The 459,266-nt window shown below is 64.8% G+C and carries 409 protein-coding genes, 6 tRNA genes, 3 rRNA genes and 5 pseudogenes (2 of these 423 only partly in view); 171 read left to right on the forward strand and 252 right to left on the reverse strand.

The genetic code is table 11. The features are described 5' to 3' along the window. Positions 1–559, reverse strand: the 5' portion of a protein-coding gene (cysM, locus tag PJW05_RS20895) for a cysteine synthase CysM (RefSeq protein ID WP_271408865.1). The gene continues 353 nt to the left of window position 1, outside the view; 559 of the gene's 912 nt are visible here — the first part of the coding sequence; the start codon lies at positions 557–559; its stop codon lies off the left edge, out of view. A gap of 237 nt (positions 560–796) precedes the next feature. Here cysM and PJW05_RS20900 point away from each other — a divergent pair, with 237 nt between their 5' ends. The 4 genes from PJW05_RS20900 to PJW05_RS20915 are packed head-to-tail and all read left to right on the forward strand — an operon-like array spanning position 797 to position 5,480. Next, the gene (locus tag PJW05_RS20900) at positions 797–3,556 is read left to right on the forward strand and encodes an ATP-binding protein (RefSeq protein WP_271408866.1); all 2,760 of its coding nucleotides are present in this window, start codon (positions 797–799) and stop codon (positions 3,554–3,556) included. A gap of 60 nt (positions 3,557–3,616) precedes the next feature. Further along, positions 3,617–4,600: a 2-hydroxyacid dehydrogenase gene (locus PJW05_RS20905; protein WP_271408867.1), complete on the forward strand. Its 984-nt coding sequence runs from the start codon at positions 3,617–3,619 to the stop codon at positions 4,598–4,600. 35 nt (positions 4,601–4,635) lie between these two features. Further along, positions 4,636–5,076 carry a hypothetical protein gene (locus tag PJW05_RS20910; RefSeq protein WP_271408868.1) on the forward strand — a complete coding sequence of 147 codons (441 nt, stop codon included), beginning with the start codon at positions 4,636–4,638 and terminating at the stop codon, positions 5,074–5,076. Then, positions 5,076–5,480: an META domain-containing protein gene (locus PJW05_RS20915; protein ID WP_271412279.1), complete on the forward strand. Its 405-nt coding sequence runs from the start codon at positions 5,076–5,078 to the stop codon at positions 5,478–5,480. The genes PJW05_RS20910 and PJW05_RS20915 overlap by 1 nt, the downstream gene beginning before the upstream one ends. 105 nt (positions 5,481–5,585) lie before the next feature. On the opposite strand, the gene dinB is transcribed toward PJW05_RS20915, so the two are convergent. Further along, positions 5,586–6,641 carry a DNA polymerase IV gene (gene dinB, locus PJW05_RS20920; protein WP_271408869.1) on the reverse strand — a complete coding sequence of 352 codons (1,056 nt, stop codon included), beginning with the start codon at positions 6,639–6,641 and terminating at the stop codon, positions 5,586–5,588. Between the two features lie 191 nt (positions 6,642–6,832). Between dinB and PJW05_RS20925 the strand changes: the two genes are divergently transcribed. The 12 genes from PJW05_RS20925 (at position 6,833) to tsaA (ending at position 18,809) form a co-directional block, all read left to right on the forward strand. Then, a tRNA-Met gene (locus tag PJW05_RS20925) sits at positions 6,833–6,909 on the forward strand. Positions 6,910–7,026: 117 nt separating this feature from the next. Next, positions 7,027–7,103 (forward strand) — tRNA-Met (locus PJW05_RS20930). A gap of 149 nt (positions 7,104–7,252) precedes the next feature. Further along, on the forward strand, positions 7,253–9,658 hold the full coding sequence (locus PJW05_RS20935; protein WP_271408870.1) for a bifunctional diguanylate cyclase/phosphodiesterase: 2,406 nt from the start codon (positions 7,253–7,255) through the stop codon (positions 9,656–9,658). Between the two features lie 168 nt (positions 9,659–9,826). Then, the gene (gene mprF / locus PJW05_RS20940) at positions 9,827–12,481 is read left to right on the forward strand and encodes a bifunctional lysylphosphatidylglycerol flippase/synthetase MprF (protein ID WP_442969184.1); all 2,655 of its coding nucleotides are present in this window, start codon (positions 9,827–9,829) and stop codon (positions 12,479–12,481) included. A 7-nt stretch (positions 12,482–12,488) separates the two neighbouring features. Then, positions 12,489–13,757 (forward strand): virulence factor family protein, encoded by a 1,269-nt coding sequence (locus PJW05_RS20945; RefSeq protein WP_271408871.1) that lies wholly within the window; start codon positions 12,489–12,491, stop codon positions 13,755–13,757. Positions 13,758–13,834: 77 nt separating this feature from the next. Beyond that, positions 13,835–14,383: a cytochrome b gene (locus tag PJW05_RS20950; RefSeq protein ID WP_271408872.1), complete on the forward strand. Its 549-nt coding sequence runs from the start codon at positions 13,835–13,837 to the stop codon at positions 14,381–14,383. 124 nt (positions 14,384–14,507) lie between these two features. Next, positions 14,508–15,830 carry a 30S ribosomal protein S12 methylthiotransferase RimO gene (gene rimO, locus PJW05_RS20955; protein WP_271408873.1) on the forward strand — a complete coding sequence of 441 codons (1,323 nt, stop codon included), beginning with the start codon at positions 14,508–14,510 and terminating at the stop codon, positions 15,828–15,830. 127 nt (positions 15,831–15,957) lie between these two features. Next, positions 15,958–16,308, forward strand: a complete 351-nt coding sequence (locus PJW05_RS20960; RefSeq protein ID WP_271408874.1) for a thiol-disulfide oxidoreductase DCC family protein — start codon at positions 15,958–15,960, stop codon at positions 16,306–16,308. Positions 16,309–16,358: 50 nt separating this feature from the next. Beyond that, positions 16,359–17,000 carry a glutathione S-transferase family protein gene (locus PJW05_RS20965; protein ID WP_271408875.1) on the forward strand — a complete coding sequence of 214 codons (642 nt, stop codon included), beginning with the start codon at positions 16,359–16,361 and terminating at the stop codon, positions 16,998–17,000. A gap of 94 nt (positions 17,001–17,094) precedes the next feature. Continuing rightward, on the forward strand, positions 17,095–17,865 hold the full coding sequence (locus PJW05_RS20970; protein WP_271408876.1) for an SDR family oxidoreductase: 771 nt from the start codon (positions 17,095–17,097) through the stop codon (positions 17,863–17,865). Between the two features lie 64 nt (positions 17,866–17,929). Next, complete coding sequence (locus PJW05_RS20975; RefSeq protein ID WP_271408877.1) at positions 17,930–18,115, forward strand: hypothetical protein; 186 nt, start codon at positions 17,930–17,932, stop codon at positions 18,113–18,115. 1 nt (position 18,116) lies between these two features. Beyond that, the gene (tsaA, locus tag PJW05_RS20980) at positions 18,117–18,809 is read left to right on the forward strand and encodes a tRNA (N6-threonylcarbamoyladenosine(37)-N6)-methyltransferase TrmO (RefSeq protein ID WP_271408878.1); all 693 of its coding nucleotides are present in this window, start codon (positions 18,117–18,119) and stop codon (positions 18,807–18,809) included. A 31-nt stretch (positions 18,810–18,840) separates the two neighbouring features. Here the strand turns inward: tsaA and PJW05_RS20985 are convergent, their stop codons facing one another. Further along, the gene (locus PJW05_RS20985) at positions 18,841–19,143 is read right to left on the reverse strand and encodes a putative quinol monooxygenase (protein ID WP_271408879.1); all 303 of its coding nucleotides are present in this window, start codon (positions 19,141–19,143) and stop codon (positions 18,841–18,843) included. 60 nt (positions 19,144–19,203) lie between these two features. Here PJW05_RS20985 and PJW05_RS20990 point away from each other — a divergent pair, with 60 nt between their 5' ends. Continuing rightward, positions 19,204–19,617 carry a VOC family protein gene (locus tag PJW05_RS20990; protein ID WP_271408880.1) on the forward strand — a complete coding sequence of 138 codons (414 nt, stop codon included), beginning with the start codon at positions 19,204–19,206 and terminating at the stop codon, positions 19,615–19,617. A gap of 56 nt (positions 19,618–19,673) precedes the next feature. Here PJW05_RS20990 and fpr read toward each other — a convergent pair whose 3' ends face one another. After that, the gene (gene fpr / locus PJW05_RS20995) at positions 19,674–20,453 is read right to left on the reverse strand and encodes a ferredoxin-NADP reductase (protein WP_271408881.1); all 780 of its coding nucleotides are present in this window, start codon (positions 20,451–20,453) and stop codon (positions 19,674–19,676) included. 127 nt (positions 20,454–20,580) lie between these two features. On the opposite strand from fpr, the gene PJW05_RS21000 reads away from it, so the two are divergent. Then, positions 20,581–21,507, forward strand: a complete 927-nt coding sequence (locus PJW05_RS21000; protein WP_271408882.1) for a LysR family transcriptional regulator — start codon at positions 20,581–20,583, stop codon at positions 21,505–21,507. A 4-nt stretch (positions 21,508–21,511) separates the two neighbouring features. On the opposite strand, the gene PJW05_RS21005 is transcribed toward PJW05_RS21000, so the two are convergent. Both PJW05_RS21005 and erdR read right to left on the reverse strand, forming a co-directional pair. Beyond that, entirely contained in the window at positions 21,512–21,877 is a 366-nt protein-coding gene (locus tag PJW05_RS21005) for a diacylglycerol kinase (RefSeq protein WP_271408883.1), read from the reverse strand. A 71-nt stretch (positions 21,878–21,948) separates the two neighbouring features. Beyond that, the gene (gene erdR, locus PJW05_RS21010) at positions 21,949–22,599 is read right to left on the reverse strand and encodes a response regulator transcription factor ErdR (protein ID WP_271408884.1); all 651 of its coding nucleotides are present in this window, start codon (positions 22,597–22,599) and stop codon (positions 21,949–21,951) included. A gap of 202 nt (positions 22,600–22,801) precedes the next feature. On the opposite strand from erdR, the gene PJW05_RS21015 reads away from it, so the two are divergent. Further along, positions 22,802–23,707, forward strand: coding sequence for a DMT family transporter (locus tag PJW05_RS21015; protein ID WP_271408885.1), 906 nt, complete (start codon positions 22,802–22,804; stop codon positions 23,705–23,707). Here the strand turns inward: PJW05_RS21015 and PJW05_RS21020 are convergent, their stop codons facing one another. Then, positions 23,708–24,418: a tRNA-uridine aminocarboxypropyltransferase gene (locus PJW05_RS21020; RefSeq protein ID WP_271408886.1), complete on the reverse strand. Its 711-nt coding sequence runs from the start codon at positions 24,416–24,418 to the stop codon at positions 23,708–23,710. It abuts the gene before it with no gap. A 213-nt stretch (positions 24,419–24,631) separates the two neighbouring features. Here PJW05_RS21020 and PJW05_RS21025 point away from each other — a divergent pair, with 213 nt between their 5' ends. Together PJW05_RS21025 and PJW05_RS21030 are read left to right on the forward strand one after the other, a co-directional pair. Continuing rightward, positions 24,632–25,045 (forward strand): quorum-sensing-regulated virulence factor family protein, encoded by a 414-nt coding sequence (locus tag PJW05_RS21025; protein WP_271408887.1) that lies wholly within the window; start codon positions 24,632–24,634, stop codon positions 25,043–25,045. A 204-nt stretch (positions 25,046–25,249) separates the two neighbouring features. Beyond that, positions 25,250–26,329 carry an LOG family protein gene (locus PJW05_RS21030; RefSeq protein ID WP_271408888.1) on the forward strand — a complete coding sequence of 360 codons (1,080 nt, stop codon included), beginning with the start codon at positions 25,250–25,252 and terminating at the stop codon, positions 26,327–26,329. Between the two features lie 71 nt (positions 26,330–26,400). Here the strand turns inward: PJW05_RS21030 and recX are convergent, their stop codons facing one another. From recX to PJW05_RS21045, 3 genes are all read right to left on the reverse strand, one after another. Next, the gene (recX, locus tag PJW05_RS21035; RefSeq protein ID WP_271408889.1) at positions 26,401–26,865 is read right to left on the reverse strand and encodes a recombination regulator RecX; all 465 of its coding nucleotides are present in this window, start codon (positions 26,863–26,865) and stop codon (positions 26,401–26,403) included. Between the two features lie 7 nt (positions 26,866–26,872). Further along, positions 26,873–27,922, reverse strand: coding sequence for a recombinase RecA (gene recA, locus PJW05_RS21040; protein ID WP_271408890.1), 1,050 nt, complete (start codon positions 27,920–27,922; stop codon positions 26,873–26,875). 87 nt (positions 27,923–28,009) lie between these two features. Further along, positions 28,010–28,522, reverse strand: a complete 513-nt coding sequence (locus PJW05_RS21045; RefSeq protein WP_271408891.1) for a CinA family protein — start codon at positions 28,520–28,522, stop codon at positions 28,010–28,012. 70 nt (positions 28,523–28,592) lie between these two features. On the opposite strand from PJW05_RS21045, the gene mutS reads away from it, so the two are divergent. Continuing rightward, positions 28,593–31,160: a DNA mismatch repair protein MutS gene (gene mutS / locus PJW05_RS21050; RefSeq protein ID WP_271408892.1), complete on the forward strand. Its 2,568-nt coding sequence runs from the start codon at positions 28,593–28,595 to the stop codon at positions 31,158–31,160. Between the two features lie 140 nt (positions 31,161–31,300). After that, on the forward strand, positions 31,301–31,624 hold the full coding sequence (fdxA, locus tag PJW05_RS21055; protein WP_271408893.1) for a ferredoxin FdxA: 324 nt from the start codon (positions 31,301–31,303) through the stop codon (positions 31,622–31,624). Between the two features lie 698 nt (positions 31,625–32,322). On the opposite strand, the gene rpoS is transcribed toward fdxA, so the two are convergent. The 8 genes from rpoS to PJW05_RS21095 all read right to left on the reverse strand — a co-directional run bounded on the left by rpoS (position 32,323) and on the right by PJW05_RS21095 (position 39,496). Further along, positions 32,323–33,327, reverse strand: coding sequence for an RNA polymerase sigma factor RpoS (gene rpoS, locus PJW05_RS21060; protein WP_271408894.1), 1,005 nt, complete (start codon positions 33,325–33,327; stop codon positions 32,323–32,325). Positions 33,328–33,433: 106 nt separating this feature from the next. Beyond that, positions 33,434–34,309: a peptidoglycan DD-metalloendopeptidase family protein gene (locus PJW05_RS21065; protein ID WP_442969265.1), complete on the reverse strand. Its 876-nt coding sequence runs from the start codon at positions 34,307–34,309 to the stop codon at positions 33,434–33,436. Between the two features lie 150 nt (positions 34,310–34,459). Further along, positions 34,460–35,095, reverse strand: coding sequence for a protein-L-isoaspartate(D-aspartate) O-methyltransferase (locus PJW05_RS21070; RefSeq protein WP_271412282.1), 636 nt, complete (start codon positions 35,093–35,095; stop codon positions 34,460–34,462). 41 nt (positions 35,096–35,136) lie between these two features. Further along, on the reverse strand, positions 35,137–35,886 hold the full coding sequence (gene surE / locus PJW05_RS21075; protein WP_271408895.1) for a 5'/3'-nucleotidase SurE: 750 nt from the start codon (positions 35,884–35,886) through the stop codon (positions 35,137–35,139). Continuing rightward, positions 35,874–36,932: a tRNA pseudouridine(13) synthase TruD gene (gene truD / locus PJW05_RS21080; protein ID WP_271408896.1), complete on the reverse strand. Its 1,059-nt coding sequence runs from the start codon at positions 36,930–36,932 to the stop codon at positions 35,874–35,876. The genes surE and truD overlap by 13 nt, the downstream gene beginning before the upstream one ends. Continuing rightward, a complete protein-coding gene (ispF, locus tag PJW05_RS21085) occupies positions 36,929–37,402 on the reverse strand; it encodes a 2-C-methyl-D-erythritol 2,4-cyclodiphosphate synthase (protein WP_271408897.1) in 474 nt (157 codons plus the stop codon). The genes truD and ispF overlap by 4 nt, the downstream gene beginning before the upstream one ends. A 53-nt stretch (positions 37,403–37,455) precedes the next feature. Continuing rightward, positions 37,456–38,301, reverse strand: a complete 846-nt coding sequence (gene fghA / locus PJW05_RS21090) for an S-formylglutathione hydrolase (RefSeq protein ID WP_271408898.1) — start codon at positions 38,299–38,301, stop codon at positions 37,456–37,458. An 82-nt stretch (positions 38,302–38,383) separates the two neighbouring features. Then, positions 38,384–39,496: an S-(hydroxymethyl)glutathione dehydrogenase/class III alcohol dehydrogenase gene (locus PJW05_RS21095; RefSeq protein WP_271408899.1), complete on the reverse strand. Its 1,113-nt coding sequence runs from the start codon at positions 39,494–39,496 to the stop codon at positions 38,384–38,386. Between the two features lie 103 nt (positions 39,497–39,599). On the opposite strand from PJW05_RS21095, the gene PJW05_RS21100 reads away from it, so the two are divergent. Then, the gene (locus PJW05_RS21100) at positions 39,600–40,514 is read left to right on the forward strand and encodes a LysR substrate-binding domain-containing protein (protein WP_271408900.1); all 915 of its coding nucleotides are present in this window, start codon (positions 39,600–39,602) and stop codon (positions 40,512–40,514) included. Here PJW05_RS21100 and ispD read toward each other — a convergent pair. From ispD to rpsB, 23 genes are all read right to left on the reverse strand, one after another. Continuing rightward, positions 40,490–41,200, reverse strand: coding sequence for a 2-C-methyl-D-erythritol 4-phosphate cytidylyltransferase (ispD, locus tag PJW05_RS21105; protein ID WP_271408901.1), 711 nt, complete (start codon positions 41,198–41,200; stop codon positions 40,490–40,492). The genes PJW05_RS21100 and ispD overlap by 25 nt on opposite strands. Next, complete coding sequence (gene ftsB, locus PJW05_RS21110) at positions 41,197–41,481, reverse strand: cell division protein FtsB (RefSeq protein WP_271408902.1); 285 nt, start codon at positions 41,479–41,481, stop codon at positions 41,197–41,199. Before ftsB ends, ispD begins: the two co-directional genes overlap by 4 nt. A gap of 183 nt (positions 41,482–41,664) precedes the next feature. After that, a complete protein-coding gene (eno, locus tag PJW05_RS21115) occupies positions 41,665–42,954 on the reverse strand; it encodes a phosphopyruvate hydratase (RefSeq protein WP_271408903.1) in 1,290 nt (429 codons plus the stop codon). Positions 42,955–43,098: 144 nt separating this feature from the next. Continuing rightward, the gene (gene kdsA, locus PJW05_RS21120; RefSeq protein WP_271408904.1) at positions 43,099–43,944 is read right to left on the reverse strand and encodes a 3-deoxy-8-phosphooctulonate synthase; all 846 of its coding nucleotides are present in this window, start codon (positions 43,942–43,944) and stop codon (positions 43,099–43,101) included. A gap of 3 nt (positions 43,945–43,947) precedes the next feature. After that, on the reverse strand, positions 43,948–45,579 hold the full coding sequence (locus tag PJW05_RS21125) for a CTP synthase (RefSeq protein WP_271408905.1): 1,632 nt from the start codon (positions 45,577–45,579) through the stop codon (positions 43,948–43,950). Between the two features lie 176 nt (positions 45,580–45,755). Beyond that, on the reverse strand, positions 45,756–47,069 hold the full coding sequence (tilS, locus tag PJW05_RS21130) for a tRNA lysidine(34) synthetase TilS (RefSeq protein ID WP_271408906.1): 1,314 nt from the start codon (positions 47,067–47,069) through the stop codon (positions 45,756–45,758). Positions 47,070–47,139: 70 nt separating this feature from the next. Next, positions 47,140–48,090 carry an acetyl-CoA carboxylase carboxyl transferase subunit alpha gene (gene accA, locus PJW05_RS21135; protein ID WP_271408907.1) on the reverse strand — a complete coding sequence of 317 codons (951 nt, stop codon included), beginning with the start codon at positions 48,088–48,090 and terminating at the stop codon, positions 47,140–47,142. A 127-nt stretch (positions 48,091–48,217) separates the two neighbouring features. Continuing rightward, positions 48,218–51,742 carry a DNA polymerase III subunit alpha gene (gene dnaE / locus PJW05_RS21140; protein WP_271408908.1) on the reverse strand — a complete coding sequence of 1,175 codons (3,525 nt, stop codon included), beginning with the start codon at positions 51,740–51,742 and terminating at the stop codon, positions 48,218–48,220. A 106-nt stretch (positions 51,743–51,848) separates the two neighbouring features. Beyond that, the gene (rnhB, locus tag PJW05_RS21145; RefSeq protein WP_271408909.1) at positions 51,849–52,451 is read right to left on the reverse strand and encodes a ribonuclease HII; all 603 of its coding nucleotides are present in this window, start codon (positions 52,449–52,451) and stop codon (positions 51,849–51,851) included. After that, the gene (lpxB, locus tag PJW05_RS21150) at positions 52,451–53,584 is read right to left on the reverse strand and encodes a lipid-A-disaccharide synthase (protein ID WP_271408910.1); all 1,134 of its coding nucleotides are present in this window, start codon (positions 53,582–53,584) and stop codon (positions 52,451–52,453) included. Before lpxB ends, rnhB begins: the two co-directional genes overlap by 1 nt. Before the next feature lie 4 nt (positions 53,585–53,588). Continuing rightward, positions 53,589–54,365: an acyl-ACP--UDP-N-acetylglucosamine O-acyltransferase gene (lpxA, locus tag PJW05_RS21155; protein WP_271408911.1), complete on the reverse strand. Its 777-nt coding sequence runs from the start codon at positions 54,363–54,365 to the stop codon at positions 53,589–53,591. Continuing rightward, positions 54,362–54,802, reverse strand: coding sequence for a 3-hydroxyacyl-ACP dehydratase FabZ (fabZ, locus tag PJW05_RS21160; protein WP_271408912.1), 441 nt, complete (start codon positions 54,800–54,802; stop codon positions 54,362–54,364). The genes lpxA and fabZ overlap by 4 nt, the downstream gene beginning before the upstream one ends. A gap of 48 nt (positions 54,803–54,850) precedes the next feature. Beyond that, on the reverse strand, positions 54,851–55,912 hold the full coding sequence (gene lpxD, locus PJW05_RS21165) for a UDP-3-O-(3-hydroxymyristoyl)glucosamine N-acyltransferase (protein WP_271408913.1): 1,062 nt from the start codon (positions 55,910–55,912) through the stop codon (positions 54,851–54,853). Next, positions 55,912–56,415 (reverse strand): OmpH family outer membrane protein, encoded by a 504-nt coding sequence (locus tag PJW05_RS21170; protein ID WP_151136347.1) that lies wholly within the window; start codon positions 56,413–56,415, stop codon positions 55,912–55,914. Before PJW05_RS21170 ends, lpxD begins: the two co-directional genes overlap by 1 nt. Before the next feature lie 42 nt (positions 56,416–56,457). Next, the gene (bamA, locus tag PJW05_RS21175; RefSeq protein ID WP_271408914.1) at positions 56,458–58,809 is read right to left on the reverse strand and encodes an outer membrane protein assembly factor BamA; all 2,352 of its coding nucleotides are present in this window, start codon (positions 58,807–58,809) and stop codon (positions 56,458–56,460) included. Positions 58,810–58,883: 74 nt separating this feature from the next. After that, a complete protein-coding gene (rseP, locus tag PJW05_RS21180; protein ID WP_271408915.1) occupies positions 58,884–60,236 on the reverse strand; it encodes a sigma E protease regulator RseP in 1,353 nt (450 codons plus the stop codon). 41 nt (positions 60,237–60,277) lie between these two features. Beyond that, a complete protein-coding gene (gene ispC / locus PJW05_RS21185) occupies positions 60,278–61,468 on the reverse strand; it encodes a 1-deoxy-D-xylulose-5-phosphate reductoisomerase (RefSeq protein WP_271408916.1) in 1,191 nt (396 codons plus the stop codon). Then, on the reverse strand, positions 61,465–62,280 hold the full coding sequence (locus PJW05_RS21190) for a phosphatidate cytidylyltransferase (RefSeq protein ID WP_271408917.1): 816 nt from the start codon (positions 62,278–62,280) through the stop codon (positions 61,465–61,467). The genes ispC and PJW05_RS21190 overlap by 4 nt, the downstream gene beginning before the upstream one ends. Beyond that, complete coding sequence (gene uppS / locus PJW05_RS21195) at positions 62,274–63,035, reverse strand: polyprenyl diphosphate synthase (RefSeq protein ID WP_271408918.1); 762 nt, start codon at positions 63,033–63,035, stop codon at positions 62,274–62,276. Before uppS ends, PJW05_RS21190 begins: the two co-directional genes overlap by 7 nt. 14 nt (positions 63,036–63,049) lie before the next feature. After that, positions 63,050–63,607, reverse strand: coding sequence for a ribosome recycling factor (gene frr, locus PJW05_RS21200; RefSeq protein WP_151136359.1), 558 nt, complete (start codon positions 63,605–63,607; stop codon positions 63,050–63,052). Then, entirely contained in the window at positions 63,604–64,347 is a 744-nt protein-coding gene (gene pyrH / locus PJW05_RS21205) for a UMP kinase (protein WP_271408919.1), read from the reverse strand. The genes frr and pyrH overlap by 4 nt, the downstream gene beginning before the upstream one ends. Before the next feature lie 189 nt (positions 64,348–64,536). Further along, a complete protein-coding gene (gene tsf / locus PJW05_RS21210) occupies positions 64,537–65,406 on the reverse strand; it encodes a translation elongation factor Ts (protein WP_271408920.1) in 870 nt (289 codons plus the stop codon). A gap of 127 nt (positions 65,407–65,533) precedes the next feature. Then, entirely contained in the window at positions 65,534–66,274 is a 741-nt protein-coding gene (gene rpsB, locus PJW05_RS21215; protein WP_271408921.1) for a 30S ribosomal protein S2, read from the reverse strand. Positions 66,275–66,539: 265 nt separating this feature from the next. Between rpsB and map the strand changes: the two genes are divergently transcribed. The 8 genes from map to PJW05_RS21255 all read left to right on the forward strand — a co-directional run bounded on the left by map (position 66,540) and on the right by PJW05_RS21255 (position 75,143). Next, the gene (gene map, locus PJW05_RS21220; RefSeq protein ID WP_271408922.1) at positions 66,540–67,325 is read left to right on the forward strand and encodes a type I methionyl aminopeptidase; all 786 of its coding nucleotides are present in this window, start codon (positions 66,540–66,542) and stop codon (positions 67,323–67,325) included. A 25-nt stretch (positions 67,326–67,350) separates the two neighbouring features. Next, entirely contained in the window at positions 67,351–70,053 is a 2,703-nt protein-coding gene (locus PJW05_RS21225) for a [protein-PII] uridylyltransferase (RefSeq protein WP_271408923.1), read from the forward strand. A gap of 74 nt (positions 70,054–70,127) precedes the next feature. Beyond that, positions 70,128–71,324 (forward strand): succinyldiaminopimelate transaminase, encoded by a 1,197-nt coding sequence (gene dapC, locus PJW05_RS21230; RefSeq protein WP_271408924.1) that lies wholly within the window; start codon positions 70,128–70,130, stop codon positions 71,322–71,324. Between the two features lie 20 nt (positions 71,325–71,344). Then, entirely contained in the window at positions 71,345–71,692 is a 348-nt protein-coding gene (locus PJW05_RS21235; RefSeq protein WP_271408925.1) for an ArsC family reductase, read from the forward strand. Between the two features lie 2 nt (positions 71,693–71,694). Further along, entirely contained in the window at positions 71,695–72,318 is a 624-nt protein-coding gene (locus PJW05_RS21240) for a LysE family translocator (protein WP_271408926.1), read from the forward strand. Positions 72,319–72,346: 28 nt separating this feature from the next. Next, on the forward strand, positions 72,347–73,381 hold the full coding sequence (gene dapD, locus PJW05_RS21245) for a 2,3,4,5-tetrahydropyridine-2,6-dicarboxylate N-succinyltransferase (protein ID WP_271408927.1): 1,035 nt from the start codon (positions 72,347–72,349) through the stop codon (positions 73,379–73,381). A gap of 155 nt (positions 73,382–73,536) precedes the next feature. Further along, a complete protein-coding gene (locus tag PJW05_RS21250; RefSeq protein ID WP_271408928.1) occupies positions 73,537–74,742 on the forward strand; it encodes an aminotransferase class V-fold PLP-dependent enzyme in 1,206 nt (401 codons plus the stop codon). Beyond that, on the forward strand, positions 74,739–75,143 hold the full coding sequence (locus PJW05_RS21255) for a SufE family protein (RefSeq protein ID WP_271408929.1): 405 nt from the start codon (positions 74,739–74,741) through the stop codon (positions 75,141–75,143). The genes PJW05_RS21250 and PJW05_RS21255 overlap by 4 nt, the downstream gene beginning before the upstream one ends. 57 nt (positions 75,144–75,200) lie before the next feature. Here PJW05_RS21255 and tcdA read toward each other — a convergent pair whose 3' ends face one another. Further along, positions 75,201–76,001 (reverse strand): tRNA cyclic N6-threonylcarbamoyladenosine(37) synthase TcdA, encoded by an 801-nt coding sequence (tcdA, locus tag PJW05_RS21260; protein ID WP_271408930.1) that lies wholly within the window; start codon positions 75,999–76,001, stop codon positions 75,201–75,203. Positions 76,002–76,153: 152 nt separating this feature from the next. On the opposite strand from tcdA, the gene PJW05_RS21265 reads away from it, so the two are divergent. The 5 genes from PJW05_RS21265 to PJW05_RS21285 all read left to right on the forward strand — a co-directional run bounded on the left by PJW05_RS21265 (position 76,154) and on the right by PJW05_RS21285 (position 82,581). Next, positions 76,154–77,305 carry an iron-containing alcohol dehydrogenase gene (locus PJW05_RS21265; RefSeq protein ID WP_271408931.1) on the forward strand — a complete coding sequence of 384 codons (1,152 nt, stop codon included), beginning with the start codon at positions 76,154–76,156 and terminating at the stop codon, positions 77,303–77,305. Between the two features lie 260 nt (positions 77,306–77,565). Next, positions 77,566–80,160 carry a glycosyltransferase gene (locus PJW05_RS21270; protein WP_271408932.1) on the forward strand — a complete coding sequence of 865 codons (2,595 nt, stop codon included), beginning with the start codon at positions 77,566–77,568 and terminating at the stop codon, positions 80,158–80,160. 93 nt (positions 80,161–80,253) lie between these two features. After that, the gene (gene dapE, locus PJW05_RS21275; protein WP_271408933.1) at positions 80,254–81,396 is read left to right on the forward strand and encodes a succinyl-diaminopimelate desuccinylase; all 1,143 of its coding nucleotides are present in this window, start codon (positions 80,254–80,256) and stop codon (positions 81,394–81,396) included. Continuing rightward, positions 81,393–82,199, forward strand: coding sequence for a putative RNA methyltransferase (locus tag PJW05_RS21280; protein WP_271408934.1), 807 nt, complete (start codon positions 81,393–81,395; stop codon positions 82,197–82,199). The genes dapE and PJW05_RS21280 overlap by 4 nt, the downstream gene beginning before the upstream one ends. A 10-nt stretch (positions 82,200–82,209) precedes the next feature. After that, on the forward strand, positions 82,210–82,581 hold the full coding sequence (locus tag PJW05_RS21285) for a hypothetical protein (protein ID WP_271408935.1): 372 nt from the start codon (positions 82,210–82,212) through the stop codon (positions 82,579–82,581). 73 nt (positions 82,582–82,654) lie between these two features. Here PJW05_RS21285 and PJW05_RS21290 read toward each other — a convergent pair whose 3' ends face one another. From PJW05_RS21290 to PJW05_RS21310, 5 genes are all read right to left on the reverse strand, one after another. After that, positions 82,655–82,864, reverse strand: coding sequence for a cold-shock protein (locus PJW05_RS21290; protein WP_004421058.1), 210 nt, complete (start codon positions 82,862–82,864; stop codon positions 82,655–82,657). Between the two features lie 326 nt (positions 82,865–83,190). Then, complete coding sequence (locus tag PJW05_RS21295; protein WP_271408936.1) at positions 83,191–84,186, reverse strand: DUF4340 domain-containing protein; 996 nt, start codon at positions 84,184–84,186, stop codon at positions 83,191–83,193. Positions 84,187–84,196: 10 nt separating this feature from the next. Beyond that, positions 84,197–86,032: a GldG family protein gene (locus PJW05_RS21300; protein WP_271408937.1), complete on the reverse strand. Its 1,836-nt coding sequence runs from the start codon at positions 86,030–86,032 to the stop codon at positions 84,197–84,199. 2 nt (positions 86,033–86,034) lie between these two features. Then, complete coding sequence (locus PJW05_RS21305; RefSeq protein ID WP_271408938.1) at positions 86,035–86,769, reverse strand: ABC transporter permease subunit; 735 nt, start codon at positions 86,767–86,769, stop codon at positions 86,035–86,037. Further along, the gene (locus PJW05_RS21310; protein WP_271408939.1) at positions 86,766–87,689 is read right to left on the reverse strand and encodes an ABC transporter ATP-binding protein; all 924 of its coding nucleotides are present in this window, start codon (positions 87,687–87,689) and stop codon (positions 86,766–86,768) included. The genes PJW05_RS21305 and PJW05_RS21310 overlap by 4 nt, the downstream gene beginning before the upstream one ends. Positions 87,690–87,921: 232 nt before the next feature. Between PJW05_RS21310 and plsB the strand changes: the two genes are divergently transcribed. The 5 genes from plsB (at position 87,922) to PJW05_RS21335 (ending at position 93,403) form a co-directional block, all read left to right on the forward strand. Beyond that, positions 87,922–90,420 carry a glycerol-3-phosphate 1-O-acyltransferase PlsB gene (gene plsB / locus PJW05_RS21315; RefSeq protein WP_271408940.1) on the forward strand — a complete coding sequence of 833 codons (2,499 nt, stop codon included), beginning with the start codon at positions 87,922–87,924 and terminating at the stop codon, positions 90,418–90,420. A 166-nt stretch (positions 90,421–90,586) separates the two neighbouring features. Continuing rightward, positions 90,587–90,853, forward strand: coding sequence for a hypothetical protein (locus PJW05_RS21320; RefSeq protein ID WP_271408941.1), 267 nt, complete (start codon positions 90,587–90,589; stop codon positions 90,851–90,853). Beyond that, entirely contained in the window at positions 90,850–92,163 is a 1,314-nt protein-coding gene (locus tag PJW05_RS21325; RefSeq protein ID WP_271408942.1) for a hypothetical protein, read from the forward strand. The genes PJW05_RS21320 and PJW05_RS21325 overlap by 4 nt, the downstream gene beginning before the upstream one ends. A 120-nt stretch (positions 92,164–92,283) precedes the next feature. Further along, positions 92,284–92,682, forward strand: coding sequence for a YbaY family lipoprotein (locus tag PJW05_RS21330; RefSeq protein WP_271408943.1), 399 nt, complete (start codon positions 92,284–92,286; stop codon positions 92,680–92,682). Between the two features lie 43 nt (positions 92,683–92,725). Next, the gene (locus tag PJW05_RS21335; protein ID WP_271408944.1) at positions 92,726–93,403 is read left to right on the forward strand and encodes a DUF4197 domain-containing protein; all 678 of its coding nucleotides are present in this window, start codon (positions 92,726–92,728) and stop codon (positions 93,401–93,403) included. Between the two features lie 200 nt (positions 93,404–93,603). On the opposite strand, the gene PJW05_RS21340 is transcribed toward PJW05_RS21335, so the two are convergent. From PJW05_RS21340 to PJW05_RS21350, 3 genes are all read right to left on the reverse strand, one after another. After that, the gene (locus PJW05_RS21340) at positions 93,604–94,761 is read right to left on the reverse strand and encodes an aromatic ring-hydroxylating oxygenase subunit alpha (RefSeq protein ID WP_271408945.1); all 1,158 of its coding nucleotides are present in this window, start codon (positions 94,759–94,761) and stop codon (positions 93,604–93,606) included. A gap of 151 nt (positions 94,762–94,912) precedes the next feature. After that, the gene (locus PJW05_RS21345; RefSeq protein ID WP_271408946.1) at positions 94,913–98,029 is read right to left on the reverse strand and encodes an efflux RND transporter permease subunit; all 3,117 of its coding nucleotides are present in this window, start codon (positions 98,027–98,029) and stop codon (positions 94,913–94,915) included. Between the two features lie 6 nt (positions 98,030–98,035). Continuing rightward, entirely contained in the window at positions 98,036–99,139 is a 1,104-nt protein-coding gene (locus PJW05_RS21350; protein WP_271408947.1) for an efflux RND transporter periplasmic adaptor subunit, read from the reverse strand. 92 nt (positions 99,140–99,231) lie between these two features. Here PJW05_RS21350 and PJW05_RS21355 point away from each other — a divergent pair, with 92 nt between their 5' ends. Further along, on the forward strand, positions 99,232–99,867 hold the full coding sequence (locus PJW05_RS21355) for a TetR/AcrR family transcriptional regulator (RefSeq protein ID WP_271408948.1): 636 nt from the start codon (positions 99,232–99,234) through the stop codon (positions 99,865–99,867). A 24-nt stretch (positions 99,868–99,891) separates the two neighbouring features. Here the strand turns inward: PJW05_RS21355 and PJW05_RS21360 are convergent, their stop codons facing one another. The 7 genes from PJW05_RS21360 to ppc all read right to left on the reverse strand — a co-directional run bounded on the left by PJW05_RS21360 (position 99,892) and on the right by ppc (position 107,121). Beyond that, positions 99,892–100,665, reverse strand: coding sequence for a class I SAM-dependent methyltransferase (locus PJW05_RS21360; protein ID WP_271408949.1), 774 nt, complete (start codon positions 100,663–100,665; stop codon positions 99,892–99,894). 63 nt (positions 100,666–100,728) lie between these two features. Further along, the gene (locus PJW05_RS21365; protein ID WP_271408950.1) at positions 100,729–101,556 is read right to left on the reverse strand and encodes an isocitrate lyase/PEP mutase family protein; all 828 of its coding nucleotides are present in this window, start codon (positions 101,554–101,556) and stop codon (positions 100,729–100,731) included. Between the two features lie 46 nt (positions 101,557–101,602). After that, entirely contained in the window at positions 101,603–102,457 is an 855-nt protein-coding gene (locus tag PJW05_RS21370) for a DUF72 domain-containing protein (RefSeq protein WP_271408951.1), read from the reverse strand. Then, complete coding sequence (locus PJW05_RS21375) at positions 102,457–102,804, reverse strand: hypothetical protein (RefSeq protein WP_271408952.1); 348 nt, start codon at positions 102,802–102,804, stop codon at positions 102,457–102,459. The genes PJW05_RS21370 and PJW05_RS21375 overlap by 1 nt, the downstream gene beginning before the upstream one ends. A gap of 104 nt (positions 102,805–102,908) precedes the next feature. Further along, complete coding sequence (gene tsaB, locus PJW05_RS21380; protein ID WP_271408953.1) at positions 102,909–103,589, reverse strand: tRNA (adenosine(37)-N6)-threonylcarbamoyltransferase complex dimerization subunit type 1 TsaB; 681 nt, start codon at positions 103,587–103,589, stop codon at positions 102,909–102,911. 85 nt (positions 103,590–103,674) lie between these two features. Next, positions 103,675–104,322 carry an adenylate kinase gene (gene adk / locus PJW05_RS21385; protein WP_271408954.1) on the reverse strand — a complete coding sequence of 216 codons (648 nt, stop codon included), beginning with the start codon at positions 104,320–104,322 and terminating at the stop codon, positions 103,675–103,677. 162 nt (positions 104,323–104,484) lie between these two features. Next, positions 104,485–107,121, reverse strand: a complete 2,637-nt coding sequence (ppc, locus tag PJW05_RS21390) for a phosphoenolpyruvate carboxylase (RefSeq protein WP_271408955.1) — start codon at positions 107,119–107,121, stop codon at positions 104,485–104,487. A 203-nt stretch (positions 107,122–107,324) separates the two neighbouring features. On the opposite strand from ppc, the gene PJW05_RS21395 reads away from it, so the two are divergent. Next, the gene (locus PJW05_RS21395) at positions 107,325–107,663 is read left to right on the forward strand and encodes a pilin assembly protein (RefSeq protein WP_271408956.1); all 339 of its coding nucleotides are present in this window, start codon (positions 107,325–107,327) and stop codon (positions 107,661–107,663) included. On the opposite strand, the gene cadR is transcribed toward PJW05_RS21395, so the two are convergent. Continuing rightward, positions 107,660–108,127, reverse strand: a complete 468-nt coding sequence (cadR, locus tag PJW05_RS21400; protein ID WP_271408957.1) for a Cd(II)/Pb(II)-responsive transcriptional regulator — start codon at positions 108,125–108,127, stop codon at positions 107,660–107,662. The two genes, PJW05_RS21395 and cadR, sit on opposite strands and share 4 nt — an antisense overlap. 75 nt (positions 108,128–108,202) lie before the next feature. On the opposite strand from cadR, the gene PJW05_RS21405 reads away from it, so the two are divergent. Beyond that, positions 108,203–110,434, forward strand: coding sequence for a heavy metal translocating P-type ATPase (locus PJW05_RS21405; protein WP_271408958.1), 2,232 nt, complete (start codon positions 108,203–108,205; stop codon positions 110,432–110,434). Positions 110,435–110,507: 73 nt separating this feature from the next. On the opposite strand, the gene PJW05_RS21410 is transcribed toward PJW05_RS21405, so the two are convergent. From PJW05_RS21410 to PJW05_RS21520, 23 genes are all read right to left on the reverse strand, one after another. Beyond that, positions 110,508–111,008, reverse strand: coding sequence for an O-acetyl-ADP-ribose deacetylase (locus tag PJW05_RS21410; RefSeq protein WP_271408959.1), 501 nt, complete (start codon positions 111,006–111,008; stop codon positions 110,508–110,510). A gap of 31 nt (positions 111,009–111,039) precedes the next feature. Further along, positions 111,040–111,363: a hypothetical protein gene (locus PJW05_RS21415; RefSeq protein WP_271408960.1), complete on the reverse strand. Its 324-nt coding sequence runs from the start codon at positions 111,361–111,363 to the stop codon at positions 111,040–111,042. Further along, positions 111,360–112,241: an alpha/beta hydrolase gene (locus tag PJW05_RS21420; protein ID WP_271408961.1), complete on the reverse strand. Its 882-nt coding sequence runs from the start codon at positions 112,239–112,241 to the stop codon at positions 111,360–111,362. The genes PJW05_RS21415 and PJW05_RS21420 overlap by 4 nt, the downstream gene beginning before the upstream one ends. A 134-nt stretch (positions 112,242–112,375) precedes the next feature. Continuing rightward, the gene (locus PJW05_RS21425; protein ID WP_271408962.1) at positions 112,376–113,665 is read right to left on the reverse strand and encodes a flavohemoglobin expression-modulating QEGLA motif protein; all 1,290 of its coding nucleotides are present in this window, start codon (positions 113,663–113,665) and stop codon (positions 112,376–112,378) included. Positions 113,666–113,672: 7 nt separating this feature from the next. Beyond that, complete coding sequence (locus tag PJW05_RS21430) at positions 113,673–114,227, reverse strand: hypothetical protein (protein WP_271408963.1); 555 nt, start codon at positions 114,225–114,227, stop codon at positions 113,673–113,675. Positions 114,228–114,283: 56 nt separating this feature from the next. Beyond that, positions 114,284–114,997 carry a TetR/AcrR family transcriptional regulator gene (locus PJW05_RS21435; protein ID WP_271408964.1) on the reverse strand — a complete coding sequence of 238 codons (714 nt, stop codon included), beginning with the start codon at positions 114,995–114,997 and terminating at the stop codon, positions 114,284–114,286. A 383-nt stretch (positions 114,998–115,380) separates the two neighbouring features. After that, on the reverse strand, positions 115,381–116,886 hold the full coding sequence (gene lysS, locus PJW05_RS21440; protein WP_271408965.1) for a lysine--tRNA ligase: 1,506 nt from the start codon (positions 116,884–116,886) through the stop codon (positions 115,381–115,383). 82 nt (positions 116,887–116,968) lie between these two features. Further along, positions 116,969–118,064, reverse strand: a protein-coding gene (gene prfB / locus PJW05_RS21445) for a peptide chain release factor 2 (RefSeq protein WP_271408966.1) whose coding sequence is annotated in 2 segments (ribosomal slippage) — positions 116,969–117,991 and positions 117,993–118,064 — 1,095 coding nt in all. Because the reading frame shifts where the segments join, the coding sequence is not laid out codon by codon here. Between the two features lie 131 nt (positions 118,065–118,195). Beyond that, entirely contained in the window at positions 118,196–119,221 is a 1,026-nt protein-coding gene (locus PJW05_RS21450) for a response regulator (RefSeq protein WP_271408967.1), read from the reverse strand. Between the two features lie 34 nt (positions 119,222–119,255). Next, a complete protein-coding gene (locus PJW05_RS21455) occupies positions 119,256–120,260 on the reverse strand; it encodes a chemotaxis response regulator protein-glutamate methylesterase (protein WP_271408968.1) in 1,005 nt (334 codons plus the stop codon). Then, positions 120,257–122,548, reverse strand: coding sequence for a hybrid sensor histidine kinase/response regulator (locus tag PJW05_RS21460; RefSeq protein WP_271408969.1), 2,292 nt, complete (start codon positions 122,546–122,548; stop codon positions 120,257–120,259). Before PJW05_RS21460 ends, PJW05_RS21455 begins: the two co-directional genes overlap by 4 nt. Then, complete coding sequence (locus PJW05_RS21465) at positions 122,545–123,234, reverse strand: chemotaxis protein CheW (RefSeq protein WP_271408970.1); 690 nt, start codon at positions 123,232–123,234, stop codon at positions 122,545–122,547. The genes PJW05_RS21460 and PJW05_RS21465 overlap by 4 nt, the downstream gene beginning before the upstream one ends. After that, positions 123,224–124,474 carry a CheR family methyltransferase gene (locus PJW05_RS21470; RefSeq protein ID WP_271408971.1) on the reverse strand — a complete coding sequence of 417 codons (1,251 nt, stop codon included), beginning with the start codon at positions 124,472–124,474 and terminating at the stop codon, positions 123,224–123,226. The genes PJW05_RS21465 and PJW05_RS21470 overlap by 11 nt, the downstream gene beginning before the upstream one ends. Beyond that, the gene (locus PJW05_RS21475) at positions 124,471–124,977 is read right to left on the reverse strand and encodes a chemotaxis protein CheW (protein WP_271408972.1); all 507 of its coding nucleotides are present in this window, start codon (positions 124,975–124,977) and stop codon (positions 124,471–124,473) included. The genes PJW05_RS21470 and PJW05_RS21475 overlap by 4 nt, the downstream gene beginning before the upstream one ends. 9 nt (positions 124,978–124,986) lie before the next feature. Next, positions 124,987–126,618: a methyl-accepting chemotaxis protein gene (locus PJW05_RS21480; protein ID WP_271408973.1), complete on the reverse strand. Its 1,632-nt coding sequence runs from the start codon at positions 126,616–126,618 to the stop codon at positions 124,987–124,989. A gap of 237 nt (positions 126,619–126,855) precedes the next feature. Further along, a complete protein-coding gene (locus PJW05_RS21485) occupies positions 126,856–127,548 on the reverse strand; it encodes a tellurite resistance TerB family protein (protein WP_271408974.1) in 693 nt (230 codons plus the stop codon). A 386-nt stretch (positions 127,549–127,934) separates the two neighbouring features. Next, entirely contained in the window at positions 127,935–129,050 is a 1,116-nt protein-coding gene (locus PJW05_RS21490) for an SEL1-like repeat protein (RefSeq protein ID WP_442969185.1), read from the reverse strand. Beyond that, entirely contained in the window at positions 129,040–130,326 is a 1,287-nt protein-coding gene (locus PJW05_RS21495; RefSeq protein ID WP_271408975.1) for an SEL1-like repeat protein, read from the reverse strand. Before PJW05_RS21495 ends, PJW05_RS21490 begins: the two co-directional genes overlap by 11 nt. Further along, the gene (locus tag PJW05_RS21500) at positions 130,326–132,179 is read right to left on the reverse strand and encodes a phospholipase D-like domain-containing protein (RefSeq protein WP_271408976.1); all 1,854 of its coding nucleotides are present in this window, start codon (positions 132,177–132,179) and stop codon (positions 130,326–130,328) included. The genes PJW05_RS21495 and PJW05_RS21500 overlap by 1 nt, the downstream gene beginning before the upstream one ends. A gap of 112 nt (positions 132,180–132,291) precedes the next feature. Continuing rightward, the gene (locus tag PJW05_RS21505; RefSeq protein WP_271408977.1) at positions 132,292–132,699 is read right to left on the reverse strand and encodes a hypothetical protein; all 408 of its coding nucleotides are present in this window, start codon (positions 132,697–132,699) and stop codon (positions 132,292–132,294) included. Further along, on the reverse strand, positions 132,696–135,473 hold the full coding sequence (locus PJW05_RS21510; RefSeq protein ID WP_271408978.1) for a type VI secretion system Vgr family protein: 2,778 nt from the start codon (positions 135,471–135,473) through the stop codon (positions 132,696–132,698). The genes PJW05_RS21505 and PJW05_RS21510 overlap by 4 nt, the downstream gene beginning before the upstream one ends. A 307-nt stretch (positions 135,474–135,780) precedes the next feature. Then, entirely contained in the window at positions 135,781–137,400 is a 1,620-nt protein-coding gene (locus PJW05_RS21515; RefSeq protein ID WP_271408979.1) for an MFS transporter, read from the reverse strand. A gap of 109 nt (positions 137,401–137,509) precedes the next feature. Further along, positions 137,510–139,174 (reverse strand): GMC family oxidoreductase, encoded by a 1,665-nt coding sequence (locus PJW05_RS21520; RefSeq protein ID WP_271408980.1) that lies wholly within the window; start codon positions 139,172–139,174, stop codon positions 137,510–137,512. 178 nt (positions 139,175–139,352) lie between these two features. On the opposite strand from PJW05_RS21520, the gene PJW05_RS21525 reads away from it, so the two are divergent. The 3 genes from PJW05_RS21525 to PJW05_RS21535 are packed head-to-tail and all read left to right on the forward strand — an operon-like array spanning position 139,353 to position 141,731. Beyond that, positions 139,353–140,273 (forward strand): LysR family transcriptional regulator, encoded by a 921-nt coding sequence (locus PJW05_RS21525; RefSeq protein ID WP_271408981.1) that lies wholly within the window; start codon positions 139,353–139,355, stop codon positions 140,271–140,273. A gap of 55 nt (positions 140,274–140,328) precedes the next feature. Further along, positions 140,329–141,165, forward strand: coding sequence for a helix-turn-helix domain-containing protein (locus PJW05_RS21530; RefSeq protein ID WP_271408982.1), 837 nt, complete (start codon positions 140,329–140,331; stop codon positions 141,163–141,165). Then, positions 141,162–141,731 carry a thioesterase family protein gene (locus PJW05_RS21535; protein WP_271408983.1) on the forward strand — a complete coding sequence of 190 codons (570 nt, stop codon included), beginning with the start codon at positions 141,162–141,164 and terminating at the stop codon, positions 141,729–141,731. The genes PJW05_RS21530 and PJW05_RS21535 overlap by 4 nt, the downstream gene beginning before the upstream one ends. A gap of 29 nt (positions 141,732–141,760) precedes the next feature. Here the strand turns inward: PJW05_RS21535 and PJW05_RS21540 are convergent, their stop codons facing one another. From PJW05_RS21540 to PJW05_RS21600, 13 genes are all read right to left on the reverse strand, one after another. Beyond that, a complete protein-coding gene (locus tag PJW05_RS21540) occupies positions 141,761–142,762 on the reverse strand; it encodes a cysteine synthase A (protein ID WP_271408984.1) in 1,002 nt (333 codons plus the stop codon). A 42-nt stretch (positions 142,763–142,804) separates the two neighbouring features. After that, positions 142,805–143,254: a potassium channel family protein gene (locus PJW05_RS21545; RefSeq protein WP_271408985.1), complete on the reverse strand. Its 450-nt coding sequence runs from the start codon at positions 143,252–143,254 to the stop codon at positions 142,805–142,807. Positions 143,255–143,266: 12 nt separating this feature from the next. Then, positions 143,267–144,298, reverse strand: a complete 1,032-nt coding sequence (locus PJW05_RS21550) for a DUF2955 domain-containing protein (protein ID WP_271408986.1) — start codon at positions 144,296–144,298, stop codon at positions 143,267–143,269. After that, positions 144,288–145,400 carry an HlyD family secretion protein gene (locus PJW05_RS21555; protein ID WP_271408987.1) on the reverse strand — a complete coding sequence of 371 codons (1,113 nt, stop codon included), beginning with the start codon at positions 145,398–145,400 and terminating at the stop codon, positions 144,288–144,290. The genes PJW05_RS21550 and PJW05_RS21555 overlap by 11 nt, the downstream gene beginning before the upstream one ends. Further along, a complete protein-coding gene (locus PJW05_RS21560) occupies positions 145,397–146,929 on the reverse strand; it encodes an efflux transporter outer membrane subunit (RefSeq protein WP_271408988.1) in 1,533 nt (510 codons plus the stop codon). The genes PJW05_RS21555 and PJW05_RS21560 overlap by 4 nt, the downstream gene beginning before the upstream one ends. Positions 146,930–146,944: 15 nt before the next feature. Beyond that, complete coding sequence (locus PJW05_RS21565) at positions 146,945–148,054, reverse strand: AI-2E family transporter (protein WP_271408989.1); 1,110 nt, start codon at positions 148,052–148,054, stop codon at positions 146,945–146,947. Between the two features lie 271 nt (positions 148,055–148,325). Continuing rightward, entirely contained in the window at positions 148,326–148,772 is a 447-nt protein-coding gene (locus PJW05_RS21570; RefSeq protein ID WP_271408990.1) for a nucleoside deaminase, read from the reverse strand. A gap of 384 nt (positions 148,773–149,156) precedes the next feature. Next, on the reverse strand, positions 149,157–150,851 hold the full coding sequence (locus PJW05_RS21575) for a SulP family inorganic anion transporter (RefSeq protein ID WP_271408991.1): 1,695 nt from the start codon (positions 150,849–150,851) through the stop codon (positions 149,157–149,159). Between the two features lie 83 nt (positions 150,852–150,934). Continuing rightward, on the reverse strand, positions 150,935–151,348 hold the full coding sequence (locus PJW05_RS21580; protein ID WP_271408992.1) for a VOC family protein: 414 nt from the start codon (positions 151,346–151,348) through the stop codon (positions 150,935–150,937). 29 nt (positions 151,349–151,377) lie between these two features. After that, on the reverse strand, positions 151,378–151,800 hold the full coding sequence (locus PJW05_RS21585; RefSeq protein WP_271408993.1) for a YciI family protein: 423 nt from the start codon (positions 151,798–151,800) through the stop codon (positions 151,378–151,380). A 331-nt stretch (positions 151,801–152,131) separates the two neighbouring features. Beyond that, positions 152,132–153,847, reverse strand: a complete 1,716-nt coding sequence (gene recJ, locus PJW05_RS21590; RefSeq protein WP_271408994.1) for a single-stranded-DNA-specific exonuclease RecJ — start codon at positions 153,845–153,847, stop codon at positions 152,132–152,134. 205 nt (positions 153,848–154,052) lie between these two features. Beyond that, positions 154,053–154,592, reverse strand: a complete 540-nt coding sequence (locus PJW05_RS21595) for a YaeQ family protein (protein WP_271408995.1) — start codon at positions 154,590–154,592, stop codon at positions 154,053–154,055. A gap of 72 nt (positions 154,593–154,664) precedes the next feature. Then, positions 154,665–155,819 carry a GGDEF domain-containing protein gene (locus PJW05_RS21600; RefSeq protein ID WP_271408996.1) on the reverse strand — a complete coding sequence of 385 codons (1,155 nt, stop codon included), beginning with the start codon at positions 155,817–155,819 and terminating at the stop codon, positions 154,665–154,667. Positions 155,820–156,020: 201 nt separating this feature from the next. On the opposite strand from PJW05_RS21600, the gene PJW05_RS21605 reads away from it, so the two are divergent. Beyond that, positions 156,021–157,220 carry a CaiB/BaiF CoA transferase family protein gene (locus PJW05_RS21605; RefSeq protein WP_271408997.1) on the forward strand — a complete coding sequence of 400 codons (1,200 nt, stop codon included), beginning with the start codon at positions 156,021–156,023 and terminating at the stop codon, positions 157,218–157,220. A gap of 202 nt (positions 157,221–157,422) precedes the next feature. Here the strand turns inward: PJW05_RS21605 and thrC are convergent, their stop codons facing one another. The 4 genes from thrC to xerD all read right to left on the reverse strand — a co-directional run bounded on the left by thrC (position 157,423) and on the right by xerD (position 162,166). Further along, positions 157,423–158,832, reverse strand: coding sequence for a threonine synthase (thrC, locus tag PJW05_RS21610; protein WP_271408998.1), 1,410 nt, complete (start codon positions 158,830–158,832; stop codon positions 157,423–157,425). An 89-nt stretch (positions 158,833–158,921) separates the two neighbouring features. Continuing rightward, a complete protein-coding gene (locus PJW05_RS21615; RefSeq protein WP_271408999.1) occupies positions 158,922–160,226 on the reverse strand; it encodes a homoserine dehydrogenase in 1,305 nt (434 codons plus the stop codon). Between the two features lie 122 nt (positions 160,227–160,348). Beyond that, positions 160,349–161,077, reverse strand: coding sequence for a disulfide isomerase DsbC N-terminal domain-containing protein (locus PJW05_RS21620; protein WP_271409000.1), 729 nt, complete (start codon positions 161,075–161,077; stop codon positions 160,349–160,351). Positions 161,078–161,269: 192 nt separating this feature from the next. Then, positions 161,270–162,166 (reverse strand): site-specific tyrosine recombinase XerD, encoded by an 897-nt coding sequence (gene xerD / locus PJW05_RS21625; RefSeq protein ID WP_271409001.1) that lies wholly within the window; start codon positions 162,164–162,166, stop codon positions 161,270–161,272. Positions 162,167–162,240: 74 nt separating this feature from the next. Between xerD and PJW05_RS21630 the strand changes: the two genes are divergently transcribed. Then, the gene (locus tag PJW05_RS21630) at positions 162,241–164,079 is read left to right on the forward strand and encodes a cation:proton antiporter (RefSeq protein WP_271409002.1); all 1,839 of its coding nucleotides are present in this window, start codon (positions 162,241–162,243) and stop codon (positions 164,077–164,079) included. 95 nt (positions 164,080–164,174) lie between these two features. Continuing rightward, positions 164,175–164,855, forward strand: coding sequence for a hypothetical protein (locus tag PJW05_RS21635; protein WP_271409003.1), 681 nt, complete (start codon positions 164,175–164,177; stop codon positions 164,853–164,855). A gap of 8 nt (positions 164,856–164,863) precedes the next feature. Here the strand turns inward: PJW05_RS21635 and PJW05_RS21640 are convergent, their stop codons facing one another. Continuing rightward, positions 164,864–165,295 (reverse strand): acyl-CoA thioesterase, encoded by a 432-nt coding sequence (locus tag PJW05_RS21640; RefSeq protein WP_271409004.1) that lies wholly within the window; start codon positions 165,293–165,295, stop codon positions 164,864–164,866. A gap of 283 nt (positions 165,296–165,578) precedes the next feature. Between PJW05_RS21640 and PJW05_RS21645 the strand changes: the two genes are divergently transcribed. Then, positions 165,579–169,190, forward strand: coding sequence for an ATP-binding protein (locus PJW05_RS21645; protein WP_271409005.1), 3,612 nt, complete (start codon positions 165,579–165,581; stop codon positions 169,188–169,190). Between the two features lie 87 nt (positions 169,191–169,277). Here the strand turns inward: PJW05_RS21645 and rplS are convergent, their stop codons facing one another. From rplS to ffh, 5 genes are all read right to left on the reverse strand, one after another. Further along, positions 169,278–169,628 carry a 50S ribosomal protein L19 gene (rplS, locus tag PJW05_RS21650; protein WP_028630298.1) on the reverse strand — a complete coding sequence of 117 codons (351 nt, stop codon included), beginning with the start codon at positions 169,626–169,628 and terminating at the stop codon, positions 169,278–169,280. 45 nt (positions 169,629–169,673) lie between these two features. Continuing rightward, positions 169,674–170,426, reverse strand: a complete 753-nt coding sequence (trmD, locus tag PJW05_RS21655; protein WP_271409006.1) for a tRNA (guanosine(37)-N1)-methyltransferase TrmD — start codon at positions 170,424–170,426, stop codon at positions 169,674–169,676. A 9-nt stretch (positions 170,427–170,435) separates the two neighbouring features. Continuing rightward, positions 170,436–170,972, reverse strand: a complete 537-nt coding sequence (rimM, locus tag PJW05_RS21660; protein WP_271409007.1) for a ribosome maturation factor RimM — start codon at positions 170,970–170,972, stop codon at positions 170,436–170,438. A 9-nt stretch (positions 170,973–170,981) separates the two neighbouring features. Beyond that, positions 170,982–171,233 (reverse strand): 30S ribosomal protein S16, encoded by a 252-nt coding sequence (rpsP, locus tag PJW05_RS21665; protein ID WP_069085410.1) that lies wholly within the window; start codon positions 171,231–171,233, stop codon positions 170,982–170,984. A 125-nt stretch (positions 171,234–171,358) separates the two neighbouring features. Beyond that, positions 171,359–172,732, reverse strand: a complete 1,374-nt coding sequence (gene ffh, locus PJW05_RS21670; RefSeq protein WP_271409008.1) for a signal recognition particle protein — start codon at positions 172,730–172,732, stop codon at positions 171,359–171,361. 282 nt (positions 172,733–173,014) lie between these two features. Here ffh and PJW05_RS21675 point away from each other — a divergent pair, with 282 nt between their 5' ends. Beyond that, positions 173,015–173,815 carry a cytochrome C assembly family protein gene (locus tag PJW05_RS21675; protein WP_271409009.1) on the forward strand — a complete coding sequence of 267 codons (801 nt, stop codon included), beginning with the start codon at positions 173,015–173,017 and terminating at the stop codon, positions 173,813–173,815. Positions 173,816–173,824: 9 nt separating this feature from the next. Next, positions 173,825–174,649: a transporter associated domain-containing protein gene (locus tag PJW05_RS21680; RefSeq protein WP_271409010.1), complete on the forward strand. Its 825-nt coding sequence runs from the start codon at positions 173,825–173,827 to the stop codon at positions 174,647–174,649. A 37-nt stretch (positions 174,650–174,686) separates the two neighbouring features. Here PJW05_RS21680 and PJW05_RS21685 read toward each other — a convergent pair whose 3' ends face one another. From PJW05_RS21685 to PJW05_RS21705, 5 genes are read right to left on the reverse strand one after another with little or no spacing between them, the layout of a single operon-like run. Then, positions 174,687–175,460, reverse strand: coding sequence for an SGNH/GDSL hydrolase family protein (locus tag PJW05_RS21685; RefSeq protein ID WP_271409011.1), 774 nt, complete (start codon positions 175,458–175,460; stop codon positions 174,687–174,689). Further along, on the reverse strand, positions 175,457–176,638 hold the full coding sequence (purT, locus tag PJW05_RS21690; protein WP_271409012.1) for a formate-dependent phosphoribosylglycinamide formyltransferase: 1,182 nt from the start codon (positions 176,636–176,638) through the stop codon (positions 175,457–175,459). The genes PJW05_RS21685 and purT overlap by 4 nt, the downstream gene beginning before the upstream one ends. 19 nt (positions 176,639–176,657) lie before the next feature. Next, positions 176,658–176,867: a DUF1289 domain-containing protein gene (locus PJW05_RS21695; RefSeq protein ID WP_271409013.1), complete on the reverse strand. Its 210-nt coding sequence runs from the start codon at positions 176,865–176,867 to the stop codon at positions 176,658–176,660. Further along, positions 176,867–177,391: a gamma carbonic anhydrase family protein gene (locus tag PJW05_RS21700; RefSeq protein WP_271409014.1), complete on the reverse strand. Its 525-nt coding sequence runs from the start codon at positions 177,389–177,391 to the stop codon at positions 176,867–176,869. The genes PJW05_RS21695 and PJW05_RS21700 overlap by 1 nt, the downstream gene beginning before the upstream one ends. A 21-nt stretch (positions 177,392–177,412) precedes the next feature. After that, positions 177,413–178,015, reverse strand: a complete 603-nt coding sequence (locus PJW05_RS21705; protein ID WP_271409015.1) for a CoA pyrophosphatase — start codon at positions 178,013–178,015, stop codon at positions 177,413–177,415. Between the two features lie 168 nt (positions 178,016–178,183). Here PJW05_RS21705 and PJW05_RS21710 point away from each other — a divergent pair, with 168 nt between their 5' ends. Then, positions 178,184–178,738 carry an NUDIX hydrolase gene (locus PJW05_RS21710; protein ID WP_271409016.1) on the forward strand — a complete coding sequence of 185 codons (555 nt, stop codon included), beginning with the start codon at positions 178,184–178,186 and terminating at the stop codon, positions 178,736–178,738. A 42-nt stretch (positions 178,739–178,780) separates the two neighbouring features. Beyond that, complete coding sequence (locus PJW05_RS21715) at positions 178,781–179,284, forward strand: L,D-transpeptidase family protein (protein ID WP_271409017.1); 504 nt, start codon at positions 178,781–178,783, stop codon at positions 179,282–179,284. A gap of 78 nt (positions 179,285–179,362) precedes the next feature. On the opposite strand, the gene PJW05_RS21720 is transcribed toward PJW05_RS21715, so the two are convergent. The 3 genes from PJW05_RS21720 to PJW05_RS21730 form a co-directional block, all read right to left on the reverse strand. Beyond that, positions 179,363–179,722 (reverse strand): PilZ domain-containing protein, encoded by a 360-nt coding sequence (locus PJW05_RS21720; protein ID WP_271409018.1) that lies wholly within the window; start codon positions 179,720–179,722, stop codon positions 179,363–179,365. 60 nt (positions 179,723–179,782) lie between these two features. After that, complete coding sequence (locus PJW05_RS21725) at positions 179,783–180,205, reverse strand: DUF4124 domain-containing protein (protein WP_271409019.1); 423 nt, start codon at positions 180,203–180,205, stop codon at positions 179,783–179,785. 84 nt (positions 180,206–180,289) lie between these two features. Beyond that, entirely contained in the window at positions 180,290–180,661 is a 372-nt protein-coding gene (locus PJW05_RS21730; protein ID WP_271409020.1) for a tetratricopeptide repeat protein, read from the reverse strand. Between the two features lie 158 nt (positions 180,662–180,819). Between PJW05_RS21730 and PJW05_RS21735 the strand changes: the two genes are divergently transcribed. Together PJW05_RS21735 and pyk are read left to right on the forward strand one after the other, a co-directional pair. Then, positions 180,820–181,623 (forward strand): tetratricopeptide repeat protein, encoded by an 804-nt coding sequence (locus PJW05_RS21735; RefSeq protein ID WP_271409021.1) that lies wholly within the window; start codon positions 180,820–180,822, stop codon positions 181,621–181,623. Positions 181,624–181,732: 109 nt separating this feature from the next. After that, positions 181,733–183,184 (forward strand): pyruvate kinase, encoded by a 1,452-nt coding sequence (gene pyk, locus PJW05_RS21740; protein WP_271409022.1) that lies wholly within the window; start codon positions 181,733–181,735, stop codon positions 183,182–183,184. Positions 183,185–183,306: 122 nt separating this feature from the next. Here pyk and PJW05_RS21745 read toward each other — a convergent pair whose 3' ends face one another. The 3 genes from PJW05_RS21745 to PJW05_RS21755 are packed head-to-tail and all read right to left on the reverse strand — an operon-like array spanning position 183,307 to position 186,172. After that, positions 183,307–184,080 (reverse strand): enoyl-CoA hydratase, encoded by a 774-nt coding sequence (locus tag PJW05_RS21745; protein ID WP_271409023.1) that lies wholly within the window; start codon positions 184,078–184,080, stop codon positions 183,307–183,309. A gap of 30 nt (positions 184,081–184,110) precedes the next feature. Next, complete coding sequence (locus tag PJW05_RS21750) at positions 184,111–185,052, reverse strand: iron-sulfur-binding ferredoxin reductase (protein ID WP_271409024.1); 942 nt, start codon at positions 185,050–185,052, stop codon at positions 184,111–184,113. Further along, positions 185,045–186,172 carry a GGDEF domain-containing protein gene (locus tag PJW05_RS21755; RefSeq protein WP_271409025.1) on the reverse strand — a complete coding sequence of 376 codons (1,128 nt, stop codon included), beginning with the start codon at positions 186,170–186,172 and terminating at the stop codon, positions 185,045–185,047. The genes PJW05_RS21750 and PJW05_RS21755 overlap by 8 nt, the downstream gene beginning before the upstream one ends. A 213-nt stretch (positions 186,173–186,385) precedes the next feature. Between PJW05_RS21755 and PJW05_RS21760 the strand changes: the two genes are divergently transcribed. Further along, positions 186,386–187,909 carry a fumarate hydratase gene (locus tag PJW05_RS21760; protein WP_271409026.1) on the forward strand — a complete coding sequence of 508 codons (1,524 nt, stop codon included), beginning with the start codon at positions 186,386–186,388 and terminating at the stop codon, positions 187,907–187,909. A gap of 134 nt (positions 187,910–188,043) precedes the next feature. Here PJW05_RS21760 and PJW05_RS21765 read toward each other — a convergent pair whose 3' ends face one another. After that, a complete protein-coding gene (locus PJW05_RS21765) occupies positions 188,044–188,922 on the reverse strand; it encodes a carbon-nitrogen hydrolase family protein (protein WP_271409027.1) in 879 nt (292 codons plus the stop codon). Then, positions 188,919–189,509 (reverse strand): GNAT family N-acetyltransferase, encoded by a 591-nt coding sequence (locus PJW05_RS21770; protein ID WP_271409028.1) that lies wholly within the window; start codon positions 189,507–189,509, stop codon positions 188,919–188,921. The genes PJW05_RS21765 and PJW05_RS21770 overlap by 4 nt, the downstream gene beginning before the upstream one ends. A 113-nt stretch (positions 189,510–189,622) precedes the next feature. On the opposite strand from PJW05_RS21770, the gene PJW05_RS21775 reads away from it, so the two are divergent. Further along, positions 189,623–190,021 carry a nuclear transport factor 2 family protein gene (locus PJW05_RS21775; RefSeq protein WP_271409029.1) on the forward strand — a complete coding sequence of 133 codons (399 nt, stop codon included), beginning with the start codon at positions 189,623–189,625 and terminating at the stop codon, positions 190,019–190,021. 22 nt (positions 190,022–190,043) lie between these two features. Here PJW05_RS21775 and PJW05_RS21780 read toward each other — a convergent pair whose 3' ends face one another. The 7 genes from PJW05_RS21780 to PJW05_RS21810 all read right to left on the reverse strand — a co-directional run bounded on the left by PJW05_RS21780 (position 190,044) and on the right by PJW05_RS21810 (position 195,953). Further along, a complete protein-coding gene (locus tag PJW05_RS21780) occupies positions 190,044–190,625 on the reverse strand; it encodes a DJ-1/PfpI family protein (protein ID WP_271409030.1) in 582 nt (193 codons plus the stop codon). Positions 190,626–190,726: 101 nt separating this feature from the next. Further along, on the reverse strand, positions 190,727–191,338 hold the full coding sequence (locus PJW05_RS21785; RefSeq protein ID WP_271409031.1) for a DUF2846 domain-containing protein: 612 nt from the start codon (positions 191,336–191,338) through the stop codon (positions 190,727–190,729). Positions 191,339–191,419: 81 nt separating this feature from the next. Then, positions 191,420–192,577, reverse strand: coding sequence for a phospholipase D-like domain-containing protein (locus PJW05_RS21790; RefSeq protein WP_271412284.1), 1,158 nt, complete (start codon positions 192,575–192,577; stop codon positions 191,420–191,422). Beyond that, complete coding sequence (locus PJW05_RS21795; RefSeq protein WP_271409032.1) at positions 192,574–193,155, reverse strand: YceI family protein; 582 nt, start codon at positions 193,153–193,155, stop codon at positions 192,574–192,576. Before PJW05_RS21795 ends, PJW05_RS21790 begins: the two co-directional genes overlap by 4 nt. Positions 193,156–193,369: 214 nt before the next feature. After that, positions 193,370–194,419, reverse strand: coding sequence for an alkene reductase (locus PJW05_RS21800; RefSeq protein WP_271409033.1), 1,050 nt, complete (start codon positions 194,417–194,419; stop codon positions 193,370–193,372). A gap of 15 nt (positions 194,420–194,434) precedes the next feature. Next, entirely contained in the window at positions 194,435–195,598 is a 1,164-nt protein-coding gene (locus PJW05_RS21805; RefSeq protein ID WP_271409034.1) for an MFS transporter, read from the reverse strand. A 46-nt stretch (positions 195,599–195,644) separates the two neighbouring features. Further along, entirely contained in the window at positions 195,645–195,953 is a 309-nt protein-coding gene (locus tag PJW05_RS21810; protein ID WP_271409035.1) for an ArsR/SmtB family transcription factor, read from the reverse strand. Between the two features lie 121 nt (positions 195,954–196,074). Between PJW05_RS21810 and PJW05_RS21815 the strand changes: the two genes are divergently transcribed. After that, positions 196,075–196,656 carry an acyl carrier protein phosphodiesterase gene (locus PJW05_RS21815; protein WP_271409036.1) on the forward strand — a complete coding sequence of 194 codons (582 nt, stop codon included), beginning with the start codon at positions 196,075–196,077 and terminating at the stop codon, positions 196,654–196,656. Positions 196,657–196,726: 70 nt separating this feature from the next. Beyond that, a complete protein-coding gene (locus PJW05_RS21820; RefSeq protein ID WP_271409037.1) occupies positions 196,727–197,602 on the forward strand; it encodes a universal stress protein in 876 nt (291 codons plus the stop codon). A gap of 7 nt (positions 197,603–197,609) precedes the next feature. Here the strand turns inward: PJW05_RS21820 and PJW05_RS21825 are convergent, their stop codons facing one another. Continuing rightward, positions 197,610–198,380: a lysophospholipid acyltransferase family protein gene (locus PJW05_RS21825; protein WP_442969266.1), complete on the reverse strand. Its 771-nt coding sequence runs from the start codon at positions 198,378–198,380 to the stop codon at positions 197,610–197,612. Positions 198,381–198,385: 5 nt separating this feature from the next. Next, positions 198,386–199,156, reverse strand: a complete 771-nt coding sequence (gene olsB / locus PJW05_RS21830; RefSeq protein ID WP_271409039.1) for an L-ornithine N(alpha)-acyltransferase — start codon at positions 199,154–199,156, stop codon at positions 198,386–198,388. A gap of 137 nt (positions 199,157–199,293) precedes the next feature. Between olsB and PJW05_RS21835 the strand changes: the two genes are divergently transcribed. The 9 genes from PJW05_RS21835 (at position 199,294) to PJW05_RS21875 (ending at position 209,490) form a co-directional block, all read left to right on the forward strand. Next, positions 199,294–200,178, forward strand: coding sequence for an acyl-CoA dehydrogenase family protein (locus PJW05_RS21835; protein WP_271409040.1), 885 nt, complete (start codon positions 199,294–199,296; stop codon positions 200,176–200,178). Between the two features lie 132 nt (positions 200,179–200,310). Further along, positions 200,311–201,096 carry an MBL fold metallo-hydrolase gene (locus tag PJW05_RS21840; RefSeq protein ID WP_271409041.1) on the forward strand — a complete coding sequence of 262 codons (786 nt, stop codon included), beginning with the start codon at positions 200,311–200,313 and terminating at the stop codon, positions 201,094–201,096. Positions 201,097–201,203: 107 nt separating this feature from the next. Then, a complete protein-coding gene (locus PJW05_RS21845; protein WP_271409042.1) occupies positions 201,204–202,316 on the forward strand; it encodes a serine hydrolase domain-containing protein in 1,113 nt (370 codons plus the stop codon). Continuing rightward, positions 202,313–202,645: an amidase gene (locus tag PJW05_RS21850; RefSeq protein WP_271409043.1), complete on the forward strand. Its 333-nt coding sequence runs from the start codon at positions 202,313–202,315 to the stop codon at positions 202,643–202,645. Before PJW05_RS21845 ends, PJW05_RS21850 begins: the two co-directional genes overlap by 4 nt. 430 nt (positions 202,646–203,075) lie before the next feature. Further along, the gene (locus tag PJW05_RS21855; protein WP_271409044.1) at positions 203,076–204,287 is read left to right on the forward strand and encodes a M20 aminoacylase family protein; all 1,212 of its coding nucleotides are present in this window, start codon (positions 203,076–203,078) and stop codon (positions 204,285–204,287) included. A 24-nt stretch (positions 204,288–204,311) separates the two neighbouring features. Further along, the gene (locus PJW05_RS21860) at positions 204,312–205,640 is read left to right on the forward strand and encodes a citrate-proton symporter (protein ID WP_271409045.1); all 1,329 of its coding nucleotides are present in this window, start codon (positions 204,312–204,314) and stop codon (positions 205,638–205,640) included. Then, a complete protein-coding gene (locus tag PJW05_RS21865; RefSeq protein WP_271409046.1) occupies positions 205,641–207,125 on the forward strand; it encodes an amidase in 1,485 nt (494 codons plus the stop codon). An 88-nt stretch (positions 207,126–207,213) separates the two neighbouring features. Next, on the forward strand, positions 207,214–207,984 hold the full coding sequence (locus tag PJW05_RS21870; RefSeq protein ID WP_271409047.1) for an IclR family transcriptional regulator: 771 nt from the start codon (positions 207,214–207,216) through the stop codon (positions 207,982–207,984). Positions 207,985–208,182: 198 nt separating this feature from the next. Then, entirely contained in the window at positions 208,183–209,490 is a 1,308-nt protein-coding gene (locus PJW05_RS21875) for an OprD family outer membrane porin (protein WP_271409048.1), read from the forward strand. 713 nt (positions 209,491–210,203) lie between these two features. On the opposite strand, the gene PJW05_RS21880 is transcribed toward PJW05_RS21875, so the two are convergent. After that, on the reverse strand, positions 210,204–211,046 hold the full coding sequence (locus tag PJW05_RS21880; protein ID WP_271409049.1) for an ATPase: 843 nt from the start codon (positions 211,044–211,046) through the stop codon (positions 210,204–210,206). Between the two features lie 307 nt (positions 211,047–211,353). Between PJW05_RS21880 and PJW05_RS21885 the strand changes: the two genes are divergently transcribed. Then, positions 211,354–211,617: a hypothetical protein gene (locus PJW05_RS21885; protein WP_271409050.1), complete on the forward strand. Its 264-nt coding sequence runs from the start codon at positions 211,354–211,356 to the stop codon at positions 211,615–211,617. Positions 211,618–211,670: 53 nt separating this feature from the next. Here PJW05_RS21885 and PJW05_RS21890 read toward each other — a convergent pair whose 3' ends face one another. Then, on the reverse strand, positions 211,671–212,660 hold the full coding sequence (locus PJW05_RS21890; RefSeq protein WP_271409051.1) for an NAD-dependent epimerase/dehydratase family protein: 990 nt from the start codon (positions 212,658–212,660) through the stop codon (positions 211,671–211,673). A 183-nt stretch (positions 212,661–212,843) separates the two neighbouring features. Here PJW05_RS21890 and PJW05_RS21895 point away from each other — a divergent pair, with 183 nt between their 5' ends. Beyond that, entirely contained in the window at positions 212,844–213,887 is a 1,044-nt protein-coding gene (locus PJW05_RS21895; protein WP_442969267.1) for a saccharopine dehydrogenase family protein, read from the forward strand. 48 nt (positions 213,888–213,935) lie between these two features. On the opposite strand, the gene PJW05_RS21900 is transcribed toward PJW05_RS21895, so the two are convergent. Next, on the reverse strand, positions 213,936–214,832 hold the full coding sequence (locus PJW05_RS21900; RefSeq protein ID WP_271409053.1) for a LysR family transcriptional regulator ArgP: 897 nt from the start codon (positions 214,830–214,832) through the stop codon (positions 213,936–213,938). A gap of 99 nt (positions 214,833–214,931) precedes the next feature. Here PJW05_RS21900 and PJW05_RS21905 point away from each other — a divergent pair, with 99 nt between their 5' ends. The 4 genes from PJW05_RS21905 (at position 214,932) to PJW05_RS21920 (ending at position 219,087) form a co-directional block, all read left to right on the forward strand. Beyond that, positions 214,932–215,339 carry an ACT domain-containing protein gene (locus PJW05_RS21905; protein WP_271409054.1) on the forward strand — a complete coding sequence of 136 codons (408 nt, stop codon included), beginning with the start codon at positions 214,932–214,934 and terminating at the stop codon, positions 215,337–215,339. A gap of 5 nt (positions 215,340–215,344) precedes the next feature. Next, positions 215,345–215,947: a LysE/ArgO family amino acid transporter gene (locus tag PJW05_RS21910; RefSeq protein ID WP_271409055.1), complete on the forward strand. Its 603-nt coding sequence runs from the start codon at positions 215,345–215,347 to the stop codon at positions 215,945–215,947. 204 nt (positions 215,948–216,151) lie between these two features. Further along, complete coding sequence (gene sodB / locus PJW05_RS21915; protein WP_215379733.1) at positions 216,152–216,733, forward strand: superoxide dismutase [Fe]; 582 nt, start codon at positions 216,152–216,154, stop codon at positions 216,731–216,733. A 287-nt stretch (positions 216,734–217,020) separates the two neighbouring features. Further along, positions 217,021–219,087 (forward strand): putative bifunctional diguanylate cyclase/phosphodiesterase, encoded by a 2,067-nt coding sequence (locus PJW05_RS21920; RefSeq protein WP_271409056.1) that lies wholly within the window; start codon positions 217,021–217,023, stop codon positions 219,085–219,087. 157 nt (positions 219,088–219,244) lie between these two features. Here the strand turns inward: PJW05_RS21920 and PJW05_RS21925 are convergent, their stop codons facing one another. Continuing rightward, positions 219,245–220,147, reverse strand: coding sequence for a GIDE domain-containing protein (locus tag PJW05_RS21925; protein ID WP_271409057.1), 903 nt, complete (start codon positions 220,145–220,147; stop codon positions 219,245–219,247). Between the two features lies 1 nt (position 220,148). Further along, on the reverse strand, positions 220,149–220,721 hold the full coding sequence (locus PJW05_RS21930; RefSeq protein ID WP_271409058.1) for a LemA family protein: 573 nt from the start codon (positions 220,719–220,721) through the stop codon (positions 220,149–220,151). A gap of 204 nt (positions 220,722–220,925) precedes the next feature. Between PJW05_RS21930 and PJW05_RS21935 the strand changes: the two genes are divergently transcribed. The 8 genes and pseudogenes from PJW05_RS21935 to PJW05_RS21965 all read left to right on the forward strand — a co-directional run bounded on the left by PJW05_RS21935 (position 220,926) and on the right by PJW05_RS21965 (position 232,617). After that, the gene (locus PJW05_RS21935) at positions 220,926–222,266 is read left to right on the forward strand and encodes an imelysin family protein (protein ID WP_271409059.1); all 1,341 of its coding nucleotides are present in this window, start codon (positions 220,926–220,928) and stop codon (positions 222,264–222,266) included. A 311-nt stretch (positions 222,267–222,577) separates the two neighbouring features. Beyond that, complete coding sequence (locus PJW05_RS21940) at positions 222,578–224,005, forward strand: di-heme oxidoreductase family protein (RefSeq protein ID WP_271409060.1); 1,428 nt, start codon at positions 222,578–222,580, stop codon at positions 224,003–224,005. Positions 224,006–224,015: 10 nt separating this feature from the next. Further along, entirely contained in the window at positions 224,016–225,080 is a 1,065-nt protein-coding gene (locus PJW05_RS21945; protein WP_271409061.1) for an imelysin family protein, read from the forward strand. A 1-nt stretch (position 225,081) separates the two neighbouring features. After that, positions 225,082–226,176, forward strand: a complete 1,095-nt coding sequence (locus tag PJW05_RS21950) for a DUF1513 domain-containing protein (RefSeq protein ID WP_271409062.1) — start codon at positions 225,082–225,084, stop codon at positions 226,174–226,176. A gap of 921 nt (positions 226,177–227,097) precedes the next feature. Continuing rightward, positions 227,098–227,208 (forward strand): annotated as a pseudogene (locus PJW05_RS26890) (hypothetical protein); the annotation flags it as partial. Between the two features lie 228 nt (positions 227,209–227,436). After that, complete coding sequence (locus tag PJW05_RS26895; protein WP_442969268.1) at positions 227,437–228,141, forward strand: methyl-accepting chemotaxis protein; 705 nt, start codon at positions 227,437–227,439, stop codon at positions 228,139–228,141. A 244-nt stretch (positions 228,142–228,385) separates the two neighbouring features. After that, positions 228,386–229,537, forward strand: coding sequence for an efflux RND transporter periplasmic adaptor subunit (locus tag PJW05_RS21960; protein WP_271409064.1), 1,152 nt, complete (start codon positions 228,386–228,388; stop codon positions 229,535–229,537). Between the two features lie 26 nt (positions 229,538–229,563). Beyond that, entirely contained in the window at positions 229,564–232,617 is a 3,054-nt protein-coding gene (locus PJW05_RS21965) for a multidrug efflux RND transporter permease subunit (RefSeq protein ID WP_271409065.1), read from the forward strand. Positions 232,618–232,679: 62 nt separating this feature from the next. Here PJW05_RS21965 and PJW05_RS21970 read toward each other — a convergent pair whose 3' ends face one another. The 7 genes from PJW05_RS21970 to PJW05_RS22000 all read right to left on the reverse strand — a co-directional run bounded on the left by PJW05_RS21970 (position 232,680) and on the right by PJW05_RS22000 (position 238,742). After that, positions 232,680–232,904: a hypothetical protein gene (locus PJW05_RS21970; RefSeq protein WP_271409066.1), complete on the reverse strand. Its 225-nt coding sequence runs from the start codon at positions 232,902–232,904 to the stop codon at positions 232,680–232,682. A 257-nt stretch (positions 232,905–233,161) separates the two neighbouring features. Continuing rightward, positions 233,162–234,451 (reverse strand): sensor histidine kinase, encoded by a 1,290-nt coding sequence (locus PJW05_RS21975; protein ID WP_271409067.1) that lies wholly within the window; start codon positions 234,449–234,451, stop codon positions 233,162–233,164. After that, entirely contained in the window at positions 234,441–235,124 is a 684-nt protein-coding gene (locus tag PJW05_RS21980; RefSeq protein ID WP_271409068.1) for a response regulator transcription factor, read from the reverse strand. Before PJW05_RS21980 ends, PJW05_RS21975 begins: the two co-directional genes overlap by 11 nt. A gap of 192 nt (positions 235,125–235,316) precedes the next feature. Continuing rightward, the gene (groL, locus tag PJW05_RS21985; protein WP_271409069.1) at positions 235,317–236,957 is read right to left on the reverse strand and encodes a chaperonin GroEL; all 1,641 of its coding nucleotides are present in this window, start codon (positions 236,955–236,957) and stop codon (positions 235,317–235,319) included. A gap of 47 nt (positions 236,958–237,004) precedes the next feature. Then, complete coding sequence (locus PJW05_RS21990) at positions 237,005–237,298, reverse strand: co-chaperone GroES (protein WP_028628402.1); 294 nt, start codon at positions 237,296–237,298, stop codon at positions 237,005–237,007. A 194-nt stretch (positions 237,299–237,492) separates the two neighbouring features. Further along, positions 237,493–237,945 (reverse strand): FxsA family protein, encoded by a 453-nt coding sequence (locus PJW05_RS21995; RefSeq protein WP_271409070.1) that lies wholly within the window; start codon positions 237,943–237,945, stop codon positions 237,493–237,495. Positions 237,946–238,010: 65 nt separating this feature from the next. After that, complete coding sequence (locus tag PJW05_RS22000; RefSeq protein ID WP_271409071.1) at positions 238,011–238,742, reverse strand: HugZ family pyridoxamine 5'-phosphate oxidase; 732 nt, start codon at positions 238,740–238,742, stop codon at positions 238,011–238,013. Between the two features lie 104 nt (positions 238,743–238,846). Here PJW05_RS22000 and PJW05_RS22005 point away from each other — a divergent pair, with 104 nt between their 5' ends. Further along, entirely contained in the window at positions 238,847–239,605 is a 759-nt protein-coding gene (locus PJW05_RS22005; protein ID WP_271409072.1) for an SDR family oxidoreductase, read from the forward strand. 176 nt (positions 239,606–239,781) lie between these two features. On the opposite strand, the gene PJW05_RS22010 is transcribed toward PJW05_RS22005, so the two are convergent. Next, a complete protein-coding gene (locus tag PJW05_RS22010; protein ID WP_271409073.1) occupies positions 239,782–240,747 on the reverse strand; it encodes a PA2778 family cysteine peptidase in 966 nt (321 codons plus the stop codon). Continuing rightward, a complete protein-coding gene (locus PJW05_RS22015; RefSeq protein ID WP_271409074.1) occupies positions 240,747–241,154 on the reverse strand; it encodes a PA2779 family protein in 408 nt (135 codons plus the stop codon). The genes PJW05_RS22010 and PJW05_RS22015 overlap by 1 nt, the downstream gene beginning before the upstream one ends. Before the next feature lie 167 nt (positions 241,155–241,321). On the opposite strand from PJW05_RS22015, the gene PJW05_RS22020 reads away from it, so the two are divergent. The 3 genes from PJW05_RS22020 to PJW05_RS22030 all read left to right on the forward strand — a co-directional run bounded on the left by PJW05_RS22020 (position 241,322) and on the right by PJW05_RS22030 (position 245,534). Next, positions 241,322–241,819, forward strand: coding sequence for a sigma-70 family RNA polymerase sigma factor (locus PJW05_RS22020; protein ID WP_442969186.1), 498 nt, complete (start codon positions 241,322–241,324; stop codon positions 241,817–241,819). Between the two features lies 1 nt (position 241,820). Beyond that, positions 241,821–242,783: a FecR domain-containing protein gene (locus tag PJW05_RS22025; protein WP_271409076.1), complete on the forward strand. Its 963-nt coding sequence runs from the start codon at positions 241,821–241,823 to the stop codon at positions 242,781–242,783. Between the two features lie 204 nt (positions 242,784–242,987). Further along, positions 242,988–245,534: a TonB-dependent receptor gene (locus PJW05_RS22030; protein ID WP_271409077.1), complete on the forward strand. Its 2,547-nt coding sequence runs from the start codon at positions 242,988–242,990 to the stop codon at positions 245,532–245,534. Positions 245,535–245,687: 153 nt separating this feature from the next. On the opposite strand, the gene PJW05_RS22035 is transcribed toward PJW05_RS22030, so the two are convergent. The 4 genes from PJW05_RS22035 to PJW05_RS22050 form a co-directional block, all read right to left on the reverse strand. Next, positions 245,688–246,197: a DUF3016 domain-containing protein gene (locus PJW05_RS22035; RefSeq protein ID WP_271409078.1), complete on the reverse strand. Its 510-nt coding sequence runs from the start codon at positions 246,195–246,197 to the stop codon at positions 245,688–245,690. Positions 246,198–246,284: 87 nt separating this feature from the next. Further along, positions 246,285–246,608, reverse strand: coding sequence for a DUF3325 domain-containing protein (locus PJW05_RS22040; protein ID WP_271409079.1), 324 nt, complete (start codon positions 246,606–246,608; stop codon positions 246,285–246,287). Then, complete coding sequence (locus PJW05_RS22045) at positions 246,608–248,131, reverse strand: PepSY-associated TM helix domain-containing protein (RefSeq protein WP_271409080.1); 1,524 nt, start codon at positions 248,129–248,131, stop codon at positions 246,608–246,610. Before PJW05_RS22045 ends, PJW05_RS22040 begins: the two co-directional genes overlap by 1 nt. Then, positions 248,128–248,424, reverse strand: coding sequence for a DUF3649 domain-containing protein (locus tag PJW05_RS22050; protein WP_271409081.1), 297 nt, complete (start codon positions 248,422–248,424; stop codon positions 248,128–248,130). Before PJW05_RS22050 ends, PJW05_RS22045 begins: the two co-directional genes overlap by 4 nt. 256 nt (positions 248,425–248,680) lie before the next feature. Between PJW05_RS22050 and PJW05_RS22055 the strand changes: the two genes are divergently transcribed. Next, positions 248,681–248,992 (forward strand): DUF3509 domain-containing protein, encoded by a 312-nt coding sequence (locus PJW05_RS22055; protein ID WP_271409082.1) that lies wholly within the window; start codon positions 248,681–248,683, stop codon positions 248,990–248,992. A gap of 22 nt (positions 248,993–249,014) precedes the next feature. Here PJW05_RS22055 and PJW05_RS22060 read toward each other — a convergent pair whose 3' ends face one another. Next, positions 249,015–249,500, reverse strand: coding sequence for a phosphate-starvation-inducible protein PsiE (locus tag PJW05_RS22060; protein ID WP_271409083.1), 486 nt, complete (start codon positions 249,498–249,500; stop codon positions 249,015–249,017). Positions 249,501–249,776: 276 nt separating this feature from the next. Between PJW05_RS22060 and PJW05_RS22065 the strand changes: the two genes are divergently transcribed. Together PJW05_RS22065 and PJW05_RS22070 are read left to right on the forward strand one after the other, a co-directional pair. Next, on the forward strand, positions 249,777–250,034 hold the full coding sequence (locus tag PJW05_RS22065; RefSeq protein WP_271409084.1) for a YebG family protein: 258 nt from the start codon (positions 249,777–249,779) through the stop codon (positions 250,032–250,034). 368 nt (positions 250,035–250,402) lie between these two features. Beyond that, positions 250,403–251,269, forward strand: coding sequence for a DMT family transporter (locus PJW05_RS22070; protein ID WP_271409085.1), 867 nt, complete (start codon positions 250,403–250,405; stop codon positions 251,267–251,269). A 103-nt stretch (positions 251,270–251,372) separates the two neighbouring features. On the opposite strand, the gene PJW05_RS22075 is transcribed toward PJW05_RS22070, so the two are convergent. The 4 genes from PJW05_RS22075 to PJW05_RS22090 form a co-directional block, all read right to left on the reverse strand. Beyond that, a complete protein-coding gene (locus PJW05_RS22075) occupies positions 251,373–252,479 on the reverse strand; it encodes a dihydrolipoamide acetyltransferase family protein (protein ID WP_271409086.1) in 1,107 nt (368 codons plus the stop codon). 10 nt (positions 252,480–252,489) lie between these two features. Beyond that, complete coding sequence (locus PJW05_RS22080; RefSeq protein ID WP_271409087.1) at positions 252,490–253,491, reverse strand: alpha-ketoacid dehydrogenase subunit beta; 1,002 nt, start codon at positions 253,489–253,491, stop codon at positions 252,490–252,492. After that, positions 253,484–254,650, reverse strand: a complete 1,167-nt coding sequence (gene pdhA, locus PJW05_RS22085; protein ID WP_271409088.1) for a pyruvate dehydrogenase (acetyl-transferring) E1 component subunit alpha — start codon at positions 254,648–254,650, stop codon at positions 253,484–253,486. The genes PJW05_RS22080 and pdhA overlap by 8 nt, the downstream gene beginning before the upstream one ends. A 91-nt stretch (positions 254,651–254,741) precedes the next feature. After that, a complete protein-coding gene (locus PJW05_RS22090; protein ID WP_271409089.1) occupies positions 254,742–255,761 on the reverse strand; it encodes a Leu/Phe/Val dehydrogenase in 1,020 nt (339 codons plus the stop codon). A gap of 163 nt (positions 255,762–255,924) precedes the next feature. On the opposite strand from PJW05_RS22090, the gene PJW05_RS22095 reads away from it, so the two are divergent. Both PJW05_RS22095 and PJW05_RS22100 read left to right on the forward strand, forming a co-directional pair. After that, positions 255,925–256,728, forward strand: a complete 804-nt coding sequence (locus PJW05_RS22095) for a SirB1 family protein (RefSeq protein WP_271409090.1) — start codon at positions 255,925–255,927, stop codon at positions 256,726–256,728. Positions 256,729–256,819: 91 nt separating this feature from the next. Then, the gene (locus tag PJW05_RS22100) at positions 256,820–258,196 is read left to right on the forward strand and encodes an NAD(P)/FAD-dependent oxidoreductase (protein WP_442969269.1); all 1,377 of its coding nucleotides are present in this window, start codon (positions 256,820–256,822) and stop codon (positions 258,194–258,196) included. 33 nt (positions 258,197–258,229) lie between these two features. Here the strand turns inward: PJW05_RS22100 and PJW05_RS22105 are convergent, their stop codons facing one another. From PJW05_RS22105 to PJW05_RS22135, 7 genes are all read right to left on the reverse strand, one after another. Beyond that, positions 258,230–259,003 (reverse strand): crotonase/enoyl-CoA hydratase family protein, encoded by a 774-nt coding sequence (locus PJW05_RS22105; protein WP_271409092.1) that lies wholly within the window; start codon positions 259,001–259,003, stop codon positions 258,230–258,232. A 250-nt stretch (positions 259,004–259,253) separates the two neighbouring features. Next, on the reverse strand, positions 259,254–260,165 hold the full coding sequence (locus tag PJW05_RS22110) for an SDR family oxidoreductase (RefSeq protein WP_271409093.1): 912 nt from the start codon (positions 260,163–260,165) through the stop codon (positions 259,254–259,256). 105 nt (positions 260,166–260,270) lie between these two features. Beyond that, positions 260,271–260,522 (reverse strand): hypothetical protein, encoded by a 252-nt coding sequence (locus PJW05_RS22115; RefSeq protein ID WP_271409094.1) that lies wholly within the window; start codon positions 260,520–260,522, stop codon positions 260,271–260,273. Between the two features lie 121 nt (positions 260,523–260,643). Next, positions 260,644–261,522 carry an alpha/beta fold hydrolase gene (locus tag PJW05_RS22120; protein ID WP_271409095.1) on the reverse strand — a complete coding sequence of 293 codons (879 nt, stop codon included), beginning with the start codon at positions 261,520–261,522 and terminating at the stop codon, positions 260,644–260,646. Then, the gene (locus PJW05_RS22125; protein WP_271409096.1) at positions 261,519–262,301 is read right to left on the reverse strand and encodes a class II aldolase/adducin family protein; all 783 of its coding nucleotides are present in this window, start codon (positions 262,299–262,301) and stop codon (positions 261,519–261,521) included. Before PJW05_RS22125 ends, PJW05_RS22120 begins: the two co-directional genes overlap by 4 nt. A gap of 122 nt (positions 262,302–262,423) precedes the next feature. After that, positions 262,424–262,882 (reverse strand): cupin domain-containing protein, encoded by a 459-nt coding sequence (locus PJW05_RS22130; protein WP_271409097.1) that lies wholly within the window; start codon positions 262,880–262,882, stop codon positions 262,424–262,426. Continuing rightward, positions 262,882–263,331: a flavodoxin gene (locus PJW05_RS22135; protein WP_271409098.1), complete on the reverse strand. Its 450-nt coding sequence runs from the start codon at positions 263,329–263,331 to the stop codon at positions 262,882–262,884. The genes PJW05_RS22130 and PJW05_RS22135 overlap by 1 nt, the downstream gene beginning before the upstream one ends. Positions 263,332–263,433: 102 nt before the next feature. On the opposite strand from PJW05_RS22135, the gene PJW05_RS22140 reads away from it, so the two are divergent. Beyond that, positions 263,434–263,880 (forward strand): PAS domain-containing protein, encoded by a 447-nt coding sequence (locus PJW05_RS22140; protein WP_271409099.1) that lies wholly within the window; start codon positions 263,434–263,436, stop codon positions 263,878–263,880. Here the strand turns inward: PJW05_RS22140 and PJW05_RS22145 are convergent. Continuing rightward, positions 263,877–264,824: a MerR family transcriptional regulator gene (locus tag PJW05_RS22145; protein WP_271409100.1), complete on the reverse strand. Its 948-nt coding sequence runs from the start codon at positions 264,822–264,824 to the stop codon at positions 263,877–263,879. The two genes, PJW05_RS22140 and PJW05_RS22145, sit on opposite strands and share 4 nt — an antisense overlap. 235 nt (positions 264,825–265,059) lie before the next feature. On the opposite strand from PJW05_RS22145, the gene PJW05_RS22150 reads away from it, so the two are divergent. The 7 genes from PJW05_RS22150 (at position 265,060) to PJW05_RS22180 (ending at position 268,940) form a co-directional block, all read left to right on the forward strand. Further along, on the forward strand, positions 265,060–265,629 hold the full coding sequence (locus PJW05_RS22150) for an antibiotic biosynthesis monooxygenase (protein ID WP_271409101.1): 570 nt from the start codon (positions 265,060–265,062) through the stop codon (positions 265,627–265,629). 109 nt (positions 265,630–265,738) lie between these two features. Beyond that, positions 265,739–266,449: a dihydromonapterin reductase gene (gene folM / locus PJW05_RS22155; protein ID WP_271409102.1), complete on the forward strand. Its 711-nt coding sequence runs from the start codon at positions 265,739–265,741 to the stop codon at positions 266,447–266,449. 20 nt (positions 266,450–266,469) lie between these two features. Then, the gene (folE, locus tag PJW05_RS22160; protein WP_271409103.1) at positions 266,470–267,030 is read left to right on the forward strand and encodes a GTP cyclohydrolase I FolE; all 561 of its coding nucleotides are present in this window, start codon (positions 266,470–266,472) and stop codon (positions 267,028–267,030) included. A 3-nt stretch (positions 267,031–267,033) separates the two neighbouring features. Then, complete coding sequence (folX, locus tag PJW05_RS22165; protein WP_271409104.1) at positions 267,034–267,405, forward strand: dihydroneopterin triphosphate 2'-epimerase; 372 nt, start codon at positions 267,034–267,036, stop codon at positions 267,403–267,405. Between the two features lie 87 nt (positions 267,406–267,492). After that, positions 267,493–267,786, forward strand: coding sequence for a DUF1244 domain-containing protein (locus tag PJW05_RS22170; RefSeq protein WP_271409105.1), 294 nt, complete (start codon positions 267,493–267,495; stop codon positions 267,784–267,786). Next, positions 267,783–268,124, forward strand: a complete 342-nt coding sequence (locus tag PJW05_RS22175; RefSeq protein ID WP_271409106.1) for a HopJ type III effector protein — start codon at positions 267,783–267,785, stop codon at positions 268,122–268,124. Before PJW05_RS22170 ends, PJW05_RS22175 begins: the two co-directional genes overlap by 4 nt. Positions 268,125–268,352: 228 nt before the next feature. Further along, complete coding sequence (locus tag PJW05_RS22180) at positions 268,353–268,940, forward strand: putative glycolipid-binding domain-containing protein (RefSeq protein ID WP_271409107.1); 588 nt, start codon at positions 268,353–268,355, stop codon at positions 268,938–268,940. A gap of 108 nt (positions 268,941–269,048) precedes the next feature. On the opposite strand, the gene trxB is transcribed toward PJW05_RS22180, so the two are convergent. Beyond that, positions 269,049–269,996, reverse strand: coding sequence for a thioredoxin-disulfide reductase (gene trxB / locus PJW05_RS22185; RefSeq protein ID WP_271409108.1), 948 nt, complete (start codon positions 269,994–269,996; stop codon positions 269,049–269,051). Between the two features lie 288 nt (positions 269,997–270,284). On the opposite strand from trxB, the gene cysZ reads away from it, so the two are divergent. After that, positions 270,285–271,052 (forward strand): sulfate transporter CysZ, encoded by a 768-nt coding sequence (gene cysZ / locus PJW05_RS22190; protein ID WP_271409109.1) that lies wholly within the window; start codon positions 270,285–270,287, stop codon positions 271,050–271,052. A gap of 62 nt (positions 271,053–271,114) precedes the next feature. Here the strand turns inward: cysZ and PJW05_RS22195 are convergent, their stop codons facing one another. Beyond that, positions 271,115–271,633: a hypothetical protein gene (locus PJW05_RS22195; RefSeq protein WP_271409110.1), complete on the reverse strand. Its 519-nt coding sequence runs from the start codon at positions 271,631–271,633 to the stop codon at positions 271,115–271,117. A gap of 238 nt (positions 271,634–271,871) precedes the next feature. Here PJW05_RS22195 and PJW05_RS22200 point away from each other — a divergent pair, with 238 nt between their 5' ends. Then, positions 271,872–273,059 (forward strand): glycosyltransferase family 4 protein, encoded by a 1,188-nt coding sequence (locus PJW05_RS22200; RefSeq protein ID WP_271409111.1) that lies wholly within the window; start codon positions 271,872–271,874, stop codon positions 273,057–273,059. Between the two features lie 227 nt (positions 273,060–273,286). Here the strand turns inward: PJW05_RS22200 and PJW05_RS22205 are convergent, their stop codons facing one another. The 4 genes from PJW05_RS22205 to PJW05_RS22220 all read right to left on the reverse strand — a co-directional run bounded on the left by PJW05_RS22205 (position 273,287) and on the right by PJW05_RS22220 (position 276,274). Beyond that, positions 273,287–274,396 (reverse strand): NADH:flavin oxidoreductase, encoded by a 1,110-nt coding sequence (locus tag PJW05_RS22205; RefSeq protein WP_271409112.1) that lies wholly within the window; start codon positions 274,394–274,396, stop codon positions 273,287–273,289. A 56-nt stretch (positions 274,397–274,452) separates the two neighbouring features. After that, positions 274,453–275,043 carry a TetR/AcrR family transcriptional regulator gene (locus tag PJW05_RS22210; RefSeq protein WP_271409113.1) on the reverse strand — a complete coding sequence of 197 codons (591 nt, stop codon included), beginning with the start codon at positions 275,041–275,043 and terminating at the stop codon, positions 274,453–274,455. A gap of 136 nt (positions 275,044–275,179) precedes the next feature. Then, entirely contained in the window at positions 275,180–275,662 is a 483-nt protein-coding gene (locus PJW05_RS22215; RefSeq protein WP_271409114.1) for a glutathione peroxidase, read from the reverse strand. A gap of 126 nt (positions 275,663–275,788) precedes the next feature. Further along, positions 275,789–276,274: an FKBP-type peptidyl-prolyl cis-trans isomerase gene (locus PJW05_RS22220; RefSeq protein ID WP_271409115.1), complete on the reverse strand. Its 486-nt coding sequence runs from the start codon at positions 276,272–276,274 to the stop codon at positions 275,789–275,791. On the opposite strand from PJW05_RS22220, the gene PJW05_RS22225 reads away from it, so the two are divergent. The 4 genes from PJW05_RS22225 (at position 276,243) to PJW05_RS22240 (ending at position 280,987) form a co-directional block, all read left to right on the forward strand. Further along, positions 276,243–276,569 carry a DUF3565 domain-containing protein gene (locus PJW05_RS22225; RefSeq protein WP_271409116.1) on the forward strand — a complete coding sequence of 109 codons (327 nt, stop codon included), beginning with the start codon at positions 276,243–276,245 and terminating at the stop codon, positions 276,567–276,569. The genes PJW05_RS22220 and PJW05_RS22225 overlap by 32 nt on opposite strands. Next, complete coding sequence (locus tag PJW05_RS22230; protein ID WP_271409117.1) at positions 276,569–277,735, forward strand: acetate/propionate family kinase; 1,167 nt, start codon at positions 276,569–276,571, stop codon at positions 277,733–277,735. The genes PJW05_RS22225 and PJW05_RS22230 overlap by 1 nt, the downstream gene beginning before the upstream one ends. Before the next feature lie 20 nt (positions 277,736–277,755). Beyond that, the gene (gene pta, locus PJW05_RS22235; RefSeq protein WP_271409118.1) at positions 277,756–279,792 is read left to right on the forward strand and encodes a phosphate acetyltransferase; all 2,037 of its coding nucleotides are present in this window, start codon (positions 277,756–277,758) and stop codon (positions 279,790–279,792) included. Positions 279,793–280,081: 289 nt separating this feature from the next. Then, the gene (locus tag PJW05_RS22240) at positions 280,082–280,987 is read left to right on the forward strand and encodes an acyltransferase (protein ID WP_271409119.1); all 906 of its coding nucleotides are present in this window, start codon (positions 280,082–280,084) and stop codon (positions 280,985–280,987) included. A 51-nt stretch (positions 280,988–281,038) separates the two neighbouring features. Here the strand turns inward: PJW05_RS22240 and PJW05_RS22245 are convergent, their stop codons facing one another. From PJW05_RS22245 to PJW05_RS22265, 5 genes are all read right to left on the reverse strand, one after another. Then, on the reverse strand, positions 281,039–281,353 hold the full coding sequence (locus tag PJW05_RS22245; protein WP_271409120.1) for an EthD family reductase: 315 nt from the start codon (positions 281,351–281,353) through the stop codon (positions 281,039–281,041). Positions 281,354–281,457: 104 nt separating this feature from the next. Next, positions 281,458–283,614 carry a putative bifunctional diguanylate cyclase/phosphodiesterase gene (locus tag PJW05_RS22250; RefSeq protein ID WP_271409121.1) on the reverse strand — a complete coding sequence of 719 codons (2,157 nt, stop codon included), beginning with the start codon at positions 283,612–283,614 and terminating at the stop codon, positions 281,458–281,460. After that, entirely contained in the window at positions 283,595–287,320 is a 3,726-nt protein-coding gene (locus PJW05_RS22255) for a response regulator (RefSeq protein ID WP_271409122.1), read from the reverse strand. Before PJW05_RS22255 ends, PJW05_RS22250 begins: the two co-directional genes overlap by 20 nt. Before the next feature lie 194 nt (positions 287,321–287,514). Beyond that, positions 287,515–288,222 (reverse strand): OmpA family protein, encoded by a 708-nt coding sequence (locus tag PJW05_RS22260; RefSeq protein WP_271409123.1) that lies wholly within the window; start codon positions 288,220–288,222, stop codon positions 287,515–287,517. An 81-nt stretch (positions 288,223–288,303) separates the two neighbouring features. Further along, entirely contained in the window at positions 288,304–288,948 is a 645-nt protein-coding gene (locus PJW05_RS22265; protein ID WP_271409124.1) for an MBL fold metallo-hydrolase, read from the reverse strand. A 2-nt stretch (positions 288,949–288,950) separates the two neighbouring features. Here PJW05_RS22265 and PJW05_RS22270 point away from each other — a divergent pair, with 2 nt between their 5' ends. Next, positions 288,951–290,111, forward strand: coding sequence for a tyrosine-type recombinase/integrase (locus tag PJW05_RS22270; protein WP_271409125.1), 1,161 nt, complete (start codon positions 288,951–288,953; stop codon positions 290,109–290,111). A 24-nt stretch (positions 290,112–290,135) separates the two neighbouring features. Here PJW05_RS22270 and PJW05_RS22275 read toward each other — a convergent pair whose 3' ends face one another. From PJW05_RS22275 to PJW05_RS22300, 6 genes and pseudogenes are all read right to left on the reverse strand, one after another. Then, positions 290,136–291,719, reverse strand: coding sequence for a S8 family peptidase (locus PJW05_RS22275; protein ID WP_271412285.1), 1,584 nt, complete (start codon positions 291,717–291,719; stop codon positions 290,136–290,138). A gap of 97 nt (positions 291,720–291,816) precedes the next feature. After that, positions 291,817–292,719: pseudogene (locus PJW05_RS22280) on the reverse strand (IS3 family transposase); the annotation flags it as partial. Continuing rightward, on the reverse strand, positions 292,720–294,069 hold the full coding sequence (locus PJW05_RS22285) for an IS110 family transposase (protein ID WP_442969162.1): 1,350 nt from the start codon (positions 294,067–294,069) through the stop codon (positions 292,720–292,722). Between the two features lie 224 nt (positions 294,070–294,293). Further along, positions 294,294–294,554 (reverse strand): annotated as a pseudogene (locus PJW05_RS22290) (transposase); the annotation flags it as partial. Positions 294,555–294,614: 60 nt separating this feature from the next. Continuing rightward, on the reverse strand, positions 294,615–295,301 hold the full coding sequence (locus tag PJW05_RS22295) for a hypothetical protein (protein WP_271409126.1): 687 nt from the start codon (positions 295,299–295,301) through the stop codon (positions 294,615–294,617). 26 nt (positions 295,302–295,327) lie between these two features. Beyond that, complete coding sequence (locus tag PJW05_RS22300) at positions 295,328–296,299, reverse strand: AAA family ATPase (protein WP_271409127.1); 972 nt, start codon at positions 296,297–296,299, stop codon at positions 295,328–295,330. A 407-nt stretch (positions 296,300–296,706) separates the two neighbouring features. Here PJW05_RS22300 and PJW05_RS22305 point away from each other — a divergent pair, with 407 nt between their 5' ends. The 5 genes from PJW05_RS22305 to PJW05_RS22325 all read left to right on the forward strand — a co-directional run bounded on the left by PJW05_RS22305 (position 296,707) and on the right by PJW05_RS22325 (position 303,555). Next, entirely contained in the window at positions 296,707–297,186 is a 480-nt protein-coding gene (locus tag PJW05_RS22305; protein WP_271409128.1) for an AbiTii domain-containing protein, read from the forward strand. A 10-nt stretch (positions 297,187–297,196) separates the two neighbouring features. Continuing rightward, positions 297,197–298,353 (forward strand): IS3 family transposase gene (locus PJW05_RS22310; protein ID WP_271408054.1). Its coding sequence is split into 2 segments (ribosomal slippage): positions 297,197–297,446 and positions 297,446–298,353, totalling 1,158 coding nucleotides; the frame shifts between segments, so codons are not numbered across the junction. A 1,462-nt stretch (positions 298,354–299,815) separates the two neighbouring features. Next, positions 299,816–300,175 (forward strand): histone-like nucleoid-structuring protein, MvaT/MvaU family, encoded by a 360-nt coding sequence (locus PJW05_RS22315; protein WP_271409129.1) that lies wholly within the window; start codon positions 299,816–299,818, stop codon positions 300,173–300,175. A 661-nt stretch (positions 300,176–300,836) separates the two neighbouring features. Then, positions 300,837–301,382 (forward strand): hypothetical protein, encoded by a 546-nt coding sequence (locus PJW05_RS22320; RefSeq protein WP_271409130.1) that lies wholly within the window; start codon positions 300,837–300,839, stop codon positions 301,380–301,382. Then, positions 301,375–303,555, forward strand: a complete 2,181-nt coding sequence (locus PJW05_RS22325) for a hypothetical protein (protein WP_271409131.1) — start codon at positions 301,375–301,377, stop codon at positions 303,553–303,555. The genes PJW05_RS22320 and PJW05_RS22325 overlap by 8 nt, the downstream gene beginning before the upstream one ends. A gap of 45 nt (positions 303,556–303,600) precedes the next feature. Here PJW05_RS22325 and PJW05_RS22330 read toward each other — a convergent pair whose 3' ends face one another. Beyond that, complete coding sequence (locus tag PJW05_RS22330) at positions 303,601–304,017, reverse strand: hypothetical protein (RefSeq protein WP_271409132.1); 417 nt, start codon at positions 304,015–304,017, stop codon at positions 303,601–303,603. A gap of 280 nt (positions 304,018–304,297) precedes the next feature. On the opposite strand from PJW05_RS22330, the gene PJW05_RS22335 reads away from it, so the two are divergent. Continuing rightward, positions 304,298–304,972, forward strand: coding sequence for a TraX family protein (locus PJW05_RS22335; RefSeq protein WP_271412286.1), 675 nt, complete (start codon positions 304,298–304,300; stop codon positions 304,970–304,972). A gap of 226 nt (positions 304,973–305,198) precedes the next feature. On the opposite strand, the gene PJW05_RS22340 is transcribed toward PJW05_RS22335, so the two are convergent. Beyond that, positions 305,199–306,155: a hypothetical protein gene (locus tag PJW05_RS22340; RefSeq protein WP_271409133.1), complete on the reverse strand. Its 957-nt coding sequence runs from the start codon at positions 306,153–306,155 to the stop codon at positions 305,199–305,201. Between the two features lie 634 nt (positions 306,156–306,789). On the opposite strand from PJW05_RS22340, the gene PJW05_RS22345 reads away from it, so the two are divergent. Both PJW05_RS22345 and PJW05_RS22350 read left to right on the forward strand, forming a co-directional pair. Then, complete coding sequence (locus PJW05_RS22345) at positions 306,790–307,569, forward strand: hypothetical protein (protein ID WP_271409134.1); 780 nt, start codon at positions 306,790–306,792, stop codon at positions 307,567–307,569. A gap of 216 nt (positions 307,570–307,785) precedes the next feature. After that, positions 307,786–309,129, forward strand: a complete 1,344-nt coding sequence (locus tag PJW05_RS22350; RefSeq protein WP_271409135.1) for a hypothetical protein — start codon at positions 307,786–307,788, stop codon at positions 309,127–309,129. Between the two features lie 325 nt (positions 309,130–309,454). Here the strand turns inward: PJW05_RS22350 and PJW05_RS22355 are convergent, their stop codons facing one another. The 5 genes and pseudogenes from PJW05_RS22355 to PJW05_RS22370 all read right to left on the reverse strand — a co-directional run bounded on the left by PJW05_RS22355 (position 309,455) and on the right by PJW05_RS22370 (position 314,421). Next, entirely contained in the window at positions 309,455–310,894 is a 1,440-nt protein-coding gene (locus tag PJW05_RS22355) for a DUF4365 domain-containing protein (protein WP_271409136.1), read from the reverse strand. A gap of 770 nt (positions 310,895–311,664) precedes the next feature. Then, positions 311,665–312,567: a replication initiator protein A gene (locus PJW05_RS22360; RefSeq protein ID WP_271409137.1), complete on the reverse strand. Its 903-nt coding sequence runs from the start codon at positions 312,565–312,567 to the stop codon at positions 311,665–311,667. Beyond that, positions 312,560–312,850 carry a helix-turn-helix transcriptional regulator gene (locus PJW05_RS26900; RefSeq protein WP_442969187.1) on the reverse strand — a complete coding sequence of 97 codons (291 nt, stop codon included), beginning with the start codon at positions 312,848–312,850 and terminating at the stop codon, positions 312,560–312,562. Before PJW05_RS26900 ends, PJW05_RS22360 begins: the two co-directional genes overlap by 8 nt. A 554-nt stretch (positions 312,851–313,404) precedes the next feature. Continuing rightward, a pseudogene (locus PJW05_RS22365) lies at positions 313,405–313,470 on the reverse strand (MBL fold metallo-hydrolase); the annotation flags it as partial. 330 nt (positions 313,471–313,800) lie between these two features. Beyond that, positions 313,801–314,421: a TetR/AcrR family transcriptional regulator gene (locus PJW05_RS22370; RefSeq protein WP_271409138.1), complete on the reverse strand. Its 621-nt coding sequence runs from the start codon at positions 314,419–314,421 to the stop codon at positions 313,801–313,803. Positions 314,422–314,621: 200 nt separating this feature from the next. On the opposite strand from PJW05_RS22370, the gene PJW05_RS22375 reads away from it, so the two are divergent. From PJW05_RS22375 to PJW05_RS22415, 9 genes are all read left to right on the forward strand, one after another. Continuing rightward, positions 314,622–316,031 carry an MFS transporter gene (locus PJW05_RS22375; protein ID WP_271409139.1) on the forward strand — a complete coding sequence of 470 codons (1,410 nt, stop codon included), beginning with the start codon at positions 314,622–314,624 and terminating at the stop codon, positions 316,029–316,031. Between the two features lie 27 nt (positions 316,032–316,058). Beyond that, positions 316,059–317,423, forward strand: coding sequence for a glycoside hydrolase family 1 protein (locus PJW05_RS22380; protein ID WP_271409140.1), 1,365 nt, complete (start codon positions 316,059–316,061; stop codon positions 317,421–317,423). Positions 317,424–317,600: 177 nt separating this feature from the next. Then, complete coding sequence (locus tag PJW05_RS22385) at positions 317,601–319,571, forward strand: DUF1302 domain-containing protein (protein WP_271409141.1); 1,971 nt, start codon at positions 317,601–317,603, stop codon at positions 319,569–319,571. A gap of 61 nt (positions 319,572–319,632) precedes the next feature. After that, a complete protein-coding gene (locus PJW05_RS22390; protein ID WP_271409142.1) occupies positions 319,633–321,000 on the forward strand; it encodes a DUF1329 domain-containing protein in 1,368 nt (455 codons plus the stop codon). Positions 321,001–321,084: 84 nt separating this feature from the next. Further along, a complete protein-coding gene (locus tag PJW05_RS22395) occupies positions 321,085–322,098 on the forward strand; it encodes a 2-dehydro-3-deoxygalactonokinase (RefSeq protein ID WP_271409143.1) in 1,014 nt (337 codons plus the stop codon). Continuing rightward, positions 322,092–322,730: a 2-dehydro-3-deoxy-6-phosphogalactonate aldolase gene (locus tag PJW05_RS22400; RefSeq protein ID WP_271409144.1), complete on the forward strand. Its 639-nt coding sequence runs from the start codon at positions 322,092–322,094 to the stop codon at positions 322,728–322,730. The genes PJW05_RS22395 and PJW05_RS22400 overlap by 7 nt, the downstream gene beginning before the upstream one ends. Continuing rightward, positions 322,727–323,875, forward strand: a complete 1,149-nt coding sequence (gene dgoD, locus PJW05_RS22405) for a galactonate dehydratase (RefSeq protein WP_271409145.1) — start codon at positions 322,727–322,729, stop codon at positions 323,873–323,875. Before PJW05_RS22400 ends, dgoD begins: the two co-directional genes overlap by 4 nt. 36 nt (positions 323,876–323,911) lie before the next feature. Further along, positions 323,912–324,679, forward strand: coding sequence for an SDR family NAD(P)-dependent oxidoreductase (locus PJW05_RS22410; protein ID WP_271409146.1), 768 nt, complete (start codon positions 323,912–323,914; stop codon positions 324,677–324,679). Then, positions 324,676–325,569, forward strand: coding sequence for an SMP-30/gluconolactonase/LRE family protein (locus tag PJW05_RS22415; RefSeq protein ID WP_271409147.1), 894 nt, complete (start codon positions 324,676–324,678; stop codon positions 325,567–325,569). The genes PJW05_RS22410 and PJW05_RS22415 overlap by 4 nt, the downstream gene beginning before the upstream one ends. Before the next feature lie 484 nt (positions 325,570–326,053). Here the strand turns inward: PJW05_RS22415 and PJW05_RS22420 are convergent, their stop codons facing one another. Further along, complete coding sequence (locus PJW05_RS22420) at positions 326,054–327,073, reverse strand: AraC family transcriptional regulator (RefSeq protein WP_271409148.1); 1,020 nt, start codon at positions 327,071–327,073, stop codon at positions 326,054–326,056. 121 nt (positions 327,074–327,194) lie between these two features. On the opposite strand from PJW05_RS22420, the gene PJW05_RS22425 reads away from it, so the two are divergent. Further along, positions 327,195–328,031 (forward strand): metal-dependent hydrolase, encoded by an 837-nt coding sequence (locus PJW05_RS22425; RefSeq protein ID WP_271409149.1) that lies wholly within the window; start codon positions 327,195–327,197, stop codon positions 328,029–328,031. 40 nt (positions 328,032–328,071) lie between these two features. On the opposite strand, the gene PJW05_RS22430 is transcribed toward PJW05_RS22425, so the two are convergent. The 3 genes from PJW05_RS22430 to PJW05_RS22440 all read right to left on the reverse strand — a co-directional run bounded on the left by PJW05_RS22430 (position 328,072) and on the right by PJW05_RS22440 (position 331,036). Beyond that, positions 328,072–329,013, reverse strand: coding sequence for an AEC family transporter (locus PJW05_RS22430; RefSeq protein WP_271409150.1), 942 nt, complete (start codon positions 329,011–329,013; stop codon positions 328,072–328,074). Between the two features lie 181 nt (positions 329,014–329,194). Next, a complete protein-coding gene (locus tag PJW05_RS22435) occupies positions 329,195–329,755 on the reverse strand; it encodes a response regulator transcription factor (protein WP_271409151.1) in 561 nt (186 codons plus the stop codon). Between the two features lie 24 nt (positions 329,756–329,779). Next, entirely contained in the window at positions 329,780–331,036 is a 1,257-nt protein-coding gene (locus tag PJW05_RS22440; RefSeq protein ID WP_271409152.1) for an ATP-binding protein, read from the reverse strand. 344 nt (positions 331,037–331,380) lie between these two features. Between PJW05_RS22440 and PJW05_RS22445 the strand changes: the two genes are divergently transcribed. From PJW05_RS22445 to PJW05_RS22455, 3 genes are all read left to right on the forward strand, one after another. Next, positions 331,381–332,097, forward strand: a complete 717-nt coding sequence (locus PJW05_RS22445) for an SIMPL domain-containing protein (protein ID WP_271409153.1) — start codon at positions 331,381–331,383, stop codon at positions 332,095–332,097. A gap of 213 nt (positions 332,098–332,310) precedes the next feature. Beyond that, the gene (locus PJW05_RS22450) at positions 332,311–333,912 is read left to right on the forward strand and encodes an ABC transporter substrate-binding protein (protein ID WP_271409154.1); all 1,602 of its coding nucleotides are present in this window, start codon (positions 332,311–332,313) and stop codon (positions 333,910–333,912) included. A gap of 67 nt (positions 333,913–333,979) precedes the next feature. Then, complete coding sequence (locus PJW05_RS22455) at positions 333,980–335,566, forward strand: ABC transporter substrate-binding protein (protein WP_271409155.1); 1,587 nt, start codon at positions 333,980–333,982, stop codon at positions 335,564–335,566. Positions 335,567–335,714: 148 nt separating this feature from the next. On the opposite strand, the gene PJW05_RS22460 is transcribed toward PJW05_RS22455, so the two are convergent. Next, positions 335,715–336,932, reverse strand: coding sequence for a M24 family metallopeptidase (locus PJW05_RS22460; RefSeq protein WP_271409156.1), 1,218 nt, complete (start codon positions 336,930–336,932; stop codon positions 335,715–335,717). 161 nt (positions 336,933–337,093) lie between these two features. Here PJW05_RS22460 and PJW05_RS22465 point away from each other — a divergent pair, with 161 nt between their 5' ends. The 6 genes from PJW05_RS22465 to PJW05_RS22490 all read left to right on the forward strand — a co-directional run bounded on the left by PJW05_RS22465 (position 337,094) and on the right by PJW05_RS22490 (position 343,687). Next, complete coding sequence (locus PJW05_RS22465; RefSeq protein WP_271409157.1) at positions 337,094–337,657, forward strand: helix-turn-helix domain-containing protein; 564 nt, start codon at positions 337,094–337,096, stop codon at positions 337,655–337,657. 290 nt (positions 337,658–337,947) lie between these two features. Continuing rightward, entirely contained in the window at positions 337,948–339,522 is a 1,575-nt protein-coding gene (locus PJW05_RS22470; RefSeq protein WP_442969270.1) for an ABC transporter substrate-binding protein, read from the forward strand. 191 nt (positions 339,523–339,713) lie between these two features. Continuing rightward, positions 339,714–340,724, forward strand: a complete 1,011-nt coding sequence (locus tag PJW05_RS22475) for an ABC transporter permease subunit (protein ID WP_271409159.1) — start codon at positions 339,714–339,716, stop codon at positions 340,722–340,724. A 12-nt stretch (positions 340,725–340,736) separates the two neighbouring features. After that, on the forward strand, positions 340,737–341,642 hold the full coding sequence (locus PJW05_RS22480; protein ID WP_271409160.1) for an ABC transporter permease subunit: 906 nt from the start codon (positions 340,737–340,739) through the stop codon (positions 341,640–341,642). Positions 341,643–341,744: 102 nt separating this feature from the next. Then, positions 341,745–342,719, forward strand: a complete 975-nt coding sequence (locus PJW05_RS22485) for an ABC transporter ATP-binding protein (RefSeq protein WP_271409161.1) — start codon at positions 341,745–341,747, stop codon at positions 342,717–342,719. After that, entirely contained in the window at positions 342,716–343,687 is a 972-nt protein-coding gene (locus tag PJW05_RS22490; RefSeq protein ID WP_271409162.1) for a peptide ABC transporter ATP-binding protein, read from the forward strand. The genes PJW05_RS22485 and PJW05_RS22490 overlap by 4 nt, the downstream gene beginning before the upstream one ends. Positions 343,688–343,835: 148 nt before the next feature. On the opposite strand, the gene PJW05_RS22495 is transcribed toward PJW05_RS22490, so the two are convergent. Continuing rightward, a complete protein-coding gene (locus tag PJW05_RS22495) occupies positions 343,836–344,453 on the reverse strand; it encodes a LysE family translocator (protein WP_271409163.1) in 618 nt (205 codons plus the stop codon). Between the two features lie 134 nt (positions 344,454–344,587). Between PJW05_RS22495 and PJW05_RS22500 the strand changes: the two genes are divergently transcribed. Next, positions 344,588–345,070: an Lrp/AsnC family transcriptional regulator gene (locus PJW05_RS22500; protein WP_271409164.1), complete on the forward strand. Its 483-nt coding sequence runs from the start codon at positions 344,588–344,590 to the stop codon at positions 345,068–345,070. Between the two features lie 126 nt (positions 345,071–345,196). Here PJW05_RS22500 and PJW05_RS22505 read toward each other — a convergent pair whose 3' ends face one another. From PJW05_RS22505 to PJW05_RS22545, 9 genes are all read right to left on the reverse strand, one after another. Next, positions 345,197–346,117: a biotin-dependent carboxyltransferase family protein gene (locus PJW05_RS22505; protein WP_271409165.1), complete on the reverse strand. Its 921-nt coding sequence runs from the start codon at positions 346,115–346,117 to the stop codon at positions 345,197–345,199. After that, complete coding sequence (gene pxpB / locus PJW05_RS22510) at positions 346,114–346,791, reverse strand: 5-oxoprolinase subunit PxpB (protein ID WP_271409166.1); 678 nt, start codon at positions 346,789–346,791, stop codon at positions 346,114–346,116. The genes PJW05_RS22505 and pxpB overlap by 4 nt, the downstream gene beginning before the upstream one ends. Next, complete coding sequence (locus PJW05_RS22515; RefSeq protein WP_271409167.1) at positions 346,788–347,534, reverse strand: 5-oxoprolinase subunit PxpA; 747 nt, start codon at positions 347,532–347,534, stop codon at positions 346,788–346,790. Before PJW05_RS22515 ends, pxpB begins: the two co-directional genes overlap by 4 nt. Before the next feature lie 236 nt (positions 347,535–347,770). Continuing rightward, the gene (locus PJW05_RS22520; RefSeq protein ID WP_271412287.1) at positions 347,771–350,317 is read right to left on the reverse strand and encodes a sulfite reductase flavoprotein subunit alpha; all 2,547 of its coding nucleotides are present in this window, start codon (positions 350,315–350,317) and stop codon (positions 347,771–347,773) included. A 183-nt stretch (positions 350,318–350,500) separates the two neighbouring features. Next, the gene (locus PJW05_RS22525; RefSeq protein ID WP_271409168.1) at positions 350,501–352,708 is read right to left on the reverse strand and encodes a TonB-dependent receptor; all 2,208 of its coding nucleotides are present in this window, start codon (positions 352,706–352,708) and stop codon (positions 350,501–350,503) included. A gap of 265 nt (positions 352,709–352,973) precedes the next feature. Next, positions 352,974–354,098 carry an alpha-hydroxy acid oxidase gene (locus tag PJW05_RS22530; protein ID WP_271409169.1) on the reverse strand — a complete coding sequence of 375 codons (1,125 nt, stop codon included), beginning with the start codon at positions 354,096–354,098 and terminating at the stop codon, positions 352,974–352,976. 11 nt (positions 354,099–354,109) lie between these two features. Next, on the reverse strand, positions 354,110–354,790 hold the full coding sequence (locus PJW05_RS22535) for a Fe2+-dependent dioxygenase (RefSeq protein ID WP_271409170.1): 681 nt from the start codon (positions 354,788–354,790) through the stop codon (positions 354,110–354,112). 181 nt (positions 354,791–354,971) lie between these two features. Then, on the reverse strand, positions 354,972–357,185 hold the full coding sequence (locus tag PJW05_RS22540; protein ID WP_271409171.1) for a TonB-dependent receptor: 2,214 nt from the start codon (positions 357,183–357,185) through the stop codon (positions 354,972–354,974). A 198-nt stretch (positions 357,186–357,383) separates the two neighbouring features. After that, positions 357,384–358,547, reverse strand: a complete 1,164-nt coding sequence (locus PJW05_RS22545; protein WP_271409172.1) for a type III PLP-dependent enzyme — start codon at positions 358,545–358,547, stop codon at positions 357,384–357,386. A 544-nt stretch (positions 358,548–359,091) separates the two neighbouring features. Between PJW05_RS22545 and PJW05_RS22550 the strand changes: the two genes are divergently transcribed. From PJW05_RS22550 to PJW05_RS22560, 3 genes are all read left to right on the forward strand, one after another. After that, on the forward strand, positions 359,092–360,675 hold the full coding sequence (locus tag PJW05_RS22550) for a peptide chain release factor 3 (RefSeq protein WP_271409173.1): 1,584 nt from the start codon (positions 359,092–359,094) through the stop codon (positions 360,673–360,675). 75 nt (positions 360,676–360,750) lie between these two features. Then, complete coding sequence (locus PJW05_RS22555; RefSeq protein ID WP_271409174.1) at positions 360,751–361,077, forward strand: hypothetical protein; 327 nt, start codon at positions 360,751–360,753, stop codon at positions 361,075–361,077. Positions 361,078–361,104: 27 nt separating this feature from the next. Next, complete coding sequence (locus PJW05_RS22560) at positions 361,105–361,887, forward strand: TatD family hydrolase (protein WP_271409175.1); 783 nt, start codon at positions 361,105–361,107, stop codon at positions 361,885–361,887. 182 nt (positions 361,888–362,069) lie between these two features. Here the strand turns inward: PJW05_RS22560 and PJW05_RS22565 are convergent, their stop codons facing one another. The 5 genes from PJW05_RS22565 to PJW05_RS22585 all read right to left on the reverse strand — a co-directional run bounded on the left by PJW05_RS22565 (position 362,070) and on the right by PJW05_RS22585 (position 367,863). Beyond that, on the reverse strand, positions 362,070–364,394 hold the full coding sequence (locus PJW05_RS22565; protein WP_271409176.1) for a DUF6160 family protein: 2,325 nt from the start codon (positions 364,392–364,394) through the stop codon (positions 362,070–362,072). A gap of 10 nt (positions 364,395–364,404) precedes the next feature. After that, positions 364,405–365,013, reverse strand: coding sequence for a DUF6160 family protein (locus PJW05_RS22570; RefSeq protein ID WP_271409177.1), 609 nt, complete (start codon positions 365,011–365,013; stop codon positions 364,405–364,407). Beyond that, entirely contained in the window at positions 365,003–366,034 is a 1,032-nt protein-coding gene (locus tag PJW05_RS22575; RefSeq protein ID WP_271409178.1) for a hypothetical protein, read from the reverse strand. Before PJW05_RS22575 ends, PJW05_RS22570 begins: the two co-directional genes overlap by 11 nt. Before the next feature lie 2 nt (positions 366,035–366,036). After that, entirely contained in the window at positions 366,037–367,080 is a 1,044-nt protein-coding gene (locus tag PJW05_RS22580) for a DUF6160 family protein (protein ID WP_271409179.1), read from the reverse strand. A 174-nt stretch (positions 367,081–367,254) separates the two neighbouring features. Then, positions 367,255–367,863 (reverse strand): hypothetical protein, encoded by a 609-nt coding sequence (locus PJW05_RS22585; RefSeq protein ID WP_271409180.1) that lies wholly within the window; start codon positions 367,861–367,863, stop codon positions 367,255–367,257. Between the two features lie 235 nt (positions 367,864–368,098). Between PJW05_RS22585 and mksB the strand changes: the two genes are divergently transcribed. From mksB to mksF, 3 genes are read left to right on the forward strand one after another with little or no spacing between them, the layout of a single operon-like run. Then, positions 368,099–369,358, forward strand: a complete 1,260-nt coding sequence (gene mksB / locus PJW05_RS22590) for an Mks condensin complex protein MksB (protein WP_271409181.1) — start codon at positions 368,099–368,101, stop codon at positions 369,356–369,358. Further along, positions 369,358–370,059, forward strand: a complete 702-nt coding sequence (gene mksE / locus PJW05_RS22595) for an Mks condensin complex protein MksE (protein WP_271409182.1) — start codon at positions 369,358–369,360, stop codon at positions 370,057–370,059. Before mksB ends, mksE begins: the two co-directional genes overlap by 1 nt. Continuing rightward, complete coding sequence (gene mksF / locus PJW05_RS22600; protein ID WP_271409183.1) at positions 370,056–372,890, forward strand: Mks condensin complex protein MksF; 2,835 nt, start codon at positions 370,056–370,058, stop codon at positions 372,888–372,890. Before mksE ends, mksF begins: the two co-directional genes overlap by 4 nt. A gap of 46 nt (positions 372,891–372,936) precedes the next feature. On the opposite strand, the gene PJW05_RS22605 is transcribed toward mksF, so the two are convergent. The 12 genes from PJW05_RS22605 to ilvC all read right to left on the reverse strand — a co-directional run bounded on the left by PJW05_RS22605 (position 372,937) and on the right by ilvC (position 386,054). Continuing rightward, positions 372,937–375,240, reverse strand: a complete 2,304-nt coding sequence (locus PJW05_RS22605; RefSeq protein ID WP_271409184.1) for a PqiB family protein — start codon at positions 375,238–375,240, stop codon at positions 372,937–372,939. Next, a complete protein-coding gene (locus PJW05_RS22610) occupies positions 375,233–375,856 on the reverse strand; it encodes a paraquat-inducible protein A (RefSeq protein ID WP_271409185.1) in 624 nt (207 codons plus the stop codon). The genes PJW05_RS22605 and PJW05_RS22610 overlap by 8 nt, the downstream gene beginning before the upstream one ends. Continuing rightward, positions 375,843–376,505, reverse strand: a complete 663-nt coding sequence (locus PJW05_RS22615) for a paraquat-inducible protein A (protein ID WP_271409186.1) — start codon at positions 376,503–376,505, stop codon at positions 375,843–375,845. Before PJW05_RS22615 ends, PJW05_RS22610 begins: the two co-directional genes overlap by 14 nt. Before the next feature lie 173 nt (positions 376,506–376,678). Beyond that, positions 376,679–376,794: ribosomal RNA gene (gene rrf, locus PJW05_RS22620) — 5S ribosomal RNA — on the reverse strand. A gap of 139 nt (positions 376,795–376,933) precedes the next feature. Beyond that, a 23S ribosomal RNA gene (locus PJW05_RS22625) occupies positions 376,934–379,825 on the reverse strand. Between the two features lie 228 nt (positions 379,826–380,053). Further along, positions 380,054–380,129, reverse strand: a tRNA-Ala gene (locus tag PJW05_RS22630). Positions 380,130–380,152: 23 nt separating this feature from the next. Continuing rightward, positions 380,153–380,229 (reverse strand) — tRNA-Ile (locus PJW05_RS22635). Positions 380,230–380,320: 91 nt separating this feature from the next. Continuing rightward, positions 380,321–381,857: ribosomal RNA gene (locus PJW05_RS22640) — 16S ribosomal RNA — on the reverse strand. Together the 16S, 23S and 5S rRNA genes with 2 tRNA genes alongside form the textbook arrangement of a ribosomal RNA operon. 549 nt (positions 381,858–382,406) lie before the next feature. After that, positions 382,407–383,015 (reverse strand): protein-methionine-sulfoxide reductase heme-binding subunit MsrQ, encoded by a 609-nt coding sequence (gene msrQ / locus PJW05_RS22645; protein WP_271409187.1) that lies wholly within the window; start codon positions 383,013–383,015, stop codon positions 382,407–382,409. Then, entirely contained in the window at positions 383,015–384,019 is a 1,005-nt protein-coding gene (gene msrP, locus PJW05_RS22650) for a protein-methionine-sulfoxide reductase catalytic subunit MsrP (RefSeq protein WP_271409188.1), read from the reverse strand. Before msrP ends, msrQ begins: the two co-directional genes overlap by 1 nt. Before the next feature lie 60 nt (positions 384,020–384,079). Continuing rightward, positions 384,080–384,895 carry a CDP-diacylglycerol--serine O-phosphatidyltransferase gene (pssA, locus tag PJW05_RS22655; RefSeq protein ID WP_271409189.1) on the reverse strand — a complete coding sequence of 272 codons (816 nt, stop codon included), beginning with the start codon at positions 384,893–384,895 and terminating at the stop codon, positions 384,080–384,082. Positions 384,896–385,037: 142 nt separating this feature from the next. Then, the gene (ilvC, locus tag PJW05_RS22660) at positions 385,038–386,054 is read right to left on the reverse strand and encodes a ketol-acid reductoisomerase (RefSeq protein ID WP_271409190.1); all 1,017 of its coding nucleotides are present in this window, start codon (positions 386,052–386,054) and stop codon (positions 385,038–385,040) included. A 125-nt stretch (positions 386,055–386,179) separates the two neighbouring features. Here ilvC and ilvY point away from each other — a divergent pair, with 125 nt between their 5' ends. After that, a complete protein-coding gene (gene ilvY, locus PJW05_RS22665; protein WP_271409191.1) occupies positions 386,180–387,061 on the forward strand; it encodes an HTH-type transcriptional activator IlvY in 882 nt (293 codons plus the stop codon). Positions 387,062–387,111: 50 nt separating this feature from the next. Here ilvY and ilvN read toward each other — a convergent pair whose 3' ends face one another. Then, on the reverse strand, positions 387,112–387,603 hold the full coding sequence (gene ilvN, locus PJW05_RS22670; protein ID WP_271409192.1) for an acetolactate synthase small subunit: 492 nt from the start codon (positions 387,601–387,603) through the stop codon (positions 387,112–387,114). Positions 387,604–387,605: 2 nt separating this feature from the next. After that, on the reverse strand, positions 387,606–389,330 hold the full coding sequence (locus tag PJW05_RS22675) for an acetolactate synthase 3 large subunit (RefSeq protein ID WP_271409193.1): 1,725 nt from the start codon (positions 389,328–389,330) through the stop codon (positions 387,606–387,608). Between the two features lie 409 nt (positions 389,331–389,739). Here PJW05_RS22675 and PJW05_RS22680 point away from each other — a divergent pair, with 409 nt between their 5' ends. Continuing rightward, the gene (locus tag PJW05_RS22680) at positions 389,740–390,198 is read left to right on the forward strand and encodes a DUF4124 domain-containing protein (protein ID WP_271409194.1); all 459 of its coding nucleotides are present in this window, start codon (positions 389,740–389,742) and stop codon (positions 390,196–390,198) included. Between the two features lie 9 nt (positions 390,199–390,207). On the opposite strand, the gene PJW05_RS22685 is transcribed toward PJW05_RS22680, so the two are convergent. Genes PJW05_RS22685 through mrcB form a run of 3 tightly spaced genes read right to left on the reverse strand, consistent with a single transcriptional unit; the run spans position 390,208 to position 393,642 of the window. Then, complete coding sequence (locus tag PJW05_RS22685) at positions 390,208–390,537, reverse strand: YqcC family protein (RefSeq protein WP_271409195.1); 330 nt, start codon at positions 390,535–390,537, stop codon at positions 390,208–390,210. Next, positions 390,537–391,307, reverse strand: a complete 771-nt coding sequence (locus PJW05_RS22690) for a tetratricopeptide repeat protein (protein WP_271409196.1) — start codon at positions 391,305–391,307, stop codon at positions 390,537–390,539. The genes PJW05_RS22685 and PJW05_RS22690 overlap by 1 nt, the downstream gene beginning before the upstream one ends. Before the next feature lie 16 nt (positions 391,308–391,323). Next, a complete protein-coding gene (gene mrcB / locus PJW05_RS22695) occupies positions 391,324–393,642 on the reverse strand; it encodes a penicillin-binding protein 1B (RefSeq protein ID WP_271409197.1) in 2,319 nt (772 codons plus the stop codon). A 115-nt stretch (positions 393,643–393,757) separates the two neighbouring features. Here mrcB and PJW05_RS22700 point away from each other — a divergent pair, with 115 nt between their 5' ends. The 3 genes from PJW05_RS22700 (at position 393,758) to PJW05_RS22710 (ending at position 396,781) form a co-directional block, all read left to right on the forward strand. Beyond that, a complete protein-coding gene (locus PJW05_RS22700; protein WP_271409198.1) occupies positions 393,758–395,317 on the forward strand; it encodes a bifunctional aminoglycoside phosphotransferase/ATP-binding protein in 1,560 nt (519 codons plus the stop codon). Between the two features lie 284 nt (positions 395,318–395,601). Further along, the gene (locus PJW05_RS22705; protein WP_271409199.1) at positions 395,602–395,874 is read left to right on the forward strand and encodes a TfoX/Sxy family protein; all 273 of its coding nucleotides are present in this window, start codon (positions 395,602–395,604) and stop codon (positions 395,872–395,874) included. Between the two features lie 106 nt (positions 395,875–395,980). Further along, on the forward strand, positions 395,981–396,781 hold the full coding sequence (locus PJW05_RS22710; protein WP_271409200.1) for a Crp/Fnr family transcriptional regulator: 801 nt from the start codon (positions 395,981–395,983) through the stop codon (positions 396,779–396,781). A 274-nt stretch (positions 396,782–397,055) separates the two neighbouring features. On the opposite strand, the gene PJW05_RS22715 is transcribed toward PJW05_RS22710, so the two are convergent. From PJW05_RS22715 to PJW05_RS22740, 6 genes are all read right to left on the reverse strand, one after another. Then, on the reverse strand, positions 397,056–397,940 hold the full coding sequence (locus PJW05_RS22715; protein WP_271409201.1) for a ChaN family lipoprotein: 885 nt from the start codon (positions 397,938–397,940) through the stop codon (positions 397,056–397,058). An 18-nt stretch (positions 397,941–397,958) separates the two neighbouring features. Next, complete coding sequence (locus PJW05_RS22720; RefSeq protein WP_271409202.1) at positions 397,959–398,726, reverse strand: heme ABC transporter ATP-binding protein; 768 nt, start codon at positions 398,724–398,726, stop codon at positions 397,959–397,961. Beyond that, complete coding sequence (locus tag PJW05_RS22725) at positions 398,726–399,709, reverse strand: FecCD family ABC transporter permease (RefSeq protein WP_271412288.1); 984 nt, start codon at positions 399,707–399,709, stop codon at positions 398,726–398,728. The genes PJW05_RS22720 and PJW05_RS22725 overlap by 1 nt, the downstream gene beginning before the upstream one ends. A 50-nt stretch (positions 399,710–399,759) precedes the next feature. Next, positions 399,760–400,659, reverse strand: a complete 900-nt coding sequence (locus PJW05_RS22730; RefSeq protein WP_271409203.1) for a heme/hemin ABC transporter substrate-binding protein — start codon at positions 400,657–400,659, stop codon at positions 399,760–399,762. A 97-nt stretch (positions 400,660–400,756) separates the two neighbouring features. Continuing rightward, positions 400,757–401,821 (reverse strand): hemin-degrading factor, encoded by a 1,065-nt coding sequence (locus PJW05_RS22735; protein WP_271409204.1) that lies wholly within the window; start codon positions 401,819–401,821, stop codon positions 400,757–400,759. A gap of 17 nt (positions 401,822–401,838) precedes the next feature. Next, positions 401,839–402,135 carry an energy transducer TonB gene (locus tag PJW05_RS22740; RefSeq protein WP_271409205.1) on the reverse strand — a complete coding sequence of 99 codons (297 nt, stop codon included), beginning with the start codon at positions 402,133–402,135 and terminating at the stop codon, positions 401,839–401,841. A gap of 647 nt (positions 402,136–402,782) precedes the next feature. Between PJW05_RS22740 and PJW05_RS22745 the strand changes: the two genes are divergently transcribed. Further along, complete coding sequence (locus PJW05_RS22745; RefSeq protein WP_271409206.1) at positions 402,783–405,077, forward strand: TonB-dependent hemoglobin/transferrin/lactoferrin family receptor; 2,295 nt, start codon at positions 402,783–402,785, stop codon at positions 405,075–405,077. A gap of 83 nt (positions 405,078–405,160) precedes the next feature. Further along, positions 405,161–405,484 (forward strand): Rieske (2Fe-2S) protein, encoded by a 324-nt coding sequence (locus PJW05_RS22750; protein WP_271409207.1) that lies wholly within the window; start codon positions 405,161–405,163, stop codon positions 405,482–405,484. A 3-nt stretch (positions 405,485–405,487) separates the two neighbouring features. Here PJW05_RS22750 and sfsA read toward each other — a convergent pair whose 3' ends face one another. Both sfsA and PJW05_RS22760 read right to left on the reverse strand, forming a co-directional pair. Further along, on the reverse strand, positions 405,488–406,195 hold the full coding sequence (gene sfsA, locus PJW05_RS22755; RefSeq protein ID WP_271409208.1) for a DNA/RNA nuclease SfsA: 708 nt from the start codon (positions 406,193–406,195) through the stop codon (positions 405,488–405,490). After that, positions 406,192–407,367 carry a pyridoxal phosphate-dependent aminotransferase gene (locus PJW05_RS22760; RefSeq protein ID WP_271409209.1) on the reverse strand — a complete coding sequence of 392 codons (1,176 nt, stop codon included), beginning with the start codon at positions 407,365–407,367 and terminating at the stop codon, positions 406,192–406,194. Before PJW05_RS22760 ends, sfsA begins: the two co-directional genes overlap by 4 nt. A gap of 194 nt (positions 407,368–407,561) precedes the next feature. Between PJW05_RS22760 and dksA the strand changes: the two genes are divergently transcribed. The 19 genes from dksA (at position 407,562) to PJW05_RS22855 (ending at position 429,849) form a co-directional block, all read left to right on the forward strand. After that, a complete protein-coding gene (dksA, locus tag PJW05_RS22765) occupies positions 407,562–408,005 on the forward strand; it encodes an RNA polymerase-binding protein DksA (protein ID WP_120654536.1) in 444 nt (147 codons plus the stop codon). A 49-nt stretch (positions 408,006–408,054) separates the two neighbouring features. After that, positions 408,055–408,942 carry a tRNA glutamyl-Q(34) synthetase GluQRS gene (gene gluQRS, locus PJW05_RS22770; RefSeq protein WP_271409210.1) on the forward strand — a complete coding sequence of 296 codons (888 nt, stop codon included), beginning with the start codon at positions 408,055–408,057 and terminating at the stop codon, positions 408,940–408,942. A 60-nt stretch (positions 408,943–409,002) separates the two neighbouring features. Then, positions 409,003–409,179, forward strand: coding sequence for a hypothetical protein (locus PJW05_RS22775; protein ID WP_003095129.1), 177 nt, complete (start codon positions 409,003–409,005; stop codon positions 409,177–409,179). Further along, on the forward strand, positions 409,163–412,117 hold the full coding sequence (locus PJW05_RS22780) for a sensor histidine kinase (RefSeq protein ID WP_271409211.1): 2,955 nt from the start codon (positions 409,163–409,165) through the stop codon (positions 412,115–412,117). The genes PJW05_RS22775 and PJW05_RS22780 overlap by 17 nt, the downstream gene beginning before the upstream one ends. A gap of 22 nt (positions 412,118–412,139) precedes the next feature. Beyond that, positions 412,140–413,567: a sigma-54-dependent transcriptional regulator gene (locus PJW05_RS22785; RefSeq protein ID WP_271409212.1), complete on the forward strand. Its 1,428-nt coding sequence runs from the start codon at positions 412,140–412,142 to the stop codon at positions 413,565–413,567. Between the two features lie 682 nt (positions 413,568–414,249). Further along, positions 414,250–415,653 carry a polynucleotide adenylyltransferase PcnB gene (locus PJW05_RS22790; protein ID WP_271409213.1) on the forward strand — a complete coding sequence of 468 codons (1,404 nt, stop codon included), beginning with the start codon at positions 414,250–414,252 and terminating at the stop codon, positions 415,651–415,653. Between the two features lie 2 nt (positions 415,654–415,655). Continuing rightward, positions 415,656–416,156, forward strand: a complete 501-nt coding sequence (gene folK / locus PJW05_RS22795; RefSeq protein WP_271409214.1) for a 2-amino-4-hydroxy-6-hydroxymethyldihydropteridine diphosphokinase — start codon at positions 415,656–415,658, stop codon at positions 416,154–416,156. 102 nt (positions 416,157–416,258) lie between these two features. Next, complete coding sequence (gene panB / locus PJW05_RS22800) at positions 416,259–417,059, forward strand: 3-methyl-2-oxobutanoate hydroxymethyltransferase (protein WP_271409215.1); 801 nt, start codon at positions 416,259–416,261, stop codon at positions 417,057–417,059. Beyond that, on the forward strand, positions 417,056–417,916 hold the full coding sequence (panC, locus tag PJW05_RS22805; RefSeq protein ID WP_271409216.1) for a pantoate--beta-alanine ligase: 861 nt from the start codon (positions 417,056–417,058) through the stop codon (positions 417,914–417,916). Before panB ends, panC begins: the two co-directional genes overlap by 4 nt. Before the next feature lie 80 nt (positions 417,917–417,996). Next, positions 417,997–418,377 carry an aspartate 1-decarboxylase gene (panD, locus tag PJW05_RS22810; RefSeq protein WP_190831853.1) on the forward strand — a complete coding sequence of 127 codons (381 nt, stop codon included), beginning with the start codon at positions 417,997–417,999 and terminating at the stop codon, positions 418,375–418,377. A gap of 70 nt (positions 418,378–418,447) precedes the next feature. Next, positions 418,448–420,112 (forward strand): glucose-6-phosphate isomerase, encoded by a 1,665-nt coding sequence (gene pgi, locus PJW05_RS22815; protein WP_271409217.1) that lies wholly within the window; start codon positions 418,448–418,450, stop codon positions 420,110–420,112. A gap of 265 nt (positions 420,113–420,377) precedes the next feature. After that, entirely contained in the window at positions 420,378–422,315 is a 1,938-nt protein-coding gene (gene acs / locus PJW05_RS22820) for an acetate--CoA ligase (RefSeq protein ID WP_271409218.1), read from the forward strand. Positions 422,316–422,377: 62 nt separating this feature from the next. Then, the gene (locus tag PJW05_RS22825) at positions 422,378–423,262 is read left to right on the forward strand and encodes an oxygenase MpaB family protein (RefSeq protein ID WP_271409219.1); all 885 of its coding nucleotides are present in this window, start codon (positions 422,378–422,380) and stop codon (positions 423,260–423,262) included. A 75-nt stretch (positions 423,263–423,337) separates the two neighbouring features. Next, positions 423,338–424,357 carry a class I SAM-dependent rRNA methyltransferase gene (locus PJW05_RS22830; protein WP_271409220.1) on the forward strand — a complete coding sequence of 340 codons (1,020 nt, stop codon included), beginning with the start codon at positions 423,338–423,340 and terminating at the stop codon, positions 424,355–424,357. A gap of 91 nt (positions 424,358–424,448) precedes the next feature. Beyond that, complete coding sequence (locus PJW05_RS22835) at positions 424,449–427,367, forward strand: DUF748 domain-containing protein (protein WP_271409221.1); 2,919 nt, start codon at positions 424,449–424,451, stop codon at positions 427,365–427,367. A gap of 11 nt (positions 427,368–427,378) precedes the next feature. Further along, positions 427,379–427,669 (forward strand): DUF2845 domain-containing protein, encoded by a 291-nt coding sequence (locus PJW05_RS22840; protein WP_271409222.1) that lies wholly within the window; start codon positions 427,379–427,381, stop codon positions 427,667–427,669. 57 nt (positions 427,670–427,726) lie between these two features. Beyond that, positions 427,727–428,032: a DUF2845 domain-containing protein gene (locus PJW05_RS22845; RefSeq protein WP_271409223.1), complete on the forward strand. Its 306-nt coding sequence runs from the start codon at positions 427,727–427,729 to the stop codon at positions 428,030–428,032. 61 nt (positions 428,033–428,093) lie between these two features. Continuing rightward, positions 428,094–428,384 (forward strand): DUF2845 domain-containing protein, encoded by a 291-nt coding sequence (locus PJW05_RS22850; RefSeq protein ID WP_271409224.1) that lies wholly within the window; start codon positions 428,094–428,096, stop codon positions 428,382–428,384. Positions 428,385–428,394: 10 nt separating this feature from the next. Beyond that, on the forward strand, positions 428,395–429,849 hold the full coding sequence (locus tag PJW05_RS22855; protein WP_271409225.1) for a rhomboid family intramembrane serine protease: 1,455 nt from the start codon (positions 428,395–428,397) through the stop codon (positions 429,847–429,849). A gap of 60 nt (positions 429,850–429,909) precedes the next feature. Here PJW05_RS22855 and PJW05_RS22860 read toward each other — a convergent pair whose 3' ends face one another. The 17 genes and pseudogenes from PJW05_RS22860 to PJW05_RS26905 all read right to left on the reverse strand — a co-directional run. Beyond that, positions 429,910–430,269, reverse strand: a complete 360-nt coding sequence (locus PJW05_RS22860) for a BON domain-containing protein (RefSeq protein ID WP_271409226.1) — start codon at positions 430,267–430,269, stop codon at positions 429,910–429,912. 206 nt (positions 430,270–430,475) lie between these two features. Beyond that, the gene (locus PJW05_RS22865) at positions 430,476–431,891 is read right to left on the reverse strand and encodes a hypothetical protein (protein ID WP_271409227.1); all 1,416 of its coding nucleotides are present in this window, start codon (positions 431,889–431,891) and stop codon (positions 430,476–430,478) included. A gap of 89 nt (positions 431,892–431,980) precedes the next feature. After that, positions 431,981–434,089: a polyribonucleotide nucleotidyltransferase gene (gene pnp, locus PJW05_RS22870; RefSeq protein ID WP_271409228.1), complete on the reverse strand. Its 2,109-nt coding sequence runs from the start codon at positions 434,087–434,089 to the stop codon at positions 431,981–431,983. Between the two features lie 153 nt (positions 434,090–434,242). Beyond that, entirely contained in the window at positions 434,243–434,512 is a 270-nt protein-coding gene (rpsO, locus tag PJW05_RS22875) for a 30S ribosomal protein S15 (RefSeq protein WP_271409229.1), read from the reverse strand. A gap of 95 nt (positions 434,513–434,607) precedes the next feature. Beyond that, positions 434,608–435,525 carry a tRNA pseudouridine(55) synthase TruB gene (gene truB, locus PJW05_RS22880; protein ID WP_271409230.1) on the reverse strand — a complete coding sequence of 306 codons (918 nt, stop codon included), beginning with the start codon at positions 435,523–435,525 and terminating at the stop codon, positions 434,608–434,610. Between the two features lie 4 nt (positions 435,526–435,529). After that, positions 435,530–435,919 carry a 30S ribosome-binding factor RbfA gene (rbfA, locus tag PJW05_RS22885; RefSeq protein WP_271409231.1) on the reverse strand — a complete coding sequence of 130 codons (390 nt, stop codon included), beginning with the start codon at positions 435,917–435,919 and terminating at the stop codon, positions 435,530–435,532. Positions 435,920–436,013: 94 nt separating this feature from the next. Next, positions 436,014–438,545 (reverse strand): translation initiation factor IF-2, encoded by a 2,532-nt coding sequence (infB, locus tag PJW05_RS22890; RefSeq protein WP_271409232.1) that lies wholly within the window; start codon positions 438,543–438,545, stop codon positions 436,014–436,016. A 26-nt stretch (positions 438,546–438,571) separates the two neighbouring features. Next, a complete protein-coding gene (nusA, locus tag PJW05_RS22895) occupies positions 438,572–440,053 on the reverse strand; it encodes a transcription termination factor NusA (RefSeq protein ID WP_271409233.1) in 1,482 nt (493 codons plus the stop codon). A 47-nt stretch (positions 440,054–440,100) separates the two neighbouring features. Continuing rightward, positions 440,101–440,559, reverse strand: a complete 459-nt coding sequence (gene rimP / locus PJW05_RS22900; RefSeq protein WP_271409234.1) for a ribosome maturation factor RimP — start codon at positions 440,557–440,559, stop codon at positions 440,101–440,103. A 130-nt stretch (positions 440,560–440,689) separates the two neighbouring features. Next, positions 440,690–440,766 (reverse strand) — tRNA-Met (locus PJW05_RS22905). A gap of 97 nt (positions 440,767–440,863) precedes the next feature. Next, positions 440,864–440,949: transfer RNA gene (locus PJW05_RS22910), tRNA-Leu, on the reverse strand. A gap of 10 nt (positions 440,950–440,959) precedes the next feature. Next, positions 440,960–441,343: a preprotein translocase subunit SecG gene (secG, locus tag PJW05_RS22915; protein ID WP_271409235.1), complete on the reverse strand. Its 384-nt coding sequence runs from the start codon at positions 441,341–441,343 to the stop codon at positions 440,960–440,962. A 4-nt stretch (positions 441,344–441,347) separates the two neighbouring features. Beyond that, the gene (gene tpiA / locus PJW05_RS22920; RefSeq protein WP_271409236.1) at positions 441,348–442,103 is read right to left on the reverse strand and encodes a triose-phosphate isomerase; all 756 of its coding nucleotides are present in this window, start codon (positions 442,101–442,103) and stop codon (positions 441,348–441,350) included. Between the two features lie 65 nt (positions 442,104–442,168). Then, positions 442,169–443,509, reverse strand: coding sequence for a phosphoglucosamine mutase (glmM, locus tag PJW05_RS22925; RefSeq protein ID WP_271409237.1), 1,341 nt, complete (start codon positions 443,507–443,509; stop codon positions 442,169–442,171). A gap of 20 nt (positions 443,510–443,529) precedes the next feature. Beyond that, complete coding sequence (folP, locus tag PJW05_RS22930; RefSeq protein WP_271409238.1) at positions 443,530–444,381, reverse strand: dihydropteroate synthase; 852 nt, start codon at positions 444,379–444,381, stop codon at positions 443,530–443,532. A gap of 9 nt (positions 444,382–444,390) precedes the next feature. Next, complete coding sequence (gene ftsH / locus PJW05_RS22935; RefSeq protein WP_271409239.1) at positions 444,391–446,304, reverse strand: ATP-dependent zinc metalloprotease FtsH; 1,914 nt, start codon at positions 446,302–446,304, stop codon at positions 444,391–444,393. 201 nt (positions 446,305–446,505) lie between these two features. After that, positions 446,506–446,583: pseudogene (locus tag PJW05_RS26905) on the reverse strand (23S rRNA methyltransferase); the annotation flags it as partial. Between the two features lie 254 nt (positions 446,584–446,837). Between PJW05_RS26905 and PJW05_RS22945 the strand changes: the two are divergent. After that, positions 446,838–447,152 carry a YhbY family RNA-binding protein gene (locus PJW05_RS22945; protein ID WP_069085654.1) on the forward strand — a complete coding sequence of 105 codons (315 nt, stop codon included), beginning with the start codon at positions 446,838–446,840 and terminating at the stop codon, positions 447,150–447,152. A 22-nt stretch (positions 447,153–447,174) separates the two neighbouring features. Here PJW05_RS22945 and PJW05_RS22950 read toward each other — a convergent pair whose 3' ends face one another. The 8 genes from PJW05_RS22950 to grpE form a co-directional block, all read right to left on the reverse strand. Next, positions 447,175–447,621, reverse strand: coding sequence for a DUF4149 domain-containing protein (locus PJW05_RS22950; protein ID WP_271409240.1), 447 nt, complete (start codon positions 447,619–447,621; stop codon positions 447,175–447,177). Next, a complete protein-coding gene (greA, locus tag PJW05_RS22955; RefSeq protein WP_271409241.1) occupies positions 447,599–448,072 on the reverse strand; it encodes a transcription elongation factor GreA in 474 nt (157 codons plus the stop codon). Before greA ends, PJW05_RS22950 begins: the two co-directional genes overlap by 23 nt. Next, positions 448,069–451,290, reverse strand: coding sequence for a carbamoyl-phosphate synthase large subunit (gene carB, locus PJW05_RS22960; protein WP_271409242.1), 3,222 nt, complete (start codon positions 451,288–451,290; stop codon positions 448,069–448,071). The genes greA and carB overlap by 4 nt, the downstream gene beginning before the upstream one ends. Before the next feature lie 40 nt (positions 451,291–451,330). Continuing rightward, on the reverse strand, positions 451,331–452,467 hold the full coding sequence (gene carA / locus PJW05_RS22965) for a glutamine-hydrolyzing carbamoyl-phosphate synthase small subunit (RefSeq protein WP_271409243.1): 1,137 nt from the start codon (positions 452,465–452,467) through the stop codon (positions 451,331–451,333). 184 nt (positions 452,468–452,651) lie between these two features. After that, positions 452,652–453,455, reverse strand: a complete 804-nt coding sequence (gene dapB / locus PJW05_RS22970; RefSeq protein WP_271409244.1) for a 4-hydroxy-tetrahydrodipicolinate reductase — start codon at positions 453,453–453,455, stop codon at positions 452,652–452,654. An 80-nt stretch (positions 453,456–453,535) separates the two neighbouring features. Beyond that, positions 453,536–454,663: a molecular chaperone DnaJ gene (gene dnaJ / locus PJW05_RS22975; RefSeq protein ID WP_271409245.1), complete on the reverse strand. Its 1,128-nt coding sequence runs from the start codon at positions 454,661–454,663 to the stop codon at positions 453,536–453,538. A gap of 123 nt (positions 454,664–454,786) precedes the next feature. Then, positions 454,787–456,700, reverse strand: a complete 1,914-nt coding sequence (gene dnaK, locus PJW05_RS22980; RefSeq protein ID WP_271409246.1) for a molecular chaperone DnaK — start codon at positions 456,698–456,700, stop codon at positions 454,787–454,789. Between the two features lie 100 nt (positions 456,701–456,800). Next, complete coding sequence (gene grpE, locus PJW05_RS22985; protein WP_271409247.1) at positions 456,801–457,370, reverse strand: nucleotide exchange factor GrpE; 570 nt, start codon at positions 457,368–457,370, stop codon at positions 456,801–456,803. Between the two features lie 157 nt (positions 457,371–457,527). On the opposite strand from grpE, the gene recN reads away from it, so the two are divergent. After that, the gene (recN, locus tag PJW05_RS22990) at positions 457,528–459,201 is read left to right on the forward strand and encodes a DNA repair protein RecN (protein WP_271409248.1); all 1,674 of its coding nucleotides are present in this window, start codon (positions 457,528–457,530) and stop codon (positions 459,199–459,201) included. Between the two features lie 57 nt (positions 459,202–459,258). Here the strand turns inward: recN and fur are convergent, their stop codons facing one another. After that, a protein-coding gene (gene fur, locus PJW05_RS22995; RefSeq protein WP_016494790.1) for a ferric iron uptake transcriptional regulator crosses the window boundary here: on the reverse strand, positions 459,259–459,266 show its 3' end. The gene runs 397 nt beyond the window's last position; only the last 8 of its 405 coding nucleotides appear in the window; its start codon lies off the right edge, out of view; the stop codon is at positions 459,259–459,261.

Genomic DNA, 459,266 nt, shown 5'->3' on the forward strand with positions numbered 1-459,266 from the left:
ACACGCCCATGATGGTGCCGGTGGTGCCCATGGAACTGATGAAGTGGGTGATGCTGCCCTGGGTCTGCTGCCAGATCTCGGGGCCGGTGCCGACGTAATGGGCTTCCGGGTTGTCGCCGTTGGCGAACTGGTCCAGCACCTTGCCGCGACCACCGCGCTGCAGACTTTCGGCCAGGTCGCGAGCGCCTTCCATGCCTTCCTCGCGGCTCACCAGAATCAGCTCGGCGCCGTAGGCGGTCATGGCGGCCTTGCGTTCGGCGCTCATGTTGTCGGGCATGATCAGCATCATCTTGTAGCCCTTGATGGCGGCGGCCATGGCCAGGGCGATGCCGGTGTTGCCGGAGGTGGCCTCGATCAGGGTGTCACCGGGCTTGATGTCACCGCGCAGTTCGGCGCGGGTGATCATCGACAGGGCCGGGCGATCCTTGACCGAGCCGGCGGGGTTGTTGCCTTCGAGCTTGACCAGGAGGGTGTTGCTGGTGTCGCCGGCCAGGCGCTGCAAACGCACCAGCGGGGTATGGCCGATGCAATCGGCGATTGTGGGGTACTGCGGGCTCATGGCGGGGTTCGCAATCCGGACGCAAGGGGTGCATATGATAGCGGCAAACCGGCCGGCGCCATATCGCACAAGCGTTTCGGCTTATGGCGTGCGGCTATAAGGATGTGTCGGAAACGCCCCGCCGGGATCGACGCCGGATGCCAGGTCGAAGACGGGACGCCGGACCGGTCGAATCTGTCGGGAGATTCCCATCCGCTGAGTCGCTACACTGCGCGAAAAGCCACGGGGAGAACGGGCGTGTACAAGGATCTGGGTATCAAGGGCCGCGTGCTCATGCTGACGCTGCTGCCCACCAGCCTGCTGGCATTGGTACTGGGCGGCTATTTCACCTGGGTACAGCAGGCCGATATGCAGACCCAGATGCTGCAACGCGGCCAGATGATCGCCGAACACCTGGCGCCGCTGGCCGCCCCTGCCCTGATTCGTGGCGATGCGGTGCTGCTGGAGCGCATCGCCGACCACGCCCTGGACCAGGCGGACGTACGCTCGGTGAGTTTCATCGGCGCCGACCACAAGCGCCTCGCCCATGCCGGGCCGCGCATGCTCAACGAAAGCCCCGAAGGCGGCGATAACCTCGCTCTGAAGAGCAATACCGACGCCACGCGCTTCCTGCAGCCGGTGTTCGAACGCCATCGGGAGCTGTCCGGCGACCAAACGCCGCTGCCCAACGACAACCTGCTGGGCTGGGTGGAACTGGAAATGTCCCACCAGGGCACCCTGCTACGCGGCTACCGCAGCCTGCTCGCCAGCCTGCTGCTGATCACCACCGGCCTGGGCGTCACCGCCCTGCTGGCCCTGCGCATGAGCCGCGCCATCAACGACCCGCTGCGGCGCATCAAGCAGGGGGTGGCGCTGCTCAAGGAAGGCCGCCTGGAAACCCGTCTGCCGCCGCTGGGCAGTCATGAACTGGACGAACTGGCCTCGGGCATCAACCGCATGGCCGAGGCGCTGCAGACCGCCCAGGAAGAGCTGCAGCACAATATCGACCAGGCCACCGAGGACGTGCGCCAGAACCTCGAGACCATCGAGATCCAGAACATCGAGCTGGACCTGGCGCGCAAGGAGGCTCTGGAGGCCAGCCGCATCAAGTCCGAGTTCCTCGCTAACATGAGCCACGAGATTCGCACCCCGCTCAACGGCATCCTCGGCTTCACCAACCTGCTGAAGAAGAGCGACCTCACCGCGCGCCAGCAGGACTACTTGGCAACCATCGAGAAATCCGCCGACAACCTGCTGGGCATCATCAACGAGGTGCTCGACTTCTCGAAGATCGAAGCCGGCAAGCTGGTGCTGGAGAACCTCCCTTTCAACCTCCGCGACCTGATCCAGGACACCCTCACCATCCTCGCCCCGGCCGCCCACGAGAAGCGCCTGGAGCTGGTCAGCCTGATCTACCGCGACACCCCGCTGCAGCTGATGGGCGACCCGATGCGCCTCAAGCAGGTGCTGACCAACCTGGTGAGCAATGCCATCAAGTTCACCCGCGAAGGCACCATCGCCGTGCGCGCCATGCTCGAAGACGACAGCGACGACGAGCTGGCGCAGCTGCGCATCAGCGTGCAGGACACCGGCATCGGCCTGACCGACGCGGACCTTCGCGCGCTGTTCCAGGCCTTCACCCAGGCCGACAACTCCCTCTCCCGCCAGACCGGCGGCACCGGGCTCGGCCTGGTGATCTCCAAACGCCTGATCGAACAGATGGGCGGCGACATCGGCGTCAGCAGCACGCCCGGCGTGGGCTCGGAATTCTGGATCACCCTCAGCCTGCCCAAATCCCTGGACGAGATTGAAGATGGCGTCCCGCCCCTCCTGAACGGGCGCCACGTGGCCGTGCTCGAACCCCAGGAGCTCACCCGCCAGGCCCTGCACCATCAACTGGAAGACTGCGGCCTGAAGGTGCTTGATTTCCTCAGCATCGCCGCCCTGGTGGACGACGTCGCCGCGCGCCGCCTGAGCGACCGCCCCATCGGCCTGGCGGTGATCGGCGCGGACGTCCAGTCGCTCTCGCCAGAGCAGCTCAGCCAGCGGGTCTGGGACCTGGAGCAACTCGGCTGCAAAAGCCTGGTGCTCTGTTCCACCACCGAACAGGCGCTCTACCACCGCGCCCTGCCCGAGGGCCACAGCCAGTTGCAGGCCAAGCCGGCCTGTACCCTCAAGCTGCAGCAGGCCCTCAACGGCCTGGTCAACCCGCGTCCGCCGCGCCTCGAACTGCCGCCGCCGAGCAACAGCCGCGCGCCCCGCCTGCTGTGCGTCGACGACAATCCGGCCAACCTGCTGCTGGTGCAGACCCTGCTGAGCGACATGGGCGCGGAGGTGCGCGCCGTCGACAGCGGGTTAGACGCCATCGCAGCGGTGCAGCGCGAACGCTTCGACCTGGTGCTGATGGACGTGCAGATGCCCGGGATGGACGGCCCCCGGGCCACCGAGGCGATCCGCCGCTGGGAAAGCGAGCAGCGCATCGACCCGGTGCCCATCGTCGCCCTCACCGCCCACGCCCTGGCCAACGAGAAGCGCGCCCTGCTCCAGGGCGGCATGGACGACTACCTGACCAAGCCCATCGGCGAGCGCCAACTGACCCAGGTGGTGCTCAAATGGACCGGGCTCAGCCTCGGTGGCCAGCCAATCCCGCGCCAGGCCAGCGGCCGCGAAGGCCTGGACGACAACGGCCTGGAGGTGCTGGACCCGGAAGAAGGCCTGCGCCTGGCGGCCGGCAAGGCCGACCTCGCCGCCGACATGCTGTCCATGCTGCTGGCGTCGCTGGATGCCGACCGCGAAGCCATTCGGCAGGCCGCCCGTAGCGGCGATCGCACCAGCCTGCTGGAGCGTCTCCACCGCCTTCACGGCGCCACCCGATACTGCGGTGTCCCGCAGTTGCGCGCCGCCTGCCAGCGCAGCGAAACCCTGCTCAAGCAGAACGATCCGGATGCCCAGCAGGCGCTGGACGAGCTGGATGCGGCCATCGCACGCCTGGCCGACACGGCACGGACGGAGGCCTGACCCAGGGCAAGGTGCGCTGGCCAGACGCCAGCTATGCTGCTGAACAACCAAGGAGAACCCATGCGCACCATTCTGTTCAGCAGCCAGGCCCATGACCGCGAAAGCTTCCTCGGCGCCAGCCCGACCTTCGAACTGCATTTCCAGCAGGCCAGGCTGACGCTCGACACCACGGCCCTGGCCAACGGCTTCGACGTGGTCTGCGCCTTCATCAATGACGACCTCTCCGCCCCGGTGCTGGAGCGCCTGGCCAGCGGCGGAACACGCCTGATCGCATTGCGCTCGGCCGGCTACAACCACGTCGACCTGGCCGCCGCCAAGCGCCTCGGCCTGACCGTCGTGCGGGTGCCAGCCTACTCGCCCCATGCCGTGGCCGAACACGCGGTGGCGCTGATCCTGGCCCTCAACCGCCGGCTGCACCGTGCCTACAACCGCACCCGCGAGGGCGACTTCACCCTCCATGGACTGACTGGCTTCGATCTGGTGGGCAAGACCGTGGGCGTGATCGGCACCGGCCAGATCGGCGCGGCCTTCGCCCGCATCATGGCGGGCTTCGGCTGCGGCCTGCTCGCCTTCGACCCGCAACGCAATGCCAGTGTCGAAGCACTCGGAGCGGTCTACGTCGAATTGCCGGAACTGCTCGCGGACAGTGACATCATCAGCCTGCACTGCCCGCTCAACGACGCCACCCGGCACCTGGTCAACGCCCAGACCCTGGAGCAGATGAAGCCCGGCGCCATGCTGATCAACACCGGGCGTGGCGCCCTGGTGGATACCCCGGCCCTGATCGATACGCTGAAAGCCGGCCAACTCGGCTACCTTGGCCTGGATGTCTACGAAGAAGAGGCCAACCTGTTCTTCGAGGACCGCTCCGACCTGCCTCTGCAGGACGACGTGCTGGCCCGGCTGCTGACCTTCCCCAACGTGATCGTCACCGCCCACCAGGCGTTCCTCACCCGCGAGGCCCTGGCCGCCATTGCCCGTACCACCCTCGACAATATCGCCGCGTGGGCCGCCGGGCGGCCGTGCCATCAGGTGGACACCTAGCCCGTGGTAGGATGCGCGCCTCAGTTGGAGGACCCATGGCCGAACACGATTTTCGCTACAACCTGCTCAACCCCGCCCACACCCTGAACGAATGCCGTGCCCTCTCCCCGGGCCTCTACCAGGTCACGGGCACCGGCGGTTCGATCCAGGGTGGCGATACCCTGCTGGTCACCCTCAAGGGCAGCCGCGACCTCAGCATGCGCCTGACCGTGGACAAGGTTCGCCACCTGATCAACCCGCCCGGCCAGTGGTTGGCAGTGGCCAAGGGGCCGGTCTTCAAGGAACTCTCGATTCACAACTGGCAAGTGGACTGCGACGCCTGCGGCAAGCGCCTGGACTTCGAGTTCGCCGTGGATGGCAGCCTCGGCAAGCAGGCCCAGGCGCCTGCCGCGGAAACGCGCATCGCCGAGCTGGGGTGGCGCAGCCAGGCCGGTAAGCATTACTGCCCGAACTGCCGTCAGGAGGACGCCCCATGATCAAGAACACCCTGCTGCTGGCCGCCCTGGCCGCGGCCCTCGCCGGTTGTGCCAGCGAGGGCCCGCGCGTCGAGACCGGCACCACCTACCAGGTGGAATGGATCGGCGAGCGCCCACTGATCGACCGCAGCCACTTGACCATCACCCTGGGCGACGATAACCGCGCCTACGGCAATGCGGGCTGCAACCACTGGTTCGCCCCCTACACCCTCGAAGGCGACAAACTCAGCTTCGGCGCCGCCGGCAGCACCCAGAAAATGTGCGCGCCGGCCCTGATGGAGCAGGAACGGCGCTTCCTCGACGCCCTGGGCAAGGTGCAGCGCTGGGACATTTCCCCCATCGACCAACTGCGTCTGTGGCCGGCCGAGGGCAAGCCGATCCGGCTGTGGCCGGTGGAAGGCTGAGCCGACTCATCCCTTGTAGGAGCGAATTTATTCGCGATACGGACCCACGGGCCGCTGCGCGACCCTTCGCGAATGAATTCGCTCCTACATAAAAGCAGGCCTGCCCTAGAAGAGGTTCAACTGCTCGGCCACGCCGCGCAGGTCCAGCAACCGCACCCCCACGCCGATCAAGCGCACGGGCTTGTCGCCCCGGGCGAACGCCGTGCTGAGCAACTGCCGGTAACTGTCCAGGTCTCGACGGGCGCCAGCCTGCTCCAGGGTGGTCTGGGTGAAGTCGTGGAATTTCAGCTTCACGAAGGGTTTGTCCGGCCTATAGCTGCTGTCCAGCCGCGCCATGCGCCCGCGCAGTTCATCCAGCAACGCCGGCAGTTGCCGCAGGCAGGTATCCAGGTCCGGCAGGTCGTGATCGTAGGTGTTTTCCACGCTGATGGACTGCCGCCGGCTGTCCACCTGCACGATGCGCTCATCCACACCACGGGCAAGGTTGTACAACCGCTCGCCGAAGCTGCCGAACTCCCGCGCCAACGCCAGCTTGTTCCACTCCCTCAGATCGGCGCAGGTGCTCACGCCGAGACGCGCCAGCTTCTCGGCGGTGACCTTGCCTACACCGTGCAGCTTGCTCACCGGCAGCGCGGCGACAAACGCGTCCACCTCATCCGGCGTGACCACGAACAGGCCATCCGGCTTGCGCCAGTCACTGGCGATCTTGGCGATGAACTTGTTCGGCGCCACCCCGGCGGACACGGTGATGCGCAGTTCCGCAACCACCCGTCGACGGATTTCCTGGGCAATGCGGGTGGCGCTGCCGTCGAAGTGCGGGCTGTCGGAGACATCCAGGTAGGCCTCGTCCAGGGACAGCGGCTCGATGATCTCGGTAAAGTCGCGGAAAATCTGGTGGATTTGCCGCGACACCTCCTTATAGACATCCATCCGCGGCCGCACGATGGTCAGGTCCGGACAAAGCTTGACCGCCGTGCGCATCGGCATCGCCGACCGAATGCCATAGGCGCGCGCATCGTAGTTGCAGGTGGCGACCACCCCGCGCTTGTCCGGCGAGCCGCCCACCGCCAGCGGCTTGCCCGCCAGGCTGGGGTCGTCGCGCATCTCGATGGCGGCGTAGAAACAGTCGCAGTCAATGTGAATGATCTTTCGTTGCGGCATGGCAGCGGATGCAAAGGGAGGACAGGCGCAGGAATGGCCTCATGATAACCCAGCAAGGGCCCGCATCCCCCGCCGTGTTTTCCCCATCGGACGGCTCTGCCATGGGGTTTCGCGTTGCTAAATAGTTGAGTGAGAAAGAATTTTTTTCAGATATCGTTTGACAGCCCCCTGTCGATCTGTAGAATGGCCGCCGCGGGATGGAGCAGTCTGGTAGCTCGTCGGGCTCATAACCCGAAGGTCGTTGGTTCAAATCCAGCTCCCGCAACCAGATTCAAGCAAAAGGCCACTCAAACGAGTGGCGTTTTTCGTTTGGCCGCCAAATAAGCATTTGATTTAATTGGAAGAAATCGGTTGACAGCCTCCCGCCGATCCGTAGAATGGCCGCCGCGGGATGGAGCAGTCTGGTAGCTCGTCGGGCTCATAACCCGAAGGTCGTTGGTTCAAATCCAGCTCCCGCAACCAGATTCGAGCAAAAGGCCACTCAAACGAGTGGCCTTTTTCTTTTCCGCCGCCTCCCCGCCCGTCCGTCCAGGCTGTTCGTCAGCCCCCCGTTCGCGTGAGCCTCCGCCTCTATACTTGAAGCGCACCCATCCACCAGGTGGAGGTTGGTCATGTCCTCTCACTGCCCCTCCAGCGAGGAAGTCGAGTACCTGAACCGTGCCCTGCGCACGCTGAGCGGCTGCAATCGGGCTCTGCTGCGGGCCGAGGATCCCTGCTTCCTGTTCAAGGAAATCTGCCGGGTGGTGGTGGAGGAAGGCGGCTACCGCATGGCCTGGGTCGGCCGCGCCGAACACGACGAGGCGCAATCCGTGACGCCCCTGGCCCACGTCGGCCTCGACCAGGAATATGTGAACTCGCTGAACATGACCTGGGCGGACCGCGAACGCGGACGCGGCCCCACCGGCACGGCGATCCGCACCGGCGAACCGACCATCAGCCGCAACATCCTCACCGATCCGGCCGTCAGCCCCTGGCGGGAAAACGCCATCACCCACGGAATTGCCTCGGTCCTGTCCCTGCCCTTGCGAGTGGACGGCCAGGTGTTTGGCGCCCTGGCCATCTGCGCCAAGGAGCCGGATGCCTTCGGCGAACGCGAGATGGAACTGCTCAGCGAAGCCGCCGACGACCTGGCCTTCGGGCTGCAGGCCCTGCGCAGCAAAACCCGCCGCCGACAGGCCGAGCTCCAGGTGGAAGCCCTCAATCGCGCCCTGGCCACGCGCGTGGCGGTCAACCACGCGGTCATCCACGCCACCCAGGAAACGCCACTGCTGGCGGAAATCTGCCGGGTACTGGTGGACGAATGCGGCTACCGTCAGGCCTGGGTCGACTACCGTCAGGACGATCCGGCACACCCTTACAAAGTGATGGCCTGCCATGCCGCCAACGGCATCTGCCAGGGCTGGGGCGCCGGCAGCCACGACGCCAGCTTCCACAGCCAGCTCGAATCCACCCTGCTGGCTGGCAATCCACTGGTGATGCGCGACCTGCTCAACGACCCCAGCGCCGCACTCCATGAGGAGGCCCGCGAGCTGGGCTTCGCTGCCGCCCTGGTGCTGCCGTTGCAGGCGGAGGACAAGCTGGTGGGCCTGCTGGTGATCATGGCCGCCAATGCCGACGCCTTCGATGAACAGGAAGTGGAATTGCTGCTGGCCATGGCCAACGACCTGGGCTTCGGCATTGCCACCCTGCGTATTCGCACCCGTGCCATCGAGGCTGAAGCGACCATCCGCCGGATGGCCTACGAAGACACCCTGACCGGCCTGCCGAATCGCGTGCGCCTGCGCGAACTGCTGGATGCGGCCATCGTCAATGCCCGCCAGGATCGCCGCCCCTTCGGCCTGCTGCACCTGGAGATCGCCCGCAACCAGGAAATCAACGAAACCCTTGGCTACCGCGAAGGCGACCGCCTGCAGATCGAGATCGCCTCGCGACTGAAGCAGGTGGTGGGGGCAGATCGCACCGTAGCGCGCATGGGCGAATGCGAGTTCGCCGTGCTCATGCCCAACGCTGGCGCCGAGCAGGCGTCGCAACTGGCCAAGCAGGTCCTCATGGCGTTGTACGACCCGGTGGAACTGTCCGGCCTCTATCTGGAAGCGCGCGCCAGCATCGGCATCGCCCTCTACCCCGGCCATGGCACGGCGCCCGAGGCGCTGATCCGCCGATCCGGCAGCGCCATGGAGCAGGCCAAGCGCTCCAATGCCGGCTTCGCGGTGTTCCAGGGCGGCCTCGACCAGGAATGCGCGCAGCACCTGACCCTGATGGGCGACCTGCGCCGGGCCATCGACCGCAACGAGTTGCTGCTCTACTACCAACCCAAGGTGGAGATCGCCAGCAACCGCGTCTGCGGCACCGAGGCCCTGGTGCGCTGGCGCCACCCACAACGCGGGATGTTGCCGCCGGACGAATTCGTGCGCCTGGCCGAAAGCACCGGGCTGATCACCCCGCTGACCCTCTGGGTGCTGGATACCGCCCTCGGCCAAGGCTACGCCTGGCACGAGGAAGGCGATGAACGGCCGATTTCGGTCAACCTCTCGGCCCACGACCTGCGCGATCCACGCTTGCTGGAGCGCATCCAGGGGTCCTTCGCCACCTGGGGCGCCAAGCCCCACTGGATCGAGTTCGAGCTGACCGAAAGCGCCCTGATGGAAGACCCGGTAGCGTCGCTGCAAACCCTGTCCGCGCTCAAGGAACTGGACGCCCACCTGACCATCGACGACTTCGGCACGGGCTATTCCTCCCTCGCCTACCTGCAGAAGCTGCCGGTCGACTCGCTGAAGATCGACCAGTCCTTCGTCACCCGCATGACCAGCAACGACGGCTCGGCGAAGATCGTCCGCTCGATCATCGAACTGGCCCACAACCTCGACCTGACGGTGGTGGCTGAAGGCGTGGAAGACGAGCTGACCCTCAACCAGCTGGGCCAGTACGGTTGCGACATCGCCCAGGGCTACAAGATCAGCCAACCGATCCCGGCCGAGCAGTTCCGCGATTGGGAAAGCGGCTCGGTCTGGCACTGAAGGCCGGCAACCGCGTCCTAGCCCTCGGCTCGCCAGGACTTGCCGCCACACCACGCTCCGCCGTGGTCACCTGGTGGCTACGCTACCCACGAAGAAAAAATCCGCCTGACACTTGGAACTTGTCGGCGGCGCCCACACTCAGTGGCGCACACTGCCCAGAGGTGCTCGATGCGCGCCAACCCTCCGCAAATGGATAACGTGGAAACCCCGGCCAACGGCCAAGCCTGCGACGAACCCGCCCCGCTCCGCTGGCTAGACAGCCTCACGGCCTACCGGCAATGGGTCGTGGTCGCCTTCACCCTGCTGGTCTTCATCCTCGGCCTACTGGCCTGCTGGCATCTGTTGCGGGAGCTGGACCCCAACGCCCTGCACGCCGCGGTCCACGATGTGCCCGGCAGCAGCCTGCTGCTGGCCCTGGCTGCCACCGCCGTCAGTTTCATCGCCTACGTCGGCTACGAATGGTCCGGCTGCCGATTCGCCGGCGTGCACCTGCCCCTGCCACGCATGGCACTGGGCAGCTTCTGCGCCTCGGGCGTGGGCAACGCCGTCGGCCTGTCCATGCTCACCGGCGGCTCGGTGCGCTTCCGCCTTTACGGCCGCGACGAGCTGGGTGCCGCCGATATCGCCCGCATCACCCTCTTCGCCAGCCTGGCCCTGGGCTCGGCCCTGCCGCCGCTGGCCGCCCTGGCGGCGCTGAGCGCACCGCAGGCCGCCGCCCAGGCCCTGCGCCTGCCCCAGGGCCTGGTCACGCTCCTGGCCCTGGGGGTACTGGCCGGTATGGCCCTGGCCCTCTTCTGGATCGCCCGCAATCGTACCGAAAGCGCACCGGTGCCCGACTGCATCGAACTGAAGCTGGGCAACCGGGGCGTGCGCCTGCCCGGCCTGCGCCTGGCGGCGCTGCAACTGCTGATCACCCTGGTAGACGTGTGCGCCGCCGCCTGCGTGCTCTACGTCCTGCTGCCAGAAGCACCGCCGCTGGGCGCCTTCCTGCTGATCTACCTGCTGGCCCTCGCCGCCGGCGTGCTCAGCCATGTGCCGGGCGGCGTCGGTGTATTCGAGGCGGTGCTGCTGGCGGCCTTCGCCGGACAGCTGGGCGCGGCGCCGCTGGCGGCGGCACTGCTGCTCTATCGCCTGATCTACGTCGGCCTGCCGCTGGTGCTAGCCTGCCTGCTGCTGCTGGCCAACGAGGCCCAGCGCCTGGCCCCCGCCGGACGCCAGGCCCTGCGCGCCGCCTCCGGCCTGGCCGCGCCGGTGCTGTCGTTGCTGGTCTTCCTGTCCGGCGTGGTGCTGCTGTTCTCCGGCGTCACCCCGGCCGTGGACGTGCGCCTGGAACACCTGAGCTTCCTCATTCCCCACCGCCTGATCGATGCCTCGCACCTGGCCGCCAGCCTGGTGGGCGTGCTTTGCCTGCTGCTGGCCCACGGCCTGCGCCATCGCCTGTCGGCGGCCTGGGCGCTGACCGTGGTACTCCTGCTGGCAGGCGCCGGCCTGTCCCTGCTCAAAGGCTTCGATTGGGAAGAGGCCAGCCTGCTGAGCATGACGGCGGTGCTGCTGGCGATCTTCCGCTCGGCCTTCTACCGCCCCAGCCGGCTGCTGGAAGTACCCTTCTCGCCGCTCAACCTGGCGGCCAGTGCCTGCGTGCTGCTGGCCGCGCTCTGGGTGATGTTCTTCGCCTTCCAGGACGTGCCCTACCGCCATGAGCTGTGGTGGCAGTTCGCCGTGGACGGCGACGCCCCACGTGCCCTGCGCGCCTCCCTGGCCAGCGGCCTGCTGCTCGCCGGCGTGGCCCTGGCCTGGCTGCTGCGCCCAGTGCCGCCGACCATCCATGAGCCCACGGCGGAAGAACTGCAGCGCGCCGCCGAGGTGATCCGCCAGTCCGACCAGCCCGATGGCGGCCTGGTGCTGACCGGCGACAAGGCCCTGCTCTTCCATCCCCAGGGCGATGCCTTCCTCATGTACGCCCGCCGCGGCCGCAGCCTGGTGGCGCTGTTCGACCCGATCGGCCCACCCGCCCGCCGGGCCGAGCTGATCTGGCAGTTCCGCGACCTCTGCGACTTTCACCGCGCACGACCGGTGTTCTACCAGGTCCGCGCGGAAAACCTGCCCTATTACATGGATATCGGCCTGTCCGCGCTGAAGCTGGGCGAGGAGGCCAGGGTCGACCTCGCGCGCTTCGACCTCGACGCCAAGAGCAAAGCCATGAAGGACCTGCGCTACACCCTCAGCCGTGGGCAGCGCGATGGCCTGAGCCTACGGATATTCGACGCCGGCACCGCGCCCCTGGAGCAACTCAAGGCCATTTCCGACGCCTGGATGCAAGGCAAGCAGGCACGCGAGAAAGGCTTTTCCCTTGGCCGTTTCGACGCGGCCTACCTGAACCGCTTCCGCATCGCCACCATTGAGTTCGAGGGTCGGCCGGTGGCCTTCGCCAACCTGTTGGAAACCGATGGCGACAGCCTGTCCAGCATCGACCTGATGCGGGTTCATCCGCAGGCGCCGAAGCTGACCATGGAGTTCCTCATGCTCAGCCTGCTGCTGCACTACAAGGCACGCGGCCATGCCCGTTTCAGCCTGGGCATGGTGCCGCTGGCGGGCCTGCAACCGCGCCGTGGCGCCCCGTTGACCCAGCGCCTCGGCGCCCTGGTGTTCCGCCGTGGTGAACAGTTCTATAACTTCCAGGGCCTGCGCCGCTTCAAAGAGAAGTTCCAGCCCGACTGGGAGCCACGCTACATGGCCGTGCCCGCCGGACTCGATCCCTTGGTGGCGCTGGCCGACACCGCCGCCCTGATCGCTGGCGGCTTCACCGGACTGGTCAAACGCTGAGGTGCCCATGCTCAAACGCAACTGGCGACGCCTGCTGCTGATCCTGATCATCGCCCTGGTGGGGGCGGCCCTGCTGGTCTGGAGTCGCCCCGCGCCGCGGCTCGGACTGGAGCACCACAGGCTGCCCGACGGCAGCGCCATGACCCTGGCCAATCCCGCTGGCGCCGTGCGGCAGCGTGTGCTGCTGATGACCAGCGGCGACCAGCGCCTGTCCGGCGCCGAGTTGCTGGCCCTGGCTCGCGACGGCAACGCGCGCCTGCTGCAACTGGAGCTGCCGGAGAAGGACTGCGCGGCCCAACAGCAGCGCCTGGCGCTGGCCACTGAAGCCCTGGGCGGAGCGCCCAACCTGGTGGCCGGCATCGGGCCTGGCGCCGCATTTGCCTGGCGCTGGCTGGCCGGCCAGGACGACGACAACGCCCAGGCCCTGTCCATCGACTTCCGCCTGGACGTCCCGGACTGCCCTGCGCCGTTGCCGCAGCAGGCGCGCCATGGTCATTGGCTGGCGGCCTGGAACGACAACCCCGACGATCCGAGCGCCGCCTTCGCGCGCAACCAGGGCAACGCCGACACCCTGATCGGCGACTACTCCACCAGCCTGGTGCAATTGCTGCAGCAACGCCTGCACGGCCTGCTGCAAGGCCAGGGCGAACCGCTTCCGGTGGTGGAAGTACCGGCGGTGAACACAATCGGAGCCGTCACCCTGTTCTATTCCGGCGATGGTGGCTGGCGCGACCTGGACCGCGCCGTGGCCGACGAAATGGCCACACGGGGCCATCCGGTGGTGGGCATCGACGCACTGCGCTACTTCTGGCAACGCAAGAGCCCGGAACTGGGCGCCGCCGACCTCAGCCATCTGATGCAGGCCTACCGCGAAAAGTGGGGCGCCACGCGCTTCGTGCTGGCCGGCTACTCCTTCGGCGCCGACGTGCTGCCGGCGTTCTACAACCGGCTGCCGAAGGCCGACCAGGACCAGGTGGACGCCATTCTGCTGCTGGCCCTGGCACGCAGCGGCAGCTTCGAGATCGAAGTACGCGGCTGGCTCGGCACGCCCGGCCAGGAAGCCGCCACCGGCCCGGAACTGGCGAAGCTGCCGGCAGCCAAGGTGCTCTGCGTGTTCGGCCAGGAAGAAGCGGCGGAGAGCGGCTGCACCCAGCCCGACGCCGTGGGCGAAAGCCTAGAACTGCCCGGCGGGCACCATTACGACGGGAACTACCCGGCATTGGCGGAGAAGCTGCTGGCAGCGATGGAGAGGCGACAACATTCCCAGCGGGATTGATCCCGGTTCAGGTTTGCTTAATCCAGAGGAGCTATCCTCCCTGACCGTTTTTGCCATAACCAGCAAGAGGAACCCTGATGAGCCTCAAGAACGCGCCATCCCGCTATGGGAAGCTGTCCATCGCCCTGCACTGGCTGATGCTGGTGCTGATCGCCGCCGTCTACGCCTGCATCGAACTCAAGGGCAACTTCCCCAAAGGCAGCGAAACCCGCGAACTGCTCAAGCAATGGCACTTCATGCTGGGCCTGGCGGTGTTCTTCCTGGTCTGGCTGCGCCTGCTCGGCCGCGTCATCTCCCCCACCCCGGCCGTCCGACCGGAACCCGCCGGCTGGCAGAACGCCCTGGCCAAGCTGATGCACCTGGCGCTCTACGCGCTGATGATCGGCGCGCCCCTGGCCGGCTGGCTGATCCTCAGCGCCGCCGGCAAGCCCATCCCCTTCTTCGGCCTGGAACTGCCGGCGCTGATCGGCCCGGACAAGGCGCTTGTCGGACAGATCAAGGAACTCCACGAACTGGCCGGCACCGTCGGCTACTGGCTGATCGGCCTGCACGCGCTGGCGGCGTTGTTCCACCACTACGTGAGCCGCGACAACACCCTGCAGCGAATGCTGCCGGGGCGCGGCTGAACAGCATTCCCGGCACTCCCCGGCCGGGAATCAGATGAGGCTGGAAATGGTCGACGCCTGCCGCTAGAATTGCGCACTTTTTGATCAGAGGCGCCCTTCTGAGCGCCCATCGAGGTTAGCCGCAATGTCCACCGCTACTCCCAAAGTCGGATTCGTCAGCCTGGGTTGCCCGAAGGCCACGGTCGATTCCGAACGCATCCTCACCCAACTGCGCATGGAAGGTTACGAAATCGTGCCGACCTACCAGGATGCCGATGTAGTGGTGGTCAACACCTGCGGTTTCATCGACAGCGCCAAGGCCGAATCCCTGGACGCCATCGGCGAGGCCATCGCCGAGAACGGCAAGGTGATCGTCACCGGCTGCATGGGCGTCTCCGAAGACAGCATCCGCGACGTGCATCCGAGCGTGCTGGCGGTCACCGGCCCGCAGCAGTACGAGCAGGTGGTCAGCGCCGTGCATGAAGTGATTCCGCCGAAGGCCGACCACGACCCCTTCGTCGACCTGGTGCCGCCGCAAGGCATCAAGCTGACCCCGCGCCACTACGCCTACCTGAAGATTTCCGAAGGCTGCAACCACAGCTGCAGCTTCTGCATCATCCCCTCCATGCGCGGCAAGCTGGTCAGCCGGCCGGTGGGCGACGTACTTTCCGAGGCAGAGCGCCTGGTCAAGGCTGGCGTCAAGGAACTGCTGGTGATCTCCCAGGACACCAGCGCCTACGGCGTCGACCTGAAATACAAGCTGGACTTCTGGAACGGCCAGCCGGTGAAGACCCGCATGCTGGAGCTGTGCGAAGCCCTCTCCGCCATGGGCGTGTGGGTGCGCCTGCACTACGTCTACCCCTACCCCAATGTGGACGATGTGATCCCGCTGATGGCCGAGGGCAAGCTGCTGCCCTACCTGGACATCCCCTTCCAGCACGCCAGCCCGAAAGTGCTCAAGTCCATGAAGCGCCCGGCCTTCGAGGACAAGACCCTCGCCCGCATCAAGAAATGGCGCGAGATCTGCCCGGACCTGACCATCCGCTCCACGTTCATCGTCGGCTTCCCCGGCGAAACCGAGGAAGACTTCCAGTACCTGCTGGACTGGCTGAGCGAAGCCCAGCTGGACCGCGTCGGCTGCTTCCAGTACTCGCCGGTGGACGGCGCCCCGGCCAATGACCTGGGCCTGGAGCCGGTGCCGGACGCAGTGAAGCAGGACCGCTGGGAGCGTTTCATGGCCCACCAGCAGGCCATCTCCGCCGCCCGCCTGCAGAAGAAGATTGGCCGCGAAATGGACGTGCTGATCGATGAAGTGGACGACGAAGGCGCCGTGGCCCGCTCCTGGGCGGACGCACCGGAGATCGACGGCAGCGTGTTCGTCGAGTCCACCAACGTCAAGCCAGGCGACAAGGTGCGCGTGCGCATAGTCGATGCCGACGAATACGACATGTGGGCCGAGCTGGTCTGAGTCGATCGCCGAATGGAAGAGCCCCGCCGATGCGGGGCTTTTTCTTTTGCGGGCGAGCGGTTGGTCCGGAAATATCCAATCGCCGTAGGATGGGATGAACGCAGCGATCCGCATCACTGGAGCCCCCATGCTCAAGGTCTTCTACGACGGCGCCTGCCCCCGCTGCATCGCCGACCGCCGCTGGTACGAATCCCTCCCCGGCGGCGCCGAAGGCGTGGAATGGGTCGATATCACCGGCCGTGACGCGGAACTTCGCGCCCGCGGCATCGACCCCTACCAGGCCCTCACCGAACTCCACGTGGAGGACGAAAGCGGCCGCATCCACCGCGAACTGGACGCCTACATCCTGCTCCTTTCCCGCGTGCCCCGGCTGGCGCCGCTGGCCTGGCTGATCGACCTGCCGCTGCTCAAACCGATCCTGTCGCGCCTCTACCGCCACTGGGTACTGCGTCGCCTGCGGCGGGACGGCAGGCTCTAGCCGCAGGGTCTAGACTCGCTCCATCCACGGCACAAGAGCGGACCACAACAATGACCAGCCAGAACCGCCAGATCACCCTCTACCACTGCCCCTACACCCGCTCCACCGGCGCCCTGACCCTGCTGGAGGAACTTGGCGCCGACTACCGGCTGCATGTCATGAATATGCAGCTCGGTGAACAGCGCAAGCCGGAATTCCTTGCCATCAACCCCATGGGCAAGGTGCCTACCATCCTCCATGGCAAATCGGTCGTCACCGAGCAGGTGTCGGTCTACCTCTACCTCGCCGACCTCTATCCCGAAGCCGGACTGGCGCCGCCCCTGGGCGATCCGCTACGTGGCCCCTACCTGCGCTGGATGGTGTTCTACGGTTCCTGCTTCGAACCGGCGGTGGTGGACCGGGTGCAGAAGCGCGAACCAGTTCCCGAGCAGCGCTCGCCCTACGGCGATTTCGACAGCGTGATGAACACCCTGGTCGGCCAGTTGAAGAACGGCCCCTGGCTGCTCGGCGAACAGTTCACTGCCGCCGACGTGCTGTGGGGCAGCGCACTGAACTGGACCACCCAGTTCGGCCTGATCCCGGAAGTACCGTCGATCAAGGCCTACATCGCCCGGTTCATCGAACGCCCGGCCTACCAGCGCGCCCTGGCCAAGGACGCCGAACTGGCCGCCGCCCAGGCTGCCCCGGCCTGACAATGCCACCGTATTCCCCGCCTCGATAATGCCCCCGCCCCGGTATCGCCGGGGCTAGGGTATGGGCCTTCCCAGGCCCACTTGCGAGGTTCCAATGCATCCCTACTTCAGCCTTCAGGGTCGTACGGCCCTGGTCACCGGCGGCACTCGCGGCATCGGCCGCATGATCGCCCAGGGCTTTCTCGAAGCCGGCGCCAGGGTATTCATCTGCGCCCGTGACGCCGAGGCCTGCGAGGCCGCCGCCGTGGAACTCTCTGCCTTTGGCCAGTGCCAGGGCCTTGCCGCCGACCTCTCCAGCGAGGCTGGCGCCAGGGCTCTGGCGGAGATGCTGGAGCAGCACGTCGGCCAGCTCGACATCCTGGTGAACAATGCCGGCACCACCTGGGGAGCGCCCCTGGAAAGCTATCCGGTGAAAGGCTGGGAGAAGGTCATGCAACTCAACGTCACCTCGGTGTTCAGTTGCATCCAGCAAATGCTGCCGCTACTGCGCAAGGCCGGCAGCGAGGCCAACCCGGCTCGGGTGATCAATATCGGCTCGGTGGCCGGCATCACGTCCCACGGTGAGGAGGCCTACGCCTACGGCCCGAGCAAGGCGGCGCTGCACCAGCTGTCGCGCATGCTGGCGCGGGAACTGGTGGCCGAGCACATCAACGTCAATGTGATCGCCCCTGGCCGATTCCCCAGCAAGATGACCCGCTTCATCGCCAGCGATCCCGAGGCCCTGGCCCGCGACACGGCGCTGATACCCATGAAACGCTGGGGCCGGGAAGAAGAAATGGCCGCGCTGGCCATCAGCCTGGCCAGTACGGCAGGCGCCTACATGACCGGTGCCATCATTCCCATCGACGGCGGTTTCCACCTCTAAGGCATCCCTTGCGCAGCGCATGGGCCGGCGCTAGGGTAGCCGCGCACATCACCGGAACTCCCCCATGCGCCCCACCCTTATCGCCCTCCTGCTCACCTTCGCCGCCCCGGCCTTCGCCGCGCCGGCGCCCTTCTTCATCTGGCAGAGCAAGCTGGATGGCGCACTGACCTGCGCCCAGACCAGCCCCGGCGACGGCTGGCTGCGTCTGGGCGGCGCCTTCCGCGATGCCGGTTGCCGCGTACCCTACTGACATGCAGCACACCATTTCGCCGGTGGGCTACGTCCGTTCCTGCTTCAAGGAAAAATTCGCCATTCCCCGCCAACCGCACCTGGCCCCCGCCGCCCGTGGCGTGCTGGAGCTGGTCCCGCCCTTCGACAGCGGCGAAGCCGTGGCGGGGCTGGAGCAGGTCAGCCACGTCTGGCTGCTGTTCCTCTTCCACCAGGCCCTGGAAGACAAGCCGCGCCTGAAGGTGCGGCCGCCACGCCTGGGCGGCAACCAGTCCATCGGCGTGTTCGCCAGCCGTTCCACCCACCGCCCCAACGGCATCGGTCAGTCGGTGGTGAAGCTGGACAAGGTAGAGGCCGGGCGTCTCTGGCTGTCCGGCATCGACCTGCTGGATGGCACGCCGGTCATCGACATCAAACCCTACGTGCCCTACGCCGACCGCCAGGACGGCGCGCTGAACGCCATCGCCGACGCCGCACCGGAGCTGATTCCGGTGGACTGGGAACCGGCCGCCCTGCTCCAGGCCCGCGCGCACGGCCAGCGCCTGGGCGAACCCCTGGCCGAACTGGTGGAACAGTGCCTGGCCCAAGACCCTCGCCCGGCCTACCAGAAGCCCGAACCCGAACGCCGCTACGGCGCCCGCCTGTGGGACGTGGATGTGCGCTGGCACTACCCCGAGCCAGGACGCATCCGCGTGCTGGAGATCGCCCGGAGCTGAGGTTTTCGGGTGGCTCCCACTATCACGGCGTTCAGCGGGAAGGGTTGAGCGCCAAAGCGTCCGCTTCGATGCAGTCCTGTTGCAGGATCAACGGCTCCAGCAACGGCCGGCTGGCGAGGAAATGCGCAGTGCGCATATGGGCCTCGAAAGCGGCCTCGTCGGTGTAGACCTCGTAGAGCCAAACCAGCTCGGGGTCGCTGCGGTCCTGCAGCACATCGAACACCAGGCAACCCGGCTCGTCGCGCACCGAGGCGGCGGCGTTGACAGCCATGGCGTCCATGAACGCCTCCAGGCTGCCGGGACGAAGGCGGGTCTTCAATAACAGACAGTACACGCGAAACTCCTTTTGTCTTATATTCACGACAATATTGTATACAACAATGGAGATTCGCCAATGTCCCAGCGTCCCGGCCGTCTCAACGGCCTGCGCCATATCGCCATCGTCGTCCCCAACCTGGAGGAGTGCGAGCGCTTCTATGTGGACGTACTGGGCATGGAAGTCCTCAACCGTGCCCATGAAGACCTGGTCTACCTCACCTGCGGCAATGACAACCTGTCCCTGGGCCGCGCCTTCGCCCCCAGCAGCGGCATACAAGCGGTGGACCACTATGGTTTCGTCGTGGACAGCCTGGAAGAGCTGGAGGCCTGGTACCGCTACCTCAAGGACAAGGGCGTGACCATGCTCGACCGCCCCTTCGCCCATGGCGACGGCGCACACAGCTTCCACGTGCTGGACCCGGCCGGGAACAAGATTCAGCCGATCTACCATCCGGCCATCTCCGGGCAACGCTTCAGCTCGCCGGTGTAAGGCCCCAGAAACGACAAAGCCCGCCGATTGGCGGGCCTTGGTGAAGCGTCCAGCGCTTACTTCTCGACGAAGGCGCGCTCGATCAGGTAATCGCCCGGCTCACGCATGCGCGGAGAGATCTTCAGACCGAAGCTGTCGAGGACCTCGCTGGTCTCGTCGAGCATGCTCGGGCTGCCGCAGATCATGGCGCGGTCGTCCTGCGGGTTGATCGGCGGCAGGCCGATGTCCTCGAACAACTTGCCACTGCGCATCAGGTCGGTCAGACGGCCCTGGTTCTCGAAGGGTTCGCGGGTCACGGTGGGGTAGTAGATCAGCTTGTCCTTCACCGCCTCGCCGAAGAACTCGTTCTGCGGCAGGTGCTCGGTGATGAACTCGCGGTAGGCCACTTCGTTCACGTAGCGCACGCCGTGAACCAGGATCACCTTCTCGAAGCGCTCGTAGGTTTCCGGGTCCTGGATCACGCTCATGAAGGGTGCGAGGCCGGTGCCGGTGCTCAGCAGGTAGAGGTGCTTGCCGGGGTTCAGGTCATCGAGGACCAGGGTACCGGTGGGCTTCTTGCTGATGATGATCTCGTCGCCTTCCTTCAAGTGCTGCAGTTGGGAGGTCAGCGGACCGTCCGGCACCTTGATGCTGAAGAACTCCAGGTGCTCTTCCCAGTTCGGGCTGGCGATGGAATAGGCGCGCATCAGCGGACGGCCACTGGGTTGCTGCAGGCCGATCATGACGAACTGGCCGTTCTCGAAGCGCAGGCCCGGGTCGCGGGTGCACTTGAAGCTGAACAGCGTGTCGTTCCAGTGATGAACGCTGAGGATGCGCTCCGAGTTCATGTTGCTCATTGGTGGGGGCTCCGAAAATTTTGAAATCGCCAGCGCCGCAGAAGAGGCACAATTGCGCGACATTGTATTGATAGCGACAATATCTGTTAACTGAATTATCAAGATATAGGTTATCGGTTATATAGATATGCGATTTACGCTACGCCAACTCCAGGTATTCGTCGCCGTTGCCCAGCAGGAGAGCGTTTCCCGTGCGGCCGCACAACTCTCCCTCTCGCAATCGGCAGCCAGTACGTCGCTGACCGAGCTGGAGCGCCAGTCCGGCTGCCAGTTGTTCGACCGTGCCGGCAAGCGTCTCAGCCTCAATGCCCTGGGTCGCCAATTGCTGCCCCAGGCGGTTGCCCTGCTGGATCAGGCCCGCGAGATCGAGGACCTGCTCAACGGCAAGACCGGCTTCGGTTCGCTGGACGTCGGCGCGACCCTGACCGTGGGCAACTACCTCGCCACCCTGCTGATCGGCTCCTTCATGCAGGCTCACCCGGAATGCCAGGTGAGCCTGCATGTGCAAAACACGGCGAATATCGTCCAGCAGATCGCCCTGTACGAACTTGACCTGGGTCTAATCGAAGGTGATTGCCAGCATCCGGACATCGAGGTCCTGCCGTGGGTGGAAGACGAGCTGGTGGTGTTCTGCGCCCCACAGCACCCGCTCGCGGCGAAGGGCCAGGCGAGCCTGGAGGAGTTGAGCCGGGAAGCCTGGGTCCTGCGGGAACGCGGCTCGGGCACGCGGCTCACCTTCGATCAGGCCATGCGCCACCACCCCACGCCGTTGAACATCCGCCTGGAGCTGGAACATACCGAGGCGATCAAGCGGGCCGTGGAATCGGGCCTTGGCATCAGTTGCATTTCGCGGCTGGCGCTGCGGGACGCCTTCCGCCGCGGCAGCCTGGTGCCGGTTGAAACCCCGGGGATCGACCTGCGCCGACAGTTCTATTTCATCTGGCACCGGCAGAAATACCAGACCGCCGCCATGCGCGAGTTCCTCGATCAGTGCCGGGCACTGACCGCCGGGGTGAAACGCAGCGACGAGATCGTGCTGCCGCCGATCGCCTGAGACCTCATCCGAGGAGGATGGTGGCCCAGACCGCCGTAATCAGGGCGAGCGCGGTGAACTGCGCCGCACTGCCCATGTCCTTGGCGTTCTTCGACAGCGGATGACGTTCGAGGGAGATGCGGTCGATGGCCGCTTCCACCGCCGAGTTCAACAGCTCGACGATCAACGCCAGCAAGCAGGCACCGATCATCAAGGCCCGCTCGCCCCGGCTCACATCGAGAAAGAAAGACAGCGGAATCAGCACCGCATTGAGCAGTACCAGTTGGCGGAAAGCGGCTTCGCCGACGAAAGCGGCGCGCAGGCCGTCGAGGGAGTAGCCGGCGGCGTTGAGGACACGTTTGAGGCCCGTCTGGCCTTTGAATGGCGACATAGGAAGAAAGGTTGTTGAAAGGAGCGCGCAGCCTAATGCAACGCGCCTCAAAATTGCGTGAAATGGCCGATTCAGGCCGAGGGAATCGATTCCATCTGTTGCAGCAGCAGCGCGGCCTGGGTGCGGGTACGCACATTGAGCTTGCGGAAGATGGCCGTCACGTGGGCCTTCACCGTGGCCTCGGAGACATGCAACTCGAAAGCGATCTGCTTGTTCAGCAGCCCTTCGCAGACCATGGTCAGCACGCGAAACTGCTGCGGGGTCAGACTGGCCAGGCCTTCACTTGCGGCCTTGGCTTCAGCGGACAGGGCCTGAGCCTCCTCCAACTGCGGTGGCCACCAGGCATCGCCGTCGAGCACCGCGCGCACGGCATCCTGGATGACCTCGAGCGGACTGGACTTGGGAATGAAGCCACTGGCCCCGAACTCGCGGGAGCGGGCGACCACCGAGGCCTCCTCCTGGGCGGAGATCATCACCACCGGAATCTGCGGATACTGGCCACGCAGCAGCACCAGCCCGGAGAACCCATAGGCGCCGGGCATGTTCAGGTCGAGCAGGACCAGGTCCCAATCGGCACGCTCGGCGAGGCGGGTTTCGAGTTCGGCGATGCTCGCCGCCTCCGCCAGCCGCGCATCCGGTCCGAGGCCCAGGGCCAGGGCCTGCTGCAGCGCACTGCGAAACAGCGGATGGTCATCGGCAATGAGGATTTCGTATGAGGCCATGGGCATGTCCTTTTTGTAATGGGCCCAGACACGCCTCGCCGGGGGTAGGGAGAGGCATTTCGGCACAACCGGATACGCTGGCCAGGCCCGAAGCTCGATACGGGCGGGCCGTAAAGCGGCGCCCAGAATGCCGACCCGCGTCGGGGTGGTCAAGTCGCGCGCTTTACGGCAAAGTTCCGGGCTTTTCCAGCCGAGATCCACCATGCGAAGCCAAGCCCTGCGCGCCGATATCCTGATGCTGATCACCGCCGCCATCTGGGGCGCGGCCTTCGTCGCCCAGCGCCTGGGGATGGATGCCATCGGCCCCTTTCTCTATACCGGACTGCGCTTCACCCTCGGCGCCCTCATCCTTCTGCCCCTGCTGCTGGTGTTGCCCAAGCCAGCCGTGAAGCAGCCGTTCAACCGCGGCATGCTGCTCGGCGGCCTGTTGATGGGGCTGGCCCTGTCGCTGGGTATCAACCTGCAGCAGGTGGGCCTGCTGTTCACCACGGTGACCAATTCCGGCTTCATTACCGGCCTGTACGTGATCATAGTCCCGCTGCTGGGCCTCTTCCTCGGCCATCGTACTGGCATGGGCACCTGGCTGGGTGCCTGCCTGGCAGTCGTGGGGATGTTCCTGCTCAGTGTCGGTGAAGGCTTTCAGGTCGCCTCAGGCGACTGGCTGCAGCTGGCCGGCGCCTGCGTCTGGGGCGTGCATGTACTGCTGGTGGGTTACTTCGCCAGCCGCTACGACCCGATCCGCCTTTCCATCCTGCAGTTCGCGGTATGCGCGGTGGTCAGCCTGGTCCTCGCACTGGTGCTCGAAGAGATCAAGGTCGAAGCGATCCTCCAGGCGGGTCCCGCCATCCTTTATGGTGGCGTCATCGCCGTCGCCATCGGCTACACCCTGCAAGTGGTGGCGCAGCGTCATGCCATCGCGTCCCACGCCGCCATCATCCTCTCGCTGGAAGCGGTGTTCGCCGCCATCGCCGGCGCCCTGATGCTGGACGAGTCCCTGCATCCGCGCGGCTACCTCGGCTGCGCCCTGATGTTCACCGGCATGCTGGTGGCGCAACTCTGGCCGCAGAAGGCGATGGCCGAGACGGTCCCGACCGAGGCCAAAGCCTGATCAGAGGTAGCTGCTGAGCGCCTGGTGCGCCAGGCTCGCCTCGTCCAGGGGCAGGGCCCGCTTGGCCCCCAGGTAGCGTTCGGTGAACACGTCCAGGTAGGCGTTCAACGCGCCGCCGGCCCGTTCGTCCCCGGCCAGCTCCAGGCACAGGGCTCCCACCTCAGCGGTGCACAGGTGCTCATCGCGCTTGGAGCGACGCAAGCGATAGCGGGAAATCTGCTCCGGTGAAAGGCTGAGGACCGGGAAGCGATCCAGGTAAGGACTCTTGCGGAACATCTTGCGCGCCTCTGTCCAGGTGGCATCCAGCAGGATGAACAACGGTCGCTTGCGCGCCTCCACCTCGACGCGATCCACCACCCGCTGCGATTCGGCGTACTCGCCGGGGAACACCAGGTAGGGTTGCCATTGTGGGTCTTCCAGCAGAGCGAGCAGTGCATCGTCCACTTCGGTACGCGACCAGCCGAAGGCCCAGGTATCGGGCACCAGATCGGCGATGAGCCAACCGGTGTTGCTGGGTTTCATGGGCTCGGAGTAGTACATCATCAGGCAGACACCGGAGCGCACCGGGACCTTGGGACGCCAGGCGCAGAAGCAATAGTCAAGGGCGACCCGGCACTCCGGACAGCGCGGCGCGCGCGATCCGCGGGCAACGAAGGGACGGGGGCTGCGCGCAAGGCATTCGGCGCGCAGGCGGAAGACGGCGTGACTCATCGAAACGGGTTCCAGTACAGCAGGAGAGTGCCCCGTACCGGCCGAATTGCGGCAAGCAAGGGGGACAGGCGTCAAGGAGGATGGAGCGATTCTACCAGAGGTGCCTGGCCGTGCCGGCGACCGTCTGGAGCCGAATTTTCACGCGACAAGCACTGCAGGCGAACGCACAATTGCCGCGCTGGTCAAACGGCTACTTTTCGTCAGGAGATTCCCATGCTGCGCCTCACCGCCCTCGCCCTTTGCGCGACCTTGCCCTTCTTTGCCCAGGCCACGTCGCTCAAGGACTTCGAGCTGACCAAAATGCTGGAAAAAGTGGCCCGGGAGAGCAGCGCCGGCACCCCTCGCGCCATCAACGAGGACATCCTCGACCAGGGCTACACGGTGGACGGTAATGATCTGGTGAATCATCTCAGCGTGCGTGAAGCCCATGCCGCGCAGATGCGCGCCAATCCCGACGCGGTGCGCGCGCAGTTGGGCGCCAGCGTCTGTCGCAACACCGGCTACCGCCAGCTGCTGGCCCGAGGTGCTGGCCTGCGTTACGAGTTCAGCGAGTACAAAAGCAATCGCCCAGTGACCTCCGAACGCTTCATCGCCCAGGATTGTGGCCTGAAAGCCAAGTCCAACTGATCGAGCCGGGTCCACCGTTCGTTCCGCGATCGACGTCCGCGGCTCATCATCACGAGCACCTCACCGCAATTGATTCGGTCTCCGTGAACTGGAAAAGATCCAGCGTCTGCCGCAAGCTGTAGTTGAGCGGCTCAACTGGGTCGCCCGGTTTCCGGCCCCATCCAGAAGAGCAGCTCCGAGAAGTTGATGAGCAAGGAGATTGCTATGCCCTATGATCCGGACGATTACCTCTCCCGGCACTTCCAGACCAGCGGAATCGACCTGACCCAGAAGGTCGATGAATTGATCAACCTCACCGTCCCCAGCGGCAGCCCCAACCTGGCGCTCTATCGCGAAATGCTGATAACCGTGGTGCGCATGGCCCAGGCCGACCGCAACCGCTGGGATGCCAAGATCATGCTGCAGACCCTGCGCGAAATGGAGCACGCCTTCAGCGTCCTGGAACAATTCAAGCGTCGCCGCAAGGTCACCGTCTTCGGTTCGGCGCGGACCCCGGAGGGCCACCCTATCTATGCCTTGGCGCGCCAACTGGGCGCGGAGCTCGCCAAGCGCGACCTGATGGTGATTACCGGTGCCGGTGGCGGCATCATGGCCGCGGCCCACGAAGGCGCGGGGCTGGAAAACAGCCTGGGCCTGAACATCACTCTGCCATTCGAGCAGCACGCCAACACAACGGTGAATGGAACCGAACACCTGCTGTCGTTCCACTTCTTCTTCGTGCGCAAACTGTTCTTCGTCAAAGAAGCCGACGCGCTGGTGCTGTGCCCTGGCGGCTTCGGCACCCTGGATGAGGCGTTGGAAGTCCTGACGCTGATCCAGACCGGCAAGAGCCCGGTGGTGCCGGTCGTACTGCTGGACGAGCCGGACGGCAGCTACTGGGAAGACGCCATCGGGTTCCTTCACGAACAACTGGAACGCAACCGCTACATCCTTCCAAGCGACATGAACCTGATGCGCCTGGTGCGCAATGCCGATGAGGCGGCAGCCGAAATCGCCCAGTTCTACCGCAACTACCACTCCAGCCGCTGGCTGAATGCCAGCTTCGTGATCCGCATGAACCACTCTCTCAGCGAGCGAGCGCTGGGCCAGATTCAGGAGCAGTTCGCTGACCTCTGCCTGGAAGGAACCTTCAGCCAGCAAGCCTACTCGGAGTCCGAGAAGGACGAACCGGAGTTCAGCGAACTGATTCGCTTGGCATTCCGCTTCAACGGCCGCGACCACGGCCGCCTGCGCGAACTCATTGATTTCATCAACCTGCCACAACATTGGGCCGACTGGGCCTGACCCGCTACACGGCCGCCACGGCCTGCGGCAAACCAGCCATGCGCCGTCGCGCATGGCGCTTGTCGGGAAATTCAGTCGTCCGGATTGCCGCGCAGGAGACGGCTGATCATTTCCATGGAATAGCCGCGGTAGGCGAGAAAGCGTCCTTGCTGGGCGCGCTCGCGGGCGTCCTGCGGTTGCTGCCCCTTGAACTTGCGGCGCCAGACATCGCGCAGCTGTTCTGTCCAGTCGATATCGGCTTCGCGCAGGGCCAGGTCTATCTCACCACGGGGCAAGCCACGTTGCGCCAGCTCCTCACGGATGCGCTGCGGCCCATAGCCGCCACGGGCACGGCTGGCGATGAAGCTTTCCAGATAACGGGATTCGGAGAGCAGCCCCTCTTCCGTCAGACGGTCGAGGGCACTGTCGATCAACTCGGGAGCGGCGCCGCGCTGACGCAACTTACGCGTCAGCTCGACTCGTCCATGTTCGCGCTGCGCCAATAGATCCATGGCAGCCCGCCGCACTGCGGCGGGGTTGTCGAGCACGACGGGCATGGGCGGATCAGAGGTCTACGTCGGCCAGATCATCAGCGTCGGCGGTGGCCGCAGACTTGTTGGCTGCGGCATCGACCAGCAGCTTCTCGCGAATGATCTTCTCGATGGCGCTGCCGACTTCCCGGTTTTCTTCCAGGTACTTGGCAGCGTTGGCCTTGCCTTGGCCGATCTTATTGCCCTGGTAGCTGTACCAGGCACCGGACTTCTCTACCAGGCCGAGCTGTACACCCAGGTCGATGATCTCGCCGGTACGGTAGATGCCCTTGCCGTACATGATCTGGAACTCGGCCTGGCGGAAAGGCGGAGCAACCTTGTTCTTCACGACCTTGACGCGAGTTTCGCTGCCCACGACTTCCTCGCCTTCCTTTACCGCGCCGGTACGGCGGATGTCGAGGCGCACGGAAGCGTAGAACTTGAGGGCGTTACCGCCGGTGGTGGTTTCCGGGTTGCCGAACATCACACCAATCTTCATACGGATCTGGTTGATGAAGATGACCAGGCAATTGGCATTCTTGATATTGCCGGTGATCTTGCGCAGGGCCTGGGACATCAGGCGCGCCTGGAGGCCGACGTGGGAGTCACCCATTTCACCTTCGATTTCGGCCTTCGGCACCAGGGCAGCCACGGAGTCGACGATGATCACGTCGACGGCGTTGGAGCGTACCAGCATGTCGGTGATTTCCAGGGCCTGCTCGCCAGTGTCCGGCTGGGAGACCAGCAGGTCGTCCACGTTCACGCCGAGCTTGCCGGCGTAGTCCGGATCCAGGGCGTGCTCAGCGTCGACGAAGGCGCAGGTCGCGCCCAGTTTCTGGGCTTCGGCGATGACGGAAAGGGTCAGGGTGGTCTTACCGGAAGACTCAGGACCGTAGATCTCGACGATACGGCCTTTCGGCAGGCCACCGATGCCAAGGGCGATGTCCAGGCCCAGGGAGCCGGTGGAAATGGCCGGGATGGCCTGGCGGTCGTGGTCGCCCATGCGCATGACCGCGCCTTTGCCGAACTGTTTCTCGATCTGGCCCAGGGCAGCAGCCAAGGCGCGCTTCTTGTTCTCGTCCATTGAAGTCCTCACTAAACTCAAGAGGGCCTGGCGGCCACCAACAACTGTATAAGTAGACAGTATTATTCCATAGGGCAAGTCGCGCGCCTACCCCTGGACGGCTTTTTCTCCTGCAGCTAGTCGGATCAGTCCTTGCAGCGCTTCTGCGACCGTCTGCCGGCGCACGGCCAGGCGATCCCCCGCGAACTGGCGGCGTACCGCCTCCACCTCCGCGCCATCGCCCCAGGCCAGCCAGACCGTGCCGACCGGCTTCTCCGGCGAGCCGCCATCGGGTCCGGCCACACCGCTTACCGCCACCGCAAAGCGAGCACCGCTGCGCTGCTGGGCCCCTCGCACCATGGCCTGGACCACCTCGCGACTCACCGCCCCCACTTGCTGAAACAGCTCGGCCGGCACCGCCAGTTGTGCGGTCTTCTGCCGATTGGAATAGGTGACGTAACCCGCCTCGAACCAGGACGAGCTGCCGGGAATGCGAGTGATCGCCTCGGCGATGCCTCCCCCCGTGCAGGACTCGGCGGTGCTCACCGATTCCCCACGCGCCGTCAATGTTTCACCCAGGCGGGCGGCCAGCGCTGTCAGTTCATCTTCGGAAACGGGCATGAGCACTCCGGGGTTAAAGCGAGCCAGCGGGATACCGTACACTAGCGCCTTTTGCGCGCAAGGCCAGGCAATGAGCGATCTCAGCGAACACACACCCATGATGCAGCAGTACTGGAAGCTGAAGAACCAGCATCCGGATCAACTGATGTTCTACCGCATGGGCGACTTCTACGAGATTTTCTACGAGGACGCCAAGAAGGCCGCCAAGCTGCTCGACATCACCCTGACCGCTCGCGGCCAGTCGGCGGGCAAGTCGATTCCCATGGCCGGCATCCCCTTCCATTCGGTGGAGGGCTACCTGGCCAAGCTGGTCAAGCTCGGCGAATCGGTGGTGATCTGCGAGCAGATCGGCGATCCAGCCACCAGCAAAGGCCCGGTGGAGCGCCAGGTGGTGCGCATCATCACCCCCGGCACCATCAGCGACGAAGCGCTACTGGATGAACGCCGCGACAACCTGCTGGCTGCGGTGCTGGGCGACGAGCGCCTGTTCGGCCTGGCGGTACTGGACATCACCAGCGGCCGTTTCAGCGTGCAGGAGATCAAGGGCTGGGAGAATCTGCTGGCTGAACTGGAGCGCTTGAACCCCGCCGAGTTGCTGATCCCAGACGACTGGCCCCAGGGGCTTCCGGCGGAAAAGCGGCGCGGCGTGCGCCGTCGTGCGCCATGGGACTTCGATCGCGACTCGGCGAAGAAGAGCCTCTGCCAGCAGTTCGGCGTCCAGGACCTCAAGGGCTTCGGCTGTGAAACCCTCAGCCTGGCCATCGGCTCCGCGGGTTGCCTGTTGGCCTATGCCAAGGAAACCCAGCGCACCGCCCTGCCCCACCTGCGCAGCCTGCGCCACGAACGCATCGACGATACCGTCATCCTTGATGCCGCCAGCCGCCGCAACCTGGAGCTGGACGTGAATCTCTCCGGCGGCCGCGACAATACCCTGCAATCGGTGATCGACCGCTGCCAGACCGCCATGGGCAGCCGTCTCCTGAGTCGCTGGCTGAATCGCCCGTTACGTGACCGTGCTGTACTGGAGGCCCGCCAGGACGCCATCGACTGCCTGCTGGACCGCTATCGCTTCGAAGGCCTGCAACCCCAGTTGAAGGAAATCGGCGACGTGGAGCGCATCCTTGCCCGAATCGGCCTGCGCAACGCACGTCCCCGTGACTTGGCGCGCCTGCGCGACGCCCTCGCCGCCCTGCCGCTGCTGCAGGACGCCATGACCGAGCTGGAAGTGCCGCATCTGAAGGGCCTTGCCGGCAATATCCGCACCTATCCGGAGCTGGCCGACCTCCTGGCCCGCGCCATCATCGACACCCCGCCCGCGGTCATTCGCGATGGCGGGGTGATCAAGACCGGCTACGACGCCGAGCTGGACGAACTGCAGGCGCTCAGCGAGAACGCCGGCCAGTACCTGATGGATCTGGAGGCCCGGGAAAAGGCCCGCACCGGTTTGCCGAACCTGAAGGTCGGCTACAACCGCATCCATGGCTACTACATCGAATTGCCGCGCGTGCAGGCCGAGCAGGCACCCGCCGACTACATCCGCCGCCAGACCCTGAAGGGCGCGGAACGCTTCATCACCCCGGAACTCAAGGCGTTCGAAGACAAGGCGCTGTCGGCCAAGAGCCGTGCCCTGGCACGGGAGAAAATGCTCTACGACGAACTGTTGGAGCTGCTGATCGAACAACTGGCTCCGCTGCAGGACACCGCCGCTGCCCTGGCCGAGCTGGACGTGCTGAGCAACTTCGCCGAGCGCGCGCTGAACCTCGACCTGAATCGCCCGCGCTTCGTCGACGAACCCTGCATGCGCATCGACCAGGGCCGCCACCCGGTGGTGGAGCAGGTGCTGGACACGCCCTTCGTGGCCAACGACCTGGCGCTGGATGACGCCACACGCATGCTGATCATCACCGGCCCGAACATGGGCGGTAAGTCCACCTACATGCGCCAGACCGCGCTGATTGTGCTGCTCGCCCATATCGGTTGCTTCGTGCCGGCGGCCAGTTGCGAGCTGTCGCTGGTGGACCGCATCTTCACCCGCATCGGCTCCAGCGACGACCTGGCCGGCGGCCGTTCGACCTTCATGGTGGAGATGAGCGAAACCGCCAACATCCTGCATAACGCGAGCGCCAGCAGCCTGGTACTGATGGACGAAGTGGGTCGCGGCACCAGCACCTTCGACGGCCTGTCACTGGCCTGGGCTGCGGCCGAACATCTCGCCCGCCTGCGCGCATTCACCCTGTTCGCTACCCACTATTTCGAACTGACCGTGCTGCCGGAGACCGAACCGGTGGTGGCCAACGTCCACCTGAACGCCACCGAACACAATGAGCGCATCGTCTTCCTGCACCACGTACTGCCCGGCCCGGCGAGCCAGAGCTACGGCCTGGCGGTAGCCCAGTTGGCAGGCGTGCCGGGCGACGTGATCCAGCGCGCCCGCGAGCATCTGGCGCGACTGGAAACCACCAGCCTGCCCCACGAAGCGCCGCGCCAGAGCCCCGGACAGCCCACTGCGCCCATGCAAAGCGACCTTTTTGCCAGCCTGCCACACCCGGTACTGGATGAATTGGCCAGGATCAAGCCGGATGATCTGACACCCCGGCAGGCGCTGGAGCTGTTATATACACTGAAGTCACGTATCTAACCCCTGAACCGCACAAACTGCTAGAATCCCGCGCGCTCTGGAATACGCCCGGGAATCAGCCTGCCCGGCACCCTGAGTTCCAGCGCCGAGAAGCCGGAGATAAAAGGCTTCCGAGCCGCCGCTTGAGGAGAAGAATAGAAATGACCTTCGTCGTCACCGACAACTGCATCAAATGCAAATACACCGACTGTGTGGAAGTCTGTCCGGTGGACTGCTTCTACGAAGGCCCGAACTTCCTGGTCATTCACCCGGACGAGTGCATCGACTGCGCACTCTGCGAGCCCGAATGCCCGGCACAAGCCATCTTCTCCGAGGATGAAGTGCCTGAGGACATGCAGGAGTTCATCGAATTGAACCGTGATCTGGCCGAAGTCTGGCCGAACATCACCGAAAAGAAGGACTCCCTGGCCGACGCCGAGGAGTGGGATGGCGTCAAAGGCAAGCTGGAGCACCTGGAGCGCTGATCCGTCCTCTGCCCAAACGCAAAAAGGCCCGCATCTGCGGGCCTTTTGCTTTCCTTCGGGCAAAAAAAGGGGCGGGGGTTACCCGCCCACTCTTTTGTCCCTATTCCCTGTAGTCCTTGCTCATCATCCTGATGAATCGCATCCGGCGATGTCCTGGTCGATATCCTTATCAACCTGCGTACATCCTGTACGCAAGAGTGATGTTAGCGATCCAGCGGTCCGGTGCAAGTTGCAGGAATGGCGCTTCCGGAATCTGACTGGCTCAACTCGACAAAAATATCCAATTAGATTTCAACGACTTACATGCTTTCCACATCAAGAATCGATCAATATCGAGCAGCGACTTCCTCAGATAACGTACACCGCGTGTAAGCAATCACTTACATGCCAATTCATAAAAAAGAACCTCGGGACCCATCCGCCAGATGGAACCTTCCTCGACCGCACTGGAGGTCAGCACAGGAAATGAAAAGGCCCGGCCAAAGCCGTAATGCTGTTCACATAAGAAGTAACGGGACTCGATCAGTCCCCTCGCCCCTTTGGGGAGAGGGTTAGGGAGAGGGGGGAAACGACTGTTTCGCAGGGATTTCAACCCTCTCTCCCAGCCCCTCTCCCATAAATGGGAGAGGGGAGCGAGTCATGCGCGCTTAAGTGAACAGCATTACGGCCAAAGCCGGGCCTTTCAGGTGGTCAGAGTGTTACTGGAACAATGCGTCGCTGGACAGGCCGTTCTTCTCCAGGATTTCCCGAAGACGCTTCAGCGCTTCGACCTGAATCTGCCGCACGCGCTCGCGAGTCAGGCCGATCTCCTGGCCCACCTCCTCGAGGGTACAGCTTTCATGCCCCCGCAGACCGAAGCGACGCACAACCACTTCGCGCTGCTTGTCAGTCAGCTCCGACAGCCACTGGTCGATACTCTGCGAGAGGTCATCATCCTGCAGCAGTTCACAGGGGTCGGTGGGACGCTCATCGGTCAGGGTATCCAGCAGCGTCTTGTCGGAGTCCGGACCGAGGGACACATCCACCGACGTCACCCGCTCATTAAGACCAAGCATGCGCTTGACCTCGTCGACGGGCTTTTCCAGCAGATTGGCGATTTCCTCCGGCGAAGGCTCATGATCCAGCTTGTGGGTCAGCTCACGGGCCGCCCGCAGGTAGACGTTGAGTTCCTTCACCACATGGATCGGCAACCGGATGGTCCGGGTCTGGTTCATGATGGCCCGTTCAATGGTCTGACGGATCCACCAGGTGGCGTAGGTAGAGAAGCGGAACCCCCGTTCGGGATCGAACTTCTCCACCGCACGGATCAACCCCAGGTTGCCCTCCTCGATCAGGTCGAGCAAGGACAGACCGCGATTGACATAGCGTCGCGCGATCTTCACCACGAGGCGAAGGTTGCTTTCAATCATGCGCTTGCGCCCGGCAGGATCTCCGCGTTGCGCCAAGCGCGCGAAGTGCACTTCTTCTTCCGGGGTAAGCAGGGGGGAAAAGCCGATTTCGTTGAGGTACAGCTGAGTCGCGTCGAGCGCGCGGGTGTAGTCGATGTACTTGTGTTGCTTGGGTGAGGTTGAATGCCGGGATTTCGCGGTGGGCAGAGGCGCGTCGTTCTCCTCGCTCAACGCATCATCCAAAATGACGCCTGGCTCCAGGAGGAGCAGTTCGTCATCGACGTCAAACTCCGGCGCTTCTTTATTGAGTGCCATTGTTGTTGTCCCTTGCTGAGTTCGACAACAAGCCCTGGCGAAGCCTTATATCCCTGGCGCCGCCCGAGCCCGTCCTTACCACGCGGTGGAACGGGCTGAAAACGGGTCAACGACGTGGCAGGTATTGCAGCGGGTCTACAGGCTTACCTTGACGGCGAATCTCAAAATGAAGCTTCACCCGGTCAGTCCCCGTTGAGCCCATCTCGGCAATTGTCTGCCCGACCTTGACCTGCTGTCCCTCCCGCACCAGCAACCTGCGGTTATGACCATAGGCGCTTACGTAGGTATCGCTGTGTTTGATGATGACCAATTCGCCGTAGCCCCGTAATCCACTTCCGGCATAAACAACTGAACCATCCGACGCAGCCAAGACAGGCTGGCCTAATTCCCCAGCGATATCAATCCCTTTATTCAAACTGCCGTTTGACGAAAAACGACCGATCAGGGGCCCGCTCGCGGGCCACACCCATCCGGCTGCAGACCGCGTCGTAGACACGCTTGGCTTCGATGATGGCGCTGTCGCCACCGGCTTCTGTGGCACTGGCTGCGGACGGACAGCCGGTTGCTGCGCCGGCACGGGCGGGCGGCTGGAACTGCTGCCAGTCTTTGGATTGGTCGTCGAGGCCGTGGCGACAGTCGAAGGGGCGGCCTGCCGGGATCGGCCGTCGAAACGGATGATCTGACCGGGCCGAATCACGTAAGGGGCGGGAATGCCATTGCGCGCGGCCAAGGCCTTCCAATCCCAGCCGAAGCGGAATGCGATGGAATAAAGGGTGTCGCCACGCTGAACGCGGTACTGGCCGCTGGTGACAGGTTGCCGTTGCGGCGCGGAGGACGCTCCCGAGTGAGTGCGGTCGACTACGCTGACTTCGCCTTTCTGGGTGCTGGAACAACCGACCAGCAAGATGCCCACCGCAACTGCGGGCAACCAGGTGAGCCCATTTCCCATGCGAATCCACTGCCGAATGGCCATCAGGCTCACTCTTGTCCCCTTTCCCAACGTTTCAAGGTCTTGATTATTGTGCCGGAAATATCCGGACGAGCCAGCCGCCTGCCGCACAATGTACAGCAGGCGGACGGCTTGGCGGTGCATCAGAAAGTTGCCCGCGACGCTGGTTCCCCGGCTATCCGCTCAGGCCAGCGGACCATTGAGCAGCGGTACGAAGCGCACCGCATCGAGTACGTGACGGGCGAAGCCCTGCTCTTCGCGAATGATCAGCATCAGCTGCTGGACATCGCCGGCCCCCACCGGGATCACCAGCCGCCCTCCCGGCGCCAGTTGATCCAGCAGAGCTTGCGGCACATCCGCCGCTGCCGCCGTAACGATGATGCCGTTGTAAGGCGCCAACGCCGACCAGCCTTCCCAGCCGTCGCCCCAGCGGAACACCACATTGCGCAGGTTGAGCTCGGCCAGGCGCTCCTTGGCCTTGTCCTGCAGGACCTGGATGCGCTCCACGGAAAACACCCGCTCCACCAGTTGGGCGAGGATTGCCGTCTGGTAGCCCGAACCGGTACCGATTTCCAGCACCTTGTCCAGCGGACCGGCGGCCAGCAACAGCTCGGTCATCCGCGCCACCATGTAGGGCTGCGAAATGGTCTGGTTGTGCCCGATCGGCAGCGCGGTGTCCTCATAGGCGCGATGGGCCAGCGCCTCGTCGACGAACAGGTGACGCGGTGTCCGGCGAATCGTTTCGAGCACATGGGCGTTGGACAGCCCTTCCTCGTACAGACGCTGGATAAGGCGCTCACGGGTGCGCTGGGAGGTCATGCCGATCCCATGGCGCATAAGGTCATCCTGTTCCCGGGGCATCAGAACAGGCCCTCCAACCAGTTGTCGAGGCCCTGGAAGGCCTCGTTGAAAGTCCGATCGAGCTGCAAGGGCGTAACGGATACGTAGCCCTGCATCACCGCATGGAAATCCGTACCCGGGCCACCGTCTTCGGCGTCGCCGGCTGCGGAAATCCAGTATCCCTCCTTGCCCCGTGGATTGACCACCTTCACCGGCGCGGCGGCCCGAGCGCGGTGCCCCAGCCGGGTCAACTGGATACCACGGATACGCTCAAGCGGCAGGTTGGGGATATTCACGTTGAGCACAGTGCGTGGCGGCAAGTCGAGCTGGTCATGGGCCGCGACCAGCCGGCGGGCAATATGCGCGGCGGTGGGCAGGTTGTCCGCCTGGCGGGACAGCAGGGAAAATGCGAACGCCGGCAGCGCGAGGAAGCGCCCTTCCAGGGCAGCGGCCACGGTGCCGGAATACAGCACGTCGTCCCCCAGGTTGGCACCCAGGTTGATACCCGACACCACCATGTCCGGCAGCTGTTCGAGCATACCGTTGAGCCCCAGGTGGACGCAGTCGGTCGGCGTGCCGTTGAGGCCGATGAAACCGTTCTCCAGCGTGCAGGGATGAAGCGGGCGGTCCAGGGTCAGGGAACTGCTGGCGCCACTCTTGTCCTGGTCCGGCGCGATGACCACGCAATCGGCGTAATCCTTGAGCGCGCCATGCAGAGCGGCGAGACCGGGGGCATTCACCCCGTCGTCGTTGGAAATCAGAATGCGCATGGGTTTTCCGTCTGCCCTGCCGGCAGCAGATCGACGAGCTCACGCACCACTGCGGTGGCGAAGCATCCAGCCGGCAGGACGAATTCCAGTTGCAGAACGTCAGGCTCGGGATAATGCCACGTCAGGCCGCCAATGGGGAGGCGGAGGATGCGCCGTTCGTGCGCCATTCCCGCTTCCGCCAACCAATGGCAAAGTGCTGCTTCATCCTCGGCTACCGCAGCCTCCAGACGGTGAGACGCCCCTTGAGCAGGAGAGGGACCCTCGCCCCAGAGCGGCCCGGTCGGGTGCAGGTCGAGCAGGGCCAGACGCGGATCGCCGCACTCGGCCTCGCCTGCGACGAAGAAGCTGCGACTGTCAGTGAACGCCAGCAGATCGCCAACCTGGGCCTGGTTCCAGGTTCCAGCGGCGATACGCTCCGCCAGCACGCGATTGAACAGATAGCTACGCCCTGCCGAGAGCAGGCGCGAACGCAGGTTGCGTTGCACCGGCAGCTCCCTGCGCTCGGCGAACGTGCGGGCGTCCACGACATTACCGCCGCCATGGCCGAAACGTTGCAGGCCGAAGTAATTGGGCACGCCCGATTCGGTCAGTCGCTTAAGTCGCGTGTCCAACGCCTCCCGATCCGCAACGAGTCGGGTAAGGCGCAAGGTGAAACCATTGGCCGAATGGGCGCCGCGCTGCAGCTTGCGCTTGTGGCGCACGCGCTTGAGGATTCGCAGACTGGCGTTCTCGGCGGCGGACAGATCCGGATCGGCCTTGCCCGGCAGGTGAAGACTGAACCATTGCCGGGTCAGCGCCTGGCGGTCCTTCAGTCCGGCGTAGCTGATCACCTTGATCGGCACTCCGGCGGCGCGGGCGATGCGGCGCGCTGCCTCCTCGGTGTTCAGTTCGCGCTTCTCCACCCAAAGCCAGAGGTGTTCACCCTCCCCTGCCAGCGGGATGTCCAGCACTTCGTCGACCTGGAAGTCCTCGGCCACCGCCTTCAGCAGCGCCTGCCCCAGGGGCTCGCCATAAGCACGCGGCCCCAGCAGTTCGAGCTCGGTCATACCGGCAGCAGCAGGGCCACCGCATGCACGGCGATCCCCTCCTCGCGCCCCGTGAAACCGAGCTTTTCAGTGGTGGTGGCCTTGACGTTGACCTGGTCCTGCCCGACCTCCAGGTCGGCGGCGATGTGGGCGCGCATGGCCTCGATGTGCGGCGCCATCTTCGGCGCCTGGGCGACGATGGTGCCGTCCACGTTCCCCACCTGCCAGCCCTTGGCCTTCACCAGCGACAGCACATGGCGCAACAACGCGCGGCTGTCGGCGCCCTTGAATTGCGGGTCGGTGTCCGGAAAGTGCTTGCCGATGTCGCCCAACGCCGCAGCACCGAGCAAGGCATCGGCCAACGCATGGAGTAGCACGTCACCATCGGAATGGGCGATGAGCCCGAACTTGTGGGGAATGCGCACGCCGCCCAGGGTAATGAAGTCGCCGTCGCCGAAGCGGTGTACGTCGTAGCCGTGGCCAATTCGCATAAACAAGTACGCCCTGAAAAGTCAGGGCGTGATTCTACCCGCTTTGGCGCCGCTTAGGCTTTCAGGGCCTCGGCATGGTGCCTCAAGTGATCGCCGATGAAGCTGGCGATGAAGTAGTAGCTGTGGTCGTATCCCGGCTGCAGGCGCAAGGTCAGCGGATGCCCCGCTGCCTTGGCCGCCGCCTGCAGGGCTTCGGGCTTGAGCTGGCTGGCGAGGAAGTCGTCACGGTCGCCCTGATCGACGAGGATCGGCAGGCGCTCGACGGCATCGGCCAGAAGCGCGCAGGCATCCCACTCGCGCCAGCGGGTGCGGTCCTCGCCCAGGTAGCGGCCGAAGGCCTTTTCACCCCAGGGGCAGGCCATGGGGTTGTTGATGGGCGCAAAGGCCGACAACGACTGGTAGCGCCCGGGGTTGCGCAGGGCACAGATCAAGGCGCCGTGGCCGCCCATGGAATGACCGCTGATGCCACGTTTGCCGGATACCGGGAAGTTGGCTTCGATCAGCGCCGGCAGCTCGTGGACCACGTAGTCGTGCATGCGGTAGTGACGCGCCCAGGGCTCCTGGGTGGCGTTCAGGTAGAAGCCGGCCCCCAGGCCGAAGTCCCAGGCATTGTCCGGATCTCCCGGAACGTCCGCGCCGCGCGGGCTGGTGTCGGGCGCGACGATGATGAGTCCGAGCTCCGCCGCCAGGCGCTGCGCACCGGCCTTCTGCATGAAATTCTCGTCGGTGCAGGTCAGTCCCGAGAGCCAGTAGAGCACCGGCAACTTCTTGCCCTGCTCTGCCTGGGGCGGCAGGTAGACGGCGAACACCATGTCGCAGTTGAGGCTGGTGGAGCGGTGGCGGTAACGCTTGTGCCAGCCGCCGAAGCTTTTGTTGCTGGAAACGATTTCGAGGGTCATGGAGCGATCTCCGTCGCAGCCGCGAGCCCGAGGCCGGAAGCACCGCTCGAGACGAGCCGCCGGCTTCGGGTCGGTGGCTTCATCAGTAGTGGACGACCGAACGAATGCTCTTGCCTTCGTGCATCAGGTCGAACGCTTCGTTGATCTTGTCCAGCCCCATGGTGTGGGTGATGAAAGTATCCAACGGGATCTCGCCCTGCTGCGCCTTTTCCACATAGCTCGGCAGCTCGGTGCGGCCTTTCACGCCACCGAAGGCCGAGCCGCGCCAGACGCGGCCGGTGACCAGTTGGAAGGGCCGGGTGCTGATCTCGGCACCGGCCGGCGCCACGCCGATGATGACGGACTCACCCCAGCCCTTGTGGCAGCACTCCAGCGCCGCACGCATCAGGTCGACATTGCCCACGCACTCGAAGCTGTAGTCCACGCCACCATCGGTCATCTCCACGATGACCTCCTGGATCGGCTTGGCGTGGTCCTTCGGATTGACGAAATCGGTAGCGCCCAGCTCGCGGGCCACCTCGAACTTCTCCGGGTTGATGTCGACGGCGATGATGCGCGAAGCCTTGGCCATCTTCGCGCCGATGATGGCCGCCAGGCCGATGCCGCCCAGGCCGAAGATCGCCACGCTGGCGCCTTCCTCCACCTTGGCGGTGTTGAGCACCGCACCGATACCGGTGGTCACGCCGCAGCCCAGCAGGCAGACCTTCTCCAGCGGCGCTTCCTGCGGAATCTTCGCCAGGGAGATTTCCGGCAGCACGGTGTACTCGGAGAACGTGGAGCAGCCCATGTAGTGGTAGATGGGTTGGCCGTTATAGCTGAAGCGAGTGGTGCCGTCCGGCATCAGGCCCTTGCCCTGGGTGGCGCGCACCTTCTGGCAGAGGTTGGTCTTGCCGGACTTGCAGAACTTGCACTCGCGGCATTCGGCGGTATAGAGCGGGATCACGTGGTCGCCCACGGCCAGGGAGGTCACGCCCTCACCCACCGCCTCGACGATGCCACCGCCTTCATGGCCGAGGATGCAGGGGAACACGCCTTCCGAATCGGCGCCTGACAGGGTGTAGGCATCGGTGTGGCAGACGCCGGTGGCCACGATCCGCACCAGGACTTCGCCGGCCTTGGGCGGCGCCACGTCCACTTCGACGATCTGCAGCGGCTGGTTGGGCGCGAAGGCCACGGCGGCACGGGACTTGATCATGGTGACTCTCCAGCTGATTGAATTGGCCAGGGAGTGTAGTTGAGCCGCTGATGGTAAATAATCCGCCATAAAGCAAAACGTTATTGCCACAGAGGGATAATCCATGAGTCGCTGGGAAGGCCTGGACGAGTTCGTCGCCGTCGCCGAGACAGGCCAGTTCACCGCGGCCGCCGAGCGCCTGGGCGTTTCCTCGTCCCATGTCAGCCGGCAGATCGCACGCCTGGAAGAACGCCTGCAGACGCGCCTGTTCTATCGCAGCACCCGCCGGGTCGCGCTGACTGAAGCCGGGCAGACGTTCCTCCAGCATTGCCAGCGCCTGCTGGACGCTCGGGAGGAAGCCCTGCGCGCCGTGAGCGACCTGACCAGCGAACCCAAGGGCCTGCTGCGCATGACCTGTGCAGTGGCCTATGGCGAGCGCTTCATCGTGCCCCTGGTCAACGAGTTCATGGCACGCCATCCGCAACTGCGGGTGGATATCGAACTGAGCAACCGTGCGCTGGATCTGGTGCACGAGGGGCTCGACGTGGCGATCCGCCTCGGCCGCCTGCAGGATTCGCGACTGGTGGCCACGCGACTGGCACCACGGGTCATGTACCTGTGCGCGGCCCCGTCCTACCTGGAGCGTTATGGCCGTCCCCACAGCCTCTCGGAGCTGGCGCGGCACAACTGCCTGATTGGCAGCGCGGACCACTGGGATTTCCTCCAGCAGGGACGCGAGCATTCCGTGCGCGTCCAGGGTAACTGGCGCTGCAACAGTGGCCAGGCCGTGCTGGACGCAGCCCTGCGCGGCTTCGGCCTGTGCCAGTTGCCGGATTACTACGTGCTGGAACACCTGCGCAGCGGCGCCCTGGTGTCCCTGCTGGAACAGCATCGTCCACCGAACACCGCGGTCTGGGCGCTTTATCCACAGCAACGGCACCTTTCGCCCAAAGTGCGGCAACTGGTGGACCTGCTCAAGGATGGGCTGGCCGGGCGGCCGGAGTATGCCGAGGCTCAGCCCCGCGTCGACCAGCGCTGACGCAGCCAGTCGAGGTCTTCGGGACGGGTAATCTTGAGGTTGTCGGCGCGGCCTTCCACCAGCCTGGGCGCGTTGCCCGCCCACTCCATGGCCGAGGCCTCGTCGGTAATCGCAGCCCCAGCCACCAGGGCATCGGCCAGGGCGCGATGCAAGGCGCCGAAACGGAACATCTGCGGCGTATAGGCCTGCCAGATCAGGCTGCGATCGACGGTCTCCGCCACCCGGCCATCGGCGCCGGCACGCTTGAGGGTATCCCGGGCCGGAACGGCCAGCAGCCCCCCGACGTCGTCGTTGGCCAGCTCAGACAGCAGCAGGTCAAGGTCGAAGCGTGACAGGTTCGGTCGCGCCGCATCATGCACCAGCACCCAGTCATGGGGCCGAGCGCCGTGCTCGGCCAGGCGCAGCAAGGCGCTGAGTACCGAGTCCGCCCGTTCCTTGCCACCGTCGGCGCGGATGATGCGCTCGTCATTGGCACAAGGCAGTGCCGGCCAATAGGGATCGTCCACGGACAGGGCAACCACCAGCCCCTTGAGCTGCGGATGGTCGAGAAAGCAGTCGAGCGTATGTTCGAGAATGGTTCGGCCGGCCAGTTCGAGGTACTGCTTGGGACGGTCGGCACGCATGCGGGCGCCGACTCCGGCAGCAGGAATCACGGCCCAGAAGAAGGGAGTATCGGTCTGGTTCATTCGGCAATCTGGTAGAGGGTTTCGCCTTCCTTGACCATGCCCAGCTCGTGGCGGGCACGCTCCTCGACTGTCTCCATGCCCTTCTTCAGCTCCATCACCTCCGCCTCGAGAATGCGGTTGCGCTCCAGCAGGCGTTCGTTCTCGCCTTTCTGTTCGGCGATCTGCTGCTGGAGATCGTGGACCTGCGCCAGGCTGCCATCACCCACCCAGAGGCGATACTGCAGACCGGACAGCATCAGGATCAGGACGACGAACAACCAATAAGTGTTGGGGCGAGTCATGTTGCCAGGGAGTGTCCATGCGAAAAGGGCAGCTTGCGCTGCCCTTTTACCATTCCTGGAACGGTTGCGTCGCTGCCGTGCGGCGGGAGACGACCGACCAGGTGAGATCAGGTGAAGGTGCAAAGTTTACATTAAGTAAGGGTGCGTTCAGCGCCTGATTTCAACATGGGTCACCGTAGACGATCAGCCACGGAATTCCGCACGGCCACGATACGGCGCCTTTTCGCCCAGTTGCTCTTCGATGCGCAGCAGCTGGTTGTACTTGGACACGCGGTCGGAGCGGCACAGGGAGCCGGTCTTGATCTGGCCGGCGGCGGTGCCTACAGCCAGGTCGGCAATGGTGCTGTCTTCGGTTTCGCCGGAACGGTGCGAGATCACCGCGGTGTAGCCGGCAGCCTTGGCCATCTGGATGGCTTCCAGGGTTTCGGTCAGGGAACCGATCTGGTTGAACTTGATCAGGATCGAGTTGGCGATGCTCTTCTCGATGCCTTCCTTGAGGATCTTGGTGTTGGTCACGAACAGGTCGTCACCCACCAGCTGCACCTTGGCGCCGATCTTCTCGGTCAGGCCTTTCCAGCCGGCCCAGTCGGACTCGTCCATGCCGTCTTCGATGGAGATGATCGGGTAGCGCTGGGTCAGACCGGCCAGGTAATCGGCGAAACCGGCAGCGTCGAAGGTCTTGCCTTCGCCGGACAGGTCGTACTGGCCGTCCTTGAAGAACTCGCTGGAAGCGCAGTCCAGGGCCAGGGTCACGTCGGTGCCCAGCTTGTAGCCGGCGTTGGCGACGGCTTCGGCGATGGCGGCCAGGGCGTCTTCGTTGGAAGCCAGGTTCGGCGCGAAGCCACCTTCGTCACCTACCGCGGTGTTCAGGCCACGGGCCTTCAGCACGGCTTTCAGGTGGTGGAAGATCTCGGCGCCCATGCGCAGGGCGTCGGCGAAGTTCTTGGCGCCGACCGGCTGCACCATGAACTCCTGGATGTCGACGTTGTTATCGGCGTGCTCGCCGCCGTTGATGATGTTCATCATGGGCACCGGCATGGAGTACTGGCCGGGCGTGCCGTTCAGCTCGGCGATGTGGGCATAGAGCGGGATGCCCTTGGCCTGGGCGGCAGCCTTGGCGGCGGCCAGGGACACGGCGAGGATGGCATTGGCACCCAGCTTGGCCTTGTTCTCGGTACCGTCCAGTTCGATCATGGCGCGGTCCAGGGCCTTCTGGTCGGCAGCGTCCTTGCCCAGCAGCAGGTCGCGGATCGGGCCGTTGATGTTGGACACGGCCTTCAGGACGCCCTTGCCCAGGTAACGGCTCTTGTCGCCATCACGCAGTTCCAGCGCCTCGCGGGAACCGGTGGAAGCACCGGAGGGCGCGCAGGCGCTGCCGATGATGCCGTTCTCGAGGATCACATCGGCTTCCACGGTGGGGTTGCCACGGGAGTCCAGAACCTCGCGGCCCTTGATGTCGACGATCTTTGCCATTGTTGTTAGCACTCCAAAAGTTGACGAAAACGCTCAGCAGAAAGTGAGGCAGTTCGCCGGGCCTCGGGGTCGGCCGGCCCGGCGAATGTCCTGACCGATCAGTCAGATTGTGCCCACGCGGCACTGTACCGGAGAACGGCCCGTTCAGGCAGTCTCGATCGGCGGAAAACTCTTGACCAGCTCGTCGAGTTGCTTGAGCTGGGACAGGAAGGGTTCGAGCTTGTTCAGGCGCAGGGCGCAGGGGCCGTCGCACTTGGCGTTGTCCGGGTCCGGGTGGGCTTCCAGGAAGAGGCCCGCCAGGCCCTGGCTCATGCCGGCCTTGGCCAGGTCGGTGACCTGGGCGCGGCGGCCACCGGCGGAGTCGGCACGCCCGCCCGGCATCTGCAGGGCATGGGTGACGTCGAAGAACACCGGGTATTCGAACTGCTTCATGATGCCGAAGCCGAGCATGTCCACCACCAGGTTGTTGTAACCGAAGGAGGAACCACGCTCGCAGAGGATCAGGCGATCATTGCCAGCTTCCTCGCACTTGCTGAGGATGTGCTTCATCTCCTGAGGCGCGAGGAACTGGGCTTTCTTGATGTTGATCACCGCGCCGGTCTTCGCCATGGCGACCACGAGGTCGGTCTGGCGAGAGAGGAAGGCCGGCAGCTGGATGATGTCGCACACCTCGGCCACCGGAGCCGCCTGGTCGGGCTCGTGGACGTCGGTGATCACCGGCACGCCGAAGGTCTTCTTCACTTCCTCGAAAATCTTCATGCCCTCTTCCAGGCCAGGGCCGCGGAAGGAATTGATCGACGAACGATTGGCCTTGTCGAAGCTGGCCTTGAAGACGTAGGGGATGCCGAGCTTCTCGGTCACCCGCACGTACTCTTCGCAGACTTTCAGGGCCAGGTCGCGGGATTCCAGCACGTTCATGCCGCCGAACAGCACAAAGGGCTTGTCGTTGGCGATCTCGATGTTGCCGACGCGGACGATCTTCTGCGCCATGGTTCAGGCCTTCTTCGCTTTCTGCGCCAGGGCGGCGGTGACGAAGCCGCTGAACAGCGGGTGGCCGTCGCGCGGGGTGGAGGTGAACTCCGGGTGGAACTGGCAGGCCACGAACCAGGGATGATCCGGAGCTTCCACGACCTCGACCAGGGCGCCGTCGCCGGAGCGGCCGGAAACCTTCAGGCCGGCTTCCTGCAGTTGCGGCAACAGGTTGTTGTTCACTTCATAGCGATGGCGGTGACGCTCGACGATCTCGTCCTTGCCGTAGCAGTCGCGGACCAGAGAGCCGGACTCCAGCTGGCAGGCCTGGGCGCCGAGACGCATGGTGCCGCCCAGGTCGGAGGCTTCGGTACGCATTTCGGTGGCGCCGGTCGCATCCTGCCACTCGGTGATCAGGCCAACGACCGGATGGCCGCTGGACTTGTCGAACTCGGTGGAGTTGGCATCGGCCCAACCCAGCACATTGCGGGCGTACTCGATCACCGCCACCTGCATGCCGAGGCAGATGCCAAGGTAGGGAATCTTGTTCTCGCGGGCATAGCGCACGGTGGAGATCTTGCCTTCCACACCGCGCAGGCCGAAACCGCCCGGCACCAGGATGGCGTCGACGCCTTCCAGCAGGCTGGTACCCTGGGTCTCGATGTCTTCAGAATCGATGTAGCGCAGGTTCACCTTGGTACGGTTCTGGATGCCGGCGTGGCTCATCGCTTCGATCAGCGATTTGTAGGCGTCCAGCAGCTCCATGTACTTGCCGACCATGGCGATGGTGACTTCCTTCTCCGGGTTCAGCTTGGCATCGACCACGCGATCCCATTCGGAGAGGTCTGCGCCGCCGCATTGCAGGCCGAAGCGCTCGACGACGATGTCGTCCAGGCCCTGGGCGTGCAGCACGGACGGAATCTTGTAGATGGTGTCGACGTCCTGCAGGGCGATCACCGCGCGTTCTTCCACGTTGGTGAAGAGGGCGATCTTGCGGCGGGAGGACAGGTCTACTTCATGGTCGGAACGGCAGATCAGGACATCCGGCTGCAGGCCGATGGAGCGCAGCTCCTTCACCGAGTGCTGGGTCGGTTTGGTCTTGGTCTCGCCGGCGGTGGCGATGTAGGGCACCAGGGTCAGGTGCATCAGCATGGCGCGCTTGGCGCCCACTTCCACGCGCAGCTGGCGGATGGCTTCGAGGAACGGCTGGGATTCGATGTCGCCGACGGTGCCGCCGATTTCCACCAGGGCCACGTCCGCGCCAGCGGCGCCCTTGATGATGCGGTGCTTGATCTCGTCGGTGATGTGCGGGATCACCTGGATGGTCGCACCCAGGTAGTCACCACGGCGCTCCTTGCGCAGCACGTCGGCGTAGACGCGACCGGTGGTGAAGTTGTTGTTCTGGGTCATGGTGGTGCGCACGAAGCGCTCGTAGTGGCCCAGGTCGAGGTCGGTCTCGGCGCCGTCCTCGGTCACGAAGACCTCACCATGCTGGAAGGGGCTCATGGTACCCGGGTCCACGTTGATGTACGGGTCGAGCTTGAGCATGGTGACCTTCAGTCCCCGCGCTTCCAGAATGGCGGCCAAGGATGCCGAGGCGATGCCTTTCCCCAATGAAGAAACAACACCACCCGTGACGAAGATGTAGCGCGTCATGAAAAACCCTAGAAGTCTGCGTTTAGGCGGAAAGCCGCCGGGGAAAGCGATGAAGGGCTATGGCCTTCAACCATGGAGCGCCACTGGACGCTGCCTTCAAAAGCAACAACCGCCGACTCCGAAGGAATCAGCGGAAGCTATGTAAGACGGGAGCGTAGTCTACCGGAAAGACCCTATCAGCTCAAACCTTGGTCATTCGTCGGTGGTGTCCAGCGCAGCCGCCAATGGCCGCTGCCCGAACCGTCCAGGGACGGCAAGTTGGCCAGGGCCTGCAACTCCCCGTCGATGAAAAGCAATGGCAACCGGCCACGGATGAACACCGGCAGGCGTGACTCATTGAGCAGGCGCTTGAGGTCCCGACGCCCCCGCTCCGCCACCACCAGTACCTCGCCACCCTGCCGGTAGCGAACCTCGAGTCGGCCGGACGGGGGGGTGCCCAGCAGTTCCAAACGCCCGTTACCGGGCAATTCGAGTGGCTGATCGAACCGGCGCCAGGGCAAGTTCGCCGAAGGCGCGAAGAGCCAGTCGCCGGAGAGCCACCATAACCGTCCGTCGGCGCGGTGCAGCTCCCCTGCGCCGAGGCGCCAGATGGGTCGGGCGTCAGGCGCTGCATCACGCAGGTCTTCCCAGCCAGCCCAATGGTCGCGGTCGGGCATGGGGGTCAGCGGCGCGAGCCAGAAACGCAGGGCATTGCGCTGCCGGGCCGGGGTCAGTGCCGCCAGCGTCGCAAGGTCCAGCGACGGTAGTGCCAGCCACGGGAACGCGGTGCCGCACCGCGCAGCCCCCAGGTCGCCTCGGGCCAACTCGGCCAACAGGCTTTCCGCTTCGGCCATGTGCTCGGCGCTGCGCGCCAGGCTGTCCGTCAGCCTTGGCCAGCGGCGCTGCAAGAGCGGGACGATATCCTGGCGGAGGAAGTTGCGCGCCAGCGCGGTATCGGTATTGCTGGGGTCGTCCACCCAATCGAGTCCCTCCGCACGGGCATAGGCCTCCAACTCGACACGGCAAACCTGGAGCAGCGGCCTGACCAGGCTACCCCGCCCCAGGGGACGGCTTGCCGGCATGCCCGCCAGTCCACGTACGCCGGCGCCGCGCAGCAGACGGAACAGCAACGTCTCGGCCTGGTCGTCACGGTGCTGCGCGGCGAGCAGAACCTCCCCCGCAGCCAGCCGCTCGCGAAAGGCGGCATAGCGCGCGTCCCGTGCGGCCCTTTCCAGGCTGGGGCCGGAATCGACCATTACCCGCTGAATGTCGAGCGGTACGCCCAGTCCATCGCAGACTCGCTGGCAATGGACCGGCCAGGCTTCGGCTGCGGCTTGCAGGCCATGATGGATGTGCAGGGCGGAAAGCGGCGGCAGGTCTTCGCGGCGTGCAAGGCGCGCCAACAGGTGAAGCAGGACGGTGGAATCGAGCCCGCCGGAAAAGGCGACGCGCCAAGCCGGCGCGTGGCGCCAGGGAGCCAGGGCGGTCAGGAGGCGGGACTCGAGGGACATGGCAAGGCTCGAAAAAGAATCGGGCCCCAAGCATAAGGCCGGGACCCGATCTTTACAGCCTGAAGCGGGATCAGGCTACGCCGTAGCTCATCAGGCGCTCGTAGCGACGCGCGAGGAGGTCCTCGGTGCTGAGCTTCTGCAGGGTCTTCAACTGCTCGGTGAGCTCCTTGCGGATCGACTCGGCGGCGGCGGCGGGATCGCGATGGGCGCCCCCCAGGGGCTCGGCGATCACCTTGTCGACGATGCCCAGGCCCTTCAGGCGCTCGGCGGTGATGCCCATGGCCTCGGCCGCGTCTGGTGCCTTCTCGGCCGTCTTCCACAGGATGGACGCACAACCTTCCGGCGAGATCACCGAGTAGGTGGAGTACTGCAGCATGTTCAGGCGGTCGCAGACACCGATGGCCAGCGCGCCGCCGGAGCCGCCTTCGCCGATCACGGTGGCGATGATCGGGGTCTTCAGGCGCGCCATCACGCGCAGGTTCCAGGCGATGGCTTCACTCTGCCCGCGTTCCTCGGCATCGATGCCCGGATAGGCGCCCGGCGTATCGATGAAGGTCACGATCGGCAGCTTGAAGCGCTCGGCCATTTCCATCAGGCGGCAGGCCTTGCGGTAGCCCTCCGGACGCGGCATGCCAAAGTTGCGGCGCACCTTCTCACGCACGTCACGGCCCTTCTGGTGGCCGATGACCATGACCGGCTGGTCGTCCAGGCGGGCGATGCCGCCGACAATGGCCGCGTCGTCCGAGAAGTGGCGGTCGCCATGCAGCTCGTCGAACTCGGTGAAGATGTGGTCGAGGTAGTCGAGGGTGTAAGGCCGGCGCGGGTGACGCGCCAACTGGGCGATCTGCCAGCTGGTGAGGTTGCCGAAGATGCTCTCGGTGAGCGCGCTGCTCTTCTCCTGCAGGCGGGAGATCTCGTCGGTGATGTTCAGGGCGTTGTCGTTACCGACCAGACGCAGCTCCTCGATCTTGGCTTGCAGATCGGCGATGGGCTGTTCGAAATCCAGAAAGTTCGGGTTCATAGGCTTCCGTCGTGCGCTTGGGGCCAGGCGGCTGGTTCCATTTGGCGCCCTACCTTAAGGGATCGGGCGCGTTCGGGTCGAGATCAAATCGAAATCGGGCCGGTGCGGGCGAGTTGTCACGCACGCATCAGCGGTAGTGCAGGAAGACGTTGTCGCGCCCGAACTGGTCACGCAATGCCTGAATCAATGCGTCGGCGGGCGTAATCCGCCAATCGTCGCCGAACTGCAGAACGGCCTTCGCGTCCTGGCCGGCGTAGTCCAGGGTGAGCGGACAGGAGCCACGGTGGCGGCCGCAGAGGTCCGCCAGCCAGCGCAGACGATCACCCTGCAGGGCGCTGAAATCGACTTTCATGCGCAGGCTCTCCGCCAGGCCGGTACGGGCTTCCTCCAGGCTCAGCACGCGCTTGGCACGCAGGCGCAGGCCACCGGAGAAATCGTCATGGCTGACTTCCCCTTCCACCACCACCAGGGCGTCGGTCTGGAGCAGGCCGCTGGCGGCGTTGAAGGCGTCGGCGAAGAGCGAAGCCTCGATACGCCCGGAGCGGTCGTCGAGGGTGATGAAGCCCATCTTGTCGCCCTTCTTGTTCTTCATCACCCGCAGGTTGACGATCAGGCCGGCGATGATCTGGGTGTCCCGCGCGGGCTTGAGCTCGACGATTCGCTGGCGGGCGAAGCGGCGGATCTCGCCTTCATACTCGTCGATGGGGTGGCCGGTCAGGTACAGGCCCAGGGTGTCTTTCTCGCCCTTCAGGCGCTCTTTGAGGGAGAGCTCCTTGGCGTTGCGATGGTTGGCGTACATGTCCGCTTCTGGCTCGGCGAACAGCCCGCCGAAGAGGTCCATGTGACCGCTGTCATGGCTGCGCGCGGTCTGCTCGGCGGCCTGGATGGCCTCTTCCATGGCAGCCAGCAGCACGGCGCGGTTGCGGTCGACGCCGGCCTGGTAGGCCTTGGCCTCGTCGCTGAAGAAGGGCCCCAGGCGATCTAGGGCGCCGCCACGGATCAGAGCTTCCAGGGTGCGCTTGTTGATGCGCTTGAGGTCGACACGGTTGCAGAAGTCGAACAGGTCCTTGAACGGACCGCCCTCGGCGCGGCATTCGGTGATGGCCTCCACCGGTCCCTCGCCCACACCCTTGATGGCACCCAGGCCATAGACGATGCGGCCGTCGTCGTCGACGGTGAAGCGATACTCTGAGTTGTTCACGTCCGGGGCGACGATGCGCAGCTTCATATGCCGGCATTCTTCGATCAGCGTCACCACCTTGTCGGTGTTGTGCATATCCGCGGTAAGCACGGCGGCCATGAAGGGGGCCGGGAAGTGCGCCTTGAGCCAGGCCGTCTGGTAGGAAACCCAGCCGTAGGCGGCGGAGTGGGACTTGTTGAAGCCGTAGCCGGCGAATTTTTCCACCAGGTCGAAGATGTTGCCCGAGAGGGTCGGATCGATGCCGTTGCTGGAGCAGCCTTCAATAAAGCCGCCGCGTTGCTTGGCCATTTCCTCGGGTTTCTTCTTGCCCATGGCGCGGCGCAGCATGTCGGCGCCGCCAAGGGTGTAGCCGGCCATCACCTGAGCGATCTGCATCACCTGTTCCTGGTACAGGATGATGCCGTAGGTGGGCTTGAGCACGGGCTCGAGGCCTTCGTACTGGTAGTCCGGGTGCGGGTAGGAAAGCTCGGCGCGGCCGTGCTTGCGGTTGATGAAGTCGTCCACCATGCCCGACTGCAGCGGGCCCGGTCGGAACAGCGCCACCAGAGCGATCATGTCTTCCAGGCAGTCCGGCTTGAGCTTCTTGATCAGCTCCTTCATGCCGCGGGATTCGAGCTGGAAGACCGCGGTGGTCTCCGCCTTCTGCAGCATGTCGTAGGTTTTCTTGTCGTCCAGCGGGATGCGGTCGATATCCACCGGCGGCAGGCCCTTCTTCGCCTGCTCGCGATTGATCATCTCCATGGCCCACTTGATGATCGTCAGGGTGCGAAGGCCGAGGAAGTCGAACTTCACCAGGCCGGCGGCTTCCACGTCGTCCTTGTCGAACTGGGTCACCAGGCCGCCGCCTTCCTCGTCACAGGCGATAGGTGCGAAGTCGGTCAGCTTGGTGGGGGCGATCACTACGCCACCGGCATGCTTGCCGGTGCCGCGGGTGATGCCTTCGAGCTTGAGCGCCATGTCCCAGATTTCCTGGGCTTCCTCATCGGCCTTGAGGAAATCCCGTAGCGCTTCTTCCTGGTTGTAGGCGGCCTCCAGGGTCATGCCCACCTCGAACGGAATCATCTTCGACAGGCGGTCGGCCAGGCCGTAGGATTTGCCCTGCACCCGCGCCACGTCGCGCACCACCGCCTTGGCCGCCATGGAACCGAAGGTGATGATCTGGCTCACCGCGTTGCGCCCGTATTTCTCGGCCACGTAGTCGATCACGCGGTCACGACCGTCCATGCAGAAGTCGACGTCGAAGTCGGGCATGGAGACGCGCTCGGGGTTGAGAAAGCGCTCGAACAGCAGGTCGTAGGCCAGCGGATCGAGGTCGGTGATCTTCAGCACGTAGGCCACCAGCGAGCCGGCACCCGAGCCACGCCCCGGTCCCACCGGCACGCCGTTGTTCTTCGCCCACTGGATGAAGTCGGCAACGATGAGGAAGTAGCCGGGGAAGCCCATCTGAATGATGGTGCCGAGTTCGAACTCCAGGCGATCGATGTAGAGCTGGCGCTTCTCTTCGTAGTCCGGCGTGGTGTCCTTCGGTAAGAGCACCGCCAGGCGCTCTTCCAGGCCCTCGTAGGAGGCATGGCGCAGGTAGTCGTCGATGCTCATGCCATTGGGCGTGGGGAAGTCGGGCAGGAAGTATTTGCCCAGCTGCACCTCGATGTTGCAGCGCTTGGCGATCTCGACGGTATTTTCAAGGGCCTCCGGGATGTCGGCGAAGAGCTCGGCCATTTCTTCGGGGGACTTGAGGTATTGCTGGTCGGAATAGTTGCGCGGCCGACGCGGATCGTCGAGGACACGCCCCTCGCCAATGCACACGCGGGTTTCGTGGGCCTCGAAGTCGCCAGGCTTGATGAAGCGCACGTCGTTGGTGGCCACCAGCGCAGCGCCACATCGGCCAGCCAGGGCCACGGCGGCGTGCACATGTTCTTCGTCGTTGACCCGGGCGGTGCGTTGCAGCTCCAGGTAGAAGCGGTCCGGGAAGACGGTCTGCCATTCGGCGAGCAGGGCTTCGGCGCCGGCCTGGTCGCCGTTGAGCAGGGCCATGCCGATCTCGCCCTCCTTGGCGCCGGACAGGGCGATCAGGCCTTCGGCGGCCTCCTTCACCCACTCACGCTGGATGATCACCAGGTCGTTACTCTGGCCTTCTGACCAGCCGCGCGAAACGAGTTCGGTCAGGTTGCGGTAGCCCTTGGCATTCATCGCCAGCAGGGTCATGCGACTCAAGGGGCCGTCCTCGGCCAGGCTCGCCAGCCAGATGTCCGCGCCGCAGATGGGCTTGATGCCGCCCCCCATGGCGGTCTTGTAGAACTTCACCAGCGAGCACATGTTGCTCTGGTCGGTAATCGCCACTGCCGGCATTCCCGCCCCGGCAACAGCCTTGACCAGCGGCTTGACCCGCACCAGACCGTCGACCAGGGAATATTCGGAGTGCAGACGCAGATGGACGAAGGAAGCGCTCATGGAAGTCCTATGCAAAACGCGAAAACGACAAGGCCCGGATTGTACCGGGCCCTCGGATAAAGCTACAGGCTTGGGGCGAGGTCGCGGACAGCTATGCCAAGCCGGCTCAGAAGCCGCCTTCGATCAGCGCCCGGACCGGGCCGAAGGAGCGCCGATGGATGGGGCTGGGCCCCTGGCGCCGCAGGGCTGCCAGGTGAACCGCGGTGGGATAGCCCTTGTGTCCGGCGATGCCATAACCAGGGTAGAGGGCATCCAGCTCGGCCATCTCGCGGTCGCGGCTGACCTTGGCCAGGATCGAAGCTGCGGCGATGGCCGGTACCTGGCTGTCGCCCTTGACCACCGGCGCACTGGGCACCTTGAGCTTGGGACAGCGGTTGCCATCGATCAGCGCCAGTTTCGGCGTGACGCTGAGACCCTCCACGGCACGCTGCATGGCGAGCATGGTGGCGTGCAGGATATTCAGCTGGTCGATCTCTTCCACCTCGGCGCGGGCAATGCACCAGGCCAGGGCCTTCTCGCGGATCTCGTCAAACAGCGCGTCGCGACGAGATTCGGAGAGTTTCTTCGAGTCGTTCAGGCCGAGGATCGGCCGCGCCGGATCGAGGATCACCGCAGCCGTCACCACCGGACCGCAGAGGGGGCCACGGCCGACTTCGTCGACACCGGCCACCAGCTCCTCCACCAGGCTGAAATCCAGACCGAGCTGCATCAGGGCTCCTCAATCAGGCGCAGAATGGCGTCGGCGGCCTGGCGCGAGGCGTCCTGCCGCAGGGCACGGTGAATGACATCGAAGCCGTGGGTCTGCACGTCGCCATCGTCCAACAGAGGCGATACCGCCTGGGCCAATGCCTCGGGCGTCGCGGCATCCTGCAGCAACTCGGGCACCAGCAGGCGCTGGGCCAGCAGGTTGGGCAAGGACACGTAGGGGCTCTTCACCAGGCGTCGGAGAATCCGGTAGGTCAACGGTGCCACCTTGTAGGCGACAACCATCGGCCGTTTGTAGAGCAGGGCTTCCAGGGTGGCCGTGCCGGAGGCGATCAGCACCGCGTCGCAAGCGGCCAGTGCCTCATGGGAGCGACCATCGAGCAGTTTCAGCGACAGGTCGCGCCCCGCCAGCATCGCCTCGACCTGCTCCCGCCGCTCGGGCGTCGCACAGGGCAGTACGAAGCGGATGCCGGGCCGGATAGAACGCAACCGCTCGGCGGCATCGAGGAACAACGCGCCCAGCTTGCCGACCTCACCGCCACGACTGCCTGGCAGCAACGCCACCACCGGCGAATCCTCGGGCAAGTCCAGCGTAACGCGCGCCACGGCACGATCAGCCTGCAATGGAATGGCGTCGGCCAAAGGATGACCGACAAAGCGCACCGGTACGCCGTGCTCTTCGTAGAAACGCGCCTCGAAGGGGAAGAGCGTGAGCATCAGGTCGCAGCCTTCGCGGATCTTAAGCACACGTTTCTGCCGCCAGGCCCAGACCGAGGGACTGACGTAGTGCACGGTCCGGATCCCGGCGCGGCGCAGCTTCAGCTCGATCCCCAGGTTGAAATCCGGAGCGTCGATGCCGATGAAGACGTCAGGACGTTCGTCGATCAGGGTCTGGATCAGGCGCTTGCGACGGCGCAGCAACTCGGGAAGACGGCCCAGCACTTCCACCAGGCCCATGACCGCGAGACGCTCCATGGGGAAATAGGATTCCAGCCCTTCGGCCTGCATGCGCGGCCCACCCACACCCATGAACTGGACATCGGGGCGGCGCGCCTTGAGCGCCTGCATCAGGGTGGAGCCAAGGATGTCGCCGGACGCCTCGCCGGCAACCAGCGCGATGCGCAGGGGACGATTCATGAATTCAACGGGTGATGCCGCGGGTCGAGGACTGGATGGAGTCGCGGAAAATCGCCACCTCCGGGAACTGCGCGGAGACCTCGGCCAGCTCGGCCAGGGCCTGCTCCACAGTCAGCCCCTGGCGATAGACCACCTTGTAGGCGCGGCGCAGGGCTGCGATGGCTTCGGCACTGAAGCCACGGCGGCGCATGCCTTCGAAGTTCATGCTGCGAGCCTCGGCCGGATTGCCGAAGACGGTGACGTAGGCCGGCACGTCCTTGCCAATGGCGGTGCCCATGCCGGAGAAACTGTGGGCGCCGATACGGCAGAACTGGTGCACCAGGGTGTAGCCGGACAGGATTGCCCAATCGTCCACATGCACATGGCCGGCCAGGGCGGTGTTGTTCACCAGGATGCAATGATTGGCGATCACGCTGTCGTGACCGATATGCACGTAGGCCATCAGCAGGTTGTGATCGCCGATAGTGGTTTCGGCGCGGTCCTGCACCGTACCGCGGTGGATCGTCACGCCTTCGCGAATCACATTGTGGTCACCGATCACCAGGCGGGTGGGCTCACCCTTGTACTTCAGGTCGGGCGTGTCCTCACCCACCGAAGAGAACTGATAGATGCGGTTGTGCTTGCCGATACGGGTCGGTCCCTTGATGACCACATGCGGTCCGACCACGGTCCCCTCGCCGATTTCCACATCGGGTCCAATGATCGACCAGGGGCCGACCTGAACGCCGTCCGCCAGCCTGGCTGCCGGATCGATAATGGCGCGAGGGTCAATCAAACTCATAGTTTGCGTTCCGCACAGATGATCTCGGCCGAGCAGACTTCCTTGCCATCGACGCTGGCGTGGCAATCGAACTTCCAGATACCGCGCTTGACGCTGGTGAACCGCGCTTCGAGGATCAGTTGATCACCCGGCAGCACCGGCTGGCGGAAGCGCAGTTTGTCCGAGCCCACGAAATAGTAGAGCGTGCCGTCGGCCGGTTTGACGTCGAGCATCTTGAATCCGAGGATGCCGGCTGCCTGGGCCATGGCCTCGATGATCAGCACGCCCGGCATGATCGGGTGCTGCGGGAAATGGCCGTTGAAGAAGGGCTCGTTGATGCTGACATTCTTGTAGGCGCGAATGCGCTTGCCTTCAACATCCAGTTCCACCACCCGATCCACCAGGAGGAAGGGGTAGCGGTGCGGCAGATATTCGCGAATCTCGTTGATGTCCATCATGTTCCTGGAGCCTTTTCAGAGGATTGGGGATGCACGGCGCGGCGTGGATCACGCTTCTGATGAAGCATCCCCGCCCGGGGTCACTGCCGCCAGGCGTTTTTCCAGTTGTTGCAGACGACGCGCCATCTCGTCCAACTGGCGAATCCGGGCAGCGCTCTTCTTCCAGTCCGCAGCCGTTTGCATCGCGGTTCCAGAAGAGTAGGCGCCCGGCTCGGTGATATTGCGGGTCACCATGGTCATGCCGGTGACGAACACGTTGTCACACACCTCGATATGGCCAACCATGCCCACACCGCCGGCGATCATGCAGTTGCGGCCGATCTTGGTGCTACCAGAAATGCCGACACAGCCGGCCATGGCGGTGTTGTCGCCGACCTGCACGTTGTGCGCGATCATGATCTGGTTATCCAGCTTCACGCCATTGCCGATCAGGGTATCCGACAGTGCGCCACGGTCGATCGTGGTATTGGCACCGACCTCAACGTCGTCGCCCAGGGTCACGCCACCGATTTGCGCGATCTTCTGCCAGACACCTTTCTCGTTGGCGAAGCCGAAGCCTTCACCGCCGATCACCGCGCCGGATTGGATCACCACGCGTTTGCCGATCTTCACGTCGTGATAGAGAGTCACGCGCGGAGCCAGCCAACCGCCTTCACCGATGGTGGTGCGGGCGCCGATAACGCAATGCGCCCCCAGCGTCACCCCGGCACCGATCTGCGCACCTGACTCGATCACCACGTAGGCACCGACACTGGCGCTTGGATCGACCAGGGCATCGGCCGCGACCACGGCGGTCGGATGGATACCCGGCGCAGCCTTGGGCTTGGGATCGAACAGGTGGGAAAGCTCGGCGTAAGCGAGGTAGGGGTTGGCGACCACCAGCGCTTCACCGGCATAGCCTTCGGCATCCGCCGCAGTCAGCAGGACGGCCGTAGCCCGGGTAGCGGAAAGGAACTTGCGGTACTGCGGGTTGGCCAGGAAGGTGAGCTGGCCGGGGCCGGCCTCCTGCAGGGTGGCCAGGCCGCTGATAGCCGTGTCCTCGGAGCCACGCAAGGTGGCACCGAGGCGACTGGCCAGTTGGCCGAGAGTGAAGACCGGAGTCGCCATCATCAGCGCTGCTGGTTCATGCGCTCGATGACCTGGCGGGTGATGTCGTACTGCGGCTTGACGTCAACCACTGCACCACGCTCCAGTACCAGGTCATAGCTGCCTTTCTTCAGCACTTCCTCGACGGCCTTATCCAGCTTCGGCTTGAGTTGCTTGAGCATGTCGCGGTCGGCGACGGCCTTGGCTTCGTTCAGCTCCTTGGACTGGAACTGGAAGTCGCGAGCCTTCTGCTTGAACTCGAGTTCCAGACGCTCACGCTCGGCCTGCTGCATCTTCTCGCCATCTTTCACCAGGCGGTCCTGAATGCGCTTGGCATCGCTTTCCAGGGTTTTCAGCTTGTTCAACTGGGGACCGAACTTCTTCTCGGCATCCACGGCGTATTTCTTGGCGGCATCCGATTCCAGCAGGGCCATCTGATAGTTCAATACCGCGATCTTCATTTCCGCGAAGGCCGGAGTCGCCATCATGGCAGCGGCAACCAGAACGAATTGAGTCAACTTACGCACGATGCAACTCCTGCAACACATACTGTTGTCTTGGTGAAACACTTAGAAAGTCTGGCCCAGGGAGAACTGGAACACCTGGGTATCGGCATTGTCCGGCTTCTTGACCGGCATGCCCAGACTGAAGCTCAACGGCCCCAGCGCGGTGATCCAGGTCAGTCCCACGCCCACGGAGCTGGCCAGGTCGCCGGCGTTGATGCTGCTGCAGTCGGTCGCGGTGGACGAGCAGCTGGTGTCGAACACGTTACCCACATCCCAGAAAAGCACAGTACGCAGCTGACGCTGATCCTTCACGAAGGGCAGCGGGAACAACAGCTCCACGCCACCCTGGATCAGTACGTTGCCGCCGAAGGGCAGCGGGTCCTGGTCCGGGTCGAAGGCGGTACCCGGATTGGTACCACGGCTCGGGGTGCTGCGCGGGCCGAGGCTGCTGTCTTCGAAGCCACGCACCGAGTTGAAACCGCCGGCGAAGTAGTGCTCGTAGAACGGCAGCTCGGAGGTGGAGCCGTAGCTGTCACCGTAGCCCAGCTCGGTGTGGAAGCGCAGCGCCGTGTTCTGGCTCAGCGGCGTGAACAACTGGCCGCGGTAGTCGAGCTTGTAGAACGACAGGTCGCTACCCGGAATGGTGCTTTCCAGCACCAGGCTCTGGGAGTGGCCACGGGTGGCCAGCACGCCCTTGTTCAGGGTGGACTCGGACCAGCCGATGGAGCCCTTGAAGTTCAGATAGCTATCGCCTTCGCTTTCGATGAAGTCGAAGATCTCATCAACGGTGTAGATACCGGTGTTGATATCGTCCTGCTGCACCGTCAAGCCATAGGTCAGGCGAGAAGTCTCGCTGATCGGGTAACCGATGCTGATGCCCGCGCCGTAGCTGTCAACCGCATAGCTGGACACGTCGGTATCGAGATCGTCGTAGTCGGTGCTGCGGTAGAAGGCGTTGTAACCCAGGCTCACGCCGTCCGGAGTCCAGTAGGGATCGACGAAACCGAAGTTGTAACGCGTCTGGTACTCGGAACGGGTCAGACCGATGCTGACCTTATTACCGGTACCCAGGAAGTTGTTCTGGCTGATCGAGCCGCCGAGGATCAGGCCCGCGCTCTGAGCGAAGCCCACACTGGCGGTGATGGAGCCGGACGGCTGCTCTTCCACGGTGTAGTTGACGTCGACCTGGTCGTCGGTGCCGGGCACCTGCGGGGTTTCGACGTTGACTTCCTTGAAGAAGCCCAGGCGTTCCAGGCGGGTCTTGGACTGGTCGATCAGGTAGGTCGAGGCCCAGCCACCTTCCATCTGGCGCATTTCGCGACGCAGCACTTCGTCTTCGGTCTTGGTGTTGCCGCGGAAGTTGATACGGTTGACGTAGGCACGCTTGCCCGGGTCCACCACGAAGGTGATGGAAACGGTGTTGTCTTCGTCGTGGGCTTCCGGCACGCCGTTGACGTTGGCGAAGGTATAGCCCTCGTTACCCAGGCGACGGGTGATCAGCTCGGAAGTGGTGGTCATCACCTTGCGCGAGAAGACCTGGCCCTGCTGCACCAGCAACAGTTTCTTGACTTCGTCCTCGGGCACCTTGAGATCACCGGAGAGCTTCACCTCGCGGACGGTGTACTTTTCGCCCTCGTCCACGTTGACGGTGATGTAGACGTGCTTCTTGTCCGGGGTAATGGATACCTGGGTGGAAGAGATATCCATGTTGATGTAGCCGCGGTCCAGATAGTAGGAACGCAGACGCTCCAGGTCACCGGAGAGCTTTTCGCGGGCGTACTTGTCGTCGTTCTTGAAGAAGGACAGCCAGTTGCTGGTCTTCAGCTCGAACAGGTCGATCAGGTCCTCATCGGGGAATACGGTGTTGCCGACGATATTGATGTGCTGGATCGCTGCCACCGAGCCTTCGTTGATCGTGATCTTCAGCGCGACGCGGTTGCGTGGCTGCGGGATCACATCGGCTTCGATCTCGGCGGAATAACGACCCTGGGCCACGTACTGGCGCTGCAGTTCGTTACGCACGCCTTCGAGGGTGGCACGCTGGAAGATCTCGCCTTCGGCCAGGCCGGACTGTTTCAGGCCCTTGAGCAGGTCTTCGGTGCTGATGGCCTTGTTGCCCTCGATCTCGATGCTGGAAATCGACGGGCGCTCGACCACGGTGATGACCAGCACGTCGCCATCACGGCCAAGCTGGATATCCTGGAAGAAACCGGTCTTGAACAGTGCACGGGTGGCTTCGACCAGGCGACGATCATCTGCGGTGTCGCCAACGTTCAGCGGCAGTGCGCCGAATACGCTGCCGGCGGATACCCGTTGCAGGCCGTTGACACGAATGTCGGAGATGTTGAAGGACTCGGCGTGAACCTCGGCGATCATGAGTGCGGCAAGCACCGCAGGTAGCAGCAGGCGTTTCATGAAGTCCTTTTTAATTCCAACCGGTAATAAAGAATCTGCCGCACAAGGCGGCAGACTCGGCATTCACTGACTTGTTACAGACGGCTCAGATCATTTACCAGGGCGAGCAACATCACCCCCACGACTAGACTGATACCGATCTGCACCCCCCACGCCTGCACCCGCTCTGACAATGGGCGGCCTCGCGCCAATTCGATCAGGTAGAACAGCAGGTGCCCCCCGTCCAGGACGGGGATTGGCAACAGATTGAGAACCCCCAGGCTTATGCTCAGATAGGCGAGGAAGTTGAGAAAATCCCCCACCCCGGACTGGGCCGAAGCGCCCGCCACTTTAGCAATGGTTATCGGCCCGCTCAAGTTTTTTACCGAGAGCTCGCCAAGCAACATTTTCTTTAGGGAATCCAGAGTTAGCAGGCTCATGGACCAGGTCCTGGCCGCTGCCTCGGTCACGGCGTCGAGCGGGCCGAAGCTGACTTCCCGAAGCATTTCCGCCGGCCATTCGACACCTTTCACTCCGGCTCCCAGATAGCCACTGCGGGCCTCGCCTTCGCCTCGTGAAGCCAGAGTCAGTTGAACGTCGCGGGACTGGCCTTCGCGTTCGACGCTCAGCGTAATGCGCTCGGCGGGATGCTTGCGCACCCGCTCCACCAACTGCTGCCAGTCATCCAGCGGCTGGCCGTCCAGGGCCAGGAGGCGGTCACCCACCTTGAGCCCGGCAGCCTGGGCCGGGCCTTTCGGATCCAGCTCGGCAAGGATCGGCGGGATCGCCGGACGCCACGGCAGGATACCCAGGGCACCGATCGGATCGGGCTCATCGGCCCCCTTGAGCCAGGCGTTCAGCTGCAGTTCACGGAATCGCTCGGTCGATGCACCAGCCTCGCGCACGCCGACCTGGAGCGTGCCGCTTTCACCCAGGCGACGCACCAGTTGCAGGTTGACCTGGGACCAGCCACTGACGGCCTTGCCGTCCACCGAAACGATTTCCTCCCCCGCTTCGAGCCCTGCACGCGCGGCAATGCTGTCGGGCGCCACGCTGCCGATGACCGGGCGCACCTGCTGGCTGCCGAGCATGGCCAGCACCCAGAAGAACAGCAAGGCAAGGAGGAAGTTGGCGACGGGGCCTGCCGCCACAATGGCGATACGCTGCCCGACCGGCTTGCGGTTGAAGGACTGCTCGAGCAACTCCGCGGGCACTTCCGCCTCGCGCTCATCCAGCATCTTCACATAGCCGCCGAGGGGAATGGCGGCGACGACGAATTCGGTGCCATGACGATCATGCCAGCGGAACAGTGGCGTACCGAACCCCACGGAAAAGCGCAGGACCTTGACCCCGCAGCGCCTGGCCACCCAGAAGTGGCCGAATTCGTGGAAAGTCACCAACACCCCGAGCGCGATCAGGGTGCCAATAATCATGTACAGAGCGCTCATCGGTTACCTCCGGAGCTGGCGGACCGCCTGGAAATGGCTCGCTACCGCCCTTGACGGACCAACCACTGCTGCGCCGCCGCCCGGGCTCGGGCGTCCGCCTGCAGCACGGAGTCCAGCGTTTCGACTGCCGTCGCCGCTTCGCGGTTCAGCACTTCGTCGATGATACTCGCGATCTCGGTGAAGCGGATGCGCCCCTCCAGGAACGCCGCCACAGCCACTTCGTTCGCGGCATTGAGCATGGCCGGCCCACTGCCGCCCTCCTCCGCCGCCTGGCGTGCCAGGCGCAGGCAGGGGAAACGCTCTTCGTCCGGGGCCTGGAAGTCCAGGCGCGCCAAGGCAAACAGATCAAGCGGCACAACACCGGAGTCGATGCGCTCCGGCCAGGCCAGCGCATGGGCGATGGGCGTACGCATGTCGGGATTGCCGAGCTGAGCCAATACCGACCCGTCGACGTAGTCCACCAGGGAATGGATCACGCTTTGCGGGTGAATCACCACTTCCACCTGGGCCGGGCGCGCATCGAACAGCCAGCAGGCCTCGATCAGCTCCAGCCCCTTATTCATCATGCTGGCCGAATCGACGGATATCTTGCGCCCCATGGACCAGTTGGGGTGCGCACAGGCCTGCTCGGGCGAAACTTCCGACAGCCGGCTCAGCGGCATCTCGCGGAATGGTCCACCAGACGCCGTCAGCAGGATGCGGCGCACGCCCACGGGCGTCAGGCCCCGCGCATAGTCCTGCGGCAGGCACTGGAAGATCGCATTGTGCTCGCTGTCGATCGGCAGCAACACGGCTCCGCTCTTGCGCACCGCCTGCATGAACAGCGCGCCGGACATCACCAGCGCCTCCTTGTTGGCCAGCAGCACCCGCTTGCCCGCTTCCACCGCGGCAAGGGTCGGCTTGAGGCCTGCAGCGCCGACGATGGCGGCCATCACAGCATCCACCTGGGGGTGCGAAGCGACTTCGCACAACCCCTCTTCGCCGACCAGTACGCGAGTCTGCAAGCCAGCAGCCAGCAGACCACCCTGCAGGTACCGGGCCGCATCCGCGCCCGGCACCACGGCGAACTCAGGGCGATGGCGCAGGCACAGCGCCTCCAGCTCGCCCAGGCGGCTGAAGCCGCTGAGGGCGAAAACCCGATAACGATCGGGATGGCGAGCAATGACGTCCAGGGTGCTGAGGCCGATGGAGCCGGTGGCCCCCAGCACGGTAATGCGTTGCGGCTGGCTCACAGGGCACCCCAGCCAGCCGCCCAGAGCAGCGCGGCGAACAACGGAATGGCCGCCGTCAGGCTGTCGATACGGTCCAGCACGCCACCGTGGCCGGGCAGGAGGTTGCTGCTGTCCTTGATGCCTGACTGGCGCTTGAACATGCTTTCGGTCAAGTCGCCGACCACCGAGATCAGCACCACCAGCGCCGCACCGGCCAGGGCCAGCAGCAGCTCGGAACCGACCCAGCCACGGTAGAGCCCGACGCCGACAGTGATCAGCAAGCTGGCCAGCAGCCCCCCCAGCAGACCTTCCCAGCTTTTGCCGGGGCTGACGTGCGGCGCCAGCTTGCGCTTGCCAAAGGCCTTACCGGAGAAGTAGGCGCCGATATCGGCCGCCCAGACCAGTACCATCACAGCCAGGATCAGCCAATTTGCCAGCGGCCATTGCTTGAACAACACCAGGCCCTGCCAGGCCGGCAACAGGATCAACAGACCGATTACCAGCTTGCCGGGCGTGCCGCCCCAGTAGCGGCTGGTCTCCGGATAGCCCAGCACGAGGACGGTCGCCGCCCCCCACCAGAGTACGCCCAGCAACAGCACCAGCGGCGCCAGGGTCGGTACGGAATAGAGCCCGTAGAGCAATGCCGCCACGAGCACGCCATAGGCAATGCGCAAGGGTTGGGCGGAGAAACCCGCCAGGCGCGCCCACTCCCAGCCGCCGAGGCTTACCACGACGCCAATGAACAGGGCGAAGGCACCACCGTCCAGCCAGAAGAAGCCCGCCAGGGCGATGGGCAGCAGCACCAGGGCGGTGATGACGCGTTGTTTCAGCATTTGGCTCGGGCCTCGGCTTCTAGCTGCTCGCTGGTCTTTCCAAAGCGACGCTGGCGCTTGGCGAAGTCGGCCAGCGCCTTGCGCATGGCTTCGTGCTTGAAGTCAGGCCAGAAGAGATCGGAGAAATACAGCTCGGAATAGGCGAGCTGCCAAAGCAGGAAGTTGCTGATGCGATGCTCGCCACCGGTGCGAATGCACAGATCGGGCAACGGCAGGTCGCCGGTGACCAGGCAACTCTGCAGCAACTGCGGAGAAATATCGTCGACTTGCAGATGACCCGCCTGGACCTCACGCGCCAGGCGCTGGGCAGCCTGGGTGATGTCCCACTGGCCGCCGTAGTTGGCGGCGACCTGAAGGACGAACCGGCTATGTCCGGCGGTCAGTTGCTCGGCTTCGCGCATGGCGGCCTGCAGTTCCGGGTGGAAGCGCGAACGATCGCCGATGATGCGCAGCCGGATGTCGTTCTGGCTCAGGCGCCGGGCCTCGCGGCGCAGCGCCCCCAGAAACAACTCCATCAGGGCACTGACCTCGTCGGCCGGGCGCTGCCAGTTCTCACTGGAGAAGGCGAACAGGGTGAGCACCTCGACGCCGGCCTCGGCGCACACCTCGATCACTGCCCGAACCGCATCGACCCCGGCCTTGTGACCGGCGACACCAGGCAGCAGGCGCTTCTTCGCCCAGCGGTTGTTCCCATCCATGATGATCGCCACATGCCGTGGCACCGCCAGATTCACGCCTTGCTTGGTTTTGTCCATGACGATTCCTGACGTCAGACGGCCATCAGGTCTTTTTCTTTGGTTTCCAGAGCCTTGTCGACTTCGCCTACGAACTTGTCAGTCAGCTTCTGGACATCGTCAGCGGCACGACGCTCGTCGTCCTCACTGATTTCCTTTTCCTTGACCAGATCCTTCAGCTGCGCCAGGGCGTCGCGGCGGATGTTGCGCACGGCAACTCGGGCGTTCTCGGCCTCGGCACGCGCCTGCTTGGTGTAACCCTTGCGGGTTTCCTCGGTCAGGGCGGGCATCGGCACACGGATGGTGGTGCCGGCGGTGGCCGGGTTAAGGCCCAGGTCGGAGGTCATGATGGCCTTTTCCACAGCCTGGATCATGCTCTTGTCGAACACGGTGAGGGCCAGGGTACGGGAGTCCTCGGCCACCACGTTGGCAACCTGGCGCAGGGGGGTGTCGGCGCCATAGTAGGACACCATCACGCTGTCCAGGATGCTTGGATGGGCACGCCCGGTGCGGATCTTGGCGAAAGCATGATCCAGCGATTCCAGGGTTTTCTTCATGCGCTCCTGCGCTTCTTGCTTGATCTCGTTGATCACTGTTCGCCCTCCTCGATCAGGGTTCCTTCGGCGCCGCCGACCACGATGTTCAGCAGGGCACCCGGTTTATTCATATTGAAGACCCGCAATGGCATCTTCTGATCACGGCACAGACAGATGGCCGTGAGGTCCATGACCCCCAGCTTGCGATCCAGCACCTCGTCATAGGTCAGGTGCTCGAATTTCTCGGCATTAGGGTCCTTGAACGGGTCGGCAGTGTACACGCCATCGACCTTGGTGGCTTTCAGCACCACGTCCGCATCCACTTCGATGGCGCGCAGGCAGGCAGCCGAATCGGTGGTGAAGAAGGGATTGCCAGTGCCGGCGGAGAAAATCACCACTTCGCCGGAACTCAGATGGCGCATGGCCTTGCGGCGGTCGTAATGGTCGGTCACGCCAACCATGGAAATGGCCGACATCACGATGGCGGGAATATTGGAGCGCTCCAGCGCGTCGCGCATGGCCAGGGCGTTCATCACGGTGGCCAGCATCCCCATATGGTCGCCGGTCACCCGATCCATGCCGGCAGCGCTCAAGGCCGCCCCGCGGAACAGGTTGCCGCCGCCGATCACCAGACCGACCTGGACGCCGATACCGACCAACTGACCGATTTCCAGCGCCATGCGATCGAGGACTTTCGGGTCGATGCCGAACTCCTCGGAACCCATCAGGGCCTCACCGCTGAGTTTGAGCAGAATGCGTTTGTAGCGAGGTTGGCGGCCACTCACCTGCTGAGCCATTGCGTATCTCTCCTGCGGCGCTATGTGAATTCGTGGGCCTTGCGACCCGATGTACCGGCGAGTCCTCAGACTGCGCGAACGGCGGTTGGTGCCCGCCGCCGGAAACCGCCCCGAATCGGTTCCCCAGTTTGACAAAGAGGCCGCGCGCGTGAGCGGGCAGCCTCTTGCGGGGCGACAGCCGGAGCCGTCTTACTGCTTGGTAGCGGCGACCTGGGCAGCTACTTCGGCAGCGAAGTCGACTTCGGCCTTCTCGATGCCTTCGCCTACTTCGTAGCGAACGAAGGAAACGATCTCGGCACCGGCCTTCTTGGCCAGGTCACCGACCTTGACTTCCGGATCCTTGACGAACGCCTGCTCGACCAGGCTGGCCTCGGCCAGGAACTTGGCGATACGGCCCTTGACCATGTTCTCGACGATGTTTTCCGGCTTGCCGGCGATCTTGTCGGCGTTCAGGGCCAGGAAGATTTCCTTTTCCTTGGCGATGGCTTCTTCGGAAACCTGGGAAGCGTTCAGGAACTGCGGGTTGCTGGCAGCAACGTGCATGGCGATGTCCTTGGCCAGCTCGGCGTTGCCGCCGTTCAGGCAGACAACCACGCCAATGCGGTGGCCGTGCAGGTAGGCGCCAACCACGTCACCCTCGACACGGGTCAGACGACGGATGTTGACGTTCTCACCGGTCTTGGCAACCAGGGCCAGGCGAGCTTCTTCGCGGGACTCGACCAGCGGAGCAGCGTCGGTCAGCTTCTCGTTGAAAGCCTGTTCCAGGGAAGCGGCGACGAAGCCTTTGAAGTCGTCCTGCAGAGCCAGGAAGTCGGTCTGGGAGTTGACTTCGATAATGACGGCGGCCTTGTTGTCGGCTGCGACCTTGACGGCGATGGCGCCCTCGGCGGCGATGTTGCCAGACTTCTTGGCGGCCTTGATGGCGCCAGCGGCGCGCATGTCGTCGATGGCCTTTTCGATGTCGCCGTCGGCGGCGGTCAGGGCCTTCTTGCAATCCATCATGCCCAGGCCGGTACGCTCGCGCAGTTCTTTAACCAGGGCTGCAGTAATCTCTGCCATGTCGCAATCCTCTTGAATAGGTTTTCAACCATTCAGCCCGGCGAACCGGGCATTCATAATTCGGAGGTGGCAAAAAGGGGGCCTAGCCCCCTTCTTGCGCACCGGGTAACGCTAGACGGCTGTCAACTCAGCCTTCTGCGGCCTCGGAAGCGGCCTCTTCGACGAACTCGTCAGGACCGCCGACGGCATTCTGACGACCGCGGATTACAGCATCAGCAACGCTGGCCAGGTACAGCTGAACGGCGCGGATGGCGTCGTCGTTGCCCGGAATGACGTAGTCAACGCCTTCGGGGCTGCTGTTGGTATCGACAACGCCGATGACCGGGATGCCCAGCTTGTTGGCTTCGCTGATGGCGATGCGCTCGTGGTCGACGTCGATCACGAACAGAGCGTCCGGCAGGCCGCCCATGTCCTTGATGCCGCCCAGGCTGCGCTCGAGCTTCTCGAGGTCGCGGGTGCGCATCAGGGCTTCTTTCTTGGTCAGCTTGGCGAAGGTGCCGTCCTGGGACTGGGTTTCCAGATCGCGCAGACGCTTGATGGACTGGCGAATGGTCTTGTAGTTGGTCAGCATGCCGCCCAGCCAGCGGTGATCGACGTACGGGGAGCCGCAACGAGCAGCTTCTTCGCGAACGATCTTGCCAGCGGAACGCTTGGTGCCGACGAACAGAACCTTGTTCTTGCCTGCAGCCAGCTTCTCAACGAAGGACAGGGCCTCGTTGAACATCGGCAGGGTCTTTTCCAGGTTGATGATGTGGATCTTGTTACGCGCGCCGAAAATGTACTTGCCCATTTTCGGGTTCCAGTAACGGGTCTGGTGGCCGAAGTGCACACCGGCCTTCAGCATGTCGCGCATATTGACTTGGGACATTTCTATTCCTCGATAAGTCGGGTTAGGCCTCCACGCATCCCAATATCCAACCCTTTCGGGCACCCAGGAGATCGTGTCGATACGTGTGTGGGTTTAGGCTTTGCGGACGGCACGCCCTCAAAGCGGCGCGTTTTATAGCACAAAAAGCGGGACAGAGCTACTGGATCGATACGCCGCGAAAACGCTCCGCTCCGCCCTGGCGCTTATGGCTTGCGGCTTGAAGCTGTTAATATCAGGCCTTTTCCGTTTGCGCCCGAGACCGAATATGACCGCCACCATCAAGACGCCCGCCGAAATCGAGAAAATGCGCGTTGCCGGCCGCCTGGCCGCCGAAGTGCTGGAGATGATCGGCGAGCATGTCAAACCCGGCGTGACCACCGAGGAGCTGGACCGCATCTGCCACGACTACATCGTCAATGTGCAGCAGGCCATCCCGGCCCCCCTGAACTACAAGGGCTTCCCCAAGTCCATCTGCACCTCGGTCAACCACGTGGTGTGCCACGGCATCCCCAACGAGAAGCCGCTGAAGGATGGTGACATCGTCAATATCGACGTCACGGTCATCAAGGACGGTTACCACGGCGACACCAGCAAGATGTTCCTGGTCGGCAAGGCGCCGGAATGGGCCGAAAAGCTCTGCCGGGTTACCCAGGAGTGCATGTACAAGGGCATCCAGCTGGTCAAGCCGGGCGCGCGCCTGGGCGATATCGGCGAAGTCATCCAGAAGCACGCCGAGAAGCTGGGCTACTCGGTGGTGCGCGAATACTGCGGCCACGGCATCGGCGCGGTGTTCCACGAGGAGCCCCAGGTCCTGCACTACGGCCGCGCCGGCACCGGCATGGAACTGAAGGAAGGCATGACCTTCACCATCGAGCCGATGATCAACCAGGGCCGTCCGGAAACCCGCCTGCTGGGCGACGGCTGGACCGCCATCACCAAGGACCGCAAGCTCTCCGCCCAATGGGAGCACACCGTCCTGGTGACCGCCGACGGCTACGAGATCCTCACCTTGCGCGGCGACGACACCCTGCCCCGCACCTCGTCCCTGTAACGGCCTATATAAGGAAAGCAGCCCCATGCCGCAGGTGGATCCCGAGTTGTTCGACCGCGGGCAGTTCCAGGCGGAACTGGCCTTGAAGTCCAGCCCAATCGCTGCCTTCAAGAAGGCCATTCGCCAGGCCCGCGACGTGCTCGACAACCGCTTCGCCAGCGGCCGCGATATCCGCCGACTGGTGGAGGACCGCGCCTGGTTCGTCGACCAGATCCTGCGTGCGGCCTGGGAACGCTTCGGCTGGAGCGAAGACGCCGACATCGCCTTGCTGGCAGTGGGCGGCTACGGGCGCGGCGAGCTGCACCCCTATTCCGACATCGACCTGCTGATCCTGCTGGACAGCGCCGACCACGAAGTCTTCCGCGAACCCATCGAGGGTTTCCTCACCCTGCTCTGGGATATCGGCCTGGAAGTCGGCCAGAGCGTGCGCTCGGTGGCCGAGTGCGCCGAAGAGGCCCGCGCCGACCTGACGGTGATCACCAACCTGATGGAAAGCCGCACCGTCGCCGGCCCCGAACACCTGCGCCAACGCATGTTGGAAGTGACCAGCCCGGAGCAGATGTGGCCGAGCAAGCACTTCTTCCTGGCCAAGCGCACCGAACAGAAGGCGCGCCACGCCAAGTACAACGACACCGAGTACAACCTGGAGCCCAATGTGAAGGGTTCGCCAGGCGGCCTGCGGGATATCCAGACCATTCTCTGGGTGGCCCGCCGCCAGTTCGGCAGCCTCAATCTTCACGGCCTGGTGCAGCAGGGCTTCCTGGTGGAAAGCGAGTGCAGCATGCTGGCCTCCAGCCAGGAATTCCTCTGGAAAGTGCGCTACGCGCTGCACATGCTCGCCGGCCGCGCCGAAGACCGTCTGCTGTTCGACCACCAGCGCAAGATCGCCACCCTGCTCGGCTTCGAGGACGGCGACGGCAAGCTCGGCATCGAGCGCTTCATGCAGAAGTACTACCGCGTGGTGATGGGCGTTTCCGAACTCAGCGACCTGATCAACCAGCACTTCGAGGAAGTCATCCTGCGGGCGGGCGAAACCGGCCAGGCGCAGCCGCTGAACAGCCGCTTCCAGTTGCGCGACGGCTATATCGAAGTCACCCACCCCAACGTTTTCAAACGCACCCCCTTCGCCATGCTGGAAATCTTCGTGCTGATGGCCCAGCACCCGGAGATCAAGGGTGTGCGCGCCGACACCATCCGCCTGCTGCGCGACAGCCGCCACCTGATCGACGACGACTTCCGCAAGGACATCCGCAACACCAGCCTGTTCATCGAGCTGTTCAAGTCGGCCCAGGGCATCCACCGCAACCTGCGGCGGATGAACCGCTACGGCATCCTCGGCCGCTACCTGCCGGAGTTCGGCCAGATCATCGGGCAAATGCAGCACGACCTGTTCCACATCTACACGGTGGACGCCCACACCCTCAACCTGATCAAGCACCTGCGCAAGCTGAAGTGGCCGGAGCTGGCGGAAAAATTCCCCCTGGCCAGCAAGCTCATGGACAAGCTGCCCAAGCCGGAGCTGATCTACCTCGCCGGCCTCTACCACGACATCGGCAAGGGCCGGGGTGGCGACCACTCCGAGCTGGGTGCGGTAGACGCCGAGATTTTTTGTGCCCGCCACCAGTTGCCGGCCTGGGACTCACGCCTGGTGGCCTGGCTGGTGCAGCACCACCTGGTGATGTCCACCACCGCCCAGCGCAAGGACCTCTCCGACCCGCAGGTGATCTACGATTTCGCCCGCCTGGTGGGTGACCAGACCCGTCTGGACTACCTCTATGTGCTCACCGTGGCCGACATCAACGCCACCAACCCGAGCCTGTGGAACTCCTGGCGCGCCAGCCTGCTGCGCCAGCTCTACACCGAGACCAAGCGCGCCCTGCGCCGTGGCCTGGAAAATCCGCTGGACCGCGAGGAGCAGATCCGCCAGACCCAGACCGCCGCCATCGACATCTTGGTGCGCAGCGGCATCGACCAGGACGAGGCCGAACAGCTCTGGTCGCAACTGGGCGACGACTATTTCCTGCGCCACACCGCCAACGACGTGGCCTGGCATACCGAGGCCATCCTCCAGCACCCCGCCGGCAACGACCCGCTGGTGCTGATAAAGGAAACCGCCCAGCGCGAGTTCGAGGGCGCCACCCAGATCTTCATCTACGCCCCCGACCAACACGACTTCTTCGCCGTGACGGTGGCCGCCATGAGCCAGCTCAACCTGAACATCCACGATGCGCGGATTCTCACCTCCACCAGCCAGTTCACCCTCGACACCTACATCGTGCTCGACGCCGACGGCGGGCGGATCGGCGATAACCCCGCGCGCATTCGTGAGATCCGCGAAGGCCTGATCGACACCCTGAAGAACCCGGACGAATACCCGGCCATCATCCAGCGCCGCGTACCGCGACAGCTCAAGCATTTCGCCTTCCCGCCGCGGGTGACTATCTCCAACGACGCCCAGCGCCCAGTGACCATCCTCGAACTGACCGCCCCCGACCGCCCCGGTCTGCTGGCGCGCATCGGCCGCATCTTCCTGGAGTTCGACCTGTCGCTGCAGAACGCCAAGATCGCCACCCTCGGCGAGCGGGTGGAAGACGTGTTCTTCGTCACCGACGCCAACAACCAGCCGCTTTCCGATCCCCAGCTCTGCCAGCGGCTGCAGGAGGCCATCATCTCCCAGCTGTCCCAGGCCAACGGACAGAACCTGGATACCACACGAATAAGCATCTGATCCCGTAGGGTGCAATAAGGCCGCAGGCCGGATTGCACCGTTCCACCCACGAGCTCCCTGTTGACGCCCTACACATGAACGACGCCCTGAACCAGTTGCAGCCCTACCCCTTCGAGAAACTCCGCGCTCTGCTGGCCGGTGCCCAGCCGCCGGCGGAAAAGAAGGCCATCGCCCTGTCCATCGGCGAGCCCAAGCACCGCTCCCCGGCCTTCGTCGCCGAAGCCCTGGCGGCCAACCTCGAACAACTGGCGGTCTATCCGACTACCCTGGGCATCCCCGCCCTGCGCGAGGCCATCGCCCACTGGTGCGAGCGCCGCTTCAAGGTCCCGGCCGGCTGGCTCGACGCCGCCCGTCACGTCCTGCCGGTGAACGGTACCCGCGAGGCGCTGTTCGCCTTCACCCAGGCCGTGGTCAACCGCGCCGACAGTGGCCTGGTGGTCAGCCCCAACCCCTTCTACCAGATCTATGAAGGTGCGGCCCTGCTGGCCGGCGCCGAGCCGCACTACCTCCCGTGCCTGGCGGAAAACGGCTTCAACCCGGACTTCGACGCCGTTCCGGCAGCGGTCTGGCAGCGCTGCCAGATCCTCTTCCTCTGCTCCCCGGGCAACCCCACCGGCGCGCTGATCCCGCTGGAGACCCTGAAGAAGCTGATCGCCCTGGCCGACGAGCACGACTTCGTGATCGCCGCCGACGAGTGCTACAGCGAGCTCTATTTCGACGAGCAGAACCCGCCGGCCGGCCTGCTCACCGCCTGCGCCGAACTGGGCCGCAACGACTTCAAGCGCTGCGTGGTGTTCCACAGCCTGTCCAAGCGTTCCAACCTGCCGGGCCTGCGCTCCGGCTTCGTCGCCGGCGACGCCGACATTCTCAAGGCGTTCCTGCTCTACCGCACCTACCACGGCTGCGCCATGCCGGTGCAAACCCAACTGGCCAGCGTCGCCGCCTGGAACGACGAAGTGCACGTGCGCGCCAACCGCGCCCTGTACCGCGAGAAATTCGACGCCATGCTGGATATCCTCGGCCCGGTGCTGGACGTACAGCGGCCCGATGGCGGCTTCTACCTCTGGCCGAAGACCCCGGTGGACGACGAAACCTTCACCCGCGAACTGTTCGCCCGCGAGCACGTCACCGTGGTACCCGGCTCCTACCTGTCGCGCGCCGTCGACGGTTTCAATCCCGGCGCCGGCCGCGTACGCATGGCCCTGGTGGCCCCGCTGGCCGAGTGCGTCGAAGCCGGCGAACGCATCCGCGACTTCATCAAGGGACTGTGAGACTCGAAGGACACGTGAAAATGAGCATCACCCTTTACGGCATCAAGGCCTGCGACACCATGAAGAAAGCCCGCACCTGGCTCGAAGAGCACGATGTGGCCTACAGCTTCCATGACTACAAGGCGTCCGCCATCGACCGCGCCAGCCTGGAGAAATGGTGCGCCGAGCATGGTTGGGAGACCGTCCTGAACCGCGCCGGCACCACCTTCCGCAAGCTGGAGGATGCGCAGAAGGTCGACCTCGACCAGGACAAGGCCATTGCCCTGATGCTGGCCCAGCCGTCCATGATCAAGCGTCCGGTGCTGGATCTGGGCAACCGTACCCTGGTCGGCTTCAAGCCCGACATCTACGCCGCCGCGTTCAAGTAGCCATGGATATTGCCTGGGCACTGTTCATTCCGGCGTGCTTCGCGCTGAACCTGGCGCCGGGGCCGAACAATCTGCTGTCGCTGCACAATGCGGTGCGCCAGGGCGTTCGCCAGGCCTGCCTGGCCGGCACCGGCCGGCTGCTGGCCTTCGCCGGGATGATTGCCCTCGCCGCCTCCGGACTGGCCCTGGTGCTGCAGGCTTCGGCCACGCTGTTCCTGGCCATCAAGCTGCTGGGCGCCGGCTACCTGTTCTGGCTGGCCTTCCAGCTCTGGCGCGCGCCGGGCACTGGCTTCGCCGAACCGGGCGAAGGCGCGCGGCAGTCCCTGTGGAAGCTATCGCGCCAGGAGTTCTGGGTCGCCGCCGGCAACCCCAAGGCGATCCTGATCTTCACCGCCTTCCTGCCGCAGTTCGTCAATCCGCAGCAGGCGGTCGGCCCGCAGTTCCTGGCCCTGGGCATCACTTTCCTGGCCCTGGAATGGCTGGCCATCCTGCTCTATGCCCTGGCCGGGCTGCATCTCGGCCGTCTGCTCGCCGGGCCTCACGCCCGGCGCCTGTTCAACCGTGGCTGCGCCGCCCTGCTGGGCAGCGCGGGGCTGGGCCTGCTGCTCAGCCGTCGTCCCGCCTGATCAACCCTTTCACGCAAGAGGAATCCCCATGTCCAACGCACTCTTCAGCATCGCCTTCGGCGTCGGCACCCAGAACCGCCAGGGCAACTGGCTGGAAGTCTTCTACGCCCAGCCGCTGCTCAAACCGTCCGAGCAACTGGTGGCCGCCATCGCCCCGGTCCTCGGCTACAGCGCCGGCAACCAGGCCATCGCCATGAGCAATGCCCAGGCCACCCAGTTGGCCAGCGCGCTGAAGGACATCGACGCTGCCCAGGCCGCACTGCTGACCCGCCTGGCCGAGAGCCAGAAGCCGCTGGTGGCCACCCTGCTGGCCGAAGACGCCGCGCTGACCTCGACCCCCGAGGCCTACCTCAAGCTGCACCTTCTGTCCCACCGTCTGGCCAAGCCCCACGGCCTGAACCTGACCGGCATCTTCCCGTTGCTGCCGAATGTGGCCTGGACCAGCCAGGGCGCCATTGACCTGGCCGAACTGGCCGAGCGCCAGCTGGAAGCCCGCCTGAAGGGCGAGCTGCTGGAGGTCTTCTCCGTGGACAAGTTCCCGAAAATGACCGACTACGTGGTGCCGGCCGGCGTGCGCATCGCCGACACCGCCCGCGTGCGCCTGGGCGCCTATGTAGGTGAAGGCACCACCGTGATGCACGAAGGCTTCATCAACTTCAACGCCGGCACCGAAGGCCCGGGCATGATCGAAGGCCGCGTCTCGGCCGGCGTCTTCGTGGGCAAGGGCTCGGACCTCGGCGGTGGCTGCTCCACCATGGGCACCCTGTCCGGCGGCGGCAACATCGTCATCTCCGTGGGCGAAGGCTGCCTGATCGGCGCCAACGCTGGCATCGGCATCCCGCTGGGCGACCGCAACATCGTCGAAGCCGGCCTGTACATCACCGCTGGCACCAAGGTGGCCCTGCTGGACGACCAGAACCAACTGGTGAAAGTGGTCAAGGCCCGCGACCTGGCCGGCCAGCCTGACTTGCTGTTCCGCCGCAATTCACAGAACGGCGCCGTGGAGTGCAAGACCAACAAGACCGCAATCGAGCTGAATGAAGCCCTCCACGCGCACAACTGAAAAATTGGCCTGAAGCCGCTGCGCCAGGCCATGCTGTGTCGGGATCAGGCCCGGATGCTCGTTTACACTCAGTAGGATGTGCAGCCAGGCCTGTTCTCGTTCCAACCGGCCGTCACCCGCAGCGCTCCATCTTCCATTTTCGTGTGCCGCAAGCCATGTCCCTGACCTCCTCCTGGCGCTCCGACTTCCCCGCCCTTTCGGCCCTGGCGGCCGAGGGGCAGACCTACCTGGACAGCGCCGCCACCTCGCAAAAGCCCCAGGCCGTGCTGGACGCCCTGCTCGGCTACTACGCCAGCGGCGCAGCCAACGTACACCGTGCCCAGCACCTGCCCGCAGAGCGCGCGACCCGTGCCTTCGAAGCCTGCCGGACCCAGGCGGCGCACTGGCTGAATGCCGCGAGCCCGGCGGAAATCCTCTTCACCCGAGGCACCACCGAGGCCATCAACCTGCTGGCCTATGGCCTCGAGCACCTGTTCCAGCCCGGTGACGAAATCGTCATCAGCGCCCTGGAACACCACGCCAACCTGCTGCCCTGGCAGCAACTGGCCCTACGCAAGCAGCTCAAGCTGGTGGTGCTGCCGCTGGACCGGAGCGGCCTGGTCGACCTGGAGCAGGCGCGTCGGCTGATTGGGCCACGTACCCGGCTGCTGGCGGTGAGCCAGCTGTCCAATGTGCTCGGCCGCTGGCAGCCGCTGACCGACTTGCTGCCCCTGGCCCGTACCCAAGGCGCCCTGACGGTGATCGACGGCGCCCAGGGCGCGGTGCATGGCCGCCATGACGTGCGCGCCCTGGGCTGCGACTTCTATACCTTCTCCAGCCACAAACTTTACGGGCCGGATGGCGTCGGTGTGCTCTATGGCCGCAGCGAGGCACTGAAGCAGCTGAAACATTGGCAATTCGGCGGGGAGATGGTCCACAGCGCCGACTACCAGAGCGCTGACTTCCACGGCGCGCCCCTGGGCTTCGAAGCCGGCACCCCGGCCATCGCCTCGGTGATCGGCCTGGGCGCGGCACTGGATTACCTGGACCACCTGGACGCCGCCGCCGTCGCCGGCCACGAGGCCGCCCTGCACGTCAAGCTGCTGGCCGGCCTCGGTGCGCGGGATGGCGTGCGTCTGCTGGGCGAGCCCCAACTGGCCCTGGCCAGCTTCACCGTAGAAGGTGTGCATAACGCCGACCTGGCGCACCTGCTCACCGAGCAGGGCATTGCCGTTCGCGCCGGCCATCATTGCGCCATGCCACTGATGCGGAGCCTCGGCGTACAGGGCGCGATCCGTGTCTCCCTGGGTTTCTACAACGACGGCGACGATCTGGAGCGCTTCTTCTGCGCCCTCGACAAGGCCCTGGAGTTGCTGCGATGAGCCTGCCGGAGAAGGCCCGCGAAGCGCTGGACACCTTTACCGCAGCCGGCGGCTGGGAACAGCGCGCACGCCTGCTGATGCAGTGGGGCGAACGGCTGGACGCCCTGAGCGACGCCGAACGCATCGATGACAACCGCGTTCACGGCTGCGAAAGCCAGGTCTGGCTGGTGGGCGAATGGCGGGACGCGCACTGGCACTTCCGCGCCGCCAGCGACGCCCGGCTGATTCGCGGCCTGCTGGCCGTGCTGCTGGCGCGGGTCGATGGCCTGCCCGGCGAAGAGCTGGCGGCAATCGACCTGGCCGACTGGTTCAATCAACTGGGGCTGGGCCGGCAGCTGTCGCCCTCGCGCAGCAACGGCCTGAATGCCGTACTCAAGAAAATGCGCGAGATGGCCGCGTAGGTTAACGCCAAGCAACAAAGCCCAACGACACGGTCGTGGGCGCCACTCCGCCACGATCTACGGCTTGCGCTCCGACGGACGCCTCGCCCCCGCCACCAACTTATCCACGATGCGCGCCGCCGCCACCATGCCGAAGGTGGCCGTGACCATCATCACCGCGCCGAAGCCGCCGGCGCAGTCCAGCTTCACACCCTCGCCGACGAAACTCTTCTGCTGGCACACCGAACCGTCCGGCTTCGGGTAGCGCAGCTGCTCGGTGGAGAACACACAGGGCACGCTATAGGTGCGGCCGGGCGTGCGGGAGAAGTTGTAGTCGCGGCGCAGCATGGAACGCACCTTGGCCGCCAGGGGGTCGTTGAAGGTCTTGTTCAGGTCGGCGACCTGGATCTGCGCCGGGTCCACCTGGCCGCCCGCACCACCGGTGGTGACGATCTGGATCTTGCGCCGCTTGCACCAGGCGATCAGCGCCGCCTTGGCCCCCACGCTGTCGATGCAGTCGATCACCGCGTCCAGTTCGGGGGTGATGTACTCGGCCATGGTTTCGCGGGTGACGAAATCCGCCACCGCATGCACCACACAGGCCGGGTTGATGGCGCGGATGCGCTCCGCCATCACCTCCACCTTGGCCTTGCCCACGGCGCCCTCCAGTGCGTGCACCTGGCGGTTGGTGTTGGTGATGCAGACATCGTCCAGGTCGAACAGGGAAATCTCCCCCACCCCGGAACGCGCCAGGGCTTCGGCCGCCCAGGAACCCACGCCGCCGATGCCGACCACCGCCACATGGGCCGCCTGCAGGCGCGCCAGCCCTTCCAGGCCATAAAGCCGGGCAATTCCGCCGAAACGTTCGTCTGTACTCATGCCGATCACTCCCATCGCCAACCTTCGGGCGGGCGCGCATTATAGGAAGCGCTATCCCCCGGCCCAAGTCCATTGCCGCTGAATGGCGCCCCATAGGTTCGCCCAGGGTCCACCGGGGCTATAGTCGGCCGATCACGACAAGGGAGCCGGTCATGCGCAACTTCTCCTTCTATAACCCCACCCGCATCCACTTCGGCGAGGGCCAGATCAGCAAGCTGGCGCGCGACGTACCGGCAGGCAGCCGGGTGCTGGTCACCCACGGCGGCGGCAGCATCTTCCAGAACGGCGTGTGGCAACAGGTGGAACAAGCCCTGGCCGACCACCAATTGACCCGTTTCGGCGGCATCGAGGCCAATCCGCAGTTCGACACCCTGGTCAAGGCCGCCGAGCGGGCGCGGGCCGAGCACTGCGATTTCATCGTCGCCGTCGGCGGCGGTTCGGTGATCGACGGCAGCAAGTTCGTCGCCGCCGCGGCCTGCTACGAGGGCGACCCGCTGGACCTGCTGCGTGGCACCCGCATCACCGCCGCCCTGCCCATGGGTTGCGTGCTGACCCTGGCCGCCACCGGTTCCGAGAGCAATCCCCATGGGGTGGTCACCCATGTCGCCCGCCAGGAAAAACTGCCCTTCTCCAGCGCCCTGCTCTACCCGCGCTTCGCCATCCTCGACCCGCGCACCACCTTCAGCCTGCCGCCCCGGCAGATCGGCAACGGCGTGGTGGACGCCTTCGTCCACACCATCGAGCAGTACCTGACCTACCCGGCCGACGCGCCGCTGCAGGACCGCTACGCCGAGGGCCTGTTGCTGACACTCATAGAGGAAGGCCCGAAGGCCCTGGCCACCCCCGAGGACTACGCGGTACGCGCCAACCTGATGTGGTGTGCCACCCAGGCCCTCAATGGCCTGCTCGGCTGCGGTGTGCCCCAGGACTGGTCGACCCACATGATCGGCCACGAATTGACCGCCCTCTACCACATCGACCACGCCCAGACCCTGGCCGTGGTACTGCCGGCGTTGCTCGCCGAGCGTCGCCAGGTCAAGCGCGAGAAGCTGCTGCAGTACGCTACCCGCGTCTGGGGCCTGAAGGAGGGCGACGAAGAGCAGCGCATCGACGCCGCCATCCAGGCCACCCGCGATTTCTTCAAGCGCATGGGGGTGCCCACCCGGCTGTCCGAGCACGGTCTGGACGCCGATGTGATCCCCCAGGTCCTGGCGCAGCTGGCGCGCCACGGCATGACCGCCTTGAGCGAACACCGCGACCTGGACCTGGACGCGAGCGAGCGAATCCTGCTGCGGGCCCTCTGAAGCCATCCGGGGACGATCCGAAGCGGTTTTCCCCACGCGGATAGAACTTCTGCCCCCTTCCGACACACAAATCCTCCGGCAGGGGACAGCCATCCGGCTTTCCTCGCTGGTCGCAATCTATACAGCTGTTGGGCGCCAGAGTAGGATTCGCGCCGACCAGCGAACCGCTGGCCCTACCCCAGGTTTCGTACGAAAAACGATCAACCGCGTATCGATCTCGTACGGCACCCAGTTCCACGATTCGGAACCCTTGGACCTCTATGCCATCGCGTAAATTTGGACTCAATCTGGTGGTCTTCGTGGCGGTCGCCGCGTTGTTCACCGGCATCTGGGCGCTCTACAACCGCCCGGTCACCGCGCCGGACTGGCCGGAACAGATCTCCGGCTACTCCTTCTCCCCCTTCCGCGCGGACCAGAATCCCCAGCAGAACCGTTACCCCAGCGACGCACAGATCCGCCAGGACCTCGAGCTGCTGAGCAAGCAGACCGACAACATCCGCACCTACTCGGTGGACGGCACCCTGGCCGACATTCCGCGCCTGGCCGAAGAGTTCGGCCTGCGCGTGACCCTGGGCGTGTGGATCAGTCCGGACGAAGAACGCAACGAGCGCGAAATCGCCAAGGCCATCGAAATCGCCAACGCCTCGCGTAGCGTGGTGCGCGTGGTGGTGGGCAACGAGGCGCTGTTCCGCCGCGAAATCAGCCGCAAGGACCTGATGGCCTACCTGGATCGCGTGCGCGCCGCCGTGAAGGTACCGGTGACCACCTCCGAGCAGTGGCACATCTGGATGAAGTACCCGGAACTGGCCAAGCACGTCGACCTGGTCGCGGCCCACGTGCTGCCGTACTGGGAATTCGTGCCGATGGAGGACTCCACCGAGTTCGTCCTGGAGCGCGCCAAGGACCTGAAGAAGGCCTTCCCGAAGAAGCCGCTGCTGCTGTCCGAGGTGGGCTGGCCGAGCAACGGCCGCATGCGCGGCGGTGCCGACGCTTCCCAGGCCGACCAGGCCATCTACCTGCGCACCCTGGTCAACGCCCTCAACGCCAAGGGCTACAACTATTTCGTGATCGAAGCCTTCGACCAACCGTGGAAGGCCAGTGACGAAGGCTCGGTCGGCGCCTACTGGGGTGTCTACAACCTCGACCGCCAGCCCAAGTTCGCTTTCGAAGGTCCGGTGATCGCCATTCCGCAGTGGCGCATCCTGGCGGTGGCCTCGGTGGTCATGGCCCTGCTCGCCCTCGCCCTGACGCTGATCGACGGCAGCGCCCTGCGCCAGCGCGGCCGTACCTTCCTGACCTTCGTCGCCTTCGCCGGGGGCTCCGCCCTGGTGTGGATCGCCTACGACTACAGCCAGCAGTACAGCACCTGGTTCAGCCTTACCGTCGGCCTGCTGCTGGGCATCGGTGCCCTCGGCGTGTTCATCGTGCTGCTCACCGAGGCCCACGAACTGGCCGAGGCGGTCTGGGTGCGCAAGCGCCGCCGTCCCTTCCTGCCGGTACTGGCCGATGCGGCCTACCGTCCCAAGGTGTCCGTGCACGTGCCCTGCTACAACGAGCCGCCGGAGATGGTCAAACAGACCCTCGACGCCCTGGCCAACCTCGATTACCCGGACTACGAAGTCCTGATCATCGACAACAACACCAAGGACCCCGCCGTCTGGGAACCGGTGCGCGACTACTGCGAGCAGTTGGGTCCGCGCTTCAGGTTCTTCCACGTCGCCCCGCTGGAAGGCTTCAAGGGCGGCGCGCTGAACTACATCCTGCCCCACACCGCGGCGGACGCCGAAGTGGTGGCGGTGATCGACTCCGACTACTGCGTCGACCGCAACTGGCTCAAGCACATGGTGCCGCACTTCGCCGATCCGGAGATCGCCGTGGTGCAATCGCCGCAGGATTACCGCGACGGCAACGAGAACGCCTTCAAGCGCCTCTGCTACGCGGAGTACAAGGGCTTCTTCCACATTGGCATGGTCACCCGCAACGACCGCAACGCCATCATCCAGCACGGCACCATGACCATGATCCGCCGCAGTGTGATGGACGAGCTGAAGTGGGCCGACTGGACCATCTGCGAGGACGCTGAACTGGGCCTGCGCGTGTTCAAGAGCGGCTACGCCGCCGCCTACGCGCACCAGAGCTTCGGCCGCGGCCTGATGCCGGACACCTTCATCGACTACAAGAAGCAGCGCTTCCGCTGGGCCTACGGCGCCATCCAGATCATGAAGGGCCACGCCCGCAGCCTGTTCCTGGGCAAGGACTCCAAGCTCAAGCACGGCCAGCGCTACCACTTCATCGCCGGCTGGCTGCCCTGGGTCGCCGACGGCCTGAACATCTTCTTCACCGTCGGTGCGCTGCTCTGGTCGGCGGCGATGATCATCGTGCCGCAACGGGTCGACCCGCCGCTGCTGATCTTCGCCATCCCGCCGCTGGCGCTGTTCTTCTTCAAGCTCGGCAAGATCGTGTTCCTCTACCGCCGCGCGGTCGGTGTGAACCTGAAAGACGCCTTCTGTGCGGCGGTGGCGGGGCTCGCGCTCTCGCACACCATCGCCAAGGCGGTGCTCTACGGCTTCTTCACCAAGAGCATCCCCTTCTTCCGCACGCCGAAGATGCGCAGCAACCACGGTCTGTTGATGGCCCTGGCCGAAGCCCGCGAAGAAGTCTTCATCATGCTCCTGCTGTGGGGCGCGGCCATCGGCATCGCCATCGTCCAGGGCATGCCCAGCCCGGATGTGAAATTCTGGGTGGCCACGCTGCTGGTGCAGTCGCTGCCCTATGTGGCATCGCTGATCATGGCCCTGCTCTCCTCCATGCCCAAAGGTCAGGAAGAGGAGCAGAACGAGGTCGCGACCGCCTGATTGGCGCACAACCCCTTAAACGGCGGCCAATGGCCGCCGTTCTTGTTTTAAGATGTCGCACTTTCACCCCCGCGCTGTGTTTCCGGAGTCCCCATGCCTGCCCTGTCCCCCACCCTCGAACTCGCCTGCGAGCTTATCCGCCGTCCCTCGATCACCCCGGTCGACGAAGGCTGCCAGGACCTGATGATGCGCCGCCTGGAGGCCCTGGGCTTCCGCATCGAGCGCATGCGCATCGAGGATGTGGAAAACTTCTGGGCCATCCGTGGCGGTGAGGGCCCGGTGCTCTGCTTTGCCGGCCATACCGATGTGGTGCCCACCGGCCCGGTGCAGGCCTGGCAGCACCAGCCGTTCGATGCCCTGATCGATGACCAGGGGATGCTCTGCGGCCGTGGCGCGGCGGACATGAAGGGCAGCCTGGCGGCCATGGTGGTGGCGGTGGAGCGCTTCGTCGCCGAGCACCCGAATCACCAGGGCGCCATCGCCTTCCTGATCACCAGTGACGAGGAGGGCCCGGCCCACCACGGCACCAAGGCGGTGGTCGAACGCCTGGCCGCGCGCGGTGAACGCCTGGACTGGTGCATCGTCGGCGAACCCTCGAGCACCAGCCTGGTGGGCGACGTGGTGAAGAACGGCCGCCGCGGCTCCCTCGGCGGCAAGCTGACGGTGCGCGGCGTACAGGGCCACGTGGCCTACCCGCACCTGGCGAAGAACCCGATCCACCTGGCGGCGCCGGCCCTGGCGGAACTGGCCGCCGAGCACTGGGATGACGGCAATGCCTTCTTCCCACCGACCAGCTTCCAGGTTTCCAACCTCAACTCCGGCACCGGCGCCACTAACGTGATCCCGGGAGAACTGGTGGCGGTATTCAACTTCCGCTTCTCCACCGAGTCCACGGTGGAAGGGCTGCAACGCCGAGTCGAAACGATCCTCGACAAGCACGGCCTGGACTACCACCTGGAATGGGCGCTGTCCGGCCTGCCCTTCCTCACCCAGCCGGGCGAACTGCTGGACGCGGTCTCCGCCAGCATCAAGGCCATCACCGGCCGCGATACCACCCCGTCCACCAGTGGCGGCACCTCCGACGGCCGTTTCATCGCCACCCTGGGCACCCAGGTGGTCGAACTGGGCCCGGTGAACGCCACCATCCACCAAGTGAATGAACGGGTGCTGGCCAGCGACCTCGACCTGCTGACCGACATTTACCAGCAGACCCTGGTCCGCCTGCTCGCCCAATGAAGCTCATCTGCCCCCTCTGCCAGGGCCCGCTGACCGCCAGCGACAAGGGTGTCACCTGCCCGGCCAACCACAGCTTCGATCGTGCCCGCCAGGGTTACTTCAACCTGCTGCCGGTGCAGCACAAGAAGAGCCGCGACCCGGGCGACAACGCCACCATGGTCGAAGCCCGCCGGCGATTCCTCGACGGCGGGCATTACGCGCCGCTGGCGTCGCGCCTGGCGGCGCTCGCGGCCGAGCGCGATCCCGAGCGCTGGCTGGATATCGGATGTGGCGAGGGTTACTACACCGGCCAACTGGCCATGGCGCTGCCGGCTACCGATGGCTACGCGCTGGATATCTCCCGCGAGGCGGTGAAGCGCGCCTGCCGCCGCGCCCCGCAACTGCACTGGATGGTGGCGAGCATGGCGCGGGTGCCCCTGGCCGATGCCAGTTGCGACCTGTTGGCCTCCGTCTTCAGCCCGCTGGACTGGCAGGAAGCCCTGCGCCTGTTGGCGCCCGGCGGCGGACTGCTGCGCATGGGGCCGACCCGCGATCACCTGCTGGAGCTGCGTGAAAAGCTCTATGACGAAGTGCGCGACTACGACGACCAGAAGCACCTGGCACAGATTCCGGCAGGCATGCGCCTGGCCCACAGCGAAACCCTGAGCTATCGCCTGAACCTGGCCGACGCCGAAGCGCGCGCCGACCTCCTGGCCATGACGCCCCACGGCTGGCGTGCCAATGCCGAACGCCGTGCTGCCGTGGTGGCCGATGCCTTCGATGTGACGGTGTCCATTCGCTACGATTGGATCGAGAAAGACTAGGGAGTTCCCCATGCGCCAACCCGATATCGAGATCTACCTCAAGGATGCCGACCAGGAAGCCGTCACCGTCTGGCTCAACACTGCGCTGGGCTCCTGCACGCCGTGGCAACAGAAGGGACAGACCTTCAAGTGCCTGGCCGGGGACATTCCCGTCACCTGGCTGCCGAAGGCGGTTGGCAAGTGGCACAGTCTCTACCTGGAGAGCGACGCCACGCCCTGGGAAGACGACCTCGGTTGCGCCCACGCGGCCTTCGCGGCCCTTGGCGTGGAAATTCGCTGTGCGCCCGGCGGCTGGCAGGAAGCACAGGGCGAAGAGGACGCCGACCGCTGGATCAAGGTGAATGCGGAAGGCGAGCAGGAAATCATCTGGCGCACCGATTGAGCTACCGCGAGACGAACTCCGGCACCACAGAAAGCAAAAGGCCCGTCACTGACGGGCCTTCTGTTGTTGAGTTTCAGACCTTGGCGACGTCTTCCGCCTGCAGGCCTTTCTGACCCTGGATCACGGAAAACTCCACCTTCTGGCCTTCCAGCAGAGAGCGATGCCCCTCGCCGCGGATAGCACGGTAGTGAACGAACACATCAGGACCGCTTTCGCGCTGAATGAAACCATAGCCCTTGGCGTCATTGAACCACTTGACGGTTCCGATCTCACGATCAGCCATTACTGCTCTCTCCAACTCGCAATTTTGTTGTTTGCCCCCTTTGGAGGGGGCTTCGACGGTGCGGTAAAGACGTTCTTCTTGTTATATCCAACCCCGGCGGAATCAAGCTTGGAGCGGGTATTCGAATGGCGTTCTTTTTTTGACCGCGACCGGAGTATACGACAAGAGTTCGCGCTGAAAAGCACTTTTTTATGACAGTACGGAATGCCCGTGCCATGCGGGTTGGACGCTCTTTTTTGGTTCTTCGGGAGTACAAAATGGGGCACAGAACAAGGCGGAAATGAACTATCCATTGTCCGATTTACCGCCTTCCTCCATCACTTGCCTTACTTGGCGGCGAGTACATCTTCGAGAGTTTTGGCCAGGGCCTGATATTGGAAAGGCTCCAGTCGATAAGCCCAGTCAAGCTTGCCCGGCACGCGTTCCTCGGCGAGCTTTTCCTTGCCCTTGAGCACCAGCCAGGGCTGTTTACCCTGCTCGTGGACCTCGCCCCGCAGTTCACCGCCATCGAAGGTCGACAGGCTGAACTCCAGCAGCGGCTTGCCTTTGAACTGCACCTGCGCCAGGGGGGCGTTGTCGGCGAACTCCAGGCCGGCGAACAGGGTCGCCATGCCGTTGGCCGCCGCCTCGTAGGCCAGGCGACGCCCCTTGGGCAATTGCTTGAGCTTGAGATTGGGCTCGGAGGCCGAGTCCCGGTAGACGGTCAGGCGGCTTCCGTTCGGGTAGGCGACCTCCACCTGCCGGATGCTGGCGAAGGGAATTTCCGCCACCCGCCGGTCAAGCCAGGCGAGCTCGCTCACCGGCATCGGCATGGCCTGGTCCACCAGCCACACCTGGTTATCGCCATACAGACGAACCAGTTGTCCCTTGCCCTGCTGCGCCGGCTTGCCCACCAGCAGCTCCAGAGGGGGCTCGCCGCCGCGCTCCAGCTTGATGCGTGTGCCCTGCTCATCGACACCGCCCTTGTCGGCCAGGCCGACGCGGCCATGCAGTTCGGGGTTGGCGGTCTTGGCTTCTACCTTGCGCGCTTCGGCCAGCGCCCGCAGCAGCGTCGCCACAGGCTGGCCGGCCGCCGGGTAGTCGGCCTTGGCCGGCAACACCCAGACGCCGTCCTTGCGCGCCAGGCGCACGTCGGGCTGGTCCGGACGCCGCACGTCCAGGGCGGTGACGGTCGACAGCGTGCCCTGCAGGTCCGGCAGCAGCAGCTCGCGGCTGCTGCCGGACACCGTGGACGCCGGTCGCGAGGCGTCCTGCTGGAGGTAGTAGGCCGCGCCCAGGCCGGCAGCCAGGAGCGCGAGAAGAATCAGGCTGTTACGTCCCATACGGTCCTCCTCAGGCCTTGCGCCGACGGCGCCAGAACCACAGCGCCAGCACGCCCAGGGTCAGCACCAGGGGCACCAGGGCAATGTTGACGAATTTCAGGGTGCGCCCCAGGTCCTCGATGCTGGCATTGAGCTGGAAGCGCACGTCACGCAGTTCCTTGCGGATACGCAGTTTCTCCTGGACGAACTGCTGTAGCGCGACCTGCTGTTCCGGGGTCAGCTCCAGGGCCTTGGCCGGGTCCTGGTTCTGCTGCAGCGACGCCAGCTTCTGCTCGGTATCGGCGAGGCGCTGCTGGAGCGCCTGCTCCTGTTCGCGGAACTTCACCTCGGCGTCGCGCTGGAGCTTCTCCACCACGTCGAACGGGCGGCTGAAGCGGCCACGGGAACGCACGCTGATCAGCGCGTCGGAGCCGGCCAGGTTATCCAGGGCGTTGATGGCGAAGCCGGAGTTGTCGGCCCAGGGCTGGGGCACGCGCTGGCCGAAGAAGTCCTGCACTTGCACCCACATGCGGTCGCTGAGGAGGTCGGTGTCGGCCACGGCAATCACGTTGATGTTCGCCGCAGACTGAAGGCCATCCTTGTGACCCTCGATGCCGTCGGGGAAGGCCGACTGCGCCGGGCCACTGATACGCGCAGCCACGGCGTAGCGCTCGCCGGTGGGCTTGAGTTCGCGGATCAGCTCTTCGGGATCGGCCAGCATGCCAAAGCGCTGCACATCGAACGGCATGGCGTACTCGGAACTCTGGATCAGGGGTACGAAGCGGGTCTTGGCGCCGTCCAGCGGCTTGAGGATACCGGCGGTGGCCAGGGTGATGTTTTCCAGCCCAGCGGTACTGATATCGCTCTGGTCGAGGCTGTGTCTGGGCAGGTTGAGCCAGGCGGCATGGCGCGCCGGCGGCTTGTCCGGGCCCATGCTCACCGACATGGCGTTGGCGCCGTCGCCGAGGACCTTGCCCGGCAGCATCTGTACGCCCCACGCCTTGAACAGGGGCTCCAGGTCGGAAGACTTGTCGCCGTCCGACTCGCCCGCCATGGCCGTGCCGTGGTCAGCCTCGCTCCAGGGGTCGACGAACGCCAGCAGCTTTCCGCCGCGCAGAATGAACTGGTCGATGGCGTACAGGGTTTGCTGCGACAGGTTCTTCGGATGCACCAGCAGCAGCACCGAAACCTTCTCCGGGATCTGGTCGACGTCGCCCTTCAGGCTCTCGATCTGGAACAGTTGGCGGATTTCCTCCATCACCATCCAGGGCGGCGTCGGCTGCCGGCTGGCCATGTCGAAGCCGCCGTTGAGCTGCAGCCCGGAGAGCACCCCCACCACCGGACGCTCCGGCGTGGCCAGGCTCTGCACCAGGCGGCTGATCTCATATTCGAGGAATTCCTCCTGGTCCAGCGGGAAGAACGGAATGATCTGGGTGTCATCCACGCCATTGGTACCGGCCAGGCCGAAATAGACCTGATCCCCCCCCTGCTGCAGCGGGATCGCCTGCAAGCCAAACTCGGCGGCCCGGTCCTCATCCTCGGAGAAGGGCTCGGGGTCGACGACGTGCAGTTTGATCTTGCCGTCGGCGGCCTGTGCGTAGGCCTTCAGCATTTCCTCCACGCGCCGCGCGTAATTGCGCAGCACCACCAGGTCCTTGGCGGTCTTGTCGGAGTAGAAGAAATACAGGTTGATGGGCTCGTCGATCTCGCCAAGGATCTTCTTCGTCCCGTCGGAGATGGTGTAGAGCTTCTGTTCAGTGAGGTCGACCCGAGCATTGGTCAGGGTCAGGCCCGCGAGCATGTTGAACGCCAGGAAGGCCAGGGCGATCAGCAGCAGCCCGGCGCCGGAATACATCAGTCTTTTCATGTTCAGTCGGCCTTCTTCAGATCGACCACCACGGCGGTGGCGGCCAGCCAGGCGGCGATCAGGGTGACGAAATAGAGCAGATCACGCAGGTCGATCACACCCTTGCTGATGGCATCGAAACGGGTCAGAAAACTCAGCGAGGCCACGGCATCCAGCAACCACTGCGGCGCCCAGGCGCTGAAGGCGTCCAGCACCAGCGGGAAGCCGCTGACGATGAACAGGAAGCACACGCTGACGGCGAGGATGAAGGCGATCACCTGGTTCTTCGCCAGCGCCGACATGCAGGAGCCGATGGCGAGGAAGGCGCCGGCCAGCAGCCAACTGCCGATGTAGCCGGTGACGATGGCGCCGTTGTCCGGCTCGCCCAGGTAATTGACCGTGACCACCATGGGAAAGGTCAGCAGCAACGCCAGCCCGGCGAAGGCCCAGGCGGCGAGGAACTTGCCGGTGACCGCGTCGAAGCGCGTGATGGGCAAGGTCATCAGCAGCTCGATGGAACCGGACTTGCGCTCCTCGGCCCAGAGGCGCATGGCGATGGCCGGCACCAGGAACAGGTAGAGCCAGGGGTGGAAGTTGAAGAAGGGCGCCAGGCTCGCCTGGCCGCTTTCGTAGAAGCCGCCCAGATAGAAGGTGAACACCCCGGACAGCACCAGGAAGATCACGATGAACACGTAGGCCAGCGGGGTGGCGAAGTAGCTCGCCAGCTCGCGCTTGAAAATCACCAGCAACTGGGTCATGCCGCTTCTCCCCGGGTCAGTCGGCGGAATACTTCGTCGAGGCGGCCGCGCTCCACGTCCAGCTCCCTCACTTTCCAGCCCCGCTGGTGAATCAACTGGTTCACCTGCGGGAAAATCACCTCGCCCGGCTTGGCGAGGATGGTCAGGCTGCCCTGGACGGCGTTTTCCTCGATGCCGGCGACGCCCGGCAACACCGCCAGGGCCAGCATGTCCAGTGGTTCCTCGGCCACCAGGGTGACGGCCTGGTGGTAGCGTGAACGGCTTTCCAGCTCGAAGGGCGTGCCGTCGGCCACCACCTTGCCGGAGGCGATCACCAGCGCCCGGCTGCAAACCGCCGTGACCTCTTCGAGGATGTGGGTGGAAATGATCACGATCTTGTCTTGGGCCAGGCTCTGGATCAGTTGGCGAACCTGGTGCTTCTGGTTCGGATCGAGGCCGTCGGTGGGTTCGTCGAGGATCAGCGCACGGGGGTCGTGGAGGATCGCCTGGGCCAGGCCGACGCGGCGCTTGTAGCCCTTGGAGAGGGTCTCGATGGACTGGCCGAGCACGTTCTCCAGTTCCACCTGGCCCACGGCGCGGGCCACCCGTTCTTTCTTCTCGGCGCCACGGAAGCCGCGGACCTCGGCGATGAACTCGAGGAACCCGCGCACCGTCATATCGCCGTAACAGGGGGCGCCTTCCGGCAGGTAACCGATCTGCCGCTGGGCCTTGAGGGTCTGGGATTGAATATCGAAACCGAAGATGCTCGCGGTGCCGGAAGTCGGCGCCAGGAAGCCGGTGAGCATCTTCATGGTGGTGGACTTGCCCGCGCCGTTGGGGCCCAGAAAGCCCAGCACCTCCCCGGGTGCGACGCGAAAGGACAGGTTATCCACGGCGGTATGCTGCGCAAAGCGCTTGGTCAGGTTCGTTATCTCGATCATGGCCCTTAATCCCTGTGGGAAATGCCCCTGGCCATGCCGGCCTCCGGGGCCCCGTAAAAAAACTGCCGGACTATAAGGAGTCCGTCGGCGGCATTGCAAGGCAGCCCTTTCTGCGAAAAGTTGCAGGAAAATTCGGTCAATTGCGACAGCCTCTGCCTTTTTGCGACCTGCCAGGGAATCCGGCAAACTAGCCGCCCCGAGCAAATGCTCGTTTCCACAGCCTTACCCCGTCATGACCCGCTCCCCTTTCCGTCGCCTTGCCTTTGGCACCCTGCGCCGCCTGCTCTACCTCTGGGTACGCTCGGAAACCATCAACCAGTCCGCCTTCACCCTGAAGCTCGACCGCAGCAAGCCGGTGCTCTACGTGCTGCAACAGCCGTCGGCCAGCGACCTGGCGGTCGTGGACCGGGAATGCACCAAGGCCGGGCTGCCGCGCCCGGTGCTGCCGGTGGCGGTGGGCGACCTGCTGGAACCGGCCGCCTTCTTCTACCTGGCGCCCGAACCCGGCTGGTTCGGCGGCCAGGACAAGCGCGGCGCATCGCCGACCCTGGTGCGGGTTCTGGGCGCCATCGGCCAGCACGCCGTGGACGATGCTCAGATCATCCCGGTGACGGTGTTCTGGGGCCAGTCGCCGGACCGCGAGACCAGCCCCTGGAAGCTGCTGTTCGCCGACAGCTGGGCCGTAACCGGTCGTCTGCGCAAGCTGGTGAGCATCCTCATCCTCGGCCGCAAGACCCGCGTACAGTTCTCCGCCCCCATCCATCTTCGTGAACTGATCGAGCAGGACAAGGGGCCGGAACGCACCCTGCGCATGGTCAACCGCATCCTGCGGGTGCACTTCCGCAACCAGAAGACCGCGGTCATCGGCCCCGACCTGTCCCATCGCCGCAACCTGGTGAAGGGCCTGGTGCGCGGTCCGCAGGTGCGGCAGGCGATCGCCGACGAGGCCGAACGCGAGAAAGTCAGCCCGGCCACGGCCGAAGCCCGCGCGCTCAAGTACGGCAACGAGATCGCCTCCGACTTCGCCTACACCGCCATCCGTTTCCTCGAAGTGGTGCTGTCCTGGTTCTGGAACAAGCTCTACGAGGGCATCAAGGTCAACCATATCGAGCAGGTCCAGGAAACGGTGCATGGCCATGAGGTCATCTACGTGCCCTGCCACCGCAGCCACATCGACTACCTGCTGCTGTCCTACCTGTTGTTCCGCAACGGCCTGACGCCGCCACACATCGCCGCCGGCATCAACCTCAACATGCCGGTGATCGGCGGTCTGCTGCGTCGGGGCGGCGCCTTCTTCATGCGCCGCACCTTCAAGGGCAACCCGCTGTATACGGCGGTCTTCAACGAGTACCTGCACACCCTGTTCAGCCGCGGCTTCCCGGTGGAGTACTTCGTCGAAGGCGGCCGCTCGCGCACCGGGCGCATGCTGCATCCGAAGACCGGCATGCTCGCCATCACCCTGCGCAGCTTCCTCCGTTCCTCCCGCCTGCCCATCGTCTTCGTGCCCGTGTACATCGGCTACGAGCGCGTGCTGGAAGGCCGCACCTACCTGGGCGAACTACGTGGTGCAAGCAAGAAGAAGGAGTCCATCTTCGACCTGTTCAAGGTCATTGGCGCCCTGAAGCTGCGCTTCGGCTCGGTGGCGGTGAACTTCGGCGAACCGATCAAGTTGGCGGAATTCCTCGACCAGCAGCAGCCGGACTGGCGCGCCCAGGAACTGGGGCCGCAGTACCGCCCGGCCTGGCTCAACGACACGACCAACCAGTTGGCCGTGCGCATTGCCCGCCACCTCAACGAGGCGGCGGCGATCAACCCGGTCAACCTGGTGGCCCTGGCGCTGCTCTCCACCAGCCGCCTGGCCCTCGACGAGCGCGCCCTGACTCGCGTCCTGGATCTTTACCTGACCCTGCTCCGCGCGGTGCCCTATTCGCCCCACGCCACCTTGCCGGAGGGCGACGGCCAGGCGCTGATCACCTATGTGCAGAGCATGGGCCTGCTGGCCGAGCAGAAGGACGCCCTGGGCAAAATCCTCTACCTGGACGAGCAGAATGCCGTCCTCATGACCTATTACCGCAATAACGTGCTCCACGTATTCGCCTTGCCGGCGCTGCTCGCCTGCTTTTTCCAGAGCAGCTCGCGCATGAGCCGCGAGCAGATCCTGCGCTACACCTGCGCGCTCTACCCCTACCTCCAGGCCGAACTGTTCATCCGCTGGGACGCCAGCGAGCTGGACGAGGTGGTGGATCAGTGGCTGGCGGCCTTCGTCGAACAGGGCCTGCTCAAGACGGAAGGCGACGTCTACGTGCGGCCGGCGCCCAGCTCGCGGCAGTTCGTCCTGCTGACCCTGCTGGCCCGCGCCATCGTGCAGACCCTGCAGCGCTTCTACATGGCCATTGCGCTGCTGCTGAACGCCGGCCAGAACCAGCTCAGTGCCGAGGAACTGGAAGACCTCTGCACCGTCATGGCCCAGCGCCTGTCGATCCTCCATGGCCTGAACGCCCCGGAGTTCTTCGACAAGAGCCTGTTCCGTCACTTCATCCAGACCCTGCTGGACCAGCGCGTGCTGCGCCGCGACGAAGCCGGAAAGCTGAGCCACCATGAACTGCTCGGCGAACTGGCCGAAGGCGCTGCCAAGCGCGTGCTGCCGGCGGAAATCCGTCTTTCCATCCGCCAGGTGGCCCTCGACCGCCCGGGTGAAACCGGCGAGGAACTTGCGCCGATATCCGACTGACCGCTCCCTCCGGGCCTTCGGGCCCGACCTCCCTTTTTCAAGACGCTTCCTACAACGCAGCCGGAGAGCTGCCGACAGGCTTACCCCGGTCCCCTCCGTACCATCGGCGCTGCGTTGCCTCGGCTAGCCGAGCGCATCACCAGCCCAGATTACGGAAGACCCTCCCATGCTGCTGAAAACCATCACTGTCGAGAACGACGCACGGGAGACGGCCAACGCCGCCATCCTGTGCAGTTTTGCCGTCCCCCGGATCGACCGCAACATCGTCGTATACACCCTCAACGAGGAAGACCGCCAGGGCACCGCCAAGGTGTACGTCGCCAGCGCGGTGCCGCAGGACGGCGGCTACCGGCTGGAACGCCTGGAGTCAGACCAGGAATGGAAGTGCGCGATTCAGGTGCTGAAACGGATCACCAAAGGAGGCGAGCAGTGAACGGAACGAACGAGCTGGACTTCCATTTCATCGACCTCGTCGGCGACATCACCGGCCAGGACCGGCAACCGGCTACCACCAGCGGGCATCGCAGCCTCTCGCTCAGCCGCGCGTCGCTGAACAGGCTGCTGGCCACCCACGACAGCAACAACACCGGTGTCCCGCTCCCCGCAACCACGCCGTCACCCGCATGCCAGGAAGCGGTTCCGGTCCCGTCGTCCCGACTGCTCAGCAGCCTGACCCTGGCCGTGGACTACAGCCTGCCCGCCCAGTCGACTGCCGTCGACTCACCGCCCCAGCACGAGGAGGCCAGCCAGGGCGACCTTCCCAGCGAACACGCCGCCCCAGTCCCGGCAGCGGTCGAGGAGGTTGCCACAGGCACGGACGTTCAACTGGAGCAACACCCGGAGCAGGACAAGCAACAGGTCGATGACGAGCCCATGCCGGTGCTTGCGTTACTGCACCCGCCGACCGAAGAGGGCCAGCCTGCCCCCCTGGATCAGGAGCCCGAAGAGCGCAACGACGCTACCAGCGCAGAGAGTCGGGACAGCCTGGAGCAACCGGCGCCGTCCACCGTTCCGCACTGCGGCGAAGAATCGATCGCTGCGCCGTCCCCAGTAGAGGCTGAGCACAGCCAGGAGTCCGTTGCGGGCGACGCGTCGTCAGCGGCCGAGGTGACTCCGGCCGATGACGAGAGCCAGGAAGAAGCGGCGGCTGTTCCGGCCGTCCTCGGCGGCGATGCCGAAAGCGTGCTTGGGGAAGTGCAGTTCACCCTCGACTCACTCGCCGAGATGGCCAAGGGACTGACCCAGCAGCGGCTGGACGCAGTCCGGCAGCAGGACGGCCTGGACAAGCGCAAGGCGCAGTTGCAGGAGAAGGAACGCCAGCTGGCCGACAAGGAAGAGCAGCTCCGACTGCTGGAAGCGCGCCTGAATCGCGAATGCTCCGACCTTGAGCGCAGCGCCGAGGACAGCGCCCGCGCCCTGGCCGAGCGCAGCGCCGCCCTCAAGGCCCTGGCGGAAAGCGTCGAGGCGCGTGATCGCAGCACCATCAAACTCGCGGAAACCCTGCGCCAGGAAAAACTGCGCAATGACGAGTTGGCGGAAACCCTGCTGCGCCGTGCCGATGTCCTCGACGAACGCGAGGCTGCGCTGAACCGCCGGAACGATGAGCTGACGGAAAACTTCAAGCAACTGGTCGCCGCCAAGGACCGCTTTCGCGCGCTGGTCAAGGCCTTCAACGAAACGGTGCAGTTCAACGACACCCTCAACGTCATCTCCAGCGCCGCTCTGGACGACCTCCCGCACTGATCTCGCCCCATCGCCCCCGGACAGGGGGCGATGTCCGCTCGACTGCCGCGATCTCCCCTGGTTAATCGCATTCCACCCTCTATAGTGGGTCCAAACATCTCCCACTGCCCCGAGGTCCCGATGAAAGCACTCCCCCTGATCCTCGCCACCGGCCTGCTCGCGGCTTGCGCCGGCCAGCCCGCCAGCGAATCCCGCCGCCTGGACGGCGAGGTCTTCTATCTGCAGCGCATCGCCCTGCCGCCCACCGCGGTCCTCAGTGTCAGTCTGCAGGATGTTTCCGTGGCCGATGCGCCGGCGCGGGTGCTGGCCCGCCAGCAAGGGCCGGTCAAGGGCCAGGTGCCCCTGGCCTTCCGGCTCGATTACGACCCCGCCCGAATCCAACCGAATCACCGCTACGCGGTAAGTGCGCGCATCGAACTGGACGGCAAGCTGATGTTCATCAGCGCCGAGCAGCACTCGGTTAAACTCGACGGCTCCGACCCGCAGCCCCTGCGCGTCAAGGTCGACCCGGTCCGCTGAGAGTCGGTTCGACCGCCATGCCGATAGCCACAAGGATGCAGCCATGATCCGTTTCGCCACCCTCTGCGCCGGCCTCGCCCTGTCCGCCGGCGCCTACGCCCTGTCCCTCACCGACCTGACCCAGCAGGACGCCAGCGGCGGCCTCAAGGATGCCCTGATCCAGGGCGCCAAGGTCGCCGTGCAGCAGTTGGGCAAGCCGGGCGGTTTTTCCAATGACCCCGAAGTCCGTATCGAACTGCCGGGCAAGCTCGGCAAGGCCGCCAAGACCATGAAGATGATGGGCATGGGCGCCCAGGTGGATCAGCTCGAAGCGGCCATGAACAAGGCCGCCGAGGCCGCCGTGCCCCAGGCCCAGGCATTGCTGCTGGATGCGGTGAAGAAGATGACCGTGCAGGACGCCAAGGGCATCCTCAGCGGCCCGGACGATGCCGCGACCCAGTACCTGAACAAGACCAGCCGCGAGCAGTTGCGCGCGAGGTTCCTGCCCATCGTCAAGCAAGCCACCGACAAGGTCGGCCTGGCGCAGCAATACAACAGCTTCGCTGGTCAGGCGGCGAGCTTCGGCGTAGTGGACGCCAAGAGCGCCAACGTCGAGAGCTATGTGACCGAAGAAGCGCTGGACGGTCTGTTCAAGGTGATTGCCGAGCAGGAAGCCAGCATCCGCCAGAATCCGGCAGGAGCAGCCACCAGCCTGGCAAAGAAGGTGTTCGGGGCGCTCTGAGGTCGCTCGGCATGAAGAGCCCGGCATGATGCCTAATGCCAGTCAGATAAGCTTTTGGTTCCCTCTCCCCCAGCCCCTCTCCCACACGTGGGAGAGGGGTGACAAGCGTTCAAATGAACGGCATTGGGCTTGATGCCGAACTTTTTTGCGTACGCCAGGGGCACTCGAGCCCGGCATCGGATTAGCCCGCTGGCGTACCTTCACCTCGCCACAACCTCCACCCGCCTATCCCCCAGCGCCTCATCCAGCCCCTGGTGGAACCACCTCAACGCCTGCTCGAAGCGCCCATGCCAGAGCCGGTCGCTGGCACCAGCCCGGATGCCCGCCTGCACCCGCGCGGCCATGGCGAAGTCCTCCTCCAGGGCTGCATAGAGAATCGCGTTGTTCTTCTCGAAGTAGCGCTGCGCCTTCTCGGTGACCGGGGCTTCGGGCAGCAGCGTATGGCCGAGCACGCGGGTGGCCAGCGGACCATCGGGGAATACGGTGGAGAAGTCGATATGGTCCGGCTCCACCAGCACCAGGGTGTTGGGCCAGAGGAAATACAGCAGGTTACCGTGGCACCGCAGGTTCCAGTCGCATTCCGGCTGGTCGAGGACCTCCCGCAAGTTGCGTTTCACGTAGTAGTTGCGGATATGCCGGCCGAAGCGCTCGAACAGCCCCAGGTTGGGCCAGAACAGGTGGTCGATGGTGGCCTGGTGGGCCTTGGCGACGTGGTAGTTCTCCAGGAAGGTGTCGATGGTCAACTTCCAGTTCACCGGCCGACGGATGTCCTGGGGATCGAATAGCACGTGATCATCCAGGGCGAAGCTGTCGAAGTCGGCGAGAATCTGTTCGCCGAAGAAGGCGTCCATGTCCAACGCCGGTCCCGGCGAGTGGCGCGCCCAGATGGCGCCGAATCGCTCGGCCACCGGCACTTCGGTGAGATTCAGGCAGGCCCGGTCGACGCCTTCGAAACCATAGCCATGGGGGATGCCCCGCAACTGGCCGTCCGGGTTATAGGCCCAGGCGTGATAGGGGCAGACGAAAACCCGGTTGCGCCCGGCGGCATCGCCCACCAGCTGGGTGCCACGGTGCTTGCAGACGTTCAGGAAACCCCGCAACCGGCCTTGCTCGTCGCGGGTCAGCAACAGGGGCGCCAGCAGGTCGCGGGTAATGAAGTGACCCACCGCGACCTCGCTGGAGCGGGCCACCAGCAGCGGCTCGCGGCGCAGCACTTCATCCCGCTCACGGCGATAGCGCTGTTCGTCGAGGTAGGCCTCCACCGGCAGGGCCGAAGGCGACTCAACACATTCGGACAGGCCCTGCTCCACCAGGGACAAGGTTCTCTTGAGCAGTTCCACCTGGGTCGCGTGCTGCATGGTCACCTCTTCTTTTCCGTCGGGCGGTGATGCGTGCAGCCAGTCTCCGTCTGGCGGCGGACGGCGCCAAGGGCCCTGCTGGAAGTGGCTTAGTGATTGGCGGAAACGGCCGGATCGGCCATGAAAAAGGCCCCCGAAGGGGCCTCTTTCGTCAGTGGCTGGGCTGGGCGTCCGGCGTCAGCGCCGGCTGGACCTGCCGGGCCTCCACCGGCTTGACCCTGAACCAGGCCGCATAGAGCGCCGGCAGGAACAGCAGGGTCAGGGCCGTGGCGACGATCAGGCCGCCCATGATGGCCACGGCCATGGGGCCGAAGAACACGCTGCGCGACAACGGGATCATCGCCAGCACCGCCGCCAGGGCAGTGAGCACGATGGGCCGGAAGCGCCGCACCGTGGCTTCGATGATGGCATGCCAGCGGTCCAGTCCCTGGGCGATGTCCTGTTCGATCTGGTCCACGAGGATCACCGAGTTGCGCATGATCATCCCCGCCAGGGCGATGGTGCCGAGCATGGCGACGAAGCCGAAGGGCTGGCGGAACACCAGCAGGAACAGGGTTACGCCGATCAGGCCCAGGGGCGCGGTGATGAACACCATGGCCGAGCGCGAGAAGCTCTTCAGCTGCAGCATCAGCAGGGTCAGCACCACGACGACGAACAACGGCATGCCGGCGTTCACCGACTTCTGCCCGCGGGCGGAATCTTCCACGGTGCCGCCCACTTCCAGCAGGTAGCCATCCGGCAGCTCGGCGCGGATCGAGTCGAGGGTCGGCGAGATGTCCTTGACCAGGCTGGCCGGCAGGGACTTGTCGTAGATATCGGCACGCACCGTCACGGTGGGCAGGCGATTGCGGTGCCAGATGATGCCTTCCTCGAAGCCGTACTCCAGGGTGGCGATCTGCGACAGCGGCACGCTTCGGCCATTGTCGGTAGGCACCGCCAGGCTCGGCAGCAAGGCCAGTTCCTGGCGCTCGCGCACGGTGCCGCGCAGGAGAATCTCGATCAGCTCGTTGTCTTCGCGGTACTGGCTCACCGGCGCCCCGGTCAGCGAACTCTGTAGGAAGCGCGACAAGTCGGCGGTGCTCACACCCATGGCGCGGGCACGGTCCTGGTCGATATTCAGCCGCACCACCTTGCTCGGTTCTTCCCAGTCCAGGTGCACGTTCACCACATGGGGGTTCTCGCGCACCTTGTCGGCCACCTGGCGGGCCAGGGCGCGCACTTCGTCGATGTGCTCGCCGGAGACACGGAACTGCACCGGGTAGCCCACCGGCGGCCCGTTCTCCAGGCGTGAGATGCGGCTGCGCAGGGTCGGAAATTCATCGTTCAGGGTCTGGATCAGCCAGCTGCGGATCTGCTCCCGCTCCTCGATGGATCTGGCCAGCACCACGAACTGGGCGAAGCTCGCCGCCGGCAACTGCTGGTCCAGCGGCAGGTAGAAGCGCGGCGAACCGTTGCCTACGTAGGCAACGTAGTTATCCACCCCCGGATGATCGCGGAGCAACTGCTCCAGGCGCTTGACCTCGGACTCGGTATTGGCCAGGGAGGCGCCCTCGTTGAGCTTGAGGTCCACCATCAGTTCCAGGCGACCGGAGGCCGGGAAGAACTGCTGGGGCACGAAGCGGAACAGCGCGATGGAGGCGACGAACGCCGCCAGAGTCAGCAGGATCACCGTCTTGCGGCGCCGCACGCACCACTCCACCACGCGGCGAAAGCGCTGGTAGAACGGCGTCGAGTAGGGATCATGGCCCTTGTCGCTGCCTCCGTGCTTCTTCGCATGGAGCTTGGCCAGGTCCGGCAGGAGGCGGTCGCCGAGGTAGGGCACGAACATCACCGCGGCTATCCAGGACACCACCAGGGCGATAGTGACCACCTGAAAGATCGAACGGGTGTATTCGCCGGTGCCGGACTGCGCGGTGGCGATGGGCAGGAAGCCGGCGGCGGTGATCAGGGTGCCGGTCAGCATCGGGAAGGCGGTGCTGCTCCAGGCGTAGCTGGCCGCCTTGAGCCGGTCGTAGCCCTGCTCCATCTTGATGGCCATCATCTCCACCGCGATGATCGCATCGTCCACCAGCAGACCCAGTGCCAGTACCAGCGCGCCCAGGGAAATCTTGTGCAGGCCGATGCCGAGGTAATACATCGTGGCGAAGGTCATCGCCAGCACCAGCGGAATGGAGAGCGCCACCACCAGGCCAGTGCGCAGCCCCAGAGAGAAGAAGCTCACCAGCAGTACGATGATCAGCGCTTCGGTGAGCACGCGGACGAACTCCCCGACCCCGGTCTTCACCGCCGCAGGCTGGTCCGAAACCTTGCGCAACTGCATGCCGGCCGGCAGGTTCTGCTGCAGGCGGGCAAACTCGGTCTCCAGCGCCTGGCCGAGCACCAGGATATCGCCGCCGGCCTTCATCGAGACGGCAAGACCGATGGCGTCCTCGCCCATGAAGCGCATGCGTGGTGCCGGCGGGTCGTTGAAGCCTCGACGGACCTCGGCCACATCCCCGATGCGGAAGGTGCGGTCGCCCACGCGGATGGGGAAGTCGCGGATTTCCCGCACTGAGTCGAAACGGCCGGACACACGCAGTTGCACGCGATCACTGGGGGTCTCGAAGAATCCGGCGGCGGCGACCGCATTCTGTTCTTCCAGAGCCTGCTGCACGGCGGCCAGCGGCAGCCCCAGGGTGGCCAGCTTGGTGTTGGACAGTTCGATCCAGATCTTCTCGTCCTGCAGGCCAAGCAGCTCCACCTTGCCCACATCCTTGACCCGCTGCAGCTGCAGCTGGATGCGGTCGGCGTAATCCTTGAGCACGGCGTAGTCGAAGCCCTCGCCGGTCAGCGCATAGATATTGCCGAAGGTGGTGCCGAACTCGTCGTTGAAGAAGGGCCCCTGGATACCCGGCGGCAGGGTATGGCGGATATCGCTGATCTTCTTGCGAACCTGGTACCAGAGTTCGGGAATCTCGTTGGAATGCATGGAGTCGCGGGCGATGAAGGTCACCTGGGACTCGCCGGGGCGAGAGAAGGAAACGATCCTGTCGTACTCGCCGGTCTCCATCAGCTTCTTTTCGATGCGTTCGGTGACCTGGCGGGAGACTTCCTCGGCGCTGGCGCCTGGCCAGTTGGTGCGCACCACCATGGCCTTGAAGGTGAAGGGCGGGTCTTCGCTCTGCCCCAGCTTGGTGTAGGAAATGGCCCCGACGATGCCCAGCAGCAGCATGATGTAGAGGACGATCTGGCGATTCTGCAGCGCCCAGGCGGAAAGGTTGAAATTCACGGCGCCTTACTCCTTGGCCAGCATCTTCACCGAGCGATTCGCGCGGTCCACCGGCCGCACCTGCTGGCCTTCGCGCAGCACCTGCACGCCGGCGGCGACCACCCAGTCGTCGGGCTCGAGACCCTCGAGCACCGGCACGCGATCCTCACCATAGGGCCCGACGCGAACCAGACGACGCTCCAGCGTGGAATCCTTGGGGTCGACCACCCAGACATAAGGCTGGCCGGCCTCGGCGGTCAGCGCCGACAGCGGCACGGACAGCGGCACCACACCATTGCTGCGGATGAATACGCGGGCGCTCTGGCCCAGCTCCGCCGGTACCTTGCCGTCGGAGAAGGCAACCCGCGCGGCAAAGGTGCGCGATTGCGAATCGGCGGCCGGCGCCAGTTCGCGAATGCGCGCCGGGAAACGCCGGCCGAGTTGTGACCAGAGTTCCACAGCCACCTCCTGGCCTACCTTGAAGCGGTCGATGGCATGTTCCGGCAAGCTGATCAGCACTTCGCGCTCGCCGTCGGCGGCCAGGGTGAAGACGGTCTGGCCGGCGGCCACCACCTGCCCTACTTCCGCACGGCGGCTGGCGATCACCCCGTCCTGGGACGCACGCAGCACGGTGTAGGCAGCCTGGTTGCTGGCGACGTTGAATTCGGCCTTGATCTGCTTCACCCGCGCCTCGCCGGCGCGGTAGGTGTTTTCCACGTTGTCGTACTGGGAACGGCTGATCATTTGCCGGTCCAGCAGGGTGCGGTAGCGGTCGCGCTCGGCGCGCACCAGCTTGAGATTGGCCTCGGCGGCGGCCACCTGGGCGCGGGCAGACTCCAATTGCAGGCGCACGTCCTGCGGGTCCAGTTCCGCCAGGGGCTGGTTCCTCTTCACGCGTTCACCCACTTCCACCAGACGCTTGGCCACCTTGCCGCCGATGCGGAAAGCCAACTCTGGCTCATAGCGCGCCCGCACTTCGCCCGGGAAGGTATCCACCGCATCCGCCGCGGGTTCCGGCTGCACCACCATGGCCGGGCGCACCAGTTGCTGCACGGGTTCACCCTTGCCGCAGGCCGTGATCAGGAGAGGGAGAGAAAGCGACAGAGCGAGGGGCAAGGCATGGCGGAACATGATGAATGACCTTTCGCGAAGAGCGGCTGGAATATTTATACTGCTGGGTATAGTAAAAATAGCAAACTCACCAGTCCAGTATTTAGAAAGAAATGTCTGACAATTCATTTCCGACCAGCGGCCCAGGCCGGCCGAAAGATCCCGCGAAGAGAAAGGCAATTCTCGAAGCGGCGAAGAACCTGTTCCTGAGAAACGGCTACGACGGCAGCAGCATGGATGCCATCGCCGCCGAGGCCGGCGTGTCCAAACTGACCGTGTACAGCCACTTCACCGACAAGGAGACGCTGTTCTCAGCGGCGGTAAAGGCCAAGTGCGAAGAGCAGTTACCGGAGCTGCTGTTCGAGTTGCCGGCGGACGCCAGCATCGAAAGCGTGCTGCTGAACATCGGCCGCAGCTTCCAGCAGTTGATCAACAGCCGCGAGTCCCTGGAACTGCATCGGGTCATGGTGGCCATGGCCAACCAGGACCCGAAGCTCGCGCGAATGTTCTACGAGGCGGGGCCGCTGCAGATCCTGCAGGAAATGACCGGACTGCTGCGCCATGCCCATGAGGCCGGCAAGCTGCATATCGAGCAGCCGCTGAATGCCGCCGATCACTTCTTCTGCCTGATCAAGGGCGGGCACAATTTCCGCCTGCTGATCGGCTGCGAAGCCGCCCTGGAAGGAGAAGAGGCCGAGCGGCACGTGCGGGAAGTGGTGGAGCTGTTCATCCGGGCCTATGCGCCCTGACGTAAGGACCGGGCCGGGGACCGATCAGGTCCCCAGCTTCTTCTTCGGATAGATGTCATACCGGCTGGATTTCCCTTCCAGCGCATAGCCCGGTTTGGCGCCTTCGATGATCGGCGCCTTGCGCGGCCGCTTCACCACCACCCGGTGACTAGCCAGGGCCAGGGCGGCCTCCAGCAATGCCGGGGCGTCCTGGTCATCGCCCACCAGGGGGCGGAACAGGCGCATCTCCTTCTTCACCAGGGCGCTCTTGTCGCGGTGCGGGAACATCGGATCGAGGTAAATCACCTGGGGGACCTCCCCCTGCCAGTTGCGCATCAGCTCGATGGCGTTGCCCTGCAGCAGCCGCATGTGCGCGGCGATTGCGGCGGTCTCCGGTTCCCGGCCGGCGCGGACCAGGCCATCTTCCAGCAGCGCGGCGATCAGCGGCTGGCGCTCGATCAGGGTCATCTCGCACCCCAGGGTGGCCAGCACGAACGCGTCACGCCCCAGACCCGCGGTGGCATCCAGGACCTTCGGGCGAATACCGGGCTGCACACCCACCGCCTTGGCGATCATCTGTCCGCTGCCGCCGCCGAACTTGCGCCGGTGTGCCGCCGCACCTTCGACGAAGTCCACCCGCACGGGGCCGGGCGAGTCAGGCCCGAGCTGCAGCAGTTGCAAACCCTCACCACCCAACTGCAAGGCGAAATCCGCCTCGCCCTCACGCAGCAACCCCAGCCGCGCGGCCCAGGCCTCCAAGGCTTCGGCATAGGCCGGTTCGAGGGACTCGGCCCTCACCCTGACAGAATCTTCACTCATGGACGTCCACGCCTGACCTGAAAAACCCGCGCATTCTGCCAGAGCCGCGCCGCCAGTTCGCTGTCAGGCGCCGAACAGGTCGTTGATGCGATCGAAGGGCATCGCCTGCCCCATGGCCATCAGATTGCCCTGGCGCAGTTCGTCCGCCGCGTGGAAGAAGGCGCCGTAGGCCACCCGCGCCAGGTTGGAGCCGACGCTGACGCGCTTGACCCCGAGTTCGGCCAGTTCCTCCAGGCCGAGTTTCAGGCTGGGCGAGCCCACCAGCACGTTCACCGGCCGCGGCGCCACGGCGCGCACCACGTCGTGAACCTGTTGGCGACTGGTGAGGCCCGGCGCGTAGAGCACATCGGCGCCCGCCTCCGCATAGGCCACCAGGCGGCGCAAGGTGTCATCGAGATCGGCACGGCCATGCAGGAAGTTCTCTGCCCGGGCCGCCAAAGTGAAGGGAAAGCCGAGGCTGCGGGCCGCCTCCACGGCAGCGTGGATGCGCTCCACTGCCAGGTCCAGGGGATAGATGGGGTCCTCGGCGCGACCGCTGGCATCTTCGATGGAGCCGCCGACCAGGCCGACGGCGGCGGCCGCGTGGATGGTCGCCGCGCAGTCCTCGGGGCGGTCGCCGTAGCCGTTCTCCAGGTCGGCGGCCACCGGCAGCGGCGTCGCTTCCACGATGGCGCGGGCATTGGCCAGGGCCTCCTCGCGGTTGACGTTGCCTTCGGCATCGCGTCGCCCGAGGGCGAAGGCCAGGCCGGCACTGGTCGTCGCCAATGCAGCGAAGCCGAGGTGCGCGAGCATCTTCGCCGAACCGGCATCCCAGGGATTGGGCAGGACGAACAGGCCAGGGGCGCGATGCAGGGCGGCGAATGCCTGGCCGCGTTGGGCTTGGCTGGACATGGCAGGCTCCGGAATTCGGGATGGAGCCGATAGCCTAGCCCAGGGATCAGAGGAGGCCGAGCTGTTCGGCCGGCGGTTGCGACAGCTCCAGGGCCGGCAATCCCGGAAGGCGCTCACGCAGGCTGGCGTGGAACCGCAGCGCCTGGGCGGCGGCCAGGTGGTTGTCCGGGGTGTGCAGGAACACGTTGGGCGTCAGACCCTGTTCGATCCAGCCGGCCACCTTGTCCAGCCAGGGATCGAGGAAAGGCTGGTTGGCATCCAGGTCCGGTCCGCCGATGAAACGCACCTGCGGACTGGTGCTGAAGGCTGCCGGCCGCACCGGCACCCGTGGCTTCTTCGATTGCGCGTGGAGCACGGCTGGGTCCTGGGAGCGGACACTGAACAACGCCCGCGAGTCCAGGCAGATGCGCTCCACACCGCGCTCGTGCAGCAGACGGTTGAGGGCTCGCTCGGCGTCGCCCTTGTCGAAAAAGGCCGGGTTGCGCACTTCCACCGCGATGCTCTGGTGGCTGAATGCGTCCAGCCAGCAAGCCAGCTCACCCAACCGGTTCTGCCCGAAGGCCGCCGGCAGTTGCAGCCAGAGCGGCGACAGGCGCGGTCCAAGGGGTTCCAGCAAGTGGAGGAAGGCCTCGGTGGCGACGATCTGGTCGCGCAGGTCGCCTTCATGGCTGACATCGCGGGGCACCTTGGCGCAGAAACGGAACCTCTCCGGCATGGTCTGTGCCCAGCGCCGCAGGGTTTCGGCGGAAGGCCGCGCGTAGAAGGTGGTGTTGCCTTCCACCGCGTTGAACACCTGGCAGTAGTGGCCCAGGGTGTCGGCGGGACGCAGGTCGGCGGGATAAAAGCTGCCGCGCCAGGCCGGCTCGTTCCAGGACGGGCAGCCCAGGTGATAGGGCAACATCAGGCGTAGAGGTCGAGGCCGAGGACTTCGGGGGCGTCGTAATCGGCGGCGAAGCTGGCGGTGGTGCTGTAACTGGCGATGGCCTGGGCAGCGCGGGCACTGGTGTAACGCTGTTGCTGCTGGTTCAGATCCTGGGGACGCACCGGCAGGTTCTCCCCCGCGTTGTTGCTCGCCTGGACGCGACGGGGCTGGGGAGCCTGCTCGTAGCCCTGGGTCGAGGATGGGGTGGCGGGTTGCTCGCGACGGGCTTCCTGCTCACGCTGGATCTCGCGGAACGGTGTAACCGCGCCGCCCTGGCGAGGGCTGCGTTCCAGCGGAAAGGAAGACGTGAAGCCGTCGATGCGCATCGGTTACTGCTCAGCCGTACTGGCGTTTCGAAATGACTGCCGCTGGACTCTAGCCGCCCCGCCCTGGCTTGGCAATCGGGGACGACGAACCAATTGCCGCCATTCTACTGCGGCGCCTTGGGCGTGGCGACGTTGTCGCGCAGGTACACCGGTTGCGCCTGGTCCGCGGGCAGACCTTCGCCCCGTGCCCAGGCGAAACGCGCCAGGGCCAGGAGGTCTTCCGCGTGGGGCAGCAGACCCGGCGACTGACCACTGACGGGCACCGGAATGCGCGACGCGAAGGTGCCCCAGCCAGTGCCCGCGCCATACCAGTCGCCGCCGGCGTCGCGCGGCAGCAGGGCCTGCTCCGGGGGCAGAACCGCTTCCACGCCGGCCAGACGCATTTCGCCGGCATCCAGGCGGTAGCATCCCCAATAGACCTCGTCCATGCGCGCATCGATAGCGGCGGCCACCTGGTCGACGCCCTGTTCGCGGTGGGCACGCTGGGCCAACACCGCCAGATCGGATACCGGCAGGACCGGCCGGTCCAGCGCGAACGCCAGGCCCTGGACCACGCCTATGGCAATGCGTACGCCGGTGAAGGCACCGGGGCCACGACCGAAGGCGATGGCGTCCACCGCAGCCAGCGGCAGGCCTGCCTCGCCCAGCAGGGTCTGGATCATCGGCAGCAGCCGCTGGGCATGCAGGCGCGGAATCACCTCATAGTGGCTGAGCACCTTGCCGTCGTGCAGCAAGGCGACGGAGCAGGCTTCGGTGGCGGTATCCAGGGCCAGCAGTGTGGTCATCGACAGGTCCAGACGCGGAAAAAAGGCGGGCATTATAAACGCCAACGGCCCGCAAGCGGGCCGTTGGTCAGATACGGGCAACGTCTCAGCTGAGGGCGGCCAGTACCTTGCCGGTGATCTCTTCCACCGAACCCACGCCGGCGATGGCGCTGTACTTCGGGGTGCCTTCGGCGGCGGAAAGCTTCTGGTAGAAGTCCACCAGCGGCTTGGTCTGCGAGTGGTAGACGGCCAGGCGCTTGCGCACGGTCTCTTCCTTGTCGTCGTCACGCTGGATCAGGTCTTCGCCGGTCTCGTCGTCCTTGCCGGCAACCTTCGGCGGATTGTGCTCGGTGTGGTAGACGCGGCCGGAAGCCGGGTGAACGCGGCGGCCGGCGATGCGACTGACGATTTCCTCGTCGTCCACGGCGATCTCGACCACGTGGTCGATGTTCACACCGGCTTCCTTCATGGCCTCGGCCTGGGGAATGGTGCGCGGGAAACCGTCGAAGAGGAAACCATTGGCGCAATCGGGCTGGGCGATGCGTTCCTTGACCAGGTTGATGATCAGGTCGTCGGAGACCAGGCCACCGGCATCCATCACGCTCTTGGCCTGCAGGCCAAGCTCGGTGCCGGCCTTGACCGCTGCACGCAGCATGTCACCGGTGGAAATTTGCGGAATGCCGAATTTCTTGGTGATGAAGCCGGCTTGAGTACCTTTGCCGGCACCAGGGGCCCCCAGCAGAATCACGCGCATCGATGTGCTCCTCAAAGATTTTATTTTCAGATCGGTCGGATTCGCCTCATGGGGCCAATCTCGGAATAGGATTTTCGGCGTCGCTGTCGGGCCAAAAGGACGTTCAAGATACACAGCACCCCTATAGCGCACAAGACGCCGGAGGTAGGGGCCAAATCCGCTTCAACCGGTGTTGCGCAACCCCGCCGCGATCCCCGCCACGGTAACCAGAAGCGCCTGTTCCAGCGGGCCTTCGACATGTTGCTCACAGCGCCTGGAACGGGCCAGGAGCTCGGTCTGGAGCAGGTGCAGCGGGTCCAGGTAGGTATTGCGCACGCTGATGGCTTCGCGGGTCACCGGACTCTGCGCCAGAAGCCTCGACTGACCGGTCAGAGCCAGCACCGAAGTGCCGGCCTGCGACAATAGGTCGCGCAACTGCGCACCCAGGGGCTTCAGTTCCTCCGGCACCAGCCGCTCGTCGTAGAGAGCCGCGATGTTGGCGTCAGCCTTGGCCAGGACCATCTCCAGCATGTCGATACGCGTCGCGAAGAATGGCCAGCGCTCGCGCATTCGCGCCAGCAGCTCGATGTCCCCCCGTTGCCGGGCATTCTCCAGGGCCGTTTCCCAGCCCAGCCAGGCCGGCAGCATCAGGCGAGTCTGCGTCCAGGCGAAGATCCAGGGAATCGCCCGCAGACTCTCCACCCCACCGGCACGCCGCTTGGCCGGACGACTGCCCAGGGGCAGGCGGCCGAGTTCCTGTTCCGGGGTGGCCTGGCGGAAATAGTCGACGAACTGCGGATGTTCGCGCACCACCGCGCGGTAGGCCGCCACACCATCGGCGGCCAGATGGTCCATGGCGGCGCGCCAGGCCGGCTCGGGCTCCGGCGGCGGCAGCAAGGTGGCTTCCAGTACCGCCGCCAGGTAAGTGTTGAGGTTCTGCTCGGCGATGCCGGGCAGTCCGAACTTGAAGCGGATCATCTCGCCCTGCTCGGTGGTGCGGAAGCGTCCCGCCACCGAGCCCGGCGGTTGCGACAGGATGGCGGCATGGGCCGGGCCGCCGCCCCGCCCCACGGTGCCACCGCGGCCATGGAACAGTAGCAACTCCACCTGGTGCTCGCGGCACACCTCCACCAGCCGTTCCTGGGCACGGTACTGGGCCCAGGCGGCGGCTACGGTACCGGCGTCCTTGGCCGAGTCGGAGTAGCCGATCATCACTTCCTGGGGACCATGCAGCCGTGCGCGATAGCCAGGCAGGCCGAGCAGGCGGTCGATGGCTGGCCCGGCGTTGTCCAGGTCGGCCAGGGTTTCAAAGAGTGGCACCACGCGGATCGGACGTTGCAACCCGGCTTCCTTCAACAGCAGTTGCACCGCCAGCACGTCCGAGGGCGCACCGGCCATGGAGATCACGTAGGAGCCGAGGGACGCGGCCGGCGCGTTGGCCACCACCCGGCAGGTGGCAAGCACTTCGGCGGTATCGGCCGATGGCCGGTGGTGCGGAGGCAGCAGCGGGCGTCGGTTGTCCAACTCGCGCTGAAGAAAGGCCAGGCGGTCATCCTCGTCCCACTCGGCGTAGTTGCCGAGGCCCAGGTAATCGGTGATTTCCCCCAGCGCGGCGGCGTGGCGACCGGCGTCCTGGCGGATATCCAGGCGCACCAGGAACAGGCCGAAGCTGGCCGCACGGCGCAGGCAGTCGAGCAACATGCCGTCGGCAATCACACCCATGCCGCAGGCATGCAGCGAGTGGTAGCAGAGCTCCAGGGGCTCCAGCAGTTGACTGTTCTCGTGCAGCACCTCCGGCCCCGGCGGCAGCTCGCCCTCCAAGGCCGCCTCGGCCCAGGCGCGGGTCGCGCGCAGGCGTTCGCGCAACTGTTTGAGCACCGCCCGGTAAGGTTCGGGATGCACCCCCACGCGCACGCGCAATTCGTCGCTGGCCTGCTGCATGGACAGCTCGGCGGCCAGGTGGTCGACATCGCGCAGATAGAGATCGGCGGCCATCCAGCGCGCCAGCAGCAGCACCTGGCGGCTCACGCTGGCGGTGACATTGGGGTTGCCGTCGCGGTCGCCGCCCATCCAGGAGGCGAAGCGCAACGGCGCGGCAGTCAGCGGCAGACGCAGGCCGGTGGCGGCGTGCAGCACCTGGTCGACGTGGCGCAGCACATTGGGCAGGGCATGCCAGAGGGAATGCTCGATCACCGCGAACCCCCACTTCGCCTCGTCCAGCGGCGTCGGCCGGCTGCGGCGGATCTCCTCGGTGTGCCAAGCCTCCGCGATCAGGCGCCGCAAACGCAGGCGCACTCGCTCGCGCTCCGCCTCGCTGAGATCGGCATGGTCCTGGGCGGCCAACTGGGCGGCCATGGCGTCATACTTCTGGATCAGGGTGCGGCGAGCGACTTCGGTGGGGTGGGCGGTCAGCACCAGCTCGATATCCAGCCGGCCCAGTTGGCGGGCCAGTTGTTCCGGAGCGTGGCCGGCGGCACGCAGGCGCTGCAGCAGTTCACCAAGCACGCGATCCTCGAAGGGAGACGGCTCGTCCGCCGCGCGCCGGCGGATACGGTGGTACTGCTCGGCGATATTGGCCAGGTTGAGGAACTGGTTGAAGGCCCGCGCCACTGGCAGCAGTTCGTCTTCGGTCAGGCCGTCGAGGGTGTCGTTGAGCTGGCGCTCACCCTGGGCCGAGCCCTTGCGGGCGGCCTTGGCCCCCTTGCGGATGCGCTCGATCTTGTCGAGAAAGACCTCGCCCAACTGGGCACGAATGGTGTCACCGAGCAGCTCGCCAAGCAGGTGGACATCCTCGCGCAGGCGCGCGTCGATTTCGGCCATTGCCCTTCCTCCGTCGCTGGATTCGACTTCCAGATTGCCGATAGCGCCATGCAGTTACAAGGGCGCGACGAACGGCGTATCCGAATGCGCCCGCAAGCTAGTCTGAACAATAGCCGCCATCACGAATGACGACTCCCGGGCGGCAGAGATCGTCCGGTGCTTCGCAGCCACCCACCACCATGTGGGAAAAGGATGAGGTGTCTATGAAGATCCGAGAACTGGCCCACCATTGGGAGCAGAACGCCAAGGGTCGCCTGACCCGCAGCGAGTACAACGTCCACCTGGACCTGGAGTCCGCGGCGCGGCTCGCCGCGTTGTCCGAGATGTACCCCAAGCGCAGCGTCGAGGAGTTGATCGGCGAACTGGTCGGCGCCGCCCTGGAAGAACTGGAAGCCAGCTTCCCCTACGTCAAGGGAAGCCAGGTGGTCGCCACCGATGAGCAGGGCGACCCGCTCTACGAAGACATCGGGCCGACGCCACGTTTCCTGGCGCTTTCACGCCGCTACCTGCAACGTCTGCAACGCGACGGCACCAGCCACTAACCGCGTCTGTGCACACCGGGCACATGCAAGTGCCCGGCATGCGCGCAGTCCTCGCTGGTCACCGGCGGTGGTCCCGGCTGCTCCAGTTCGCGGAGGATGCCGCAGGCTTCGCTGGCGCCCTCCCCGCTGCAGCGTGCCCGCAGGTCCTGGAGCTGGGCGCGCAGCGACTGCAGTTCGGCAATGCGCACTTCCACGTGGTGCAGGTGCTCCTCGATCAGCCGATTGGCGGTGCCGCAGTCGGCCTCGGGACGATCGCGCAGGGCCAGCAGGGCACGGATTTCCTCCTGGGTCATATCCAGCGAACGGCAGTGACGGATGAAGGACAAGCGCTCCACATGGGCGGTGTCGTACTGCCGATAATTGCCCGCGCTGCGGGATGGTTCCGGCAGCAGGCCCTCGCGTTCGTAGTAACGGATGGTTTCCACCGGGCAGCCGGTGAGGGTGGCCAGTTCGCCGATCTTCATGATCCGTCTCCGCTTGACTCTGTAGTTACTACAGGGTGTGCAATGGCTCGCGAAGCGTCAAACAGGAATTGACCCATGAGCCACCATTGCTGCCACGACCATGACCATGCCCCCCGCTCCGCCAGCCCGGAACTGGCTGCCGTCGCCGCCACTGCCACTGCCGAGGCGCGCTGGAGCAGCCTGCGCATCGACGCCATGGACTGCCCCACCGAAGAACGCCTGATCCGCGATGCCTTGGCCAAGGTCCCGGCCATCGAGGAGCTGGAGTTCAACCTGATGCAGCGCCTGCTGCGGGTGCGCCACCGTTTCGAGGATGTGGAACCGCTGCAACGCCTGATCGCGAGTCTGGGCATGCAGGCCGTCCCCCTGGCAGAAGGCGCCCCCGCCGCCGCACCGGCCGAGATGAAGAAGCCCTGGTGGCCGCTGGCCCTGGGGGGACTCGCCGCCCTGGCCGCGGAAGCCTGCGAATGGTTCGGCCTGGCACCGGAGTGGGTCATCGCCGGCCTGGCGATTCTCGCCATTCTCGGTGCCGGCCTGCCCACCTACAAGAAGGGCTGGATCGCCCTGAAGAACCGCAACCTGAACATCAACGCATTGATGAGCATCGCCGTCACCGGTGCCCTGCTGATCGGCCAGTGGCCGGAAGCGGCCATGGTCAGCGTGCTGTTCGCCATCGCCGAACTGATCGAAGCACGCAGCCTGGAGCGGGCGCGGGATGCCATTCGCGGCCTGCTGCAACTGGCCCCCGAACTGGCAACGGTGTTCGAGGCGGGACAATGGCGTGAGCGGCCGGCCAGGGAAATTCAGCCCGGCGCACGCTTGCGGGTACGGCCCGGCGAGCGTATTGCCCTTGACGGCGAAGTGCTGGGCGGCCGCTCCAGCGTCAACCAGGCGCCCATCACCGGCGAAAGTCTGCCGGTGGAGAAGGACCAGGGCGACCCCCTGTTTGCCGGCACCATCAACGGTGAAGGCGAACTGGAATACCGCGCCACGCGCGCCGCCGACGACAGCACCCTGTCGCGCATCATCCACGCCGTGGAGGCCGCCCAAGGCTCACGGGCACCGACCCAGCGCTTCGTCGACCGTTTCTCGCGCATCTATACGCCAGTGGTGATCCTCATCGCCGTGCTCACCGCGCTGCTGCCTCCCCTGTTCTTCGACGGCGTCTGGCTGGACTGGCTGTACCGCGCCCTGGTGCTGCTGGTGATCGCCTGCCCCTGTGCGCTGGTCATCTCCACCCCGGTGACCATCGTCAGCGGCCTGGCGGCGGCGGCGCGCGGCGGCATCCTGATCAAGGGCGGCGTCTTCCTCGAACTGGGCCGCAAGTTGGCCTGGGTGGCCCTGGACAAGACCGGCACCCTGACCGAGGGCCGTCCACGTCAGACCGATGTCGAGGTGCTGCGGGAAGACGGCCGCGATACCCGTGCCCTGGCCGCCAGCCTGGCCGCCCGTTCGGATCACCCGGTGTCCCAGGCCGTGGCCCGTGCCGCCGAGGCCGCGGGCATCGCCCTCTACGCGGTGGACGAGCTGGCCGCCCTGCCCGGCCGAGGCGTCACCGGGCAGATCGAGGGCCGCACCTACCACCTGGGCAATCACCGACTGGTGGAGGAGCTCGGCCTCTGCTCGGAGGAACTCGAGGCGCGCCTGGACGCCTTGGAAGCCCAGGGCAAGACGGTGGTCGCCTTGTGCGGCGAAACCGCCGTGCTGGCGCTGTTCGCGGTGGCCGACACCGTGCGTGACAGCAGCCGCGAGGCCATCCGCCAGCTCCACGAGCTGGGCGTGAAGACCCTGATGCTCTCCGGCGACAACCCGCACACCGTGCAGGCCATCGCCAGCCAGGTGGGCATGGACGACGCGCGCGGCAACCTGCTGCCGGAAGACAAGCTGGCGGAAATCGGCCGGCGCCAGGCCGGAGGCAGAGCGGTGGGCATGGTGGGCGACGGCATCAACGACGCCCCCGCCCTGGCCCGCGCCGACATCGGTTTCGCCATGGGCGCCGCCGGTACCGACACCGCCATCGAAACCGCCGGCGTAGCACTGATGGACGACGACCTGCGCAAGCTGCCGCAGTTCATCCGCCTGTCCCGCCGTACCCACGGGGTGCTGATGCAGAACATCAGCCTGGCGCTGGGCATCAAGGCGGTGTTCCTGGCCCTGACATTGATGGGCGAAGGCACCCTGTGGATGGCGGTGTTCGCCGATATGGGCGCGAGCCTGCTGGTGGTGTTCAACGGGTTGCGGTTGCTTTCACCCCTCTCCCAAAGGGAGAGGGGGTTATCCGCGTCCGGGCCGGGTTCAGCTGTGTAGGTTGGGCTGGGGCACGAAGCCCAACGCCTCGGCGTCAGCCCCATCGTTGGGTTTCGCTGCGCTCTACGCCAACCTACGGAAGCGCCGCCTGATACAGCGACACCATCTTCGCGTCGAAGGCCACCAGCAGCGCCTCCTTGAGTGTGCTGCCCGGTGGCCTTTGACGCTTCAACTCGGCCACCGCGATCTGCGCTGCGTCTTCCAGCGGATAGCCGTAGACCCCGCAACTGATGGCCGGGAAGGCAATGCTCGCCAAGCCTTCGGCTTCCGCCAGGGCCAGGCTGTTGCGGTAGCAGTTGGCGAGCAGTTCGGCTTCACGGTGGTTGCCGCCCTGCCAGACCGGGCCCACGGTGTGGATCACAAAACGCGCCGGCAGGCGGAAACCCGGTGTAATGCGCGCCTCGCCGGTCGGGCAGCCGCCCAGGGTGCGGCAGCGAGCGAGCAGTTCGGGGCCGGCGGCGCGGTGGATGGCGCCGTCAACGCCCCCGCCGCCGAGCAGCGAGCTGTTGGCGGCATTGACGATGGCGTCCACCTCCAGGGTGGTGATATCGCCTTGCCAGATACGAATGTCCATGACGGCTACCTCCCAAAGGGAGGCTAGACCCTCAGCGGACTTCCTGCGGCGTTTCCTGCCCCATGCAGCGCACGGCCTTCTTCTTGCTGTCCACCAGCACGCCGGTAAGGCCCTTCTGCTGGGTATCGAACAGCACCAGCACGCCGTCGATGCACTGGGCGACCTGGGCGGCGGGCTCCAGGGAAACCTTGTAGTCCTCGCCGGGGAGGGTCTTGAGCATGGTGAAGTCGCTCAGCAGCAGGGCGTCCTCGGGTTTGGCGAAGTGCAGGTAGCCGTAGTACCAGAGCACCATCACGGTGCCGACGATGCTGCCGATGCCGGTGAGGATCAGCGGAATGGGGTTGCGTTCGCTCATTGGGGACTCTCTGTATTCGGGACTTCGGCCAGCCGGCGCAGCCCGACGAAGCCTGTCGGGTCTTCGAGGTAGAGCAGCATGACCTGGCGCCAGGTTGGGTCAGCGAAAGTCTGCACATGGCCGCCACGGACCGGCTGGAACACCCGCGGCGGGGGCGCAGCTTGATACAAGCGCACGCCGTTGGAAAGGGGCACCACCGGATCGTCGAGGCTGTGGTAGATCAGCATGGGCAGCCCCTTCAGCCCGCCGATGGCGCGCAGGGCGCTGTCACCATCGGGGATCAGCCAGGACAGCGGCACCTGCAACGGCCAGGTGAGCCAGGCATTGGACAGGCTGTACTGCGCCACTTCGCGGTAGCTGGCGGGTACGCCGTCCAGCACCAGGGCCTTGAGCTGCGCGCGCCGCTCGGGGCGTTCGGCGAGGTAATGCACCGCCAGGGCGCCACCGATGCTCTGGCCAAGCACTACCCGTGGCTTGTCCTGCACTTCCGGCGCCTGGTCGAGCCAGGCGAAGGCGGCATCGATGTCCTGGTAGAGCGCCGGCAGACTGGGCGATCCCTCGGAGCGGCCGTAGCCGCGATAGTCCAGCAACAGCACCTGGTAGCCCTGGGCCGGCAGCCACCAGCTCCCACCCAGGTGGGTGGCGACATTACCGCCATTGCCGTGCAGGTGCAGCACCGTGCCCTTCACCTCCACCCCTGGTCTGGCCGGCAGCCACCAGGCATGCAGGCGGGTGCCGTCGGCGGCGCTGAGCTGGATGTCGCGGTACTCCAGCTTGGCGCGCTCCGGGGTGAACGGCAGGTGCTTCTCCGGGTAGAACAGCAAGGCGCTGCAGCCTTGCAACAGCAGCGCGAAAAAGATCAGCAGGCAACTGCGCATAGCGGATTCCATCCCATCAAGGGTTCTCCGAAGGTTGGCGCCTAGCGAAGCGAGGCCCAACGCCGAGGCCGGCCTGACATTCCGCTCGTCGGGCCTCGCAGGCTCGGTACCAACCGACGAAAAGCTCAAGCGAATCAGAGGATGTTCGCGTAATCCGCCTCGATACGCTCCAGGCTCAAGTGGTTGAGGAAGTTGGAGAAGCACATCCAGGCCGAAAGCGCGTTGAGGTCACGGAACTGCGGCGGCAGGTACTTGGGCGGCACCACCAGCCCTTCGTCCACCAGTTGGCGCAGGGTGCGGGTGTCTTCCAGGGTGGTCTTGCCGCAGAACAGCAGCGGGATCTGCTCCAGCTTGCCCTTGCGCACGGCGAGCTGGATGTAGTTGTAGATCAGGATGAAGCCTTTCAGGTAGGACAGGTCCTTGGTGAACGGCAAACCGCCCGGCAGCGAGCCCCGAAACGCCCGGCTGGCGCTGCCGTAGCTCTCCTCCATGGCGTAACCCTGCTCGCGATAGAAGTGGTAGACGTCGAGAAAGTCGGCGCCCTCCTCCGCCATGTGGATGGCGCGGGTGCGGTTGGTCAGGCGGCGCAGGCGGCTCGGATAGGAGGCGAAGGCGATCACCTCCATCAGGATCGCCAGGCCTTCCTGGGTCACGGTGGACGACGGCGGGCCCTTGGAAAGGAAGGTGCAGATGGGCTGGTTCTGCCCATTGAGGGTCGTGCCGACGTGCACCAGACCTTCGTGGACTTCCAGGGCGCGCACGTCGCGCTCGTTGAACAGGGCGTCGGCGCGGACCTTGATGTAGTCGGCGCCGGCGGCGGCGTCGGCGACTATGCCGTCGGACTCGAAGACGCGGATGGTGTCATCGCCGAACACCGCCCCCAGGCGGCTCTGCAGCATGTCCACTGCGTCCTTGGCGGTGAGAGTCTTGGCATCGTCCTTGAGGTCGCCACGGTCGGCGATGTTGTTCAGGTAGTCCGAGAGCATCAGCCCGAGGTCGGCGAGGGTCGGGTCACCGGCATGGAAGGCATCGGAGGCCGCGCCGTAGAGCTCCTGGGAAATCAGGCCGAAATCGGCGGTGCCGCGCGCTTCGAGCATGCGGATCACCATGCGGTACTCCTTGCACATGCGCCGCATGATCTGCCCCACCGGGTTGAACTGGCCCAGGTGCCGGGTGATATCGCGCTCGATGTTCTGGAACTCCAGCTTCTTCTCCGCGGAATCGAAGGCCAGCGGGCGGTTGTCGTAGTAGGCCCGGTCCACCGCGGGCGCGGACTTGCCCTTGTGCTTGAGGAAGCCCTGGCGAACGCTGTCGTCCCACTTCACAGCGTCCAGCACGCGAATCGGCGTCTGCGCCTGGACGATGCGATCGGACAGCGCGCGAATGGTTTTCTGGTAGTCGTCGGGGAGTTTGCGGCGGGTCATCGGCGGCTCACTCCTCGGCAGCGCGCTGGTAACGGGCGACTTCGATGAAAACGTCGGAGTTGGCCGGATCGTCCAGCCAGCCGAAGACCACGTATAGCGGGCTGGTGATCAGCACGCCATCGCCCTCCGGCATCTCCACGCTCTGACCCTGGAACCGGCCTTCCTGCATTTCCTGTTCGACGCGTTCGACATCCAGGTTGTAGACCACCAGTTCGTTGTCGCGGGTCAGCTCGAAGCCGGCGATGGCGAAGTTCGCGCCGAGCTTCTTCGGCAGCCCGGCGGAGAGGTACCAGCGGCGGCCGTGGTGGGCGACGGTGAAGCCGAACTCCTCCATGCCGTCCAGGTTGTCCTTGCTGCCCTCGAAGCTGCGTGCCTTGTACAAGTTGGAGCCGGCGCGGCTGATTTCCAGGTACTGCCGCTCGCCCCATTCGTCCTTGCGGGTCCAGTCCCCCAGCAGGGGTATCGGCGCGGGCTCGTTGGCTGGAATCGGGTCCTTGAAGGTGACCAGGCAGCCGCCCAACAGCAGGAAGGACAGGGCCACCACGGCACGCCAGACAATCATCTCGCTCTCCTTGTGATAACGAAAAACCCCGCGACAGCGGGGTTTGATCTACGCGCTCAGAGTCCCATCACCAGATACAGGTAGCGCTTCAGGACCGCTCGCATCTCGTCGATGTCGAGGTTTTCCACGCCGTCGAGAAGGCCCTGATATTCCATCCGCAGAATGACGGCCGTCAACACCTTGGCGTCTTCGGTGGGTTCAGCCGAACCCAGGACCTGGAAGAAGTGCTCCGCGCCCTGGGAGAGTATCCGGCGATGTGCGTCAGCAAGATTACGCAGGCTGGCGTTGAGCAGCGCTTCCTGGCGGAAGGCGTGTTCGGCCAGGAGCTGGTCACGGTTCTCCTCCAACTGGCTGCGCACATACTGGATGGCCAGCTCCACGATCTGCTCGGTCATCGCCCGGCGCGAGTCGCCGTCGCGGCTGAGTACCGCAGCCATGGCCTGCAGGTCGTCCTCGACGCTGGCCCAGAAGGCCGCCATCACCGCCGAGCTGCGCTCCACGAACTGGGCGAAGGTATCGGTGATGAGGTCATTGATGTCCTTGAAGTAATAGGTGGTGGCCGAGAGTGGAACCTGGGCCTCGGCGGCCACGGCCCGATGGCGCACCGCGCGAACGCCGTCGCGCACGATGATGCGCATGGCGGCGTCGAGGATGGCCTGGCGGCGTTGCTCGCTGCCCTGGCGGCTGGCCTTGCGGCCCTGGTATTTCACGCTTTCGGCGACCGCGCTGGCGACGCGGGCGGCACTGTCACTACGGGACGACGGGTTCAAGACGGGAAATCCTCCGAACTCACTCAAGGTGAAAGTGTTGACCATTTATCCGGCGAATCAATGCCGGAGCCGGCGAGATTGAAACGCTGTCGACCCTGACGAGCGCTATTTAGGAGCGGAGCCGGGGCAAAAAGGTTCGCCCGCCGAACGCCGGCCAAGAAAAAACCGCCCGAAGGCGGCTTATTCCAGAGCCTGCTCACGATCTTGCGAGCTGGAGCCATGCCAGGCAAAAACAGACGAGGAAGCGAAGTTTACGAGCTGCAAGTGAGCATTGCTCGCTTCGCTCGCCCTTCGGGCCGCGCGGGAAAGCGGCCTTCCGAGCCTGTGTTTAACGCAGCGGGGCCGACGCGCAGCTGATCGTGTACGGGTTCTCCATATCGGCATCAAGCCTGCGGCCGCATATGCGGGAACAGGATGACGTCACGGATAGACGGCGAATTAGTCAGCAGCATCACAAGGCGGTCGATGCCGATGCCTTCGCCGGCGGTGGGCGGCATACCGTATTCCAGGGCGTTGACGAAGTCGGCGTCGTAATGCATGGCCTCGTCGTCGCCGGCGTCCTTTTCCTTGACCTGCAGCATGAAGCGCTCGGCCTGGTCCTCGGCGTCATTCAGCTCGGAGTAGGCGTTGGCGATCTCGCGACCGCCGATGAACAGCTCGAAGCGGTCGGTGACGCTCGGGTCCTGGTCGTTGCGGCGAGCCAGCGGCGAGACTTCGAAGGGGTACTGGGTGATGAAGTGCGGCTGCTCCAGCTTGTGCTCCACCAGTTCCTCGAAAATCATCACTTGCAGCTTGCCCAGGCCTTCGTGGCCGAGGACCTTGGCACCGGCCTTCCTGGCGATCTCGCGGGCCTTGTCGAGGTCCTTGAGGTCGGCGGCGGTGATGTCCGGGTTGTACTTGAGGATGGCGTCGAACACGGACAGGCGGGCGAAGGGCTCGCCGAAGTGGAAGACCTTGTCACCGTACGGCACGTCGGTGCTGCCGAGCACGGCCTGGGCCAGCTCGCGGAACAGTTCCTCGGTCAGGTCCATGTTGTCTTCGTAGTCGGCGTAGGCCTGGTAGAACTCGAGCATGGTGAACTCGGGGTTGTGCCGGGTGGAGACGCCTTCGTTACGGAAGTTGCGGTTGATCTCGAAGACCTTCTCGAAGCCACCGACCACCAGGCGCTTGAGGTACAGCTCCGGCGCGATACGCAGGAACATGGCCATGTCCAGGGCGTTGTGATGGGTGGCGAAGGGCTTGGCCGCCGCGCCGCCGGGGATGGTCTGCAGCATCGGGGTTTCCACTTCGAGGAAGCCACGCTCGCTGAGGAAGCGGCGGATGTGGGCGATCACCTGGGAACGCACGCGGAAGGTGTTGCGGGTTTCCTCGTTGACGATCAGGTCGACGTAGCGCTGGCGGTAGCGCTGCTCGGTGTCGGTCAGGCCGTGGTGCTTGTCCGGCAGCGGACGCAGCGACTTGGTCAGCAGGCGCACGCTGGTCATGTCGACGTAGAGGTCGCCCTTGCCGGAACGGGCCACGGTGCCTTCGGCGCCGATGATGTCGCCCAGGTCCCAGGTCTTGACCTCGGCCAGGGTCTCTTCCGGCAGGGTCTTGCGGTTCACGTAGACCTGCAGGCGGCTGGTGCTGTCCTGCAGAACGATGAAGGAACCACGGTTGAGCATGATGCGACCGGCGACCTTGACCGGAATGGCTGCGGCTTCCAGCTCTTCCTTGGTCTTGTCTGCGTACTGTTTCTGCAGGTCCGCGAAGTAGGCGTCGCGGCGGAAGTCGTTGGGGAAGGCGATGGCCGTGGCCTCACGCACGGCGGCAAGCTTTTCCTTGCGCTGGGCGATCAGCTTGTTTTCTTCCTGTTGCAGTTCGTGCTGGTCGAGTTGTTGGTCGCTCATGGTCTTCGGTGGTTCCCGGTTAGGCGTTGCAACGCCTGTTTGAAAAGGTATCGCGTAACAAGGGCTGGCAAGCGCGGCGGCCTTAGAGTCCTTGTTTCAAGCTGGCTTCGAGGTACTCGTTCAGATCGCCATCCAGCACCTTGTCGCAGTCGCTGCGCTCGACGCCGGTGCGCAGGTCCTTGATCCGCGACTGGTCGAGGACGTAGGAGCGAATCTGGTGGCCCCAGCCGATATCGGACTTGGAGTCTTCCAGCGCCTGGGACGCGGCGGTGCGTTTCTGCATTTCCTGCTCGTACAACTTGGCCCGCAGCATCTTCATCGCGGTGTCCTTGTTGGCGTGCTGGGAGCGTTCGTTCTGGCACGCCACCACGGTATTGGTCGGCACGTGGGTGATACGCACCGCGGAGTCGGTGGTGTTCACGTGCTGACCGCCCGCACCGGAGGAGCGGTAGGTGTCGATGCGCAGGTCTGCCGGATTGATCTCGATCTCGATGTTGTCGTCGATCTCGGGGGAGACGAACACCGCGGTGAACGAGGTGTGGCGACGGTTGCCGGAGTCGAACGGGCTCTTGCGCACCAGACGGTGCACGCCGATCTCGGTGCGCAGCCAGCCGAAGGCGTACTCGCCCTTCACATGGACAGTGGCGCCCTTGATGCCGGCGACTTCGCCTTCGGACAGTTCGATGATGGTGGCGTCGAAGCCGTTCTTGTCGGCCCAGCGCAGGTACATGCGCAGCAGCATGTTGGCCCAGTCTTGGGCTTCGGTGCCGCCGGAGCCGGCCTGGATATCCAGGTAGGCGTTGTTCATGTCCATCTCGCCGCTGAACATGCGGCGGAACTCCAGCTTCTCAAGGATTTCGCGCAGGCGTTCGACTTCAGTGGCGACGTCGTTCACGGCGCCTTCGTCGTTCTCCTCGACCGCCATGTCCAGCAGGTCGCGGGAATCGGCCAGGCCGCCGCTCAGGTCGTCGAGGGTTTCGACGATCTGCGCCAGTTGGGCGCGTTCGCGGCCCAGGTTCTGGGCGTATTCGGGGTTGTTCCAGACGTTGGGGTCTTCGAGTTCGCGGTTTACTTCGACGAGACGATCATGCTTCTGATCGTAGTCAAAGATACCCCCGAATAGACAGGGTGCGATCGGAGAGGTCCTTGATGCTGTTCAGGATCGGGTTGATTTCCATGGCGGGAAGCTCTCGCTGGCAAAACTTTCGGAAAAGCCGGCGAGTATACCCGAGTCACCGCATGCCGGCAGCATGCCAGCCGTGATTTGCGCCGATCCGGCGACGCACGGGGCCCATGGCCGCCCTGCCCGTCAGAACGCGGCGTCGGCCACCACCATCGCCACCTGGTTACGGCCGTTGTGCTTCGCCTGGTAGAGCCCCTGGTCAGCCATGTCCACCAGCACCAGCGCGGCCTGGCCGCTCCTGGGCGTGAGGGTGGCGACGCCGATGCTGACACTCAGCACCGAACCCGGCGCCGGGGTGTCGTGGGGAATGCCCAGGGCCTCCACCATCCGCCGCAGCTTTTCCGCCAGCAGGCGCGCGCCGCCCGCCGCCGTGCCCGGCAGGACCATGGCGAACTCCTCGCCGCCGTAGCGCGCCGCCAGGTCGGTGGAACGGCTGCAGGAGTCACGGATGGCCTCCGCCACCCGGCGCAGGGCCTCGTCGCCGGCCACATGGCCGAAGCTGTCGTTGTAGCACTTGAAATGGTCCACATCGATCATCAGCAGCGACAGCTCGCTCTGCTCGCGCAGGGCGCGGCGCCATTCCATGTCCAGGTACTCGTCGAAGTGACGGCGATTGGACAACCCGGTCAGGCCGTCGGAGTTCATCAGCCGCTGCAGCACCAGGTTGGCCTCCAGCAATTGCTGCTGGCTTTCCCTCAGGGCGCGGTAGGCCTCGTCCCGCTGCAGCAGGGCGACATAGGAACGCGAGTGGTAGCGGATACGCGCCACCAGTTCGATGGCATCGGGCAGTTTGACCAGGTAATCGTTGGCCCCGGCGGCGAAGGCGGCGCTCTTCACCGTGGGCTCTTCCTTGGTCGACAGGACGATGATCGGCACATCGCGCAGGGCCGGCACCCCACGGTACTCGGCGAGCAGGCTGAGGCCGTCGACCCCGGGCATCACCAGGTCCTGGAGAATGACCGTGGGCTTGATCTGCAGCGCCACCGCCACCGCCTGCAACGGGTCGGCGCAGAAATGGAAATCGATGCCCGCCTCGGCCATCAAGGCCCGACGCACCGTCTCACCGACCATGGCCTGGTCGTCGACCAGCAGCACCATCGCCGACGGCTCCACCGGGGTCATGTCCGTATGGCTGCGATAGGGGTATTGCATAACGCTCTCCGGGCCCTGGGGCCTGAGGTGAAATTCATCCGAATGCCTCGACCAGCCGGGGCGCGATGCGCTCCAGGGCGAGTATTTCCGCCGCCGCACCAATGGCGGCGGCGGCCTTGGGCATGCCGTAGACAGCGCAACTGGCCTGGTCCTGGGCGATGGTCAGAAAACCGCGTTCGCGCATGCGCTTGAGCCCTTCGGCACCGTCCCGGCCCATGCCGGTGAGCAGCACGCCGATGGCCTCGCCCTTCCAGTGCGCCACCAGGCTGTCGAAAAACACATCGATGGACGGCCGGTACACATGGCTGGTGGGCTCGGCGGTATAGGCCAGCTCGCCATTGCGCATCAGCCGCATATGGTTGTTGGTCCCGGCCAGCAGCACGGTGCCCGGCTGCGGCACCTCGCCCTCGCGGGCCAGGCGCACCGGCAGGCGGGATTCACTGGCCAGCCAGTCGGCCATGCCGGCGGCGAAGACTTCATCCACATGCTGCACCAGCACCACCGAGGCGGAAAAATCACCCGGCAGTTGCTTGAGCAATTGCGCCAGCGAAGCCGGGCCGCCAGCGGAGGCGCCGATGGCCACCAGGTGCCGACCGCCGCGGCGTGGCGGACGGCTCTCGGCTGCGCCACGGCCACGGCTGTCGCGCTGGCCCACGAGCCAGCCGATATTCTGGATCTTGCGCAGCAGCAGGGCCGCTTCCTGGGCCTGGCCGCTGCCGAGCCCCGGGGTGTTCACGGCGTCCAGGGCGCCATGGCCCATGGCCTCGAACACCCGGTGCACGTTCTGCTCGATATCCACGGTGACGACGAGGATGGCGCAGGGGCTGCGGGCCATGATCCGACGGGTCGCCTCGACCCCGTCCATCACCGGCATCAGCAGGTCCATCAGCACCACGTCCGGCACGTCCCTCGCACAGCACTCCACCGCTTCTGCGCCGTTGACCGCGACCCAGGCAATCTGGTGCGCCGGCTCCAGGGCCAGCGCCCGGCGCAAGGCCTCCACCGCCAGGGGCATGTCGTTGACTATGCCTATCCTCACCCGTGCGCCTCCCCGATCAGCATGACCACCGCATCCAGCAACGCCTCGTCGTGGAAACTGGCCTTCGCCAGATAATAGTCGGCGCCGGCGTCCAGGCCGCGGCGGCGGTCCTCCTCGCGGTCCTTGTAGGAAACCACCATCACCGGCAGGGACTGCAGGCGGTTGTCGCGGCGTACCAGGGTGACCAGTTCGATGCCGTCCATGCGCGGCATGTCGATGTCGGTGATGAGCAGGTCGAAATGTTCCGAACGCAGGGCGTTCCAGCCGTCCATGCCGTCCACCGCCACTGCCACCTCGTAGCCCCGGCCGGCCAGCAGCTTGCGCTGCAGTTCGCGCACGGTGAGGGAGTCATCCACCACCAGCACGCGCTTGCGGTGGCTGCCGACGCCCTGCGCGCCGCCGCGGTCGACCTTTTCCAGGCGACCGCTGCCGAGCAGCTTGCCGACCGACTTCAGCAGGTCCTCGACGTCGAGGATCAGCACCGGCCGGCCATCGTCCAGCAGGGCGCCGGCGGACAGGTCCTGGATCTTGCCCAGGCGTGGGTCCAGCGGCATCACCACCAGGGTCCGCTCGCCGATGAAGCGCTCCACGGCCACGCCGTAACAGGCGTCGCGCTCGCGGATCAGCACCACCGGGATACCGGCCTCGTCGCGCTTGCCCTCGGCGCACTGGAGAATCTGGCTGGCCGACACCAGCCCGACGTGCCGGCCCTCATGCCAGAAATGCTGGCGGCCTTCGAGCTGGACGATGTCCTCGTGCTGCAGCCGGGTCATGCGCTCGATGTGGGCCAGGGGGAAGGCGTAGGCCTCGCCGCCTACCTCCACCACCAGGCTGCGCACCACCGACAGGGTCAATGGCACTTCGATATGGAAGCTGGCGCCCTGCCCACGGTGCTGCTCCATGCGCACGCCGCCGCGCAGCTGGCGCACCATGTGCTGCACCGCGTCCAGGCCGACGCCGCGTCCGGACACTTCGGTGACCTGCTCGCGCATGCTGAAGCCAGGCAGGAAGAGGAACGCCAGCAGCTCGTCCTCGGTCATCCGCGCAGCGGTGTCGGGATTGGCGAAACCGCGCGCCACCACCGCATCGCGCAGGCGCTCCAGGTCCACCCCGGCGCCATCGTCGGCCAGCTCCAGCAAGAGCATGCCGGCGTGATGGCGGGCATGCAGGCGGATCACGCCTTCCTCGGGCTTCCCCAGGCGCGCGCGCAGTTGCGGGCTCTCGATGCCGTGGTCCACGGCGTTGCGCAGCAAATGGGTGAGCGGCGCCTCCAGGCGCTCCAGCACATCGCGATCTACCTGGGTGCTGTCGCCGCTGACCTCCAGCCGCACCGGCTTGCCCAGGGAACGGCCGAGGTCACGGACCATGCGCGCCTGGCCGGCCAGCACATCGGCGAAGGGCCGCATGCGCGAAGCCAGCGCCGCATCGTAGAGCAGCTGGGCGCGCTGGCCGCCCTGCCAGCCGAATTCGTCGAAATCGACCATGTAGTCGGCAAGCATCCGCTGGCATTCGCCGAGCAATTGCCGGGCCTCACCGAGCATGGCCTGCGCCTGCGGATCGAGAGAGCCGTCCAGCACCGACTCACGGGCCACGTCCAGGGCGCGGCTGGCGTTGGCCTGCAGGCGCTTGAGGCGGTACAAGGCATCGTTCAGCGGCTTGATGCGCTGGAACTCGACCAGCGATTTGCTGGAGATGTCCAGCAGGTGATCGAGGCGCTCGGCGCTGACCCGCAGCACCCGGTCGCGGGCTTCGGCGCCATTCTCGGCGGGCAGCGTGGTATCCGGCTCGCGGGACGGCAGCGGCGGCTCCGGCGGTGGCTCTGGCGGCGCCTCGGGCAGCGGCGGCGTAGGGATGACCGGTTCGATCAGCCCCCCCGTCGCCGACGCAGGCAGCTCGGCGACCCGGCCCTGCAAGCGGGCAAGCAGCGCCTCGATGGTCTCGCGGCCGGCGTTCTCCGCCCAGTCCGCCTCGTTGCCGATGCGCAACAGCAGGTCGGAACCCTGCAACAGCGCATCAATATTCTCCGGCCGCAGCTGCACATGCCCCTGCCGCGCAGCTTCCAGCAGGTCTTCCATTACGTGGGCTACCTGCACCCCGGCATCCAGCCCGACGATGCGCGCAGCGCCCTTCAGGGAGTGCGCCGCGCGCATGCAGGCTTCCAACTGGTCAGCCTGGGTCGGGTTGCGCTCCAGCACCAGCAACCCGGCGTTGAGCACCTGGGTCTGGGCCTCCGCCTCCAGGCGGAACAGCTCCAGCAACGAGGCGTCGCGCATCTGGTCCGGGGTCATGCCAGGCTCCTTGCCATTGCCTGCAGCAGCAGGCCCTCGTCCAGCAGCGTGATGCTGCGTCCACGCCACTGCACCACGCCCGACGCGAACTGGCGCGCCGCCAGGTCCGGGGTCCGGCCGGGGTCCAGCATCAGGTCCAGAGGAATGCCGTGAATGCCGTCCACTTCGTCCACCGGCGCCACCAGCGGCCCGCCCTGGCTGGCGAGGATCAGCATCCGCGGCACCACGCGGCGTCCACCGCTGGCTTCACCACCCCGCTCGAGGCCCAGCAACTCAGCCAGGGACAGGCAGGCGACCAGGGCACCACGCACGTTGGTCACCCCGAGCAAGGCCAGGGATCGCTGGTGCGGCAGGGAGTGGATGGGGTTGAGGGCCGCCACCTCCGATAGGCAGCGAGTGGCCAGGCCCAGCCATTCCTCGCCCAGGCGAAATACCAGGGTGGAACGGCGTTCGCGGCCATCCTCTCCGGCTTCCTCCGCGTCGGCGGCCGCGTCGTTTTCGCGGATCAGGGCGTAGCGGTCGAGCAACAGCGTCGCGGCCGCCGCGTGTACCTCGCAATTGCGGCAATGCACGTGGACGTCCAGACGTTCGCAAGACTTGTCGCCATGCACGCCGATGCGGTTCCAGCAGTCGTCCACCGCCGGCAGCTGGTCGCTGGCGATCAGGGGCAGGCGGTCAGCGGCCATGGTTGTTCACTCCTCGGCTGGCGCGTTGCTGCAGGCGCTGGGCCCCGGCGCGGTCACCGCGGGCGGCGAGCAGGGCGGCCAGATGAGCCAGCGCCTCGGCGTGCTGGGGCGCCAGGTACAGCGCCTTGCGGTAGTAATCCTGGGCTTCGTCGACCTTCCCCGCCACATCGCTGAGCAGGCCGAGCCAATAGAAGGCATCCGCGCAAGGGCCATGGGCGGCGAGGAAAGCGTCGCAAGCGGCCCGCGCCTCGCTGCTGCGGCCGCTGTTGGCGAGGCTGGCGATCTCCAGCAAGGCGGCCTCCCGATCCGCGGTCACCGGCTGCGCCTTCGGTTGTTCCGGCTTCGGCAGCGGTGGACGCGGGTGCCCCTGAGCCCGGGCGGGAAGCGCTGCGGGCGCAACGGGCGGCGGCGGCAGCACGCTCGGCCTGGCCGGCTTGGCAACGGCCTGGGGCGCCGCATGGCGGAATACGAAAGCCTGTGGATAACCCAGCGGCTGCATGCCCTTCTGGCTCAGCAGGCTGGCTTCGGCGGGACCGATGAACAGGGCGCCCTCCTTCTGCACCAGGCGCTTGAGCACCTCCAGCACGGCGCCCTGGGTCGGCCGGTCGAAGTAGATCAGCAGGTTGCGGCAGAAGACGAAATCGTACGCCGGCTCGCCGGCCAGCAGGCCGGGGTCCAGCAGGTTGCCGCGCAGGAAGCGCACCTTGGCCGCCACCTGTCGGGCCAGGGCATAACCCTCGCCGGTGGGAATGAAATAGCGCTCGCGAAAGCCCAGGTCATCGCCCCGGAACGAGTTGCGCCCATAGACACCGCGACGCGCGCGCTCCAACACCTGCTCGCTGATATCCACCGCGTCCACCTGGAACAGCCCCGGCGCCAAGCCGGCGTCCAGCAACGCCATGACGATGGAAAAGGGCTCTTCCCCCGTGGCGCAGGGCAGACTGAGGATACGCAGGGGGCGGCCTCCGGCCAGCATCGGCAGCCGTTCGAAGGCCAGACGACCGAGGGCGGCGAAGGACTCGGGATAACGGAAGAACCAGGTCTCCGGCACCACCACCGCTTCCACCAGCGCCTGTTGCTCAGCGGGGGAGGCATTCAGCCGGTGCCAGTAAGCCTCCTCGTCGTCGCAGCCGGCGGCCGCGATCCGGTGGCGCACCGCACGCTCGATCACCACCCGGCCGACGGATTCCGCCTCCAGGCCGATGCGGCGCTTCAACAAGGCTTCGAAGCGCTCGATCATGCCGCGCCCTCCGTGGCCGGAAACAGCAATGCGCGAACCTCGTCCGGCAGCAGGTCGGCGACGCGGATGCGCTGCACCAGCCCCTCGCGGTCCTGGTAGACCGGCCCCAGGTAACGCGCGCGCCCCTGGTCCAGGCCATAGTCGCGGAACTCATCCGTTCGGCAGCGCAGGGTGTCGGTGGCCTGTTCCAGAATCAGGCCGAGCCAGCGCGTGCGCCCGTGCAGCGGGTAGTCCACCAGCACCAGCCGGGTACTGGTGCGCACCTGCGCCGGCTGGCCGAAGGCAAGTACGCCAAGGTCCAGCGCCGGCACCGCTACGCCACGATGGACGAACACCCCGGCGACCCAGGGCGGCGCCTCGGGCACCTGCTTCATCTGGCGCAGGGGCAGTACTTCCACCACCTCATGGACATCCAGCGCATAGCGGTCGCCGCCCATGCGGAACTGCAGGTAAAGCCCACCCCTGACGGAGCGCGCCGGGGCGCGGGTTCGATTCGGGCCCATGGCGCCGGCTCAGACCTTGAAGCGGCTGACGCCGGTTCGCAGGCCGTTGGCCACCAGGTTCAATTCGTCGATGGCGGAGCTGGCCTGGCGCAGGGACTCCACCGTCTGCCCGGTGGCGTCGCCCAGTTGCACCAGGGCCTGATTGATCTGTTCGGCGCCGGTAGCCTGGGCCTGCATGCCCTCGTTGACCATCTGCACCCGAGGCGCCAGGGCCTGTACCTGCTGGATGATCTGCGACAGCTGCTCGCCCACCTGCCCCACCTCGGCGATGCCGCGACGCACCTCCTCGGAAAACTTGTCCATGCCCATCACGCCGGCGGACACCGCCGACTGAATCTCGCGCACCATCTGCTCGATATCGTAGGTGGCCACCGCGGTCTGGTCCGCCAGGCGGCGCACTTCGGTGGCGACCACCGCGAAGCCACGGCCGTACTCACCGGCCTTCTCCGCTTCGATGGCGGCGTTGAGGGACAGCAGGTTGGTCTGGTCGGCCACCTTGACGATGGTGGTGACCACCTGATTGATGTTGCCGGCCTTCTCGTTGAGGATCGCCAGCTTGGCATTCACCAACTCGGCGGCGCCCATCACCTGGTGCATGGTGTCTTCCATGCGCGCCAGGCCCAGTTGGCCGGAGCCGGCGAGTATGGAGGTCTGCTCGGCGGTGCCGGAGACCTCGGCCATGGTGCGCACCAGGTCCCGCGAGGTGGCGGCGATTTCCCGCGAGGTCGCACCGATCTCCGTGGTGGTCGCGGCCGTCTCGGTCGCGGTGGCCTGCTGTTGCTTGGAAGTGGCGGCGATCTCGGTGACCGAGGTGGTCACCTGTACCGCCGAACGCTGCGCCTGGGACACCAGGGTCTTGAGTTCTTCGGCCATGCTGTTGAAGCCGGTCTCGATGGCGTTGAATTCGTCCTGGCGCTTGAGGTCCAGGCGAGTGGACAGGTCGCCGCCGCCCATGACGCGCAGGGTCTCGACGATTCCGCCCACCGGCCGGGTGATCGCGCGCATCAGCAGCAGGCCGCAGACCGCCGCCGCCGCAACCGCCAGCACCAGGGCGAAAAGCATGCTGCGTTCGGCGAAGCGCACCGAGGAAACGATCGTGTTCACCGCTTGCTCGCCGCTCGTGCGATTGAATTCAATCAGCTCGTTGAGGCTCTTGCGGCCCGCGCTCCACTGTTCCACCAGCGGCCCCTCGAACGTGGCCAGCGCCTGGCTGCGTTGCCCCGCCTGAAGCTGTTCGAGGATCTGCGCCTGGCGCTTCATGTATTCCTGGCGGATGGCCTGGAAGGTTTCGAACGCCTCATGGTCGGACTCGGCGGTGATGGTGCGGTCGTAGGCCTTGAGCAGGTCCGCGAGCTGGGCGTTGCTGTCGTCCAGGTCCTTGCGGTCGGTTCGGTAGATGACGCCGCTGATCAAGCCGTCGCCGTCGCGCAGCAGCGCCTGGGTACGCAGCAGGTTGTCGGTCCAGCCGCTGCGTGTCTTGCTGATGTAGTACATACCGGGCAAGGCATCGCGCAACACCAGGTCGCCCTCGCGCTCGATATTCCTCAGCTGGATGTAGGACATGCCGGCCATCAACAACATGATGGCGATGATCACCGCGAAACTTGCCTGAATACGCAAGCGAACAGTCCAGTTCTTCACATTCTTCCCCAGTTACCCGTGCCGGAATGATGGCGGCGCACGGCCATTGGCCGGCGACTCTAGTGGCAAGGCAAAGCGCCCGCAAGCGGCGCAGGCAGGCACTTTTATGCCGCCAGAATGCTGGCGGCCCGTGACCTTGGGAGTTTGGCAGAAAGTTGCCGATTTGCAGGAACGCGCCGTACGCGCCACCTGCAACGGGGCACGCACGCGCAGGCAGCAACCTTGGCCGAAGGCCCCTTACTGCACCGCCAGCTCCAGCCGCACCTGCCGCTCCAGCTCGGCCTTGAGCCCCGGTTCCAGACGCAGCTGACGCGCCAGTTCTTCCAGGTAGGCGCGTTCCATGAAGTGCTCCTCGTCCACCATCAGCACGCTGGCCAGGTACATCTCGGCGGCCATTTCCGGCGTGGTGGCGGCACGGGCCACCTCGGCCGGGTCGAGGGGCTTGTTCAGCTCGGCGTCCAGCCAGCGGCGCAGCTCGGCGTCCTGGGTCAGCTTGGCCAGCGCCTCCTCGATGAGCTGGCGTTCGCGGGCATCCACGTGGCCATCGGCCTTCGCCGCCGCCACCAGCGCCTTGAGGATGGCCTGGCTATGCTGCTCGGCCTGCGGCGCGGGCAGGCGGTCGAGGGTGCGGGGCTCGCTTTGCGGAGCCGCCGCCTGCTGCGCCTGCCAGTTGCCGTAGGCCTTGTAGGCCAGCACGCCAAGAGCAGCCAGGCCGCCGTAGGTCAGCGCCTTGCCACCGAGCTTGCGGGCACTCTTGTTGCCCAGCAGCAGACCCAGCGCCCCGGCCGCCAGCGCGCCACCACCGGCCCCGCTGAGCAGACTGCCCAGGTTGCCGTTGCCGGACTTGCCGGCGGAGCGGCCGGAGGATGTCTGCTGGAGCAGGTCCTGGCCGGATTTGAGCAGTTGGTCGAGCAGTCCACGGGTATTCATCGATGAGCCTCCGGGTGAGTCGGTCCCTGTGATCGACCGACTCTAGCCGGAGGGATTCCCGACGGCAGGGGGCAGAGTGCTTCCGGATATTGCGCTGCCGTGCGGTGCTCGTCGTTGCAAGCGAATTCTTTGGAGCGTGGTTTCCCGAGTTCAAGCAGGCGACCAAATCGTAGCCGGATAGAATCCGGGGGCGACGGTGGGAATTTCTCCGAATTTCATTGGGCTACCGACTCTGTAGGTTGGTCCGAGCGCAGTGAAGCCCAACAATCCGCGCATCGCTGGGCTTCGCAGGCTCGGCACCAACCCCCTGCGCCATAAACACGGGCAACGAGATCCCCCACAACCAGGCACGAGGAGCAGACGGTTCGTCCAGGGCCACGGGAACCTTAGCCGGCCTGTGGGCACGGCTGGCCGCTGTCGCAGACCGGTGCGGGGAAATCGACCGCAATGAAGTTCGGCGACGCCGGCAGCGGTCGGCCGCTGGCCGGGTCGAGCTGACGGGCCTTGGCCAACTGGCGGATCAGCGCGTCGCTGGGTTTGGGCGGCGGGACGTTGGCCTCGCGCTCTTGCAACCACTGCAGGGTGCCGTCCCACGGCGGCAGCTTGGCCGGCGGCAGCGGCACGATCTCGTTGATCTCGGGGACCGTGGGATTAGCGTAGGAGTAGTTCCCCAGCACACGCCGAATTCTGTTGTAGCGTTCGGCGCGCTCAAGGTCTTCCTGCTGCCCCAGGTAATACAACTGATCATCTGGTTGTGGACCACGGAACCCATTGCTTAAAAAGGACGCGGAGGAACTATCTCCCGCCGCCACCCCAAGCTGAAAAGCTTCGAGTGCTTCCTGATAGTGCCCGCCACCCGACAGATCAACGCCCAAATCTGTAGCCGCATCGCCATGGCCCTGCTCTGCGGCACAGCGGCGCATCTGCCGGGCAATGTTCGGTGCGATATCGATGGGCGCCAGCTTGTCGGCCACCAGCGCCTGGGCCTGCGCGCTGCCCTCGTCGGCCGCCTTGCGGTAGTAACGCAGGGCCATCGCCTGATCCTCGCGCAGGCCGGCCGCGCCCCGTTGCAGGAAGATGCCGACGAAGTAGTAGCCGGTGGCCACGCCGGCCTCGATCAGTTCCTCGCTCAGGCGCAGGCGCTCGGCGCCACGCACCTTGAAGTGGCCGCGCATGGCGCCGTTCAGCAGGTTGATCGTGGCCTTGTAGTGGCCGTTCTCGGCGGCGATGCGGTAGAGCCGTTCGATCTCGGCGTCCACGCCCGGGTCCTGCTTGAGCTGGTTGTTCTTCTGCAGCCAGCGGGCGTACTTGAACAGCAGGTCGCTGTCCGCCGAGGCTTCGGGGATGCGTTCATGCTGGCAGCTGAAGGCCAGGTCGGCCTTGATCTGGGCGAGCGGGTTCACGGGCGGGGCCTTTTTCAGCTGGAGGCCATGGCTGGCACAACTGGCCAGCAGCAGCCCCAGCAGGGCCAGCGCACCCAGCAGCCGCGACCTAGGCTTCACCGAGCATTCTCCATTCGATCGGGGCTTCGCCCACCGTGATCCGGTCGGGCAGCGGCCAGAGTCGGGGATGGCTTTGCCGAACCACCAGCCGGGGCAGAATTTCGCCCTCGGCGAATCGGCGAATCTCGCCCTCGCGGATGCGGGTGAAGCGCTTGTCGGCCAGCGCCACCGCCTGCCAGTAGCCCGCCTGCGGGCACGGCTGGCCGCTGTCGCAGACCGGTGCGGGGAAATCGACCGCAATGAAGTTCGGCGACGCCGGCAGCGGTCGGCCGCTGGCCGGGTCGAGCTGCCGGGCCTTGGCCAGTTGGCGGATCAGCGCGTCGCTGGGTTTGGGCGGCGGGACGTTGGCCTCGCGCTCTTGCAGCCACTGCAGGGTGCCGTCCCACGGCGGCAGCTTGGCCGGCGGCAGCGGCACGATCTCGTTGATCTCGGGGACCGTGGGATGGGCGTAGGAAGCTCTTGCGAGGATGCGCCAGATTTTTTCGTAGCGCTCGGCACGCTCAAGGTCTTCCTCTTGGCCCATGTAATTCAGTCTGTCCGTCGGGGCCGGTCCACGAAAGCCCTCCTCCAGAAAACCCGCTGATGTTTCATCACCCGCTGCCACCCCCAACTGGAAAGCTTCGAGTGCTTCCTGGTAATGCCCATCGACCTTCAGATCAACACCGAGCGATAAAGCAGCTTTGCCATGGCCTTGCTCAGCAGCACATCGCCACAGTTGCCTCGCGATATCAGGCGCAATATCGCTTGGCGCCAGTTTGTCGGCCACCATCGCCTGCGCCTGCGCGCTGCCCTCGTCGGCCGCCTTGCGGTAGTAACGCAGGGCCATCGCCTGATCCTCGCGCAGGCCGGCCGCGCCCCGTTGCAGGAAGAAGCCGACGAAGTAATAACCGGTGGCCACGCCGGCCTCGATCAGTTCCTCGCTCAGGCGCAGGCGCTCGGCGCCGCGCACCTTGAAGTGGCCGCGCATGGCGCCGTTCAGCAGGTTGATCGTGGCCTTGTAGTGGCCGTTCTCGGCAGCGATGCGGTAGAGCCGTTCGATCTCGGCGTCCACGCCCGGGTCCTGCTTGAGCTGGTTGTTCTTCTGCAGCCAGCGGGCGTACTTGAACAGCAGGTCGCTGTCCGCCGAGGCCTCGGGGATGCGTTCATGCTGGCAACTGAAGGCCAGGTCGGCCTTGATCTGGGCGAGCGGGTTCACGGGCGGGTCCTTTTTCAGGTGGAGGCCATGGCCGGCACAGGCGGCCAGCAAGAGAGTCGAGAGCAGCAGCAGGGTGCGCATCAGTCGAGATCCTTCCAATCGGCTTTGTCGTAAAGGAACTCGACCAGCGGGGTATCGGGCACGCCACTCTTCTTGTCACGCTGAAGTTTCTTGTTGTTTTCTATGATCCTCTCCCAAGCCTTGAACGCCTCTTCAGGATCATCCTGTACGCCCTTCCCAGCGGTATGCAGGTCCCACAGCCGGCGACGCATGGCCTGGGTCACGCTGTACCACTCGTGGAGGATGTTCAGTTCGCTGTCGGCCATCATGCTGCGGCTGTTGATGTTCGCCGAGCCGTGGGTGGTGAGCACGTCGTTGACGATCATCAGCTTGGAGTGGATGTACACCGGCATCCAGTTGCCGGCCGGCGAGTCGGGCGCCACCAGCGAGCAGACGTGCACCTTGAGGCCGGGGATCGTCTCGGGGATCAGTTTTTTGTCTTCGATCGCCTGGGTCTTCCGGTCCAGTTCCGCCTGCCATTTGGCCAGTTCCTGGCGCCCGTGCAGATCGTTGCCGCCATCGGGCCGCGGCTTGGGCGGCATGGCCTGCCTCGCCTCCTTGATCCGCGCGAGCTTGGTGACCTTGGGGATGGTGTCGGCCCGCCCCAGGCTTTCCAGCATCCGCTGGGTGTTGACTGTGCCGGCGCCGATGCCCTCATCGGTGGCATTGGTGACCACGAACAGGTGCAGGGCGCCGTGCTTGATCGGGTCGCGCCCTTCACGGGTCTGGTCCTTGGCCGCCTGTTTGATCGCCTCGGCCAGGGGCGGCCAGCGGAAGTACTGGTTTTCGATGTAGATGAACTGGGTCGCGTTGTTGACCGCCTTCAGGTAGCCCGCCTGGATGTCGAGCACGGCGTCGGTCTGTTGCGCCTGGGTGCGCAGGAGCTGCGACATCTGCAGATTGCCGTGCTCCCGGCGCGGCTTCAGTTGCTCGGCCACCTCCTCGGCCTTGCGCGACGACAGCAGGTCCTCGCCGGTTTCCTTGGTCCAGGCCGTGGCGAAGTTGTGATGCAGGTCCTTGAGAATCATCCCGGTGACCTGGCAGGAGATGTCCTGGCGCGGCAGGGCGCCGCGCGGGCCACGATGCGGCGCGTGGGTTTCGGCCCGGGGATTCTTCGGATCGGGGCGCTTGAGCGCCGAGTGCTGGTCGGTATCCCAGTACTCGTCGAGCAGGTTGTGGCCCATGACGAAGCCGATGGCCTGCTCCGGCAGTTCGTAATCGACCAGCACGCTCTTCTGATGGTGCGTTACCGAGCCGGCCATGACCGCGCGAGCCTGCCAGGCGAGCCCCGGGTCGAGGCGCTTGCGCTTGAGCTGGTAGGCAATCTCTGCGCGTTCGGACAGGCTGAAGCCACGGCTGACGAACAACGGGCGACCGGCGTCCGCCAGGGCGCCCGCCTGGTCATCGGCAACCGCGTGCGCCGTGAACCACTGATGATCGTATTCGTGCTGCTCGTCGGTAGCGGTTTGTCCGGCCCGGTCAGCGATCCCGCCTTTGCCCGGCAGGTTGGCCTCACCGAGATACCCGGTTGCGTTCAGGGGCATTTCCCAGCCGAGGATGCGCACCTGGACGCCGGCCTTGGCCTTCGCCTTGAGCAGCTCGCCGATGCAGCGGTCGTCGCTGCCATCCCGGATCAGGTGCATCGACGGCTGGAACCCCCAGCAGATGATGTCGACCGAACGCTGGGCACCGGCAATGGCCTGGTGCACCGCGCGGAAGGTCTCTTCGCCATTGATCAGCGGCTTGTAGGTACACACCCGTGGCGGGTATTCGCTCTGGCACACGAACCAGGGAAGGCACAGGGTCGCCTCCTGGGTATGCCGCAGCGCAATGGGGACGACGATTACGGGATGACGGGCGTTGGCGGGCCTCATGCGGGGTCTCCTTCTTCGCGGTGGCGGACTTCCAGCAGGGCCGCATAACCGACGCGGTGTTCGGTGTGCCCCGTTCCGGTATTGATCTGGGAGGGATGCTGCTGCGCGGTGGTCATAGTGTTCTCCGCCACAGACTCCAGCCCTTGAGTGCTTCCGAGCTGATGACCAGTGCCAGGAACAACAGGCCCGGCAGTTGACCAGCCAAAAGCAGGAGCGGAGATATGGAGGGGGAAATGAAGAACAAGCGCAGCGGAATTTGCGCAAACCCCAGGAGTCGCGTGGGGCGATACCCCAGGAGGAAGCCCACAGCGGTGATTGCAATCGAGAGCTGTAAGCACCAGGCAAGCAGACCAACACTCGCGAGCATGCCCCCGACCTGTTCGCTTTGGCCGAGGATGGCGAGCAGGTCGGTCAGGTAGGGGGTCCGCTGTGACTGCACACTTCGCACGCTGTACCAAGCAAGCTGGAGCAGGTCCAGCACGCCCCATAGACGGAGTGTCGTGGTGCTGGAGAGGGTCATACCGGCGCTTCCTTGGTTTCATAAACCGAATTGGCGGTAGCGTTGCCCACCCCATCCTGATTCGCACTCTCGCCGTCCACCTGCCCGCCTTGCACAGGGGCATTCAAGAGTGCTGCGTAGAGATTGCGGTGTTCGGTGTGCCCCGCTCCGGTATTGATCTGGGCGGGGTGGTTCTGCAGGCCGCGATTGGCCAGCTCTCCCTGTTCAGGATTGCGGTATTCGCCGGGCACCGGAAGCTCATAGCTCAGGCCGTTGGCCAGCACGATGCGGTACCCCTGGGTGACCACCTGGTGGTCGAAGGCCAGGCTCCCGGTCTGGTCCATCACGCCCTGCTGGAGCGGTGCGCCATCGGCGTACAGCGTGTAGGGCATGCCCGCCCAGGTTCCCAGCGGGGTGTTGGGGGCCTGGGGCACGTGCAGGTGCAGCCGCTGCGCGGATTCCAGTTTCGGATACTCGGGATGGGTGGCCTGCATGCTCGCCGGCTTCTGGTAGTCGAAGTCAGCTGACTTGACCAGGTAGTCGCCCTGGGTGCCGGATTCGATGCTGCTCGCGTCGAGGCTGATGTAGCTGCCGCCGGCGTTGAGGATGATTTTCTTCTTGGCAGTGATGTGGATTTCGTCTTCGCTGCTGACGATGTCCAGGCCGTGGCGGGCGAGCAGTTCCAGGCGGTCGTTCTGCGCCTGGATCCGTACCGCGCCCTGGTTGGCGATGAGTTTCATCCCCAGCTTGCGTACGAACAGGCTCAAGCCTTCGCCCACACCGATGAACAGGCGCTTGACCACGCTCACGGCGGCGTCGTGGCCGGCGTTGGCGATGAGGTTGCGTCCGGCGGCCAGTTGCAGGTGCTTGCCGCTGGCAAGGGCGATGCCCTGTGGCGCGCTGAGCAGCGCGACGGCCGCCTTGAGCTCGTCGACCTGTTCGCGCATGAAGGCGAGTTGCGCCTGCACATCCGCTGGATCGGCCTGGGCGCGCTGGGCATCGGTGGAGAGCTGCTGCATCTCCTCGCCGGCCTGCTGCAGGTGCGCGATAGCCTCCTGCATGGCCAGGACCTGGCCTTGCGCACGCGGTTGCTCCTCGGCGCTGATGAACAGCCCCTTGCCGGCCCGGATGGCGCCCCAGCCATCGGTGCGCAGTTCGAAGCCTTCGCCGCGGCGGTTGGGGTGGGGCCGCTGGCCGTCCACCAGGTGGCCGAGGTTGAGCTGGCTCTTGCCGCTGTGTTCGGTGCTGAGCTTGATGTGTTCCCGGCCGCGGGTGTCGTCCATCCGCAACTTGTTGTTGGCCGGGGTGCGCAGGACGTTGCGCTTGTAGTTCTTCAGGGTGACGAGGTCGGGGTGGCGGCTGTCGTGCAGGGCGAAGGCGATGTAGGGCCGGTCCGGGTCGCCCTGCTCGAAGGCCACCGCCACTTCGGTGCCCTGGATCAGCGGCAGGTGCAGGCCGTGGGTGTCGCCGGCGTAGGGCCGCGCCAGGCGCAGCCACAGGCTTTCCCCGCCGGCGGGCCAGCTGTCGCGGTCGAAGAGGAAGTTGACCTTGTAGCGGCCTTCCAGGTCGATGTGGCCGTAGCGGTCTCCGGGCTGCGGGCTGGTGACGCGCGCCGGAAGGGTGCCGGCGATCACCGGCTTGTCTTTCAGCTCCGGGCGGAAGCAGATGTGGTCGGCGTAGGGGATGGCGTCGAAGCTGGCTTCGAAGCTGCGGTCGCGGGCGGCGGTGGTGGTCAGTTGGGTGATGACGGCGCCGTCGGCGAAGGCCGCCGGCGCGCCGCCGTCGATCCGCAGCACCTGGCCGGGCGCCAGGGCGGCGCTGCTGGTGACACCGGTGAGGTGGGTCTGGGCGTTGAGGTAGCGTTCGTGGCGCAGGCGCGCATAGAAGTAGCCGCTCTCGCTCTGCAGGTCTTCGTCCTGGTCCAGGGCGTCGCCCAGCGCGGTGTAGGGCTCGGCGTAGTGGTAGGCCTCGCCGTAGGTGGTCGTGTCGCCGCGGGTCTGGTCGACCTCGCCTTCCAGGTAGGCGTCGACATCGCGCGGGTCATAGGCGCGAAAGTGCAGCTGCCGCTCCACCACGCGGTGGCTGGATTGCAGCTGCCACACGGCGTCCTGCCCGCTGCTGGTGCCGGAGGGCGGGCGGTACGGCAGGCGCACGTCGAACTGGTAGTTGCGCTGGTCGTCGTGGAACTCGACGACGTCGATGCTCAGGCGCTCGTCGGTGGTGAAGCGGTACCAGATGCCGACCTCGGCCAGCAGGCGGTCGATGAACCCGAGGTCGCTTTCGCCGTACTGCATCACCTGGTCGCGCCTGGGGTACTCGCGCTTGAGGTCGAAGACGAAGTCCTGCCCCTGGAGGGCATGCCGGCTGCGCAGGATGCTTTCGACGATCTCCGGCACCGACTGGTGCTGGTAGAGGCGGTATTGCCGGCCCTGTTCGAGCAGCGCCAGGCGCGGCCGCAGGATGACTTCGTAGCGGGCTTCGTCGTTGGAACCGGAAAGGCGGCGAAAGCCCGTGATCACCCCGTGCAGGGTGCGCAGTGGCTTGACCGGCGGCAGGCTCAGGCCGGCGAAGGGCAGCGGCGTGGGCGGCGGCAACAGGCTGAAGCTGGCCGCCCGGCCGAGCAGGCGCGCGGCGGGGAGGTCGCGCTCACTGGAGGTGAATTCCACGGTGTAGCGGAAGGGCTGGCTGAGCGCCTCCTTGCCCTCGAAGGCGAGGACGTCGAGCGGGGCGTCGAGGTCGTAGACCCGGAGCCGGTGGCGGCTGTGGTCGAAGAAGGGGCGGAGTTCGGCGAGCATGCGTAGGGCCTCCTGGCGCGGCATGGGCCCAGGAGAATGCCGACCCGACTCAGGGGGCGGCTATCGGTCAGATTCAGAAGGAACGCTTGAAAAGGAGCTTCTTCGTGCAGGGAGAGAGGTAGGTGCTGGAAGGGCATTTCCGACAGACGCCGGAATCAGGCGGGGGAGAACTCGTTCGCCAAGGGATGCGCAGCATCTCCCGTCAGTCCGGAGGACGGCCCTGCGGACCGGTTCGCGAATAAATTCGCCCCCACAATAACGCGGTGCGCAGGGTGAACCACACGTCAGCGTTTCACCCTGCTGCCGGCTACCTATGGATATCCACATGCCGTGTTTCGCGCAGGAAGAACAGCGCGCACAGCAGGCTGCCACCGGTGATCAGCACCGGGTACCAGAGGCCGTAGAAGATATCGCCGGTGTACACCACCAGGGCGAAGGACACCGTGGGCAGGAAGCCGCCGAACCAGCCGTTGCCGATGTGGTATGGCAGGGACAGCGAGGTGTAGCGGATGCGGGTCGGGAAGAGTTCCACCATCAGCGCCGCCAGCGGGCCGTAGCAGAGGGTGGAAATCAGGATCAGGACGAAGAGGATGGCGATCACCATCGGTTTGTCGATCTGCCCGCTGTCGGCCTGCTGGGGATATCCCGCCGCCTTCACCGCCGTGCCCAGGGCCTCGGCGTCGAAGCCGCGGATTTCGGTGTCGCCGACCTTCACGACCAGCTCGCTGCCGGCCGGCGCATCCACACTGGCATAGGGCAAACCACCTTTCACCAGGAGGGTCTTGGCCCTGTCGCAGGGGCTGTCGAATTTCGCCTTGCCCACCGGATCGAACTGGAAGGTGCAGGTGACTGGATCGGCGATCACGCTGATGGGTGCCTGTCGGCTGGCCTGGTCAATGGCCGGGTTGGCGTAGTAGGTCAGCGCCTTGAACAACGGGAAGTAGCACAGGGTCGCCAGCAACAGGCCCGCCAGCAGCACCGGCTTGCGGCCGATACGGTCGGACAGCCGGCCGGCGACGATGAAGAAGGGCGCCCCCAGCACCAGGGCGACGATCAGCAGGCTATTGGCCGTGCCGCCGTCCACCTTGAGTACCTGGGTGAGAAAGAACAGCACGTAGAACTGCGCGGTGTAGAAGGTCACGGCCTGCCCGGCGTTGATGCTGAACAGGGCGGTCAGCACCACCTTCAGGTTGCTCCACTGGGTGAAGGACTCGCGCAACGGCGCCTTGCTGCACTTGCCCTCGGCCTTCATCTTCAGGAAGGCCGGCGACTCGTGCATAGACAGGCGAATCCAGGTGGAAATGCCCAGCAGCACGATGGACAGCAGGAAGGGCAGGCGCCAGCCCCAGGTCTCGAACTGGTCGCCGGTCAGTTCCCGACAGGCCAGGATCACCACCAGCGAGAGCAGCAGACCGAGGGTGGCGGTGGACTGGATCCAGCTGGTGTAGCTGCCGCGCTTGTTCGCCGGCGCATGTTCGGCGACGTAGATCGCCGCGCCGCCGTACTCACCGCCCAGGGCCAGGCCCTGGAGCATGCGCAGGCTCACCAGGATGATCGGCGCCGCCACGCCGATGGAGGCGTAGGTGGGCAATAGGCCCACGGCGAAGGTGGACAGGCCCATCAGCAGGATGGTGGCGAGGAAGGTGTACTTGCGCCCGATCATGTCGCCCAGACGGCCGAACAGCAGGGCGCCGAAGGGGCGCACCAGGAAGCCGGCGGCGAAGGCCATCAGGGCGAAGATGAAGGCCGTGGTGTCGTTGACCCCGGCGAAGAACTGCTTGCTGATCACGGCGGCGAGGGCGCCATAGAGGAAGAAGTCGTACCACTCGAACACAGTGCCGAGGGACGAAGCGAAGATCACCTTGCGCTCCTCCCGTGCGCTGGTCGCAGGGAGGTCCTGGGAAGCGGTCGTTACGTACTCGGTCATTGCGGCTCTCCTGCCCCTCGTGAGGGCTTTTGTTGTTATCCGGTACTTCCGTTGTCAGCCTCGACCACCGCGGCGCAGGCGCCGCGCGATGCTGGGTATCAGGGGCCGATCAGGCCTCGATGGGGTCCACCTCCCGGCCCGCCACGGCGGTGTCCGCCAGGGATTCGCGCTGGCGCTCGGCGAGGATCATCCGCGCCGCCTTCTCGGCGATCACCAGCACCGGCGAGCAGGTATTGCCGGAAGTCAGGCTGGGCATGATCGAGGCGTCGGCGACGCGCAGGCCGGGGATGCCGTGCACGCGCAGTTGCGCGTCCACCACCGCGTCGCGGCCCTGGCCCATGCGGCAGGTGCCCGCCGGGTGGAAGATGGTGGTGCCGATCTCGGCGGCGGCGCGGTGCAGGTCCTCCTCGCTGCGGTAATCCGGGCCGGGCCGGTATTCCTCCGGTCGGTAGGGCGCCAGGGCCGGCGCGGCGACGATGCGGCGGGTCAGGCGGATGGCGTCGGCCGCCACCGCGAGGTCGCGCGGGTCGCTCAGGTAATTGGGCTGGATCGACGGCGCTTGGGACGGGTCGGTGGAGCGGATCTGCACCGTGCCCCGGCTGTGCGGACGCAGGTCGCAGACCGAAGCGGTGAAGGCCGGGAAGTCGTGCAGGGGCTCGCCAAAACGGTCCAGCGACAGCGGCTGCACGTGGTATTCGAGGTTGGCCGAAGGCTGCTGCGGGTCGGAGCGGGCGAAGGCGCCCAACTGGCTCGGCGCCATGGACAGCGGCCCGCTGCGGTCGAACAGGTAGCGCAGTCCCATGCCCAGCTTGCCCCACGGGCTGCCGGCGATCTGGTTGAGGGTCGGCACGCCGCTGACCTTGTAGACCAGGCGCAGTTGCAGGTGGTCCTGGAGGTTGCCGCCGACGCCGGGCAGCGCGTGGACGACGCCGATGCCCAGGCGTTCCAGCAGCGCGCGCGGACCGATGCCGGAGCGCTGCAGCAGGCTGGGCGAGCCGATAGCGCCGGCGCAGAGGATGATTTCGCGGCGCGCCTCGACACGCCGCTCAGTCCCCCGCCAGCGCACCAGCAGGGCCTTGGCCCGTCCCTCTTCGAGCAGCACCCGCTGCGCCTCGGCACCGGTCAGCACGGTCAGGTTGGGGCGCCAGCGGATGTCGTGCAGGAAGCCTTTCGAAGCGTTCCAGCGCACCCCGCCGCGCTGGTTCACCTGGAAGTAGCCGCAACCTTCGTTGTCCCCGCCATTGAAGTCGTCGACACGGGCAATGCCGGTCTGCGCGGCCGCCTCGCGAAAGGCATCCAGCAAGGTCCACGACAGGCGCTGGCGCTCCACCCGCCACTCGCCGCCGGCGCCATGCAGCGCACTGGCGCCGGCGAAGTGGTCCTCCATGCCACGGAACAGCGGCAGCAGGTCGCTCCAGCCCCAACCCGGGTTGCCTTCGGCCTGCCACCGGTCGTAGTCGCGGGCCTGGCCACGCATGTAAATCATGCCGTTGATGGAGGAGCAGCCGCCGAGCACCTTGCCACGCGGGTACTTCAGGGCGCGGCCGCCGAGACCGGGCACCGCGTCGGTGTCGAAGCACCAGTCGGTACGCGGATTGCCGATGCAGTAGAGGTAGCCGACGGGGATGTGGATCCAGGGATAGTTGTCCGTGCCGCCGGCCTCCAGGAGCAGGACGCGGTTGGCCGGATCGGCGGACAAGCGGTTGGCCAGCAGGCAGCCGGCGGGACCGGCGCCGACGATGAGGTAATCGCAGGTATCCATGGCCTGGGGCATGGCGAGCCTCGTCTTGTCGTTATTGTGATGGGCCTTGAGCCTGCGGCTGCGTGACCGGCAGGTCTTGGAAGGCTTGAGGCTAGTCGCTCATTCGCGATAAAAAAACAAACGTTTCGGGGCAGCTATTGTTCGTTTTCTAACAACGCCCTCCCCTCGCAAGGACCACGAGGCGCCACCGATGTTCGACTGGAATGACCTGCGTTTCTTTCTCGAATTGCACCGCAGCGGACGCCTGCTGACCGCCGCCAGGCGCCTGGGAACCACCCATGCCACCGTGGCCCGGCACATCGAGAACATCGAGCGCGACCTTGGCACCCAACTGTTCGCCCAGCACACCGGCGGCTACCAGCTGACCCCGGCGGGGCAACGCCTGCTGCGGCACGCCGAGGCCATGGAGAACGCCGCCCTGCTGGCCCAGGAAGACATGAGCCAGGCCATCTCGCCGCTGGGACAGATCCGCATTGGCGTCACCGAAGGCCTGGGCAGCGTCTTTCTCGCCCCGCGCCTGGCCGAGCTGATGCGCCAGTATCCGGGGCTGGAAGTGGAGCTGGTGTCGGTGCCGCGCTTCGTCAGCATCACCAACCGCGAAGCGGACATCGCCATCTCCCTCGACCGCCCCGGCGCCGACCTTGTGATCACCCGTTCCCTGACCCGCTACCGCCTCAGCCTGTTCGCCAGTCCGGCCTACCTGGAACAGGCACCGCCGCTGCGCGACCGCGACGACCTCGGCAAGCACCAGTGGATCGGCTACGTCGACGACCTGCTGTTCAGCCAGGAGCTGATGTTCCACCAGAGCTTCTGCCGCCACCCCCAGGTGGTGTTCCGCAGCACCAGCGTGGTCGCCCAGCAGCAGGCGGCCCAGGCCGGCATTGGCCTCGCCATCCTGCCGCACTTCATGGGCAGCCGCGATCCGCTGCTGGTGCCGGTGCTGCCGGCGGAGTACATCGAGCGCGAGTACTGGATGAGCGCCCGCCGCGAGCTGCACCGTTCGGTGCGCCTGCGGGTGGTCTGGGATTTCCTGCTGGCACTCTGTGCTCGGGAGCGCGCGCTGCTGCTCGGTGCGCCGGGTGATACCAGGCACCTATTACCTCCCATGTAATTGCCGCGCCCCCTGCCGTCCGCTACAAAGCGCCAGTCTTCCCAGGATCATCCCCATGCACAGCACCACCGACACCTTCGGCTTCCTGCTGAAGTCCTGGCGCCAGCGCCGTGGCCTCAGTCAGTTGGCCTTCGCCGAAAGCTGCGGCGCGTCCCAGCGGCATATCAGCTTCCTCGAAAGCGGCCGCTCGCAGCCAAGCCGGCAGATGGTCCTGCAACTGGCCGCCGGCCTCGACGTGCCGCTGCACGAGCGCAACGCCCTGTTGAACGCCGCCGGCTTCGCCCCGCTGTTCCGCGAGGCGGCGCTGGACCACCCGGACTCACGCTTCGTCCGCCAGGCCATCGAGCTGCTACTGGCCAAACAGGAGCCCTACCCCGCCGCACTGATCGACAGCCGCTGGAATCAGTTGCGGACCAACCAGGCCGGCACGCGCTTCTCCGGCTTCCTGATGGACGCCGCACCCCCGCCGGAAACCCTCGATGCCGCCGGCCACCCCAACCTGATCAAGCTGCTGATGCACCCCCAGGGGGTGCGTCCCTTTGTGCAGAACTGGCAGTCCATCGCCGCCTTCCTCATCCAGCGCCTCAAGCTGGACGCCCTGCGCATCGGCGGCGATGAACAGACCGACCAACTGTTCGCCGAACTGGCCCGCTTCCCCGGCGTGCCCGAGGTGCTGCCGACCCTGGGTGCCAGCCAGCTGGATTCGCCGGTGCTGATGACCCACTTCCGCAAGGGCGAACTGGAGCTGCGCTTCTTCACCACCCTCACCACCCTTGGCGCACCGCTGGATGCAGGCCTGGAGCAGCTGCGCCTGGAGTCCTACTTCCCGGCCGACGACGCCACCGAACACTTCATGACCCACATACTGCCCACCCTCGGAGCACCGCAATGAATCTCTGGTTCCGCCTGATCTGGATGCTGCTGACTCACTTCCGCCGCCCGCGCGTGGCGCCGCTCGGCAGCAGCGTGCTGAAGATGACCGTGCTGCCCAACGACCTGGACTTCAACGGCCATGTGAACAACGGCCGCTACCTGACCCTGGCCGACGTCGCGCGCATGGACTTCACCCTGCGCTGCGGCGCCGCCCGCGTGGCCTGGCAACGCCGCGCGCTGCCCATAGTGGGCGACGCCTGCGCCAAGTTCCGCCGCGACCTCAAGCCCTTCCAGCGCTTCGAAGTGCGCAGCCGCCTGCTCGGCTGGGACGAAAAATGGACCTTCCTCGAACACCGCTTCGTACGCCACGGCCGGGTGCTCGGTGTGGTGGTGATCCGCGGTCTGTTCAAGGCCCCCGACGGCCCGCTGGCGCCCAGCGTATTCGCCGAGGCCCTGGGCGTGGACCCGGTGTCGCCGCCACTGCCCGAGTGGCTGGTGGAATGGAATGCCAGCTGCGAGGCCATGAGCCAGGCATTGCGGGAGGAGGAGCGGTTGGACGACGCAACCCTCTCGCCCTCTCCCTGAGGGTGAGGGGGAACGGTACGGGCGGCGCCTCAGCGTCGCTCCGAATCCGCTAGCCCGGCCGCCGTGGCCAGCCCCTTCTCCGCCAGCCACGCGGCGTTGAACAACCGCCCCGCATACAGCCCGCCGCGGTCACAGAGCAGCGTCACTACCCGGTGGCCCGGCCCCATCTGCAGGGCCACCTGCACCGCCGCCGCCACGTTGATCCCCGACGAGCCGCCGACGAACAGGCCCTCCTCCCGCAGCAGGCGATAGACCATGGCCACGCAGGCCGGGTCGTCCACCTGCACGGCGTCGTCCAGCGGCGTGCCTTCGAGGTTGGCGGTGACCCGCGTGGTGCCGATGCCTTCGGTGATGGAGCTGCCCTCGGCGACCAGTTCGCCGCGCTTCACCCAGTTGTACAGCGCGCTGCCCATGGGGTCGGCGAGCACGGTGCGGATGCGCCCATCGCACACTTTGAGGTAGCGCGCGACGCCAGCCAGGGTACCGCCGGTGCCGGTGGCGCAGACGAAGGCGTCCAGCCGGCCGCCGGTGTCGGCCCAGATTTCCGGGCCGGTGGTCTCGAAGTGGGCCTGGCGGTTGGCGGTGTTGTCGAACTGGTTCGCCCAGATCGCGCCGGGCAGCGAGTCCGCCAGGCGGCCGGCGATCTTCTGGTAGTTGTCCGGGTCCTTGTAGGGCTTGGGCGGCACCGGCCGCACCTCGGCGCCGAGGGTGCGCAGCAGGTCGAGCTTTTCCTGGGACTGGTTGTCGGGAATCACGATGATGCACTGGTAGCCCCGCGCCGCGCAGAGGTGCGCCAGGCCGATGCCGGTGTTGCCGGCGGTGCCCTCCACCACCGTGCCACCAGGCCGCAGGTGGCCCCGGCGCTCGGCGTCTTCGAGGATGAAGCGGGCGGCGCGGTCCTTCACCGAACCGCCAGGGTTGAGGAATTCCGCCTTGGCCAGGATCTCGCAGCCGGTCTCGTCGCTGAGCCGGCGAAGACGCAGCATCGGCGTGTGGCCGATGCTGCCGATGAAACCGTCGCGAATCACCATGCCGCACCTCCCGGACGTCGCATGGGGACGAACACTTTCAGTCTAGTCGCGCGGGTTCGTCGGGCCCCTGCCGACCTGATGCCTGACGATGTCCGAAACGGCCGCGGTCATCACCGCTGTGGACACCCCGAACATCAGGATGCCGTTGGCCGCTTCCAGGGGGCCCAGCAGCCGCCATTGCTCGGTCATGACGATGTCGCCATAGCCCAGCGTCGCGAAGTTCACCCCCGAGTGGTAAAGCGCCGTGGCAAAGGCGTCGAACTCGCCCAGCGCCACGAACAGCAGGCCCCAGATCGCCATCTGGACGAAATTGCCCAACAGCATCGCCAGCATCACCAGCGACAGCAGCCAGGTAATGCGCGAGGGCGATGCGGGCACCCGTCCGGCCCTCACGTAACGGATGTACGGCTTCAGGCCAAAGGCCACGAACAGCGCCTGGATAACCAGGCAGAGCACCATCAGCGGAATTCCGACCAGCAGATTGAGCAGCATGGACCCGACCTCTCAAAGGGCTTGGCGACGTTTTCGGTTGAAGCGCCGGCGGTCGATCAGGAAGACCGCCGCGCAGGCGTACAGGGTGACCGCGATGAACAGCGCCATGCGCACCGCGAAGGCGGTGTAGACATCCTTGCCAGCCTCGCTGTCCTGCACCGACTGGCCAAGCAGGATGATCAGCGTCACCAGGGTGTTCACCCAGAAGGCCGGCGTCATCCGCGTTGCCGCCAGGGCATAGAGACGGCGCGCCAGCAGCAGGCCGAACAGCAACATCCAGAGGAAGAACATCCACAGGTGCGGGAACAGGCTGAGGGCGCTCCAGAACAGCATCGCCAACAGGCCGCCGAGCAAGGTCGAACCCAGCAGCTCGCGGCCGGCGGTGCGCGCCGAAGCGCCGCAGACCTGCTGGCCGAGGCTGACCGCCTTCATGATCAGCGGCATGTAGCTGGACGGGTCGACCAGCGCCAGCAGGAACGCCGGCAGAACCACCAGTGCGGCGCGCAGGGCAATCCAGGCCGACGCGCTGGCGTCCAGCGCAGGGCGGCCGGCCGCGCCCTTGGCAGTGGCCGGTTCCGGGAACAGCGCATGGCTGACCAGCACCACCAGGACGGCGAGCACGATGCCCTTGCCCAGTGCCTCGATGACCATGACCGCCAGGCCGAAATCGAAGGTGCCGGTCGCCGAGATCATCGTCAGGCCGACCACCAGGAACTGCGCCACCAGCGGATTTCCGCCCCGCAGGCCGTAGCGGAAGCAGAGGAACAGGCACACCCCCACCAGCAGGACGCCGCTGGGCGGCGCGTGGCGCAACAGCGGGATCATCAACAGGCCGATGCCGGTGGTGAGCATGACCACCAGCGCCAGCGCCGGGGCGGCCTTCAGCGGCAGCGGTCGGTTGCTGGTGGCCAGCAGGAGCACGACGAAGATCGGCGACAGAAAAGGAATCGGCAGGGCCAGACCGAAACCGATCGCCACGCTCAGAGCGACGCCGCTGGCCAGGCGCAGTGCCCGTCGGCCACGCGGGTCCGTTTCAGTAGGCATAGGACAACCAGCTCATCAGGCGGATGAACAGCCAGCCCAAGGGGTTGAGCGGATTGCCCTCGGTGGGAAAGGCCATGACCTCCGCCTGGCCGCCGACGCGCAGGCCCTTGAAATCCTCCAGCTCGCCGGGGGCGAATTCGACGATCACCGGGAAGCGTTGGGCCGGGCGCAGCCAGTCGCGGCTGTTCTCCACCGTCGGCAAGCTGCCGGGCGGCGGCGGCGGGTTCGCGGCAACGCCATAGCCAACGCTGCGCACGCGGCCTTCGAACACCCGGCCCGGCAGCGCATCGAGCACGATCGCCACCGGCGTGCCGGCCTCGACATGGCCCAGGTTGTTCTCGGTCATCTCGGCGCTCAGCCAGAGATCGTGAATGGCGATCAGGGTCATCACCGGGGCGCCGGCGCTGACGAACTGGCCGACATCGGTGCGCAGGTCGGTGATCAGCCCGGCCGAGCGCGTCCGCACCTGGGTGTTGGCCAGGTCCAGCTCGGCCTTTTCCAATGCGGTGGCGGCGCTGCGCAACTGGGCGTTTTCCTCCTCGCGGCCGCCCTGCTGCTCCCGTGCCCGCTCGACCTCGGCGCGTGCCGCGGCCACTTGGCTGGAGGCCTGCTCAAGGGTCGCGCGCGCGCCTTCGAGGCGGCGGACGGAGATGGTGCCCGGGTCTTCCCGGTACAGCCGTTCGAGGCGCTCGCGGTCCTGCCTGGCCTTCAATTCGCCGGCCTGGGCGGCGCGCAATGATGCCTGCGCCGAATCGATGCCGGCGGTGCTGGCACCGATCTGGCGCCGCATGGTTTCCAGGTCGGCGCGGGCCCGCTCGGCGGCGATCCGGTACTGGCTCGGGTCCACCTCGAACAGCAACTGGCCCGCCTCGACATCCTGGTTGTTACGCACCTGCACGCGGACCACCCGGCCCGCCACCTCGGCGGCCACCGGCACCACGAAGGCCTGCACCCGCGCCTGCTGGGTGTAGGGGGTGAAGCGGTCGGCCAGGAGGTACCAGACCAGGCTCAGGAGGATGACCAGCGCCACCCATCGGGTGCCCTTCGCGGCGGCGTCGGGCTTGGCCGGTTCGTCGGCCGGCGCCTGCGGTTGTTCGCTCATTCTCGTCCACCTTGTTCGCGGTCCGCGTCCGGCGTTGCCGGCGGCTCGTCCAGCAGGTCAGCCCAGTCGGTGCGTCGCTGCATCTGCTCGCGGGTGCTGTCGTCGATCATCGGCCCATCGCGATACCAGCCCCCACCGAGCGCCTTGTACAAGCCGATCAGGTTGCTCACCGCATCGCTGCGGCTGAGCAGGTAGCTTTCCTGCTGCTGGAACAACTCGCGCTGGGCATCCAGCACCCGTTGGAAGTCGGCGAAACCTTCGCGGTACTGGGCGTTGGCCAGGTCCAGCGAACGCAGCGCGGCCTCGGCGCTCTCGCGGCGGATGCGTTCGCTTTCCAGCGCCTTGGCCAGCCCGGTGGCGGCGTCGTCCGCCTCGCGCGCGGCCTGGCGCACGCGGTCGCGGTAGGCCTCGATCAGTTGCTGCAGGCGGGCGTCCTGCACCCGCACGTCGTTCTTGATCCGACCATGGTCGAACAGGTTCCAGGCCAGGCTGGGGCCGGCCACCAGGTCGCGGGTATTGGACGCGCCATCAAGGGTCGACACGCTCCAGGCAAGGCTGCCCAACAGGGTCACCGAGGGATACAGATCGGCCTCGGATACGCCGATCAGCGCCGACTGGGCGGCCACCGCCAGTTCGGCGGAACGCACATCCGGGCGGCGCAGCAGCAGGTTGGCCGGGACGTCCTGCAGCACCGCATGGTCGGGAAGCGGGATGAGCCCTTCCCGCTCGCGCAATTCGGGCAGGGGGCCGGGCGGGCGGCCCACCAGCACGGCAAGGGCGTTGCGGGTGCGCAGCACCTGCCCTTCCAGGTCCGGGATGCCGGCCAGGGTGCCCAGGTACTGGGTTCTGGCCTGCTGGAAATCCAGTTCGGCGCTGTCGCCGCTGCGAAACAGGCGTTCGGTGATCTCGAAGCTGCGCTTCTGCCGCGCGGCGTTCTCCCGGGCGATGCGCAACCGCGCCTCGAAGGTACGCAGGATGAAGTAGGTGTCCGCCACCTGGGCGCGCAGCAGCACCAGCACGTCCTCGTAGTTGGCCTGGGCCGCGAAGTAGGCAGCGTCGGCCGACTCGATGGCTCGGCTGAAGCGCCCCCAGAAGTCCAGCTCCCAGGCAATGTCGAAACCCACGCTGGACTGCCAGAAGTGGGCGTCCTGGGGGTTACGGCCACCGGACTGGCGGCGGTCCAGGTACAGGCTCTCGGCACTGGCCTGCTGGAACTGCGGGTAGCGGCCGCTCAGGGCGATGCCCAATTGCGCGCGGGCTTCCATCACCCGCAGGCCGGCGATCTCCAGGCCGGGGTTGTAGGCGTCCGCCTCGGCGATCAGGGCATCGAGGGCCGGGTCCTCGAACACATTCCACCACTGCAGGAAGTCGGGTTGCGGCTGGTCGCGGCTCATCTGCACCAGCGCCGGGCTGTTCCAGTGCTCGACCCAGGGCTCGCGGGGCGACTGGAAATCCGGGCCCAGGCGCACGCAGCCGGTAAGGCCCAGCGTGCCCAGCAGTGCCAGGCACAGAGCGCTGGAACGGGCCATGGCGCCCGCGCCTGGTCAGGTCGCCCGCCCTTCTTCCTCGGCGTCTTCCAGCGTCTGCGGCTGGTCGGCCACCCAGTGCCAGAACAGCATGTAGCCCACCGCCAGGACCACCGGCCCGATGAACAACCCGATGATGCCACCGGTGACCATGCCGCCGAGGGCGCCGATCAGCACCACCGGCATCGGCACGTTGACGCCCCGCCCCAGCAGCAGGGGCTTGAGGATGTTGTCGGACATCCCGGCGACGAAGCTGTAGATGGCGAAAATGATGGTGCCGGCGGTCGCGCCTTCGGTGGCGAAGACGAAGATGATCACTGGAATGGTGATCAGCAGCACCGGCAACTGCATGATCCCCAGCAGCAGCACCAGCAACGCCAGCAGCCCGGCACCGGGAATGCCCATCAGCACGAAGCCGAGCCCGACCAGCAGCATCTGGATGAAGGCGATGCCGACCACCCCCTGGGCCACGGCGCGGATGGTCGCCGTGCACAGCTGGGCGATCTGCGGCCCCCGGTCCGGCCCGGAAATGCGCGCGGCGATCTGGATGGCGCTGCGATGGCCGTTCTCGCCGTAGGCCATGAAGATCCCCCCTACGATCAGCGCACCGATGAACAGCAGGAAGCCCGCGCCCACCCCGGCGAGCTTGCCGAGCATGCCCAGGCCAAAGCCACGCAGGTGCGGCAGCAGCTCCTTGATCAGGCTGGTCAGGTCGCTCGAGGCCTGCTGCCAGAAGCTGTACAGGGACTGACCGATCAGCGGCCAGCTGGCCACCGACTCGTTGGGCGCCGGGACGCGCAGGTCGCCTTCCTTGACCAGCTCGATGGCCGCCTGCACCGACTCGGCCATGGACGACGCCAGCAAGTAGATCGGCACCATCAGCAGCGCCAGGGATACGACCACTATCAGCGTGGCCACATGGCCGTCGCGCAGGCCCAGCCGCTCCCTGAGCCTGCAGTGCAGCGGATAGAAGGTGACGCCCAGGATCAGCGCCCAGAGCATCAGGTTGAGAAACGGATGGAAGACCTGGTAGCAGGAGATAGCGAGAATCGCGACCAGGCCGGCTCGAATGAGCACATCCATCAGGCCGCGGGACAGGATTCTTTCCGAAACGGAACTTGGCAGCATCGAGTTCTCCTTCTGCTGTGGCACTCAGGCGAGACCAGTCGGACGGGGCGCAAGATCCTCAAACCGGACGGGGACTGATCCAAGTCATTTCGCTTCAATGATTGTCATTTTTGCCGGCATTCCGGCTACGACGTCCCTATCGGAACGGGCATATCGCGGCGGCTGCGCACGAGCGACACCGCAGGAACCAGCATAGACGCTGCGCCACATCTGGCAGGGACCCTTGCGAGGCGCGCGCTCGCAAGGGCGGTGGAGCGGCGGTGAGGGGGCATCAGTCGGCGGTTTCGCCGATGTCCTCGTTCCACAGCGCCGGCCGGGCCTGGATGAAGTCCTCCATCAGCTTCACGCACGCGGCGTCCTGCAGCACCTCCAGTTGCACGCCACGGGAGCGAAGCAGTTCTTCCTCGCCGAGGAAGGTGCGGTTCTCGCCAATGACCACCTTGGGAATGCCGTAGAGCAGGATCGCGCCACTGCACATGGAACAGGGCGACAGCGTGGTGTAGAGCACGGCCTCCCGGTAGACGCTGGCGGGCTGGCGGCCGGCGTTCTCGAAGGCATCCATCTCGCCGTGCTTGATGGCGCTGCCTTCCTGGATGCGGCGGTTGTGCCCACGGCCGATGATGCGACCCTTGTGGACGATCACCGAACCGATGGGAATCCCGCCCTCGGCCAGGCCCTGGCGGGCTTCGTCGATTGCGGCTTGCATGAAGGGGTCCATGGTCACTCCTCGTTGTCCTTGTTGAACGGGTCGCCAGGCAGATTAGCCGCTGCGGCGCGCGTGGGGGGCGCGATTTCAATGATCGGGGCGGCGTGGCCCGTTGCAGTGCTGCAAGGATGTTTCCGGTACCCGGTCATGGATAAGCGTGACAGCCGGCACTCTATCCAGCGCGCTTGCAGGCGCTCAGGGTTAAGAGCCGGCAGGAACGATTGCTGTCGGAACAACCGAAATCCGTAGGAAGAGGCTTAGGGAAGCGCCCCTGGTGGACCGGTAACGCGTGGCCCACCGCGGCTGGCGGTCGTGCCTTTGTAGAGGGTGCGGGCGGCGTTCCGCTAGAGCGAAGCGAAACCCATCGATGGCTCCGTCGCCGGGAAAACCGACCGCCTATGGCGCCTCGTCCGACTGTGTCTCCCGCCAACGCTGGTAGGCGTTGATCCCCGCGCGTACCGAACTGAACACCAGCGGCGGCTTCAGTTCGCCCAGCTCGCCGGAACGCTGCAGCAGGTCATAGGTGGGGCCAAGCAGGCGGGCGAAGCCGAAATGCACGCCCTGGGCGGCCAGGGTCTGCTGCACTTCGCGCAGGGTCGCGAGGCCGGTGAGGTCGAGGTTGATCATCGTCTCGGCGTTGAGCAGCACCGCGCGCGGCCGCTCCGCCTGCTCCACCAGGCGCAACAGCCGCTGCTTGAAGTAGTCGGCATTGAAGAACAGCAGGGGCGCGTCGAAGCGGTAGATCAGCAGCCCCGGCAAGGTGCTGGCCTGTGGATAACGGCTCAGCTCGACCTGGCCGTCGACGCCGTCCACCCAGCCCAGCACGGCGTCGCTGGGGCGGTAGGCGAAGTACAGCAGGCGCAGCAGCGCCAGGGCCACGGCGACGAAGATGCCGGGTAGCACGCCGACACCCAGCACGCCGATGGTGGTCAGCAGGCAGAGGCCACATTCGAAGCGGCTGAGGCGCCAGAACCCCTTCAGCGCGCGCACGTCGATCAGGCCCCAACCGGCCAGCAGCAGCACTGCACCCAGGGCGGCGATGGGCACCCAGGCCAGCGGTCCGTGGAGGAACACCAGCACCGCGACTATCACCAGCGCCACCACCACGCTGACCATCTGCGTCTTGCCGCCCACCAGGTCGTTCACCGCCGTGCGCGAGTCGGCACCGCTGATGACGAAGGCCTGGGATACCCCGGCACCGACGTTGGCCAGGCCCAGGGCGATGAACTCGTGGTTGGCGTCGATGGCGTAGCCGCGGCGGGCGGCGAAGCTGCGCGCGGTGAGCATGGCGCTGCAGAAGCTGACGATGGTGATACCGGTGGCATCGCGCAGCAGCGAGAGCAGTTCCTGATAGCTCGCGCGGGGCCAGCCGAACTCCGGCAACCCCGCCGGAACGGCGCCCAGCAGGGCCACGCCATGGCGATCCAGCCCCAGCCCGGCGGAGGCGGCCGAGGCCAGCACCAGGGCCACCAGGGCCACCGGCAGCCGTGGCCAGCGGCGCGGCAGGAGGACCATCAGCAGCAGGGTCGCGGCGCCCAGGGCCAGGGTCGGCAGGTGTGTGTCGGCCAGGTTGCGGATCATCGCCAGCAGGCCAGCGATGAAGCCGCTGGTTTCGCTCTGGTAGCCCAGCAACTTGCCCAATTGGCCGGCCAACAGGCTGAGTCCGATGCCGTTGAGGTAGCCCACCAGGATCGGCCGCGAGAGGAAGCTGGCGATAAAGCCGGCACGGATGAACCCGGCGAGGATGGACAACCCACCGACCATGACGGCCACGATCATCGACAGGTGCACCAGGTGCTGGGGATCGCCGGCGGCCAGCGGCGTGATGGCAGCGGCCACCATGGCCGCGGTGGCGGCGTCGGGGCCAACCATCAATTGGCGCGAGCCGCCCACCAGGGCGTAGATCAGCATCGGCAGGATGCAGGCGTAAAGCCCGACCTGGGCGGGAAAGCCGATGATCTGCGCATAGGCGATGGCGGTGGGAATCTGTACCGCCGCGACCGACAGGCCGGCGGTGAGGTCGGGGCGCAGCCACTCGCGGCGATACTGGAAATTGCCGACACGGCTGCGCAACCGCTGAACCCATTGCATCGGATCGGTCCTTCAGAACATCGATCCTGGAAAGCTTATCAACGGCGCCGGATTTTTCCCGGCGCCGCGGTCATCTTTGAGAATTATTGATCCTTCTCACAGTTGATCATCCAGGGCACGCCGAAGCGGTCCACCAGCATGCCGAAGCGCGCGGCCCAGAAGGTCTGCGCCAGAGGCATCTGCACCTGGCCGCCTTCGGCCAGAGCCTTGAACACCCGCTCGGCTTCCGCCACCCGGTCGACGTTGATCGAGACGCTGATACCGTGAATGCCCTGGAAAGGCACCTGGGGCGGGCAGTCCGAGCCCATGATCACCTGGTCGCCCACCGCCAGGCGGGCGTGCATGATCTTGTCGCCAAATCCGGCGGGCACCTCATTGCTGGCCGGGCTTTCGGCGAAGGTCAGGAAGGCTTCCAGGGTGCCGTTGAGCACTTGGGCGTAGAACCGGAAGGCCGGGCCGCACTGGCCGTCGAACGTCAGGTAGGGGTCGATTTTCATGGGGGTCTCCTGTCCGTGGTGGGGGGCCGTCACGACTGACGGGCCTTTTCGAAGACGCGTTGCTCCTGCTCGCGCAGCTCGGGGGTGAATTCCTCACCGAAGTCCTCGGCTTCGAAGACCTGCCGGATTTCGATCTCGGAATCGGAAAGCATGGGGTTGGGGCAACGCTTGACCCATTCGATGCAGTCCTCGAGGGAGTCCACCTTGAACAGCCAGAATCCGGCGATGAGTTCCTTGGTTTCGGCGAAGGGGCCGTCGATGACGCTGCGGTCCTTGCCCTTGAATACCACACGCGCACCCCGGGAACTCGGGTGCAAGCCCTCGCCAGCGAGGAGGACGCCGGCATTCACCAGCGCCTCGTTGTACTGGCCCATGGCCGTAAGCAGTTCAGTGCTGGGCATGATGCCGGCTTCCGATTCCGGGGTGGCTTTGACGATCACCATGAAGCGCATTGTCTTTCTCCTTGTGGTTGGCCCGCGGCCCTTGCCGACTGGCTGTGCCTATTGGTCGAAGGCGAATCGACGGAATCGACAGCAGGCCGAAGATTTTTTCGGCAGCGCGGGACTGGGACAGCGTAGCCCCGGATGGAGGACTTGCGCGGCTGGGGTGACTGGTGAACTCGGCTGGCGAAGTTCCGCCCACCGCAAGGTTGGTGCCGAGCGAAGCGAAGCCCGACAAGGCGCGCGTCAAGTGCCCGATGCGTCGGGCCTCGCGGGCTCGGCACCGACCTACAGGGCGGTTGCGCCGCCCTTGGCGAATGAACTCGCCCTCACGGACACAACGTCAGCGTGGGGCGATGTGCGCCACCATCAGCTGCACGCTTTCCTGGCCGCGGTATTCATTGACGTCCAGCTTGTAGGCCAGCTCCGCCCAACGCACGCTGGCGTTGGGCCATTGCTCGCGGTCGATGTTGAAGGCGATGCCGTCCAGTTGCAGCGAGCCGCACTCGCTTTTCAGCACCAGCTTCAGGTGACGCTCACCGACAAGGCGCTGCTGGACGATCTGGAACACGCCATGGAACAGCGGCTCGGGGAAATGCTGGCCCCAGGGGCCGGCCAGGCGCAGGGCGCGGGCCAGTTCCAGGTGGAACTCCTCGATGCTCAGTTGACCGTCGGAGAGCAGGCGGCCGGTGAGATCGTCCTCGCTCAACTGGCGGCGGGTTTCGGCGTCGAAGGCGGCGGCGAAGGCGCCGAAGTTTTCCACAGGCAGGGACAGGCCGGCGGCCATGGCATGACCGCCGAACTTGCTGATCAGGCCCGGATGGCGGGCGGCCACGGCGTCCAGCGCGTCACGGATATGGAAGCCCGGCACCGAGCGCGCCGAGCCCTTGAGCAGACCGTCGCCGGCATCGGCGAAGGCGATGGTCGGGCGGTGGTAACGCTCCTTCAGGCGCGAGGCGAGGATGCCGATCACGCCCTGGTGCCAATCCGCCTCGAACACGCAGAGGCCGAAGGGCATGTCTTCGATGGGCAGGTTCTTCAACTGGGCCAGGGCCTCGCGCTGCATGCCCTGCTCGATGGCCTTGCGGTCCTGGTTGAGCTGGTCGAGTTGCACCGCCATGTCGCGGGCCAGGGATTCGTCTTCGCAGAGCAGGCATTCGATGCCCAGGCTCATGTCATCCAGGCGACCGGCGGCGTTCAGGCGCGGGCCGAGGATGAAGCCGAGGTCGGTGGACGTGATGCGCCCCGCCGGCCGCCCGGCCACGTCGAGGATCGCCTTGAGGCCGGGCCGCGCGCGGCCGGCGCGGATGCGTGCCAGGCCCTGGTGGACCAGGATGCGGTTGTTGGCGTCCAGGGGCACCACGTCGGCCACGCTGCCCAGGGCGACCAGGTCCAGCAGGTCGCCGAGGTTGGGTTCCTTGATGCCGGCGCGGGCAAACCAGTCCAGCTCACGCAGCCGCGCGCGCAAGGCGAGGAGCACGTAGAAGATCACGCCGACACCGGCCAGGGACTTGCTGGGGAAATCGCAACCCGGCTGGTTGGGGTTGACGATGGCGTCCGCCGCCGGCAGCTCAGGGCCCGGCAGGTGGTGGTCGGTGACCAGGACCCGGAGGCCGGCTGCCTTGGCGGCGGCCACGCCTTCGACGCTGGAGATTCCGTTGTCCACGGTCACCAGCAGGTCGGGATGGCGCTGCAGGGCCACGGCGACGATCTCGGGGGTCAGGCCATAGCCGTATTCGAAGCGGTTGGGCACCAGATAGTCGACCTGGAAGGCACCGAGCATGCGCAGGCCGAGCACGCCGACGCTGCTGGCGGTGGCGCCGTCGGCGTCGAAGTCGCCGACATAGAGGATGCGCTGGCGCTTCTCCAGGGCTTCCACCAGCAGGGCCACGGCGGCGTCGATGCCCTTGAGTCGCTGGTAGGGGATCAGCCGCGCCAGGCTCTTGTCCAGCTCGGTCGCCGAATGCACGCCACGGGCGGCGTAAAGGCGGGTCAGCAGCGGCGGCAGGTCGCCCAGGTCAGGCAGTACATCGGGCAGGACGCGGTGTTCGATACGCATGGACGATCCAATCGTTGACTCGACTTCCCCTCTCCCTCCGGGACAGGGCTTGGCGGTTGTGGCGCAGAACCTGTTTACGATTTCGCGGGCTAAAGCCATGCAAGGCAAAAACAGGCGCGGAAGCGGGGTTTACGACTGTAAATGAGCATTCCGAGCCTATTTTTAACGCAGCAGGGCCGACGCGCAGCAGATCGTAAGCAGGTTCTCAGCGTTCCCCGGCCAGCCACTCCAGAGGAACTTCGTGCTGGCCGCGTTCATCGGTGACGAACAGGGTGCCGTCGCTGATCATCACGCTCCAGCTGACCGAGCGCGGCAGGTCGCGGGCCAGTTCTTCCAGGGCTTCCTGGCCGACGGCAACGACGTTGATGTTCTTCAGGCTGCGCACACCGTCCAGCACCTTGGTCTGCCAGACCCGCAGGTTGCCGTAGGCCACCAGGCTGAAGCGTTCGGTGCGGCGCGAGCACCAGGTGATGCGCTCGGCATCGGGCTGGCCGACTTCGATCCAGTGCAGCACGCGGTCATCCAGGCTCTTCTCCCACAGGGCCGGCTCGTCCACATCCGACAGTCCACGGCCGAACGACAGTTGCTCGTGGTACCAGAGCGCGTAGGCGATCAGACGCACGGCCAGGCGTTCCTCGGTTTCCGAGGGGTGCTTGGCTACGGTGAAGCGCAGGTTCTCGTAGACGCTGCGGTCCAGGTCGGTGAGGTTGAGTTCGACTTTGTAGGGGGTCGCTTGGAGGGCCATGGCGGGCTTCTTGGTTAGTCGCGGAGGGCGGCAAGTCTACCCTGATTCCATGGCCTTGGCTGGGCCTTCCGGCTATTCGGCGGGGTAACGCTGGATGCGGTTGCGGCCCTTGTCCTTGGCGGCGTAGAGGGCGTCGTCGGCCAGGGACAGCAGGCGGAACAGGTCGTAGCCGGCCTCCGTCGAGCTGACGATGCCGATGCTGACGCTGAGTTGCCCCGGCTCCTGGAAAGGCAGTTCGGCGAACTCCCGGCGGATGCGCTCGGCCACCTGGGCGCCGGCCTCGTCGTCGGCATCGGCCAGCAGGCAGGCGAACTCCTCGCCGCCGATGCGGCCGAACACGTCCTGCTTGCGCATGCTGCCCACCGCGATACGGCTGAAGGCCACCAGGGCCTCATCGCCGGTGGCGTGCCCGTAGCTGTCATTCAGGCGCTTGAAGTGGTCCAGGTCACAGAGCAGCAGGGCCACCGGCTCGCCACGGTGTTCGCAGCTTTCCAGCAGGTATTCGCCGGTGGTCATGAAGGCACGGCGGTTGCCCACGCCGGTCAGCGGGTCGCAGTAGGCGGCGGCGCGGAACTTCAGCTCGGCGCGCTCCTTGACCATGGCCAGGGTGACGAAGGCAATACCGATGGCGTAGAGCAGCGTTTCGAACACCATCAGGGAGAAGAAGGTGACGCCCTGCCCTCCGACGGTCATGGTCGATTCGAAGGGCATGCCGCGGTCGACGATGATCCGCACGCAGTAGAAGCCCATGTGGAACAGGGTCAGGGCCAGGGCTGGCGCGTAGGCCACTTCCAGGTTCTGGCGGCTGCGCCAGAGCTCAAAGGCGCTGAGGCCGGTGTAGCTGACGGTGATCAGCGAACTGACGGCGATGCGTACGGCGAGGGACTCGTAAAAGGCCGGGTTGAGGCAGAGCAGCGACCAGATCACCGCGCCGGCGCAGATGCCCGGCCAATGGGCCTCGCGACCGGCGAAGACGCGCATGGTGGTCCAGGTCATGGCCGCACTGATGTGCAACACCACGTTGCCCAGCACCAGGGGCAGGAAATCCAGGCCGAGCCCGCGCAGGCTGCCCAGCACCGTGCCGAACACGCCCAGGAGCAAAGCCGCGGACAGGTAGCCGAGCGTCGGCTCGCGGCGCCCCCGGCGCCAGGCGTGGAGCATGAGGATCCCCACCAGGGCGAGGATGTAGATGTCCACCAGCACCAGGGTGGGGACGTTCAATTGCATGGGCCCTCCTCCCATCGCGCGCGGGACGACGAACGGCAGCGGCTGGCGGCGCGTATTGGCATGGTGAGCGGCGCGTACGATACGGGTTCCTGCCATGCACTTTAAGTCGCCCCGAGAGGGGGCGCCAGCGGCATTCCGGACTGTTCTCGGCAGGCCCCGGGGAGTAGAGTCGCCGCCATCGTCTGGCCCATGGATATCCCGATGAACGTCCCTGCCAAACCCCTCGCCGGCCTCAAGGTGATCGAACTCGGCACCCTGATCGCCGGCCCCTTCGCTTCGCGCCTGTGCGCGGAATTCGGTGCCGAAGTCATCAAGATCGAATCCCCCGACGGCGGCGACCCGTTGCGCAAGTGGCGCAAGCTCTACGAGGGCACCTCGCTCTGGTGGTTCGTGCAGGCGCGCAACAAGAAATCGCTGACGCTGAACCTGAAACACCCGGAGGGTCGCGAGATCCTCAAGAAGCTGCTGGCCGAGGCAGACATCCTGATCGAGAACTTCCGCCCCGGTGTGCTGGAAAAGCTCGGCCTGGGCTGGGAGGTGATCCACGCGCTGAACCCGAAGCTGGTCATGGTGCGCCTGTCCGGCTTCGGCCAGAGCGGCCCCTACAAGGACCAGCCGGGCTTCGGCGCGGTGGGCGAGTCCATGGGCGGGCTGCGCTACATCACCGGTTTCGAGGACCGCCCGCCGGTGCGCACCGGCATTTCCATCGGCGACTCCATTGCTGCCCTCTGGGGCGTGATCGGCGCCCTCATGGCGCTGCGCCACCGCGAGGTGAACGGCGGCCAGGGCCAGGTGGTGGACGTGGCGCTCTATGAAGCGGTGTTCGCCATGATGGAAAGCATGGTCCCGGAGTTCGACGTGTTCGGCTTCATCCGCGAACGCACCGGCAACATCATGCCCGGCATCACCCCCTCGTCCATCCATACCGCGGCCGATGGTCGCCACGTGCAGATCGGCGCCAATGGCGACGCCATCTTCAAGCGCTTCATGCTGGCCATCGGCCGCGAGGACCTGGCCAACGACCCGCCCCTGGCCAGCAACGATGGCCGCGACGCACGCCGGGACGAGCTCTATGGTGTCATCGACCGCTGGGTGGGCTCGCTGCCCCTGGACGAGGTACTGGCGACGCTCAACCGCGCCGAGGTGCCGGCCAGCCGCATCTTCTCGGCCGAAGACATGTTCAACGACCCGCAATTCCTCGCCCGGGAGATGTTCCTCTCGGCGAAGCTGCCGGACGGCAAGCCGTTCCGCATGCCTGGCATCGTCCCCAAGCTGTCCGACACCCCGGGCTCCAGCGAATGGATAGGACCGGAACTGGGCGAACACAACGCCGAATTGCTGGCGGGTCTGGGCTACAGCCCCGAGCAGGTGGCGGCGCTGAAGGGGGATGGGGCGATCTGAGCCTGGTCACGAGCGCCGAAATGACCTTCGAGCGAATTCATTCGCGAAAGCAGGCTGGAAGCCTGCCGAAACCCGGGGGCTGCTTCGCAGCCCATTCGCGAATGAATTCGCTCCCACCATGAAGAATCAATCCGCGCGCGGCCCTTGCACAAAAAAGGCCGGCCCCTTGCGGGAGCCGGCCTTCTCGTTTCTGGCACCGGGCTTACAGCGGCTTGCCGCGGTTGCCATGCTGGCTGACGAAGGCCTGGATCTGCTTCAGGTCGTTCGGCAGCACGGTGCAACGCTCCTCGCGCTGGAACAGGTCCGTCAGGTGAGCAGGCAGCGCCGGGGCCTGGCCGACACCGGCCTTCTCCACGGCTTCCGGGAATTTCACCGGGTGGGCCGTGCCCAGGGTCACCATGGGGGTGGCCAGGCTGCGGCGGCACTCGCGGGCAGCGCGGACGCCGATGGCGGTGTGCGGGTCCAGCAGCTCGCCGCAGTCCTTGAAGACTTCGGCGATGGTCTCGCAGGTGGCTTCATCGTCGACCGCCAGGGAATCGAACAGCTTGCGCGCTTCGGTCCAGCGGTCTTCCTCGACGCTGAAACCGCCACCTTGCCTGAAGGTGTCCATCAGGCTGGCGATCGCGGCGCCGTTGCGGCCGTGCAGGTCGAACAGCAGGCGCTCGAAGTTGGACGAGACCATGATGTCCATGGACGGCGACAGGGTCGGGTGCAGGGTGTCCTTGACGTACTGGTTGCCGCTCATGAAGCGGTGCAGGATGTCGTTGCGGTTGGTGGCGACGATCAGTTGGCTGATGGGCAGGCCCATGTTGCGCGCCAGGTAACCGGCGAAGATGTCGCCGAAGTTGCCGGTGGGCACCGAGAAGGCCACGGAACGGGCCGGGCCGCCAAGCTGGATGGCCGCGTGGAAGTAGTAGACGATCTGGGCCATGATCCGCGCCCAGTTGATCGAGTTGACCGCCACCAGACGGGTGCCCTTGAGGAAGCCCTGGTCGGCGAAGCTGGCCTTGACCATCTCCTGGCAGTCGTCGAAGTTCCCTTCCACCGCGATGTTGTGGATGTTGTCGCCGAGGATGGTGGTCATCTGGCGGCGCTGCACTTCGGACACGCGGTTGTGCGGGTGCAGGATGAAGATGTCCACGTTCTCGCAGCGGCGGCAGCCTTCGATGGCGGCCGAGCCGGTGTCGCCGGAGGTGGCGCCCATGATCACCACGCGCTCGCCGCGCTTGACCAGGATGTGGTCGAGCAGGCGGCCGAGCAGCTGCAGGGCGAAATCCTTGAAGGCCAGGGTCGGACCGTGGAACAGCTCCAGCACCCACTCGTTGCCGTTCAGCTGGCGCAGCGGCGCCACGGCGTTGTGGGCGAAGGCGCCGTAGGTTTCCTCGAGGATTTTCTTGAAGTCGGCGTCATCGATGCTGCCGGCAACGAAGGGGCGCATCACTCGGAAGGCCAGTTCGTGGTACGGCAGGCCGGCCCAGGAAGCGATTTCCTCCTGGGTGAAGCGCGGCAGGTTTTCCGGGACGTAGAGGCCGCCGTCGCTGGCCAGGCCAGCCAGCAGCACGTCTTCGAAGTTGAGGGCCGGAGCCTGGCCGCGGGTACTGATATAGCGCATGTCTTGAGACCTTGGTTTCGAGCCGGAGGTGCCGTCGCGCCGCTCCGGGGGATCGCCCCTCCGCGGCCGCGCCGGCGCCTCTCAGCGGCTTAGTTCAGTTGCTCGACGCGGATGCGCACTACGCTGCCTACCACGTCGTCCAGAGCTTCCAGCGCGGCGATGGCGTCGTTGACGCGCGCCTCGACGACCCGGTGGGTAACCAGAATCATCGGCACCAGGCCGTCCTGCTCCTCGACTTCCTTCTGCATGATGGATTCGATGTTGATGCCGCGCTCCGACAGGATGGTCGCGACCTGGGCCAGCACGCCCGGATGGTCCTTGGCCTGGATGCGCAGGTAGTAGGCGCTCTCGCAGGCTTCGATCGGCAGGACCGGGTGGTCGGACAGGGAGTCCGGCTGGAAGGCCAGGTGCGGCACGTGGTTCTCCGGGTCGGTGGTCAGGGCACGGACCACGTCCACCACGTCGGCGACCACGGCGGAAGCGGTGGCTTCCATGCCGGCGCCGGCGCCGTAGTAAAGGGTGCTGCCGGCGGCGTCGCCATTGACCATCACCGCGTTCATCACGCCGTTGACGTTGGCGATCAGGCGGTCGGCCGGAATCAGGGTCGGGTGCACGCGCAGCTCGAAGCCGCTGTCGGTGCGGCGGGCCACGCCCAGGTGCTTGATGCGATAACCCAGGGCCTCGGCGTAGTTGACGTCGGCGCTGGTCAGTTTCGAGATGCCCTCGGTGTAGGCCTTGTCGAACTGCAGCGGGATGCCGAAGGCGATGGACGCGAGGATGGTCAGCTTGTGGGCGGCGTCGATGCCTTCCACGTCGAAGGTCGGGTCAGCCTCGGCGTAGCCCAGGGCCTGGGCTTCCTTCAATACGTCTTCGAAGGCGCGACCTTTCTCGCGCATTTCGGTGAGGATGAAGTTGCCGGTGCCGTTGATGATGCCGGCCAGCCAGTTGATGCGGTTGGCGGAAAGGCCTTCGCGGATTGCCTTGATCACCGGGATACCACCAGCCACGGCGGCTTCGAAGGCGACCATGACGCCCTTCTCGCGGGCCTTGGCGAAGATTTCGTTGCCGTGCACGGCGATCAGCGCCTTGTTTGCGGTGACCACGTGCTTGCCGTTTTCGATGGCCTTGAGCACCAGCTCACGGGCCTGGGTGTAGCCACCGATCAGTTCGATGATGATGTCGATTTCCGGGTTGTCGACCAGCTCGAAGATGTCGGCGGTGATGGGGGTGGCACCGGTTTCACATTTCGGGTTGGGACGACGAGCGGCGATCTGGGCAACTTCGATTCCACGCCCGGCACGGCGGGCAATCTCCTCGGCGTTGCGTTTGAGTACGTTGAAGGTGCCGCCACCGACGGTCCCCAGGCCACAGATGCCTACTTTTACCGGCTTCACGCTGAACTCCCCATCATCACTGCGAAAACGGCCGGGGGTGTCCCGGCCGAGGAAAAGAGCCGCACTTTACGAAGCGGCCGAATATTGGTCAATCGACGCGGACACCTGCTGGAAAAGCGCTTTTACTTGGCCTCCAGGGCAAGTTTGGCCAGCTGCGGTGCCGGCTGATAGCCCGGGATCATCCGGCCGTTGCCGAGCACGATGGCCGGGGTGCCGTTGACGCCGATCAGTTGGCCCAGTTCGAACTGCTTGGCCACCGGGTTGTCGCAGGTGGCCGACGGCAGCTCCTCGCGGGACTTGGCCTTGTTCATGGCGGCCTGGCGGTCCTTGCTGCACCAGACGCTGACCAGGCTGTTGTAGCCGTGGCTGCCGATGCCCTGGCGCGGGAAGGCGACGTAGCGTACTTCGATGCCGCGACGGTTCAGCTCAGGCACTTCGCTGTGCAGCTTCTGGCAGTAGCCGCAGTCGGTGTCGGTGAACACGGTGATATGCGCCTTGGCCGGTTCCTTGGGCGCGAACACCACCATTTCGCTGGAGGGGATGGCATTGATTTCCTTGGCGATGGAACGGCTCTCGGCCTGTTCGGTCAGGTTGACCGGCTTGCCGTTCTGCACGTGATAGAGGTAGCCCTGCATCAGGTACTGGCCGTCGGCACTGGTGTAGAGCATGCGGCCGCCCTTGAGCTGGACCTGGTAGATGCCGGAAATCGGGCTCTCACCGATGGACTCGATGGGCAGGCCGAGCTCCAGGGTGGCGAGGGTCTTGCGGATCGCCTGGTCGGGGTCGTCGGCGAGGCTGACGGTGCTGGCAAGGCCAAGGGCCAGGCCGGCGATGAGACGGGTCACGCGCATGGGTACTCCTGTCGAGCGGCGGACGTGAGGGAACCGCTCAAGCCTACCACAGAAGCCCTGGTGCGCAGACGCCGCGCGCCAGGCGGATCACGTAGGCGACTGGCTGGCGGGGCGTAGGTTTTCGCATGACGGGCGACTGGCGTGATGGTCGGCTTCTGTCTCGGCATCCTTGCCGCCGCTTTGTCGCAGGGCTCACCCACGTGGATGGTGGCGGGCGTGCAGTTCCTGCAGGCGGGCCCGGGCGATGTGGGTATAGATCTGGGTGGTGGAGAGGTCGCTATGGCCGAGCAGCATCTGCACCACCCGCAGGTCGGCGCCGTGATTGAGCAGGTGAGTGGCAAAGGCGTGGCGCAGGGTATGCGGCGACAGCGACTTGCCGATGCCGGCCACCTGGGCCTGGTGTTTGATGCGGTGCCAGAAGGTCTGGCGGGTCATCTGTTCGCCGCGCAGGCTGGGGAAGAGCACGTCGCTGGGCTTGCCATCGAGGAGGAAGGGCCGTGCTTCGCGCTGGTAGCGCTCCAGCCAGGCGATCGCCTCTTCCCCCAGAGGCACCAGGCGCTCCTTGCTGCCCTTGCCAAACACCTTGAGCACGCCCTGCCGCAGGTTGACCTGCTCCAGGCTCAGGCTCACCAGTTCGGTCACGCGCAGGCCGCAGGCGTAGAGCACTTCGAGCATGGCGCGGTCGCGCAGGCCGATGGGGTCGTCCAGGTCCGGCGCCTCCAGCAGCGCTTCCACGTCGGCCTCGGAGAGTGACTTGGGCAGGGGGCGCCCCAGTTGCGGCAGGTCGACCTGAAGGGTCGGGTCTTCGAAAATCAGGTTCTCGCGCAGGAGGAAGCGGTAGAAGCCGCGCAGGCCGGAGAGGAACCGCGCGGTGGAGCGCGCCTTGTAGCCCCGCTCCAGGCGCCAGGCGAGGTGGTCGAGAATCAGGTCGCGTCCGGCCTTGTCCAGGGTGAGGCCGCGCTCGTCGAGCCAGCCGTTGAAGTGCGCGAGGTCGCTGCGGTAGGCGGAGCGGGTATGCTCGGAGAGGCCCTTCTCCAGCCAGAGGGCGTCTAGAAAGCGGTCAATGAGGGGGTGGTCTAGCGCGGGCATGAAAGGCAGCCTTGACTGTAGGTGGCGCTAGTCTTTCATAGCGCTGTATCCGATTCATCCGAAAAGGAATCCCGATGAGCGAACACCACATTCTGCTGGGCCTGGGCGGCATCGGCGCGGCGGCGCTGTTCAGCCAGTGGCTGGCCTGGCGCCTGCGCCTGCCGGCCATCCTCTTCCTGCTGCTGGCCGGCATTCTCGCCGGCCCGGTCACTGGTCTGCTGGACCCGCAGGCACTGTTCGGCCCGCTGCTGTTCCCGCTGATCTCCCTGTCGGTGGCGCTGATCCTCTTCGAAGGCAGCCTGACCCTGCATTTCTCCGAATGGCGAGAGATCGGCACCGTGGTGCGACGCATGGTGACGGTCGGCGCGCTGCTCACCTGGGCGGTGATCGCGCTTGCCGCCCACTGGTTGCTGGGTTTCTCCTGGGAGCTGGCGCTGCTGTTCGGCACCCTGACCCTGGTTACCGGCCCCACGGTGATAGTGCCCATGCTGCGGGTGGTGCGCCCGACCACCTCGATCGCCAATATCCTGCGCTGGGAAGGCATCGTCATCGACCCGATCGGCGCGCTGCTGGCCGTGGTGGTATTCAGCTTCATCGTCAGCCGGGAAGACAGCGGCTGGAGCGCCAGCCTCATCACCTTCGCCAGCGTGATCGCCTGCGGCACCCTGCTGGGCGCCGCGGGCGGCTGGCTGTTCGGCGTGGTGCTGCGGCGCCACTGGCTGCCGGTCTACCTGCAGAACCTCGCCGCCCTGGCGGCGGTCCTGGGGGTGTTCATCACCGCCAACCTGCTGGTGCACGAGTCCGGCCTGCTGGCGGTGACCCTGATGGGGATGTGGCTGGCCAACATGCGCGGGGTGGACGTGCGGCAGATCCTGCACTTCAAGGAAAACCTCAGCGTGCTGCTGATTTCCGGGCTGTTCATCCTCCTCGCCGCGCGCCTGGATTTCGCCGCCCTGCTGGTCATGGGCCCGGCCACCCTGCTGTTGCTCGCGGTGATCCAGTTCGTCGCACGGCCACTCTGCGTTGCCGTCAGTACCTGGGGCTCCTCGCTGAACTGGCGGGAGCGGGCGCTGCTGGCCTGGATCGCCCCCCGCGGCATCGTCGCGGCGGCGGTATCGGCCATCTTTTCCCTGCGCCTGGTGGAGGCCGGCCACGCGCAGGCGCAACTGCTCGTGCCCCTGACCTTCCTGGTGATCATCGGCACCGTGGTCCTGCAAAGCGCCACCGCGCGGCCGCTGGCGCGGTTGCTGAAGGTGGCGGAACCGGCCCCCTCGGGCTTTCTCATCGTCGGTGCCAACGCCGTGGCGCGGGAGGTGGGCAAGGCCCTGCAGAACCTCGGCAATCGCGTGCTGCTGACCGATTCCAGTTGGGAGAACATCCGCGCCGCGCGCATGGACAACCTGCCCACCTACTTCGGCAACCCCGCCTCCCAGCATGCCGAGGCGCACCTGGACCTGGTCGGCCTGGGCCACTTGCTGGCGCTCTCCCCGTCCAGCGAACTCAACGCCCTGGCCTGCATGCACTTTCGCCACGACTTCAGCGCCCAGCGTCGCTTCACCCTGCCCAGCGGTACCGAAAGCCGGCGCAGCGAAAAGCACCGAGCCGGCGATACGGTCCGTGGCCGGCCGCTGGGCAACCAGTCCCTGACCTTCCCGCAGTTCGCCAGCTACCTCGCCAAGGGCGCCGACGTGCGCACCACCACCCTGACCACTGCCTTCGGCTGGGCCGAATACCAGGCGCTGCACGGCGCCCGCGCCACCCTCCTGCTGGCGCGCGATCCGCGCGGCTGGGTGCACCTCGCGGGGCAACCACTGGACTTCGTGCCGGAAAAGGACTGGACCCTGGTGTCTCTGATCGAAACCGAAGCGCAACCGGGTGTTACCGCTGATCGCGCACTGGCGCAAACACAGTGACGGGCGACATGGCCAGCCTATCCTTAGTCGGGTGACAGGACCGGGCCGGCCATGGATGATTTCATCTTGCCACCACCCTCAGCCGGTACCGGACCATGGCCAAGCAAATGAACTCCCGCCTGGGCCAGATCCTTATCAACAAGGGTCTGATCACCGCCCAGCAGTTGGATGTCGCGATCAAGATGCAGCTCACCAGCAAGATGCGGCTGGGTGAAGTACTGATAGCGCAAGGCCTGCTGACCCAGAAGCAATTGACCAAGGCCCTGAAGAAACAGAGCAACCTGCGTCTGGCGGCCACCCTCGTGGCGGCGTTGTTGAGTCCCTTCCAGATGGCCAGCGCCGATATCCAGCGCCAGCAGCCGCCCACCACCATCAGCCGCCAGGAAACCCCACGGGGCCTGCGGCCGCTGACCGATACGGAAATGAGCAACGTCAGCGCCCAGGGGCTGGATGACGTGCTGCAAGGCCTGTTCCTGCAGGCGGAAAGCGGCGATGGGCTGGGGGCTGTGAAGCAGTTGGCCAGGCTGGTGATGCCGGTGCTCGACAGCCTGGATGCGGAGACCTCGATGAGCGACGTGGTCTATGACACCAGCAGGATGACCTCGGTGGTCAACGCGGACGGTTCGGTGAGCCTGCACCTGCCCAGTTCCATCGGCGAATTGCGTTTCGAGAACATCCGTGTCGCCGGAGCACCGCAGAACCAGAGCTTCGGCAGCCTGACGCTGAACAATCTCGACCTGTCCCAGGCCTCGCTCAGGATCAGCATGCGCCCCTGACCGGCGATTCAGGCCGCCGCTTCGGCCGCCTGGGGAAACGCCGGCAGCACCTGCACCGGGCGCTTCTCCTCATCGATGGCGACAAAGCTGAACAGGCCGCTGATGGCTTTCTCGCGCGTGGCGCTGTACATGTCCTCGACGAACACCTCGACCTCCACCTTGAGGCTGGTGTTACCCACCTTCACCACGCGGCCGACCAGTTCGACGATGGAGCCTGCCGGGATCGGATGCTTGAAGTCGATGCGGTCGCTGGAGACGGTCACCAGCGGCAGGCGGCAGAAGCGCGTGGCGGTGATGAAGGACACCTCGTCCATCCAGGCCAGGGCGGTGCCACCGAACAGGGTGTTGTGGTGGTTGGTGCTGGGCGGGAATACCGCCTTGGTTACCCGGCTCTCCGAAAGCTCGGTCCGGCGGAGGATTTCTTGATCTCTGGGGGTCATGCCACTGCTACTCGACATTTAGGGATGGGCGGGGCGTCGCGGGAGGCGGCGCGGCCGCAAAGGTGCGGAATTATCCCACAGCGCTCCCCGCCAGGATTGCAACCAGGATTTCTCACGAAAACGTAGGAAAAATCCTTTAGATCACTGGAAAAGTCCCAAACACAACAACAAAAGTCCAAGCCGATAGTCGGAGTGCGCACGCTGGGATATTTTGCCGCCTCATCAGCATCAGCGGATCGCTGATTTGAACGGCAGGCACGCCTGCGACGATCGGGACAGAACAATGAACCCACACCTGCTGGCCGGAATCGCCCTCATCCTGTTCGCCGGCCCACTGAACGCCTTCGCCACCCCACAGTCGCTGTCGATCCTGAGCCGCCCGATAAACCTCGACGGCGCCATCCAGGCCGCCCAGGAGGACCGTCTGTGGCTGCAGGCAAGAGGCGAACTCAGGCTGGCCATCGGCAACGACCTGCCCCCCTTCGACCTCACGTCCAGCGGGCAGGACTACGAAGGCCTGACCGCCGATGTGGCCGGACTGCTGGCGGAGGTGCTCGGCGTTCCCGTACGCGTGCTGCGCTACCCGGACCGCGACCTGGCCCTGGAGGCCGTGGCACGGGGCGAGGCCGACCTGCTCAGTACAGCGAACGACTTCGAAGCCCAGGACCCACGCCTTGTGCTCAGCCGGACCTACACGCCAGACATGCCGACGCTGGTCAGCCGTCTCGACGATCGCCGCAGCCTGCCCAAGGACCTGTCCGGGGTGCGGGTGGCGGTATCCCGCGACTATCTGCCGCTGGACCGGATCAGTTCACGCTACCCCCAGGCCATAATCAGTGTCCACGCCACCCCACAGGCCGCGCTGCGGGCAGTGGCCATGGATGGGAGCGACATCTACCTGGGCGACATGATCGTCGCCAACTACCTGATCAACCACAGCTTCGCCAACCACCTGCGCATCGCTGGACTCGCCGAGTTGCGCTCCGGCGGATTCGGCCTGGCAATGCGCCGGGAAGAGCATCGGCTGCGTCGAATCCTCGACGACGTGTTGGCGCACGTTTCCTTCGGCGAGCAGTCCGCACTGATCAAGCGCTGGAGCGGTGGCGCATCGCCGGCGCTGTTCCAGCCCGCCCTGCAATTGTCGGCCGAGGAACGGGCCTGGGTGCGGGAGCATCCCGTGGTGCGGGTGGCCACCTATGGCAACTACACGCCGGTCACCTTCTTCGATGGCGAAGGCAGCTATCACGGCATCACGGCCGATGTGCTGGAACAGGTGGCCACCCGCTCCGGGCTGCGCTTCGAGATCATCCGTACCGCCAGCATGGCAGGCATGCTGGAGAGTCTGGAGTCCGGCGCGGCGGATATGATCGGCGCGCTCAGCCCGCGACCGAGCCTGCCGGACAGCATCGCCTTCAGCCGCCCCTACATGAGCGTCAACTTCGTCACCGTCACCCCGCGCAAACCCGATTCGGCGACCAACCTGAGCGCCCTGTCCGGCAAGCGGGTCGCGGTCACCCGCAACTACATCCTGAACGACTACCTGCAGAAGACTTATCCACAACTGACGCTGACTGCTACCGATACCCTGCTGGAGTCCCTCGAACTGGTGGCACGAGGTGGCGCCGAGGCCGCGGTCATGTCTGGCAATGCCGCCGAATACTATGTCCAGCGAATGTTCGCGGAAGAGCTGCGCATCTCCGAACAGATCGACGTCGCCGAACAAAGCATTGCCTTCGCGGTGGACCGCGATAATCCGCTGCTACGCTCGGTGCTCGACAAGGCTCTGGCCGCCATTCCCCCGGATGACCTGGCGGTACTGGTCAACCAGCGCTGGCGCTCCAATGTCGAGGTCAGCAACCAGCCCTGGCGGGACTACCGGCAGATCATCACCCATGTAGTACTGGTCGCCGGGCTCCTGCTGCTGGTTTCCCTGGTCTGGAACGCCTACCTCCGCCACCAGGTCAGGCTGCGTATACAGGCCGAACAGGCCCTTCGCGAACAGGTGCAGTTCATGGAGTCGCTGATCAACGGAACGCCCCACCCCATCTACGTGCGTGACCTGCAGGGAAACCTCCTGCTGTGCAACGACGACTATCTGCGCACCTTCGACCTCGAACGCCAGGCCCTGATCGACCAGCCGCTGCCGGAGCAACTGCTTGGCGAGCCCGCCGAAACCGCGCAATTGCGCGAGGACTACCGGCGGGTGATGGAAGACGGCGTGGCGCTGGAACACGACCGGGAAGTTCACATTCGCGGCCAGCGCCTCACGCTCTACCACTGGCTGCTGCCGTACAAGGACTTCCATGGCAGGGTAAAGGGCGTCATTGGCGGCTGGATCGACATCAGCGAACGCCGCCGACTGATCGACGCACTGCAGGCGGCCAAGGAACACGCCGACCAGGCCAGTCGAGCCAAGAGCACCTTTCTCGCCACCATGAGCCATGAGATCCGCACCCCGATGAACGCCATCATCGGCATGCTCGAGCTCACCCTGAAGCGCGCCGGCCAGGGCAACTTTGACCGCTCGTCCATCGAAGTCGCCTACGACTCGGCGAAGAACCTGCTGGAGCTGATCGGTGACATTCTCGACATCGCGCGCATTGAATCCGGACGCCTCAGCCTGACACCGGTACGCGCCAATCTGCGTGAGCTGGTGGAATCGGTAGTCCGGGTATTCGACGGCGTGGCGCGCCAGAAGGGCCTTGATCTTCGGCTGGAGTTCGACAGCACGGTCGACAGCGACGTACTGATCGACCCAATGCGCTTCAAGCAAATCCTCTCGAACCTGGTGAGCAATGCCATCAAGTTCACTGAGTCCGGCGGCGTTCGTGTCCACGTGACGGGCTCGGGGGGTGAAGGCAATCACCTTGCCCTGCAACTGGACGTGGAGGACAGCGGAATCGGTATTGCCGAAGAGGACCTGCGGCAACTCTTCCAACCCTTCGCGCAGGCCAGCAACATCGACCGGAATGTCATCCGTGGTGCCGGGCTCGGCCTGGTGATCAGCCGAACGCTGTGCGAAATGATGGGCGGCACGCTGGATCTGCACAGCCGACTGGGCGAGGGATCGCGGGTAACGCTGAACCTGAACCTGCAGCGGCTGGATGAATGCCCCAACGTCCCCCAGCCAGCCTGCGAAACCGCGAACCGGGAGCAGCGCCGATTGAACGCGCTGGTCGTCGACGACCATGGGGCCAACCGCGAACTGTTGGTACAGCAACTCACCTTCCTGGGGCATCGGGCGACCAGCGCCGAGAACGGCGCCGAAGCGCTCGTCATCTGGCGAAACGGCTATTTCGACCTGGTCATCAGCGATTGCCATATGCCGAAGATGAACGGCTACCAGTTGGCGCAGCGAATACGCGAACTGGAACGCGCTGAAGGTCGCCCGCGCTGCCGGCTGCTGGGATATACCGCCAACGCTCAGAACGAGGAGCTGGAACGCTGCCTGCAGGCCGGGATGGACGCCTGCCTGTTCAAGCCGGCAAGTCTCTGCGCCCTGAAAGAGCAGTTGGCGGAACTGGAGGCACTGGCCGCCCCAGCGGTCTGCGATCTAGAGGCCCTGAGTCAGATGACTGGCGGCGAGCCACGGCTCAACGCCCACATCATCAATGAACTGCTACGCGCCAACCACCAGGACATTGCCGGATTGCGGGAACTGGCCGGACGATTTGCGCCGCAGGAGGTCGCCGAACTGGCCCACAAGATCAAGGGAGCCGCGAAGATCATCAGGGCGTGGCAACTGATCGAAGCCTGCCAGCAACTGGAGGAGCGCTGCGCCACGCCCCTCAGCCGCACGGAGCTGGAGGCCGGGGCAGAACACGTCGCTCATGCAGTGGAACAGCTGCACAGGACCCTGCGGGAAGCTCTGGGCTCCGAACCCGTCGATAAATGAGACACGAGTTCCCCCGGGGGCCACGGAAGACCATAAAAAAACCCGCCGAGGCGAGCCTGGGCGGGTTTTTCGCTAAAGCTGTGGCAATTAGGCCAGCTTCTCCTTGATACGAGCTGCCTTGCCGGACAGATCGCGGAGGTAGTACAGCTTGGCCTTGCGCACGTCGCCGCGGCGCTTGACGCTCAGGCTGTCAACCAGCGGGGAGTAGGTCTGGAAGGTACGCTCAACGCCTACGCCGTTGGAAATCTTGCGCACGGTGAAAGCACTGTTCAGGCCGCGGTTACGCTTGGCGATGACCACACCTTCGAAGGCCTGCAGACGGGAACGGTCGCCTTCCTTCACTTTCACTTGAACGATTACGGTGTCGCCCGGGGCGAAAGCCGGAATCTCTTTGTTCATTTGTTCAGCTTCGAGTTGCTGAATGATCTTGTTGGTCATCGCTGTGCTCCTAAGACAGGCCTTCTGGGGCGTGCCATCGATACGTTAACTATCGTTCCGCTGGCGGATGTATTCCTCCAGCAGCTTTTTCTCTTCTCCAGAAAGCGAGCGGCAATCCAGAAGATCGGCCCGACGTTCCCAGGTGCGCCCAAGCGCCTGCTGCAAACGCCATCGCCGGATGTGTTCGTGGTTGCCGCTGAGCAGCACCTCAGGAACACGCTTGCCTGCATACAGCTCCGGTCGAGTGTAGTGCGGGCAATCGAGCAGGCCATCCGTAAAGGAGTCCTCCTCGGCGGAGTCCGCGTGGCCCAGCGCGCCGGGCAGCAACCGCGTCACCGCATCGATCAGCACCATGGCCGGCAGCTCACCGCCGGACAGGACGTAGTCGCCAATCGACCATTCCTCATCGACGTGCTCCTCGATGAAGCGTTCGTCGATGCCTTCGTAGCGCCCGGCGATGAGGATCAGTGCCTCTTCGTTCGCCAGCTCGCGCACGGCCGCCTGCTTCAGCTGGCGCCCCTGCGGCGAGAGGTAGATCACCTTCGCCCGCTCCCCCGTCGCTGCCTTGGCTGCCGCCAGGGCCCGTTCCAGGGGCTGGATCTTCATCACCATCCCGGGGCCGCCGCCGAAGGGCCGGTCATCCACTGTCTGGTGGCGGTCCTCGGTGAAGCTCCGCGGGTTCCAGCAGTTGAGCTTGAGCAGCCCCTGCTTCACCGCACGGCTGGTGATGCCGTATTCACTGATGGCGGCAAACATCTCGGGAAAGATGCTGATGACTTCGACCTGCATGCTTTTCATGTCAGGCCCTCAGAAATCAACGTCCCATTCCACCCGAATCTCACCAGCCTCCAAATCGATCGACTGCACGCACTGCTCCGTGTAGGGCAGCAGGCGTTCGCGATCGTCAAGGCTGCCAGCGCAGGGCTTGACCACCATCACGTCGTTGGCGCCGGTCTCAAGGAGGTGATCGATGCGGCCGAGCAGGTGCCCGTCCTGGTTGATCACATTGAGACCTTCCAACTGGTGCCAGTAGAACTCGTCTTCGTCGAGCTCCGGCAGTTCGCTGGCAGGGACGCAGATCTCGAAACCCGCGTAGGTCCGCGCGATCTCGCGATCGACCAACCCTTTCAGCTTCACCACCAGGACCTTGCCGTGCACGCGTCCGCTGGCGACTTCGACCTGCTTTACCTCGTCGTCACGCCTGAGCGTCCAACGGTGGTAATCGAGCACGTTGTCCAGCGGATCGGTGAAGGAGTAGACCTTCACCTCGCCACGTACGCCGTGCACCGAAAAAATCTTGCCGAGAACGATGAGTTCGTCGGCGGCGGCCGGCGTCGTGCTCATAAAAGATGCTTAGGCAGCAGCCTTGGCAGCTTCCTTCAGCAGCTGAGCAACGCGCTCAGACGGCTGGGCGCCCTGGCTCAGCCAGTAGCTGACGCGCTCCTGGTTCACGGACAGCTTGACTTCGGCACCCTGGGCAACGGGGTTGAAGAAGCCAACGCGCTCCACGAAGCGACCGTCGCGCGCATTGCGGCTGTTGGTCACGGTCAGGTGGTAGAAGGGGCGCTTCTTGGAGCCGCCACGGGCAAGACGGATGGTTACCATTGAACTTCGTTCCTATAGTCGGTGCTTTTCAAGCATGGGCCATGGGCCCGAAAGGCCGCATATTTTAAGGATTATGCGGACGAATGCAAATCTCTTTTTGGGGGCCGCCGGTCGGCGGCCCGGGCTCACATCTTCGGCATGCCGCCGGGGAACATGCTCCCCATGCCGCGCATCATCTTGGCCATACCACCCTTGGCGGTGACTTTCTTCATCATCTTCTGCATCTGCTTGTGCTGCTTGATGAGGCGGCCGACGTCCTGCACCTGGGTGCCGGAACCGAGCGCGATGCGCCGCTTGCGCGAGCCGCTGATCATTTCCGGGTCGCGGCGTTCGGCAGGGGTCATGGAGTTGATGATCGCCTCCATCTGCTTGAACTGCTTTTCCGCCGCGTTCTGGGCATTGCCCATCTGCGCCAGGTTGACGCCGCCGAGCATCGGCAGCTTGTCCATCAGGCCGCCGAGGCCGCCCATGTTTTTCATCTGTTGCAGCTGGTCGCGGAAATCTTCGAGGTCGAAGCCCTTGCCCTTCTTGATCTTCTTGGCGAGCTTCTCGGCCTTCTCGCGGTCCATGGTCTGCTCGGCCTGCTCGATCAGGCTGAGCACGTCACCCATGCCGAGGATGCGCGAGGCGACGCGGTCCGGGTGGAAGGGGTCGAGGGCTTCGGTCTTCTCGCCCATGCCGAGGAACTTGATCGGTTTGCCGGTGATGGCGCGCACGGAAAGCGCAGCACCGCCACGGGCGTCACCGTCGACCTTGGTCAGCACCACGCCGGTCAGCGGCAGGGCATCGTTGAAGGCTTTGGCGGTATTGGCGGCGTCCTGGCCGGTCATGGCGTCGACCACGAACAGGGTTTCCACCGGCTTGATGGCGGCGTGGACCTGCTTGATCTCGTCCATCATCTCGGCGTCGACGTGCAGGCGACCGGCGGTGTCGACGATGACGACGTCGATGAACTTCAGCTTGGCTTCACGGATTGCCGCCTGGGCGATATCCACCGGCTTCTGGCTGGTGTCGGACGGGAAGAAGGTGACACCAATGTCGTTGGCCAGGGTTTCCAGCTGCTTGATCGCCGCCGGGCGGTAAACGTCCGCGGACACCACCAGCACCGTCTTCTTCTTGCGCTCCTTGAGGAAGCGCGACAGCTTGCCCACGGTGGTGGTCTTGCCCGCGCCCTGCAGGCCGGCCATCAGGATCACCGCCGGCGGCGCAGCGTTCAGCGCCAGGTCCTCGTTGGCGGCGCCCATCAGCTCCACCAGTTCAGCCTGGACGATCTTCACGAACGCCTGGCCCGGAGTCAGGCTCTTGGACACTTCGGTACCGACCGCCCGGTCCTTGATCCTGTTGACGAAGTCCTTCACCACCGGCAGGGCGACGTCGGCCTCGAGCAGGGCCATGCGCACTTCACGCAGGGTGTCCTTGATGTTGTCCTCGGTCAGCTTGGCCTTGCCGGTGACATGGCGCAGCGTCTGCGAGAGGCGATCTGTAAGGTTTTCGAACATGCGCGGACCTATTCGGCTCGATACGGGCGCCACTGGACCTGGGCGGCCGCGGGGCGGCGGGTAAATAGCGCGCCATTCTAGGTTCTTTTGCGGTGCAGGGGAATTCCGTCCGGCGCCGAGTCTCTGGCCGATGGCGATCGGCTCGCCGATGTTCACGGCTGGCCCCGCCTCGCGCGGACCGGAGGGAAGCGACGGCCCATCAGCGTTCCGGGGACGACGGCTTTATGCAGGCCGCGGTCTGTGCCACACTCACGACCTTTCGGGCTTGCCTTACAAGGACTTATGCACCCTCTGCTGCTCAGCCTCCTGGCCGCATTCCTCTATGTGAGCACCACTGGTTATCAGGCCCTTCGCCTCAGCCAGCGCACCTTGCCGGACAAACGCCTGCTGATCCTCGGCAGCGGCCTGGCGTTGCTCGCCCATTGCGCCGCGCTCTTTCTCCAGTTGCTGACCCCGGCGGGGCTCTACCTGGACTTCTTCAACGCCGCCAGCCTGATTGCCGCCGCGGTGATCCTGCTGACCCTCCTGGCCGTCGCGCGGATTCCCATCGAGAACCTGCTGCTCCTGCTGCTGCCCCTGGGCACCCTGACGGTCCTGGCCGCGGCGGTCGGCCCGGGCGGCACGTCCCAGGCCATCAACGAAGAGCCCGGCATCCTCGCGCACATCCTGCTGTCCATCCTCGCCTACGGCCTGCTGACCATGGCGGTGTTCCAGGCCTTGCTGCTGCTGCTGCAGGACCACCAGCTCAAGCACAAGCACCCCTCCGGACTGATCAAGAACTTCCCGGCCCTGCAGACCATGGAAAGCCTGCTGTTCGGCTTCCTCGGAGCCGGCTGGTGCCTGCTGTCCCTGTCGCTGATCTCCGGCTGGGTGTTCGTCGACAACCTGTTCGCCCAACACCTGGCGCACAAGACCATCCTGTCCTGCATCGCCTGGGTGGTTTTCGGTGTACTGCTGTGGGGCCGCCACCAACTCGGCTGGCGCGGGCACAAGGCGATTCGCTGGACCCTGGCCGGTTTCTGCCTGCTGATGCTGGCGTACTTCGGCAGCAAGCTGGTCCGCGAATTCATTCTCCACATCTGACACTCGCCCATGCACGGACTGCTCGCCGGCCTGCTCCTTGGAATCACCGTCTCCCTGGTGGCCGGCGCGATAGTCGCCTGGCTCACGACCCGCCGCCGCCACGGCGTGGAAATCCAACCGCAGTCGCGCCTGCCGGTGGCGCTGACCGACGCGCTGCAGCGCGTCGCCATCAGCTCCATCATGATTCCCCGCAGCGAGATCCAGGGCATCGACCTGGACGCTACCCCCGACGCACTCCTCGACCAGTTGCAGAACGCCACCCACACGCGCCTGCCGCTCTACCGCGACGACATCAACCAGATCGAGGGCATCCTCCACCTGCGCCAGCTGCCGCGGCTCCTGGCCGAAGGCCCACCCAGCGCCGAGCGTCTGTTGGCGGTGAGCCGGGAAACCTACTTCGTGCCGGAAAGCACGCCGCTGTTGACCCAGCTGGTGAACTTCCAGAAACAGAAACGCCGCCTCGGCATAGTGGTCGACGAGTATGGTGACGTGGTCGGCCTGGTCAGCCTGGAAGATATTTTCCAGGAGCTGGTGGGCGAATTCGGCAGCCTGGAAGACTTTGCGCCCAATCCCGGCATCCAGACCCGCGACGACGGGCGCTACGAACTGGACGGCGCCTTGCACCTGCGCGAGCTGAACCGGGTGCTCGGCTGGCACCTGCCCTGCGACGGCCCGAAAACCCTCAATGGCCTGATCACCGAGGCCCTGGAACAGATCCCTGACTGCAGCGTCTGCCTGAAGGTCGGCCCCTATCGGCTGGAAATCCTCCAGTCCGGCGAAAACCGCGTGCAGCGCGTGCTGGCCTGGCGCGCGGAACTGACGCCAAGGGCCTGAGCCCAACAGCTACCCCATCTATTGGATGCCTGCGCCCTCAGACGCTGAGGCCTAGCACCGAATCCGCCGTTTCTCGCGGCTGCATTGCCCCGGCGGCGAGCCAGTCCGCCAATGCCTCGCCCCAGATGCGATAGCCCAGCAGTGACGGATGATAGCCATCCAGCGCGAGGAACTCCGCGCGCATTTCCAGGCGGGTGGCGCAGCAACCCAGCCCTTCGCGCGCCGCCAGTTCTTTCAACTGCCCATCCAGCAAGCGCGCGCGCCAGCCGAGCAACTGCCGCAACAGCCAGGGTAAGGCACTGAAATGCTGCAGCGGCGGCACCCCGGCCAGCACGACATGGGCTCCGCGCTGGACGAAATGACGGGCCAGCCCCTGCAAAGAGGCCCGCCAGCTTCGGCTGGAACTGAAGTGGGTGGTGTCGTTGACGCCGAACACCAGCAACACCAGGTCGACGGGCGCCTCCGCCACCCGGGGCAACAGGCGCTCCAGCGCCTCGTGGGCGGTGATGCCGTTCTCACCACAGGCACGCCAGGCCACCGGCCGCCCCAGTCGCGAGGCCAGGGCGCCGGCCAGTTGCCCGGCCAGGGCAAAATCGAGGCAGGAAGCGCCGACACCGGCGACGGTGGATTCACCGATCAGGAGAAGACGCAAGGGTTCACCCTCGAACCCGGCGCCCGCCAGCCCGCTTTCGGGCCCGGCAGCGGGCGCCAGGCGCAGGGCGGTGCGACGGGTATGCAGGGCCATGGGCAATGCCAGGGGTAGCAGCGGCAGTGCGACTGCCCACCAGCACAACCCGGCCAGGCGGTTCACAGCAGAACGTCGACCGCCTGGGCCGAACGGGTCGCCTTGGCCCGCGCCAAGTCGGTGGATTCGTCCCGCGCCAGGGCCACGCCCATGCGGCGCTGGCCGTCCACCTCGGGCTTGCCGAACAGGCGCAGCGCGGTATCCGGCTCGGAGAGGGCGGCGCCCAGGTTGCCGAAACTGACCTGGGCGGACGTGCCTTCGACCAGAATCACCGCCGAAGCGGAAGGGCCCGCCTGGCGAATGGCCGGGATCGGCAGGCCGAGGATGGCCCGCGCGTGCAGGGCGAACTCGGAGAGGTCCTGGGAGATCAGGGTCACCAGGCCGGTGTCGTGGGGACGCGGCGATACTTCGCTGAACCACACCTGGTCACCCTTGATGAACAGCTCGACGCCGAACAGGCCACGGCCGCCCAGAGCCTCGGTCACCGCCTGGGCGATGCGCTCGGATTCGGCCAGGGCCTTCGGGCTCATGGCCTGGGGCTGCCAGGACTCGTGATAGTCGCCTTTTACCTGGCGGTGGCCAATCGGGGCGCAGAAGCTGGTGCCGCCGATGTGGCGCACGGTGAGCAGGGTGATTTCGTAGTCGAAATCGATGAAGCCCTCGACTATCACCCGGCCCTTGCCGGCGCGGCCGCCCTCCTGGGCGTAGTCCCAGGCGGCCTTGAGGTCGGCGTCGGACTTCAGCACCGACTGCCCCTTGCCGGAGGAACTCATGATCGGCTTGACCACGCAGGGATAGCCGACGCTGGCCACGGCGGCGCTGTAGGCCTCGAAGGTGTCGGCGAAGTGATAGGGCGAGGTGGGCAGCCCCAGTTCCTCGGCGGCGAGGCGGCGAATGCCTTCGCGGTTCATGGTCAGCTGGGCGGCACGGGCGGTGGGTACCACGGTGAACCCTTCCGCTTCCAACTCGACCAGCGTGGCGGTGGCGATGGCCTCGATTTCCGGCACGATGTAGTGCGGTTTTTCCTGCTCGATCACCGCACGCAGGGCGGCGCCGTCGAGCATGCTGATCACGTGGCTGCGATGGGCCACTTGCATGGCCGGGGCATCGGCGTAGCGGTCGACGGCGATCACTTCGCAGCCGAGGCGCTGCAACTCGATCACCACTTCCTTGCCAAGCTCGCCGGAGCCGCACAGCAGTACACGGGTCGCGCTGGGCGACAAGGGGGTTCCAATACGGGGCATGTCGTGTCCTCGGGAAGTGTCAGGAAGCCTGGGGCGGGGTGGCGATGAACAGGCCGCTGGCCTTGGCCCGTTCGAAGCAGCGGGCCAGGACTTCGCGGCGCTCGGCATTGTCCATGCGACCCCAGCGGGTGATTTCATCGGCGCTGCGCTGGCAGCCGCTGCAGATGTCGTGGTCGTCCAGCACGCAGACCTGCACGCAGGGCGAGCGAACGGGGCGTTCGGTGTTCATCAGTCGTCCTGTTCCACCAGGTCGCGGGCATAGCGCTGGGCGTTGTGCACGTAGTGGGCGGCGCTGGCTTCGAGCATCTTTTTCTGTTGTTCGGTCAGCTCGCGCACCACCTTGCCGGGGGAGCCCATGACCAGCGAGCCATCGGGGATTTCCTTGCCTTCGGGAATCAGCGCGTTGGCGCCGATGATGCAGTACTTGCCGATCTTCGCGCCGTTGAGCACCACGGCGTTGATGCCGATCAGGCTGAAGTCGCCCACCGAGCAGCCATGCAGCATGGCATTGTGGCCGATGGTCACGGAGTGGCCGATGGTCAGCGGGTAGCCCATGTCGGTGTGCATCACGGTGCCGTCCTGGACGTTGCTGTTCTCGCCGATGTGGATCAGCTCGTTGTCGCCACGCAGCACTGCGCCGAACCAGACGTTGGCGCCGGCGTCGAGGCGGACCTTGCCCACCAGGGTGGCGTTGGGGGCGGCCCAACTGTCGGGATGGGCTTCGACCTGGGCGGTTCCAAGGCGGTATTTCATCAGGCGCTCCTCGAACGGGGCTTATTTGAGTGGTATGAAGTTCCCGGGCGCGCGGGTCATGTCGATGCCCGCGTCGTAGGCCAGATTGACCAACTCGACGATCATGATCGCGGTCAGGCCCCAGATCTTGTATTCGCCGTACTGGTAGCTGGGCACGTACCAACTGCGGCCGAGGTAATCGATGCGGTGGGTCACCTGGCGCGGATCGTCGCGAAAGAACGCCAGCGGCACGCTGAAGACCGAATCGATCTCACCGTCGTTGGCCTTGTACTCCACGAAGTCCGGCACCAACCCCACGTACGGGGTCACCTTGATGCCATGTCGGGAAACCAGGGTACTCAACGGGCCGATCACCTCCACCAGACCGGGGGGCAGGCCGACTTCCTCTTCCGCCTCGCGCAGGGCGGTGCGGATCAGGTCCGGGTCCTCCGGATCGCGGCGACCGCCGGGGAAGGCCACCTCGCCGCCATGGGTGGACAGGCCGCTGGCGCGCAGGGTCAGGACCAGTTCGGGCTCGTCGCCGCGCGTGACGGGTACCAGCACCGCCGCTTCGGGGAAGTCGTGATCGGTCTCCAGGGTTCGCGGGGAGTAGCTCTGCACACGACGGAGCAGGTCATCCAGCATGGACATTCTCGTTGTTTTCGACTGCCGGGCATCATGGCATGAACCTTGGGGCCACCCAAGCCCCGTGCCGACAGGTCGCACCATCCACCCTCGCTGGCTTGCCCCGCTCCCGGCTTGCCGTGCGACGCCATGCCGCGCCAAGATGGGCGCCTGACCCGAGGTGCCACGATGAAATTCTGCAGCCAATGCGGCGGGCCGGTCGTCCAGCGCATTCCCGATGGTGACAATCGCCTGCGCTACGTGTGCGACAGCTGCCACACCATCCATTACCAGAACCCGCGCATTGTCGCCGGCTGCCTGCCGGTGTGGGGCGAGCAGGTGCTGCTCTGCCGCCGCGCCATCGACCCACGCAAGGGCTACTGGACACTGCCCGCCGGCTTCATGGAGAACGGCGAGACCATGGAGCAGGCCGCGACCCGCGAGACCCTGGAGGAAGCCTGCGCCAGGGTGCAGCACCTCAGCCTCTATACCCTGTTCGACCTGCCCCACATCAGCCAGGTGTACACCTTCTTCCGCGCTGAATTGGTAGACCTGGACTTCGCCGCCGGTGAAGAAAGCCTGGAAGTACGCCTGTTCCACGAACGGGAGATTCCCTGGTCGGAGCTGGCTTTTCCGACTGTGGGCCGTACCTTAGAATGCTACTTCGCCGACCGCGCCGGGCAGGTCTTCCCGGTGCGCAACGAGCCACTCGCGCCGTTGCTGGCCTACTACAAAAAAGCCTGACCGCTATTCTGCTTACTTGAACACTGTGGGGACGTCGTGCCGATGCGCTGGTTGCTAGCTGTACTTTTCACGAGCCTTGCCGCTCTCGCCCAGGCGAACTCCGCGCCGATATTGGCTGGCAAATCCATCGACAAGGTCCTGGTGGTGAAATCGGAGCGCAAGCTGCTGCTGATGAACCGCGGGGACATTCTCAAGTCCTACCGCATCTCCCTGGGCAAGCAACCGGTCGGCGCCAAACTGCGCGAGGGCGACCAGCGCACCCCCGAAGGTTTCTACTGGATCGACTGGCGCAAGACCAGCGACCGGTTCAACCTGTCCATGCACATCTCCTACCCCAACGCCCGCGATGCCGCCAAGGCACGGGAAAAGGGCGTGCCGCCGGGCGGCATGATCATGATCCACGGCACCCCGCTGGATGAGGAATACCCGGAGTGGTACTTCCATACCCTGGACTGGACCGAAGGCTGCATCGCCATGAAGAACACGGACATGCGCGAAATCTGGAGCCTGGTGAAGGACGGGACGCTGATCGAGATCAGGCCATAAGGCCATCTTCTGCGAAAAAGGCGCCATCAGGCGCCTTTCTTATGTCCGTCCCGCGGTAGACACAAATTTCAGACGGACTCAGGCCGAGGCGGCCAAAGGGCGAAAGCTGAAATAGAAACGCAGGGCATCGATGAGGTCGGCATATTCCGACGGCGGTGCCACCAGCGAAAAACCGGAATCATAGCTGCCGGGGGTCACGTCCTCGTGGCACCACTGGCAGGTGGCATAGAAATCGATGAAGTGCAGCTGGCCATCCTTGCCCGGAATCTTCAGCCGCATGTCAAAGCGCGCGCCCACCAGCATGGGCAGCTGGCTGATCAGCATCAGGCCGTCCATGGAGACATTGCCCAGGTAGCCCATGGGTTTGTCGGTGATGCGATTGAACACCTTCAGGTAATACGGCAACTGATGGCGTTCGATATGGCGCTTGGTAGGCATGATATCAAATCGCTATTGGTGGCACTTCAGTATGCGCCCGTTATCGACCCGGACCAACCTTCATTTGCACTCGCGCGCCAGGCTCTCGTCCAGCTCGCGACGGAAGGTATCGATCTGTTCATCAGTGTAGTACTGGCGCTCGCCACGCTCGTCGAGTCGGTAGAACGGACCGCCACGATTCAGCTGGCTTTGCTGCTCGCGCATCTGGCTACACCGTTGCTGTTGCTGCTCCCGCGCCTGTGTAACCCGACCGGCTGCGGCGGCCTGTTCCTGGCGGCGTGCATCGTAGAACTTCGCAGTACGCGCCTCGCGCTCGCGGGTTGCGTCGTCCCGTTCCACCACCTGGGGCTTCACCGATACCGGCTCGGCACCTTCCACCGGTGTTGCGCTGAAATGCACCCGCCCCTGGGCGTCGGTCCATCGGTAGATTTCCGCACCGGCGATCGCCGGCACCAGCAGCAGGCAGCACAACAGGTGGCGCATTCCAGGGTTCCTCGGCTAGAGGCTCAGCTTAGTCCCGGCCGCACGCCGCTCAAGGGAGCAACGACCGACGGCCGGGTTATAGGATCAGAGCGGTACCGCCAGGGACTTTGTTCCGCCTCCGCCCAGGCGGCCGAGCTGCTCCAGCGTTTCCAGGCGCGCCTTGGCGCGGTAGGCGTACTCGCTGGTGGGGTAGCGCGCGATGATGAACTGATAGGTCTGCGCCGCATCGACGAACAGGCTCTGGCGTTCCAGGCACTGGCCGCGCAACAGGGAGATTTCCGGCTGCAGGTATTGCCGCGAACGGCTCTTGCGCTCGGCCTTGGACAGTTCGAGCATCACGTCCTCACAGTTGCCCCGCTCGTAGGCGCGGTAGGCATTGTTCAGGTGATGGTCGAGGGACCAGCGGGTGCAGCCGGCGACGGTCGCCAACAGGGTCAGGATGATCAGGGTTCGCATGGGTATTTCCTCCGTCCACCGGGATATCGGCCGGGGGCGCCGCTTCTTCAGGCCGCTGGGCGGGAAAGCATAACCTCCGATTGGTCCTGCCGGCGGCCGCCACGACCGGCATGCGGCCGCTGCTAGACTCCGGCGGTCGCCCAAGGACCGGTCCCAACATGCCCGCCACGCGCCTCGCCCTCCTCCCCCTGTGCCTGCTGCTCGGCGCCTGCTCGCCCACCACCCCGCTGTTCATCGCCCAGGTCACTACGAATGAGGTGGTGGAATACAAAACCATGAAGAGCAAACGCATGGCCGCCGCAGTGGAGGACGAAGGCGACCTGCTCACCTACAGTGCCATGGCCATCCGCGACGCCAGGAGCCCCGAGGCGGAAGCGCTCTACCTGGTCGGCTACCGCGACGACGGGTTCAGCGACGACGTACGCGCCATCGCCCTGTACCAGATCGGCCTGATCTACATGAGCCGCTACAACGAGCAGCGCGACGACGCCAGGGCGCTGGCCTACCTGGAGCGAGTGCTCGACGAATTCCCCGGCAGCCGCGCGGCGCCACGCGCCGAAGTGCGCGTTCTGATGATCCGCCAGCGGGCGAAGGACCCGGTGCAGAAGAGCGCCCGCGAACGCCTCGCCACCTGGCAACCCGGCAACGACCTCGACCTGTACAAGCCCGGCCTGGACCCGGACCTGACCCTGCTTTCTCGCCGCGCCGTACTCAAGGGTCGTGTCGCCGAAGCCGAGGAGCTCTACCTGCTGGCCCTGTCCGACGCCCACGTGCGGCCGGACATCAAACAGAAGGCGCTGTACCAGCTGGGCCTGATGTACCTGGCGCCGGACAACCCCCATGCCAGCCGCGACAAGGCCATCGGCTACTTTCGCCGACTGCTGGTGCAATTTCCCGACAGCGACCTGGCCGGCAAGGCGTCCCGACACCTCGACCAGGCCCTCAACCAGGACCGGCCATGACGCCCTCCGCTGGCCGCCTGAAACAATTCAGCAGGTAGTGAAAAGGAACAATGACTACAGTCTTCCTGCGTAGTAGCCTCGGGCTCAGCCTGGAAAATGGAGTCGTCGCATGTCGTTCCGCCGTACCAAAATCGTCGCCACCCTCGGCCCGGCCAGCAACTCCCCGGAGGTCCTGGAGCAACTGATCGTCGCCGGGCTCAACGTCGCCCGCCTGAACTTCTCCCACGGTAGCCCCGAGGAACACAAGGCGCGTGCTCGCCTGGTCCGAGAGCTGGCCGCCAAGCATGGCCGCTTCGTCGCCCTGCTCGGTGACCTGCAAGGCCCGAAAATCCGCATCGCCAAGTTCGCCAACAAGCGCATCGAACTGAAGGAAGGCGACAGTTTCCGCTTCTCCGTCACCCACCCCCGCGACGCCGGCAACCAGGAAGTCGTGGGTATCGACTACCCCGACCTGGTCAAGGACTGCGGCGTGGGCGACGAACTGCTGCTGGACGACGGCCGCGTGGTGATGCGCGTGGAAGCCGCCACCGCCGATGAACTGCAATGCCGTGTGACCATCGGCGGCCCGCTGTCCGATCACAAGGGCATCAACCGCCGTGGCGGTGGCCTGACCGCGCCGGCCCTGACCGCCAAGGACAAGGCCGACATCAAGCTGGCTGCGGAAATGGAACTGGATTACCTGGCCGTCTCCTTCCCCCGTGACGCCGCCGATATGGAACTGGCCCGCCGCCTGCGCGACGAGGCCGGTAGCAAGGCTTGGCTGGTGGCGAAGATCGAACGCGCGGAAGCCGTGGCCGACGACGAGTCCCTCGATGGCCTGATCCGCGCCAGCGATGCGGTGATGGTGGCCCGTGGCGACCTGGGCGTGGAAATCGGCGATGCCGAACTGGTGGCTATCCAGAAGAAGATCATCCTGCACGCACGCCGCTACAACAAAGCGGTGATCACCGCGACCCAGATGATGGAGTCGATGATCCACAGCCCGATGCCGACCCGCGCGGAAGTCTCCGACGTAGCCAACGCCGTGCTCGACTACACCGACGCGGTGATGCTCTCGGCCGAGAGTGCCGCCGGCGAATACCCGTTGGAAGCCGTGCAGGCCATGGCACGCATCTGCCAGGGTGCCGAAAAGCACCCGGACACCCGCCGTTCCCACCACCGCGTTGGCCAGACCTTCGACCGCTGCGACGAGAGCATCGCCCTGGCGTCGATGTACACCGCCAACCATTTCCCCGGCATCAAGGCCATCATCTGCCTGACCGAAAGCGGTTACACCCCGCTGATCATGTCGCGCATCCGTTCCTCGGTGCCGATCTTCGCCTACTCCCCGCACCGCGAGACCCAGGCCCGCGTGGCCCTGTTCCGTGGCGTCGAGACCATCCCCTTCGACGCCGCCGCGCTGCCGCCGGAAAAGGTCAGCCAGATGGCCGTGGACGAGCTGCTGCAACGCGGCGTGGTGACCAAGGGCGACTGGGTGATCCTGACCAAGGGCGACAGCTACACCACCCAGGGTGGCACCAACACCATGAAGATCCTCCACGTCGGCGACCTGCTGGTCTGACCCGGCCTGGAACGAAAAAGCCGCCCCTCGGGGCGGCTTTTTCATTGCGCGGCAGAATTTCCTGGAGCACATGCGGGGGGCGATTGAATTCGCCCCCTACCAGAAACGTCTCCCCCGGCTCGCTACGCGAACTTCGAGAAATCCGGCTTGCGTCGCTGGGTGAAAGCCGAGAGCGCTTCCACCGCTTCCGGGGAACGCAGGCGCTGGCTGAACATCTCGCCTTCTTCGGCGATCACCCGGCGCAGCTCCTCGCGGCCCGGCGCCTGCATCAGGCGCTTGCTCACCGCCAACGCGGAAGGCGCCAGGTCGAGGAAACGCAACGCGGCTTCGCGGGCGCGGGCCAGGGTGGCGGCGCCATCCTCCAGGGCGGCGTTGGCGATGCCCCAGTTGGCCGCCTGCTCACCGGTGAAACCTTCGCCCAGCAGCAGCAGCTCAGCCGCGCGGGCGTGACCAAGCAGGCGCGGCAGGATCAGGCTGGAACCGAACTCGGGGCAAAGGCCCAGGTTGACGAACGGCATCTTGAGCTTGGCATCGCGGCTCACATAGACCAGGTCGCAATGCAACAGCAGGGTGGTGCCGATTCCCACCGCCGGCCCACTGACCGCCGCCACCACCGGCTTGGAGAAGTCGAACAGCGCGCGCATGAACTGGAACACCGGGCTGTCCGCCCCGCTCGGCGGTTCCTGGAGGAAGTCGACGATGTCGTTGCCGCTGGTGAAGCACTCCTCACCGCCGGTGATCAGCACGGTGCGAACCTCGCGATCGGCCTGCGCCGCACCCAGGACTTCGGCCATGCGGCTGTACATGGCGCGGGTCAGGGCATTTTTCTTGTCCAGGCGGTGCATGCGCAGCGTCAGCAGGCCCTGCTCGCGCTCGACCAGAATGTGCTCGCTCATGGGAAGTCCTCGATTGGCGTGTCCCGCGGGTCAGACCGTGCGGGTCAGGAAGGTATCGGCCAGCAACTGATTGCGAGGCAGGCCGGCCAGGTACAGCCGGCGCGCGAACTCCTCGACGCTGGCGGGGTGGCCGCAGAGTAAGGCGATGGTCTGCCGCGAAACAAGGCGGAATTGCGCCAAAACGTCCGGCAACTCCGCCGGCGTGACCAGCCTGACCTCCACCCCCGGATGGGCCGCCGTCAGCGCCGCCAGGGGTTCGGCCAGGTAGTGGCCGCCGCGATCATGGGCGAGGTGAATGACCCGTATCGCACCCTGGTGATGACGCCCCAAGGCTTCGCGCAACAGCCCCCACAGCGGCGCCAGGCCGGTGCCGGAAGCGAGGAACAACAACGGCCGACCGTCCCAGGCCGGGTCATAGTGCAATGCGCCGCCATGCAGCTCGCCCAGGCGCAGCCTGTCACCGGGCGCCAGGCGCCGCGCCCTGTCGCAGAACAGGCCGGGCATGCGGCAGTCCAGGTGGAACTCCAGGCAGTCATCGACGTCGGGCAGACTGGCCAGGGAATAGGGCCGGGCAACGCCTTCGTCGTTCCACAGCAGCAGGTGCTGGCCAGCGCGGTAGCGCAGGGGCCGCGCCGGTGAGAGCCGCAGGCGCAGGACCTCGGGCGCCGGCCAGTCGAGGCCGACGACTTCGGCCTCCACGCCGTCGCGGGCCGGGTCGAAAATGTCCACCACCAGGTCCTGCACCACCCGGCACTGGCAGGCCAGCCGCCAGCCCTCGGCACGCTGCAAAGGGTCCAGGGCCTCGGGCTTCGCGTCCGCCGGCTCGCCGGACACGCAACGCACCAGGCAGGCATGGCAACTGCCGGCCCGGCAGCTGTAGGGCACCCGGCAACCCGCTGCATTCAAGGCATCCAGCAGGCTGCTGGCAGGTGCGACGGTCCAGCGTTTTCCGGCTACTTCGAGTTCAGGCACCCTGCCCCTCCCAGGCGGCGTCGCAACGGTTACGACCGCCGCGCTTTGCTCGATAGAGTGCCTGATCCGCACGCTGCAGCGCACCATCCAGATCGTCCCCGGCGACCAGCAGGGTCATGCCGGCCGACAGGCTCAGCCGTTCCACCTGCACGCCAACCGGCTCGGCGTTGGCGAAGGCCTCGCGCAGGCGTTCGCAGCAGGCGGTGAGGCGATCAGTGTCGCAATTGGGCAGCAGCAGAACGAACTCCTCGCCGCCATAGCGCGCCAGCACATCGCCATCGCGTAGGCAGGCCCGCGCCACGGCGGCGAAGGTCTGCAGGACCCGGTCACCGGCGGCGTGACCATGGATGTCGTTGATCCGCTTGAAATGGTCGAGGTCGATCAAGGCCAGGCCGTGCTGGCGGTTCGGCGCCAGATTGTCCAGCTCGCGGCTGGCCAGGCGCAGGAAATGCCGGCGGTTGAACAGCCCGGTCAGCTCGTCGGTGGCCACCAGGTCCTCCAACTGGCGCATCATGCCGCGCAAGGTGTCCTGGTGCGCCTGAAGGGCGAAACGGCGCTGGCGCATGCGCTGGCGCAGGGCCTGGACATAACTGGCGAACAGGCTCAGCCAGCACATCAGGACGAACAGCATGCAGACCTGCAGCAGGGCCAGGGCCGGGTCGGGCAACTGCATATGGTAGGCCTCGACCAGGTTGAGGCCGGCGAACGCGAAGAAACCGACCGCGGCGCATCGGGCGAAGACCCGGGGTTTGAGCTGGAACACGCCGAACAGCATGATCAGCACATAGACCGCCAGCAGCGTGCCGCGCGCAGTGTCGACGATGGACATCAGCCAGGTGTTCCAGCCCAGGGCGAGCAACACCTGGGGCGCGGTCAGGCTGGGGTCGGAGAAGCGCAGGTTGTGCCCGCCGAGGAATATCCCCAGCAGCACGAGCTGGGACAGGATGACGAGGCCGGAGCCGACCAGCGCGGTGCTCATCGACACCCGGAACAGGCCACCCATTACGGCGACCCAGGACAGCAGCAGGACCATCGAGTAAGTCGCCACGGCCATGCCGAAGCGCTTCAGCAACAGACTCTGCAAGGCCCTATGGCTGACCTGCTGACTGGATGGGCTCATGGGCTCCTTCCCGTAATGGCACAGTGCCGCCAATGTACGCCTGTGATCACAAATTTCCTAGTGTGTCGGAAGTGCTCGACAACCGACCAGGGTCGACTACCGGCGACTGTGCCCGACAGACACCACGCGCTATACTGCCGCGCCTTTTTTAGCCTCGCGCGCCGGGTCGTGGTCCGGCGCTTCCCTGATGTTCCCTCCAAGAGGAGCGCACCCATGACCGTGATCAAGCAAGACGATCTGATCCAGAGTGTCGCCGACGCCCTGCAGTTCATCTCCTACTACCACCCCGTTGATTTCATCCAGGCCATGCACGAGGCCTACCTGCGCGAAGAGTCGCCCGCCGCGCGCGATTCCATGGCGCAGATCCTGATCAACTCGCGCATGTGCGCCACCGGCCACCGCCCGATCTGCCAGGACACCGGTATCGTCACCGTGTTCGTCCGCGTCGGCATGGACGTGCGCTGGGACGGCGCCACCATGAGCGTGGACGACATGATCAACGAGGGTGTGCGTCGCGCCTACAACCTGCCGGAAAACGTCCTGCGCGCCTCCATCCTGGCCGACCCGGCCGGCGCCCGTAAGAACACCAAGGACAACACCCCGGCGGTCATCCACTACTCCATCGTTCCGGGCAACACCGTGGAAGTGGACGTCGCGGCCAAGGGCGGCGGCTCCGAGAACAAGTCGAAGATGGCCATGCTCAACCCGTCCGACTCCATCGTCGACTGGGTGCTCAAGACCGTTCCGACCATGGGCGCCGGCTGGTGCCCGCCGGGCATGCTCGGCATCGGCATCGGCGGTACCGCCGAGAAGGCCGCGGTGATGGCCAAGGAAGTCCTGATGGACCCCATCGACATCCACGAACTGAAGGCCCGTGGCCCGCAGAACAGGATCGAGGAAATGCGCCTCGAGCTGTTCGACAAGGTCAACCAGCTGGGCATCGGCGCCCAGGGCCTGGGCGGCCTGACCACCGTGCTCGACGTCAAGATCATGGATTACCCGACCCACGCCGCTTCCCTGCCGGTGTGCATGATCCCCAACTGCGCCGCCACCCGTCACGCCCACTTCGTGCTGGACGGCTCCGGCCCGGCCGCCCTGGAAGCCCCGCCGCTGGACGCCTACCCGGAAATCGTCTGGGAAGCCGGCCCGTCCGCGCGCCGCGTCGACCTCGACAAGATCACCCCGGAAGAAGTGCAGAGCTGGAAGCCGGGCGAGACCCTGCTGCTCAACGGCAAGATGCTCACCGGCCGCGACGCCGCGCACAAGCGCATGGTCGACATGCTGAACAAGGGTGAAGAACTGCCGGTGGACCTCAAGGGCCGCTTCATCTATTACGTTGGCCCGGTCGATCCGGTCGGTGACGAAGTGGTCGGACCCGCCGGCCCCACCACCGCCACCCGCATGGACAAGTTCACCCGCCAGATCCTCGAAAGCACCGGCCTGCTGGGCATGATCGGCAAGTCCGAGCGCGGTCCCATCGCCATCGAAGCGATCAAGGACAACAAGGCCGTGTACCTGATGGCCGTCGGCGGCGCCGCCTACCTGGTGGCCCAGGCGATCAAGAAGTCCAAGGTCCTGGCCTTCGCCGAACTGGGTATGGAAGCCATCTACGAGTTCGACGTGAAGGACATGCCGGTCACCGTCGCCGTCGACACCAATGGCGAGTCGGTGCACATCACCGGCCCGGCGATCTGGAACAAGAAGATCGCCGACAGCCTGGCAGTGGAAGTGAAATAAGCCTCCAGCGCCCCATGAAGAAGCCCGGCCCAGTGCCGGGCTTTTTCTTTTCCGCAAGGTTGGCGCCGTGCGTGCGAAGCCCGACGACGCTAAGTCGGACTTCGCTCCGCTCAGACCCGCGTGGCCCGCACCAACTACAGCAACGCCGCCTGGTCGAACTGCTCCGGCCAATCACGGCGGGTGAACACCTGGCCCTCGGTGCGCACCCGGCGGACTTCGCCCAGGTCCAAGTCGCAGATCAGCCACTGGCTGGTGGCCGGGCAGAGTTCGGCGCTCTCGGCGATCACGCCATTGCTCGGCATGCCATGGTCCGGCGGGACGTAGAGCCCGGCGCGGCCGATGTTCTCGTCCAGCGCCGGCGACCAGGGCGCCAGGCCAACGGTGGGCGATTGCAGCACGGCGATCTGGTTTTCCAGGGCGCGGGCCTGGGCGCCGATGCGCACGCGGTGGTAGCCGGCCTCGGTATCGGTGCAACTGGGGGCGAGAATCAGGTCGACACCGCCTTCAGCCAAAGTACGTGCCAGCAGGGGGAACTCGTTGTCGTAGCAGATCAGGATGCCGAGACGCCCCAGGCCGGTGTCGAACACCCTGAGCCCCTCCCCTGCCGCGATGCCCCATTGCTCGCGCTCGAAGCGGGTCATGATCAGCTTGTCCTGGAAGCCCAACTCGCCGCCGGGGCCGAACAGCCAGGCGCGGTTGCGGTAGCGTCCGTCGGCGTCGCGCACCGGCAGGCTGCCGGGCTGCAGGTAGACGCCGAGCCGGGCGGCGATGCCGGTACACAGCGCCCGCCAATCCTGCAGCAGCGGCTGGATACCGTCGATGGACGCCTGCAGGTCGCCACGCTCGGTCGGCGGCAACTGGCCGGCCAGCACCAGGCCGGCATACTCCGGCAGCACCAGCAGCTTCGCGCCTTGGCCCGCCGCCTCTGCGCAGAGGTTTTCCAGATGGGCGGCGTAGGACGCCCAGCTCTCATGCAGCTCGATGGCGTACTGGCAGGCGGCGACCCTGATCATGGCGCGAGCTCCTTGATCCAGAAGGACATGGGCTTGGCCGACTCGGACGCCTCGTCCAGGTCGCGCCAATGGAATTCGGTACGCAGCTCCGGGTGATGCCGATAGCCGCGGCGCCCCCAGAACGCGTTCAACGGCTGGTAGCCAGGCGGGCGCCGCGGATGGTCCGCCGGCCGCTCCACCGCGCAGAAGGCGCAGAAATCGAACCGTCCCAGGCGTCGGGCATAGGCTTCGCGCTCGGCGAAGAAGCGCACCCCCAGGCCCGTGCCGCGGAATTCGGGCAACAGCACCGACTCGCCGAAATAGAAGATGCGTTCGGGGTCCCAGCCCCGTTCGCGAAAGGGCCGCTGGAAGGCCTCGGTTTCATCGGCCATGGGCAGACCGGTGGAGACGCCCACCACCTGCTCGCCCTCCAGGGCGAGGACGAACAGGCTGTCCGACGACTCGGCATAGGTCGCGAGGTAGCGCGCCTCGTAGTCCAGGGTGCCGTCGTAAAGGTAGGGAAACTCGCGAAACACGCTCAGGCGCAGGCGCGCGAGGTCGTCGATGTGCGGCGCGATGGCGGCGCCCTGGAGCAGACGGATGTGCATGGGAGCGGTCGTTCTGGCGATGTGGATGACGCCCCTGGCTAAGCCGGGTCTGGTTGAGGACCCTATCATGCCCCGCACGGACCGACTGACCCCATTGCGACAGGAACCCAACCATGACCGCTATCGAACTGGTGCACGCCTATTACGACGCCTTCAACGCCGGCAACATGCCGGCGTTCCTCGCCCTGCTCAGCGAGGACGTGGTGCACGACATCAACCAGGGCGAACGCCAACAGGGCAAGGCCGCCTTCGCCGCCTTCATGGAGAAGATGAACCGCTGCTACAAGGAGCGCCTGTCCGACATCGTGGTCATGCAGAGCGCCGACGGCAGCCGCGCCGCCGCCGAGTTCGTGGTGCACGGCCAGTACCTGGCCGACGACGAGGGCCTGCCGCCGGCCAAGGGCCAGACCTATGTACTGCCGGCCGGCGCCTTCTTCCATATCCACTGCGGCAAGATCGCCCGCGTGACCAACTACTACAACCTGAACGACTGGGTGGAACAGGTCTGCTGAAGCGCCCGCAGGCGCGAACTCGTCACAGCGTGATCCGGGTCCCCAGCAGCGCCAGGAACTGCGCCAGCCAGGCGGGATGGGCCGGCCAGGCCGGCGCCGTGACCAGGTTGCCCTGGGTGTGGGCGGCATCCACTGGAATGTCCACATAGTGGCCGCCGGCGAGCTTCACTTCCGGTCCGCAGGCCGGATAGGCGCTGCACTCGCGCCCCTCCAGCACGCCGGCGGCAGCCAGTAGCTGGGCGCCGTGGCAGACGGCGGCGATGGGCTTGCCGGCCTGGTCGAAGGCCTTCACCAGCTCCAGCACCCTGGCGTTCAGGCGCAGGTATTCCGGGGCGCGGCCGCCGGGGATCAGCAGGGCGTCGTAGTCCTCGGCCTTCACCTTGGCGAAGTCGAAGTTGAGGGCGAAGTTGTGGCCCGGCTTTTCGCTGTAGGTCTGGTCGCCCTCGAAGTCATGGATGGCGGTACGCACGGTCTGTCCGGCCGCTTTGTCCGGACACACCGCATGAACCTGGTGGCCGACCATCAGCAAGGCCTGGAACGGCACCATGGTTTCGTAGTCTTCGGCGTAGTCGCCAACCAGCATCAGAATCGTCTTTGCGGCCATGTCGCATCCTCCTGGAGTGAAAGCCCGAGGCTTCAAGGTTAGCCAATTACACGGCCCCCATCGGGCCCCGGCCGCAGGCACCCGCTACCAGGCTCGACGGATCAGATACCGACCTTGTCCAGGGCACGCCCCAGCCCTCGCCAGAAGCCTTCCTGCGGCCGCGCCACCCGACCGCTGGCGGCGATCCGCTGGATCGGCTGCACCTGGCGGGTGGTGCCGATCTCCCGGCTGCCCAGGGACGCTTCCACCCACTGCAGCGGTCCGTTGCCAGCGCCGGACCGCTGGCTGTTCTTCGGCGGCGGGTCCAGCTCGTCATAGCGCAGGTAGTCGGTGCGCCCGGCGGAGGCGTCCAGGGCGAAGGCGCTGATGAGGGTGAAATCCAGCGGGCCATCGGCGAACAGCGTCCAGTAGCTGCCGAACAGCGGGCGGCGCATTTCCAGCTTGTAGCTGGCCGCCTCGAGCGCCAGGGCCAGGTGGCCGTTGCTTGGCAGACTGCCGATCAGTGCGTTGTCGATGAAGATACCGGGGGCTTCCAGTTCCTGATCTGCCCATTCGCTTTGCGGGCGATAGAGGTAGACCAGCGCATGCTGGCCATCGCTCGGCGTGGCAGCCTGGAATTCAGGTCCTTCGGTCGCGCCGAAGAAGGCGCCCGGAGTGGAGCAGCCGCCCAGGGCAGCGCACACCAACAGAATCGGCAGGTATCGGCGGCCCATGCAGCCACTCCCTCTTGTCGTGGTGCGGCCAGCCTAGCCGGGCGTCGCCCGGCGCACACCCGACGAAAGTGCGGGCAGCGGTCAGCGACGGCGATCGAGCAGGTTCACCACCAGCCGGTCGAGCCACCCCCAGAGGCGCTGGCGCATGCGTTTGAGCAGGGGCCTGGAATGCCAGTCGTCCATGGAGATTTCGCGGCTGTCGGTGAAGTCCTGACGCATGCAGGCATCCACGGCGCGGGTGAACTGCGGGTCCAGCGCCTCCAGGTTGGCTTCCAGGTTGAAGCGCAGGTTCCAGTGGTCGAAGTTGCAGGAGCCGACACTCACCCAATCGTCCGCCAACACCAGTTTCAGGTGCAGGAAACGCGGCTGGTACTCGAATATCCGCACCCCGGCGCGCAGCAGGCGCGGGTAGTAGCGCTGGCCGGCGAAGCGCACGGGCGGGTGGTCGGTATGCCGGCTGGTGAGCAGCAGACGCACCTCCACGCCTCGCCGCGCCGCCTTGATCAGGGCCCGGCGCACCTTCCAGCTGGGCAGGAAGTACGGCGTCGCCAGCCAGATGCGGCTGCGCGCCGTGCGAATGCTGCGCAGCAGCGACTGGACGATGTCGCGGTGCTGGCTGGCGTCGGCGTAGGCCAGCCGTCCAAGGCCCTCCCCCACCGCCGGGTAGGGCGGCAGGTGCGCCAGGCCCGGCGCATCGCCCGACTTCCAGGGGCGGCGACCGAGGTTGGCCGCCCACTGGTAGTCGAAGATCAGTTGCCAGTGCGCCACCAGCGGCCCCTCGATGGCCACCATCACCTCATGCCAGCGGCTGGTTTCCTGGCTCGGGTCCCAGAACTCGTCGGAAGAACCGGTGCCGCCGACGAACGCCTGGCGGTCATCGACCACCAGGATCTTGCGGTGATCTCGGTACAGGTTGCTGAATCCGCGTCGCCAGCGCAGCGGGTTGTAGAACTGCAGCAGCACGCCGGCGTCGGCCAGCCTCTGGCGCAACGCCGCGCCCAGCTTGAGGCTGCCGAAATCGTCGAACAGGCAGCGCACCCGCACCCCGCGCACGGCGGCGACGCACAGGGCGTCCACCAGCGCGAGGCTGCATCCGCCGTCTTCCACCAGGTAGAGCTCCAGCGCGACCTGGTGCTCGGCGCGGGCGATGGCGGTGAGCATGGTCGGAAAGAACTGCGGGCCGTCGATCAACAGCTCGAAGCGGTTGCCGGACTTCCAGGGGAAGATCTTCCCCATCAGCGCTCCGTGAAGATCAGCACGGCACCCACCGGCACCGACAGGTTGATACCCGGCAGGCCGGCCAGCGTGCGCAGCTTATCCAGGGCCGCGGTCAGGCCGAAGTCCTCCACTTGCAGCACCAGCGGCGCCAGGGTCACCACCTGGAAGCGGTGGTCGTCCAGACGCGTAGCCAGGAGTTCGGCGCGGTAGGACTGCTCGGTGTCGCGAATCTTCACCGTGATCGGCAGGCCCAGCTCCAACTGGGCGCCGGGGGCCAGGTCGGTGATCGGGCGCAGGTCGAGTTCGGCGGTGATTTCGGCTTCGGGGTACCGGGCGATTTCGAAGAACTGGTCACGCAAGCGCTGATCGCGCAGGGGCACGCCGGTGCTCACCGACTCCAACTCGACGCGCAGGCGTGCCTTGCCTGCCTTGTCGATCCTGCCGTGCAGGGTGAGGAAGCGGTGCACTTCGGAAATGCTGCCGGCCTTGGTGGAAATGAAGGAAATCCGCGAGGACTCGTTGTCCAGGTACCAACTGGCGTGGGCCGGCAGCGCCAGGGCGGTGAACAGGGCGAGCAGGGGACGTAACAATCTGTGCATGCGGGCTTCCTTTGGCATGTCGCTGACGGCCCAGAGACTCCGGCCGGACTCCATTGGTCACACGGACCGCCCGTGAGTTCCGCCTCGGGCAGGTCCGACAGACGGGCAATGGATGCAAAGCTACCAGAGGATGCGGGATTGCGGGTGCCAGTCTGACTTCGGATAACCGCAGGATGGGGGGACGAATTCGTCCCCCCAGGGCCGCTGGCGCGGACTACAGGCGCGGATAGTCGATATAGCCCACCGGCCCCTGGGCATAGAACAGCTCGGGACGCGGCTCGTTCAGCGGCGCGTCCTGGCGCAGGCGCTCGGGCAGGTCGGGGTTGGCGATGAAGGGGATGCCGAAGGCCACGGCGTCGGCCTTGCCGCTTTCCAGCCAGGCGCTGGCGCTGGCCTTGGTGAAACGCTCGTTGGCGATGAATACGCCACCAAAGGCTTCTTTCAGCTGCGGCGCCAGGCTGTCCTCGCCTTCCTTCTCGCGGGCGCAGATGAAGGCCACGCCACGCTTGCCCAGCTCTCGGGCGACGTAGCCGAAGGTGGCGGCCAGGTCGGAATCGCCCATGTCGTGGGAGTCGGCGCGCGGGGCCAGATGCACGCCGACGCGGCCGGCGCCCCAGACCTTGATCGCCGCATCGGTGACTTCCAGCAGCAGGCGCGCACGGTTCTCGATGGAGCCACCGTACTGGTCGGTGCGCTGGTTGGTGCTGTCCTGGAGGAACTGGTCCAGCAGGTAGCCATTGGCGGCGTGGATCTCCACCCCGTCGAAACCGGCGGCCTGGGCATTCTCGGCACCCACGCGGTAGGCCTCGACTATGTCGGCCAGTTCTTCGGTCTCCAGGGCACGCGGCACCGGGTAGTCACGCAGCGGGCGCAGCAGGCTGACATGGCCCTTGGCGGCGATGGCACTGGGGGCCACCGGGGCTTCGCCGCCCAGGTAGCTGGGGTCGGAGATGCGCCCCACGTGCCACAGCTGCAGGACGATCTTGCCGCCGCTGGCGTGCACGGCCTTGGTGATGTTGCTCCAGCCTTTCACCTGCTCGTCGGACCAGATGCCGGGGGTGTCCGGGTAGCCGACACCCAGCGGGGTGACGGACGTGGCTTCGCTGATGATCAGGCCGGCGGAGGCGCGTTGGGTGTAGTACTCGGCCATCAAGGCGTTGGGCACGCGGCCCTCGTCGGCGCGGCAGCGGGTCAGCGGCGCCATGATGATGCGGTTGGCGAGTTCCAGTTCGCCGATCTTGATCGGGTCGAAGAGCGTGGGCATGTCATTTACCTCGGATCAGTCGAGAGCCGCTTGCAGCTCGGGGTTTTGGTTGCTGAAGGTGAGCAGGGTCGAGACCAGGGCGAGGATCGCCAGCACGGCCGCGGCCAGGGGAACAGTGGTGAGGCCGAAGCCCTGGCCGATGACCAGGCCGCCGACCCAGGCGCCGAGGGCGTTGCCCATGTTGAAGGCGCCGATGTTCAGGGTGGAGACGAGGTTCGGCGCGGCGCTGCCGAAGTTCACCACGTTGACCTGCAGGGCCGGCACTGCGGCGAAGGCGGCCGTGGCCCAGAGGAACAGGGTGATTTCCGTGGGCACCAGCGCGGCGCTGGTCCAGGTCAGGACGCTGGAGGCGATGGCCAGGGCGACGAACACCCCCATCAGGGTCCGCGCCAGGTTCCAGTCCGCCAGGCGGCCGCCGATCACGTTGCCCAGGGTCAGGCCCAGGCCGATCAACAGCAGGCTCCAGGTCACGCCACGGGGCGAGACGCCGGTCACTTCGCCCAGCAACGGCGCGACGTAGGTGAAGATGCAGAACACCGCGGCGGAGAACAGCACGGTGGTGGACAGCGCCAGCCACAGCCCGGCACCCCGCAGGGCGGCGAACTCGGCGCGGATATCAGTGGCCTCCTCGTCAGCCTGGCGCGGCAGCACACGCCACAGGCCGATCAAAGCAACCACGCCGATCAGCGTCACCGCCCAGAAGGTGGAGCGCCAGCCGGCGACCTGGCCGAGCGCAGTGCCCAGGGGTACGCCAAGCACATTGGCCAGGGTCAGGCCGGTGAACATCAGGGCAACCGCCGAAGCCTTGCGGTTGGCCGGCACCAGGCTGGCGGCCACCACCGAGCCGATGCCGAAGAAGGCGCCGTGGCAGAGCGCGGTGATCACCCGCGCCAGCATCAGCAGGCCGTAGTTGGCGGCGAGGGCGCAGAGCAGGTTGCCGACGATGAATACCCCCATCAGCACCAGCAGCGCGCCCTTGCGCGGCAGCTTCGCGGTGGCCATGGCCATGAAGGGGGCGCCGATGGCCACGCCCAGGGCATAGCCAGTCACCAGCCAGCCGGCGCCGGGAATGGAGACGCCGAGGTCGGCCGCCACCTCGGGCAGCAGGCCCATGATGACGAATTCGGTGGTGCCTATCGCGAAAGCGGACAAGGCGAGGACGAGAAGCGCAGTAGGCATGGGCCTGCTCCTTGAAAACGATTGAGGGGGTTGGCAGGTGCCGCGGTTACAGCTCGTCGCTCATCTGGCGAAGAAATTCAGCGATCACCGCTTCATTGCGTTTGAAGAAGTTCCACTGGCCCACCTTGCGGCTGGTCACCAGGCCAGCGCGCTGCAGGGTGGCCAGGTGCGCCGAAACCGTGGACTGGGACAGCCCGCAACGCTGATCGAACTTGCCGGCGCAAACGCCGATCTCGAAGGGGTGGTCCTGCTCTACGAAATATTTTTCCGGGTCCTTGAGCCACTGCAGCATTTCCCGCCGCACGGGATGCGCCAGCGCCTTGATGATTTCGTCGAGATCGATGGAAGTAGTCATGGCCAGATTCGTATATCGAGATGGAACGAACTTTATATCGATCAACGACGATACGGGATTGTTTGCGCCAATAGTCATCATCGACGCTCATGATGAAAACGGCCTGGGTTAAGCTCAGCCGATGAACTACCTCGCGCACCTCCACCTCGGCGGCTCGCAGCCGGCGCAACTGCTCGGCAGCCTCTATGGCGACTTCGTCAAGGGGCCGCTGGACGGCCGCTGGCCGGCGGACGTCGAAGCCGCCATCCGCCTGCACAGGCGCATCGATGCCTTCACCGACCGCCATCCGCTGGTCGCGCAGGCCAAGTCGCGCTTTCCCGTCGAGCGGCGACGCTTCTCCGGCATCCTGCTGGACGTGTTCTTCGACCACTGCCTGGCCCGTGACTGGAGCGTCTACGCCAGCGAACCCCTGGACGCCTTCACCCGCCATGTCTACCAGGTGCTGGACGCCGAGCCCCACCTGCCCGGCCGCCTGGCCCTGATCGCGCCGCGCATGGCCGCCCAGGACTGGCTCGGCAGCTATCGCGAGTTCGAGACCCTGGAGCGGGTGATCGCCGGCATGGCCCGACGCCTCTCGCGGCCCGAGGCGCTGGATGGCGCCATGAGCGAGCTGGAAGGCCTGTACGCTGCACTCCACACCGACTTCCGCGCGTTCTATCCACAGCTCCAGCAGTTCGCCGAACACCAACTCCGCAGTGTTTGATCTGCATCAAGGGCCGCGTCGGGGGCTTGCAGTGCAATGGACCCAGAGCCCCTGGCGATGGAGGTCCACAATGAAAGCGCTGATGCTGGCCACCGATCTTTCCAACCGCTCCGACCGCGCCTTGCGCCGCGCCGCGCGCCTCGCCCGGCAGTTCGACTGCCCCTGGTTCATCCTGCATGTGGTGGACGACGACCAGCCGCAACTGCGCATCGAACTGGAGACCGAACAGGTTCGCCGCCACCTCGACGAACAGCTGGATTTCTTCACCGAACTGGCCGGCCGCGCCCCGGAAATCTGGGTGGAAGTGGGCGACCCGGCCAAGCACATCGCCGACTGCACGCGCTGGGCCGACGTCGACCTGCTGGTGGTCGGCAGCCACCGCAAGAACCCGCTGCGCGACATTTTCATCGGCACCACCCTGGAGCGCCTGCTGCGTACCAGCCATGTGCCGATCCTGCGGGTGGGCCAGGTCGCCGAGGACGACTACCAGACGCCGCTGCTGGCCCTGGATTGCTCCCGCGCGTCGGCCCAGGCGGTACGCGCCGCCGAGGAACTGGGCCTGCTGCCCAAGGCCGGCGCCAAGGCACTGCATGCCTTCGACCCGTTGGGCGGCGCCATGCTGCTGGCGGCCGGCGCGGGGACCGGGGCGATGGCTGGCGACTATGCCGCCGACCAACGCCGCCGCGCGGCCGCCGCACTGGACGAATTCGTACTGAAGGAACAGTTGGGCGCCGTCATCGACCAGCGCCTGATCGAGGAAGGCCAACCCATGACCGCGCTGCGCCGGGTACTGGAGCGCGAGCCGGTTGACCTGCTGGTGCTGGGCACCCGAGGGCTGACGGGGATGAAGCGGATACTGATCGGCAGCGTGGCCGATGCCGCCATGCGCGAGCTGGACTGCGACATCCTCGCGGTGCCGCCGATCCGCTGGCCGGACAGGCTCTGACCGCCGCTCAGGCGGCCAGCGCCTCGTCTTCCACCTCGCCGAAGAGCGCCCCTTGCACGGCGCCCTTGGCCTTCTGGCTCAGCGCCGTACGGCTCAGCCCCTGGCTGGGGATGGCCTCGAGCAACTGGATGTCCACTTCGGCGGTGTCGCTGCGCAACAGTCGCACCAGGTGCGAGAGCAGATCGTCTTCGCCAATGAACGGCGCGACTTCGTCCCGCTGGCCGTCGCGCAAGTAGCGGATCGCCACCGGCTGCACCGGTACACCGGTTTCCACGGCGCTGGTCAGCAGGCGGCTGTGGAAGGTTTTCAGCAGGCTGCCGTCGGTGGTGGTGCCTTCCGGAAAGATCAGCAGGTGGCAGCCGTCGCCCAGGTGCCGGGCGAGTTGCTGGCCGACCAGGCCGCTGTCCCCCGAACCACGGCGGATGAACAGGGTGCCGGCCTTGTGCGCCAGCCAGCCGGCCACCGGCCAGGCACGCACCTCGGCCTTGGACAGGAAGGACAGCGGCGCCACCGCACCGAGCAGCGGAATGTCGGTCCAGGACACATGGTTGCTCACCCACAGCATCGGCTGTTCAGGCACCCGTCCGCTGACTCGCACGCGGAACGGCAAGGCGGCGGCCAGGCGGGCGAGGAACCAGCGGGTCAGGCGCTGCCGGGTCGCCATCAGCTCACGGCGCCCCAGGCGTTCCAGCATCACCACCCAGGCCGCCAGCGACAGGCCAAGGCCGATCACCGCCAGCAGACGGGTGACACGCAGAGAGAAGCGCAGGGAGTTCAGCATGCTCAGACCGCGGCCTTGAAGTGACGGGCGTAACGCGGGCAGAGCTCGTCGCGCTTGAGCAGGATGAACACGTCGGCAACCTGGAAGTCCGGGTCCCAGCAGGGCTCGCCGCAGATCTTCGCGCCCAGGCGCATGTAGGCCTTGAGCAGTGGCGGCATCTCGGCGATCACGTTGCCCGGCAGTTCCAGCGCCGGCAGCGGATTCTTCGGCTCGGCGCGCAGGTATTCGGTGCACAGGTAGCGGTCGCGCAGGCGCTGCATGATGGCCTGGGCCTGCACGCCGCCGTCCTGCATGGGGATGCTCGCGCAGCCCATCAGGTAGCGGTAGCCACCCTGGTTCAGCACCTCCGCCAGCTCGCCCCAGAGCACGGCGATGGTGGCGCCATTGCGGTAAGCCGGGGCGACGCAGGTGCGGCCGATTTCCAGCACCGGGCCCTGCAGCTCGCCGAGGCCGTGGAGGCTGAATTCCTCCTCGCTGTAGAAACGGCCCAGGTCGCGGGCGGCCTGGTGGTCCAGCAGTCGGGTGGTGGCGACCAGCTCGCCGCTGTCCAGGTCACGCACGCCGATGTGCTGGCAGTGCGGATCGTAGTCATCCATGTCGAGGCCGAATTCGGCGCCTTGCAGCTTGGCCTCGAACTCGGCGCTGAATACGCGGAAGCGCAGCGCCTGTGCCTCGCGCAGGGCGGCAATGCCTTCCAGGCGCTCGGCCTGCAGGCGGCGAGGGCTTTTCCCGTTGGGTGCGACACTGTCGCGGGTCATGGCGATCTGGGTCATGAAGAAGCCTCCGTAGGCCGGCTCGATCCCGGTTGCAGCCGGACGATCTTGTTGTGCAAGCTCAGGCTAGGTAGACCCGGTGTCACCACCATGACGATCCCGTGATGCTTGCATGACAGCCCTCAAGGAGATTCCCGATGCCCTGGCAACGCCTGCTCGACGCCCCCGCCCGCCTGCCCGCCGACCGCCCGCTGGACGACTGGTACGGCGCCCTGCTGGATCGCCTGGGCGAGTTCACGCCCTTCGAGCTGGCGCTGCTCGGCGGCAAGCTCGCCGCGACGCCCGGCCTGGCCTTCCTCGCCGGCTACCAGGGCGCCCTGCGCCTGCTCTGGCCATCGGCGCCGCTGAGCCTGGGCGCCCTGTGCGTCACCGAGAACCGCAGCGTGCGCCCCGCGGACATGCAGACGCGCCTGAACGGGCTCAGCCTCGATGGACGCAAGGATTTCGTCACCGCCGGTGAGGCCGCCGACTGGCTGTTGGTGGCAGCCCGCGAGGAGGCCAAGGGTGAAGCACCACGCCTGGCCCTCACCGTGGTGCGCAATGGCGACCCCGGCGTGCGCATCGAAACCCTCAAGCCGCTGCCGCTGATGCCCGACATCCCCCACGCGCGCCTGCACCTCGACGGCGCCCATTGCGAACGCCTGGCCGGCGATGGCTGGGATGCCTATGTGAAGCCCTTCCGCAGCATCGAGGACCTGCACGTCCTGACCGCCCTGGTGGCCTGGGCCCACGGCGTGGGTCGCGACTGCGCCTGGCCGCAGCCGCTGCAGATGCGCCTACTGGGCCTGCTCGCCGGCGCGGCGGAAGTCGCCCGCCAATGCGCCACGGCGCCAACCATGCACCTGCTGCTGGCGGCGCTGTTCGCCGAGTTCAAGGCACTCAAGCCCGAACTGGATGCCGCCTTCGCCAGTGGCCCGGCGGAATGGGCCGGCCTCTGGCAGCGCGACCAGGGCGTGCTGGAGATCGCCAGCGGCCCCCGCGCCAAGCGCCTGGAAAAGGCCATCGCCGCCCTGGGGCTTTGACCTTCCACGGGTGGGAGCGAACTCATTCGCGATTGAAATCGCTCCCACAAACCATCTCGCCTTGACCCAGATCAGCCCCCGCCCCTCTGGAATGCCCTACAACTGCGCGCCGCAGCTTCCTACGAGGTATCCATGCGTCGCGACCCCATCGTGCTGTTCGACAACGGCACCCACCAATGCCTGATGTTCGACGACCTGGTCAGCGGCGACGGCGTGCAGTCCAACCAGTTCCTGATCACCGACCACGACCAGTACCTGCTGCTGGACCCGGGCGGCGACCTGACCTACACCCCGCTGTCCCTGGAGCTGTCCAGGCACATGCCGGTGCAGGACCTGACCTACATCTTCGCCTCCCACCAGGACCCGGACATCATCGCCTCCCTGGACAAGTGGCTGCTGCACACCCGCGCGCGGGTGATCTGCTCCAAGCTGTGGGCGCGCTTCCTGCCGCACCTCACCGCCAACTACCTGGCCATCAGCCACGGCATTTCCACCTACGACCGCATCATCGCCCTGCCCGACCGAGGCGACGCCATCAGCCTTGGGCGCTGCCAATTGAAGGCGGTGCCGGCGCACTTCCTCCATTCGGTGGGCAACTTCCAGCTCTACGATCCGGTGAGCCGCATCCTCTTCTCCGGCGACATGGGCGCATCGCTGGTGGAAGACGCCCTGCCGGTGCGCGACTTCATCAACCATGTGCCGAACATGGAAGGCTTCCACCGCCGCTACATGGCCAGCGGCAAGGTCTGCCGGCTCTGGGCGAACATGGTGCGCGAGATGGACGTGGCGATGATCGTGCCGCAACACGGCCGCCCCTTCGTGGGCCAGGAAATGATCGGCGCCTTCCTCGACTGGATCGGGAACCTGGAATGCGGCATCGACCTGCTCGGCCCGGACGACTACCGGCTGCCGCGCTGAACTGACCGATCACGCCGAATCGCCCCGGCAGGCGGCGCGTTCGGCGCTTTTTACCGTCATCGGGCCCGTGCTAGGTTCGCCGCTCCAGAACCAGAAGAGGCCCACCAATGCCCATCTCCTTCCTTCGCCCGCTGGCCGCCGCCCTTGGCCTGCTGGCAAGCCTGGCCCAGGCCGAGACCTGGCCCGCCGCAGACTGGCAGCGGGGCGTCGCGCCCTCCGGCCCCGCCGTCCAGGCCTTCGAACACTATGCCTTTCCCCAGCGCGACGATGCCGAACGCAAGGGCGTGCGCAGCGACGCGGTAGTGGTCATCCGCGACGGCGAGCTCATCTACGAACGCTACGCCGGCCCCACCCGCGCCGAGACGCCGCACCTGACCTGGTCGGTGAGCAAAAGCCTGCTGGCCTCGGTCCTCGGCGTCGCCTATGGCGAAGGCCGCTTCAAGCTGGACGACGACGTGGCGCGCTACTACCCCGCGTTCGCCGGCCATCCCGATGTGCATCTCGACCACCTGCTGCACTGGGCCTCGGGCCTGGCCTGGGAGGAGGACTACGAGTACGCGCCGCTGAAATCCTCGGTGGTGGCCATGCTCTATACCCGGGGCCGCGGCGACATGGCCGCCTTCGCCGCCGAACACCCGCTGGACGCCGTGCCGGGCAAGCGCTTTCGCTATTCCAGCGGTGACACCAATGTGCTGTCCGCCGCGCTGCGCGGCATGGTCGGCGAGCAAGCCTATGCGGACTACCCCTGGACCGCCCTGTTCGAACCCCTGGGCATCCATTCGGCGGTGTGGGAAACCGACGCCGCCGGCACCTACGTCGGCTCCTCCTACAGCTACCTGACCGCCCGCGACCTGGCCCGCGTCGGCCTGCTGATGCAGCGCGGCGGGCGCTGGGGCGAACGCCAACTGCTGCCGGCCGACTGGGTCGCCTTCAACCGCAGGCCCTTCGCCGACTACCGGCCCGACCCGGACAAACCCGGCGACGCGGTGCCCGGAGGCCACTGGTGGCTCAACGCACAACTGGAGGGTGCCGCCCAGCCCTGGCCGGACGCGCCGGAAGATGCCTTCGCCGCGCTCGGCCACTGGGGCCAGGCACTCTATGTGCTGCCCAGCCAGAACCTGGTGATCGTGCGTTATGCCGATGACCGCGACGGCAGCTACCGCCACAACGAATTCCTCAAGCGGGCCCTCGCCGCGTTCACGTCGGAGGTGCAGCCATGATCGCCCGCCGCCCCGTCCTCAGCCTGCTGGTCCTGGCGCTGATCCTGCTCGCCGGCCTGGCCTGGCAGAACCGCGCGCACCTCGCCGCCTTCCCCGACATCATCAGCGCCTACACCGCCAAGGAGTACTGCTCCTGCCGCTACGTAATGGGCAACTCCGCCGATTACTGCCAGGGCTACGTGAAGCAGTACGTGCCCACCAGCGGCTTCCTCGACGACAGCGAACACAAGCGCGTGACCGCCAGCGGCCTCGGCCGCAGCAACACCGCTGCCTGGGTGAACCCGCACCAGGGTTGCCGGTTGATGCCGGCGGCGGATTCGCAGCGCTGACCGCCCACTCCCCCAGGACGGTGAAAGTCGACGTTCATACCCACCCGCGATGCTTCGGATCACCCTCGATGGTGGGTCGATGAAGCGTGACCCACCCTACAAGCGCGCGGGCCGTGCGTAGGGTGGATGACGCTCTCTTCATCCACCAGCGGAGTCCGGGTGAACCGCGAATGGTGGTCTGGTAATGCGTGATCCACCCTACGGACTTCAACGCCCTCATTGGCTCCGGCCTGTTGGGTTTCGTTCCTCTACCCAACCTACGGGTGCCGCGCCGGGCTTTTGCGTCCGGCCTTCAGCGCGCTTGTCGGCTCTTGCCCAGCCCCCGGTTCCACCCTGCGGAACCACCTTCGATTGTTCTCCTCTCGCCCACGCGGTTAGCTGATGCCCAGCCGCGAAGACGGCAGCCGACCCCACGAGGAGAACAACAACAATGACCCGTTACGCCCATATCCAGGCCTGGCTCGACGATGTCGCCGCCGACCTCAAGGCACTGCGCCAGGACATTCACGCCCACCCCGAACTCGGCTTCGAGGAACAGCGCACCGCGGCCCTGGTGGCGCGCCTGCTCAACGAATGGGGTTATGACGTCCACAGCGGCGTCGGCCGCACCGGCGTGGTCGGCGTGCTGCGCCATGGCGACAGCGGCCGCAGCCTCGGCCTGCGCGCCGACATGGATGCCCTGCCCATCGTCGAAGCCACGGGCCTGGCCTACAGCAGCTGCCACACCGGGCGCATGCACGCCTGCGGCCACGACGGCCACACGGCGATGCTGCTGGGCGCGGCGCGCTACCTGGCGGCCACCCGCCATTTCCAGGGCACCCTCAACCTGATCTTCCAGCCCGCCGAGGAAGGCCAGGGCGGCGCCGAGGCCATGCTTGCCGACGGTCTGCTGGAACGCTTCCCCTGCGAAGCCCTGTTCGGCATGCACAACATGCCGGGCCTGGAAGCCGGCCACCTGTGCTTTCGCGAAGGCGCCTTGATGGCCTCGCAGGACCTGCTGGAAGCGGTGATCGAAGGTGTCGGCGGCCACGGTTCCATGCCGCACCTGACGGCCGACCCACTGGTCGCGGCCGCCAGTACCGTGATGGCCCTGCAGACCGTGGTCGGACGCAACGTCGACCCGCAGCAGGCCGCGGTGGTCACCGTCGGTGCCCTGCAGGCCGGCGAAGCGGCCAACGTGATTCCCCAGAGCGCGCGGCTGCGCCTCAGCCTGCGCGCGCTCGACGCCAAGGTGCGCGAGCAGGTCCTGGAACGGGTGCAGGCGATCATCCACAGCCAGGCGCAAAGCCTTGGCTGCCGCGCCAGCATCGAACACCGCCCGGCCTACCCGGTGCTGGTCAACAGCGCGGCGGAAACCGCCTTCGCCCGCCGCGTGGGCGAGGAACTGATCGGGGCCGGACAGGTGCTGGACGCCCCCACCGTGATGGGCAGCGAAGACTTCGCCTGGATGCTGCAGCGCCGCCCCGGCAGCTACCTGTTCATCGGCAACGGCTCCGGCGCCGACCGGCCGATGGTCCACAACCCCGGATACGACTTCAACGACGCCATCCTGGTACGCGGCGCCGCGTACTGGGCCGCGCTGGCGGAGGCCTGGCTCCAGGCACCGCCGGCCCATTCCCAGGCTTCTGCCACTGCCGCCTGACTTCCACGTTTCCGGAGAATTCCCATGCACGCTTCCCAGAGCGGAACCTCGCGTTCCCGTCAGGTGGCCGCCGCCGTCATCGGCAACGCCCTCGAGTGGTACGACTTCATCGTCTACGGCTTCCTGTCCAGCATCATCGCCCGCCTGTTCTTTCCCGCCGACAGCGAATACGCCTCGCTGCTGATGGCCCTGGCCACCTTCGGCGTCGGTTTCTTCATGCGGCCGGTGGGGGGCGTCCTGCTCGGCCTCTATGCCGACCGCAAGGGCCGCAAGGCGGCCATGCAACTGATCATCCTGCTGATGACCCTGTCCATCGCGCTTATCGCCTTCGCCCCGGACTACACCGCCATCGGCGTCGGCGCCCCCGTGCTGATCGTGGTCGCGCGCATGCTCCAGGGCTTCGCCACCGGCGGCGAATACGCCAGCGCCACCGCCTTCCTGGTGGAAAGCGCGCCGGCGCACCGCCGTGGCCTCTACGGCGCCTGGCAGTTGTTCGGCCAGTGCCTGGCGGTGTTCGCCGGTGCCGGCATGGGCGCGCTGGTGACCCACACGCTATCCGCCGAAGCCCTGGACAGCTGGGGCTGGCGCCTGCCCTTCATCCTCGGTCTGCTGATCGGCCCGGTGGGGTTGTGGATGCGTCGCCACCTGGACGAACCCGAGGCGTTCATCGATGCACGTCGGACGCACCAGGGCGAGTCCCTCGGTCTCATGCAGATCCTGCGCGAACAGCGTCGCGCCGTGCTGGTGACCATGGGCAGCTGCATCTACGGCACCGTGGCCTTCTACGTGGTGCTGGTGAACATGCCCACCTTCGCCCACAAGCAACTCGGCCTGCCGCTCGACCAGGTGTTCATGGTGCAGATGCTGGCGGTGGCGCTGATGACCCTCATCATCCCCTGCGCCGGCGCGCTGTCCGACCGGATTGGCCGTCGTCCGGTAATCCTCGCCGGCAACCTGGCGTTCTTCCTGCTGGTCTATCCGCTGATGGCCTGGGTCGCCCACGCGCAGAGCCTGGAGCACCTGCTGGCGATGCAGTTGCTGCTCTGCGCCATGATCGGCCTGTCCTACGGTCCGGCGCCCACCGCCGTCGCCGAGCAGTTCCCCACCCACGTACGCTCCACCGGCCTGGCCCTGGCCTACAACGTCGCGGTCATGCTGTTCGGCGGCTTCGCGCCGTTCATCGTCACCTGGCTGACCCAGGTGGGCGGCTCGCCGGTGGCGCCCGCCTACTACGTGCTCTTCGCCGCGCTGATCGGCGTCGTCGCCACCTGTTTCCTGCGCGAAGGCGCGCCCGCCGCCCTGGAACGCCGCCAACGCCGCACCCCGCTCACCCCTTCCGCCCGGAGCCTGTGAATGACCCGTTTCGAAGCCCCCCTTTCCCGCGCCGTCTCGCTGCGGCAAGAGATCGTCGCCCTGGACGCGCTGCCGCTGTCGGAGGCCATCCGCTCGCGCCAGTTGTCCTGCCGCGAGGTGATGCTGGCCTACCTGGAGCAGATCGAGCGCTACAACCCCGAAGTCAACGCGCTGGTGTCCCTGAGGCCAGCGGAGGATCTGCTGGCTGAAGCCGATGATCGCGACCGCCAACTGGCGCGCGGCCACTGGCTGGGCTGGATGCACGGCATGCCACAAGCGGTGAAGGACCTCGCCGCCTGCAAGGGCCTGCCCACCAGCATGGGCTCGCCGCTGTTCGCCGGGCAGGTGGCCCGGCATGACGCCATTGCCGTCTCGCGGGTGCGCGAAGCCGGAGCGGTTTTCATCGGCAAGAGCAACGTGCCGGAATTCGGACTCGGCTCGCAAAGCTACAACAACGTGTTCGGCACCACCGGCAACGCCTACGACCCCACCCTCTGCGCCGGTGGCAGCAGCGGCGGCGCCGCGGCAGCCCTGGCCCTGCGCCTGCTGCCGGTGGCCGATGGCAGCGACATGATGGGCTCGCTGCGCAACCCGGCGGCGTTCAACAACGTCTACGGGCTGCGTCCCTCGCAAGGCCGCGTGCCCTTCGGCCCCACACCCGAACTCTTCGTCCAGCAACTGGCCACCGAAGGCCCGATGGGCCGCAGCGTGGCGGACGTGGCGGCGCTGCTGCGCACCCAGGCCGGAGCGCATCGCGCCGCGCCCCTGGCCCTCGCCGGCACGGCGGACCTGATCGGCCCGCTGCAGCGCGATTTCGCCGGTACGCGCATCGGCTGGCTCGGCGACTTGGGCGGCCACCTGCCCATGGAGCCCGGCCTGCTGGGCCTTTGCGAAGGCGCCCTGGAGGACTTCCGCGCCCTGGGTTGCGAGGTGGAGCCCTGCCTGCCGGCGTACGACCCGGAACGTCTCTGGCGCTGCTGGCTGGTGCACCGCCAATGGCTGGTGGCCGGCCTCCTGGCGCCGGCCTGCGCCGATCCGGCGAGCCGCGCGCAGCTCAAGCCGGAGGCCGTCTGGGAAGTGGAAAGCGGCCTCGGCCTCGGCGCGGCGGATGTCTACCGGGCCTCGGTGGATCGCAGCGACTGGTACCGGGCGGTGGAACAACTGTTCGAACGTTACGACTTCCTGCTGCTGCCCAGCGCACAGGTGTTTCCTTTCGATGCAAGGTTGCACTGGCCCAGGGCCATAGCCGGCCGCGACATGGACACCTACCACCGCTGGATGGAAGTGGTGATCGGCGCCACCCTGGCCGGTATCCCGGCCATGAGCGTACCGGTGGGCTTCAACCCCTCCGGCCAGCCCATGGGGTTGCAGATCATGGGCCCGGCCCAGGCCGACCTGGCGGTGCTGCAACTGGCCCACGCCCACGAACAGCTCACGCAGTGGGTGCGCAACTGCCCACCCCCGCTGCTGCGCGATGCTCGCTAGACGACTGGCACCACGCGCCACCGCGCTCGGGCCTGCATCTTGCAGCGCCCTCGCGGTGAGTCCACGAAAGGCGTGGCGGGATACAGACATGCAAGGCAGAGACGAAGGCGGAACGGTCCGCTCGGTGGAGCGGGCACTGGCGATTGTCGAGCTGCTGGGCGAACACCAGGAGCTGGGGCTGGAAGAGTTGCACTACCTCACCGGACTGCCCAAGGCCACCGTTTCGCGCCTGCTGCACACCCTGCTGGAGCAGGGCTGGCTCTACCGTGGCCTCTGCGACCGGCGTTACCGCCTGTGTTCCCGGCGGCTGTACGGCGATCCGCACCAGCGCTTCAGTCGCCTCCTGGTGGAGCAGGCCGCACCGCTGATGCGGGAACTCAGCGAGCGCACCGGCCTGGTGACGGACCTGTCGTTCTTCGACGGCGAACGGCTGCATGTGATGGAAAGCGCCATTCCCGAGGTGCTGCGCAAGCGCTACCCATTCAACCGCCTGGTGGTCGGGCAGCAAGCCAGCCTATTCCACTCGGCCATGGGCAAGGCCTGCCTGGGCGAACTGGACAGCGCCGAGGTCCAGCGCCTGGCCCGGCACCATCACCTGTGCGGCGACGACCTGCTGCGCATCCATGAACAGACCCATAGCCAGGGCTTCGGCGAACGCACCGAGGGCACCTGGGAATACGCGGTACGCCTGCCCTTCCTGATCCGCGCGGTGGCCCTGCCGGTACGCAGCCAGGGGCGTCTGGTGGGCAGCATCGCCCTGCACTGGCCCCGGGACGAACACAGCGTGGCCAGCGTCCAGCAACGTCACCTGGCCAGCCTGGCCGACGCCGTCGAGCTGTTGCAGCACCACCTCGGCTGATTCGCCCTTTCCTTTTTCCTCGCACAGTTGTCGCCCGGATTCCGGGCGATCGCTTTAATTCATTCTCGGTTATTTCAATCGAGTGGCTATTCCATAGCGTGGAACCCAATTGAATTGCCCTTTATTGGCGTGTTTCGACAATAGAGCCCGGCCCCGACTTCGGCCCTTTCGTCAAAACACAAGAATAAAGGTGATGAGATGCGCAACATTCGCTGCACGTATCTGGCGGGAATTGCCGGGTACTTATTGGCCGGGGGTGCCGGTGCCGAGGGGTTTATCGATGACAGCATCACGTCGCTGCGTTACAGCCAGTTCTACTGGAAGGAAAACAATGGCAATGGCGTCGGCCCGACTCGCGACGAATGGGTCCAGGGAACGCAGTTCAGCTTCAACTCCGGCTGGTACGAGAACGTGCTGGGCGTCGATTACAGCTACGGCCTGGCCGACGACCTGCGCGTCGGCGACGACGCCACCAGCATCAGCAACCTGGAAGCCGACGACTCGGTGCAGTCGCCCCACGGCCTGGCCAAGCCCATCGAGGCCTACCTGCGTGGCCGCCTGCAAGGCGACGCCGGTGAGCTGGTCGTGGGCGGCGGCAAGAAGGTCCGTCGCTACGCGCAGTACTTCGACGACGCCTCGCGCATTCTCCCGGCTGCCACCCTGGGCCTGGACCTTGACTACCGCCGCAACGGCCTGAACCTGCGCTACAGCCACCTCAAGCAGTTCAGCCCGCGCAACGAGAACGGCTGGGGCGACGACTTGAGCAATTTCCGCGGCCAGCGGATCGACAAGCTGCAGCTCTTCGCCCTGGGCTACTCATTCCCCTTCGGCAGCCGGCTGCTGGCCGAATACGCCGAGTCCGACCAATACCTGCGCGCGGCCTCGCTGAAGGTCGAGCACCCCATCGACCTGGGTGCCGGCCGCTTCATCGACCTCTACGCCACCCACGGCATGCAGCAGGACGCCGGCGACCTGTTCGAATTCAACGGCGTGCCCGGACTCTACGAAGCGGAAACGTCCCATGACGCGCGTTATGTGGACATAGGCGCCAAGTTCAGGACAGCCAACTTTTACGTGGGCATGACCTACAACAAAGTTCGTGGGGATGATTTTGACCGCTTGTTCTTCAGCAAGGATCACGGTGCCTGGAACAGCAGTGCGAAGTTGTTCTACTTCTTTGGCGTGGAAGATGAGGAAATGTTCAAGCTGGTGGGCGGAACCAACTTCTCGGCCATGGGACTTCCGCAACTTCGCCTGGATACCCACTATGCATTTTCCGACCACGCCGCCGGTTATGACGGTTTCTCCCGGCGGGAATTCCAAAGCCTGCTGCAGTACAGCTTCAGCGGCACATTGAAAGGCCTGAGCCTGGTCTGGCTGCACAACGAATTCCATACCAAGGGCCAGCCGGACGGCGTCGAGCGCACCACCACATCCCGAGGTCCGGCGGGGATCATCACTCACAATGCCGAGCGGGTTTACGTCAGTTACGTCCACCGCTTCTGAATGGTTACGGACGGGCGGACGAACGCTGGCGCTTCGTCCAGGTCGCGGCCGGGAGGGTTCCAAGGGATTCCGCACGCGCTTGAAGGAGCCTCATCGCGGATTGCCGAGGTGGATATTGGGGCGCGCAGGGTTGGCAAATCTGTGTGAGTGCCCTTGGTTGGCCGCGAGCGGCTAGAGGCTACCCTCACCCCCGCCCCTCTCCCAGAGGTAGAGGGGTGACTCGCGCCGGCGAGGGCCAGACAACGACAAAGCGCATACGGCTCTGAAACCGAGAGAACAAAGGTGAAGCAGGGACTTCGCCCAGTCAGGAGGCCGAGCGGAATCCTTGCAGAGGGGGACGAGCAGCATGGACGCCGCGAGAGGCGTGCGGGGCCATGGATGGCCCCTCACGCCGTGCCCCCGACGCTGCTTGCAGCGAACGCACTTCAGTGCGGCCCGTAGGGCGAGCGAAGCGAGTACGCAAGGATGGAGGGAGGGCACCCGGCGCAGCCGGGCCGGATGCAGGGGCAAGCCCTTTGGTTCCTTTCGGCGACTGAGAAAGGGACTCGTCCGGGGGGACGAAACAGAAACCCGAAGCCCACTCGGTAATGAGCCATAAACACAATCCCGCGCCCTTCACACCTGCCGATTTGCCCCGCCCCCACACATCCACAACCAATAAAAAGCCCCCAGGCCTCGACGACCTGGGGGCTTGCTGTCTGGAGGCTCCAGCCTCAGCGCATATTGATCTGCTGCTGCAGGTTCTGCACCTGGCTCTGCAGGGTGTTGATATTGCGGGTCATCTGCGCGCGGAAGGCGTCGAACTCGGCGGTGCTGGTGCCCTGGGCCGGCGCCGGGCGGTTGTCCAGTTGGCTTCGCAGGATCAGCAGGTCCTGTTCCAGGCTCTTGATGGCCTGGTTCGGGTTGCCCTGCTTCTTCAGCGCCTCGACCTCGCTACCCAGGACCTTCAGGCGGCTGTCGAACTGAGCGATGTCACCCTGGGCGGCCTTCAGCTTGTTCTGTTCGGCGGCCAGGCCGTCGAGCTTGCCGCCCAATTGGCTGCCCAGTTGAGTCGCGGCGCCCTGGGCGGCCTTGACGTCGGCGGCGAGCTGCTCGACCCGCTTGCCCTGGCTGCCCAACTGGGCCGTGGCGGCCTGCTGCTGCTTGGACAGTTCGGCCACCTTGGCCTGCAGTTGCTTGAGCGTCAGCTTCATCGACTCGCTGCCGCTGGTCATGTTGGATTCGGTGGCAACCACCTTGCCGGAAATGTCCTGGATACGGCCGGCGGCCTCTTCGCTGATGCGGGCGAAGCTTTCCTGGGTGGCGACCAGTTGCTGTTCCATCAGGCTGATCTGCTGGAAGCTCCACCAGCCCAGGCCACCGAGCGCCACCACCAGCGCGACGACCAGGGCCCAGAGCGGGCCGGTGCTGGCGCCACGCGCCTGGGGAGCGGCCGCATGGCCCTGGTAGCGATGCACGGGCTCGGTCACCGAGTGACGGTCGAAATCGTCACGGTCACGGGAATCGGTAGTCAGGCTGGGAACATCGTCCACTTCATCGAGAGCATCATTACGCATGGGGAGAAACCTTCGGAGAGAAACGCAGAACCGCGAATGAGCGGAAGTATACCGGTTCGCACCGCCGTCTTCAGTGTCGCGCCATGGCGGTGCGGGTTGCACTGCCCAGGGGCGGCGCTCCTCGATTGACCCTGGCGAAACCCGGCAGTTCCGGGCCTTGCAGCCTGGTACGGGGCTTGCTAGCCACTTGCCAGCCCCACACGGGGCCACACCCGGAAAGCGCCAGACGGGGCCGACGGCTTCGAAAGGCTCCACGCCCTTCGGAATGAAGCGAAGGCGCCGGCTTCGACCATGGGAGGAAACAGGAGTGGAACTGACCAAGGCTGTGCTGGATTGCATGCAGACCCTGCGGCGCCAGCTTCGCGATGAACAGGCTGTGGATATCCGCCTCAGCCAGCCCGACGCCATCCTGTCCATGCTCAGCGCCTGCGCCGCATCCCGGCGCGACGCCACCCGCGAGCTGGGCGAGCACCTCAGCAGCCTGACCGGCGTACGGGTGAAGCCGCCGGTCCTCGATGAGGAAGAACTGGTGCGCAAGTACACCCAGTACGCCGGCCCGCTTCGCGGTTAGCAGGCTGTCGACAACGACCGGCGCGACCACCGCCGACGCCCTTCAACGGCCTCTCAGGGCCGTTGCGCGCCCCACCAGGCACAAAATTCATCCAGCGCGGTCCAGACGCTCACCCGCGGCTCGTAGTCCAGGTACTGGCGTGCGCGGCTGATATCCAGGGAAAAGTCCTTGGCCATCACCGCCACGGCCAGGCGGTAGAGCGAGGGCTCCGGGCGTCCCGGCAGCAGTTTGCAGACCGACTCGTTGAGCAGTGCCGCACCATAGGCCAGGCCGTAGGGCACGTGGCGAGTCACCTGGGGCTCGCCCAGTTTGCGCAGCACGTAGTTGACCACGTCCCAGAGCGGCACCGGCTGGCCATTGCTGATGTTGTAGACCTGCCCCAGCGCCGGCCCGGTGGCCAGCAGGCCGCTGAACAGGGCGTCGTTGAGATTCTGCATGCTGGTGAAATCCACCTTGTTCAGGCCATTGCCGATGATCCTCAGACGGCCTTTGCGCTGCATGGCGATCAGCCGCGGGAAGATGCTGGTGTCGCCGGCGCCGGTGACGAAGCGCGGCCGGTAGGCGATGACTTCGAGGCCGAATTCCTCGGCGGCGAAGACCTTCTGCTCGGCCAGGTACTTGGTGGCGCCGTAGTGGTCGGAAAAGCGCTTGGGTACCTGCTCCTCGTGGATGCCCACATGGGAACGGCCATCGAAGTAGATCGACGGCGACGACAGGTGCAGCAGACGCCGCACCTGCTGTTTCAGGCAGGCTTCCACCACGTTCTCGGTGACCTGGACGTTGGCCTGGTGGAAATGCTCGTACTTGCCCCAGACGCCCACGGCCCCGGCGCAATGCACCACCGCATCGACGCCCTGACAGAGGCGCTGGACCAGCGCAGTATCCGACAGGTCGCCCTGGATGAACTCGGCGCCACGCTTGACCAGGTGCTCCACCCCTTCCGGCCGGCGGCCGTTGACCCGCACCTCCAGCCCCTGTTCCAGTGCGAAACGGGCGAATCGCCCACCGATGAACCCGCTTGCTCCGGTTACCAGAATCTTCATCAATGGCCCCTTGGTACGCCTCGTGATGCCCGCGACTCTAGCAGCCCCGGCATCAGCCAGGAGTGGCATCGCGAGCCAATGGAACGACTCTGAACGCTGTCCCCGGCCATCGTTCCCGCCCGTGGGCTACCTTTGTCTGCGAATCCACCGTCAAGGAACCGCGCAGTGAGCACGCACACCTGGATGATCTATGGCGCCTACGGCTATACCGGCCAACTGGTCGCCGAGCACGCCCTGCGGCAAGGCATGACGCCGATCCTCGCGGGCCGCGACCCCGCCCGGCTGGAAGCCCTGGGCAGCCGCCTCGGCCTGCCGACCCGGGTGTTCGGCCTCGACGACCCCGCCCACGCCGCCGAACGCCTGGAGGGCGTCTCGCTGGTCGCCCATTGCGCCGGTCCCTTCTCCGCCACCAGTACGCCGATGATCCAGGCCTGCCTCGCCAGTGGCGCCCACTACCTGGACATCACCGGCGAAATCACTGTGTTCGCCCTCGCCCATGCCCAGGACGCGGCGGCCCGGCAGGCGGGTATCGTGGTCTGCCCCGGCGTGGGTTTCGACGTCATTCCCACCGACTGCGTGGCCGCCTGCCTGAAGGCCGCCCTGCCGGACGCCACCCACCTGGCCCTGGGGTTCGACTCCGACAGCGGCCTGTCGCCCGGCACCGCCAGAACCAGCATCGAGGGCCTGGCCCTGGGCGGCCAGGTGCGCGAGAACGGTCGCCTGCGCCCGGTTCCCCTGGGCCACCGGCGCCGTGAAATCGACTTCGGCCGTGGGCCGAAATCCGCGGTGACCATTCCCTGGGGCGATGTGGCCACGGCGTTCTACTCCACCGGCATTCCCAATATCGAGGTCTACCTGCCGACTCCCAGCACCGTAGCGCTGGGCATGCGCCTGATCGACCCGTTGCGCGGCCTGCTCGCCGGCGAGTGGCTGCAGGGTCAACTGAAGAGCCTGGTGACGCGGCGCCTTCGTGGGCCGGACGAAGCCAGCCGCGAGCGGAGCCCCACCTGGGTCTGGGGCGAGGTGCGCAATGCCGCCGGGGAACGCCGCACCGCCTACCTGGAGACCGCCAACGGCTACCAGGTGACGGTGCATGGCGTGCTCCATGCGGTGAAGCACCTGCTGGGCTACCAGGGCGACGGCGGTTACTTCACGCCCTCGCAACTGCTGGGGGCGCGTTGCGTGGAGCAACTGCCCGGTTCCGGCGCGATCCGCCTCGCACCCTGAGCCCCCGCAGGGGCTCGAAGGCCGGCGGAAATCCTGGGCCCTCGCGCGTCATTCCTTCAGCGGCACCAGCCAACGGCCGGCAGCGGCGGCCAGGTGGTCGGTGAGCAGGCCGAGCAATTCGCCGCCGTGACGCCAGTGGTGCCAGTAGAGCGGCACGTCGATGGGGCGCTGGGGAATCAGTTCCTGCAACTCGCCGCGAGCCAGTTGCGTGCCCACCTGCTGCTCCGGAACCAGCCCCCAGCCCAGGCCACCTTCGGTCAGGCGCACGAAACCCTCGGACGAGGGACACAGGTGGTGGACGAACCCGCCCTCGACCCCGAGCGCCGCCAGGTAGCGGTGCTGCAACAGGTCGTCCGGGCCGAAGACGATGGCCGGTGAACGGGCCAGGGCCTCCGGCGTCACCCCCCTGGGGAAATGCCGCGCGATGAAGGCCGGGCTGGCCAGGGCCCGGTAGCGCATGGCGCCCAGTGGCAGGCTGCGGGCGCCGGCCACCGGACGCTCGGCGGCGCAGACACAGGCCGCCACCTCGCCAGCGCGCATGCGCTTGAGGCCCACTTCCTGATCCTCCACCACCAGCTCCATCAGCACCCGCTGCTCGGCGCAGAAATCCCCCACGGCGGCGGCCCACCAGGTGGCCAGGCTGTCGGCGTTGAGGGCGATGCGCAGGCGCTCCGGCATGCCGCCCTCTTCCAGGGCCGGTACCTGCCGCTGCAGGTCGCGCTCCAGCAGGCGCACCTGCTGCACATGGTTGAGCAGGCGCGTGCCCACCTCGGTAGGCGCCGGCGGTGTGGCGCGCACCAGCACGGGCTGGCCGACCCGCGCCTCCAGCAGTTTGATCCGCTGCGATACCGCCGACTGCGACAACCCCAGCAACTGGGCCGCGCGTTCGAAGCCGCCCTGCTCCACCACGGCCGCCAGGGCGGCCAGCAACTTGTAGTCGAACAAATCAGTTTTCCTAATGAGAGATCAGCAAGATTCGTTTTCCTTATACAGCGTTGCACCCCAGACTCGCCACATCCCCACCGCCCACCGAAGGAAAGCACCATGGCCGGCGAAACCGCCCTCTCCACCCTGATCCGCGAAATGTCGCCGACGCTCAACCCCGGCCAGTACGTGTTCTGCACCCTCGACGACGCTGCCCAATTGCAAGGCTGCGTGCCGCTGGGCAGCTTCCGTGAACGTGAAGGGCTGACGGCGATCCTCGAACGCGGCGAGGCCGAACGCCTGGGCCTGGCCTACGACTTCGTCGCCGCCTGGATCACCCTGGAGGTGCATTCGGCCCTCAGCGCGGTGGGCCTGACCGCCGCCTTCGCCGGCGCCCTGGCCCAGGCTGGTATCAGCTGCAACGTGGTGGCCGGCTACTTCCACGATCACCTGTTCGTCGCCAGCACCGACGCCGAGCGTGCCCTGTCCACCCTGCGGGCCCTGGCGGCCAACGCCCAGACGGAGTGAGCGCCATGTGGCAGAGCTACCTCAACGGCCTGCTGATGGCGGCCGGCCTGATCATCGCCATCGGCGCGCAGAACGCTTTCGTCCTCGCCCAGAGCCTGCGTCGCGAGCACCACCTGCCGGTGGCCGCGCTCTGTGTGCTGTGCGATGCGCTGCTGGTCAGTGCCGGGGTCTTCGGCCTGGCCACCCTGCTGGCGCAGAATCCGCTGCTGCTCGCCGTCGCCCGCTGGGGCGGGGTGGCCTTCCTGCTCTGGTACGGCGTGCAGGCACTGCGCCGGGCCCTCAACCCCGGCGTCCTCGACCAGTCCGCCGAGGCCGGGCCGCGCTCGCGCCGCGCCGTGTTGCTGGCGGCCCTGGCGGTGACCCTGCTGAATCCCCACGTCTACCTCGACACCGTGCTGCTGATCGGTTCCCTCGGCGCCCAGCAAACCGTCCCCGGCGCCTACGCCCTGGGCGCGGCCAGCGCCTCGCTGGTGTGGTTCTTCGCCCTGGCACTCGGCGCCGCCTGGCTTGCGCCCTGGCTGGCGCGACCGGCCACCTGGCGCCTGCTCGATCTGGCGGTGGCACTGATGATGTTCGCCATGGCGGCCCAGTTGGTGAGTGGCATCTGACCCACCCGGGTCCGGACGGGAACGCCGCGCCAGAGCCAATGGCCAGGGCTTAACCACACACTTGCTGCGTGGTTAAGCCCCAGGGCCGGTGCTATGATCCGGGGCTCGCGGCAAGACGAGTAGTAACTCGCAGCCGCATTCTCGGCCGACCGTGAACGGCCCCGCGCCTGGCGCAAAAATCCCGACCTGATGAAGGAGATAGACATGGCTTTCGAATTGCCGCCGCTGCCTTATGAGAAGAACGCCCTCGAGCCGCACCTGTCCGCCGAGACCCTGGAATACCATCACGGCAAGCACCACAACGCCTACGTGGTGAACCTGAACAACCTGGTTCCGGGCACCGAGTTCGAAGGCAAGAGCCTGGAAGAGATCATCAAAACCTCCTCCGGCGGCATCTTCAACAACGCAGCCCAGATCTGGAACCACACCTTCTACTGGAACTGCCTGAGCCCGAACGGCGGTGGCCAGCCCACCGGCGCCCTGGCCGATGCCATCAACGCCGCCTTCGGTTCCTTCGACAAGTTCAAGGAAGAGTTCACCAAGACCGCCATCGGCACCTTCGGCTCCGGCTGGGCCTGGCTGGTGAAGAAGGCCGACGGCTCCCTGGCCCTGGCCAGCACCATCGGCGCGGGCGTTCCGCTGACCAGCGGCGACACCCCGCTGCTGACCTGCGACGTCTGGGAACACGCCTACTACATCGACTACCGCAACCTGCGTCCGAAGTACGTAGAGGCCTTCTGGAACCTGGTCAACTGGGACTTCGTAGCCAAGAACTACGCAGCCTGAGACCCGTACCAGCGGTAACAGAAACCCGGCCATTCGCCGGGTTTCTTCATTTTTGCGCGTCGTTCGTCGCCTTCTTGCGGTACAAGGGAAAAATTGTCGGGCACCGCCCTCAAGCTCGGTCAAGTTCACACCGACATATAGGCAGGCTGACGGTGAAAGGACGAGCGCCGGCAACGGCCCGTCAGATCGAATAGTGGCATTCGCATACTGGCCCTTTGACGGCCAGAGCGTGTTTGCCAATACTCACATCCGTCTGACGCCCGCGGCATCGAACAAGGAATCTCCATTTGAAGCTGGATCTCAAACACAGCTTGTCGCTGAAGCTGCTGCGCGTGGTGTTACTGTCCGCACTGGTGGTCGGTGTGGTGCTGAGCTGCGCGCAAATCGTGTTCGATGTCTACAAGACCCGGCAGGCCGTTTCCAACGACGCGAACCGGATACTCGGCATGTTCCGCGACCCCTCGACCCAGGCCGTCTACAGCCTGGACCGCGAGATGGGCATGCAGGTCATCGAGGGGTTGTTCCAGCATGAGTCGGTGCGCCACGCCTCCATCGGCCATCCCAACGAGCCCATGCTGGCGGAGAAGGACCGGCCGCTGACGCAACTGCCGACCCGCTGGATGACCGACCCCATCCTCGGCAAGGAACAGACCTTCACCACCCAACTGGTCGGCCGCAGCCCCTACAGCGAATACTACGGTGACCTCAGCATCACCCTCGACACCGCGCCCTACGGCGAGGACTTCGTCACCAGCTCGGTCATCATCTTCATCTCCGGCGTCCTGCGCGCCCTGGCCATGGGCCTGGTGCTCTACCTCGTGTACCACTGGCTGCTGACCAAGCCGCTGTCGAAGATCATCGAGCACCTCTCCAGCATCAACCCCGACCGCCCCAGCGAACACAAGCTGCCCATGCTCAAGGGCAACGAGAAGAACGAACTGGGCCTGTGGATAACCACCGCCAACGACCTGCTGGCCTCCATCGAACGCAACACGCACCTGCGCCGCGAAGCCGAGAACAGCCTGCTGCGCATGGCCCAGTACGACTTCCTCACCGGCCTGCCCAACCGCCAGCAGCTGCAGCAGCAACTCGACCAGATCCTCGAAGACGCCGGACGCCTGCAGCGCCGCGTGGCGGTGCTCTGCGTCGGCCTGGACGATTTCAAGGGCGTCAACGAACAGTTCAGTTACCAGACCGGCGACCAATTGCTGATCGCCCTGGCCGACCGCCTGCGCGGTCACAGTGGCCGGCTCGGCGCCCTGGCCCGCCTGGGGGGCGACCAGTTCGCCCTGGTCCAGGCCGATATCGAGCAGCCCTACGAGGCCGCCGAACTGGCGCAAAGCGTGCTGGACGACCTGGAACTGGCCTTCTCCCTGGAGCAGCAGGAAGTGCGCCTGCGCGCCACCATCGGCATCACCCTCTTCCCCGAGGATGGCGACAGCACCGAGAAGCTGCTGCAGAAAGCCGAACAGACCATGACCCTGGCGAAAAGCCGTTCGCGCAACCGCTACCAGTTCTACATCGCCAGCGTCGACAGCGAGATGCGCCGCCGCCGCGAACTGGAAAAGGACCTGCGCGAAGCCCTCAATCGCGGCGAAATGCACCTGGTCTACCAACCCCAGGTGGACTACCGCGACCACCGCGTGGTGGGCGTCGAAGCCCTGCTGCGCTGGCAGCATCCGCAGCACGGTTTCGTCCCGCCGGACCTGTTCATCCCCCTCGCCGAACAGAACGGCTCCATCATCCCCATCGGCGAATGGGTGCTGGACCAGGCCTGCCGCCAGCTGCGCGAATGGCATGACCAGGGTTTCAGCGAGCTGCGCATGGCCATCAACCTGTCTACCGTGCAGCTGCACCACGCGGAGTTGCCGCGGGTGGTGAACAACCTGCTGCAGGTCTATCGCCTGCCGCAGCGCAGCCTGGAAATGGAAGTCACCGAAACCGGCCTGATGGAAGACATCTCCACCGCCGCCCAGCACCTGCTGAGCCTGCGCCGCTCCGGCGCGCTGATCGCGATCGACGACTTCGGGACCGGCTATTCCTCCCTGAGCTACCTGAAGAGCCTGCCGCTGGACAAGATCAAGATCGACAAAAGCTTCGTGCAGGACGTGCTGGAAGACGAGGACGACGCCACCATCGTCCGCGCCATCATCCAGCTGGCGCGCAGCCTGGGCATGCAGGTGATCGCCGAAGGCGTGGAGACCGCCGAGCAGGAGGCCTACATCATCGCCCAAGGCTGCAACGAGGGTCAGGGCTACCTCTACAGCAAACCCCTGCCCGCCCGCGAACTCACCCTCTACCTCAAGCAGGCCCGGCGCCTGACCAACGCGGCGTCCAACCCCGCCACGCTCTAGGCACTCGCAGCCTGTGGCCGGGCAGCGGCGGATTCGCGCACGCAGCGCGCAATAGAGCAATGGGTTTCGCGGGTTCTGCCCATCCTGCGGGGTCGCACCCGATAGCCGTCCGCAGCATGCGGTCGAGCGAAGCGAACCCCATCACCTGGGGCGGGCTTCACATCAGCCCGGTCACCCGCAGCAGGTAGACCGTCGCCACCGCCCCGCCCACGCAAAGCACCGCGCCCAGCAGCGCCTGCCAGCGGAACTGCCGGGCCAATACATCCTCGCCGTGGCTGGACAACAGAAAGGGCTGGGATTCCTTCGGCCGGCGCATGTGGTTCATCGCTGGCGCCGCGCTCGTCTGGCGGTGGCGGTCCTCGGCCTCCAACTGGGCAGCCAAGCGCACGCGGCCCCACTCGGCCTCGTCCAGCTGACCATCGCCATTGCTGTCGAAGCGCGTCAGCAGGCCGGCGAAATCGCCCTTCCACTCGCGGATCACCGCCCCCTGGGCGGAGGCGAGGTCCAATCCCTGGCGGCCACCGCCGCTGGTATGGAAGTCGCCGATGGCGTACAGCGGCTCCCCAGCCTGCAGACGCTCCTCGGTGTAGCGGTATTCGCCACCGCCGATCCAGGCGCGCAGGCCGCCGGTGGCGAGGCCACGGGGATGACGGGAATTGCCGGTCCAGACGTCGCGGGACGACGGGCGCACTTCCGCGCCGCGCGGATCGATCAGGCACTCGCCAGTGGCGTCGGCCAGGCGCAGCCAGGCGTCGCTGACGCCGCTGTCCACCACCCGCCAGCTCTTGCTCTTGCCGCTCTCGCTGTACTCCTCGATGCGGTAACGCCACCAGAGGCAGGGTTTGCCCGTCAGCGGTGCGCTGAGTGGGCCGTCGCCCTGGACATGCAGGATGCCGTACAGCTCCACATAGCCCTGGGCGGCGGAGCGGATCTTCGAGGTCGGGGTATCCAGCAGCAGCCGCGCCTGTGCCAGCCGGCGCAGGCACCACCAGCCACCCCCGGCGAAGGCGCCGAGGCTGAATCCCAGGCTGATGGCCAGCCCCGCCACATCCACGGCCATCTCAGCCGAACAGGCTCTTGAGGTCGACGTCGGCCTTCTCGGCCTCGCTGAACTCCAGCAACTCGGCAGCCTTGAAGCCGAACAGGCCGGCGATGATCACGTCCGGGAACTGCTCGATGCGTACGTTGTTCAGGTTCACCGCCTCGTTGTACAGCTCGCGGCGGTCGGCAATGCCGTTTTCCAGGCCGCTGATGCGCTGCTGGAGGAACTGGAAGCTCTCGTTGGCCTTGAGCTGCGGGTAGTTCTCCGCCAGGGCGAAGAGCTGCCCGAGGCCGGAACGCAGACCGCTTTCGGCCTGGCCGAGGGCACCGACATCGCCCTTTTCGCGGGCGCTGGCCACGGCGTTGCGGGCAGCGATCACCCGCTCCAAGGTGGTGCGTTCGTGCTGCATGTACTGCTTGCAGGTCTCCACCAGCTTGGGCAGCTCGTCATGACGCTGCTTGAGCAGGACCTCGATGTTCGACCAGGCCTTGCCGACGCCGTGCTTGAGGCGCACCAGGGCGTTGTAGAGGACCACCGCGTAGGCGGCGATCAACAGCAGGACCACGATCAGGGCGACGCTGGTCAGACTCATGCAGGCTTCTCCTTCAGGCTGCGGGTCATGGGGCTGCGCCGATTCTAATGGCGTTTGCCCCGGCGTGCGGAGACATCGTGCTCAGCCTGTGCGAAACACCCGATGACATCCTTCCTTTCCAAAAATGAAAATCTTTCGCATTATGTTGCGGTTTTCAATGCGCAACTCCACATTGCCATCATCCAGAAGCAAAGGACCTCGCCCATGATTCGTATGCCCCTGGCCACCGCCAGCCTGCTCGCCGTCGCCATTTCCCTCGCCGGTTGCGGTGACGACAAGAAAGACGCCGCCGCACCGCAAGCCGCCGCACCGGCCGCCACCAGCCCTGCAGCGGCGCCGGCCGTCGCTGGCAAGGTCGACGAGGCCGAGGCCAAGAAAGTCGTTGCCCACTACGCCGACCTCGCCCTGGCCGTCTTCACCGACGCCCACAGCACCGGCGTGAACCTGCAGAAGGCCGTGGACGCCTTCCTCGCCAAGCCCGACGCCGACACCCTGAAGGCCGCCCGCGAAGCCTGGCTGGCCGCCCGCGTGCCCTACATGCAGAGCGAAGTGTTCCGCTTCGGCAATGCCGTGGTGGACGATTGGGAAGGCCAACTGAACGCCTGGCCGCTGGACGAAGGCCTGATCGACTACGTCGCCGGTGACTACCAGCACGCCCTGGGCAACCCCGGCGCCACCGCCAACATCATCGCCAACACCACCATCCAGGTCGGCGAAGACAAGATCGACGTCACCGAGATCACCGGCGAGAAGCTGGCCGAGCTGAACGAGCTGGGCGGATCCGAAGCCAACGTCGCCACCGGCTACCACGCCATCGAGTTCCTCCTCTGGGGCCAGGACCTGAACGGCACCGGCCCGGGCGCCGGCAACCGTCCCGCCACCGACTACGTGGTCGGCGAAGGCGCCACCGGTGGCCACAACGAGCGTCGCCGCGAGTACCTGAAGGCCGTCACCGACCTGCTGGTGTCCGACCTGGAGTTCATGGTCGGCCAGTGGAAGCCGGGCGTTGCCGACAACTACCGCGCCAAGCTGGAAGCCGAGCCCGCCGAGGACGGCCTGCGCAAGATGCTGTTCGGCATGGGCAGCCTGTCCCTCGGCGAACTGGCCGGCGAGCGCATGAAGGTCGCCCTGGAAGCCAACTCCACCGAAGACGAGCACGACTGCTTCAGCGACAACACCCACAACTCGCACTTCTACAACGGCAAGGGCATCCGCAACGTGTACCTGGGCGAGTACAAGAAGGTCGACGGCACCACCCTGACCGGTCCCAGCCTGTCCTCCCTGGTGGCCAAGGTCGACGCCCAGACCGACACCACTCTGAAGGCCGACCTGGAAGCCACCGAAGGCAAGCTGCAAGCCCTGGTGGACAGCGCCGACAAGGACGTGCACTTCGACCAGCTGATCGCCGCCGACAACACCGCCGGCCAGCAACTGGTACGTGACGCCATTGCCGCCCTGGTCAAGCAGACCGGCGCCATCGAGGATGCCGCCGGCAAGCTGGGCATCACCGACCTGAAGCCGGACAACGCCGATCACCAGTTCTGATCGACGCCGCGGTAACCCGAGCGGATGCGGCCCAGTGCCGCATCCGCTTTTTTATGTCCGAAGCGTTTTTCCCGTTGGGGCCGCTCTTCCAGTGGGGGCGAATTCATTCGCCAAGGGGCGCGCAGCGGCCCCAACAGGGCGTCCTGGCGAGCCTGCGGCCTGCATCGCGAATGAATTCGCCCCCACGGACACCGCTCAGATCCGCCCCACGGTCCTGGCCAGGGCCGCACGCCAAACGCAAATCCCTCTTATTCAGGGCCCTCACTCCTGATAAGCTTGCCCGCCTCTTTCCCGCCGATCGGACCTCGCCAATGCTCGCTCCACCGGCCCTCCGCCGCCTGTCACCGCTGCTGCTGGCCCTTGGCCTCAGCGCCTGCGACGACGGGCCGACGTTCACCCAGGCCGAACCCGGCGAGCACCTGTCCGGCGGCGCCGCCACCGTGCGCCAGTTCGACCACAACGCCTTCTCCATGCCCTCGGCCAACCTGACGCCCTCGCGCCGGCTGGACTTCAGCGTGGGCAACAGCTTCTTCCGCAATCCCTGGGTAATCGCGCCGTCCACCACCACCGCCCGCGACGGCCTGGGGCCGCTGTTCAACACCAATGCCTGCCAGAACTGCCACGTGAAGGATGGCCGTGGCCATCCACCGGCGCCCGGGGCGAACAACGCGGTGTCGATGCTGGTGCGCCTGTCGATCCCGGCGGATGCCTCCGCCGAACATGCCCGGCAACTGGAGCGCCTCGGCGTGGTGCCGGAACCGGTGTACGGCGGACAGTTGCAGGACGTGTCGATTCCCGGCGTCGAGCCCGAAGGCAAGGTGCGGGTCAGCTACGACGCGCTGCCGGTGACCTTCGCCGACGGCACCACGGTCGAGCTGCGCAAACCGCGCCTGCAGATCACCCAACTGGGCTACGGCCCGATGCACCCGGACACCCTGTTTTCCGCCCGCGTCGCCCCGCCCATGATCGGCCTGGGCCTGCTGGAAGCGATTCCCGAATCCGCCATCCTGGCCAACGCCGACCCGGACGACGCCAACGGCGACGGCATCCGTGGCCGCGCCAACCAGGTCTGGGACGATGCCGCCGGCAAGACGGTGCTCGGCCGTTTCGGCTGGAAGGCCGGCCAGCCCAGCCTGAATCAACAGAATTTTCACGCCTTCTCTGGTGATATGGGGCTGACCACCGCGCCCCTGCCGCAGGATGACTGCACGGCGGCGCAGACCGCTTGCAAGGGCGCGGCGAATGGCGGCGAGCCGGAAGTCAGCGACAACATCCTCTCCCTGGTGCTGTTCTACACCCGCAACCTGGCCGTGCCGGCCCGGCGCCAGGTGGACGACCCGCAGGTGCTGGATGGCAAGGGCCTGTTCCACCGGGCTGGCTGCCAGGCCTGTCACACCCCCAGTTTCACGACCGCGGCCGACGCCGCCGAACCCGAGTTGGCCAACCAGGTGATCCGTCCCTACAGCGACCTGCTGCTCCACGACATGGGCGAAGGCCTGGCCGACGGCCGTGGCGAGTTCCAGGCCGGCGGGCGAGACTGGCGCACCCCACCGCTGTGGGGCATCGGCCTGACCGAAACGGTCAACGGACATACCCAATTCCTGCACGACGGTCGCGCGCGCAACCTGCTGGAAGCCATCCTCTGGCACGGCGGCGAAGCCGAAGCGGCGAAGCAGCACGTACTGACTTACGACGCCGGGCAGCGTGCCGCGCTGCTGGCCTTCCTGAATTCGCTATAAGGAGCCCTGCATGTTCCGTCCCAAACTGCTGTTCACCAGCCTTGCCGCCCTGGCCCTGGGTGCCTGCACCCCGCAGGACCAGCAGGCGCAGACCGCCGCGGCCCTGGCCAAGGAGGTGATCCTGCCGACCTACAGCCGCTGGGTCGAGGCCGACCGCCAACTCGCCGCCAGCGCCCTGGCCTTCTGCTCCGGCCAGTCGGACCTGGCCAAGGCCCGCGCCGACTTCCTCGCCGCGCAGAAAGCCTGGGCCGAGTTGCAGCCGCTGATGGTCGGCCCGTTGGCCGAAGGCAACCGCGCCTGGCAGGTGCAGTTCTGGCCGGACAAGAAGAACCTGGTCGGCCGCCAGGTGGAGCAACTGGTCAAGGCCCAGCCGGGCGTCGACGCCGCCGCCCTGGCCAAGGCCAGCGTGGTGGTCCAGGGCCTGTCCGCCTACGAATACATCCTCTTCGACAGCAACCTGGACATGGCCGACGCTACCCAGAAGGCACGCTACTGCCCGCTGCTGCAGGCCATCGGCGAGCGCCAGAAGGGTCTGGCCGAGGACATCCTCGCGCGCTGGAACGACAAGGACGGCATGCTCGACCAACTGAGCAAGTTCCCCAACCCGCGCTACGCCGACGCCCACGAAGCGATTTCCGAACTGCTGCGGGTCCAGGTCACCGCCCTGGACACCCTGAAGAAGAAACTCGGCACCCCGCTGGGCCGCCAGACCAAGGGCCTGCCCCAGCCGATGCAGGCGGAGGCCTGGCGCAGCGAAAGCTCGCTGGCCAACGTCGCCGCTGCCCTGGCCAGCGCCGAAAGCCTCTGGCAGGGCACCGACAAGCACGGCATCCGTGGCCTGTTGGGCGACGAGCAGAAGGCCCTGGCGGAGAAGATTGACGCCGGCTATGCCGAAGCGCGCGGCAAGCTCGACGCGATGCAACAGCCCCTCGGCGAGCTGCTCGCCAGCGAAGCGGGCCGCAAGCAGGTCAACGACTTCTACGACAGCCTCGACCGCGTCCAGCGCCTGCACGCCGGTGAACTCGCCAAGGCCCTGAACGTGCAACTCGGCTTCAACGCCAACGACGGTGACTGAGATGCTGCGCCGCCAAGTGCTTACCCTCACCGGCCTGCTGCTCGGAGCTATCGGCCTGGGTGGCTGGACCCTGAGCCGCAAGGGCGATTCGCCCCTGCTGCTCTCCGCCCGCGACGACGCCGACGGCCACCACTACGCCGTGGGCTATCGCCTGGACGGCACCCAGGTGTTCGCCACCCGGGTGGGCCAGCGCTGCCATGACATCGTCGAGCACCCGAGCGAGCCGGTGGCGCTGTTCGTCGCCCGCCGCCCGGGGACCGAGAGCTACCTGGTGGACCTGCGTGACGGTCGCCTGCTGCAGACCCTGGTTTCGCAGCGGGATCGCCATTTCTACGGCCACGGTGTCTGGCACCGAGACGGCGAATGGCTCTACACCACCGAGAACGACACCCGCGATCCCGGCCGGGGCATGCTCGGCCGCTACCGCTACCAGGCGGGACGGCTGATCCATGAGGGCGAACTGTCCAGCCACGGCCTGGGCCCGCACCAGGTGTCCTGGATGCCCGACGGGGAAACCCTGGTGGTCGCCAACGGCGGCATCCGTACCGAGGCCGAGAGCCGCGTGGAGATGAACCTCGACGCCATGGAGCCGAGCCTGGTGCTGATGCGCCGCGACGGCAGCCTGTTGTCCAAGGAAACCCTGCCACAGGCGATGAACAGCATCCGCCACCTGGCCATCGCCGCCGACGGCACCATAGTCGCCGGCCAGCAGTACATGGGCGATGCCGACGACCGCGCCGACCTGCTCGCCATCAAGCGCCCCGGTCAGCCCTTCCAACCCTTCCCGCTGGAAGACGAACAGCGCCTGGCGATGCTCCAGTACACCGCCAGCGTCGCCATCCACGACGCGCTGCGCCTGGTGGCCCTGACCGCGCCGCGCGGCAATCGCTTCTTCATCTGGGACCTGGACAGCGGCGCCGTGCGCCTGGACGCGCCCCTGCCGGATTGCGCCGGGGTCGGCGCAGTGAAGGACGGCTTCGTGGTCACCTCCGGCCAGGGCCGCTGCCGCCTGTACGACTGCCGGAGCGAAACCGTCAGCGTCACGCCACTGCAACTGCCGGCGAGCTTCTGGGACAACCACCTGCACCTGGCCTGACGCCCTCCCCGCCAGGCCTTCCACCCTCGCCGTCATCTGTGGAGGCTTGGCTGGCCCCCCTGGCGGATGAACAAAGCATCACCCACCCGCCAGTGCTGCGTCCTGCGCGTGCGAATGAACACGCTTCCACCGCCACTGTTCGGCATCCACTGGCACGCCCGTACCCCACAAATTCCCGACTAATGGCCTTTAGCGGGGCTTCCCGATGCCGATCCAGTGAGGGCTCACCTGACAAAGAATCGTTCGCTTCCACCCAGGGTGGCGCGCGACGTTCTGCAATGTGTGTCCGGTATAGAGCCGACATCTCCATCCTTCTCCAAGAGGCGCAACACCATGTCTCTGCGACGCTCCCTGCGCGGCCAGATCCTCACCCTGCTCGGCGGCAGCCTGCTGCTGCTCCTGCTGACAGCCCTGGCCTGCTTCCACTTTCTTTCCGGCGGCATCCAGTCCTATCGCGGGCTGGTGGACGGCACGCTGGAGGCATCAAGCCTGGTGGATGAGGCCAACCTCGAATTCAAGGTGCAGGTCCAGGAGTGGAAGAACGTGCTCCTGCGCGGCAAGGACCCGGACAACCTGAGCAAGTACTGGAGCCAGTTCGAAGGCCAGGAGGCCAAGGTTCAGGCGCTGCTCGGCAAGCTGCAGGACAAGGCCGTGGCAATGGACGATGGCGCCCTGAAGGCCAAGGTGGACAGCCTGCGCAGCGAGCACCGCAACCTTGCCGCCGCCTACCGCAAGGGCCGCGAGGCCTTCATGGCAGCCGGCGCCGACCCGGTGGCCGGGGACAGCGCAGTCAAGGGCATCGACCGCGCTGCCAGCGAGCAGATGAGCGCCCTGGTGGCCGAACTCCATTCCCGGGGCATCCAGCAGTCCGAGGCCATCAGCGCCAGCGCCGACCGCACGGTGAACCTCGGCATCCTGGTGATGCTGCTGTCCAGCCTTGGCATCGGCCTGCTCAGCCTCTGGCTGCTCAACCGCAACCTGATCGCCCCGATCAGTTCGCTGATCGAGCACATCGCGCAACTCGCCCAGGGCAACTTCGGCCAGCGCGTGGACGCCAGCCGCGAGGACGAATTGGGCCGCCTGGCCATGGCCGCCAACACCCTGCGCGACTTCCTCGCCGATACCTTCAACCGCCTCAAGCAGAGCACCGCGCAACTGGACAGCGCCAGCGGCGAACTCAACGCCATCGCCAGCCTGATGGCCGAAGGCACCCGCGAACAGTTCTCCCGCACCGACCAGGTGGCCACCGCCATGCACGAGATGTCCGCCACCGCCCAGGAAGTGGCGCGCCATGCCGCCGAGGCCGCCGGCGCCGCCGACCAGGCCGATCATTCCGCGCAGCAGGGCGGCGCGGTGATGCAGGCGACCATCCACAGCATCACCGGCATGCGCAGCGAGATCGCCAGCACCGCCGAAGTGATCCGCCGCCTGGAAAGCGACAGCGGACGCATCGGCAAGGTGCTGGAAGTGATTCGCGGCATCGCCGAGCAGACCAACCTGCTGGCGCTGAACGCCGCCATCGAAGCCGCCCGCGCGGGCGACCAGGGCCGCGGCTTCGCCGTGGTCGCCGACGAGGTGCGTACCCTGGCCCAGCGCACCGCCGAATCCACCGCCGAGATCCACCAGATCATCGATACGGTGCAGACCGGCGCCCTGAATGCGGTGCGCGCCATCGAGAACGGCCAGCACCGCAGCGAGGAAAGCGTGGCCCAGGTCACCGAGGCCGGCGCCATGCTGCAACGCATCACCGATTCGGTGGAAGCCATCCGCGACATGAACCGGCAGATCGCCACCGCGGCGGAGGAGCAGACGTCGGTGGCCGATGACATCTCGCGCAACCTCACCGAGATCACCGCCATCGCCACCACCAACGAAGGCAATGTGCAGCGGACCCAGAGCGCCAGCCAGCACCTGCATGGCCTGTCCAGCGACCTCACCCAGCTCACTGCGCGTCTCCACGCCTGATCGGCGGACGGCACAAGGAGGTGCCACCAGACGCCATCCCACTGGTCAGGAAGCGCCCGGCTCCCGCCAGGTGAAGTGCGGCAAAATATCGCGATCTCCGCCGATCACCGCCACCCGAAAGGGACTATTCACCTGAAAGCAACGTTCTGCAATTTCTTGTCTTTGACTTGGATCGGGCTCTGGTACTAAGGTGCATCCCTCGCCTATTCCCAGGCCTCTTTTTTCCCTGCCAAGGAACCGGAATATGTTGCTCCGCCGCATGCTCATCATGCTGGGCGTGGTTGCCCTCGTGGTGCTCGCCCTCGCCGCCTATAAAGGCTTCTCGATCTACCAACAGATCCAGCAGTTCTCTGCGCCCCAGCCCCCCATCAGCGTCTCCGCCGAAAAGGCCGTCGAGCTGCCCTGGCAGAGCCGCCTGCCTGCCATCGGCTCGCTGAAGGCCTTCCAGGGCGTCGACCTCACCGTGGAAGCCAGTGGCACCGTCCAGGACGTGCTGTTCCTCTCCGGCGAGAAGGTCAAGCTCGGCCAGCCCTTGATCCAGATGGACAGCGACGTGGAGCGCGCCAGTCTGGCCACCGCCGAGGCCGAACTGGCCCTGGCCCGCGTCGAGTTCGAGCGCGGCCGCAGCCTGGTCAGCCGGCAGAACATCTCCAAGAGCGAGTTCGACCGCCTGTCTTCGGAGCTCCAGGCCGCCACCGGCAAGGTCGCCCAACTCAAGGCGCTGATGGACAAGAAGCGCATCGTCGCGCCCTTCTCCGGCACCATCGGCATCCGCCAGGTGGACGTGGGCGATTTCCTTTCCTCCGGCACCATCATCGCCACCCTGCAGGACCTCGACACCCTGTTCGTCGATTTCTTCCTGCCGGAACAAGCCGCGCCTCTGCTGGCCGTGGGCCAGAAGGTGCGCATCAGTGTGGCCGCATTCCCGGGGGAGTCCTTCGAAGGCGATATCGCCGCGCTCAACCCGAAAGTGGAAGAAGCCACCCGCAACCTGCAGGTCCGCGCCATGCTGCAGAACCCCGACGGCAAGTTGCTGCCGGGCATGTTCGCCAATCTCGAAGTGCTGCTGCCGGGCGACCAGGAGCGTGTGGTGGTGCCGGAAAGCGCCATTACCTACACCCTCTACGGCAACTCGGTGTACGTCATCAGCGAGAAGAAGAATGCCGAGGGCCAACCCGAGCCAGGCCAGGACGGCCAGCCGCAACAAGTGGTGGAGCGCCGCTTCGTCGAGACTGGCGAGCGACGTGACGGCAAGGTCGTGGTCCTCAAGGGCCTGACGGCCGGCGAGCAGGTGGTGACCTCCGGCCAGCTCAAGCTGGACAACGGTTCCCACGTCGCCATCGTCCCCGACCAGACCCTGGCCACTCAACCGGAAAATCAAGCCCGCGCCCAGTGACCGACACGCGCGCGAAGGAACGGAACATGGCTTTCACAGATCCTTTCATCCGTCGCCCGGTACTGGCGACCGTGGTCAGCCTGCTCATCGTGCTGCTGGGCATGCAGGCCTTCAGCAAGCTGGTGATCCGCCAGTACCCGCAGATGGAAAACGCCCTGATCACGGTGACCACCGCCTACCCGGGCGCCAACGCCGAGACGATCCAGGGCTACATCACCCAGCCGTTGCAACAGAGCCTGGCCAGCGCCGAAGGCATCGACTACATGACGTCGTCGAGCCAGCAGAACATGTCGGTGATCCAGATCTATGCGCGCATCGGCGCCAACTCCGACCGTCTCTTCACCGAGTTGCTGGCCAAGGCCAACGAGGTGAAGAACCAACTGCCCCAGGACGCCGAGGACCCGGTGCTGTCCAAGGAAGCGGCCGACGCCTCGGCGCTGATGTACATCAGCTTCTACAGCGACGAGTTGTCCAACCCGCAGATCACCGACTACCTGTCGCGGGTGATCCAGCCCAAGCTGGCCACCCTGCCCGGCATGGCCGAGGCGGAGATTCTCGGCAACCAGGTCTTCGCCATGCGCCTGTGGCTGGACCCGGTGCGGATGGCCGCCTACGGCATCACTGCCAACGACATCAGCGACGCCGTGCGCAAGTACAACTTCCTTTCCGCCGCCGGCGAGGTGAAAGGCCAGTTCGTGGTGACCAGCATCAACGCCACCACCGACCTCAAGTCCCCGGAGGCCTTCGGCGCCATCCCGGTGAAAACCGTGGGCGACAGTCGGGTGCTGGTGCGAGATGTGGCGCGGGTGGAGATGGGCGCGGAAAACTACAACTCCATCAGCTCGTTCGACGGCATCCCCTCGGTCTACATCGGCATCAAGGGCACCCCCAGCGCCAACCCGCTGGACGTGATCAAGCACGTGCGCGCCATCATGCCGGAACTGGAACAACAGCTCCCGCCGAACCTCAAGGTGTCCATCGCCTATGACGCCACCCGCTTCATCCAGGCCTCCATCGACGAAGTGGTGAAAACCCTGGCCGAAGCGATCCTGATCGTCATCGTGGTCGTGTTCCTGTTCCTCGGCGCGTTCCGCTCGGTGCTGATCCCGGTGATCACCATCCCGCTGTCGATGATCGGCGTGCTCTTCTTCATGCAACTGATGGGCTACTCCATCAACCTGCTGACGCTGCTGGCCATGGTGCTCGCCATCGGCCTGGTGGTGGACGACGCCATCGTCGTCGTGGAGAACATCCACCGCCATATCGAGGAAGGCAAGACGCCCTTCGATGCCGCCATCGAAGGTGCCCGCGAGATCGCCGTGCCGGTGATTTCCATGACCATCACCCTGGCGGCGGTCTACGCCCCCATCGGCTTCCTGGAAGGCCTGACCGGCGCGTTGTTCCGTGAGTTCGCCCTGACCCTGGCCGGCGCGGTGATCATCTCCGGTATCGTCGCCCTGACCCTCTCGCCGATGATGTGCGCCAAGCTGCTGCGCCACGATGAGAACCCCTCGGGTCTGGCGCACCGCCTGGACATGCTCTTCGACCGCCTCAAGCGGCGCTACCAGAGTGCCCTGCACGGCACCCTGAACACCCGCCCGGTGGTGGTGGTGTTCGCGGTGATCGTGCTGTGCCTGATCCCGGTGCTGCTGACGTTCACCAAGAGCGAACTGGCCCCGGACGAAGACCAGGGCATCGTTTTCATCATGGCCAAGGCGCCGCAGCCGACCAACCTGGACTACCTGAACGCCTACACCGAAGAGTTCGTGAAGATCTTCAAGGCCTTCCCCGAGTACTACTCGTCGTTCCAGATCAACGGCTTCGACGGCGTACAGTCCGGCATCGGCGGTTTCCTGCTGACCCCTTGGGACGCACGCGAGCGCACCCAGATGGAGCTGCTCCACGAGGTCCAGGCCAAGCTCGACCAGATCCCCGGCCTGCAGATCTTCGGCTTCAACCTGCCGTCGCTGCCGGGTACCGGCGAGGGCCTGCCGTTCCAGTTCGTGCTCAACACACCCAACGACTACGAGTCGCTGCTGCAGGTGACCGAGCGCATCAAGACGCGCGCCATGGCGTCAGGCAAGTTCGCCTTCCTCAACGTCGACCTGGCCTTCGACAAGCCGGAAGTGGTGGTGGAAATCGACCGCGCCAAGGCCGCGCAGATGGGCGTGTCCATGGAAGACCTGGGCTCGACCCTGGCCATCCTGCTGGGCGAAGGCGAGATCAACCGCTTCACCATCGACGGTCGCAGCTACAAGGTGATCGCCCAGGTGGAACGCGCCTACCGCGACAACCCGGGCTGGCTGAGCAACTACTACGTGAAGAGCGAGAGCGGCGCCATGGTGCCCCTGTCGACGCTCATCAGCGTGCACGACAGCGCGCGGCCGACCCGCCTCAAGCAGTTCCAGCAGCTCAACTCGGCGATCATCGAAGGCTTCCCGCTGGTGAGCATGGGCGAAGCCATCGACACCGTGACGCAGATCGCCCGCGAAGAAGCGCCACGGGGCTACGGCTTCGACTTTGCCGGCGCTTCGCGCCAGTACGTGCAGGAAGGCAGCGCGCTGTACGTCACCTTCGCCCTGGCCCTGGCGATCATCTTCCTGGTGCTGGCGGCGCAGTTCGAGAGCTTCCGCGACCCGCTGGTGATTCTGGTGACAGTGCCGCTGTCCATCTGCGGAGCGCTGATCCCGCTGTTCCTCGGCATCTCCAGCATGAACATCTACACCCAGGTGGGCCTGGTGACGCTGATCGGCCTGATCAGCAAGCACGGCATCCTGATCGTGGAGTTCGCCAACCAGCTGCGCCGCGAAAAGGGCCTGTCGCCCCGCGAAGCGGTGGAGGAAGCCGCCGCCATCCGCCTGCGCCCGGTGCTGATGACCACCGCAGCCATGGTGTTCGGCATGGTGCCGCTGATCCTCGCCACCGGCGCCGGCGCGGTCAGCCGCTTCGACATCGGCCTGGTGATCGCCACCGGCATGTCCATCGGCACGCTGTTCACCCTCTTCGTCCTGCCGTGTGTCTATACGCTGCTGACGAAGAAGGACCTGGAACCAAGCGCCCAGCCGGTGGCCAGCCACTGACCCTAGCGCGTCGATCCACACAAAAAACCCCGCACACGCGGGGTTTTCTGTTTCTGGCGGCCTTACTGCTGGGCACGCAGGCTCTGGGAGAGACCGAACATGAACAGCAGGAGGTTCTGGTCCGGCTGCACCTGCGCCTTCAACCGTGCGTTGGGCGGTAACGGGCAATACCCCAGACCGTTGACGCTGACCACGGAGGGCGAAGGTTCATGCCAGGCAGCCACCGCCAGGGAAGCCACTCCCAAGGCGCCGACGAGGAACAAAGCTCGCGTGACTTCTAACTTCATGATCGCAACCCCTTGATAGCGCTGCCAAACGCTGCTTCATCACCCTAGTCCAGTATCCACCTATCCGCCTCATCCGGTGACGAATGGCGCTTAAGCTGCCACAGCCGGGCGTCGGGCGCCCATTCGCTCGACAGCCGGCACCGGGCTCGCCAGCGGCAGATCCCGGCGGTCGATTGTCGAGCTACGAGCAGCGGAAGCTGGCCGCCAGATTGACCCGCGGGCGGTCAAGACGTGGTCAAGCGCAGGTGAAAAAAGTGTCAAGCGGTGGCGTCGGGGCGCGCCTTGAGCTCCACCTCGAAGCGGCATCCAGTGGGCTGCACGGCACTCAGGCTGACCGTCCAGCCCTGGTGGTCACAGATCCGCTGCACCAGCGACAGACCCAGCCCCAGGCCATCGCCACGCTTTGCCGGCCCGCGAACGAAGGGTCGGAACATCGCCTCACGATCCTCTTCGGGAATGCCGACCCCGCTGTCCTCCACCACGAAGCCTTGGGCCTTCAACGTCAGGCGGATACTTCCACTATCGGTGTAATGCAGCGCGTTGCGCAGCAGGTTGCCCAGTACCGAACGCAGGAAGGAGGCGTTGTAACGCTGTTCTTGAGGCTGGCCAGGCTGATAGTCGAAACTCAACCCCTTGCGCTCGATGGCACCGCGCCACTGGCCGGCGAGTTCGTCAGCCACGCTGGTGAGGCTCGCCTGGGGCGCCATGCTTGCTTCATCGCGCTGGGCGCGCGCCAGCAGCAGGAACGTCTGCACCAGGTCGCGCATTTCCTCGGTGGCACGGGCAATGCGCTGCACCTGGGCACTGCCGCGGGCGTCGAGCCGGGAATTCTCCGCCAGCAGCTCGCAGGAGCTGGCCAGCACCATCAGCGGCGTGCGCAGTTCATGGCTCACGTCGCTGGTGAACAACCGCTCGCGATGGAGCACCTCGTGCAGCCGGCCCAGGGTGTCGTCGAAGGCCTGGGCCAGTTGCCCCACCTCGTCGGCGGCGTAGTCCGGCGCCAGCGGCGGCGCCATGCCCAGCAATTGGTCACGGTGACGGACCTGTCCGGCCAGGCGCACCACCGGCTCGATCACCTTGCGCGCCAATAGCCAGCCAAGCGCCAGGGCCAGCAGCACGCTGAGGACGAAACCGACCATCACCACCCGATACAGCACCTGTTCGCGAGCCTCGAAGTCGCTCTGGTCCTGCAGCATCACGTAGCGCTGCCCGTCCATCTCGCGCACCAGCGCATGGTAGGACTCCTGCTCCTCGAACACCTCATGGAAACCCGGCTTCAGGTTGGCCAGGCGCTCGGGAATGGCGTAGGGCGCCGGGCCGTCGCTGCTGTAGAAACGGGTATCGCTGTCCAGGCTCGGCAACCGCCCCTGGGCGAGACGCTCAGTCAGGACGCGATTGAGCTCGTTGCTCAGGTCGCGGGAGATCAGTTGCTCTTCGATGAGGTGCACGACTTCGATGATGCCCACGGCGAAGGTGCCGCCCACCAGGGTGGTCATCAGCACGAAGGCGATGAGGATCCGCCGCGCGAGGCTGTGCTTAAACTCCATCGCCCGCCTCCGCCAGCCGATACCCCAGGCCATGCATGGTATGCAGCAGGGGCTTGCCGAACGGCTTGTCGATCACCTGACGTAACTGGTGGATATGGCTGCGCAGGCTGTCGCTGTCGGGGCAGTCGTCGCCCCAGAGGGCTTCTTCGAGCGCTTCGCGGCGCACCAGGTGCGGGCTCTTCTGCATCAGTACGGCGAGCAGCTTGAGGCCGATGGGGTTGAGCTTGAGCGTCTTGCCGGCCCGGCTGACCTCCAGGGTATCCAGGTCATAGCTCAGGTCGCCCACTTGCAGGCTGCGCTTGCCGCCCCCCTGGGAACGGCGCAGCACCGCCTCGATGCGGGCAGCCAGCTCGGAGAGGGCGAAGGGCTTCAGCAGGTAGTCGTCGGCGCCGGACTTGAAGCCCTGCAGGCGGTCGTCCAGGGCGTCACGGGCGGTAAGCATGATGACCGGGGTGTCGCGCCGGGCCTCTTCGCGCAAGCGGCGGCAGAGGTTATAGCCATCCAGCCCCGGCAACATGATGTCGAGCACGATCAGGTCGTAGTGCTCGCTGCTGGCCAGGTGCAGACCGGACAGCCCATCCCGCGCGCAATCGACGCTGTACCCCTTGAGTTCGAGGAAGTCGACCATGTTGGCCAGGATGTCGTGATTGTCTTCGACCAGCAGGATGCGCATCGGCTCTACTCCATTCCTCTATCCAGTGGTGGCCCGTTGCAGGCCCGCGCGCTTTTGACCCGGAAGCCTCGCGGAGTTCCCGGCCGCGCGCAGTGTCCGATCATACCCATGCCCGGTGCTGTCGCGTATTCGCGCAGGCAAGAAAAAGCCCCGCGCAAGGCGGGGCTTCTTCGGACCGGATGGCCGGGTGGCTTACATCATGCCGCCCATGCCGCCCATGCCGCCCATGTCCGGCATGGCCGGAGCAGCCTTGTCGTCAGCCACTTCGGCAACCATGGCCTCGGTGGTGACCATCAGGCCGCCAATGGAGGCAGCGGCTTGCAGCGCGGAACGGGTGACCTTGGCCGGGTCCAGGATGCCCATTTCGATCATGTCGCCGTAGACGCCGGTAGCAGCGTTGAAGCCGTAGTTGCCGGAACCTTGCTTGACCTTGTCGACCACCACGCTCGGCTCGTCACCGGCGTTGGCGACGATCTGGCGCAGCGGCGCTTCGACAGCGCGACGCAGCAGGGCGATACCGACGTTCTGGTCTTCGTTGTCGCCCTTCAGGCCTTCGATGGCCTGCAGAGCGCGCACCAGGGCTACGCCACCGCCAGGCACCACGCCTTCTTCGACGGCGGCACGGGTCGCGTGCAGGGCGTCTTCGACGCGGGCTTTCTTCTCTTTCATCTCGACTTCGGTAGCCGCACCGACCTTGATCACGGCAACACCGCCGGCCAGCTTGGCCAGACGCTCTTGCAGTTTTTCCTTGTCGTAGTCGGAGGTGGTTTCCTCGACTTGCTTGCGGATCTGGGCAACGCGGGCTTCGATGTCAGCCTGGGCGCCAGCGCCGTCGATGATGGTGGTGTTTTCCTTGCTCAGCACGACGCGCTTGGCGTTGCCCAGGTGCTCCAGGGCAGCGCTTTCCAGGCTCAGGCCGACTTCTTCGGAAATCACGGTGCCGCCGGTCAGGATGGCGATGTCCTGCAGCATGGCCTTGCGACGGTCGCCGAAGCCCGGAGCCTTGACGGCTGCGACTTTGACGATGCCACGCATGTTGTTCACCACCAGGGTGGCCAGGGCTTCGCCTTCGACGTCTTCAGCGACGATCAGCAGCGGGCGGCCGGCTTTGGCGACTGCTTCCAGAACCGGCAGCATTTCGCGGATGTTGGAGATCTTCTTGTCCACCAGCAGGATCAGCGGGCTTTCCAGCTCGGCGACCATGGTGTCGGGCTTGTTGATGAAGTAGGGGGACAGGTAGCCGCGGTCGAACTGCATGCCTTCTACGACGGACAGTTCGTTTTCCAGGCCCGAGCCTTCTTCAACGGTGATCACGCCTTCCTTGCCAACTTTCTCCATGGCTTCGGCAATGATGTTGCCGATGGAGTCGTCGGAGTTGGCGGAGATGGTGCCTACCTGGGCGATGGCCTTGGTGTCGGCGCAGGGCTTGGCCAGCTCTTTCAGCTGGGCAACGATGGCCACGGTGGCCTTGTCGATGCCGCGCTTCAGGTCCATCGGGTTCATGCCGGCGGCAACGGCCTTCAGGCCTTCGTTGACGATGGCCTGGGCCAGGACGGTAGCGGTGGTGGTGCCGTCACCGGCAGCGTCGTTGGCCTTGGAAGCCACGTCTTTCACCAGCTGGGCGCCCATGTTCTCGAACTTGTCTTTCAGCTCGATTTCCTTGGCGACGGAAACGCCGTCCTTGGTAATGGTCGGAGCACCGAAGCTCTTGTCCAGGACTACGTTGCGGCCTTTCGGGCCGAGGGTGGCCTTGACGGCATCGGCCAGCACGTTCACGCCGACCAGCATTTTCTTGCGAGCGGAATCGCCGAATTTGACTTCTTTGGCAGCCATTTAATTGATCCTCAATTCTGTGGTGTTTGGACGGAGATTGGCGGAACTCAGGCTTCGACGACGGCGAGGATTTCGCTTTCGCCCATCACCAGCAGTTCTTCGCCGTCGACCTTGATGGTGTTGCTGCCGGAGTACGGGCCGAACACCACCTGGTCACCGACCTTGACGGCCAGCGGACGCACTTCGCCGTTGTCCAGCAGGCGACCGGTGCCTACAGCGACGACTTCGCCGCGGTTCGGCTTCTCGGCAGCCGAGCCCGGCAGCACGATGCCGCCAGCGGTTTTGGTCTCTTCTTCGCTGCGACGGATGACGACGCGGTCATGCAGAGGACGAAGCTTCATTGTCGATCTCTCCCAATAGTGTTGTCTTTCGACCGGTGCTCGCACCGGTGGGTTGGTAATATCCGGCGGTGCCGGTTGCGGCACGTCAGGCGCGCCGCTGGAATTTGACCTGCCGTCGGGCAGGAACCTTGCGGTGACGGATACATAGGGGCGCCTGGAGGCATTTCAAGGGGCGCCTACAAAAAAATTGCACTTTATTGGTCGCGGCGTTCGTATTCGCCTTCGATCACGTGCGGCCGGATCTGACCACTGCGCGCGGCCAGATCGTCGGCGAAGGCACGCTGGCGCATGGCCTGGGCCTCCATGCGCTGGCGCAGGTTGCGGATCATCAGCCGGCGGGTGAAGGGGATCAGGCAGAACAGGCCGAAGATATCGCTGATGAACCCCGGCAGCAGCAGCAAGCCGCCGCCCACGGCGATCAACAGGCCCTCCAGCATCTCCTGCTCCGGCACCTCACCACGGGCCAGGCGCTCGCGGGCGCGCCAGGCGGTGGTCACGCCGGCCACACGCAGCAGCACGCTGCCGAGCACGGCGGTCCCGATGACCATCAGCAGGGTCGGCAGCACGCCGATCAGACTGCCGACCTTAATCAGGACGGCCAGCTCGATCAGCGGAAAGAGCAGGAACAGGAAGAGAAAGGCGCGCATTGGGGTTTCCTTGGTGGAAGAACGGCTTCCGGTAATCCGTTAGATGAAGCCGCCCGCCTCGCAATTCAAGCCGCCGCCTCTCCACTGGTCGGCCAGGACTCGGCCCGAGCCAGCAGCACCAGGGCCTGACGGACCGCCCCCGGGTTGTTACAGGATGTTGGGAAGGGCAACCAGTGAAGCGCCTGACCGATACGCAGGTGGAAGCCTTCGGTGTCGATCCCGACCATTTCCGCCTCCGGCGCCTTCGGCAGACCGGCCAGTTCCACGTAGTGGGCGATGGCGTTGGCGTGGTCGCTGTTCATGTGCTCCAGCATGCCGATTTCCGCTTCGCCGGCGAAGGCATTGGCCAGCACCAGCTGGTCCACCCAGTGAATGGCGCCGAAACCACCGATGAAGCGGGCGCGCACGGGTTCGAGGCACCAGAAGTCGAAGTCGTGGGTGCGGTGGTAGTCCACCGCCTGCGGGAAGTAGCGGTAGTAGCGGGTGGCGGCGGCCTCCACCTCGGCGGCGTCGACGATCTGCCGCGCCTCGGCCAGCAGGGTCAGGCGACCGGCGGCCTGGACGTCCTCGGCGCCGCGCTCGCCCACCAGCAGCGAGCATTTCGTGTCCTTCTGCAGGTTATGGGTGTGCTGCGCGATGCGGCTGATCAGAATCAGCGGCCGGCCCTCGGCATCCAGGCAATAGGGCACCACTGATCCGAAAGGGAAGCCTGGCATGGCCTTGGAATGGGTGGACAGCACTCCACGGTATTCCTTGAGCAGCAATTCTCGTGCATGCTTTGCGGCTTTCACGCTCACCTTATGACTCCTCGCAGAGAATCCGTCGAAAACGGACGGGCGCCCAGAATAACGGTTTAACGGCGTCAGCGGGGGCAAAGCGACAGTTATCCGAGGGGATTCTCATGCAACTGAAAGACAAGGTCATCATCATCACTGGTGGTTGCCAGGGCCTCGGCCGCGCCATGGGCGAGTATCTGGCGGGAAAGGGCGCCAAACTGGCCCTGGTGGACCTGAACGCGGAGAAGCTCGATGAGGCCGTGGCCGCCTGCAAGGCTGCTGGTGGCGATGCCCGTGCCTATCTCTGCAACGTGGCCAACGAAGAGCAGGTGACCCACATGGTCGCCCAGGTGGCCGAGGACTTCGGCGCCATCAACGGCCTGGTGAACAACGCCGGCATCCTGCGCGACGGCCTGACCATCAAGGTCAAGGACGGCGAGATGACCAAGATGAGCCTGGCCCAGTGGCAAGCGGTGATCGACGTCAACCTGACCGGCGTGTTCCTCTGCACCCGCGAAGTCGCGGCGAAGATGATCGAACTGAAGAACGAAGGCGCGATCGTCAACATCTCCTCGATTTCCCGCGCCGGCAACATGGGCCAGGCCAACTACTCCGCCGCCAAGGCCGGCGTCGCCGCCGACACCGTGGTCTGGGCGAAGGAACTGGCGCGCTACGGCATCCGCGTGGCTGGCGTCGCCCCGGGCTTCATCGAGACCGACATGGTCGCCAGCATGAAGCCGGAAGCCCTGGAAAAGATGACCTCCGGCATCCCCCTCAAGCGCCTGGGCAAGCCGCTGGAAATCGCCCACTCGGTGGCCTACATCCTGGAGAACGACTACTACACCGGTCGTGTCCTGGAGCTGGACGGCGGCCTGCGCCTGTAACGGCCCCGTTGCATGAAGAAGCCCCGCATCGCGGGGCTTCTTTCGTTTCGGGCACCCATTTAGTGGGCGACTTCAATCGCCCAGAATCCGCATGGGCTTCGCGCCTCCGCCATCCTGCGGCCTGCGTGTGCGTCGTTGGGCCTCGCTTCGCTCGGCGCCAACCTACATCCTCTGCCCTACATCCCCTGCCCCACATCCTCGCCGCACACGGGCAGGGCCCGGCACCGCCCCTTGCCGGCGGCTACGGCGCCGAGCGGCGCGGCCAGGCGCGGGTCGTCCGGCGCCAACTGCCTGGCACAGGCCCTGGCCTGGCCGGCCTGAACAGCACAGCCTTTCTCGTTGAGCACCTCGGACAGGTTGAACCAACCCAGGGCATAGTCAGGCCTGCGCTTCAGGCTCTCGCGCAGGGCCTGCTCGGCGCCGTCACGATCCCCCTCGGCATAGCGCGCGTTGGCCAGGGCGAAGAGCGGCAAGGGCTCCTTCGGCCAGTGTGCGGCGGCGGTGCGATAGGCACGTTCCGCCACCGGGCGCTGGGCGGTTTCCTCCAGGTCGCTGGCCGCCTTGATCCAGGCTTGCAGGCGCGCCTCGGCCGGCAGCCGGTCCGCCGGCAGGGTCACCACCGCCCAGCGCTCGGCGCGCTGCCAGGTGCGATCGAAGCTGCGCAGGTCGGTCACCCAGCGCTTCTCGGTGCCGGAGCGCAGCACCAGTTCATCCCGGCTGCGATCGAAGCCCACCACCACCGCGAAATGCCAGCGCGGCAGCCAGTCCAGCCCCAGATTCTGCATCACCAGCACCGGATTGCCGGCCGCCACCTGGGCCAACAGCGCATCCAGGTTCGGCTCCAGCGGATACACCAGCATCCCATGCTGGCGGGCGGCGGCCACCAGTTCCAGCTTCAGGCTGCCCTGGCGGGCCGGCAGGTAGACCTGGGGCACCAGCGCCTCGGGCGAGGTCCGCACCCCACGCTGCACCAGTACCGTGGCCAGCGCGGCCGGGCCGCACTGGTAGATCTCCTGGGGATAGAACGGCGTCCCGGTCAGCTCCACCCGCTGCGGCAGGCGCTCGCTCTCGGGCGGCAGCACCGGCTGGCGCCCCGCACAACCCGCCAGGCACAGGGCCAGGACCACCAGCCAGGGGCGCATCAGTTGATGCACTTGATGAAGGTGAAGATGTCAGTGGCGCAGAGCATGTCAGTGATGATGAAGATCACCAGGAACAGCACGATGATGCCGACCCAGCCGCCCGCTGGCTCCTGCTCCAGGCGCTGGTTGAACTGCTGCAGTTCGGCGGGCGTCAGGCTGGCGATTCGGGCTTCCACCTGCTCGCGCGGCACCCCGAGGGACTCCAGCTTCTGCTGCACCTGCCGGTCGTCGAGCATGGCGCGCAGTTGCGCGCGGTCGACGGGTTGATGCTGAGGCAAGGTCTGTTCCTGCATGGCTTGGGGTGTGCCGATCATGGCGGCCTGGGCCAGCGGCATCTGGGCCATGAGGGCGAGCTGGCCGGCAATCAGCAGGGAGGCGAGGCGAGGGTTGCAGGGACGCGAAAGCATAGTGGGTTCTCCAGATCTTGTTACCAGTTGACCACGCTGCGTGTTTGACGGTTCCAGCTTTCCTACAACACAAAAGTGGATATCCGTCACATTAATCAGATTATTGCTGAACATCCGCCAGCAACCATAGAATGCGAAGCATTCCCATTAGCTTCCGAGTCCAGCGCTTGAATCACTCTGCCAACACCCTGCAGAAACTCTACGGCGACCACCACGGCTGGCTGACCGGGTGGCTGCGTCGTCGCCTGGGCTGCCCGCAGAACGCCGCCGACCTCGCCCAGGACACTTTCCTGCGGGTGCTGGTGGCGCGGGAGAAGCCGGTGATCCTCGAACCGCGCGCCTTCCTGACCACAGTCGCCAAGCGCGTCCTGGCCAACCACTACCGCCGCCAGGACATCGAGCGGGCCTACCTCGAAGCCCTGGCCGCGCAACCGGAAGCGCTGGCCCCGAGCGAAGAGGAACGCGCCATCATCCTGGAAACCCTGATGGAGCTGGATCGCCTGTTGGACGGTTTGCCAGCGGTGGCCAAGAAGGTGTTTTTGCTGGCCCAGGTGGACGGCATGACCTATGCCGAGATCGCCACCCAGCTCGCCATTTCCCTCTCCACGGTCAAGCGCCACATGGTCAAGGCCGCCCAGTGCTGTTACTTCGCGGAGCGCTACTGAATTGGGCCTGCGTGCCGTGGATCGCCGCCGCATCGCCCCGGCCGTCGCCGAGCAGGCGGTGGAATGGCTGGTGGAAATGCAGAGTGGCGAGGTCAGCGAACAGCGCCGCCAGGCCTGGTGCGACTGGCGTGCCGCCGACAGCGAGCACGAACGCGCCTGGCAGCGCATCGAGGAGGTCAACCGCGGCCTGCGCGGCCTGGACCCCCCACTCGCCCTGGCTGCCCTCGACGCGCCCACGCGCCGTGGCCGCCGCGAGGCGCTGAAGCTGATGCTGCTCTGCGCCCTGGCGGGCGGCGGCGCACTCGGCCTGCGCGACAGCGAGCCGCTGCTGGCCCTGCGCAGCGACGAATCCACCGGTGTCGGCGAGCGTCGCGGAGTGCGCCTGGTGGATGGCTCGCGCCTGGAGCTGAACACCGCCAGCGCAGTGGATATCCGCTTCGACGCCGGCCAGCGGCTGATCGAAATACGCCGGGGCGAAATCCTCGTCGACAGTGCCGAAGACCCGCGCCCGCTGCGCATCCAGACGCCGCAGGGGCTGATCGAAAGCCGTGGCGGACGCCTCAACGTGCGCCTTCTCGAACGCAGCAGCCGGATCAGCCTGTTCGCCGGCAATGCCGACCTGCTCACCGACGGCCATCGCCAGTCGCTGCTTCCCGGCCAGCAGGCAAACCTCAGCCCATCCCGCATCGACCCCCCGGGCAGCGCCAGCGAAGACAGCGTCGCCTGGACCCAGGGCATGCTGGTGGCCAGTGGCATGCGCCTGGACGACTTCCTCGCCGAACTCGGCCGCTACCGCCACGGCCACCTGAGCTGCGATCCACAGGTGGCCGGCCTGCTGATTTCCGGCAGCTACCCGCTGGACAATACCGAACGCATCCTCGCCATGCTGCCCAAGGCGCTGCCGGTGGAGGTGCACAGCCTGACGCGCTACTGGATCAAGGTGCATCCGCGCGCCACGGGTTGAAGGCAGCCCCCGTAGGTTGGTGCGGGCCACGCTGGTCCGAGCGCAGCGAGGCCCAACGTCCGGCACGGCTCCGGCGTTGGGCTTCGTACCTCAGCCCAACCTACGAAATCGATGACCAGATTTTTTTGTAATAGCTGAGCCTTTTTTCCGATCTCGCGTGACAAGGCAGGCAGAGACCTTCCCTTTCACAGACGAGACGAGCCCATGCAGTACCCGACCCGCCTTCGCCAGTTCGCCCGCAAACCCTTGGTGCGCGCCATGCAGCCGCTGCTGCTCAGCCTCGGCCTGGCCGCGACCCTGCCCCTCCCGGCCATGGCCGCAACGCTGGAAGTCGGCGCCGAGAGCCAGCGCCAATCCTTCGATATACCCGCCGGACCGCTGGAAGCCGCGCTCAACCAGTTCGGTCGCGAGGCCGGCGTGCTGTTGTCGTTCAGTCCCGAACTGACCGCCGGCCGCCAGACCCAGGGCTTGCGCGGTCAGTACGGCGTCGACCAAGGTCTGCGCCAGCTGCTGGCCGGCAGCGGCCTGCATGCGGTGGCCGAGGACGGCGGCTACAGCCTGCGATCCTCCGGCGCCGCCATCGAAGTGGACCGCCAGGTGGTGGTCGGCTCCCGCGCCCCCACCCGCATCAGTGAGCTGCCGGGCACCGTGTGGATCATCGATGCGCCCCAGTTGCAGGAGCAGACCAAGGCCGGCGTGCCCTTCAAGGAGGCCCTCGGCCAACTGATCCCTGGCCTGGACATCGGTCCCCAGGGCCGTACCAACTTCGGGCAGAACATGCGCGGCCGCAGCGCCCTGGTGATGATCGACGGCGTCTCGCTGAACAGCTCGCGCGGCATCAGCCGCCAGTTCGACTCCATCGACCCGTTCAACGTCGAGCGCATCGAAGTGCTCTCCGGCGCCAGCGCGGTGTACGGCGGCGGCGCCACCGGCGGCATCATCAACATCGTCACCAAGAAAGGTGAGGCCGGCCCCGCGCGCTTCAACAGCGAAGTGGGCCTGCGCAGTGGTTTCGAAACCAGCCAGGACCACGACTGGCGCGTGGCCCAGTCGGTCAGCGGTGGCAGCGAGCAGATCAAGGGGCGAGCCTCGGTGGCCTACCAGAAGAACGGCGCCGCCTACGACGGCAGTGGCGACCAGGTGATGCTCGATATCACCCAGACCGACCTGCAGTACAACCAGTCGGTGGACGTGATGGGCAGCCTCGACTTCGCCTTCGCCAACGGCCACAGCCTGAACCTGGCCGCCCAGTGGTACGACTCCGGCTACGACGGCGACAAGGGCGTCGACCTCGGCCGCAACTTCGCCGGTCTGCGCGGCCTGGAGCCGTTCGAGATCGAAGGCGGCGCCCGCTTCGACCGCGAGCCGCACACCGAGCGCCAGCAGTTCAATGCCACCTACCACGCGCCGGAAGTGCTTGGCCACGACCTCTACCTGCAGGCGTACTACCGCAGCGAGGAAATGGCCTTCCAGCCTTACCCGAGCATCGCCTTCACGGGCAGCGGCGCGATCAACCCAAGCCGCTCCTACTACTCCGCCTCGCAACAGGACACCGACTACTACGGGCTGAAGGCGGTGCTGGTGAAAGAGTGGGACCGCTTCACCCTGACCTACGGCGCCGATATCGAGCGGGAGCGCTTCGACGCCGACCAGGCGCTGTTCGACCTGAATACCGCTGCGCGGACCGGCGGCCTGGTGGCCGACGAATACGCCAAGGTGGGCCGCTACCCGGGCATCGACACCGACAGCAACTCGCTGTTCGCCCAAGGCAGTTGGAAGGCTACCGACGCCCTCACCCTGTCGGCGGGCGTGCGTCGCCAGCGCACCAATAACGAGGTGGACGACTTCGTTGCGGCAGCCCAGCAGATCCAGATCAGTAAGGGCAACGGCACCAGCGCGGACGCCATTCCCGGCGGCGAGAAGGACTACCAGGTCGACCTCTACAACCTCGGCGCCGTCTACAAGCTGAACAAGGCCCAACAGGTCTGGGCCAACTACTCCGAAGGCTTCGAGCTGCCCGACCCGGCCAAGTACTACGGCCAAGGCACCTATTCCGCCGCGCCGGTGAACGGCCGCTGGGTGCTGCAGCGGGGCGTGAACGTCGAGGACTCGGCCCTGGACGGCATCAAGACCAAACAGGTGGAATTCGGCTGGCGCCACTACGACGGCAGCCTCGACGCCCAACTGGCGGCCTTCTACGCCTGGTCCGACAAGAGCATCACCTACAACCGCACCACCCTGCTGGTGGAACAACTGGACAACAAGAAGCGCAACTACGGCCTGGAAGGCCAGGCCAACTACTGGCTGACCGAGAACTGGCAGGTCGGCACCAGCGCCCTGGCTATCCGCTCCCAGCAGAAGATCGACGGCCGCTGGGAGAAGCAGGACGTAACCGCCGCCAGCCCCTCCAAGCTGACCGCCTTCGTCGGCTGGCAGGACGGTGACACCAGCCTGCGCCTGCAAGGCGTGCGCACCTTCAACCTCTCCGACGACGGCAACGTGCTTGCCAATGGCCAGTTCGACGGCAACGACCACACGATCGACGGCTACGCCACCTTCGACCTGCTGGGCAGCCAGGCGCTGCCGGTGGGCACCCTGAACTTCGGCATCCAGAACCTGGCGGACAAGGACTACACCACCGTCTGGGGCCAGCGCGCGCAGGTGTTCTACAGCGCCAGCGTCCCCGCCGAACTGTTCGACTACCACGGTCGTGGCCGTACCTACAGCCTGAGCTACAGCGTGGAGTTCTGAGAAAGGCCTTGCATCTGTAGAGGCGGATTCATTCGCGAGGCGGGCCGCCGGCCCGCCCAGCATGGGTATCGCTTCGCTCGACCCATCCTACGAAGGTGCAGCCAGCGCGTTTCCTGTGGGGACGAATTCATTCGCCAAGCGGACGTCCGCCAATCAATAGGACACCGTCTTGTCCTTCGGCGCGATATTCCAGCGGAACCAGTCATCCAGCATGGTCTTCTCGTAACGCAGCCGATCATTGCTGAAGTAATGGTTGCCGTGCTGCAGATAGGACTGGTCGATCACCGTCATATCGCGGCTGACCAGGGTCTTGCCGTCCTGCTCCAGGCTGTAGTGCAGCTTGATGCGCGGCCAGGTCACCTCGCGCATGAAGCGTACGTCCCGGAAGTCGACCCGCCAGGGTTCGAACCGGCCCGCCAGGTCGATATCGCGAACCTCGACCTTGAGGGTCTGTCCGGGCTGCAGATACCGCTGGCCAAGCTTCTCGATATGGGCCTTGAGGTCGTTCAGCACGACGTCGTCCGCACCGCGCCCGCGGTCACGGTAGAGGCGCGCGTCGCTGTACTTCTCCGGGTGGGTGAAGCTGACTTCGGTGGTGGATGCCAGCGCGGCCGGTGAGAGGATCAGCACGGCCAGCACGATGAGGGGCAGCGTGGGTCGCATGGAACACCTCCTGACGGTGACGCAGGGCACCGCCAGGACCAGTGTACGCCCGCGAACTGCAACGCGAGGCGACTCCGGGCGGACGGCTCAGACCAGGGTCAGCAGTCCGCCGCAAACAGGCAGCACGGCAACCAGCGGCAACACCCAGCGGCTCTGCCAAGCCAGCAGGGCCACCAGCAGCAGGCCGGCGAGCATCAGTTGGCAGAGCCAGATGACGCTGCCGATTTCGCCGCCCAGTTCGAGGATGGCCAGGACCAGCCCGGCCAACATGGCCAGCACCGCGCCACCCCGCAGCAGGCGGCTGCGGGACTCGCTCGGGGCGCCACTGAACACCCGCTTGTGCTGGCGCGACATGGCCAGGGCCAGTCCGGTCATGGCCAGGTAGCACAGGGCGAAACTCAGGAACAGCATCAGGCGCTCTCCTCCACCAGGCGGCGACGAACGTGCGGGGTCTTTTCCAGTTGCGGCTGCGAACGGCGCCAGGCCATGAAGCCGCAGAGCACCCCGGAGGCGAGCAGCACGAGATCGATGCCGGCCATGCTCCAGTCGCCACGGCCCAGGGTCGTCAGCAGGCTGCCCTCGGGGGTGACCAGCGTGTTCAGCACGGGCAGGCCGAGGGCCAGGACGGCCACGGCGAGCAGCACGTCGCGGGCCACCTTGCCACTGTTGCGGCGCAGCACGGCCCAGGCCGCCACCAGCAGCCAGACCGCGACGAAGACCCAGGTTTCCGCGCTGGCGCGCTCGGCCAGGCCGGCCGGCAGCAGGCGGTTGCCATGCAGCAGGCCGAGGCTGGCGACCGGCAGGCCGCCGAGCACCGCGCCATTCAACGCGCGGACCAGGCCGATGCCATGACCGCCGCGCGCCTCGCGCTTGCGCAGCCAGACCTGCAGGCCGGCCACCAGCATGGCGCAGCCCATCAGGCCGAGCAGCAGGTACAGGGCGCGGACGATCTGCCCACCGAACTGCGCCATGTGCAGGTTGGTCAGCCAGGCGTAGCTCTGGTAGCCGGGGCTGTAGGGCTTCTGCTCGTGGAGCAGTTCGCCGCTGGCGGCGTCGTAGGAGAGGGTCCACTGGAAGTCGACGATGCCGGAACGGTCGTAGCGGCGGATGTCCACCACGGCCGCTTCGTCGCCGGGATGGTGCACGCTGATCCAGCCTGTCTCGTTGCCGCCCCAGCGACGGTGGGCGTCGGCCACCAGACTGTCGAGGGACATGGGGGGCGGAGCCGGACGTTTCACCTCTTCGCGCTCGTAGGCGCCCATGACGTCGTGGAAGAATGCCTCGGCGTTGCCGTCGTAGGCGCGCTGGATGCCGGCGGGCATGTAGAACACCACGAAAATCGCCAGGCCGGTGTAGGCGATGAGCAGGTGGAACGGCAGCCCCACCACGCCGAACAGGTTGTGCGCATCCAGCCAGGCGCGCTGGCCGTTGGCGTCCGGACGCAGGGTGAAGAAGTCCTTGAAGATGCGGCGGTGGATGATGACGCCGCTGATCAGCGCCACCAGCATGAACATGGCGGCGATGGCCACGATGTACATGCCGATCATGCCGGCGTTGAGGTCGTAGTGCAGGGTGAAGAAGAACAGCCCGCCGACGGTTTCCGGCATCGGCTCGCCGGTGGCGGGGTCGAGGGCCAGGCGCACGAACTCGCTCTCGTCTGCCGGCTCGTAGCCGGCCCAGTAGAAGGGCTCGCGCTCGCTCGGCGGACGTATCCAGAGGGCGTGGGCGTCCGGCGCCCTGGCCAGCAGGGTATCGCGCACCTGGTCGATGCTCAGGCTGTGGCCGGCGGGCTCATGCAGCGCCGGGCGCATCCAGCGCTCCAGTTCCTTGTCGAAGCAGGCGATGCTGCCGGCGAAGAAGATGACGAACAGCAGCCAGGACGGCAGCAGCCCGCCCCAGGTGTGCAGTCCCGCCATGGATTGGCGCAGGCTCATGGTCGTACTCCGAAATCGCCGGGCAGGTAGGCCGCGAGGGCCATCAGCGCGGTCACGCCGGCCAGCACCAGCCAGGCGCGCAGGGCCGAACGGGCGGCGAAGGCATAGAGAATGGCGACGGTGTAGACGGCGAAGCAGGACAGGCTGGCGAACACCACCCGGTCGCTGCGCACCAGCGGCAGATAGACGGACAGGAACGCGGTGGCGGAATAGGCCATCGCGTAGCCGCCGAGAATCGCCGCCAACACCCGCGCGGTCACGTCCCAGCGCGGTGAAGTCTTGGCTTTGCTCACATGGCTACCTTGGTCGAGGACGCCTGGGCGGAACATCCACCAGGGCGAAGGGAATCGTCAGAAATAGTTCTGAGAATTATTTACATGCGAACATGCATTGCAACAGAGAAATTCTATTGCCTCGCCTGGCACGACCTTGAACTGGCTATCCGCGACAGTTGGTCGGAGTCCACCTCCTCCGTCGGTCATTGCGGTTCGAACTTTGCAGTTTCCCCAGCGTCCATCGACTCATCGCTCCATTTCCAGGTGACAGGCCATGTACAACCCCTTCCAGATTCTCAGCGACGCATTCCAGGCCGAATACCGGGTCAACCTCAGCCTGGTGAGCCCGGACGGCAGCATCCTGCTCACCCTCACCAACGAACGCGGCGTGGTGGCGCGGCGCATGATCAGCGCGGCCCAACGCAACGACCCGGTGCGCCTGCAGCGGGTGATCGAGAGCATTCGTCTGGGCATCGCCATCGAGAGTGGGCACAAGGTGGGCGAATTGCTCACCAGCATGACCGGCGGCCATGTCGCGCCGGTCCGCAGCGGACAGGTGAATGCGGCACGGATAGCGCGCATCTGATGCACGCTATCCGTGCATCGGGTCAGGCGTCCTCTTCCGCCTCGACCTGAGGACCCAGGCGCCGGCGCGGTGCATCGCTCTGCACCGAAGGGAAGCGCGAAGAAGCAAAGCGCACCACCAGGATCGCCAGGGCCAGCAGCAGGATGGCACCGGACACATACACCACGCCCAGGTCCGGCCGGTGGTGGTGCGACACATCGGAAATCAGCAAGCGGGTCAGCGCGGTGATCGCCACATAGATGAGGAAGCGCACCGGCATGTGGTTGGTCTTGAAATAGATGCCGACCATGGCGCCGAGTTCGAGGTAGATGAACAGCAGCAGGATGTCGTCGACCGTGATGTGCCCCTTTTCCACCATCCCCAGGAAGGCCACCACCGCGGCCCAAGCGGTGATTCCGCCGATGGCGAACAGGGCCAGGTAGTGGAAGCTCTCCACGAGGAGATTGCCCAGGGACTCGGCCAGGCCATGCACGTTTTCGCGCAGTTTTTCAGCCCAGTTGATCTTCACGATACAGCTCCTTGCGACGACGGCCCCGATGGTGACGGGGGAAAGTGACAGTGGGGTGATGCAGGATGGGGGCCGCCGGGGCTGTCGCGCCACGAGACAGGTTGTCGCAGCCCGTCCGCATCACCCCCTCAGCGAAGGTGCAGGCAACAGCTATGCTTGGGGTCCAGCGGAACAGGGCCCGATGGAAATTTCCTTCCGACTATTTCCATTTGCCATCATTCCGAATACTGTATGCACATCCAGTATTTATTGACCAATGAAGGTGAGGGGTGATGAATGGCCGTCGAAGTGGTGTACCGCAGCAGCCGCGATCCGGAGCGCCTGTTCATGGATAAGGCCGAAGCCGACCGTTACGACAAGATGCTCGAACTGGCCGAGTCCCTGGCCGAGGTGCTGCACAAGGCGGTGCCGTCCCTGAGCGAACAGCAAGTGGAAGACATCGGCATCTTCATGGCCAAGCACCGCGACACCTTCGCCCGGGCCTTCAAGAACCAGCCCGACGCCCTGGCCGAGCTGGAACTGCCGGGCGAATGAGTTTCCCCTGCCCTCCCCGCTCGTGGGGAGGGTGCTTTTTTCCCGATTGACTCCCGCGCAGGGAAGGTCTAGTTTCGCCAGGTCCCCATTTTCGGGGCCGTCACTTTCGGCGAACTCCACGATGCCCAACGCAAGCGCCCATTCCGCGATGACCACCGACCCCGTCGGTGCGCGCGTTCGCGCCTGCCTGTCGCCGATGTCCCCACCTGTCGCCCCTCCGCCAGCCGCGCGGGCCGGCTTTCCGCCGCCGCCCCCAAGCGCAGCGCTCGGCTGATCTCCAGCCGCTGATACCGCTCCGGTCCTGACCCTTGCTGGTCGGCGTTCGCACGCGCCGGAGCCTGTTGCCGTTCACTGACAGGTGAAAATTCATGACGTTGGACAAATCCACCTGGGGCGCCTTCGCCTCGACTTCGCTGTTCGTGCTGCTCTGGAGCAGCGGCGCGATCTTTGCCCGGCTCGGCCTTGACCATGCCTCGCCCTTCGCCTTCCTCACCCTGCGCTTCGCCCTGGCCTTCGCGTTCCTGCTGCTGGTCTGTTCCTGGCGCGGCCAGGGCCTGCCGGAGCCTGGCAGCCGGCTGAAGGTGGCGGGCATCGGCCTGCTGCTCATCGGCGGCTACACCATCTGCTACCTGCTGGCGCTGGATAACGGCATCACCCCCGGCGTGCTCGCCGCGCTGCTCGGGGTGCAGCCGATCCTCACCCTGGTGCTGCTGGAGCGGCGCTTCGCCCTGCTGCGCCTGCTCGGCCTGACCGTCGCCCTCGGCGGCCTGGTGCTGCTGGTGTGGCAGAGCATCGGCCAGGCGCAGGTGACCGCCCTCGGGCTGGTGTACGGACTCGCGTCCCTGTGCAGCATGACCCTCGGCGCGATCCTGCAGAAGCGGGTGCAGCAATCACCCTTGCAGCTCCTGCCCTTCCAGTACGGCGCCAGCCTGCTGGCCTGTCTGTTGCTGGTGCCCTACAAGCCCTTCCACTTCGAGGCCTCGCTGGACTTCGCCATCCCCCTGCTGTGGCTGGCGCTGGTGATCTCGGTGCTGGCGCAGTTGCTGCTCTACCGGCTGATGCAGGCGGGCAACCTGGTGAACGTCACCAGCCTGTTCTACCTGGTGCCCGTGGTGACGGCGGGGCTGGACTACCTGGTCCTCGGCAACGCCCTGGCGCCGCTGGGCCTGGCGGGCATGGGCGGGATACTGGCGGGCCTGGTGCTGGTGTTCGGCCTGGGTAGCCGCGACGGCTGACGGAAGCACCGGGCGGCGTCCCCCGACGGAGGTCGCCCGGTGCCGGCTTGCGCCGATTCTTCAATTCCCGCGGGGGCTCGCCCGCGGGTCACTGCGCTCGACCCTACGGCTGTTCCAGCGCCTGCACCAGTGCCTTGAGGAAGCGTGCCGCCTCGCCGCCGGTCACCGCACGGTGATCGAAGGTCAGCGACAGCGGCAGCACCGGGTGCACCGCCGGCTTGCCGTCCCAGGCCACCACTTCGTCGCGGATGCCGCCAGCGCCGATGATCGCCACCTGGGGCGGCACCACCACCGGGTTGGCGTAGCGGCCGAACAAGGTGCCGAAGTTGGACAGGGTGATGGTCGCGCCCATCATTTCCTGCGGCGGAATGGAGCGCGCCTTCACGTCCGCCCGCAGCCGCGCCATGCCCTCCTTCAGATCGTCCGCGCTGCGTCCGCCGACGTTGCGCAGCACCGGGACGAACAGGCCGTCCGGGGTGTCCACGGCGATGCCCAGATCGAGCTTGTCGTGGCGGCGGATGGACAGGGCGCGACCGTCGAACCAACTGTTGAGGATCGGCTCCACCTCGCAGGCCGCGGCAATGGCCTTGCCCAGGCGAATCAGCGGGTCGCGGGCTTCCGGCCAGCGATGCAGGTCGGCGTCGCCGAAAATGGTCACCGGCACCACCTCGGCATGGGAACGCGCCATGTTGACCGCCATGCTGCGGCGCACCCCGCGCAGGCGCTCGCCGCCAAAACTGTCGCGGGCGCTCTGGGCGGCCTGTTCCACGTCCGCGCGGGTCACCAGGCCGTCGGGGCCGGAGCCGGCCAGGGCGGCCAGCTCCACGCCAAGCTGGCGGGCGAGCTGGCGCACCGCCGGTGTGGCGCGGGGCGCCAGGTGCTCGCGGGTGGACGGCGCGGCGCCGATAAAGAAGCTGTCGGCCTGGGCCTCGCCGCCGCCTTCCAGGCGGCCGACCACGGTGCCGGCGTCGGCGTCTTCGCCCTCGTAGCCGAGCAGTGGTTCACCCACATGGAGAATGTCGCCTTCCTTGCCGAAGGTCCTGGCCACCACACCATCCTGGGGCGCCGGGATATCCACCAGGGCCTTGGCGGTTTCCACCGAGACGAGCAACTGGTCGGCCTTGACGCTGTCCCCCACCTTCACATGCCACTGGACGATCTCGGCGTCCTGCAGGCCTTCGCCCAGGTCGGGCAGTTTGAAGTATTTCATCGTGCGCTCCTCAGGCGTAGTTCAGCACCAGCTCGCTGGCCGCGAGAATGTCTTCCGGGCTGGGAATGTAGAGCTGTTCCAGGCGGTACAGCGGCGGCGGGATATCCGGCGCGGTGACCCGCTGGATAGGCGCCTGCAGATCGAGCAGCACGCGCTCGTAGAGGCTGGCGGCGATCTCCGCGCCAACCCCGCAACTGCGCGGCGCCTCGTGGACGATCACGCAGCGGCCGGTCTTGCGCACCGAGGCTTCCAGGGTTTCGAGGTCCAGCGGCTTGATGCTGGCGACATCGATCACCTCGGCGGAAACGCCCCGCTCTTCCAGCGTCGCCGCAGCCAGCAGGGTTTCGTGGACGCTGGCGCCCCAACTGATGAGGGTGATGTCCGAGCCCTCGCGCAGGGTGAAGCAGCAATCCAGCGGCAGGCGCTTGCCATCGTCGATGATCGGTTGCGGGTTCATCCGGTAGAGCCGGGTGGGTTCGAGGAAGATCACCGGGTCCGGGTCGTCGATGGCCGCCAGCAGCAGCCCGTAGGCCCGCGCCGGCGAGGAGGGCATCACCACCCGTAGCCCGGGGATGTGGGCGAACAGTGCCTCGGTGCTCTCGCTGTGGTGCTCCGGTGCGCGGATACCGGCACCCATCGGGCTGCGCAGCACCATCGGGCAGGTGAGCCGGCCACGGGTGCGCCAGCGGATGCGGCTGGCATGGGACACCAGGTGCTCCATGGCGGCGTAGATGAAGCCGAGGAACTGGATCTCCATCACCGGCTTCAAGCCCTGGGCGGCCATGCCCACGGCCAGGCCGCCGAGCATGGTTTCCGCCAGCGGCGTGTCGATCACCCGCTTGAAGCCGAAGCGCTCGCGCAGGCCGAGGGTGGCGCGGAACACGCCGCCGTTGACGCCCACGTCTTCGCCGAGGATCACGACGTTCTCGTCTTCCTGCATGGCGCGGTGCAGGGCCATGTTCACGGCCTCCAGCAGCGCGCGTTTTTCGGTGGTGTCGTTGAGATTACTCATGATGACCTCCACTGCTCGGCGAGCCCATCCGGTTCCCCTCTTCCGCTTGCGGGAGAGGGTGGCGCACTGCGCCTGGAGAGGGTTCCGCCCGACGGGAAACCCGTTCCATCAGCATCTCGCGCTGCTCGCCGAGCACCGCCGGCCAGCGGGCGTAGACGTGATCCAGCACCGATTCCGCCGGCTGCACGCCGGCGTTCTCGAAGTTGTCCACGGCGGCCTGCACCTGGCGCTGGCCGTCGGCGATCAGCGCCTGCTCGCGGCCTTCGTCCCACACCCGGTTGGCCGCGAGGAAGGCCTGCAGGCGCCTGATGGGTTCCTCCTGCCAGGCGGCCTTCACTTCCTCGGCGCTGCGGTAGCGAGTGGCGTCGTCGGCGGTGGTGTGGTCACCCAGGCGATAGCTGATGCACTCCAGCAGCACCGGCCCCTTGCCGTGGCGGGCACGGTCCAGCGCCCACTGCACACGGTCGTAGACGGCCAGCACGTCGTTGCCGTCCAGTTGCTCACCGTGGAAGCCGGCGCCGATGGCCTTCTGCGCCAGGGTCGGAGCGCCGCTCTGGATGCGCCGGGGCACCGAGATGGCCCATTGGTTGTTGTTCACCACGAAGACCACCGGCAGTTGCCAGGCACCGGCCACGTTGAGGGCCTCGAGGAAATCGCCCTTGCTGGTGGCGCCGTCGCCGCAGGTGGTGACCACCGCGCGGTGCTGGCCGCGGACCTTGATCGCCGTCGCCACGCCGCAGGCATGCAGGGCCTGGGTGGCGATGGGCACGCAGATGGGGAAGTCCTCTTTCGAGCGCGGGTCCTGGAAGTCGCTGCCGCGCTCGTCGCCGCCCCAGTAGAGGAGAATTTCCTCCATGCGCACGCCGCGCATCAGCTGCGTGGCGGTGTCGCGGTAGTAGGGCACCAGCACGTCCTCGTCGCGCATCAGGCTGCCGATGGCCACACCTATGGCTTCCTGGCCCAGGGTCGGGGCGTAGGTGCCGATGCGACCGGTGCGCTGCAGGGCCACCGCCTTCTGGTCGAACAGGCGGGTCAGCACCATGCGCTTGTAGAGTTCGGTGAGCAGGTTGAAGTCGTCGGCCCAGGCCGGCAGTTCGCCGACCAGCCGTCCCTCGGGGTCGAGGAATCGCGTGTAGGGCAGTTCGATCCGATTGGACATGACATCTCTCCTTGCACCTTGTGGGTGCCTGTCGGGGCCCGGCGCTTGTGGCGCCAGGAACGTGCGGGCCGGGCCGCTGGTTGGCGGCCGTTCAGCCGAACAGCAGGCGCTCGGCCAGGGCGTCGGCGACCCGCGCGGGGGATCGCTTGTCGGCCTGGGCGTGCGCGTAAATCTCGGTGAGGCGCTGGCTGATCCGCGACAGGTGCGCGGTGATCGACGGCAGCGACTCGCCCTTGTGCTTGAGCGCGACGTAGATCAGCCCGCCGGAATTGATCACGTAATCCGGCGCGTACAGGATGCCGCGCGCCTCCATCTCGTCGGCGATCTCGGCGCTGGCGAGCTGGTTGTTGGCGGCGCCGGCCACCGCTGCGCAGCGCAACTGGCCGACGGTCTGGGCGTTGAGCACGCCGCCGAGGCCGCAGGGCGCGAGGATGTCGCAGGGTGTGGTGAGGAAGGCATCGGCGGCCACCGGATGGGCGCCCAATTGCTCCACCGCCAGTTGCACGCGGCCGGCATCCAGGTCGCTGACCAGCAACTCGGCGCCCACCGCGTGGAGCTGCTCGGCCAGGGCAAAGCCCACATGACCGAGGCCCTGCACGGCGATGCGCAAGCCTTCCAGGTCATCGCTGCCGAGGCGGGCGTGGGCGGTGGCGCGAATGCCGGCGAAGACGCCGAGGGCGGTGTGCGGCGAGGGGTCGCCGGCCGCCGTGGTGCTGGTGACATGGCGGGTCTGCTGGGCGACGCAGTCCATGTCGGCGCTGGAGGTGCCGCTGTCCACCGCAGTGATGTAGCGGCCGTTGAGGGATTCGATCATCCGCCCGAAGGCTTCGAACAGTGCGGCGCGGTTATCCACATGGGGCGGGCGGATGATCACCGCCTTGCCGCCGCCCTGGTCGAGACCGGCCAGCGCGGCCTTGTAGCTCATGCCCTGGGCCAGGCGAATCGCGTCGCGGATGGCGCTTTCATCGTCGGGATAGGCGAGGTAGCGACAGCCTCCCAATGCCGGCCCGAGGCGGGTGTTGTGGATGGCGATGATGGCCTTGAGTCCGGTGGCGGGATCGTTGGCGAGGTGCAGCGCCTCCAGCCGGGCGGTTTCCATCATGGCGAACATGGCGGGCTCCCTTCCTGACGTTAGGGCCAGTATAGGACGAGCTTCGCGGTCCGCCCCCTCGTGTCAGGGCATAAGGCATGGCGCCGAGATAACCGCCGTGCGCGCCACTACTGGACGAAAATCAACCAGTTGGCTACAAGGAATCAACCCTTCGGAGAAGCCCATGGACCCGCGCCAACGCTGTCTAGCCTGCCTCGATCGAAACCCTCCGGCGATGCTGGAGGCGGCCCTGTGGATCGCCGCCGAGCATGATCCGCGCCTGGTCCCGGAACAGGTGCTGCGGGATTTCGGCGGCGTGCTGCAACTGGTGTCCGTCGGCCTGCCGGACCTGGCGCCCGGCGAACTGGCGCAACCGCTGCTGCGCCGCATGAACGAGCTGGACTTCCACGAAGACGATGACGCCCCCCTGCGCCCACGGGCAGCGCTGCTGCCCCAGGTGCTGGCGCGCCGGCGCGGGCAGCCGCTGTCGCTGGCGCTGATCGCTCTGGAACTGGCCGCGCGCCTGGGCATTCCCCTGGTCGGAGTGAACTTTCCCGGCCACTTCCTGCTGCGGGTGCCGGGTGCCGACCACCTGCTCGACCCGTCCAGCGGCCGACGCCTCTATACCCGCGATTGCCGCGAGCTGCTGATGCGCGTGCAGGGCTCCCAGGCCGAACTCCAGGCCGCGCACCTGCAGGTCGCCGGCCCGCGCGAAATGATCCAGCGGCTGTCGCGCAACCTGCGCCAGCTGCACCAGGAAGCCGGCGAATACCTGGCCGCCGTGAAGGACGCCGAGCGCGTGCTGCTGCTTGGCCCACCGACCATGCACGACCACCTGGCCCGCGCCGACATCTACCGGAACCTGGACTGCCCCCAGGCCGAGCGCTACGACCTGGAGCGCGCCCTGCTGCTCTGCGACAACCCGGCCCAGCACCTGCAACTGGCCCAGCGCCTGCGCCGGCTGGGGCACGTCCAGGCGCTGCATTGATCTGGCCCCGACAACCGGCCAGACAGCCCGATCACGACAATCCGCCAAAGGGGACCTGCCTGTGCAGCACTGGCGCTCGATCAGCCTGTGGATGGACCAGCTCGACGAAGACCTCCGGCCACGACCGGCGCTGGCCGGCTCGCTGGAGGTGGATGTGGCGATCATCGGCGCTGGCTACACCGGCTTGTGGACAGCCTATTACCTCAAGCGCCAGGCGCCTGAGCTGAAGATCGCCCTGGTCGAAGCGCAGTTCGCCGGCTTCGGCGCCAGCGGCCGCAACGGCGGCTGGCTGATGGGTAACCTGCTGGGCGAGGACCGCGCCCTGGCGCCGTTGCCGGCCGACGCGCGCAAGGCGTCCTTCGACCTGCTCCATGGCATTCCCGACGAAGTGGCCCGGGTGCTGCAACGCGAAGGCATCGACTGCGACTACCGCAAGGCCGGCATCCTCTATTGCGCCGCGCGCTACCCGGAGCAGGAAAGGCGCCTGCGCAACCAGTTGGCCGAACTCCACGCCGAAGGCCTCGGCGAAGCCGATTACCGCTGGCTGAGCCCCGAGGAGTTGAACGGCCAGCTACGGGTGGCCAACCCCTATGGCGCACTCCACACCCCGCACTGCGCCACCCTGCAGCCGGCGCGCCTGGTGCGCGGCCTGGCCCGCGCGGTGGAGCGCCTGGGCGTGCAACTGTTCGAAGCGAGCCCCGTCAGCCACTGGCAGCCGGGACGGGTGCGCACCGCCCAGGGCGAAATCAGGGCCCCGTGGGTGGTGCCGGCCATCGAAGGCTATGCCGCTCGCCTGCCTCCGCTGGGCAGGTACCAGTTACCGGTGCAGAGCCTGCTGATCGCCACCGAGCCACTCTCCGACGCGCAGTGGGCGGAAATAGGCCTGGATCATGGCCAGGCCTTCAGCGAAAGCAGCCGCCAGGTCACCTATGCCCAACGCACCGCCGACAACCGCCTGGCCTTCGGCGCCCGGGGCGGTTACCGCTTCGGCGGCCGCCTGCGGGAAAATCTCCAGCTCACCGAAGGCGAAATCGGCCTGCGCCGTTACCTGCTTGGCGAGCTGTTCCCGCAACTGCGCACTGTGCGCATCACCCACGGCTGGGGCGGCAACCTGGGCATGGCACGGCGCTTCCGTCCGCACATGCTCGTGGACCGCCGCAACGGCATCGCCCTGTCCGGCGGCTATGGCGGCGAGGGCGTGGGCGCCAGCAACCTGGGCGGGCGCACCCTGGCCGACCTGATCCTCGGCAAGGAAAGCCTGCTCACCCGACAGCCCTGGGTCCTCGGCGACGGCCCGCTGGATCGCCTCGCCGCCTGGGAACCCGAACCCTGTCGCTGGCTCGGCTACAACGCCATCATCCGCAGCTTCGTCCACGAAGACCGGGTGCTGGCCGATCCCCACAGCGCGCCCTGGCGCCGCACCCTGGCGCGGAAACTGGCCGACCTGATGGAAAGCCTGATGCGCTGAGAGACTCGCACCGCTGCGCGAGCGGCCCGGACATCAGTCGTCGAAACGGCCGTGGCGCCCCTGCCCCGCCTTGAAGGAACGCGCGCCGGCCAGGGTCTCGCCGCTGTGGATAACCTTCATCCCTCCGGCAAACTCGTTGGCGATGGCCGCCTCGAACGGCAGCTCCCATTGCGCGTAGACGCTGGCGCGGTCGGCCAGCATGCAGCGTTGCGGGAAGGCGGCGATGGCATGGGCCAGTTCCTCGGCCGCGGCACGCGCCTCGCCCTTGGCCACCACGCGGTTGGCCAGGCCGATGGCCAGCGCTTCCTGGGCCTTCACCGGGCGCCCCGTGAGGATCAGGTCCAGCGCTCGGCCCTGGCCGACGATGCGCGGCAGGCGCACGGTGCCGCCATCGATCAGCGGTACGCCGAAGCGCCGGCAGAACACCCCGAACACCGCGTCCTCGGCCATCACCCGCATATCCGCCAGCAGCGCCAACTCCAGCCCACCGGCCACCGCGTGGCCCTCGACGGCGGCGATCAGCGGTTTCTGCAGCTGCATCCGGCTCGGCCCCATGGGACCGTCGCCTTCGGCTTCCAGGCGATTGCGCCGGGCGCCCTCCTCCGCCACCGCCCCCAGGTCGGCGCCGGCGCAGAAGGTACCGCCTGCGCCGGTGAGCACCGCCACCCGCGCCTCCTCATCCAATTCAAAGGCGCGCAGTGCTCCCGCCAGCGCATCGGCCGTGGGCCGGTCGACGGCATTGCGCACCTCCGGGCGGTCAATGATCAGGGTGGTGACCGGGCCGTGCTTCTCGATTCGGATGTTCATGGGGACTCCTGTACGCAGAGAGGCGGGGTTCTTTCGTGGGAGCGAATTCATTCGTGATGGGCCGCGCGACAGCCCCGGGGAAGATCACAGGGCAGGCCTACGGCCCGCATCGCGAATGAATTCGCTCCTACAAGGATTGTTCGCTCGCAGCACCAATGAAAAAGGCCGGCAAGCATGCCGGCCTTCAACATAGAAGCTCTTCAGGACAATGTTCAGCCCGTTGGCCGAACCGCCCCGCTGAACGGCGCGATCAGAGGGCGTACTTCTGCAGGTTGGCCATCATTTCGCGCAAGGCCTCGACGTTGTCCGCCGGGTGCGCGGCGTCGCTGAAATCGCAGATGCGCTGCCAGTTGGCCGCCACGTCCTCGGCGTCGAACCCGGCACGGGGATCGAAGCCGACGCCCAGGCTGCGCTCCCAGCGCACCTTGCCGATCCAGCCACCGCCCACTTCGAACAGGCCGGACGTCTCCTGGCACTGCTGGCTGCCGAGGAACACCACCAGCGGGCTGACCAGCTCGGGCTTGAGCTGCTCGAACACCTGCGGCGGGATCAGCCCCTCGGTCATGCGGGTGCCGCCGGTGGGGGCGATGGCATTGACCAGGATGTTGTTCTTGCGGCCTTCGATGGCCAGGTTGCGGGTCAGGCCGTAGAGGCCGAGTTTGGCCATGCCGTAGTTGGACTGGCCGAAGTTGCCGTAGATGCCCGAGGTGGACGAGGTGAAGATGACGCGGCCGTAGTTCTGCTCGCGCAGGTGCGGCCAGGCGGCGCGGGTGACCTTGTAGGCACCTTCGACATGGACCTTGTAGACCAGGTCCCAGTCGGCGTCTTCCATCTTGTGGAAGGTCTTGTCGCGCAGGATGCCGGCGTTGTTCACCAGCACGTCCACGCGGCCGAAGTGGTCGAGGGCGGTCTGCACGATCTTCTCGCCGTCGGTCACCGAATCATGGTTCGCCACGGCGGTGCCGCCGGCCGCGCGAATCTCCGCCACCACGCGGTCGGCCGCCGAGGCATTGGCACCTTCGCCGTGGGTACTGCCACCCAGGTCGTTGACCACCACCCGTGCGCCATGACGGGCGAACAGCAGCGCATGGGCGCGACCGAGGCCGCCACCGGCGCCGGTGACGATTACGACGTTGTCTTCGAAGCGGATTGCATCGCTCATGGACTGGACTCCTTGGCAGGCCGGGGTATCCGCCGAGTCTCCGGCAGCCTGCCCGGCCCGCACAACAATCGCAGCCGCCATGAATGGTGCGCGATAAGGCTCGCGCTACTTGAAGGGCAGGAACAGGCAGCCGCGCGGGCGGAGCTTGAACAGCCACCAGTTGTAGCTGTGGCAGAGCAGGGCCAGCAGCGCCGCTGCCACCAGGCAGGCAGCGGCGGCCAACCAGCCCCGCAGCCCGTGCGGGTAAAGCACGGCATAGCCGATCAGGCTGATGCCGGTCACCAGCAACAGGCCCGCGATGGGCGGGCCCAGGGTTCGAATGACGGGGTAAAGGAAAACCAGGGTACGAAACAGCATGACCAGACCTCGCCAGCACCGGGCAGCCAACCGCCCGGCCAGTGGATGAAGCGGGAGATGCTAGCCGCCCGCCCCTATCCATTGGATGCAGTGCAATCTGATTCTGCCGTGGAAACGTCCCTTATCCGTGCAGGCCATGGAAGGCCAGGTAGTGCGCGAGCACCTGGTCCGGCGCTTCGGTCTGCGGATAGTGGCCGATGCCGTCGAGCAGCACGGTATCGGCGTCCGGAATCAGTTCGCGGTAACGCGCCACCATATGGGCGCCGGAGATCGGGTCCACGGCGCCATCGATCACCCGCAGCGGCACGCCGCCCTTCTGCATGGCGGCCACCCAGCGGTCGCGCTGCTGGCGACGCTCGGGAATGTAGTGGATCAGCCGGTGCATCACGGCGGGGCCATTCTGCTCGGCGATCAGCCGCCAGAAATCATCCAGTTCCAGCGCGCTGGGTTGGGTCCGCGGGCCGAACACCTGGGCGAAGCTGGCGGCCAGCTTGCGCCGCGAGAACAGGCGCCCGACCAGGACGCCGAGGGGACTCAGCAGGAGTTTCTGGACCAGCACCGGGCGATGGGTTTCCGGGAACAGGCCGCCGTTGAGGAACACGCAGCTGGCCATCCGGAATCGGCCCTCGTGGTGCCGCGCCAGCAGTTCCTGGGCGACGCTGTCGCCATAGTCGTGGGCCAGCACGTGCACCGGCCCGGCCACGCCCAGGTGGGCGAGCAGGGCCTGCTTCAGGTCCGCCTGCTCCAGCAGCCGGTAGTCGTGACCGCGCGGCTTGTCCGAGTAGCCGAAGCCGAGCATGTCGCAGGCGATCACCTGGAAGCGCCGGGCCAGGGGTTCCCAGAGGTAGTGCCAGTCCCAGGAGGCGGTGGGGAAGCCATGGATCAGCAGCAACGGCTCACCCTCCCCCGCCGTCCAGTAGCGGATGCGCTGGCCGCGGAACGCCATGTCCCGCGCCTGGGCGCGCCAGTCGCCCAGGGGGATGCCGGCCAGTGTCGTCATTGGGCGTACCCGGGCATCTGCTGGTCGAGCTTGCGCAGCAGGGCCGGCCAGGGCAGCGCGCCACCCATGCCCGTCGAGCTTTTCATCACGCCGGCGATCATCGCCCGCGCGCCGTCGAGTATCGGCTGCGGAATGTGGATCAGCTCGCCGCCGCCGGCCTGGGCCATCACCTGGATTTCGCAGGCGCGTTGCAGGGTGAACATGCCGAGGAAGGCGTCGGCGATGCTGCCGAAGGCGGTGAGCAGGCCATGGTTGGGCAGGATCATGAAGTTGGCCTGGCCGAGGTCGGCCTGCAGGCGGGCCTTCTCCTCATGGTGCAGGGCCACACCCTCGTAACCGTGGTACGCCAGGCTGGCCAGCACGAACAGCGACTGCTGGGACAGCGGCAGCAGGCCATTTTTCTGCGCCGACACGGCGATGCCGGCCGGGGTGTGGATGTGCAGCACGCAGCCCACGTCCGGACGCGCTTCGTGCACGGCACTGTGGATGGTGTAGCCGGCAGGGTTGATGTCGTAGGGGCTGTCCATCAGCTTGTTGCCGGCGAGGTCGATCTTCACCAGGCTGGACGCGGTGATCTCGTGGAACATCAGGCCGTAGGGGTTGATCAGGAAGTCTTCGGTGCCGGGGACCTTGGCGGAGATGTGGGTGAAGATCAGGTCGTCCCAGCCGTAGAGGGCGATCAGACGGTAGCAGGCGGCGAGGTCGACGCGGGTCTGCCATTCGGCGGCGGAGACCTGGTCCTTGAGGTCGAGCGGCGGGAGGGTATGAGCGGCGGTCATGGCGGAACCTCGTTGTTGTTGTATGTCCGACGAGTCTAGCCATGGGCCGCCGGGACGATAGTCGCCCTGGCGGCCAGCGTGATGGCCTTGCGGGTCAGATCAGGTTCGCGCCCCGGGGGCGATCAGAGCAACGCCCGATCCAGCAACGGCCAATCCCGCTGCACCTGCGGGTCGTCGGCGAGCAGCCGGAAGCCGGCGAATTCGAAGCCCGGCGCCACGTTGCATCCCACCAGGGTGTAGGCGCCCAGGGCGCGGGCGGCCTGCCAGGCGTGGGCCGGCACGGTGCGCTGGGGCAGGCTGCCCTCGCCCACCGGGCCGAGGATGTCGCGACGCACGTCGCGCGGGGACTCGGCCACCAGCAGCTCCAGCGGCTCGCCCTCGTAGAAATGCCAGGTTTCGTCGGCGTCCACCCGGTGCCAGCGGCTTACCCCGGCCTGCGGCAGCAGGAAGAGGATGGACGAGGACGCCGCGCGGCCGCCCGGCAGGCGGGTGGCCGACTCGAACACCCGGCGGTAGAAGCCTCCTTCCGGGTGCGGCGCCAGCCGCAGCTCGCGGATCAGGTACGCGGCGCGCGGGTGCATCAGGCTTTCAGCGCGGCGATGACGGCGTTCAGCCAGGGCTCGGCGTCCAGCTCCGGGGTCACGGTTTCGCTGGCGTCCAGGCGCTGCATCTCCACCACTTCGCGCAGGCCGAGTTCGGCGTAGAGCTCGCGCATCAGCTCGCCACCACCGCAGAACACGTCATAGCTGGAATCCCCCAGGGCCAGGATGGCGCCGGGGCGACCGCGCCAGTCGGGCAGGCGGTCGCGCAGCTCGGCGTACAGCGGCAGCAGGTTGTCGGGCAGTTCGCCCATGCCGGTGGTGGCGGTGACGGTGAGCAGTGCCTGGGGGTCGAAGGCGATCAGCTCATCGAGGCCGACCCGTGGCAGGTAATGGGCGTCCAGACCGGCGGCCTTGAGCAGTTTCTCCGCGTGACGGGCAACTTCTTCGGCGGTGCCGTAGACCGAACCGGACAGGATGGCGACTTTCATGGGTACTCCGAGTCTGGGGCGAAATGCGCGCATTATGCCGCAACTGGCGGGGGCCGCAGGATGCCTTAGACTGCTTGCGGTCAGGTCGGACGAGCCAGGAACATGATCAACGCCAAGCTGCTGCAACGGGTAGTGGACGCCTCCAACGACGGCATCGTGGTGGCCGAGCGGGAGGGCGAGGACACCATCCTGATCTACGCCAATGCGGCCTTCGAGCGCCTCACCGGTTATTCGCGCGACGAGATCCTCTACCAGGACTGCCGCTTCCTCCAGGGCCAGGACCGCAACCAGCTGGGCCTGGCCGCCATCCGCCAGGCGATCCGCAACGGCCAGCCGTGCCGACAGATCCTGCGCAACTACCGCAAGGACGGCAGCGCGTTCTGGAATGAGCTGTCCATCACCCCGGTGTTCAACGAGGCCGACCAGCTCACCTATTTCATCGGCATCCAGAAGGACGTCACCGAGCAGGTGGAAATGCGCCAGCGGGTGCGCGAACTGGACGCGCAGGTGGCCGCGCTCAGGGCCGAGCTGGCGGCGCTGAAAGATTAAGTATCCAGATGGCCGGCGAGGAACTGCCGCAGGCGGCGTTGCATCAAGCGCCCCTCGCTGCCCAGGCAAGCCACGGGAGAACCGTCGAGCTCCTCGACGATCAGGTCGGATGTCTCACCGACCAGGGCCAGCGGACACTCCAGCCCGAGGGCCAGGCGATTGAGCTGCTGGACGAGGTCGTCGCCCGGCGGCTGGTTGGAGAACAGCACGAGCGCCTGGGGTTGCCGTTTACCGCAGACCAGCGCCAGTTCCGCCAACGGCTGGCCCAGGCCCAGCACGCATACGGCCACCTCGCTGCCGCCCAGCAGCAGGCCGGCGACCAGCAGTTCCAGCTCACGCCCCTGGCCGGGCAGAGGCGCCAGCAGTACCAGTTCCTGGTGGCCGCCGCGGGCCAGTTGCAGGCGCTGCAGGACGCGGGCACGGAGGAAGCTGTCGAAGAACACCCACTCGCTGCCACGGCCGAACTCATCCTGGCGCAACAGCAGCGACTGCCACACCGGCATCAGGACATCAGTGAACACCACCGGCAGCGGATAGGTGGAAAACACCTGGCCGTAGACTCGCTCCAGCTCCGCCTCGTCCAGGGTGGCGACGGCCTTCTGCACCCGGGCGCGCCATTCATTCCATTCGCCCGCCGGCAGTTCCCGCTGCACGGGCGCCAGCGGTGTCCTGGCCGCCTGGCTGCGGGCCAGCAGCTTGCCCACCTTGCTCACCGACACGCCGCGCTCGATCCAGGCGAGGATGCTGCGTACCGCCTCGATGTCGGCCAGGGAGTAGAGGCGATGGCCGCTGTCGGTGCGAACCGGCTGGATCAGTCCATAGCGTCGTTCCCACGCCCGCAGGGTCACCGGATTGACTCCGGTCAGGCGCGACACTTCCCGGATGGGGAAGAGTTCTTCCTGTTTCAGGGCGGCCGAGGCGGGGGATGCACCGGATTCGGTCATGGCTAGGCAGTCGTCAGGCGAAGGATTCAGGCAGTTTAAACCTTGTTGGACGGATTCCAATCGGCTGCGGGCCGCACCAGGCGCGGCGCGACCTGCCGGTCATCCATGGCGCTGGCGCTTTTTGGAAAAAACGGAATAATCCTTGCCTCTTTTTTCAGCGCAGCCCACCACCCCGGCGCTGCGTGATGAGTCCCTGCCTTACCCGGGCGGGGACCTGGTTGCGAGGAGATACACGATGTCTGCTGATCCCGTCACCCTGATGGTGGCCCGCCGCGTGGCCCGCGAGCGCTACCACGATTTCATGGCCTGGCTGCGCGAAGGCGAGCAACTGGCCGCCGACTTTCCCGGTTATCTCGGCTCAGGCGTGCTGGCGCCGCCGCCGGATGACGACGAATTCCAGATGATCTTCCGTTTCGCCGACGAGCCGACCATGGCCGCCTGGGAGCACTCCGCCTCGCGTCGCGCCTGGCTGGAGCGCGGCACCGGGTTGTTCGAGCACCCCCACGAGCACCGTGCCCTGGGCCTGGACGCCTGGTTCGGCAAGGCCGAGCAGCGGCCGCCGCGCTGGAAGCAGAGCGTGGCCATCTGGCTGGCGTTCTTCCCGGTATCCCTGAGCTTCAACCTGCTGTTCGGCGGCTGGCTGGGCGACCTGCCGCTGGCCCTGCGGGTGTTCATCGGCACCCTGGTGCTGACGCCGCTGATGACCTACTGGTTCATCCCGCTCTCCACCCGCCTGCTGGCCCCCTGGCTGCAACGCAACCCGCCCTCCGCGCCCGGTGGCGGTGTCGCCGTGCATTCGCGCTGATGGAGCAGGCGGCCGCCCCTGCGTTTGTGGAGATTCGGCCCCTGGTATAACGTGCTAGGGATTCGCCCCGGCCGTCGACGGCTGGTCATATCCCCGGCACGAGACCCCCATGAGCCGTTCCGCCGCCCCCATCCTGATCACCGGCGCCAGCCAGCGCATCGGCCTGCATTGCGCCGAACGGCTGCTGGACGACGGCCAGCCGGTGATCGTCAGCTACCGCACGGAGCGGGACAGCCTCCACCGACTGCGTGAGCGCGGCGCCCTCGCGCTACAGGCGGACTTTTCCAGCGAGGCCGGCATCCTCGCCTTCATCGACACGCTCAAGGGCCATACCGACCGTCTGCGCGCCATCGTCCACAACGCCTCGGACTGGCTGACGGAAACGCCCGGCCAGGAGGCCGACGCCTTCCAGCGCATGTTCAGCGTGCACATGCTGGCGCCCTACCTGATCAACCTGCATTGCGAGGACCTGCTGCGCCGCAGCAGCCCGGCGGATATCGTCCACCTCAGCGACGACGTGGCGCGCAAAGGCAGCGAGAAGCGCATCGCCTACTGCGCCAGCAAGGCCGGCCTGGACAACCTGACCTTGTCCTTCGCCGCACGCTTCGCCCCGCACATCAAGGTCAACGGCATCGCCCCGGCCCTGGTGATGTTCAACGCCGACGACGATCCCGCCTACCGTGCCAAGACCCTGGCCAAGTCGGCCCTGGGTATCGAGCCTGGCCCACAGGTGGTCTACCAGGGCCTGCGCTACCTGCTGGACAACCCTTACGTCACCGGAACCACCCTCACCCTCAACGGCGGCCGCCATCTCAAATAGGCGCGCCGAGGACTGCCATCATGAGCGACGACCTGCACCGGCATTACCGGGACATCCTCCACGGTCTGGGCGAAGACCCGGACCGCGAGGGCCTGCGCGATACGCCCAGCCGCGCCGCCAAGGCCATGCGCTACCTGTGCCACGGCTACGGCCAGAACCTGGAGGAAATCGTCAACGGCGCGCTCTTCGCCTCGGACAACGACGAGATGGTGACGGTCAAGGACATCGAGCTCTATTCCCTCTGCGAACACCACCTGTTGCCCTTCATCGGCAAGGCCCATGTGGCGTACATTCCCACCGGCAAGGTGCTGGGGCTGTCGAAGGTCGCGCGCATCGTCGACATGTTCGCGCGGCGGTTGCAGATCCAGGAGAACCTCACCCGCCAGATCGCCGACGCGGTGCAGCGGGTGACCGGTGCCGCCGGCGTGGCGGTGGTGATCGAGGCCCAGCACATGTGCATGATGATGCGCGGGGTGGAGAAGCAGAACTCGGTGATGAGCACCTCGGTGATGCTCGGCGCCTTCCGGGAATCCCAGAACACCCGCCACGAATTCCTGAAACTGATTGGACGGAGCAACTAGAGAATGCCGCGACTGGAGCCCGGAATGGCGCGTATCCGCGTCAAGGACCTGCGCCTGCGCACCTTCATCGGAATCAAGGAGGAGGAAATCCTCAACAAGCAGGATGTGCTGATCAATCTCACCATCCTCTATCCGGCCGAGGAGGCGGTGCGCGACAACGACATCGAGCACGCGCTGAACTACCGCACCATCACCAAGGCAATCATCCGCCACGTCGAAGAAAACCGCTTCGCCCTGCTGGAGCGCCTGACCCAGGAAATCCTTGACCTGGTAATGGCCAATCCCAGCGTGCGCTACGCCGAAGTGGAGGTGGACAAGCCCCACGCGCTGCGCTTCGCCGAATCGGTCTCCATCACGCTTGCCAGCCATCGATGAACCGCTGACCGGGATCGATTGCCGGGGCCAGGGAGGGCTCTTATCATCCCCGCCACGCCCTCCCGAAAGCCCCAGGAGAATCCTGCCATGACCGAGCAACAACGCCTCGAACTCGAGGCCGCGGCCTTCCGCAGTCTGGTGCAACACCTGCGCAGCCGCCCCGATGTCCAGAACATCGACCTGATGAACCTCGCCGGCTTCTGCCGCAACTGCCTGTCGAAGTGGTACAAGGCCGCCGCCGACGACCTCGGCCTGGACGTCACCCCCGACCAGGCCCGCGAGGAAATCTACGGCATGCCCTACGCCGACTGGAAAGCCAAGTACCAGAAAGAAGCCAGCGCCGAACAACAAGCGGCCTTCGACAAAGCGAACAAAGAATGAGCAACCTAAACGACTTCCGCGCCCGCCTGCACAGCGACCAGTTCCTCTTCGCCGAGACCCTGGCCTTCATCGCCGACGGCTACGACTACCAGCAGAGCGCCTTCAGCAACGGCCCGGTGGAAAACGCCGCCGGCCAGAACGAAGGCTCCTGCAAGACCCTCGGCCTGGCGCTGCTGGAAGGTTTCAGCCTGGAAGAAACCCTGCTGGCCTTCGGCGAGCACTACCGTTCCGTGCTGGCCACCCCGGAAGGCAGCGATCACGGCAACATCCGCGCCCTGATGGCCACCGGTCTGGCGGGCGTGCGCTTCGAGCGCCAGCCGCTGCAACGCAAGGCCTGATTGCACCCCACCGCCCCGCTCGGGGCGGTTTTCCTACGCTTTGGCTTCCGTCTTCTGTCAGCAATGACTGACAGCCATTTCCCACAAGAACGCGTATTCTTCGCAACCGCTACCCCGCTGAACGGAACGGCCCGCAAGGGCAAAGCCGATCCTCCGCAGGAGCGCATCGATTCACGGATGAACCGGTTCCTGAATCGCCCTACCCTTTCCTCGCCCCGGAGTGCACGGATGCAGCAGACCCTCGTGTGGAAACCACTGACCACGCCCGGAATGGAAAGCCTGCGCCTGTCCATGGATGAGCAAGGGATTCACGCCAGCAGCCATCTGGTGCAGAACCAGAACGGCCAGAGCATCGCCGCCACCTACGTGCTGGACAGCGACCCGCGCTGGCGCTTCCGCCATCTCTGGCTGAAAGTGGAAAACCGCGGACCGCGCAGCCTGCGCCTGGACCGCGACATTCGCGGGCGCTGGCTGCTCAACGGCCAGCATCGCCGCGACCTCGACCATTGCCAGCTGGTGATGCTCTCCGGCACGCCCTTCACCCATACGCCGGCCCTGCAGCGCTGCAGCCTGGAAAGCGGCCAGAGCGAGCAACTGCGGGTGGCCTACATCGACCTGCCGAGCCTGCGTGTGGAAGCCCGCCAGTTGCGCTACCACTGCCTGCGCCAGCAACCCCGGCACAGCCTCTACCGGTGCGAAGCGGAAGGCCGCGAGGCAATCGAACTGACCGTGGACCGCCAGTCCCTGCTGCTGGAAGCCCAGGGCCACTACCAGCGCCTGTGCGCCCGTACCCTGGAGCTGAATACCTGGGTGTAAGTCGATGTCGTGGGTGGGCCACATACATCGTCATTGAGCCTTGATGAGGATGGCGAGAGTTGCTAAGAAAAAGCCCCGCATTCGCGGGGCTCGTTGTCAGGCCGACCCTTACAGCGCATCCAGGTATCGCTCGACATCCAGTGCGGCCATGCAGCCGGCGCCGGCGGAGGTGATGGCCTGGCGGTAGACATGGTCGGCCACGTCGCCAGCGGCAAACACGCCGGGGATGTTGGTGGCAGTCGCGTTGCCGTCACGGCCGCCGTTGACCACCAGGTAGCCATCCTTGAGGGCCAGTTGGCCTTCGAATAGCGAAGTATTCGGGGTATGGCCGATGGCGACGAACAGGCCGTCCACCTTCAACTCGTCGCTGCCGCCGTCGTTGCGCTTCAGACGCACGCCGGTGACGCCCATCTCATCGCCCAGCACTTCGTCCACCTCGGCATTCAGCCTGAGCTCGATCTTGCCCTCGGCGACCCGCGCCTTCAGCTTGTCCTGGAGAATCTTCTCGGCACGGAAGGTTTCGCGGCGATGCACCAGGGTCACCTTGCTGGCGATGTTGGCCAGGTACAGCGCCTCCTCAACGGCCGTGTTGCCGCCACCTACCACCGCCACTTCACGGTTGCGGTAGAAGAAGCCGTCGCAGGTGGCGCAGGCGGACACGCCCTTGCCCATGAAGGCCTGCTCCGAGGGCAGCCCCAGGTAACGGGCGCTGGCGCCGGTGGCGATGATCAGGGCGTCGCAGCTGTAGGTGCCGCTGTCACCCACCAGGGTGAAGGGCTTGCCGGCCAGGTCCACGGCGTTGATGTGGTCGAAGACGATCTCGGTCTCGAAGCGCTCGGCGTGTTCCTGCATGCGCTGCATCAGGGCCGGGCCGGTGAGGCCGTGGGGGTCGCCGGGCCAGTTGTCGACTTCGGTGGTGGTGGTCAGCTGCCCGCCTGCCTGCATGCCGGTGATCAGCAGCGGCTTGAGGTTGGCGCGGGCGGCGTAGACAGCCGCAGAGTAACCGGCCGGGCCGGAACCGAGGATGATGACCCGCGAATGACGTGCTTCGGACATGGCTGACTCCCGCCCTTACGGGCATAAAAAAGGGGCCACTGCGGCACTTGGGGAAGGCTTGGATGCAGGGGCCCCGTTGAACCGGGTCTGGCCGTCGGGAACGGGCCAGGAATGGGCGCAAGGTTACTGGGGGCCCCGTGATAGCGGAAATATCCGCTCTCAATCCCACCCATAGGCGACAACTATTGGCGCAACGGGCATCAAATTTGTTCCGAGCCTTTTCCAGGCTTTCCACGTCGCCGACAAAGCCGTTAAGGTCGGCGCATTTGTCACCTTTGGGGGATCACCATGCCTGCACCCACACTCTCCGGGCCGCAGTACCTCGGCCAGGGACTGAAACTGGTCCTCAGCCCCGGCCTGCGTCTGTTCGTCCTGCTGCCGCTGACCGTCAACCTGCTGCTGTTCGCCGCCCTGATCGGCTTCGCCGTGCAGGAATTCAGCGGCTGGGTCGACGCTTTCATGCCCAGCCTTCCCGAGTGGCTGAGCTTCCTCCAGTACCTGCTCTGGCCGCTGTTCGTCGTGCTGGTTCTGGTGCTGGTGTTCTTCAGCTTCACCATGCTGGCCAACGTCATCGCCGCGCCCTTCAACGGCTTCCTCGCGGAAAAGGTGGAGGTGGTGGTACGCGGCCAGGACGACTTCCCGGCCTTCAGCTGGGCCGAACTGATGGCGATGATCCCGCGCACCGTCGGCCGCGAGCTGCGCAAGCTGGCCTACTTCCTGCCGCGTGCCGGCGCCCTGCTGATCCTCTCCTTCATTCCGGGCATCAACCTGCTGGCCGCGCCGCTGTGGATCGTCTTCGGCATCTGGATGATGGCGGTGCAATACATCGACTACCCGGCGGACAACCACAAGCTGGGCTGGAACGAGATGCTCGCCTGGCTGCGGGAGAAGCGCTGGCAGAGCCTGGGGTTCGGCGGCATCACCTACCTGGCGTTGATGGTGCCCTTCGTGAACATCCTGATGATGCCCGCCGCCGTGGCTGGCGCGACGCTGTTCTGGGTGCGCGAGCAAGGCGACCTGGCGCTGCAGAAGCAGAACGGCCAGGTGGTTCGCTGAATCCGTGAAAGACGCGCGGCAGGCCCCGATCCAGCCGGGGCTTGCCGTACACGAACCGCGGATCAGGCCTGGATATCGATGCTCGGGTTCTCCCGCTGCAGCCGTTCCTCCTCCGCTTGCTTGGCCTGCATTTCCATCCGCTGCTGGAAGCGCTCGGCAATTTCGTTCTCCACCGCCTCCCGCTGTTCCGGCGGCATGGCGTCGAGTTCTTCCTGAGTCAGCCCCATTTCCGCGAGGATGGCATCGCGCATCTTCTCGGCGGGCGACTTGTCCATGTACTCCTGGAACTTCTCCACCGCGCTCTGGCCGCCCAACGCCAGATCGGCCGGCAGTTTTCCGGGGACCATTTCCAGCTTCCCGCCCGTGCTCTGCAGCCCTACCCGCAGTCGGGCAAAGCCCTCCTCGGACGCCTGCCAGGCCCGGTAGTCGCTCTCCGAACCGGAAGAGGAAGTACGCCGCGTCGGGTCCTTCTGACCAAGCTCGGCAAACACCTCCTCCTCTCGGGAAATTTTCGTGTTGCGAAAGCCGATGCCGGACAGCGCGCTGCCCCCACCGATTCCGCCTATTGAGTTCACAGCCACGCTCGATACTCCTGTAAGGGAAATCCCGCGCGTTGGCACTCAAGTACCATGCCAAATCCCAGGATGCGGGCAACTCGCTGAAAAGCTGGGAATTCCCGCCTTTTCCGCACGAACGGAACGGAAAAGGCACGCCGCTCGGCGGCAAGCATTTGCCTCAGTACCGCGCCGTGGAGCGGCCGTCACACAGGCGTCACATGACCGTCACACGGGCTAAACGGCCCGTGCGGAGACTGGTTTCATGACCACAGCGCCCCTCTACATCTCGCTGATCAGCGAAACCTTCCTGCCCGAAGTCAACGGTGTGGCCAATACCCTCGGCCGCCTCTGCGACGGCCTGCGTGCCGCCGGCCATCGACTGCAACTGGTGCGGCCGCGGCAATCCTGCGACCAGAGCCGCAGGAGCGACGATGAGCTGCTGCTGATCCGTGGCTGGCCACTGCCCGGTTACCCCGGCCTGCAATGGGGCCAGTCCTGCCTGCACAAACTGTTGCGCCGCTGGCGGTTGAACAAGCCGGACGTGCTCTACATCGCCACCGAGGGCCCCCTTGGCCTTTCCGCCCTGCGCGCCGCGCGGCGGCTGGGGATTCCGGTGGTGAGCGGCTTCCATACCAACTTCCAGCAATACACCGGGCATTACGGCGCGGGCCTGCTGACGCGCCTGCTGACCAACTACCTGCGCTGGTTCCACAACGCTACGCGGTTGACCCTGGTGCCCAGCGTCAGTCAGCTGCAGGACCTCACCCGGCGCGGCTTCGAGCGCCTGCAACTGCTCGCGCGCGGGGTCGACGGCCAGTTGTTCAACCCCGCCCGCCGCTGCCCGCAACTCCGCGCGCAATGGGGCCTGGGCGAGCAGGACATCGCCGTGCTGCATGTCGGCCGCCTGGCCGCCGAGAAGAATCTCGGCCTGCTCGGCGAAACCTTCCAACACCTGCAGCAGCGCTATCCACACCAGCGCCTGAAGCTGGTGGTGGTGGGCGACGGCCCGCAGCGGACATCACTTCAGCGGACCCTGCCGGAGGCGACCTTCTGCGGCATACAACGCGGCGAGGACCTGGCGCGGCACTACGCCTCGGGGGATCTGTTTCTGTTTCCCAGCCTGTCGGAGACCTTCGGCAACGTGGTGCTGGAAGCCCTGGCTTCGGGCCTGGCGGTCGTGGCCTTCGACCAGGCCGCGGCGGCCCAGCACATCCGCCACGGACACAATGGCGCCCTGGCCCTGCCCGATGAACCGGCGAGCTTCGTCGAGGCTGCCGTCTGGCTGCTGGAGGACCCGGAACGCCTGCGCCGCGTGCGCCTCAATGCACGGATGCACGCCGGCCGACAGGGTTGGGAAGCCATCATCCAGCAGTTCGAGCAGTACCTGCTGCACGCACACCGCCCCGAGCCGGAAGCGCCCGCCGGTAGCAGCTTGCCACCCCGCGTTTAGGTGAAGGCCACGGCCCGCTCGGCGATTGTCAGCGCAAGCGATACACAGGATGAAGGGGCAAGACCGAGGGGCGGATGTTCCCCTCACCCGGGCCCTCTCCCGCGGGGAGAAGGGTGACTCGCGCCAGGCCCTCTGGGAGAGGACCGGGGTGAGGGAAGACTGGGGACCGGCAGAAGCTCGACCCAGCCTCCAATGCAGAAGCCCCGCCAAGGCGGGGCTTCTGTCGCTTACACCAGGCTCGCCAGCGCGTCCCGGCTGAACGGCAGGATGTCCTGCATCCGCCCGTCGCGCACCTTCACCGCCCAGTCGGGGTCCACCAGCAGAGCACGGCCGACGGCCACCAGGTCGAACTCTTCCTTGTTCAGGCGCTCCAGCAGACCCTCGATGTTGGCTGGCTGGGCAACCTTGTCGGTCTTGACCATGAACTGCAGGAACTCGCCATCCAGGCCGACGCTGCCGACGGTGATGGTGGGCTTGCCGGTGAGCCGGCGGGTCCAGCCGGCCAGGTTGAGGTCCGAGCCGTCGAATTCCGGCTCCCAGAAGCGGCGGGTGGAGCAGTGGAAGATGTCCACACCTGCCTCGGCCAGGGGCTTGAGGAAGTCGCCCAGGGCTTCGGCGCTGGTCACCAGGCGCGCGCTGTAGTCCTGCTGCTTCCACTGGGAGAAGCGGAAGATGATCGGGAAGTCCGGGCCGACGGCGGCACGGATGGCCTGGATCACTTCGATGGCGAAGCGCGAACGATTGGCCAGGCTGCCACCGTATTCATCGCTGCGCTGGTTGCTGCCGTCCCAGAAGAACTGGTCGATCAGGTAACCGTGGGCGCCGTGGATTTCCACGCCGTCCATGCCGATGGCCTGGGCGGCGCGAGCGGCCTGGGCGTAGGCGGCGACCACGTCTTGGATGTCTTCGCGGGTCATGCCGTGGACCACCACTTGGCCGTCCTTCACCTTCTCTATCGGGCCGTAGCCGGGGACGCCGGCATCCGGCTCGGTGCCCAGCCTGCGCACGTTGCCCACGTGCCAGAGCTGCGGGACGATGCGGCCGCCTTCGGCGTGCACCGCGTCGACCACCGCCTTCCAGCCAGCCAGGGCGTCGTCACCGAAGAAGCGCGGCACATGGGGATAGCCGTTGGACGCCTTGTGGCCGATGGTGGTGCCCTCGGTGATGATCAGGCCGACCCCAGCGGCGGCGCGGCGACGGTAGTACTCCACCACCTTGGCGTTGGGCACGCCGCCCGGGGAAAAGGAGCGGGTCATCGGCGCCATCACCACGCGGGTGGGCAGTTCCAGGCCGCCGAGGCGGAAGGGTTCGAAGAGGGCTTGTGCGGGAGCGGTCATGGGGTCTCCTGTGCCGGCCATATGACCGGTCGTCTCGGTTTCAAGGCACTGAAAAATCAGGCCCGGAGCAGCAGCTCCAGGCGTTCCACGAAGGCATGCAGGGGGGCGGTCCCGCCGCCCACCTTCAGGCGGGTGAGCACACCCTGCCAGGCGTTGGCGATAAAGGCGGCGAGGTTGGCGCAGTCTTCGTCGGCCGACAGCTCGCCGGCGGCCACGGCGTCTTCCAGGCAGGCCTGGAGGATGTCCGCCGAACCCTGCAGGATGCTCTCCACCTGTTCGCCGATGGCGGGGGACAGCTCGGCCATTTCGAAGCTGAGGCTGCCGATGAAGCAGTGGTACTCGGGCTTTTCGCGGCTGGCGAAATGCGCCAGCAGCTCGCGGTAGTAACCGAGAATGCGCTCGCGCGGGCTCAGGGCGGAGTGGCCCAACGCCTGGGCATAACGCTCCAGGCGCGGCCGGTAGAGGTACTCCAGGGCCTGCAGGGCGAAGTCTTCCTTGCTGGCGAAGTAGTGATAGAAGGAGCCCTTGGGGATGCCCGCGGCCTGGACGATCTCCTGCACGCCGGTGCCGTGGTAGCCACGGCGGGTCATCACCTGGGAACCCTTGGCGAGGATGAGGTCGCGTTTGTCGAGTCGGATACTGGTCATGGCGGCGAGCATATGACCGGTCGTCTCGCCGCGCCCAGCACTATTGACCGGAGTGATTGGCGACCACAGGAGGGGAAGAGTCGGGAGGGGTCGCGGGGCGCGTCCATTCGCCCCGGTCGTCATGAGTGGAGGTGAATCAGGCCAGGGCCTTCTCGACGGCCTGGATGAGGGCGGGGTCATCCGGTGCGGTGCGCGGCGAGAAACGCGCCAGTACGCGACCGTCCTTGCCAACGAGGAATTTCTCGAAGTTCCAGGTGATGTCGCCGGGGAATTCGGCGCCCTCGCCCGCCAACAGGCGGTACAGCGGATGGCGGGCCGATCCGTTCACCTCGATCTTGCTGCCCAGGGGGAAGGTGACGCCGTAGTTCAGGCTGCAGAACTCGCGGATTTCCTCTTCGCTGCCCGGCTCCTGTGCGGCGAACTGGTTGCACGGCAGGCCCAGCACGGTGAAGCCCTTGTCGCGGTATTGCTGGTAGAGCGATTCCAGCCCGGCGTACTGGGGGGTCAGGCCGCACTTGGAAGCGACGTTCACCACCAGCACCACCTGGCCCTTGTACGGCGCCAACGGCAGGTCCTGACCGTCGAGCGCACGCAGATTGAGGTCGTGAAAGGCACTCATGACTGACTCCTCGTAGCTCTCAGGGATTTCACAGCGGACAAAAAAGGCGCCCCGGGGCGCCTTTTCGGTTTTCTCAGCTTAGCAGCCGATTCGCGGTTTGCCGGGTCGGCAGTCGCGGACGACTGGTCAGTGGTGGTGACCGCCTTCGCCGTGGATGTGGCCGTGGGCGATCTCTTCGTCGCTGGCGTCACGCACCTTGACCACCTTCACCTCGAAGTTCAGGCGCTGGCCGGCCAGGGGGTGGTTGCCGTCGACGGTGACATCGTCGCCGTCGATGTCGCGGATGGTGACGATCTGCATGCTGCCGTCCGGACCGGAGGCGTGGAACTGCATGCCGACTTCCAGTTGGTCGACACCTTCGAACATGGCGCGATCCAGGGTGGCGACCAGCTCGGCGCTGTACTCGCCGTAGGCGTCTTCGGGCTCGATGGCAACATTCAGCTCGTCACCGGCCTGCTTGCCTTCCAGGGCGCGCTCCAGGCCAGCGATGATGTTGCCGGCACCGTGCAGGTACACCAGCGGGGCGCCGCCGGCGGAACTGTCGATCACCTCACCGGCGTCGTTGGTAAGGGTATAGTCGATGGACACGGCCTTGTTGGCGGCGATCAGCATGGTGCGAGACCTTCTGCAAATGAATGATGAACGAGCAAGTTTAACCGTGCGGCCGGTCGATTGCGACCCGAACACTGACGGGCGGCCCCGGCTGGTCGGCTACAGGCAGGACGATGACGGTCACTGGGTGGCGGTGCTTTCCTGCGGCCATACTCAGCACCTGCGGCACCAGCCGCCGTGGCAGTCGCGCGCCTGGGTGCTCGACCCCGCGTTGCGCGCCGCCCAGTTGGGGCAACCCTTCCCCTGCGGCTGGTGCGCCCAGGGCCTGGCCGCCGAACCTCCCGAGGAAACCTGATGCCCGCACGCAACATCCTGGTGATCCACGCCCGCAAGACCTCATTGCGCTTCGCCCTGATCAACGAAGCCCACAGCCAGTTCATCCTCCACGGCATGGCCGAAGGGCTGGGCAGCCGCGACGCCGAACTGCGCTGGCAACGCGGTGGCGACAAGGACAGCCTGATGATGCCCAACGCCGACCACCGCGCCGCGCTCTCGCAACTGCTGCCCATCGTCCTCGGCGCCGCGGGCGGCAAGCTGCACGGCGTCGGCCACCACGTGCTGCACGGCGGCGAGCTGTTCAATGCCGCCAGCCGCATCGATGCCCAGGTGATCCGCCGCCTGCAGGCCCTCGTGCCGTTGGCGCCGCAGCAGATGCCGGCCAGCCTGGCGGGCATCGACGCCGCCCTGCACCTGCTGCCGAACCTGCCCCATGTCGCGGTATTCGACACGGCCTTCCACCAGAGCATGCCCGAACACGTCTACCGCCTCGCCCTGCCGGACGCCGTCTACCGCGAGCACGGCCTGCGCCGCTATGCCTTCCACGGCAACAGCCACCGCTTCGTCAGCCGCCGTGCCGCCGAGCTGGCCGGGCTGTCCCTCGGCGACAGCTGCTGGCTCTCCGCCCACCTCGGCGAGCACAGCTCCGCCTGCGCCATCGTCAACGGCCAGAGCCGCGACGCCAGCATGAACCTGGTGATGGCCAGGCGCAGCGGCGACATCGACCCGCACCTCTACACCCAATTGCACCGCAGCCTGGGCTGGAGCCTGGAGAAGATCGACCAGGTGCTGCGCCAGGAAAGTGGCCTGCTCGGCCTCTCGGAACTGGCCAGCGACTTGCGCAGCCTGGAACAGGCCCGCGACCAGGGCCATGCCGGCGCCACCCTGGCCATCGAGGTGCTCTGCTACCGCCTGGCCAAGACCCTGGCCGCCGTGGGCTGCGCGCTACCGCAACTGGACGGGCTGATCTTCACCGGCGAGATCGGCGAGAATTCGCCCCTCGTGCGCAGCCGCACCGTGGACCACCTGAAGCTGCTCAACCTGGCCATCGACCCTGAAGCCAACGCCCGTTGCGTGCGCGGCGTCGCTGGCCCCATCCACAGGCGTGGCCACCCGCGCGTGCTGGTGGTGCCCACCAACGAAGAGCGCCAGATCGCCCTCGACACCCTGGCCCTGCTCGCCTGAACGTCTGACCAAGGAGCCCCATGCACTGTTTCTTCATCGCCCCGACCGGCTTCGGCGTCGGCCTCACCTCCACCAGCCTCGGCCTGGTGCGCGCCCTGGAACTGGCGGGCCTGCAGGTCGGTTTCCTCAAGCCCGTGGCCCAGCCCCATCCGGGCGACCTCGGCCCGGAGCGCTCCACCGAGCTGGTGGCGCGTACCCATGGCCTGCAGCCGCCCCGGCCGCTGGCCCAGTCCCAGGTGGAACGGATGCTCGCCGACGGCCAGTTGGATGAGTTGCTCGAAGAAATCACCGGCCTGTTCCAGCAGGCGGCCCGGGGCAAGGACGTGGTGATCGTCGAAGGCATGGTGCCGACCCGCCACGCCAGCTACGCCGCGCGGATCAACTTCCACCTGGCCAAGAGCCTGGACGCCGACGTCATCCTGGTGTCCGCGCCGGAGGACGAGAGCCTCTCCGAACTCTCCGACCGCCTGGAGATCCAGGCCCAGCAGTTCGGCGGCCCGCGCGACCCGAAGGTGCTCGGGGTGATCCTCAACAAGGTGCGCGAAGACGACTTCGCACAACGCCTCAAGGAGCAGTCGCCGCTGCTGCGTGGCGATGACTTCCGCCTGCTCGGCAGCGTGCCCTGGCTGGACGAGCTGAACGCCCCGCGCACCCGCGATGTGGCCGACCTGCTGCAGGCCCAGGTGATCAACGCCGGCGACTACGACCAACGCCGGGTGCAGAAAATCGTCGTCTGCGCCCGCACCGTGCCGAACACGGCGCAGCAACTGAAACCCGGCGTGCTGGTGGTGACGCCGGGGGATCGCGACGACATCATCCTCGCCGCCAGCCTGGCCTCGATGAATGGCGTGCCGCTGGCCGGCCTGCTGCTGTCCAGCGACATCCAGCCCGACCCACGTACCCTGGAACTCTGCCGGGGCGCGCTGCAGGGCGGCCTGCCGGTGCTGGGCGTTGCCACCGGGACCTACGACACCGCCACCAACCTCAACCGGATGAACAAGGAAATCCCGGTGGACGACCGCGAACGCGCGGAGAAGGTCACCGAGTTCGTCGCCCGCAACCTTGACCTCGACTGGCTGCGCGCCCGCTGCGGGGCTCCCAGCGCCACTCAGCGGCTATCGCCGCCGGCATTCCGCCATCGGCTGATCCAGCAGGCGCAGCGGGCCGGCAAGCGCATCGTCCTGCCCGAAGGCAGCGAGCCGCGCACGGTGCAGGCCGCCGCCGCCTGCCAGGCCCGCGGCATCGCCCATTGCGTGCTGCTGGCCAGGCCGGAAGAGGTGCATGCGGTGGCCCACGCCCAGGGCATCGAACTGCCGCAAGGGCTGGAAATCCTCGACCCGGACCGCGTGCGCGAGCGCTACGTCCAGCCGATGGTGGAGCTGCGCCAGAACAAGAGCCTGAACGCCCCCATGGCCGCCGCGCAACTGGAGGACAACGTCCTGCTGGGCACCATGATGCTGGCCCTGGACGAAGTGGACGGCCTGGTATCCGGCGCCGTGCACCCCACCGCCAACACCATCCGCCCGGCCCTGCAACTGATCAAGTCGGCGCCCGGCTACCGCATCGCCTCCTCGGTCTACCTGATGCTGCTGCCGGAGCAGGTGGTGGTCTATGGCGACTGCGCGGTGAACCCCGAACCGGACGCCAGCGACCTGGCGGAAATCGCCCTGCAGTGTGCCGATTCGGCCGACGCCCTGGGCATAGTCCCCCGGGTGGCGATGATCTGCGATTCCACCGAGGCGGCCGTGCTGGCCAAGGTCCAGGAAGCCACCCGCCAGGCCCGCGCCGCGAGGCCCGAACTGCCCATCGAGGGCCCCCTGTCCTACGCCGCGGCCAGCCGGGACGGGCGCACCACGGTCTTCGTCTTCCCCGACCTGGCCAGCGGCGATGCGGCCTACAAGGAGGCCCAGCAGGGCGGCCAGGTGGTCAGTGGCGGGCTGATGTTGCAGGGCCTGCGCAAGCCGGTGAACGACCTGCCGCGCAACGTCCTGGTGGACGACATCGTCCACACCATCGCCCTGACGGCGATCCAGGCGGCCTGCGGGAACGAGGGCTGAAGGCTGGAGGCTGAACCATCTCTTGTGGGCGCGAATTCATTCGCGAATGGGCTGCGCAGCAGCCCCAACGACAGTGAAGGGCAGGCCTTAGGCCTGCTATCGCGAATGAATTCGCTCCCACAGGCCAAGCTCCGCGCAGCCGCCTCGACCACCCGGTCACCCTTCGCGCTTGCAGTCCAGTGAACAACCGTTAACCTTGGCCACCATTCTGCCCGCGGTCAGGGAATACAGCGGGCCCTATCCATAACGCGGTGGCCAAGACCACCCACGGTGAGGCTCCATCCCTTCCATGCTCAGCTTTATCCCCTCCCCCCTGCGCGGAGCCCTGGCGGCGCTGTTGCTGACCCTCAACACCCTGTTCTGGTGCATTCCCCTGTTCGCCGTCACCCTGTTGAAGCTGCTGCTGCCGTTCCAGGCCGCCAAGCGCCTGCTGAACGGGGCCGCCAGCTTCGTCGCCGAGGGCTGGATCAGCTGCAACAAGGCGTGGATGCGCCTGGTGCGCGACACCCGCTGGGATGTGGATGGCCTGGCCGGACTGGATTACCAGCACAGCTACCTGGTCACCAGCAATCACCAGAGCTGGGTGGACATCCTGGTGCTGCAGCACCTGTTCAACCGCCGTATCCGCCTGCTGCGCTTCTTCCTCAAGCAGGAGCTGATCTGGGTGCCGGTGATCGGCCTGTGCTGGTGGGCGCTGGATTTCCCCTTCATGAAGCGCTACTCCAAGGCCTACCTGGCCAAGTACCCGGACAAGAAAGGCAAGGACCTGGAAACCACCCGCCGCACCTGCGCCAAGTTCCGCGACAACCCGGTGGGCATCTTCAACTTCCTCGAAGGCACGCGCTTCACCCGCGCCAAGCACGACGAACAGGGCTCGCCGTTCCAGTACCTGCTCAAACCCAAGGCCGGTGGCATCGCCTTCGTGCTCGATGCGATGGGCGAGCAACTGCATTCGCTGATCAACGTCACCATCCACTACCCGGATGGCAGCCCGAGCTTCTGGACCCTGCTGGCCGGCCGCCTGCGTCAGGTGGTGGTGCGGATCGAGAAACTGGACATCCCCCGCGAATTCATCGGCCGGAACTATGACCAGGACGAGCACTACCGCCTGGCCTTCCAGCAATGGGTGAACCGCCTGTGGGAAGCCAAGGACGCCCAGCTCGCGAAACTGCACCAGCAGTTCCCGGCGGCCTGACCCGCGTAGAAACGAAGAGCCCGCCGGTTGGCGGGCTCCTTCCTCTGTGTCCTAAGGCGTCTGTAGCACCTCGTCCACCTGGAGCAGCGGCGCCAGATTGGTGTAGTTGGGGATATCGGCGCTGATTTCGTCGCCGTTCAAGTCCAGGGTGCTGCGCAACTCCTCCACCGACAGCACCCAGAGATTGGCCATGCAGATGAACGGCGCCACCGCGCCATCCACCGAGGCCAGGCCCTTGCGCACTTCGAGCTTCACCAGGTTTTCGCCGAGCAGGCGGGTCAGGAGTGGGATGTGTTCCTCGCAGTAGTAGGTGAAATCGAACTTGGCGCCCGGCGCGTTGGGATACGCCACGACAAAGCAATACATGGAGCCTCCTTATCGAGAAGTGCCGTGGGCATGTCCCGAATGCCCCGACACATGAAGTGTAGGCCCGAAGGCCGGGCGCTGCGTGGCGCCGCCCACGCCCCCTGTCAGGACGAGTGGACCAGGGTTCCCGAGCCTTCGCGCAGGACGCTCCAGTCCACCAGCCGCGGAAAGGCCTCGGCCTTGGCCACCGGCAGGCCGGGTGCCACCAGGAAGCCCTGCATATAGGTGCAGCCGTGCTCCAGCAGCCAATCGCGCTGGGCCATGGTTTCCACCCCCTCGGCAATCACCTCCAGGCCCAGGTGGCGGCTGAGGTCGATGATGGTGCTGACCACCGCGGCATCGCGCCGCGACTCCAGCATGTTGGCCACGAACAGACGGTCGATCTTCAGGGTGTCCAACTCGAAGTGGCGCAGGTAGGCCAGGGACGAATAGCCGGTGCCGAAGTCGTCGATGGCGATGCGCACCCCCAGGGCCCGCAATTGCCTGAGCTGTCCCCGGGCCAATTCCAGATCCTGCATCAACGCGCTCTCGGTGACTTCCACCTCCAGCTGCTCGGGCCGCAGGCTGAACTCACCCAGCACCCGCCGCAGGTCATCCACCAGTTGCGGCATGCCGAATTGCACCGGGCTGACATTGAGGCTCACCACCAGCTCCTCGCCAAAGGCCGGTATCCAGGCGCTGCACTGGCTGGCGCCCTCCCGCAGCACCCAGTCGCCCAGGCGGTTGATCAGGCGGGTTTCCTCCAGCAGCGGGATGAACACGTTGGGCGCCACGGTGCCGGCCACACGGTGCTCCCAGCGCAGCAACGCCTCGAAGCCCCGCAGCCGCCCCGTCTCCAGGTGGATCTGCGGCTGGTAGACCAGGTGGAAGTCGTTCTGCTCGATGGCGTTGCGCAGGCTCTCCTCCAGCATCAGCCGGGAACGCGCACGGCCGTTCATTTCCGGCGAGTAGAAGCGGTACTGCTGGCGGCCGGCGCGCTTGGCCTCGTACATGGCGATGTCCGCCGCACGCAACAGGCCGTCCACGCTCTGGCCACACTCGGGGAAGCAGGCGATGCCGACGCTGGCGCCCAGAGTGACGTCGATGCCCTCGATACGATGGCGCACCGACACCAGTTCGATCAGCTTTTCCGCCACCCGCGCGGCATCCTCGGGATGGTCAAGGCTGTCGAGCAGCGCGGTGAACTCGTCGCCGCCCATGCGCGCGAGGATGTCGTAGGGGCGCAGGCAGTTCTTCAGCTGCTCGGCCACCCGTCGCAACACCCGGTCACCGGCCTCATGACCGAGGGAATCGTTGATCAGCTTGAACCCGTCCAAGTCCAGATAGAGCACAGCCATGCGCTTGCCGTTGCGCTCGATGCGCGCCAGTGAGGCCTCCAGCGCCTGGTGGAAGCCGCGGCGGTTGAGCAGGCCGGTGAGGGCATCGGTGATGGCCTGGGATTCGAGCTGCGCGTGCAGCTGGCGCACCACCGACATGTCCAGGGCGATGACCACCATGGACCGCTGCAGGCGCGGCAGCGGCGAGGACGACAGCGCCACCGGCAGGCACTCGTCGCCCATGGTCTTGAGGCTGGCGTCGTGCAGCCGGTAGGTCTCGTTCTGCCTCCAATGGCGGTAGAACTCCGACAGTTTCCACTCCGTGCCCGTCTCCGGGTGGGCAATCAGGTCCAGCAGCGGCCGCCCCTCCAGATCGTCCACCGAACCCTGGAGCATCTGGGCGATGGCCGGGTTGGCGAAGCTGATGAGGCCGTCCTCGCCGACCACCAGGATGCCCTCGGCGGCGTTCTCCAGCACCGAGGCGTTGAAAGCGCGCGCGCTGTCCAGTTGCTGGCTCAGTTGCAGCAGGTCGCGCCGGTTGCGTTCGTGGGCCAGCAGGGATTGGATCTTGTGGCGCAGCACCTGGGGGTCGAAGGGCTTGAGGATGAAATCCACCGCCCCTGAGGAGTAGCCGCGCAGCACCGCGTCCTGGGTGTGGGCGATGGCGGAGATGAAGATGATTGGCGTATAGCGGGTCAGCGGGCTGCTGCGCATCAACCGCGCCACTTCGAAACCGTCCATGCGCGGCATCTGCACGTCCAGCAGCACCAGCCCGACTTCTTCCTCCAGCAGGCATTTCAGCGCGGCCTCGCCCGAGTCCACGGTGCGAACCTGCCATTCGCCGTCGTCCAGCAGGGCCTCCATGGCCGCAAGGTTCTCCGGGCGGTCATCCACCACCAGCAGGATATTGGCCTCCGGGGCCTCCTTAAGCTGCAGGCGCGCCATGGCGATCTCCTGGTTGTTCCAGCCAGCGGTAGAGCATGTCCAGCATTTCCTGGCGACTCACCGGCTTGGCCAGGTAGTCGTCGGCGCCGGCGGTGATGCATTTCTCCCGGTCGCCCTTCATCGCGTGGGCCGTCAGGGCGATGATCGGGATACCGCAGCCGTGCTCCTGCTTGAGCACGCGAGTAGCGGTGTAACCGTCCATATTGGGCATGGCCATGTCCATCAGGATCAGGTCGAAGGGTTCGCGCTGGAAGCAGTCGACGGCTTCCAGCCCGTCTCGGGCGGCGGTCACCTTCAGGCCGGCTTCGTCGAGCAGGGCGCTCAGCGCGTAGATGTTGCGCACGTCGTCATCCACCAGCAGCACGCGGCAGCCGTCCAGGGGATCGGCAATGGCAACGGGGCCCGGCTGGCGCACGGCGGCGAGGAACCCCTGCACCGCCGAGCTGAGGTGGTCGAGGTCTTCGCCGGCCTTGCGCACCACCACTGCCGAGTAGCGACGCAGGCGCTGGAGGTTCTGCTGGTTGACGTCGACCCCGGTGTTGATGACCACTCGCGAACCGTCCAGCGGGCGCGCGCGGTCCAGGCTGTCGAGCAGCTCGAAGCCATCCTGGTCGGGCAGGTCCAGGTCGATCACCAGGGCGGAGAAATCGCTCTGCGCATAAGCCTTGCGAGCGCCCTCGCCGTTGGCGCTGACGACCACGTCGAAGCCCAGTTGCTCCAGGTGTTCGCGGTAGTGTTCGCGCTCCACGTCCACATCTTCCACCAGCAGCAGCTTGCGCTCCTGCGGCGGGTTGCGGTCTTCCAGGTCCAGGAACACCTGCTCCAGGTCCTCGCGGGCGATCGGCTTGACCAGGTAGCGGGTCTCATCCTCGTTCCAGTCCTGCGGCTGCGGCACGCAGGAAATGATGTTCACCGGCGTGGTGCGGTGGTTCGCGTAGCTGCGCAGGCGCCGGTAGATCTGCCAACCGCTGATGTCCGGCAGGAGGATGTCGAGGATGACGGCGGCGAAGCGCTCATTCTGCAGCAGGCCGAGCGCCTGTTTGCCGCTGCGGCAGTGAACGCTGGAGAAGCCATGGGCCTGGGCCTCTTCGGCGATCACCGTGGCGAAATTGACGTCGTCTTCGACGATCAGCACCGCCGGTCCCTGGCCGCTACGCACTGGCTGCGTCGGACCGTCGTCGTCCTTCGGCTGGCTGGCGGCCACCGCCACCGGCAGCCGGACGATGAATCGCGAGCCGCGCCCCGGCACGCTTTCCAGGGAGATGTCGCCGTCCAGGGCGAGCACCAGTTGGCGGGTGATGGCCAACCCCAGGCCGGTGCCGCCGAAGCGCCGGCTGGTGGAGCCGTCAATCTGCTGGAAGGCCTGGAAGATACGTTCGTGCTGCTCTTCGGGGATTCCGATACCGGTGTCGCGCACGGCGAAGCGCAGCACCTCGCGCTCGTCGGTCGCCGCCGCGGGGTCCAGCTCCACCGACAGCTCCACCTCGCCCTGCTCGGTGAACTTGAGGGCGTTGGACAGCAGGTTGCGCAGGATCTGGTGCAGGCGCACCCGGTCGCTGTGGATAACCCTGGGCACGCCGGCCTGTACATGGGTGGAAAGGCGCAGCCCCTTGATCTCGGCCATCGGCCGCAGGCTGCCATCCAGTTCGGCGAGCATGTCCTGGACGTTCAACGGCTCCAGCTTGAGCTGCATGCGTCCGGCCTCGACCTTGGCCAGATCGAGCACATCGTTGATCAGTTGCAGCAGGTCGCTGCCGGCGCGGTGGACGATGTCGGCGTGGCGAGTCTGCTTTTCAGTGAGGTTGCCGACCATGTTCTGCCGCAACTGGTCGCTGAGGATCAGGATGCTGTTCAGCGGCGTGCGCAGTTCGTGGGACATGTTGGCGAGGAATTCGGATTTGTAACGGTTGGCCAGCATCAATTGCTCGGCCTGGTCGCGCAGGCGCTGTTCGGCCTCCTTGCGCTCGCTGATGTCGATGATCACCGCCTGTACCAGCAGGTCGCGACCGGCGCGCAGAGGCGACAGGCCCACCTCCAGGGGAATCATGCGGCCATCGCGATGCTGGCCGAACAGCTCGCGGTTGCTGCCCATGCGCCGCTGCTCGGGCTTGCGCTGAAAACCCTCGCGCATGCCCACATGGACTTCGCGCTGGGCCTCGGGGAGCAGCATTTCCACCGGCGAGTCGAGCAGTTCCTGGCGGCTGTAGCCGAACAGTTGCTCGGCCTGGCGGTTGACCATGGCGATGCGCCCCTCGGTGTCCACCAGGACGATGGCGTTGGGCGAGGCTTCCACCACCAGGCGAAAGCGCTCCTCGGCGCTTCTGCGCGCCTGCAGGTCCAACACGTTGAGCAGGTAGCGCAGGTCGCTGCCGTGGTTGAAGGTGCTCAGGCTGCAGGCCACGGCAATGCGTTCGCCATCATCCAGCCGGGCTTCCGTTTCGCTCAGCTCGTGGGGTGCCTGCGCAGCCGCCAGTTCACGCAGGTCGCCCAGCCCCGGCAGGAAGCGACGCAGGCGCTGGCCGATCAGGTTATCCACGGGCGACGCCAGCAGCTCGGCGGCGCGGGCGTTGGCCATTTCGATCCGCCCCTCGCCGTCGCAGGTCAGGGTGGCGACGGGCAGGTGCTGCAGCAGCAGGCGGAAGCGCTCTTCGCGCTCGGCCAGCTCGGTGGAAATCGACAGGCTGAGCTGTAGCTGCCGCTCGCGATGATAGAGATAGCCGCCCACCAGCAGCGAGAGCAGCAGGGCAGCGGCCAGGCCGGTCCAGAGGCTGAAGGCGATCCGGTTGTTGCCCTGCATCGCTTCGTATTCGGCGGTGCTGCCTACGCCCAGGAGCCAGGTACGGCCGAACAGCTGCAGCTTCTCGACCTGATGGAAGCGCGGTGTATGGGTGCCGCTGAGCTCCTCCAGCAATGGCGAGTCGGGGGTGCCGGCGTCTTTCAGGTCGATGCGGTAGAAGGCGTTCTGCGCACCGAGGATGCCATCCATCAGGTCGTCCAGGCGGAAGGCGCCGACAATCATGCCGCGCAGGGCGGCACGGCGCTCCTCCGTTGAGGTGATGGGTGCTTCGGGGCGGTATACCGGCATGTACAGGAGCACGCCGTTCTGCACCGCCTGCTCGGTTTCCTGCTTCAACCTGACCGGGCCGGTGAGGCTGGCTTCGCCGCTGTCGCGTGCCAGGTCGGAGGCCTGCTTGCGCACCGGTTCGCTGAGCATGTCGTAACCCAGAGCCCGCCGGTTGCGCCAATCCATCGGGCTGATGAACTGCGCCACCAGATACTCGTCCCGAGGCCCCGGGGGAAAGACGCGAAACTCGCGACGCCCCTGCTCCCAGATCTCGCCAACGAACTCGTTCAGCCCATCGTTCTGCAGATAGCGCGCCCAGGCCAGGGCCTGGATGCCCGGGTAGCGATCCTGCAGTTGCAACTGGTCGGCGGCCCGCGCCCACTCTTCGGCGGACACCTCGGTGCTCCCCACCATCAGGCCGGACATGCCGCGCAGCACCATTTCGTAGGCGCGCATGCGGGCGCTGACGCGCTGGGTGATCACCTCGGCCTCGATCTTGAAGCGCTGTTCGTATTCCTCGCGCTTCTGCGCTTCGAGAGCCAGCCATTGCCAGACCACCAGGCCACCGAGCACGGCCATCAGAGCCAGGGTCACCAGCAATGCCAGAAGGTATTTACGGGAAAAGGGGGATCGCTCGTCCATGCTGTCTCCTGTCCACTCCATGGCCATGGTGGCGCCGCTGCAGCGGCACTGATCCATGGGTCAGGCGGGGCCCTGCGGACCCTGCAAGGCAGTCTAGACAGGATTGCGGAAACTGGCTTTGCGCCAGTAATCGGTTGACGAGCGGCAGAGGCGACGAGGCCCGCGACAGCGGGCCTCGTCGTGGTGGCGGGGAATCAGTACTGCTGCGGAGCCTGGGCACCGGGGATGGGCGTCAGCTTGATCTCCACGCGGCGGTTCTGCGAACGGCCGGCCTCGTTGGCGTTGCTGGCGATCGGCTGGTCCGGACCCATGCCACGGGAGGTCACGCGGGTGCCATTGACACCCTGAGCCATCAGGTAGTTGGCCACGCTCTGGGCACGCTGCTGGGACAGGTTCATGTTGTACGCGTGGCTGCCGGTGCTGTCGGTATGGCCGACCACCTCGATGTTGTTCTGGTCGTACTGCTTGAAGGAGGTCGCCAGGTTGTTCAGCGGGCTGTAGAAGTTGCTGGCGATATCCGCCGAATTGGTGGCGAAGGTGATGTTGCCGGGCATGATCAGGTTGATGTTGTCGCCCTGGCGCTGCACCTGCACGCCAGTGCCTTCCATGCTGCGGCGCAGCTCCGCTTCCTGCTTGTCGACGTAGTAGCCGTAGCCCGCGCTGGCGGCGCCCGCCACGGCGGCACCGATCAGCGCACCCTTGCCACGGTTGTCGTGGTTGATCGCGGCACCCGCCACGGCGCCCGCCAGGGCCCCCAGGGCGCCGTATTTGGCGGTCTTGCTCATGCCGCCCTCGGCGGGAGCGGACGCTTGGCCCTGGTTGTCGTAAGGATTCTGCGAAGCACAGCCCGCCAGCATGGCGAACGCGGTGGCGGCGATGATCAGGCGACGCGAGGTGAACATGGACTTTTTACTCCTGAGAATTCGTTCAGCCGGTATGGCTGCGGGCCATTAGAGCATTCCGCCCCATGGAAATTCCGTGGATCAGGCCCGCACGAACGGATTTTCCCGCATTTCGTCGCCCAGACGGGTGTCCGGGCCGTGGCCGGTGACCACCGTGGCCTCCTCATCCAGGCTGTAGAGGCGCTGCCTGATCGAACGCTCGATGGTGGCGTAGTCGCCGCCCCAGAGGTCGGTGCGGCCAATGCCGCGACGGAACAGGGTGTCGCCGGCGATCAGCAGCTTGACCTGCGGGAACCAGAAGCTCATGGAGCCCGGCGTATGCCCCGGTGTGTGCAGCGCCACGCCACAGCCGCAGGCCAGTTCCTCATCGTCGGCCAACCACTGGTCGGGCGCCGGCACCGGCTTGTAGGGCACGCCGAACATGCGGCACTGCATTTCCAGGTTGTCCCAGAGGAACTGGTCTTCCTTGTGCAGGTGCAGGGTCGCGCCGGTGGCCTTCTTCAACTCGCCCGAAGCGAGGAAGTGATCGAGGTGGGCATGGGTGTGGATGATGCTCACCAGCTTCAGGCCATGGGCCTCCAGGCGCGCCAGGATCTGTTCGTGGTTACCGCCCGGGTCCACGACAATCGCCTTCTTGCTGACCGGATCGCCGATCAGGGTGCAGTTGCACTGCAAAGGCCCAACAGGGAATGTTTCGCGGATTAGTGCTGGTTTTGCGGCTTCCATGGATGTTCCTTTATGATATTTGGCACAATTTTGTCACACTGAGAATTGCAATGGCGACGATTCGGAAACGCGGCCCTTCCCAGTGGCAGGTACAGGTCAGACGCAAAGGATGGCCCCTGCAAAGCAAGACATTCAACACCCAGACTGAGGCGAAGACCTGGGCGACGATGATCGAGCGCGAGATGGATGCCGGCGTGTTCGTTAGCCGAAACGAAGCCGAGTCGACCTCGTTCGCAAAAGCCCTAAAGATGTACGCCGAGCAGGTAACCTCTAAAAAGCGCAGCAGCGACTCCGAGCTGTCACGAATTAAGGTCTTGCTACGCCATCCGCTAGCCCTCAGATCAATCGCAAGCATCCGGGGAGCAGACATGGCTAGCTATCGAGACGAGCGCCTCGCAGAGGGCCTAGCGCCAGCCACAGTTCGCCGTGAGCTAGCACTGATCTCCCACGTCTTTACCATTGCTCGCAAAGAGTGGCGCATGGAGTCACTGAGCAATCCCGTCGAGCTGATCCGCCAGCCAAGCGTCGATGACGCTCGGGATAGGCGGATCCTCACTTCTGACGTATGGCAACACCTAGATGGCAATTTGGTCTGCGAGCACCTCGACGAGTTGGAGATGATCTATCGATACTCGCGTTCGAACGAGTTGCCGCAGATTGTCCGATTCGCAGTCGAGACAGGTATGCGCCGCAGCGAGATCTCCGGCCTACTCAGAACCAATGTGGATTTAAAGAAGCGAACCGCCTTCTTGTCGCTGACGAAGAACGGCTCTTCGCGTGGCGTACCGTTATCCAGCCAGGCCGCTGCGATTGTGAAGCACCAGCCAAAGCTGCAGGATGGCCGAGTATTTAGAAGTCAGCCAGATACCATCACCAAGGCATTCCTAGATGCCCTAGGTGACGCGAGGGGAGCGTATGAGGTGGGGCTGGGTATGCACCTCAGAACAGAAGGAGTCGAGCCGGAAAAAGCTGCGAAGCGAATCGCTGAGGATCCCTTCCTAGTCGACCTGCGATTCCACGACTTACGTCACGAGGCCACTTCGCGCCTGGCTGAGATTTTCCCCTTGCACGAGCTGACCAAAATCACCGGCCACCAAGACACGAGAATGCTCATGCGCTACTACCACCCAAGGGCTGAAGATCTAGCTAAGAAGCTAGGCTAGCTAGAAGCATCCCTGACTGCTGAGCTACACCTGCTGACGGATACGAACGCGTTGTTCAATCTGTTGGTAGATCTGGACTCCCGCACGGTGGGCAATTTCAACCACCACAGCAAAACGTTGCTGGGCTATGTAGTCTGCCCAGCCTGACTCACATCGAACGACCAGATAGTACGTGTTGCCATACTGAGCCAGTTCTCCACGTTTGAAGGTCACGCTCGCTGTTTGTACTGTTCCCTTTTCTCGCAGTGTGGATCCTGGTTGAAGATCGCAGTTCTTGCTGGAGGCTAGCTTGGGGGCTTTGCCTTCTGCTTTTGCTCTCCATCGAAATTGCTCAACGACTTCATCTGGCGTCACGCCTCGCAGTACCCTGAAGCTCATATGCACACCGGCGTAATCAACACGTGTATGGCGCACGGGCGGATCGTAAGCCAAGGTGACGGTCAGCGTTCTCTCACCTGCCTGCGTCAGGTAGCGCTCAGGGATCGGGATCTCGTATACGGCAAAGTTGTCCAGCGGCAGGGCATCTTCAGCGTATAGGACGACCCTAGAGTCGTCGGAGTAGGTGGCCCTCTCTATCCCAATGTACCCATTGCCGCAGATATGTCGTTTGGAGTCTGCATCCAGATGGATCAGCCGTTGCCGAGCTTCCTCGGGAATTTCAGCCGCACCTACCAACAATGCCCTGAGCAGATTGGCTGAGGCGCGGGGAAAGCGTGCCAGCAGCTGCGCGGCCTTGTGTGCAGCCATAGGGGTGGAATAAGAGGTTCCGGATGCTGAGCGCAGCATTTGCTCCAAGAAGAGATGGTTGAGCGTTAACACTCCTGCGCTGGGCAGGTCATAGCCCCATCGCAAGCCGTTAAGACGGTCATAGACCATTGTGCCGCCGAGATCCACGATATCGGGCTTTATCGCACCTCCGATCCCGGGACCTGCCCGAGAGAAAGGGGACGGCTCAAATGGGCCGGTAATAGGCCGCACACCGACATCTTGGTCGATGAGCTCTGCGTCGATCCCCGCGCCGTGGGCAATGGAGCCGACTGTCAGCACGTTGAGCGCTGCGGAGGGCTCTAGAAAGCGATTGCTGGGCTCCAGGAGGTAAGCTGGGTAATCAGTGATACCTTCCTCTTGTCGTTCCGCTTGCCTTGGATGACGGTTGCCTGCGGAAACCAGAATGAGCGCATTGAGCTCACTAGCCAATTCATCAAGAGTGGCAGTCCAAGGGCCTACCTTTCCGCCAGCGTACGGAGCGCTTCTCGTATCAGCCAATGAAATACTGAAAATACGGCAGCCAAATTCACGATTCAACGTAGTCAATGCTTCCCGCATCTGACTGGGAACGAGACGGTGATCATCGAAACGCCCCTCATCATTCACCACGCGCGCTGAGCAAATCCTCGCCGCACAGACAAGATGGTCGCTGGTTGCGAGCTGTGCACGAAGGTCACCAAAAGCAGCAACTCCGGCGACCCTGGTTCCGTGGCCCCATACATCAGCCGCGCCCAGCTCAGCCGGTACTCCAATGGCGCCGACAATAGCCCCCTCCAGTAGAGGGTGATCATTTATACCGCTGTCGATAATGCCAATGATGGGGGCATTATCGGGCAGCATCACGGGGGGGAGGTCGGGTAGGGTAAGCTCCAGCGCTTCTCGGGTGAACGTGTCAGGCTGAGGCGGCAGATCGATGGTGGCAATCACATTGTAGTGGTCAACCCATTCCGGACAGTGGGTTAAGTTTTTCTTCGGCCACCGCAGGTGGCAGTCCGTCGTTGAACTGATGCGGCCTGATCCAGTTGTAACGGTGCATCAGGTAATGACTGATGTCCCGTTGAGCTTCCTGGGCGGTCAGGTATCCGGTCGTTGGTACCCATTCCGACTTCAGGCTTCGGAACAGGCGCTCCATCGGCGAGTTGTCCCAGCAATTACCCCGACGGCTCATGCTCTGCTGCATCCGGTAACGCCACAGCCGCTGGCGGAACAGGCGGCTGGCGTACTGGCTGCCCTGATCCGAATGGAACATTACCTGTTGTGGCTTGCCGCGTTGCTCGTAAGCCATGTCCAGGGCCTTGATTACCAACTCGGCATCCGGTTTGGCCGAGAACGCCCAGCCAACTACCCGACGGGTATGTAGATCCAGCACTGCGGCCAGGTAATGCCAGCGACCTTGCGCCCAGACATAGGTGATGTCGCCACACCAGACCTGATTGGGAGTTTCGGTCGTGAACTCGCGATTCAGCCGATTCGGAATATCTGGTCGTTCAACAGTGGCTTGCTTGTAGGCGTGCGAGCCCGGCTGCTTGCTGACCAGGCCCAGTTCACGCATTAGCCGGCGTACACGAAAACGGCCAATCGTCTCGCCACTCTCGCGCAGCATGCCCAAGATGCTCCGGCTTCCGGCCGAGCCTCGACTCTGACTGAACAACTGATTGACCTGGCTGCGTAGCGCCACGCGGCGAGCATCGATACGGCGACATCGAAGACGATGGGCGTAGTAGCAAGAGCGCGCCACATCGAAGGCTGAACAGACCACCTCTACCGGCTCCTGCTCACTCAACTGGTCTATCAGCGCGTACGATCGAGTTCGTCTGACATCAAGAGAGCGGTAGCCTTCCTAAGAAACACCTTCGACGGCCTGTAGCGTGAAGCCGAATTCGGCTGCTCGCCGGTGCAGGCCTCTGACCACGCGCTCGCGATATTTTTGCTCATAGTGGTCGGCTCCCGGATCCTGATAAGCCATGCCGAAGCGCATCGCGTTGTAGAACAGGATGGCGATCTTGCGCGCCGTGGCGGTCACCGCCTTGGCCTTGCCGATACGCGCCGACAAGCGTCGATAAAAAGCGCCCAACGCCGTGTTCGTTCTGCCAGTGGTTACGGCAGCCAACCGGAGATGGGCTGTCACCCGATTCTTGGTCTTGCGCGTGTGTGCCGAGAGCACTTTGCCGCCGCTGATCCGGCAACCCGGCGCTAAGGTCAGCCAGGAGGTGAAGTGCTGGGCGGTACGCCAGCGGCTCAGATCGGTACCGCACTCGGCGACTAACCGCAGTGCCAGGTAGGGGCCGATGCCGTGGATCTGGGTCAGATCGACGCCGACCAGTTGATAGAGCAAGACACGGACATCGAAGTTGAGCGCGTTCGGCTGTCGCGCGCGGTGGCGTGGCTTCGGTAGCGGTTCACTGGGTGAGGGGCGCTGCCGGGCGAGCCGCTGCAGGCTCTCGGCAATCTGCTGGTCGCAGACTTCAAGCTGCGCCTGATAGGCGTCGTACATGGCCAATGCCTGCGCCAGGGCAAACACATGTTCCGGCTGGTAATTGCCCACCAGGGCACTCTGGATGGTCTCAACGCTCGACTTGCAGCGGGTATCGCGCAGGGTTGCCAGTGTCGCCGCGTTGCGCTCGCCGGCGACGATCGCCCGGATGATGCGCATGCCGGTGGCCCCGGTAATGTCGGCGACCACATGCTGCAATTGCAGGTTCATGTGGGTGAGCGCCTTCTGCATGTGCTGGATATGCGCCGCGGCGTAATCGAGGTGGCGTTCGCGCAAACGTAGATAACTGCGTAACGCTGCGATCTCGCGCTCGGGATGGAAACTGGCCCGCAGCAAGCCACAGGCATGCAGACGCTGGATCCACTGCGCATCGTTGACGTCGGTCTTGCGCCCAGGCACAGCGCGGGCATCGCGCGCATTGGCCAGCACGACGTGCAAACCGTGGCTCTCGAGAATCTCGTAAACCGGAATCCAATACACCCCGGTCGACTCCATCGCCACCGTGGTGACGCCCAGCTCGACCAGCCAAGCGGCCATGCGCTCCAGGTCGGCGGTAAACGCCTTGAAGGTTTGCACCGGCTCTTCGGCGAGATCGATGGGCACGGCCACCACATGGAAGCGCGATCCGATGTCGATGCCGGCTGCACGCTGGTGAATCACTGGCAGACCCTGCCGCTGTGAACTGGACGTTTTCATGAGAACCCTCCACTTACCGGATGTACTGGACGGGGACTCGGATCAGATCACATTCCTAAACGGGGTCACGAAACGCGCCACCACTCACGGGTCCGCAGCTTCCCCTGGGTCAGGTTTTTTGACGGGGACTGAGCCTCCAAAAAGCAGACGACCACTGTCCAGCGCTGTCAGTGTAGTGGTCGTGTTTCTAGCCCAATGGGGCGCGGTGCGCCGGGGAGGCGGTTTTTTAATATCGCTTTCTCCCGCTCCAGCCGGTTGATCCGGGCTTCCAGCTCTTGGATCTTCTGCTGCTCGGGCGTCAGCGCCTTGCTCTTCGGGGTGACTCCCTGGCGCTCATCTTGGAGCTGTTTCACCCAGCGGCGTAATGCCGAGTCCACGACGCCCAGCGAACGGCAGGCTTCGATATGGCTGTAGCCTTGATCCAGTACCAAGGCCGCTGCCTCTCGCTTGAACTCGGCGGAAAACGTACGTCGTTGCTTGTTCATCAGACACCTCTTTCACGGCGAGGATTTTCGCCTAAATCGGTGTCCGGGATCAGTAGACCACTACACATCGATGGATAGCAGTTGAGCGAGGACGCCACCCAGTACCTCAATCCGTAGAAGCGAGATGGCGGGGCCGTTGTATCGGTCGTATACCGTACCGCCCTGGTCCTCTATGAATCGAGTTAACTCTTCTAGTTTCGTGAGGCGAACTTGGGTCGAGCCTATGTTCCAGAGCTCCAGGTCCAGGAGCATCAGCGCGTCTGGAACTATGTCATCGAGGTCAACAAAGCCCTCCTCGCGAAGACGTATCCCGATCCGGTCACGCGGCTCTATTGCACCGATTGACTCAATGCCGGAAATGAACTGGGAAAATGGTGCGTTTTTCTGCCGCTCCGGAATCTCACCGCCGTACGCTTCAAGCTGGGCGCGAAAATGGGTGAGGTCACCATTGGAGGAAAAAAGAATGAGTGTCTTGTCCGGATCGCTGGATAGCAGCTCTAGGCCTGCGCCGTGCCAGCTCTCCTCCAAGAGGGCATCAGTCATCCTGACTCGTAGGATTAGCGAGGGGTCCACAATCCCCGGACGTTTGCGGGCTGCCTGCTGCTCAACAGCTTGAGCCAATTCATCGTTGAGCCTGCCGCTATGATCACCTCGATCACGCATAACAGGCTTGCCAAAGCCCGGTTTTTTGCGTCGTGGCAGTTCTTGTGGAATGCGAATTAATCGAAGGTGATCATAACGGGCCATCCTGACCTCTTTGCTAGTTGGCTAGTTCAAAGCTTTGCGCGTCCAGCTCTCCTACGGCTCTCGTCTGCCATTGCTGCTTTAAAGTCGGACTCCGTGATCCGTTTGCGGCGGGCAACCAAAGGGGCCTTGATCGTTTGGGTGCAGACACGTTCGATTTCCGCAAAAGAATAGCCTTCCAAGCGACTGATGTATTTGGACAGGTCGAAATCGATAATGACGTTTTTGAATTTGGTGCCCAAGAAGCGTCTGATGAGCGCTGGATCTGGTTTATCGAACCAGATGACCTCGTCGAAGCGCCTCCAGATTGCAGCATCCAGAGAGTTGTCGAGGTTAGTGGCGGCGATCATGAAACCACGCGGTTGCATCCGGTCGATGAACAGCAGAAGGCTGTTCACGACGCGGCGAAGCTCGTTGTGCTCTGCCGAGTCGTCACGCGATCGGGCCAGGGCATCGAATTCATCGAGGAAGAGGACACAGGGTTGCCGTTTAGCGAACTCAAAAATCTTGCGTACATTTCCAGCGGTTTCGCCCAGATAGGATGAAATCAGGCGATCGAGCTTCACGACAAACAGCGGCAGACCCAGCTCTGCGGCAAACACTTCGGCGCAGAGGGTTTTTCCGCACCCGGGGGGGCCGCAAAACAGCAGTTTGGATCGGACAGAAAGTCCATGCCGGCGAATTTCTTCCGAGCGCCTGTACTCCTGAAGCAGACCCGTAAAGACCCGAACATTGGCATGTGAGAGCGTTATGTCTTTATGCGAATGGAGGGGTTCGACCTTCTCGACAAAGTCGTCGGCGGCATCGGGGAAGGGGATGAGCGAAGCCAGCTTTTGGGGCTGCTTGCTAGAGTTCACACTCGCGGACGTTGCATTATCCAGCGTATGACGGAGAGACCTGGCAAGGACTCGGTTATTTTTCTGCTCTTCTTCGAGAATTATCTGCTCGGCAACAGCTCGGAACTCTTCGTCTCGGCCGTAGCTTGCCAACAGCTTTTTCATTAGTTCGCCACGTGCCATAGCTTTTATCCCGTCCGAATCCCTGAGTAGATCTCGAATGCGTTTCCCTGAGGAAGGGTCTTCAAACTAGTAGGTCGACGCCATCTAGCCCTGTCTGGGCAGCGATTCTACCCACATTGAAGGGCTCCGGCAGCAGCCCTTCGTCTCTATCACAGATTACCCTGAGGACAGCATTCTGGAATGCGCAGCAGAGTCCTCCCCCCTCAGACAGCCTCACGTGGGATGGGTATTGCTCGATGTAGACGATCATCGCGACCAGGTCAAAGCCTACCGCAACGGTGGGTTCTTTTTAGGCATTTTAGTCTCCAACGGCCCTTCACGAGCACATGGAGTGCCAACCAAGAAAGATGGCATGCTACGACTTTGCCATCGCACCTAAGGGGAGAGGGATGCCTGCGCTCGTTACCGAACTGGTGAATGCAGCGATTGACACCTCGGTGTCATCAGCGGATTTGCTACGTCGCGCTCTAGTCGCGACCAGGCGGCTGGGAGTACCTGAACTGATCGACTGGATCAGCAGCGAGCTGAACGGTTATTACTCTGGAGAGGTTCCCGACTATCGCCGAGTACAAGGACAGTTGATGGCGGAGAACCCAATTCATGGCCCCATTCCATTCTTTGCACCGCCCGAAATGGCTGAGATGCTGTCGGACTTCGAAGTTCGACAGTCAGTGCCTGAGCTCATACAACTTGCCCAAAGCACAACGGGCATATATAGCCACTTCCCAGCCAACGTTGAGCACACGCTGATGCAAATGATACGTGAGACGCACGGCGTGATGATGCGCCCTGCGCTCAAATTTTCCACGGTTCAGGTGGGTTCTACCCCGTTAGCACGGACACTTTCGAGTAAGCTCACGTCGAGCTAAAGGAGTGTTCATGTCCAAGCGCAAGAAATACAGCCCCGAATTCAAGCGGGAAGCCATCGAGCTGGTTCGTCGTTCAGGGGCGAGCTGCCGACAGGTGGCCCTGGAGATTGGTGTTGCTCCCAACCTGCTCACACGCTGGGTTCGGGAGGCACAACCAAGCGCAGAGAAAGCCTTCCCTGGAACGGGAAGTCCGCGGGATGAGGAGCTTGCCCGCCTCAAGCGCGAGTTGGCCCGAGTAACCAAGGAACGTGATTTTTTAAGAGACGCGGCAGCGTACTTTGCCAAGGAGTCATCGAGCGGTACACGGTGATCCAGCGCTGCCGCAACGAGTACCCGGTACGACTGATGTGCCGTTGTCTGAAGGTTTCTGCCAGTGGCTATTACGCCTGGCAGGATCGCGAGCCAAGCCCACGTGCTCAAGAGAATGCGCGCCTGGTGAGGCGTATTCGGGAGATCCACGAGGACAGCCGTGGAGTGATCGGAGCGCCACGGATGCACGAGGATCTGCTCGACGAGGGCGAAATCGTCAGCCTGAACCGCGTTGCTCGCCTGATGGCCGCTGAGCGCATTCAAGGCTGGCCCCGCCGTAAGAGACGTGGCTTTGGAAGAGTCGCCAGCGGCCGTCCAGCAGGCGTGAAAAACCTGCTGGAGCGCGATTTCACCGTGCAGGAACCGGAGCGCAAGTGGGTCACGGATATCACGGAGATAGCCACACTGGAAGGCAAGCTCTTCCTATGCGTGGTGCTCGACCTGTACAGCAAGTTGGTGATCGGTTGGTCGATGCATCACCGTCAGGATCGGCAGATGGTGATTCGAGCGGTGGAGATGGCGATCTGGCAGCGCCAAGGTGACTGGTCGGTGATCCTACATTCGGATCGCGGTAGCCAATTCACCAGTGCTGACTACCAGCGCTTTCTGAATCGCAACACGCTGGTCTGCAGCATGAGTGCCGTCGGGCATTGCGGCGACAACGCTGCCTGTGAAGGCTTCTTCGGTCAGCTCAAACGGGAGCGCGTTGCCCATCAATCGTATCGAACTCGTGATGAAGCTCGGGCGGATTTATTCGACTACATCGAGCGGTTTCATAACCCACGAATGCGTCGTAGAGTCGCCCGGCAAGATCTGAAGTTTTCAGCCCTTTTCAAACCGTCCGTGGAAATGGGGTAGAACCCATGTGTAACGATTCGAGCCCGGCCTGACCGGGCCTTTAGCCGCGTGGGTTGCTAGATGAACGATGATCGCTTTGGAATGGAGTCGGCCATGCTCAGTGCCATTCGGGCACATAAGGATTCCGGCTCACCCGCCCTCCGCGTGGGACTCTACGTACCAACCCGCGCGGAGGTAGCAAGCTGGCCGGCTCACCGCTTGCTGAACACCCTCGAGGACTGGCTGTATGAGTCGCCAAGTGAGTTGATTCCGAGTGACGCTCAGATCGGACAGGTCCTAGCCGTACTGCAGGCTCGACACGATGCCGACGACCTGTCGGCATCCATCGAACTCTGCTACCAGTTCCTCAGAGAGTAGATCGGTCGATTAGCACTTCAGTGATTCACTGTGAATCAGATGAGGAACGCCAGCGGTGATTCACGGTGAATCAGGCATTGATCGCCAGCAGTGATTCACCGTGAATCAGGCACTGATCGCCAGCAGTGATTCACCGTGAATCAGGCACTGATCGCCAGCAGTGATTCACCGTGAATCAGGCACTGATCGCCAGCAGTGATTCACCGTGTCCGACAAGAGCTGGAGACACCCTCTGCCATTTCAGACTTGTGGAAGATGCCTCTGCCGATATGGATCTAGAGCGTCGGAACAACGCTCGGATCGCGGACTCGTAAGTTTTCTGAGCAAGGCCGCTCATCTAGGTTGGACGTCCCAGGAGGCGAAACGCAAAGAGTGAGAGCAACGCCATAAGGTAGTACGACGCTCCGCACCACGCCGTAGGGGATCTCAGCCGACCGAGTAACTCGGCCGCTGTCGCTGATGATTTCCACATCAGACGGTAGGGTTGAAATCACACTGGATCCCATCCCCTCATGCCTGACCTCTTTACCAACGCGGTAATCGAGCACTACCTGAACTTTCGCCGTAGAGGGGCCAACTTCGAGAATGGTGACCTGACTAGCGAGATCCACGAGGCCTAGGGCGCACGCAGTCATTTCAGTGTTGCAGCGCTTCACCTCTAGCGCCGGATACCGAAGGGGATCGCTTGATCCGGCCCTTCCCATAAGGGTGTTTCCTGCGCCAATCCCCATGCCGGAGTAACCCGACAGATCTGTCGCGCCCGCGTAGTAGTCGACCACTACTGGCAACTGATCGGGGCGGACTCCGGTGGAGCATCCTGCAAGCGCACCCAACGCGAAAGCCACTCCAATTTTTACTGTAGAACGCATGCTACTTCCTTCTAAATGTGGTCTAGGTGAATTTCACAAGGCGACTCGTTCCGTGCCTTGATTAAGCTACGAAATACTCGTAGCTCCAACCCAAGCGTCGGCACCGTAGCCCGCATTCGGCAAAAAGCTGATTTAACTTCCACAATGCCATTTCCCTCGGCTAGCATTCGAAGTACCAAAGTCGGTATCAACCTAAGCTAAATCACACTTGCTTACCAAACGATAAGGTCAAATCGATGTCCAAACTCGCAGAATTTAAAGCGCTAGAAGCACAACTCGCCGCCCAGCTAAAGCAGCTGAATGCGCTCAAGAACGATGACGGGCTGAAGCGCGAAATCGAATTCGAAGAGAAGTTGCGCAAGCTGATGGACGACTACGGCATGAACCTACGTAACATTATTGCCCTCATCGATCCCCAAGCTCAGCGTAACGTCGTAACTCCGACCGCACGAAGCCCGCGTCGTCAGCGTCAAGTAAAAGTCTACAAGAACCCGGAAACCGGCGAGGTCGTTGAGACTAAAGGCGGAAACCACAAAATCCTGAAGGCGTGGAAAGAAAAGTACGGCGCAGGGAAAGTGGAGAGCTGGCTACAGTAATCAGTCCGCGCCAAGGAAAAAGCCAGGCACTGCCTGGCTTTTCTTTTTATATATTGATCAATCTGGAACTCCGAGGAGTTACTGCCATAGCTGCGCGAGCCTCTGTAAACAGGCGAGTTATCCTGCCCCTCAATTTCTACGATGAGCATCCAGAGGTCCCGAATCTCCTCTTAGTCTAAGGCTGCTTAAGGTGAAGATCCCTGTTAGCGCAGCTCAGTTCCTTGCCCTGATCAACTAAATCGAAACTAGCGAAAATTCGAACCCAACAAGCATTGAGCAAACCTTAAAGGCCACATCAATCAATACAAATAAATCATGACCAAAATTTATGCTTTCGTAATTTCATTAGCATAAACACCCGATGTATTAAGAATTTCTGTTGTTTAAAATCCAAGTACCAATGGTCAGCCTCCTATACGATCCCATTACCCTTGGAGCAAGCATGAAAACAACGAACGTTTCGAAGAGGTTATCTATCTCACGGGAAGCGACAGTGAAAATCCCCCGCACGATTGGCCTAGGGCTAGTTATCTATTTCGGCCTCGTTGTTCCAGGCCAGCAAGCTAGCCTCGATCATCGCCCTAAGAATCAGGAAACAAAACCGCACTCACCTTCTGTTCCGGTACCAGCCATTTATCGGCCGGCGCTGAAGGAATAAACCATGAACACAAAATCCACTTTAAAAATGTTTTTTCTGCATGCCTCAGGTATTTCAGCTACCAGAAGCGCGCTGCGCGAGGTTCGCCATGCTCTTAGCTTTCCGAGCCACGTCCTATTGACTTTTTTGGGGATGGTTAGAGTCATAAAGGAACAAGCAACTGAGGACCGCGTGCTAGCAGAGCACTTGGGTTCCGAAGCTCTCTGGGACCGCATGGTAAGCCAGTACGGAATCACCACCCAAAGCGTCCACCGAGGCTACCGTTCAGCGACCGTCTTAAACTACCTACTGCTTATCGCCATCGCAGTCAATGTTGGTTCTCTACTTGGAGCTATCCCAGATTCGCTGGTAATAATTTCTGCTAAATTAGCATTTCTAAACTTACTGCTAATCCTTCTGGTACAAAATGCCTATCGACTCAATATGGCGCGAACTCAATCCGCCCCATCCGTAGTAGCCTTCATCAAAGCAGTCATACTTAACCCAACGTTCCTAATCGCCCTTCCCCTCCCGATATGCTACCGCGTGAGAGGTGAACGAGATGAATAGCTTCACTTCAATCGTGTTGATGTGGCTATTCGGACGCTGGATATTTAACGGCGGCTCAGTTACCAGCGACATCAACGCCCTGGATGTTACCCCTCTAACCATCTTCGCTAGCTACTTCGCCACTGCAGGAGTCGCCTTGTTCAGCGTACTGTCCTCTTGGGCAGTTTTCCTGGGAATATTTCGACTTCGCAACGGTGGTAATTTCTTTGGTGTTCGGGATGCAAACGAAAGCTTTTTCTATCCATTAAGGGTGACATTCGCATTGGCATTGCTCGCCCCGATTATCCCAGTGGGCTCCGCTGGCGACCGCGATATCGTGCTGACACCTGGCCATTCATTGGTTGCAGGAGTGGCAAAGAGCGCCGCGGAATTCGGGGACGCCGCCCAAGCCGACTCATTTCAACTAATGCATACTTACAACCTGTTTCATGATCCTCAGTTCCACATTGACGTGGATCCGGCCAGGTCCTTGGAGATGCTCAATTCGTGGAAGCTATCGGCTACCCAACTGGCAACCGCGGTTGTGTTCCGCGATCCGCAGGGTGTCTATTCGGAGACGAGTGCCGAACAGATAGCCCAGGACGTCCTGCTGGAACGGTGGAACCAAGTGCACCGAGAGACACCTTCCGAGATAGTCGGTGCAATTCCTTCCCCCCGTGCAGTATTCCTGGCACACCACATGCGAAGCATCCCTGTGCCGCTGATCGCCCCGAGTGACGCCGCCGCGAGAGCATCGACGTCAGGCGTGAAAGGGCTGATCGGCTTCGATGCCGAGAACATTACGGTGGATCGCGAACGCACCGGCGAGGGCTGGTTTTGCCAGGCAGGTTGGATGGAAAGCACGTTGTGCTCTGATGAGTTCTTGGCCGTCAGAAAGAACAATGCATCCAGCATTCAAGTAGGTATTGCCGCGGCGCAACGACATATCTGGGTATCGCTGTTCAGCCTCGCGCTCGCCCAAGCCATTGAAGTTCGAGAAGGCTCCGCATCAGCTGAGGAAAGTAAGCGCTTTTACGATGACGGCGTGCGCTGGGCCAATCAGACCGCAAATTGGTTTGCCGAGACCGTAGAGTTAACCGTTGCCAACCAACTGGCTACCGATCAGGCATTACGTTCGGAAGCGTATTTCAACGAACTGAGGCACTGGGGTTGGATGCTTGGCGGTACCTTTGTACTACGCGCAGCGTCCGATTTCTCCCGCGCAGCCGCTTATGCCGAAGGTGCTACCTCGCAGATGATGCCGCAGTCCAGTCTGGCGGCCATGACGCCTGGCGACGACCTGTCGAAGTTGGTCGAGGGCCAAGCGCTCTCGCAGATCCAGCCAGACTCAAGCAGAGCTGAGCAATCCTGGCTTAGTCGTATCTTTTCCCTCGACATTCTGAAGGAAACTGCGGGCCCAGGCAGTCAAAACATCCATACATTCGCAGCCTGGGGCCGAGCCATGGTCGGTTCAGGCATCGGTCTGATCGCAGGCGGTTCTGTAATGAGCTACCTCCCCTGGATCAAGAAAGTCAGTGATGGCTCGCTGATGAAAGTCGTTGGATATGCCCTGATCATATCCGGCGGTCTATTGGGCTATGTCATGCCACTGCTTTTCGCAGTCTACGGGTTGATGGGCGCGATCAGTTGGCTGGTCGTGGTCGCCAGTACCTTCTTCGGCGTCACACTCTGGTCGGCAGGCATGGCCGCCCCCAAAGGCGAAGAGCATACCTCCCAACTCAGTGCCAAGGGGTGGAACTCCTTCATTTTCATCGGCCTCTACCCAGCTCTTTCGGTCGGAGGCCTCGCCGCAGCTATCGTCATCAGTGCCGTGGGGTTAAGTCTGGTGCAAATGCTGGCGATGGGGCTGTGGGGCATGTTCGATCCCGGCGTTTCCGAGGTCGGCCGCCCGCTGGAAAGCCTGGGTGGTCTTGTGATCGGCGGTCTGCTCACGTTGGGGGTCGTCATCATGTTGAGCTGGAACGTAGTAGTGACCAGCGCGCAACTGGTCACCAACTTCCCGCGTTCGGTTCTGAACATGATCTCTCTTTCCGAGCCCGGGCTGAATCCTTACGAGAACAGCATGCACGGCATCCTGGGAAATGTGTCGATGGTTACTCGTACGGCGATAGGAGGTGTCGTTCGCAATATCATGAGACCTGGACGAGGCATTCCTTCAGCAACTGGCCAGTAATGTCCCCGCCAGAGCAAGGAAGCCCTGGGCCCACACCACAACGCATCAAAACTTCTTTAGCAACTCAACAACATCTGCGAAGAACTCTTCCGGGCGTGCCTCATGAGTACGGTCTGAGGTGGCCACATAGGCTACCCAGACGCCGTCCGTGTAATGAAACTTGAAAGCGGTCGCCTGCGAAAAGTCGAAACCACCAACATTATCAACTGGGCGAATTTTCTCGAGGCCATCCACCTTCAAGGAAGCGTATCCATGATATGCCGATCCAGCTTCATGCCAAAAGGTAAGCTCTAGGCTCTTGGAGCGCGGAGTACCAACCGATGCGCGAAGGTACTCAGTAGTGTTCGGAGCGTATACCGCATCAACAGTTGATTTGGCGGGCATTACTTGGTTTTCGGATTCTCCGCTGGAGCAACCGGTGAAAACAATTGCCATGAAGACAGCTGAAATAATTTTTCTCATGTGTAGACCCCATGAACGTCTCAAATATGAAGCCATGTGAAAACCACAGAACCCACGATCAACAAGCAGCGACAAGGCTGGTAAATCCAACGGAGCGCCTCACATCGTACTTTTATGACGGCAACTCAAAAAAACTACACATTGCCAGCCCTCACACTCCTAAAACAAAATATCAAGCATCCAACCCAGAAAATCAACAAATGTAACGGATTATATAGAAATGTATCACCCTGAACGAAACCACTCGCTTGATTTACTAAAGTGGATCGCTTTGGCAGCCATGATCATCGACCACACATGGTTTGTGCTACCTGATGAAATCAAAGAAACCTCACGCTGGATGCGCGCAATTGGAAGATTGGCATTTCCATTCTTCTGCCTTGCAATCGCCACTAATGTCGCCCGACAACCGAGATATCACTCAAGCGGCTTACGATACCTAGGAGGAGTTCTCTTTTTCGCAATACTAAGCCAATGGCCGTACGCTAGCTATTTTCGCGCTGACAACTTAAACATATTATTTGAGCTATCACTAGGCCTAGTACTTGCCCAAGCCATTCATCATAGGACCCCGAAATTGATTGCAGCAGGGATTCTCGTGCTTATGATAGCTATCACGTACAGCCCCATTCTAAGCTCTGGCTTGCCCGGCATAATTCTGCCAGCAGCATCATTAATTGCACTGCAGGCTCGCACAATGGAGACAAGGATAATAAGCTGGGCTCTATGTGCGCTTCTCACCGCCACTGCGAATGCCGGCATCTCTATCCTGAGACTTTCAGAACTGGCCCCACTGGATAAGGTGATCATTGCCGTAGCTGCGTTGGCACCGTTGCTCGGACTCATGCTGCTGCAGCTTCAGATACGACCACTTAGGCAAGTAGGCACATGGATGTACCCGCTATACCCAACCCATCTTCTGTTGCTTGGCAGCGTGTCCGTAGCTTGGCGATAGAGTTCTCACCGAATTGCGCCCATAGTGAATCTCCCCTAGTTTTGTAGATACTTCCAAGCTTCATAATGAGACCAGTTAGGGGGTATCACGAGCAACCAGAGTTACGCTAAAGAATTCAAAATCGAAGCCGTCAAGCAAGTGACCAAGCGCCGCCTGCTTGTGGCCGATGTGGCGTCACGGCTATCCATTGAGGCTCGGCGAGCGGGGCAAGGCCTCCAATGGTGTCTCATCGCTGCAGGGCAGGATTCCGGGTCCTAGCGCTACGTTGTGCCATAGCCTTGGCCCGTCGGATACGGCGCCATATGCGCGGAATATCCTGGACCGGAACCATGGTCAGTCGGACCGCCCAATAGATCCGAGCGCGCGTCTTGCGCAACAGCAGGCGCTCGCCCCTATCGTGCAGTTCCAGCAGTTCCGAGATGAAGCGGTAGAACGCCGTATGGCCGAGATACTGATCGTTTATGCATTCCAGGAGTGTTTCCCCGAGCTGCTTGATCCCAACAAGGATCACCGCGCCAGGTAGTACGCAAACGGCGAATGGCAGCACGATAGCGAGCCACAGCTGAACGATCAGATGCCATGTATCCACCAGGAACTGCTCCAAGTCAGCATAGAGCGCCTCCCTGGAAAGTGTAGAGATGACGATACCTGCCAAGACCGCAACGAGGCCGGTCACGTATGCGGCGAAATTACCAGCTGAGGGCAGCTGAAAGAAGCCGGCGGCGCGACGTGAAAGAGGCTCCTGGGCACGGACCTTGATCACACGCCGCCACTCCCATTCCTCGATGAGATACTTGGCCAGTGCACGCAGGTCACCCTCGTGAGCGAAGGTAGTACGGAGGTAGGCGTGCTTCTCTTTCGCCAAGGCGTCATGCGGCGTCCTGAAGTGGACGCGTTTGGCGGCTGGATAAAGCAGGCGATATCGACGCTCGATGCCTTGAAAATAGGCCTGCATCAGGCCAAACAGCATGGGCACCTCGTACGCGATCAGCCACGCCTGATCGGACTTGGTCAACAGGTAGGTGGTCTTGGCGATGCGCAGATACAGGTCGAAGAACAACAGCCCCAGGATAATCGTCGCCAGTCCGATGGACAGCCAGAGTGCCAGCGAGCTAAACGCGTAGAAGACCGGCGGGCGAAACGTTTGGCGGTAATGGCGGATTTTGTCAGCGATCGCTTCCATGCGGCTTCTTTGTCACTACGAGTCGGTGATAATTACCTCGGTACGGCGAGTCTCTACCAGGTGATTGGGCACTGAGCCAAAAGTGGACACAGGCCGCACCTGCTTGATCGGTTCAGTCCGAGAGCTGATTTTTCGGGTCGGATACAGGCCCTCAGTGTGGGGCGGTCACCGAGCGGCGATCGTTGCCACAGACTGCAGGGCTGTTGGCACTCTAGCGACAAATGCCAGGTGTCGGTAGGTACCCAGGGTTGCATTACGGCGTGGTTGGCGAGTTCGAGAAGGATACCCGGATGGTTGAGCACCGATGGTGACAACCGGCCAGCAGCCTGTCGGTCGACGATGGACGCATTCGCCCCTTAAGCAGCCGCTGGAAAGTACCTGTGTCACCATGGGTATAGGCTAGCCAAACATCGAGTTACTTATCAATGAGAACGGGATCAGTAGACCACTAAAAAATGGCATGGCCTTATCTAAAACTTTTCGCCCTAATTACGCTAGTTCGAGGTGATGCCAACATTTTCCGCGTAAAGACTAACAAAAAAGCATTGCTCTTATCTGAGGCGTCACTTAGATTAATCCTATCTGACCCTATCGACAGATGACGTTCGTTCAAAGCAAAGGAACATGCACCCAAATGCCAAACTCACAAACCCTTGTCATTCTTAATTACTTCAGTGACTGCTACAAAGAGCTCAAAGGCCACTCGAGTGGCAGTGATTTTAGAAGCTTCAACTCTAGAATATTGTTAGCAATTTATTCGGAAATGACTTTTCCTGGCTTGTCTATTGAGGCAGATGAAATGGAGACCCACACCTTAACAAGTAAGTTATCCGAAGCTTGGTTTGCCTATGAAACGCTATTGCCAAATATAGTGAGACTTGGCTTCGAGTCAGAGAAGCCAGAAAAAATCAAATCTTACGGCTCTGCAAGCACTATTCAGGAAGCAATAGCTTTACATCGTAATTTTGTATCTCTAGGCGTTCCATTTGGTAAGGCTTCTACATTCGATGATGCTCGTATAACTGACGCGTATCTTGAGATCTTGATGGAGGGATCTATTAATGATTTCTGTGAAAGCATTCGGAATATTACATCAACGGCTGACTCAAGGGATAAAACTCAAGCGTATCTTCTACACTTAGAGGAGCATTCGCTAGGTCTGCAGAAAGACTTGCTTTTGCTCTCCTATAACGCCATTACAAACTCGATCCATACAACGACACCACATCACGTCATGAGTATCGCTTACGCGGTTAGAAACCAATACGTGCATGCAGGGGAGACTTTCAGTTCTGGCATCGAAGATCTGAATATAAAATCAACGCTACTTGCTGCGTGCTTTACCTTTGTATCCCAATATGCACTTATCATTGCCACGCAATTAATAATTTATAGCATGGAGGGGAAGCACTAATAAGTTATTTGCATTTGCGGTATCAGGTCTGTCGCTTATGTTTGCCAACAGGTGTGCCATTGCATGTCCGCTATGGCCGGCTACTGCGCGTCATTTCAGGCTGCAATCGGCTAAGAGCGGTCACTCAGGCAACGGCTGCATTCGACCGCGCTCGGTGCGATCGATCGGCAGCGCTGAGCCTCTGAAAGCCCTCCCATCATTTAGGAACTTCTCAACATGAAGCTGCCTAGTGCACTCGCAAGCTACTTCGACGGACTCAACGAGGAGCGGTTACAGCAAAGTCTGCGCATCCTGCAAGGCGACTTCAGCTACGACGGCGGCAGATTCGACCTTATCACCGATTGCTTCCTAAACAACGACCCTGTGCTGTTCGAAAGCGCAATACCCTGGCTGAAAGAGGCGGTGCAAGAAAAAAGTTTTATGGACAGCATCCTGCGCTTCGAACGCAACAAGCTCGAATGGGAATTGGAGCGGCTCAACACCGACCCGATCCACTACCATTACGCTATCGAGTTCACGGAGCAAAAGATCGAAGAAATGTGCACTAAGACACTGCATGAGCAGGCCCTGCGCTCCTTCGACGACCTTTGCTCCACAATGGTGGCTGCAAAGGACTTCACCGCTGCTCAATCCGGAGAAAACTACTATTTCACTAAGTTGCTGCGCATCGTATATGAGGCTCATTACGCGGAAAAACGCGAGCAGCGTAAGTTCAAGCGTGAACTGCAGAAGTCCACTCGCCTCTATCAGTATTACCTGGCTGCGGACATCGATCTCTTCGAGGCAGATCCGCAGTACAGCAAGTACAACCTGTACTCAATCACCACCGACATCGAACTGCTGATAGGACTGCCCTGCCGGATCTTCGATCCACAACGACCATTGCAGATGTTCATCGAAGATACCCCAAGGCATTTGCTTGAGCTGTTCGAACGCCTACGCAAGGATGGACTAATAAAAGATCTAGCCTTGCTGGCTAGCAACGAAGCTTTGGTAGAAACGGACAAGTACATATTCGTCACACTAGGTGTTGAAGAGGTCCAGTTGCCGCTGACGCTGCACAACCTCTCCCGGCACCCGGACGAGGAACTGGTCCACACAGTAATGCGCAAAAACGGCTTCCCGATCGACGGAACTACTGTGGTCCCTTCGGTTTCGACCTTCTGCGAGCTCGGCAGTGAGGACAGAACTTGGTGTTCAATCACTACGAACAGCATGACTTTCGAGGAAATCGCCCACATCCCGGAACTGCTCGAAGACTGCGCTGTTACCCGGATGGTTCATCTGGAGTATTTCGTCGACGACGGCCAGCTATACGTATCGCACATCGACCACGAATATATTTTCTACACCCACGAGGAGTTTGACCTGCGCACCAAAGACCCTTGCCAGAAAGGCAACGCCCGCAAGCGTCTGAAGACCTTCAAGATCGACCGTTCAGCCATCCCCTTCATGCTGGACGACAGCACGCTCTTCGTTCATACGCTAATTGAGGCCTGTTTTGATAGGCCACACCTACTCATGAACTTCCTGCTCGATCTGCTGCTCCCGCGCGACTGACCTACGCGGCTGGCAGCAACACACATGCTGCAGCGCCAGAAGCCGAACCTGTCCATGCGTGCCCTCGCTTATCACACCACGCGGCGTAACTGCATCAATGCCAAGAGTCTGCTGAACGGCATCTTCTGGCCGGTTTCTGCTTGATAAAGCGGGCGGAAATCGGCCAGAAACTGCCATTCGGCCAGGGCAGCCTTCAGTTGGGGACTCGACCGGTCAGTCGCCACAGTCAGAAATCGACCTCAAGCAACTGGGCACAAGGGGCTTAAGCTAGTTTAGAAGCGGGCAAGACTTGCCTCGCATGGGCCCCAGCGGCTGATCCGGTCGCTCATATATGGCTCATTCGGTTAGCGATCTCATTGCGCACGGACTCGGGTAGGCTTTCTATTAAAAATTCGCCATTAGCTAGTACCGGCAAGGGAAACTGTTGAGAAGGCGATTCTGTAATTGTAATGGTGCCAACGGGGCCCATGATTGACATTAGTTCGTCCGAAAATCCAACAGTTTCCTTTGCCGATTTCCCTGCCAGTCTATACGTGGGCATACCGTATGTGGATTCGCTCCACTGCTCAAGCCAGCAAATGAGGGGGGACAACGGGATATCAAGATATCGAAAAATAAAGTTATCTTTATGTACACTCCCGAAATGGTTCTCGAGGTATTCGCGAAGAGCGTGATAGTGAATATTCTGAGCTCCTACTTCTACTGCTGCATCACCAGGAGCGGCACGGAACCAATGTGAGAGGCGGTAATAGTCGAGGTAAGGATTAAAACCAATAGCTAGTACATCAGTAAAAGGTCCAAGCTCGGCTTTCTCATCTACAAGGGCAAAGCTAGAATAGACCTCTATTTGAACGTGGGGGATAACCGAAAGGCTCATGAATTGGTTGTCGTGCACGCGCGGCAAACTCGAGTTCCGGAGATACTCGACGAAGCGTCTCCCGTTGCTCGTCAGGCTAGAGATGAATGTTGGGAACTCAAGCTTTACATACAGTGACTCGTTGATATCCGCCACATCCAACAATGCTAGATGGTTCTTTGTCAGAATGTTGAAATAGCGTGTAAAGAAGGGGTACAGGTCAGTTCGAGTAAATGTGTAAGTAATCGGAATCTCACCTTCACGCTCCCGCAGCATTTTGCGAATGAGGTCTGTCATAAGGCTTGAATGAAACTGAACCTTGCTGCATAACCCCCACAATCCCTCGATGAACAAATCAAGCGCCGTTACGGTAACGGCTGCGGATCCGACTCCGTCGACGTGAACCAGGGTCTTCAGTTCATGAAGGAGAGTTGCATATTGATCATCTGTGTAAACGGCAAGGTCGAAACGCTTGTGAAGGTAGGACTCGAACGTGCGGTCAAGCGTGTTTACTTTCGAAAAACTGATGTACGGTTTCCCTAAAGGCTCTTCACCGCGCGATTCGACATACCGGCCGATGTCAACCCAATAGATGTTGTCGTTAGCAGGGTGGTGGACCAATAGAAAGAGAGGAATCGACAGCGCTCTCCAATACTCTATGTCATCTTTATCCGGGTAAAACTTGAACGAATCGTTGGTCTCGGACCGAATGTAACTCATACCAGATTTGATCTGAGCTCCAACGATTTTGCCAGTTGGGAAATTACCGATCGCAATCTCAATCGTGCCGTCAACCCCGACGTCCTCCTCAAGAAGGTTGCGCCAAATGAGGTCGAGACGGTTGCAGGCCTGTTCAACCGCGATCACACCGGCGCGTCCTTGCTTTGCATTGCTCAACCGCTGTTTCATTCTGACTCCTGTAATTAGCGGATACTGATCTATGACGCATTCCGACGAATAGCGAGGGGGTCGTGGTTCCATGGCACAAATGGGGAAGATCTGCAATCAGATCAAGAGCGGGCGCACTCGTCTCTAAATCTCGACCCCAGCGACTCGAAGAGCTTGGGAGCGTTAACCACTAACGATGGTAGCTAGGGCTACTTTCGCCGTCTAACACAACCGTTCTGTGGCCGTATCACTTCTGATCGAATGAATCGGCCCGACTGCCTGCTTTTGGCCGATCTCTGCCCGCGACGACAGGCAGAAAGCGCCCCACAACTGCCGGTGAGAACCAGCAGAAAGCGGCCATTAGCGACCGGTCACACTTACAAAATAATGGGTGGTTCGGTACGTGGATGTACACGTTCTATTCCATTCACCTGTTGCTACTTGGCCCTCCTAGACTTACATGGGCTTGAGAGCCCCCCACCAATTTCTCAATCACTTCCTTCCCCTTCTGGGGTCTTTGAAGCGCCGCCAGACGCTTATTCGGACCCGGCCACCTCCATTCAGTACAGCGACTAGTACCCTTCGGCCATCTGCTGCCTTTGAACCTTGATGATGTTAAACGTATGTTAAAAGCATGTTAGGCGATGCACAGAATGGCTGTAGCCCCCGAAAATACTGGCTTTCGCTCAGGCCACTTGCGCAGATACCCCGATGCTCCACGCAGATACCCCGAAGCGGTGCGCTGATACCCCGATGGAGATCGCGCTGATACCCCGACGCCTGTGGATAACTCAATATTTCTTGCTTTTTGGATGCGGATTCCTAGTCCATCGAGCGACATCATCTTCGATTTCCCAGTCCCTGATTATCCCTTCTGACTCCAACTCGCCCAATGCAGTTCGTAACCGAGAGCAGAAGTCCCGTAACCTTCCTTGCGAGCCACTCCAATTGCGCAGTTTTTCGCAAGCGATCCGATGCACTCCGACTGCATGCCCGGATATATAATTTTGAAGATACTTTGCTAATGGGCTTTTTAGCCTAAACCGCACACCCATATCAATAAATGCGGGATTAATAAATGCTGAAATAATTACAGGATCCATTGTTATGTAATAATTACCATTCACGCCCCACTTAATTTTATCTATTAACCTAAAACTTTCCCCACCCTCTTGACCTTCAACAAATATGGTAGATCTTGCAAGTCGCTCCATCGAATCCTGCAGACGCCGATAGCTCTCGGATGAAAGGTCACTTCCCCTACCGATTGCGCGCAAAAACGAAGACCGCTCAAAATATAGCGGCTCACCTGGAAATGTACCTTGCGCCAACTGGACAACACGCAGAAAAACATCATTGTCATACAGATCCAATTCTTCGCCTGACACTCTTACTATGCAATCAACTCGTCCTTCAAGCTTCTGATTTTTTAATATTCTCCGTTCACCTTTCCTAAGACTCGAAAACAAACTAGTTCGGGTCCACAGTGTCGGCAGAGCCGAAGCCATTGCAGGTAAGAAAGGAAACTGCCCTTGGACATGTGCCACCACGGTCCTTGGGGAATTCAGCTCATTCTGCAATTCATTTTTTAGCTCCTTGCGCTCAGCCGCCTCTTTGACTCGTCGATCCAAAATCGCGTGGAATCTCGAGCGAGTGGTTTGGGCTGTGCTTTCTGCCTGGCAGGCCTCATGCATGTTGAGACTCCAGAGTCACAATACGTGCTCTCGCTTCAGACTTTCTCGGCCGCCCTGGCTTTCGTTTCTCGGGCCTCAGAACGAACTCATGGAGCTGGACCACGTGCTGCAGTAGCCACCGCTCAACATCCTCACGGCGCCACAGCAGTCGCCCCGCACCAGGGATGCGACAAACCGGAGGTAGCTTGGCAGGAGTTTTAGAGTGCTGATTTTTGATGGTGCCGGCCGACCGGCCTAAGATCTCGGCGAGATCATCAACTGTGAGAAGCTTTTCGAGCGACATGACTCATCCTCCCCCGACCATAAGGTCAGGTTTGGATGGGTGCGCGGCAGCGCTGGCGATTGATCACTAGAAAGTTGCTGGTTCAACTCAGAGTGAGATCGGTCCAGACGCGGGGTTTTGCCCACAGTCGCCCACGCTCTCCCCCGCACCTCGCCAATTGGATTCCGGCCCCATCAATGCCGGTGGTCTGGTGTCATCAGGCGATTTCCCCCTTAACGAGGGTATCCTTTCTTTCGTGATAGTTTCGTCCGCTTACTGCTACCACGATGCCGGACCGAGGGACCCTGCTAACCTTCGTCAGCCCCCATCATTACCAGATGATGGAAGCCTCAGGTCAGGGCATTTCTCGTACCTCGCCGGCGCGTTCGGATCTAGCCTAATCATCCACAGTCATCCGCGCAACCGCCTTGGCACACTTCTGTCACACTGAGCGTGTGATTCATGATGATTGAGCGTTATTTTCAATTATTGCAGCACTGCCTGAACTCCTTGCATCACGGGCACTACAGCCGAATAAAGCGGATAGAGCGCACCTCGCAAACGGATCATTTTTTGCAGTTGCACTGCAACGGGCCGACGGGGAAGGTTTCTCGAATTAGTGCGGGTTTTGCGGCTTCCATGGGTGTTCCTATGGTAGTTGGCACATTGAGAATGTGCGGTGGCGACGATCCGGAAACGCGCAGCAGCGACTCGGAACTCTCGCACCTCAAGGCTCTGCTGCGCCATCGGCTTGCGCTCAAATTGATAGCCAGTATCCGGGGATCTGACTTGGCAAGTATCGGGACCGCAGGGCCGCCGAACGCCCTCTTCGGCAGTCAGGCCATCATCCAACTCGCCTCAGGCCTTGATCTCCCCGGCACTGTCGGGTTCGAGCAGCATCGGAAGAGGCTCAGGGCCAGGAAGCATTTACCGAGGCGCGCTGCAGACGCATTGACGGCGCGCCCCAGGCATCAATCGCGGAAAATGAACTTCACAACTGCCTCAGCATGAGCGTCGATGGCCTCCTCTGTCAGCACATCGCGGCCATGGACGAACTGCAACTCGGCGGTGACCAAGTAAGGCATTTGCGCGATGGCCACCACCATGTACAGCAGCATCACCGGGTCCAGCCCAACCAACCCGGCGGGCATGCTTGAGCCCTCGATTAGCTTGAGGGTCCGGGCATGGTTGGGGCGGATGTAGTGGTCGGCAACCCATTGCAGCCGTTCTGATCCCTCGATCGACTCCTGCACAATTAGACGGGCATGCTCGGGGTGCCGCGCGCAGTAGTGCACGTAGCCCCGGATATAGCGTTTCAATGCCTCCACCGGTGATTGCTCGACCGCAGGGGCGGGTGGTGGGATTTCCTTCGCCAGACGCTCGAACAGGAAGGCTGCACTTTCGCGCCAGAGTTCCTCCTTGCCGCCGAAGTGGTAGCGGATCATCGCGTGATTGACCCCTACCCGCTCGGCGATGTCGCGCAGGCTTACAGCGGCAAATCCCCGCGTCGAAAAGAGATCCAGCGCGGATTGCAGGATCTCCGTGCGTGTCTGCTCACTGCGCTCTTGCTTCGCTACCCGTGGCGTACTCATACGTCCGTATCTACCGATCCCGTGGTTCTGGAAATGCCAAGTCTGGCGTAGGCCATTGACTATTGACAACTCCATCTCTTCACATAATTATCCGTTCGGATAGTTTTTTGATGCAAAGAACCTCTTACCAAGACAAGCCCGTAGCCAAGCACCGGTACGGGGAAAACAAGAGCCGGAAAAGGCACAGGCGAGGATTGGCAATGACAGACACGATGGCGCTCGGCGGACATCGCAAAATGTCACTGGTGAGGAAGATTTCGCTGGGCGCGGGCGATCTCGGGGTGAATCTCTACTGGCAGATCGCGTCGCTGTTCCTGCTGTTTTTCTACACCGAAGTGCTGGGCCTCTCCGCCCATATCGCGGGCCTGATCTACATGAGCGCTCTGATCTGGGACGCAGCCGTCGACCCGCTGATCGGCGTCATGGCCGACCGCACCCGCACCCGCCTCGGGCGCTTCCGGCCATACCTGCTGCTCGGTGCCGTGCCGCTGGCTATCGTCTTCATGCTGATGTTCGCCCTGCCACGCGGCGAAGGCAGCCAATTGGTAGTGCTTACCGTGGCAAGCCACTTCGCCTTCCGCACCTTGTTCGCCCTGGTGTCGGTACCCTATGCCTCGCTCTATGCACGAGTCACCCAGGACACCGCGGAGCGAGCGACCATGGCCGGGATTCGCATGGTGTTCGCCATTCTCGCCGCGATGGTCGTGTCAGCGGTGACCCTGCCGGCGGCGCGCCACTTCGGTGGCGATGCGCTGGCATGGGCGCTGGTGGCCGGCCTGTTCGCCTGTGTCGCCTCGGCGATGTTGTTCATCGCGGCGCTGGCGGCCGGCGCCGACGACGCCGCGTACGATGACCACGAACCTGCCGCCAGGCCCAGCGCCGGTCATCTGCTCGACGCACTGCTGGACAACCGGCCGCTGCTGATCGTGCTGGGCATCACGCTCATGAACTCGCTGGCCAGCACCTTCTTCTCGAAAAACCTTCTCTACTACTTCAAATACGTGCGCAACGACCCGGACTTCGGCGGCACCGCGCTGGCGCTTATGGCCGCCGTCGCGGCCCTGGCAGCGCCGATCTGGGCTCAGGTGGCGCGCTCGCACAGCAAGCGTCTTGCGCTGCTGGTTGGCAGCGGCTTCTACGCTCTGGGGTTCGTCCTCTGGTACCTGTCTAGCGGCGCCGGCTATGCCGGCCTATTGGCGATCCTGGCACTGATCGCGGTCGGCGCCAGCTGCAACGCGGTGTGTTTCTGGGCCATGGTCCCGGACACCGTGGAGTACGGCCAATTGCGCTCGGGCATCCGCTCCGAGTCGCTGATCATCGGCGCGGTGATCTTCGCCCAGAAGGCCGCCCTCGGAATCGCCGCCGGCATCCTCGGGATGACCCTGAGCGGTATCGGCTTTGTGCCCAGCGGTGTCCAGTCCACGCACACCACGGACCAGCTCCTGCTGACGATGTCACTGGTGCCGCTGCTCGGCACCCTGGGTGTGTTCCTGCTCGCCTGGGTCTACCCCATTGACCCGGCTATGCATCGCCACCTGCTCGAGGCCCTGCGCCTGCGCGACCGCGAGGCGCAGGCAAACCGGGACGAACTGCCGCTATCGCGCGCCTGAACAACCATCGTTATCAAGGAGATCAGCATGACGGCCATCCGTGACCACGCCTCCCCCGACGGCGCCACCATGGCGCGTTTTCACCCCGACTTCGTCTGGGGCGTCGCCGCCTCTGCAGCGCAGACTGAAAGCCGCAACGGCCGCGGACACAGCAACTGGGATGCGTTATGCGAGGCACGGGGGGCAATGCTGGACGGCTCGACCAACGTCCTCTGCACCCATTTCGAGGAGCGCTATCCGACGGACCTCGCCCTGCTGGCCGACGCGGGTGTGCAGGCCTTCCGCTTTTCCATTGCCTGGCCCCGGGTCCAGCCTAACGGTCCGGGGGCGGCGAATGCCGCCGGCCTTGCGGTCTACGACCGGATGGTCGATGCCATGCTGGAGCGCGGCATCACCCCCTGGCCGACGCTGTTCCACTGGGACGTGCCGAGTTGGGCCGGGGACTTCCGTGATCGCGACATCTGCCAACGGCTCGCCGACTATGCCGAGATCGTCGCGCGCGCACTGGGCGACCGCGTCCAGCAGTGGATTGTCCTCAACGAGCCGAACAGCGTCGCCCTCCGTGGTTATGCCGCGCAGGTCCACGCCCCGGCGCTGAACAACGCCGAGTCCGCGTTCGCTGCCATTCACCACCAGAACCTGGCACAGGGCCTGGCCTTCCGGGCGCTGCGTGCAACCCTGCCGAGTGGGCGGCGCATCGGCACGACGGTGAACCTGCAGCCAGTGCGCGCAGAAGACGACTTAGCGGAGAACCAGGCGGCCGCAGCAATGGTCGATGCCCTGTGGAATCGCGCCTTTGTCGACCCGTTGTATGGCAAAGGTTATCCGGCGCTGGTCGCCGAGCGACTGGCCCCACTCGTTCGCGACGGCGACCTGGAGCTGATTGCGGTGAAGCCAGACTTCCTTGGCATGAACTACTACAGCCGGATCTACGTCCGGCAGGCTCCCGGCGAGGTGCTGGGCATCGCCCAAGGCCAGGCACCGCAGCATCTGGCATCTACCGCGTACTTCCACGTGGAGCCAGACGGCCTCGCCGAAATGCTCCTACGCCTGCACGAGGAGTACGGCGCGCCAGAAATCTACGTAACCGAGACCGGCTTCGCCATGCCCGACCCACCGCCCCACGATGGCGTGGTGGAAGACGGTGGGCGGATCGCCCACCTGGCGAGCTACCTTAAGGCCGCCCACTCAGCCCAGGCCCAGGGCGTGCGCCTCAAAGGACTGTTCTATTGGTCGGCGACCGACAACTGGGAGTGGGCACAAGGTTTCGCCAAGCGATTCGGCCTGATCCATGTCGATCGCGATACCCAGGCCCGCACCCCGAAGCGAAGCCTTGGCTACTTCGCCGACTGCATCCGCCACAACGCCGCGCTCGACGCGCCACCTCCCTGAAAGAGCAGGCCGGCTACCCGGTAGAGACAGCCTGGTAGCCAGCAGTGCATCCCCCCGCGCACCTACCGGTGCACCGCGAAGCCGCGGTGCGCAGTGACTCGTGCGCGCCAGAAAAACAAGAACGGGGCCGCACCGACGACCCCAGAACAACGACCAAACACCAGGGGTGTTTTTGCCATGCATACGTTGCCTCGACCTCTCCTTTCCTCGTCTCCGACGCGCTCCGGTTTCGCCTTCGCCAGCCTGTTGCCGCTTTGCCTGAGTCTTCCGGTGCAGGCGCTGGAGTTCAGCTTCTCCGACCACGAAATCGCCGGTTCGCTGGATACCACCATTTCCTATGGCAGGTTGTGGCGCGTGCAGGGCCAGGACAAGTCCAACGACGACCTCAACGGTAACGACGGAAACCGCAATTTCGGTACCGGCCTGGTCTCGGAGGTCTACAAGATCACCTCAGACTTCGGAGCGACCTACCGCAACTACGGCCTGTTCGTGCGTGGCTCGACCTTCTATGACACCCAGATCATGGATAAACGCAACGACTACTACGACCATAATGAGCCGCAGCAACCCAGCCAGTCCTTCCCCCGCGATGACCACTTCACCTCCGAGACCCGTAGTGTCGCTGGACACCGTGCGGAGATCCTCGACGCCTACGTCTACGGCAATTGGGACATCGCCGGCCGCCCCCTGACCGCCCGCCTCGGCCGCCAAGTGTTCAACTGGGGTGAAGCACTGTTCTATCGCGGCGGGGTCAACACCACCAACCCGGTCGACGCCTCGGCCTTCCACCTGCCCGGCTCCGAGGTGAAGGAAGTATTGATGCCGCTCGAGGCGATCAGTTTCACCACAGGACTGACCGACAGCCTGTCCATGGATGCCTTCTACCAGTGGAATTGGAAGGAAACTCGCATCGATCCGGTAGGCACCTTCTACAGCGGCACCGACCTGTTCGCCGATGGCGGCCATACCGCCTACGCCCAAGTCCCCTCGCTGGCCAACCCGGCGTTCCAAAACCTTTATCGGCAGCTTTCGGACGCGCACGTGGGCGGGCTACAGGGAACCGATTACTTGGACGCCAACGGCGTGGTCAAGGTCGCCCGGATAGGCCAGGACATCAATGCCCGTAACGACGGTCAGTTCGGCGTGGCATTCCGCTACCTGGCGGAATCGCTCAACTCCACCGAGTTCGGTTTCTACTTCGTCAACTACCACGCCAAGGAGCCGACACTCGCCGCATCCCTGGACGCCGCCTATGCAGGTGTCGACCTCGATCAACTGGCCGCTTTCGGCGGCTTCGGCAGCTACGACCAACTCACTGCCGCCGCCCGGGGCGGCAACGCGACCGCCAGGCAGGCCCTGGGGCTGATCAACGGCGCGGCCGTGGTCGACCTGACCAACCAACTGGTCGCCCAGCGCGAATACCCCGAAGACATCCGCATGCTCGGCCTGAGCTTCAACACCAGCCTAGGCAACGCCTCGCTATTCGGTGAGCTGGCCTACCGGCCGAACCTGCCGATTGGCATCGCCACCACCAACGACATGCTCAGCGACCTGATGAGCCAGGCACCCGAACTGAGCGGTGGCCAGAGCGTGCAGATCGGCAACCGGCAGATCGCACTGGGCACGGGCTCGGTCGTGCACAACTACGAACGGGTCGAATCCTTCAACGCCTCCCTAGGCACCATCTACAACTTCGGCCCGGCATTGTTCTTCGATTCCCTGACAGGGGTCGCCGAGATCGCCGGCGATCACCTGCGTGGCAGCCCCCTGAAGTACACCGCCTTTGATGGCAAATTGCGCTACTACACCAGCGGCGCCAACCAGGACTATGCCTCCGGCTTCGGCCGTGACAGCCAGGTCGATCGCAACGCCTATGGCTACACCTTGCAGCTGGCCGGGACCTGGAACGACGCACTGGCCGGAGTGAACCTCTCTCCTTATGTGGTGTTCAAGGAGGACTTCAAGGGCAACTCATCATCCGCCGGCAACTTCATCGAAGGACGCAAGGCCCACACATTAGGCCTCAAGGCCTCTTACCGCAGCACGCTGGAAGCCGAACTGCAGTACACCGCGTTCTATGGCGCCGGGCAGAACAACAGCACGCGAGATCGCGACAACGTCGGCCTCAACCTCAAGTACTCCTTTTAACCCCGCGCCCGGTCCGGGCCACTGACGTGGCTCCGGCGGGCGCACTCCATGGAGAAGCACCATGCGCAACTTGCGTACCCTGATCGGCGTGGCCGCCGCCCTGGCGCTGAGCGCCGGCAGCGCCCTGGCTGCGGTACTCGCGGACGACGCGGCCAAGCTGAAGTCGACCCTGACGCCCCTGGGCGCCGAGAAGGCCGGTAACGCTGCCGGCACCATCCCGGCCTGGACCGGTGGCATCACCCAGGCGCCACCCGGCTACCAATCCGGCCAACACCGCGCCGATCCGTTCGCAGACGACAAGCCCCTGTTCACCATCAGCAAGGCCAACCTGGAGCAATACAAGGCCAACCTTACCGCCGGCCAGATCGCCCTGCTCAATGCCTACCCGAACAGCTTCAAGATGCCGGTGTACCCCAGCCGTCGAACCGGCTCGGCACCGCAATGGGTCTACGACAATACCTTCAGCAACGCCACCAGCGCCCGCCTGGTCGAGGGTGGCAATGGTTTCGTCGACGCCTACGGTGGCATTCCGTTCCCGCTTCCGCAGAGTGGCATCGAGGCCCTGTGGAACCACATCGCCCGTTATCGCGGCACCTACCTCGTCCGCCGCTCCTCGGAGGCGGCGGTGCAACGCGACGGCAGCTTCACCCCGATCACCACCCAGTACGACATGCTGTTCCGGTACTACCAGCAGGGCGGCAGTTTCGCCGGCCTGAACAACACCCTGTTCTATTACCAGACCGTGGTGAAAAGCCCGGCACGCCTGGTCGGCACCGCCGCCTTGGTACGCGAAACCCTCGATCAGATCAGGGAGCCGCGCCAGGCATGGAGCTACAGCCCCGGGCAGCGTCGTGTGCGCCGAGCACCACTGTTCGCCTACGACACGCCAGGCACGACCACGGATGGCCTGCGCACCATCGACGACACCGACATGTTCAGCGGCGCCCCCGACCGTTACGACTGGAGCCTGGTAGGCAAGCGGGAAATCTACATCCCCTACAACAACTACAAGGTGTCCAGCCCCCAGGTGAAGTACAAGGAGCTGCTCCAGCCCGGCCACATCGCCCCTCAATACACCCGCTACGAGCTGCACCGGGTCTGGGTGGTCGAAGGCAAGCTCAAGCCCGGCGCACGGCACATCTACTCGCGACGCACCCTGTACCTCGACGAAGACAGTTGGAGTGCGGCAGTCGTCGACCAGTACGACGGTCGCGGCGAGCTGTGGCGGGTCTCGATGGCCTACCTGAGCAACTTCTACGAATTGCCCGCCACTAGCAGCGCGCTGGACGTGAACCACGACCTGCAGTCGCGCCGTTACATGGTTCAGTGGCTGGAGAACGAAGAGCCGGGCAGCGCCGACTTCAGCCAGCCGATACCGAACGATGACTACTTCAGCCCGTCGAGCCTCAGGGCTCGGGGTGTGCGCTGATCCCCGTCGAACTACACGACCTAGCAATCCACCGTAGCAGTCAGCGGAGCGCGCGCAGGCGCGGCCCGTAGACAAGGAGGGACGATGCACCAGCAACCACGTGCCACCATCCGAGTGCCGGGCGCGTTGGCGGGACCGGGCACGGAACGCGCTCTGGGAGGCCTGATCGGGCTCGACTGGGGCACCTCCAGCCTGCGCGCCTATCGCTTCGACGCGAACGGCCAGGTGTGCGCGACACGCCAGCGCCCGTGGGGCATACGCCAGTTACCCGCCGGCGGCTTCGAGGCGGCGCTGACACAGATCACCGAAGGCTGGCCGGCTTTGCCGCGCCTGGCCTGCGGCATGGTCGGCAGCCGCCAGGGCTGGCGCGAGGTGGCCTACGTCAAGCTGCCGGCCGACGCTGCGACGCTCGCCCGTGGGGTCGTCCACGTGCGCTGCGCCGATGGCGGTGAGCTGCACGTGGTGCCGGGTCTGCGCAACGCCGGCATCGCCGACCTGATGCGTGGAGAGGAAACCCAGATCATCGGCGCGCTGGCCCTGCGGCCCGAGTTAGCCGGCGAGTGTGACTGGCTCCTGCCGGGCACCCATAGCAAATGGGCCAGTGTGAGGAACGGAGTGATCACCGACTTCCGCACCTTCCTGACTGGAGAGCTGTATGCCCTGCTATGCCGGCATTCGACGCTCGGCACCGGCATCTCTCACGAGCCGGTCGATCCACAAGCGTTCGCGCGCGGCGTGCTGGCCGCGCGCGACAGCGGCGCGGCGGGCATCAGCGGCCGCCTGTTCTCGGCGCGGGCGTTGCTGCTCGAAGGTGAAATCGCCGGCGGCGACGTGTCCGCCTACCTGTCCGGCCTGCTGATCGGCGAGGAGCTGCGCGCCAACCTGGCCGCCGGGCGCCTGCGTCCCGGGCTGCCGCCGCAGCTGATCGGCGAAGCGGATCTGTGCCAGCGCTATCGCCAGGCCGCCGCGCTCTTCGACCTCCACCTGCCCGAACCGCTGCTCGACGCCAGCGCCCGCGGCCTGTGGCTCCTCGCCTGTGCGACAGGCCTCATCCCAATCGCAGCGCCGCAGGCGCCCAAGGAAACCCCATCATGTTGAACGCCTGGTTCGACCCCCTCCCTCTTGTCGCCATCCTGCGTGGCCTGCAGCCCGACGAGGCAGCGACCATCGGCGGCGCGCTTGCCGAGGCAGGCTTGCGCATGCTCGAAGTCCCCCTCAACTCGCCCCAACCGATGGAGACCATCTTCCGCCTGAACCAAGCCCTGGGCGATCAGTACCTGATCGGTGCAGGCACGGTGACGCGCGCCGAGCAGGTGGACGAGATCGCAGCCGCCGGCGGCCGACTGATCGTCATGCCGCATGCCGATACCACCGTCATCCGCGCCGCCAAGGACGCCGGCATGCTCTGCATCCCTGGCGTCGCCACGCCGACCGAGGCGTTCGCCGCCCTGGCCGCCGGCGCCGACGCGCTGAAGCTGTTCCCGGCCGAGGTGATTGGCCAAGACGGCCTCAAGGCCTGGCGTGCCGTGCTACCCGCCGACCTGCGCGTACTGCCGGTAGGCGGCATCAGCCCCACCACCATGCGCGCCTGGGTTGCCGCCGGTGCCCGTGGTTTCGGCATCGGTTCGGCACTCTACGTGCCCGGCCTTAGCGCCGCCGAGGTTGGCCGCCGTGCCCGTGCGTTTGCCAAGGGTTGGGCCGACGCCACACCACAGGAGTCTCGGCCATGAAGATCACCCGACTCACTACCTTCCAAGTCCCCCCGCGCTGGCTGTTCCTGCGCATCGACACCGACGTCGGCATCAGCGGCTGGGGCGAGCCGGTGGTGGAAGGCCGTGCGCACACCGTGGCGGCCGCCGTCGATGAACTCTCGGACTACCTGATCGGCAAAGACCCGCGTCATATCGAGGACCTGTGGAACGTTATGTACCGCGGCAGCTTTTACCGGGGCGGTCCGGTGCTGATGAGCGCCATTGCCGGCGTCGACCAGGCCCTCTGGGACATCAAGGGTAAGCACCACGGCGTGCCGGTGCACGAGCTGCTGGGCGGCCCGGTACGCGAGCGTATCCGGGCCTATTCGTGGATCGGCGGCGACCGCCCCGCGGACACCGCGCAGGCTGCGCGGGCGGCGGTCGAGCGCGGCTTCACGGCGGTGAAGATGAATGGCACCGAAGAGCTGCACTTCGTCGACAGCCATGCCAAGGTCGAACGCGTGTTGGAAAACGTCCAGGCGGTGCGCGACGCCGTCGGCCCGCACATCGGCCTGAGCGTCGACTTCCACGGACGGGTGCACAAGCCGATGGCCAAGGTGCTGATGCACGAACTGGCCCCTTACAAGCTGATGTTCATCGAGGAGCCGGTGCTCTCCGAACACCTCGACGCAATCCCCGAACTGGCAGCCATCACACCAGCGCCGATCGCCTTGGGCGAGCGTCTCTACACCCGCTATGACTTCAAGCGCGTACTCGCCATCGGTGGCGTCGACATCATCCAGCCCGACCCCTCGCACGCGGGCGGCATCACCGAGACGCGCAAGATCGCCGCGATGGCAGAAGCCTACGACGTTGCCCTGGCACTGCACTGTCCGTTGGGGCCGATCGCCCTGGCCGCGAACCTGCAACTGGACGCGGTGTGCCACAACGCGTTTATCCAGGAACAGAGTCTGGGCATTCACTACAACGCCGCCAACGACCTACTTGACTACCTTGTCGATCGCAGCGTGTTCACCTACGAACACGGCTATCTCAAGGTCCCCGGCGGTCCTGGCCTCGGAATCGAAGTCGACGAGGCCTACATCGCCGAGCGTGCCGCCGTCGGACACCGCTGGCGGAACCCGGTGTGGCGCCATGCCGACGGCAGCGTCGCCGAATGGTGAGCCCGTCGATCCATCCCGAAACTGTCCAGGAGTTCGATGATGTCCCGTTTCGCCTGTTACCCCAGCCTGGTCGACCGCAACGTGCTGATCACCGGTGGCGCCAGCGGCATCGGCGCCGCATTCGTCGAGCAGTTCTCCCGGCAAGGCGCCCGGGTGGCCTTCCTCGATGTGGACGAACGTGCCGCCGAGACGCTTGTCGAACGCCTCGCCGATGCGCGGCACGTACCCATCTACCTGTACTGTGACCTGACCGACCTGGACGCTCTGCGGGCTGCCATCGCCAGTGCTCGCGCGCAGATCGGCGCCATCGCCGTCCTGATAAACAACGCCGCAAACGACGGCCGACATGCACTGGCCGACATTGACGAGAGCGCCTTCGAGCACAACTTGGCGGTCAACCTGCGTCATCAGATCTTCGCGACCCAGGCGGTGATCCCGGACATGCGCCGGCTGGGCGGCGGCTCGATCATCTGCCTGGGATCTACGGGCTGGATGAGAAAAGGCGCCGGCTATCCCCTCTACGCGGCGGCCAAGGCGGCGGTGCGAGGCTTCGTCAACGGCATGGCCCGAGAACTGGGTCAGCAACGGATACGGATCAACAGCCTCGTGCCCGGCTGGGTCATCACAGAGCGCCAGGCGCGACTGTGGCTGGATGACGCCGGGCGCGAAGAGATTGCACGGAGCCAATGCCTACCGGGCTTTCTGAAACCCGACGAATTGGCCCGCGCAGCGCTGTTTCTCGCTGCCGACGACAGCCGCATGTGTACCGGCCAGGACTATATCGTCGACGGAGGCTGGATATGACGGTCGTCGCTCCAATGGAGGTAGAGCTGGACGCCGGTAACATTCTCGGCGAGGGCATCCTCTGGTGCGATCGAACCCAGACGCTGTCCTGGACCGACATCCAGCGCGCCACGCTGTTCCGCCTTCGGCCGGGAGGCGGGGTACTGCAACAGTGGCACCTGCCGGAACGACTGGCCTCCCTCGCGCTATGCGAAGACGAGGGCTGGTTGCTGCTGGCCTTGGCCTCGCGGCTGGCGTTCTTTCGCCTCTCCGATGGCGCCTTGCGGACGTTGCACGAGATAGAGCCCGGATTGCCGACGCGCTGCAACGACGGCGCTTGCGACCGTCAGGGCCGCTTCGTTTTCGGCACCTTGCATGAGCCAAGCGCCGGGCCACGTCAGCCGCTGGGCGGTTTCTGGCGCCTGCACACCGACCTGAGTCTGGAGCGCCTGCCCCTGCTGCCGGTGGCCATTGCCAATAGCCTCGCCTTCAGCCCCGACGGCACCATTCTGTACTACTGCGACTCGCCCAGCCGGCAAATCCACTGCTGCCCCTACGGTGAAACGCTCGGCCCGCCGCGGCTGTTCGCCGACCTTGGCGCGGTGCCTGGCGTACCGGACGGTTCCTGCGTCGACGCCGATGGCCACCTGTGGAACGCCCAATGGGGGCTGGGACGGGTAGTACGCTACGCTCCCGACGGCGCCGCGCAAGGCATCTGGCCAGTACCGGCGCTCCAGCCAACCCGCCCGGCATTCGGCGGCCCGCTGCTGGATATGCTCTATCTCACCAGCGCGCGTGAAGGGCGGTCCATCACGGAGCTGGCCAAAGATCCGCTGGCCGGCTCGCTGTTCCGCTGCCAGCCGGGCGTGCGCGGCCTGCCCGAGCCGCGCTTCGCCGGAACACCCGAGTGAAGCGGATCGGACTGAGCGTCCCGGTCCCCCTGCACGTGTCCTTGAGCGCAGGGTGAATTCTGAGAGCCTACAACCCGGCTAAGCGGGTGTAGCCAGCTGTCAGCCGGCGTATCAGCAAGCGCGCTTCTACCGGCCACACCCAGGCTTATCTGGCGTGGTGCAGGTGATCGTGATGGATGACCCGCCGAGAACGACGAGGCGGTTTGCCACGCCCACCGTCGTGCTCGACCACACGTGTCCACTCGGCCTCGGTGAGACAGCGGGGGCAGTGCTGCTCAGGCTGGCTGCGTCGGTGATCGTCGCCCTCCAGGACGCTGCTCGGGAGGCTCGAACAGGCGTTTGCCGCTCAATGTGACACGCTGATCTCCGACGCGTTTCAGCGTCGTGGCCAAGGTAGCCGGATGCGTCGCGACGCTCGCTTTCTCCGTGAACAGCGCCATCCGCTCCGCCAGGCTAGACGGCGGGTCGGCCGGGGCTAACTCGACTAACGGCCGGCACGATAATCGCTCGGCAACTTCCCCGTCCATTTGCGGAAGGCCCGGCGGAAGTTGGACGGGTCGCTGAAGCCCAGCAGGTTGGCGATCTCGAACAGCGGCAGTTGGGTGGTGCCGAGGTATTGCAGGGCCAGCCCCTTGCGCACCTCATCCAGCACCTGTTGATAACTGGTGCCCATGGCCGACAGGTGCCGGCGCAGGCTGCGACCGCTGGTGTGCAGGGCGTGGGCCGCACCGTCGAGGTCGGGGAAGTCGCCCGGGCGCGCCAGCAACAGGCGGCGCACGCGGGTGAGCAGCGCGTCCTGCACGTCCAGGCTGGCCAGCAAGGCTTCGCACTGCTGTTCGCACATCTGCACCGTGGCCGGATTGGCCAGGGCCATGGGGCGCTCCAGGTAGGCCTTGGGCAGGCTCAGCCAGTGGCAGGGCTGCTCGAACCGCGCCGCCACGCCGAACACGTCCGCGTAGCGAGCCGCATAGACGGGCGCCGCGTGGGCAAAGCCCACCTGTTGACCGCTCAGCTCCTCGCCGACGAGGAAGCGCGCAATGCTGAAGAAACTGGCCAGCAGGCCCTCGCCGGCGAAGCGACCCAACGGCCCCATGGGAAAGGATTCGGTGGCGCGCAGTTGCAGGCAGTCGCCCTGCTCCACCAGCTCCAGCTCGTAGGCCAGGCCCAGCACCCGGTAATACTTCATGGCGAACTGCAGGGCACGCCCGAGGTTGGCGCTGGACAGCACCGCATAGCCGAGGATGCCGTGGGTGGAAACGTTCAGCCGCTGACCGAGGATCAGGCCCAGGGCCGGTTCGTGGCAGTGCTGCAGCGCGGCGGCGGCGAGCTGGTGGAAGTCGATGAACGACAGGCGGCCATTGGGATTGCCGAGGATTTCCGGCCGGACCCTGGCGCTGGCGAACAGCGCCGCGCGCACTACGCCCAACTCCTCGGCCAGACCCAGCAGGGCTTCGGCATAGGCAACGGGCACCAGTTCGGCGGAAAAGGTCAGCGGCTGCTTCATCGTGGCGTCTTGTTCTGGTTGTGGCCGGATATGACCTGAAGGTTGGCAGAAGTTAACCTTGTCCGACAAAACCCGGCAAGCCGATAGTGGAACCATGGTCCTACATACTCGAGGAACCCCCATGGCCAGCACCACCCCCAAAGGATTGGTTATCCGTCCGCGCCACATGGATTTCGACCTGCCCAGCCCCCTGCCCCGCCACTGGCACGGCGGCGATGCGTTCAAGAGCCACCTGTTCGATGCCATGTCGGTGCTCTTCCCCGACGGCGAGCGCTTCTTCATCGACTCGGTGCGCCACTTCCGCGAGCAGATCGAAGACCCGGTGCTGAAGGAGCAGATCCGCGGCTTCATCGGCCAGGAGGGCCACCACAGCCGCGAACACCTGGAGTACAGCAACCGCTTGCGCGACCTCGGCTACGACATCGGCACCATCGAACGCCGCGCCCGGGCACGTATCCGCTTCACCCAGAAGAAATTCTCCCCTCACCGCCAACTGGCCGCCACCGCCGCCTTGGAACACATCACCGCGATCATGGCCGACGGCCTGCTGAAGAACCCCGAATACATGGCCGGCGCCCACCCGAGCATGGCGCGCCTGTGGCGCTGGCACGCGCTGGAGGAAACCGAACACAAGGCGGTGGCCTTCGACGTCTACAACCAGGTCTGCGGCAGCCACCGCCTGCTGCGACGGGCGATGCTGATGGGCACCTTCTTCTTCGTCCTCGACACCAGCCGTGGCTTGGCGCACATGCTCAAGCGCGACGGCCTGCTGTGGAACTGGCGGGTCTGGCGCGACGGTCTGGCCTGGATGTGGGGCCGCAACGGCATCTTCCGCCCCCTGCTCGCTACCTATCTGGACTTCTTCAGGAAGGGCTTCCACCCCTGGCAACACGACAACCTGGACCTGCTGAACAAGGCGCGGGAAGAGTTCGACGTAGCGCAGGCGAGTGTGGCGTGAGGCGGCGAAGAGCAGGCACGGCGATGTCCAGCCTTTAACTTCAAATCACACCGCCCCATTGCAGCAGGAACAACCCGACGTTGGTGGTCACCACTGCCGCCAGCGTGGTGATCACGATGATGGCCGCCGCCAGTTCGTGGTTGCCGTTCACCGCGCGGGCCATCACGAAGCTGGCCGCCGCCGTCGGGCTGCCGAAGTAGAGAAAGAGGATCGCCAGTTCGGCGTTGCGGAAGCCGCATAGCCAGGCACCCAAGGTGGCGAGGATCGGCAGCCAGACCATTTTCATCAGGCTGGCGCTGACCGCGACCCGCCCGCTGGAACGCAGCGAGGCCAGGGACAGGGTGCCGCCGATGCAGATCAGCGCCAGCGGCAGGGTCATCTGGGCGAAGTAATCGCCCGAAGTGACCAGCCAGGCCGGTAGCGGAATCTGCCAGTAGGCCACCGGAATGGCCGCCAGCACGCCGATGATCAGCGGGTTGCTGATGATGCTCCTCGCCAGGCTGAGCGGATCGCTCTTGGCATTCGGGCTGTAGATCGCCAGGACGATGGACGACAGTGTGTTGTAGCTGAGGATCACCACCCCGCCGAGGATACTGCCCACCGACAGGCCGTAGTCGCCGTACATGCTGGTGGCCAGGGCCAGGCCGACAATGCCGTTGTTGCCGCGAAAGGCACCCTGGGCATAGATGCCGCGATCGGCCGCCGGGCAACGCAGGATGGCCCAGCCCCAGCCGACCAGGAAACACACCAGGGTCGCCGCCACGAAGTAGCCGATCAGTGCCGGTTGCAGCGCCGTGCGCAGGTCGGCCCGGACGATGCCGAGAAACAGCAGCGTGGGCATGGTGCCCTTGAACACCAGGGATGAAGCCGTGTCGATGAAGCGGGCGTCGATCCAGCCCAGGCGCTTGAGGGCCACGCCCAGGAACAGCATGGAGAAGACCGGCGCGGTGATGCTGAGGGTCTGCTGGACGACGGCAAGCATGGTGAACCTGGGCGGCGGGAATAGTTAGGCGGCTAAGGATACCAACTGCGGAAGAGAAAAGGCTTTCGCAGACCTTTCAGACCGATGGGGCGGGAATCGTCACTGTGGGAGCGAATTCATTCGCGAAGCGGCGTCCGTCATCGCGAATGAATTCGCTCCCACAAATACAAGCAGGGGCCGTTCAGCGACGCACCGGCCGCTTCTGCAACTTGCGCTGCAAGGTCCGGCGGTGCATGCCCAGGGCGCGGGCGGTGGCGGAGATATTGCCGTCGTGCTCGGCCAGCACGCGCTGGATGTGCTCCCACTGCAGGCGGTCCACCGACATGGGGTTTTCCGGGACCAGGCTGTCCAGGTCGGCATGCTCGGAGAGCAGCGCGGTCAGCACGTCGTCGGCATCGGCCGGCTTGCACAGGTAGTTGGTGGCGCCGCGCTTGATGGCTTCCACCGCCGTGGCGATGCTGGAATAGCCGGTGAGGATCACCACGCGCATCTCGGCATCCAGTTCCAGCAGCTTGGGCAGCAGCACCAGGCCGGAATCGCCGTCCATCTTCAGGTCCAGCACGGCGTAATCGGGCAGATCGTCCTTGGCCAGTTGCAGGCCTTCTTCCGCCGAACCGGCCACGGTCACCCGCAGGCCGCGGCGGGACATGGCGCGAGCCATCACGCGAGTGAAGGTGGCGTCGTCGTCGACCAGCAGCAGGTGAGGTTGTTCTTCGCCTTCGATCAGGGGTTCGTCACTCATCTCGCTTCCTCTTCGTCAAGGCTCTCAGGCGACGCCGTAGGTGCGCGGCAGGCGCAGCTCGGTCAGGGTGCCGCCCTCTTCATGGTTATAGAGTTTAACCGTGCCGCCGGCACGGGTGACGCTGGCCTGGCTCAGGAACAGGCCGAGGCCGAAGCCCTTGCCCTTGGTGGTGAAGAAGGGCCGCCCCAACTGCTCGGCGATGGCCAGGGGCACGCCAGCCCCATGATCGCGGATGGTCAGCACCATCCACTGGTGATCCCAGTTGATGCGGATGTCGAGCTTTTCCGGGCAGGCATCGGCGGCGTTGTTGAGCAGGTTCAGCAGGGCCTGTGTCAGGTCTGCCGGGGGCTTCACCCGCGGCGCCACGCCAAGTCCCATGCACTGGTAGCGGTAGGTGGCTTCCGGGCGCATCAGGTGCCAGCGGTTGAGGGTGACTTCCAGCCACTCGATCACCGACAGCTCCACCACCGCCTGCCGGCGATCCGCCTCGGCGGCGCGCACCAGTTGTTGCAGGGTGTCCTTGCAGAGCATCACCTGTTCCTGCAGCAGGGCCAGGTCATCCTGCAGGCCGGGCTTGTCGCGATGCTCCTGGCGCAGTTCCTTGAGCAGCACGCTCATGGTCGCCAGCGGCGTACCCAGTTCGTGGGCGGCACCGGCGGCCTGGGTGGCCACGGCCAGCAGTTGCTGGTCGCGCATGCTTTCCTCGCGGCGTACCGCCTGCAGCTGATCCTGGCGACGCAGCTCCTCGGCCATCCGCGCGACGAAGAAGGTGATTAGCGCCGCCGCCAGGGCGAAGCTCAGCCACATGCCGTAGATCAGCAGCGACTCACGCTGGCCGGAGGGCATTTCCAGCGGGTGGAACAGCACCAGCAGCAGGGTGTAGGCCACCAGCGCCAGCCCCGCCAGCGTCAGGGTGTAGAGCCAGGGCAGGGTCGCCGCGGCGATGGTCAGCGGCACCAGGTAATAGGATACGAAGGGGTTGGTCGAACCCCCGGAGAAATACAGCAGCACGCTGTGGATGACCAGGTCGAAACCGAGCTGCACGGCATATTCCAGCTCGGTCACCGGCCAGGGCCCGCGCAGGCGCAGGGCCGTGGCCACGCACAGCACCGTGGACACACCGAGGGTCAGGCTCAGCGCCAGCCAGGGCAGCGGCAGTAATTGCGACTTGTAGGCGAGGCCGACCGAGCCGGCCTGGGCGGCCAGGACAAGGATGCGGATCAGGGTCAGCCGCAGCAGGTTCTGGCGGCTGGCGGACAGTAGCTGTACGGGTTCGAGCATGGGTACTCCCTGGAATCGGCGGAGTATAACCAAGGCATGCCCCGGCCCGCCTCCGTGCGGCAACTCGCCGCAGTGGGTACGGAACTCCACGCTTGTGGGAGCGAATTCATTCGCGATGCAGGACGAAGTCCTGCCCCTGGCCCTCCCATAGGGACCGTTGCACGGTCCTTTCGCGAATGAATTCGCTCCTACGAGATCATCATCCACCGCGCTGCAGCTGGAACATCCGTCCTCATTCCAGGTCAATTTGCGACGCCGTTAACCCGAATGGACGACCCTCTTCGTCCACTATGGAGAAATCCCCGCGCAACCCGCGCGCAAGCCTGTCCCACAAGGAGTCGTTCATGTCCACGTACACCCGCCTCGCCGCCGCCCTCGCCCTCTGCGCCGCCAGCTTCGGCAGTCTCTCGGCCCAGGCCGCCGGCGAAGTCCACTACAACCAGGTCGCGGTGCGCGCAGAAGTCAGCCAGGAAGTGGCCCACGACCTGATGCACGTGACCCTCTACAGCGAGTCGCAGAATACCGACCCGGCCAAGCTCGCCGAGCAGATCACCCGCACCCTCAATGGTGCCGTGGACAAGGCGCGCAAGACCAAAGGCGTCAGCGTCAGCCTGGGCAGCCGCAACAGCTACCCGGTGTATGACGACAAGGGCCAGAAGATCACCGCCTGGCGCGAACGCGCCGAACTGCGCCTGGAAAGCGCCGACTTCGCCACGCTGTCCCAGCTCAGCGCCGACCTGCTGGGCGACCTGAAGGTGGCCGGAATGAACTTCAGCATCGCCGAGAAGACCCGCAAGACCCACGAAGACGACTTGATCAAGCAGGCCGTGGACGCCTTCAAGGCCCGCGCGCAGCTAGCTACCGATGCCCTCGGCGGCAAGGGCTACAAACTGGTCAACCTGAGCCTGAACAGCGCCGGCTTCCAGCCGCCGCAGCCGATCATGATGCGCGCCATGGCCGCCAAGGGGTACGCCGACAGCGCCGCCGCGCCGGAAATCGAAGCCGGCACCAGCCGCGTCAGCGTCAGCGCCGACGGCACCATCGAAGTGCAGATGCCCTGATGCATAGCAGGGCGCCGAACCGCATTGGCGCGGCGCCCTCCACCCTGCCCCGGTCGCGATTTGCAGAATTGCGACACGCCCTTACAGCTTTTTCCCGCCGACTACACTCTTTGCCGTCCGGCTATTGCGTCGGGCATATGCCCTGCATAGCTTCTCGCAAGGTCCTTACAAAGGACCCCTCACGATGACAACCAGAACAAACATGAGGTCAACATGCGTAAAAACGCCGTCATCCAGGCACTTGTCGCCGCTGGGCTGATCGCCAGCGCGCCCTTCGCCAGCGCCGCGAGCAACCTGGTGTTCTGCTCCGAAGGCAGCCCCGCCGGTTTCGATCCGGGCCAATACACCACCGGCACCGATTTCGACGCCGCCGCCGAAACCGTCTTCAACCGCCTGAGCCAGTTCGAGCGTGGCGGCACCGCGGTGATCCCGGGCCTGGCCGAGAAGTGGGACGTATCCCCTGACGGCCTCACCTACACCTTCCACCTGCGCAAGGGCGTGAAGTTCCACACCACCGACTACTTCAAGCCGACCCGCGACTTCAACGCCGACGACGTGCTCTTCACCTTCCAGCGCATGCTCGACAAGGACCATCCGTTCCGCAAGGCGTACCCCACCGAATTCCCCTACTTCACCGACATGGGCATGGACGCCAACATCGCCAAGGTGGAGAAACTCGACGACAGCACCGTCAAGTTCACCCTCAACGGCGTGGATGCGGCCTTCATCCAGAACCTGGCCATGAGCTTCGCCTCCATCCAGTCCGCCGAGTACGCCGACCAGTTGCTCAAGGCCGGCAAGGCGGCGGACATCAACCAGAAGCCCGTCGGCACCGGCCCCTTCGTCTTCAAGCGCTACCAGAAGGACGCGCAGATTCGCTTCACCGGCAACAAGGACTACTGGAAGCCGGATGACGTGAAGATCGACAACCTGATCTTCGCCATCAACACCGACGCCTCGGTACGCATGCAGAAGGTCAAGGCCGGCGAATGCCAGGTCACCCTCTTCCCGCGTCCGGCCGACCTGGAAGCGCTGAAGAAGGACCCGAACCTGAGCATGCCGTCGCAGCCGGGCTTCAACCTCGGCTACATCGCCTACAACGTCACCCACAAGCCCTTCGACAAGCTCGAGGTGCGCCAGGCGCTGGACATGGCGGTGAACAAGCAGGGCATCATCGACGCCGTCTACCAGGGCGCCGGCCAACTGGCCGTGAACGGCATGCCGCCGACCCAGTGGTCCTACGACGAATCCGTCAAGGATGCCGGCTACAACCCGGAGAAAGCCAAGGAGCTGCTCAAGGCCGCCGGCGTCGCCGAAGGCACCGAGATCACCCTCTGGGCCATGCCGGTGCAGCGTCCGTACAACCCCAACGCCAAGCTGATGGCCGAAATGCTCCAGGCCGACTGGGCCAAGGTGGGCATCAAGGCCAAGATCGTCACCTACGAATGGGGCGAGTACATCAAGCGCGCCAAGGGCGGTGAACACGACGCCATGCTGATCGGCTGGAGCGGCGACAATGGCGACCCGGACAACTGGCTGGGCACCCTCTACGGCTGCGACGCCGTGGACGGCAACAACTTCTCCAAGTGGTGCGACGCCGGCTACGACAAGCTCATCAAGCAGGCCAAGGCCACCCCGGACCAGGCCCAGCGCACCGAGCTGTACAAGCAGGCCCAGCACATTCTCAAGGACAATGTGCCGATCACCCCGATCGCCCACTCCACCGTCTACCAGCCGATGCGCAAGAACGTGCAGGACTTCAAGATCAGCCCGTTCGCGCTCAACTCCTTCTATGGCGTGAGCGTCGGCAAGTAAGCCGGCAAACGGGGCCTTCGGGCCCCGTTTTCTTTGGAGCCCTCCCCCGCTGTCCCAAGGAAGCCCGATGCGCCGAAGCCTGTTGTCCCTCGCCCTCTGCCTTCCCCTCCACGCCATCGCCAGCCAGTCCCTGGTGGTCTGCACCGAAGCCAGCCCGGAAGGCTTCGATATCGTCCAGTACACCGCCGCCACCACGGCCGATGCCTCGGCCGAAACCGTCTTCGACCGCCTGGTGCAGTTCGCCCCCGGCAGTACCCGGCTGCAACCGGGCCTCGCCGAAAGCTGGAGCATCAGCGCGGATGGCCTCACCTACGAATTCCAGCTGCGCAAGGGTGTGAAGTTCCACAGCACCGACTGGTTCACACCGACCCGCGCGTTCAATGCCGACGACGTGCTCTGGAGTTTCCAGCGCCAGCTGGACGCCAGCCACCCCTGGCACAAACTGTCGCCGCGCGGCTTTCCCTATGCCGAGTCCATGGCCTTCGCCCAGCTCATCGAACGCATCGAGAAGCTGGACGATCACCGCGTGCGCTTCGTCCTGAAACACCCCGAAGCGCCCTTCCTCGCCGACCTGGCCATGGGCTTCACCTCCATCTATTCCGCCGAGTACGCCGGGCAGTTGCTCAAGGCCGGCAAGGCCGAGCAGCTGAATCGCCAGCCCATTGGCACCGGCCCCTTCGTCTTCGAGCGCTACCGCAAGGATGCCCAGGTGCGCTTCCGCGCCCACCCGGACTACTGGGCAGGCAAGCCGACGCTCGACCGGCTGCTGTTCGCCATCACTCCCGATCCCAATGTGCGCGTGCAGCAGCTCAAGGCCGGCGCCTGCCAGGTGGCGCTGTACCCGCGCCCCACCGATATCGCCGCGCTGCGCCAGGAGCCGGCACTGCAGATACTCGAACTGGATTCCCTGCTGGTGGCCTATGTCGGCCTCAATACCCGCCATCCGCCGCTGGACGATGTGCGGGTGCGCCAGGCCATCAACCTCGCCTTCGACACCCGCGCCTATCTGCGCGCGCAGTTCGGCGAAGGCAACGCCAGCCGCGCCGTGGCGCCTTATCCGGCCACGCTGCTGGGCTTCAACGACACGCTCGCCCCTTGGCCTCACGACCCGGAAAGGGCTCGCCGATTGTTGGCCGAGGCCGGGCACCAGGATGGTTTCAAGCTGAGCATCTGGACCCGTCCCGGTGGCGGGCCGACCAACCCCAACCCCGGCATCGGCGCGCAAATGCTCCAGGCCGACCTGGCGGCCATCGGCATCAAGGCGGAGATCCGCGTCTATGAATGGGGCGAGCTGATCAAGCGCGCCAAGCAGGGCCAGCACGATTTGGTGTTCATGGGCTGGGCCGGCGACAACGGTGATCCGGACAACTTCCTCACGCCCAACCTGTCCTGCGCGGCGGCGAAATCAGGCGAGAACCAGGCCGGCTGGTGCAATGCCGAGTTCGACGACCTGATCCGCCAGGCCCGCACGGTGACCGATCCAGCGCGGCGCGCCGAGCTCTACCGCCACGCCCTGGCGATCTTCCACGAGCAGGCGCCGTGGATTCCCCTGGCCCACCCCAAGCAGTTCGCGGCGATCCGCAAGGGCGTGGAAGGCTTCCAGCTCAATCCGCTGGGTTCGAACAACTTCGCGCGGGTGAAGCTGGCGCAATAGGTTGGCTTGGCGACTGTGGGGGCGAATTCATTCGCCAAGCAGACCGCAGGTCTGCCCATCGGAGGCCGAGCGGGGCTTTACCTCCCTCACCCCGGCTCTCTCCCTGTGGGAGCGAATTCATTCGCGAAGCGGGACAGCGTCCCGCCTCTCAGGCCTCCAACCCGAACGGATCGTCGATGGAGTGGCTCGGCTGGGTGAACCAGCGCGGCCCCTCGGCCGTCATGTAGAAGTGGTCCTCCAGGCGAATGCCGAACTCCCCGGGCACGCAGATCATCGGCTCGTTGGAGAAGCACATGCCCTCGGCCAACGGCGTCTCGTCACCGCGCACCAAGTAGGGGCCCTCGTGGATATCCAGGCCGATGCCGTGACCGGTGCGGTGTGGCAGCCCCGGCAGTTGGTAGTCCGGCCCCAGGCCACCGTCTTCCAGGCAGCGGCGAGCGGCGGCGTCCACCGAGCCGCAGGGCGCGCCGAGGCGAGCGGCGTCGAAGGCAGCCTGCTGCGCGGCTTTTTCCAGGTTCCAGAAGGCGCGCTGGCGTTCGCTGGGCGTGCCGAACACGTAGCTGCGGGTGATATCCGACTGGTAGCCGTGGAGCTGACAACCCGTGTCGATCAGCACCATGTCGCCGTCCTTGAGCACCTGGGCGTGCTTCACGCCATGGGGGAAGGCGCTGGCTTCGCCGAACAGCACGATGCAGAAGGTCGAACCGGGGGCGCCCACCTTGCGGTGCGCCTCGCGGATGAACTCGGCGACGTCCGTGGTGCTGATGCCTTCGCGCAGGATGCTGGCGGCGGCCTTGTGCACTTCCAGGGTCATGTCCTTGGCCCGCTGCATGAGGGCCAGCTCGGTGGCCGACTTGTGGAAGCGGCAGGGGTCGATCACGCAAGCGGCGTCGACGAAATCGAAGGCGGCGCCGAGGCGACGAATGCCATCGAACATGAAGAAGGCCAGGGAAGGACAGAGCCCCACCCGCGCATCGGCGGCGATCCCCATTCCCACCAGCATCTCCAGCAGCAGGCGGTAGGGGCTCTGGTGTTCCTGCCAGGTGTGGATGGCGCCTTCCACCTCGCGGAAGTCGCGGATGGTGCCTTCTTCGAAGGCGGGGGCGATATAGGCCAACGGACCGTTGGCGGGCAGCACGGCGCCCACCATGCGTTCGCTGGGCGTCCACTTCACGCCGGTGAAGTAGCGCAGGTTGCTGCCGGCATTCAGGTAGAGGGCAGCGATGCCCTGCTGGCGCATCAGCGCCTGTGCCCTGGCGATGCGCGCCTGGTACTCGTCCAGGCCGATGGGCGCCATGCCCGCCGTCATGTTCGCCAGGCCGGCCAGTGCCTGCTCCGGGGTCTTGCCCCCCACGCCCAGTGTCATCGTGTTCTCCCGAGTGATGTTGTTGTTCGTCGAATTTAAGTTCCACTTAAAATGGCGTCAACGGCATTTTTCAGTGCCACTTAATTTTCAATAAGGCGACAAGCCTTTTCTACAATGCGCCGCTCGTTATACTGGCGCCCTTCAGAACAAGAGCCAGGCCAATGACCGTAGAGCAGATCGGGGAACGCTTGCGCCGCTACCGCCGCGCCGCCAACAAGACCCTGAACCAGGTAGCCGCCGAATCGGGCCTCACGGCCAGTTTCCTGTCCCAGGCGGAACGCAACCTCACCGGCGTGTCGATTTCCTCCCTGGCGAACATCGCCAAGTCCCTGGGCATCCCCCTCAACGCCCTGTTCGACCAACCGCCCCAACCCCAGCCCGATTCCCACCAGGGCCAGCGTGTGCGCTACACCATCGGCGGCCAGCCGCTGGCCTACGAGCGGCTGTCCAGCAACTTCCCGGGCAACCTGATCAACGCGGTGAAGATGAGCATGCCGGTGGGTTATCAATCGGAACTCATCTCCCACGAGGGCGCCGAGTTCGCCTATGTGCTGTCCGGGCAGATTGTCTACACCATCGAAGGCCACAAGTACCCGCTGGGCCCCGGCGATTCGGTGCATTTCGACGCCGCCAAGGCGCATTTCCTCGCCAATACCGGAAATGAAGTGGCCGAGGTCCTGACCGTGACCACCATGGGCCTGTTCGACGACCACCCCACGCCCTGACCCGTAGGTTCCGGGAAGTAAGCATCACTGAATTTAAGTTGACCTTAATTTCAGCATCACTTAAGTTCGGCCTCGGCCGCGGTGGTGCAGGCATCCCTCGCCCTCCGCCGCCATCGCCCGCCCGGGGAATGCCGGCATCCGGCTCCCGGCCCGCGAATGACGGGCAGCCTGCGGCCCACGAAGCCGCAGGGTCAGGTGCACTGCGCAGCACTGGCTCCAGCCACCTGATACGCCGCCCTCAGAACAACAACAACGAGGTTCGCATGCGTCAGAAAACCACCCTCAAGACCATGATCGCCGCCGGCCTTATCCTCGGCTCCGGCTTCACCCACGCCGCCAGCTACCTGGTGTTCTGCTCGGAAGGCAGCCCCGCCGGCTTCGACCCGGGCCAATACACCACCGGCACCGATTTCGACGCGACCTCGGAAACCCTCTTCAACCGTCTCGCCCAGTTCCAGCGTGGCAGCACCCAGGTCGAACCGGCCCTGGCCAGCAACTGGGAGATCAGCGAAGACGGCAAGCGTTATGTCTTCCACCTGCGCCAGGGCGTGAAGTTCCACAGCACCGATTACTTCAAGCCCACCCGCGAATTCAACGCCGACGACGTGCTCTTCACCTTCCAGCGCATGCTCGACAAGGATCACCCGTTCCGTAAGGCGTACCCCACCGAATTCCCCTACTTCACCGACATGGGCCTGGACAAGAACATCGCCAAGGTGGAGAAGCTCGACGCGATGACCGTGGCCTTCACCCTGAACGAAGTGGACGCCGCCTTCATCCAGAACCTGTCGATGAACTTCGCCGCCATCCAGTCCGCCGAGTACGCCGAGCAGTTGCTGAAGAACGGCAAGGCCGCCGACATCAACCAGAAGCCCATCGGCACCGGCCCCTTCGTGCTCAAGCGCTACCAGAAGGACGCGCAGATCCGCTTCACCGGCAACAAGGACTACTGGAAGCCGGAAGACGTGAAGATCGACAACCTGATCTTCGCCATCAACACCGACGCCTCGGTGCGTACCCAGAAGCTCAAGGCCGGCGAATGCCAGGTCACCCTCAACCCGCGTCCGGCGGATATCGAGGCCCTGAAGAAAGACCCGAACCTCAAGGTGCCCAGCGAGCCGGGCTTCAACCTCGGCTACATCGCCTACAACGTCACCCGCGCGCCCTTCGACAAGCTCGAAGTGCGCCAGGCGCTGGACATGGCGGTGAACAAGCAGGCCATCATCGACGCCGTCTACCAGGGCGCCGGCCAACTGGCCGTGAACGGCATGCCGCCGACCCAATGGTCCTACGACGAAACCATCAAGGACCGCGCCTTCGATCCGGAAAAAGCCAAGGAGCTGCTCAAGGCCGCCGGCGTGAAGGAAGGCACCGAGATCACCCTCTGGGCCATGCCGGTGCAGCGTCCGTACAACCCCAACGCCAAGCTGATGGCCGAAATGCTCCAGGCCGACTGGGCCAAGGTGGGCATCAAGGCGCGCATCGTCAGCTACGAGTGGGGCGAGTACATCAAGCGTGCCCATGCCGGCGAGCACGACGCCATGCTGATCGGCTGGACCGGCGACAACGGCGACCCGGACAACTGGCTGGGCACCCTCTACGGCTGCGACTCGGTGGACGGCAACAACTTCTCCAAGTGGTGCGACGCCGGCTACGACAAGCTGGTGAAAGCCGCCAAGGCCACCGCCGACGTGGAACAGCGCACCACGCTGTACAAGCAGGCGCAGCACGTCCTGCAGCAGCAGGTGCCGATCACCCCGATCGCCCACTCCACGGTCTACCAGCCGATGCGCGCCAGCGTGAAGGACTTCCTGATCAGCCCCTTCGGCCGCAACAGCTTCTACGGCGTCGCCAACGAACGCTGAGCCATGGGCCGGGCGACCGGCCCTTTCCTCCAACCGGCGCAGACCGGACGAGGTCTTTCTCACCTGCCACAACGAACGCAAGGCGCCGTACCGGGCTTCCCCGGAGCGGCGCCTTTACCCACGCGGCCTAAACTGCTGGGAACGGTCAGCCCCCTGGCCGGCATAACAAAGATGAGGAGTGATTCGCCCAAATGCTGAGTTTCATCGCACGCCGACTGGGGCTTCTGATCCCCACCTTCTTCGGCGTCACCCTGCTCACCTTCGCCCTGATCCGCCTGATTCCCGGCGACCCGGTGGAGGTGATGATGGGTGAACGCCGGGTCGATCCGGAAATGCACGCCCAGGCCATGGAACGCCTGGGCCTCAACAAACCGCTGCCGGAGCAGTACCTGGACTATGTCGGCAAGCTGGCCCAGGGCGACCTGGGCGAATCCCTGCGCACCCGCGAAGGCGTCTGGCACGAATTCCTCACCCTGTTCCCCGCCACCCTGGAACTGGCCATCGCCGCGCTGATCTTCGCCGGCACCCTCGGCGTGCTGGCCGGCGTGATCGCCGCCCTGAAACGCGGCTCGCTGTTCGACCACGGGGTGATGGGCATCTCCCTGGCGGGCTACTCCATGCCGATCTTCTGGTGGGGCCTGTTGCTCATCATGTTCTTCTCGGTGTGGCTCGGCTGGACACCGGTATCCGGGCGCATCGACCTGCTCTACGACATCGAGCCGGTCACCGGCTTCATGCTCATCGACACCCTGCTGTCCGAAGAGGAAGGCGCCTTCGTCGATGCCCTGCGCCACCTGATCCTGCCGGCCATCGTGCTCGGCACCATCCCGCTGGCGGTGATCGCCCGCATGACCCGCTCGGCGATGCTCGAAGTGCTGCGCGAGGACTACGTACGCACCGCCCGCGCCAAGGGCCTGTCGCCGGCCCGCGTGGTCTTCGTCCACGGCCTGCGCAACGCGCTGATCCCGGTGCTCACCGTGTTCGGCCTGCAGGTGGGCACCCTGCTCGCCGGCGCGGTACTGACCGAAACCATCTTCTCCTGGCCGGGCATCGGCAAATGGCTGATCGAAGCCATCGGCGCCCGTGATTACCCGGTGGTGCAGAACGGCATCCTGCTGATCGCCTGCCTGGTGATCCTGGTGAACTTCGTCGTGGACATCCTCTACGGCCTGGTCAATCCACGCATCCGTCATCAGCGCTAAGGAGACCTGAACATGAATGCCATGCAACCCCAGGTCGACCCGAGCATCCTCTATCCGTCTCCCCTGAAGGAGTTCTGGAAGGCCTTTGCCCACAACAAGGGCGCCGTCGGCGGCCTTGCTTTCATGATCCTGATCGTGTTCTGCGCCCTGTTCGCCCCCTGGGTCGCGCCCCATGACCCGAGCGAGCAGTTCCGCGATTTCCTGCTGACCCCGCCGGTCTGGCTGGAAGGCGGCCAGGCGCAGTTCCTGCTCGGCACCGACGAACTCGGCCGCGACCTGCTGTCGCGCCTGATCCACGGCGCGCGGCTGTCGCTGCTGATCGGCCTGGCCTCGGTGGTGATGTCGCTGATCCCCGGCATCCTCCTCGGCCTCCTGGCGGGCTTCTTCCCGCGCCTGCTGGGCCCGTCGATCATGCGCCTGATGGACATCATGCTGGCGCTGCCCTCGCTGCTGCTGGCGGTGGCCATCGTCGCCATCCTCGGCCCAGGCCTGATCAACACCGTGATCGCCATCGCCATCGTTTCCCTGCCGTCCTACGTGCGCCTGACCCGCGCCTCGGTGATGGGCGAACTGAACCGCGACTACGTCACCGCCTCGCGCCTGGCCGGCGCCGGCCTGCTGCGCCTGATGTTCGTCACCGTACTGCCGAACTGCATGGCGCCGCTGATCGTCCAGGCCACCCTGAGCTTTTCCTCGGCCATCCTCGACGCCGCCGCCCTGGGCTTCCTCGGTCTCGGCGTGCAGCCGCCGACCCCCGAGTGGGGCACCATGCTCGCCTCCGCGCGGGACTACATCGAACGCGCCTGGTGGGTAGTCTCGCTGCCCGGCCTGACCATCCTGCTCAGCGTGCTGGCGATCAACCTGATGGGTGACGGCCTGCGCGATGCGCTGGACCCGAAACTCAAGAATGCAGTCTGAGGAGCCCACCATGAGTCGAATCATTTTCGTCGGATGGGTAGAGCGCAGCGAAACCCATCACCTCCAGCCGGCAACCTCGGCCGTCTCTCCGGAGGCCATCGCATGAGCCTGCTGGAAATCAAGAACCTCAGCGTGCGCTTCGGCGACGCCAACGCCGTCCCGGTGGTGGACGGCCTCGATATCTCGGTGAACAAGGGCGAGGTGCTGGCCATCGTCGGCGAATCCGGCTCCGGCAAATCGGTGACCATGATGGCGCTGATGGGCCTGATCGACGCCCCCGGCCGCATCAGCGCCGACAGCCTGCGCTTCGACGGCCACGACATGCTCACCCTCAAGGGCAAGCAGCGTCGCCATATCGTCGGCAAGGACCTGGCGATGGTCTTCCAGGACCCGATGACCGCCCTCAACCCCAGCTACACCGTGGGCTTCCAGATCGAGGAAGTGCTGCGCCAGCACCTCGGCCTCAAGGGCAAGGCTGCTCGCCAGCGCGCCCTGGAGCTCCTCGAACGGGTGGAGATTCCCGGCGCCGCCAGCCGCCTCGACGCCTACCCGCACCAGCTCTCCGGGGGCATGAGCCAGCGCGTGGCCATCGCCATGGCCATCGCCGCCGAGCCCAAGCTGCTGATTGCCGACGAACCCACCACCGCCCTGGACGTGACCATCCAGGCGCAGATCATGGACTTGTTGCTGGACCTGCAGCGCGACCAGGGCATGGCCCTGGTGCTGATCACCCACGACCTGGCCGTGGTGGCCGAAACCGCCAACCGCGTCTGCGTGATGTACGCCGGCCAGGCGGTGGAGATCGGCGAAGTGCCACACCTGTTCGACGAACCGACCCACCCCTATACCGAAGCCCTGCTCAAGGCGATTCCCGAGCACAGCCTGGGCGCCCATCGCCTGTCCACCCTGCCCGGCATCGTCCCCGGCCGCTACGACCGGCCCCACGGCTGCCTGCTGTCACCTCGCTGCCCCTACGGCCAGGCCAACTGCGTGGCCCAGCGCCCGACGCTGGACCCGCACGCCCACGGCGCCGTGCGCTGCTTCTACCCCCTTAACCTGATCGAGGTGGCGCGATGAGTGCCGTATTGACCGCCCGAGACCTGCATCGCCACTACGAAATTTCCCGTGGCCTGTTCAAGCCCCATGCCACGGTGCGCGCGCTGAATGGCGTGTCCTTCGAGCTGGACGCCGGCAAGACCCTGGCCGTGGTCGGCGAATCCGGCTGCGGCAAGTCCACCCTGGCCCGCGCCCTGACGCTGATCGAGGAACCCTCCTCCGGCTCCCTGCAGATCGCTGGCCGCGAAGTGGCCGGCGCCAGCAAGGAGGACCGCAAGCAACTGCGCCGCGATGTGCAGATGGTCTTCCAGAACCCCTACGCCTCGCTCAACCCGCGGAAAAAGGTGGGCGACCAGTTGGCCGAACCGCTGTTGATCAACACCGGCCTGTCCCGCGCGGAACGCCGCGAACAGGTGCAGGCGATGATGCAGCAGGTGGGCCTGCGCCCCGAGCACTACCAGCGCTACCCGCACATGTTCTCCGGCGGCCAGCGCCAGCGCATCGCCCTGGCCCGCGCCATGATGCTCAACCCCAAGGTGCTGGTGGCGGACGAGCCCACCTCGGCGCTGGACGTGTCCATCCAGGCGCAGGTGCTCAACCTCTTCATGGACCTGCAGGAGCGCTACAACACCGGCTACGTGTTCATCTCCCACAACCTTGCGGTGGTGCGCCACGTCGCCAGCGACGTGCTGGTGATGTACCTCGGCCGCCCGGTGGAAATGGGCCCCAGCGAACGGATCTACGAACGTCCGCTGCACCCCTACACCAAGGCCCTGCTCTCGGCCACGCCGGCCATCCACCCGGACCCGGGCAAGCCGAAGATCAAGATCGCCGGCGAACTGCCCAACCCCCTCGACCCGCCGTCCGGCTGCGCCTTCCACAAACGCTGCCCCTACGCCACCGAGCGCTGCCAGGTGGATGTACCGGAGCTGCGCCTGATCGACGCCCGCCAGGTGGCGTGCCACAACGTGGAGACGATCAACGCCTGAAATCGGCTGCCCTGGCTGCAGGCACGCCCCTTGTGGGAGCGAATTCATTCGCGATGACGGGCAGAGCCTGCCCTGGTAGCAGCGGGGGCGCTTTGCGCCCTTTCGCGAATGAATTCGCTCCCACACCTCTTGCGAAATGGCGCCGCCTTCAGATATCCCGCAACAGCGCCAGCCGTACGCCGAATCCCACCAATACTGTGCCGAACAGCCACTGCTGCACCCGCTGCACCAGCGGTCGCTGGCCCAGCCACCGTGCCAGCCCCTCCCCGGCCAGCGCATAGCCGGTATCGAATGCCAGGCCCACTGCCACCAGCACCACGCCCAAAAGGGCGAACTGCAGCACCAACGGGCCCGCCTCGGGGCTGACGAACTGCGGCAGCAGCACCGAGCAGAACAGCAGCGCCTTGGGATTCAGCAGGTTGGTGAAAAGTCCCCGGCGCAGGGCCTGCCAATAGGCTCGCGAATGCTGCCGCTCGCCCTCCACCGCCAGCACCGAGGCCTCCGCCTGCAGCAGTCTCAGGCCGATCCAGAACAGATAGGCCGCGCCCGCCAGGCGCACCAGGTCGAAAGTCCAGGGGGCGCTCCGGAACAGCACGGCCAACCCCAGGCCCGCCAGGACCACATGGCAGCCCCGCGCCAGGGCCAGCCCCAGCGCGGTGGCCAGGGCCATGGTGCGCCCCTGACGGGCACCGGTCTGCAGCAAAAGGATCATGTCCGGCCCGGGCAGCAGGTAGACCACCGCCAGGGCCATCAGGAAAGCGGTCATTGTCTGTACCCCGGATCAACCATCAGAGACCAGATTCTAGGACCGAAGCCTGGGGCAGGTGCTTGCGTATTTGACCACTCGGATCATCATTACTGGCATTTCCTGCCAATCGTTAACGCAAGTCACGAACATATATGCCAAAACCCAAACTCGACGCCCTGGACCACCGGATACTTGCCGCCCTGCAGCGCGACGGTCGCCTGACCAACGTGCAACTGGCCGAGGAGATCGGCCTGTCCGCCTCGCCCTGCCTGCGCCGCGTGCGCCTGTTGGAGGAGGCCGGGGTGATTCGCGGCTACCACGCCAACCTGGACCGTGACGAAGTGGGCCTCGGGCTGACCGTGTTCGTCGGCATCAAGGTGGAGCGCCACGGCCAGGAGCAGGCCGAGGCTTTCCGCGCGGCGGTGGTCAGCCTGCCGGAGGTGATCTCTGTGCACCTGGTCTCGGGCGAGTCGGACTTCCTGCTGCAAGTGGTGGTGCCGGACCTGCGCGCCTACGAACACCTCCTGACCGGCACCCTGCTCAGGTTGCCCGGCGTCAGCGACATCCGCAGCAACTTCGCCATCCAGACGGTGAAGGCGCCTTCGCCGCTGCCGTTGAACCACCTGCCGAAATAGCGAACGGAGCGTTCTTGTTGTAGGAACGAATTCATTCGCGAAGCAGCCCGAAGGGCTGCCCTTCAATGCCAAAAGCGGGCTGCTGCGCAGCCCTTCGCGAATGAATTCGCTCCTACAAGAACCGGGTCAACGTCCGAAGAAGCGATAGAACGCCCGCAGTTCGTCCTGGGCATCCTCCAGGCTCATGGCGATGAAGCGCAGCACCTGGTTCGCCGGGCACTGCGCCAGGCGGCCGAGGTCCAGCGGATGGACCCAGCCGAGGACGGGGTAACCGCCCATGGTCTGGCGGTCGGCCATGAGGATGATCGGCTGGCCGTCCGGCGGCACCTGGATGGCCCCGCTGACCACGCCCTGGGACCACTGTCGCTGCGGAGCGACCAGGGGTTCACCCTCCAGGCGCGCGCCCATGCGATCGGATTGCGGGCTGAGCAGCCAGGGGCGCTCGAAGAAGGCCCGCGCCTGCTCTTCCTCGAAGCTGGCGGCATCGCCCCCGATCATCACCCGTAGCGATTGCGCGACCTTGTAATCCGGCTGCCAGGGCCAGGGCACGCTGGCGCCACGGGGGAATTCCCGTTGGCCGCCGACCAGCAGATCGCCTTCGGCCAGCCGCGCGCCTTCGGCATCCAGTCCACCCAGGCCCTCGCGCAACTGGCAGGCCACGCTGCCCAGCACCGGCTCGGCGCGGATGCCCTCGGCCAGCGCCAGGTAGGCGCGCTGGCCGCTGCGGGCGAAGCCGATCTGCAGACGCTGCCCGGCCTCGACCCGCCAGCGCGACCAGTTCCAGCGTGGCTCGCCACCCAGGCTCAGCGGCATGTCGGCGCCGGTCAGGGCGACCCAGAGGTCCGCCTCCGCCTCCAGCTCCACGCCGCCCAGGGCAATTTCCAGCACCGCCGCGCCACGGGCATTGCCCAGCAGCCGGTTGGCCCAGGCCGCCGCCAGCGCGTCCATGGGCCCGGCCGGAGAAACGCCAAGGTGCTGCCAGCCGTAACGGCCCGCGTCCTGCAACAGGCTCAACGGCCCCGGCTTGATAACGCGCAGGCCGCTCATGCCTCGCCGCCTTCACTGCGGTAGCGGTCTTCGTCGATGGCCAGGAAGCGCACACGGTCGCCCAGGGCCAGCGGACAGGGCGGCTCACGGCGCGCATCGAACAGGCGCCAGGGACAGCGTCCGAGCAGGTGCCAGCCTCCTGGCGAGGCCTGTGGATAAATCGCCGTCTGCTGCTCGGCGATGGCCAGGCTGCCGGCCGGCACCCGAACGCGCGGCCGGCTGCGGCGCGGCAGCGCAAGGCGTGGATCGAGGCCGCCGAGGTAGGCGAAACCGGGCGAAAAACCGACGGCGCCGACCCGGTATTCGGCGCTGCTGTGGATATCCACCAGTTCGTCCACACGCATCCCGCAGGTTTCGGCCACCCAGGCCAGATCCTCGCCGCAATACCAGATGGGAATCTCGTGCAACCGGCCGGCCTCCACCCGCGTCGGTGCGGCCAGCCAGGCCTCCAGTAGGGGTTCGACGAGCCGGGACAGCGCCTGGTGGTCGGTACGGGTCAGGTCGTAGTGCAGCAACAGGGTGGTCCAGCCGGGCACCAGGTCGACCAGCAGGGGACCGACCTGCTGGCGCAGCGTGGCGCTGAGCGCGGCAATGCGCTGGGGCAGCCCGGCGTCCGGTTCGTCGGCCAGCACCAGCAGCAGGGCCTCGGCGCCGGCGGGTTCGAGACGGATCATAGGGCGTCCAGCTTGCCTCGCAGGCGGCGCAACACGGCCAGGGACTCGGGATTGTCGCCATGCACGCAGAGGCTGTCGGCGGTCAGGCGCAACGGCTTGCCGTCGATGTCCGGGAAGGGCTCGCCGGCGGCGATGGCCAGGGCCTGGTCGAGAATGCGTTCGGGGTCGTGGTGCACGGCGCCGGCCATGCGCCGGGGCGCCAACTGGCCGTCGGAGAGGTAGGCGCGGTCGGCGAAGGCCTCGAACATCAGCGGTATGTCGGCGGCGTCGGCCAGCCGTAGCTCACGACCGTTGTCGGCCAGAGCCAGGACCATCAGCGGCAGGCCCTTGCGGTAGCTGGCGCAGGCGTCGAGCACCGCCTCGAGCAGCGCATCGTCGCGCACAAGGTCGTTGTACAGGGCACCGTGGGGCTTCACATAGGCCACCTGGGTGCCGACCGCGCGGCAGAAGGCTTCCAGCGCGCCGATCTGGTACAGCACCTGGGCGCGCACTTCCTCCGGCGAGCAGGCCAGGTGGCGGCGGCCGAAACCGGCGAGGTCCGGGTAGGCGGGATGGGCGCCGATGCGCACCCCATGGCGCAGCGCCAGTTCGACCGTGCGCTGCATGGTCAGGGGATCGGCGGCATGGAAGCCGCAGGCGAGGTTCGCCTGGTCCACCAGCGGCATGGCGTGCTCGTCGTCACCCATGCGCCAGGCGCCGAAGCTTTCCCCCATGTCGCAATTCAGCAGGATTCGTCTGTTCATACGCCGAATTATGGCCAAAAGCCGGCCTCTTGTAGGGGCCAATTCGTTTCAACCTGGGTATATAGGCTGCGCGTAGGCTGGCGCCGAGCCTGCGAAGCCCGGCGATGCGCACGTTGTTAGGCCTCGCCCTCCCCCCTCGGCCAGATGACGCGGAGAGCAGGCAAAAAATCGCCCCGCACAAGGCGGGGCGAACAGTCCCCAGGAGCAGGGATCACTCGGTTCGGCGCGTCACGCCGTCAGTAAACATCGCGGCGGTAACGGCCTTCGTCATGCAGTTGCTGCAGCCCCGCGTCACCCAGGATGTCGCGCAGCGTGGTGTCGACGCCTTCGGCCATGCCCTGCAGGCTGCCGCAGATGTAGAGCACCGCGCCCTCGGCCAACCAGCTGCGCAGCTCATCGGCCGCCTCACGCAGGCGGTCCTGTACGTAGACCTTCGCGGCCTGGTCGCGGGAGAAGGCGAGGTCCAGGCGTTGCAGCTCGCCCTGGTCCAGCCAGCCCTGCAATTCGTCGCGGCAATAGAAGTCATGGGCCCGGTTGCGCTCGCCGAACAGCAACCAGTTGCGTGTGCGGCCGTCGGCGATGGCCGCCTTGAGCAGGCTGCGCAGGCCAGCGAGGCCGGTGCCGTTGCCGATGAAGATCAGCGGACGGTCATCCTCGACCAGGTGGAAGCGGCTGTTGCGGCGCAGGCGCAGCGGCACGGCAGCCCCTTCCGGCAGGAAGTGGGTCAGCCAGCCGGAGGCGATGCCCAGGCTGCCGTCGGCATGCTGCTCCTGGCGCACGATCAGCTCCAGTGCCCCGTCGCTGGCGAGCGAGGCGATGGAGTACTGGCGCACCGACAGGCCGATCAGGGCCTGGACCAGGGCTTGCGGATGCAGGCCCACCAGGTGTTCGAAGGAATTCGGCAGCAGGCGCCCGGCCAAGGCCTGGCGCAGCGGCTGGCGCATGCCGTCCAGCTCGACCGGAGCGTCACCGTCCAGCTTGTGCTGGTCGAGCCAGGCCTGGATGCGCGAATCGGCCTGGCGCGGAAGGATTTCCACCAGGTCGCCGGCCTGCCATTCCATCCGGCTACCGGCCGGCGGACGCAGACGCAGCAACCAGGTGGACTCGCCCTGGCTGCCCGGATTCAGGTGTTCGCGCCGTTCCAGAGTCCAGTGCTCAAAGGCCGGGCCGCTCCAGGGCGTCAGCTGGGCGCTGCCGGACACTTGGGCGAGTTGCTGCTGCCACTGCTGCAGGGCACCGCTGTCGCCGTTGTCCACCTCCACCGGGTCGAACAACTGGCTGGCGCCCTGCCCTTTCAGCCAGGCCTGCAGGCGGCGGCCGAAACCGCAGAATTGCTCGTACTGTCGATCCCCCAGGGCCAGCACGGCGAAGCGCAGGCCGGCAAGCTGGGAGGCCTGGCCAAGTACCTTGCGCTCGAAGCCACGGGCGTCGTCCGGGGCCTCGCCGTCGCCGAAGGTGCTGACCACGAAAAGGGCATTGCGGGATTGGGCCAGGGCCGCACCATCCAGGCTCGCCAGGGGTTCGACCCGTACCGGCAGGCCGGCGGCCTGGAGCTGGCCGGCACTCTGCCAGGCCAGTTGTTCGGCGAAACCGCTCTGGCTGGCGAAGCCGATCAGCCAGGAGTCATCACCACCGCTCGCGGCGAGGTTGCCACGAGCCGCACGGGCTGCGCGCTTCTTGCGCCGACGGTCGAGGTAAAGCAGCCAGCCCGTGACGAAGAACAACGGCATGGTCAGGCTGGCGAGCGTCACCAAGATGCGTCCCGTCAGGCCGAAATACTCGCCCACGTGCAGCGCGTAGATGCTGGTGAGCACTTGCGCCTTGAAACTCTTGTCGGTGTAGCGGTCGCTGCGCAGCACCTTGCCGCTGGCCGGGTCGAGGCGGATCTGGTTCAGCGCGCGCGGGTGCGCGGCGTCTTCCAGCAGGTAGAAGACAGTGGCCGGCTGGCCGCCCACCGGCGGCAGGCGCAGGTTGTAAGTGCTCATGGTGGGGCCGGCGGTTTCGCGAATGCTCTTCCACACGGCGTCATAATCCACCACCAGCGGCGGGCCGGACGGCGCTTGGCCGCGCCCTTCGCCACGGCGCTCGCCAGGCTTGCCCTGCTGCCCGGCGGGGGCGTCGGCGAGCAGGCGATTGAGGCCTTCGCGGTACCAGTCGTAGGACCAGAACAAACCGGTCAGTGCCGCCAGGAGATAAAACAGCAGGCACCAGGTGCCGGCCACGGCGTGCAGGTCCCAGTTGAAGCTACGGCCCTTGCGCGACCAGTCGAGGGTCAGCCAGGCGCGCCAGTTGGCGGCCTGCCGCGGCCAGCGCAGGTACAGGCCGGAAAGACAGAAGAAGATGAGGATCAGGGTACAGGCGGCGGTGATCTGCTTGCCGAACTCGCCCAGGGCGAGGTAACGGTGCAATTGCAGCATCAGGCCGAAGAACGGCTGGCCGACGGGCTCGCCCAGCAGTTCGCCGGTGTAGGGGTCGAAGTAGCGCATCGGACCACGGCGCTCGCCGGGCGGCGGCGCGAAGAAGACGCGGGCGGCCAGGTCGCTGTTGGTCGCCACCCAGAGGCCGGACACTTTCTTGTCCTCGGCGGCCTCGATCCTGCTCACCAGCTCGGCCGGCGGCAGCACGCCGCTTTCGCGCACCTGGACGGTCAGGGTCTCAGGATTGAGCAGGCGGAGGATTTCCTCCTGGAAGCTGTAGGCGGCCCCGGTGACGCCCATCAGGGCCAGTACCAGCCCGGCACTGATACCGAACAGCCAGTGCAGCTGGAACAGGGTCTTCTTCAACACGTGATATCCCTCGGGTACGCGTCTGGCAACGCGCCGGATCGCAGGTTCGCGGTCGGCACCATGCCTGACCGGGAGGCGATTTTATTTGAGAACGGGATGCGTTAAACCAGAAATCGACGCGTTTACCTTTTATTTACCGCCGCGCGGGCCCTGCACCAGGCAGGGCCCGCGGCTCGTCCATCAGAACGAGTAGGTGGCGGTCAGGATCGCCGAACGGGCATCGCCGTATTCGATGGCCGAGGAACGTGCGCTGGTGCCGTTCTGCTGGCGTACGCGCTCCACGTAGTCCTTGTCGAACAGGTTGTTCACGTTCAGCTGCAGGTCCAGGTCCTCGCTGACCTTGTAGCCGACCATGGCGTTGTGCAGCCAGTAGGCGTCCAGCTTGGCGGTGGTGCTGGAGGTGACGTTGCGTTCGCTGACATAGCGCGCACCGTAACCCAGGGTCCAGCCTTCCGGCAGCTCGTAGGTGGTCCACAGGTTGAAGGAACGCGGCGGGGTGTTGCCCAGCGCCTGACCTTCACGGGCGATACCGGCAGCGGTGTCGGCCGCCTTGAGGGTTTCGCTGGACTGGAAGGTGTAGTTGGCGAACACGTCCCACTGCTCGGTGATGTGGCCGGTCAGGCCCAGTTCCACGCCCTCCACGCGCTGCTTGCCGGCTAGTTGGGTGGAACCGTCGGCCATGGTTTCACGCGCGTTGGTCTTCTCCACGCGGAACAGCGCGCCATCCAGTGCCAGGCGACCATCCAGGAGTTCCCACTTGGTGCCCAACTCCCAGGTTTCGTTCTTTTCCGGGTCCAGGTTCTCGGTGTTCGCGTTCAGGCCGCCACCGTTGGAGGCAATGCCTTCGGCGGTGGGGTTGAAGGAGTTGCCCCAGGCCACGTAGAAGCGGCCGTTCTCCACCGGCTTGTAGACCAGGCCGGCGCGGCTGCTGAGCTTTTCGTCCTTGGAGGTGAAGTCGCCGGTCTGCTGGTGGGTTGCGTTGAAGGTGTCGCTGTGGCCCTTGAACCAGTCGTAGCGCAGGCCGACGTTGAAGTCCCACTGCTCGTGCAGGGCGACGGTATCGAAGACGTACAGCGCCTTGTCGTCCAGCTGGTTCTCGGTGTAGCCGCGGATGTTCTTGCCCACCGGGCCATCCCAGTGTCCGGGCGGGTTGGACAGGTCGAAGCCATTCCCTGGATAAGGCGCAGATGCCGTCCCCAGGAAGTGGTCGTAGTTCTTGAGATCGAAGTCCTCGCGGGAGATCTCGGCGCCGGTCACCAGTTCGTGGCCGAGGCCGAAAGTGTCGAAGCTGGCGCGCAGGTTGGTCTGGTTGATCCACATCTCGGTGGTGGTGTCACGACCGTACGCCTGCGGACCGGCCGGGAGGTAGCGTCCCGGCGGGACGCCGTCGGTATTCACGTGGGACGCCGAAACGATGGTGTTGCGGTCGATGCGGCTGTAGCGGGTCAGGTTCTGCAGACGCAGGCTGTCGCTGAAATCGTGCTCGAAGTTCGCGGTGAAGGCGTTCTGCTCGATCTCGTCCTTGTCCAGGTTGTCCCAGCCGAAGTAATCCTCGCGGCTGACGCCGGCGATCTTCTTGCCGTCGCGGGCGGGCACACCATAGTCCGGCAGGTTGTCGTCGGTCTGGTGGAAGGCGCTGAGGGTCAGGCGGGTGGCGTCGTTGAAACCCAGGCGCAGGGAGGGCGCAACGCCCCAGCGCTCGCGGTCGATCTCGTCGCGGCCGGGCACGTCGTTCTCGTGGGCCATCAGGTTCACGCGGAAGGCGCTGTTGCTGCCCACGCCTTCCAGCGGCTGGTTGGCGTCCAGGGTCAGGCGGTGGTAGTTGTCGGTGCCGAGGCCGCCGCCCAGGCGGGTGAAGGCGCGATCCATCGGCTGCTTGCTGATGATGTTGATGCTGCCGCCGGTGGTGCCGGCGCCGCCGAACACCGAGTTCGGGCCCTTGATGACCTCGACCTGCTCGATGTTGAAGGTATCGGTACGGCTGGTCTGGGCGCTGTCGCGCAGGCCGTCGATCTGGATGTTGTTGTTCGCGGAGAAACCGCGAATGTTGATGCTGTCGCCGGAGCCACCGCCGCCCTCACCGGCGTTGAAGGTGATGCCGGAGACGTTGGACAGCACCTGGCGCAGGCTCAGGGCCTGTTGTTCCTGGATGACTTCCCGGGGGACGACGGTGATGGTCTGCGGAGTGTCCAGCAGCGGCGCGGTGTACTTGGTGGAAGCGGACTGCTCGACCTTGTAGGACTTCTCGGCTTTACCGTCCACGTTCACGTTGCCGAGTTCCAGTTTGCCCTGCTCCGCGGCCAGGGCCAGTCCGGTGGTCGACGCCACGGCCAGACCGATGGCAGAAGCCAGGAGGGCGCGTTGTGGCAGGTTGTTCTTTTTGCTCATAAGAATCACTCCCCAGTGAAGATGGGGCGCGATTCTATTTGCGAATGTTTATCAGTAAATATAAAGAGATGGAATTTACATAATCTTTACATTTCCATGATGAAATCTTCATACGCAAAAATCAGAAAAAATCGACAAACGTGCAGCCAAAAGTCACCTTCTTAAGCAATCATGTTAAACATCAGGCGTCCCCGCCCTCCAAACACGCGGCGCACCCCTCCAGTCATTTACGAAAATTCGTACACAGCCTCGGGAGGCACCCGTTTCACCTCGCGTCGAGGTGACCCTCGCGCCAGATCAGGGAGGCGTCTATGTCAGCGAGGCTGGCGCAGCCGGTCAGGGCCATGGCCACTTCCAGTTCGGTGCGCAGCAGGTGCAGGACATGGGCCACGCCCGAAGCGCCGGCCGTGGCCAGGCCGTGGACGTAAGGGCGGCCGATCATCACCGCGTCGGCCCCCAGGGCAAGAGCCTTGAACACATCCGTCCCTCGACGGATGCCACCATCCAGCAACAGCGGTACTTTGCCCTCCACCGCACGCGCCACGGCCGGCAGCACGTCGAGGGTCGCCGGCAGGCCATCCAGGGTGCGCCCACCGTGGTTGGAGACCACTATCCCGGCCACGCCTGCCTCGACCGCCCGCACGGCGTCGCGCGGGTTCATCACGCCCTTGACCAGCACCGGCAGGCGGGTAAGGGACTGCAACCATTCGAGGTCCTTCCAGGTGGGCGCATGCTCCAACAAGGGACTGCCGAACAGCGGGCTGGCTCCCGGCCGGGCGACGCTGGGCGGCAGGCTGCGCATCCCCTTCAGGTTCACCGCCTCCACGCCCTCGGGGAAGGCGAAGGCGGCGCGCTGCTCGCGATTGCGCAGACCATTCACGGGCGCATCCACCGTCACCACCAGCGCGCGATAGCCCGCCGCTTCGGCGCGGCGCACCAGTTCCCGGGTGAACTCGCGGTCCGGCTGGATGTAGAGCTGGAACCAGAGCGGCGTCTGCGCCGCCTGGGCGATGGCCTCCAGGCTGACGCTGGCCTGGGTGCTGACCACCATGGCGGCGCCCATGGCCGAGGCGCCCAGCACGCTGGCCAGCTCGCCGTCCGGGTGCGCCAGCTTCTGGAAGGCCACCGGGGCCAGGAGGATCGGGTAGTCCAGCTCCAGCCCGCAGAGCCGCAGGCGCGTATGGCCGCCACCAAGGTCCTCCATGACCCGATTGAGCAGGCGCACACGCTGGAAGGCGGCCAGGTTGTCCGCCAGGGTCTGCTCATCCGCGGCGCCCCCAGCCAGGTAGGCCCAGGCCTCGGGGGTCATGCGTTCGCGGGCGAAGGCCTGGTAGTCGGCGACGGCGGCGATTTCGGCGGGTATCTGCTGGAGCTTGGGAAGTGACGACATGGCGACTCGGCTCAGGTGTGCGACCAATGCCGCAGGAGGTTGTGGTAGAGGCCGGTCAGGCGCACCAGTTCCGGGCTGCCCGGCAGTTGGCGGGTCAGCGCCTGGATGCTCTCGTCCAGCTCCAGCAGCATGGCCCGCTGGCCGTCCTCGCGGACCAGGCTCTGGATCCAGAAGAAGGACGCCAGCCGCGCCCCACGGGTGACCGGCTCGACCCGGTGCAGGCTGCCGCTCGGGTACAGCACCAGGTGCCCGGCCGGCAGCTTGACGCGTTGATTGCCGTAGCGGTCCTCGATCACCAGCTCACCGCCTTCGTAATCCTCCGGCTCGCAGAAGAACAGCGTCGCAGAGAGGTCGGCGCGCACCCGGTGGGGGGTGCCCGGCACGCTGAAGATCGAATTGTCGATGTGGTTGTCGTAGGTGCCGCCGCCCGTGTAGCGATTGAAGCGCGGCGGCAGCACCTTCAGCGGCAGCGCGGCGGCCATGAACTGCGGATTGCCGACCAGGCGTTCGAGGATGAAGTCACCGATCTCCGCGGCGAGCGGATCGTCCAGCGCCAGCTGTTCGTTGGCCTTGGCGCCGACTGCGATATGCCCGGCCGTCCCCCGGCCATCCTGCCAACTGGCGCGCTCCAGCGCCTCACGGCATTTGCGCACCTGCTCGGGCGTCAGCACATCGGGGATGGTCAGCATCATCGTCGGTGGTCTCCATGGGTTCTGGCGAACCTCTATCAGAAGCGAATGATTCTAAATTGGGCCGCCGCACTATGACAGCGCCGCCATCGACAAGGATTGATCCGCGTCGGTAAAAGCTCCTTGCGCTGCCCATGAAAACGCCCCGGCCACGAATGCGGCCGGGGCGTTCCAATCGCGTGGTTCAGAAGGACAGGGTCGCCGAGAGCACCGCCGAACGCGCGTCGCCGTATTCGAAGGCGGAGGAACGGCCAGCCGTGCCCAGGACGGTGCGCACCCGCTCCACGTAGTCCTTGTCGAACAGGTTGTTGAGGTTCAGCTGCAGGTCCAGGTTTTCACTGGCCTTGTAGCCGAGCATGGCGTTGTGCAGCCAGTAGGCATCCAGCTTGATGCCGTCGTTCGACGACGTGAGGTTGCGCTCGCTGACATAGCGCGCGCCGTAGCCGACCCGGAAATCACCCGGCAGGTCGTAGGTCGTCCACAGGTTGAAGGAGCGCGGCGGCGTGTTGGCCAGCGCCTGCCCTACAGTGGCGAGGCCCTTAGGGGTGTTGGCGTCCTTGCGGGTTTCGCTGTCGAGGAAGGTGAAGTTGGCGAACAGCTTCCACTGCTCGGTGAGCGCACCGGTCGCTGCGAGTTCGACTCCCTGTACCCGGCGATCCCCGGCCAGCGCCGTGGAACCGTCGGCCATGCTCACCCGCGCGTTCTTCTTGTCCACCTGGAAGATCGCGGCATCCAGCCCCAGGCGACGGTCCAGCACTTCCCACTTGGTGCCCAGTTCCCAGGTCTCGTTCTTTTCCGGACCGAGCTTCTGGGTCGCTTCGCTCAGGCCGGCGCCGGAGGTGGCGAGGTTTTCCGCCGAGGGGTTGAAGGAGTTGCCCCAGGCGACATAGATGCGGCCGTAGTCGGTGGGCTTGAACACCAGGCCGGCGCGGCTGCTCAAGCGCTCGTCACTTGAGCTGTAGCCCTTGGTGGTCCACGCGCCCTTGGCCAGGCTGCGGTTCTCGGCGTCGCCATCGACCCAGTCGTAGCGCATCCCCAGGCTCAGGTCCCACATCTCATGCAGGGCGATGGTATCGAACAGGTAGAGCGCGCGGTCGATCAGGCGGGTGTCGACCGTGCTCGAAGTCCCCTTGTCGGTCGGCCCGCTCCAGTAACCCGGCGGACTGGCCAGTTCGTAACCGTCACTGGGGAACTTCAGGCCGTAGGAATACACGTCACGGGAATACGTCTCGCGGGATAGTTCCAGGCCGCCGACCAGGGTATGCCCGAGTCCGAAGGTGTCGAAGTCGGCCGTCAGGCTGGTCTGGTTGATCCACATCTTGCTGGTGGCATCGCGGCCATAGGCCTGCGGACCCGCTGGGATGTAGCGCCCCGGAGGCAGCTTGTCGATGTTGATGTGGGAGGCGGAGATCACCGTGTCACGGTGGACCTGGCTGTAGCGCAGCAGATTCTGCAGCGACAGGTCGTCGTTGAACTGATGCTCCAGTTTGAGGGTGAGCGCGTTCTGGCTGATGTCCTCCTTATCCAGGTTGCGCCAGCCGAAGAAGGCGTCGCGGCTGACCCCGGCCACGCGCTTGCCGTTGAAGGCGGGCACACCGTAGTCCGGCTCGTTGTCGTCGACCTGGTGGAAGTAGCTCAGCGTCAGGCGCGTGTCTTCACTGAATCCCAGCGCCAGCGACGGCGCGATACCCCAACGCTGGCGCTCGATCTGCTTGCGGTCAGGCACATCGTTCTCGTGGGCCATCAGGTTGAGGCGGAAGGCACTGCCGGTGCCGACGCTCTCCAGGGGCTGGTTGGTGTCCAGGGTCAGGCGGTGGTAGCTGTCGGTACCCAGGCCGGCGCCGAGGCGGGTGAAGGTTTCGCCCAGCGGTTGCTTGGTGATCTGGTTGATGGCGCCGCCGGTGGTGCCCATGCCACCGAACACCGAGTTGGGGCCCTTGATGACCTCCACCTGCTCGATGTTGAAGGTATCGGTGCGGTTGTTCTGCGCACTGTCGCGCAGACCGTCGATCTGCATGTTGGCGTTGGCCGAGAAGCCGCGGATGTTGATGCTGTCGCCCGACCCACCGCCGCCCTCACCGGCGTTGAACGTAATGCCGGAGACGTTGGACAGCACTTCGCGCAGGCTCAGTGCCTTCTGGTCCTGGATCACTTCCTGGGGCACCACGGTGATGGTCTGCGGTGTATCCAGCAGCGGTACGGCGTACTTGGCCGAGGCCGAGCGTTCGACCTTGTAGGATTTGTCGCGCTGGCCATTCACCGTTACGTCGTCGAGCTGCAGCGCCGGCCCCGCCGACGATGCGGCGGCAAAGGAGGAGGACGTGGCCAGGGCGATGCCGATGGCGCTCGCCAGCCGGTTGAGCGGGGACAGCCTGGGGGGTGTGTTCCGATGATCCATGAGAGGTCTCCCTGTTGATTGGGGAGCGACTCTATTTAGTAATGATTATCGATAACAACTGGCCCGCACAGATTCGGAAATGCCCTTGCCGCCGGCGGATAATCCCTACACGGAATGTGCTGCCCACACAGCCTCAGGGGTTGTCGCGCGCAACGAAAAGGCCCGCCAGAAGGCGGGCCTCTTACGTAGCGCGGCGGCTTACAGGTAGTAGGACTTCAGCGGCGGGAAGCCGTTGAATTCCACCGCGCTGTAGCTGGTGGTGTAAGCGCCGGTGGAAAGCCAGTAGAGGCGGTCTTCGGCGGCCAGGTTCAGCGGCAGGCCGTACTTGTAGTGCTCGTACATGATGTCGGCGCTGTCGCAGGTCGGGCCGGCGATCACCACTTCTTCCATCTCGCCCTTCTTCTCCACCCAGATCGGGAACTTGATGGACTCGTCCATGGTTTCGATCAGGCCGGAGAACTTGCCCACGTCGGTGTAGACCCAGCGCTCGACGGCAGTGCGGGACTTGCGCGCCACCAGCACCACTTCGCTGACCAGGATGCCGGCGTTGGCGATCAGGGAGCGGCCCGGCTCGAGGATGATTTCCGGCAGCTCGTCGCCGAAGTCTTCCTTGAGGAAGCGGATGATTTCCTCGGCGTAGGTTTCCAGGCTGTTGGTGCGCTGGATGTAGTTGGCCGGGAAGCCACCGCCCATATTGATCATCTGCAGGGTGATGCCGTCCTCTTCCTTGAGGCGCTCGAAGATCACCTTGACCTTGGCGATGGCGGCGTCCCACACGTCGATATCACGCTGCTGGCTGCCCACATGGAAAGAAACGCCGTAGGGCACCAGGCCCAGTTGCTTGGCGAGGATCAGCAGGTCCAGGGCCATGTCCGGGTTGCAGCCGAACTTGCGCGACAGCGGCCAGTCAGCCGAGGTGGAGCCTTCGGTGAGGATACGTACGTAGACCTTGGAGCCAGGCGCGGCCTTGGCGATGTTGCGCAGGTCGGCTTCGGAGTCGGTAGCGAACAGGCGCACGCCCTTCTCGTAGAAGTAGCGGATGTCGCGAGCTTTCTTGATGGTATTGCCGTAGCTGATGCGCTCCGGGCCAACGCCGGTCTTCATCACCTTGTCCAGCTCATAGATGGAGGCGATGTCGAAGTTGGAGCCCTTGTCGCGCAGCAGTTCGGTGATCTCGGTAGCCGGATTGGCCTTCACCGCGTAGTAGATCTTGGCGAAGGGGAAGCAGCTGACCAGTTGATCGTAGGAATCGGCGATGGTCTGTTTGTCGATCATCACGAACGGGGTTTCTTGCTTGTCGGCGAATGCCTTCATGCGCTGGAACGTTTCGGGCGAGAAATAGTCTTCGACCTTGATCGACATGCGAGGGACTCCATATGGCAAAACAAACGAAAGTTGTCAGGGGTGGCGCTGTCCTTCTATGGACAACACGCCGGAACGTCTGATCAGTTTCCCCACTTTGGTTCGCCTACTTCCCAAGGCATGTCGCCGAGGATCTTCAGTCGGGTACGACTTCAAACCTCTCGTCGTCAGTACTTGAGCCGGATGGATCGTTGCCAGCATGGACGTTCGGGCGCGAACTTTAGGACCACAGGCAGCACAGATCAATCAAAAATTGCCGCTTTCTCGCATCCCTTTGTCGCATCGCCAGTTGACCGTTTCGAATCCTCAACAAAACGTCATGAAATGCTGCACAGATGTGGGTTGCAGGGTGATGACAGGGGCGGTGCTGGCGGGACCGGAGGAAGCGGATTCATCCGCGAATGAATCCACGCCCAAGGAGCAGCACCCAAACCTCGATCACCCGGATGCCCGGCGGCACTGATCGGCCGTCCATTTCCCGCTATAATCCCGCGCTTTTCCGGGCCGTTCGCGCCCCGCCATCGATTCCAACGGGCACCCATCCATGACCATCCAGGCCGCCGAAGTCGCGAAACGCCGCACGTTCGCGATCATCTCCCACCCCGACGCCGGTAAGACCACCATCACCGAGAAGCTGCTGCTGATGGGCAAGGCCATCGCCGTGGCGGGTACCGTGAAGTCGCGCAAGTCCGACCGTCACGCCACCTCCGACTGGATGGAGATGGAGAAGCAGCGCGGCATCTCCATCACCACCTCGGTGATGCAGTTCCCCTACCGCGAGCACATGATCAACCTGCTCGACACCCCCGGCCACGAAGACTTCTCCGAAGACACCTACCGCACCCTGACCGCGGTGGACTCGGCATTGATGGTCCTCGACGGCGGCAAGGGCGTCGAGCCGCGCACCATCGCCCTGATGGAAGTCTGCCGCCTGCGCGACACCCCCATCGTCAGCTTCATCAACAAGCTGGACCGCGACATCCGCGACCCCATCGAACTGCTCGACGAAATCGAAGCGGTGCTGAAGATCAAGGCCGCGCCCATCACCTGGCCGATCGGCTGCTACAAGGACTTCAAGGGCGTGTACCACCTGGGCGCCGACAAGGTCATCGTCTACACCCCGGGCCATGGTCACGAGCGGACCGAGATGAAGGTGATCGACAAGCTCGACTCGGATGAGGCCCGCGCCCACCTCGGCGATCTCTACGACAACTTCGTCGAGGAGCTGGAACTGGTCCAGGGCGCCTGCCACGCGTTCGACAAGGACGCCTTCCTCAAGGGCGAGATGACCCCGGTGTTCTTCGGCACCGCGCTGGGCAACTTCGGTGTCGACCAGGTGCTCGACTGCATCGTCGACTGGGCCCCCAAGCCGCTGTCCCGCGCCACCCACGAACGCAGCGTGGAGCCCACCGAAGAGAAATTCTCCGGCTTCGTGTTCAAGATCCAGGCGAACATGGACCCGAAACACCGCGACCGCATCGCCTTCATGCGTATCTGCTCGGGCAAGTACGAGAAGGGCATGAAGATGCGCCACGTCCGCCTGGGCAAGGACGTGAAGATCGGCGACGCGCTGACCTTCTTCTCCAGCGAGCGTGAGCAGCTGGAAGAAGCCTATGCGGGCGACATCATCGGCCTGCACAACCACGGCACCATCCAGATCGGCGATACCTTCACCGAAGGCGAGGCCCTGGGCTTCACCGGTATCCCGCACTTCGCCCCGGAACTCTTCCGCCGCGTTCGCCTGAAGGACCCGCTGAAATCCAAGCAGCTGCGCCAGGGCCTGCAGGAACTGGCCGAGGAAGGCGCCACCCAGGTGTTCTTCCCCGAGCGCAACAACGACATCATCCTCGGCGCCGTGGGCGTGCTGCAGTTCGACGTCGTGGCCAGCCGCCTGAAGGAGGAATACAAGGTGGAGTGCGCCTACGAGGCGATCAACGTCTGGTCGGCGCGCTGGATCGAATGTGGCGACGAGAAGAAGCTCAAGGAATTCCAGGACAAGGCCTTCGAGAACCTCGCCATCGACGGCGGCGGCCACCTGACCTACCTGGCGCCCACCCGCGTCAACCTCAGCCTGATGGAAGAGCGCTGGCCGGACGTGAAATTCCGCGCCACCCGCGAGCACCACTGAGGCCCGGTCGGCGCGCCGGCTTCCCGCCCCCTGCCGCATCCGCTAGGCTGGCGTCCTTTCCACAAGGAGCCAGCCATGCGCAGGATGCAAAAAACCGCCCTTCTCCTCACCCTGTCCATCCTCGCCGCCGGCACCTCCCAGGCCGACGTCAAGATCAAGCTGCCCTATTGGGTGGTCGGCCTGGAGTGTCAGGGCTACGCCCACTGCTTCGCCGCCAGCAACGGCACCTACACCGGTAGTCTCAATGGCGCCCGTCGCTTCGACGACCTCGATGCCGCCCACCGCTTCATGAACTCGCTCACCAGCAGCATCCGCGCGAAGAATCCGCGGCTGCTGGAACAGTCCGAGTTTGTCTGCCTGCCCCCGGACCAGGCGCGCGGCCGCACCGGCCCGGCTTGCTGACCACGTCCGTGGGTATATGCTGGCGCCATGCTGATCGATACCCACAACCACCTGGATTTCCCTGACTTCGACGCCGACCGCGAGGCCGTGCTGGCACGTTGTCGCGCCTCGGGCGTACGCCGCCAGGTGCTGCTCGGCGTCTTTCGCGAGAACTGGGAACGCATCTGGGACATGGTCAACGCGGGGGACGATTTCTACGCGGCCTTCGGCCTGCACCCCGTCTACCTGGCCCGGCACCGCGACGAACACCTGCTGGACCTACGCCAGTGGCTGGAGCGCCATGCGGGCCATCCCCGGCTCTGCGCGGTGGGGGAAATCGGCCTGGATTACTTCATCCCCGAGCTTGATCGCGACGACCAGCAACGCCTGTTCGACGCCCAGCTCGCCCTGGCGGCGGAATTCGAACTACCGCCGCTGCTGCATGTACGACGCAGTCATGCGGCGGTGATCGCCACCTTGAAGCGCTTCCGCCTCAAGCGTCCCGGCATCGTCCACGCCTTCGCCGGCAGCATCGAAGAGGCGCGTGAATACCGCAAGCTGGGCTTCCGCCTGGGCCTCGGCGGCGCCCCCACCTGGCCCCAGGCCAATCGCCTGCGCAAAGTCGTCGCGCAACTGCCCCTGGAAGACCTGGTGCTGGAAACCGACTCGCCGGACATGGCGCCGGCCATGCACCCCTACGGGCGCAACAGCCCTGAGTTCCTGCCGGACATCTGCGCGGCCCTGGCGGAGATACGCGGCGTCACGCCGGAGGAATTGGCCGAGGCCAGCACGCGCAATGCGCGTGAGGTGTTCGGCTGGGCGGAGTCGTGAGCGGCGCCGGCGCGGGCGCGACCCGGCACCGGTACGGTGTTTGTGCGGGCGAACGCGCGACTGAAGTCGCTTCCAGACCGACCGCCGAGTCGGCCGGCTGAACCTCGCTTCACCGATCCACCCTTCGCGGCTCGGCACAGCGCCGCGGGTGGATGGAAAAACGCCATCCCCCCGACAAAGCCTCAGTTGATCGGCGTGGCCGTCAGGTTGGCACTGATGTCGGCATTCTGCAGCTTGATGCCGTACATGGAGGTAACGGCACCGCCGGTGGGGTGGACGTGCTGCACACGATCGATGTTGATTTCCTTGAAGTGGATGCGCCCGTTCACGGCGAAGCCCAGCGGGTCGGGAGTGACGGGCGAGCAGCTGCCGCCACTGTTGGTACAGACCTTGGTGGGCGCCACGTCGAGGTTGAGGTCGGCGTTGAAGCCGTAGGTATTGGCGTTGGGGTCCGCCGGATTGCCATCGGAGGTATGGAAGTTATCCACAACCAGCTGGCTGCCACTGCCGGCGGCGCCATTGACCCGGTCGGTTTCCCAGATGATCTGGTTGCGCTTCTCGTCGGTGGCGACGCCGTTGACGTTGCTGTCCACCGTCGCGTCGCGGACGAACACATTCTTCAGTTTCACCGACACCCCTTCGTTGCCCCGGTCTTCCCAGCGCCCGCCACTGGCCGAGCAGGCCCCGGCATTGGCGCCGCTGCCACCGACGCACAGCGCGCCCGCGCCGCCGGAGCTCAGCGCCAGGGTGGAGCCCAGTTCGTAGCGCTTGAGGACCAGTCGGCCGAGGCTGGCGCCGGTGGTGCGGTCGCCCCAGCGCAAGTCGCTGACGTCCAGCTTCGACCAATAGCTGCCCTTGCGCAGTTCGATGCCATTGAGACTCACGTCCACCGAACCGTCGCGGAAATGCATTTCGTAGTTCGTTCCAGCCAGCCACAGGCCCTTGCCAGTCTCATCCACGCTGATGGCGGCACGGGCGTCGCTGAAGACGAAGTCGGCGTTGTAACGCAGGCCGTCGCCGCTGCTGCCACCGGGCAGCAGGGTGAGCTGGCCGTTGAGGGTGAAATCGTAGGCCGGGAAGATCTCCATCAGCACCAGCAGCTCGGTGCCGCCCTGCAGCGGCGCGTCGGGCGAGCCCACTCGCAGGCCGTCGAAACTGTAGCCGCCCCGGATATTGGCAAGGCCCAGGCGCAGGCCATCGAAATGGCCGTTGTAGGTGCCTTTGCCCAGGTCGCTCTGGGTGCCGGCATAGCAGCCCGTGCCGGCCCCTCCTGCGCAACTCCGGGTGAGGTCGAGGGTGAGTTGGCCGGTGCCGTGGGTGCGCAGGTCGCTGAACCACAGGCTGTTGCCGTTATCGGTGAGGGAAACCGAGCTGTTGCCCATGTTCCAGCTCACGTCGGCGGTGAGGCCCTGGGTACCGGAATTGGGGTCGCCGCCCGGACGCAGCCTGAGCCAGTTCTGCCGCGCGCCTTCGTCCACGAAGTTGAGGTCGATGGCCAGGCTGCCGAGTTTCTGGTTGCTCGGGTTGCCGATGATCAGGCCGCCGAGGGTGGCGTTCAGCTTGAGGTCCTGGAAAGCCACCTGGGCGTAGCTGCCGCTGGCGTCCTGATCCAGGTCGAAGGTCAGGCCGCCGAGGCTGCGCAGGGTGCCGGAGAAATTCTCGGCACGCAGGATGCCGTCATCCTGGTACTGGAACAGACTGCTGCCGATGGTCAGGTCCGGGCGTACGCGGATGCCCTCGCCGCTGGCGCCCCCGCTGGCGACACTGAGGCTGCCGCCCAGGCGCAGGTCCAGGCTGAGCTTGCCGAAACTGCGGCTGGCGTTGGGGTCGCGCACGTCCGGCGCATCGGGTGTGGCCGGCGCGGCGGTGGGGTCGCCATGGGCGAGGTCGAGGCTGATGCCGCCGACGGTACCGACGAAGCGCGCATCGCCCAGGTTGAGCGTGACCTCCTGGCCGGTGCCACCGTTGACGATGTCCAGGTAGGCGTTGTCCAGGTATGTGTCGAAGGACAGGCCTTTGACGATGAGGTCGAAGCCGTTGTCCCGGTAGTAGAAGGTCACGTCGGTGAGCGAAAGGCGGCTATCGTCCACCGCGATGCCGCTGACGCCACTGGCACCGCCGCCTTTGAGCCTGAGCGTGGCGCCGAGGGTGTAGAAGGCACGGAAGGCGCCGAAGCTCCCGCTGCCACTGTCCACCCCGATATCGCTCACCGCCAGCACCCGCGGGCTGGCACTGTGCTGCACCTGCAAGTGGCCGTCGTGCACGTCGAGGGTCGACTGGGAGGTGCTGATAGCGCCGCTGGCGGGCCGGCTACTCACGTCCCGCAGGTCGAGGCTGTGGCCGTCCTGGCTGTAGCTGATGCGGTCGGCCGACCAGCCCTGACTGGAGGTTTCCAGGCTGAGACCGCCCTGGCCGCTGACCGAGGCCATCGCGGAGTCGTCGAGTGCTTCCATGGCCTGGGCCTGGGAGGCGAGGAGCAAGCCAAGCAGCAGGGGAGCGGGGCGCATGGTCGGGTCCTCAGTTCTTCGGGAAGATCAGCACGCTGCCCTGCATGCGGATGGTGCCGTCCACTTTCGCCGAGAAGATGTCGGTCTGCTGGTAAGCGGGATTGCCACCGTTGGCGACGCCACCGGCCTTGTTCTGCCAGCCGCCCTGGTTGGCCACGCCGAAGGCGAAGCTGCCGTTCTTGAAGCGCACCTCGTTGGGCAGGCCGAGGGCCAGCACGTCCTGGTTGAAGGCGGCGCCGTCGCCGCCGAAACCGCTGTCGATCAGCCGGGTATTCAGGGTCAGCCCTTCAAAGCTGAAGATGCCCTTGAGGTTGTCCAGCACGTACCAGCCACCGTTGGCTTCGGAACGGATGGCGATGCGCAGGCCGCAGCTTTCCGGGCTGGCGGCGCCGGCGATGGCGCAGCTGCGTTCGTTGGCCTGCCAGGTGGCCGGGTTGTTGGACGAGGGGGTGTTCCACAGCACACCGCCGTTCTTGTTGATGCTGAACTCGCCGGAGAGGTACACCCCGCCCTGCCCGCTCAGCCGACTCAGGTCGGCATCCTCCAGAGGCTGCAACTCCGCCCGGACCAGGGCCGGCAGCGCCAGCAACGCGGCCAGGTAAAGCACCTTAGAGGTCATGGCTGGTCACCTTCAGGTAGTTGATGCTGAGCCCCTGGATGGCGTTGTAGCCGAAGTTGTAGCCGCCGCTGCCGAAGTTGCCGCTACCGGCCTGGAGGCTGTTGATGACGATATTGGTGCGCGGCGCGTTGGCATAGAAGTCGGCCGCCAGGGCGTTCTTCTCCGCCGTGGTGGTGCCGGAGGCCGTGGGGTTGGGCAACTCCAGGGCGAACTGGCCGTTGCTGCTCACGTCGAACAGCAGCGGCTGGGTCTTGCCGTAGCCGAGGGAGATGTTGGCGTAGGCATTGTTGAGGAAGATGGTGCGGTCGCGCTGCTCGGTGGTGCTGCTGCAGCCGCTGGTGCCGGCGGCGCAGCTCATGATCTGCAGGCTCTTGGCAAAGAGGTTGATGCGCGCCTCGCCGACCATCTGGCTGCGGCTGCTGTCGCCCCACAGGCGCAGGTAGGAGCCGTCCATCGTCAGTTCGGCGAAATCCAGGTTGAGGATGTCGGTACGCCCGGCCGCCACCTGGAAGTCGAAGCGGATACCCATGTCCACCTTCTCGTTGGCGCGGCTGGAGCACGTGTTGCCGGCCGCCGCGAAACCGCCGATGCAGGGCTGGCCGGCGGCGCCGGTCAGGCGTTCGGGGAACATGAATTCGAGGACGGTGACGTTGCTCGGGGTGGTTTGCACCCATTGGCCATCGTCGCGCAGGGTGCGCATGGCTTCGCCCTTGGCCAGGTTGAGGGCGAAGGGATGGTTGAGCCGGCCGATGGTCACCGGGCTGAGGTTCGCACCCTTGTTGCTGCCGGCGGCGCCCAGGTAGAACTCTTTCACCGAGATGGGGACGTTCTGTCCGCTGCCGTTGGTGATGTCGTTGATGGTGATGGTGGCGTTGCTGGCGTCCAGCAGGACCTGGTCCAGCACGAAACCGATACCGGCGCCCTGTACGTCGGCAAGCTCATGGTCGTCGAGGACTTGCATTTCCGCGTCCGCCGGGCCGGCTAGCAGCGCGAACAGCAGCAGGGAAGCCGTCCGGGCCATGCTCAGCACCCCGCCGTGGCCGTCCCCAGGCAGGTGTCCTGCCGGGGGATACCGTTGAAGGCCTGGTCGAAGTCGATGTTGATCGGCGACACCAGGTTGCCGCTGGCGTCGCGGTACCTCGGCATGTTCATGAAGGCCCCCTTGAGGGCGGTCACGAAGGCGTTGCGGTCCATGTCCTTCCAGGCCAGGTCCTGGCTCTGGAAGGAGATGAAGAAGCCCCGCGCGGCCCCTTCCATGCTCGACATGTTGGCGATGTTGCCCACCGGCAAGGACTGGAACTGGGACAGCGGGAAGCAGGTCGCGATGCCGAGGATGCTGCAGTTGCTCGACGCGAAGGCGCCAAGCAGGGCATCGGTCCAGCCACCTGCACAGCCGGCGGTGCAGGTCAGGCCATCGCCGTTCTTGATGCCCGACTGGGAGGCGCGGGTGGGGTCGGCGACGCCTCCCGGAGTGACCAGTTGAGCGTCCGCCTCCAGCGTACTGCTGCGGTAGACACCGGCGAGGAACAGTGCGGCCTGCTGGGCAAAGTTGGCCCGGTCGTAGATGGCATTGCCGGTGCCCTTGATATGCACCGGGATATTGCCGGTCAGGCTCTGGATATCCCCGGAAAGCACGCCCTTGGCCTCGCCGAAGCCGATGCGCACGCCCACCACCTTGTTACCGGAATACGCCAGCTCGACGAAAGGGTCGGCGATGCGGAAGGGGTTCACCGATCCGTCGGCGTTGACCGTGCCGAGGGCGAAGTTGTTGATCAGGATGTCCGACGAGCCGGCGCCCTCCCCCGGCCGCGTGGCGGCATCGTCGTACTGGCCGAGTTGCAGCCGCTTCATGTTCAGTTGGGTGTCGACGCTCACCCCGAAGTTGACGCGGGTGTAATTGATGCCGCCGTTGGCATCGGTGGTCAGGTTGATGAAGGCCTGGCCGGTGACGTTGGACAGTTCGCTGTCGGCCAGCTCCTCCATCCGCGCCTGGGCGACGGACGCGGACAACACCCCGGCGAGGCAGACAGCTTTCAGCGACCAGGCGGGCAGCGGATTCGAGCGCATGGCGACTTCCCTGATTGTTCTTGTGTGGGCGAGCGACGCAGGCTCGTTCCCTGTCTTGCCACTATAGGGAGCCGAGCGGTGAAGCGTCCCGACCCATAGTCGAGTCGGGGGCGGCGGACCGGAGAAGGACGACCGGCCGCTGTTACCCGTCGCCACAAGGCGGTAACGCCGTGCTCAGCGCTGGCGGAACAGCCCGATCAGGTTGTCAGCGATGGCGCCCTTGATGTTCGCCACTTCCAGCCGGGAATTGCGTCCGAGGCTCGCCGGGTCGATACGGTGCAGGTGCAGGGACGGCATGCGCGCCTCGTATTCGCGCAGGTCGCCCTTCGCCAGCACCGGCAGGAATTGCTCGCCACGGGACTGGTATCGCTGAATCAGCAGCCTCAGGCCGTCCTGGAAGGGCAGCTCATGGGAAGGACTCAGGCGGTGCTCGCCGGGGATCTTCAGGTACAGGCCGGTGGCGCCCAGTACTTCGCCGGGCAGGATATGGATGCCGGTGGGCAGCACGGCATCGGCGGGAATCTCATGGAAGGTGTCGTGCCAGGCCAGTTCGTCGGGGAGGATGGTGATGCTGCCATGGGCCTCCTCCGGCACCACGAAGCTGTAACGGCTGTAGAGCTTTTCCACATAGGCCGAATAGACGCACAGGCGGTTCTCGAAGCGCAGCAGGAAGTCGATGGCCTCCTGGCGGTTGGTGATGGCGTCGAGGTCCCAGTCCAGGTCGGCCTGGCGTTCCAGTTCGGCCCAGCGGGCTTCGGCGATCAGGGCGGATTCGGCGTTCATGGTTCCGGCGTCGAGAAGCGGACAGACCTCTAAGGCAGAAAACATGCCAAGCAATTCAATCACTTGGATGAGGCTTGCAGCCGATTTCCAAGCGATTGATCGCACGATGCCAGTCGAAAACTGCCGAAAATTGTCAGTCCGCGACGGGGGTCGCTCCTCTGATCGGTTGAAGCTCAATCGCCACCGGCAACCTGAAGTACAATCGCCTCTTTTTTCAGCGACCCCCGGCCAATCGATGATCGATCCCAAGCGCGTATTGCGCGCCCTTGCCGAACACTGGACGTTGCTCGAGCCGCTCTGCGAGCGCTTCGATGCCGGCACCCTGAGCCTGGTGGAGCTGCGCGTGCAGCTCGCCAGCCAGCTGCCGGAGGGCACGCCCACCGACGTGACCGCCCTGCTCGACCTCTGGGTGCGCCTGGACATCCTGGTTCCCGTGGCCAAGAGCCCGAACCGCTTCGAGCTGAACGCCCAGATCCACGACTTCCTCGCCTACCTGCGGCGCGAACACCGCCTCGGCCTGTGCCTGGAAATCGAAGCCTACCTGCGCCACCTGGAACGCCTTGCCGGCTACATCCAGGAGGCCTTCGAAATCCGCGACGGCAACGACCTGGCGCGCCAACTGCGCCTGCTCGACATGCGTGTACGCGACGTGTTGAAAAAGCTCGACAACGACGAACAGGCCCTGGTGGCCGTGGCCGACCGTGCCAAGACCAGCGACCGGCAGATTCCCCTGCGCCAGCGCTACGCGGAAGTGCTGGCCACCTGGGATGAATACGTCGAGCCGATGATCCAGCTGGTAGCCGCCGACGGCGCCTTCGAGCAGGGCGTGCGTCGCGTCGAGCAGGTGCTGCTGCGCCTGCTCGGCGAGCAGCAGCGCCTCGGCCAACTGGTGGACGACGACCTGCTGCTGCGTACCCATGCGCGCATCCTGGAGATGCAGACCAGCGCCCAGCTGACCCTGCGCAAGGCCCGCGAGCTGCTGCTGCCGCTGCGCGAAGAAGCGCGCCGGCACAACGCCGTGACCCGTGGCGCGGCCCTGGCGCTGTCGGTGATCCGCAAGAAGGGCCTGGATGCCGTGCCACAAGCGGCGATGCCGCTGTTCACCCGGCCGCAGACCACCTTCCTCGGCAGCGGCTCCCAGGTGGAGGCCTATGTCTACGCCCTGGCGCGCTTCCAGCCGAAACCGGCGCACTTCCCCAAGTCCGGCGGTCCGCGCAAGGCTGTCACGCCGCGCTCGCCGAAAACCGCGCGGGAGATGCTCGACCGCTGCGAACAGGCCCTGCCGCTGCCGGACCTGATGGTCTGGCTGCTGGAACAGGAGCCCGAAGGCGCCACCGACGAGCTGCTCTACTGGTTCTCGCGCCTGTCCCGCGATGCGCGTTTTTCGCGCGAGCGCCTGGAACGCCGTGACTACCTGACCGCCGAGCACCAGGTCAGCCTGAGCTCCTACGCCCTGATCAAGAGCCCCACCGCCGCGGCCGAGAAGACTTCCTGATGAATATCGACCTGAAAGAAATGACCCAGCTCGCGCCCATCTTCCGCGAGCTGTTCAAGGGCTACCACCTCTCCCGCAGCGAGCCGGAGTGCTACGCCCAACTCTCCACCCTGCAGGACCAATACCGCGCCCTGTTCAAGGCCCTGGGCTTCGAGCTGGTCTGCGACCCGCGCGGCTTCTACTACTTCGTGCCCGAGCAGATGGGCGCCCAGGTGAACAAGACCGCCCAGCGCCTGGCGCTGTTCACCTTCATCCTGGTGGAACACCTGGCCGACCAGGGCCGCGACCCGCTCGCTGTGCTCGACGGCGGCAGCATCGGCCGCGACGAACTGCCGGCCCTGCTGGAGAAGTACCGCGACCTGTTCATGCAGGCCGAGGTGACCACCCATGAAGAACTGGAAGAGAAGGTCATCCGCCGCCTGACCCAGCTCGGCTTCGCCGAGGACAGCAACGGCGTGTACCGCTTTCTGCCGCCCATGCACCGCTTCCTCGACGTGTGCCTGGCAGTGCAGCACGACCGCGACCTGGCCGCCAGCCTGCACAGCGCCGACCTGGAGCTGCAGGCTCCGGTGCTGATGGACGACGACAGCGGCGACGCCATCATCCCCATCGAGACGCCTGATGCGGTCGAGGAATCCGAAGAAGACGCCCTGGCCCGCGCCATGGCCGAAGAACGCGCCGCCCAGGAGGAAGACGCATGAGCCAGGAACGCTACGGCATCCGCCGCTTTGCCCTGCTGAACACCGCCGGCTACAGCCTGGGCCTGTTCCCGCTGGAAACCCCGCTGTCGATCTACGGCGCCAACAACCTCGGCAAGTCCGCGTCGATCAACGCGCTGCAGTTCCCGATCCTGGCGCGCATGTCGGACATGAGCTTCGGCAAGTACAGCCTGGAGCAGTCGCGCAAGTTCTACTTCGCCACCGACACCAGCTACATCCTCGTCGAAGTCTCACTGCCCCACGGCCCCCACGTCATCGGCGTTGCCGGTCGTGGCCCGGGCGGCGGCTTTGGCCACCAGTTCTTCGCCTACCGCGGTGAGCTGGACCTGGACCACTACCAGCGCGACGGCACCTGCCTGCGCCAGCGCGAGCTGTTCAACAACCTGGAACGCGAGGGCATCAAGGCCTACGAACTCAAGCCCGATGAACTGCGTCGCCTGCTGGTGGGTGGTCACACCTCCATCCCGCTGGACCTGACCCTGATCCCGCTGCGTTCGACCAGCGAACAGAGCCTGAAGACCTTCCGCTCGCTGTTCATCAACCTGCTGCACATGCGCGAGATCACCGCGGCCAAGCTCAAGCAGCTGTTTCTCGACGCCTTCGAGCACAGCCTGCGCTCGGGCAGCGTGGACTACATCGCCGCCTGCGAAGAGGCCTTCCGCGACGTGCGCCGCATGGAGCAGGATTACCAGGCGCTGGTGGCCGCCGGCCCGCTGGTGGAAGCCCTGGCCAACGGCGTGGCCCAGCGCGAGGTCCTGCGCGGCAAGCTGCACCGCATCTCGCCGCTGCTGGACTCCCTGCTGGGCACCTGGCAGGACTACGCCGGCGCCCGCAAGGAAGAGCTGGTGATCCAGGCCGAGCACTACCGCAACGAGCAGGACGGCCTGCAGAACGAGCAGCGCGGCGGCACCCAGGAAATGATGCGCCTGGAGCGCGCCATCACCGAGAACCAGCGCTGGCTGGGCGAGCTGGCGGTACTGAAGAACCGCTTCGCCCTGGTAGACGACGCCAAGGTGCTGGAGCAGCAACTGCTCGCCGCCAAGGACGCCCACGACGAGCTGGCCGGCGCCCTGGCGCAGTCCCGCCAGTTCTCGGCCGAAGACCTGGACGAGCGGCTGCGCGACCTGGAGAAGCGCCTGAAGGGCGTCAGGCAGCAGCTCGACCACGCCGACAACAACAGCTACTCGCGCCTGCGCGAGGAGTTCAGCCAGGCGGACGTCGACCGCCTGATGCGCCTGTTCAATGGCCAGCTGTTCAGCCTGCCGCTGGGCGAAAAAGGCATCCAGCTGGACGACGGCGAAGCCTGGGTGAAGTCCCTGGAAACCGTGCTCGACCAATTCAAGGGCAGCCAGTTCGAAGTACCCGGCCTGTCCATCGACCTCTCCCATATCGAGCCGCCGGCCCTGCAGGCCCTGGCTGACCGCGCCGCCCTGCGCGACCAGAAGGACCGCCTGGAACGCGAGCTGAAGCAGCTCAAGACCCAGCAGTCCGTAGCCGCCGACCGCGCCGCGAGCAAGGCCCAGGCCGAGAAGCTGTACCAGGACGTGCTGGATGCGCAGAAGGCCCTGGAGGACTTCCGCAAGTCCCAGACCCTGAGCGCCGAAGAGCCGGCCAAGCTGGAGGAGCTGGCGCAACTGGAAGCCACTCAGGACGAGCTCAAGCGCTCCGCCGACGCCTTTACCGAGCGCGTTCAGCAACTGTCCGCCAAGCTGCAACTGGTCGGACGCCAACTGGCCGACCTGGAAGCCAAGGAGCGCACGCTGGAGGACGCCCTGCGCCGCCGCCAGCTGCTGCCAGCCGACCTGCCCTTCGGCAAGCCGTTCATGGACCCGGTGGACGACAGCCTGGAGAACCTGCTGCCGCTGCTCAACGACTACCAGGACACCTGGCAGGCGCTGCAGCGCATCGACGGGCAGATCGAGGCGCTCTATGCCCAGGTCCGCCTCAAGGGTGTGGCCAAGTTCGACAGCGAGGACGACGCCGAGCGCCGCCTGCAGCTGCTGATCAACGCCTACGCGCACCGCCAGGACGAGGCCCTGACCCTGGCCAAGGCGCGCCGTGCGGCGGTCACCGACATCGCCCGCACCCTGCGCAACATCCGTAGCGACTACGACAACCTGGAACACCAGCTGGCCCTGTTCAACCGCGAGATCAACAAGCGTCAGGTGTCCAACCTGTCGAGCTTCCGCATCGTCCTCGCGCCGAACAAGGAAGCCCTGCGCCACATCGACCAGATCATCCACAGCGCCGGCCAGTACGAGGAAGGCGAGACCCTCTCGGTCTTCGACCTGACCAACTCCAGCGACCAGGATGCGAAGAACGAAGAGGCCAAGGAGTACCTGGCGCGCCTGGTGGCGGCCAACGGTAACCAACTGGGCCTGAAGGACCTGTTCGAGCTGGCCTTCGAGATCACCAAGGTCCACGGCCAGCCGGTCATCCACACGGACATCGATGGCGCCGCCTCCAACGGCACCACCATGACCATCAAGGCGCTGACCAACATGTACCTGCTGCTGCACCTGATGGACCGTGAGCAGGCCGGCCGCATTCGCCTGCCCTACTATCTGGACGAGGCCGCGGACATCGACGAGCGCAATCAGCAGGCGTTGATCGAGACCAGCCAGCAACTGGGCTTCACCCCCATCCTGGCGTCGGTGAAACCCCAGGTGTCGGCCAACGTCGCCATCGACCTGGAAGGCGGCAGCGGCCCGAACGGCATCTACATCGACGAGGCGGACTGGAAGCTCATCAAGCGTCGCGAGGTGGCCAAGGCCAACCAGGACGCGAAGGACGAGGCGGCCGAGCCCGCCTGATCCCGCGCAGGAGAAGCAGAAGGGCCGCAATCGCGGCCCTTCTGCTTTATTGGGAGGTTACTTTTGCCAGGGGAATCTTCGGCGCCCAGGTCAGCCACTCGTCCTCGGCATCGTCATGCAGGGCGAAGGTCTGGCCGTTGAGGGCCGCGTTGCCCATTTGCTCCTCGTTCGGGGTGGCGAAGGAGATACCACCTTGTATCAGCGACTCCACGGACTCGGTACGCACCTTCACGCCCTTGAACAGGCTGGCGTCGACGCCCACGCCGCTGGTATGCCAGAAGCGGCTGCCGCTGTGCACCAGCGGGGCATAGCGCGGCTCGATGAGCACATGGATGAAGACGCGGTCGGCCGTCTTGCCCAGCTCGTAGGAAAGCACGGTGCCCACCGGGACTTCGCGGTAGCTGACGATCACGCCGGGTTTGATCGACCCCCGGCGCGGCGCACTCAGGATGATGCGCAGACCTTGCTGGCGAGCCACCGGGTCGGGGGACTCGGCCAGCGCAGTGAAGCGGGTCTGCGCGGCGCCCGGCTTGGCCGCCGGCAGCACTTCCAGGTATTGGCCGCTCACCAGGGTGTCCAGGTTGGCGGTCCGCAGCAAACCAAGTTCCGGACGCACGACCCAGAATTGGCTGCCTGAGCGGGCGATGCGATCCGCCGCCTGGGTCAGGCGCGCCTTGACCACCACACCGGAGAGGTCATTGCTCAGGCTGACGGATTCCACCTCACCGACATCGATGCCCTTGAAGCGAATCGGCGAACCTTCACGGATGCCCTCGGCCTGGGGAATGGCGATCTCGATCACGGTGCCTTTGACGATGGCCTGGGACTCATCGTCATACAGCGTGAAGCGCCGCGGCCGGGTCACCGGCCTGGCCTTGGGGTCCGGGGTGGTAAAGGTGATACCGCCGGCCAGCAAGGTCTGCAGGGATTCGCTCTTCACCTCGACACCGGACAGGCTGCCCTTGAGGGTTATGCCACTGGAGTTCCAGAAACGGGTGGACTCGTTCACCAGCTTGGCGAACTCGGGCTCGATGTGGATGCCGATGACCACACGCTCCTGGCTGCGGGAGAGCTGGTAGCTCTGCACGCTGCCCACACGCACCTGGCGGAACAGCACGGGGCTGCCTACCTCCAGGGAGCCGAGTCGGTCGCTGGTGAGTACCAGGTGCAGGCCGGGGGCATCGGTATTCAGCGGCGGGGCCTTGGGCCGGACCTTGAACTCGCGAGTAGGCGTGCCCTCCTTGGCGAAACGCACGGCGATGTAGTTGCCTTTCACCAGGGCTTCGATGCCGGTGATGCCAGCCAGCGATATCGAGGGTTTCACCGTCCAGAACTCGGTGCCCTCGACGAGGTAGTCCTCGGTACGCGGTTCCATGGTCAGTTCGGCGGTGGCACCGGTGAAGTCCTTGTCCATGTCCAGTTTCTTCAGGGTGCCGACCTGCACGCCGTTGTACATCACCGGCGTCGTACCTGGGCTGAGGCCACTGACATCGTCCATGCGCAGCAGGACGCGCAATCCCGCTTCGGCGGCTTCAAATCCGTCATACAGGCGGAAAGGGATACTGGGGTCGGTGGGGGGGCTGTCCTGGCGGTGCTCAGGCGTGGCGAAGGCAATACCGCCCGCCATGATGCTGAGCACCGACTCGGTGCGGATCTTCACCCCCGACAGGCCGGCGGTGACGTTGAGACCGCTGGCGTTCCAGAAACGCGTGTGCTTGCGCACCAGATGCGCATAGGGCTGTTCGATATGCACCTTGATCTCGACGGTGCGCTGATCCTCGGCCAGCTGGTAACTCTTCACCTGGCCCACCTGGATCTGCCGGTAGTAGACCGGGCTGCCCTGCTCCAGGGAACCAAGGCGCTCGGCCTTGAGGACGATGTGCAGGCCGGCCAGCGAGTCGGACAACGGCGGCGGCTCCGGCAACGCGGTATAGCGTCGCTCCGGCTCGCCCTCCACCGGGTCGATGGCGATGTAGATACCGGAAACGAGGGTTTCCAGGCCGGTCACACCGGCCAGGGAGACCCGCGGACGAACCAGCCAGAATCGGGTGGACTTGCTGAGATAGGGTTCGGCCTCCTTCATTACCTCGACCGTGGCGACCACGCCCTTGATGTCCTCGCTGACATGCAGGTCGATGACCTTGCCGACCTGGATACCCTTGTACATCAACTGCGTCTTGCCCACTTGGATACCTTCGCCGTTCTCGAAGCGAATCTGGATCTCGATCCCCGCCTCGCTCATGGCCTTCCAGGCCAGCCAGAGTCCGATGAGCAACGCCAGCAGGGGGAGCACCCAGATGGCGGACCAGCTCGTGGTTTTCTTGGTGTTGGGCGATGGCAACTCAGGCATTCTCGTCGTCCATATCGGTGTTGTCCCAGATCAGTCTGGGGTCGAAGGTCACTGCCGCGATCATGGTGATGACCACCACGCTGGCGAAGGCGGCTGCCCCCAGGTTGGCTTCGATGCTGGCCAGGTTGCCGAAGTTCACCAGCGCCACGAGGATGGCGATGACGAAGATATCCAGCATGGACCAGCGACCTATCCACTCAATGAAGCGGTACATCAGGATGCGCTGTCGCGGGGACATGGGCAGGCGTCGCTGCACTGAATAAAGCAGCAGGGCGATGCCTACCAGTTTGAAAGTGGGGACCAGGATACTGGCGACGAAAACCACCAGTGCGATGGGTACCATTTCGGCGTGAATCAGTTCGAGCACGCCGCCCATGATGGTGGACGGGGCACCGTTTCCGAGAAAGTTCACCGTCATGATCGGCAGCACATTGGCCGGCACATAAAGGATGGTCGCGGTGATCAGCAGCGCCCAGGTGCGGACGATGCTGTTGGGGCGGCGCGGATACAGGCCGGCTCCGCAGCGACGACAGTGGCCGTGGTCCGCTTCCTGCGCCGGGCGGTTCAACTGGTGGCACTCATCGCAAACGATGATGCCGACATCAATGGCTCGCATGCGTCCCTCCGTCAGCATCCAGTGCATCCCAGACCTGGTGCGGTGACATGGTGACCTCCAGCCAGACCTGGGATAAAAGGAGTCCGATGAAGCAGGCCAGGCCAACGCCCAGGTGCAGGTCGGCCAGGTCGATCAGTTTGACGATGGAAACCAGAATGCCCATGAGGTAGACCTCAAGCATGCCCCACTCCCTCAGGTGGTGATACAGACGATAAAGCATCACCCCCAGGCCGAGGGCCCGGCGGGTGTTGATGCAGGTCAGCACCACCAGTTGGCAGAGCAATTTGATCAGCGGAATGACCATGCTGCAGAGGAATACCAGCACCGCCACCCCTTGCATGCCGGTGTCGTAGAGGCCGACTACACCAGTCCACACAGTGTCCTGCGTGGTATGTCCCAGCAGGTTGAGTTTCATGATGGGCAGGAAGTTGGCCGGCACGAATAGCAACAAGGCTGTCAGCACCAAGGCCAGTGCCCGACGCTCCATCTGCGTGCGATGCACCACCAGTTCATAACCACAACGAGGGCAACAGGCTTTCTGCTCCTCGCCGAGATCGGGCCGACGCATCAGCAGGTCACACTCGTGACAAGCGATCAGGTCATGCAAAGGCAATTCGGATAGCGGGCGTTGTTCAGCCTGTTCAGGCATAGCGTCGTAGCTCTCAGGGTGTCGCGGCTATTCTAGACGAGCAGGCCGGCGCCGGTCGCGGCGCATCAGTATCCAGGTGCTACCACCCACCCACGCATCATCCAACCCGGATTTTCCCGCGCGCAAAGACAAACCCCCGAACCGCAGTCGCGGATCGGGGGTTTGGGATAGGAGCTTGACGATGACCTACTCTCACATGGAGAAGCTCCACACTACCATCGGCGATGCGTCGTTTCACTGCTGAGTTCGGGATGGGATCAGGTGGTTCCAACGCTCTATAGTCGTCAAGCAATTCGGTTGGGGCATCGTCGGTGACGCTACCCCGAATCAGGTATGTGATAGTGGTTGGCTTTGCGGTTCTTGCGAACTTTCGGTCTATATCGACTTCACCAGTCGCACCCACAATCACCAGATTGTTTGGGTGTTATATGGTCAAGCCTCACGGGCAATTAGTATTGGTTAGCTCAACGCCTCACAGCGCTTACACACCCAACCTATCAACGTCGTAGTCTTCGACGGCCCTTTAGGGGATTCAAGATCCCAGTGAGATCTCATCTTGAGGCGAGTTTCCCGCTTAGATGCTTTCAGCGGTTATCTCTTCCGAACATAGCTACCCGGCAGTGCCACTGGCGTGACAACCGGAACACCAGAGGTTCGTCCACTCCGGTCCTCTCGTACTAGGAGCAGCCCCTCTCAAATCTCAAACGTCCACGGCAGATAGGGACCGAACTGTCTCACGACGTTCTAAACCCAGCTCGCGTACCACTTTAAATGGCGAACAGCCATACCCTTGGGACCGGCTTCAGCCCCAGGATGTGATGAGCCGACATCGAGGTGCCAAACACCGCCGTCGATATGAACTCTTGGGCGGTATCAGCCTGTTATCCCCGGAGTACCTTTTATCCGTTGAGCGATGGCCCTTCCATACAGAACCACCGGATCACTAAGACCTACTTTCGTACCTGCTCGACGTGTCTGTCTCGCAGTCAAGCGCGCTTTTGCCTTTATACTCTGCGACCGATTTCCGACCGGTCTGAGCGCACCTTCGTACTCCTCCGTTACTCTTTAGGAGGAGACCGCCCCAGTCAAACTGCCCACCATACACTGTCCTCGATCCGGATGACGGACCAGAGTTAGAACCTCAAGCATGCCAGGGTGGTATTTCAAGGATGGCTCCACGAGAACTGGCGTCCTCGCTTCAAAGCCTCCCACCTATCCTACACAAGCAGGCTCAAAGTCCAGTGCAAAGCTACAGTAAAGGTTCACGGGGTCTTTCCGTCTCAGCCGCGGATACACTGCATCTTCACAGCGATTTCAATTTCACTGAGTCTCGGGTGGAGACAGCGCCGCCATCGTTACGCCATTCGTGCAGGTCGGAACTTACCCGACAAGGAATTTCGCTACCTTAGGACCGTTATAGTTACGGCCGCCGTTTACCGGGGCTTCGATCAAGAGCTTCGCTTGCGCTAACCCCATCAATTAACCTTCCGGCACCGGGCAGGCGTCACACCCTATACGTCCACTTTCGTGTTTGCAGAGTGCTGTGTTTTTAATAAACAGTCGCAGCGGCCTGGTATCTTCGACCGGCATGGGCTTACGGAGCAAGTCCTTCACCCTCACCGGCGCACCTTCTCCCGAAGTTACGGTGCCATTTTGCCTAGTTCCTTCACCCGAGTTCTCTCAAGCGCCTTGGTATTCTCTACCCGACCACCTGTGTCGGTTTGGGGTACGGTTCCTAGTTACCTGAAGCTTAGAAGCTTTTCCTGGAAGCATGGCATCAACCACTTCGTGTTCTAAAAGAACACTCGTCATCAGTTCTCGGCCTTGAACACCCGGATTTGCCTAAGTGTTCGGCCTACCACCTTAAACTTGGACAACCAACGCCAAGCTGGCCTAGCCTTCTCCGTCCCTCCATCGCAGTAACTAGAAGTACGGGAATATTAACCCGTTTCCCATCGACTACGCATTTCTGCCTCGCCTTAGGGGCCGACTCACCCTGCGTCGATTAACGTTGCGCAGGAACCCTTGGTCTTTCGGCGTGGGTGTTTTTCACACCCATTGTCGTTACTCATGTCAGCATTCGCACTTCTGATACCTCCAGCAAGCTTCTCAACTCACCTTCACAGGCTTACAGAACGCTCCTCTACCGCTCGTCTTACGACGAACCCGTAGCTTCGGTGTGTAGTTTGAGCCCCGTTACATCTTCCGCGCAGGCCGACTCGACTAGTGAGCTATTACGCTTTCTTTAAAGGATGGCTGCTTCTAAGCCAACCTCCTAGCTGTCTAAGCCTTCCCACATCGTTTCCCACTTAACTACAACTTTGGGACCTTAGCTGACGGTCTGGGTTGTTTCCCTTTTCACGACGGACGTTAGCACCCGCCGTGTGTCTCCCACGCTGACACTTCCAGGTATTCGGAGTTTGCATCGGTTTGGTAAGTCGGGATGACCCCCTAGCCGAAACAGTGCTCTACCCCCTGGAGTGATACGTGAGGCGCTACCTAAATAGCTTTCGAGGAGAACCAGCTATCTCCGAGCTTGATTAGCCTTTCACTCCGATCCACAAGTCATCCGCTACCTTTTCAACGGGAGTCGGTTCGGTCCTCCAGTCAGTGTTACCTAACCTTCAACCTGCTCATGGATAGATCGCCCGGTTTCGGGTCTATACCCAGCGACTAAACGCCCTATTAAGACTCGCTTTCGCTACGCCTCCCCTATACGGTTAAGCTCGCCACTGAATATAAGTCGCTGACCCATTATACAAAAGGTACGCAGTCACCTAACAAAGTAGGCTCCCACTGCTTGTACGCATACGGTTTCAGGTTCTATTTCACTCCCCTCTCCGGGGTTCTTTTCGCCTTTCCCTCACGGTACTGGTTCACTATCGGTCAGTCAGTAGTATTTAGCCTTGGAGGATGGTCCCCCCATATTCAGACAAAGTTTCACGTGCTCCGTCCTACTCGATTTCACTTCCTGGACCCTTTCGCGTACGGGGCTATCACCCACTATGGCCGCACTTTCCAGAGCGTTCCGCTAAAATCCAAGAAGCTTAAGGGCTAGTCCCCGTTCGCTCGCCACTACTAAGGGAATCTCGGTTGATTTCTGTTCCTCAGGGTACTTAGATGTTTCAGTTCCCCTGGTTCGCCTCTTGCACCTATGGATTCAGTACAAGATACCTAGGTTATCCTAGGTGGGTTCCCCCATTCAGAGATCTCCGGATCAAAGTCTGTTTGCCGACTCCCCGAAGCTTATCGCAGGCTACCACGTCTTTCATCGCCTCTGACTGCCAAGGCATCCACCGTATGCGCTTCTTCACTTGACCATATAACCCCAAGCAATCTGCCTGCGATCATGGTGTGAAGACGACATTCGCCGAAAATTCGCGCTTGAACTCGCAAATTTTGCCTTGAGTTGCTGAGTGCAGTGAAACACTCAACAAGTCACTTCTATCACATACCCGAATTTTTAAAGAACAGTTCTGGCGCAAAGACCAGAAATCAACATTGAACTACCAATGTTCATTTCTGAGCTTTCAGCGATCTTGAGTTGATGGTGGAGCCAAGGAGGATCGAACTCCTGACCTCCTGCGTGCAAAGCAGGCGCTCTCCCAGCTGAGCTATGGCCCCTCTAGACTGGCCATCCCGACAATTGGTGGGTCTGGGCAGATTCGAACTGCCGACCTCACCCTTATCAGGGGTGCGCTCTAACCAACTGAGCTACAGACCCAATCGTCACTCTCGGGTCTCAACCCAATCGCTTTTCGCAAGTGAATCAAGCAATTCGTGTGGGAACTTATGAAGAAGCTGATGTCTTCGATTAAGGAGGTGATCCAGCCGCAGGTTCCCCTACGGCTACCTTGTTACGACTTCACCCCAGTCATGAATCACTCCGTGGTAACCGTCCCCCTTGCGGTTAGACTAGCTACTTCTGGAGCAACCCACTCCCATGGTGTGACGGGCGGTGTGTACAAGGCCCGGGAACGTATTCACCGTGACATTCTGATTCACGATTACTAGCGATTCCGACTTCACGCAGTCGAGTTGCAGACTGCGATCCGGACTACGATCGGTTTTATGGGATTAGCTCCACCTCGCGGCTTGGCAACCCTTTGTACCGACCATTGTAGCACGTGTGTAGCCCTGGCCGTAAGGGCCATGATGACTTGACGTCATCCCCACCTTCCTCCGGTTTGTCACCGGCAGTCTCCTTAGAGTGCCCACCATAACGTGCTGGTAACTAAGGACAAGGGTTGCGCTCGTTACGGGACTTAACCCAACATCTCACGACACGAGCTGACGACAGCCATGCAGCACCTGTGTCTGAGTTCCCGAAGGCACCAATCCATCTCTGGAAAGTTCTCAGCATGTCAAGGCCAGGTAAGGTTCTTCGCGTTGCTTCGAATTAAACCACATGCTCCACCGCTTGTGCGGGCCCCCGTCAATTCATTTGAGTTTTAACCTTGCGGCCGTACTCCCCAGGCGGTCGACTTATCGCGTTAGCTGCGCCACTAAAGTCTCAAGGACCCCAACGGCTAGTCGACATCGTTTACGGCGTGGACTACCAGGGTATCTAATCCTGTTTGCTCCCCACGCTTTCGCACCTCAGTGTCAGTATCAGTCCAGGTGGTCGCCTTCGCCACTGGTGTTCCTTCCTATATCTACGCATTTCACCGCTACACAGGAAATTCCACCACCCTCTACCATACTCTAGCTCAGTAGTTTTGGAGGCAGTTCCCAGGTTGAGCCCGGGGATTTCACCTTCAACTTGCTGAACCACCTACGCGCGCTTTACGCCCAGTAATTCCGATTAACGCTTGCACCCTTCGTATTACCGCGGCTGCTGGCACGAAGTTAGCCGGTGCTTATTCTGTTGGTAACGTCAAAACAGCAAGGTATTAACCTACTGCCCTTCCTCCCAACTTAAAGTGCTTTACAATCCGAAGACCTTCTTCACACACGCGGCATGGCTGGATCAGGCTTTCGCCCATTGTCCAATATTCCCCACTGCTGCCTCCCGTAGGAGTCTGGACCGTGTCTCAGTTCCAGTGTGACTGATCATCCTCTCAGACCAGTTACGGATCGTCGCCTTGGTGAGCCATTACCCCACCAACTAGCTAATCCGACCTAGGCTCATCTGATAGCGCGAGGTCCGAAGATCCCCCGCTTTCTCCCGTAGGACGTATGCGGTATTAGCTCGAGTTTCCCCGAGTTATCCCCCACTACCAGGCAGATTCCTAGGCATTACTCACCCGTCCGCCGCTCGCCGGCATCCCGAAGGACCCGCTGCCGCTCGACTTGCATGTGTTAGGCCTGCCGCCAGCGTTCAATCTGAGCCATGATCAAACTCTTCAGTTCAATACTGCTTGGGTTTTGAGAAAACCCTAAACTTGGCTCAGCAATCGCAAATAAACTCTCGAATTCACGAGTGTTACTTGTGATGCTGATAATCAGTTGACTATCAGTCCTACCTCACAAGCACCCACACGAATTGCTTGATTCAGTTGTTAAAGAGCATTTCGATCAAGTCTTTCGTCTCAACCGAGGCCGCGCATTCTACAGCAGCCTTTCTTACTGTCAAGCTGTTTTTCGAAAATTTCTTTTCTACTCAACCGCTTGCGCTTGCGCTTCCGATCCGATCCGATCCGATCCGATCCACTCTTCTCGTCAGCGGGAGGCGCATTCTACAGCGCTCAAACTCGCTGTCAACACCTCGATGATCACTTCGTTTCAGCCTTGCGGGAGAGCGAAGTGGCACGCGTCAATGTCGCCTGCCGATCACCACTCCTTCGCTTCGATTTTAGCTAAGTGCTTGATTTTCAAGCTCTTTCGCTGCTTCGTCGCTGGGAGTGATGCGCATTATAGGGATGCAGAATTTGCCGTCAACACTTATTTGAAACTTTTTCGTCATCCCGGCTGTGCACTGCGAAACACGCGGGGCAAGAGGCGCTCCACAGCTGGTGCACGCAATAGCATCAGCAGAGCCCCAACAAAGGCATAGCCTGCCCACTCCGCCATATCCGCGCGCACCACCCAGAGCATATGCAGCAACGCGATGGCAAGGATGGCGTATATAAGTCGGTGCAACTGCTTCCAGCGCTTGCCCAGTCGCCTGACGCTGAATCGATTGGACGTGATCGCAAGGGCGAGCAGCCCCGTGAAGCCCAACGCCCCCACAAAGATGTAAGGCCGCTTGCCCAGGTCGATGAGCAACTGCTGCATATCCAGTCCCAGCAGGAATACGGCATAGGCACTGATGTGCAGCACGACATAGGTAAAGCACCACAATCCCATCTGGCGCCGCACCGCTATCCACCCTCCCCAGCCGGTCAGCTTCTGCAGCGGCGTCATCGCCAAGGTAATCAGCAGGAACCAGAGCGCCCCCAAACCAAGACGATCCACCAGAACCTTTCCCGGGTCCGGCCCCAGGGCAAATATCCAGGCTTGATAGAGCCAAAGCACCACAGGTATTGGAGCAACCAGGAATACGGAAAGTCGCCAAAGCCTGAAACGCATCAGTAGTTCTTCCTCAGATCCAGCCCCGTATAGAGGCCGGCCACTTCTTCATAGCCATTGAACATGCGCGTCGGTACGACGTTTGGACTGAACAACCCACTGGGCAGCCGCCGCTCATGGGCCTGGCTCCATCGGGGGTGATCCACCTCGGGATTGACGTTCGAATAGAAGCCATATTCCTCCGGTGCAATGGATTGCCAGGTCGTCGGCGGCTGCTCGCTGACCAGACTGATCCGAACGATGGACTTGATGCTCTTGAATCCATACTTCCAGGGAACCACCAGGCGCAACGGTGCACCGTTCTGATTTGGCAGGATGCGGCCATACATGCCAACGGCAAGTATCGTCAGCGGATGCATGGCCTCATCCAGGCGCAAGCCTTCCACATAGGGCCAGTCGATAAGGGAGAAACCGGAACGCACTCCAGCCATCTGGTCGGGGGCCAGGTGGGTCTCGAAACTGACGTACTTCGCATTGCCGTTCGGCTCTGCCCGCTTGAGCAGATCGGCAAGGGGGAAGCCAAGCCAGGGAATGACCATGGACCAAGCCTCGACGCAGCGCAGTCGGTAGATACGCTCCTCCAAACCATGAGGCTTGACGATATCCTCCAGTGAGTAGGTACCCGGCTTCCCCACTTCGCCATCGATACGCACCGTCCAGGGCTCGACCTGCATCTTCTCCGCATAGCGTGCGGGGTCGCCCTTGTTGGTGCCGAACTCATAGAAGTTGTTGTAGTGGGTCGCATCCTGGAAGGGCGTGACCGACTCGCTTCCCGCGGTTACCGCCTGCCAGCGGGTGCCGGCAAGCTTCTCCGAAAACCAGCCGGGCGCCTGAGCAGGCTCGACATCGGGGTAGGACGAAGCGTCCCCGGCCCGCACCGGCAACGCAGCCATGGCAGCCAGACCACCTGCGGCAGCCAATAGGCGGCGCCGGGACAGATAGATGGTTTCGGGAGTGACCTCGTGCTCTCGGCACGCGGAAGAAGGTGGGACCTGGATCAACATGGCGGCTCCGCAACTTGGGCTGGAATGCCCAGTAGACTGCGGAGCCGCGAGGAAATTACATCACTCGACCTGTTTGCGGCGACGCAGTTGAAGCAAGTATTGCACCGGGCCGGACGCGGCGTAAGCCAGGAAGATCAGCAGAAGGATGCGCGGCGGGTCGCTGAACACCACGGCGAAGACCAGCACGACCACAAGGATCGCCACGAAGGGCACGCGACCTTTGAGATCCAGGTCCTTGAAGCTGTAGAACTTGATGTTGCTCACCATCAGCATGCCGGCCAAGGCGACCAGCAGAGCCACGATGAACGACATGTTCGAACCCTTGATGCCGAAATCGCTGAAGGCCCAGACAGTACCAGCCACCACGCCCGCAGCGGCAGGACTGGCGAGACCGATGAAGTAGCGTTTGTCCACCTTGCCGATCTGGGTGTTGAAGCGCGCCAGACGCAGCGCCGCTCCTGCTACATAGATGAACGCAACGGTCAGGCCAACGCTACCCAGGCCGCTCAGCGCCCATTCGAAAGCCAGCAGCGCGGGGGCGACGCCAAAGGCGACCATGTCCGACAGCGAGTCGTATTCGGCACCGAAGGCGCTCTGCGTGTTGGTGAGGCGGGCAACACGCCCATCGAGGCTGTCAAGCACCATGGCAACGAAAACAGTGGCGGCGGCCACCGAGAAGTTGCCGCTCATGGCATTGACGATGGCATAGAAGCCGGCGAACAGGTTGGCAGTGGTGAACAGGTTGGGCAGCAGGTAGATGCCGCGGTGGCGGACCTTGCGACCCTCGGCGTCCTGGCCCTCCTCGACGTGCTCGTCGATGGGCAGCAGGCTGTCGCCCTCGGTGGGCTGATTCGGCTCTTCGGGACGTTCACTCATGAACAACATCCTTGCATCGAATTCGGAGTTTTGGGCGGTTCCTTGGATCAACCGCCCGGCAGACAGGCTTTATACCAGAAGCCTGGCGCCAGAATAAAAGAACGCGGCCTGGGCCGCGTTCTTTGGAGATCGGGAAAAGACCTTAGTTCTTGGTCTTGTCGACGATCTTGTTGGCAGAGATCCACGGCATCATCGCACGCAGGCGCTCACCGACCTGCTCGATCGGGTGGGCGGCGTTGTTGCGACGGTAAGCAGTCATCGAAGCGTAGTTCGAGGCGCCTTCCTGGATGAACATCTTGGCGTACTCGCCATCTTGGATGCGCTTCAGAGCGTTGCGCATGGCCTGACGGGATTCGGCGTTGATGACCTCCGGACCGGTTACGTACTCACCGTACTCGGCGTTGTTGGAGATCGAGTAGTTCATGTTGGCAATGCCGCCTTCGTACATCAGGTCGACGATCAGCTTCAGTTCGTGCAGGCACTCGAAGTAGGCCATTTCCGGCGCGTAGCCAGCTTCGACCAGGGTTTCGAAGCCAGCCTTCACCAGCTCGACGCAACCGCCGCAGAGAACGGCCTGCTCACCGAACAGGTCGGTTTCGGTTTCGTCCTTGAAGGTGGTTTCGATGATGCCGGTACGGCCGCCGCCCACGCCGCAGGCGTAGGACAGGGCGACGTTCTTGGCGTTGCCGGAAGCGTCCTGGTAAACGGCTACCAGGTCAGGGATGCCACCGCCCTTGACGAACTCGGAGCGAACGGTGTGGCCCGGAGCCTTCGGCGCGATCATGATCACGTCGAGATCGGCACGCGGTACGACCTGGTTGTAGTGGATGGCAAAACCGTGGGCGAAGGCCAGGGTGGCGCCCTTCTTCAGGTTCGGCTCGACTTCTTCCTTGTACAGCTTGGACTGGAACTCGTCCGGAGTCAGGATCATGACCAGGTCAGCAGCGGAAACGGCTTCCGGCACACTCTTGACGGTCAGACCATGGGCCTCGGCCTTGGCAACGGTGGCGGAGCCCGGGCGCAGGCCGACGGTTACGTCGACACCGGAATCTTTCAGGTTGCACGCGTGAGCGTGACCCTGGGAGCCGTAACCGATGATGGCAACTTTCTTGCCCTGGATGATCGAGAGGTCACAGTCTTTGTCGTAATAAACTTTCATGTTCCTGGCTCTTTTATAGCGAAAGGGATTGGGTGCGCGCACCGCGACAAGGGCACATTAAGCGATCCCTTCCATTGCGTAAAATGATATATTCGCAACGCAATATGCCGAATATAGAAACGGTCATGGACAGCCACTCCCTCAAGCTATTCCTTGCCCTGGCAGACAATCTGCACTTCGGCAAAACCAGCCGCGAGCAGCATGTCAGCCCCTCGGCGCTCAGTCGCAGCATCAAGCAACTCGAGGAAGAACTCGGCGCCCCCCTGTTCGTGCGCGACAGTCGCTCAGTTCAGCTGACCCGCGAGGGGCAGCAGTTCCGCGAATACGCGAGCGAGGTCATGAGTGGCTGGCATGCCATCCGCCAACGCCTCATGCAGGACCAATTGGACCTGCACGGCGAACTCTCCCTGTATTGCTCCGTGACAGCGAGCTACAGCTTCCTCTACGACATTCTGAGCAGCTTCCGCCAGGACTACCCGCGCATCGAAATGAAGCTGCACACCGGCGACGCCGAGAAGGCCGTCGAGCGGGTGCAACAAGGGCTGGAGGATCTCGCCATCGGCGCCCGACCCGACAATCTACCAGCCGGCGTCGATTTCCAGTCGATTACCCGCTCGGAGCTCCGTTTCATCGGCCCACAGTCACCTCAACTGCTGACAGAAGAACAACTGAGTCAGCCCACGGCACAGAGCTGGAAAGACGTTCCAATGATTCTGTCGGAGGAGGGCCTTGCCCGGACCCGGACCGACCGCTGGCTGAAAAGCCACGGTATCAAGCCGCGCATCTATGCCCAGGTGAGCGGCAACGAGGCTATCGTCAGCATGGTGAGCCTGGGGTTCGGTATCGGCGTGGTTCCGCAGATCGTGCTCGACAACAGCCCACTGGCCGCGCGTATCTGCATCTACGATATTCAACCGCCACTGGCCGCCTACGACATCGGCTTATTCGCCTTGGAAAAACGCCTCAACGACCCTCTGATCGCAGCCTTCTGGAATCGCCGTCAATAAAATTCGGGCAAGAAAAACCCCGCACCAGGCGGGGTTTTTCATGACTGCGTTCAGACCGTCAGCACTTTGTCGCCACGGGAAATCCCGGTAACGCCACTGCGTACTGTTTCCAGGATCGAGCTGGTGCCGATAGCCTGGATAAAGCTATCCAGCTTGTCGCTGGTACCCGCCAGTTGGATCGTGTAGACGCTGGACGTCACGTCGACGATCTGACCGCGGAAGATGTCGGTGGTGCGCTTGACCTCGGCGCGCTGGGCGCCGGTGGCCTTGACCTTCACCAACATCAGTTCGCGCTCGATGTGGGCGCTTTCCGACAGGTTCACCAGCTTGACCACTTCGATCAGCTTGTTGAGGTTCTTGGTGATCTGCTCGATCACCTCATCGTGACCGACGGTGGTGAGGGTCAGACGCGACAGAGTCGGGTCCTCGGTCGGCGCCACGGTCAGGCTTTCGATGTTGTAGTTGCGCTGGGAGAACAGACCGACGACGCGGGACAGGGCGCCCGGCTCGTTTTCCAGCAGCAGGGAAATGATGTGTCGCATGGTCAGGTCCGCTCCGTCTTGCTCAGCCACATGTCGCGCATGGCGCCATCCCGAATCTGCATCGGGTAGACGTGCTCGCTGGAGTCCACCTGGATGTCGAGGAACACCAGACGGTTCTTCAGAGAAAACGCCTCTTCCATCTTCGCCTTCAGATCCTTCGGATCGGTCACGCGAATGCCGACGTGGCCATAGGCCTCGGCCAGCTTAACGAAGTCAGGCAGCGATTCCATGTAGGAGTGCGAGTAACGGCTGTTGTACTGCATGTCCTGCCATTGGCGGACCATGCCCAGCGCACCGTTGTTCAGGTTGATGATCTTCACCGGCAGGTCGTACTGCAGGCAGGTGGACAGCTCCTGGATGTTCATCTGGATGCTGCCCTCGCCGGTTACGCAGGCGACGTCGGCTTCCGGGAAGCTCAGCTTGATGCCCATGGCTGCGGGGAAACCGAAGCCCATCGTGCCCAGGCCGCCGGAGTTGATCCAGCGATTGGGCTTGTTGAAGCGGTAGTACTGCGCCGCGAACATCTGGTGCTGACCCACATCGGAAGTCACGAAGGCGTCGCCCTTGGTCACTTCCCAGAGGGTTTCGATCACGCTCTGCGGCTTGATGATGCTGCCGTCACCCTTGTCGTAGGGGAACAGGTCACCGCCAGCGCGCCACTCGTCGATCTGCTTCCACCAGGCCGCGACGGTTTCCTTGTTCGGGGTCTCGCCGATTTCCTTGAGGATCGCGACCATCTCCGCCAGCACGCTGTCCACCGGGCCCACGATCGGGATGTCGGCCTTGATGGTCTTGGAGATCGACGCTGGGTCGATATCGATGTGGATAATCTTGGCGTTCGGACAGAACTTAGCGGCACCGTTGATAACGCGGTCATCGAAGCGCGCGCCGACGGCCAGAATCACGTCGGAGTGATGCATTGCCAGGTTGGCGGTATAGCTGCCGTGCATGCCGAGCATGCCGACGAACTGGTGGTCGCTGCCCGGGAAGGCGCCCAGGCCCATCAGGGTGTTGGTCACCGGCAGGTTGAGCATCTTGGCCAGCTCGGTGAGCTGTTCGGATGCGTTGCCCATGATTACGCCGCCGCCGGAATACAGAATCGGGCGCTTGGCGGACAGGAGCATCTCGGCAGCCTTGCGGATCTGGCCGGAATGGCCACGGACCGCCGGGCTGTAGGAGCGCAGCTTGACCTTCTTCGGGTAGCTGTATTCGAACTTCTGGGTCGGGTCGCCCATGTCCTTGGGAATGTCGACGACGACCGGACCGGGACGACCGGACTGGGCGATGTAGAACGCCTTCTTGATCACCTCGGGGATTTCCGAGGGATGCTTGATGATGAAGCTGTGCTTCACGATCGGGCGGGAGATACCGACCATGTCGGTTTCCTGGAAGGCGTCAGTGCCGACCATGTTGCTCGGCACCTGGCCGGACAGGATCACCATCGGGATGGAGTCCATGTAGGCGGTGGCGATGCCGGTGATGGCGTTGGTGGCGCCGGGGCCGGAAGTCACCAGCACCACACCGGGTTTGCCGGTGGCGCGGGCGTAACCGTCGGCCATGTGGGTTGCAGCCTGTTCGTGACGGACCAGGATGTGGGTCACGTCATTTTCCTTGAACAGGGCATCGTAGATGTGCAGGAGGGCACCGCCCGGGTACCCATAGATGTACTTAACGCCTTCGTCACGCAGCGAGCGGACGACCATTTCAGCGCCAGATAAAAGCTCCACGTTTTTCACCTCTAGAACGCCAGATAACCGCCCGCGACCGGACGGCCTGAATAGGTTTGCCTGCAGTCAGGGCGTGAGCGACTGGTGGTCGCCGACTACGTCAGCTACTGACTGAACAAGCATTGGGGCGGCCCCTGAGAGTTGTTGCGGGGCTTTCCCACCCAGCGCGAGGTAACGCGTTGCGGGTGTTACAGGTCGGCGCGGGTGTGCACCTCATCGACTGCTACAGCTTCCGACTTGCGGCCGGCCCACTGGAACAGCGAACCCTGGATTCTTCGGATTAGACGGGGACAAGTCAAGTAATCCGTTACGGAATCTTGCATGGATTGCTGTGACACGACGCAGAATCACGGTTGGCGGCTTTTGGTTATAGTTAGCGCAGGATTTTCCGCCATCAAAAGGAAAGCGCATGCATCGCTTGATTCTCGTCGGCAGCCTGCTGCTGGTACTGAGTACACCCACCGTGGCCGGTCAGGTCTACAAATGGGTGGACGCCCAAGGGGTAACCCACTTCGGCGCACAGCCGCCCGAAGGCCAGGAAGCCACCAGCGTGAACACCTCGGTGCCGAAGCCCCCTACCCACCTGCCGCGCCTGGACAGCGAGATCGCCCAGCCGCAGGCCCCGCTGCCGGAAAACAAACCGGAGGGCGACCAGAAGGTGATCGACGAAAAGGTGAAGGCGGAAGTTGCGACCCAGGAAGCGGAACGTCGCAAATACTGCGAAACCGTGCGCACCAACCTGGCTCAGCTGCAGAACAATCCGCGCCTGCGTGTTGAAGTGAACGGCGATGTCCGGCGCCTCAGCGAGGAAGAAAGACAGTCCCGCATCCGGGAAGCCGAGAAGGCGATCGGCGAGAATTGCAACTGAGGCGATGCCTCAGTTCGCACCACCGATGAGCCGGTCGAAGGCCTCCAGGGCGTCGAGCAGCCGGCCCACTTCGGCCATGCGCTCCCGATAGACCTCTTCCGCCATGGAACGAATCCCGGACGCCTGCGGCAGCTCCAGGTCATGTTCAAGAATGAGCTTCATGCGCGGCAGGAAAATCCACTGCAGCCATTCTTCGAAGGCCAGGGTATCTACACAGAAGGGCGCCTGGCTGGCCAGGGCGTCCGCACCAGGCGACACCTCCGACCACATTCCCAGGCTACGAAGCTCCCGCTCGATGAGCAGGAGCTGGTCAGCCACTTCAAGGCAACGCGAATCCATCAGAGATTGACCTTGGCTTTCTCGCGAGCCAACGCGGCACCCGCCGGGTCGCCCTGGCGATCACGAGAGCGCGCGATCAGGTCCCACAGACTGGCCTGCAGAGCCGGCCGGCCGTTGGCATAAGTGAGCGCGCGCCGGGCGAATTGCTCGGCCTGAGCTGCATCCCCCTGGGCCAGACGCACTTCGGCCAGGCGATAGAGCACCTGGGGCTCGCGCGGCGCGATGCGCTGGGCGCGCTCCAGGCTAGCGGCGGCACCATTGAGGTCGCCGCTCCCTTGTTGTTGCTGGGCCGTGGTCAGCAGCGCCAGTACCGGACCATCGAGCTGCTCATCCGCGGCGAGGCCACTGCCGCTGCTGGGAATGCCAGTCGGGGCGCTGGGGGATGGCACGCTGTAATTCGACGAGCCGTAGCTGGGGGTGCTGGAAGAGCCATAGGCCGGAACGCTCGAATCCGGAGCCGGGCCACTGGTGATGGAGCCAGGAGTGATGGCCCCGCTGGTGATGCTGCCACTGATGGGGGCGCTGGGGGCAGGCGCGGCAATCGGAGCGCCGGAGCTGGCACCCGGCACCATGACCACCACGCCGGAATCCTCGGGAATGCTGCGTGGTGCGGCGGGGGGCTGACTGTAGCCACCCTGGTTCGAGGTACCCTGTTCCAACTCGGACAGGGGGGCGCCGGAGTCGACCACGGGGATGGCGCCTCGCTGCGGGGTGGCACAACCGGCCAGCAGAGCGGCTGCCGCAAGGGCGGGAATCCAGGCTTTACTCACGTTTCATCCTCTCGGTTCATTGCATCCAACCGCGAACCCAGTCCATGACCGAGTCCACGGGTGCGCCCAGGCCGCACGGCGCACCGGGGACGGGTTCGCTGCCGCGAATGTAGGGCATCTGCACCGCACCCGGGCAGCTTGGGTCGGAGCCCTGGCCACTGTGCGGATCGATCCACGCCTGAACGACGTTTTCTGGCATCGGCATATCCAGCGGCAGCGGGTCGGCCTTGCGCATGAAGCTGGTCCAGACCTGCAGTGCGCCGGTGGCGCCTGTCAGTGGTGTCTTGCCGTTATCATCGCGCCCCAGCCAGACCACCGCCAGCAAATCCTGACTGAAGCCAGCGAACCAACTGTCCCGCGAGTCGTTGGTAGTCCCGGTCTTGCCCGCCAGGGTCAGCGAGGACGGCAACTGGCTGTACACCGACCGCGCGGTGCCCTCGCGCATCACCCGCTGCATGGCGTTCTGCACCAGGTAAATGGCGCCCGGATCGAAGCGCTGCTGAATCTGGAAGGGGTATCGCTTGAGCGGCTCCCCCTCGGCAGTCAGCACGCTGCGAATCGCTCGCAACGGCGTATTGAAGCCACCATTGGCCAAGGTCTGGTACATGGTCGCCACTTCCATCGGGCTCAGCGCACCGGCGCCAAGGAGCATCGAGGGATAGGCCGGCCATTCGCGGGAAACACCCAGTCTCTCAAGGGTTTTGAGCACATTGGGCACGCCCAGTTCCAGGCCGAGCTTGGCCGTCGACAGGTTGTAGGAGTTGGCCAGCCCCTGATACAGGTAGATGGTTCCGTGAGCGCGACGATCGTAGTTCTGCGGGCGCCAGACCTGGCCATCCTGCCCCTTCACCGAGAAGGGTTCGTCGGCGACCCAACTGGTGAGGGTGTACTGGCTCGGACGCTCCAGCGCGGTGAGGTAGACGGCCGGTTTGATCAGCGAACCGATGGGACGCACGGCATCCACGGCACGGTTGAAGCCGGCGAAGCGTGGCTGGCGGCTGCCGATCAGCGCCTGGATCTCGCCGGTTTCCGGATTGCTCACGACCATGGCCGACTCGACCTGATCCACACCCTTGCGTCCCGCCAAGCGCTTGAGGGTTTCGCTCAGCGAGGTTTCCGCCTTGGACTGCAGGATGGGGTCGAAACTGGTGAAGATGCGCAGACCTTCCTCGGTCAGGTCTTCCTCGCGATAGTCCTGACGCAACTGGCGCTTCACCAGGTCGAGGAATGCCGGGTAGGAGCTGTCCGCAAGACTGCCGCGCCGGGTCACGCCCAGGGGCTTCTGCTTGGCGGCGGCAGCTTCCTCGGGGGTGACAACGCCCTGCTCGGCCAGCAGGTCGATCACCAGGTTGCGGCGCTCCAGGGCACGCTCAGGGAAGCGTCGCGGGTTGTAGTAGGACGGCCCCTTGACCATGCCCACCAACAGGGCGATCTGGTGCACCTTCAGCTCCGCCAGGGGTTGACTGAAGAAGTACTGGCTGGCCAGTCCGAAGCCATGGATGGCACGCTGGCCGTCCTGGCCGAGGAACACCTCGTTCAGGTAGGCCTCGAGAATCTCGCGCTTGTCGTAATGCAGCTCCAGCAGCACCGCCATCATGGCTTCGGTGGCCTTGCGGGAGAGGCTGCGCTCGCTGGTCAGGTAGAAGTTCTTCACCAACTGCTGGGTCAGGGTACTCCCACCCTGGCGCAGCTCGCCGGCAGTGGCGTTGACCCAGAACGCACGGGCGATGGACTTCAGCGACACGCCGTGGTGGTTGAAGAACTCACGGTCTTCCGTCGCCACCAGGGTTTCCACCAGATAGGCGGGGACCTGATCCAGCTTGATCAGCACTCGATCTTCATGATGCGCGGGATAGAGGCCACCGATCAGCAGCGGTTCCAGCCGGGCCACGGCCAGGTCGGCGCCGTTGGCCTGGGTCAGGCCGGCCACATAATCGCCGGAGAAACGCACACGAACCCGCTGCGCCGGCTCGGCGCCTTCGTAGAACTGGAAGCCCCGGGTGTTCAACTCGACGGCGTTGCCGGCAACCGACGCTGCGCCCGGCCCATTGGATACGCTTTCGCGGCGGTAGCCAAGGGCATCCAGCTCCTTGAGAAAGTCGTCCTTGGACAGCTTCAGGCCGACGAACAGTTCAAGCGGCCGTGCGTACACCTTGGCCGGTACCGTCCAGCGCTTGCCGGAGAATTTTTCCTGCACCACGGCGTCGAGATAGATGGCGAAACCGGCCAGTATCACCAGGCCTACCAGGCCCAGCTTGACGGCCCAGCCCAGCCAGGGGCGAATACCGTTGGAACGGCGTTTGGAGCGGGATTTGGGGGATCGGGGACGTGTCATGGCGGCGCATTATACGCACTTTATCCACAGCCAACAGGCACGCCCTGACGGTTTGCAGGCCGGTGCTCAACGGCGATAATGCCGGCCTTCCACAGCGAAAGAACAAGGAACGCCCGTGAGCCAGTCCCTGATAGCCGCCCTGCAGAACCCCACCCTTTATCCGCATCCGGTGGAGGGGTTCCAGGTGATCGAGACGCATATTTCCTGGGTACTGCTGACCGGCAGCTATGTCTACAAAGTAAAGAAGCCGGTGAATTTTGGCTTTCTCGATTTCACCAGCCTCGACGACCGCCGGCACTTCTGTGAAGAAGAACTGCGCCTCAATCAGCGCCTGACCCGCGATCTCTATCTTGAGGTGCTGCCGGTCACCGGCAGTGTCGAGGCCCCGCAGATCGGCGGCGACGGCCCGGCCATCGAGTACGTGCTGAAGATGCGCCAGTTCCCCCAGGACAACCTGCTCAGCGCCCTGCAGGCCCGTGGCGAGCTCACCCCCGCGCACGTCGATGCCCTCGCGGGACAGATCGCCCGTTTCCACCTGGCTGCCCCGAACGTGGCCGTCGAACACCCGCTCGGCACTCCCGAGGCGGTGATGATGCCGGTCCGGCAGAACTTCGAGCAGATTCGTCCGCTGCTGAACGACAAGGCCGACCTGCAACAACTGGACGCCCTGGAAGCCTGGGCAGAGAGCAGCTTCGAGCGCCTCAAGCCGCTGCTGGCGCAACGCAAGCAGGCAGGCTTCATTCGCGAATGCCATGGCGACATCCACCTGGGCAATGCCACGCTGATCGATGGCGAAGTCGTGCTCTTCGACTGCATCGAGTTCAACGAGCCGTTCCGCTTCACCGACGTCTACGCCGACATCGCCTTCATCGCCATGGACCTTGAGGACCGCGGCCTCAAGTCCCTGTCCCGTCGCCTGGTGAGCCAGTACCTGGAGCACACTGGCGATTACGAAGGCCTGGAGCTGCTCAATTTCTATAAGGCCTACCGCGCCCTGGTACGCGCCAAGATCGCCCTGTTCAGCCTGGCCCATCAGGCCGATGCCGTGCAGAAGGCCGCCACCGTTCGCCAGTACCGCAACTATGCCAGCCTGGCCGAAAGCTACAGCGCCATCCCGTCGCCCTTCCTGGCCATTACCAGCGGCGTATCCGCCTCGGGCAAGAGCCATGTGGCGCTGCGCCTGGTGGAAGCCCTGGGCGCCATCCGCCTGCGCTCGGACATCGAACGCAAGCGCCTGTTCGGCGAACAGCAGCCCGGCGCCGAAGGGCTGCAAAGCGGTATCTACGACGCTGAAGCCAGCGTCGCCACCTATGAGCGCCTGAACCAGCTGGCAACGGTCGCCCTGCAGGCCGGATTCCCGGTCATCATCGATGCCACCTTCCTCAAGCTGGCGCAGCGCAAGGCCGCGCGCAAGGTTGCCGAGAAAACCGGTACGCCCTTCCTGATCCTCGAGTGCCATGCCCCGGAAGCCGTGATCGAAAGCTGGCTGGCCCAGCGCCAGGCCGAGGGCGGCGACCCGTCCGACGCCACCCTGGAGGTGGTGCGCGCGCAACTGGCCAACCGCGAGCCGCTGAATGCGAGCGAGCAGACCCAGAGCAAGCGCATCGACACCCACCAGGCCTCCAGCCTCGACGACCTGGTGAAGCTCATCCGCCAGCATCTGCCGGGCGTCTGACCCCTCCCCACCGCGCCGGGCAACCTCCGGCGTGGCTTCTATACTGCCGGCTGACCCCTTTGGCCGGGCGGCAGGCACCTTTCTGCACAGCTGCCGCTCCACGGCAGGCAATGCCTGCGCGCGAACGAGCAGCCAGGAAGGGGCCTATTGCGCCAGCGGTCATCGTGTTCCGTGCAGGGAGCGCACGAGGATGGGGCGATAGCACAAGGCCACGTCACGAATGGGCCGCTACACTTAATTGCAGCCCTGTCCCTCTCGTGCCCATTCCACCGCAAGGAGGCTCGATGAACGACGAACTGCAACACATGAAGAATCTGGGCAAGACCTCGGCGCAGTGGTTGCACGCCGTCGGCATCCACAGCGCATCCGACCTGCGACGACTTGGCGCCGTGGGTGCCTATAAGGCTGTTCGGGCACGCGGATTCCGGGCCTCGAAAGTGCTGCTGTATGCCATCGAAGGCGCCCTGCTGGACATCCACTGGAACGATCTGACACCCGGCCACAAGGCTGAACTGAACCACCAGTTGGACACTCCGGGTCTTCACAACAAGAGCTAGCTCACAACCTCCGCCGAGAGAGATTTACGAGTCAGGTGCTGCCCCCCTATTGTCTCAGGGGCCTTCGTGCGCCACGCCATTCCAGTCAGTTCAAGGAATTACCGCCATGTACCTACTCGGGGAGCAACCGGCCTATGCCGATCAGCTGATCAACAGACTGCAGAGCATCCCCGGGCAATTGCTCGATGGCCTGGAACCGAGCGGCCCCTCGGTTCGCCTGGATCAGGTCGAAGACCTGTCGCCAATCCTGCCGGGCAATCAGTTGTTCCTGATTGAAAATGGCCTGCTCCATGCGGTCGTCGACGAACGCCCTCTCTTCTATTTGCAGGAAGGCGACCTGGTGGGCCTGCGCCAGGGCATCGACCTGCCGTCCTGCCGCTACAGCAGCGAAGAACCCATCAGCCTGCTGCCGTTCAGCCGCAACGAAGTGTTCAAGCACATTTATGGCGACGAGAAGCGCCAGGAACTGTTCATCCAGTACCTGGTGGGCCACACCGCACTGCTTTCCGATGCCGTGGCGCGCCTGAAGCAACCGGACGTTCGCCCCTCGACCGGCTTTCGGCACTTTTCCGCCGGAGAGGAGCTGATCCACCAGGGCGACGAAGCCGACCACGTGTTCATCATCATCGAGGGTCATGCCGAAGCCTTCGTCGACGGGCAGAAAGTCGGTGACGTGCAGAAGGACGAGATTTTCGGCGCCATGGCCGTCTTCACCCGGGAGAGGCGCAGCGCCACGGTGGTGGCCAGCGAGCCCTGCACCGTGATGGTCATCCCCAAAGAGCAGTTCCTCAGCCTGATGCAAAGCAATCCACGCATCGCACACAGCCTGATCGAGAGCATGGCGCGGCGTATCGACCTGCTGAACAAGGAAGTCACCCAATTGCGGCTATCCCCGGACAATTCCTGAAAGCAGAAACCCCGGCCTGGTGCCGGGGTTTCTGCTTTCAGGGGGCGGGAAACGCAGGATGAAAAAATCGAGTTGTCAGCGCTTGACTCGAAAATGAGAATTGTTATTATTATCGCAACTGATCGCGAGATCAGTCGGTAAACTGGGAGACCAAGCAGTCGGACTCTTCAGATTATCTCCTCATCAGGCTAATCACGGTTTTCGACCCGGCAATTTGCCGGGTCTTTTTTTGCGTGCCATTTCCCGAATGCCTGACGGCCCTCAGGCCAGGGCTTCAGCGCGCGGCGGGAAGTTGCCGGCGCAGCCCGGCACAGTGATCGATAGGCGGCAGCGCAGCGGTGTACCAGACATAGTCGGCGGCCCCCCGCTCCACCGGCTTGCCCACCTCGGAGAGGATCAGTACCGCATTGCCTTCAGGCCGGCCCAGATCCGCCAGGTGCAGGGGCACCCCCAGGTCACGGCGCACGTGGAAGGCTCCCGCGAACAACAGGGCCGGCCCGGGCGCTGCCAGCAGGCGTTCCGCCATGCGCCGATCGCGCTGTTGCTGCACGGCGAGCATCGCCGGCATCTGGGACTCCGGCAGCAGGCCGCAGTGGGACTCGCGAATCTGCTCCAGCAATGGTCCGCGCACCGCATCGGCGGTGGAGCGCGGTCCCTGCAACAAAGGAGGTGCCTTATAGATGCGCCTGATCTCGCTACGGTCGAGGTTTGCCGCCAGCAACGGATAGGGTTGCGCCAGGGCATGCCGAACGATCGGACCGTAGAGGGTCCAATTCCAGTTCTTCTGCCATGCCAGAGCCTGGGGCAGGTCACTCGGCAGCGGCCCCTGGCGCACGGCATCCACCTTGGCCTGCTGCTCGGGATCGAGCATCTCCAGCAATAGACTGCCCTGCTCGCGACGAGCCTCCAGGGCCTGCAGCAGCCACAGTTGCAACGTGTGGTGGTCGGGGTTGTCGTGCTGCTCCCCCACCAACACCCGCGGCTCGGCGGCAAGCCGCGCCACCAGTTGCTCCGGGGTCAGCCGTTCACCACTGCGCAGGTCGCGGATCACGCCCAGGTCGGGACTCCCCCGCCCTTCGGAGCTTTGCCACTCGGGCAGCGGAGGCAGGCTCTGGCAAGCGGCCAGCAGGCCACAGAAAACGATCAGAAAAATACGCATGCAAAGTCCTTGTTCGATTCAACGCGCAACGATCAGCGGATGGCCGCGCTCGGGGTGGCGCTGCACCAGCACTTCCAGGCCGAACACGGCCTGGAGCGGTTCGGCCTGGAGGACCTGTTCCGGAGGCCCCAGCACATGGGGCCGTCCATCGGCGAGCAGCAACAAACGGTCGCAGTAACGCGCGGCCAGGTTCAGGTCATGCAGGATCACCAGCACCGCCACCCCACGTTCGGCGAAGGTGCGCACGGCCTGCAGGGTGATGTGCTGATGCAGGGGATCGAGCGCCGAGGTGGGCTCGTCGAGCAGGAGAATCTGCCCGGAGCTTCCCGGCCAGAGCTGGGCCAATACCCGCGCCAGGTGTACTCGCTGTCGTTCGCCACCGGAAAGCGCCAGGTAGCTGCGGCCGGCCAGGTGGCTGGCATCCGCCGCCTGCAACGCCTCGGCCACGACTTCGGCATCCCGCTCATTCCCGGTGTCGTGGGGCATGCGCCCCATGGCCACGACTTCCTCCACGCGGAAGGCGAAGTTCAGGGTCGAGCTTTGCGGCAACACCGCCAGGCGTCGCGCACGCTGCGGGCCACTCCAGTCAGCCAGCGTACGGTCGTCCAGGCTGACCTTGCCCGCCGCCAGCGAAACCTCGCCACAAAGCGCTCCCAGCAGCGTGCTTTTGCCCGCGCCATTGGGGCCGAGCACCCCGAGTACCTCGCCCGGCCGCAATTCCAGATCGACGCCCGTCAGCACCTGCTTGCCGCCACGCCATACATCCAGCTGTTCCACGCGCAGCATCAGGGGCGACCTCGCACCAGCAGGTAGAGGAAAAAGGGCGCGCCGATCAGTGCGGTCACGATACCGATGGGCAATTCGGCCGGCACCAGCACCAGCCGCGCCGCCAGGTCGGCCAGCAGCATCAGACTGGCCCCGGCCAGGGCCGAGGCCGGCAGCAGCACCCGATGATCGGGCCCTGCGACCAGGCGTACCAGATGCGGCACCACCAGGCCGATAAAGCCGATCAGCCCTGCCGCGGCCACTGCGGCCCCCACCCCGAGCGCGGTGCAGAACACCAGTTCGCGCTTCAGGCGCTCGACATCGAACCCCAGGTGGCGGGCCTCGGACTCGCCGAGGAGCAGGGCATTGAGCGCCTTGGCCCGGCGCGGCAGCCAGCAGACCACGAAGAGTGTGACGATCAGCAGCGGCCAGAGCCGCGAATAGCTGGCGCCGTTGAGACTGCCCATGTTCCAGAAGGTCAGGCTGCGCAGGGTGGCGTCATCGGCGAGGTAGGTGAACAGACCGATCACCGCGCCGGCCAGGGCGGTCAGCGCGATACCGGCGAGCAACATGGTGGCCACGCTGGTCTGGCCATCGCGACGTCCCAACCGATAGACCAGCACGGTCACGCCCAAACCACCGGCGAAGGCGCAGAGAGACAGCAGATAAGGCGCGAAGGCATCCGGCAAGCCACCCAGTGCGGTACCACCGACGATGGCCGTGGCTCCGCCCAGCGCGGCACCGCTGGAAACACCCACCAGTCCGGGGTCGGCCAGGGGGTTGCGGAACAACCCCTGCATGGCCACGCCGGAAAGCGCCAGCACGGCGCCCACGGCCAGCCCGAGCAAGGTTCGCGGCAGACGAATCTGCCCGAGGATCAGCTCGGCCTGCTCCAGACCTTCGCCGGAGAACGGCAACCCGACCAGGCGCAGGGCCGCACGCAGCGTCTCCCCCAGGGGCAGGCTGACCGGCCCCAGCGCCAGGGACAGCCAGAGCGCGATCAGCAGCAGGACGCCCAGTGCGATAAACAATGGGCGGGAATGAAGGGAGGCGATCATGGTTGACTCGGGTGTCTCTCGGTCAGGGCTGGAGCCGAAGGATAGAAGCCCCTGGAAAGCGCGACCATGCCATCAGGCAGGCGCGGGCCAAGGCCGCCCACCAGCAGCGTCGGGTCCAGGCTCAGCAGGCGCCCCTCGCGGGCCGCGCGGGTCGCGGCCAGGGCCGGATTCTGCTTGAGCAGAGCATCCTGCGCGGCATCGCCCTCCAGGTGGCGGCCGGCAATCACCACCACGTCAGGGTCGAGGGCCGCGAGAGCCTCGTTGGAAATTGCCTTGTAGCCCTGATGGTCGGTCAGATTATGCCCGCCGGCACGCTCGATCAGCCAGGCGGCGGCGGTGTCCTTGCCTGCCGCCAGCGGACTGCTGCCGGCGTGGCCGAGCAGCAACAACACCTTCGGTGCTGATTGGCTCTCCTGCACCCTGGCGACCCACTCGGCCTGGCGCTGCAGGCGCTGGCTGTACTCGGAGAAGATTTGCGTGGCACGTGCTTCGACGCCCAGCAGGGCACCGATCCGTTCGAGGTTCTTCTCCAGGGTGGGCAGATCGGCGGAGGTAGAAAGCCGCTCGACGCGCACGTCCGCAGCGCCGACCTGGGCCAGGACCGGCGGCGGCCCCATTTCCTCGGTTCCCAGCAGAATGTCCGGTCGCAGCGAAAGTATCCCCTCAGCCGCCAGTTGGCGCCGGTAGCCAATGCTGGGCAGCGCGTTCAGCTCCTCGGGATGCTGGCTGGTGGTATCCACGCCGACCAGCTTGTCCTGCCCTCCCAGCACCACTATCCACTCACTGAGCGAACCGCCGGCGCTGACCCAACGCTGGGGAAGGGGCTCGGCCACGGCGGCCTGGTGGGAAAACAGAATGCCCGCGCAAAGGCTGGCCAGACCGACAACAAGACGCATCGAAAACAACTCCATCGCTGACTGCGGCAAACGCCAACACCCCGTGCTCACAGGGCGCTGGCCTGGACGGGGACGCTTCGCCCCTGGCGGTTCGGGATCAGAGGGCCGGTGCGCCCTCGGCCAGCGCCCGCCAGTCCTCCCGCTCAGGAATACCGGGTTTGCGCGCGCCGAACAATTGCACGACCAACTGACCTTCCGCGTCGAAGGCCTCCCAACTGGTGATCACACCGTCGGCGCTGGGCTTGCGCACGCGCCAGAGTTCGGTCAAGCCGGCGGTTTGCAGGTGCAGGTTGAATTCCGGATCGAGCACGTTGAACCAGGTATCCAGCCATTTCAGGTTACTGACGGTACCGCTGTGGATCTGGATGCAGTGGCGGTTACCGACGAACACCATGATCGGCACCTCGCGCGCGCCAGCCTCTTCCATCAGGCGCGGCAGCTCGGCGGTGTGCAATTGCTCAGCCCATTCGCTGCCAGCCAGGCGCAGCGCCTGGGTACGCTCGGCGCCGTGCTTTTTCAGCAGGGCGAAGAAATGATGGGTGTCCTTCAGCGCCGCCCAACCTTCGCGCAGCGCGGCGACGTCGATCTCGGCATCGGGCCTGGCCTGGGGAGGCTCAGGCAGCGGGCGCAAGTCGAGATCATCGCGTTGCTCCTCGGCGCGGAAGCGTTCCACCAGGGGGTGCCAGGCCTCCAGTCGGCTGTCGTCGGTCAGGAACACCTTGTGTACCGCCGCGCCCTGCTGGTCGAAGACCTGGATGCTGCGCTGCATGCCACGCGGGGTCTCCTCGGCCACGGCGAACGCGCTGGACCAGCCGCCCATGAACAGGCGCAGGTCGATGTCGGCGGAGACCACCAGGCCCATCTGACCGTTGGCCATCACCGACACTTCCCGGTAGTAGCCCTTGCGCTCATGCACGCAATGCTCGTTGCGCGTCAGCGCCATGATGTAGCCCAACTCACCGAACGCCGGCAGCAAGGCGGGCCACTCCGGTCGCAGTCGAATGGCATCCACGCCGAGGCGGCTGGCGGTCAGTTCGGCTTCGCTGACGGACAGGCGCCGGGCGGCATCCCTCGCGCGCAGACGCGGCTGCTCAGCGCGTAGCGTCTGCCAGGCCTGATAGAGAGAGGAAACCGGGCTGGGGGTCGAAGTTTGCAGGCTCATCTGGAGCTCCTTGTGATTCAGCGGCTCGCCGACAGGGCGAATTCAATGGGTATGCGCACGCGGCTAGCCACAGGCCGGCCATTGCGGGTTTCGGGGCGAAAGCGCCAGGCTGCGACCGCGTCCAGGGCCGATCGATCGAGACTCTCCACACCGGACGAACGAAGCAGCCTGATCCCTTGCAGCAGCCCTTGGGCATCGAGCCGAACCTCCACCAGGACCAGGCCCTGCTGGTTGCGGCGTCGCGCCAGGGCTGGGTAGACCGGAGGCTTGGGCGGTGTGAGGAACGACGGCTCACGGCTGAATACCTCGGTCACCTGGGGACTCGCCGGCTCCGGCAGCGAACTGGCAACCACAGGGAGCTCTGCGCGGGTCGGTTCGGCCTTTGTTGAAGCCATGGCCTGCGGCTTTGCCTGGGCACGGGGCTCGTCCCGGGCGGGCTCGGACCGCGCGGCCGGCCTGGAGGGTGTGGGCCAAGGCCTGTTCGTCACCACGGAGGGGCGGACGGGTGGCGACGGCCTGGCCGGTTGAGACCGCTTCGTGTTGACCGCCGAACGCGACGCCGGGACTAGAACCGGCGCTGGCGCCGGCTCCGGGTCGACCAGTTGAATACGCATCGCCTGGGGCGCCTGCACTGCCACGCCGAACGCCTTGTCCTGCATATCGCGCAGGAGCCAGCCCGCGCCAACATGCAGGGCCAGCACCAGGGCAAAGCAATAAGTGAAACGCGGCATTGGCGTCGGCTCTAATCCGCAAACAAATGAATTTGATAATGATTTGCATTTACATGTCAACGTCGTTATCGTTCTGTGCCGATATCAACCTGCGATCACCAGCAAGCCCCGACGAACGAGCGCCGAAAAAGCGGAAAAATCGCTGAAACGGATGCCAGCACGCCAACTCGAAGCCTGGCGTAGCCCCGTCGGCTTCCTGGTACGCCCCTGTGACCGGGAGTCCGTCCACGATGTTGCGCCCACCCTTTGCCCGCCGTACCGGGCTAGCGCTGCTGTTGCTCTGCCCTTCCCTCGCCCTTGCCGCCGAGAAGGCCGTTACCCAGTTCGATACCCTGACGGTGACCGCCACCCGCAGCGAGCAACGCCTCGACGAGGTTCCGAACACGGTTTCAGTGCAGACCGAACGCGACATCGACCAGAAGAACGTGAACAACATCCGCGACCTGGTGCGCTATGAGCCGGGCGTATCGGTGAGCGGCACCGGCAGCCGATTCGGCCTGTCCGGCTTCACCATCCGTGGCATCGGCGGTAATCGCGTGCTGACCCAGGTGGACGGGGTGTCGGTCCCGGACGCTTTCAACTTCGGCCCCTTCCTCAACGCCCAGCGCAATTACATCGACCCGGACATCGTCAAGCAGGTGGAGATCATCCGCGGCCCGGCATCGTCCCTTTACGGCAGCGACGCCATCGGCGGTGCGGTGAGCTTCCTGACCAAGGACGCGGCGGACTATCTGGACGAAGGCGATGACGCTTACGCCCGCCTCAAGACCGGCTACAGCAGCGCCGACAACAGCTGGTTGCGCAGCGCCACTTTCGCCGGTCGCCAGGGCACGCTGGATGGCGTGCTCCACCTCGGTCGCCGCACGGGCGACGAAACCGAGACCTTCGGCGGTCGGGGCGGCACCGGCGCCAGCCGCGAGGAAGCCAACCCGCAGGACATCACCACCGACAACCTGCTGGCCAAGTTCGGCTGGAACTACGCCGGCACCGATCGCCTGCAACTGAGCTACGAGCGCTTCGCCGACGACGTCGACACCCGTGTGATGAGCGAGGCCGACACCCTGACCTCCACCGCCCTGGGTGGCGGCATGTTCAGCAACGCCCTGACCGCGGCCAGCCGCGCCACTGACAGCACCGACCGCGAACGCATCAGCCTGGAACACCTGATGGCGCTCGACAGCGCCTTCGCCGACCAGTTGAAATGGCAGCTCAACCACCAGGACAGCCAGATCCGCCAGCAGACCGAGCAAAACCGTTACAGCTGGGTCGCCTTCAACCGCAACCCGACGCCGCCGGCTTCGGCCTTCGAGCGCCTGCGCACCCGCGATTCGGTCTACGAAGAAAAGCTCTGGTCCTTCAACGGCCAGTTGGACAAGCACTTCGCCCTCGGCGACACCCGGCACCACCTGATCTACGGTGTCGACCTCAAGCGCCTGGAAAGCAGTGACCTGCGTAAAGGCAACGAGATCCGCGTCAGCACCGGGCAAGCCCTGCCGCCAGGCTTCGGCGCGGAAACCTTCCCGCTGAGCGACTTCCCCGATCCGGTCACTCACGAGTACGCGCTGTTCGCCCAGGACAGCATCGAGATCGGCCGCTGGACCTTGCTGCCGGGCCTGCGCTACGACTACTACGAGCTCAAGCCCGACGTGACCCCGGAGTACCTGAACAGCAACCCGGTGGACCGCAACCCATCGGACTTCGACGACCATGCGCTGTCGCCCAAACTCGGCATCACCTACCGCCTGGACGACGCCCATAGCCTGTACGGCCAGTACGCTGCCGGCTTCAAGGCACCGGAGCCTGTGGACATCTTCGGCGAGTTCGTCAATGCCGGCATGGGTTACCAGACTGTCGCCAATACCCGCCTGAAGCCGGAAACCAGCGACAGCTACGAGATCGGCCTGCGCGGCCAGTACAACAGCGGCAGCTTCGGCGTGGCGCTGTTCTACAACCGTTACGAGGACTTCATCGAGCAGGTGACCATTCCCGACCCGACCGGCAACAACCTGCTGACCTTCCAGTCACAAAACCTGAACAAAGTGACCATCCGCGGCGCCGAAGCCCGAGGCGAACTGTTCCTCGACAGCTTCGGCCTACCGGTCGGCACCCGCCTGCTCGGCACCATTGCCTACGCCCGCGGCAAGAACGAGGAAACCGGCGAGCCGATCAACAGCATCGACCCGCTCAAGGCGGTCATCGGCCTGGGCTACGCCGAAGCCACGGGCAAGTTCGGTGGCGACCTGTCCTGGACCCTGGTCAAGGCCAAGGACCGCATCGACCAATCCAACAACGCCGCGCTGCGCATCAGCGAGCAATTCGCCACGCCGGGTTACGGCACCCTGGACCTGAACACCTGGTGGCAGGTCACCGATGCCTTCTCGGTGAACGCCGGCGTGTTCAACCTGACCGACAAGAAGTACTGGCAGTGGGGCGACGTCCAGGGCCTGGACGCCAGCAGCCGCAGTCTGGGTCGCTACACCCAGCCGGGCCGCAATGCCTCGGTCAACCTGGTCTGGGAAATCTGACCCGCCTTTCAGCACACGGACGCGCCCCCCTTTTGGCGGACCACACTGGCGCGCGATAATGCGCGCCTGCCGTGGAGATGCCGATGATCCTGCTTTGCCACCCCTTTGAGCTGGCCGAAGGCCAGAGCCGGGGTTTTGTCGCTAATGGCCTGAAAGTCCTGCTGGTGCGCCGGCACGGGCGGGTCCACGCCTATGAAAACCGCTGCCCGCACCGGGGCATCCCCCTGGAATGGGTCCCGGACCGGTTCCTGGACCACAGCGGCAGCCTGATCCAGTGCGCCACCCATGGCGCCCTGTTCCTGATCGAGTCGGGCGAATGCGTGACCGGCCCCTGCGTCGGCGAAGCCCTGCAGCCCCTGGATTGCCGGGAGGACGCCGAAGGCATCTGGTTGCTGGAGGGCGCCTGAGGCTCAGAGCCTGACGTCGAGGCGCCGGCAGACGCGGACTGCTTCCGGCGTCACCTCCACCCCATAGGCCAGCACTTCCACACCGGCGGACACCGCCTCGCGCAGGGCCGCCGCATAGGCCGGATCGATTTCCTCGGCCGGGCGCACGGCCTCGATGCCCGAAAGGTTCACGCAATACAACTGCACGGCTCGCACACCGTCACGGGCCAGCGCGGCCAGTTCACGCAGGTGCTTGCTGCCGCGCAGGGTCACGGCGTCGGGGAAGGCCGCCACCGGTGTGTCGTCGAACCCCAGGGTCACGCTCTTCACCTCGACGAAGGCGGGACCGCCGGGAAAGTCCAGGCGGAAATCGGCCCGACTGTTTTCCAGGCCATAGGCCACTTCGCGCTTTAGCGCGCCGAATCCCGCCAGCTCGCTGATTACCCCGGCGTGCAGCGCTTCCTCCACCAGCGCGTTGGCGCGAGCGGTGTTGACGCAGGCCAGGCGCCCCTGGGGCGTCTCGGCGATTTCCCAGGTGCCGGGCAACTTGCGCTTGGGATCGTCGGATCGGCTGAACCAGACCCGGCAACCTTCGCTCATGCAGTTCAGCATCGACCCGGTATTAGGGCAGTGAATGGTGAGCAGTTCGCCGGCGGCGGTTTCGATGTCCGCAAGGAAGCGCTTGTAACGCTTGCGCAGCCTGCCCTCTTCCAGCGACGGAACGAACCTCATCGGTCCGCCCAGGTCTTCAGGCCGCGCTCCAGGCGCTGCACCGCTTCCTGCAGACGTGGCAGGCTCTGGGTGTAGGCAAATCGCACATGCTGGCCAGCCAGATGACGGCCGAAATCCAGGCCGGGCGTGAAGGCCAGGTGCTCGGTCTCGATGAAATGCCGGCAGAAGGCATAGGCGTCGCCACCGAAGGCGGAAATGTCCGCATACAGATAGAAAGCACCTTCCGGCTCGACGGCGATGCGGAACCCGAGCGCGCGCAAGGCAGGCAGCAGGTAGTCGCGACGTCGGGCGAACTCCCCGCGACGCTGCTCGAGGATGTCCAGGGTCTGCGGCTCGAAACAGGCCAGCGCGGCGTGCTGGGCCACCGAAGGCGCGCTGATGTAGAGGTTCTGCGCCAGCTTCTCCAGCTCGGGCACCGCATCCGGGGGCGCCACCAGCCAGCCCAGGCGCCAGCCGGTCATGCCGAAATACTTGGAAAAACTGTTCAGCACGAAGGCGTCGTCGTCCACCTCCAGCACGCTGGCGGCATCCATCCCGTAGGTCAGGCCGTGGTAGATCTCGTCCACCACGAGGTGCCCGCCGCGGGCCTTGAGGGTTCGCGACAAGTCCGCGAGCTCGTCGGCATGCAGCACGGTTCCGGTCGGATTGGCCGGCGAAGCCACCAAAGCCCCCACGCTGTCGGAATCCCAGTGCCGTTCGAGCAATTGGGGAGTCAACTGATAGCGGGTTTCGGGTCCTACCGGCACCAGTTGCGCGCCGCCTTCCACCAAGCGCAGGAAGTGGCGGTTGCAGGGGTAGCCGGGGTCGGCCAGCAGCCAGTGCCGTCCCGGATCCACCAGCAGGCTACTGGCCAGCAACAGCGCACCGGATCCGCCGGGGGTGATAAGGATGCGATCAGGGTCTATGTTCAACCGGTAGCGCGCAGCGTAGAAGCCGGCAATGGCCTCGCGCAATTGCGGCAGACCGCGAGCGGCGGTGTAGCGGGTGTGCCCGGCGGCCAGTGCGGCCTGCCCGGCCTGGACGATGGGTTCGGCGGTGGTGAAGTCCGGCTCGCCGATTTCCAGGTGGATCACATCGTGTCCCGCCGCCTGGAGTTCGTTGGCCCGAGCCAACAGGGCCATGACGTGAAAGGGTTCGATGGCGCGGCTGCGCGCACTGTAGGGCTGGGCCATTGGCCTTCCTTTATTAGGGCAAAGAGAGGATTCTAACCAATGGTCCGTGGCCCCTGCAGCATGTGCGACGCCGGGGAGTAGCGTACCCGGAATTGATCTGGTAAGTTCGCCCGCTTGCAGCCGCAGGGCCGGCATCGTCGGCGATGGACCATAATCCTGCGCAATGGATTAGAGAAAGTGAGAGGCGGCCATCCATGCCCACCAACGCAAAACAACAGAACAGCCAGCTGATTCGTGGCTTCGTGCCCTACCAAGAGACCAAGGGCGAGGAGTACATGAGCGATCGCATGCGCGCTCACTTCACCAACATCCTCAACAAGTGGAAGCTGGAGTTGATGGAAGAGGTGGATCGCACCGTGCACCACATGCAGGACGAAGCCGCCAACTTCCCCGATCCGGCCGACCGCGCCAGCCAGGAAGAAGAATTCAGCCTGGAACTCCGTGCCCGTGACCGCGAGCGCAAGCTGATCAAGAAGATCGACGAAACCCTCCAGCTGATCGAAGACAACGATTACGGCTGGTGCGACTCCTGCGGCGTCGAGATCGGCATCCGCCGACTGGAAGCCCGCCCCACCGCCACCCTCTGCATCGACTGCAAGACCCTGGCGGAGATCAAGGAAAAGCAACTCGGCTCCTGATGCCGAAACGGGGCGCCAATGGCGCCCCGTTGCTTTACAGCCTCGCTCGATGAATTCCCCTGCCTATATCGGGCGCTTCGCCCCCACGCCCAGCGGCTACCTGCATTTCGGCTCGCTGGTCGCCGCACTCGCGTCCTACCTCGATGCCCGCGCTTGTGGCGGTCGCTGGCTGCTGCGCATGGAAGACCTCGACCCCCCACGGGAAGTCGAGGGCGCCCAGGATGCCATCCTCCGCACGCTGGAAAACTATGGCTTCGAGTGGGACGGGGAAATGGTCCGCCAGAGCGAACGCCATGCTGTCTACGCCGAGATTATCGATCGTCTGTACGAGGCCGGCCTGGCTTATGCCTGCACCTGTTCGCGCAAGCAATTGGAGAGCCACCAGGGCGTCTACCCCGGCTTCTGCCGCCTGGCCCAGCATCCACGCCAGAATGCCGCCATTCGCATCCGCGTACCGGAGTTGGAGTACCACTTCGTCGATCGCGTACAGGGTGAGTTCCGCCAGCACCAGGGCCGCGAAGTGGGGGATTTCGTGATCCGTCGCCGTGACGGTCTCTACGCCTACCAGTTGGCGGTGGTGCTGGACGACGCCTGGCAAGGCGTTACCGATGTCGTCCGTGGCGCCGACCTGCTGGACTCCACCCCGCGCCAACTCTATCTGCAGGAGCTGCTGGGATTCAGCCAGCCGCGCTACCTGCACGTGCCGTTGATCATCCAGCCGGACGGCCACAAGCTGGGCAAGTCCTACCGTTCCCCGCCGCTTCCCGCCGACAGCGCCGGCCCACTGCTCTGTCGTGCGTTACGGACACTGGGCCAGGAGCCGCCCGCGGAACTGTCCGGCGCCCGTCCTCGCGAAGCACTGGACTGGGGCATCACCCACTGGGACGCCACGCGCATCCCGCGTTCCCGGACCCTGGCCGAGGCGCAGCTCCGCTAGCCCCTCGCGGCGCCCCGGTGCATTCGCTACCATCGCGGCAGACACAACGAGATTTGTGGCATGTACATCTATCGACTGGTCCTGCTCCTGGTGGTGGGAATCTACCTGTTTTCCCCCGCCATCATGGATTGGTGGATCGACCCCAACGGCGCCTGGTACCGCCCCTACCTGCTGTGGCTGATCCTGATCGTGGTGACCTTCATCCTGCAGAGTCAACGCGATGCTGATGAGCTTTAGCCTCACCCAGCTGATCCTGATCAGCGCTGCCTATCTCCTGGCCCTGTTTGGCGTGGCCTGGCTCAGCGACCGGGGCTTCGTCCCACGCTGGATCATCCGCCACCCGCTGACCTACACCTTGTCGCTCGGCGTCTACGCCAGCGCCTGGGCGTTCTACGGCACCGTGGGCCTGGCCTATCAGTACGGCTACGGATTCCTCGCCAGCTACCTGGGCGTCTCGGGTGCCTTCCTCCTGGCCCCGGTGCTGCTCTATCCGATCCTGCGCATCACCCGCACTTACCAACTGTCCTCCCTGGCGGACCTCTTCGCCTTCCGCTTCCGCAGCACCTGGGCCGGTGCGCTGACCACGGTCATCATGATTATCGGTGTGCTGCCGTTGCTGGCCCTGCAGATACAGGCGGTGGCCGATTCCATCGGCATCCTCACCCGCGAGCCTGTACACAATCGCGTGGCGCTGAGCTTCTGCGCCCTGATCACCCTCTTCACCATTCTCTTCGGCGCGCGCCATATCGCCACCCGCGAGAAGCACGCGGGACTGGTGTTCGCCATCGCCTTCGAATCGGTGGTCAAGCTGGTGGCGCTGGGCGGCATCGGCCTCTACGCCCTCTACGGCGTCTTCGGCGGCCCGCGCGAACTGGAACTCTGGCTGCTGCAGAATCAGGCCGCGCTCTCGACCCTGCACACGCCGCTGCAGGAAGGCCCCTGGCGTACCCTGCTGCTCGTGTTCTTCGCCTCGGCGATCGTCATGCCGCACATGTACCACATGACCTTCACCGAGAACCTCAACCCGCGCGCGATGGTCAGCGCCAGTTGGGGCCTGCCGCTGTTCCTGCTGTTGATGAGCCTGGCCATTCCGCTGATCCTCTGGGCCGGCCTCAAACTCGGCGCCACAACCAACCCGGAGTACTTCACCCTCGGCCTGGGTATTGCGGTCAACAATCCGATACTGGCCTTGCTTGCGTACGTCGGCGGTCTCTCGGCCGCCAGCGGGCTGATCATCGTCCTCACGCTCGCCCTTTCCGGCATGGCGCTGAACCATCTGGTGCTGCCGCTCTACCAGCCGCCGGCCGAAGGCAACATCTACCGCTGGCTGAAGTGGACACGCCGCGCCCTGATCGCCTTCATCATCATGGCCGGCTACGGCTTCTACCTGCTGCTCGGCGCCGAGCAGGACTTGTCGAACCTCGGCATCGTCGCCTTCGTCGCCACCCTGCAGTTCCTCCCCGGCGCGCTCTCGGTGCTCTACTGGCCGACTGCTAATCGCCGCGGCTTCATCGCCGGCCTGCTGGCGGGCTTCGTGGTCTGGCTGTTCGCCATGCTGCTGCCGCTGGTGGGCAACCTGCAGGGCGTCTACCTGCCGCTGTTCAACGCCATCTACGTGCTGGACGACACCAGCTGGCATATCGCGGCCATCGCCTCCCTGGCGGCCAACGTCCTGATCTTCACCCTGGTTTCGCTCTTCACCGAGGCCAGCCCGGAAGAACGCAGCGCCGCCGAAGCCTGCACCGTGGACAACGTGCGCCGGCCGCAGCGCCGTGAGTTGGTGGCCGGTTCTCCCCAGGAATTCGCCACTCAACTCGCCAAACCCCTGGGGGCCAAGACCGCGCAAAAGGAAGTGGAGCAAGCCCTGCGCGACCTCCACCTGCCGTTCGACGAGCGTCGCCCCTACGCCCTGCGCCGCCTGCGCGACCGCATCGAGGCGAACCTTTCCGGCCTGATGGGCCCCAGTGTGGCCCAGGACATGGTGGAAACCTTCCTGCCTTACAAGTCAGGCAGCGAAGGTTACGTAACCGAGGACATCCACTTCATCGAAAGCCGGCTGGAGGACTACCACTCGCGCCTCACCGGCCTCGCCGCCGAACTCGATGCGCTGCGCCGTTACCACCGCCAGACCTTGCAGGAACTGCCCATGGGTGTCTGCTCATTGGCCAAGGACCAGGAAATCCTCATGTGGAACCGCGCCATGGAGGAGCTGACCGAGATTCCGGCACAGCGCGTGGTGGGCTCGCGCCTGTCCACCATCGGCGAACCCTGGAAGGGCCTGCTGGAAGGCTTCATCAACCTGCCCGACGAGCACCTGCACAAGCAACGCCTGACCCTGGACGGCCAGATCCGCGCACTCAACCTGCACAAGGCGGCGATCGAGGAGCCCCTGGCACCGGGCAGCAGTGGCCTGGTGCTGCTGGTGGAGGACGTGACCGATACCCAGCTACTGGAAGACAAGCTGGTGCACTCCGAACGCCTCGCCTCCATCGGCCGCCTGGCCGCCGGGGTCGCCCATGAGATCGGCAACCCCATCACCGGCATCGCCTGCCTGGCGCAGAACCTGCGCGAAGAACGCGAGGGCGACTCCGAGATCAAGGAACTCAGCAGCCAGATCCTCGAACAGACCAAGCGTGTCACCCGTATCGTCCAGTCGCTGATGAGCTTCGCCCACGCCGGCGGCCGCCAGCAGGCCAGCGAGCCGGTGTGCCTGGCCGAGGTCACGCAGGACGCCATCGGACTGCTGTCGCTGAACAAGCGCAGCGTCGAGGTGAACTTCTTCAACCTCTGCGACCCGCACCACATTGCCGAAGGCGATCCGCAGCGCCTCGCCCAGGTCCTCATCAACCTGCTGTCCAACGCCCGCGACGCCTCCCCCGTGGGCAGCGCCATCCGTGTGCGCAGCGAAGCCTCGGAACACACGGTCGACCTGATCGTGGAAGACGAAGGCAGCGGCATCCCAAAGGCGATCATGGACCGCCTGTTCGAACCCTTCTTCACCACCAAGGACCCAGGGAAAGGGACCGGCCTTGGCCTTGCACTGGTCTATTCGATCGTGGAAGAGCATTATGGACAGATAACCATCGAAAGCCCGGCCGACTCCGAGCATCAGCGCGGCACCCGCATCAGGGTGACGCTGCCTCGTTTTGTCGAAGCGACATCCGCCGTGAGCTGAGACCGTCTAGAGAGCCGAATTAATGCCACATATTCTGATCGTCGAAGACGAAACCATCATTCGCTCTGCCCTGCGCCGCCTGCTGGAACGCAACCAGTACCAGGTCAGCGAGGCGGGTTCCGTGCAGGAAGCCCAGGAGCGATACAGCATTCCCGGTTTCGACCTGATCATCAGCGACCTTCGCCTGCCTGGCGCCCCCGGTACCGAACTGATCAAGCTGGCCCAAGGCACTCCGGTGCTGATCATGACCAGCTACGCCAGCCTGCGCTCGGCGGTCGACTCGATGAAGATGGGCGCGGTGGACTACATCGCCAAGCCCTTCGACCATGACGAAATGCTCCAGGCGGTCGCACGCATCCTCAAGGAGCGTCAGGACGCCAAATCGGCCCCGAGCGAGCGCCCCAGTGGCAGCCGTGGCGGCGACAAGGCGGCTGCCGCCAACGCCGACGGCGAAATCGGCATCATTGGTTCTTGCTCGGCGATGCTCGAGCTCTACAGCAAGATTCGCAAGGTCGCCCCCACCGACTCCACCGTACTGATCCAGGGTGAGTCCGGCACCGGCAAGGAACTGGTGGCCCGCGCCCTGCACAACCTCTCCCGCCGCGCGAAGGCTCCGCTGATCTCGGTGAACTGCGCGGCCATTCCGGAAACCCTGATCGAGTCCGAACTCTTCGGCCACGAGAAAGGCGCCTTCACCGGCGCCACCGCGGGCCGGGCCGGCCTGGTGGAAGCCGCCGACGGTGGCACCCTGTTCCTCGACGAGATCGGCGAGCTGCCCCTGGAAGCGCAGGCCCGCCTGCTGCGCGTGCTGCAGGAAGGCGAGATTCGCCGCGTCGGCTCCGTGCAGTCGCAGAAGGTCGATGTGCGCCTGATCGCCGCGACCCACCGCGACCTCAAGACCCTGGCCAAGACCGGCCAGTTCCGCGAGGACCTCTATTACCGCCTGCACGTCATTTCCCTGAAGCTGCCCGCCCTGCGCGAGCGCGGCAACGACGTGCTGGAAATCGCCCGTGCCTTCCTTGCACGCCAGTGCGCGCAAATGGGTCGCGACAACCTGCGCTTCGCCACGGATGCCGAACAGGCCATCCGCCACTACAACTGGCCGGGCAACGTACGTGAACTGGAGAACGCCATCGAGCGCGCAGTGATCCTCTGCGAGAGCCCGGACATCTCGGCGGACCTGCTGGGCATCGACATCGAACTGGACGATCTGGAAGACGAGGACTTCAACGAGACCGCTGGCGCCTCCCAGACCAACAACACCGCCCATGAGCCCACCGAGGATCTGTCGCTGGAAGACTATTTCCAGCACTTCGTGCTGGAGCATCAGGACCACATGACCGAAACCGAACTGGCCCGCAAGCTGGGCATCAGCCGCAAATGCCTGTGGGAACGCCGCCAGCGCCTGGGTATACCGCGGCGCAAATCCGGTGCCGCAGCCGGGCCTTGAGGGCCCCTCGAGGGTGACAACCCGGGACGGATTCGGTTCCCTCGTCTGTTACCCCGCCTAACACCCCGTAACAAAGCCGGGTTCAAAGGTAACGAAAACCCGGCTTTTTTATGCCCGCTCATTGGCCAAAAAACCTCGCAAGCCCTTGTTTTACAAGGAAACGCAAAAGTTGGCACGGCATCTGCTTTATCTGGCGCACAACAACAATAACAAACGCTGAACCCCACAATAAAAACAAGACGTATCGACTCCAGCACAACAAAAACAAGACAGCGGAGGCGCAGCTAACTGATTCTTTTGGAGAGGAGTTGCCATTGGGGCTTGCCCCACAACCAGGCAGAGAACAACAAAAACTGCTTCCACAGCAGCGCCCGTACTGGTTGGGTCAGGGAATGATCACGGCACCATCAGCGTCCAAAGCAATCCGTTTGCTACTCACCCTCGATTGGAGGGCATATCCAGAGGCGAAATGCCTGCTGGAACGGGTCGAACAACAAAAACACCAAGCCCGAAACAATAAAAACAAAGCACGCACCAATTTGGGGGGGAGCTTCGGCTCCCCCAGTAGCTTTGACACCTTTCAGACCTTTTCTTCTACATCCCCCCTCCCAGTGCTAGAATCCGCGGCCATCGTGCGCCCATATCCCTTTCTGGCCGTCCATCCCGCAAAACAGTGCATCCCATGCTGAAGAAGCTGTTCCAGTCTTTCCGCTCCCCCCTTCGCCGCGCCCAGCATCCGCGCAGCACTCCCGAAGTACTGGGCAACAATCAGCATTCGCTGCGCCGTCCGGACATCAGCCGCAACGCGGTGCTGGTCGTCGAACGCCTGCAGAAGGCCGGCTACCAGGCCTATCTCGTCGGCGGTTGCGTCCGCGACCTGCTGCTGAACATGCGCCCCAAGGACTTCGACGTGGCCACCAACGCCACCCCGGAGCAGGTCCGCGCCGAGTTCCGTAACGCCCGGGTCATTGGCCGCCGCTTCAAGCTGGCCCACGTGCAGTTCGGTCGGGAGATCATCGAAGTCGCCACCTTCCGCGCCAACCATCCACAAGGCGAGGACGAGGAAGACAGCAGCCACGCCGCGCGCAACGAGAGCGGCCGCATCCTGCGCGACAACGTCTACGGTAGCCTGGAAGACGACGCCCAGCGCCGGGACTTCACCATCAATGCGCTGTACTACGACCCCACCACCGAGCGCATCCTCGACTACGCCCACGGCGTACATGACATCCGCAACCGCCTGGTACGCCTGATCGGCATCCCCGAACAGCGTTACCAGGAAGACCCGGTACGCATGCTGCGCGCCGCGCGCTTCGCCGCCAAGCTGGGCTTCGAAATCGAGAAGCACAGCGCCGCGCCGATCCGCCGCCTGGCTCCCATGCTGCGGGAAATCCCCTCTGCACGCCTGTTCGACGAAGTGCTCAAGCTGTTCCTCGGCGGCAAGGCCGAGCGCACCTTCGAACTGCTACTGGAATACGACCTCTTCGCCCCGCTGTTCCCGGCTAGCGCCGAGGCGCTGAAACGAAACCCCGAATACGCCGGCCGGCTGATCCGCCAGGCGTTGATCAACACCGACGAGCGCATCCACCAGGGCAAGCCGGTCACCCCTGCCTTCCTGTTCGCCGCCCTCCTCTGGCCCGCCCTGCCCGCCCGCGCGGCGCAGTTGCAGGAACGCGGTATGCCGCCCATCCCCGCCATGCAGGAGGCGGCCCACGGCCTGATCATGGAGCAAGTCCAGCGCACTGCGATCCCCAAGCGCTTCAGCATTCCGATCCGCGAGATCTGGGACATGCAGGAACGCCTGCCACGGCGTAACGGCAAACGCGCCGACCAGCTGCTGGAGAACCCGCGCTTCCGCGCCGGCTACGATTTCCTTCTGCTGCGCGAAAGCGCCGGCGAGGAGACCGACGGTCTGGGCGAGTGGTGGACCGACTACCAGGACGCCAGCGACAGCCAGCGCCGCAACATGATCCGCGACCTCAGCGCCAAGGATGACCAGCCCAGCGGCCAGCGCCGTCGCCGTGGCGGCAGCCGCCGCCGTCGCGGCCCACGCAGCGACGGTGCCCCTGGCACCTCGGGCGAGTGACCATGGAGCGCGTGTATATCGGTCTCGGCAGCAATCTGGCCGAGCCCGTCAGCCAACTGCGTGGCGCCCTCGCCGCGCTTGGCGAGATTCCGAGGACGCATCTCGCGGCGGTTTCCTCACTTTATGCCAGCGATCCGCTCGGACCGCCGGACCAGCCGCGCTACGTCAACGCCGCGGCCGCCCTGGACACCGGGCTCACGCCCTTGGAGCTCCTGGATGCGCTGCAGGCCATCGAGCTTTCCCAAGGTCGCGTGCGCAAGGATGAGCGCTGGGGGCCACGCACCCTGGACCTGGACATCCTGCTGTTCGGCCAACGGCGCATCGACGAACCCCGGCTGCAGGTTCCGCACTACCACATGCACGCCCGCGCCTTCGTGCTCTACCCCCTGGCCGAGCTCGCCAGCGACCTGCGATTGCCCGACGGGCGCCCGCTCCAGGCTCTGCTGGAGCGTTGCCCCTTCGAAGGCCTCGAGCGCCTGCCGGAGATGGCGGTAACGCCGTAACAGGTCGGTAACACCTGCAATTGACACCATGCCCCCCCATCGGGACTATAAGCGTCCCGTTGCCCCGCGCCGGTGCGATCCGGCGCCGATGAGGACGTTTTCATGCCTGATGTGACCCTGACCACCCTGCAAGCGCTCAAGCTGAAAGGCGAGAAAATCGCCATGCTGACCGCCTACGACGCCACCTTCGCCCAGGCTGCCTGCCGGGCGGGCGTGGATGTGCTGCTGGTGGGCGATTCCCTTGGCATGGTCCTGCAGGGCCATGACAGCACCCTGCCGGTCAGCGTGACCGACATGGCCTATCACACCGCCGCAGTGAAACGCGGTAACGATGGGGCGTTGATCATCAGCGACCTGCCCTTCATGGCCTATGCCAGCCTCGAGCAGACCTTCGCCAATTGCGCCGCCCTGATGCAGGCCGGCGCGCACATGGTCAAGCTGGAAGGCGCGGCCTGGCTGGCAGATCCCATCCGCCTGCTGGCCGAGCGCGGTGTGCCGGTCTGCGCCCATCTGGGCCTGACCCCGCAAGCCGTGAACATCTTCGGCGGCTACAAGGTCCAGGGCCGCCAGGAAACCCAGGCGCGCCAACTGCGCGCCGACGCCATGGCCCTGGAACAGGCCGGCGCCGCCATGCTGCTGCTGGAATGCGTACCCAGCGAACTGGCCGCCGAAATCACCCAATCGGTGAAGATCCCGGTCATCGGCATCGGCGCCGGCAGCGCCACCGACGGCCAGGTGCTGGTCCTGCACGACATGCTGGGCCTCTCCCTCACCGGCCGCGCACCCAAGTTCGTGAAGAACTTCATGGAAGGCCAAGGCAGCATCCAGGCTGCCATGGCGGCCTATGTCCAGGCCGTCAAGGACGTCACCTTCCCTGCCGCCGAACACGGATTCTCCGCATGATCACCGTCAAGACCGTTCGCGAACTGCGTGCTGCCGTCGCCCGGGCCCGTGCCGAAGGCAAGCGCATCGGTTTCGTTCCCACCATGGGCAACCTCCACGCCGGGCACGTCGCCCTGGTGGAAAAGGCCAGCCAGCGCGCCGATTTCGTGGTCGCCAGCATTTTCGTCAACCCGCTGCAGTTCGGGCCCAGCGAAGACCTGGCCACGTATCCGCGCACCCTGGTCGCCGACCAGGAGAAGTTGGTCGCCGCCGGTTGCCAACTGCTGTTCCATCCGGATGTGGAAGAAATGTACCCGGATGGCATGGACGGCCAGACCCGAGTCAACGTCCCACTGGTGTCCGAAGGACTCTGCGGCGGCAGCCGCCCTGGCCATTTCGAGGGCGTCGCCACTGTGGTCAACAAGCTGTTCAACATGGTCCAGCCCGACCTCGCGGTGTTCGGCGAGAAGGACTTCCAGCAACTGGCGGTGATCCGCAAGCTGGTGCGCGACCTGAATATGCCGATTCAGATCATCGGCGAGCCCACGGTCCGCGCCAACGACGGCCTGGCGCTGTCTTCGCGCAACGGTTACCTGGACGACGCCCAGCGCGCCGCCGCCCCCGCCCTGTACCGCACGCTGCAACAACTGGCTTCGGCCATCCGCGCGGGCCGTCGCGATTTCGCCGCGCTGGAGCAGGAAGGCCGGGCTCAATTGGCCAGCGCCGGCTTCCGTGCGGACTACCTGGAAGTGCGTGAGGCGCTGAACCTGCGCCCCGCCAATGACCAGGACCAGCATCTGGTGATCCTGGGGGCCGCCTTCATGGGGGTCACCCGCCTGATCGACAACCTTGCCTTCGACCTCGAAGCGCAAGCCTGATCGACACCCGCCGCAACCTTGAACCCCCTCGGGGGTTCGGGCAAACTCAGCCGCCGCCTGCGTACAGACGAGGAAACGCCATGCACGCCATCATGCTCAAGGCCAAACTGCACCGCGCCGAAGTGACCCACGCCGTGCTCGATTACGAAGGTTCCTGCGCCATCGATGGTGACTGGCTCGACCTCGCCGGTATCCGCGAATACGAGCAGATCCAGATCTACAACGTCGACAACGGCGAGCGCTTCACCACCTACGCCATTCGCGCCGAGAACGGCTCGCGGATGATCTCGGTGAACGGGGCCGCCGCGCACAAGGCCAAGGTCGGCGATCGCGTGATCATCTGTGCCTACGCCCACTACAGCGAGGCCGAACTGGCCAATTTCAAACCGCGTATGCTGTACATGGCTCCGGGCAACGAACTCAGCCATACCAGCAATGCGATTCCGGTACAGGTCGCCTGAGACCGAACGACCGAATGCCCCGAAGCCCGGACTTTTCCGGGCTTTTTCATAAGCCGCACACAGGTACGCCATGGACCATCACCTGACGCCGCTCGATGTCACCCAATTGCCCAGCTGGGGCGCGCTCCACCGGCATCGCCAGGAGCTGGCCGGTTTCAGCCTGCGCCACGCCTTCGCGGCGGACCCCGAGCGCTTCAAGCACTTCAGCCTCAGCGCCTGCGGGTTGCTGCTGGACTTCTCGAAGAACCTGATCCGCGCCGATACGTTGGCGCTGCTGGTCAAACTGGCGGAAGAGGCCCGGCTCAGCGACGCCATCGCGGCGATGTTCCGGGGCGACGCGATCAATGCCTCCGAGCGCCGCCCGGTGCTGCACACCGCCCTGCGCCGCCCCATCGGCGACAAGGTGCGGGTGGATGGCACGGACGTGATGCCCGAAGTGCACCGCGTACTCCACCAGATGACCGAGCTGGTGAGCTACGTACACAACGGCCTGTGGCGTGGCTACACCGAGAAGCCCATCACCGACGTGGTGAACATCGGCATCGGCGGTTCCTTCCTAGGCCCGCAACTGGTGTCCGAAGCGCTGCTGCCTTTCGCCCAGAAAGGTGTGCGCTGCCATTACCTGGCGAATATCGACGGCAGCGAATTCCGTGAGCTGGCCAGTCGCCTGAACGCCGAAACCACGCTGTTCATCGTGTCCAGCAAGTCCTTCGGCACCCTGGAAACCCTGAAGAACGCCCAGGCCGCCCGCGCCTGGTACCTGGCCCAGGGCGGCAGCGAGGAAGAGCTCTACCGCCACTTCATCGCCGTTTCCAGCAACAAGGAAGCCGCGGTCGCCTTCGGTATCCGCGAAGAGAACATCTTCCCCATGTGGGACTGGGTGGGCGGCCGCTACTCGCTCTGGTCCGCCATCGGCCTGCCGATCGCCATGTCCATCGGCATCTCCAACTTCAAGGAACTGCTGTCCGGCGCCTACAGCATGGACCAGCACTTCCAGAGCACGCCCTTCGACCGCAACATCCCGGTGATCCTCGGCCTGCTCGGCGTCTGGTACGGCGACTTCTGGGGCGCGCGCAGCCACGCGATCCTGCCCTACGACTACTACCTGCGTAACTTCACCGACCACCTGCAGCAGCTGGACATGGAATCCAACGGCAAGAGCGTACGCCAGGACGGCACCCCGGTCAGCGCCGGCACCGGCCCGGTGATCTGGGGTGGGGTCGGCTGCAACGGCCAGCATGCCTACCACCAGTTGCTGCACCAGGGCACCCAGTTGATCCCGGCGGACTTCATCGTCCCGGTATCCAGCTACAACCCGGTGGCCGACCATCACCAGTGGCTGTTCGCCAACTGCCTGTCCCAGAGCCAGGCACTGATGCTCGGCAAATCCCGCGCGGAGGCCGAAACCGAACTGCGCGCCCAAGGCCTGCCTGAAGCCGAAGTGCAGCGCCTGGCGCCGCACAAGGTGGTTCCTGGCAACCGCCCGAGCAACACCCTGGTGATGGAGCGCATCAGCCCCCGCCGTCTGGGCGCCCTGATCGCCATGTACGAGCACAAGGTCTACGTGCAGAGCGTGCTCTGGGGCATCAACGCCTTCGACCAGTGGGGCGTCGAGCTGGGCAAGGAGCTGGGCAAGGCGGTCTACTCTCGCCTCACCGGCCAGGAAGAGTCCACCGCCGAGGACGGTTCCACACAGGGACTGATCGAATTCTTCCGCGCACGGCATCGCGGTTGACCCCTTCGGCCCTTCCCCAGGGCCCGTGGTGGAGAATGTATTCGCAAGGGGCCGCACGACGGCCCCGCCCCCCACCTGGATCGGCATTCCGGTCAGCGAATGCGTTCGCCTCCGCGTCAAGCCTTGCCCTTTTGCATTGATGGCGGCCACCGCTGAAGGATCCGGGGCTCCGCTCGCGCAAAACTCCATGGACAACCCTTGAACCCGACGACGGCTTGGATGCACCCTTGTTGCCATCTCGGCTACACAACAACAAGGACCCGCCATGTACGAGATCAGCCTCCACCCCGTGCCAGACGCCGTGCGCAAGCACGCCCTCATCGACAATGATGCCTACCTGCGCCTCTACCAGCAGTCCATCGAGCAGCCCGAGCTGTTCTGGGGTGAGCAGGCCACCAGTTTCCTCACCTGGTTCCAGCCCTGGGAGCAGGTGCACCGCAGCGACCTGAAGAAGGGCGAAGCCGAGTGGTTCAAGGGCGGCAAGCTGAACGTTGCCTACAACTGCATCGACCGCCACCTGGAGCAGCGCGGCGACCAGATCGCCATCATCTGGGAAGGCGACAACCCCAGCGAGTCCGCACAGATCACTTACCGCAAGCTGCACAGCCACGTGACCCGCCTGGCCAACGTACTGAAGAGCCGCGGCGTGAAGAAGGGTGACCGGGTCTGCATCTATATGCCAATGATTCCCGAGGCGGCCTACGCCATGCTGGCCTGCGCGCGCATCGGCGCAGTGCATTCGGTGGTGTTCGGCGGCTTCTCCCCGGACGCCCTGCGCGACCGCATCCTCGATGCCGACTGCCGCACCGTGATCACCGCCGACGAAGGCGTGCGCGGCGGCAAGTACATCCCGCTCAAGCAGAACGTCGACAAGGCCCTGCAGGACTGCCCGAATGTGTCCTCGGTGCTGGTGGTGCAGCGCACCCAGGGCACCATCGCCTGGGCCGAAGGGCGCGACATCTGGTACCACGAGGCCCTGCGCGACGCCAGCGAGGACTGCCCGCCGGAATGGATGGACGCCGAAGACCCGCTGTTCATCCTCTACACCTCCGGCTCCACCGGCAAACCCAAGGGCGTGCTGCACACCACCGGCGGCTACCTGCTGGGCGCGGCCATGACCCACAAGTACGTGTTCGACTACCACGACGGCGACATCTACTGGTGCACCGCGGACGTGGGTTGGGTCACCGGCCACAGCTACATCGTCTACGGCCCCCTGGCCAACGCCGCCACCACCCTGATGTTCGAAGGCGTGCCGAACTACCCGGACGCCTCGCGCTTCTGGCAGGTGATCGACAAGCACCAGGTGAATATTTTCTACACCGCCCCCACCGCCATCCGCGCCCTGATGCGTGAAGGCGAGGAGCCAGTGAGGAAGACCGCCCGCAGCAGCCTGCGCCTGCTTGGCAGTGTCGGCGAACCCATCAACCCGGAAGCCTGGGAGTGGTACTACAACGTGGTCGGCGACTGTCGCTGCCCGATCGTCGACACCTGGTGGCAGACCGAAACCGGCAGCATCCTGATTACCCCGCTGCCCGGCGCCACCGCCCTCAAGCCGGGCTCGGCGACCCGCCCCTTCTTCGGCGTGCAGCCGGTACTGCTGGATGAAAAGGGCAAGGAAATCGACGGCCCCGGCTCAGGCGTACTGGCGATCAAGGCCAGTTGGCCGAGCCAGATCCGCAGCGTCTACGGCGACCACAAACGGATGATCGACACCTACTTCTCCGCCTACCCCGGCTACTACTTCACCGGCGACGGTGCTCGCCGCGACGAGGATGGCTACTACTGGATCACCGGCCGCGTCGACGATGTGATCAACGTTTCCGGCCACCGCATCGGCACCGCCGAAGTGGAAAGCGCCCTGGTGCTGCACGATGCCGTGGCCGAAGCGGCGGTGGTGGGCTATCCCCATGACCTCAAGGGCCAGGGCATCTATGCCTTCGTGACGCCGATGGCCGGCCTGGTGCCCAGCGAGGAGCTGAAGAAGGAATTGCTGGCCCTGGTCAGCAAGGAAATCGGCAGCTTCGCCAAGCCCGAGCTGATCCAGTGGGCGCCAGGGCTGCCCAAGACCCGCTCGGGCAAGATCATGCGGCGCATCCTGCGCAAGATCGCCTGCAACGAACTGGACAACCTGGGGGACACCTCCACCCTGGCCGACCCGTCGGTTGTGCAGAACCTGATCGACAAACGCCTCAATCAGTAAGCCCCGCCGTGGCGCCAGCGCCCTCCGGGCGCTGGCGCCTTTTGCCTGGAAGCGCGTCACCCATGGAATGCCTTCGCCGCCGTATCGAAAGCCAGATCATCGGCCTCACCGGCCTCGCCCTCGGTCAACTCGACTTCGAAAACCCCAAGGGCGATCCCGGCCTGTTCGGCCCCGACTCGGTGACCTGGAAGGTCCACGGCGACTTCACCTCGATGATGATCGGCGGCATCAGTGCCCTGCTCCTGCAGATGCTGCATCCCCTGGCCCTGGCCGGCGTCTGGGACCACTCCAACTTCCGCGAGGACATGCTCGGCCGCCTGCGCCGCACCGGCCAGTTCATCTCCGGCACGACCTACGGCACCCGCAAGGACGCCGACTGGCTGATCGACAAGGTGCGCGACATCCACCTGCACGTGGTGGGTACAGCGCCCGACGGCCGCCCCTATGCCGCCAGCGACCCGGCCCTGCTGACCTGGGTACACGTGGCCGAGGTCAGTTGCTTCCTCAAGGCCCACCTGCGTTACCTCAACCCTGAGCTTTCCGGCGAAGAGCAGGACCGCTACTACGCCGAGATCGCCCTGGTCGCCGAGCGGCTCGGCGCGCGGGACGTGCCCAAATCACGGCAGGCGGTGGCGGACTACTTGGAGGCGATGCGCCCCCAATTGCTCTGCACCGAGCGCAGCCTGGAGGTGGTGCGCCTGCTGCTCGGCGCCCCGGCCCCCAGCGCCATGGCCAAGCCTTTCGGCGTGCTGATGATGCAGGCGGGCATCGATCTCCTGCCGGGCTGGGCCAGCGCCATGCTCGGCCTGCACCAGCGCCCCTGGCAGCGCCGCGTGGTGCGTGCGCTGGTCTGGCGGGTGGCGCCGCTGTTGCGCTGGGCCATGCGCAATGGCGCCGTCCACCGCGCGCGCCGCCGCATGGGTCTGCCTCCCCAGGCAACGCGATGAACGTCGGGCTCGGCAGAATCCTGCGCCTCCTCCTGCTTTGTTAAACTGCGCGCCCTTTTCCGCGAGACGCCGCGCATGTCCCACGCTCTCCTCCAGGCGCTGCGCGCCGCCTTCGACGCCCGCCAGCCGCTGCTGGCCGAACTCCATGCCCAGGGCACCGACTGCTACCGGCTGTTCCACGGCAGCCAGGAGGGCGTCCCCGGCCTGACGGTCGACCGCTACGGCCCGCAGTTGATGGTGCAGAGCTTCCACCAGCCGCTGGAGCGCGAAGCCCTGCTGGATCTGGCCGCCGCCGTGCACGCATTTCTCGGCGAGCCCCTGCTGCTGGTTTACAACGACCGCTCCCAGGGCAACTCGCGCATCGACCGCCGCGATCCGGTGTACCAGGCCGATCCCGCGGCCCTGTCCGACCTGGTCGGCCGCGAGTGGGGCCTGAACTACCGGGTGCGTGGCCGCCATCCCGGCCAGGACCCGCTGCTGTTCCTCGACCTGCGCAATGCCCGTGGCTGGGTGAAGGCCAACAGCGCCGGCAAATCCGTGCTCAACCTCTTCGCCTACACCTGCGGCGTCGGCCTTAGCGCAGCGGCCGGCGGCGCCAGCGAGGTGTGGAACCTGGATTTCGCCGAAGGCAACCTGGCAGTCGGCCGCGAGAACGGCGCGTTGAATCCGCAGCTGCCGCCCATGCGTTTCGTGCAGTCGGACTACTTCCCGGCTATCCGCCAACTGGCTGGCCTGGCCATCGCCCGTCGCCATGGCCAGAAACTGCCCAGCTACCCGCGCCTGGAACCGCGCCAGTTCGACCTGGTGTTCCTCGACCCACCGGCCTGGGCGAAGAGTGCCTTCGGCACCGTGGACCTGCTGCGCGATTACCAGAGCCTGCTCAAGCCCGCGCTGCTGGCGACCGCTGATGGAGGCGTGCTGGTGTGCAACAACAACCTGGCCAAGGTGGGCCTGGAAGACTGGCGCGAGCAGGTGCTGCGCTGCGCCAGCAAACTGGGCCGGCCGGTCCGACACTGCCAGCAGTTGCCGCCCGCCGCCGACTTCCCGTCCACGGACGCTCGCCCACCGCTCAAGACCCTGGTGCTGCAACTCTGACAGCCGCGCGATAACGCGAGCCAGGCGTCAGGCGGAACCCCGAGGCCGTGCCATAATCCAACGCACTCTTTGCCGGGATAGTTGACGCCTCATGTACAAAGGATTGAAACGGGCCGCCTGCGCCCTGCTGATCGTCGTTGCCCTCTACAGCCTGCTTGGCTTTCTGATCGTCCCGGGGGTCGCCCTGCGGGTGGCCAACCAGCAATTGGCCCAGTACGCCACCGTTCCCGCGCGACTGGAGCGCATCCAACTCAATCCCTACAGTCTGGAACTGACCCTCTGGGGCCTGCACATCGGCGACGACAAAGCCGAACAACTGGGCTTCGAGCGGCTCTATGCCAACCTCCAACTGGACAGCCTCTGGTCCGGCACACTGCACCTGGCGGAAGTGGCGCTGGACAAGTCGAACACCGACATCCTGTTCGCCAAGGACGGTACGCTCAACCTGACCCAACTGTTCAAGCTGCCGCCCAGCGAGGCCGAACCGCAAGAGCCGGCGGGCGATCCCTTTCCCCTGCGTATCGACCGCATCACCCTCAGCGAAGGCGGGCTGCACTTCCAGGACCTGCGCCCCAGCGAGCCGATTGAGTTCGTCTACGACGCCCTCAATCTGGAGCTGCACAACCTCAGCACCCTGCCCGACGACAGCTCCGAAATGTCCCTGGTGGCCACCGGCCCTCACGGCGGGCGCATTGACTGGGAAGGACAGATCAGCCTTTTCCCGTTCAGCTCCAACGGCCAGTTGAAACTCACCGATGGCAATCTGAAAGCGATCTGGCCCTACGTCCGCGACGCCGTTCCCCTGGTGCTGGAGCACGGTGTCATCAGCCTCTCCACTGATTACCGCCTGAGCCTGGCCGAAGGCACCCAGCTCAACCTGGACAAGGCCTGGATCAAGGTCGCGCCCTTCGCCATCAAGGCGCCGGACAACCGCCCCCTGGTCAAACTGGAGTTGCTGGAAGTCAGCGACAGCTCGCTGGACCTGGCCAAACAGGACGTGGTGGTGGGCAAGATCCACAGCCAGAACCTGGAAACCTGGGCCGCCCGCGAGTCCGACGGCCAGTTGGACTGGCAGAAGCTCTTCGCCAGCGAGGCACGTCCGGCGCCCAAGTCCGAAAGCGAACCGGCCCCCGGCGCGGCCGACGCCCAGGCCGAACCTGGCAAACCCTGGCGGGTCCTGCTGAGGGACACCCAGTTGCGCGGCTACAAGGTGCATCTGGCCGACCGCACCCCCAAGGAGCCGGTGCAACTGGACCTCGGGCCGCTGAACCTGGACATCAAGGACTTCGACAGCCGAGGCGAATCGCCTTTCAACCTCAGCCTGGACACCGGCCTCGGCAAGCAGGGCAAGGTGCAGGCGGTCGGCCAGGTGCAGCTCAAGCCCACCACCGCCAAGCTGCAGGTGCAGACCCGCGACATCGACCTGCGTGTGGCCCAGGCCTACCTCAGCCCCTTCGTGCGCCTGGAACTGCGCAGCGGCCTGCTCGACAGCGACCTCAACGTCGACCTCAAGAGCACCGAGCCCCTGGCCCTGGGCATCACCGGCCGGGCCCTGGTCAACCAGTTGCACACCCTGGACACCCTCAAGGCGCGCGACTTCGTCAAATGGCAGCAGTTGCTGGTAGACGGCCTCAACTACCAGCACGGCGACAGCCTGAACATCGACAAGGTGAGCCTGAACCAACCCTATGCGCGCTTCATCATCAACGAGGACCTGACCACCAACGCCAGCGACCTGGTGATCAAGCAACCGGCGGAGGCCGGCGCCAAACCCGCCGCCAGTGCCACGGCGGAACCGGCCGGCAAACCCCTGGGCATCCACATCGGCGGCATCGAGATCAAGGACGGCTCGGCCAACTTCGCCGACTTCAGCCTGACGCCGAACTTCGCCACGGCCATCCAGCAACTCAACGGTGAAATCGGCACCCTCGACAACCGCCATCCGCAACCGGCCAAGGTGGCGGTGAACGGCAAGGTGGATCGCTACGCCCCAGTGACCATCAAGGGCAGCCTGAACCCCTTCGACCCGCTGGACAGCCTGGACATCGCCACCAGCTTCAAGCGCGTCGAGCTGACCACCCTGACCCCTTATTCCGGCAAGTTCGCCGGCTACCGCATTCGCAAGGGACGGCTGAACCTGGACCTGCACTACCAGATCGAGAAGGGCCAGTTGAAAGCCAAAAACCACCTGGTGCTGGAGCAATTGCAGCTCGGCGAACAGGTCTCCAGCCCCGATGCGGTGGACCTGCCGGTGCGCCTGGCGGTGGCCCTGCTGAAGGACACCGAGGGCAAGATCGATATCGAGCTTCCAGTCGCCGGCAATCTCAACGACCCGCAGTTCAGCGTCGCCCCCATCGTCTGGCAGACCCTGCGCAACCTGGTGCTGCGCGCGGCGCAGGCGCCCTTCAAGTTCGTCGCCGGCCTGGTTGGCGGCAGCAGCGAAAACCTCGGCCAGGTGCCCTTCACAGCCGGCAGCAGCGAACTGGACGCCGATGCGCAAAAGGCCCTGGATACCCTGGCCGAAGCCCTCAAGCAGCGCCCCGCCCTGCGCCTGGAAGTCGAAGGCGCCAGCGCCAAGGCGGCGGACGGCCCGCTTCTGGCCGAACAGCGCCTGGAGCGTGAATACCAGAACACCTACTACAAGATCGCCCAGCGCCGGGGCGACAAAGTGCCCGCCGAAGCCAAGCAGATCGAGGTCCCGGACGACGAGAAAGCGCCTATGCTGGAAGGCATCTACCGCACCCGCCTGAAGCAGCAGCCACCGGTGCAATGGCAGGAGCTGGACAGTGAGCAGCGCACCGCGAAGCTGCGTGAAGCGGTGCTGAACTCCTGGGCCCAGAGCGAGCTGCTGCTGCGTCAGCTCGGCCAGGCCCGAGCCGCCAGCATCAAGGATTACCTGGTGGACCGCGGCGGCCTCACCGACGAACGCGTCTTCCTGCTGGATGTCAGCCTGGTGGAGCCGAATCAGGCCGGTGAAGTGATCACGCCGCTGCATCTGGACAGCGAGTAGGAGGCCTCATCATGCCAAGGCTGCCGTTCGCCTTGTTGGTACTCGCCCTGGCCGCGCCGGCCGGAGCGGAAACCATGCGTTGTGGCAGCAAGCTGGTCAGCCTCGGCGACCGTGCATTCGAAGTCCTGCAGAAGTGTGGCCAGCCGGCGCACCGCGACCAGATCGGCTACACCCTGGGCTCCTACGACCGGCGCGAGTTCACCGTCGAAGAGTGGGTCTACGGTCCCAACAACGGCATGCTCAGCATCCTCACCTTCGAAGCCAATCGCCTCGTGCGCATCGAGACCCGGCGCAACCGCTGACGCCCCTCGGCACCGGGTGTAGGCTGTAAGCTCCCTTTGCGCACTTCGGACAGCCCCGTGAAACTCCGTGCCCTGCTCTGTCTGCCCCTGCTCCTGGTGCTGGACCATGCCCAGGCATCCTCCACCCTGCGCTGCCAAAGCAGCCTCGTCAGCCTCGACGACACCACGGGCGAGGTGCTGGAGAAATGCGGCGAGCCGGTCAGTCGCAGCAGCCTGGGCTACAAAGAGGTGGTCGACGCGTATTACCGACGCAATGAAGTGCTGGTCGAGGAGTGGGTCTACGGCCCGCGCAACGGCATGTACCAGTTCCTCCGTTTCGAGGGCAATCGCCTGCGCAATATCGACAGCAAGCGGGGCAACTGACAGCCCGTCGGGCACAATGCTAGGCTCTCTCGCTCACGCCACCGGACAGGAAGCCCGCGCCATGAACCCCCTCGCCTGCCTCATCGCAACCGCTTTGCTCCTGCCCTTCGCGGCCAACGCCAGCACCTTCCGCTGCGAAAGCAGGCTGGTCAGCCTGGGAGACCGCAGCGCCGAGGTGCAACGCACGTGCGGCGAACCCGCTTCGCGCAGCTTCATCGGTTATACGGAAACCACCGATGGCCGCCAGGAGATGCAGGTGGAGGAATGGGTCTACGGCCCCACCCACGGCATGTACCACTACCTGAGATTCGTCGGCGGACGCCTCGAGGAAATCGACAGCAAGCGCAACTGAGCCGCGCGCCATGATCATCCTGCCCGCCGATCAACCCCTCGACTGGCGGCGACCGCCGGTCATCACCCTGTTTCTCATCCTGCTCAACACGCTGATCTACGTCGTCTACCAGGGCGGCGACCAGGCGCGCGTCGAAGCGGCCCAGGCACGCTATCTGGACGGCGGCCTGCTCAACCGGGAACGAGCCCTGTTCGTCGACCACCTGGCGGGACGCGAACACTTTGACGCGGCTCAGCGCCGAGCCATCGATGCGATGCGTCGCCAGGACCTGGCGACCATCATCCTGCATGACCTGGAGTTCGAGGACTGGCTGCACCGCTATCCGGCCTACCGGGCCGATGATGCCTGGCAACAGGCACGGCAGAAAGCCGAGGCCGCACGGGACAGGATCAGCGCCCAGCGCTTCGGGTTCATCCCCAACAAGTTCAGTGTCCAGGGCCTGTTCGGTGCCATGTTCCTCCATGGCAGTTTCGATCACCTGCTGGGCAACATGATCTTTCTGTTCATCTGCGGCTTCGCCCTGGAGGCGGCGCTCGGGCGCTGGGTCTACCTGGGCCTCTACCTCGCCAGCGGGCTGGCTTCGCACCTGCTCTGGTGGGCCCTGGACCCGGTCTGGGTGGCGGGCATCGGTGCTTCGGGAGCTGTCTCGGGGCTGATGGGCATGACGATTGGCGTCTATGGCCTGCGAACGATCCGCTTCTTCTACTGGCTGGGTCCGCTGATCGGCTACTTCAAGGCCCCGGCTCTGTGGATCTTCCCCGCCTGGCTCGGCAAGGAGCTGTACGGCGTGCTGCTGGCCGATGACCATGTGAACTACTACGCCCACCTCGGCGGCCTGGCGTTCGGCTTCCTCGCGACCTGGTTGCTGCGCCTGTCCGGCTTCCTCAGGGTGGATGAAGCCTATCTGAACAAGGAAGACCCGGACGCCCCCTTCAAGCGCGAACTGGCCGCCCTCGACCAGTCGATCAGCCGCTTCGCCCTCGACCAGGCAGTATCTCGCGGGCTCGATCTGCTGCAACGCTACCCTGGCCGGCTGGCGCTGCTGGAACGTCTCTATCCGCTGGCCAAGAACCGCCAGGACAAAGCCCTGCTCGCCGCAGTGCTGAAGCAGCTGTTCAGCCTGCCGGAACCGGCCGCCGCCCTGCCCTTGCTGCAGAAACTGGCGGACGATGTCGCCGACCCGCAGCAACGCCTGCTGCAGCACCCGGCCGTACTCCTGCATCTGCTGCAACGCTTGATCAAGGCCGGCGACAGTGCCCGCGCAGTCGCGCCCTGGCGCCGACTCTGCCAGGCGACGCCGGTACCGCCGCAGTTCCCCGGCCTCACGCTGCAACTGGCCAAGCAACTGGGCCAGCGCCAGGACCTGCGTGGCGTCGGCGAACTCAGCCAATACCTGCGCCGGGCCTTCCCCGAGGCGGAGCAGACCCGCCAGTTGGCGCTCTACCAGCAACACTTGGCACGCTGATCCCCTCCGGACACCACAAGGCCCCCGCCATGGCGGAGGCCTCGTGGTATGGCCCGAATGTTACTCGGCGGACTTCAGACCGTCGGCGGAAACCGCGCTCACGCCCTTGATGCTCTCGGCGGTTTCGATAGCCAGCTCACGCTCGGCATCGGTCTTCACCATACCGGACAGTGCGACCACACCTTTGTTGGTTTCGACCTTGATGTCCATGCCGCTGAGGTTCTTGTCAGCCAGGAACGTCGACTTGACCTTACTGGTGATCCAGGTGTCCGAGACAGCCTCTTCGGCCTTCTGAACGGTGTCGCTGGCTGCCAGCATGGTGTGTCCGCTGGTTTCTGCGTAGGCGCCGGAAGCGAACGGCAGGCTGAGGGCGGCGGCAGTAACAGCGGCAAAGGCCCACTGGGTGAAAGACTGTTTCATGAGGTGGTTCTCCTCTCTTCTTCGGAACAGCTGCAACACGTTCCCGGCTGCAGGGTCACCCGGAACATCGCAAAGCCTGTGCCAGCTTGCCTCGAAGACAAAAGCCCAATCGAATCAATAACATGGAAGAACAGGCCGACCGACCTCGACGTGCAGTCTGCAAGTTCGCCCCTCAGCGGGCTTGCAGACTGCACGACAGAACTGCCTCAGCGAGAGGCACCGAGCCGGGCGATGGTGCCCTCCAGGGCACTGACCTGCTCGAGCAACGGCGAGGCGGGATACCGCGTGCGAATGAAGGTGAGCAGTTTCTGCGCCGACTCCAGTTGACCGAGGCCTTCGGCGAAACCTCGGGCCGCCAGCAGGTACGCACGGGGGATGTCCGGGTAGTCGGGGAAACGCTGGTGCAGGTTGCGCAGCAGGCTCAGCGCCTCGCGCACCTTGTGACGATCCAGCAGCGCGGCGGCGACCTGCTCGCAAACCAGAGCATCGGCCGGCAGGAAATCGGCCTTGAACTGGCGGCCATTGAGCAGTGCCGTGGCCGCCAGGGGCGGTGTCTGCCGCGCGGCCAGCGGCAGGTAGTGCTCCAGGTGGCGCAGGCAGCGCTCACGGGCCCCCAGGCCGTACAGCAACTGGTGATAGCGCTCGTTCAGGCGCAAGTCGTCGGGATCACGCTGCAGCGCATTGAACAGGGTTTCCAGGGCACCGTCACTCTGCCCCTCCTTCAAGCGGATCTCGGCTTCGGCCAGGGCCTTGCGGCGCCGCCAGTCGCCTTCGGGCAGCCCCTGCTGGCTGCCCTCTTCGGCGATGGCAAAGCCCAGAGCGCCCTGATACTGGAACACGGCGTAGCCCATCATGCTGCACATCACCACGCCGAAGTAGCCGAAGAGGAAGGTGGCGATGGGCATCAGCACGACTTTCGGCAGGCCGCTGGAAAGCATCCAGGCGACGTAGCCGGGAGACTGCCAGAGGATGAAGAGGAAGGCACAGAGGATCAGGTAGCGCCAGCCCATGGCCTTGATCACTTCTCCCACCTGATCGGGGCTCAGCGCGGCCCCCAGTTCCTTGCTCAGCGCCAGGCGGATGATGCTGGCGGGCAGCAGCAGCACGATGGCGATGTTCGCCACCCAGAAAATGCTCTCGCTGTTGAAGTCCGCTGCCAGCCAGAGCGCGCCCAGGGCGATGAGGAAGACCGCCATCTGCTTGAAGAACAGTGAGAAACCTTCCCCGCTGAAGGCACTGAGCAGGCTCGGCGCCTCGCGCACGCCCTCACTGCTGGCTTCGATCACGCTGTGGAAATACTTGGTGGCGATGCTCAGCAGGATGATCCAGAGCACCAGCGACCGTGGCATGAACAGACCGGCCAGAGCCAGCAAGGCACTGAAGGCCAGCGGACCGGCCTGCAAGCCGTAGCTGAAGAATTGCGGCAGACGCTCCCAGAAAGGCTGGGCCGTGTTGGCGGCGCCGAGGAAGGTCAGTTGGCCGCGGCACAGCGGGCAAGTCGGGCTGTCGTCCGGAACGTCGGCGTTGAGTGGAATGCAGCAGTCGCCATAGTGGCGCTGACAGGGCACGCAGTGCCAGGTTGCGGGTTGGGTGGGGTGGTACTGGCAGAGCGTCTTGTCCATGACTGTTCCAGGCACGATGGCGGTTTGCCATTCTCCAGGCAAAAAAAGAGGGCCCGCAAGGGGCCCTCTCCTTCACCGGCTGGCGATTATCAGACGCCCGAAGCCTCGGCGGCTTCCACGTCCTTCATCGACAGCTTGATGCGACCACGGTTGTCGACGTCCAGAACCAGGACTTTGACTTCCTGGCCTTCCTGCAGCACGTCGGTGACCTTGTCGATGCGCTTGTCGCTGATTTGCGAAATGTGCACCAGACCGTCCTTGCCCGGCAGGATGTTGACGAAGGCGCCGAAGTCGACGATGCGCTCGACCTTGCCCACGTACACCTTGCCGATCTCGGCTTCGGCAGTGATGCCCAGCACGCGCTGACGGGCAGCTTCGGCCGCTTCCTTGGTCTCGCCGAAGATCTTCACGCTGCCATCGTCTTCGATGTCGATGGACGCCTTGGTCTCTTCGCAGATGCCGCGGATGGTGGCGCCGCCCTTGCCGATGACGTCGCGGATCTTGTCCGAATCGATCTTCATGGCAATCATGGTCGGGGCGTTGGCGGACAGCTCGCTGCGGGACTCGGAGATGACCTGGTTCATCTGGCCGAGGATGTTCAGGCGTGCTTCCAGCGCCTGCTCCAGGGCGATTTCCATGATCTCTTCGGTGATGCCGTTGATCTTGATGTCCATCTGCAGCGCGGTCACGCCCTTGGCGGTACCGGCGACCTTGAAGTCCATGTCGCCCAGGTGGTCTTCGTCGCCCAGGATGTCGGTCAGGACGGCGAACTTGTCACCTTCCTTGACCAGGCCCATGGCGATACCGGCCACCGGCGCCTTCATCGGCACGCCGGCGTCCATCAGTGCCAGGGAAGCGCCACAGACCGAAGCCATGGAGCTGGAACCGTTGGATTCGGTGATCTCGGACACCACGCGGATGGTGTAGGGGAACTCGTCGCCCTTCGGCAGCATGGCGGAAACGCCACGACGGGCCAGGCGGCCGTGGCCGATTTCGCGGCGACCGGCGCTGCCCATGCGGCCGCACTCACCCACCGAGAAGGGCGGGAAGTTGTAGTGCAGCATGAAGGCGTCCTTGCGCTCGCCTTCCAGGGTGTCCAGCAACTGGGCGTCACGGGCGGTGCCGAGGGTGGCAACCACCAGGGCCTGGGTTTCACCACGGGTGAACAGGGCGGAACCGTGGGTCTTGTCCAGCACGCCGACTTCGACCTTCAGCGGACGCACGGTGCGGGTGTCACGGCCGTCGATACGCGGCTTGCCGTTGACGATGTTCTCGCGGACGGTGCGGTACTCCAGCAGGCCGAATGCGTCTTTAACCTCGCCAGCCGGGAACTGACCGGCTTCTTCGCCGGCGAAGCGGGCGACGACCTGGTCGCGCAGCTCGTCCAGGCGGCTGTAGCGGTCCTGCTTGATAGTGATGGTGTAAGCCTGGGAGATGGCTTCGCCGAACTCGGCCTTGATGGCGCTGAGCAGGGCAGTGTTCTCGACCGGAGCGGTCCAGTTCCAGGCCGGTTTGCCGGCTTCGGCAGCGAATTCCTTCACAGCCTGGATAACGGCCTGGAATTCCTGGTGGGCGAACAGCACGGCGCCCAGCATCTGGTCTTCGGTCAGCTCCTGGGCCTCGGATTCAACCATCAGCACGGCGTCTTCGGTACCGGCGACGACCATGTCCAGGGCGGAGGCTTTCAGTTGCTCGTAGTTCGGGTTCAGCAGGTAGCCGGCGTCCTCGTGGTAGGCCACGCGAGCAGCGCCGATCGGACCGGCGAAGGGAATGCCGGAGATGGCCAGGGCCGCGGAAGTACCGATCATGGAAGCAATGTCCGGATCGGTCTTCTTGTTGGTGGAAACCACGGTGCAGATGACCTGAACTTCGTTCAGGAAGCCTTCCGGGAAGAGCGGACGGATCGGGCGGTCGATCAGGCGGGAGGTCAGGGTCTCCTTTTCGGAGGGACGGCCTTCACGCTTGAAGAAACCGCCGGGGATGCGGCCAGCCGCGTAGGTTTTTTCCTGGTAGTGCACGGACAGCGGGAAGAAGCCTTTGCCCGGGTCGGCCTGCTTGGCGCCAACCACGGTCACCAGAACGGTGACGTCTTCGTCCATGGTGACCAGAACGGCACCGGAGGCTTGACGGGCGATACGGCCAGTCTCGAGGGTTACGGTCGATTGACCGAACTGGAACTTCTTGATTACCGGGTTCACGGTGTTTTCCTTCTCTGTGTTGCCTTGGGGGAAATCCTGGGAGTGGCGGGAGTCGGACCCGTTTCAATCCCTTAAAAAGCCAGAAGCTGGAAAGCCGAAAGCTGGAACGATGTCCAGCTTCCGGTTTTCCAGCTTCCAGCTCATCTGTGTCGCTTAGCGACGCAGACCCAGACGACCGATCAGGGCGCTGTAACGAGAGGTGTCCTTACCCTTCAGGTAGTCCAGCAGCTTGCGGCGCTGGTTAACCATGCGGATCAGACCACGACGGGAGTGGTGGTCCTTGCCATTGGCCTTGAAGTGTTCCTGCAGCTTGTTGATGTTGGCGGTCAGCAGGGCAACCTGCACTTCCGGAGAACCGGTATCGCCTTCAGCTTGCTTGTACTCGTTAACGATCTGGGCTTTTTCAGCAACGCTCAGTGCCATGATGGGCTTCCTCTGAGAGTAATAGGCCGGGACCTGCGCCCCGTGTTCAAGAAAAGAGGACTGACCGTGCCTATTAACAGCCATCCTCGGATCGGTCATTCCGACCGAATCAGTCGACGCGGCGCTATGCGCCCGTCATCGCTCACCTCACCGATACCGATGAAGCGACCGGTATGATCCTGCACTCGCATCATGCCGAACTTCGGCGCTTCCGGAGCCCGCACCGGCTGGCCGTGAAGCCAGTAGTAGGCGCTATGCTCGGTCAGTTGGACCAGCGGCCAGTGTTCCAGTCCGCTGTCGACCGGCAGGAGGAACTGATCCAGTGCCTCGTTGCCGCCGTCAGCGTGGGCCTTCTCCAACGTCTCCAGGCTGATTGCCTGGGCCAGTCCGAAGGGGCCTGCCTGGGTCCTGCGCAGCTCCGCCACATGGGCTCCGCATCCCAGCGCCTGACCGAGGTCCTCGACCAGGGTGCGGATATAAGTGCCCTTGCTGCAGGCTACGGCCAGTCTTGCCTGGCTGTTTTCACACGCCAGCAATTCCAGGCGCGCAATAGTAACAGAACGCGCCTCGCGCTCCACTACTTCGCCTGCACGCGCCAGCTTGTAGAGGGGCTGACCGTCCTTCTTCAGGGCCGAGTACATTGGCGGTATCTGTTTGATTTCACCACGAAAACGCGGCAAATACGCCTCGATCTCCTGGCGACCGACGGTCACCTCGCGACGCTCGACCACTTCGCCCTCGGCATCGCCGGTGGACGTGGTGACCCCCAGCTGGGCGAGCGTCTCGTAGCCCTTGTCGGCATCCAGCAGGTACTGGGAGAACTTGGTCGCCTCGCCGAAGCACAACGGCAGCACGCCGGTGGCCAGGGGATCGAGGCTGCCGGTGTGGCCAGCCTTCTCGGCATTGAGCAGCCAGCGTACTTTCTGCAGGGCGGCGTTGGAACTCATGCCGCGCGGCTTGTCGAGGATCAGCACACCGCTGACATTGCGACGGATACGTTTTACCTGGGCCACGCCATCACTCCTCGTCGCTGCCCTGGTGCTTGCGGTCTTCCGCCACGGCGCGCTCGATCAGCGCCGACAGCTCCGCGCCGCGGCGAATGCTGGCGTCGTAATGGAAATGCAACTGCGGCACACTGCGCAGCTTCATGGCCTTGCCCAGTTGCATGCGCAGGAAGCCGGCGGCGTCCTGCAGGATGTCCAGGTTCAGTTGGACCTTTTCGACGTTGTCGTCCTGGCCCATCACGGTGATGAACACCTTCGCGTGGGAGAGGTCGCGACTCACGTCGACCGCGGTGATGGTCACCAGGCCCAGGCGCGGGTCCTTGATTTCCCGCTGGATAAGCAGTGCCAGTTCGCGCTGCATCTGATCGCCGATGCGCTGGGTACGGCTGTAGTCTTTAGCCATTTCATTTCACTCATGAACGCTGAAAAGCCGAAAGCCAGGAGAGGAAAGCGATGGCTTCCAGCTCCTGGCTCCCGGCTTGTGGCAAGCGCGGCACTTACAGCGTGCGCGCCACCTGGACCTTCTCGAAGACTTCGATCTTGTCGCCGACCTTGACGTCGTTGTAGCTCTTCACGCCGATACCGCACTCCATGCCGGCACGCACCTCGGACACGTCGTCCTTGAAGCGGCGCAGGGACTCCAGTTCGCCTTCGAAGATCACCACGTCGTCGCGCAGCACGCGGATCGGACGGTTGCGGTGTACCAGACCCTCGGTAACCATGCAGCCGGCGACCGCGCCGAACTTCGGCGAGCGGAACACGTCGCGCACCTCGGCGATACCCAGGATGTTCTCCCGGACTTCGCTGCCCAGCATGCCGGACAGTGCCTTCTTAACGTCTTCGATGATGTCGTAGATGATGTTGTAGTAACGCAGGTCCAGACCTTCCTGCTCGACGATCTTGCGCGCACCGGCATCGGCACGCACGTTGAAGCCGAACAGCACGGCGTTGGACGCCAGCGCCAGGTTAGCGTCGCTCTCAGTGATACCACCGACGCCGCCACCAACCACGCGCACCTGCACTTCTTCGTTGCCCAACTCGGACAGGGCGCCCTGCAGGGCTTCGAGAGAGCCGCGCACATCGGACTTGAGCACGATGTTGAGGGTCTTCTTCTCGTCCTGCCCCATGCTTTCGAAAATATTCTCCAGCTTGGAGGACTGCTGGCGAGCCAGCTTGACCTCGCGGAACTTGCCCTGACGGAACAGAGCCACTTCACGGGCCTTCTTCTCGTCGGCAACCACGGTCAGCTCATCACCGGCATCCGGCGTGCCATCCAGGCCAAGGATCTCGACCGGAATGGCCGGACCAGCTTCCTTCACCGGCTTGCCGTTCTCGTCGAGCATGGCGCGGACGCGGCCATAGTTGACGCCACAGAGAACCATGTCGCCCTGGCGCAGGGTACCGTCCTGGACCAGCACGGTGGCTACCGGGCCACGGCCCTTGTCCAGGCGGGACTCGACCACTACACCACGGCCCGGGGCCGACGGGGTTGCAGTGAGTTCAAGAACCTCGGCTTGCAGCAACACGGCTTCCAGCAGGTCTTCGACGCCGGTGCCAGCCTTGGCCGACACGGGGACGAACTGGGTGTCACCGCCCCACTCTTCCGGAATCACGTCCAGCGCGGCCAGGCCGTTCTTGATGTGGTCCGGATTGGCTTCCGGCTTGTCCATCTTGTTGATCGCAACCACGATCGGCACGCCAGCCGCCTTAGCGTGCTGCACGGCTTCCTCGGTCTGCGGCATCACGCCATCGTCGGCTGCCACCACCAGGATGACAATGTCGGTGGCCTTGGCTCCACGGGCACGCATGGCGGTGAACGCCGCGTGGCCGGGGGTATCCAGGAACGTCACCATGCCGCGATCGGTTTCCACGTGGTAGGCGCCAATGTGCTGAGTGATGCCGCCGGCTTCGCCGCTGGCCACCTTGGTCCGGCGGATGTAGTCGAGCAGCGAGGTCTTGCCGTGGTCGACGTGACCCATGACGGTCACGACCGGCGCACGGTTCACCGCCACGCCTTCGAACTTCAGGGATTCGGCCAGTTGCTCTTCCAGAGCGTTCTCGTTGACCAGCTTGACCTTGTGGCCGAGTTCTTCGGCAACCAGTTGGGCGGTTTCCCGATCGAGTACCTGGTTGATGGTCACCGGGGTGCCCATCTTGAACATGAACTTGACGACTTCTGCGCCCTTGACTGCCATCTGGGCGGCCAGTTCGGCCACGGTGATGGTTTCGCCAATGCTGACTTCACGCACGATCGGTCCTGTCGGGCTCTGGAACCCGTGCTGGTTACGCTTCTTCAGCTTGGACTTGCCGCCACGGCCACCGCCGCGACGACCAAAGGAATCGCTCTCTTCGTCGGTGCTGCGCGGGGCAACACGAGGCGCAGGAGCCTTTTCCTTCTCCTTGAGCGAAGGACGGTGCTGCGCATGCTTGCGATCGCGGCGATCGTCTTCGTCGCGGGCGCGCTCGGGACGGCGAGGCTCTTCCTTCTTGCGCTCGGCGGCAGCGCCGGTTTCCGTCGCGGGCGCGGCTGCCGCAACGGCAACTGGCTCGACGGCCGCAGTCACGGCCACTGCATCGACCTTGGCGACCTCGACCGCCTCCTTCGCGCGGGCCTCGACCTCGCGGCGAGCAGCCTCTTCGGCACGCTTGCGAGCTTCTTCTTCGGCCTTCAGGCGCGCCGCTTCTTCCGCGGCACGCTGCTCTTCGAGTTCGCGCTGGCGCTCAGCCTCGATCTCGTCAGGGCTTCGCTTGACGTAGGTTTTCTTCTTGCGTACTTCAACGTTGATGGTCTTGCTGCCAGCGACCTTCAGCGTGGTAGTGGTCTTGCGCTGCAGGGTAATCTTGCGCGGCTCTTCCAAGCGCTCGCCATGGCTGCTCTTGAGATGAGCCAGCAGGGCCTGCTTCTCGTTGTCGGTCACTACTTGCTCGGCGCTGGTGTGCGGCAGACCCGCCTCACGCATCTGCAGCAGCAGGCGCTCCACCGGTGTGTCGACCACCTGGGCCAGTTCTTTCACCGTGACTTGCGTCATGCACTTCTCTCCTCAGGCCGCGATACTTACTCGAACCAATGGGCTCGGGCGGCCATGATCAGCTTGCCGGCACGCTCTTCGTCCATGCCGTCGATGTCGAGCAGGTCGTCGATCGACTGCTCGGCCAGGTCTTCGCGGTTAATAACGCCCCGCACGGCGAGTTCGACAGCCAGGTCCTTGTCCATGCCATCCAGGGAAAGCAGGTCTTCGGCAGGCTGGGCATCCGCCAGCTTCTCTTCGGTCGCGATGGCCTTGGTCAGCAGGCGGTCCTTCGCACGCGCACGCAGCTCATTGACGATCTCCTCGTCGAAGCCGTCGATGCTGAGCATTTCTTCCATGGGTACGTAGGCGATCTCTTCCAGGCTGGTGAAACCCTCTTCAACCAGTACCTGTGCCAGCTCCTCGTCTACTTCCAGCTCTTCAACGAAGGCACGCAGGATGTCGCCAGTCTCCGCCTGCTGCTTGGCCTGGATGTCCGCTTCGGTCATCACGTTCAGGGTCCAGCCAGTGAGCTGACTGGCCAGGCGCACATTCTGACCGCCACGGCCGATGGCCTGGGCCAGGTTGTCCTCGGCGACGGCGATATCCATGGCGTGGGCGTCTTCGTCGACGATGATCGCCACCACTTCGGCCGGAGCCATGGCGTTGATCACGAACTGCGCGGGGTTGTCATCCCACAGGACGATATCCACACGCTCGCCGCCCAGTTCGCCGGAAACCGCCTGGACGCGAGAGCCACGCATACCGATGCAGGCGCCCTGCGGATCGATGCGCTTGTCCTTGGAGCGGACCGCGATCTTGGCGCGGGAACCCGGATCGCGGGAAGCGGCCATTACCTCAATCAGCTCTTCGGCGATCTCCGGCACCTCGATGCGGAACAGCTCGATCAGCATCTGCGGAGCAGTGCGGGACAGGATCAGCTGCGGACCGCGATTCTCAGTGCGGATTTCCTTCAGCAGGGCACGGACTCGGGCGCCGACACGGAAGGTTTCGCGTGGAATGATGTCCTCGCGAGCCAGCAGTGCCTCGGCGTTGTTGCCCAGGTCGACGATCACGTTGTCGCGAGTAACCTTCTTCACAGTGCCGGAAATGATGTCGCCCAGCTTCTCGCGATAGGCTTCGACCACCTGCGCACGCTCGGCTTCACGCACTTTCTGCACGATGACCTGCTTGGCGGTCTGGGCAGCGATGCGGCCGAACTCGATGGACTCGATCTTCTCTTCGAGGACGTCGCCGATCTTCGCGTGCTCGTCACGCACCTGGGCCTGATCAAGGGTCAGCTGGATGGCCGGATCCTCGAAATCGCTTTCTTCGACCACGGTCCAGCGACGGAAGGTGTCGTAGTTACCGTTATGACGGTTGATCGACACGCGCAGGTCGACCTCGTCCTCATAGCGCTTCTTGGTAGCAGTGGCCAGGGCCAGCTCCAGCGCCTCGAAAATCACGCTGGCCGGTACACCCTTCTCGTTGGATACCGACTCAACAACCAGCAGTACTTCTTTGCTCATCGTACGCCTCGCCTTTCGCAATCCATTGGATCCGCGGGATCCGCGTCTCAGTCAAAACGGGGAATGATGTTGGCCTTGTCGATCAGCTCGATCGGCAGGAGGAATTCGCGGTCTTCGATGAGGACCACCACGTCCTGCTCCTCCACCCCGCGGAGAAGCCCCTGAAAATTGCGTCGCCCCTCGAAGGGAGAACGCAGCTTGATCTTGACCAGTTCACCCGCGTGGGCCGCGAACTGTTCAAGGGTGAACAGAGGACGGTCCATGCCCGGCGACGATACTTCGAGGGTGTATTCGCTGCTGATCGGGTCCTCGACATCGAGCACACCACTGATCTGCCGGCTCACCTTCTCGCAGTCGTCGACCAAGATGCCGTTTTCGTGATCGATATAGACTCGCAGCAGCGAATGCCGCCCCTGGGACAGGAACTCGATACCCCAGCACTGATAACCGAGCGCTTCGACTACCGGGGCCAACAAGGCCTGCAACTGTTCTAGCTTGCTCGACACCTGATCGCCTCTCGCATGCTGTGCAAATAAAAAATGGGCGAAACGCCCATCCCTTCAAACCGCCTGATCTGTGATCGGAGGCCAACTGTCCAGCTAGCAAAAAGCCCCTAAAAAGGGGCTTCGCGACTACTGGTTGCGGGGGCTGGATTTGAACCAACGACCTTCGGGTTATGAGCCCGACGAGCTACCAGACTGCTCCACCCCGCGTCAAAGCTGGTGCGAGAGTATACGGCCAGCACCTTGCATGGTCAACCGAACATCCCGCGAAGAAGAAAGCCCGCATCGCTGCGGGCCTCTCTTTGTATGGTACCGAGGAGGGGACTCGAACCCCTACAGCCTATGGCCACTACCACCTCAAGGTAGCGTGTCTACCAATTCCACCACCTCGGCAAAACTTGCCTTACTTCTGCTCCGGAGCCTGCGGCACGTCACCCGACTGGGTGGACGACTTCTGCTCTTCGAGCACCGGCACATCATCAGCTGCCGGTCTGGCGGGCTGAACCTCAAGAGCTGCCGGATCCGGCAGACCTACGTTGCTCAGCGCCTCAGCCTTTTCTTTAGCGAAGAACGCTAAACCCAGGCTGGTAATGAAAAAAACCGCGGCGAGTATAGCAGTAACTCGACTCAAAAAGGTAGCAGAACCTTGACTCCCGAATACGGTTGCCGAAGCACCGGAACCAAAGGAGGCGCCAGCATCCGCACCCTTACCCTGCTGAACCAACACCAGACCCACAACGCCCAGAGCAACCAGCAGGTGCACCACAATTACGACAGTTTCCAGCATCTCGTCAGCTTCCTGCGGCGCGACAAATCGCACCGAACTCATCCGCATTCAGGGAAGCCCCACCAACGAGCCCCCCATCGATATCCGGCATGCCGAACAAATCGACCGCACTGGCCGCTTTTACACTGCCGCCGTACAGAATTCGCACCCCGCGCGCCACCTCGGCATTTTCCGCCGACAATTGCGCACGAATCGCCGCATGGACTTCCTGCGCTTGCTGCGGCGAGGCCGTCAGCCCCGTACCTATCGCCCAAACCGGCTCATAGGCAATTACCGCCTGCACGAACGCGCCCACACCCAACTCTTCGATCACACAACCCAGCTGACGCCCGACAACTTCAAGCGTCTGACCGGCTTCGCGCTGCTCCCGGGTCTCACCGACGCACAGCACCGGAACCAGACCACAGGACTGAGCAGCAGCAAACTTGCGACTCACAACTTCGTCGCTCTCGCCCAGTATCAGACGACGCTCCGAATGACCGACCAGAACGAGCTTGCAACCTGCGTCTGCCAATTGACTCGCCGCGATCTCCCCGGTGAGGGCACCCTGCACCGGCTCCACCGCACAATCCTGCGCACCAACGGCAATCGACTTGCCCTCCAGATCCCGAATGACCTGATTGATGTGCAGACAGGGCGGCATGACCGCAACTTCGACACCAGCCGGCAAGGCCAACTGGCGCAAGCCCCTGATCAGCTCTGCGACACTGGCGCGGGTACCGTGCATCTTCCAGTTACCGGCTACCAGAGGTCGGCGCATGCTTTATCTCGTCGATCAAAGTGGGCGCAGATATTACCCAAGAGAAATTCAACTAGCAAGACAAATCAAGCACATACCTCTGCCACGACTTTCGCCAACTCTTCGGCATAGCCCTGCACCAGCTTTTCGTCGTCGCCTTCGACCATCACGCGCACCAACGGTTCGGTTCCGGATTTTCGCAACAGGACACGGCCACGCCCTGCCATCCGGTCCGTGACGCGAGCACAGGCGTCCTGAACCGCCGGGTGCTTGACCGGGTCCACCTCCCCGCCGGCGTAGCGGACGTTGATCAGCACCTGAGGGCACTTGCGCATCCCCTGGCGCGCCTCGGCAAGGGACTGGCCACTGCGCTGCAGTGCCATCAGCACCTGCAGGGCGGACACGATGGCATCCCCGGTAGTCGTGAAGTGACTGCAGACGATATGGCCGGAGTTCTCGCCCCCCAGGATCCAACCGTTGGCCTGGAGTTCGCTCATCACGTAGCGATCGCCAACCTTGGCCCGCACGAAAGGCACTTCAAGTTCCTTGAGCGCCAGTTCGAGCCCAAGATTACTCATCAACGTACCGACCACGCCGCCGTGAAGCTTGTCACGCCCATGGAGGTCACGGGCGATCAGGTAGATCAGCTCGTCGCCATCCACGACAGCGCCCGTGTGATCGACCATCAGCACGCGGTCGCCATCGCCATCGAAGGCGATGCCAATATCGGCGTTCTGCGCCACCACGGCCGCCTGCAGACTGGCCATGTGCGTGGAACCGCACTCGTCGTTGATGTTGAGGCCGTTAGGTTGCGCCGCCAGGACATGCACCTGGGCACCAAGCTCGCGGAAAACGCTCGGTGCAACCTTGTAGGTAGCGCCATGCGCACAATCCACCACCAGCTTGAGACCAGCGAAGTCGGTACTGATGGGGGTGGTACTCTTGCAGAACTCGATATAGCGCCCCGCAGCGTCATTGATGCGGGTGACCTTGCCCAGTTGCTCCGACTCCACCACTGTCATCGGCTGGTCCAGCAACTCCTCGATCATCAGCTCCACTTCGTCCGAGAGCTTGGTGCCCTTTCCGGAGAAGAACTTGATGCCGTTGTCATGATGCGGATTGTGCGAGGCGCTGATGACGATGCCTGCGTCCGCCAGGAAAGTGCGAGCCAGATAGGCAATGGCCGGGGTCGGCATGGGGCCCAACAGCATTACGTCGGCGCCGGCGGCCAACAGACCGGCCTCAAGAGCGGACTCGAACATGTAGCCGGAAATCCGCGTGTCCTTGCCAATCAGGATGCGGCACTTGCCCTGCTTGCGAAATGCGGTGCCGGCGGCCCAACCAAGCTTGAGCATGAAATCCGGAGTAATCGGGTACTGCCCTACACGCCCGCGAATACCGTCGGTGCCAAAATACCTTCTGCTCATGGGAGGTGCTCCGTATTGTCTTATTCCGCCGCTTGTACCGCGGCGATCATGCGTACCACGTCGACGGTTTCCGCGACATCGTGTACGCGCAGTATGCAGGCGCCCTTGGCCACGGCGAGGGCAGCCAGGGCAAGACTGCCGGCAAGCCGCTGCTCAACTTCGCGCCCCAGGGCCTGGCCAATCATGCTTTTGCGTGAGACGCCGACCAGGAGGGGACGCCCCAACGCATGCAGAGCCTCCATGTGCCTAAAGAGGCTGAGGTTGTGGGCAAGCGTCTTGGCGAATCCGAAGCCCGGGTCCAGGACGATCCGCTCGGCCGGGATCCCCGCCGCCAGACAAGCCTGCATGCGCTCGGAAAGAAAGGCCCCGACTTCGCTCGTGACGTCCTGATAGCGCGGGTCCTGCTGCATGTTTCCCGGTTCGCCGAGCATGTGCATCAGGCAAACCGCCAAGCCGGTATCGGCAGCGGCATCCAGGGCACCATCACGGCGCAGCGCCCGCACGTCATTGATCATGCCGGCCCCCAGGCGCGCGCCTTCGCGCATCACGGCGGGCGTGGAGGTATCCAGAGATATCACCACATCCAGCTCGCGGGCGATGGCTTCGACCACCGGCGCAACCCGCTCCAGCTCTTCGGTCGGAGACACTGGCCGGGCACCGGGGCGAGTCGACTCGCCCCCCACGTCGATCAAGGTAGCACCAGCGGCGACCATTTCCTCGGCATGACGCAAGGCGGCGTCGCGCGCATTGAAGCGGCCGCCATCGGAAAAGGAGTCCGGAGTAACATTGAGAATGCCCATCACTTGCGGCTGGGCCAAATCAAGAACCCGGTTGCCGCAAGGCAACCGGGTCTGATGCTGCACTGACGTCATCGACAAGCCTTAGTGTTCGCCAGCAGGCCCGCCGATGGGGGTTTCAGGACGCTTGGCCTCTTCGCGGGGACTTGGAGTACCGGTAGTGCCGGAGCCTCCCTGCCAGTCCTTGGGCTCGCGGGCGGGTCGACCCGCCATGATGTCGTCGATCTGTTCGGAATCGATGGTTTCGTACTTCATCAGTGCATCAGCCATCATGTCGAGCTTGTCGCGATTCTCCGTCAGCAGGTTCTTCGCGGTGGTATAGGACTCATCGATGATGCGGCGGACTTCCTGGTCGATCAGCTTGGCGGTTTCGCCGGACAGGTTGGCGTGCTGGGCACCCGCGCTCCGACCGAGGAACACTTCGCCCTCCTCTTCCGCATACATCAGCGGACCGAGCTTCTCGGAAAGGCCCCACTTGGTCACCATGTTCCGGGCGATCTGGGTGGCTCGCATGATGTCGTTGGAGGCACCGGTAGTGACGCCATCGAAACCGAGCGTCATCTCTTCCGCGATACGACCGCCGAACAGCGAGCAGATCTGACTGGTCAGCGCACGCTTGGACAGGCTGTAACGATCCTCTTCGGGAAGGAACATGGTCACGCCCAGGGCACGGCCACGCGGAATGATCGACACCTTGTAGACCGGATCGTGCTCGGGCACCAGACGCCCGACGATGGCATGGCCCGCCTCGTGGTACGCGGTGTTGAGCTTTTCCTTCTCGGACATGACCATGGACTTGCGCTCGGCGCCCATCATGATCTTGTCCTTGGCCAGCTCGAACTCCTTCATTTCCACCAGGCGCTTGTTGACGCGGGCGGCGAACAGGGACGCCTCGTTGACCAGGTTGGCCAGGTCGGCGCCGGAGAAGCCAGGTGTACCACGCGCAATCACGGCCGGATCGACGTCGTCGCCCATCGGCACCTTACGCATGTGTACCTTGAGGATCTGCTCGCGGCCGCGAATATCCGGCAGGCCAACCACCACCTGACGATCAAATCGACCCGGACGCAGCAGCGCGGGATCCAGCACATCCGGACGGTTAGTGGCGGCGATCACGATGATGCCGTCGTTCATCTCGAAGCCGTCCATTTCGACCAGCAACTGGTTGAGGGTCTGCTCGCGCTCATCATGACCACCACCCAGACCGGCGCCACGGTGGCGACCAACAGCGTCGATCTCGTCGATGAAAATGATGCAGGGCGCATGCTTCTTGGCCTGATCGAACATATCGCGAACGCGAGACGCGCCCACGCCAACAAACATTTCGACGAAGTCAGAACCGGAGATGGTGAAGAACGGCACCTTGGCCTCGCCAGCGATGGCCTTGGCCAGCAAGGTCTTGCCGGTACCGGGCGGACCGACCATCAGGACACCGCGCGGAATACGGCCGCCCAGACGCTGGAACTTGCCCGGATCGCGGAGGAATTCCACCAGCTCGCTGACTTCCTCCTTGGCTTCGTCGCAGCCGGCGACGTCGGCGAAGGTGGTCTTGACCTGGTCTTCCGACAACAGGCGCGCCTTGCTCTTGCCGAAGCTCATCGGGCCGCCGCGGCCGCCGCCGCCGCCCTGCATCTGGCGCATGAAGAACATGAAGACTGCAATGATCACGAGGATCGGGAAGCTGGCCACCAGCAACTGGGTCCAGATGCTCTGCTGCTCGGGCTGCTTGCCTTCGATCATCACGTTGTTGTCGATCAGGTCGCCGATCAGGCCGCCGTCCTGAATCGCCGGACGAATGGTCTTGAAGGATTCACCGTCGTTACGTTTGCCGGTAATGACGAATCCATCGACGGTGACTCGTTCGACCTTGCCTTCTTTAACCTGCTCGATGAATTCCGAGTAGTTAAGGGTCTGCGGCTCGCTCGGGCTGGAGAAATTGTTCATCACCGTGACAAGCACAGCGGCGATGATCAGCCACAAGATCAGATTTTTTGCCATATCGTTCAATTAGCTACCCTCTGGAACGGGCCCCTTCCCGGAGCGCACCCCGCATGACGGCTGGTGATTAACCGGCCTAACTTACTACACAACCCCTGCCCCTGGCAGGCGCCGTCTGTAACCCTTTATGAGACCCTGCGGCCTCTCTGCAGTATCCCGCGCCTGCAGAAGGGGACTGACGCGTCAGGTCCCCGTTGCAGTCTATTCCCCATGGAAGCCACGCGCGAGCAGGTATTGCTCGCGGGAACGATCACGCGACGAAAGCAGCTTGCGCATCTGCCTGCCGTAGCCTCGTCGGCGACCCTTATGCCACTCATATTGGGGACGATATCGAAAGTCACAAGGTCTACCGGGTTTTCGCCGATGCATGAGAAGCGCGCGAGCGGTAGCCACTCTCCTCACAGAGGTTGTCGAAGTGCTCTTTCCGCCAGCGATGGCTAGTCTTGGAACGGGCCACGGGATACCTCGTGTTCGGCTGTGCGCCCCGGAATCACTCGGGTAAACTAGCAGCCTTTTTTCGCAGGGGTCTGATTATGGCGCTCTCACAGGAGCACAAGAAGCAATACAAATCTATCGGTCATCACCTGAAGCCGGTATTGACAGTGGCCGAGAACGGTCTGACCGAAGGCGTGCTGGCCGAGCTGGAACGCGCACTGAACGATCACGAGTTGATCAAGGTTCAGTTCCGCATTACCGAACGCGATGACCGCCGTGCCCTGATCGAGGAGCTCTGCGCCGCCGGCAACTGCGAACTGGTCCAGGTCATCGGCAAGATGGCACTGGTGTACCGCCGCAATCCCAAGCCGAATCGCAACCTCTCCAACATCAGCCGTTTCAGCGGCCTCTGAGCCCCTTCCCCTGGGCGCGCGCTCAGCGCGCCTGGCCCTTCATAGGCTTCGCCGGCAGAGGCTGGACCACCAGCAGCAGGCCACAGAAAGCCAGCAGCAGGTAGCTGAAGTTCAGCCAGTACAGCGCCTCAGGCATCCAGAAACGCACCAGCAGGAACACCACCACCAAGGCCAGCACTGCAGCCAGCAACTGCGCGCGCGCATCGCGCCAAAGACGCGCAAGCCCTGCGTGCTGGATGAGCAGCAGGGCCTGGAGCAGCGCACAGAATCCGGTGAAGGCCACCAACAGCGGCCGCAGCGTGGCCGCCACCTCCTCCACCAGCATCGGCGCCAGGCCTATACGACCCAGCGCCGGCAGCACGACGAAGTGCAGCAACCAGAGGCCGCCAACCCAGAAGGTCTGGGCCAGCTGCCAGGCGATGGCGCCGGCCCGGAAAGGCAAACGCTCAGAGGTGACGAACTTCGACAATCTCGTACTCGACAACACCGCTGGGAGTCTTGACCGCCACCACGTCCCCTTCTTCCTTGCCCACCAGGGCGCGGGCGATAGGGGAACTGACCGACAACTTGCCCAGTTTGATATCCGCCTCGTCGTCACCCACGATCTGGTAGGTCACCGATTCGTCGGTATCGACATTGGCGATATCCACGGTCACACCGAAGATCACCTTGCCACTAGGCGGAATGCTGGTGACATCAATGACGTGGGCATTCGACAGCTTGGCTTCGATATCGCGTATGCGCGCCTCAGCCAGCCCCTGCTGCTCGCGCGCAGCATGGTACTCGGCGTTTTCCTTGAGATCGCCCAGCTCGCGCGCTTCGGCGATAGCCTGACTGATCTTCGGCCGCTCGGCCTTGAGGGCTTTCAGCTCGTCTTCCAGGGCGCGAGCGCCCTGGATGGTCATCGGAAATTTGGTCATGCCTTGATTCCTGCATGGAGATCCTGCAGCCGGCGCACGGTCTTCTCGGGACCGAACTTGAGCGCCTCGCAGACCGCCTGACCAGCCGCGATCGTGGTGGTGCAGTAGATCTTGTGCTGCAGGGCGTTACGACGAATCGAGTAGGAGTCGGCAATGGACTGACGCCCCTCGGTGGTGTTGATGATGAGGGTAACCTCATCGTTTTTGATCATGTCAACGACATGGGGACGGCCTTCCGTCACCTTGTTCACGCGACGCACCGGCAGGCCGGCGGCCTCGATCATCTTGGCGGTACCCGCGGTGGCGACCACCTCGAAGCCGAGCGCGACCAGGTCACGGGCCACCTCGACGGCCTGGGCCTTGTCGTCCTCGCGCACGCTGATGAAGGCGGTGCCGGTATTCGGCAGGATCTCGCTGGCGCCCAACTGGGACTTGGAGAAGGCTTCACCAAAGGTGTCGCCCACACCCATCACCTCACCGGTGGACTTCATTTCCGGGCCAAGGATCGGGTCGACGCCCGGGAACTTGGCGAAGGGGAACACCGCCTCCTTGACGCTGAAGAAGGGCGGGATGATTTCCCGGGTGAAGCCCACTTCGGCCAGGGTCTTGCCGGCCATGACACGGGCGGCCACCTTGGCCAGGGATTCGCCAATGCACTTGGAAACGAAGGGCACGGTACGGGAAGCGCGCGGGTTCACTTCGATGACGTAGATGTCCTCGCCCTGCACCGCCATCTGCACGTTCATCAGGCCGACGACGCCCAGTTCCAGGGCCATTTTCTTGACCTGTTCGCGGATCTCGTCCTGGATGTGCTGCGGCAGCGAATACGGCGGCAGCGAGCAGGCGGAGTCACCGGAGTGCACGCCGGCCTGCTCGATGTGCTGCATGATGGCGCCAATCACCACGGTCTCGCCGTCACACACTGCGTCAACGTCCACTTCGATGGCGCAGTTGAGGAAGCGGTCCAGCAGGACCGGGCTGTCGTTGGAGACCTTCACCGCCTCGCGCATGTAGCGCTTGAGCTCTTCTTCCTGGTAGACGATTTCCATCGCGCGGCCGCCCAACACGTAGGACGGACGCACCACCATCGGGTAGCCGATGCCCTTGGACAGGGCCAGGGCCTCGTCTTCGCTGCGCGCGGTGGCGTTGGCCGGCTGACGCAGGTTCAGACGCTGCACCATCTGCTGGAAGCGCTCGCGGTCCTCGGCGCGGTCGATGGCATCGGGACTGGTGCCGATGATGGGCACGCCGGCCTCTTCCAGGGCGCGGCAGAGTTTCAGCGGAGTCTGGCCGCCGTACTGCACGATCACGCCCCTGGGCTGCTCGACGCGGACGATTTCCAGCACGTCTTCCAGGGTCACCGGCTCGAAGTACAGGCGGTCGGAGGTGTCGTAGTCCGTGGAGACGGTTTCCGGGTTGCAGTTGACCATGATGGTCTCGTAGCCGTCTTCACGCATGGCCAGCGCGGCGTGTACGCAGCAGTAGTCGAACTCGATGCCCTGGCCGATACGGTTGGGGCCGCCGCCGAGAATCATGATCTTCTCGCGGGTCGACGGGTTGGCCTCGCACTCTTCCTCGTAGGTCGAGTACATGTAGGCGGTGTCGGTGGCGAACTCGGCGGCGCAGGTATCCACGCGCTTGAACACCGGCAGCACTTTGAGCTTGTGGCGGTGGCTGCGCAGGTTCTTCTCGGTCACGCCGAGCAGCTTGGCCAGGCGCGCGTCAGAGAAGCCCTTGCGCTTGAGCTTGCGCATCAGGTCGGCGTCGATGCCGGACAGGCCGAGGGTCTTGATGCGCTCCTCGTCCTTCATCAGATCCTCGATCTGCACCAGGAACCACTCGTCGATGCGGGTCAGGTCGAAGACTTCCTCGATGGTCTTGCCGGCGCGGAAGGCATCGGCGACGTACCAGATACGCTCGGCGCCCGGCACGGTCAGCTCACGCTTGAGGATGCTTTCGGCCTCAGGGTCGTTCAGGTCCAGCTTGGGATCGAAGCCGGCCACGCCCACTTCCAGACCACGCAGGGCTTTCTGCACGGACTCCTGGAAGGTGCGACCGATGGCCATGACTTCACCCACGGACTTCATCTGGGTAGTCAGGCGGGCGTCGGCTTTCGGGAATTTCTCGAAGGCGAAGCGCGGGACCTTGGTCACCACGTAGTCGATGGCCGGCTCGAAGGACGCCGGGGTGCGACCGCCGGTGATGTCGTTCTGCAGCTCATCGAGGGTGTAGCCGACAGCCAGTTTGGCGGCGATCTTGGCGATCGGGAAACCGGTAGCCTTGGAGGCCAGAGCCGAGGAGCGCGATACGCGCGGGTTCATCTCGATCACGACCATGCGACCGGTGTTCGGGCAGATGCCGAACTGCACGTTGGAACCGCCGGTCTCGACGCCGATCTCGCGCAGCACCGCCAGGGAGGCGTTGCGCATGATCTGGTATTCCTTATCGGTCAGGGTCTGGGCCGGGGCAACGGTGATGGAGTCACCGGTGTGCACGCCCATGGGATCGAAGTTCTCGATGGAGCAGACGATGATGCAGTTGTCCTTCTTGTCGCGGACAACCTCCATCTCGTATTCCTTCCAGCCGATCAGGGATTCGTCGATCAGCAGCTCGTTGGTCGGCGACAGGTCCAGACCACGGGCGCAGATCTCTTCGAACTCTTCACGGTTGTAGGCGATACCGCCGCCCGTGCCGCCCATGGTGAAGGACGGACGGATGATGCAGGGGAAGCCGACCTGCTCCAGCACACCGTAGGCTTCTTCCATGCTGTGGGCGATGCCCGAGCGGGGGCAGGCCAGGCCAATGTCCTTCATCGCCTTGTCGAAGCGCGAGCGATCTTCCGCCTTGTCGATGGTGTCGGCGTTGGCGCCGATCATTTCCACGCCGAACTTGGCCAGCACGCCGTGGCGCTCCAGGTCCAGGGCGCAGTTCAGCGCAGTCTGGCCACCCATGGTGGGCAGCAGCGCATCGGGCCGCTCCTTCTCGATGATCTTGGCGACGGTCGCCCACTTGATCGGCTCGATATAGGTGGCGTCAGCCATGGCCGGATCGGTCATGATGGTAGCCGGGTTGGAGTTCACCAGGATGACGCGGAAGCCTTCTTCCTTCAGGGCCTTGCAGGCCTGGGCGCCGGAGTAGTCGAACTCGCAGGCCTGGCCGATCACGATGGGGCCGGCACCGAGGATCAGGATGCTTTTGATGTCTGTACGTTTAGGCATTTTTACTCACTCGAATCCGTAGGTCAGTCGTCAGGCGTGCTTAGCGGCGCTTGGCCATGGCTTCGATGAAGCGGTCGAACAGCGGGGCGACGTCATGTGGACCGGGGCTGGCCTCGGGGTGGCCCTGGAAGCTGAAAGCCACCTTGTCGGTGCGCTCGATGCCCTGCAGGGTGCCGTCGAACAGCGACTTGTGGGTGGCACGCAGGTTGGAGGGCAGGGTCGACTCATCCACGGCGAAACCGTGGTTCTGGCTGGTGATCATCACCACACCGGAATCCAGGTCCTGCACCGGATGGTTGGCGCCGTGGTGGCCATGGCCCATCTTCACGGTCCTGGCGCCCGAGGCCAGGGCCAGCAGCTGATGGCCGAGGCAGATGCCGAAGACTGGGATCTCGGTGTCGAGGAACTCGCGAATGGCCTGGATGGCGTAGTCGCACGGTTCGGGGTCGCCAGGGCCGTTGGAGAGGAAGATGCCGTCCGGGTTCAGCGCCAGCACGTCACTGGCCGGGGTCTGGGCCGGCACCACAGTCAGACGGCAGCCGCGGGCCACCAGCATGCGCAGGATGTTCAGCTTGACGCCGAAGTCATAGGCCACCACATGGTAAGGCAGCTCGCTGGCAGCGATTTCCGGATGACTGTCGGTTTCCAGGTTCCAGACGCTGGAGCGCCACTCGTAACGCTCTTCGGAGGACACCACCTTGGCCAGGTCCATTCCCTTCAGGCCCGGGAAGCTGCGAGCCAGCTCCAGCGCCTTCTCTTCGGTGGCGTCTTCACCCGCGAGGATGCAGCCGTTCTGGGAACCCTTCTCCCGCAGAATGCGGGTCAGGCGGCGGGTATCGATGCCGGCGATGGCGACGGTGCCGTTTTCTTTCAGGTAATCCGGCAGCGACTGCTTGTTACGCCAGTTGCAGGCCAGCAGCGGCAGGTCGCGGATGATCAGGCCGGCGGCCCAGACGCGATTGGACTCGGCGTCCTCCGGCGTGGTGCCGGTGTTGCCGATGTGCGGGTAGGTCAGGGTAACGATTTGCTGGGCATAGGAAGGATCGGTAAGGATTTCCTGATAGCCGGTCATGGCAGTGTTGAACACTACCTCGCCGATGGTATGGCCATCGGCCCCAATGGCTTCGCCGCGAAAAATGCTGCCGTCGGCAAGCGCGAGTATGGCTGGCTTAGTCAAGAAGACCTCCCGTAGATCTAAGGCTGAAGCAAACGCAGGTTGTAAAAAAGCGGGATGACGTTCATACCGTCACCCCGCTTTTTTATCTGAGCCATTTCTGCGTAACTTTTAGTGGACACACTAAAGCTGCAGTTTACAGGAATGCGTCATTTCGGTCCACCCGAAAGACATCCTGAACGACACATCAACGCAGACCCAGCACATCCTGCATGTCATACAAGCCAGCGCCCTGGCCGTCCAGCCAGAGGGCTGCTCTCACCGCGCCGCGGGCGAAGGTCATGCGGCTGGAGGCCTTGTGGGTGATCTCCACGCGCTCGCCCTCGGCCGCGAACAGCACGGTGTGGTCCCCCACCACGTCGCCCGCCCGTACGGTGGCGAAGCCGATGGTTTCGCGGGCGCGCGCACCGGTCTGCCCCTCGCGACCGTAGACCGCCACCTTGGAAAGGTCACGACCGAGCGCGTCGGCCACCACCTCCCCCATACGCAGGGCAGTCCCGGAGGGTGCATCCACCTTGTGCCGGTGGTGGGCCTCGATGATCTCTATGTCCACTTCGTCGCCCAGCACACGGGCAGCGGTATCCAGCAGCTTGAGGCAGAGGTTCACGCCAACACTGAAGTTGGCCGCGAAAACGATCGGGATTTCCTTCGCGGCCGCCGCCAGCAGCGCCTTCTCCGCGGCGGAGAAGCCCGTGGTACCGATCACCATGGCCTTGCCGGCCTGCCGGCAGACCTCCAGGTTCTTCAACGTCACCGAAGGGTGGGTGAAGTCGATCAGCACGTCGAACTCGTCCACCACCTTGGCCAGGTCACCCGACAGCGGTACACCGATACGGCCCAGGGCCGCCAGCTCACCAGCGTCGGCACCGACCAGGGTGCTGTCGGGACGGTCGATCGCCGCCGTCAGCCCGGCCCCTGGCGCCTGCTGGACAGCCTCGACCAGATTCTTGCCCATGCGCCCAGCGGCGCCCATCACAGCAATACGTCGCATAAAAAAGCTCCAAGCTGGAAGCCCGGAACAGAAAGCCGGAACCAGGACGCATCAGCCCCGCACCGACTTCCAGTCCATCGTTAGAGATCGCCGAAGAAGCGCTTCATACCCTCGAACCAACTGCTGGCCTTGGGCGAGTGAGAACCATCGCTCTGCAGCGTCTTGCGGAACTCATCGAGCAGCTCGCGCTGGCGCTTGTCCAGGTTGACCGGCGTTTCCACCACCACCCGACACATCAGATCACCGGCACCCCCGCCACGCACCGGGGCCACACCCTTGCCGCGCAGACGGAACAGCTTGCCGGTCTGGGTCGCTTCCGGAATCTTCAGCTTGACCCGGCCATCCAGGGTCGGCACTTCCAGCTCACCGCCCAGCGCCGCATCCGCGAAACTGATCGGCACCTCGCAGTAAAGATGCTTGCCGTCGCGCTGGAAGATCGGGTGCTCACGCACATTGACCACCACATAGAGGTCGCCCGACGGACCACCCAGAGCACCGGCCTCGCCCTCTCCGGACAGACGGATGCGGTCGCCGGTATCGACACCGGCCGGCACCTTCACCGACAGGGTCTTGTGCTCTTCCACACGCCCCTGGCCATGACAGCTGCCACAGGGGTCGCTGATCATCTTGCCGCTGCCGTGGCAGCGCGGGCAGGTCTGCTGCACCGAGAAGAAGCCCTGCTGCATGCGCACCTGGCCGATGCCGCCGCACGTGGTACAGGTAACCGGACTGGTGCCTTTCTTGGCGCCCGAGCCATCGCAGGTCTTGCAGTTGACCAGGGTCGGCACCCGGATGGTCACGGTGGTGCCGCGCACCGCCTCTTCCAGGTCCAGCTCCAGGGTGTAACGCAGGTCGCTGCCACGCTGCGGACCACCGCGCTGGCCGCCACGCTGGCCGCCGAAGAAATCGCTGAACACATCGCCGAAGATGTCGGAGAAGCTGGCCCCACCGAAGCCGGCTCCAGCGCCCGCGCCCATCTGCGGATCGACGCCGGCATGGCCGTACTGGTCGTAAGCCGCGCGCTTGCTGGCGTCGGAAAGGATTTCGTAGGCCTCGTTGGCTTCCTTGAACTTCTCTTCCGCCACCTTATCGCCCGGATTGCGGTCCGGATGGTGTTTCATCGCCAGGCGGCGATAGGCCTTCTTCAGCTCAGCCTCGCTGGCCCCCCGCTCGACACCGAGGATTTCGTAAAAGTCACGTTTAGCCATAGTTTTCTGCACTCTAGAATTCATCAGCCCCAGACACGCCAACGCGGGAGCAAGCTCCCGCGTGGCGGATCAGGCGTACGGGGCGCTTAGCCCCGCACGCCGGGACGGAAGCAAGCGTGACACTTACTTGTTTTCCTTGACCTCTTCGAACTCGGCGTCGACGGCATCGTCGCCAGCCTTGTCCGCGTCGGATGCCTGCGGCTGCTCGCCAGCCTGGGCCTGGTCGGCGTACATCTTCTGCGCCAGCGGAGTGGAAGCCTGGGACAGGGCATTCATCTTGGCCTCGATATCGGCCTTGTCGTCACCCTTCACGGCCACTTCCAACTCGCCAAGCGCCTTCTCGATGGCCGCCTTCTCCTCGGCGGTGGCCTTGTCGCCAGCCTCGGTGAGCATCTTGCGGGTGGCATGGACCAGCGCATCGCCCTGGTTGCGGGCAGCGGCCAGCTCTTCGAACTTGCGGTCTTCCTCGGCATTGGCCTCGGCGTCGCGCACCATCTGCTGGATCTCTTCCTCGGACAGGCCGGAGTTGGCCTTGATCACGATGGACTGCTGCTTGCCGGTGGCCTTGTCCTTGGCGGACACGTGCAGAATGCCGTTGGCGTCGATATCGAAGGTCACTTCGATCTGCGGCACACCGCGCGGCGCCGGCGGAATCTCGGCCAGGTCGAACTTGCCCAGGGACTTGTTCTGCCCGGCCTGCTTGCGCTCACCCTGCAGCACGTGAATGGTCACGGCGGACTGGTTGTCGTCGGCGGTGGAGAACACCTGGGACTTCTTGGTCGGGATGGTGGTGTTCTTCTCGATCAGCGCGGTCATCACGCCACCCAGGGTCTCGATACCCAGAGTCAGCGGGGAAACGTCGAGCAGCAGCACGTCCTTCACGTCGCCGGCCAGTACGGCACCCTGGATGGCGGCACCGATAGCAACGGCTTCGTCCGGGTTCACGTCCTTGCGCGGCTCCTTGCCGAAGAAGTCGGCCACCTGCTTCTGCACCAGCGGCATACGGGTCTGGCCGCCGACCAGGATCACTTCCTGAATGTCGGACACGTCCAGGCCGGCGTCCTTCAGGGCGATGCGGCAAGGCTCGATGGTACGGGCCACCAGGTCTTCCACCAGGGCTTCCAGCTTCGCGCGGGAAATCTTCACGTTCAGGTGCTTCGGACCGGTCTGGTCTGCAGTGATATACGGCAGGTTGACGTCGGTCTGCTGGCTGGAGGACAGCTCGATCTTGGCCTTCTCGGCGGCTTCCTTCAGGCGCTGCATGGCCAGGGGGTCGCCCTTGAGGTCCATGCCGGACTCTTTCTTGAACTCGTCGACGAGGTAGTCGATCAGGCGCAGGTCGAAGTCCTCACCACCGAGGAAGGTGTCGCCGTTGGTGGCCAGCACTTCGAACTGGTGTTCGCCGTCGACTTCGGCGATCTCGATCACCGACACGTCGAAGGTACCGCCGCCCAGGTCATAGACGATCACGGTGTGGTCGCCCTTGGCCTTGTCCATGCCGTAGGCCAGCGCGGCCGCGGTCGGCTCGTTGATGATGCGCTTGACGTCCAGGCCGGCGATGCGACCGGCGTCCTTGGTAGCCTGGCGCTGGCTGTCGTTGAAGTAGGCCGGAACGGTGATCACCGCTTCGGTCACCGGCTCGCCGAGGTAGTCTTCGGCGGTCTTCTTCATCTTCTTCAGCACTTCCGCGGAAATCTGCGGCGGCGCCATCTTGTTACCCTTCACCTCCACCCAGGCGTCACCGTTGTCGGCCTTGGCGATCTTGTAGGGAACCATCTTGATGTCTTTCTGCACGACGTCTTCTTCGAAGCGGCGACCGATCAGGCGCTTCACGGCGTACAGGGTGTTCTGCGGGTTGGTGACCGCCTGACGCTTGGCGGATTGGCCCACCAGGGTCTCGCCGTCGTTGGTGTAGGCGATGATGGACGGCGTGGTGCGAGCGCCTTCGGCGTTCTCGATCACCTTGACGTTGCCGTTTTCCAGGATGGCCACGCAGGAGTTGGTGGTTCCCAGGTCGATACCGATGATTTTGCCCATATTCTCTCTCCCGAAACTTTGGATTCTCCGTGGCCTCGCTTCACGGACCACGGCAGCACATAAACGCTTGATCTAACAGATGGGGGCCCGAGCCCCGATTTCAAGCCTGCTCGTCGATCGACGGCGGCGTGGCACTCGGAGCCTTGCTGACCACCACCATGGCGGGGCGCAGCAGACGTCCATTGAGCAGATATCCCTTCTGGAACACCTTGAGTACGCTGCCCGGCTCGACATGGGTGCTCTCTTCCATGGCCATGGCCTGGTGGTGCTCGGGATTGAAGGGCGCGCCGTGGGGGTCGACGACCTCCAACTGATAACGCTTGAGGGTGTCGTGGAACAGCTTGAGGGTCAGCTCCATGCCTTCGCGCACCGGCTTGATCGCCTCATCGGTGTCGCTGGACAGTTCCAGGCCACGCTCCAGGCTGTCGACCACCGGCAGCAGGTCGTTGGCGAACTTCTCCAGGGCGAACTTGTGCGCTTTCTCCACGTCCTGCTCGGCGCGGCGACGGATGTTCTGCAGCTCGGCGGCCACACGCAGCGACTGATCCTGGGCCGCGGCCAGCTGCTCCTCCAGCACCTGAACGCGGGCGGCGAGGTCTTCGCCGGATGCGGTGTCGGCAGCAGGGTTCGCTTCGGGGGTCTGGTTATCCAGGGTCTGTTCGTCGGCCATGCCTTCCTCCTCATAAAAGACAGCTGCGGGCAAAGACCCGCTGATATGTCCGCCTATATGGGGCCGCCGTTTTGTCGCTTCAAGGGGGAGGGGCGATTGTCAGCCAGAAAACAAACACTGTATAAATACACAGCCAACTCAGCGCGGGAGTCGCACCATGCTGGTACACCTGTCGATCCATAACTACGCCATCGTCGAGCACCTGGACCTGGAACTCGAGGGCGGCATGTCCGTGATCACCGGCGAGACCGGCGCCGGCAAGTCGATCATGCTCGACGCCCTCGGCCTGACGCTGGGCGATCGCGCCGACAGCGGCGTGGTACGCCCCGGCGCCGACAAGGCCGACATCCTCGCCAGCTTCGACATCAGCCGCATCGCCGAAGCCCGCGACTGGCTGGCCGAACGCGACCTAGAACAGGACGGTCCCTGCCTCCTGCGCCGGGTGATAACTGCCGAAGGCCGCTCCCGCGCCTATATAAATGGAACCCCCTGCCCGCTCGGCGACCTGAAGAGCCTCGGCGAGCTGCTGATCGACATCCACGGCCAGCACGAGCACCAATCCCTGCTAAAGGCCGACCCCCATCGCCGCCTGCTGGACGAATTCGCCGGAGCCAGCGAACTCGCCCGCCAGGTGCAACTGGCCGCCCAGCGCTGGCGGCAAACCCGCCAGGAACTGGAGCGCCTGTCCCGCGCCGGGGATGAACAGCGCGCTCGCCACCAGTTGCTTACCTACCAGCTGGACGAACTGGAAAACCTCGCCCTGGGCGAGAACGAACTGGCGCAACTGGAACAGGAACACAAGAACCTGGCCAACGCCGAAAGCCTGTTGGCGGCCTGCCGCCAGGTGATCGACATGTGCAGCGAAAGCGACGCCGGCAACGTGCTCAGCGCCCTGACTGCCAGCCTCAACCGCCTGACCGCCTTCCACGCCCAGCCCGGCGCCCTGGCCGAGGCGGTGAACCTGCTCTCCAGTGCCCAGATTCAGGTGGAAGAAGCCATGGGCGAGCTGAACCGTTTCCTCGACCACTTCGATGCCGACCCCGAACGCCAGCAGGCACTGGAAGAGCGCCTCGACGCCATCTACACCCTGGCACGCAAGCACCGAGTGCAGCCCAATGACCTGGGGGAACTGCAACAGCGCCTGCTGGACGAACTGGAAGCCCTCAACGCCGATGACGAGGCCGCCGACCGGCTCGCCGAGGAACTCGCCGCCTACGAACGCCACTATCAGGAGAAGGCCGCGGAACTGAGCCGACTACGCGGCGTGGCCGCCGACCAACTGGCGGCCGGGGTGGAAACCGAGATGCAGCGCCTGGGCATGCCCGGAGGGCGATTCAGCATCCAGCTGCACACCAGCCAAACCGCCGAACCCCAGCAGCAAGGCCTGGAGCTGGTGGAATTTCTGGTCAGTGCGAACCCCGGCCAACCGCTCAAGGCACTGGCCAAGGTTGCCTCGGGCGGCGAGCTATCCCGTATCAGCCTGGCCATCCAGGTGATTACCGCGCAGACCTCGCGCGTCCCCACCCTGGTGTTCGACGAGGTGGATGTTGGCATCGGCGGCCCTACCGCCGAAGTGGTGGGCCAGTTGCTGCGGCGCCTTGGCGAACGCGGCCAGGTGCTGACCGTCACCCACCTCCCGCAGGTCGCCGCCCAGGGCCATCACCATCTCTTCGTGCACAAGGAACGCGGCACCCTGGAAACCCGCACAGCGGTCGCCAAGCTGCAGGAAACGCCACGCATCGAAGAGATCGCGCGAATGCTGGGCGGAGTGGACCTGACCGAGGAATCCCTGGCCCACGCCAGGAAAATGGTCACCAGCGCCCAGAACTGATTCGGCCTGAAATGAAAAAGGCGACCTGCGGGTCGCCTTTTCTTTCGCGCGTAGCGCTTACTTCT

The organism is Pseudomonas sp. Q1-7 (genome assembly GCF_028010285.1).
Taxonomy (GTDB): domain Bacteria; phylum Pseudomonadota; class Gammaproteobacteria; order Pseudomonadales; family Pseudomonadaceae; genus Metapseudomonas.

Coding starts and splice junctions, on each gene's coding strand:
- PJW05_RS20905 (WP_271408867.1), top strand. CDS start 3,617: ATGCGCACCATTCTGTTCAGCAGCCAGGCCCATGACCGCGAAAGCTTC.
- PJW05_RS20910 (WP_271408868.1), top strand. CDS start 4,636: ATGGCCGAACACGATTTTCGCTACAACCTGCTCAACCCCGCCCACACC.
- dinB (WP_271408869.1), bottom strand. CDS start 6,641: ATGCCGCAACGAAAGATCATTCACATTGACTGCGACTGTTTCTACGCC.
- PJW05_RS20935 (WP_271408870.1), top strand. CDS start 7,253: ATGTCCTCTCACTGCCCCTCCAGCGAGGAAGTCGAGTACCTGAACCGT.
- mprF (WP_442969184.1), top strand. CDS start 9,827: ATGCGCGCCAACCCTCCGCAAATGGATAACGTGGAAACCCCGGCCAAC.
- PJW05_RS20945 (WP_271408871.1), top strand. CDS start 12,489: ATGCTCAAACGCAACTGGCGACGCCTGCTGCTGATCCTGATCATCGCC.
- PJW05_RS20950 (WP_271408872.1), top strand. CDS start 13,835: ATGAGCCTCAAGAACGCGCCATCCCGCTATGGGAAGCTGTCCATCGCC.
- rimO (WP_271408873.1), top strand. CDS start 14,508: ATGTCCACCGCTACTCCCAAAGTCGGATTCGTCAGCCTGGGTTGCCCG.
- PJW05_RS20960 (WP_271408874.1), top strand. CDS start 15,958: ATGCTCAAGGTCTTCTACGACGGCGCCTGCCCCCGCTGCATCGCCGAC.
- PJW05_RS20965 (WP_271408875.1), top strand. CDS start 16,359: ATGACCAGCCAGAACCGCCAGATCACCCTCTACCACTGCCCCTACACC.
- PJW05_RS20970 (WP_271408876.1), top strand. CDS start 17,095: ATGCATCCCTACTTCAGCCTTCAGGGTCGTACGGCCCTGGTCACCGGC.
- PJW05_RS20975 (WP_271408877.1), top strand. CDS start 17,930: ATGCGCCCCACCCTTATCGCCCTCCTGCTCACCTTCGCCGCCCCGGCC.
- tsaA (WP_271408878.1), top strand. CDS start 18,117: ATGCAGCACACCATTTCGCCGGTGGGCTACGTCCGTTCCTGCTTCAAG.
- PJW05_RS20990 (WP_271408880.1), top strand. CDS start 19,204: ATGTCCCAGCGTCCCGGCCGTCTCAACGGCCTGCGCCATATCGCCATC.
- fpr (WP_271408881.1), bottom strand. CDS start 20,453: ATGAGCAACATGAACTCGGAGCGCATCCTCAGCGTTCATCACTGGAAC.
- PJW05_RS21000 (WP_271408882.1), top strand. CDS start 20,581: ATGCGATTTACGCTACGCCAACTCCAGGTATTCGTCGCCGTTGCCCAG.
- PJW05_RS21005 (WP_271408883.1), bottom strand. CDS start 21,877: ATGTCGCCATTCAAAGGCCAGACGGGCCTCAAACGTGTCCTCAACGCC.
- erdR (WP_271408884.1), bottom strand. CDS start 22,599: ATGGCCTCATACGAAATCCTCATTGCCGATGACCATCCGCTGTTTCGC.
- PJW05_RS21015 (WP_271408885.1), top strand. CDS start 22,802: ATGCGAAGCCAAGCCCTGCGCGCCGATATCCTGATGCTGATCACCGCC.
- PJW05_RS21020 (WP_271408886.1), bottom strand. CDS start 24,418: ATGAGTCACGCCGTCTTCCGCCTGCGCGCCGAATGCCTTGCGCGCAGC.
- PJW05_RS21025 (WP_271408887.1), top strand. CDS start 24,632: ATGCTGCGCCTCACCGCCCTCGCCCTTTGCGCGACCTTGCCCTTCTTT.
- PJW05_RS21030 (WP_271408888.1), top strand. CDS start 25,250: ATGCCCTATGATCCGGACGATTACCTCTCCCGGCACTTCCAGACCAGC.
- recX (WP_271408889.1), bottom strand. CDS start 26,865: ATGCCCGTCGTGCTCGACAACCCCGCCGCAGTGCGGCGGGCTGCCATG.
- recA (WP_271408890.1), bottom strand. CDS start 27,922: ATGGACGAGAACAAGAAGCGCGCCTTGGCTGCTGCCCTGGGCCAGATC.
- PJW05_RS21045 (WP_271408891.1), bottom strand. CDS start 28,522: ATGCCCGTTTCCGAAGATGAACTGACAGCGCTGGCCGCCCGCCTGGGT.
- mutS (WP_271408892.1), top strand. CDS start 28,593: ATGAGCGATCTCAGCGAACACACACCCATGATGCAGCAGTACTGGAAG.
- fdxA (WP_271408893.1), top strand. CDS start 31,301: ATGACCTTCGTCGTCACCGACAACTGCATCAAATGCAAATACACCGAC.
- rpoS (WP_271408894.1), bottom strand. CDS start 33,327: ATGGCACTCAATAAAGAAGCGCCGGAGTTTGACGTCGATGACGAACTG.
- PJW05_RS21070 (WP_271412282.1), bottom strand. CDS start 35,095: ATGACCTCCCAGCGCACCCGTGAGCGCCTTATCCAGCGTCTGTACGAG.
- surE (WP_271408895.1), bottom strand. CDS start 35,886: ATGCGCATTCTGATTTCCAACGACGACGGGGTGAATGCCCCCGGTCTC.
- truD (WP_271408896.1), bottom strand. CDS start 36,932: ATGACCGAGCTCGAACTGCTGGGGCCGCGTGCTTATGGCGAGCCCCTG.
- ispF (WP_271408897.1), bottom strand. CDS start 37,402: ATGCGAATTGGCCACGGCTACGACGTACACCGCTTCGGCGACGGCGAC.
- fghA (WP_271408898.1), bottom strand. CDS start 38,301: ATGACCCTCGAAATCGTTTCCAGCAACAAAAGCTTCGGCGGCTGGCAC.
- PJW05_RS21095 (WP_271408899.1), bottom strand. CDS start 39,496: ATGATCAAGTCCCGTGCCGCCGTGGCCTTCGCGCCCAACCAGCCGCTG.
- PJW05_RS21100 (WP_271408900.1), top strand. CDS start 39,600: ATGAGTCGCTGGGAAGGCCTGGACGAGTTCGTCGCCGTCGCCGAGACA.
- ispD (WP_271408901.1), bottom strand. CDS start 41,200: ATGAACCAGACCGATACTCCCTTCTTCTGGGCCGTGATTCCTGCTGCC.
- ftsB (WP_271408902.1), bottom strand. CDS start 41,481: ATGACTCGCCCCAACACTTATTGGTTGTTCGTCGTCCTGATCCTGATG.
- eno (WP_271408903.1), bottom strand. CDS start 42,954: ATGGCAAAGATCGTCGACATCAAGGGCCGCGAGGTTCTGGACTCCCGT.
- kdsA (WP_271408904.1), bottom strand. CDS start 43,944: ATGGCGCAGAAGATCGTCCGCGTCGGCAACATCGAGATCGCCAACGAC.
- PJW05_RS21125 (WP_271408905.1), bottom strand. CDS start 45,579: ATGACGCGCTACATCTTCGTCACGGGTGGTGTTGTTTCTTCATTGGGG.
- tilS (WP_271408906.1), bottom strand. CDS start 47,069: ATGTCCCTCGAGTCCCGCCTCCTGACCGCCCTGGCTCCCTGGCGCCAC.
- accA (WP_271408907.1), bottom strand. CDS start 48,090: ATGAACCCGAACTTTCTGGATTTCGAACAGCCCATCGCCGATCTGCAA.
- dnaE (WP_271408908.1), bottom strand. CDS start 51,742: ATGAGCGCTTCCTTCGTCCATCTGCGTCTGCACTCCGAATATTCCCTG.
- rnhB (WP_271408909.1), bottom strand. CDS start 52,451: ATGCAGCTCGGTCTGGATTTCAGCCTGGTGGAGGAGCTGGTGGCCGGT.
- lpxB (WP_271408910.1), bottom strand. CDS start 53,584: ATGAATCGTCCCCTGCGCATCGCGCTGGTTGCCGGCGAGGCGTCCGGC.
- lpxA (WP_271408911.1), bottom strand. CDS start 54,365: ATGAGTTTGATTGACCCTCGCGCCATTATCGATCCGGCAGCCAGGCTG.
- fabZ (WP_271408912.1), bottom strand. CDS start 54,802: ATGATGGACATCAACGAGATTCGCGAATATCTGCCGCACCGCTACCCC.
- lpxD (WP_271408913.1), bottom strand. CDS start 55,912: ATGATGGCGACTCCGGTCTTCACTCTCGGCCAACTGGCCAGTCGCCTC.
- bamA (WP_271408914.1), bottom strand. CDS start 58,809: ATGAAACGCCTGCTGCTACCTGCGGTGCTTGCCGCACTCATGATCGCC.
- rseP (WP_271408915.1), bottom strand. CDS start 60,236: ATGAGCGCTCTGTACATGATTATTGGCACCCTGATCGCGCTCGGGGTG.
- PJW05_RS21190 (WP_271408917.1), bottom strand. CDS start 62,280: ATGCTGAAACAACGCGTCATCACCGCCCTGGTGCTGCTGCCCATCGCC.
- uppS (WP_271408918.1), bottom strand. CDS start 63,035: ATGGACAAAACCAAGCAAGGCGTGAATCTGGCGGTGCCACGGCATGTG.
- pyrH (WP_271408919.1), bottom strand. CDS start 64,347: ATGGCTCAGCAGGTGAGTGGCCGCCAACCTCGCTACAAACGCATTCTG.
- tsf (WP_271408920.1), bottom strand. CDS start 65,406: ATGGCAGAGATTACTGCAGCCCTGGTTAAAGAACTGCGCGAGCGTACC.
- rpsB (WP_271408921.1), bottom strand. CDS start 66,274: ATGTCCCAAGTCAATATGCGCGACATGCTGAAGGCCGGTGTGCACTTC.
- map (WP_271408922.1), top strand. CDS start 66,540: ATGACCGCCACCATCAAGACGCCCGCCGAAATCGAGAAAATGCGCGTT.
- PJW05_RS21225 (WP_271408923.1), top strand. CDS start 67,351: ATGCCGCAGGTGGATCCCGAGTTGTTCGACCGCGGGCAGTTCCAGGCG.
- dapC (WP_271408924.1), top strand. CDS start 70,128: ATGAACGACGCCCTGAACCAGTTGCAGCCCTACCCCTTCGAGAAACTC.
- PJW05_RS21235 (WP_271408925.1), top strand. CDS start 71,345: ATGAGCATCACCCTTTACGGCATCAAGGCCTGCGACACCATGAAGAAA.
- PJW05_RS21240 (WP_271408926.1), top strand. CDS start 71,695: ATGGATATTGCCTGGGCACTGTTCATTCCGGCGTGCTTCGCGCTGAAC.
- dapD (WP_271408927.1), top strand. CDS start 72,347: ATGTCCAACGCACTCTTCAGCATCGCCTTCGGCGTCGGCACCCAGAAC.
- PJW05_RS21250 (WP_271408928.1), top strand. CDS start 73,537: ATGTCCCTGACCTCCTCCTGGCGCTCCGACTTCCCCGCCCTTTCGGCC.
- PJW05_RS21255 (WP_271408929.1), top strand. CDS start 74,739: ATGAGCCTGCCGGAGAAGGCCCGCGAAGCGCTGGACACCTTTACCGCA.
- tcdA (WP_271408930.1), bottom strand. CDS start 76,001: ATGAGTACAGACGAACGTTTCGGCGGAATTGCCCGGCTTTATGGCCTG.
- PJW05_RS21265 (WP_271408931.1), top strand. CDS start 76,154: ATGCGCAACTTCTCCTTCTATAACCCCACCCGCATCCACTTCGGCGAG.
- PJW05_RS21270 (WP_271408932.1), top strand. CDS start 77,566: ATGCCATCGCGTAAATTTGGACTCAATCTGGTGGTCTTCGTGGCGGTC.
- dapE (WP_271408933.1), top strand. CDS start 80,254: ATGCCTGCCCTGTCCCCCACCCTCGAACTCGCCTGCGAGCTTATCCGC.
- PJW05_RS21280 (WP_271408934.1), top strand. CDS start 81,393: ATGAAGCTCATCTGCCCCCTCTGCCAGGGCCCGCTGACCGCCAGCGAC.
- PJW05_RS21285 (WP_271408935.1), top strand. CDS start 82,210: ATGCGCCAACCCGATATCGAGATCTACCTCAAGGATGCCGACCAGGAA.
- PJW05_RS21290 (WP_004421058.1), bottom strand. CDS start 82,864: ATGGCTGATCGTGAGATCGGAACCGTCAAGTGGTTCAATGACGCCAAG.
- PJW05_RS21295 (WP_271408936.1), bottom strand. CDS start 84,186: ATGGGACGTAACAGCCTGATTCTTCTCGCGCTCCTGGCTGCCGGCCTG.
- PJW05_RS21300 (WP_271408937.1), bottom strand. CDS start 86,032: ATGAAAAGACTGATGTATTCCGGCGCCGGGCTGCTGCTGATCGCCCTG.
- PJW05_RS21305 (WP_271408938.1), bottom strand. CDS start 86,769: ATGACCCAGTTGCTGGTGATTTTCAAGCGCGAGCTGGCGAGCTACTTC.
- PJW05_RS21310 (WP_271408939.1), bottom strand. CDS start 87,689: ATGATCGAGATAACGAACCTGACCAAGCGCTTTGCGCAGCATACCGCC.
- plsB (WP_271408940.1), top strand. CDS start 87,922: ATGACCCGCTCCCCTTTCCGTCGCCTTGCCTTTGGCACCCTGCGCCGC.
- PJW05_RS21320 (WP_271408941.1), top strand. CDS start 90,587: ATGCTGCTGAAAACCATCACTGTCGAGAACGACGCACGGGAGACGGCC.
- PJW05_RS21330 (WP_271408943.1), top strand. CDS start 92,284: ATGAAAGCACTCCCCCTGATCCTCGCCACCGGCCTGCTCGCGGCTTGC.
- PJW05_RS21335 (WP_271408944.1), top strand. CDS start 92,726: ATGATCCGTTTCGCCACCCTCTGCGCCGGCCTCGCCCTGTCCGCCGGC.
- PJW05_RS21340 (WP_271408945.1), bottom strand. CDS start 94,761: ATGCAGCACGCGACCCAGGTGGAACTGCTCAAGAGAACCTTGTCCCTG.
- PJW05_RS21350 (WP_271408947.1), bottom strand. CDS start 99,139: ATGTTCCGCCATGCCTTGCCCCTCGCTCTGTCGCTTTCTCTCCCTCTC.
- PJW05_RS21355 (WP_271408948.1), top strand. CDS start 99,232: ATGTCTGACAATTCATTTCCGACCAGCGGCCCAGGCCGGCCGAAAGAT.
- PJW05_RS21360 (WP_271408949.1), bottom strand. CDS start 100,665: ATGAGTGAAGATTCTGTCAGGGTGAGGGCCGAGTCCCTCGAACCGGCC.
- PJW05_RS21365 (WP_271408950.1), bottom strand. CDS start 101,556: ATGTCCAGCCAAGCCCAACGCGGCCAGGCATTCGCCGCCCTGCATCGC.
- PJW05_RS21370 (WP_271408951.1), bottom strand. CDS start 102,457: ATGTTGCCCTATCACCTGGGCTGCCCGTCCTGGAACGAGCCGGCCTGG.
- PJW05_RS21375 (WP_271408952.1), bottom strand. CDS start 102,804: ATGCGCATCGACGGCTTCACGTCTTCCTTTCCGCTGGAACGCAGCCCT.
- tsaB (WP_271408953.1), bottom strand. CDS start 103,589: ATGACCACACTGCTGGCCCTGGATACCGCCACCGAAGCCTGCTCCGTC.
- adk (WP_271408954.1), bottom strand. CDS start 104,322: ATGCGCGTGATTCTGCTGGGGGCCCCTGGTGCCGGCAAAGGTACTCAA.
- ppc (WP_271408955.1), bottom strand. CDS start 107,121: ATGGCCGAAATCGACGCGCGCCTGCGCGAGGATGTCCACCTGCTTGGC.
- PJW05_RS21395 (WP_271408956.1), top strand. CDS start 107,325: ATGAAGATCCGAGAACTGGCCCACCATTGGGAGCAGAACGCCAAGGGT.
- cadR (WP_271408957.1), bottom strand. CDS start 108,127: ATGAAGATCGGCGAACTGGCCACCCTCACCGGCTGCCCGGTGGAAACC.
- PJW05_RS21405 (WP_271408958.1), top strand. CDS start 108,203: ATGAGCCACCATTGCTGCCACGACCATGACCATGCCCCCCGCTCCGCC.
- PJW05_RS21410 (WP_271408959.1), bottom strand. CDS start 111,008: ATGGACATTCGTATCTGGCAAGGCGATATCACCACCCTGGAGGTGGAC.
- PJW05_RS21415 (WP_271408960.1), bottom strand. CDS start 111,363: ATGAGCGAACGCAACCCCATTCCGCTGATCCTCACCGGCATCGGCAGC.
- PJW05_RS21420 (WP_271408961.1), bottom strand. CDS start 112,241: ATGCGCAGTTGCCTGCTGATCTTTTTCGCGCTGCTGTTGCAAGGCTGC.
- PJW05_RS21425 (WP_271408962.1), bottom strand. CDS start 113,665: ATGACCCGCCGCAAACTCCCCGACGACTACCAGAAAACCATTCGCGCG.
- PJW05_RS21430 (WP_271408963.1), bottom strand. CDS start 114,227: ATGATTGTCTGGCGTGCCGTGGTGGCCCTGTCCTTCCTGCTGTTGGGC.
- lysS (WP_271408965.1), bottom strand. CDS start 116,886: ATGAGCGACCAACAACTCGACCAGCACGAACTGCAACAGGAAGAAAAC.
- PJW05_RS21450 (WP_271408967.1), bottom strand. CDS start 119,221: ATGCAATACCCCTATCGCAGCCATACGGACATGACCCCGGTGGAGCCG.
- PJW05_RS21460 (WP_271408969.1), bottom strand. CDS start 122,548: ATGACCCCGGACCAGATGCGCGACGCCTCGTTGCTGGAGCTGTTCCGC.
- PJW05_RS21465 (WP_271408970.1), bottom strand. CDS start 123,234: ATGGCCGCTGACCGCCTGCCCCTGATCGCCAGCGACCAGCTGCCGGCG.
- PJW05_RS21470 (WP_271408971.1), bottom strand. CDS start 124,474: ATGATCGAGCGCTTCGAAGCCTTGTTGAAGCGCCGCATCGGCCTGGAG.
- PJW05_RS21475 (WP_271408972.1), bottom strand. CDS start 124,977: ATGGGCCCGAATCGAACCCGCGCCCCGGCGCGCTCCGTCAGGGGTGGG.
- PJW05_RS21485 (WP_271408974.1), bottom strand. CDS start 127,548: ATGAATACCCGTGGACTGCTCGACCAACTGCTCAAATCCGGCCAGGAC.
- PJW05_RS21495 (WP_271408975.1), bottom strand. CDS start 130,326: ATGCGCACCCTGCTGCTGCTCTCGACTCTCTTGCTGGCCGCCTGTGCC.
- PJW05_RS21500 (WP_271408976.1), bottom strand. CDS start 132,179: ATGAGGCCCGCCAACGCCCGTCATCCCGTAATCGTCGTCCCCATTGCG.
- PJW05_RS21505 (WP_271408977.1), bottom strand. CDS start 132,699: ATGACCCTCTCCAGCACCACGACACTCCGTCTATGGGGCGTGCTGGAC.
- PJW05_RS21510 (WP_271408978.1), bottom strand. CDS start 135,473: ATGCTCGCCGAACTCCGCCCCTTCTTCGACCACAGCCGCCACCGGCTC.
- PJW05_RS21515 (WP_271408979.1), bottom strand. CDS start 137,400: ATGACCGAGTACGTAACGACCGCTTCCCAGGACCTCCCTGCGACCAGC.
- PJW05_RS21520 (WP_271408980.1), bottom strand. CDS start 139,174: ATGCCCCAGGCCATGGATACCTGCGATTACCTCATCGTCGGCGCCGGT.
- PJW05_RS21525 (WP_271408981.1), top strand. CDS start 139,353: ATGTTCGACTGGAATGACCTGCGTTTCTTTCTCGAATTGCACCGCAGC.
- PJW05_RS21530 (WP_271408982.1), top strand. CDS start 140,329: ATGCACAGCACCACCGACACCTTCGGCTTCCTGCTGAAGTCCTGGCGC.
- PJW05_RS21535 (WP_271408983.1), top strand. CDS start 141,162: ATGAATCTCTGGTTCCGCCTGATCTGGATGCTGCTGACTCACTTCCGC.
- PJW05_RS21540 (WP_271408984.1), bottom strand. CDS start 142,762: ATGGTGATTCGCGACGGTTTCATCGGCAGCATCGGCCACACGCCGATG.
- PJW05_RS21545 (WP_271408985.1), bottom strand. CDS start 143,254: ATGCTGCTCAATCTGCTGGTCGGAATTCCGCTGATGGTGCTCTGCCTG.
- PJW05_RS21550 (WP_271408986.1), bottom strand. CDS start 144,298: ATGCCTACTGAAACGGACCCGCGTGGCCGACGGGCACTGCGCCTGGCC.
- PJW05_RS21555 (WP_271408987.1), bottom strand. CDS start 145,400: ATGAGCGAACAACCGCAGGCGCCGGCCGACGAACCGGCCAAGCCCGAC.
- PJW05_RS21560 (WP_271408988.1), bottom strand. CDS start 146,929: ATGGCCCGTTCCAGCGCTCTGTGCCTGGCACTGCTGGGCACGCTGGGC.
- PJW05_RS21565 (WP_271408989.1), bottom strand. CDS start 148,054: ATGCTGCCAAGTTCCGTTTCGGAAAGAATCCTGTCCCGCGGCCTGATG.
- PJW05_RS21570 (WP_271408990.1), bottom strand. CDS start 148,772: ATGGACCCCTTCATGCAAGCCGCAATCGACGAAGCCCGCCAGGGCCTG.
- PJW05_RS21575 (WP_271408991.1), bottom strand. CDS start 150,851: ATGCAATGGGTTCAGCGGTTGCGCAGCCGTGTCGGCAATTTCCAGTAT.
- PJW05_RS21580 (WP_271408992.1), bottom strand. CDS start 151,348: ATGAAAATCGACCCCTACCTGACGTTCGACGGCCAGTGCGGCCCGGCC.
- PJW05_RS21585 (WP_271408993.1), bottom strand. CDS start 151,800: ATGCGCTTCATGGTGATCGTCAAAGCCACCCCGGAATCGGAAGCCGGC.
- recJ (WP_271408994.1), bottom strand. CDS start 153,847: ATGCGTATCGAACACCGCGTCCTGCCCGATGTACTGCCTGACCTGGGC.
- PJW05_RS21595 (WP_271408995.1), bottom strand. CDS start 154,592: ATGGCCCTCCAAGCGACCCCCTACAAAGTCGAACTCAACCTCACCGAC.
- PJW05_RS21600 (WP_271408996.1), bottom strand. CDS start 155,819: ATGCAATTGAACGTCCCCACCCTGGTGCTGGTGGACATCTACATCCTC.
- PJW05_RS21605 (WP_271408997.1), top strand. CDS start 156,021: ATGAACGTCCCTGCCAAACCCCTCGCCGGCCTCAAGGTGATCGAACTC.
- thrC (WP_271408998.1), bottom strand. CDS start 158,832: ATGCGCTATATCAGTACCCGCGGCCAGGCTCCGGCCCTCAACTTCGAA.
- PJW05_RS21620 (WP_271409000.1), bottom strand. CDS start 161,077: ATGCGCGTGACCCGTCTCATCGCCGGCCTGGCCCTTGGCCTTGCCAGC.
- xerD (WP_271409001.1), bottom strand. CDS start 162,166: ATGCCCGCGCTAGACCACCCCCTCATTGACCGCTTTCTAGACGCCCTC.
- PJW05_RS21630 (WP_271409002.1), top strand. CDS start 162,241: ATGAGCGAACACCACATTCTGCTGGGCCTGGGCGGCATCGGCGCGGCG.
- PJW05_RS21635 (WP_271409003.1), top strand. CDS start 164,175: ATGGCCAAGCAAATGAACTCCCGCCTGGGCCAGATCCTTATCAACAAG.
- PJW05_RS21640 (WP_271409004.1), bottom strand. CDS start 165,295: ATGACCCCCAGAGATCAAGAAATCCTCCGCCGGACCGAGCTTTCGGAG.
- PJW05_RS21645 (WP_271409005.1), top strand. CDS start 165,579: ATGAACCCACACCTGCTGGCCGGAATCGCCCTCATCCTGTTCGCCGGC.
- rplS (WP_028630298.1), bottom strand. CDS start 169,628: ATGACCAACAAGATCATTCAGCAACTCGAAGCTGAACAAATGAACAAA.
- trmD (WP_271409006.1), bottom strand. CDS start 170,426: ATGAAAAGCATGCAGGTCGAAGTCATCAGCATCTTTCCCGAGATGTTT.
- rimM (WP_271409007.1), bottom strand. CDS start 170,972: ATGAGCACGACGCCGGCCGCCGCCGACGAACTCATCGTTCTCGGCAAG.
- rpsP (WP_069085410.1), bottom strand. CDS start 171,233: ATGGTAACCATCCGTCTTGCCCGTGGCGGCTCCAAGAAGCGCCCCTTC.
- ffh (WP_271409008.1), bottom strand. CDS start 172,732: ATGTTCGAAAACCTTACAGATCGCCTCTCGCAGACGCTGCGCCATGTC.
- PJW05_RS21675 (WP_271409009.1), top strand. CDS start 173,015: ATGCACCCTCTGCTGCTCAGCCTCCTGGCCGCATTCCTCTATGTGAGC.
- PJW05_RS21680 (WP_271409010.1), top strand. CDS start 173,825: ATGCACGGACTGCTCGCCGGCCTGCTCCTTGGAATCACCGTCTCCCTG.
- purT (WP_271409012.1), bottom strand. CDS start 176,638: ATGCCCCGTATTGGAACCCCCTTGTCGCCCAGCGCGACCCGTGTACTG.
- PJW05_RS21695 (WP_271409013.1), bottom strand. CDS start 176,867: ATGAACACCGAACGCCCCGTTCGCTCGCCCTGCGTGCAGGTCTGCGTG.
- PJW05_RS21700 (WP_271409014.1), bottom strand. CDS start 177,391: ATGAAATACCGCCTTGGAACCGCCCAGGTCGAAGCCCATCCCGACAGT.
- PJW05_RS21705 (WP_271409015.1), bottom strand. CDS start 178,015: ATGCTGGATGACCTGCTCCGTCGTGTGCAGAGCTACTCCCCGCGAACC.
- PJW05_RS21710 (WP_271409016.1), top strand. CDS start 178,184: ATGAAATTCTGCAGCCAATGCGGCGGGCCGGTCGTCCAGCGCATTCCC.
- PJW05_RS21715 (WP_271409017.1), top strand. CDS start 178,781: ATGCGCTGGTTGCTAGCTGTACTTTTCACGAGCCTTGCCGCTCTCGCC.
- PJW05_RS21720 (WP_271409018.1), bottom strand. CDS start 179,722: ATGCCTACCAAGCGCCATATCGAACGCCATCAGTTGCCGTATTACCTG.
- PJW05_RS21725 (WP_271409019.1), bottom strand. CDS start 180,205: ATGCGCCACCTGTTGTGCTGCCTGCTGCTGGTGCCGGCGATCGCCGGT.
- PJW05_RS21730 (WP_271409020.1), bottom strand. CDS start 180,661: ATGCGAACCCTGATCATCCTGACCCTGTTGGCGACCGTCGCCGGCTGC.
- PJW05_RS21735 (WP_271409021.1), top strand. CDS start 180,820: ATGCCCGCCACGCGCCTCGCCCTCCTCCCCCTGTGCCTGCTGCTCGGC.
- pyk (WP_271409022.1), top strand. CDS start 181,733: ATGTCGTTCCGCCGTACCAAAATCGTCGCCACCCTCGGCCCGGCCAGC.
- PJW05_RS21745 (WP_271409023.1), bottom strand. CDS start 184,080: ATGAGCGAGCACATTCTGGTCGAGCGCGAGCAGGGCCTGCTGACGCTG.
- PJW05_RS21755 (WP_271409025.1), bottom strand. CDS start 186,172: ATGAGCCCATCCAGTCAGCAGGTCAGCCATAGGGCCTTGCAGAGTCTG.
- PJW05_RS21760 (WP_271409026.1), top strand. CDS start 186,386: ATGACCGTGATCAAGCAAGACGATCTGATCCAGAGTGTCGCCGACGCC.
- PJW05_RS21765 (WP_271409027.1), bottom strand. CDS start 188,922: ATGATCAGGGTCGCCGCCTGCCAGTACGCCATCGAGCTGCATGAGAGC.
- PJW05_RS21770 (WP_271409028.1), bottom strand. CDS start 189,509: ATGCACATCCGTCTGCTCCAGGGCGCCGCCATCGCGCCGCACATCGAC.
- PJW05_RS21775 (WP_271409029.1), top strand. CDS start 189,623: ATGACCGCTATCGAACTGGTGCACGCCTATTACGACGCCTTCAACGCC.
- PJW05_RS21780 (WP_271409030.1), bottom strand. CDS start 190,625: ATGGCCGCAAAGACGATTCTGATGCTGGTTGGCGACTACGCCGAAGAC.
- PJW05_RS21785 (WP_271409031.1), bottom strand. CDS start 191,338: ATGGGCCGCCGATACCTGCCGATTCTGTTGGTGTGCGCTGCCCTGGGC.
- PJW05_RS21795 (WP_271409032.1), bottom strand. CDS start 193,155: ATGCACAGATTGTTACGTCCCCTGCTCGCCCTGTTCACCGCCCTGGCG.
- PJW05_RS21800 (WP_271409033.1), bottom strand. CDS start 194,419: ATGCCCACGCTCTTCGACCCGATCAAGATCGGCGAACTGGAACTCGCC.
- PJW05_RS21805 (WP_271409034.1), bottom strand. CDS start 195,598: ATGCCTACTGCGCTTCTCGTCCTCGCCTTGTCCGCTTTCGCGATAGGC.
- PJW05_RS21810 (WP_271409035.1), bottom strand. CDS start 195,953: ATGACTACTTCCATCGATCTCGACGAAATCATCAAGGCGCTGGCGCAT.
- PJW05_RS21815 (WP_271409036.1), top strand. CDS start 196,075: ATGAACTACCTCGCGCACCTCCACCTCGGCGGCTCGCAGCCGGCGCAA.
- PJW05_RS21820 (WP_271409037.1), top strand. CDS start 196,727: ATGAAAGCGCTGATGCTGGCCACCGATCTTTCCAACCGCTCCGACCGC.
- olsB (WP_271409039.1), bottom strand. CDS start 199,156: ATGACCCAGATCGCCATGACCCGCGACAGTGTCGCACCCAACGGGAAA.
- PJW05_RS21835 (WP_271409040.1), top strand. CDS start 199,294: ATGCCCTGGCAACGCCTGCTCGACGCCCCCGCCCGCCTGCCCGCCGAC.
- PJW05_RS21840 (WP_271409041.1), top strand. CDS start 200,311: ATGCGTCGCGACCCCATCGTGCTGTTCGACAACGGCACCCACCAATGC.
- PJW05_RS21845 (WP_271409042.1), top strand. CDS start 201,204: ATGCCCATCTCCTTCCTTCGCCCGCTGGCCGCCGCCCTTGGCCTGCTG.
- PJW05_RS21850 (WP_271409043.1), top strand. CDS start 202,313: ATGATCGCCCGCCGCCCCGTCCTCAGCCTGCTGGTCCTGGCGCTGATC.
- PJW05_RS21855 (WP_271409044.1), top strand. CDS start 203,076: ATGACCCGTTACGCCCATATCCAGGCCTGGCTCGACGATGTCGCCGCC.
- PJW05_RS21860 (WP_271409045.1), top strand. CDS start 204,312: ATGCACGCTTCCCAGAGCGGAACCTCGCGTTCCCGTCAGGTGGCCGCC.
- PJW05_RS21865 (WP_271409046.1), top strand. CDS start 205,641: ATGACCCGTTTCGAAGCCCCCCTTTCCCGCGCCGTCTCGCTGCGGCAA.
- PJW05_RS21870 (WP_271409047.1), top strand. CDS start 207,214: ATGCAAGGCAGAGACGAAGGCGGAACGGTCCGCTCGGTGGAGCGGGCA.
- PJW05_RS21875 (WP_271409048.1), top strand. CDS start 208,183: ATGCGCAACATTCGCTGCACGTATCTGGCGGGAATTGCCGGGTACTTA.
- PJW05_RS21880 (WP_271409049.1), bottom strand. CDS start 211,046: ATGCGTAATGATGCTCTCGATGAAGTGGACGATGTTCCCAGCCTGACT.
- PJW05_RS21890 (WP_271409051.1), bottom strand. CDS start 212,660: ATGAAGATTCTGGTAACCGGAGCAAGCGGGTTCATCGGTGGGCGATTC.
- PJW05_RS21895 (WP_442969267.1), top strand. CDS start 212,844: ATGATCTATGGCGCCTACGGCTATACCGGCCAACTGGTCGCCGAGCAC.
- PJW05_RS21905 (WP_271409054.1), top strand. CDS start 214,932: ATGGCCGGCGAAACCGCCCTCTCCACCCTGATCCGCGAAATGTCGCCG.
- PJW05_RS21910 (WP_271409055.1), top strand. CDS start 215,345: ATGTGGCAGAGCTACCTCAACGGCCTGCTGATGGCGGCCGGCCTGATC.
- sodB (WP_215379733.1), top strand. CDS start 216,152: ATGGCTTTCGAATTGCCGCCGCTGCCTTATGAGAAGAACGCCCTCGAG.
- PJW05_RS21925 (WP_271409057.1), bottom strand. CDS start 220,147: ATGGCCGTGGATGTGGCGGGGCTGGCCATCAGCCTGGGATTCAGCCTC.
- PJW05_RS21930 (WP_271409058.1), bottom strand. CDS start 220,721: ATGAGTCTGACCAGCGTCGCCCTGATCGTGGTCCTGCTGTTGATCGCC.
- PJW05_RS21935 (WP_271409059.1), top strand. CDS start 220,926: ATGATTCGTATGCCCCTGGCCACCGCCAGCCTGCTCGCCGTCGCCATT.
- PJW05_RS21940 (WP_271409060.1), top strand. CDS start 222,578: ATGCTCGCTCCACCGGCCCTCCGCCGCCTGTCACCGCTGCTGCTGGCC.
- PJW05_RS21945 (WP_271409061.1), top strand. CDS start 224,016: ATGTTCCGTCCCAAACTGCTGTTCACCAGCCTTGCCGCCCTGGCCCTG.
- PJW05_RS21950 (WP_271409062.1), top strand. CDS start 225,082: ATGCTGCGCCGCCAAGTGCTTACCCTCACCGGCCTGCTGCTCGGAGCT.
- PJW05_RS26895 (WP_442969268.1), top strand. CDS start 227,437: ATGTCCGCCACCGCCCAGGAAGTGGCGCGCCATGCCGCCGAGGCCGCC.
- PJW05_RS21960 (WP_271409064.1), top strand. CDS start 228,386: ATGTTGCTCCGCCGCATGCTCATCATGCTGGGCGTGGTTGCCCTCGTG.
- PJW05_RS21965 (WP_271409065.1), top strand. CDS start 229,564: ATGGCTTTCACAGATCCTTTCATCCGTCGCCCGGTACTGGCGACCGTG.
- PJW05_RS21970 (WP_271409066.1), bottom strand. CDS start 232,904: ATGAAGTTAGAAGTCACGCGAGCTTTGTTCCTCGTCGGCGCCTTGGGA.
- PJW05_RS21975 (WP_271409067.1), bottom strand. CDS start 234,451: ATGGAGTTTAAGCACAGCCTCGCGCGGCGGATCCTCATCGCCTTCGTG.
- PJW05_RS21980 (WP_271409068.1), bottom strand. CDS start 235,124: ATGCGCATCCTGCTGGTCGAAGACAATCACGACATCCTGGCCAACATG.
- groL (WP_271409069.1), bottom strand. CDS start 236,957: ATGGCTGCCAAAGAAGTCAAATTCGGCGATTCCGCTCGCAAGAAAATG.
- PJW05_RS21990 (WP_028628402.1), bottom strand. CDS start 237,298: ATGAAGCTTCGTCCTCTGCATGACCGCGTCGTCATCCGTCGCAGCGAA.
- PJW05_RS21995 (WP_271409070.1), bottom strand. CDS start 237,945: ATGCGCGCCTTTCTCTTCCTGTTCCTGCTCTTTCCGCTGATCGAGCTG.
- PJW05_RS22005 (WP_271409072.1), top strand. CDS start 238,847: ATGCAACTGAAAGACAAGGTCATCATCATCACTGGTGGTTGCCAGGGC.
- PJW05_RS22010 (WP_271409073.1), bottom strand. CDS start 240,747: ATGCGCCCCTGGCTGGTGGTCCTGGCCCTGTGCCTGGCGGGTTGTGCG.
- PJW05_RS22015 (WP_271409074.1), bottom strand. CDS start 241,154: ATGCTTTCGCGTCCCTGCAACCCTCGCCTCGCCTCCCTGCTGATTGCC.
- PJW05_RS22030 (WP_271409077.1), top strand. CDS start 242,988: ATGCAGTACCCGACCCGCCTTCGCCAGTTCGCCCGCAAACCCTTGGTG.
- PJW05_RS22035 (WP_271409078.1), bottom strand. CDS start 246,197: ATGCGACCCACGCTGCCCCTCATCGTGCTGGCCGTGCTGATCCTCTCA.
- PJW05_RS22040 (WP_271409079.1), bottom strand. CDS start 246,608: ATGCTGTTCCTGAGTTTCGCCCTGTGCTACCTGGCCATGACCGGACTG.
- PJW05_RS22045 (WP_271409080.1), bottom strand. CDS start 248,131: ATGAGCCTGCGCCAATCCATGGCGGGACTGCACACCTGGGGCGGGCTG.
- PJW05_RS22055 (WP_271409082.1), top strand. CDS start 248,681: ATGTACAACCCCTTCCAGATTCTCAGCGACGCATTCCAGGCCGAATAC.
- PJW05_RS22065 (WP_271409084.1), top strand. CDS start 249,777: ATGGCCGTCGAAGTGGTGTACCGCAGCAGCCGCGATCCGGAGCGCCTG.
- PJW05_RS22070 (WP_271409085.1), top strand. CDS start 250,403: ATGACGTTGGACAAATCCACCTGGGGCGCCTTCGCCTCGACTTCGCTG.
- PJW05_RS22075 (WP_271409086.1), bottom strand. CDS start 252,479: ATGAAATACTTCAAACTGCCCGACCTGGGCGAAGGCCTGCAGGACGCC.
- PJW05_RS22080 (WP_271409087.1), bottom strand. CDS start 253,491: ATGAGTAATCTCAACGACACCACCGAAAAACGCGCGCTGCTGGAGGCC.
- pdhA (WP_271409088.1), bottom strand. CDS start 254,650: ATGTCCAATCGGATCGAACTGCCCTACACGCGATTCCTCGACCCCGAG.
- PJW05_RS22090 (WP_271409089.1), bottom strand. CDS start 255,761: ATGTTCGCCATGATGGAAACCGCCCGGCTGGAGGCGCTGCACCTCGCC.
- PJW05_RS22095 (WP_271409090.1), top strand. CDS start 255,925: ATGGACCCGCGCCAACGCTGTCTAGCCTGCCTCGATCGAAACCCTCCG.
- PJW05_RS22100 (WP_442969269.1), top strand. CDS start 256,820: ATGGACCAGCTCGACGAAGACCTCCGGCCACGACCGGCGCTGGCCGGC.
- PJW05_RS22105 (WP_271409092.1), bottom strand. CDS start 259,003: ATGAACATCCGAATCGAGAAGCACGGCCCGGTCACCACCCTGATCATT.
- PJW05_RS22110 (WP_271409093.1), bottom strand. CDS start 260,165: ATGAGCGATGCAATCCGCTTCGAAGACAACGTCGTAATCGTCACCGGC.
- PJW05_RS22115 (WP_271409094.1), bottom strand. CDS start 260,522: ATGCTGTTTCGTACCCTGGTTTTCCTTTACCCCGTCATTCGAACCCTG.
- PJW05_RS22120 (WP_271409095.1), bottom strand. CDS start 261,522: ATGACGACACTGGCCGGCATCCCCCTGGGCGACTGGCGCGCCCAGGCG.
- PJW05_RS22125 (WP_271409096.1), bottom strand. CDS start 262,301: ATGACCGCCGCTCATACCCTCCCGCCGCTCGACCTCAAGGACCAGGTC.
- PJW05_RS22130 (WP_271409097.1), bottom strand. CDS start 262,882: ATGCACCCGCGCGCCGCGTACCTGATCCGCGAGCTGCGGCTGGCGCCG.
- PJW05_RS22135 (WP_271409098.1), bottom strand. CDS start 263,331: ATGAAAGTCGCCATCCTGTCCGGTTCGGTCTACGGCACCGCCGAAGAA.
- PJW05_RS22140 (WP_271409099.1), top strand. CDS start 263,434: ATGATCAACGCCAAGCTGCTGCAACGGGTAGTGGACGCCTCCAACGAC.
- PJW05_RS22145 (WP_271409100.1), bottom strand. CDS start 264,824: ATGACCGAATCCGGTGCATCCCCCGCCTCGGCCGCCCTGAAACAGGAA.
- PJW05_RS22150 (WP_271409101.1), top strand. CDS start 265,060: ATGTCTGCTGATCCCGTCACCCTGATGGTGGCCCGCCGCGTGGCCCGC.
- folM (WP_271409102.1), top strand. CDS start 265,739: ATGAGCCGTTCCGCCGCCCCCATCCTGATCACCGGCGCCAGCCAGCGC.
- folE (WP_271409103.1), top strand. CDS start 266,470: ATGAGCGACGACCTGCACCGGCATTACCGGGACATCCTCCACGGTCTG.
- folX (WP_271409104.1), top strand. CDS start 267,034: ATGCCGCGACTGGAGCCCGGAATGGCGCGTATCCGCGTCAAGGACCTG.
- PJW05_RS22170 (WP_271409105.1), top strand. CDS start 267,493: ATGACCGAGCAACAACGCCTCGAACTCGAGGCCGCGGCCTTCCGCAGT.
- PJW05_RS22175 (WP_271409106.1), top strand. CDS start 267,783: ATGAGCAACCTAAACGACTTCCGCGCCCGCCTGCACAGCGACCAGTTC.
- PJW05_RS22180 (WP_271409107.1), top strand. CDS start 268,353: ATGCAGCAGACCCTCGTGTGGAAACCACTGACCACGCCCGGAATGGAA.
- trxB (WP_271409108.1), bottom strand. CDS start 269,996: ATGTCCGAAGCACGTCATTCGCGGGTCATCATCCTCGGTTCCGGCCCG.
- cysZ (WP_271409109.1), top strand. CDS start 270,285: ATGCCTGCACCCACACTCTCCGGGCCGCAGTACCTCGGCCAGGGACTG.
- PJW05_RS22200 (WP_271409111.1), top strand. CDS start 271,872: ATGACCACAGCGCCCCTCTACATCTCGCTGATCAGCGAAACCTTCCTG.
- PJW05_RS22205 (WP_271409112.1), bottom strand. CDS start 274,396: ATGACCGCTCCCGCACAAGCCCTCTTCGAACCCTTCCGCCTCGGCGGC.
- PJW05_RS22210 (WP_271409113.1), bottom strand. CDS start 275,043: ATGACCAGTATCCGACTCGACAAACGCGACCTCATCCTCGCCAAGGGT.
- PJW05_RS22215 (WP_271409114.1), bottom strand. CDS start 275,662: ATGAGTGCCTTTCACGACCTCAATCTGCGTGCGCTCGACGGTCAGGAC.
- PJW05_RS22225 (WP_271409116.1), top strand. CDS start 276,243: ATGGACACGGCCTTGTTGGCGGCGATCAGCATGGTGCGAGACCTTCTG.
- PJW05_RS22220 (WP_271409115.1), bottom strand. CDS start 276,274: ATGCTGATCGCCGCCAACAAGGCCGTGTCCATCGACTATACCCTTACC.
- PJW05_RS22230 (WP_271409117.1), top strand. CDS start 276,569: ATGCCCGCACGCAACATCCTGGTGATCCACGCCCGCAAGACCTCATTG.
- pta (WP_271409118.1), top strand. CDS start 277,756: ATGCACTGTTTCTTCATCGCCCCGACCGGCTTCGGCGTCGGCCTCACC.
- PJW05_RS22240 (WP_271409119.1), top strand. CDS start 280,082: ATGCTCAGCTTTATCCCCTCCCCCCTGCGCGGAGCCCTGGCGGCGCTG.
- PJW05_RS22245 (WP_271409120.1), bottom strand. CDS start 281,353: ATGTATTGCTTTGTCGTGGCGTATCCCAACGCGCCGGGCGCCAAGTTC.
- PJW05_RS22250 (WP_271409121.1), bottom strand. CDS start 283,614: ATGGCGCGCCTGCAGCTTAAGGAGGCCCCGGAGGCCAATATCCTGCTG.
- PJW05_RS22255 (WP_271409122.1), bottom strand. CDS start 287,320: ATGGACGAGCGATCCCCCTTTTCCCGTAAATACCTTCTGGCATTGCTG.
- PJW05_RS22260 (WP_271409123.1), bottom strand. CDS start 288,222: ATGTTCACCTCGCGTCGCCTGATCATCGCCGCCACCGCGTTCGCCATG.
- PJW05_RS22265 (WP_271409124.1), bottom strand. CDS start 288,948: ATGGAAGCCGCAAAACCAGCACTAATCCGCGAAACATTCCCTGTTGGG.
- PJW05_RS22270 (WP_271409125.1), top strand. CDS start 288,951: ATGTTCCTTTATGATATTTGGCACAATTTTGTCACACTGAGAATTGCA.
- PJW05_RS22275 (WP_271412285.1), bottom strand. CDS start 291,719: ATGCTGCCCGATAATGCCCCCATCATTGGCATTATCGACAGCGGTATA.
- PJW05_RS22285 (WP_442969162.1), bottom strand. CDS start 294,069: ATGAAAACGTCCAGTTCACAGCGGCAGGGTCTGCCAGTGATTCACCAG.
- PJW05_RS22295 (WP_271409126.1), bottom strand. CDS start 295,301: ATGGCCCGTTATGATCACCTTCGATTAATTCGCATTCCACAAGAACTG.
- PJW05_RS22300 (WP_271409127.1), bottom strand. CDS start 296,299: ATGAAAAAGCTGTTGGCAAGCTACGGCCGAGACGAAGAGTTCCGAGCT.
- PJW05_RS22305 (WP_271409128.1), top strand. CDS start 296,707: ATGCCTGCGCTCGTTACCGAACTGGTGAATGCAGCGATTGACACCTCG.
- PJW05_RS22315 (WP_271409129.1), top strand. CDS start 299,816: ATGTCCAAACTCGCAGAATTTAAAGCGCTAGAAGCACAACTCGCCGCC.
- PJW05_RS22320 (WP_271409130.1), top strand. CDS start 300,837: ATGAACACAAAATCCACTTTAAAAATGTTTTTTCTGCATGCCTCAGGT.
- PJW05_RS22325 (WP_271409131.1), top strand. CDS start 301,375: ATGAATAGCTTCACTTCAATCGTGTTGATGTGGCTATTCGGACGCTGG.
- PJW05_RS22330 (WP_271409132.1), bottom strand. CDS start 304,017: ATGAGAAAAATTATTTCAGCTGTCTTCATGGCAATTGTTTTCACCGGT.
- PJW05_RS22335 (WP_271412286.1), top strand. CDS start 304,298: ATGATCATCGACCACACATGGTTTGTGCTACCTGATGAAATCAAAGAA.
- PJW05_RS22340 (WP_271409133.1), bottom strand. CDS start 306,155: ATGGAAGCGATCGCTGACAAAATCCGCCATTACCGCCAAACGTTTCGC.
- PJW05_RS22345 (WP_271409134.1), top strand. CDS start 306,790: ATGCCAAACTCACAAACCCTTGTCATTCTTAATTACTTCAGTGACTGC.
- PJW05_RS22350 (WP_271409135.1), top strand. CDS start 307,786: ATGAAGCTGCCTAGTGCACTCGCAAGCTACTTCGACGGACTCAACGAG.
- PJW05_RS22355 (WP_271409136.1), bottom strand. CDS start 310,894: ATGAAACAGCGGTTGAGCAATGCAAAGCAAGGACGCGCCGGTGTGATC.
- PJW05_RS22360 (WP_271409137.1), bottom strand. CDS start 312,567: ATGCATGAGGCCTGCCAGGCAGAAAGCACAGCCCAAACCACTCGCTCG.
- PJW05_RS26900 (WP_442969187.1), bottom strand. CDS start 312,850: ATGTCGCTCGAAAAGCTTCTCACAGTTGATGATCTCGCCGAGATCTTA.
- PJW05_RS22370 (WP_271409138.1), bottom strand. CDS start 314,421: ATGAGTACGCCACGGGTAGCGAAGCAAGAGCGCAGTGAGCAGACACGC.
- PJW05_RS22375 (WP_271409139.1), top strand. CDS start 314,622: ATGACAGACACGATGGCGCTCGGCGGACATCGCAAAATGTCACTGGTG.
- PJW05_RS22380 (WP_271409140.1), top strand. CDS start 316,059: ATGACGGCCATCCGTGACCACGCCTCCCCCGACGGCGCCACCATGGCG.
- PJW05_RS22385 (WP_271409141.1), top strand. CDS start 317,601: ATGCATACGTTGCCTCGACCTCTCCTTTCCTCGTCTCCGACGCGCTCC.
- PJW05_RS22390 (WP_271409142.1), top strand. CDS start 319,633: ATGCGCAACTTGCGTACCCTGATCGGCGTGGCCGCCGCCCTGGCGCTG.
- PJW05_RS22395 (WP_271409143.1), top strand. CDS start 321,085: ATGCACCAGCAACCACGTGCCACCATCCGAGTGCCGGGCGCGTTGGCG.
- PJW05_RS22400 (WP_271409144.1), top strand. CDS start 322,092: ATGTTGAACGCCTGGTTCGACCCCCTCCCTCTTGTCGCCATCCTGCGT.
- dgoD (WP_271409145.1), top strand. CDS start 322,727: ATGAAGATCACCCGACTCACTACCTTCCAAGTCCCCCCGCGCTGGCTG.
- PJW05_RS22410 (WP_271409146.1), top strand. CDS start 323,912: ATGATGTCCCGTTTCGCCTGTTACCCCAGCCTGGTCGACCGCAACGTG.
- PJW05_RS22415 (WP_271409147.1), top strand. CDS start 324,676: ATGACGGTCGTCGCTCCAATGGAGGTAGAGCTGGACGCCGGTAACATT.
- PJW05_RS22420 (WP_271409148.1), bottom strand. CDS start 327,073: ATGAAGCAGCCGCTGACCTTTTCCGCCGAACTGGTGCCCGTTGCCTAT.
- PJW05_RS22425 (WP_271409149.1), top strand. CDS start 327,195: ATGGCCAGCACCACCCCCAAAGGATTGGTTATCCGTCCGCGCCACATG.
- PJW05_RS22430 (WP_271409150.1), bottom strand. CDS start 329,013: ATGCTTGCCGTCGTCCAGCAGACCCTCAGCATCACCGCGCCGGTCTTC.
- PJW05_RS22435 (WP_271409151.1), bottom strand. CDS start 329,755: ATGAGTGACGAACCCCTGATCGAAGGCGAAGAACAACCTCACCTGCTG.
- PJW05_RS22440 (WP_271409152.1), bottom strand. CDS start 331,036: ATGCTCGAACCCGTACAGCTACTGTCCGCCAGCCGCCAGAACCTGCTG.
- PJW05_RS22445 (WP_271409153.1), top strand. CDS start 331,381: ATGTCCACGTACACCCGCCTCGCCGCCGCCCTCGCCCTCTGCGCCGCC.
- PJW05_RS22450 (WP_271409154.1), top strand. CDS start 332,311: ATGCGTAAAAACGCCGTCATCCAGGCACTTGTCGCCGCTGGGCTGATC.
- PJW05_RS22455 (WP_271409155.1), top strand. CDS start 333,980: ATGCGCCGAAGCCTGTTGTCCCTCGCCCTCTGCCTTCCCCTCCACGCC.
- PJW05_RS22460 (WP_271409156.1), bottom strand. CDS start 336,932: ATGACACTGGGCGTGGGGGGCAAGACCCCGGAGCAGGCACTGGCCGGC.
- PJW05_RS22465 (WP_271409157.1), top strand. CDS start 337,094: ATGACCGTAGAGCAGATCGGGGAACGCTTGCGCCGCTACCGCCGCGCC.
- PJW05_RS22470 (WP_442969270.1), top strand. CDS start 337,948: ATGATCGCCGCCGGCCTTATCCTCGGCTCCGGCTTCACCCACGCCGCC.
- PJW05_RS22475 (WP_271409159.1), top strand. CDS start 339,714: ATGCTGAGTTTCATCGCACGCCGACTGGGGCTTCTGATCCCCACCTTC.
- PJW05_RS22480 (WP_271409160.1), top strand. CDS start 340,737: ATGAATGCCATGCAACCCCAGGTCGACCCGAGCATCCTCTATCCGTCT.
- PJW05_RS22485 (WP_271409161.1), top strand. CDS start 341,745: ATGAGCCTGCTGGAAATCAAGAACCTCAGCGTGCGCTTCGGCGACGCC.
- PJW05_RS22490 (WP_271409162.1), top strand. CDS start 342,716: ATGAGTGCCGTATTGACCGCCCGAGACCTGCATCGCCACTACGAAATT.
- PJW05_RS22495 (WP_271409163.1), bottom strand. CDS start 344,453: ATGACCGCTTTCCTGATGGCCCTGGCGGTGGTCTACCTGCTGCCCGGG.
- PJW05_RS22500 (WP_271409164.1), top strand. CDS start 344,588: ATGCCAAAACCCAAACTCGACGCCCTGGACCACCGGATACTTGCCGCC.
- PJW05_RS22505 (WP_271409165.1), bottom strand. CDS start 346,117: ATGAGCGGCCTGCGCGTTATCAAGCCGGGGCCGTTGAGCCTGTTGCAG.
- pxpB (WP_271409166.1), bottom strand. CDS start 346,791: ATGATCCGTCTCGAACCCGCCGGCGCCGAGGCCCTGCTGCTGGTGCTG.
- PJW05_RS22515 (WP_271409167.1), bottom strand. CDS start 347,534: ATGAACAGACGAATCCTGCTGAATTGCGACATGGGGGAAAGCTTCGGC.
- PJW05_RS22525 (WP_271409168.1), bottom strand. CDS start 352,708: ATGAGCAAAAAGAACAACCTGCCACAACGCGCCCTCCTGGCTTCTGCC.
- PJW05_RS22530 (WP_271409169.1), bottom strand. CDS start 354,098: ATGTCGTCACTTCCCAAGCTCCAGCAGATACCCGCCGAAATCGCCGCC.
- PJW05_RS22535 (WP_271409170.1), bottom strand. CDS start 354,790: ATGATGCTGACCATCCCCGATGTGCTGACGCCCGAGCAGGTGCGCAAA.
- PJW05_RS22540 (WP_271409171.1), bottom strand. CDS start 357,185: ATGGATCATCGGAACACACCCCCCAGGCTGTCCCCGCTCAACCGGCTG.
- PJW05_RS22545 (WP_271409172.1), bottom strand. CDS start 358,547: ATGTCGATCAAGGTCGAAGACTATTTCTCGCCCGAAACGTTCCAGCGC.
- PJW05_RS22550 (WP_271409173.1), top strand. CDS start 359,092: ATGACCATCCAGGCCGCCGAAGTCGCGAAACGCCGCACGTTCGCGATC.
- PJW05_RS22555 (WP_271409174.1), top strand. CDS start 360,751: ATGCGCAGGATGCAAAAAACCGCCCTTCTCCTCACCCTGTCCATCCTC.
- PJW05_RS22560 (WP_271409175.1), top strand. CDS start 361,105: ATGCTGATCGATACCCACAACCACCTGGATTTCCCTGACTTCGACGCC.
- PJW05_RS22565 (WP_271409176.1), bottom strand. CDS start 364,394: ATGCGCCCCGCTCCCCTGCTGCTTGGCTTGCTCCTCGCCTCCCAGGCC.
- PJW05_RS22570 (WP_271409177.1), bottom strand. CDS start 365,013: ATGACCTCTAAGGTGCTTTACCTGGCCGCGTTGCTGGCGCTGCCGGCC.
- PJW05_RS22575 (WP_271409178.1), bottom strand. CDS start 366,034: ATGGCCCGGACGGCTTCCCTGCTGCTGTTCGCGCTGCTAGCCGGCCCG.
- PJW05_RS22580 (WP_271409179.1), bottom strand. CDS start 367,080: ATGCGCTCGAATCCGCTGCCCGCCTGGTCGCTGAAAGCTGTCTGCCTC.
- PJW05_RS22585 (WP_271409180.1), bottom strand. CDS start 367,863: ATGAACGCCGAATCCGCCCTGATCGCCGAAGCCCGCTGGGCCGAACTG.
- mksB (WP_271409181.1), top strand. CDS start 368,099: ATGATCGATCCCAAGCGCGTATTGCGCGCCCTTGCCGAACACTGGACG.
- mksE (WP_271409182.1), top strand. CDS start 369,358: ATGAATATCGACCTGAAAGAAATGACCCAGCTCGCGCCCATCTTCCGC.
- mksF (WP_271409183.1), top strand. CDS start 370,056: ATGAGCCAGGAACGCTACGGCATCCGCCGCTTTGCCCTGCTGAACACC.
- PJW05_RS22605 (WP_271409184.1), bottom strand. CDS start 375,240: ATGCCTGAGTTGCCATCGCCCAACACCAAGAAAACCACGAGCTGGTCC.
- PJW05_RS22610 (WP_271409185.1), bottom strand. CDS start 375,856: ATGCGAGCCATTGATGTCGGCATCATCGTTTGCGATGAGTGCCACCAG.
- PJW05_RS22615 (WP_271409186.1), bottom strand. CDS start 376,505: ATGCCTGAACAGGCTGAACAACGCCCGCTATCCGAATTGCCTTTGCAT.
- msrQ (WP_271409187.1), bottom strand. CDS start 383,015: ATGCGTTTCAGGCTTTGGCGACTTTCCGTATTCCTGGTTGCTCCAATA.
- msrP (WP_271409188.1), bottom strand. CDS start 384,019: ATGTTGATCCAGGTCCCACCTTCTTCCGCGTGCCGAGAGCACGAGGTC.
- pssA (WP_271409189.1), bottom strand. CDS start 384,895: ATGAGTGAACGTCCCGAAGAGCCGAATCAGCCCACCGAGGGCGACAGC.
- ilvC (WP_271409190.1), bottom strand. CDS start 386,054: ATGAAAGTTTATTACGACAAAGACTGTGACCTCTCGATCATCCAGGGC.
- ilvY (WP_271409191.1), top strand. CDS start 386,180: ATGGACAGCCACTCCCTCAAGCTATTCCTTGCCCTGGCAGACAATCTG.
- ilvN (WP_271409192.1), bottom strand. CDS start 387,603: ATGCGACACATCATTTCCCTGCTGCTGGAAAACGAGCCGGGCGCCCTG.
- PJW05_RS22680 (WP_271409194.1), top strand. CDS start 389,740: ATGCATCGCTTGATTCTCGTCGGCAGCCTGCTGCTGGTACTGAGTACA.
- PJW05_RS22685 (WP_271409195.1), bottom strand. CDS start 390,537: ATGGATTCGCGTTGCCTTGAAGTGGCTGACCAGCTCCTGCTCATCGAG.
- mrcB (WP_271409197.1), bottom strand. CDS start 393,642: ATGACACGTCCCCGATCCCCCAAATCCCGCTCCAAACGCCGTTCCAAC.
- PJW05_RS22705 (WP_271409199.1), top strand. CDS start 395,602: ATGAACGACGAACTGCAACACATGAAGAATCTGGGCAAGACCTCGGCG.
- PJW05_RS22710 (WP_271409200.1), top strand. CDS start 395,981: ATGTACCTACTCGGGGAGCAACCGGCCTATGCCGATCAGCTGATCAAC.
- PJW05_RS22715 (WP_271409201.1), bottom strand. CDS start 397,940: ATGCGTATTTTTCTGATCGTTTTCTGTGGCCTGCTGGCCGCTTGCCAG.
- PJW05_RS22720 (WP_271409202.1), bottom strand. CDS start 398,726: ATGCTGCGCGTGGAACAGCTGGATGTATGGCGTGGCGGCAAGCAGGTG.
- PJW05_RS22730 (WP_271409203.1), bottom strand. CDS start 400,659: ATGCGTCTTGTTGTCGGTCTGGCCAGCCTTTGCGCGGGCATTCTGTTT.
- PJW05_RS22735 (WP_271409204.1), bottom strand. CDS start 401,821: ATGAGCCTGCAAACTTCGACCCCCAGCCCGGTTTCCTCTCTCTATCAG.
- PJW05_RS22745 (WP_271409206.1), top strand. CDS start 402,783: ATGTTGCGCCCACCCTTTGCCCGCCGTACCGGGCTAGCGCTGCTGTTG.
- PJW05_RS22750 (WP_271409207.1), top strand. CDS start 405,161: ATGATCCTGCTTTGCCACCCCTTTGAGCTGGCCGAAGGCCAGAGCCGG.
- sfsA (WP_271409208.1), bottom strand. CDS start 406,195: ATGAGGTTCGTTCCGTCGCTGGAAGAGGGCAGGCTGCGCAAGCGTTAC.
- PJW05_RS22760 (WP_271409209.1), bottom strand. CDS start 407,367: ATGGCCCAGCCCTACAGTGCGCGCAGCCGCGCCATCGAACCCTTTCAC.
- dksA (WP_120654536.1), top strand. CDS start 407,562: ATGCCCACCAACGCAAAACAACAGAACAGCCAGCTGATTCGTGGCTTC.
- gluQRS (WP_271409210.1), top strand. CDS start 408,055: ATGAATTCCCCTGCCTATATCGGGCGCTTCGCCCCCACGCCCAGCGGC.
- PJW05_RS22775 (WP_003095129.1), top strand. CDS start 409,003: ATGTACATCTATCGACTGGTCCTGCTCCTGGTGGTGGGAATCTACCTG.
- PJW05_RS22780 (WP_271409211.1), top strand. CDS start 409,163: ATGCTGATGAGCTTTAGCCTCACCCAGCTGATCCTGATCAGCGCTGCC.
- PJW05_RS22785 (WP_271409212.1), top strand. CDS start 412,140: ATGCCACATATTCTGATCGTCGAAGACGAAACCATCATTCGCTCTGCC.
- PJW05_RS22790 (WP_271409213.1), top strand. CDS start 414,250: ATGCTGAAGAAGCTGTTCCAGTCTTTCCGCTCCCCCCTTCGCCGCGCC.
- folK (WP_271409214.1), top strand. CDS start 415,656: ATGGAGCGCGTGTATATCGGTCTCGGCAGCAATCTGGCCGAGCCCGTC.
- panB (WP_271409215.1), top strand. CDS start 416,259: ATGCCTGATGTGACCCTGACCACCCTGCAAGCGCTCAAGCTGAAAGGC.
- panC (WP_271409216.1), top strand. CDS start 417,056: ATGATCACCGTCAAGACCGTTCGCGAACTGCGTGCTGCCGTCGCCCGG.
- panD (WP_190831853.1), top strand. CDS start 417,997: ATGCACGCCATCATGCTCAAGGCCAAACTGCACCGCGCCGAAGTGACC.
- pgi (WP_271409217.1), top strand. CDS start 418,448: ATGGACCATCACCTGACGCCGCTCGATGTCACCCAATTGCCCAGCTGG.
- acs (WP_271409218.1), top strand. CDS start 420,378: ATGTACGAGATCAGCCTCCACCCCGTGCCAGACGCCGTGCGCAAGCAC.
- PJW05_RS22825 (WP_271409219.1), top strand. CDS start 422,378: ATGGAATGCCTTCGCCGCCGTATCGAAAGCCAGATCATCGGCCTCACC.
- PJW05_RS22830 (WP_271409220.1), top strand. CDS start 423,338: ATGTCCCACGCTCTCCTCCAGGCGCTGCGCGCCGCCTTCGACGCCCGC.
- PJW05_RS22835 (WP_271409221.1), top strand. CDS start 424,449: ATGTACAAAGGATTGAAACGGGCCGCCTGCGCCCTGCTGATCGTCGTT.
- PJW05_RS22840 (WP_271409222.1), top strand. CDS start 427,379: ATGCCAAGGCTGCCGTTCGCCTTGTTGGTACTCGCCCTGGCCGCGCCG.
- PJW05_RS22850 (WP_271409224.1), top strand. CDS start 428,094: ATGAACCCCCTCGCCTGCCTCATCGCAACCGCTTTGCTCCTGCCCTTC.
- PJW05_RS22855 (WP_271409225.1), top strand. CDS start 428,395: ATGATCATCCTGCCCGCCGATCAACCCCTCGACTGGCGGCGACCGCCG.
- PJW05_RS22860 (WP_271409226.1), bottom strand. CDS start 430,269: ATGAAACAGTCTTTCACCCAGTGGGCCTTTGCCGCTGTTACTGCCGCC.
- PJW05_RS22865 (WP_271409227.1), bottom strand. CDS start 431,891: ATGGACAAGACGCTCTGCCAGTACCACCCCACCCAACCCGCAACCTGG.
- rpsO (WP_271409229.1), bottom strand. CDS start 434,512: ATGGCACTGAGCGTTGCTGAAAAAGCCCAGATCGTTAACGAGTACAAG.
- rbfA (WP_271409231.1), bottom strand. CDS start 435,919: ATGGCTAAAGACTACAGCCGTACCCAGCGCATCGGCGATCAGATGCAG.
- infB (WP_271409232.1), bottom strand. CDS start 438,545: ATGACGCAAGTCACGGTGAAAGAACTGGCCCAGGTGGTCGACACACCG.
- nusA (WP_271409233.1), bottom strand. CDS start 440,053: ATGAGCAAAGAAGTACTGCTGGTTGTTGAGTCGGTATCCAACGAGAAG.
- secG (WP_271409235.1), bottom strand. CDS start 441,343: ATGCTGGAAACTGTCGTAATTGTGGTGCACCTGCTGGTTGCTCTGGGC.
- tpiA (WP_271409236.1), bottom strand. CDS start 442,103: ATGCGCCGACCTCTGGTAGCCGGTAACTGGAAGATGCACGGTACCCGC.
- glmM (WP_271409237.1), bottom strand. CDS start 443,509: ATGAGCAGAAGGTATTTTGGCACCGACGGTATTCGCGGGCGTGTAGGG.
- folP (WP_271409238.1), bottom strand. CDS start 444,381: ATGACGTCAGTGCAGCATCAGACCCGGTTGCCTTGCGGCAACCGGGTT.
- ftsH (WP_271409239.1), bottom strand. CDS start 446,304: ATGGCAAAAAATCTGATCTTGTGGCTGATCATCGCCGCTGTGCTTGTC.
- PJW05_RS22945 (WP_069085654.1), top strand. CDS start 446,838: ATGGCGCTCTCACAGGAGCACAAGAAGCAATACAAATCTATCGGTCAT.
- greA (WP_271409241.1), bottom strand. CDS start 448,072: ATGACCAAATTTCCGATGACCATCCAGGGCGCTCGCGCCCTGGAAGAC.
- carB (WP_271409242.1), bottom strand. CDS start 451,290: ATGCCTAAACGTACAGACATCAAAAGCATCCTGATCCTCGGTGCCGGC.
- dapB (WP_271409244.1), bottom strand. CDS start 453,455: ATGCGACGTATTGCTGTGATGGGCGCCGCTGGGCGCATGGGCAAGAAT.
- dnaJ (WP_271409245.1), bottom strand. CDS start 454,663: ATGGCTAAACGTGACTTTTACGAAATCCTCGGTGTCGAGCGGGGGGCC.
- dnaK (WP_271409246.1), bottom strand. CDS start 456,700: ATGGGCAAAATCATCGGTATCGACCTGGGAACCACCAACTCCTGCGTG.
- grpE (WP_271409247.1), bottom strand. CDS start 457,370: ATGGCCGACGAACAGACCCTGGATAACCAGACCCCCGAAGCGAACCCT.
- recN (WP_271409248.1), top strand. CDS start 457,528: ATGCTGGTACACCTGTCGATCCATAACTACGCCATCGTCGAGCACCTG.